Origin of the sequence: Endozoicomonas sp. ALB032 (assembly GCF_049310125.1) — a bacterium.
In the GTDB taxonomy this organism is placed as follows: Bacteria; Pseudomonadota; Gammaproteobacteria; order Pseudomonadales; family Endozoicomonadaceae; genus Endozoicomonas_A.
This window is the reverse complement of record NZ_JBLYNW010000001.1, coordinates 4,531,888-4,993,260: the sequence shown is the minus strand read 5'-3', so window position 1 is coordinate 4,993,260 and position 461,373 is coordinate 4,531,888. Positions and strand designations below refer to the sequence as shown.

Sequence of the window (461,373 nt, the reverse complement as noted above, 5' to 3'; positions counted from 1 at the left end):
TTCCCGAGTTGGCGGCGGCTTCAACGAGATCACCGGTGAACTGCCACGCAACATGATTGCATTGATGGGTTGCTGCATTTATATCATTGTTGTCCCGATATACGGTGTCCCGAGAACCGGCCTTGTTGCCTATGAAATCGGAATAATCCCGTTTCTGAAAGAGCCCGACAGCACTTCCAGACTGGCATACAGCATCATTTTCTTTGGCACTGCCTGGTATCTCAGCCTCTATCCGGGAAAATTACTTGAATCCGTAGGCAAGATCATCACACCGGCCCTCATCCTCTTGCTGATGATTCTCGGTATATCTCCCCTCATCTCCCCTCTGGGAGAAGCCGGTGAACCTATGAACGGATATGCAGAAAATCCTTTCTTTAGTGGATTCCTTGAAGGCTATATGACGATGGATGCTCTGGCTGCACTGCTGTTCGGCATTGTCATCATTACCAACCTTAAATCTCACGGTATTACCGCACCCGACGCCCTGGCCAGATATTCTGTCATAACGGCCTGTCTAGCAGCTTTCGGACTGGCTCTGGTCTACCTGTCCCTCTTCAATCTGGGTGCTCAAAGTCACGGAATCATTGCCCACCCAAACAACGGCGGCCAGATTCTTTCTGTTTATGTCAACAGACTGTTTGGTTTCTATGGCAATGTTCTGCTTGCAACGGTTGTGACACTGGCGTGCCTGACTACCGCAATTGGATTGATCACTGCTGCTTCGGAGTATTTCTGTGATCTCTCCGGGAAACTCAATTACAAGGTACTTGTGGCGACCATCAGTCTCTCCTGCATGATGTTTGCCAACTTTAATCTCAACCAGATGATCGAACTGTTTATTCCTGTTTTACTGGTACTCTACCCGGTCTCTATTGCCCTGATTCTCCTGGGACTGATCAAAAGCCTGCTACCCAATCCTCAGCTGGTCTACAGAGCCACGCTCCTGGTCACCTTTATACTCAGTCTGGTCGATGCCAGTAAGGGTTTGAACCATCCAATTACACAAAAGCTTCTGGTACCTCTTGAGTCACTACCAGGGTACGACTTTAATTTAAGCTGGGTTGCCCCCTCTGTGGTGACTATTGTTCTTACCTGCCTGATCGGGAAACGCGTTACCCCTTCATAGCCTGCTCACAAGGCCAGACTTCTTGGCAAGTCACCAAACATCAAGTAAGCTGCTCGGCTTGCGATAGACTATCGCGGCTACCATTCACTCATTTTATGTAAAAATAAGTAGCTTACCCATGACCCGTTTTCCGGCATTACCCGCGCTTATCCTGGCGATATCCGCTTTGACTGGCTGCCAGGTGCTACAAAAACCTGCTCAAACTACGGACAGTCAAAAGACCTCCAGGACAGAAACCGAGGCGCCCGACTCAAAACAGAAGACAGAAGAATTACAAACTTTTAAACCTTCCAAGCCTCTTCATCCGGATACCATTTCTGTTAAACAGCAACTGGTTCAAACCCCCGCCCGTGTTGGCGGAAAACTGGTGTTGGGTTTTGCAGAGATAGGCACTCTCACAGAATACGGTCTGAAAATGAATGCCAAGATCGATACCGGTGCAGGACGCTCGTCGATTGATGCCAGAAACATTAAGAACTTTGAACGGGATGGTAAAAAGTGGGTTCGCTTTGACCTCCCCAGAACCAGCAAGGGCAATGTCACTCTGGAACTCCCCGTCAAAGACACTGTCTTGATCAAGGTTCCGGGCGGTGAAGAGTCCCAGACCCGTTATGTCGTCAATATAAACGTCAAGGTCGGCGATATTACCCAGAACCTGGATGTCTCACTGAACGACAGGGAAAGTTTTGAATTCCCACTGCTCATTGGTCGGGATTTTCTCAAAGACATGGCCATAGCCAATGTTGGCAAGAAATACATCGCAACCGAGAAAGTCCTGGATACCTTGACCGTTAAGCTCCCGACTGGCGGCAACCTGAGTATCAAGAAACAGATTGACAAGCCTGTCGACGTCAGTGGTCTTGCTTTGTTTGGAGAGCTTGAAGAGGTTCGTATCAAAGGATTCAAGAACCCATTCAAGGCACGTATTGATACAGGTGCCAAAACGTCTTCCATTGATGCAACCGATATTGAATACTTCACAAAAAATGGCGAAGAGTGGGTTCGTTTCAAGATCGTCAATGGTGACAACAGCCGGACCTTTGAGCGCAAAGTCCATCGTGAAGTTTCAATCAAACGTCACGGCGGTCTGGCAAACCAGAGCCGGGTTACTGTCTTTATTCCCATAACTTTGGGAAAGATTTCCAAAAATGTTGAATTTACGCTGACCAATCGCACTGGCTACGAGCATCCGATTCTTATCGGTGAAAGACTCCTGAGCAATACGGCTCTGGTTGATGTTGCCCAGCAAAATATTGCTGAGAAAAAGAAGTGAGGTTTTGAATGAAAGGACGTTTTCAACTCAGTCTGGCGGTGGTCATTTTGATCGCGGCAGGTTTGGGCCTGACTTTATACAAACACTTTGCCCTGGGGTTTCCCTTAACCCGGGGAGAAACTACCACCGTCTGGAGTGTTGAAGCTGAAATACAGTTCAAGGCCGACGGTGGACCCGCCAAGGCATCCCTGACCTTACCCGATCAACAATCCGGCTTCCGTATTCTGAATGAATCCTTTGCTTCTCCGGGTTATGGCATCAACCAGTATGATGATGAAGGACAACGTCGTGCAGAGTGGAGCATTCGCAAGGCCAGTGGCAAACAAAGCCTGTTTTACAAGGTGAGTCTGCATCCGGATCGACAACTGGTGGAACCTCTGGCCCCTCCTGTTGAAGAAAACAACGACACCCTGAAGGCCAAACCGTCCCTGCCGGAACCTTATCAGACTGCAGCAGACTCACTGCTGGAACAGGTGAAAGAACGCTCTGCTGATAGTCGAAGTTTCACAGGCACCCTGATCAAGGAATTTATTGCCCAACAGCCCAGTCAGAATACCAACATGCTGCTTAGCATGATTGATAGCCGTGCTGAGCTCACCAATCTGCTGATCGAGATGCTCTCCATGGCCGATATACCGGCCCGGGTTGTTCGAGGCCTTTACCTCGAAGACGGCAGACGTCGTCAGCCCATAGTAGAGATGCTGGAAGTCTACACCAATGATGGTTGGTTACTCTTTGATCCTGAAACCGGAGCATCCGGAAACCCGGAAAACTTCTTCCTCTGGCAACGAGGTGGTAAATCCCTGTTGGATGTCATGGGTGGCACAGCGTCCCGGGTCTCTTTTTCGATGATTTCCCAGAACGAGCCAACAAGGGATCTGGCCATTGAAACGTCCCGGGCTGACAATGCAGCACTGGTCGATTTCTCTATCTACGCCCTGCCTCTGGAAGTCCAGAATGCCTTCAAGAGCATTCTGCTAATTCCGATTGGCACCCTGGTCGTATTGATCATGCGTATCCTGGTCGGCCTGAGAACATCAGGAACCTTTATGCCGGTCCTGATCTCCGTGGCCTTCCTGGAAACCCAGTTACTGCCTGGTTTGATTATCTTTGTCACCATAGTTTCCATCGGCCTCTGGATTCGCTCGATATTGAGTCAACTCAATATGCTCCTTGTCGCCCGACTGGCGGCGGTGATCATTGTCGTCATAGGCATAATGGGCGTTATGAGCGTACTCACCTGGAAGATGGGGATTACCCAGGCCCTGACCGTGACCTTCTTCCCAATGATTATTCTGGCGTGGACCATTGAGAGAATGTCTATCCTCTGGGAAGAAGAAGGCCCCAAAGACGTACTGATTGAAGGCTCTGGTAGTCTGCTGGTGGCCACTATGAGTTACCTGCTAATGTCCAACCCACTGGTTGAGCACCTGACCTATAACTTTCCGGAGCTGCTATTGACCGTTCTGGGTCTGACCCTCATGCTGGGTCAATACACCGGTTACCGTCTGTTGGAACTTCGTCGCTTCAAGCCTCTGGTTGGAGGTTAACCCATGGAGTTCATCAAACGATTTTTTCGCAGTTTTGCCAGTCCATCCAGCCTCCACGAGGCCGGGATTCTCAGCATGAACATGCGGAACCTCGATTATGTTATCAAATATAATCCCCGCAAACTGCTACCTCAGGTGGACGATAAGCTCACTACCAAAAGGATGGCAGAAAAAGCCAATGTAGACGTCCCTGAACTGCTGGGTGTTGTCGAATACCAGCACGACATTAAAGATCTGGGTACCCTGCTTGAAGAACACAACAGTTTCGTGATCAAGCCCGCCCAGGGCAGTGGCGGTAAAGGCATTCTGGTCATCGTGGGTCGCGACGGTCCACGTTATGTAAAAGCCAGCGGCGACACTCTGGAATTTGAAGACATCAACCGACATGTTTCCAACATTCTGGGTGGCCTTTACAGTCTCGGAGGCAAAAGTGATGTAGCCATGATCGAGAGCCTGATCGTGGCAGACCCGGTATTTAATGATTACAGCTTTGAAGGTGTGCCGGACATTCGTATGATTGTTTTCCGGGGCTTTCCGGTGATGGGCATGCTGCGTCTGGCCACCCGGGCTTCTGATGGTAAAGCCAACCTTCACCAGGGAGCCGTTGGAGTGGGTCTGGACATTGCCTCTGGCAAAAGCCTCAGAGCCGTCCAGTTTGATCTGCCGATTGACAGGCACCCTGACACGGGTCACAGCTTTGAAAAACTGGCAGTACCTCACTGGGACAAACTGCTCAAGTTGACATCAGCCTGTTATGACATGACAGGATTGGGTTATCTGGGCGTGGACATTGTCCTGGATGAGAGGGATGGTCCACTGATCCTTGAACTCAATGCCCGACCCGGCCTGGCTATCCAGATCGCCAATAACTGCGGCATCCAGCCCCGTCTGGAGCTGATTGAGTCTCTGCCCAACTGGACTATGCCTATTAACGAGAAAGTCACTTTTTCTAAAGAGCACTTTGCAATGTAATTTCCACTACATCAGGACTCGACGTCCTGATGTACACTCGTTGCACCAGTGACAAGCAACGTCACTGTCGAAGTTAAATTAGTGACGAATCCGCTCTGCCACCTTGGCCTGCACACCTTGTCTGTGTCACAATCATTTACAGGGTAAATAGATTTAACAGACGACCCTTTGAAGGAAGAGTGAAAAGCTGTCAATTCGTCATGGAGGACTGCCTGAATTGCGGGTTCTATTGACCTTCTCAACCTGTTCGCAAAGAGCAGTCATTTTCATCAGGGCTCTGGTGCTTCTGCTGATCTTTTTTGTCAGCCAGGCTACCCACGGGACTTCCGTTGCAGAATCTTCACCGTCTGGACCGGTTAAACTGGTCAGCTTCCTGACTTCGGTTCCTGCTCCGGAAGCGATCCTGAGCGGAAAACAGCCCGGCACCAGTGATCGCTGGTACAAACTCCGCCTGACATTGAATCATTCTCTTAATTCAGACTGGTTGCTGGTATTCAGAAGGACTCCCCACAAGAAACTTGATGTCTTCACACCTTCTGAAAAGGGTTATCGGATCACTTCATTGGGTATTGGCAGTCAAAGCCGCAAGTCAGACCCAAGAGTTCTGAAACTCCGGCTACCTGGGAACAAAACCCACGACATTTATATACGTGTGGACAGCTCAGAACCAAACAGGTTGAACCCTCACCTTTGGCCACAATCACTCTACATGCTGGATGAATACAAGAATCAGGCCTTGTCAGCTTCACTGCTGGCACTGCTTCTGCTCTTTCTGATCGTTACAGCGGCTGTAATGATCTACACCCGGCACCCTTCCTACCTGTTGCTTACTGCACACCTGCTGGCCACCACGACGCTGATCGTATTTTACCAAGGCGACATTTTCTGGATAATTAACGGGTCCTGGGACCCCGAATTCTGGGTGCTGATCATGACGGTCATCAGCCTTGTCTCGGCCCTGGGCTGTTACAAGAACCTCGGTTTGCTGGCACTCTATAATCCCAAAACAGACAGACTTATGCTCTGGCTTAGCTGCCTGTCGGTCGGACTGGTTCTCAGCTTCTTCGCCACAGAGAAAACCCTGCTTCTCAATGCGGCATTTTTAATGATCGCAGTGTCCGCAGTCCTGCTCATTGCCAGCCTTCTGACTATTTTTTCGCAGGGTGTCAGACCCGCCAAACTGGCGTTACCGGTCATGCTCACACTGTTCTTTGCCCTATTTAGCAGCTGGGCCTCAAAAGAGTGGCCCAGAGTCATTCCCAGTCAGGCCGAACTGGCATTAATTGCTCTCCAATCCATGCTAATTAACGGTCTTTACTGGATTAACCGCAAACACAAGAATCGCCAGGCTATCTCTATCAATCTGGTTAACAGCCAATTTGATAAACGACGAGTCTTTGATTCAGCCCTTCGCAAACATCTTCAGGCACCCAGCAATGCACTAATGGATGAAAAGACCATTCGACAGCGCATTCTGGCAACTCTGGATGCGATAATACCCGATACACCCTCTATGATACTGATTAAGAATAAAGACCAGTGGGATGTCAGCAGCCATTACCCTAAAGCAGCCCAGATTCTAACAAACAGTATTGACAGTATTGAAGATGAGCTGATGAACATCATTACCTCGGAACAAAAGCACCATATCCGGCTTGAAGATCGAAACGGCGTTAAATACTGGATATTTCTGCTTCACAGTGAAGAAAACCACCATAGTCTGCTGGTGGTCTCACCGGGAAGCCAACCCAACAGACCTTTGAAGTGGCAACAGATAACCGACATCAGCAACCATGCGCGAACCCTGTTTCAGGCCAATCAGCAGACTCGATTCTGGAAACTGCAGGCCAGCCTTGATTCACTGACGGGTCTTCTGAATCGGAGAGCTTTTGTCAATGAGGCTTCAGAACTGCTTCACCGCCCTGATTCCGCAAAGTCCCAATCCTGTCTGATTTTCATAGATATCGATGATTTCAAACAGATCAATGATCGTTTCGGTCACCCGGCGGGTGACAAGGTTCTCTCTGACCTTGCCTGTCAACTAAGGAAAGATCTTCGTCAAGAGGACCTGATTGCCCGCTATGGCGGCGAAGAATTTGTTGTTCTCCTGCCCAACACAGATGCTGTCAGGGGCGTAAAGATCGCTGAGCGACTCAGGAACTCGGCATTACTCTACAAGGGAGGTCCTGTTCCCCTGAGCCTCAGCCTGGGCATTGCTGCCACCGGTCCGCAGACCGACACTCTCGACAAAATACTTAAAGAGGCAGACGACGCTTTATACCAGGCCAAGCATCTGGGTAAGAACAGAGTCTGTCGGGCACCTTCCTGTGCAGATATTCGACTATCGGTTGGTGAACCAGACAAAGTTGGACAGCCTGCGCGAGAAGAGATTACAAAACGCTTATCCTGAAACGTAAATCTACATATACTACACCGTCACACTGAGGCTTTAGAATATAGTACTCATCTCCTACCGAAAAAAACGTAATATACGACAATGACCGCTCTTTTCAGTCGCTGGAGACGGCAACGGAATGACGCAGACCTGCAGCTTGAAGAACGAAATTTAAGCTGGCTGGAGAAAGTGGCACGCGCTCCTCACCAGGAGCCCTGGAGTGTCACCATACTGCAGTACGCCTGGACTGCCGGTCCGGTCACACTTCTGGCCGCCTTTGCAGGCTACTATATTGGTTACGGCACCATGATGCCTTTGGACAAAACCCTGTATTTTGTTGGCTATTCTATTGTTGCCATTGGTCTGGGTCTGTTCACCAAGCTAATTTACGACGTTACCCACGGCCGACGGATCAATCAAGACAAAAACAACCTGCTCAGCATCATCGACCGAATTCCCGAAATCATTTACATGGTGCGTGATCTGACCCAACGTAATATGACCGAAGATGCACGTCGCATCCACTCTGCCGGTATTCTCTTGCAAAAGTTCGATCTTGGTCCGGAATGGATATCAACAGCCATCGAAGATATTACGGGTGACCCCGATCTGGCCCGCAAGGCCGAACAGATTGAAATATTTCGCAGGGCTGGCCTTTATCACAGAATGCATGACATTGTTCACGAAGTCTCTGATGACACAGAGCGTTATCAAAACGAACTCAAAGAACTTCACCCACGCATAGCCAAAGCGCTCAAAAACAGGTTAAGCGGGATCGTGGCCAGACCCCATGAAGGGCAACCCAGGGAGCCTCTGTTTATTGAGCGGATTCTCACTGCCAGCGAGCGAGATAATGAAGAATTGATGACCCTTCACGATGTCGAGGAAATACTCATATTATGCTTCGAGCTGATTTGCGGGCGCAAAATTTCCTGGCTGAAAATTGAGTATACCGGTCGCTGGGATCTGGCCAAGGCTTTGGACAGGCTCGAGGAAGAACGCAATGATTTCCGGATCAGCCGGGCCAGGGTGTACTCACGCCTCAAGGCTCTGGCAACCTGGCTCCATAATGTTGATATCCAGAATGACATTATTACCGATCACGGCCTGAGCCCCCGGAATTTGCTGGCGGCAGTCAGGGAGTCACTTGACACTCTCAGTTTGCAGGTTCGCCAGGCCAGGGACCTGACCCATAAAACCGGCAAACACGTTAAGGCCCTGAACATAAAACGCAAACAACTCGATAAAGCCATTCAACTCTACAATGAAGCTCACCGCGCCTACCTGAAACAGGGACGGGACAGCGACAAACTCAAACGCGCCCTGAAGTACTGGCAAAAACTCTCCACACTCCATCAGCACAACCCTGAAGAGAACTTAAAACGCAGCCTGACTATTTCAGAGCAGAGTATCGAACTGGACGATGACACCAGAATGGAGGTTGCCAACCGTCTGGAAGCGTTTTCAAAGGAAACCCGCTTGAGAAAAGATAGCCATCGAGTCCACTCCCTGTCGCCTGCACGGAGATACCTGACAGAAACACGTGCCAGGGAGGTGGCCATCGAGGTGGCAACTATTCTAGACCCCTACATACATCTTCATGACCCACAGATTCAGAGGGCTATTGAGAGTTCCAATGCTTCCAGCCTGGCTTTTCTTGAGCCCGGTATGAGCGCCAGGACCAAGGCAGCGCTGGGAGAAGCTTTGGCCGCAGATGTTGATAAAAACCTCTCGGCCAGTGCCGAGAAACTGGCCCAAAACCTGATCCGTTACTATCGCGTCCCCCTGAGTGAGAGAACCATTAACTTCCTGGTACACACCTATCAGGCCGATTTGAAACGATTACAGTTCATTGCCCAGTTCGAGAGCCCTATGAGCGCTCGCTATTCACGGGATAATATTTCGCCCATCGAAGTTCCCCCTGCCAGTAACAAATGGCACATTGACTTATACAACGCCAATAAAGTCATCAGCAAATACAGCTCTGCCAGAAGCCATGGCTGAGTCACCTCTCAGCCCATCCTGATAACAATCAACCGAGCAAATATTTTCTATATGCCAATCAGAAATACTGATAGACAGATATTACATCCATCAGCATTCCTTATAGCCAAAAATCCACTTTACATTTCGAATGTTTCGTTTTTACACAGTGATTTATTCTTTATATTCAAACAAAAAACATTTATATCCCTAAAAAAAACCTGGATAACAATATATTTTAAACATTTTTGATGAAGATCAAACTTTGCGTCCTACTGTAGTTCATATATGTAACAAATCCGAGTAACATGTCCACAAATCTGTTTAACCAGCCACAGATTGATCCAGACCCATCTAAAACTCGTATATACCGGCGCACCGGCCAGATACATGCATTTAGCATGTATCTATTATCCAGAATGCGCGGTAACTGCAGCACAAAAAGGACCTCTGTGGCAGCATGCATTTTCTGATTTTCAGTACGGATTTGATTTAACACTGTCATAAACGAGGAGCACCATGATTACAGACGAAATCATCGACCTGTCGCGATTCCAGTTCGCGATGACAGCACTCTATCACTTCCTCTTTGTGCCGCTGACCCTGGGCATGACCTTCATTCTGGCGATCATGGAGTCGGTTTATGTTATGACCGGCAAACAAGTCTATCGGGATATGACCAAATTCTGGGGTAAATTGTTCGGTATTAACTTTGCACTCGGCGTTGCTACCGGCCTCACCATGGAATTTCAGTTCGGAACCAACTGGTCATACTACTCCCATTATGTTGGTGACATTTTTGGTGCTCCACTGGCCATTGAAGCCCTGATGGCCTTCTTCCTCGAATCAACGTTTGTCGGCATGTTCTTCTTCGGCTGGGACCGACTCAGTAAAGTTCAGCATCTGGCTTGTACCTGGCTCATGGCTATAGGTACTAACCTATCGGCCATGTGGATACTGATTGCTAACGCCTGGATGCAGAACCCGGTAGGTGCAGAGTTCAATTATGAAACCATGCGCATGGAAATGACCAACTTTGCTGACCTGATTCTGAACCCTGTAGCCCAGGTGAAATTTATTCATACGGTTTCTGCCGGTTATACAACAGGTGCCATCTTTGTACTGTCTATCAGTGCCTGGTACATGCTTAAAGGCCGTGATATAGGTTTCGCTCGTCGTTCATTTGCGGTGGCCGCAGGCTTTGGTCTGGCATCCATCCTCTCTACGCTTCTGCTTGGCGATGAATCCGGTTATGAACTGGGTGACGTACAGCAGGTCAAGCTGGCAGCGATCGAGGCCGAGTGGGACACCGAACCTGCACCGGCCGCTTTTACTGTTTTTGGACTCCCCAACCAGGAAGAGCAGAAAACAGATTACGCGATCAAAATCCCTTACGTCATGGGCATAATCGCAACCCGCTCAACAAACACAGAAGTACTGGGTATCAAAGATCTGATCGACGACAAGATTCAGAGAATCAACAATGGTATCAAAGCCTACGAACTGCTTGAAAAACTTAAAAATGGTGAAGATACACCCGACAATCGTCGCGAGTTTGATAAAGTCGTGGATGACCTGGGCTATGGCTTGTTGCTCAGCCGCTATACCGACGACATTCGAAGCGCGACACCCCAAATGGTTCGGCAGGCTGCAGAAGAGGCTATTCCGACCGTGTGGCCACTGTTTTTCTCTTTCAGAATCATGGTAGGTCTCGGTGTTGTGATGCTCCTGCTGCTTGTAACCGCCTTCTACAAGACGGCCCGCAGAACTGAGTACAATAGTCCAAAATTCCTCAAACTCTGTTTCTATGCGTTGCCACTGCCATTCATTGCCAGTGAAATGGGATGGTTCGTTGCTGAGTTTGGTCGTCAACCCTGGTCGATCTCAGGCATTCTGCCTACCTACCTGTCTGCTTCTACCCGGACAGAAGCTGACCTCTGGCTCAGCATCATTGGTTTTACTGCGCTCTACAGTATCTGCATCATTATCGAAATTTACCTGATCGTTAAATATGCCCGCAAAGGCCCTAGCAGCCTGCACACTGGCCGCTACCACTTTGAACGCAATCGTACCGACGATATGGCTCAGGCATAAAAGGAGGCCCTTATGGACTACGAAGTTCTCAAATTCATCTGGTGGGTTCTGATCGGAGTCCTGTTCATTGGCTTTGCCATAATGGACGGGTACGATCTGGGGACCGCCAACCTGCTGCCTTTCATGAGCAAAACTGACGAAGAACGTCGTATCATGATCAATGCCGTCGCCCCTCACTGGGACGGCAACCAGGTTTGGCTGATCACTTCAGGTGGCGCACTGTTTGCGGCGTGGCCTATCGTTTATGCCACAGCTTTCTCTGGCTTCTACTGGGCCATGCTGCTGGTTCTGTTCGCACTGATTGTCCGTCCGCTGGCCTTTGATTATCGCTCCAAGGTTAAACCCGAGCAGACAAAGTACTGTGACTGGGGTCTCTTTATCAGCGGCATCGTACCTTCTCTGGTATTCGGCGTAGCCTTTGGCAACCTGTTCCTGGGCTTTGGTTTTAATCTGGATGACACAATGCGCTCCAGTTTTACTCAGGGTTTCTTCTCATTGTTGAACCCCTTTGCCCTTCTTTGTGGTGTTGTCAGTGTCTCTATGCTAACCATGCAGGGATCTGTATGGCAAAGCATGCGCTCTGGTAGCCCAATCAAAGAGCGTGCGACCATTGTCGCCCGCATCTCTGCCCTTGCGACCATTGTCACCTTTGCACTCGCGGGTGTCTGGGTAGCTAACCTGCCCGGCTTTGAGGTCGTCAGCGGTCTGGTTATGAATGGCGAAGCCAACCCTCTGGTCAAAACAGTTCACATAGCTGACGCAGGCATCTGGTTGGCTAATTACACCAAGTACCCGGTTATGCTGATTGCACCGGTCATGGGTTTTGCTGGCGCCATTGGTGTCTTCCTGCTGGCCAACAGCCGTCTGCACGGCCTGGCCTTTACCTGCAGTTCAATCACCCAGGCAGGCATTATCATGACAGCCGGCTTCTCACTGTTTCCATTTATTCTGCCGTCCAGCACCCACCCTAACGTTAGCCTGACACTGTGGGATGCAACGTCCAGTTACCTGACGCTGGGAATTATGACAGTGGTTGCCATGATATTTGTTCCCATCATTCTGGGATACACCATCTGGTGTTTCTACAAATTGTGGGGTCGTATGACAGCAGAACACCTTAACGAAAACACCCACTCACTTTACTAAGGAGGGCAGACTATGTGGTATTTTGCCTGGATTCTGGGCGTACTCCTTGCGTGTGCCTTTGGTATCATCAATGTCATGTGGTATGAGTTTCATGATATGGGATTTGATAATGATATCAATGATTTAGATGACTAGGGCAGGTGTTTGGGAGTAAAATTTTGTTACTCCCAAGCTCATTTTTTGTTCCCGAACATGCTCAATAAGAAGCAACAATTCCGAATCGTGCCTTGTGGCAAGATTTAGTTGCTCAGGAAGAAAACGCCACTCTACAGCAAAAAAGCAGTGAGTGGCGTTTTAGTTTCAGTGCAGCAGCCAGTCCCTGGTCAAAGCGAACAGAGAAGATTTCAGCTGATACAACTGCTCAATCATCAGGCTTTTTGGGAACAGCTCTTCTGGTAGCTGAATACTGATCCCCAGCCCCATAACATCTATCCCTGAGTACTCACAACGTTTCACCAGGTCAACCACCGCATCATAGTGGTCAATATCCGGTGCTCCATCAGTAATCATCAGAATCAAGCGCCTTTCGGCATTTGATAGACAAGTCTGATGCACTGCATACCACAACCCTGTGACCATGGGGGTTGAGTCATGGCTGTCCAGAGCAGAGAGTGTTCCTGCAATTCGTAGATTGGACCTGCCTTTCACCACCCCGATTGATATTTGCCTAAAATCTGTTGTCAAAGAAATAAACAGACATTCAGGTGCACCAACATGCCTCAAGCTCAATACCAGTCTAAGAACCTCAACCACCTTGGCTTGGTTGCCGCTATGTGTCGGGAGTTAAAGATAGCCGAATACATTGATGCCCGTATCACAAATGACTCCGATGTTCGTAATGTCACTATTGGACAAGCTGTAGTCGCAATGATCATCAATGGCTTGGGCTTTACGGGGCAAACTCTGTACATGCTCCCTGAGTTTTTTGAGGATAAGCCGATTGACCGCCTTATCGGGGAAGGTATATAGGCCGAACACTTGAACGACAAGGTACTTGGTCGGGCTCTCGACAGTTTGTACGACGCTGGTGTTAGCGACTTGTATCTCAATCTGGCCGTCAAGGTCGTCAATCATCTGAAACTTCCTTGCAAGGCATTAAATCTGGATGGCACCAGCTTTCATGTGGATGGAGTCTATAACAGTCATGACAATCCAGACGACTTAAATTGTATTCATATCTGCCAAGGTTACAGCCGTGACCACCGGCCTGACCTGAATCAGGTAGTCTTGCAGTTAATGACTGAAAATCAGGCGGGCATCCCTGTGTTTATGGCCCCTGCCAGCGGTAATGTAAACGACAAAACCTGTTTTCAGGAAATTATCAAAAATCATCTGTCATGTTTTAAGGCCGCTTTGAATAGCCGCTATCTGGTTGCTGATGCTGCCATGTATGTTGCAGAAACCCTTCAGTTGCTTGATGAGCAAAAGCAGCTGTTTATCTCCCGGGTGCCCCTGAACATCAAGGAGGCAAAGGAGCTGGTCTGCAAAGCGCCAACCGTGTCGCTGGTGCCTGTTGAAGGCTATGAAGATTACTACTCAGCTGAAGTGCCTTCCTGCTACGGAGGGGTTCAGCAACGATGGTTCCTGTTTCTCAACAAAAAGCGCGGGCTTAGTGAACGGAAAACATTGACCCGAAAGATGCAAAAGCAGTCACTGAAAGAGGCCCGTGATCTGGAGAAGCTGAGCAAAAAGGCCTTTTTGTGCCGGGACGATGCATTGAAGGCTTTTGCCTTGTGGCAGAAACAATCGAAACTTTGCCAAAGCGAAACAGAGCCAGAGGTTATCCGTAAACCCTGCTATTCGGGCAAAGGAAGACCATCGCCGGATAGCAAGCCTGATCACTTCGAGTACCTTGTGCAGGCTGAATGCTTTGTTTCCTGCGAGAAAAGGGAGCATGCAGAAGCCTCACTGGGTTGTTTTATCCTAAGCACGAATGAACTGGATAAAAATAGTTTGAATGCCTCTGAGCTGCTGTCTACTTATAAGTCGCAACAAAAAGTTGAAGGCGGCTTTCGGTTCCTGAAGAGCCCGGACTTTCTGGTCTCTTCGCTCTATCTGAAGAAAGCGGAACGTATTGAAGCCCTGTTAATGGTGATGACTCTATGCCTGATGGTCTACGCTGCTATCCAGCACAGAATCAGGCAGGAACTGAAAAAGCAAAGTCGTGTATTTCCAGACCAGAAAAAAAAGCCCTGCCAGAACCCAACAACAAGATGGGTATTTTTCTGTTTCCAGGGGCTTAGTGTATTAACGGTCAATAATCAGGAGGAACATGTGATTGGCTTGAAGGAAAGGCAGTGGACGATCATTCAAATTTTGGGCATTTTTTACGAGTCCATGTATTCCTGATAGGGGTGGTGAAAGGCGGCTATCAACAAGGCTGGATCAATAAAGATGACTTCCAGAAAACCAGAATCACCAATGAAACCTGGGATAAAGGTTTGCTAACTGAAAAAATAAATCTATTTAGCAAGCCTCACTTTAACCCTCACTAATACCCAATGTCATAGTCTGAATATTATGAATACTGAACTGATGCTCTTTGCCAAGTACGAGAAACCTTACGTCCGCCTCGAAGAGGTATGTGACGAGTTTTTTGGTTTATGTGAGAAAAAAGCTAAAGCAGCGGCAGCTTCCCAACAACTACCTGTACCGGTAGTGCGGCTGACTGAAAGTAGGAAGTCGCCGATGATGATTCGGTTGTCAGACTTGGCCAACTATCTTGATAATCGGCATCAAACCTATAGCAGTACTTGGGAAAAGGTTAGAGGAGTACGTTGATCAAAACAGCGCAGTTTATGATATTTAATATATTGACACCTTAGGTATTAATATCTGCATTTAGACAAACCTGTCTGTTTGGCATAAGATATAAATTAACACCTTGGGTATTAATATGTCATCTAAAATAAACTGGCTAATAAACCATACCTCTCCGGGCTCTCTGGTGCTCCAACAATGGCTGACGGAGAACGGTATACGTTATTCCCTAGCCCAGAAATATGCCAAAAGCGGCTGGTTGAAGAGACTCAGCTCTGGTGTCTACTATCGTCCGGAACCCAGTGGCAAGATCAAACCTGACTGGCCGGACGCATTGCAGGCTCTTACTCAACAGTTACAGTTGCCAATACACCTTGCAGGGCTTAGCAGTTTGACTCACCAGGGGCTTAGCCATTATCTGCAACTGAATTCAGAACAGGTCTGGGTTGGGACCAGAAGCAAGCAAATCCTGCCCAAATGGTTTCGGGAGTTTTCCGAACAGCCCTGGTTATATAGTGGTAACCAAAAGCTTTGTGAACTAACTGACAAAGATTTCACTACAGTAACCGTAAAAGGAAAGGAACTCAGAGCCAGTCGCCCGGAACTCGCAGCTTATGAAGTGGTCGATGCTATCGGGAAAAATATTCGTTTTGAACACGCCGCCAAATTATTTCAGGGTTTAGTTAACTTGAGCCCAAGAAAAGTGCAGTCACTTCTTAATCGCAGTAATGCTGTTCAGACCAACCGCATATTTCTCTTTCTGAGTGATTACTATGGCCATCAATGGTTTGGCCGTCTTGATGAATCTCAAATACAACTCGGTTCAGGTAAACGTCAAGTAGTGACTAACGGTCGATTCGACGAGCGTTACCAGATCACTGTTCCTCAATCTCTACACTACCCTGCATCGTAAAAGAAGATCAGACTAAAATGGACAAAAAATCCGTTTATTACCAACAGCTGTCCCTGTTGATCCAAATGCTGCCAGTTGTGGCAACCGAGCCTGTCTTCGCCCTGAAAGGCGGAACAGCCATCAATTTGTTTGTTCAGAATTTTCCTCGACTTTCTGTAGACATTGACCTTGCCTACCTTCCTCTCGAACCAAGGGATGAAGCACTGAAAAATGTTCGCTCAGCACTCGAACGTATAGCTGAGCGGATTAATACGCAGCCTTCAACCAGTGCAGTGCTTCAGGACAACCGACAAGACGAATTAAGAATTATTGTTACTACAGAATCCGCAACCATCAAAATCGAAGTCTCTCCTGTTGCCCGGGGTACACTGCATGACCCAGAGTTGCTGCCTGTGGTTGAGTCAGTAGAGGATGGATTTGGCTATGCTGAAATACCTGTTGTCAGTCAGGCCGATTTATATGGAGGAAAGCTTTGTGCTGCTATGGATCGCCAGCACCCACGAGACTTGTATGATGTACAGCGAATGCTAAATGCAGGTGGAATTTCCAGAGAGATATTTACTGGCTTTCTAACCTACACACTGAGCCATCCACGCCCCATACATGAAGTCATGTCACCACGCTGGAAAGAGTTGGAGCAAACGTTTTACGATGAGTTTGCCGGTATGACGAAAGAACCAGTGGAATTGAACGAACTAATAGAAACCCGTTCTCGTATGGTGGCAGCCTTGCAAGCTCACTTCACCGAGAGAGACCAGGATTTTCTATTATCTTTCAAACGAGGCAAGCCAGACTGGACACTGTTTGACGAGCCTTCTGCTGCAGAACTTCCGGCTATCCGCTGGAAGCTAAAGAATATTCAGCAGTTGTCAAAAAACAAAGACAAGCATCAGCAGCAGCTTGAAAAACTGGAGAATACACTGAAGCAGTGGCTACAGGTTTAGAAAATATGCACTGACCACAGCAGGCAGAACTTTAAGTTTCTTACTCCGTTCCCCATGAAAGCGACATCGAAGCCTTGAGCAACTGCCTGTTCACCAGCTCATTTTCAGCCCAGTAATTATTTTCTATTCTCTTGCACTGCCCCCATAAATCCGGTGGCTCTTTGTGCAAGAGGTGAGTATAGCGCCGCAGATGCTCCCAGGTTTTATGACCACTACGAAGTGCCACTTCAGGAATCGACATATTTTGCTCAAACAGCCTTGATACACCTTCGTGCCGAAAGGAATGAAACCGGATATCTGGAAACCCAAGCTCTTTCGTCCAATAGGAAAAGCGCACAGCGATAGATTTTGCCTTATAAGGAAATATCCGGTCTTCCCCCTCGAACTTTGGCTGCCTCTCAATAATTTCAAGACACTCAACAGGTATGGGCACTTTTTGATGGTTCCCGAATTTATTGTTGGGGTCTTTCCTGTCTTCAATGATCACAAGCCCATGCTCCATATCGAGCTGACTGTACTTGATGCTACAAACCTCTCCCTCACGAAAGGTGCTGTATATGCTGAACATCATGATGTGATGGTGAGGTATGGTTCCAGTTGGTTTGTTATAACCAGCCAGTAGTACCTGATATAGCTGAAGTATCTGTTCCTCAGTAGGCCGTATGTCGTGCCGTCGGGATTTTCCCACCAATCCGAGCTTCCAAAGCTCCTTCATCACTTCATCATTAATAAAACTCTTGAAGTAAATTCCTACCCTCTTTTGCCAGCTGACGGCACGCCTCAGTACAGAGACATATAAATGATTGGTCGATGGAGTAACCGTCTCCAGTCGTTCATCGAGGATTTTGATTAAATCCTGCTCGGTAATTTCATTTGACCTCTTCTCTGCCAGCCAGCTTTTCTCCCAAAATTTGATCGCCTGCATATCCCGATAGCTGATCTGCTTTTCTTCTGGCAGGGTACCCTGTTTTAGCCTGTAATGTTCAAGGTAAGATTTCAGGGTAATATCGCCGGTTCGAGACTGAGCCGCCTCGTACTTTGGTTCCTCTTTTTCCGCTTCTCTCAGCATTTCCTTTTCAACCTGTTTTGCCCAGGCACGTCCTGACGGCTTGTCCGGAAATGTCATCTGTTCTTTGGCTACGAAATGCTTTTTCATGACCTGAACGATGAACTTGTAAACAGTGCCTTTCTTCCGCTTTCGGGTGTCGCAATAGATACTCATCAGCATTACCTTTCAAGCAAGTTTTTGGGAGTAAATTTGGGAGTAAATGCTGATGAATTATAGGTGTTTCAAGGGGTTTTATAGTTCTCAACGGTAATCAGAATCGCAGTAAAACAAGAGGTTAGAGTGACAGGAAGGGGCGCTTAACTTGATGTGGTATGAGTTTCATGAGATGAATTTTGATAATGAAAACAAAGATTTAGAAGAATGATGTGAATTTTGGGGGCCAATTTCACTGGTCCCCAAGCTTAAAAAATCGGGTGTTATTGTGCCTGATGGTGGGCAAAAGGTTGCTTTCTGGAGGGCATTCCCTACCCGGTTTTGTTAACCCCGGAATGATAGAAGAATAGAAAAATCATAGAAAAATAGGATAGAAAAATCATCCTGAAAAATAGTGAAAAATAGGACATCCAAAAAAGAGAAACAGAAAAGGAAACAGTCTGACTGCTGTATCGTCCTAGGAGGCCGACCGAGAATAGCGCCCGTAGCGAGGACGGCAGAAAATTGAGGATGAAAATTCGGTTTTGTGAGGAGAATAGCGAGCTATTTGACGAACAAAAGCGGATTTTCAGACCAATTTGCTGCCGCCGCAGTAGGGCAGTCTATTCTCGGTCGGCCTCCTAGCAGAGGAAAATGCTAATAAACAAGCCGGGGAATGGGTCATGGTACCCCTTTTTGATGAGCTTTTGCCGGGAGCTTGAGGGTTCGCCCGTTGCAACTGATCAGCGGTATATGTCCTTCCAGGCATCTGATTCATGATAAGCTGACTGATACTGATAATCCTCCATAGCTGCTTTCAAATCAGCCACGGAAAACTCCATCAGCTGTTCAACATCTGCAGTAGGATGAGCAGAGTTTGCCCTTTGAGAAGTTTTAGAGTCCTCCTGTGGAGTCCCATTGTTACCGTCAAATTGTGCACCAAATTCTCTGGCGAGCCGACACTCTTGAGCAGATTGAACACTCTCAAAAAAGTTCCTGACACTTCTGGCATTAGCGAAATGTTCACCCTCTTGTTTTTTGATGTCTAATAATGTTTCTTTACAAATAGTGACGGCATCATCTGAGAGCTGATAACCGTTGTGATCACACATTTTCTGGAATATCTGGATTAACTGTTCATTTTTGTAATCATCAAAATGGATCTTTATTGGCACTCTGGATTTAAACCCCGGATTAGACTCAATCAATTGTTCCATCTGCTTATGATATCCAGCCAGGATGACTAATGTATTTATTTTAGGGTCTTCCAACATGACCAATATTTTTTCGATGGCTTCAGTGCCATAATCACGATCTGAACCGGGCTTGAAGAGACTGTATGCTTCATCGATGAACAGTACCCCGTTTTGTGCTGAATTAACCAGCGCCTCGGTTTTGATAGCCGTATGCCCAACATGTTCTCCAACCAGCCGGGATCGATCCGCTATAACGATTTTGTCTTCTTTTATTATTCCGAGTTCATACAAAATATTTGTTAACAGCCGAGAAGACATGGTTTTTCCTGTACCCGGATTACCTGTAAAGAGCATATGACCACGGGATAAATCCTTGCACTCCAGGCTGGCATTTCTCCGCATTTCTCGAACCATCATTTTTTGTTGTATTTTTTCGACGTGTCTTTTTAAGTTCTCTAAACCGACCATATTGTGCAACTTTTTGAGTGAGCCAGAGTCGACATGTTGTTGTCTTTCAAGTTGACCGCTTAACAGACGATATTCCGTGCGCAACCGGTTTATTTTTGGTTGAACGAAAAGTTTGTGGGTCAAGACACGAGTCAAGATCAGAGTACCTATTGATATAGCTACCGCTTTGCCTTCTCCAACATAGTTTCTGCTAATCTTCAATGCTTGCAGGCTAGTAGTAAGGCAAACTGTGCGAACAAGCCACTTTGAGACAGAAGTTTCACTGATTTCGTTTTCCAGTTTATCCAGCGTCTGCTCAAAATTCGGTGGTGAAACTGGTTTCAATCCATTACCACCCTGCCAGGTAATCGTGAACATAATTATCTCCTTTTGATACAGTATATTTATGCGAAGACCATGTTATCAATAAGGTCGGCCTTCGCATCATTTCCAGTTTAATTAATGTATACATAAGTGACAAGAATTGCAGTGACAATAATTACAATGACAAAGATTAATACACCTTCTAATTAACAGCCTGCGCAAAATCTTATTGAATTAATTAAATCGAATGACATTGACTGCATTATTTCTGACCATAGACCAGTGAGAAATCTCCTCTCGACAACCACATTGTTAGTTAAACAAACTAATTTGTTATGCCTATTGACATATTGAGCAGCACAGATGTCAGTTATGTGAGGATTTTTAGTCTTATGGTGTTGCAGTGCTATAACAGGGTGAGTCGTCCGGAAAAGGATCCAAACCGAATAGCGTGGTGTTTTATCCAAGCGGAGATTTTTGGATATCTGTTGACTGTCGAAAAGATGCAGAGCGCTCTATAGGGGGCTTTGTATTGGCAACGAATGATGTGGACGATAAGAAAAAATAGGACATCCACATTGAAAAAAAAGCAGGGAAAAACAGGACATCCATTAAAAAAAGAGCCTCGTCAGCAAAATCTGTGGGGCATTTCTGGTTCGGGCAGGTTGCCCAGTGCGTGATATAAAGCGATTTCTGCACATCTATAGGTTCTGAAACCATACGATTTTCTCGTAGTGAGTTTTATCTTGGTGTTCAGACCTTCCACAATTCCGCTGGAAAATGCTTTTTTTGCCCTGAACCAATTCAGGATCAGTGGTCTGTGTCGCCGAACAGTTTTAGCTACTTTCTTCATCGGTTCTATCTTTGACCGCATGACTCTTGTACACCACCGGTCCAGATACTTTCCTGCCCAGTGTGGTGATATGTAACTCCAGAACACTTGAAACTCCTCTCTGAGCAGATAGGCCCTGACACTTTTGAGATTATACTGAAGCACTGTATTTAACTTGATCTCTTCTTTCTCGGTCAGGTTTTCCTTCCGTTTCAGCAGACACCAACGGGTCTTTTTCAAAACAGGCTCATAGCCATCAGCCTGAAGCTGTTTGTGTTCTGATGCCCTGACCTCATCGATGGCCTTGTTCAGCATGGCCACAATGTGAAATCGATCCAGAATATGCAGCGCCTGATTGGCAAACTCGGCGATCGCCTTTACATAGGGCTTCCACATGTCAGAGCAGACATACCTCACCCGCTGTGTCCGAGTAGAAGAGGCCGTTGCCGACCTCAACCCTCGCAGACCCGGACGAGCGCAATTAACGCATCCGGTTCCTCACAATTATTGGTTCACTAGCCGACGACCATATGAATACCGATGATAGATTTTCGGCGGTGCCAAGGGGAAGCGATCCAGAAGCAGATTGAATTTCTCCCACGTGATATGGCTCTTCTGCGAACGCCGACTGAGCCACTTGTGCCAGATTTTCTTCACTCGATGTAGGATCGTACTTAACGCTTTGGCGTTGCCCGTTATTCCGAAGTATGCGTAGTGCCCCCGAAGCTTCCGGTTGAGCGCTATATATTGTTCACCCAATGACTTATGTCGGTATTTTTGACAGTATTGGTTGAACGACTTCAAAGTTCTGGCAATTCGCCCTTTTGCTGTTTTCTGGTAAACAACAGTATTCCCTCTACGGGAAGTTCCCCAGAAGTGGGTAAACCCGAGGAAGTCAAAGCTGACCGGATTGCCGTTGCGTTTGTTTTCTTTCCGGCAGTAAGGCCGAAAGTCAACGCATCGCGTTTTCTCCGGGTGCAGTGTAAGTCCAAAGCGTTCAAACCGCTTTGACAGCACTGCCTCAACCTTGTTGCAATCTTCATGAACCGAAAATACCATGACAAAGTCATCAGCAAATCTCGTCAGATTGCATCTTCCACGCATCCTTGGCTGGACTGTCTGAGTGAACCAGTTATCCAATACATAGTGAAGATAAATGTTGGCTAGTAGCGGTGAAATTACTCCGCCCTGTGGTGTTCCCTGCGTCGGGTAGACAAGCTCCCCAGACTCAAGAATACCTGCCTTCAACCATTTATCGATCAGTTTTCTTACTACGCCATCAGCCACTCGTCTGGCTAGAAACTGTCTTAGCTGACCATGGTCAATCGTATCGAAATACTTTTGTATGTCCACGTCCAGCACCCAGTAGGCACCATTTCTCATAATGTTTTCACGCAGACTACACAAGGCTTCATGTGACGACCTTTGTTTGCGAAAGCCAAAGGAGCCGTTATAGAAGTCTTGCTCGTAGATGGGTTCCAGTAGCATAACCACCGCTCTCTGAGCAATTTTGTCTTCGAAAGTGGGTATGCCCAAAGGCCGTTTCTGACCGTTTCCTTTATCGATGTAACTCCGCTTCACAGCGGGTGCTCGGTAGCGACCGGATTTGATACGATCCAACAGATTCAGGAGGTTATACTCCAGCTGTCGTTCATACATTTCAGCCGTCTGACCATCTACTCCTGTAGCGCCATCTTTACGGGTCAGTTGGTATGCCTGATAAAGCCACTGATAATCCATGTGATGATTGAGAGAAGTGAAAGCCATGGCCGGGTTGTCTCTGGCCAGTGTGGCTATCCGTTTCTGTTTCGTTGACACAAACACAGGTTTCTGAGCACCTCTTGTGTTTCCCACAAACGGGTCAATAACTATGATGTCCCCTTTCCTCGTCCGGGTCCTCCTGAGCAGAGTTCCCCGTTGTCATCAGTACTATGGGACACTAAGACTTCCAGTACCTACTGCCCGGTCACTTATGTATTCGCTTCCGGGTTCCTGCATGCTGCTTCATGTTTGCTTCATCGGGTTTAAAGCGATACCTGATGACCGGGTTCTGTTCAGCCATAGAACCAATGGCGATTACACCCAGGTCAATACTGGACCTCACAGGTTCCTGAGAAATCCATCCTGTACCTCTGCCCTGCTCTCCGATCCCGGTTAGGTTGATGTTGCCTTACCGTAGCGGCAAACCAATGCTGACCCCATTTCCTGAACAATGAAGTCCACCAACAATTGCAACATTTCGAGACTCAATCACATGGCTTTAGCACCCACTGTCTACGCTTCACAACCATCGTTACCGCTGGCTATGCAAGACTCGTTTCCGGCTGATGGTTAGTCTTTGCCGGGCAGGAGTTGAACCTGCTGGATTTCAATGAATGATTTCAGTTCATGGAACCTCCCACATTCTCAGGCTTCGCCTCATCCAACAACGCCTGACTTTTAAACCGCCCTTCCCAGAAGCGACCTTGGCAGCCATCTTCCTGGTTAGCCTCACGGGCAAGATATTCGTTCAGGCAACGCATGAACCAGCTGATATTCGTTAAACGATTTCGATACTCTTCAACAAATTCATCCAAACGAGCCAGTTCCGAATGACTCAACTGGTCAGCAGCAAGATATCTCTGAACCAGGAGCGGCCCTGTGAAAAGCCTTGTCCATCGACTCAAAATTTCATCTCGTGTCCACTCTCTGGCAGGCTTCTGATTGATATGCAAAACCACATGATGGTGATTCGACATAACCGCATAGGCGCAGACTTCTATAGAAAAGATTGAAACCAGTTCCCTGAGCTTATCTACAACCCACTGCCGACGGTGCTCATAGTTTTTGCCCGTTAAATGATCCTCTCCGCACAAATATGCTCTGCGTACGCATCGAGCTATAGAGTGATAATAAGGCGTGCAACCTGAGTCGATCAGAGAACTTCGCGCACGGGTCATAACCTCTCCTGCCGGAACTAAAAATCAGCGACAGGGAGCAAAATTAGACGAGCTGGCTTGTTTGTCAAATATAAGGATGTCCTATAATCACCCTATAATCATTACAATCATAGTGGCACACCAGTAACTGGCTATCTTAGAAGGATGATCTATAAAGAAGGTGTTTATAGGTAGTTTTTCATTTTAGGAAGGCATTTTGATGCATATGTTTAAAGCTACTGGAGTACTGCTACTAATTTTAGTTATATCTGTTAAAGCCAAATCTGACCCTCTGGAAATATACTCACACTACGGCTATGAAATAAATCCAACTCTTGTGTATTTGGTTATAAGCTATCCTTTCATTCACGGTCTTCTTGAGCATCTGTACGCGCTGTCAGATAACTTTATCTTTGCACTAATGCAGCTGGTTTACAGAAGTTCATCAGATGCTGTCGATGAAAGAAACATGATTAATATGGAAAGAAGGTTAGCCACTACATTAGATCGTAATAAAACTGTCAATTACTTCAAAGAGCGCTTATACAAAAATAAGTGGTGGGCTAAAAAAAAACTATAGCCACCTGAATCAGGTAGCTGGATGTCTCTACTCTCCAGCCCCCAAGCACATCGACATTCGGGTCCGCACCGGGGTAGGTTCATCGAGGATGGTTAAAGCTGATCCATAAGCCCTCCAGAGAAACAAGCCCAAGGTTTGCAAGACAAGAAAAGTGTCGTTCAATGCCTCGCTGTACAAGGTAGATGTCGCTTCGGCAATTCTACAGGCTATGGAAAATCTCAGAGAGCAGTACAGCCGTGTTGTTGATGGTTAAGCTTATGAGACTCCTGCCAATCAGGTGCAGCCAAAAGTCATCATTGAAGTAACCGCTCATTTGAGGACGTCTTCAAAAATCACAACCTGACTGCCAGCCTTTCCCCTGCAAACAACGCAGGAGATACCTAACGTGAAGCAACTGACAAAACCCTTTACCCGTCTCAACCCTGAGCAGTGGCAACAGATCATTGATCAGCAAATAGCCAGTGGCTTGAGCCAGAAAGCTTTTTGCCAAACTCAAAACATAAGCCTGGCAACATTCACAAACTGGAAGCGCAAACTCAGGGATAACGACAACACTGACTCCTTTGATATCGCTCAGGCTTCTGCCCCGGAATGGGTTGAAGTCCCAAACGGGCTGACTGAACCTCCAGCCAGCTTAAACTGGCAGTTGGAACTTGAGCTGCCCGGTGGTGTTATTCTTCGTATGCGTCGCTGATCATGTTTTTTCCAGAATCTCAGGTTCGGATCTGGCTCTACAACCGGCCCACCGACATGCGTAAATCCTACGACGGCCTGTCTGCCCTGGTGAGAAACAAACTTGAAGAAGACCCACTCAGCGGCCAGCTGTTTGTCTTCATCAACCGCAAACAAACCCAGTGCAAGGTGCTGTATTTTGATCGCAGTGGATACTGTATCTGGAGCAAACGACTGGAACAGGGTCAGTTTCATACTCATGCAGGCAAATCCATCAAGCAAACAATGGCGTGGACAGATCTGAAGCTCATCCTTGAAGGCATTGATACCCGCTGCGTTCAGCAATATAAACGCTACAAACATCAACCGTCCCGTTACACAAAAGGAGAGTCAAAGGTCTATCTTTAACCGCCATGAAATTACCTGTTTCGACCCCCGGCACCACTGACCAGGACCTGCTCCAGCAGATCCTGGTCTTGCTGTCGGAGCGTGATCAGGAAATAGCTTCTCTTAAACATCAGCTGGCCTGGTTTAAACATCAGCTATTTGGTGAAAAATCCGAAAAGCGCCTGATTGAGAATCCGGACCAGCTGGCGCTGGGAGAAATCCTTCAGGACAAGCCTGAAGAGCAGGAAACTCCCACAGAAACCATCACTTACGAACGGCGGAAAAAGAATCGCCCTGAAGACTGTGTGACCGATCAGGGGCTGCGCTTTACTGAAGATGTACCGGTTGAACTCATCCCGATGCCTGCTGCAGAAATGAAGGGTGAAGACGCAGACCAGTACGAAATCATTGACTACAAGTACACCTATCGGCTGGCGCAGCGCCCTGCCAGCTATGTCATCCTGAAATATCAGCGCGAAGTCGTTCGCCATAAGCCCAGCCAGACGCTAACAACGGTAGCCGCACCATCAGGATTATTTGATCGCAGCTTTGCCGATGTCAGCTTTATCGCAGGTCTGCTGGTAGAGAAGTACCGCTTTCACGCACCGCTTTACCGCCAGCATCAGAAACTTGAGTCCAGTGGTATTACTATCAGCCGTGGAACCCTGACACATCTTGAGCAGCGTGCCGGGCACTTACTCAAACCCATCGCTGACGAAGTGCTCAACAGCTGTCTGGAAAGTCGTGTCCTCACTCTGGATGAAACGCCCGGAAAAGCGGGCCGTAAAAGCAAGGGCAAGATGCAAAGAGGCTACTTCTGGTGTTTTTACGGAGACCAGAATGAGATAGCTTTTACTTTCTCCACCACTCGTTCTGGCAGGGTCGTAGAACCTTATCTGAAAGAGTATAAGGGGGTCTTGCTGACCGATGGTTATTCGGAATACGACCGCCTGTGCATGAAATACCCCAAAATCATCCATGCCCAGTGCTGGACACATAGCAGGAGATACTTCGTTAAGTCACAAGAGGTCGAGCCAGAAGCCGCAAAAGAGGCGCTGGACTGCATAGGTGCGATCTATCAAGTCGAAGACGAAATCCGCAAAGCTGAGCTGCAAGGCGAAGCAAAGCGGGAATACCGCCAACAGAATGGCAAGCCACTGGTTGATCAGTTCTTTAACTGGCATGAAGAACAACTTCGTCGCCTGAATCTGGTGAAAAGCAACCCATTGAGCAAGGCTCTTGGCTACGTGAACAAACGGGAAAAAGAGCTACGGCTTTATCTGGATAATCCGGATGTCGCCATTGATACGAATCACCTGGAGCGAAGTCTCAGGTGTATCCCGATGGGGAGAAAAAACTGGCTTTTTTGCTGGACAGAAGAAGGAGCAGACAATGTTGCCGTGTTCCAGACGTTAATCGTCAGTTGTCTTCTTGCAGGCATTGATCCATACAAGTACTTCGTCGATGTGCTTCAGCGCATCAGTTACCATCCGGCTCGAGATATCCGGGAGCTAATCCCACGAATCTGGAAAGAGAAATTCGGGGCCAATCCGTTAAAATCCGATCTCGATAAGTAGGGGGAGTCTATACCCTGCTTGAACGCTTACTCATTGAAGACTTTTGGCTGCGGCCATTTTTTTGAACCACCAAGGGTGTTCTTGTCTGTTGAATGGCGATCGCTGATGAGAGAGCTCCTGGTGGATGTGCCTGCAGATACGTCGATTTCAGCAAATACTCTGAGCTCTTTTATGCAGTTGGATTTAGCTAAGTAGAATTCTGAATATGAGCTAGTACATTGGATGTTCCACATATGCTTGTAACATTGGATGTCCCACATATGTCTGTTGGATGTCCCACATATGACTTGAGCTAGTACATTGGATGTCCCATATATGCTCTCTCAGTTATTGAGAGTCATGAATCAAAAGATGCGACATCTATCCTGACACAGAGGGTAAGTTAAACCTCTTGGTTCTTGGCGGAACCCTTGAGGTTAGCTACCGAAGCCTCGGTATGACCTATGCGAGTCTCCCCGGCATAGCCGGGGGTTTACCTAATGATTAATCAATTCTTGTATAATGTTCTATGTGATAAGTAATAGCGAGGGTCAAATCATGAAATCAATCATCTCCTTTTTAATTTCTCTGCTGCTATTTTTTTCGTTTTCTTTGTTTGCTGATTCTTTTGTATTCGACAATCCGGATGAATACACTATAGAAGTATTTGATGGAGATTCACTCATATACGACCAGCATGATAGAAGCATTTATCTTGATCGAAATCCTAAAACCAATTACTTCATAGTAAGAGTAGACAAGTTCACAACTCCTATAAATCTAGTATTAAACACTTCTTTAAATGAACAGTTCTATACAGGAGGTTGTAATTATAGCTTTACACTAAGTAAAAAAAATGGATGGGCTTTTGAGGGCAGTGATTTTCCTTGCACAAAAGGCCAGGACCATTTAAAAGTTGATGCTCCTTTATTTATCATCCGAAATGATTCGATTGACCCAAGTGATCCAACTAAAAAAGAAATCAATGTCTACCCAGCAATTGCCGCAACTAAAAACGGTTTTACCGCTGATAACCAACGAGGGTTTCTCTATCCAGGAGACACCAGACCTATTACTGAAGACAATATTATATTAATAAACTTAGGTATAAAACGTGGTTCAAACATACAATTAGGATTTTTTGATCCTGGCATTCCTGGCTATATAGTTTGTGGGGATGATGTAATGCCTTATACCGGTCGATATACATTCACACTGACAAAAGATAAAAAATGTATCATTGCAAAAAATATTAACCAGGTAAAAGCTTACTGATTATTGGAATGTTTAAAAATGGGAGTCTCAGTAATTTAGCTGTCTTCCGGTTGCACACCATATACAGCTGAACATAGGCTCCCATGTTTTGATCTGTATATTCTGTTGACATCAATTGCCATTTTTGATGGCCACCGGATTGATAGCTACAAGGTTTTCTCAAAACCGTCAACAGGTCAGGCAAAAGCCCGACCTGAATCAACGAACTTACTTTTTCATCCAGGCCTCGGACCAGTGTAAACCGGTTCCCGGAGCATAATACAAAGTAGACTGATTACACCAACCAGAGTAAGGGAAAGGCTTGCACTGATAGATCTCACCATCTGTGCCAAGGACAACTGAACCAGGCTGATAGCTACCTTTACCTTCCGGATACTTATATTCGTAATTCGGTGTCGGAGAGGGTGTGGGAACGTTATCTGCTTTTATGACGGAAGTGGATGCTGAGTGTTTAGTGTCAGGAGCCCAGATACGATTGCTGAACAGGTTGTCTTCATCATACATCAAATGATTCATCTCCTGATGCCAGATACCAATGAAGGCTTTACCCTGATTGCGATCATTCACCTTCAGTGCCAACTCTGTGGTCCAGAGGTTAAAGTCGGCATTGCTGCTGGTAATGGCAATCTGCTCATCCGCCACTTCTTTACCTGTGCCGTCAAAGAGTCGGAAGCGGACCCTATCACCAGCTTCAGCAATATCGTGCCCGGTACTCACATAGGTTCCAACATTCACCAGCTCAGGTGAAGGATCCGGATCTGGAGAAGGTGTTGGAGCTGGTGTCACCCCATCACTGCTGAAAGCAATGTCAGAACAGTTATAGAAGCCTTCTCCTGCAGGGTCAGCGCGTTGCCACCGCACATAAAGAATACCGGTACCGCTTCTTCCTTCGGGAATATTGATATCCATCTCGAAATACCCGTTCACTACGGGCAGGTCATCATGGCTGTTGATCAATTCGAGATCGGACCAGTGCAACCTTTGTAGGGAAGAATCAAATCCGGGTCTGGTCAAATAAATTCGCCAATAGCTGGGGTTGTGAGGTGCAGTTGCCCTGAATCTCAGTGTGTGTGTACCGGCAGACAATTCAGTCTTTTGCCATTGCGAGGACGGAATATCCATGCCCGCTTTAGCGGCAGAGCCAGCACTGCAAAGATTACCATCTGTCACAACCGAGCTGACAGCTGCGTTATTATTATAATCAATGACATTGGCAGCAAACTCATTTTTCTGCACAAAAGGGTATGTACCAGACTCCAGAAACGCAGCACGACAAGCTGCATTGGGAATCGTGGAGCCATCCTGATTACCCCAGTAACCCCCATCATCAGCACAGATTGTCTGCCTTGCTTTGGGAAATTCAGTCCAGCCATGACCAATAGCCATACTGGAAAACACTGCAGTGGCCAGCGATGCCAGCCCGACAAAAGAAGTTTTTATCATTTTTATTCTCATCTTTATTTTCTACCCAGACAAAAGCCATGGGATATAAATACGACTTTCAAATACTAATATTAAGACGATGACAATAAAACTTGCGGATAATACCTACTGAGAATTATTGTCAATACAGAATCCGCAACCATCAAAATAAAGTGATGCTGACCCTATTTTTGCCATGTCATTCTACCTCTCACTCTGAACCTCTCTCTCCAAAACAGACAGTTCACAGGTATCAGAATTATAGAGAAAAACATCCAGTTCAAGTCCTAACTTTTTTTTCACTAAGTTCCGGAACAACTTACAGTCTTCTGAAATATAATTAACAATGAGACTCGATAAACCTGCCTCAGTATTTTTTCCATATTTTTTTTCATATGATGATAAATTAACGACCATTCCAACAATGGATTTTTTCGAGTATGAAATAATAAGTTCGTTTTCTAGAGGGCATTTTTCCGAGTTATACTTTAGATCCAATGAATCTTGCAGTGCAGAAATGGACTCCTTTTTAAATTCATGACTCCCCGTTACCGTTCGGTAGTACCCTCCAAAACTGGTTTCCAGCTCAAAGTATTTTGCTTTTTTGGCTTGTTCATTTTTTAAAAAAAAGTTTAAGTCGAAGGCTTTCTCGGGTATTGAAACCCGAAGATCCTGACCTGTAAGCCTCGAGTAAATATTCTGTAGTGCAAAGTTAAAGTATGTGTCCAACATTAAAGAAACAACTTCTGCTCCGACATACTGTTTATCTATTATCTTTAAGAGCTCATCTTTTACAAATTCATGCTTGTTTATACTCCACTTACAAACTTCGCCCTGATTATCCAGTAATCGTGTATACACATCTTTCGAATATATAGCCTTTACTTCGCACTTATCACGCTCAAGAAGAAAACCAATATCTCTGAATAACTGAGTTGGAACATTGGGGGACATATAGCTTACTGATGACACTTGAATGCATTTTCTATGCTTTAGCTCATCCACCTCTAAACGTACTCTGTCATAGCCTGAACGCAGACCAGTTTTTCTAATTTCGAATCGCTTGGGATTTTCAAGCATTTTGGCAATAAGTTTTCCTTCCTTGAAGGCTTTTATAACTTTACTTTGTTTGTAAGCATTACTGTTACCAGGCAGCTTATCAGGCTTACCTACGGACAGTGCAGGCTGCCGTAATAAGGCAGTTTCATCTTGAAGCCATTCTGCATAAGGCTGTGTGGGTAAAAGTTGAGCATCTATATTTTTATGCGAAGGAGAGCTATGCTGCCTTGCAACAAAATATTCCTCTAATTTTTTTCTTGTCCTCATGATTCCTGGTTTGAATTTATCATCATCTTTAAGGACAAGGTTTTTAGGTGAAGGATCCACTGTCACAGGAGAGTATGCACTTCCATCTCTCGTTTGGGGCGGTGCCATAGTTGATACAGTTGATAATGGTTTGATAGATGAATCCATGATTAAGCCCTTTCTTGATAAAATGAATGTTTAGAGCCCTAGTCTTCAAGAAAAGTTCATAACAGCAACGACAGCACCCCTAACAAAATCCCTCAGAGACTGCCCGGTCACCTCGCTGGACCGCCAGAATCGAGCCTTTTTTGGCGTCTGACTGACAAATCTTTGCACTGCATGCCACAATTCTGTGACCATGATTAAGTCATGACTCCCAGAGCAGAGAGTATTTCGACAATTCTTTTACCAGGCCCCTTGACTGAAGCTGTACGATAAACTCCGAATGGTAACTCCAGACTCCATGAACAAAAGCTTCTGGAGCAGAGATATGCTTTAACAGAGAGCAGAGATTAGAAATACTTACCAATGACGCCTATTGTTCACATTTATACTTAAGTAGTACTTCAGTAGGTTATTTTTATCATGACTCCAATTTTTTATTTACCTCAATTCCGGAGAATAAAAAGCAGAAAAATACTTCTCTGTGTCCTGCTGTCTTTTTTTTTGTGCCTGCCGCTTTTTCTGCCTGGGAGTTTAAATATTCTCGTAGCCTGACGGAGTATTGCGATAAAGAAGGCACCAAACTGAAGGAGGACAGTCCCTATCAGTATTTCCTGTGCATCTCAAAAAAAAAGAACAAAGCATCTACGATTTCAAAAGCTGTGAGCCAGGTCATGCCTGTTCCGATGGTGGCTGTTCCAATCAACACACCGGGCGAACAACCAGGCTCTGATGACGCTGAAATTTATACGGGCTATACCGAAATTGTTATAACCAATACACTTGCCGCAACATCAACCTCTTCGTCTTTAACTGTTTTAGGCGCCATTAGCCTCAATAAAAGTCGTGTGGCCATCAGTGAAAGCGAGCTACCCACACAGGCTCCCCCTATAGCAATAAAAAATGCCTTAGAAACTTTCAGGCAATCCACTGTCTTTAGCGCAAATCCTGATGGAACTCCAATCTACTTTACAACTTCGGCTGTTCAGATGAACTCTGAAAGAGCCAGAACTATTCATGAAGAGATAGGAAAAATAGTAAAACACCTGGATGATCTTGATGAACTAAACGAAGAAATTCCACATTGGATCAGGAGAGTCTGGTTAATGATCCGAAGTTACTATCCGACTTTCACTCGATTCAGCCCTGCAGGGGCATTATTTGTTTCAATATTTTCACCGCTCTACACAAAGCCACTGGAAAACACTTTTACTGACTATATAGAACAACCTTCTTATAACTTCACAGGCTGCCGTGTTTTTGTCATTATCAACACTGAAAGGTTAATAAGGGATATGTACCAACAGGGCGTATTAATTTTTGATCCTAAAAATGGTTTTCCGCTATTGACCAGCGCCAATACGGTGAGAGAATTTGCTTTATCAGCCAACAAATCTGTGCACTCATTTAAGACTAAAGGCGAGTTCATTAGCTTTTCAGACAACTCACTCCAGTGTCAGTGCCCCATTTGCAGCAAAACAGGAAGGCATGCGGCCAGTGCATTTGGAGGCTGTCTGGTTGATGGAATAGTATTACCCAATGTCCTTTTCGTTAATGTCATAGATGAAGTGCGTAATCGACTTGACTCACCTATTGGCAATATATCAGAGATTGAAATGTATGTTCATAACATCTCTGACCCTCGCTTATTAGACCGACCTCTAAAAACCAGGCTCTATAATTTTGTAAATTTCAGTTCTTTTGATGACACGAATGAAAAATTCTTTGGGCGGCACTCCCCGTGCCAATGTGAAAGCTGTCCGAATGTACCGACTAAAGAGTCGGAAGCCTCTGCAGTTTTAGTGACTTTTATTGTGAACGGATTAGTCTTTGTTGCTGCAACAGCAATGGCTATAGCCTGCAACAATGGCCTGAGACGTGTAATCATACATGCCAGAGAACGGTAATCTAAGTACTCAACCATACGAAATCATATTTTCTGACTTATTGTTCAGGCACTCTGACTGCGTTGCAACTCTGGTCACATAGCTTGCTATGTTCCCGTCGTTGCGCCTTGCAGAGCACCTGCCCAATAAGCCAGAAATATTCGATTCCATATGGCTGAGTACTTACATATCTTTTCAGTCAGACTGCTGATGTTTGCCAGGTCGATTAGATAAAAAGGCCCTCCAGAGACACGATGCGGGTCATGTAATAGAGTGTTATTTAAATTGTTCAGGAGAATCAATCCCAAAATGATCATCAGGCAGAAGCCACTGAAGCTGCTCATCCGATACGGGTGGTTCAGAGTTTAAATTGTCTGTATGACCCAAAGTGCTTTGCATTCCTTCCAACAGCAATCCGAGGTCACTCTCGTTGACTATCATCATGCCCATTCCATAATTAGTGAACAAAGTGACCGTTTGATCATCATTTAAAGCAAGCAAAATCCAGATGTCAGAGTGAGGTTCTGGTAATTGATAGGTCGAGGTTCCATCTGATATATAAAAACGTCCCAGAAAGTTCCATCGTCCCTCTTGCAGGAATCTTAAAATCCAATCCTGCGGTTGCAGATACATCATAGTCCAACCCTGCGGATTGAGATATTGAGTAAGCCACTTCCATTTCCATGAACCTGTCATGTCAAGCACCGAGGATGGCACAACACAGGACTCAATATAAGAGCCAAATGTCATGTGCTCAGGAACAAAAAGATTGTCAATACTTTTCTCATCTCCCCTATCATAATCCAGTAAATAGCCATGCAATCGTTTGACCAGACTATTGTCCTCTTCCTGACGGGCCTGCTGTTGTCGCAGCATAATGTAATAGAGATAAGCAAAAAAACGCCTTTCATTCCTCAGTTGCTTCCAGTCATAGCTCGCCAGGTCAGCTTTTATTTCAATGGACAGCCAGCCAATTCTGATAAAGAAGGTTTTCTCAAGCCGATCTAAATCAACATCAGTGATCTCACCTGCCTCCATAAGGGCAAAAAAAACTGTCAGATCTTCCGGACTGAACAAGCTGGCATAGCCTTCACTATCTCCCCCGGGAAGGTTTCGGTGAATATGTCGCTGCATGAATTCAGATCTTTCTCTGAATGTTTGTATTTCATTGCTCAACCTCTCATTCAGCATGACTGGCTGACCTGTTAAACAGTTATTCGCAACGCTCAGTATATTTGCGTTCATTATGCTATCGTCGTCTGTTTTATCATTCAATAGCTCTACCAGCACTTCGCAGAACCCACGCAAACCCTGACTTGACATGTTAGAACTTGTTTCTAAACATCTGGCGCAAACGCCACCCACTGCCCCGAGGTTTGACAAATGTTGGCAGTCAGGACAACTGGCGTTAACCTTTGGCACAGACAGCGATAAAGTTACTAATAGTAATGCAGTGAAAAGTCGCAGCATACAAAGATGCTTAAATAGTCCTGCAGTTTCTCTCCAGGGCCGATTGTTAATGTTCGATTCAGATTGCACTTTATTGTCTCTATTGACCGGTTGAATAAACGGAAGAGTTTTAAGATTCCTGCCACGCTGGTTTGCAGTAAGAACCAGGCAAGGCAGACATGATAAATAATAACAACGATTTCCAACGGTCGCTCAAAGTTATCAACGCATTATAAAGCTCAGATGTGTTTTACGTGATGACAGTATAGTGAACTAGGACTTATGCGCCGCTTTCTAAATAAATTCAAGAACTTTACTGTTTTTTTCAATTGCTGACCTGACAAAGACTGTATCATTTTTAAGCTCATCATCCGCATAAATGAAAGCACGAGGATGCTTTTTAATTAATTTCAGCAAATACTTGCGATCATTCAATATCTCTTTACTGGCATATGATAAGAAACTAATGTCGTCGGCAATAACTCTTTGAATAAGGTGCTTATCGCTTCGGATTCTTTCACTTGCATCATTCAGAGCCATTGGGGACTTTGCGATAGCGGTCATTACAACCTCATCATTGTCCCGAAGTTCCGGGCTGGCATATTCCAGGTCGCCCGGATGTTCTTTAATGGTGAGTAATACAAAATCTTTATCACTTCGAACCCGTTGGCTGGCATAGGTCAGCCCATATTCCAGCAGGATGTTCCTGACCTTTTCTTTGTGATCCTGAAGCGATTGACCCGGTGAAACAATAAACTCCAGATTGTAAGTATGAGGTGGCTTGATAACAAAGTATTCATTTCTCAGATGGCTATAAAAATGCTCAAATAATGGGGTAGCTTTTCGGGAACCAACGAGTAGGAGATGAAATAAAAATTTCTTGCAGTTGTCCTCACCGATCCCTTCATTTATTAACATTTCCTGAGGATTCTCCTTTGATTCTGCCAACCGTAGACTGTCATCCATAAACTGCTTGTGGTGGCTGCTTAATAACTGGCACCAATCGGGAGCGCTGTGGAAAAATCTGAAATAGAACATTGAAAAAAGGCAATGCTGGAAGGCAAATCTATCAGCTTCTGCAAAAGAATCGCTATTAAGGCGTTGTGCAAGAAAGTTAAAGTTCCACTGATCTCCACCAAAAATGGTCGTATTGTGCCTCAAGTGAACTTCCACCTCATCAAGAGCATCATCTAACACTGCGATCAATTTCTCAAAGGCATCCTGCATAGTTTCAGTGGTTTTCATTCGGGGGCATTCGACGATAATTTCTCCCGCTACGGCATTGCTACTTAGCTTCATGCCATCAGCATTTTTATCCAGCTCGATCGCTTGTAATAACTGCACCAGAAACCACATACGCTTCAACCTGAAGGGTTGATCACTGCCATCAGGACTATAAAACTGGTCAGAGAATGTCAGCCGCAAGGTTCGTTTTTTTCCACCCTCTGCCTGTTCAAGTAACTCAATGATACCCACATGATTGCCAAAATTCAGGTTAACAATCACGGCATCAACCATATTGACGACAGTTGCATTAATCCGCATTTTTTCGATGGCTGCTTTGCAGGTCTGATTCAATAGCGCCGTTTTATCGCCCGGGGGTGAGCAATCAACATAGGTGACTTCCTGTTCAGTAGAGACTTTGCCCTGACCAGAAGCCAGAGAGACCATTGCCAACGCTTTTACAAAGCGCTGATGCAGGGCAAAAATCAGGTCATGGACACTCTGAACCTGTTCAGCCTCCAAGGGATGGAGTGCCTGGAGAGAAGATTGCAGATGATGGCAGGTGGCCATCCACTGACGAAACATGTCCGGACACAGTTTCAGTGCTTCACCCGCCTGCAGGGGAAGAATGATACGCTTTAACGCTGATCCGATGGTCTCTTTCAGCGTCCCGAAACGGTTAATCAGTTGTGGTAATTCATCGTGCAATGACTCGAGCTGGGGTGAAAGGTGCTCACCCGCCAGTAACAGGAATGCCCGGTAACCTCCCAACAGTGCTTCAGCTCCCTGAAGCAGCAGGGTTACGTCATCCTCTGTCTCTGACATTATCTTTAAGCGTTCTGGAGACATGCTTAGTTTTATTGGATCTGCAAGACAATCCAGTCCGCCGCCGGGGGCAAAGAATGCCAACAGGCGGGCATTTTGATCCACAAGCCATTGAAACCCGCTGGCAACTTCACGGAAGGTCCCTTCAGGGGGAGATAAATCATCCGCTGACTTGCCGATTCTTACTGATGACACATCAGAGAATCCAAAGGATTGGGTTCTGTGACTGACCAGTTTTCCAGTAAGGTCACCGTTAACAATAAACGCGCGGGGCATACCGTCAAAGCGGGCGCAGACCAGCGTGGCTTGTTGTTCATCCTGGCCCGTCAATGTCAGGCACTGGTCACCGGCCAGCATTAAAGGTATTTTTTTCTGTCTCAGGAGGATCGCAACATGATCATTGAATCCTCCAATAACAAAGACAAAACCCGCAATCCGCTTCAGGCAATCAGGCTCAAGCATCCAGTCTTCAGCGTGTCGTGCCACGACAATGGCGCCGTCTGGCATAGAGTCTGCCTTTTGTTTTTTGGCCAGCCAGAGTGGTCCGGTGCAATAGCCTTCGCTGATGCCCTCGCCACTGGCAAGGGTTTCTTCGGGTTCGGCCATGGCAAAATCCATGCCCCCGGAAAGTCGGGTAATTGGGCGCACCTGCAACAGGAACAGACGACCCTGTTGATCGATGCCAAACTCCACATCCACAGGACAGAGCAACAGGTCTTCAAGTATTGCCACTGCCTGCCTGAGTTCTGAAACCAGGTCATCACTGAGTCGTTCCCCAACACTGTCTGGTTTGCCAACGATATTATGAATCTCTGTTTCCGAATAGCCGTCGTTATCGCTATTCCTTTGCAAGATAAAGTGACTTGAGACCGTCCCGGGAAAGTAAGTCACCTGGTCAGCCCCTCCCCTTCGTTCAATATTGATGCGGTGAGGCATGTTAACGGACTTGCCAGCCACTGCGCCTCTGGGCTGACCGGATGAGTACTCAACCCTGATGGTATTATCCTGGAGTGATTGAAAGCTCATGGCTACACCGCCACATTGGCAGACAATACACTGTTGGATGATCAGTGCCATAGGTTCCGGTATACCCCCATGACAGACTCCAGGCCTGTAACCTGAAGCCATAACCTTAAGACAGGTGCGCAATACATCATCTTCTCCCTGAATTTCAGAAAGGTATTTGCCCGCCTGGACATCGCCGTAGTTGTCTTCATTGATACCAGAGCTGCGGACAATAACAGGCTGCGATAGGGATGGCCCGCCCAGTTCAAAGCGCAGATCCCTGATTTGTTGAGCCGTTTCTGAATCTTTTACCTGCTCGTAAAAGTCATGACTGGCAACAAATTTTGCCAGCCCTGTCAGCCAGTCAACCCATCTGGTAGGCTCTGAATCCAGCCAGCCAGTGAGGTGCTTCCTGATATCCACCAGGCTGGTTTCTGCCCCCAATTCAGCCACTATTTCAGGAAGGTACGGGGCTAAACGACGGTTATCCAGTGGCTGTTGTTCAAGAGCATTCGTCAAAGAGGCTGCAACACATCTGAAGGGTGGGACTGTCAGCCCTGCTTCCTGCATACGCTGTAAAAACATACCCTTGCCCCCGAGCTGTTGCCGGTCGGGGAGAGAATGGTCAGAAGAAACAGGAAAAGGTTTACGGCAGATGCGCTTGGCTAATGGTGTTGTCTCGGTCAGAGTGTCATGGGGATCAGTATCCTTTAAATATCTCTTGGATGGGCTTTTGGCCCCGTTATTTTGAGAGGGTTGAGTGGTCGGGCTTTGATAATCAGGACTGCCAAATTGAGGATTTAGCATCAAGATCTCCAATATAACGTCTAATGTTTGTCCATGACTTAATGGCTAATATCTGTGGTTTTCAGTGATCATGGTGCCAAAAAGTTGGAAAAGAAAATCATTCATCCCGATTGGACAGTAATATTTCTATAAAGTTCAACCGTTACAATGAAGTAGTTAATTTGGTCATTATCATAAGTACCTGGCCATCACCGGAGCTGATTGATAAGCAACAAAAAGATTTACGTGAAGAGCATGAATACGGGTTAACAATTCATGTTGAGGAATATAAAGGGGGCTCAATACCGACAGACCATCCATGGTCTGAATCGCTCGCAGATAGTACCGGCCTGTTACAGTTTCTACAGGCTGTCATCAGGACCCGTTAGGGGAGACTTTTATACTAAACGGATTAGCTAACTGTTGATTGCTGGTTTCGAGCAATCTTCTTAGCTGATCGGCATCCACGCAATCCGATACCTGGACATTAAACGTCAGTATCTGTCTTTCAACCTGTCGTTCAAAGGCTCTTAAATTGTAGCCACCCGAGCACTTCAGTAACTGCGCTATTTGCTGCAAAGCGTCGATTTCCTGAGTGATCGTCAAGCCGTTCCTGCTGAATGTGAAGCTCACCTGAAAATGATTTGGAAACTGGCTATGGCTAAAAAAAGAGATAGAGCCAAAAGTAGATAAACTTTCTGCTACTAACCATCCGAATTCCATGCCAGGTACCCCTGTACCAAGGTTGCCAGCAGTGCGTGCCGCTGTTGAAAGAGTCCTCAAAAAAATTGCAAACTTTCGACGCCACCCGCTTAGGTTTGTGAGCGAATCACATGTACAGCTGCCAGAGCTCACGGAAGGCTGATTGGCATAGATTAGGATCGGCTCCTCCATCAGATTGATAAGCGTCATAACGTAATTACGCAGCTCGCTTTCAGGTATTTCATGAGCCGGTAAATGTTCTATTTCTGTTGCTGTTTCTATGTCTGTTGCTGTATTAAAACTTGTCAACCAAGCCAAAACAGTAGTACTTCCGGTTGTCAGGGAACGAGTCCAGTCATTAATATAATCTATTAATGTCGTTATAACTGGCAAAGCAGCTGTTCCAATTGCCGGGTAAGCCGGTAAGCCACCAACGGCTCCACACTCTTCCTGAGGGACTGATGCGCTATCAGTCCTGCCAGATTCCCAGGGAGGCAAGTCATCAATGGTTCCGGATTCCCGATTTGCTCTGGATAACAACCCGGAGGATGGCTCTTGTGGCCCCTGCACTTGCGATGATCCATCGGTTTCTGTATCGGGCTCGACTGATAGCAATAGTCTGACGTATGACTTGGTGCCTTTAAGGTGAAGCAGGTAATATCCTGCTAATGAAGTCGTGGGCATCAGCAGGATTGCCAACACAGTGATAAAACTCCACAAGACTTTCAGGTTGCAATATTTTTTTATAACCTGCTTTTTCATAACCAGACCTGTTCATAACAAACCACTAAAAGTAGTTAAGCCACTTGATAACAGGTGGTCTTTACTTAGATTATTTTCGACTTAGAGAGGGTGCCCGCTCAACCCATAATGGTTTCGGCAATTTTCCGAAAAGACTTGGTCATATAGTTCTAAAAATACGGCGAGCCTGACCAGATCACCGCGCCTGAATCTTTTCAGAATCGCTTATCACCGGTGACATACAACCACAGCCCCCGCTGTCGTAGAGGATACTAATCCACGACAGGGGAACACTTTACACAAGCGATCAGTCCGAGCGCTTCGGCAATAGAAGCCAGAGAACGGTTTGTTTTCCTGATTTTTTTCTCGTAGTTAGTCCAGCAAGGTTAAAAGACAAAGAAAAACTCATTCATCCTTTACCCGCTGGCTGATGGAACTCAATTACATTGCTATCAGGATCACGGATAAAAAGCAGTATTGAGCCATTGTTTGTAGTAACAGGACCTTCTGTGATAGTGATTCCAAACGCCTGCAGCTGCTTCTGAACCTCATGGATATCATCCACTTCAAGCGCCATATGGGTATAGCCCGGGTGCTTTTGGTCAATATCCATCAGGATATTCTCTTGCGGCTGAACCGTTGCGTTCAGGATGAAGTTCAGGTTGACGCCACAGGGGTGCTCCATAATGGCAACCGGCTCTGGCCCCACAGGCCCTGCCAGAAACTGGAAACCGAGCTGCTGATAAAAGCTCCTGGTCGTCTGCAAATCGCTTACCCGAATGCCCACATGGTTAATTCTGCTGACTCTTATCATCACTCACCTCCGTCAGACCCATAAGTACTCAACCGGTCTGACTGTTGTTTAACAGCTGAATTCCTGTTAAGTACCTAACCAGTTGGTTTCGCATATTCTGGACGGCGGCTTTTTCCATCCTTCTACGTTACAACTCTGGTTGCGTAGCTATGGCTACGCGCCCGTCGTTGCGCCTTGAAGGATGAAAAAATCCACTCGCCAGAATATGCGAAACCAACTGGCCAGGTACTTATTACAATTTATCAATTCCACCCAGTCATGTACAAACCGAACGCTAAACAAACCATACCCTGACTTTAGAATTAATAATACCTGAATTATTAAGTACAACTCTACCTGCCTTTATTCATATAAAAGTACAAAATACTGAAATCGTTAACGAAACCATGCAACCAAAACATTATAATCCGGCACAAAGTTTTTCAAACATACCTGTATGTTTACCCATTATTAAAATCCTCAAAAAATATCTCACCAATGACTTGAGCTATCCTTAATTGCCTACATCGGCAAGTTGATTTTAATGAAAAACAGGTGATTGACAATGAAAATGCACGTCAGATCAATTATTTTTTTTCTACTATTATTGCTACCATTTTATTCGCATTCAAAAGATTTACACCTCAATTGGAAGCTGGAACACCATAATAATTTGCTACTAAGTGGTAAAACAGTAACAACCAACCAGGTAAGTCATAGCAATTCTTTAACAGGTTGGAATGATCACCCATCAGAGCTGGATATTTCCACTCCACCTTCTGTTTCTTGTTCAGGGGACAGTTTTGCCATTTATTATGACGTAGTCTCTTTTACTACTGTGAATTTTGATCAAAATAATCCAGGTTATACTGTGCCAAAGCTTTTTAATACTTTATTAGGCAATGGCAATGATCGTCTTGACCATAGTTTCAATACTCAATACACACTAAGAGGTCACACAACAAAAGCAAGTAACCTTGCTGAACTCTTTTGTTGCGTGCTCTGTCATCCTTTTTATCTGGGATTCAAGAAATGCTCAGCCAAAGTCTCACATGGATCTGACAATGAGCTGGCCAGAATCAAAGCATTGGAAGCAGCAATAGCAGCCGATTTTCCAGAGCATATCACTATTCATAAATGCGCTTTATATCATGGGGCTGTGGACAGTCATCATAAGATGCTTTCATCATCAAGCACAGAAGCTACAGACGCTAAGACTCATATATTTGATCTTTTCCTGAATACTCCGGAAACACAGCATTGGCTAATAGAGAATCTAAACCCAAAAACCAACCAGAGGTTAGAACTGATAATACCTGAGTTATTCAATACAGCAGCACCTGCTGCAATTCTTGTGCAAGAGAATAACGGGGAAACTAATGATGAAAGCCTGCAACCATCACATTTTTTATCATTAGATTTTACCAATGGAATTAAAGTACAATATCACCTTAATCGAGTCTCCGACATAGAGATTGAGGTACTAGCAATTGTGGTAAGCGCTGAGGGGTATACCCTCACACTCGTAGTTAATAATTATGATATTACAGCTAACCAACCTCCCCCACATTATGCGGCATTACCAAAAACCTGTAACTGTAACGGCGCATGTAATTGTGACCATTCAAGGGCAAATGATACTGATAATTCAGATAATCGGATTCATAGAATTAACATTATGAATCCTCGTATATTTTTTCCTCATACTCGTCTGTGAGGCTGAAAATGAGCGTCTCCGTTGGGCAGTGGACGTTGGCAACAATCTGCTTCCCAGCCCCCTGAGAGTCATTCAGATGGTAAAATGACCTGGCCAACTGAGCGAAATTAACAGCAACAGAGTCCCAGCAGTGACTCTGTTATGATGCTTTTGTCGAATCGTGCCATCTTTGTGTCAATTCGCTTCAAAACTGCCCCACATCAGTGAATACTCGCCCTTATTTATACCAGGCTGTCGCTCAAGACAATACGTCAGTTTCTACCTGATCGCCACTAGCAGCTCGCCGAAGATTTACATTTATACAAAGACGTCTATTGGTCGCTAGAAGAACTCATAAAAAAAGTTATATCAAATGTTTAAGCTATTCTAAGCTTCAAATGTCTGGAAATTGATATTCGTAAAAAATAGGTAGTTAGTAATGAATATAGACGTCAGATTAATTATTGTATTCTTTCTCTACTCGCTATCATTTTATTCCAACTCAAAAGACTTACACTTTAACTGGAATCTGGAGCTGAACGACAGGTTGCTGATAAGTGGTACAGCCACATCATCCCATCATTGTGGTCATAGAGAAGATTTAACAGAATGTAATTATGAAGACCTTACTCAATCGAAGACTGATTGCTCAGGGTATGATTTTTGCATCTATGAAGTAACTACTGTTACCTCTATAGAATTCAATCAGACTCAATCTTGTAATATTATACCAATGTTCTTTTACAGTTTGTTAGGAGATGGCTTCAATAGCCTTAAACATAGCTCCCTGACTTGTTATACACTTAGAAGTCAATCGCCAAAGACGACATCTTCAATTGCTGAACTGTTATATTCCACTTTCTGCACTCCCTGCTTCATGCCTGCTGAGCTGGTTTCTCAAGATTCGCAAATTCAGCAAGAAAGAGTGAAGGAGTTGAAAGCAGCAACACCAAACCATTTGCCAGATCATGTAACTATCCATAGCCGCTCAATATTATCTGAAACAGCTGTGTCAAATGATCGTCATACGTTTTTATTGTCAAATACAGAAGCTATAGACGATGATACCCATATATTTGATCTCTTCCTGAATAATCCGGAAACACAAAAATGGATAATAGCGCATCTAAATCTTAAAAACGGAATGATGTTACAACTGATAATACCCGGGCTATTCAATACAGCTTTACCCGCTATGATTTTTGTGCAGCATCAAACCAGTGAAGATAACAATGTAAGCCTGCAACCCTCACATTTTGTATCAATATATTTTCCTAACGAAGCCAGAGTGCAATACCACATTAAGAAATTATCCAATAATGATATACAGGTATTAGCAATTGTAGTTAGCTCTCATCTTTACACCCTGACATTCGCTATTGATAACTATGATATTTCAGCCAACCAGCCTCCTGCGTATTCTAACCAGGCAGAAGTAGCACCAGCAAACACCTGTCATTGCCGAGGAGCATGTAATTGTTCCAACCAAAGAAAAAATGATACAGATGAATCACAGGGCACAGAAGACTCAGATTATCAGAGTGACAGCATTATTGGTCATGTAATTTCAGGTCTGGAGCAGTTGAAGTGAACATCAGATTAAACTACTTATTCTCCTGTATATTTCTCAGACTTTATCATCTTGAAGCGGTCGAGAATAGGATTACCCGAAGCCGACTACATTCACGAAGACAGGTAAAAACACCCACATATCAGGTTGACAAAAAACTCTATACGTTTTTTTAGAGTTGTACAAGGACGTCTAATAGTTATTACAAGCTTCATGAAATTGTTATATGAAAGTTTTGTGCTACCTTTCACCTCTGATTTCTAAAATTCGATATGAGTGAAAAAACAGGTATTTAACAGTGAAAGAAAGCGCCAAATTAATGATTTTATTCTGTCTTATCTTGTTATCATCTTATTCAAACTCAGATGCCTTGCACTTTAAATGGAAGTTGGAGCATTTGGGTAGATTAGTACTCAACGGCACAGCCACATCATCCACTCATTCTAGTCATAGCGGGCCTACAAGAGAATGTTACTGGGATGATCCCACCAAAGGTTTTAGTGATCTATCCGGGGATTACATTCTCATTTATGAACTGCTTTCTTCGATCAATATAGAGTTTAATCAGCAGAACTCTGGAAATAATGTACCCGTTTTTTTTTATGAGTTGCTAGGAAATGGCCTTCATAACCTTCAACATAGCTTCCACACTCGTTACACACTAAGAGGTCAAATTGAAACCAGGAAATCCATGATTACTGAACTTATATTCTGTTTATTCTGTCCTTGTTTTTTTGTGGCTGGCAATGGGGATTATCAAGACTTGTTGGACGAAAAAGTAAGAGCGCTGGAAGCAGCCACACCAGAACATTTGCCAGAGCATGTAACTATTGACAGCCGCTCTCTATCTCATACAGCTGTGACCAATAATTATCAACAGTTTTTATCGTCAAACACAGAAGCCATAAATGATAACACCCGTATATTTGACCTTTTCCTGAATACTCCGGAAACTCAACGATGGATTATAGGGCATCTGGATTCAACGACCAACCATGTATTGGAATTGATAATTCCCGGATTAATCCGAACTGCTATACCAGCTACAGTTCTCGTGCAAGAGCAAGGCAGTGAAAACTTGCAAGCGTCACATTTTTTATCATTAAACTTTCTGACCGGTACTAGAGTGCAATATCACCTTAACAGGTTATCCAACAATCAAATTGAGGTACTGGCAATTGTTATTAGTTCTGCTGGTTACACTCTGACACTCGTTATTGATAATTATGATGTTATAGCAAACCAGCCTCCGCCACATTACACCGAGCTACCAATACAGTTACCATTACAACAAGCCTGTCATCATCATGGGGCATGTAATTGTGCAACTTCAAGAAATAATGATACCCATAATTCAAATTATCAGCGTGAAACCATAGGTGATAATGGCCAGGACATGCTCAATCATGCAGAAGTAATAGTGCCGCTGGGCACCCAGGAATCGCAAGATATGGATGGCAAACTCAATACGAAACTGTAATGAACATCAGGTTAAGCTGTTTCCACCCGTTCACATTTCTCAAGCATAATCGTTTTACCTCTGAGCAACAGGTAGTTAACAATGAAAACAAACGTCAGTGTAATAATTTTATTCTTTCTTTACTTGCTATCGTCTTATTCAAATGCAGAAGACTTGCACTTCAGATGGAAGTTGGAGCATCTGGGTCAACTTGTACTCAATGGTAAAGTCACATCATCCACTCACTCCGGTCATAGCGAAGCCACAAGAGAAGGCTATTGGGATGCCCTCACTAACTATTTGAGTGGTATTTCCGGAGATCATTTTGTTATTTACGATCTGCTCTCTGACACCAATATAGAATTTTACCCGCATGATCCGACCATTAATGTGCCCGATTTTTTTCATGGCTTATTAGGAAATGCCAGCCATGACCTTCTACACAGCTTTCATACTCGTTACACACTAAGAGGTCAAACAACAACCAAAACAGGATCTATTGCCCAATTATTATGTTGCATTTTCTGTCTTCCCTGTTTTTTGAGTAGCAAGATAATTAATCAAGACATTCTGGAGCAGGAAGCAAAACTGAGAGAGCTGGAAACAGCAACACCAGACCATTTGCCTGAACATGTCACGATCGATAGTCGCTCTATGGCTCATATAACTATGACCAGTCATTATGAAACGCTTTCGTCATCAAACACAGAAGTTATAGACGATGATATCCATATATTTGACCTTTTCCTGCGCAATCCGGAAACACAAAAATGGATAACAGGATATCTAAACTCGGAGACCTACCTGACGCATGAATTTATAATACCCGGGTTATTCAATACCGCCAGACCTGCTGAGGTTCTTGTGCAAGAGCGAGACAGTGAAAACGAGAGTGAAGATGATGACACCCTGAAACCAACAGATTTTGTATCATTATACTTTGATGACGGAACCGTCTTGCGATACCACCTCAAGAGATCACTCACCAATGACCTTCAGGTATTAGCGATTTCGGTTAGCTCTAATTATTATACCCTGTCGTTTGTTATTAATAATTATGATGCTTTAGCCAACCAACCTCCCCTGATTCTCTCTTTGGCGGAACTTAGATTCTTTGATCCCTGTGATTGTAGTGGAGCATGTAATTGTGCACTCCCAAGATATAATAATAGAGATGGCTCAAATTATGAGAGTGACACGCATTAGTGTTTATGTATTTTTTAGTGTGAAGCAGTCAAACTGACATCCGCTTAAGCTGCTTCCATCTGTTTATACTCCCACAAAGGCAGTTAAAAACACCTATACATTAAGTACCTAACCAGTTGCTTATGCTTACAAAAAAAACTCAAACGTTTTTCTTTTTTTAAACTAGTTTGAATACTTCACAACTAATGATAAAACTGTACTATAAACTGTGAGGTTTTCGTTGAATAAAACATTTCCTTCTTTCTCAAAAACTTTAACTCCGTCTTTTCTTCTGGCTGTTTCGATATCTCTGTCGACGAGCACCTATGGATTACCAAAGGACACATTGTGTGAAGAGTATGGAGAGCGCTTCAATTTGGCTAACTCACCCTCCAGTCGTGGAGGAGCCTATGGCGAGTGGATTGATAATAAATGCAACATCACTGTTCTTCCATTAAGCGAGCTCAACAGGAAGGTTTCTCTTGTAGATGCCAGACTCCCGATTGTTTTGAAACCATCTCCGGTTTCTGACTCGGGAGGCTCCATAGCCCGCGACCGTCAAAATCACAAAGAAGTAGATGTGTCATTTATTTCATTCGACAACATAGAACCCACCTCGCATACAGTCAAATATTATCCAATGTATTCTCCCAGTGCTAGCAATGATGGTTATTCTGATGGCTTAACACGGAAAGAACCCACCTTAATGGCAGCTCCGGGCTATGAAGAGGAAGTTCTTTTGGAACTGCCGGGCGATGTGATTATTGAAAATGGTTTCATCATCGATCGCTCTCAACTCAAACCCACCATCAGTGGCTGTTTCCATTCAGGTCTTGCCCTTTTTGGCGCATTGATTACTGGCGACGTTTCAGGTGTTGGCTTTTCAGATATAGGTCTTCCCGCATGCACTGGCTTATATATGGGAGGACCTGACTTCACAGCCCCTGTCAGCAAAATCCGACAGGCAACTAAAAAAGGTAACTCAAGAGGCAGTAACGGAAAAGCTGGCGCCAAAAGCAAGAAAAATGGAAATGGCCAGAAAGGTGGTAGCCATGGACGCAATGGAAAAAGTAGCAAAAATGGTAAAAACTCGGGTGCCAGTGGTGGTGCCGGTGGCGGCGAAGACCCCTTTCACAGCAATAAAGGCCTTCACTATATGACGGAGCCACTTTATAAGACGGTTGGTTATAGATGCCATAAAAAACCTGGCCAGTAAGAGACTGGAGAAAGGCTTTGATCGAACTTCAGCCTCGTCAAGATCACTCATAGGACAAATCAAAAAAGGAACAAGGTCCTTGTCAGATGATCAGAGAGCATTCATTCACAGTACTGAGCTCTATAGATCAATCAGTTATTTATTATAAGTACTCTGCCATACGGAATCGAATATTTCTGGCTTGTTGGGCAGGTGCTCTGCAAGGCGCAACGACGGGAACATAGCAAGCTATGTGACCAGAGTTGCAACGCAGCACGACTGCATGGATGCAGGAGCTAGAGCAACGCAGGAGCAGTTGCCGCGAGTGCCTGAACAATGAGTCAGAAAATATGATTTCGTATGGTTGAGTACTTAAAGTCCTTTTGATCCTGAAGCACTCTTCAATCGACGATATTGTTGAGTGCTTTTGATGAAAGTGTTAAAGGCCAAGCCATGTCAGTGACTTTAACATTATCTCAATAAGCCCCAAAACAGGGATTTTTGTTTAAATCCATGGCAGGATATCAAACAGGAAGAAACAACAAGAGTCTGACATTATGGAAAAAACAATTGCCACAGACCGGTTAATCCTCAGAGCCTTCACTCAGCAGGATGCTGACCAGGTACAGACACTGGCTGGAGAGGAGCAGGTAGCCAGACTGACCGAAAATATTCCCCACCCCTACCCGGACGGACTGGCAGAAAAATGGATTAAAGATCAAGAAAGCCTGAGAGAAACAAACAGCGCTTTTGTGTATGCCATCAAATTGAAATCATCAAGTACACTGATCGGAGCCATCGGATTGAATAACGCAACTCATACCGAGGCTAAATTAGGTTACTGGCTGGGTCTACCCTTCTGGGGGCAAGGGTATTGCTCAGAAGCCGGACAAGCACTGCTAAACCACGCCTTTGAACAGTTACCACTCAGCCAGATCCGGGCCAGGGCACTGACCAGGAACATAAAGTCCGAACAGGTTCTTTTAAGGCTCGGTTTTCGGTCCACTTCGGAAATTCTTGAAAAAGTAAAAGAGGACATGGATACGGTAAAGTATTATGTTCTGAACCGGAGTCATTCACGATGAGCCACCGAAACTAGTCAAGATCGTGATGCTCACCCGGCAGCCAGCGGATCACAGCATCAGCTTTGCAGATTAAATAACCATTCAGCAGTAAAAGAATAATTTATGGAAATAAAACTAGACGACCTACAGGGTCAGGAAATTGCCCATCTGCTCCAAGACCACCTGGATGATATGTATAGTCACTCACCGGCAGAAAGCGTTCATGCCCTCGATATTGAGAGGTTGCGTTCGCAAGACATAACCTTCTGGTCCGCCTGGATAAACCGCAACCTGGCAGGTTGTGGTGCATTAAAAGCCCTCTCGCCCTCTGAAGGCGAAATCAAATCCATGAAAACCTCATCTGGCTTTCTCAGAAGAGGTGTAGCTTCCGCCCTCTTAAAAAATATTCTCAGTGAGGCAGAACGAAGACAATATAAGACCGTGTACCTGGAAACAGGCTCCATGAATCACTTCAAACCGGCCTGTGAGCTTTATGAACGCTTTGGTTTCGAGCCCTGCGCACCTTTTGGAGATTATCACGAAGACCCCAACAGTCTTTTCTTTTCAAAAAAACTGTGAACCCATAGCGCCCGGAATTCTGAGTGAATACCGGGTGGCTGGTTGCCTGAATCTTTATCATACCCCTGGAACAACACATCTCTTTTACAGGCAGCAAGTAAACACAAAAATAATGCAAGACCCGTCGAGAGCTTTTTCTGGCACCTGTGAAACGATATGATTTTCCCCGAAAATCATCCGGATAATCATTATGAGATTGACTGAACAGGAACAACAGATCATCAAAAAGGTCATTCAAGGTTACGATGCAAAGTCAGTGATTCTATTGTTTGGTTCGCGTGCTGACAGCGGTAAGAAAGGCGGCGATATTGATCTGCTGGTAACTTCACAAACACTGGGCATTGTAGATAAACTCAATATTCTCGCTGATCTGCATGGTGAACTGGGTGAACAGAAAATCGATATTGTGTTAGACAACGATGGTTCCGGAAATTTTGCCAGATCAGTTCTCCCCACTGCGATTAAACTTTGAATAAATTGATCCGCCACAGGGTGACCCATGACTGATAAAATTGATCACTACCTGCATGACAAGCTGTCATAAGCCGTCATGGGTAGCCTTCTATACTGAGAGTGTCTTCTTTCAAAACACAATAAGGACAGCTCTACAGGGACTTAATCATGACCAGCAGCGTTGAAAACTGCCTCAATATACTTCGCCAGGACCTTCTTCAGGACATTCCCACAAGCCAGCAGACATCTGCGAATAAGCCTCTCTGGCTCGGAAGGCGTGTGGTCAGAAAAGTAAAGGGTTTCGGTCTTAAGCTGGCCGATATACTCAGGGGCCGGGGCTGGCTCAGTAATAAAAAGATCAATGAACGGGAAATTCGCGAATGCCGGTGGGCTCGAAGTGTTGCCGGGGCTGGACTGGTTGACCAGAATTTTTTTCCTGCCAACATTCCTCAACAGGAGCTTGTTGAGCGCACCCGCCTCGCCCGGGAACTCTGGCAAAAAGACCCGTACAGTTTTGCTCTCTGGTGCATTGAAAACGATCAACCTTTCCCGGAACACTTTCTGGAGGCAGAGCTTATCCCCTGGCAGATGGAGCAATTTGCCAGCCTGGGCCTTAATCGCAATCATGCGGCCCGCATGTCCCTGCGCCTGAGCATTGCAGTTAAGCTGCTGCATCCCTCTGAAGCCGCTGGTCAAAGGGAAAGCCTGTTAACCGTATTGCCCACAGATACCCCGGATGAGATTGAAAGAAAGGAGAAATATAACGAAAAACTTCTCAATCTCGATCATGATGAGGAATCAGCCGATATGTATCTGGACAGTTTTATTGGCAACTATACCCCCAGTGAACAGATCGAACTCCTGAAAGCCTGCCGGGATGAATTGGCGACCCACCCGGAAAGTCATCAGCTATCCGAGCAGAACCTGCTGAAAAAAGTGATCAGTGACCGTCAAAAACAGGAGACCGCTCAATTTCTAAGCGAGCGACAAGGCAGTGATGACAGTCTTGTCGACTTTGATACCGAACTGGACGAGAAAGGTCGTCCAAAAAAACCGTCATGACGATAACATTTGTGGACCATATAAGCCTCCTAGACAATACGTCCGCCATCCATTCGAATCACTCGGTCCATGCGCTCCAGCATGGCCTTCTTATGAGTAATCATAATGACGGTTTTATCCCGGTATGCGTCCAGAATCAGATTCATCAAATGATCCTCACTGACCGGGTCCAGACCTTCACTGGCTTCATCCATAATCAACACTTCACCCTTTTTCAAGAGTGCCCGGGCTATTGCGAGCCTGCGCTGCTCACCACCGGAGAGAGCGATCCCAGCCTGTCCCAACCATAGATCCAGCAGGTTCTGTTCACCCTCAGCCGCCGCAAGACGATCCAGGCCTACCACTTTGACAGTTTCCAGTAGCTCACTGTCTTGCGCTTCGGGTCGGGCCATTTTCAGATTTTGCCTCAGCGTCGTACTGAACACATGGGTTTGCTGGGGAATCACCGTTAATAATTGATAAAGTGAAGCCTCGGAATATTCATTAATAGCAATGCCGCCCAGCTCGATACTGCCCTCAAAACCCGGTAGCTGCCGGGTCAGGATACGGATCAGTGTCGATTTACCACAGCCCGTTTTACCCAGTAACGCCAAGTGCTGACCTGCCGGAACATCAAGACTGATGCCATCCAGAATCATCGGCCCCGCTGCCGAAATTCCCGCAGCTGCGGGGTATTGGAAACACAGATCCCGAAAAATGATATGACCCTTGAAGGCATCCGGAATGGTTTGATCACCAAACTCAATAGCTTCTTCTTCAAGGATCTCTGTCAGCCTCGCAGCGGCCAGTTGAGTGTTACCGAGAAACTGGAAAGCACCCGGCAGAGGCATCAACGCCTCAAAGCCTGCCAGTACTGCAAAGACGGACATAACCATCACTGGTCCGGAAATAACGCCTTGCTGGTATTCCCCTGCAGCAAGATAGAGCATTATGACCGCTGAAATACCAGCCCCAGCCACCATCAACGCACCACCTAGCCCCTCCAGCCTTGACATTTTTCTCTGGATATAACTCAAATTTTGCCCGGTAACATCGATACGCTCCCTCATCCGGAGTTCTGATCCATAAATTCTGGATTCGGCCATGCCCTGCAGATAATCCAGGGCTTTCTGTCTCAGCTCCCCCAGAAGTTTGCCCTGTGCCCGGCCACTCCTGAAACCCAGACGGTAGAACATCACCGGCAGAACGATCAACCAGACTCCCATCAGCAGCAGCGCCCCCTGAGCCAGAACAGGGCTAAAAAAGCTCAGCCCAAGAGAAAGCAGAATCACAACCAGCACCGCAGCAATAACCGGACTGAACAGTCTCAGATACAGCTGATCCAGGGCATCAACGTCCGCCACAAGGCGGTTCAGCAATTCAGCCTTACGATAACGTTTCAACTGAGTCAGAGAAAGTGGGAGCAGTTTTTCGAAAAACCAGCTTCTTAACCAGGCCAACAGTTTGAAGGTCGCATCGTGACTCACCAAACGTTCAAAGTAACGGGCAGCGGTACGACCGATTGAAAAACCTCTGACCCCGGCACCGGGAGAGAAGAAATCAAATCTCTGAGCGGTCACGACCGTCAGACCAGCCAAAGCTGTTGCCGTGATAAACCAGCCTGACAGTGCCAGCAACCCAAGACTGAACAACAAGGTTGCCAAAGCCAAAAACATACCCACAGACAGTGCCCCCCAGTGCCTGCGATAAAGCTTTAAATAAGGCAACAACTCACTCATCATCCAGACTCCCTGCTAAACCGGCCACAAAAGCTTGCACCACCGCAGACTGTTGCCTGAGGACACCGGGTTCACCATCAGCGACCAACTCCCCGTTTTCAAACATCAACACTCTGTCCATCGAATCTAACTGCTTGAGTCGGTGGGTGACAGTAATGACAGTGCATTGCGGATCGATGGCTTCCAGAGCATCCAGGACAAGACGCTCATTGTAGGCATCCAGGCTGGCCGTTGGCTCATCGAGAATTAACAGTTTTACCGGCTCGGCTATAGCTCTTGCCAAAGCTATCCGCTGTGCCTGCCCTACGGAAAGATTGCCTCCCTGTTCTTGCAGCAGACTGTTCAGCCCTTCCGGTAGCTGTTCGACAATCTCCATAGCCTGAGCCTTTGCCAGAGCCCGATTGACCTGAGATTCATCCAGATCCCGACCAAATGAAACATTTTCATAGACCGTGCCATGAATAATCAGGGGCTGTTGGCCCAGCCAGGCAATTCTTTTGCGCCAGTCATCCATTGACAGGCTGGAGAGGTCTTCACCTGCGGCTCTGATTTTACCCTGGTAGTTCCAGAACCCCATGAGGGTATTTACCAGGGTCGACTTACCTGCCCCGCTGGGGCCAATGATGGCCACTCGCTCGCCAGCTGCAATATCAAAAGAAACATCCCTGAGCAAAGCTCTGCCACAGGCACTGCCCTGAACCGTCAGACAATCAGCACTGAGTGAAACCGGCACGTCCATAGCCATTGAATTGCTGCCCTGATGCATCCCGGACTCTTTGCGCTCTAGCAGCTCAAGGATCAATTCTGCTGCACCCACCGCTTTTGACTTGGCGTGATAGTGCGTTCCCAGATCACGCAATGGCTGATAGAACTCAGGCGCCAGCAACAGCAGAAACAAGCCGGTATAGAGCGTGACCCCGGCACCATAACTGCCAAAATTCAGATAGCCCAGAAAGCTCATTCCCAGATAGACGGCGAGAATAGCAATGGAAACAGAAGCAAAAAACTCCAGCACCGTAGAAGACAGAAAGGCCAGTCGCAGTACCTGCATGGTTTTGTGTCGAAAGTCTTCACTGGCCGATTTCAGCGACTGGTGCTCATGATAGGTCCGCTGAAATAACCTCAGCGTTTCCATGCCCTGCAAACGATCAAGGAAAAAACCACCCAGTCGGTCCAAGGCCCGGAAATTCCGTCGATTCGCTTCGGCTGCCTTCATCCCGACCAAGGCCATAAATACAGGAATCAAAGGGGCTGTTCCCAGGAAAATCAGACCGGCAGTCCAGTTCACTGGAAAGGCCACGATGAGTATGACCAGCGGAACCAGAACTGCCAGAGCCATTTGCGGAATGTAACGGGCAACAAAGTCCTGTAACTCTTCCACCTGCTCTACCACCATGGTCGACCAGCTACCAGCTGGCTGCTCTGCAATGACAAGAGGGCCAAGAGCTTTCAGCTTATTGAGAATAGCTCCTCGAATAGTCTCCTTGACGATCAACCCGGCTCTGAACCCGGTGATCTCCCTGCCCCAATGACAGAGTGCCCGAAGCAGGATAATCATAGCCGTCAGAATCAGGTCATGGATCAAAGACTCCCTGACTGCGCCTTCCATTACGATCTGATGAATAATTTTCGCCAGCAACCCAGCCTGAGCCAGAAACAACAGACCATTGATCAAGCCCAGTATGATGGCTACCAGCAACCAGTTCCGGGTAGGACTGAGCTGGCCAATCAACCATTTATAAGCCTGCTTCTCCGTAATACGACTCATAGCAGAGGACACAACCTGAGGGGGAAAAGAAGACTATTCTATCTGAACTCGGGTGGTTATACAGTCAGGCAACAGTAAATTACCGTCACTCTTCAGATGGAATGGCAATAATTCAATCCGGTTTCACCCAACCGGTCGTAAGTTAAAACGACTCAACGTATAATGGCCTGCTTTTAACCCCTCTTCTCAGTGCTAATTCGGGTTACGATGCTGTCTAACATTCGCATTATTCTGATCAATACCTTTCATCCCGGAAACATTGGCTCCGCCGCCAGGGCCATGAAAACCATGGGACTCTCAAATCTTTGCCTGGTCTCCCCGCAACGATTCCCGGATCCGGATGCCGAATCCATGGCAGCAGGAGCCCAGAACGTTCTGGCGGCTGCCAGAGTATTTCAGACCCTGGATGAAGCAATTGCTGACTGCTCAATGGTAATAGGAACCAGTGCCCGCACCCGCAACCATACCTTTAACCGCCCCATGCTGACGGCTGAAGTTTGTGCCGACAAGCTGGTTGCTGAAGCGGCCCGAAATCCGGTGGCACTGGTTTTTGGTCAGGAGACTATGGGACTCACCAATCAAGAGCTGGAGAAATGTCATTATCATGTCTCCATTGATGCTAACCCTGAATACCCTGTGCTCAACGTGGCTTCTGCCATTCAGATTCTCTGCTACGACATTCGCAAGGCAGAATTGCGCAAGAGCCAGCCGGATTTCTCAGGCGACGAAGCAGAAGAATATCCACTGGCCCGTGAGCTTGAATATTTCTACGAGCACCTGGAAGAGACACTCAACAACATCAACTTTATTATCAAACAGCACCCTGGTCTGGTAATGACCCGCCTTCGTCGTCTGTATAACCGGGCCAGGCCTGAAGCCAAAGAACTGAATATGCTCAGAGGCATTCTTGCCGCTGTCCAAAAGTCAGTCAGCAGGGAAAATAGCCCCATCAAAAAAGACAACGAATGACGTTTTGCAGGTCAGTGACAGGCTCTTAGCGGCAGGCTGTTAAACAATGCCGCCTTGAGAGCAGCAGGAGCGGCAAATGAAGAACCTGTCAGCAATCGCCAGAATTTTTTAGGGTACTCTGTCATTTTTCGTGAATAGCCGGTCAGTCGATTTAAGGGAATATCTACACACTGGTCGCCATTGAGGTCATAACCAACGGGCTTACCTTCAGAATCATCAATACGGATGACTTCGTAGGCAGCCCGGGCGTAAGTATCAACAAAGGGATTATTAGCAACAAAGTGTTGCAACTCTGGTTCCACAGAGCCGACCGTGACTACATCATCCGCAAGAGAAAAGGTATTGATCATTCCTCTCCCGCCATTACCGGCTATGGTATAGACCTGTATACCCTGAGTGGTAAGTGCCTCCAGAGCCATTATAATCTGGTAAGTGGTTTTCCAGACTTCATCCGCCTGCCCCATCTCCCTAACTTTCTTCTTATACTCTCCTGCCCGCTGCAACTGAAGTGGCGCTTTGAATGTGCTGATCAACGTAGAAGACTCCCAGGAAAGAAGAACGGCATCAACGGGCTGTTTTTCGAAGCGAGCCAGAATATTCTGAAGGTTGACGAGGATTTCTGACATGGGCTTTTTCCCATCCAGAATCGGGTATTGGATAAACGTAATCTGAGGGTGAGACGCTATCATCCGAACCACATCACCATGATAAAAAGGCTCCCGACGTTCATCGTCGTCTAAGTCCATCATGCCATACAGCCAACCATGGAGAACTCGCTCTTCATCATTTTTAAAACCTTCGGCCGGAGGGAAAAAGCGATCGATGATCGCTACACGATAAACAGGTAACCGCACTTCGGCCTGAGTAAACAGACTCAACAGAACTATCGTAAAACCGGTAATCCATCGCATCGCAGCCTTTGCATCCTTTACTCATCCATCAGTAAAGTCATCGGCTTAAGGGCTTTTTTCTCAATGCGTGCTTATCAATAGAGAAGTGGGTTAACTCGAAACAAATGTTCAGGCACAATGTCCCTTCGTGAAAAACAGAACACCATGCTCGTCACCATAACTGCGTAATTAGAAGTAACCATTTAAGGAAAAAGAGTGTCCGAACAACGAGATTTCTCTGGCTTTGCATTGGGTATAATGGCCTTTACCATCTGGGGGCTGGTACCCATTTATTTCAAAGCTCTGGAACACGTACCTCCGCTGGAAGTATTGGGACACCGCGTATTCTGGTCAGCTTTATTGCTGCTGGCCCTACTGAAAATAACAGGTACGATTTCAGAGCTAAAGCAGATTTTCTCCAGTATCAAACTGTCGGGAACACTGACACTATCCGCTATTCTCGTTGGTGCAAACTGGTTGATCTTTATCTGGGGTGTGACCAATGACAGGATTCTTGAAACCAGTCTCGGTTATTACATCAACCCACTGTTTAATGTTCTTCTGGGCTATCTGTTTTTGAATGAAAAACTGTCACCGCTCAAACAGATTGCTATCCTGCTGGCTACTGTCGCTGTCATCTATCAGATACTGATGTTAGGTATTGTGCCCTGGGTTGCTTTTGCCCTGGCTATGTGTTTTGGCTTGTACGGACTGGTCAGGAAAAAGACTCAGGTGGAGGCTGTACCTGGCCTGGCTTTCGAAACTCTGATTCTGCTGCCAGTGACTCTGGGATATTTTTTCTGGCTCTACAAAAGTGGCAACCACAGTTTCCGTTTCTCGGACCCTCACACCAGTCTACTGTTGTCTCTGGCCGGATTGGTGACCACCGTCCCTCTGGTTTTGTTTATCACGGCGGCCAAAAAGCTGACATTAACCACAATCGGTATCCTGCAGTATCTTGGTCCATCCATTTCTTTTTTGGTTGGACTGTTCGTCTACAAAGAACAGGTGACTCAGGCTCAATTAATCACCTTTGGTCTGATCTGGCTGGCCCTGATTATTTTCACCTTTGATGGCTTGCGTAAAAAGTCATCTCCAATGAACCAGAAACCGAACTCAGTCAAGACTCAGAGCGCAGAGTAAATAACCCCCATTGCAATCGCGAGCCTGCCTGAGCAGGCTCATTTGCAATAGTATCAGGAAATTTACATCACTCCTGATTTTCCCATGACTGACTGCGAACGACCGCTTTCTTCCAACCGTCGTAAAGTTTCAGACGATCTTCATCGGACATCGACGGAGCATAGACTCGATCAACGGAAACCTTATCCTTTAACTCATCAGTGCTTTTCCAGAAACCAACGGCCAGGCCCGCAAGATAGGCCGAACCTGCGGCAGTGGATTCTACAACTGTCGGGCGAACCACTTCAGTGTCGAGAATGTCAGACTGGAACTGCATCAAAAAGTTATTGGCTACCGCACCACCGTCGACGCGCAACTGTTTCATTTCAATTCCGGAATCCTGTTCCATTGCGTCAATCAGATCACGGGACTGATAAGCAATGGCTTCCAGTGTTGCACGAACTATGTGGTTACGGTTAGCTCCCCGGGTCAGGCCAAAGATCGCACCACGCGCGTAGGGATCCCAGTAAGGGGCACCCAGACCTACAAAAGCAGGCACAACATAAACACCGTTAGTGTCGTCGACTTTATTGGCGAAATATTCCGTGTCGGCAGCATCACGGATCAGTCCCAGTTCATCACGAAGCCACTGAACTGAAGCACCACCCATAAATACGGCACCTTCCAGAGCGTATTGCACTTTGCCATCAATACCGAAAGCTATGGTGGTCAGTAAACCGTTTTCTGATTTGACCAGCTCACTCCCCGTATTCATCAGCAGGAAGCATCCTGTGCCATAGGTATTCTTGGCCATACCTTTTTCATGACACATCTGGCCGAACAGAGCCGCCTGCTGATCCCCCGCAATACCGGCTACAGGAATGCGGGTACCGCCTTTTCCACCAATGTTAGTCTGGCCATAAATTTCAGAGCTGGATTTCACTTCCGGTAACATAGAGGAAGGAATTCCCATAGCCTTCAGCAGGTTTTCGTCCCAGTCCAGTCTATTGATATCGTACAGCATGGTGCGCGAAGCATTAGAATAATCGGTGACATGGGCACGACCTTCGGTCAGCTTCCAGGTCAGCCAGGTATCGATAGTACCGAACAGCAGATCGCCGTTTTCAGCTTTTTCACGAGCACCTTCTACATTGTCCAGAATCCACTTGATTTTCGTTGCCGAAAAATAAGCATCCAGAACCAGACCGGTGGTTTCCCGGATATAGTTTTCCAGACCTTCTTTCTTCAGCTGCTCGCAGATTTCGGTTGTACGACGACACTGCCATACAATGGCGTTATAAACAGGGCGGCCAGTGTTCTTATCCCAAACGACAGTGGTTTCACGCTGATTGGTGATACCCAGAGCAGCGATTTCGTCAGAACGAATACCTGTTTTAGCCAGAACTTCCGTCAGCACAGAACTTTGGGTCGCCCAGATTTCCATCGGGTCGTGCTCAACCCAACCCGCCTGTGGGTAGTGCTGGGTAAATTCACGCTGTGAAGTTCCCACCATGTCACCGTCGTGATTAAAGATAATGGCTCGGGAGCTTGTAGTACCCTGGTCTAATGAAACAACGTATTTCTTCTCAGTCGTCATAATCAATCTTCTTTATCATTCAGCTCTGGGCTGATATCAGCAGTGCACCCAGTTAAGCCTGTTATACAAAACAGTGAAAAAGACCGCGCTTTCTATGTAACAGGGTGCGTAACGGGTTTTACTGTGTTATGTGGTTTTTATCTCTAATTGGCTCGATGTTGTCTCGGGCTCTAATTGTTTGCCTAACAGGTTAATGTAAATCCATGCGCCAGCCATTGCGCCGCCGATCGGAGCCACTATTGGTACCCAAAAATAGGGATTGGCTCGAGCGCCGGTCAGAGCCACTTCACCCCAACCTGCCATATAGGTGAACAGCTTGGGACCAAAATCCCGGGCAGGGTTCATGGCAAAACCAGTCAGTGGGCCAAAAGCAGAACCAATGGTCGCAATCAGCAAACCGATCAGGAGGGCAGACAGCGCACCATTGGAGTCACCATTGTTGTTATCACCAATAGCCAGAATAACCCCCATCAGCACTGCAGTAATCACAAACTCCACAGCAAATGCCTGCATATTGCTCAGGGCACTGTGCGCATAGGTGGAAAAGATACCCGCTGTGGCCAGGCTCTCTTCGGAACCACGGACGATACCTTGAGACAGTTCAAAATCGGCAAACAGATTACTATAAAGAAAATAAACCAATGCAGCGGAACAGAAAGCACCCAAAATCTGGGCAAGGATGTAAGGCACAACCTTGTGCTTTTCGAAACCTTTAAACACAGTCAATGCCAAAGTGACTGCCGGGTTCAGATGAGCGCCGGAAACACCACCGGTTACGTATATCGCCATAGAGACGCCCAGCCCCCAGACAATAGAAATTTCCAGCTGACCAAAATCCGCGCCTGCCAGAACCAATGCGGCAACACAGCCAACACCGAAGAAAATCAGAAGGCCAACGCCGATAAACTCAGCCAGACATTCACCAAAGAAAGATTTTCGCATAAAAATGAGCTCCGCCCACGTAGGTATACATTCAAGATATTAATTGCGAGGCCTTATAAAAACTTGTTTATTTTTAGCAGCCCCGACAGCGGGCAGATTATTTCAAACAACAACAAAACTCATCAACGCAAAACCATTGATTTAAGTCAACCAATGTTCAAACATGTTCGTTTTTTTTCTAATCAGGTCTATCACTCCGCGCATTATGTAAAGAGTCAAGCATCTTGCTCTGCTATTTTTTCAATGTCGTGCCTTTCGTGGGGCCAGGGTGGAAAAATGTCAATGTTATTTCTGCAAAGGGTCAAAAAAGCCCACTAACGAACTTTTCCCAGCTGCCAGTACGCTTCCATTTCTTCCAGTGTTAACTGATGAAACTCATGGCCTTCTTCAGCAGCCCTTAATTCCATGGTTCGAAAACGCTTCTCAAACTTGTCACTGGCTTTGCGCAATGACAAGTCCGCATCCACTGAAAGATGACGCGCAAGATTGACACAGGCAAACATCAGATCACCTATTTCTTCTGCAATCCGATCATTGCCCTGCTGTTCTCGCACAGCTTCACGTATTTCTTCCATTTCTTCCTGAATCTTGTCAAACACGGGTTCGACTTCTGGCCAGTCAAAACCGACCTTTGCAGCCGCTTTTTGCAGCTTGAACGCTCTTGTTAACGAGGGTAAAGCAGCCGGTAATTTTGACGGCATGGCCGACTCTGAAGTCTTCTCCCCCCTTGCCAGTTTCTCTTTCTGCTTGATCGCCTGCCAACTTTCAACGACTTGATCGGAAGTGGTGTCATCATTCGGCGACATTCTGGATTCCAGGGTTCCGTCAGGGAAAACATGGGGATGACGACGCACCATTTTCTCCACCAGACCAGCAGCGACCTGATGAAAATCAAAGAGCCCGGCCTCTTCTGCCATTCTTGAATGAAACACTACCTGAAACAGCAAATCACCGAGTTCTTCACGAAGGTTTTCAAAATCCTCGCTGGCAATGGCCTCCAGAACTTCACAGGTCTCTTCCAGTGTATAGGGGGCTATAGTCGTAAAGTTCTGCTCCAGATCCCAGGGGCAACCAGCTTCGGGGTCCCGAAGCCTGCTCATAAGATACAGCATATCCTCCAGGCTACTCTGACTCATCTGCCTTCCTTGCGATAACGCGCAACTTCGACCACGTTGGGCAGCTGATTGACTTTAGCCAGGACTTTACTCAGTTGCTGCAGACTCTGAACTTCAACCGTCAACAACATATTGGCAATGTTGTCTTCCTTGCTGGTTCGCGTCTGTACTGAGAGAACATTGACACGCTCATTAGCCAGAACAATGGTAATATCGCGCAGCAGCCCTGAGCGGTCATAGGCGGTGATGATAATTTCCACCGGGTACATGTATTCCGGAGAATAGCCCCAGTTCACCTCTATCAGTCTTTCCGGTTCCAGCTCCTGAAGATTCAGGGCGTTATTGCAGTCCTGTCGGTGAATGGTGACACCACGGCCGATCGTGATATAGCCTATGATGGGATCACCGGGCACCGGTTGACAGCAGCCGGCCATCTGGGTCATCAGATTACCCACCCCGTCAATGGTGATAGTACTGTCTGACACTTTTTCCTGAGGTGCCCGGGTACGTATCTCAAACTCTTTTTCTGCTTCCGGCTCCAGCTCTCTTTGAGCCAGGGCTACGGCCTGGGTGACACGATAATCGCCAGCTCCGATGGCTGCGTACATATCATCCATTTCCTTAAAGGGCGTCTGAGGCAGGAGATCGTTGAAATCAACGCCCGTCAGAGCCAGACGTTTGAGTTCAGCATTGAGCTGACTACTGCCATCAACAATATTGGAGTCGCGATCCTGCTTTTTCAGCCAGTTGGTAATTTTGGCTCTTGCCCGATTGGTATTGACATAACCGAGATCCGGGTTGAGCCAGTCACGACTGGGTTGAACATTGGGTCCGGTCAGAATTTCTACCTGATCTCCGGTTTTAAGATTGTGATTCAGAGGCACAATGCGGCCTCCCACCTTAGCGCCGCGACACTTCAAACCCACTTCTGAATGAATTCTGAAAGCAAAATCAATGGGCGTAGCACCCAAAGACAGATCCACTACATGACCTGCTTTTGTGAACACATAAATACGATCCGGCTCGACATCAGAACGCCACTCTTCAGCGATGCCTCCCAGATCACCCAACTCTTCATGCCACTCCATGACATTACGCAGCCAGTTGAGCTTTTCTTCATAACTGTCACTTTTGGTATTAACGTCGGTGCCCTTGTACTTCCAGTGGGCACAAACACCCAGCTCAGCTTCTTCATGCATCGCTTCGGTTCGAATCTGTACCTCAAGCGTTTTGCCTTCCGGTCCAAAGACCGCTGTGTGCAGGGAGCGATAACCATTCTCCTTGGGCGTTGCGATGTAATCATCGAATTCCTGAGGGATATGATTAAACAGAGAGTGCACAACACCCAGAGCCGCGTAGCAATCCCTGACCTCTCTGGTAATCACCCGAAAAGCACGAATGTCATAAAGGTCCCTGAAGTCCAGCCCCTTGCGTTTCATTTTTCGCCAGATGCTGTAGATATGTTTCGCGCGACCATAAACATTGGCTTCTATCTGAGCTTCACCCAGCGCTTGCCTGAGTTGATCGACAACATGGTCAATATATTGCTGGCGATCGGTTCTTTTCTCATCCAGCAGGCGGGCAATACGTTTGTAATCCTGAGGATTCAGATAGCGGAAGGAAAGATCTTCCAGCTCCCACTTGATATAACCGATACCCAGGCGGTGAGCCAGGGGGGCATAGATTTCAAAAACCTCACGGGCCACCCGGCGGCGCTTGTCTTTATCAGCATCTCTCAAAGCTCTGATGGCACAGGTACGCTCTGCCAGCTTGAGCAGTGCTACCCGAACATCGTCAATAATAGAAACCAGCATCTTGCGGACTTTTTCCAGCTGGTCCTGACTCTGATCCAGCACCTGGGTTCTGGCCGGGTTAAGGAGTTCACTGATGGCGGCCATACCCTGAACATCTTTAATCAGACGAACGACGGTCTTGCCGAAGTCTTCTTCCACCTGTTTCATGGACAGTCTGTGTTCACGAACAGCCCGATAGAGAGCAGCAGCCACCAGCGTTTCAGTATCCAGCCTCAGCTCTGCAAGGATTTCAACCATCTCAAGGCCGGTACGAAAACAACCCAAACCTGTAGGCCAGACAGTATCTGCCTGCTGACGAGCCTCAAGCTCGGCCCAACGACTGAGTTCACAGGCAGCCCTGAGGCGATCCGTTCCGGTCACACCAAAGCTTTCCTGCATACGCACCAGCCAGGCATCCAAATCGATGGAGCCATCAAAGCGAACGGGATGATCTTCTCTTACCTTTACCATGCAAGTTTTCCACTTATTTCTTCGGAGGCACTGCCTGAATGAAGGGATCTCCTGAATCAGGACTGTTTAAAAAGTGCCATGGATTCGACATGCCCGGTTTGCGGGAACATGTCCATCACGCCTAATCTGACCAGCTTGAACCCCTGTTGGGCCAGGGCTCCGGCATCTCTGGCCAGGGTTGCAGGGTTGCACGAGATATAAAGCAACCGATCGGGTATATGACCTTTCATGTGTTCAATAATTTCAATAGCACCGGTTCTGGGAGGGTCCAGCAACATGGCGTCGTAATGTTGATGCAACCAGCCCTCCCCTGACTTGTTCCCCTCAACCAGAGCAGCAAGGTTGGCCTGATAAAAGTGGGTGTTTTTCAGACCATTCAGACCGGCATTGAATGCAGCTCTCTCAACAGCCCCCGCACTGCCCTCGACACCAACGACAGAAGTTGTCTTTCTGGCCATTGCCAGAGAAAAATTGCCAAGACCACAAAAAAGATCCAGCACCCGGTCTTGCGGTGTCAATTCCAGCCAATCCAGAGCCTGTGCCACCATTTGACAATTAACAGGCCAGTTGACCTGGGTAAAGTCTGTTGGCCTGAACTGAAACCTAAGGTCCATCTCCGGTATCCGGTAATACAGCCAGGGATCAGCCACCGGAGAGTAGAGGCAACGGGTAAGCTTCTCATCCCCCATCAGGTACAGGTGCAATTGCTGCTCCCGGGCCATTGCTTCCAGCCTGTTCAAATCCTCGGGCGGCAACCCCCTGGTGTGTCTGAGCAGAATGGCGCGGCCGGAATCAGCCAGCAACAGTTCAGCATGACTGATCGCTTCTCGCTGGTTCAGTTCTGGTAAACAGTCTCGCAGCAACGCCGGTAGTGACTGCAAGGGTTCTGCCAGGACCGGACACTCACGAACATCGACAATCTGTTTACTGCTTCTCTCCCTGAACCCGAGTGATAAGTGGCCCTTCTTCCAAAGGATCGACAAACGGGCACGATAACGATAACCATAGGGTTGAGAAGCCAGAGGTTCAGCTATTGCCATGGGCGTCAGCGACGAAAACCGCTGCAACTGATCCAGTACAATACTTTGTTTGCCCTGAAGCTGGCCCTCATGGGACCAGTATTGCAGGCTGCAACCACCACAGACTTTAAAATGTCGGCAGGGAGGAGAGACGCGCTCATCTGAAGCAGACTCTATATCAGTGACCCGACCACTGCTGAAACGACGTCGATCTTCTGTCAGCAGGACCGAAACCTGCTCCCCGGGAAGCGCCCCATCGACAAAAAGGGTTTTGCCTTTTAATCGGGCAAGACCCCGACCATCATGGGAAAGACCCTGTACAAGAACTTCTCCAACGACCCGACGTCTGGCGCCCGGAGAAGCCTTCTGAGATCGCATGAAACTGTATCCTTCAGATTCAGAAATACACACGCAGCCTGTCAACGAAACAACACAGCCCCTCACAACAAGAAGCAGTGCCGGAGTGAATAATGCTGTATTTTCACGGGAATAGCTGCGTAAAAATTAATACCGTTGAGAATTGTACCTACAGCTGTATAAAATTTCAGTACTGGAGAGCAATGACTGTGTAAATGTTTTTTGAACCCGCTTTTAGACGACACAGTCAATGCGTTGATTCCCCTATCGGTTAAAGACGTTGGTAGAAAGATAACGATCACCCCGGTCACAGATAATGCAGACGATGGTGGCATTTTCCACTTCTTCAGCCAGTCTTAATGCTCCCGCGACAGAGCCACCGGAAGATACACCGCAGAATATACCTTCTTTTTTGGCCAGGGTTTTCATGGTTTCTTCGGCTTCGGACTGATGGATATCCATCACTCTGTCTACACGACTGTCATCGAATATTTCCGGCAGGTATTCCGGTCGCCAGCGCCGAATACCGGGAATGCTGGCTCCATCAGCAGGTTGCAGACCTACAATCTGGATATCCGGGTTCTGTTCTTTCAGGAACCTTGAGGTACCCATGATGGTGCCGGTAGTACCCATGGAGCTGACAAAGTGGGTGATCTCACCACCAGTCTGCTGCCAGATTTCAGGGCCGGTGCCTTTGTAATGCGCCAGAGGATTATCCTGATTAGCGAACTGGTTGAGCACTTTGCCCAGACCTTGCTTTTCCATTTCCAGCGCCAGATCCCGGGCCCCTTCCATACCCTCTTCCTTGCTCACCATTTTAAGCTCTGCACCATAAGCAGCCATGGCACCCTTGCGTTCTTCGCTCATGTTATCGGGCATGATCAGAATCATTCGATAACCCTTGATAGCAGCAGCCATGGCCAGGGCTATACCGGTGTTACCACTGGTCGCTTCGATCAGATTATCACCGGGCTGGATGACGCCCCTGGCTTGCGCCTCAGATATCATGGAGAGCGCAGGACGATCCTTGACCGATCCGGCGGGGTTATTTCCTTCCATCTTCAACAGAATAGTGTTCCCTCGCCCGGCAGAAAGCCTCTGCAGCCGAATAAGAGGAGTGTTGCCTACCAGCGACTCGATTGTGGGGTAATCCATACTCTCTAAACCAAAACTTCCTAAACCAAAACTTCCAAAACTGACACATAACTCTTATGATGCCCCCAGCATAAATGATAATAATCCAGTCTGTACAATTATTACTTATGAAAACATCTTTCCAGACTGTTCAGCGCAGGATTCTTGTTTTAGCACTGCTACCGGGCACACTCATCTCTGCCCTTACGTGCAGCCTCTATCTCTGGGCACATTTAGCCGGACTTGACCAGCAGCTGACCACGAAAGCCAGAGACATGACTCGCAAGCTGGCGACGCTTGTAGTTTATTCAATAGAAAGCGGTGAGATGCAGAACACCCGTGATCTGGCGGTCCGGATTCTGGATGATACTGATATCAGGGCAGTCAGCCTGCTCGATCGAAATGGCAGGGAATTACTTCATACCGGCCCCAACCTGCTCCCTGTAGGCATAGATCAACCACTTCCCGACGCTCTGACTCTTTTCACCACCCGGGATACCTTAAGAGCTATTACCCCCGTGGTTCGACTCAGTGGTGATTCAACTGAAACCCTTGGCTGGCTGCAGATTGAATACGCTTATTCGGAAACACGTATACAAAAACACAGAGCCACTCTTGTGGCCGTTATTCTGCTGGCTCTGGCTATTGGCATTGTCCTTTCTCTCTACATGAAGCTGTCCCGCTCCCTGATAAACCCCATGCGGGCCATCGCCGATGCTATGGATAAAATCGATGCAGATGATCAGGATAGCCGACTGGAAGCCTCTCCCGGGAGTCTCTACTTTACACTGGAGCTGGCTATCAACAGACTGCTCGAGCGGCTCACTCACTCCCGGGAGGTGTTGCAAAGAAGCGCTGACTTATCCACCAATGAATTACACGAAACTCTGGAAACCATAGAAATCCAGAATGTTGAGTTGGACCTGGCCCGAAAAGAAGCACTCGAAGCCTATAAGAGTAAAAGTGAATTCCTGGCCAATATGAGCCATGAAATTCGGACACCTCTAAACGGTATTTCCGGCTACACTGCCCTGCTGCTTGAAACGGAACTTAAATCACAGCAAAGGGAGTATCTGTGCACTATTGAGAAATCTGCCCAGGGTCTTATGACCATACTGAATGACATTCTCGACTTCTCCAGAATCGAGGCAGGCAAGCTCGAACTGGACAATCAGCAACTCAGTATCCGGGAAGTGATCGACGATGTCCTGGCTATTATGGCCCCTGCGGCACACCATAAATCGCTGGAACTGGTCAGTTTCATTTATGAAGATACTCCTGAAGATATCATTGGCGACAAGCTGCGGCTCTCCCAGATTCTGACCAACCTGGTAAGCAACGCCATCAAGTTCACCAATTACGGCAGTGTCGCCATTCGAGTCATGCTGGAGCAAGTGGATGACGCTGACATCCATACACTTAAGTTTACCGTCACAGATACTGGTTCAGGGCTGACGTCTGAACAGCACTCCCGCATTTTCAAATCTTTCTCTCAAGCTGACTCCAGCAGAACACGACAAGCCGGTGGTACTGGTTTGGGACTCGCCATCAGCAAAAGTCTTGTCGAACAGATGCAGGGGGAAATCGGACTCGATTCTGATCTGGGCAGAGGCTCTACTTTCTGGTTTACCATTCGAGTCCGCTCGATAAAAGATGAGAGCCTTCTGTTTAAGCCGGAGCCCTTACCCGGCTGCCGTCATGTATTACTTTACGAGCCTCAGGAACTCTCCAGGCTTTCCATAGGGCATCAGGCACAGAGCCTGGGATTAAAAGTCACTTCTTTTCAGTCTTTGTCAGAACTGCAGACTTACGTTGAAACTCATAACAACCATGACCTGCTTCTGCTGAGCCAGGGTGACGATCATCTGCAGCGCACCCTAAAAATCGCCGTAAACTATCTCCAGCAAAGCCCGGTTCTGATTCTTGCCGTGGCCGGTAGCAGCAACCTGCTGGATACTCTGCCCTCAGGGATTCACTGCCTCCTTAAACCCGTAGCCAGAAACAAGCTCTTGCGGGCGATTAAAGGGATGACTTCGAACCCCGCCCCCGGAGCCGATGTCATGCGACCTGCCAAAGCAGTGTTTGAAAAAAAACTGGATATCCTGATCGTGGATGATAATGAGGTCAACCTTAAGCTATTGGAAACCATTCTGTTAAAAATGGATCAGTCTGTAGTCACTGCCAAAAATGGTTTTGAAGCCATTGAATGTTGCCATCAGAAAATCTTCGACCTGATACTGATGGATGTTCAGATGCCTGAGATTGATGGCTTGGAAACGACTCGTCGAATCAGAAATATCAACACTATTTACAACCGTATTCCTATTATTGCAGTGACTGCCCACGCACTGCCTGAAGAACGCAAGCAGATCCTGCAAAGCGGGATGGACGACTATATGACCAAGCCCGTCAACACCCGTCAGCTGGTCTCTACCATCAGTCACTGGACAGGCAATTCAGTGCAGGCACCGGATGACCCGACTGAAGAGAGCCTATCCGTTCAGCTAGAGGCTGACTCCTCACCAATAGACGTGGAGAAGAGCATACAACTGGCAGCCGGCAACCGGGAACTGGCCAGAGAAATGCTGGACATGCTACTTGATGGTTTGCCAGAGGATTTGCAGACCATCGAAGAGAGCTTCCGAAACCATCTCCATGAGCCGTTACTGGATCGGGTTCACAGACTTCACGGAGCTTGCCGATATTGCGCGGCACCAAAACTTCTGAAAGCCTGTCTGGAGCTTGAAACCAGCCTCAAACAGAGTACCCACCTCAATTCAAGCCCTATTATTCATGGTGTTGAAGAAGTGATTAAAGCCATTAAAGAGCTTCTGGAATGGCAGCGGTCGAAGGAAGCAGTAGCTATTGCATGAGGGCTACCTGCTTCTGTTCCAGCCAGCCTTGTTGCGTCTTCGCTTAATTACGATCAGGCGGAACCTTCACGGGCACCAGCATTTTCTGCAGGTTTACCTTACCTTTCTCGTCATATCCCCTGAAGCGCTTCTCCTTAACCACCAGGCCCGCAATACATGACTGCAGTTGTGATCAGGCTTCCATACCCCGGGAAATGTGTCACTGCCAAGGCATTGGATAACTCGCTCTGGCCCGGGGCGACGGTGATAATGCTGTAGTATTCTCAGAATGGTCTCTTCGTTATCCATGGCATTAGGCAAAACCGGTGGTACTCTGAAGGGGTACTCTGAAGGCGTCGACGAGAAATTGCAACGCTTCTGGTTGTGCCAGGGAGGCAGGTTGCACAGATCGACAATGGCTGAGGCCAGGGGACCTTTGCAGTTCAACTATTTGTTGCTGCCCTACTTTGACTTTTTCTGGCCATCGCCGGTAAAAGGGCTTTTGACCACGCCGTTTCCAAAGTGCTTTAACCCAGTGGATATAATCATCTGCACTCAGCGTTCCCAGAGATTTCTCAATATATTCAGGGTGGGTGTCTGCTATTTTCGAAGGTCGCCCGGAAATTTCGCTACAACCCTCAAGAAACAGCTCTCATTCTGGTCTCTCTGTGCAAGCAGAGGCCTGATGTTGATTTATTGAAACTTTTTTCAAAAGTACCGGTCTCATATAAAGGTAATCAACGAAATCAAGGAAATTAAGGCTATGGATAGCATTCAACCAACAAGATCAGGCCCGACTGAGGACAAATCTGCCCGGTTGTCGGGTGGTCAGGCAGCGTATGCACTCAGCCGTTCTATCACTCCTAACGATCATGAGAGCCCTCCTCACAAGCAGCTGCGGTTAATGAAGGTTGATCCAGGTGAAGCTTTCCCGTCTTTTACTCCGCTATCCGCTCGTGGTATCGAATGCCCGGATACGAAAAATAGCAAGCCTGCCAGCCATGACTTGCCAGCTGACTTTTCAACTCTCATCAAAGACGAGCAAATCCGATCCTCTATAGGCGGCAAGGGATTGTTTCTGCACCGTATGCAACAGGCCGGGATTCCGGTTCCACGCTTCACGGTGGTTGACACAACCCTGATCGCCAGGCTCGAGCAACAGCCTTTCCCCGCAAAATGCCTGTTGCCCTTTTTGCCAGATATAGACACGCAGAGTCAGCAATCATTCAGCCTGGAACAACTGCGCACGATCGTTACCAAACTCCCCCACCCGCAACAATCAGAATGGCTTAAGGGTTTATCCGGGTTTATTGCCAGTGAGGATTTCTATCAACAAGTAGAAAATATCAGTGCTGCCCGGGGTATTCGCCATCGCTACTTCAGACTTCGGCAACAAGCCAGTGGAGCCTGTATCGTCCGCAGTTCCGGCGTCGATGAAGACCGCTTCGGCAACGCCCAGGCCGGTCGCTATGATTCCCGGGTTCATGGTGGCGGCGATATCCTGAAAACCTGCCTGCAAGTCCTGTCATCCGCCTACCGGCCTGAAGTCTGCCCGAACGGACAGGTAAAGCCCATGGCGCTGGTCCTGCAGCAGTGCATCCATTGCCTGCTGGGGGGCGCAGTGATCAGCCACTCAACACTACAGGACAATACCATTGAGGTGGAATATGCACTGGGTCAACCCCGGGGGGCGGTCTCCGGAACCACAGGTATCCGCCCCCATCGCTATTCGATCAAGCGCAGTGATGACGAAAACAGTCAACCAGATCGGCAATTTACCCCGGGTGATGTTACGACACAGTTTGTCCTGGAAAAAATCACCGATGAAGAGACCGGTGAAGCGGGTTATATCGAACGCAGCAAGACGGCAACCACCGATGCAAAAGACATCATGCTCTCTGACAAGATATTGCAAGAACTGCAGAAAAACATAGAAAAGCTCGAAGATATGTTCTGTTGCCCGGTCGATGCTGAGTTCGGCGTGGATGGCGATCTGCAACTCCACCTGTTCCAGAGTCGACCAGTGACTCAGCTGCCGGGCAGTACCCGTTTCTCTGCACCTGCGCCAGCCCGGCCACTGGCTGAAGGAATCATGGTCAGTGAAGGTTGCTGCAGTGGTGTGGCCCTGGCAGTCACCGAACCGGTCAGCGCAGAACAGATTCCACCCGGTGCCATTCTGTTTGCCAATCACGCCAGTGACTGGATGCTGGCACCTGATATTTTAAAACGTCTGGGCGGCTGTGTGTTCAAACAAGGGGGAACCAACGATCATGTTGCCATCACCCTGCGTCAAGCGGGTATACCCTGTCTGTTGGCTGGTTGTCAGTATTCTGAGGCATTAAGACAGAGCAGCGGACAACAGGTAACACTGGTGGCAGGCAGTTTTGCCGACAGCCCCGGAGCCTGTTTGCTGACCGGCGACCAGTCTGCCTACTGGCAGGCCAATAGCAGGACTTCTGGTGAGGATATCATAAGCCGACCCTCAAGCTGTCTCACAGAACCGCCCGACTTCACCAGAGTCGACACAGGTTTTGACTGGCTGAACCGCCAGAATAATCGCTTGCTGGACTACTTTCATGCCGACAGACTACTAAACCACTGCCTTGCTCCGGGTCGAAGCAAGGCAATGAGTATGTCAGCAAACCGAACGGATCTATTACTGGAACTCGGTACGGAGACTCTTCTTCTGCAGAACGATTTGCAGCAATTTCTAACCGGTTATGAGCGCTTTTTATATCTGGCTGCAGGCTCTGAATCAGGCGCCCTATCTTCCGGAGTCCAGCCCTTTGTCAATGAACTCACAGCACTCAAAAAACAATGTAAACACCTGGAGGATGCCATTAATGATCTCTGCTCAAAAGTGCTCTTGCCGCTGGCTACAGGAGGAGAATTGCCCACCCGGCGGACGAATTTAGGACAATGGCTGAAAGATTGCCAGTCCTTGCTGGATAAACTGCAAAAACTGACCCAGCCCAGAGAAGTGTGCGATATCCATTCTGCTCATGACCTGATTTACTGGTTTCATCGGCGATTTGTCAGCGCTCTCGCCCCGGTGGCCGAAGCATCCGGCCAAGGTAAAATTACCGAAATTACAGAAAAGAGAATCCTGATTGATATACTCCCCCGTGGCGTTTCCGGACTATTAAACGACAATTGCATCTCGGTACTGAGCAAACTTAACGTAGCCAGTCTTCGCATGCTTAATATGATGGATGCCGCCTTGATTAGTGCAACACTCGGAGTACATGCCTGCACCATAACCATGCTGGAACAGGCCGAGGGTGGCAAGGGCCGGACACTCCGCCTCGACATCTCAGATAAGTTTTCCCAAAATCTGCATTTACAGGGCAAACTGAAGCGTTTCTGGTTTTTGGTCCAGACACTGCGCTGCACATCAATTGATAGCAATTCACGGCCAATGGCAATCAGTTTCAATCAAAGTGCGGGAAAAATGACCATAGAATACACTCAGGTTGATACAAAACCAGCATTGCAAGATGGCTTTGTGAAATTGGTGACCATTCTGTCAGGACTCACCTGCATGGATATATCAATCAACAAATTTAATCCCGGTGACACTTCTGAAAAGTGGTATTTTGAAACACTGGTTAAAAAGTGCCAAAACGGGCTGGACGAACCTGAAAACAACTGGATATACAAACATTGTCTGGTACTGGATGCAATCAATAACCGTGATATGTCGGATTCTTGTAATTATGATTATACGTTCTTTGATTATCTGGAAAGCGAACACAGACTCTTCTTTAAAATGGCCAAAAAAGCTCGCCAGCAGCGTATGAGAATTAATACTGTGAATCGAAATAGAGAACTTCGCGAGATCTTGGCCGCAGAGACCAAACACCTTAAGCCGGATGATGCCGCAAGAATAATAAAAGAACTGTTAGCTCACATGGCCATTGGAGGCCTATCGACACCCACTTTTATTGAACTCTTGCGTGAGGACTTTAATTTAGATGACGACAGGGCTCAGGTTAGATTCCTTGTTCGCCATAACCCAAGAGTATTTAAATATATTGCCGACCGATTTAAGAATGATAGTGAAATAGCTGAATCTGCAATAGAACAGCAAGGAGATTTATTAGAGTATGCCAGCAATCACCTCAAAAATAATAAATCGCTAGTGATGATTGCCGTCAATAATTGTGGTAGAGCCATCGAATATGCCAGTACAGATCTCAAAAATGACCCCGCTGTGGTTTTGTCAGCTACCAGAAACCATGTTTTTGCCTTTTACTATGCCGGACAGACAGTAAAAAACAATGAAGCCCTGTTGAGGAAAATCATTAAGGAAAAACCGAAAGCCATGTACTTTGCTACTGAATCTCTTAAAAATGACAAGGATTTTGTCCTGCCTCTGCTCTCTCGATATCCCCGCGTTTACGAAAACCTTAGCGACAAACTGAAATCTGATCCGGACATCCAGGCTGCAGTGCAAAGGATGGAAGTCTCATACTGATCCAAATCTCTGCATCCCGTGCACTACAAAGACTGCCTGCTTCATAGCCAGCTCAGTGGATGCGAGTCGCACACCTCAATTAAGCCCGGACTGATTAGTTGAAACTTTTTTCAAAAGCACTGGTCGAAATTAACCAGGATTATGGAAATCACAGTCATGGAAAACACTCAGCTAACAACATCGGGCCTTGCTTCACTCAAACCTGCCCGTAAGCCAAACTGCGACAGAGCATCTGCATTCGCTCGTTCTGTTATTTCTGCCAGACAAGACTCCTCTCCTTGCATGAAGGATAATTCAGACAAAACTCATCTCTCTTGTCCTGAACTCACTGCTCGTGATATCAAACTTCCGAATACGGATAACCGCAGGCCCGTCAGCTATGACTTGCAGCCTGTCACCTTGCCTAGCAGCAATGACAGGCAAACCCGGGCCTTTATGGGCGGCAAGGGGCTGTTTCTGCAGCGTATGCAGCAGGCCAGAATCCCGGTTCCACCCTTCACTGTGGTTGACACAACCCTGATCGCCAGGCTGGAGCAACAGACTTTCCCCGCAAAATGCCTGTTGCCCTTTTTGCCAGATATTGACACCCGGAGCCAGGAATCATTCAGCCTGGAACAACTGCGCACGATCGTTACCAAACTCCCCCATCAGCAACAATCAGAATGGCTTGAGGGGTTATCCGGATTTATTGCCAGTGAGGATTTCTATCGACAGATCAAAAATATCAGTGTTGCCCGGGACATTCGCCATTGCTTCTTTATGCTCCGGCAACAAGCCAGCGAAGCCTGCATCATTCGCAGTTCCGGCGTCGATGAAGACCGCTTCGGCAATGCCCAGGCCGGTCGCTATGATTCCCGGGTTCATGGTAGCGGCGATATCCTGCAAACCTGCCTGCAAGTCCTGTCGTCCGCCTACCGGCCTGAAGTCTGCCCGAACGGGCAGGTAAAACCCATGGCGCTGATCCTGCAACAGTGCATTCATTGTCAGCTGGGGGGTGTAGTGATCAGCCACTCAACCTTACAGGACGATACCATTCAGGTGGAATTTGCTCCGGGTCAACCCCGGGGGGTGGTCTCCGGGAATACAGGCATCCGCCCTCATCGCTACAGGATCAGGCGCAGTGATGACGAAAACAGTCAACCAGATCGGCAATTTACCGCTGGAGAAGTTATCACACAGTTTGTACTGGAAAAAATCCCCGGTGAAGCGGGTTATATCGAGCAGAGCACCTCGGCAACCTCGGATGCAAAAGACATGACGCTCTCTGACGAGATATTGCAACAGCTGCAGAAATACATAAAAAAGCTGGAAAATATGTTCTGTTGCCCGGTCGATATTGAGTTCGGCGTGGATGGCGATCAACAACTCCACGTGTTCCAGTGCCGACCAGTGACCCAGCTGCCGGGCAGTACCCGTTTCTCTGCACCAGCACCCGCCCTGCCAATGGCTGAAGGAATCATGGTGAGTGAAGGTTGCTGTAGTAGTGTGGCCATGGAAGTCACCGAACCGCTCAGCGCAGAACAGATTCCACCCGGAACCCTTCTGTTTGCCAATCACGCCAGTGACTGGATGCTGGCACCCGATATTTTAGAACGTCTGGGCGGCTGCGTGTTCAGACAAGGGGGGACCAACGATCATGTTGCCATCACCCTGCGCCAGGCGGGTGTACCCTGTCTGTTGGCTGGTTGTCAGTATTCTGAGGCATTAAGACAGAGCAGCGGACAACAGGTAACACTGGTGGCAGGCAGTTTTGCCGGCAGCCCAGGAGCCTGTTTGCTAACCGGCGACCAGTCTGCCTTCTGGCAGGCCAACAGCATCACTTCCGGCCAGGATATCATCGGCTTACCCGCAACCACTCCTGTAGAACCGCCCGACTTCACCAGAGTCGACGAAGGTTTTGCCTGGCTGAATCGCCAGAATAACCGGTTGCTGGACTACTTTCGCGCTGACCGGTTACTAAGCCACTGCCTTGGACCAGGGCGAAGCAAGGCGATCAGTATGTCAGCAAACCGATCGGATCTGTTACTACAACTTGGCATGGAGATTCATTTTCTGCAGGACGATTTGCAACGATTTATAACCGGTTATAAGCGTTTTTTAGATCTGGCCATTGGGTCTACAGCGGGCTCGATAGTCAGTTACTTTATCGATGAACTCCCGCTCCTTAAAAAACAATGGCGCTACCTGAAGGATGCTATTGGTGACCTGTACTCAGAAGTGGTCACGCCGCTGGCCAGCAAAGGAGAATTGCCCAGACGACGGACGAATTTCAGACAATGGCTGAGAGATTGCCAGACCTTGCTGGATAAATTGCAAAAACTGAACCAGCCCGGAAGAATGAGCGATATCCATTCTGCCCACGACCTGATCTATTGGCTTCATCGGCGATTTGTCAGTGCTCTTGCCCCGGTGGCTGAAGCATCCGGTCAGGGACAAATTACCGATATTACATTATATGGAACGCTGATTGATATACTCCCCCAGGGAGTTCCCGGACTATTAAACGACGATTGCCTCTCAGTACTGAGCAAACTTTTTGTAGTAGAGCTAGACATGCTAAATATGGCGGATGCCGCTTTTGTTAATGCAACCCTCGGAGTGCACGTCTGCACCATAACCATGCTGGAAGAGGCTGAGGGAGGCAAGGGCCGAACACTCCGCCTTGACATCTCGGACAAATTTTCCCAAGACGAGAAAAACAAGCACTTACAAGGTAAATTGAAGCGTTTCTGGTTTTTGGTCCAGACGCTCCGTTGCGCATCAATTGATAGCAGTTCACGGCCAATGGCGATCAGTTTCAATCAAAGCGCGGGGAAAATGATCATAGAGTATACCCAGGTTAATTCCACACAAGCATTACAGAAAGCCTTTGTGAAATTGGTGAACATTCTGTCCGGGCTCACCTCCATGGATATATCAATCAACCAATCTAATTTCAGTAAAAATACTGACAAATGGTATTTTGAAACGCTGATTAAAAGGTGTCAAAACGGGCTGGACGAACCAGTAAATAACCGGACGTTCAAACATTGCCTGGTATTGGATGCAATCAATGACAGAGATGCTGCTTATTGGCATCATGAATATACTTTCCTCGATTATCTGGATAGCGAATACAAGCTGTTTTTTGATATGGCCAATAAAGCTTGTCATTGTATTAAGGCAACTGAAGATCCGAACAAAAATTCAGAACTTCGGCAAATATTTAATGCTGATACCAAACACCTTGAGCCGAATGATGCCGCAAGAATAATAAAAGAACTGTTACTTTCCATGGCCATTGCAAGCGACTCGCCATTGCAGGACGCTTGCATTGAACTTCTGCGTGAGGACTTTGATTTAGATCATGACAGAGATCTGGTGCTTTTTCTGGTTCGGCAAAACCCATGGATATTTGAAGATGTCGCCGACCTATTCAAGGATGATATTGACATAGCTAAAACGGCCATAGAGCAGGAAGGTGATTTATTAGCCTTTGCCAGCGAACGTCTCAAAAACAATACATCGCTGGTATCGCTTGCCGTCAATAATCATTGATTGTGCTCTCCACTCTGCCAGTAAAGATCTCAAAAATGACAATGATGTGATTCTGTCAGCTACCAGAAGAAATATTTATTCCTTTGACTATGCCAGGTCGTTAGCAAAAAACATTGAAGCCCTGTTGAGGATAAGACTGACGGATAGTTGAAACTTTTTTCAAAAACACCAGTCAAATATAGAAAGGATTATGGAGATCACAGTCATGGAAAACACTCAGCTAACAACATCGGGCTTAGCATTACCCACATCTGCCTGTTCGCCAAAATGCGAAAAAGCATCTGCATCTGCATTCGCTCGTTCTGTTATTTCTGCCAAGCAAGATTTCCCACCCTGCATGAAGGATAATTCAGACAAAACTGTCCTCTCTTGTCCTCAACTACCTGCTAGTGATATCAAACTTCCGAATACGGATAACCGCAGGCCTGCCAGCCATGACTTGTCCAGCTTGCAAGCCAACAATGACCGGGCCTTTGTGGGCGGCAAGGGACTGTTTCTGCACCATATGCAGCAGGCCGGGATCCCGGTTCCACCCTTCACTGTGGTTGACACTGCTCTGGTCGCCAGGCTGGAGCAACAGCCTTTCCCCAAAAAATGCCTGTTGCCCTTTTTGCCACACATAAACATGCGGAGCCAGAAATCATTCAGTCTGGAACAATTGCGCACGATCGTTACCAAACTCCCCCATCCGCAACAATCAGAATGGCTCAAGGGGCTATCCGGATTTATTGCCAGTGAGGATTTCTATCAACAGGTCAAAAAAACCAGTGCTGCCAGGGAGATTCACCATTGCTACACCCTACTTCGGCAACAAGCCAGGGGAGCCTGCATCGTCCGAAGTTCCGGCGTCGATGAAGACCGCTTCGGCAATGCCCAGGCCGGTCGCTATGATTCCCGGGTTCATGGTGGCGGCGATATCCTGAAAACCTGCTTGCAAGTCCTGTCATCCGCCTACCGGCCTGAGGTCTGCCCGAACGGACAGGTAAAACCCATGGCGCTGGTCCTGCAGCAGTGCATCCATTGTCGGCTGGGGGGTGTAGTGATCAGCCACTCAACGTTGGAAGACGATGCCATGGAGCTGGAATTTGCACAGGGGCAACCACGGGGGGCCGTCTCCGGAAATGCAGGCATCCGCCCTCATCGCTATACGATCAGGCGCAGTGATGACGAAAACAGCCAACCGGATCGGCAATTTACCCCGGGAGACGTTAGCAGCCAGTTTGTTCTGAAAAAAATCACCGGTGGAGAGGGTTATGTTGAAGAGTGCATTGCGACAACCGGCAATGCAAAAGACATCAGGCTTACTGACAAGATATTGCAACAAGTCCAGAAGTATATAGAACAGCTGGAAAATATGTTCTATTGCCCGGTGGATGTGGAGTTCGGTGTCGATCACCAGGGGAATGTCTTCGTCTTCCAGTGTCGGCCAGTGACCCAGCTGCCGGGCAGTACCCGTTTCTGTGCAGCCGCTCCCTCCCTGCCTCTGGCTGAAGGAACCCTGGTCAGTGAAGGTTATTGCAGTGGCCTTGCCCTGGTGGTTAACGAGCCGGTCAGCGCGGAACAGATTCCGCCCGGTAGCATTCTGCTTGCCAATCACGGCAGTGACTGGATGCTGGCACCGGATATTTTAAAACGTCTGGGCGGCTGCGTGTTCAAACAGGGAGGAACCAACGATCATATTGCCATCACCCTGCGTCAGGCGGGTATACCCTGTCTGGTGGCTGGTTCTCAATATTCTGAGGCAGCCAGCGGGCAACAGGTCACACTGGTGGCAGGCAGTTTTTCCGGCAGCCCCGGAGCCTATTTGCTGACAGGCGACCAGTCTGCCTTCTGGGAGGCCAATAGTACCCATTCCGGACAGGAGACCGTCAGCTCACCCGCAACAGGTGCTGCAGAACCCCCGGACTTCACCCGGGTCGACGAAGGCTTTGGCTGGCTGAATCGCCAGAATAACCGCTTGCTGGATTATTTTCTCCCTGACCGAATACTAAGTCACTGCCTTGGCCCGAGGCAGAGCAAGGCCGTCAGCATGTCAGCAAACCGATCGGATCTGTTGCAACAGCTTGGCATGGAGATTCGGCTGTTGCAGGATGATTTGCAACTGTTTGTATCCGGTTATACGCGCTTTTTAGATCTGGCCAAAGTGTCTCAATCCGATAAAGCACACATTAAAGTGCGAACCTTTTGCAATGAAATCCAGCTCCTTGAAAAACAATGCAAGAGCCTGAAAGATGCCATTGATAACCTGTGTTCAAAAGTGGTCATACCGCTGACCACTGGCCTGAAAGTATCCAGCCAGCCTGCGAATTTCAGACAATGGCTGAAGGATTGCCAGACCTTGCGGGATAAATTGCAAACACTGACCCAGCCCAAGCAAGTGACAGCTATCCATTCTGCTCATGACCTGATTTACTGGCTTCATAAGCGATTTGTTAAAGCTCTTGCCCCGGTGGCTAAAGCATCAGGACAGGGAGAAATTACCAAATTTGCTAAAAAGAGATCGCTGATTGATATGCGCCCCCCAGGCGCTTACGGACTATTAAACCACCGTTGCATCTCGTTACTGGAGGATATTCCCGGATTGAAGCTAAGTGTGCTTAACATGGCGGATGCTGCTTTTGCCACTATATCCTTGGGAGTACACGTCTGCACCATAACCATGCTGGAACAGGCCGAGGGAGGCAAGGGCCGTACACTCCGCCTCGACATCTCGGACGATTTTTCCCAAGACCAGAGAAACATACACCTACAGGGTAAATTGAAGCGTTTCTGGTTTTTGGTCCAGACACTCCGCTGTGCATCGATTGATGAAAATTCACGGCCAATGGCGATCTGCTTCAATCAAAGCACGGGTAAAATAACCATAGAGTGCAATCAGGTTGATTCCACATCAGCATTACAGGAGGCCTCTGTGAAATTGTTGGTTATTCTGTCAGCACTGCGCGACATGGATATGTCAATCAACAATTCTTCTCAGGGTGCAATTGCTGATCGGTGGAATTTTGAAACACTGGTTAAAAGGTGCCAAAACGGACTGGACGATCCCTTAAATAAGTCGACATACAAACAATGCCTGGTATTGGATGCAATCATAAGAAATGAGACAAGCTTCAAAAATTACGTGCTATTGGATTCAATCTCAGGGGGCGGGGATGATGACTTCGACGATCGTCCAAGCCACTCCAGACCTGATGATGTTTCGCTCCTTGATTTTCTGGAAAGTGAATACAGGCTCTTTTATGAAATGGGCAAAGGAATCGGTGCCTGGTTTCAGAGAACTAAGGACCTGAATAACCATTCGGAACTTCGCCAAATCATTACCACTGCTACCAGCCACCTTGAGCCGAAGGCTGCACAAGGAATTATAAAAGAACTGTTATTTTGTATGGCTAGTCTGGATGATTGGCGGCGCATAGATGATGTTGCTATTAAACTCTTGCGTGAGGACTTTGATCTGGATAAGGATAGAGGACTGGTGCTTCTGCTGGTTAAGCAAAATCCAAAGATATTTGCATCTCTCGATGACAAATTGAAGGATGATGTTGACATCGCTAAAACTGCAATAGAACAAAATCCATATTTTTTAAAATATGCCAGCGATCGTCTCAGAAATGATAGAACGCTGGTAAAGATTGCCGTCAAAAAAGATGGTGATGCAATCAGGTATGCCAGTAGCAAGCTCAAGAATGACCACGAGGTGGTTCTGTTGGCCACGAAAAAGAATGCGTATGCCCTTTTTCATGCCGGGAAGACAGCAATAAACGATGAAGCCTTGTTGAGGATTATCATTAAGGAACAACCCATGGCCATCGTATTCTCTAATAAGTCCGTCAAAAATGACAAGAAGCTTATTCTCCCACTGCTCTCACGAGAGCCTGACATCTATAAATATCTCAGCAACAGACTGAAATCTGATCCGGATATTCTGGCTGCTGCCGGGCAACGGAGTCAAGGCTCTTCGTGTGTAATCCTCTGACTCTGACTTTCACCTTCTGAGTGCGCTTTTGTGAACTGATGGGGTGCAGATAAAGACGCCCGGTACCGGAATGTCGCCCCGAAGGTCGCCCGGAAATTTCGCTAGAACCCTCAAGAAACACCTCTCATTCTGGTCTCTCTGTGCAAGAGGAGGCCTGATGTTCATTTATTGAAACTTTTTTCAAAAGTAAGGGTCTTATTTCAAAGAAATCAAGGAAATCCAGGAAATCAAGGCTATGGAGAGTATTCAACCCACAAAATCAGGTCCGGCTGAGGACAAATCTGCCCGGTTATCGGGTGATCAGGCAGCGTACGCACTCAACCGTTCTGTCACTCCTTACGATCAAGAGAGCCCTTCTCGCAAGCAGCTGCAGTTAATGAAGGTTTATCCAGGTAAAGCTTTCCCGTCTTTTACTCCGCTACCCGCTCGTGGTGTCGAACATCCGGTTACGAAAAATAGCAAGCCTGCCAACCATGACTTGCCACCTGACATTTCTACTCTCATCACAGACGAGCAAATCCGATCCTCTTTTGGCGGCAAAGGATTGTTTCTGCAGCGTATGCAGCAGGCCGGTATCCCGGTTCCACCCTTCACTGTGGTTGACACAACCCTGGTCGCCAGACTGGAGCAACAGTCTTTCCCAGCAAAATGCCTGTTGCCCTTTTTGCCAGATATTGACTCGCGGGGTCAGGAATCATTCAGTCTGGAACAATTGCGCAGGACTGTTACCGAACTCCCCCATCTGCAACAATCAGAATGGCTCAAGGGGTTATCCGGGTTTATTGCCAGTGAGGATTTCTATCAACTCGTCAAAAATATCAGTGCTGCCCGGGATATTCGCCATTGCTTCTTCAGGCTCCGGCAACAAGCCGGGGAAGCCTGCATCGTCCGCAGTTCCGGCGTCGATGAAGACCGCTTCGGCAACGCCCAGGCCGGTCGCTATGATTCCCGGGTTCATGGTGGCGGCGATATCCTGAAAACCTGCCTGCAAGTCCTGTCCTCCGCCTACCGACCTGAAGTCTGTCCAAACGGACAGGTAAAACCCATGGCGCTGGTCCTGCAGGAGTGTATTCATTGTCAGCTGGGGGGTGTAGTGATCAGCCACTCAACGTTACAGGACGATACCATTCAGGTGGAATTTGCACCAGGTCAACCCCGGGGGGCGGTCTCCGGAAATACAGGTATCCAACCCCATCGCTATACGATCAGGCGCAGTCATGACGAAAACAGTCAACCGGATCGGCAATTTACCGCTGGAGACGTTACCACTCAGTTTGTTCTGGAAAAAATCACCGGTGAAGAGACCGGCGAAGCAGGTTATATCGAACAAAGCACGACGGCATCCCCGGATGCAAAAGACATCATGCTCTCTGACGAGATATTGCAAAAACTGCAGCAATACACAGAACAGCTGGAAGATATGTTCTGTTGCCCGGTCGATATTGAGTTCGGCGTGGATGGCGATCAGCAACTCTACGTGTTCCAGTGCCGACCAGTGACCCAGCTGCCGGGCAGTACCCGTTTCTCTGCACCTGTGCCAACCCTGCCACTGGCTGAAGGAATCATGGTCAGTGAAGGTTGCTGCAGTGGTGTAGCCATGGCGGTCACCGAACCGGTCAAGGCAGAACAGATTCCGCCCGGAACCCTTCTGTTTGCCAATCACGCCAGTGACTGGATGCTGGCACCCGATATTTTAAAACGTCTGGGCGGCTGCGTGTTCAACCAGGGGGGAACCAACGATCATGTTGCCATCACCCTGCGCCAGGCGGGTATACCCTGTCTGTTGGCTGGTTCTCAGTATCCTGAGGCATTAAGACAGAGCAGCGGACAACAGGTAACACTGGTGGCAGGGAGTTTTGCCGACAGCCCCGGAGCCTGTTTGCTAAACGGCGACCAGTCTGCCTTCTGGCAGGCCCATAGCACCAGTTCCAGACAGGATATCATCAGCTCACCCGCAACCGGTGCTGCTGAGCCACCGAACTTCAACCGAGTCGACGAAGGTTTTGACTGGCTGAATCGCCAAAATACCCGGTTGCTGGACTATTTTCACCCTGACCGGTTAGCAGGCTTCTGCCTTGGCCCGGGGCGAAGTAAGGCCGTCAGCATGTCAGCAAACCGATCGAAACTATTAAAACAGCTTGGCATCGAGATTCAGCAGCTACAAGAGGATTTACAACGGTTTGTATCCGGTTATCAGAACTTTTTAACGCTGGCCACAGCGTCTGAATCGAATGCAATAGCAGCCGAAGTCCAACCCTTTACCGAGGAACTCTCATCCCTTGAAACACAAAGCAATTGCCTGAAAGATGCCATTGCTAACCTGCGCTCAAAAGTGGTCATACCGCTGACCAGCGACCAGGAAGTACCGGACCAGTCTGCGAATTTCAGACAGTGGCTGAGAGATTGCCAGGCCTTGCTGGATAAATTGCAAAAACTGAACCAGCCAGAAGAAGTGCGCGATATCCGCTCTGCCCACGACCTGATTTACTGGCTTCATCAGCGATTTGTTAGCGCTCTCGCCCCGGTGGCAGCAGCATCAGGGCAGGGACAAATCACCAAAATCACAGAAAATAGAACACTGATTGACATACTCCCCCAAGGAGTTCCCGGACTATTAAACGACAATTGCCTTTTTGTACTGAGAAGACTTGGCATAGTAAAGCTACGCATGCTTAATATGGTGGATGCCGCTTTTATTAATGCAACCCTCGGAGTGCACATCTGCACCATAGCAATGCTGGAACAGGCCGAGGGAGGTAAGGGCCGTACACTTCGGCTCGACATCTCTGATCGTTTTTCCCAAGACGAGGAAAAAAAACACCTACAGGGCAAATTGAAACGTTTCTGGCTTTTGGTCCAGACACTACGTTGTGCATCAATTGATAAAAGTTCACGACCAATGGCGATCAGTTTCAATCAAAACGCGGGGAAAATGATCATAGAATACACCCAGGTTGATACCACCTTAGCGTTACAGAATGGCTTTGTGAAATTGATCACTGTCCTGAGAGGACTGCCCTCGATGGATATATCAATCAACAATTTTAATCGCGGAAATAATACCGATAAGTGGTATTTTGAAACACTGGTTAAAAAGTGCCAAAACGGGTTGAACGACGACCTGAATAGCTGGATATTCAAACATTGCCTGGTATTGGATGTCATCAAAAGCCGCCATATACCCTCATACTACTATGACTTTGCGTTCCTTGATTTTCTGGACGGCGAATACAGGTTCTTCCATGAAATGGTCCAACAAGTTGATGATTTTCTTAACACAACTCAAGGCCCGGATAGAAGTTCAAATCTTCGTCAAATCCTGACCGCTGCTACCGGACACCTTCAGCCGAATTATGCTGCAAGAATAACAAAAGAACTGCTAGCTCACATGGCCATTGAAACCCACTCTCCAAAGATTTTTATTTTACTCCTGCGTGAGAACTTTGATATAGATCACGACAGGAATCTGGTGCTTTTCCTGGTGCAACAAAACCCAAATGTATTCAGATATATCTCCGACGAATTCAAGGATGATATTGAAATAGCCAAATCTGCAATAGGACAGCAAGGGCTGTCATTAAAATATGCCAGCGCTCGTTTCAAAAAGGATAGAGTGCTGGTAATGCTTGCCATTAAAAGTGATGGCTGTGCACTAAAGTATGCCGGTACGGATCTCAAAAATGACCCTGATGTGGTTATGGCGGCTACCAGAAGGCATTTTGATGCCTTTCACTATGCCGGGCAGACAGTAAAAAACAATAAAACCCTCTTGAGAATACTCATTGAAGAAAACCCTAAGGTCATGGACTTTGCTCCTGAGTCCCTTAAAAACGACAAGGACTTTGTTCTGCCACTGCTCTCAAGGGATGTCCGCATTTACGAATACCTTGGCGAGGAACTGAAATCTGATCCGGATATTCAGGCTGCAGCCCGGAACCAGGACGCTTGATTCAGGCAATAGAGCAATAGGCACAACTTATGAGGCTGGCTGTGCCTATTCCAGCCAGCCTTGTTGCGTCTTCGCTTCATTCCTTATACGGCAAAACACTAACATCACGATCAGGAACAACCTTCACGGGCACCCGCATTTCCTGCAGCTTTACCTTACCTTTCTTGTCATATCCCCTGAAACGTTTCTCATTAACCACCGCAAATCCTCTTTTCTCAAGCGCTCTTTTTGCCTTACGTGATTTCAGGGTTTCCTGGGTTAATGTGCCGAGGCTCATGAGTATCCCTTTGGATTGCAGTCGTTGCACCTCCTGAACGATGGCCTCTTGTGTTTCAGTGCTCAGTAATCTGAAGCCATGGCGACACTGCATCTTTTCCAGACGGGTCATTCTTTCAGGCACCCTGACTTGTCTGAGATCATGAAAACTGTTGTGGATGCCACGGGTAATCCCCTTTTTCTGGTCAGTCTTGCACTCTGTATGGTCAGGGCTGGAACAGGTGTTAATGCCTGCACGGCTGGCAATATAGCGCCGGACGTTATCATCCAGGTATTTTTCCATGTTCTGCAGAGGCAGGGGCGTGTGTTCAAATTTATCGGTGATAGCGGTCCTGTCAGGCTGGAGCTGGAAAGTTTGAACATAGGGAACCGTCCGCAGGTCTTTGCTGTCACTGCCAGTGACTTGTAGCAGATCAGCAGCACCGTGCATGGCGGCTTCCAGTTGCTGTTGCAAGTCCGGTTTCAGGGCAGGACCATGGGTGAAATTCCGGGTCAGTTGCGACGGCAGATCCAGACGCGATGGGTCAAACTGTCTGGGCTTTTGTCGGTCTTTGAAGAGTCCCGGGAACGAGGCATCAACCCCGCTGAATCGGATAAAGTCCATGCGGTCGGCAAAGCGCAATACATGCAGATAACCGCGAACCTGTGTGGACAGATTCTGGTCGCTCTTACCCTGTAGGTCGTCTTCCTTGCGGGCCAGTGCTTCGGCAATATCATTCAGCTGATGTTGTGGGTACTGCCCCTTCAGATCCCGCTTGAAATAGGAAGCCGCCCTGTCTTCTTCATCCTCTTTGGGGACATCTTCTGCAGCGGCATCATGATAGATGATCGCCAACGACAACAGGTTCTTTTCAGATTCAGAGAAACGCATCAGATCGGATTTCTCCAGCAACTCGATGTACCACAACAGATTGTTCCGGGCCCGCAATACATGACTGCAGTTGTGATCAGGCTTCCATACCCCGGGCAATGTGTCACTGCCAAGGCATTGGATGACTCGCTCAGGACCGGGGCGACGGTAATAATGCTGCAGTATTTTCAAAATGGTCTCTTCGTTATCCCTGGCATTGGGCAAAACCGGTGGAACGCTGAAGGCGTCAACGAGAAATTGCAACTCCTCTGGTTGCGTCAGGGAGGCAGGTTGGGCAGATCGACAGTCGCTGAGGCCGAGGGACTTTTGCAGTTCGACTATTTGTTGTTGCTCTGCTTTGACTTTTTCTGGCCATTGCTGGTAAAAGGGCTGTTTATCTCGGCATTTCCAGAGTGCTTTAATCCAGATGATATAGTCATCTGCACTCAGCTTTCCCAAGGATTCTTTGATGCCTTTAGGGCCGGTGTCAGCTATTTCTTTTCTCACGGCGCTTAATGTTTGCTCATTGGGCTTGCCAAAATGAAACAGTGCTAACAAATAATTCCTAAGTTGGTTAAAGGGATGATGTCCCTCAAAAGGTCGTTGAAGGACAAGGTAAAACGCTTCCTGCAGTTGTGCTGAACTGAGTCTCAGACAACGCTGATGAAACTCCAGCATCACAGCCGGATCATTGCAAGATGGGTGGCAAAGTATCATAGACCGTAAATCAATACCCTTGTAGGATAATCCCAACGCCTTCAGATGGCGGCAAAGCCTTATTGAATAAAAATCCTGTAGAATGTTGTTGGCGGTTTTCTCATTAACAGACACTCCGCATTTGGCCAGATCAGTGGCTAATTGGACAAAAATAGCTTCCTGTTTAGCTGTCCAGCTCATACACTGGTCTTCGTCAGCTGCTGTCTCTCTGTGAAGATGGTCGTAAAGACATAATTCGCCTGCTGATTCGATCAACACATCAAATAGTGTTTGGTATTCTCCTTCGTAAAATACTTTCTTTTGTACAGGGAAACCCTGGTCTATTAATTTCCGTAAGCGTTGATGAGTGGAGGAATCCGGGTTCGTTACCAGTTTCATAATGTCCTCAACCTGAACCGGATGCCGCTGTGTTGGCAGATACTGTTGATTCAGAATTTCTGCTTTTAACGGCAATGGCAGAAGATTCAATAACATCATCAAGATCTCTTCAGAAATGTTATGGGATATCGCAAAATTTCTGAGCCTGGCTTCATTAAGCGTTAACAGATGATCACTGGGGAGTTCATCCTCAAAATAAACCTCTGCAGAACCGCCTTGCCTGGAAAACACCAGCCAGGGCAATGGGTCTATGCCTAAAGCCTCCTCTAATTGGTGTTTATCCTGCAAATGATCGGTAATACTTTTGGCAATGTTCTCTTTGATCGTGAAAAAACACTTGATGTGTGATTTTGTATAGCCGGTGGTTAGCCATTCTGCAGGGTTTCTTAACTTTTCATTATCTTTTTCCCTGAATTCGGGCGCTTTGAATGTGCCGTTCGGTCGCAGTTCACCTGACGTAGACTTCCTGTATACACTACAGAGCCGGTCAGCTTGCTCGAGCTTTTTCAATCTCAGTGAACTGTGGTCAGGGAGGCATTTAGTAGAAAGTTCATCCGGCTTTAAACCCCTGAACTGTAAATGAGCTGTAACAGCATGATTTTTATAAGCAGCGAGCGTATCGGGTTTTAGAATGCCAACTGTGACATCTTTCGTTGGGGGTAATAAAGAAGGCACATCTTCGATAATCAGGTTGACCGGTCTTGGTGCTTTTGGATACTCGTCGTTATGGTCATGATAAACCGACTCTTTTTCGAATCTTGTATAACATGATTCCGAGTCGCACGCCCGAATCTGTCGAGCCCCCAAAGTGCCGACCTTCAGGGCTGCGTGCAATTCCTGTCTTAGCTGCTCTCTGCTACCCGGGGACAGGCAGTGTGCAGTGTTTGAATTTTTGCCAGATTGCGCCGAACAACTCTCAGGATTCGTAAACGATACTGTCGAGAGTGGATTTCCTGTTGTTGGTAATGAATCCATATCAATAACCCCTGGAGTAATTGCAAAATCATTGTGATGTCCGGATTAGAATTACCCCACTCGTATTGCCACCCTGATGTTCCTGAAGCAAGGAAGCGTTAAACATAGAGATAAACCCGACGTCATTCCTGAGCCGCTGGTGAGTCACTGCTGACGATGAATACCTGACTTCATCGGGATGATGGTGTTGGTATTAAGGTTCTTTTAAAAACGGCACTATAGTTTCTGACTTTTTTACATCAAAAAAGTTCCTGCAGCTTAAACCCGGACTGACGATTAGTTGAAACTTTTTTCAAAAACACCGGTCAGATGTGAGAAGAATTATAGAGATCACAGTCATGGAAAAGGCTCAACCAACAACACCAGGCTTAACTTCACTGAAACCTGCCCGTAAGCCAGACTGCAACAGAGCATCTGCATTCGCTCGTTCTGTTATTTCTGCCAGGCAAGACTCTCCTCCTGACATGGGGCACTGGACGGATAATTCAGACAAAACGCTTCTCTCTTGTCCTCAACTACCTGCTCGTAATATCAAACTTCCGAATACGGATAACCACAGACCTACCGGCCATGACTTGCAGCTTGACACCTTGTCAGTCACCGATGACAGGCAAACCCGGGCCTTTATGGGCGGCAAGGGACTGTTTCTGCAGCGTATGCAGCAGGCCAGTATCCCGGTTCCACCCTTTACTGTGGTTGACACAACCCTGGTCGCCAGGCTGGAGCAACAGCCTTTCCCCGCAAAATGCCTGTTGCACTTTTTGCCAGATATTGACACCCGGAGCCAGGAATCTTTCAGCCTGGAACAATTGCGCACAATCATTAGCGAACTCCCCCATCCGCAACAATCAGAATGGCTGAAGGGGTTATCCGGATTTATTGCCAGTGAGGACTTCTATCAACAGGTCAAATATGTCAGTGCTGCCGAGGATATTCGTCATCGCTACTTCATGCTTCAGCAACAAGCCAGCGAAGCCTGCATCGTTCGCAGTTCCGGTGTCGATGAAGACCGCTTCGGCAACGCCCAGGCCGGTCGCTATGATTCCCGGGTTCATGGTGGCGGCGATATCCTGAAAACCTGCCTGCAAGTCCTGTCCTCCGCCTACCGGCCTGAAGTCTGTCCAAACGGACAGGTAAAACCCATGGCGCTGGTCATGCAGGAGTGCATTCATTGCCAGCTGGGGGGCGTAGTGATCAGCCACTCAACCTTACAGGACGATACCATTCAGGTGGAATTTGCTCCGGGTCAACCCCGGGGGGCGGTCTCCGGACGTACAGGCATCTGCCCTCATCGCTTCAGGATCAGGCGCAATGATGACGAAAACAGTCAACCGGATCGGCAATTTACCGCTGGAGACGTTACCACACAGTTTGTTCTGGAAAAAATCACCGACGAAGAGACCGATGAAACGGGTTATATCGAACAGAGCACCACGGCAACCACCGATGCAAAAGACATCATGCTTTCTGACAAGATATTGCAAAAACTGCAGGAATACACAGAACAGTTGGAAGATATGTTCTGTTGCCCGATGGATATTGAGTTCGGCGTGTCTATGTTAGGGCAATTGTACCTGTTCCAGTGTCGGCCAGTGACCCAGCTGCCGGGCAGTACCCGTTTCTCTGAACCAGCACCAGCCGTGTCGATGGCTGAAGGCATCATGGTCAGTGAAGGTTGCTGCAGTGGTTTGGCCCTGGCGGTCAACGAACCGGTCAACGCAGAACAGATCCCGTCCGGAACCCTTCTTTTTGCCAATCACGCCAGTGACTGGATGCTGGCACCCGATATTTTAAAACGTCTGGGCGGCTGTGTGTTCAAACAAGGGGGAACCAACGATCATGTTGCCATCACCCTGCGTCAGGCGGGTATACCCTGTCTGTTGGCTGGTTGTCAGTATTCTGAGGCATTAAGACAGAGCAGCGGACAACAGGTAACACTGGTGGCAGGCAGTTTTGCCGGCAGCCCCGGAGCCTGTTTGCTGACCGGCGACCAGTCTGCCTTCTGGCAGGCCAATAGCACCACTTCCGGTCAGGATATCGTCAGCTTACCCGCAAGCAGTCCTGCAGAACCACCCGAGTTCACCAGAGTCGATGAAGGTTTTGGCTGGCTGAATCGCCAGAATGACCGGTTGCTGGACTACTTTCGCGCTGACCGGTTACTTAGCCATTGCCTTGGACCAGGACGAAGCAAGGCAATCAGCATGTCAGCAAACCGATCGGATCTGTTATCACAACTTGGCAGGGAGATTCATCTTCTGCAGGGCGATCTGCAACAATTTTTATCCGGTTATCGGCGTTATTTAGATCTGGCCGTCGGGTCTGAAGCGGTTGCTATACCCTCCAAAATCCAGCCCTTTACCGATGAACTCCCGTACCTTGAAACACAATTGATAGACCTGGAGGATGCCATTGATGACCTTTACACAGAAGTGGTCACGCCGCTGGCTGGCAATGAAGAATTGCCCTCCCGGCGGACGGATTTCGGACAATGGCTGAGAGATTGCCAGACCTTGTTGGATACATTGCAAAAACTGAACCAGCCCAGTTATGAATGCGAAATCTGTACTGTCCACGACCTGATCTACTGGCTTCATCAGCAATTTGTCAACGCTCTCGCGCCGGTGGCTGGCGCATCCGGCCAGGGAAAAATTACCGAAGTTGAAGAAGACAAAACGCTGGTTGAGATACTCCCCCGGGGAGTTTCCGGACTATTAGACGACAATTGCATCTCGGTACTGGGCAAGCCTAGTTTATTTGAACTAAGCGTGCTGAATATGGTGGATGCCGCCTTTGTTAATGCAACTCTGGGAGTGCACATCTGTACCATAACCATGCTGGAACAGGCCGAGGGAGGCAAGGGCCGAACACTCCGCCTCAACATCTCAGATGATTTTTCCCAAGACAAGAAAAACGAGCACTTACAGGGTAAATTGAAGCGTTTCTGGTTTTTGGTCCAGACACTGCGTTGCGCATCATTAGATAAAAGTTCACGGCCAATGGCGATCAGCTTCAATCAAAGCGCGGGAAAAATGACCATAGAGTATACCCGGTTTGATTCCACACCAGCATTACAGAAGGCCTTTGTGGAATTGGTGAACATTCTGTCCGGGCTCACCTCCATGGATATATCAATCAACCAATTTAATTTCAGTAAAAATAACGACAAATGGTATTTTGAAACGCTGGTTAAAAGGTGTCAAAACGGGCTGGACGAACCTTTAAATAACTGGACGTTCAAACATTGCCTGGTATTGGATGCAATCAATGACAGGGAGGCAGATTATTGGAATCATGAATATACTTTCCTCGATTATCTGGATAGCGAATACAAGCTGTTTTTTGATATGGCCAGTAAAGCTTGTCATTTTATTGAGGCAACTGAAGATCCGAATAGAAATTCAGAACTTCGCCAAATATTTAATGCTGATACCAAACACCTTGAGCCGAATGATGCTGCAAGAATAATAAAGGAACTGCTCTGTAGCATGGCCATTGCAAGCGAATGGCAGGGGCGGGAAGCTTGCATTGAACTGCTGCGAGAGGACTTTGATTTAGATCATGACAGGGATCTGGTACTTTCGCTGGTTCAGCAAAGCCCGGAAATATTTAGTTTGATCGCCGACCTGTTTAAAGATGATACTGACATAGCGAAATCTGCCATAGAGCAGCAAGGAGATTTGTTAGCTTATGCCAGTGAACGTCTCAGAAATGACAAGTCGCTGGTAAAGCTTGCCATCAATAATTATGCGGATGCACTCAAATATGCCAGCACGGATCTCAGGAATGACCCGCAAGTGGTTTTGTTGGCTACCAGAAGCTATTTTCCTGCCTTTTACTATGCCGGACAGACAGCAAAAAACAACAAAGTCCTGTTGAGGACAATCATTGAGGAAAATCCTTTAGCCATGTTCTATGTCGCTGATTCCCTTAAAAATGACAAGGATTTTGTCCTGCCTCTGCTCTCACGAGTTCCCCAAATCTACGAATACCTTAGCGACAAACTGAAATCTGATCCGGATATTCAGTCTGCAGCTGAAAGGATGTAGTGGAATGGGTGACCATTCTGTCAGGTCTGACCTCCGTGGATATATAAATCAACCCATTTAATCCCAGTGAAAATACTGACAAATAGTATTTTGAAACGCTGATTAAACCGATGAAATTACTTCACTTTGGCGAAGGCGCTCGTAATGCTCAGATTCATCATATGAGGGTGGAGCATTCGTTCTGTTTTCATCCCGGGGGATGCTTGAACGCTGGTTTGCGCGTCGCTCTTGCTGAATATTAAGTGCTTCTTCAAGATCTCGTAATCGCTGACACTCTCTAGTAAAGGCTGCCTCGGCCAGAAAACCTGATTGCCCGCCAAGAATGAACCCGGTTGCCGCAGCACCCGCAAGCCCCAGAGGATGAAGTGACATTAGTTGCCCGGCAGCCAAACAGCAAACGATACCGGTAGAAATACCGATTGTCCTCATTAGTAAGCCCGGACCAAACCTTATTTCGACAGGATCATTATATTTCCAATCACGGGCATCCCAGAGGAAGTTTTCGGTGAGTGATTTTTTTACGGTCAGCCGCAGAAACCTGCCAACATTTGAATCCGTGCTTGAATCTGTTTGTGTGCCTCGGTCAATTGTTTGATGACTCGGTGCTTGAGTGTTTACATTCATAGTAAGGTACGTCCTGTTTCAAAATTATAAATCGTCCAAATTATCTTACCCTCACAGAGAATAAGTTTTACCGACACTTGTGATCATATATTTCACAAAATATTCAGCGAATATTTGTAGTATCAAGTAATCTGACAACGGAATTAAGCTGATTTCTTTAATCCCTGCGGCTTTAGACAGTGCCACTACAAAATAATTCCATTAATCATTTATCATTTCTAAACAGTCCGCATTCAAACCTGCCTGCAAGGTGTCAGTTTGTTGCGATTTTGCCTCGTCTCTTTATGAGGGCTGGCTGTATCTATTCCAGCCAGCCTTGTTGCTTGTTCGCTTCATTACGATCAGGCGGAACCTTCACAGGCACCAGCATTTCCTGCAGGTGTACTTTACCTTTCTCGTCATATCCCCTGAAGCGTTTCTCATTAACCACCGCAAATCCTCTTTGCTCAAGCGATCTTTTCGCCAGGGGTGATTTCAGGGTTTCCTGGGTTAATGTGCCGAGGCTCATGAGTATCCCTTCGGATTGCAGTCGTTGCACCTCCTGAACGATGGCCTCTTGTGTTTCAGTACTCAGTAATCTGAAACCGTGGCGACATTGCATTTTTTCCAGACGGGTCATTCTTTCAGGCACTCTGACTTGTCTGAGATCATGGAAACTGTTGTGGATGCCACGGGTAATCCCCTTTTGCTGGTCCGTTTTGCACTCTGTATGGTCAGGGCTGGAACAGGTGTTAATGCCTGCACGGCTGGCAATATAGCGCCGGACGTTATCATCCAGGTATTTTTCCATGTTCTGCAGAGGCAGGGGCGTCTGTTCAAATTTATCGGTGATAGCGGTCCTGTCAGGCTGGAGCCGGAAAGTTTGAACATAAGAAAGCGTCCGGAGGTCTTCATGATCACTGCCAGTGACCTGTAGCAGATCAGCAGCACCGTGCATGGCGGCTTCCAGTTGCTGTTGCAAGTCCGGTTTCAGGGCAGGATCAAGGCTGAAATTCCGGGTCAGTTGCGACGGCAGATCCAGGCGCGATGGGTCAAACTGCCAGAACTTCTGTCGTCCTGTCAAGAACCCCGGGAACGAGGCATCAACCCCGGTGAATCGGATAAAGTCCATGCGGTCAGCAAAGCGCAGTACATGCAGATAACCGCGAACCCGTGTGGAAATATTCTGGTCACTCTTACCCTCTACGTCATCTTCCTTGCGGGCCAGTGCTTCGGCAATATCATCCAGCTGATGTTGTGGGTACTGCCCCTTCAGATCCCGCTTGAAATAGCTGGCCGCCCTTTCTTCTTCATCCTCTTTGGGGACATTTTCTGCAGCGGCATCATGATAGATGATTGCCAATGACAACAGGTTCTTTTCAGGTTCAGAGAAATGCATCAGATCGAATTTCTCCAGCAACTCGATATACCACATCAGATTGTTCCGGGCCCGCAATACATGACTGCAGTTGTGATCAGGCTTCCATACCCCGGGCAATGTGTCACTGCCAAGGCATTGGATGACTCGCTCCGGTCCGGGACGTCGGTAATAATGCTGCAGTATTTTCAGAATGGTCTCCTCGTTATCCCTGGCATTGGGCAAAACCGGTGGTACGCCGAAGGCGTCGACGAGAAATTGCAACGCCTCTGGTTGCGTCAGGGAGGCGGATTGGACAGATCGACAGTCGGTGAGGCCGAGGGACTTTTGCAGTTTGACTATTTGTTGCTGCTCTGTTTTGACTTTTTCTGGCCATTGCCGGTAAAAGGACTCTTGATCTCGCCGCTCCCAGAGTGCTTTAACCCAGTGGATATAATCATCTGTGCTTAGCGTTCCCAGGGATTTTTTAATGCCGTTAGCGCTGGTGTCTGCTATTTTTTTTCTGATGGCGCTTAATGTTTGCTCATTGGGCTTGCCAAAATGAAACAACGCTAGTAAATATTTCTTAAGTTGTTTACAGGGATGATGTCCCTCAAAAGGTCTTCGAAGGACAAGGTGAAACGCTTCCTGCAGTTGTGCTGAGCTGAGTCTCTGGCAACGTTGATGAAACTCCAGCATCACAGCCGGATCGGTGATAGAGTCGTGATCAATCATTAAAGACCATAAATCTGTACCCTGGTAGGATACTCCCAATGCCTTCAAGTGGCAGAAAAGTCTTTTTGAATAAAATTCCTCTAAAAGCCTATTGGCGGTTTTCTCAGTAACAGGCACTCCGCATCTGGCCAGATCAGTGGATAATTGGATAAGGATATCTTCCTGATAATCTGCCCAGCTCAGGCACTGGAATTCGTCATTACCCGTCATTCTGTAAAGCTTATCGTTCCGCCAAGATACGGTTGCTGACTTGATCAATAAATCAAATATTGTTTGGTATTCTCCCCGGTAAAGTACTTTTTTTTGAACAGGGAAACCCTGGTCTATTAACTCCCGTAAGCGTTCACGAGTGAAGCAATCCGGATTCGTTACCAGTTTTATAATGTCCTGAGTTCGAAACTGCACCGTTGGCAGATGCTGTTGATTCAGGATTTCTGCTTTTAACGGCATTGGCAGAAGATTCAATAACCTCTTCAGGATCTCTTCAGAAATGTTATGGGATATCGCAAAATTACCAAGCTTGGTTTCATTAAGCGTTAACAGCTGATCACGGTGGAGTTCATCCTCAAAATAAACTTCTGCAGAACCGCCTTGCCGGGAATAAACCAGCCAGGGCAATGGGTCTATGCCAAAAGCCTCTTCTAATTGGTGTTTATCCTGCAAATGATCGCTAACACCTTTGGCAATGTTCTCTTTTACAGTCAGAAAACACTTGATTTGTGATTTTGTATACCCGGTGGTGAGCCATTCTGCAGGGCGTCTTAACTTTTCATTATCTTTTTCCCTGAATTCGGGCGGTTTGAATGTGCCGTTCGGCCGCAGTTCACCTGACGTAGATTCCCTATAGACACTACAGAGCCGGTCAGCTTGCTCGAGCTTTTTCAATCGCAGTGAACTGTGGTCAGGTAGGCATTTAGTAGACAGTTCATCTGGTTTTAACGTATTTTCCTCTAAAGAAAATGTGCCGGCATGATCTTTATAAGCAGCGAGCGTATCGGGTTTTAGAATGCCGACTATGACATCGTTTGGTCTTACTAACATCGAGGGTACGTCTTCGATAATCAGGTTGACAGGTCTTGGTGCTTTAGGAAGCTCGTCGTTATGGTCAAGATAAACCGACTCTCTTTCGAATCTTGTAAAACATGATTCCGAGTCGCACACCTCAATCTGTCGAGCACCGAAAGTGCCTGCCTTCAGAGCTGCCCGCAATTCCTGTCTTAGCTGCTCTTTACTACCCGGGGACAGGCAATGTGCAGTGTTTGAATTTTTGCCAGATTGCGCCGAACAACTCTCAGGGTTCGTAAACGATACTGTCGAGAGTGAATTTCCTGTTGTTGGTAATGAATCCATATCAATAATCCTTAGAGTCATTGGAAAGCCATTGTGATGTCCGGATTAGAATTACCTCACTCGTATTGCCGCCAGGAGCCTGACGATAAAATAACTGCCTTCATCGGGATGATGGTGTTGACATTAAGGTTCATTTAAAACCGGTATTGATGCTTTCTGACTTTTTTATATCCAAAAAGTTCCTGCCGCCTGGATCCGGACTGACGGGTAGTTGAAACTTTTTTCAAAAGCACCGGTCAAAGGTAAGAGGGATTAAGGAGATCACAGTCATGGAAAAGACTCAACCAACAACGACGGGCTTTACTTTGCCCGAATCTGCCAGTGAAGCAGACCGCTGCATCGGACGGGCATTCGCTCATTCTGTTATTTCTGCCGGGCAAGACTCCCCTCCTTGCGTGGGGCACATGACGGATGATTCAGATAAAACCGTTCTCTCTTATCCTCAACTACCTGATCGTGATATCAAACTTCCGAATACGGATATCTGCGGGTCTGCCAGCCATAACTTGCAACCTGCCACCTTGCCAGCCACCGATGACAGGCAATCCCGGGGCTTCGTGGGCGGCAAGGGCCTGTTTCTGCACCGTATGCAGCAAGCCGGGATCCCGGTTCCACCCTTCACGGTGGTTGACACAACCCTGATCGCCAGGCTGGAGCAACAGTCTTTTCCCGCAATATGCCTGTTGCCTTTTTTGCCAGATATTGGCACGCGGGGTCAGGCATCATTCAGCCTGGAACAATTGCGCACGATCGTTACCGAACTACCGCATCAGCAACAATCAAAATGGCTCAAGGGGTTATCCGAATTTATTGCCAGTGAGGATTTCTATCAACAGGTAGAAAATATCAGTGCTGCCCGATATATTCGTCATCGCTACTTCATGCTTCGTCAACAAGCCAGCGAAGCCTGCATCGTTCGCAGTTCCGGCGTCGATGAAGACTGCTTCGGCAATGCCCAGGCCGGTCGCTATGATTCCCGGGTTCATGGCGGCGGCGATATCCTGAAAACCTGCCTGCAAGTCCTGTCGTCCGGCTACCGACCTGAAGTCTGTCCAAATGGACAGGTAAAGCCCATGGCGCTGGTCCTGCAGCAGTGCATTCATTGCCAGCTAGGGGGCGTAGTGATCAGCCACTCAACACTACAGGACAATGCCATTCAGGTGGAATATGCTCTGGGTCAGCCGCGGGGGGCGGTCTCCGGAACAACAGGAATTCGCCCCCATCGCTATACAATCAGGCGCAGTGACGATAAAAACAGTCAACCAAATCGGCAATTTACCCCGGGTGATATTACGACACAGTTTGTCCTGGAAAAAATCACCGATGAAGAGACCGGTGAAGCGGGTTATATCGAACGGAGCAACACGGCAACTACTGATGCAAAAGACATCATGCTCTCTGACGAGATATTGCAAGAACTGCAGAAAAACATAGAAAAGCTGGAAGATATGTTCTGTTGCCCGGTCGATGCTGAGTTCGGCGTGGATGGCGATCTGCAACTCCACGTGTTCCAAAGTCGACCAGTGACCGAGCTGCCGGGCAGTACCCGTTTCTCTGCACCTGCGCCAACCCTGCCACTGGCTAAAGGAACCATGGTCAGTGAAGGTTGTTGCAGTGGTGTCGCCCTGATGGTCACCGAACCGGTCAATGCGGAACAGATTCCACCCGGTGCCATTCTGTTTGCCAATCACGCCAGTGACTGGATGCTGGCACCTGATATTTTAAAACGTCTGGGCGGCTGCGTGTTCAAACAGGGAGGAACCAATGATCATGTTGCCATCACCTTGCGACAGGCAGGTGTAAGCTGTCTGTTGGCTGGTTCTCAGTATTCTGAAGCATTAAGACAGAGCAGCGGACAACAGGTAACACTGGTGGCTGGCAGTTTTGTCGGCAGCCCCGGAGCCTGTTTGCTGTCAGGCGACCAGTCTGCCTATTGGCAGGCCAGGAGCACCACTTCCGGTCAGGATATCATCAGCTCAGCCGCAACCAGTCCTGCGGAACCACCCGACTTTACCCGTGTCGACGACGGTTTTGCCTGGCTGAATCGCCAGAATCACCGGTTGCTTGACTATTTTCACCCTGACCGTATAACAAGTCGCTGCCTTGGCCCGGGCCGAAGTAAGGCAGTCAGCATGTCAGCAAACCGATCGAAACTATTACAACAACTTGACCTTGAGATTCAGCAACTACAGAAGGATTTAGACCTGTTTGTCTCTGGTTATCAGCACTTTTTAGGTCTGGCCACAGCATCTGAATCAAATACTGCACCATCCAAAGTCAAACCCTTTACCGAGGTAACCCATCTCCTTGAAAAACACTGCAAAAGCCTGAAAGATGCCATTGATAAACTGCGCTTAAAGGTGGTCTTGCCGCTAACCACCGAGCTGGAATTACCCGACCAACCTGCGAATTTCAGACAGTGGCTAAGCGATTGCCAGACCTTGCAGGATAGATTGCAAAAACTGACCCGGCCCGAATTTATACTCAATATTAGTTCTGCCCACGACCTGGTTTACTGGCTTCATCAGCGATTCGTTGATGCACTCGCCCCGGTGGCAGAAGCATCAGGGCAGGGACAAATCACCAAAATTACAGACGCCAGAGTGCTGATTAATATACTCCCTCAGGGCGCTTTGGGACTATTAAACGACAAGTGCATGTCGGTAGCGAGCAAACTTCCCATAACAAGGCTACGCATGCTTAATATGGTGGATGCCGCTTTTGTCAGTGCGAAACTCGGAGTGCACGTCTGCACCATAAGCATGCTGGAAGAGGCCGAGGGAGGCAGGGGCCGTACACTCCGCCTCGACATCTCTGATAATTTTTCTGAAAACGGGTTCAACACACACTTACAGGGTAAATTGAAGCGTTTCTGGTTTTTGGTACAGACACTCCGCTGCGCATCGATTGATAGTCATTCACTGCCAATGGCAATCAGTTTCAATAAAAATGCATGGAAAATGACCATAGAATACACTCAGGTTGATTCAAAAAAAGCATTACAAGATAGTTTTGTGAAATTAGTGACTGTTCTGAGCGGACTGACCGACCTGGATATGTCAATCAACAAATTTAATCGTGGTGAAAATCTTGACGAATGGAATTTTGAAACGCTGGTTAAAAAGTCTCAAATCGGGCTGAGCGACTCTGTAAATAACTGGATATTCAAACATTGCCTGGTAGTGGATGTATTCGAAAGCCGTGACGTGCGTCGATGTTACAAAAACTATGCGTTCGTTGATTATCTGGACGACGAATGCAAGTTGTTACATGAAGTGGCCAAAAAAACTCATGAAACTCTTGAGGCATTTCGACCCTCGTACAGAAGTTCAGAACTTCGCAAAATGTTAGCCGATGCCAGCAAACGGCTCAAACCCGATGATGCGGCAAGAATAACAAAGGAACTGCTGACCCACATGGTCATTGAAGACTTCCACCCGGAGCTTACTTTTACACTCTTGCGTGAGGACTTTAATTTAGATCACGATAAGGATCTGGTGCTTTTCCTGATAGAACAAAACCCGATGTTATTCCGTTTTGTCTCCGACGCATTCAGGGATGATTTCGATATAGCCAATTCTGCAATAAGATCGCGAGGGCGGTTATTAAAATATGCCAGCGATCGTTTCAAAAAGGATAAATCTCTGGTAATGCATGCCATTAGTGATCCTGGCGGTATTTCGCTTGAGTATGCCAGTACCGATCTCAAGAATGACCCTGAAGTGGTTATGGCAGCTACCCGATATAATTATCATTCCTTTCAATATGCCGGGCAGACAGTAAAAAACAACGAATCCCTCTTGAGAGTCCTCATTGCAGAAAACCCTTTGGTCTTGATCTATGCAACTGAGTCCCTTAAAAATGACAAGGACTTTGTCCTGCCAGTGCTCTCAGGAAATACCCACATTTACGAAAATGTCCACATTTACAAATATCTCAGTGACAGACTGAAATCGGATCCGGATATTATGGCCGCAGCCGGGCACCCGATTAAAATTGAACCTGAAACCGCGAGTTCAGATCAGCCTGAAAAGCCGAAAGATAAAAAGCGTTCGTGTGTCATCCTGTGACTCTGATTTTCACCTTCTGAGTGCGCTTTTGTGAACTGATGTGGTGCAGACAAAGAGGCCCGATACCGGAATAAAGTAAGGCTCTCATTTCAAGGAGAGAAATCAAGGAGATTAAAGCTATGGAGAGCATTCAACCAACAAGATCAGGCCCGACTGAGGACAAATCCGCCAGGTTGTCGGCTGGTCAGGCAGCGTACGCACTCACCCGTTCTATCACTCCTAACGATCATGAGAGCCCTCCTCACAAGAAGCTGCGGTCAATGAAGGTTGATCCAGGTGAAGCTTTCCCGTCTTTTACTCCGCTATCCGCTCGTGGTATCAAACGCCCGGATACGAAAAATAGCAAGCCTGCCTGCCATGACTTGCCACCTGGCATTTCTACTCTCATCACAGACGAGCAAATCCGATCCTCTTTTGGCGGCAAGGGACTGTTTCTGCACCGTATGCAGCAGGCCAGGATACCGGTTCCACCCTTCACTGTGGTTGACACAGCCCTGATCGCCAGGCTCGAGCAACAGCCTTTCCCCACAAAATGCCTGTTGCCCTTTTTGCCAGATATTGACACGCGAAGTCAGGAATCATTCAGCCTGGAACAATTGCGCACGATCGTTACCGAACTACCGCATCAGCAACAATCAAAATGGCTCAAGGGGTTATCCGAATTTATTGCCAGTGAGGATTTCTATCAACAGGTAGAAAATATCAGTGCTGCCGAGGATATTCGTCATCGCTACTTTGTGCTTCAGCAACAAGCCAGCGAAGCCTGCATCGTCCGCAGTTCCGGCGTTGATGAAGACTGCTTCGGCAATGCCCAGGCCGGTCGCTATGATTCCCGGGTTCATGGTGGCGGCGATATCCTGAAAACCTGCCTGCAAGTCCTGTCCTCCGCCTACCGGCCTGAAGTCTGTCCAAACGGGCAAGTAAAGCCCATGGCGCTGGTGTTCCAGCAGTGCATTCATTGCCTGCTGGGGGGCGCAGTGATCAGCCACTCAACACTGCAGGACAATACCATTGAGGTGGAATATGCACTGGGTCAACCCCGGGGGGCGGTCTCCGGAACCACAGGTATCCGCCCCCATCGTTATTCGATCAAGCGCAGTGACGACAGAAACAGCCAACCAGATCGGCAATTTACCCCGGGTGATATTACGACACAGTTTGTCCTGGAAAAAATCACCGATGAAAAGACCGGTGAAGTGGGTTATATCGAACGCAGCAACACGGCAACCACCGATGCAAAAGAGATCATGCTCTCTGACGAGATATTGCAAGAACTGCAGAAAAACATAGAAAAGCTGGAAGATATGTTCTGTTGCCCGGTCGATGCTGAGTTCGGCGTGGATGGCGATCTGCAACTCCACGTGTTCCAGAGTCGACCAGTGACCGAGCTGCCGGGCAGTACCCGTTTCTCTGCACCTGCGCCAACCCTGCCACTGGCTAAAGGAACCATGGTCAGTGAAGGTTGTTGCAGTGGTGTCGCCCTGGCGGTCACCGAACCGGTCAACGCAGAACAGATTCCGCCCGGAACCCTTCTGTTTGCCAATCACGCCAGTGACTGGATGCTGGCGCCTGATATTTTAAAACGTCTGGGTGGCTGCGTGTTCAAACAGGGAGGAACTAACGATCATGTTGCCATCACCCTGCGTCAGGCGGGTATACCCTGTCTGTTGGCTGGTTGTCAGTATTTTGAGGCATTAAGACAGAGCAGCGGACAACAGGTAACACTGGTAGCAGGCAGTTTTGCCGGCAGCCCCGGAGCCTGTTTGCTGTCAGGCGACCAGTCTGCCTATTGGCAGGCCAGGAGCACCACTTCCGGTCAGGATATCGTCAGCTCAGCCGCAACCAGTCCTGCGGAACCACCCAACTTCACCCGTGTCGACGACGGTTTTGCCTGGCTGAACCGCCAGAATAACCGGTTGCTTGACTATTTCCACCCTGACCGTATAACAAGTCGCTGCCTTGGCCCGGGCCGAAGTAAGGCAGTCAGCATGTCAGCAAACCGATCGAAACTATTACAACAACTTGACATTGAGATTCAGCAACTACAGAAGGATTTAGACCTGTTTGTCTCTGGTTATCAGCACTTTTTAGGTCTGGCCACAGCATCTGAATCGAATACTGCACCATCCAAAGTCAAATCCTTTACCCAGAAAATCCGACTCCTTAAAATACAATGCAAAAGCCTGAAAGATGCCATTGATGAACTGCGCTTAAAGGTGGTCTTGCCGCTGACCACCGAGCTGGAATTACCCGACCAGCCCGCGAATTTCAGACAGTGGCTAAGCGATTGCCAGACCTTGCAGGATAGATTGCAAAAACTGACCCGGCCCATATCTGTGCTCAATATTAGTTCTGCCCACGACCTGGTTTATTGGCTTCATCAGCAATTCGTTCTTGCACTCCACTCGGTGGCAGAAGCATCAGGGCAGGGACAAATCACCAAAATTTCATACACCGAAGTGCTGATTAATATACTCCCCCAGGGCGCCTGGGGACTATTAAACGACAATTGCATGTCGGTACTGAGCAAACTTGCCACATTAAGGCTACGGATACTTAATATGGTGGATGCCGCTTTTGTCAGTGCAACACTCGGAGTACACGTCTGCACTATATCCATGCTGGAACAGGCCGAGGGAGGCAAGGGCCGTACACTCCGCCTCGACATCTCTGATACATTTTCCCAAGATGAGGAAAACACACACTTACAGGGTAAATTGAAGCGTTTCTGGTTTTTGATCCAGACACTGCGCTGCGCATCGATTGATAGTCATTCACTGCCAATGGCGATCAGTTTCAATAAAAATGCATGGAAAATGACCATAGAATACACTCAGGTTGATTCAAAAAAAGCATTACAAGAGGGCTTTGTGAAATTAGTGACTGTTCTGAGCGGACTGACCGACCTGGATATGTCAATCAACAAATTTAATCGTGGTGAAAATCTTGACGAATGGAATTTTGAAACGCTGGTTAAAAAGTCTCAAATCGGGCTGAGCGACTCTGTAAATAACTGGACATTCAAACATTGCCTGGTAGTGGATGTATTCGAAAGCCGCAACAGGAATCGATGTCACAAAAACTATGCGTTCGTTGATTATCTGGACGACGAATACAAGTTGTTACATGAACTAGCCAAAAATACTCATGAAACTCTTGAGGCATTTCAGGGCTCGTGCAGAAGTTCGGAACTTCGCCAAATGTTAGCCAACGCCAGCAAACGGCTCAAACCCGATGATGCGGAAAGAATAATAAAGGAACTGCTGACCCACATGGTCATTGAAGACTTCCACCCGGAGCTTACTTTTACACTCTTGCGTGAGGACTTTAATTTAGATCACGATAAGGATCTGGTGCTTTTCCTGATAGAACAAAACCCGATGTTATTCCGTTATGTCTCCGACGCATTCAGGGATGATTTCGAAATAGCCAAGTCTGCAATAGGATCGCGAGGGCGGTTATTAGAATATGCCAGCGATCGTCTCAAAAAGCATAAACCTCTGGTAATGCTTGCCATTAGTGATCCTGGCTGTGTTGCGCTTGAGTATGCCAGTACCGATCTCAAAAATACCCCAGATGTGGTTGTGGCAGCTACCCGATATAGTTTTCATTCCATAAAATATGCCGGGCAGACAGTAAAAAACAACGAATCCCTCTTGAGAGTGCTCATTGCAGAAAACCCTATGGTCTTGATCTATGCAACTGAGTCCCTTAAAAATGACAAGGACTTTGTCCTGCCAGTGCTCTTGGGAAATACCCGCACTTACGAAAATGCCGACATTTACAAATATCTCAGTGACAGACTGAAATCGGATCTGGATATTATGGCTGCAGCCGGACACCCGATTGAAGTTGAACCATAAACCGAAAGTTGAGATCAGCCTGAAAAGCCGAAAGATAAAAAGCGTTCGTGTGTCACCCTATGACTCTGATTTTCACCTTCTGAGTGCGCTTTCGTGAACTGATGTGGTGCAGACAAAGAGGCCCGGTACCGGAATAAAGTAAGGGTCTCATTTCAAGGAGAGAAATCAAGGAGATCAAAGCTATGGAGAGCATTCAACCAACAAGATCAGGCCCGACTGAGAAAAAAATTAAGACACCCATAAAGAAAAATTAAGACACCCATAAAAATGTCTCTTCAGGGGAAAAAAATAAGACATTCAAAAACTGTACTCCCAAAAAGGATCAGAAAAATCTATCTTCAAGTGAGAAAAAATTAAGACACCCTGAGAAAAAATTAAAAAATTAAGACACCCATAAAAATGTCTCTTCAGGGGAAAAAAATAAGACATTCAAAAATGTGTACTCCCAAAAAGGATCAGAAAAATCTATCTTCAAGTAGCGTATCAACGAACCACACAGCGCCACCCAAGGAACAGAGGCTGTTCAAGCCATAATTTAGACAATGCAAATTCATTCCGACATAAGTCGAAGAGAGATAAAGAGAGGGTCTTTGACGTCTTAACTGACTTCTACGCTAACCTGTCAGGTACAAACGACTGCAGGCGTTTAAACCTCGAAGCCACTTCTGTCCGGCTTCAAGTGCATAAGCCTTCATCGCCTTCAGACGGCCAACTGCCCGATAAAAACGATTATTCCATTGCATGGTTTTCAGCCACTCATCCGGATCAATTTCCAATCTTTCAAGAATCGGAGGGGTACACGACGGGATGGAACCTTTCTTGTCTGCCCTGACAATGCGGCCACTCCAGTCAACCAGTTCCAGATAGTCGTGAAGAAGGTACGGAAGGGCAACGTCCGTATTCTGGCCCTGCAAACAAAAAGGTTTCAGGGTCAGCGGCTGATTTTTAGTCTCAGAATGTGTAACCTGCTCTACGCGTTCCTGAATCGACGTGTAGTCTGATTCTTCCGGTGTTTCTACCTTTCCAGCCCGAATCGGATTCAAGTCAACGTAGGTCATGCAGGTCAGTAACGCTGCTTCGTCCAGCAATGCCTGGCTTTTAAAGCGTCCTTCCCAGAAGCGTCCTTTACACTGGTCTTCTTTGTTGGCCTCACGAGCAAGATGTTCATTCAGGCAGCGCATAAACCAGCTGATATCCGTTAAACGACGCCGGTATTCCTCAGCATATTCATCGATACGGGCCAATTCAGCTCTGCCCAGCTTGTCAGCGGCCAGATGCCTTTGCACCAGAAGCGGACCTCTGAACAAGGTCGTCCAACGGTGAAGCACTTGATTCCGTGACCAGCCTCTGGCAGATGACTGATTGATGTGCAAAACCACATGATAATGATTCGACATGATAGCGTAAGCACAGACTTCGATAGCAAAGACTGAAACCAGTTCCCGGAGTTTATCCACCACCCACTGACGGCGATGCTCGTAGTTCTTGCCAGTCAGGTGGTTCTCTCCACAGAGGTAAGCCTGACGAACACATCTTGCCATGCAGTGGTAATAAGGCGTTGTGCCGGGATCAATCAGGGTATTGCGAGCTTGGGCCATGAACTTACCTGTCTGGGTAAAAAATCAGTGATGGGTGAAAAAGTAGACCAGGTGGATGGTAAAGCAAATTTATGGGTGTCTTTTTGATTGGAACTTTTTTTATTTTGTTGCGTCTAAATTAGTACAGGACGCAGTTGTTCATTTTGAGCTGAAGCTCGCGGATTTTTCCGGGCTGCAACTCATCGAGCTCAAAAGGTGCCTGCAAATTCTGAGCAGTGACTACGGAATAACCCAACAACCAAGTAAAGGAGAATCTTATGAATAATTTTAACTCTTATGGAACTAATGAATTTACTGCGGGTCCTTACCAGAAGCAAATGATGTCAGATACGCAGTCAGTCATCACGAAAAGTTTTGATGACTATAAAGCCCCTCGCTTTATAGACACTTCTGATTATAGATATCGCTATGAGACTAGAGGATTGTCTTCATATTCTATTAAGACTTCTGATGATAATTCAGAAAACAATGATAATAAAATCTTACAATTGCATGTGGATGAACGTGAATGGATTGGGATCAATGAGAATGTTCAAGCTACAGAGATTTATGGTTGCTTGTTCGCCATTCATGTTCCTGATAATGCTGAATTCTATAATGCATGGCATTTTAACTCGGTGAACAAGGCAATTTTAGCCGACGATTTAATAGAAGCCATGTTCATGATGGAGAATCCTCTTGAAGTTAGATCAGCTTACCGCGAAGCTCAGTCCTGGCTAGAAATGCTGAGTCAATATCCCGGGACGAGCTATTTATGTGCCAATGACGACGTTACAGATAAGCTCAGGAGTGTTTTTCGTGTCAGTCCGGCTAATTTCACAAAAACTGGAGAATCAGTAGCTGTTGACGTCACATTTAATATTGCTACCCGAACCTTTGAGGTGAGACATTCTCTTGAAGTTGACGCCGCTGACAGTGAGCTTGAATCCGGAAAAGAAATGCTGCAAGAACATCTCGGGACCAGCCATTTATATGGCCCTAACGACGCTGGAGATGATCTGGAAGGGAATCCTTCTGATATTGATGCGGCTGTAGCAAAACCGGAGGACAGAGCTAACTCAGCCACGGAATAGATGGCATTGTTTGGGCCGCTCTTATTGATATCCTCCCCCAACCAGAGGCTGTCGTGAAACTCCAACAGCCCGTTCCCAGCCTGAAGAGAGTTTTGCGACATCGTCAGAACGTGGAAACGAGTGATAACAATCAGGGTTAGCACTCAAGGATAACAAAAGCGAGAGCATGCTCTGCTTCATCAGAGAGGCTCAGATGGATCGCTTTTATCCCCCTCTCTTTTTGAAGTTCCCGGGCGTAGTCCAAAAAACGCATACGAGGCGCGCCCCTCTCATCACTGAATGTCTCAAGATGCCGAAACGAAACCTTGCCTATGCCGGTTCCCAGAGCCTTGGAAGCGGCTTCCTTGGCCGCAAAGCGTTTGGCCAGCCAGGCTGCCTGCTGGGGGTGGGACGCAAAGATTTCCAGCTCGGAATCCGTAAGAATTCTGCGAGTAAAGGCCTCTGCCCGCCGCTCCAGGATTTTCCTGAATCGCGCAATACTGGCGATATCCGTGCCTATGCCTGCAATCATTTATGAAGAGAAGCTCTCAGCATTAAGGTCTTCATCTCTTTTACGGCAGTTTTCAATCCGCTAAAAAATGCCCGACCAATAATAGAATGACCAATATTCAATTCATTCATGCCATTGATAGCAGCAACAGGCTCCACGTTCTGATAGTTCAAACCATGCCCGGCATTCACTATTAAGCCTTTAGACAGGGCAAACTCAGTGGCTTTTTTCAGCCTGTCCAGCTCTGTCTGCATAGCTTCTGGTGTTTCTGCATCGGCGTATGCACCGGTATGTAATTCAATGACAGGCGCTCCCGCTTCCACAGAAGCTTCTATCTGCCCCAGATCCGGATCAATGAAAAGAGAAACTTCGATACCAGCCTTTGCCATTCGCGAGCAGGCAGAGGAGATGGAAGACATCTGTCCAACAATATCCAGCCCCCCTTCGGTGGTCAGCTCTTCGCGTTTTTCGGGTACCAGGCAAACCGCATGAGGCAGAACCTCTTCAGCAATGGCTAACATTTCTTCCGTAGCAGCCATCTCCAGATTCATACGGGTCTGAAGTACATGGCGAATCAGCCTGACATCCCGATCCAGAATATGACGGCGATCTTCACGCAAATGCAGAGTGATACCATCGGCTCCTGCCTGCTCCGCCTCAATGGCGGCCTGAACCGGATCAGGGTAAGTACCTCCCCGGGCCTGACGGATGGTTGCGATATGATCAATGTTCACACCCAGCAGGATGCGGTTGTGAGGAATCATGAGACAAACTTCTCCCTGGTACGGAAAAATTCCCGACTTTTCAGCGGCTTCTCTCCCACCAGAGGAACCAGTGCCAGACGGGTTAATCGTTTATAGCCCGGATAATGCCGAACCTTGTCAAAACGCCTCTCTGCCAGAGACAGCAGCAGATCTCCGGAAAAATAGTGGGACCGGTCTTTTTCCCTAAGCTCAAGAACAGGTATAAAACCCACTCCGGCTTTGAATTCATAAAGCAGATCGGGTTTTATGTCTGTCCCTGATGCAGCGTCAGAAGTCAATGACGGGGCGTAGCCAGTTATTTCCAGCAATTCAATCTCAAACACTCTCAACAAAGGTTGCAGAGGCGCTCCCGAAGTCAGTTGTTGCAGCACAGCACTGTACAGGTCGAACAACCCCTCAACATGCTGTCCTGGCAACACTGAACGCATCAAGAGTTCATTCAGATAAAAACCACAGTAGAGTGATTGTCCCTTCAGGTTTATGGCGGCAGCGGTTTCAAAGCTGTTGAGAGTTTTCAGTTCTGACCGCCCTCTCCAACTGACGAAGAGCCGGGTAAAGGGCTGAATAGCCCAGGAGCGGGATTTTGCCTGACGAACCCCTCTGATAACCATGGCAATACGGCCATGGTCTTTCACCAGGAATTCAGCAATAACAGAGCGCTCCTTGTAGGGTCTGCTGTGCAGCATCCAGGCTGCGCTCAGTTCATTCATCAGTCGAAGTCGTAGCCAAGGCTTTTCAGAGCCCTGTCATCGTCAGACCAGCCTCCCCTGACCTTAACCCAGAGATTCAACATGACCTTGCTGTCGAACATTTTTTCCATATCAATCCGGGCTTCCTGACCGATCTGTCTCAGTCTGGCACCCTTATCACCAATGACAATCGCCTTTTGACTGGAGCGTTCAACCAGAATCAGACCACTGATGACCAGCAATGGGCCTTTTGGACGCATTTCCTGCTTGAACTCTTCGATCTCAACCGTCATTTCGTAAGGCAGTTCGTCACCCAGCTGACGCATGATCTTTTCACGAATCAGCTCAGCGGCCATGAAGCGGGAACTGCGATCAGTGATCTGGTCTTCCGGGAAGAAGTGAATACTCTCAGGCATCAGATCAGCAATCAATTTTTCCAGTTCTTTCAGGTTATGACCGTGCAGAGCCGACACCGGAATAATAGCTTTAAAGTTCGCCTTATCAGAAACTTCCTGCATAAACTGCATCAGCTCTTCTTTGCGTTCCTTGAGACGATCGACCTTGTTCAGTACCAGAATAATCGGACACTTGGCATGACTGAGTTTAGTGAGCACGAGCTGGTCTTCTTCGGTCCAGGTCAAACGATCGACAACAAACACGACGGCATCAACACCGGTCAGAGCACTGCTGGCAGCACGGTTCATGTAACGGTTAATGGCCTTCTTTTCCACTTTGTGCATACCGGGGGTATCCACAAATATGGTTTGTACATTATCTTCCGTCTTTATACCAAGAACCTGGTGTCGTGTGGTCTGGGGACGGCGGGAGGTAATGGACAGCTTCTGTCCCAGAACATGGTTGAGCAGCGTTGATTTACCTACATTAGGGCGCCCGACAATTGCCACGTAGCCACATCGTTGACCTTCAGTCACTGCTTCAGATCCGGTCACGGCTGAAATCATTGATTATCTACTCGCAGTTTTTCCAATGCAAAACGGGCAGCTTGCTGCTCTGCCCCTCGACGACTGGGCCCCTGACCTTCAGTGGTTATGTCCAGACTTTCCAGCTCACAAACCACAGTGAACACCTGATCATGGGCATCACCTTCAATATTCAACACCCGATATTTTGGCAGAGGATTCTGACGAGCCTGAAGGAACTCTTGCAGACGGGTTTTAGGGTCCTTGTTCTGCTGATCGGTGACGGAGAGCCCTGCCAAACGATCAGTAAACCAGCTGCGAATACGCGCACGACAAGCCTCCATGCCAGCATCCAGATAGATAGCACCAATAATCGCTTCTACCGCATCCGCCAAAATGGATTCGCGACGATAACCACCACTCTTCAACTCACCCGAACCCAATCGCAGAGAGTCTCCCAACTGGAATTCACGGCCAATTTCAGCCAGTGTCGCTCCTCGTACCATACGAGCACGCAGTCGGCTTAGCTGGCCTTCCCGGGCATCAGGAAAACGCTCAAACAGAGCTTCTGCGATGACAAAGTTAACGATGGAATCCCCAAGGAATTCGAGTCGTTCATTATTACGACTGCCACAGCTCCTGTGGGTCAGAGCCAGCTCCAGCCGGTTACGATCAGAAAATGTATAGCCCAGCCGTCTTTCCAGCCGGGCAAGTTCATCAGTCTTCACTGAGTTTTAGCATTCCAGTTATGTTCAAAAGTTAATACAAGATCAGCGTTGTGCACCAGATGTACACGACGCTCATAATTGATTTCAACCGCCACCGACTGGCCCTTATTCCGAAGAACATTGGATTCTTCCCTGGCCAGCTGCACCCGGTTAGTCGAGAGCCCCTTATTTAGCCATTCTCTTACCTGCTGCACTCCCGCTTCTTTAATACCTGGCTTGGTATCCAAAGACGTCAGCACTTTCTTGATGGCATAATCATCCAGATAGACCGGTGTCACCTTGAGAGTCAACATGATCATAAAACCACCGACCAGTATAGCTACCAGCCAGCTCAAAGTACTCAGTCCTTTTTGTCTGTTTTTTGCAACGGTCATGATCCCTCCCGCCGGGCTATTATTGTCCGTTTTTTAAACCCCGGGACAACTCTGTCTCTGCTCACCATAACAGGCAGAGCCAAACCGAGAGAATAATTAATTTATTGTCCCATTATTCTTGAAACCGGGCAGCTGAGTCCAGCTCGGCCAGTGCATCCAGATATAAACGGCTTTACCGACAATATTCTTCTCAGGCACGGTTCCCCAATATCGACTGTCGTTACTGCGATCCCGGTTATCCCCCATCATAAAATACTGCCCTTGGGGAATGACCCAGATTCCTTCAGCTCGCAGACTTCTCACGCCCAGGTCCTTGCGAATCTCGAAGCTTTTATCATCAATGGTCTCTTCAAACAGCTGATAAGCTCGACTTTCATCCCTCAGTTGCGCGATGTATTTCTCGGGAACCGGCTTGCCATTGATGGTGAGTTTCTTGTTCAAATAGCGAATTTCATCTCCCGGTATACCAATCACCCGCTTGATAAAATTGATATTCGGATTTTGTGGCTCCTTGAAGACCATAACATCGCCACGCTCTGGCTCATTGATGGAGACAATTTTGGTACCAATGACCGGTAGACGAAGTCCGTATTCAAACTTGTTTACCAAAATAAAGTCTCCCACCTGCAGGGTAGGTATCATGGAACCGGAGGGAATCTGAAAGGGCTCAAAGAGAAAAGACCGGACCACCAGCACCAGAGCCAGAACCGGAAATATCGACTTCGAGGTCTCAATAATACTGGGCTCTTTCTCCAGACTGACCAGAGTCTCCTCGTCCGGCTCAGAACCCGAACTGGAGTTGAAGCTTTCTATGGCCGCCTTTCTTTTGGGCAATAGAACCAGCCTGTCAAACAGCGCAACCAGACCTGTAATAAAAACCGCCAGAACCAACAGCAGTGGAAAATTAATATCCATGGTTATTTGTTCTCAGATACCCGATCTTTTTTCTACCAAAATTGCTGCCAAGGCAGAATCTAAGCTGCCTCAACGGGATGTTTTTTCATATTCATGGGAAGCCCGCCTGTTATGACAGACTCTCCATTGAGTAACCCTGACACTTTTTATCAAAGGTCAGTTATTTATCTACCTTAAGCACAGCAAGAAAAGCTTCCTGAGGAATTTCAACCCGCCCCACCTGCTTCATCCGTTTCTTACCTGCTTTCTGCTTCTCAAGCAGCTTACGCTTACGAGAAGCATCACCACCGTAACATTTCGCAGTCACATTCTTGCGCAGCGCCTTAACAGTGGTCCGTGCACAGATCTGACCACCTACTGCAGCCTGAATGGCCACATCAAACATCTGGCGCGGGATAATCTCTTTCATCTTTTCAGCCAGTGAACGACCTCTGGAGACTGCATGATCTCTATGAGCAATCAGAGCCAGTGCATCAACTTTCTCACCATTGATCAGAATATCCAGCTTAACCATGTTGGCCGTTTCAAAACGATCAAAACTGTAGTCCAAAGACGCAAAACCGCGACTAACAGACTTCAGACGATCAAAAAAATCCAGAACCACCTCGTTCATAGGCATATCATAGGTTATTGCCACCTGGCTGCCAGTGAACTGCATGTCTTTCTGAACTCCCCGACGCTCAACACACAGGGAGATCACGTTACCCAGATAATCCTGGGGAACCAGAATATTTGCCTGAACGATGGGCTCCCTGATTTCCTGGATACCAGCTGGATCTGGTAGTTTGGATGGGTTATCAACCTCTACCAGATCGCCATTTTTCAGCTCTACTTGGTAGATAACCGTCGGTGCAGTAGTAATCAGATCCAGGTTATATTCACGTTCAAGTCGCTCCTGAATGATCTCCATATGCAGCATACCCAGGAAGCCACAGCGGAAACCAAAGCCCAGGGCATCACTGCTTTCAGGCTCGTAGAACAAAGAAGCATCATTAAGACTCAGTTTTTCCAGGGCTTCACGGAAAGACTCAAAGTCGTCAGAGCTGACCGGGAAAAGACCTGCATAAACTTGAGGTTTGACCTTCTGAAAACCTGGTAGTTCCTGAACACCCGGTGTTTTTGCCAGAGTCAGGGTATCGCCCACTGGTGCTCCATGAATGTCCTTGATGCCGGCGATAACATAGCCGACTTCACCCGCTTTCAGTTCACCAGTAGCATCCATCTTTGGAGAGAAGATACCCACATTATCTACGCCGTGGGTCTGGCCAGTCGATTTGACGAGCACCTTGTCACCTTTCTTCAAGGTACCGTTCTTGACACGGACCAGAGATACAATACCGAGATAATTATCAAACCATGAATCAATAATCAAGGCCTGCAACTCACCGTCGACATCACCTTCTGGAGCAGGAATAGTCTGAACCAGACGCTCAAGCACATCGTCAATACCCAGACCACTCTTGGCGGAGCAGCGTACTGCATCCAGGGCATCAATACCGATAATTTCTTCGATTTCCTGCGCAACTCGCTCAGGTTCTGCCTGAGGCAGATCCATTTTATTCAGCACGGGCATCACTTCCAGCCCTTGCTCGATTGCGGTGTAACAGTTTGCCACAGACTGAGCTTCAACGCCCTGAGCAGCATCCACTACCAACAGAGCACCTTCACAGGCAGAAAGAGAACGTGAAACTTCATAGGAAAAGTCTACGTGTCCGGGCGTATCAATGAAATTCAACTGGTAGGTGATACCGTCTTTAGCGGTATAGTCCAGAGTGACACTCTGCGCCTTGATGGTAATACCACGCTCACGCTCAAGTTCCATGGAGTCAAGAACCTGGGCTTGCATTTCACGATCACTTAACCCTCCGCAGGACTGGATAAAGCGATCTGCCAGCGTCGACTTACCGTGGTCGATATGGGCAATAATGGAGAAATTCCTGATATGACTTAAGTCGCTCACGATTGCATCACTACAAAAAATTTGTCCCCGTTCAGAGCTCAATCTCTTTCACGAGGACAGTTGTTCAGCTTGCAGGGTCTTCGCGAGCCTGAAACAAAGGCGCGAAGCTGCTGTAAATTCAGACGAAGTCTACAGCATCTGAAGATACAGATCACCCCTGAAGACCTGAAACCCCAACCAGAACTGAATTATTCGGTCAGCCGGAATGTGATGTAGCCTGACTGCCCACCACGAATTACCCTCATGGAAACCGAGCGATCTACAGGAAGATCAGCCACTACTTTGTTAAAGTCCTTAACTGATTGAATACGGTCATTATTCAGATCTGTGATAACATCCCCTTTACGAAGACCAATGGATCGACCCACACCTGAAATCTCGCCAGTCACCACCACTCCTTTAACACTCTTTTCAAGGCGCAACTTGTTGCGATAGTCATCATTGAGGGCTTCGACCTGGATACCCAGACGGTTCTTTTTAATATCTATGCTTTGAGGACGTTCTGAGCCCTGCCCCTGCTCATCAGGCAACTCACCGACTTCCACCTTAATGATTTTTTTCTTGCCTTCACGAATCAGCTCAAGCGTTGCCTTGTCTTCCGACTTGATAACACCAATTGCCATGGGAAGAGCACCAGATCTCATGATCTCACGACCATTGACCCGGGTAATGATATCGCCTGGTTGCAACTTGGCTTTATCTGCAGGTCCACTGGGCACAATCTGACTGATCAGGGCCCCCATCGGCTTTTCAAGACCAAAAGACTCTGCCAGATCGCGATCCACCTCCTGAATAGCCACCCCCAGCCAGCCACGAGAGACATAGCCTTTATCCTTAAGCTGTTCAACAGCCCATTCAACATGGTCCGAAGGAATAGCGAAAGACAGCCCCATGAAACCACCGGAGCGGGTAAAAATCTGGGAATTGATACCAATCACTTCACCCTTCATGTTGAACAGCGGGCCACCGGAATTACCCGGGTTAATAGGCACATCTGTCTGAATGAATGGAACATAGGCGTCACTGGGCAGACTTCTGTCCAGAGCACTGACAATGCCTTTGGTGATGGAATACTCAAAGTTAAAGGGTGAACCAATAGCTGCCACCCATTGTCCCGGTTTAATATCTTCCGAATTACCCATCTTCACTGCGGGCAAATTGGCATCACTCTCAATTTTAAGCAACGCCAGATCAGAGCGCTTGTCGGCACCAATCAGTTTGGCCACCTTCTCACTGCGATCATGCAGTCTGACGATAATTTTATCTGCACCCTGCACCACATGATTGTTAGTAAGGATATAGCCATCATTAGAGATGATAAATCCGGAACCCAGGGACATGGGCTGCGGCTTACCAGAAGGCGCCTCAGGCATGGGTAAACCAAAATAGCGACGAAATATCTCGGGCAACTCTTCGCTGCCCGGACCATAAATCTGCCCACGCCCCTGTTTTGGGGTCGCAAGTGTGCTGATATTAACGACTGCGGGCGAGGCCTCTTCAAACAATCGGTCAAAGTCCGGTAACTCAGTGGCCTTAACCATTTGCAATGAAAGCAGCGAGAGACTCAGAAAATAAATAAAGTTCCTGAAGAGAAGGTTGACCCTGTTCATGAACCTGACTTCTCCTTACACCTTGTGATTAGAGACCCAAAATGGGTTTTGTGAATGAATGGTTATAACGTTTATTATGAAAAATATTCTGATGGCTAACTTTCCATATTCATTTTTCATGTTAAAAAACATTTTTCTTTGTTTTAAGCTGTTTATGCAGACCAGGACTGATCGATTGTGATTAGTTCAGGTCCGACCAACTTGCGGGGCATCACCTTTATCACCCTGACGCGACATTGGTCGCTGGCTGAATGACCCAGCATACGCACGGAAACAAACCCCGCAGCAAGGCCTGCCATAGCAGACAAGGCGGTAAAAAAATCATTCCAGCCAACAGCCGTGGCCAGCAAGAGTGCACCCATCATAGCTACCAATGGCATCAGATAAACCAGAAACGAGGCTCTCATCAACGCACTTTCAGGTATACCTATGATGACCTGATCATCCTCTTCAATAGAGAAGTCATTGATCGCCTGGATATACGACTGATGTTTATTGGAGCGATACTTCTCAAGCAGATTCTGACCACAGCCATTTCGTACACTGCAACTCGAACAGGTGCTTTTGCGAATGGTTTCTACCCAGACAGCCCCCTGCTCAATAGCCACAACCCTGCCTTCTTCCTCAATCATTTATCTGCCTTCCGACTCTGTTCCCTGGGGCGAACTGAAACCGCTATCCTCTCGGCCGTACCCAATGGAATCTCTCCCAAAACAGTGACATGAAAATACTTTTCACCGTTACGAAAGACTTTAGACACTGCTGCCATAGAACCGATCTGCTCAGTAGCCTGACTCAATACCCGGGTTTCATCCGGCTCAACAAATACTGAAAAACTGGCCAGTCCATCAGAAAAGTTCAGAGTATCCACCTTTTGATTACTGACAGCTGAGTTTCTACTGCTGTGGCCACGAGGCGAAAAGCCTTCAGGTATCCAGCCAGTTTCCCATTTCCATTCAGCCTTTTCAGGGACTGATTTACTGCTAAGTTTCACTACATTCTTGCCCGATGATTCAGGCAGTTTCCGTTTTAATCGCTCCAGCTCTTGCGAAGTCAACTCTTTCGGAAATTCAAGGCTGGTAAACTGCATTCTCTCGATGATCCTGCCTTCTTTGTCCACCATAACGGACTTGAGCAGCAGACCGGTTCGACGATCCAGCCATAATTGATAACCGTAACGGAAGCGGTCCGTTGGTACCACCAGCAGCTGAACGGCTTCCCTGCCAGCCACCCTGTCCAGTGCAGCTGGCTTCAGTTTGTAATGTTTGTCAAAATGACCGGAAGTAAAACGCCCCACCATAGGAACCAGAGACTCGTGCTCAAACCTTGCAGGCTCTCTTCCAGCGCTGGCAAAAGTGATATTGTTTCCCTGACGAACCATCTCTCTGGGCAATCCATCAAGGTAAGCAATACTCTCCAGCTCTTCTGACTTACCATTCACCTTCTGAAGCGTATGCGTAACTGCCAGGGTCTCAAGATTAGCACCCTGTTGGTAAACAAAGTGTCCGCGATAGGTAAGATTTTGAGTGGCCTGAATCATGGTTTCCATCCACTTTTCGGGCGTATCGGCAGGCTTGGATGACTGGCCGACAGGCTTAGATGACTGACCGACAGATTTAGATGACTGGTCGGCAGGTTTTGATGACGGATTGCCCGATTTTGATGACTCCCCGTCAGCAAAGGGACGACCCACTGTTACTACCAGCAAAACCAGCAGTAATGGCAGTAAACGCCCCCTGTTCAATCGAATTCCTTTCATAAACTCATTGTGATTCAAAAGTGGTCAAGCGTGCAAAAGGGAGGATTCCCTGTCCTGAATTCATGGCACTCATTTCAGCATGCTGAAGTGCATAAGCCCTGAAACGTTCCTTAATAGCCCTGTCTGCTAGGCTCTGGGCCTGAGCAAGTTGTTCCGGGGTAATGCTGTCATGCTGACGAGAGTTGTATCCCGCCTGGATCCCGGCAGCACCATAGCCATTATGCATGATCTGCACAGGCTGCAACAGTGTCGTTTGATCAGTTACCGATGTGACCAGAGGTAAAGCTTCCGGAGTGGTGTGGTAATTTTTTACACCCAGCAACACAGCCAATGCAACAGAAGCAGCTACCGCTAGTCGCCCCGCTTTAGACCACCAATGCCCAACACCCTTCAAGACGCTGTAACCGGTTACAGATCTTTCTTTAGCCAGAGAATGAGGTGGCTCAGCCTCCAGTTGGTCGCGAATACCGGCTGACAGATCGATATTCATAAATTCGTTGGTTTCTCGCCGCAGCGCGTCACCTGCTATCTGATACCTGCGAGCTTTGCCCCGTAGATCTTCATCGCTGCCGATATTATCAAGCACCCGCCGCAGTTCAAACTCTCCAGCTTCACCGTCCATCGCTGCTGACAGTGACTCATTCAACCTTTCCTGGGCATGATTGTGAGGTGTCTTCTCACTCATAGGCATACCTCCGGTCATCCGACCTGTCTGATACCCGATGCATCAAGTATCAACAATATCAATCAACATAACACGAAAATGATCACCATAAGGAAATCATTTTCTTCACTCATGGCCTTAACGGCCAGTTATGGACCGCGACGCAAAAGTGGCTCGACTTCCTTATCAATCGCCTCTCTGGCACGAAAGATTCTTGATCTTACCGTACCGACGGGACAATCCATAACATTAGCAATTTCGTCATAGCTGAGACCATCAAACTCCCTCAGCACGACAGCCGTTCGCAACTCATCCGGCAGACGACGGATTACATCATGGATAACCCGTTCAATCTCATCCCGGTAAAGATTTCTCTCGGGGGTATCAACCATTCGAAGAGACGTTGTAGTGTCCAGAAAATCTGCATCATGAACATCAATCTCAGACTCCGGAATCTTGCGCCCCCTGGAAACCAGATGATTCTTGGCAGTGTTCACAGCAATCCGGTACAGCCAGGTATAAAAAGAACTGTCGCCGCGAAACTTGTCTATTGCCCGATAGGCCTTAATAAACGTTTCCTGAGCTACATCCTGCACTTCCTGATAGTCAGTAATGTAACTACCTACCAGACCCAGTACACGATGCTGATACTTGAGAACCAGCATATCGAAAGCCGCTTTATCGCCCTTCTGAACGCGCTCAACGAGCTGCTTGTCCGCCTGTGGTTGTTCTACCATAGAGGGGGTCTCCCACTATTGCAGAAAACACATGGGCAAAAGGGAAAGGAATGGAAATATGAGACAGTCAGCTGACCGACCACAAATCGGCATCCCGGCTGACCAGACTCCCCCCCTTTCCACAAACACATGCTTGTGCTGTGAACTCTATTTTCTTCTATATAGACCATGTTTTGGCCAGAAAGTTCCCGAACTCATTCAAAAAAATTCACAGTATCGGCTGAAAACTGATTCGGACTATCACAGCGTACTATAGTGCTCGCCATAATTTCTATATACTAGATACCGATTTTTCAGTGTTTTATAACGCCGTACGTTGTGTCTGCTTTATATACCGCCAAAAGCGAAGACTGCATTACGAACCTCAGGGAGCGTAATGATTTTCACTGCAAAGGTGAGTGATATTCTCCGTACAGACCATCGGCAACCTATGACACAGCTTTAGATGGAAGTGAGTTTAACCGCCATGATTCTTAGTTCCAGTTTCACCTGTAAAACGACCATATTCACTTTATGTCCAGCTTCAGACACAGGAATCTCCACTGTCTATTGATGCCCAGTGGATAATTTCCCTGCCCGTGTTCATAATATTTTTCAGACCTGAGTCTGTCAGTGACAGACTCCCGGTACAGACCCAGCAGTCTGTTATAAAAGGATCAGAGAATATACATGCATCCAATACTTGACTATGACGTAGTAATCATTGGCAGTGGCGCAGCGGGACTGACACTAGCGCTGCACCTGGACAGCCAACTTCAAGTCGCCATTCTCAGTAAGGGTGAGCTAATGGCCGGCTCTTCAGCCGGGGCCCAGGGTGGTGTCGCTGCTGTTCTGGACACACAACAAGACAGCCTGGACAAACACATGGAAGACACACTTCTTGCAGGTGCAGGACTCTGCAGGGAGTCCACTGTCAGGCACGTTGTAGAACAGGGTAATGCCAGCATCCAGTGGCTGATTAACCAGGGTGTCCCCTTTACCCGTGATGAAGAAGATGAAAAAAACTTTAATTTTCACCTGACCCGTGAAGGCGGTCACAGCACCAGAAGAATTATTCATGCTGCCGATGCGACCGGCAGAGCCATTTCAGAAACCCTGATCGATAAAGCCAGAAAACAACCCAACATTCATCTCTATGAGCACCACCTAGCCATCGATGTCGTTGCTACCAACAAACTGGGCCTGGATGAGCAAAGGTGCGTCGGGGTCTATGTGCTGGATATTCGTTCAGACCAGGTAAAACTGTTCCGTGGACGTGCACAGGCTATTGCCAGTGGCGGAGCCAGCAAAGCCTATCTTTTTACCACTAACAGCGATGGTGCCAGCGGAGATGGTATTGCTATGGCCTGGCGTGCGGGCTGCCGGGTTGCCAATCTGGAGTTCAACCAGTTTCATCCCACCTGTCTATTCCATCCCAAGGCCAAATCCTTCCTGATATCTGAAGCGGTTCGAGGAGAAGGAGGTATGCTGGTTCGCCCTGATGGAACCCGCTTTATGGATGACTACGACCACCGTGGCGAGCTGGCGCCCCGGGATATTGTTGCCAGAGCCATCGATCATGAAATGAAAAAACTGGGTGCAGACTGTCTGTTTCTGGATATCAGTCACAAGCCACGGGATTTTATCAGATCCCACTTTCCGAATATTTATGAGCGGTGCCTGGAATACGGGATTGATATGACCCATGAACCTCTCCCCATCGTTCCGGCGGCTCACTACACCTGCGGCGGCATTCTTGTAGACCTTAACGGTCAAACGGACCTTCCGGGACTTTACGCCATCGGTGAATGTTCATTTACCGGCCTGCATGGTGCCAATCGTCTGGCCAGCAACTCACTGCTGGAATGTTTCGTCAGCGCCAGAAGTTGCGCTGAAGACATCAACCGCACCATCGCCGATCAACCTCCCTGCCCTGAAATCCCGGTGTGGGACGACAGTCTGGTGAGCGACTCTGATGAAAATGTTGTCATCTCACACAACTGGGACGAACTCAGACGCTTCATGTGGGACTACGTTGGCATTGTCAGAACGACCAAACGCCTGCTCAGAGCCAGAAACCGATCCAGATTGTTGCAGCATGAGATTCATGATTTTTACAGCAACTTCAAGATTAGCAATGACTTGATTGAATTGAGAAATCTGTCTCAGGTTGCGGAATTGATTATTGAATGCGCTCTCTCTCGGCAAGAGTCACGGGGATTGCATTTCAACCTGGACTTCCCGTTCACAGAGGATCACAGCAAGGAAACTACCCTGATACCGGAAAATTTTGTGCCGGAAAACGCAATTAAGTTTTAATACCTCCAAAGGGCTGAAATCCACAGACTCGCAGGCCAGACATTTTCTAAGCCCCGGGTTTCGGCTCTTTAGAAACAGGAGCATGGTTCCTTCTCTGTTCCGGCGCTATCAGCATCGCCCCAAGACAGCCGACAACCCCAGCGACCATCAGGTAAAATGCTGGAGCTGCCTGCAACTCTGTCACTCGAATCAACCCCATTGAGATAACCGGGCCAAATCCGGCAAAAATCATGGCAGCTATGTTGTAAACGAAAGCCACTCCGGTAAAACGAATGCCTACTGGAAAGGCCGATACCAGCAACAAAAAGGAAATAGCATCAATACTTCCCCATAAGATGGCTCCAATGAGAGCAGTCACCGGCAGATTCGCATCGCCAGAAGCATACCAATGAAAAAGTGGCCAGGCCATCACAACGATCAGAAAAGAAGACCCCAGCATCAGATAGCGCCTGTCTAACCGATCAGCCAGCCAGCCCGTCAGCAGGCACACAGGCACTCCGACAAACATACTGATCCCGTTGGCCACCGCCACTTCTCTGGCCGAATAATCAAGCAGCCCTGTCAGATAGCCAGGCATAAACAGTACCAGGATTGTCACAGCAACCAGCACCGGCATAACCAGCAGAAACCCGGTAAAAATTTTTGACTTGTATTGCTTGAAAAGGGTGCGCACTGGCACTCTCTCTGCTTCACCCCGAGCCAACAGCTGCCTGAAAGCTTCCGGCTCCACAAAATGTCTTCTGACGACATAACTGACAGCCCCAAGAGATCCACCCAGTATGAAGGGCACTCGCCAGCCCCAATCAATCATTTGCTCCACCGTCAACAGATAAACAAGACCCCCTTGCAGGCCAATACCCAGAAGAGTTCCAGTCATAGTGGTTGCACTCAGGATACTGACAGCAAAACCCTTTGATTGAGCAGGGACAGTTTCATAGAGATAAACGAAAGCACCACAGAGCTCACCTGCAAAAGAAAACCCTTGCAAAAAACGTAAAACAGCAAGGAGTACAGGTGCCAGCAGCCCCCACTGAGCGTAACCGGGTAGTAGGCCAATCAATAATGTTGAGATAGCCATTAAGAGAATGGTGACCGTAAAACTGGATTTACGGCTATGGCGATCTCCCCAGTGACTGAAGGCGATAGCCCCAAGTGGCCTGGAAATGTACCCAAACGCAAAAGTTACAAAGGTATTAATGAGTGAACTGGTAGTACCAGAAGCTGGAAAAAAAACCTGAGAGATATAGACTACCATGTACGCATACACAGTAAAGTCGAAGGCTTCAAGGAGTCCGCCCATTGATGTAATCGCTATTACCTTTTTCTGGGACAAAGCCATAGCTAACTCTCTGAAAAATTCATCAGTAATATTGCAAAAAAATGACTTAACTTAATCTCAATAGGTCTGCAAAAAAGCATCACATATCATCTATCCGCTTCTGGGAGCCCGTTTCAGAATAGCACCCGTCAAAAAGCCTCTCGGACTACTGTCCTACGCGGCAACGCAGGAGCAGTTGCCGCGTAGGACAGTCTGTGCCCGGTCAGGCTCCAGGTGCATCACCGATCGTTAGCCATAATCATAGACAGCTCTCTGAGACGTAAAGTAGGAGGCAGGAAGTCATGAAAGCCCACAGAAATCGCTGCCTCTATCAACTGGGCGATGGAATGCACATCAAACTTTTTCTTCAGATGCTCAATGTGGGACCGGATAGTGTTTTCAGACAGTGACAGAATGCCGGCAATTTGCTTGATCTGCTGATTACAGATCAGGAAGAACAACACCTCGGACTCTCTGGGACTCAGGTTGGGCATGACACCCACACGAAATGTTGACTGACCTCTGGCTCGACCGTCCAGCTTCATCAGACAGCGGATGTTCATGGCTGCTTTCATCCATGACTGCGTCACCGAATAACCATGGCTGAGCACACCGTCTACCTGGTGCAGATGGTTGTAGTGAGGTTTTTTCCTGGAAATGTAGGCAAACCAGCCATTTCCTCCCGGATGCACATTAAGGACAGTAATCTCTTTTTTTTCCCTGATACAAATGTTGTTCTGCTCCACAATCTGGTCAGCACAGCGAGAGAATATGGGTGCTGGAATCTCTGAAAACCGTTTTCCACAGAGTTTGTAGCGGCGTGGAATACCGTACAACCGAAGAGAGTGCTCATTCATATAGAACGCTCTGGCATGGCAATCATGCACACCCCAGGCCTGCATGCGGTCGTGCTCCATAAAATGCATAAAGTCACTGGAGAGTTCCGGAGCAGAAGGTAAGTTATCGATAGAGGTCATTTTGTTATCACAATCGGTATGACTCAATACACCAGGTTTGCTCCTGCCCACCGTGGCCAGGCATAAAAAATTACAATCTGGACAACACTCTGAAATACTCACCGAAAGCCAGCTCAAAGTGACAAGAGTCACAATCCATTCAGTTGCAATTCAAGGCAAACCCAACCTGCGAATGAACAAGGATAGACCAATATTGACCATCACTGTGCGATCGATCATATTTTTAAAAAATAAAGAACATAAGTACTCAACTATTTACCTGCTGTGGCACAATGAACTTTAATCAGTCCGTTTCGTAATCTTTCATTAGGGTTTTGACTGGACAGGTAAAAATGTGCTGCCTAAGCTTCCTTCTGCTCTTGGCATTCAAGCAAGCTATTGCGTCCAGAAAACAACCTTTGTTTTTGGCTTTTATCCTTTAAGATGGTTTTTATAATTCATGAAGATACTTTCAAGTCTGTTTCTAGCCTTGATGCTGCCTTTTTGCTCTTTTCTCCGGGCTGCGAATAATGAAATTTTTGACGACGGCCTGCCGCCATATAATCATAAAGCCAAAATTAAAGTCACAAAATTCATGAATGGCTACTTGATCACCACCTCTAAAAAAATATCTGTCTCCATAAATCCGTTGGCTAAGACCATGCAAGGGAGTCAACCAATAAACAAAATTGAGTCCAAAGTTCGCTTTCAGAATAAAGAGTCTAATTTTCTTTATTACACTCTCAGTGGGTATGCATTAAAGGAGCCTTTGTTCCATCTGGTTTTAATTGAAGAACCAGAAGACTCTTCAAAATTGTATCTTGGTTACTATGAAGAGGATGAAGACAGTGTTATTGATACCACTGTTTTAAGTTCAACTCCTGCGTCCATCTTTCTAAAAAACGTTCTGGAAAAGTCTGACACATCGGCTTCCAAAATCAATGGATTCAGCACCAATAAGACTGTTTTACCACCTCATTCAGGGCAGTCTGCAAACGACACCTTGATAAATACCAATCTTACTTCCAGGAATACCGCCGGGTTACAGGGTTTGATGCCGAAAGAGCCTGACCTTAAGCCCTTCAGACCCATACTAAGTCTGGAAAAAGGGCAGGATTATGCAATCGAAGTAGTCTGGAAATCAAAGGATGCAATAACGTCAGTTGTAATGTCTGACACCAGTAGTATGACGTTTACAGCAGCCAGTACTTCAGCAACCGTGTCTTCATCAATACACCCTTCACCAGTCCAGTCTTCATCAATATTGTCTTCGACAAAACAAATACAGCCAGTCCCATTGGCAGAAATTTCCGAAAATGTCGGCACAGAGATTATTATCAAAGATAAAGACGGGATGACTCTGGCAACATTAAACCTTGATCTGGAGCCGGGTTATTTTTCGCTCAGTGATGAAAACGGATATTTGCTAGAGTACGGAATTGATCGGTTCGGGATTCATCAGCTCACTAAAATTCAAACTCATATTGAATATGTGAAAAAAAACGGGTCTAATCCTGATCGGGAAAAACCTGAGCCTGACATCATGCGTAATTTTATTGCCGGACTTGTCGCATTTGGATTAGGCTGTGTTGGTTTGGCAGCATTTATAAACCATCGTAAGAATCGTTCCCCTGCGAGACTTGATGAAGTGCCTTTATAAAAAGACCCTGAGTTTATTTATACGCTCTCTTTTGCCAACGGTTGCAGCATTAGTGGCAATTACAGCTTTCATGTCCTCTATAACGAAATTTAACTGATTGTTTGGAGCAGTGAAACACCAGTATTCGTTATGGCAGCAATATAAGCAGATATTCGTCGCTGCGTTCATCAATAACTAAACACAGCGTCTACCTTGTGCAGATGGCTATGTCGAAAAACCAACCATTTCCTCCCGTATGCACATTCAGGACAATAATTTTTGACCCTGATACCAATGTCGTTCTGCTAAACAATCCGCTCAGAAGAGCGAGACAATATGGCTACTGGAATTTCTGTAAACCGTTTTCCGCAGAGCTTGTAGTGGTTTGGAATATCGTACAACCAGAGAGAGTGCTCATGTATTTTGATTGGACAGATAACAATGTGATATCGAATTTTCCTGCTACCATAAACACCTGACAAAACTATTATGTTCGGAAAATAAAATTTTCTTTGATTTTTTATCCTTCAGGTGCTTTGTAAAAATCATGAAGTTACTTTCTAGCCTTCTTTTATCCCTGACGCTGCCCTTTTGTTCTTCTCTTTGGGCTGTGAATGATGAGATCAGACCAGACGGTGTGTTTCCATACGATCCTCAGGAATACGCCGCTGACGAAGGAGTTGGTGCTGTTCCTGAAAGGGACAGAAGAGAAGCGCGAAGGGGCAGTGGATCCTCTGGAGGCGGCTCAAAGGGAAGCGGCTCAAAAGGAGGCGGCTACAAAGGAGGCGGCTACAAAGGAGGCAGCTACAAAGGAGGCGGCTACAAAGGAGGCAGTCATAAGGCGACAAACTACATAAAATCATTAGCATCAGGCGCCAAAGTCAAACTCACAAAATTCATGAAAGGTTACTCTCTGACCAACTCTAAAAAAATATCTGTCTCCGTAAACCCGATAGGCAGGTCCCTGAGGGGAAGTCAGCCAGTAAACAAAATTGAGTCCAAAGTCCAATTTCAAAGTAAAGAGTCTGGTTTTCTTTACTACACACTCAGGGGATATTTATTACGGAATACTTTGTTCCATATGGTTTTAATTGGAGACCCGGAAGATTCCTCAAAATTGCATCTTGGTTACTATGAAGAGGATGAAGACATTGTTATTGATACAGCTACTTCCAGTTCAACGGCTGCACCCATTTATTTGCAGAACGTTTTAAATAAGTCTGAAACGCCGGTTTCCAATGATTCTGAAACCAATAGCACGGTTTTACCACCTCATTCAGGTCAGACTTCAAACGACACTTTTATAAATGCTAATTTAACATCCCACAACACCACCAGATCGCTGGGTCTGATGCCAAAAAGACGTGAGCTTAAGCCCTTCAAACCCATTCTAAGTTTGGAAAAGGAGCAGGATTATTCAATCGAAGTCGTCTGGAAATCAAAGTCTGAAATAACGTCTGTTGCCATGTCTGACACCAGTACAATGACGTATACAACAATCAACCCTTCACCAACCCAGTCTTTATCACCACAGTCTTCATCAATAGCCTCTTCGAAGAGAGAAATACTGCCAGACGCCTCGGCCATTCCAGAAAATGTCGGCACACAGATCATTATCAAAGATAAAGAGGGGATGACTCTGGCAACATTAAACCTTGACCTGGAGCTGAGTTACTTTTCATTCAGTGATGAAAACGGATATTTGTTGGAGTACAGGATTGATGGGGACGGGATTCATCAGCTCACTAAAATTCATACCGAAACTGAATATGAGAATCAAGGCAGAATTGTTTTCACCTCTCAAGAAGGACCTGATGATACCAGTCTAATCGTGGTTGGCTCAGTGGTTGCTGGGCTTCTATTACTCTACGTCGGTGCACTCGCATTAATACACTATTATGAGAATCATTGGGAGAAGAGACCTTACGCAAATCCTTGAGTTTTTTTATACGCTTCTCATTTGCTCCAGTTGCAGCACTGATGGCAGTCTCTACTGTAATAGCTTTTTTAACGACATTTAACAGATAGTTTGGTGCACGGAAGCACCGGCATTCATCAATACTAAGCGCAACCTGAAATAAACACGAGTACCATTCATGCAATCGACGACTTCTTTATTGGACAAGTAAAAATATGCTGTCTAAGCTTCCCACCAGTCTGAGCATCCGGGTCAGCTGTTGTTTCCGGCGAACAACTTTTTCTTTTGGTTTTTAACCTCTTCAGCTGGTTACCATAATTTATGAAGATATTTTCAAGCCTGCTTTTGGCTCTGCTGCTCCCTTTTTGTTCTTCTCTTTGGGCTGGGAATGATAAGATCGGAGCAAATAGTTTGTTGCCATACGACTCTTATGAGTACGACGTTAATGAAGAAGGTGACGTTGTTTCTGAAAGGGACAAAAGGGAAGCGCGAAGAGATGGCGGCTCTTCAGGAGGCACTCACAAGCTAACAAACTACATAAATTCATTAGCATCAGGAGCCAGAATTAAACTCACAAAATTCTTGAAAGGTTACTCCCTGACTACCTCTAAAAAAATATCTGTCTCCGTAAACCCGCTGGGTAGGTCCATGCGGGGGAGTCAGCCAATTTACAAAATTGAGTCAAAAGTCCGCTTTCAAAGTAAGGAGTCTGATTTTCTTTACTACACACTCAGGGGGCATTCATTACAGGAGGTTTTGTTCCATCTGGTTTTAATTGAAAACCCGGTCGATTCCTCAAAATTGTATCTTGGCTACTATGAAGAGAGTGAAGACAGTGTTATAGATACAGCTGTTTCCAGTCCATCGGCTGCGCCGATCTGTTTGCAGAACGTTTTAAATAAGTCTGACTTACCGGTTTCAGTCACCAACGCTACTGACACTAATAGCACGATTCTAACACCTCATTCAGGCCAGTCTTCAAACAATACTTTTATAAATGCTAACTTGACTTCCCATAATAACACCGGGCCAGAGGGTTTGATCCCAAAAAGGGGTGAGTTTAAGCCCTTCAAACCTATTCTAAGCTTGGAAAAAAAGCTGGATTATTCGATTGAAGTCGTTTGGAAAGCAAGGGCTGAAAGAACCTCGGTTACCCTGTCTGACACTGGTCTAATGACGTATACAACAATCAACCCTTCTCCAATCCGGTCTTTATCAATATCCTCTTCAACAAGAGATATACTGCCAGACGCCTTAGCGGCCATTCCTGAAAATGTTGGTACAGAGATTATTACCAAAGATCAAGACGGGATGACTCTGGCAACGTTAAGTCTTGACCTGGAGCCGAATTACTTTTCGTTCAGTGACGAAAACGGATATTTGCTGGAGTACAGGATTGATGGCGATGGAATTCATCAGCTCACTGAAGTTCAGACCGATACTGAATATGTAAACAGAAATGGAAATAGAGACAGAAACGGAAATCTGGCAAAACCTGAACCTGCCTGCTCAATCCATTGTGCTTTGGCGTTAGTCGTCGCGATTGGTCTAGGTTGCATGGGTTTTGCAATAATGATAGTCAAGTATCAGGATCGTCGACTCGAGAGACAACATTATAGATTCCAGCGAAACCTGTTCGGTGAATAGCCCCCTATGATTCAGTGGCTGTCAATTTCTTCCTTCAGTCATCAACAGCAAGCGCAACCTCAAAGCATGCAGCGATTCAGGGTGATCAGAGTCTTTGAAAAAATTCACTGAATAATTTCGCTCATCCTCCCCACGAAATCTCAGACACATCAGCCATGGCAATACCAGCCATTCCCCCCTTGGTCGGCATGTCTGCCAACCTTTATGAGTCTCGATAAACCATCGATCTCCATGCCAGCGAATAGCCAGCACGATAGTGCCAATACTCTTTTTTAGCCGCAACAGATAATAATGAATGGCATAGGCATTCAGGCCTGCAAAAAACAACAGGGAGTAAGTAAAATCAAGAGAGGTGAAAAACAGTGCCAGACTGGCAAGCAGATAACAGAAAACAGCCAGTATGAAGTGACGAACAGAAAGGCCTGCCCGCACTTCAATCAGAGTATCATTGGATGCTAACCGCATTCTTCAAACCACTCGCTAAACCACTACGGGCATATTGCAGAACTTTGTCCACCATACTTGCCAGCCCAGGGTCCTGAGGACGACCTTCTCCCATAAACCAGGCAAACAGGTCCGGATCTTCGCAATCAATTAATTTCAAGTAGACAGACTGATCTTCCACAGAGAGTTTTTTAAAAACCTGATTGGTGAAGGGCTCGAGCAAGACATCCAGCTCCAGCATACCGCGTCGACTGTGCCATTGCAGGCGTCTGAAATCATCAGCGCTCAACATTATCGCAATACTCCCTTGATTGAGTTCGATAAACAGGAACAGAAAGTCTTGTCACAGGACCAGAAGCCTGTCTAAAAGTAGACAGGACAAGCATCTTGTTTCCAGCGACGAGTATTATACGGTTTAGTTAGAGTCCTGAATACTCTATATTATGACGACTAACATTCACCCGCCCTTATCTGTATCCATTGCCAGCCAGCGGGGATACTGAAATCAGCATACTTTCGAAACATTGCAGAGAATGGATCATGACTAACGATCAAGAAGAAAGATTCCAACAGTTTTTTACTGAACGGGGCGCTCGTTATGAAAACGGCAAACTGCTTGACTTTGGTGAGGCCTCTCCAGCAGCCGAACCGGAAAGCCCGATATTATCTGTTCTGGATCAAAAAGCACTTTTGCAGGTTTCTGGCCCGGATAGTCTGAAATTTCTCCAGGGACAACTCACTTGCAATCTTGATACGCTTGCGACTGACCAGTTTTGCGGGGGAGCGGCCTGCACCCCCAAAGGTAGAATGTTCACCAGCTTCAGACTGCTCATGGCCGGTGAAGATCAATTTATGATGGCTATGCATCAGGGGCTGGTTGAGAGCACCCGGACCGGCCTGGGAAAATACGCTGTTTTTTATAAAACCGAACTGACCCCTGACCAGAAGTATGTTTGTCTGGGGCTTTCCGGAAATGCTGTTGAAGAGAAAATTGCCAGTCTCTTTAATGATGTTCCCGATGGCAACAGCGCGCTCAATATTGATCAGCAGGGTTGGCTTCTGAATGTTTCCGGGAGCCTGAATCGTTTTGAACTCTGGATTACCTTCGAGCATCTGGCAACACTCTGGGACAAACTCACTGAGCAGTTCTCACCCGCAGGGCATCAGCACTGGCAGCTGCTGGACTGTCTCGCAGTCGAGCCCTGCCTGTCACCGGAAACCGCAAATAATTACATTCCGCAGCATCTCAACCTGCCCTCACTGAAAAGTGTCAGCTTCAGAAAAGGCTGCTACACCGGCCAGGAAATAGTTGCCCGCATGCAAAATCTGGGGCAGCTTAAGAGTCGTTGCTATCGCCTCAGCTCAGACCAACAGCTGAGGCTGGAACCTGATACGCACCTGTTCAATAGCACAGGCAAAGCTATAGGTGAAGTGATTGAAAGCGTTCAAACCGGACAGGGAACAGAGCTGCTGGCGGTGATTCGAGTTGAATCCGCCCAGAAAAATGATATTCGACTGGATGGCGGTGAAGGACAAAAACTCAATTGTCAGCCACTGCCTTACGAAGTGGATCCCAAACAGGAACTGCAATTTTAAAAAGTGTCTAACTGCCAGTGAACTCTAAGTACTCAGCCATACGGAATCGAATATTTCTGGCTTATTGGGCAGGTGCTCTGCAAGGCGCAATGACGGGAACATAGCAAGCTATGTGACCAGAGTTGCAACGCAGTCAGAGTGCCTGAACAATGAGTCAGAAAGTATGATTTCGTAGGGTTGAGTACTTAAACCAGGGTACCTGCACATTAACAGGAGGTACCTCTGGCTTCAGATGCTCAGAACACCATCAGCTGAATACTGAGCATTCATTCCCTTGAGCTATTCCCGACGAATAACCCATCGATAATATAAAACATTGTCGTTTGTCCTGAAACCTCCACAAGCCGGTAATCTGTGTTTTAAAGTAGCGCTACCGGCTGCAATAAACAAACAATCCAAAGATGTAAATTTCATATCGTTTTGGAAAACGTTTTAGCTTTATTTATGAAATTTCCGGTCTAGGATGAGTAGCGCCCTTAAAATGAATTGTCACGGCACGGATGCTTTTGTTTTAACTTTTAAAAATCAGGCAGAGTGCAGTTATGAACATTTCCAGATCCGGGTCAGGGGTCGTGATATTTTCAGCAATCTATGCCCTCTCTTGTCATGCTTTGCCCTCAGGTGGCTCAACGGACAGTTCCATCGTTAGAGAGGTTTCAAGTTGTTCTGAATTGACCCGTAGTGTCGACAGGGATGTGTGCAGTCGCCATTTACCTGCTTTTAAGGCGCTTATCAGGGAGAAGAACAATCAGGTATTTCTGTCAACATCTTCGCCAGGAACTTCTTCAGACGCTTCTTCAGGCATTCCCCCAACTTCTCCCCCAATGTCTGAGCCAATTCCTGAAACAATCAAGATAATAAAAATATCTGCGTCAACACAAAAACCGGGTCATGAGTTTTTTGAAACTTCGAATCCAACATTGTTTATCTTTGATGCAGAACGATCACCCGGTAAGGGACAAGCCGCCGTCTATGAATTACCACTGTCAGAATTCATAACTGGCGATGGCAAAAGAATCAACAGTTTTCATCTGCCGGATAACTCAGCTTTTGTGGGGAACAGTGCAGACATTCTGCCAGAATTTGTGATTGAGGGAGTTCTACAGAATCATTTTGTGATGTCGGCACCTCATCATGATTCTGTGTATTATCTGGCGAATATCAAAATTAATTCCAGAAACCCTCTGGATAAAAGCGTTTCAACAGCGACAGCTGCCACGGGACAGTCCGATACAATCCCGACCACACTGCGTTGTTCACCGACAGGCATTATGGATCTCAGGGGCGCGGGTATTTTCGTTGCAGACAACATCAGAGTGGTAGTGGTTCCTGCAGATAACGAAATGGGGATCAAACCGATATATCTCGGTTGTGCCTGTTATGATGGCAGGGGAACAGAGGCAAATTTCATCTATCGATTTATGCACTCTGAATTTGATCTTCTGCAAGACGTACAGAAATTAACAGGCATTCAAAGCGCTGCATTGAATGTTGAATGTTTTGAGCAAACAGGGCAAGTACACTTGACCCTGAAAAACACTAAAACCGTCATAGCTGTACCCACTGAAACTGACACACCCAGATCCGGGTCACTACCTGGATCGCAACAAAGCCGTAGTGTGTTGTTCTCCATGAACTTATGGCCCAGAGAAAATATTCTGAGCTTTGTCGATGCTACCTGTAACAGTGTCGTTGATCAGCATGATAATGATCTATCCATTGACTCAGCTCATCCAGCAGATCCCTATCACTATATGGGTGACGTTTTTGGCAGTAATAACTGTTCCAATATCAAAATGGTTAATGGACCCTTTGGATTAAAAAACAGAGAGCAGGCATGGGGTTGGATATCCGTAGACGACACTGATCAACACAGTTGTACGACTCTGTTTGAAAAGGTTTATCGAACAGGATTTGCCCCAGTGCGCACATGGGCCAGGGCGGGTTTTGATGTTAAGTGTGATTCTTCTGTGCCAACACCCGGTTCATCACCCGCATTCATTCCTGATGCAGGTGATACGGGCGCTATGTTTATGAATAATATTGAAACAGCAGAGTCACAAAGACTGGAAAGGTTAGCCACATGGGAAAAAGTAGGCTTAGGTGCTGGCTTCTCTATTTTGAATCAGGCTATAACTCAAACCTGGTTCCACCTTTCAAAACTTATCAAGCAGGCCTGGATAAGACATACCAGTCAGGTGTTAGCGGCGACATTGGGTTTGGGTCTTCCGGCTCTCCCGTTGTTACCGGAATGTATTATTGGATTGAGAAGAAAGTCAGGACATAACCCATCAGGGGATCCTGGTCTATTGAGACGTCCAGATCTATATCAACCAGGTAATTTATTAGCGACATCTTCCGTTACTCAAGGATCTTTTGCTGAATTAGCTGTTTCCATAGCGCATGATGGGCGTTGGCCCACCCACGACCATACTTCCATCACTGGTGAAGAACAGGCGGATCACTTTATTACCCGTGATGGGATAACCTTTGCGGGCACGCATTTGATCCTCGACTTTTGGGGAGCTGAAAAGCTGGATCACCCCGCTCTGATGGAACAAGCACTGCGTGATGCGGTTGCAAAGGCAGGTGCTACCTTGTTGCATATCCATCTTCATCGCTTCGAGCCCAATGGCGGCATTTCTGGCGTTGCAATACTGGCTGAGTCGCATATCAGTGTGCACACCTGGCCAGAGAGGGACTTCGCGGCGTTCGATATCTTTGTCTGTGGTGATGCTCAGCCAGGATTAGCGATTCCGGTCTTAAAGGCCGCCTTCAATCCTGACTCGGTTAATATGGTTGAGCACTTGCGCGGTCAGGTACTCAGCGAAAGTGAGTAAAGCATTTATCATTAAGCGAATACACCTGTGGGAAGTTTTTCAAAGAACCTTTTATAAGGTGCTGTGCCAATAATATCGCGTCAACAAAATGCACTTTGAAAGTAACGAACCGACTATAAATTCAATCGTCGGGAATTGCTGCATTTTCTTAATGCTCGATTTCTGACTGAAAATCCTCAAGAATCTGCTCAGCTACTTCAAAATCATAGACTCTGATGCTTTTCTGCAGTCTGTCCAGTTTCTGTTTGTCAACCTTACCGTTCAGTCCGCCAACCAGTTCAGACAGAGACTCTGATGCAGAAACATCGCCTTCCTGAAGTTGAGTGATCATGGAACTCATCAGAAAGGACAAGCGTTCAACCTCAACCATCCCTTCGCCTATCACTTCTTCTTCCGGGCCGTTCTCGACCAGCTGCTTAAGACTCTCCATCACTTTGTTAAAGGCATGCTCAAAACTTTCAATCAACGCTTTTGAAGGCAATTCATCCCGGTTTCTCAAGGCTGCCTCCAAACGAGCCGCAGTAATATGCAACTGTTCTGCCCCAAGGCTGCCTCCAGCCCCCTTAATGCCATGAACAATAAAACGGGCACCCTGCCAATCCCGTTTATCCAGACAATTCAAGAGCTTTTGCAAGTCTTCTCTCTGATCCAGATAAAAGTTCACTAGCAACTGCCGGTATAAATCGACATTTCCTCTAACCCGGTTCAGACCATTGTGGAGATGAATGCCTTCCAGTTTCTCAAGATCTTCTGCAAACGCTTTTTGCTCTGATGCACCCTTTGCAGCGAGGCTGGATGACTTTCCTCGTTCAGGCACCTGAAGCCAGCGACCTACCATTTCCTGCAACTCAGCAGGATTCAAAGGTTTGGAAATATGATCATTCATCCCCATCTGCAGGCAACGCTCACGGTCACCGGTCATAGCATGGGCCGTCATGGCAACAATCGGCAAATTTTTATCACCTGAATTTCGTCGTATGACTCTGGTTGCCTGATAACCATCCATCAGGGGCATCTGAATATCCATAAAGACCAGGTCAAAAGCTTTGGATTCAAGAATATCTACAGCCTCCTGACCATTATCTGCCAGGGTCACCTTCAGCCCCATACCTTCGAGCAGCTCACGGGCTACCTGCTGGTTAATCTCATTATCTTCCACCAGCAGAATATCACCATTCAACGTCTGCTTGCCGGCACTGCTGTCGATACCCTTGCGGCCGCCACCCGAGCTTTTATAATCAAGGGTGCGAAGAATGGTTTCTATCAACACAGAGCTGCTGGCAGGCTTGATCAGGAAAGCGTCTACCCTGCCAGAAGCCCTGATCATGACCTCTTCACGACCGTAAGCTGAAACCATGATCAATACGGGTGCAGAGTCGAGATTCATCGCTCTGATCTGCTCTGCCAGCTCAATGCCATCGGTATCTGGCATTCGCCAGTCCAACAGAGTCACAGTAACCGGATTATTCGAGTCAAGATTGTGCTCTCTCAGGATATTCAGAGCCGTTGAACTGTCACAGGCTTCCAGAGTTTCACAGCCAAAACTGTTGAGCTGACTAACCAGTATCTTCCGGGCCTCATCAGTGTCATCGACGACCAGCACTCGTGTGCCGACCAGCGCCTGATCATTAAGCCCAATCGGTACACCCAGACCCAGCTCAACATCAAATCTGAAGGTACTGCCCCGATCAATTTCGGACTCCACCTCAATATCACCATTCATCATATTGACCAGACTTCGACAGATGGCCAGACCGAGACCCGTACCCCCAAATTTACGGGTAGTGGAGCCATCAACCTGAGAGAAAGACTCAAACAGTCGGGCCTGATGTTCAGGACTGATACCGATACCGGTATCCTGTACTTCAAAACAGATTCTGGCAGTTTTTGAATTAAGCGACAGTAGTCTTACTGAAATTCTGACAGCCCCAACGTGGGTAAATTTCACAGCATTGTGAATCAGGTTAATCAATACCTGTCCAAGACGCAGAGGATCACCCCGGAGGTGGTCCGGAACATCCGGCGCAATATCGTAGCCAAGTTCAATCCCCTTCTCTTCTGCCCTTACGTTGGTAATGTCATAAACATTGTCAAAAACATCCTCCAGATTAAAGTCAATGGTCTCCATATTGAGCTTTCCGGCTTCAATTCTGGAAAAATCAAGGATGTCATTAATAATGCCTAGCAGAGCATGGGCAGAGGACTGGATCTTGGTGACATAATCCTGCTGCTTGTCAGACATATCTGTTTGCAACACCAGGTGGCTCAGGCCAATAATGGCATTCATTGGCGTACGGATTTCATGGCTCATATTGGCCAGGAAGTTACTTTTCGCCTGGTTAGCCTGATCTGCGGCTTCTTTGGCTTTATGAAGCGTTTCTTCAGCGTGCTTGCGGTCGGTGATGTCACGCCCGGTAGCAGAGAGATAACCTTCGCCTTCGTACTCCATATAGTTCGCCGTCACTTCAACCGGGAAAACCCTGCCATCATGGGTTTTGCGCAGGGTCTCATAAGTCATTGCCTTGCGCATGGTCAGCTGATCCCAGAGCCGCTCCCAGGAAGTTTCCGTCACCGCAGGATTGATATCCATGATGCTGAGTTCCATCACCTGTGCGGTGGTATAGCCCAGGGCGCGGCAAGAAGACTCATTCACATATTTATGGCTGCCATCATGGCGGAACCAGTGAATGAAGTCAGCAGCCCGATCCAGCGTGAAACGGGCCATTGAGAGTTCACGCTCACGTTCTTTCTGCTCGGTAATATCCACCATGGTGCCCACTGCTCGCAATGGATGACCACGACTATCCCGGAAAACAACCTTACCTTTGTTCCTGACCGTAGCGAAACTGCCATCCTTGCGTCTGATCCGGTATTCATAGACGAAGGCTTTATCCGAGTGAGCAAACTGGTCGTTAAAGAAATCTACGGTTGCAATCTTGTCATCTGAGTGGATCAGCCGACGCCAGCCCCCTGGGGTATTTATCAGCTCTCCGGCCTCATAGCCGAGCATACTTTGATATCGGGGACTGAAATAGATACGTTCATTAGCGACATCCCAGTCCCAGAGACCATCGGAAGCAGCATCCATCGCCAGCTGATAGCGCTCTTCACTGGACCTCAGGGCATCTTCGGAGAGTTGTCTTGAACGCGCAACAGCCACCAGTTCACTGGCCCTGCGCAGGAGATCCACTTCATCACTCAACAGTTCGTCTTCGGTCTGGCGATTGAGAAAAATGACCCCACCTATCTCTTCAGCGAATAGCCTCATGGCCACATGAATCCCTGCTACCACTCCGTCCTTACTGATGCTTCTCAAAGATTCGCTTTTGGCTAACTGTTCACTATCAACACTCAATTTCATTGTTGCTATACCATCTTCAGATGGCTGGCTTCCCTGACTGAGAGCACCCCGGAGCAACTCATTCAGGTCAGCCATTTTCAGAAATTTTCTGTCGGACCAGAAATGTTCAATGGCTGCATGTCCATCCGTTCTCGAATAAACCAGAGCTATGTCGTAACTCATAAAGACAGCCAATTTGCGAAGGAAGTACTGAACGGCCTCTTCAAGCGGTTTGTTAATGAACTTTCTGGAAATATCACTGAGCAGGCGGTCCAGATCTGAACGGGCTTTCAACTCTTCTTCGGCACGCTCCCTTTCACCGATTTCCAGAGTCAGCCTTCGGTTCCAATAAATAATGAGAATCAGCGTCACAAAAATCAGTAACAGCCCGATAAACAGTTCCTTGTTAGGCTGCCACCTCAGCTCAGTAATAGAGACCCAGCGACTGTTAATCTGCGACTTCTCTGCCTCAGTCAAACTGTCAACCGCTTTCTGTAGAATGGAACCCAGCATGGGCCAGTCATTGCGACTACCAAGAGCATATTCATATTCAAAACCTGCCTCACCCACCACGCGAAGATTGGTGACTTTGAGTCGATCAAGCTCAAAACTGGAAGCTGCAATGTCGGCAATCACCGCATCCAGAGCACCGCTGGAAACCCGACTGATACCACCACTGAGACTGGCCACCGGCTTGAAATTAATACCGGAATTTTTCGCTCTGAAATAATCAAGAGAAGCACTGCCAGGCACATAACCCACATCGTGTCCTCTCAGATCCCGAATATTTTCAATGGTTTTATCCGAGGTTCTGGCCAGAATCACGGAAGGCACCTTAAACAACGGGCTGGTGAAGTCCAGATAACGACTGCGCTCGTCTGTCTTCTGTGCCATGCCGAGCACATCGGTTTCGTGACGATAGGCACGACCCAGAGATTCGGTCCAGACCTTGGAGGGGTTAAGACGGAATGTTAAACCCAGACGATCTTCAAGAAGACGAATATAATCAACGGCTATGCCTTGATAATTCCCTTCTTCGTCCTGAAAAAGGAACGGAGGATGATCCGCCTGCACATCAATCTGGATAATACGATTCCTGTCCAGCCAGCGACGCTCCGCTTCGGTCAGGTTGACATTGGTAACGCCCTTGCCAAAATACCGGTTATCACTGTTAACAATCCAGCGCTCTTCAATCTTACGGTATTCTTCTGGCGAGATATCTCCCAGCCCAGTGTTGACCAGAGTAATCAGATCATCTGTTCTATCGGCGGCTACCCCGGCAGCAATCGCCTCATTCATATTGAAGTATTTGCCACTTTTGAGTTCACCGATCAGCCCCATAGCGCCCAAGGCAGACTCAACCACCACAGGCTCAGCCAGGAGCGCATCAATATCACCTTTAAACAGACTCTGGATCAGCTCAATGACATTATCACGGGTTACCACTATAACCCCCGGAAGCCACTTGTCGACAAATTCTTCATGACTGGAGTCTGTGACAACGCCCAGCCTTCTGCCTTCCAGATCAGGCCCAAGATCATTGAGAGTCTGGTTACTGCGATAGTAAATTCGTGAATTGATGCCATAGAATGGATTGGACATACGCATCCACTCACTGCGAGCCCGGGAGGGCGAAATGCTCCCGAGAACATCTACCTTGCCACTCTTCAGTGCCCGAATGATCTCTTTTTGTTCTCCCATTCTAAAGCGAACAGGCGTAGAAGTTTTTTCTGACCACTTTCGCCAGATGTCTACATACATACCTGCCGGTTTACCCAGCGCATTCACAAAAGACAGCGGCGACGAGGCTGATTCCAGAGCAATAACCAGTTTGCCAGAAGTCTGGCTATCATTCCCAAGCCAGTTCTCGAATACCAGACTCTTACGGTCCTGCGGTATCATTTCCATACCGCTTTCAATGATAGAACCCAGGGCAGAACGTTTTTTATTAATCCCGGCCAGAAGTGAAACAGAAGTATTCAAAGGCGATGCATAAGGCGAGTATTCGGAGCTGACCCCCCGACTTTCCAGATAATACCCCAATACATCTGCATTACCGGCAAACAGCGTCACCTTCCTGGCAGCAATGTCGTCAATCATTAAATGCTGATTGTCATACTCTTTCAGACGGACATCAGGAAACCGCTTAATGATCTTGTCTTTCAGATAGTCATTGTCCAGAATGGCCACCTGATGCTCTGACAACAGCTCCTCAATGGGCTTTGGGGTAATGTCGTTGCGGATAAACAAAGCCCTGCGACTCTGGAAGATCTCGCGGGTCATAACACCTATTTCGGTGACTTCATCTGCCGACCCAAGCAGAGCAATGACATCAATTTCATTATTTTTAAGTAGATCGATCGCCTGTTGTCGAGCCATGGGATAGAACTTGACGGGCACGCCAACCTGTTCAGACCACTCCCGCCAGAGGTCGAGTATCAGACCGTCCGGTTCACCGGCATCATTGGTGAAAGCCCAGGGCAGAGAGTCTTGCGTATAAGCAATTTTAAGAGGCTTGAAATAACTGGAGTCCGACTTGAGCCTGCTGTCATCAGCCCAGGCTGAAAACGACAAAGTACAGAAAAAAAGCAGGCTAACGAAGTAAAAAATCAGGCCACGTTTTCTTTTTATAGTGAAAACAGACTCTTCACCGAAGGCTTCCAGACTAACCAACGGTTCAGGACTGTTTTCACGCTCAAGGCTTTTTAGAGCGTATGACATAAGAGCTCGTTCTGGGTCTATATAGGACTTGGCACGAACATTTTACCTGTAATCAACGGCTATGCCACTGAGAGAAGTACGCAATTTCACAGACAAGAACCTAGAATAAATAGAGGTATACCCATTCCGGATGAATCATGGATATTGAAAAACGATCCCAACAGAGTCTTGATGAGAGTAAAAACTGCATTCTTGAGGCCCAAAACCTGATGGACAAAATGGCCGCCCTGCGAGGAAAGCTAAACATCCAGGAAGGCGCAGGCAGACGCTACCTGCAAAGAATCAAGCCTGATGAAGCCAGCCTGAAAACCGCTGAAAAGGAAATTGCCAGCCAATACACCGGAAAAAGCAGCAACCCGGAAAGGAAGAAAAAGAAGCACAAGAACCTTATGAATGCCCTGCACAGACATGGCAGAGCCTGATCAGGAACACAGGCAGATTGTGATTACTGCCTGAAAGCATTGTTTTTTAACTTAAAGTCTTGGTACTCCTCCATTTGTGTTGACATAACCCACCAGAACATGAAGAGTTAGAACCTTCATAGATACAGGCTGATTTTCCTTTCGTGTTCACTATTTATCACTCTAACCAGCTTGACCTGCTTAAAGACCTGCTGATTGATCTGATACAGCGGGATCCTCTTCCCAACCCACTGGAAGACGAACAGATTCTTGTTCAGAGCCCCGGCATGGCCCAGTGGCTTCGGCAGGAGCTGGCTCAATCCATGGGCATCGCGGCATCTCTCAATTTTCCGTTGCCAGCCAGTTTTCTCTGGGACATGTTCGTCAAGGTGTTACCGGATGTCCCGGGACGTTCAGCCTTCAATAAGGAAGCCATGACCTGGAAGCTGATGTCATTGCTGCCAGACATGCTGGAAGAAGGGGCCTTCAAGCCTCTCAGGCACTATCTGGCCGATGATAGCGACAGCGTGCGGTGTTACCAGCTGGCAGGCAAGGTAGCGGATATTTTTGACCAATATCTGGTCTATCGACCGGAATGGATCGCTGACTGGGAACAGGGAAAGGATAAGACAGCAAGAGATCAGCTCTGGCAGCCTATGCTCTGGCGAGCACTGGTCTCAAGAACGTCGGAAGCGGGCCAGTCACACTGGCATCGGGCCAATATGCATCAAAGTTTTTTGAGCGCATTGGAGAACGACTCTCATAAACACTTTCTTCACAAACAAGACCTGCCCCGCAGGTTATTTGTTTTCGGAATTTCCGCACTCCCCCCGCATTTTGTAGAAACCCTGAAAGCACTGGGTCAACAAACCGACGTCCATCTCATGGTCTGCAACCCCTGCCAATACTATTGGGGTGACGAGAAAGACCCTAAATACCTGGCCAAACTGGCAACCCGGCTCTTCAGTAAACAGGTCAGTCAATCGACGGCACATAAAGCTGAGGGCGCTTCACAACAGACTGACCTGTTCGAATCCCTGGTTGATGAGCAAAGCAACCCCCTGTTAGCCTCCGTGGGCAAGCTGGGCAGAGATTACATGCATCAGCTGCATGACCTGGACGCAACCGAGATCATGGCCTTTGTTGATGGTCAGGAAGATTCACTGCTGCACCGGATTCAGAAAGATATCCTGGACCTGACCGACAGAACTCTTGAAGGTCCCGTCACTATAGCCCCTGATGATCAGTCTCTGGTTTTCCATAACTGCCACAGTGCGCTCAGGGAAGTGGAAGTTCTTCATGACCAGTTGTTAAGACTGTTTGAACGAAATCCTGATCTCACACCCAGAGATGTTGTTGTCATGCTGCCTGATGTAGATCAATACAGCCCCTGGATTCAGGCTGTTTTTGGTGGACTGCCGGATCATCACAACAATCCACGCTATATCCCCTTTGCTATTTCAGATCGAAGCGCCCGCCAGGAGTTTCCTCTGCTGAAAGGCTTACTGGAGCTGCTTGACCTGGACAATCAGCGCTGTGGTGCCCAGGAAATGCTGGAATTGCTGGAAATTCCAGCCATTCAGAGACGCTTCCAGATTGATGAAAAGGGCTTTGAACTCCTGCGCCGATGGATCGCTGAATCAGGCATTCGTTGGGGATTAAGCCCTGAACACCAGAGTGGCTTTGGCGTCCCGCCAAGAGAAAGTAACTCCTGGCTCTTTGGCCTCAAGCGGATGCTGCTGGGTTATGCGCTGCCAGAAGATGCCGGACTTTTCTCGGGCATACTGTCACTGGATTCTTCACAGGGAATGAATGCGGTTCTGAGCGGAAAGTTGGCAGCTTTTGTTGAAGAAGCCTCTGAACTGATTCTGCAACTTAACGAATCTCGCTCCATTGAAAGCTGGACACTTTTTATCAATCAGATACTGGAAAACTTCTTTCAACCCGATGAAGAAGACGAATACGCACTGAAACTGGTCCGAAGCTCACTGGAACACCTGACAGAGCAAGTTCGGGATGCAGGTTATAGCGACAGGTTATCCCGGCCTGTCTTACTGGATTACCTGACAGAACGACTCACCAGCGAACGGAGCAGCCAGAAATTCCTTTCAGGCCGAGTCAATTTCTGCACCCTGATGCCCATGCGATCCATTCCTTTTAAAGTGGTGTGTCTGCTGGGTATGAATGACGGTGCTTATCCAAGAAGCATTGCTCCAGCCGGTTTTGACCTGATGACAGAAAGCCCCCGACGGGGTGATCGCTCTCGCCGTGAAGACGACCGTTACCTGTTTCTGGAAGCCCTGCTATCGGCCCGCCAGACTCTCTACATCAGTTATACGGGTCGAAGCATTAAAGACAACAGTGAACGCATACCCTCAGTACTGGTAACGGAACTGCAGGAATATTGCAGTCAGTTTTTCACCGATAGTGAAGCTTTTCAGAACCTGATCACAGAACACCGGCTACAACCCTTCAGTCAGGAGAACTTCACCCCGGACAGCGGTCTGTTCAGTTACGCCAAAGAGTGGTTACCGAATGCCAACAATCCTACTGAATCATCCGCTCCTTTTCTGGCTTCACCACTAAGCACTCGAGAAACGCCGGAAGCACTTGAAGTCCCGGAATTATTGAGATTCTTTCGTAATCCCAGCCAATATTTCTGTAACCGAAGATTAAAAGTTTTCTTCGAGCAGGAAGACACCCTGCTGGTGGAAACCGAACCTTTTGCCCTGGATGCACTGGACACCTATTGGCTCAAAACGTCCATGCTGGACACTCTTCTTGCAGATAACAGGCTGGACAGCCTCCGGGAAAAATTAAACGCCACTGGCACACTACCCCATGGTGCCTTTGGTGAGCTGCTTCTGGAAGACCAGCAGAATGCCGTCTCACCACTCGTGGAAAAGCTGAAAGATGCCACCCTTGCCCCCCTGGATGATGTTGAGGTTAATCTGTCAGTAGCCGGTATCAAGGTCACTGGCTGGCTGAAACAGCATTACTCATTTGCAGGTCAGAATTCCGGATTGCTGCGCTACCGGGCTGCAGGCCTTAAGGCAAAAGACAAACTCTTCGCCTGGATTGAACATCTCTTGTATTGCGCTTCCCTGGAAAGTGAATCACATAGCGGTGGCCATACCCGGTTGATGGGACTGGACGATGAGATCCTGTTTACCCCCATTGCCCGACAACAGGCCAGAGCCTACCTTGGCGATCTGGTGTCTCTCTACCTGCAGGGGCAAACCCGACCTGTTCCTTTCTTCCCAACCACCTCACAGGCGTGGCTGGAAAAAGAAGACGACGACGAAGAAAAAGCACGCAAAGCGGCTGAAACGGCCTTTTATGGGGGTTTTAAGATTCATGGCGAAGTTGAGAATGTTTACATTCACAGGACGTTTCCTGAACTGGAACCCATCTTTGACGAATTTACCAACCTGAGTCGTCTTATTCTTGAGCCCATGGCCCGGACGATAGAAGTGGTTTCAAAAGGAAGCCGCAAATGACTGATACCACTCAACAGCCTGCAGCGGAAAACCAGCCCATGGCAGAAATAGCCAATCCACCACTACAGCTGGATGCCCGAACCTTCCCCCTGCATGGAAACCGCTTGATCGAAGCCAGTGCAGGAACAGGCAAAACCTATACAATTGCCAACCTTTTTCTCAGGCTGGTCCTTGGCCACGGACCTGAGCATAACCATAAAATATCAGCCCACTGTCAGCCTTTAACAGTGGACCAGATCCTCGTAGTCACCTTCACCGAGGCAGCCACTGAAGAGCTGAGAGATCGAATCCGTGCCCGACTTCATCAGGCCAGAGAAGCGTTTGAAAAAGGTCTTAAGGATGATGACTTCATAGCAACACTGATGAACGACCTTGATCGTCACTCAGAAAGAGCACGACTATTGCTGGCCGCAGAGCGTCAGATGGATGAGGCAGCGGTATTCACCATACACGGCTTCTGTCAGAGAATGCTGAAACAACATGCCTTTGAAAGTGGTACGCTGTTTACTAATGAGTTAATTACCGACGAATCCCACCTGCTGGAGCAGTCAGCCGCAGACTTCTGGCGCACCGAACTTTACCCACTTGACAAGCCTCTGGCACGACTGGCGCGATCTGTCTGGAAAACCCCCGGCGGTCTGCTTAACGATCTGCGAGGGCTATTGGGTAAACCGGGGCTGCAAATCAAAACCGGTGCAATGCCTGATAACCTTGAACGTTTCAAGCAAAAGTTTGTTGAACCCGCTGTGGCCATCAGAAATTTATGGCGCGACGATCGCAATGCCATAGAAGATCAGCTGCTGTCTTGTGGTCTCAATAAACGAAGCAAACCTTTTACGCGAATAGCCAAAATGGCGGCTTTTGCCAACAGTGATGCCCTCTTCCCGGTTCTTGGCAAAAACGAGAGCTGGGAAATCTACGGCAGGGAGATTCTGGAAAAGGCCCTGTCCAAAAAAGGCCAACTGCCCGGGCACAAGGTCTTTGCTCTTATCGAAAAATTACTGGATCAGTCCACCAGCATTCAGAACGCCTTCAAAAGCATGATGCTGGCCAGAGCCCTGTCCAGCATTCAGCAGAGAAGCCACAGAATCAAAAACCAGAAGCATCAGATGTCTTTTAACGACCTTCTGACCCGACTCCATCAGGCACTGCATCAGGGTCACGGCGAACAGCTGGCAAACAGGCTGCGAATCCAGTTTCCGGTGGCCATGATCGATGAGTTTCAGGATACCGACCCACTGCAGTATGCTATTTTCAGCCGAATCTATCCCGGTCACTCAAGCCCCAACCGTGATGCCGGACTGTTTATGATCGGCGACCCGAAACAGGCTATCTACGCTTTCAGGGGCGCCGATATTTTCACTTACATGCAGGCCAGAAAGCAGGTTTCGGCACACTACTCACTGGATACCAACTGGCGCTCCAGCAGCAGCATGGTGCAGAGTGTGAACCGGATTTTTGAGCAGTGTCTGCAAACATCCACTGACAGAAGTCGCCCACCTTTTATCTACCAGGATATTCCCTTTTTATCCGTCAAACCCTCACCGAAAGCAGACCGTCAACGTCTGTTGGAAGCAAACTCTGAGGTTCCGGCTCTGACAATCTGGTGGCAGGATAATGAAGGTACTACGGTGGGCAAAACGGATTATGAGCAGATCATGACCCGGGCGACAGCCAGTGAAGTCAACCGATTGCTGAGCCAGGCTCAGGCTGCCATTCATTCAGACCAACAGCAAAAGTCTTTAAAAGCCGGAGATATTGCCATTCTGGTAAGAACTGGCCGACAAGGCCTGATGATCAGGGAAGCCCTGGCAAAACAGGGGATCCCCAGTGTTTATCTGAGCAGCAGTGACTCGGTGTTTACCTCAAATGAAGCGGTTGATGTGCTGAGAATTCTCACCGCCTGCCTCAATCCGGGCCACGACAGAACCTTGAGATCCGCCCTGGCAACGCCATTGTTGGATCTGACGGCTGAGGCCCTGGATGCACTGAATGAAAATGAGCTTGCCTGGGAAGAAGCCGTTGAAGAGTTTTCCAACTACCACCAAATCTGGATGAAGCAGGGTGTTCTGCCCATGCTCAGAGTCATGGTGCAAAAACGCAAACTGGCAGAAAAGCTGTTAGCAAAAGACCATGGCGAGCGACGCCTGACAGACCTGCTGCATGTGGGTGAGCTGCTGGCAGCAACCAGCCTTGAGCTGGAGAGCCCCCACGCTCTGCAGAGATGGCTGTCTGAACACATCAGCAAGCCGGACACCCATGCCGATGAGCAGCAGCTGCATCTTGAAAGCGAACGCAACCGGGTCCAGATTGTCACCATCCATAAATCCAAGGGGCTGGAATACCCTGTCGTGTTTTTGCCCCATATCTGCAGTTTCAGGGAAGCGGAAGAGCCGGTTTATCATGACAGCCAGCATACCACCTTAGACCTGTCTGGTGATGATCAGGCCCTGATTAAAGCCGATGAAGAAAGACTGGCTGAAGACATTCGATTGTTGTATGTAGCACTCACCCGTTCAGTTCATCGTTGCTACATGGGCATGGCTCCCGTCAAAAGTGGTTCGGGACGAAAAGGTGATCTGACCGATCTGCACAGAACTGCCATTGGCTGGTTGTTGAACGGCCCTGAAGAGCTTGATTATGCGACGCTGGAGCAACAACTGAAACATCTGGCCGAAAGCCACCCTGGCATTGCTTTCCAGCCCGTTGAAGACCTTCAGCTACCTCATTACCAGAGCGAATCTGAAGAGACTCCTCATCTTGTCGCAGAAGAGTTCAGGGGTGACATCCAGAAGGACTGGTGGGTCACCAGCTACTCCGCATTGTCCAGAACCTCGCAGTCTCATAAAAAAGAGCAGAGTCACCACAAAGCTCAGGAGCCTGATGCCTCTCTGGAAACAGCCGGTCTGGATATCGAAGTAATCAATGAGGCAGAAGCAGCTTTTAGCAATGAGCAAGAGCCCGAAGCGGAAACATTGGATATTTTCACATTTCCAAAAGGCGCTCGACCCGGTACCTTTCTGCACGCCCTGTTCGAAAACCTCGAAGATCTGACAGCAGATACACTGAATGACCTGCCCCGGGATTTATCTGGCTATGTGCTCGAACAATTGCAAATGGAAGGCTTTGATGAGAAGTGGTGCCCTACCCTCGAAAATATGCTTGATCATTGCCTGAAAGCACCATTGAACGACAACGGACTCACTTTGGGTGATCTGCCCAAGCGTTGCAAAAAAGTCGAGATGGAGTTTTATCTGCCGGTGAGCAGGCTCAGAGCCAGGGAACTAAACGCCATCCTGCAGTCAGAAGACAGACTGTCAGCCGAGGCGGGATTACTGGACTTTGTAACCGTGAAAGGCATGTTAAAAGGCTTTATCGATCTGACCTTTGAACAAGATGGCCGCTGGTATGTTCTCGATTACAAGTCAAACTGGCTGGGTGACCAGCTCGTCGATTACACCCGGGAGAACATGCAGAAAGTCATGATTGAGCACCGATACGATCTTCAATACCAGCTCTATTCACTGGCATTGCACAGGCTACTGAGTAGCAGGCTGCCAGATTATGACTTTGAGCAACATTTCGGGGGGGGTTATTACCTGTTTCTCAGGGGTATACGAAAAGATGAGCCAGGCCAGCCGGGCATTTTCCACTGTCGCCCCAGTAAAATCCTGATTGAAAAACTGGATCGTCTTTTTTATGGAGACTCTGCCCTAAGTGAAGAAGGCTCCACCAAAACCGGAGTCTCTTCATGATCAATGCCATTAAGCATCTTTACCAACAAGGCAAGATTCGCCCCCTGGATTACCAGTTTGCCCGTTTTATTCATGAACTGGACGACACGCCCTGTGTTGTAATGGTGGCAGCCCTCATCAGTCATGAGCTGGGTCGAGGCAACCTCTGTCTGGAGTTCAGTCATTTATTCCATAAGCCATTGTTCGAATTGAGTCTGGCAAACAGCAATGCACTCAGGGCTTTAGCAGACATTGACAATCAATCCGAAGACAAGCTGATCAGTCTTCTACTCTCAAGTCCGGTTATCAGCAAGGGTGAAACCAATTCGCCTCTGATTCTGGACGCTAAGCGACTCTATCTCTATCGATACTGGCAACATGAGTGTCTGGTTGCCCGACACCTGCTCAAAGAGGGAAAACAGTCAGAAGACTTTCAGGAAACCCGAGCCATTCTGGATCGGCTGTTTCAGCGAAACTATTCCGCTCTTCTTGAGAATCGTCCCGATACCAGCGATTCGAAAGCCCTCCAGGAATACCTCATAAAATGGCTCGATGTAGAATTTCCTGAGGCCATTGACTGGCAAGAATGTATCCAGACGCTGCTGTCTGCCAGAGAGACTGGAGACCTTAAGGTTTTCGATCAAACAATCCCGCAACACTATTGCCTGAACTGGCAGAAAGTTGCAGCGGCCATGGCAGCGACTCAACCCCTGGTCATCATCAGCGGTGGACCCGGTACAGGTAAAACAACAACGGTCACAAGACTGCTGGCCATGCTGGTTGAGAAAGGACTGAAGAGTGACAAAATACCGGACATCCGACTGGTGGCACCCACTGGTAAAGCCTCTGCCCGGCTCACTGAATCGATGGGGGGCGCCCTGCCCGCTCTTCACTGCAATGAAGAGGTGCGTAAGTTGATCCCAACTCAGGCAGGAACGATTCATCGGCTCTTGGGTGTTATCCCTAACCGCCCGGAATTTCGCCACAACGCCAACAACCCACTGCATCTGGATGTTCTGGTGGTGGATGAAGCCTCTATGGTTGATCTGACACTCATGCGTCAGCTGCTGGACGCACTGCCTGACCATGCCCGAGTTATTCTGCTGGGTGACAGAGATCAGCTGGCTTCTGTGGATGCTGGCAGTGTGCTGGGTGATATTTGTTCCGCTGCCGAAGGTGGTTACTCAAAGGCCCAGGCTAATACACTGGAACAATTAACCGGCTTTGATCTGAAATCATGGACAAGACGACAAATGTCCACAGTAAAAGAGAACGCTATGACAGCCTGTTTTTCAGAAAAAAGTCGGGCTATCAATGACCGCTTCTGTCAGCTTCAGAAAAGTTACCGATTTGATGACCGATCGGGCATAGGCACGCTGGCCAAAGCCGTCAACAAAGGCGACACCAGACTTATAAAGGAGATATTTCAGCAAACATTTGCTGATATTGCCCTGCACCCTGTAGACGATAGCAGCTACTCCCAACTGATGTCACTCTGTGCACAGGGCTATACCCCCTATCTTCAGGCCATTAATGATCAGCAAGATGAAAAAACAGTTCTCGCTGCCTTTAACCATTTACGCTTGCTCTGTGCATTGCGGGAAGGACGCTGGGGTGTTGAAGGACTCAATGATGGCATTCGCTCAGCTCTGGCAAGGAGCAACCTGATTCCATCAGAAGGCTTATGGTATCCGGGCCGCCCGGTTCTGATTACCCGAAATGCCCATGACCTCGGCCTGTACAACGGTGATATTGGCATTGCTCTTCCTGATTGCAATGGCCGCCTGAAAGTGGTCTTTGAATTACCCGACGGTAGCCTCAAACATCTATTGCCCAGTCGCTTGCCAGAGCACCAGACGGTCTTTGCCATGACCATACACAAAAGCCAGGGGTCAGAATTCCCCCACACCGTCATGGCACTTCCAGAACAGATGACACCGGTTCTTACCCGGGAACTGGTTTATACCGGCATCACCCGGGCCAAGGCCAGACTGGATCTGTTTGCACTGCCGCAGATTCTGGTCAAAGCCATTCAGCAGAAGACCCTGCGTTCATCAGGATTGAAAGACCGACTCATTAACCATTAAAGCCCCTGAAATTGCTGTTATGACCAAGAAAATCTACGTTATTTACACCGGCGGCACCATCGGCATGAAACCCACTGATTCGGGTTATGCCCCCTCTGGTAATATGCAGGCGCTTCTGGATGAAAAACTGCCTCCCCATGTCCGTCAGGGTCTGCCCGACTTTGACCTGGTGGAGTATGGGGAGTTGATCGACTCCAGTAATATCCGCCCAAAAAACTGGAAGCAGATAGCAACGGACATTGCTGATCACTATGAAAACTACGATGGTTTTGTGGTTCTGCACGGTACCGACACCATGGCATTTTCCAGCTCCATGCTGTCTTTTATGCTTCGCAATCTGGATAAACCGGTTGTCTTTACCGGCTCCCAGATCCCTCTGTGTGAACCTCGTAGTGACGGACTGGAAAACTTTGTCGGCGCCCTGAGTATCGCCGCTGATGAGCGCATCAATGAAGTATGCCTGTACTTTAACGGTCGTTTAATGCGCGGCAACCGGGCTCGCAAACAAAACGCCTATCTTTTTGATGCTTTTGACTCTCCCAACTTCCCCTGGTTGGGACGTGCCGATATCAATATCGAGATCAATGATCTACTGTTGTTGAAGCCTGAAAAAAAACCAGAATTTCATCTTGAATGCTCTGAAGATACCCAGGTCGGCATTGTGCAACTCTTCCCCGGTATCACAGCCCAGTGGCTGGAAGCGGCCCTGAACCAGCCTCAAAAAGCCTTTATCATAAGGACTTATGGCACAGGGAATGGCCCTGATGACGACCCGGCCCTGCTGAACGCACTGAAAAAGGCGACAGATGCCGGAAAAATCATCGTCAATCTGACCCAATGCCACAGGGGCGCTGTCCATCAAGGCAGTTATGCCGCAGGCTCTGCACTGGCCAAAGCGGGGGTAACTGGTGGTCTGGACACCACGACTGAAGCCATGTTCTGTAAGCTTCATCACTTACTGTCAAAAGGCCTCTCAACACAAGAGATCAGAGAACTGGTCGGAAAGAGTATTTCTGGTGAGCTGACGATCTGAAAAAAGATGAGGACTTTCGAGTCCTCATTCAGTCGCTATCATGGCAGCTGCCAGTCGATGGGCTGAACGCCTCTGGAAGTCAGATAATCATTAGCCTGCGAGAAAGGTCGGCTGCCAAAGAAGCCCCGATGTGCTGACAGTGGCGAAGGGTGCACAGTCTGCAATACCCGATGTTTGCTGCGGTCAATGAATTGCCCTTTACGCTGGGCATAACTACCCCAGAGGATAAACACCAGCCCTTCTCTCTTATTGTTCAGCTCTGCAATCACTCTGTCGGTAAACTGCTCCCAGCCTCGCTTTTGATGGGAAGCAGCCTGCTTGTGTTCAACAGTCAAGACGCTGTTGAGCAGCAAAACCCCTTGCTCAGCCCAGTGTTCCAGGCAACCGTGACTGGCTGGGGGAATCCCGAGATCATTTTGCAGCTCTTTGTACATATTGATCAGTGAAGGAGGAATACGAACATCTGGACGCACCGAGAAACTAAGTCCATGAGCCTGACCCGGGCCATGATAGGGGTCCTGTCCAAGAATCACCACCTTGACCTGTTCAAAAGGTGTCAGCTCCATAGCCCGAAAATATTCACTGCCCTTAGGATAAATCGTTTTACCAGCGGCCTTTTCATTCAACAGAAAGCTACGCAAAACCTGCATATACTCCTTGTTGAACTCACTCTGCAAATGAGACTTCCAGGAGGGCTCCAGTCTGATTTCCTGCATAGGACTTCCCCGGTTCTGTAAATATTAACAATAAGAGTTGAATGATAATCGAGTCAGCAAGTAACTGACCAGTTGGTTTTGCATATAGTGGCGAGTGGATTTCTTCATCCCTCGTGGCACAGCCACGGCCCCATAGCCAGGGCAGGTTAACAGAATTGAAACGCAGAAGGATCGATTAAGACGTCGCCCAGAGAGGCAGAACCAACAAGGCAGGCACTTATACATACGATTGATGTTAAACTGACTTGATAAAATAGTTTCGTACACCCGTTAGCAGAGAGGTGTACGGTATTTTTAACTTTACAGAATGCCTGTTGACAGTCCGTGATTAATCAATGTTTGAACATCAACATTATCTGGCGATGTAGTCTTTCTTTAATCGGTGTCATATCCAGTCCACCTTTCTGCAACAGCCCCTCATACTCAACCTGCGCAATGAACGAGGCAAGCAGTTGTGCATCGGTTTCTGGCTGTGAAGAGCCTGTGCGCCTGAAGAGTGAAGTCAGGCTGTTCAACAGATAGGTCTGATGTTTAAAAGCGATGGGACGCAGATTTTCATTTCTCAGGCACTCCAGCTGGAAAGCCCGCTCTGCGATCAGGTAATCACGATGCTCAGTCAGCTGGTTGCCAACATAATCAACGGCCAGATCCAGCATCTGATCAACAAACTGATCCCTGGAATCACTGGAGTCATCCAGCAGTGAAAGCGCTTTTTGCAGCTGATCATCAGACTCTTCCCAGAATGCCTTGAAAGTTTCAGCCCCCATTTCCACAAACAGGGTAAAGGTGTCTGTTATGAGGTCGGAAATATCTTTGAAGTAATAAGTAGTCGCAGAGAGAGGTACTTGAGCTTCTTTAGCGACTGCGCGGTGTCTTACACCACGAACGCCATCTCTTACTACGATTCTCAGTGCTGCCTCCAGTATGGTTCGACGGCGCTGTTCACTATTGGCCCGACTGGTTTTACGCCCTTGGTATTTCAGAGTTCCATTTCCGAGAGCTGCTCCTTCATTCCGGGCCATCTGCGTTAGGACGCAGTTTCTTTCGTCACTGTACGTTGCTTCCATGATTAAATGCCTTGCAGTTGCCTGTTAGTCTTAAGACGTTTGAAACCCTCGCTTGAAAGAGAGGTTTCAGCTACGCCAATCTTCTTGTACTTCAGCCTGAAAATGACGGTTAAAGTGTCATTGTCCAGGCTTGGTCAATGGCCGCTGAAGACTGGGCTGCAGGCTAGGAGGCAGACAGATCAACTGTCTGCCATGATTCCAGCCGGGATTACTGCTGGGGTCGCATGTGCGGGAACAACAGTACATCACGGATAGAAGGTGCATCAGTAAACAGCATGACCAGACGGTCTATGCCGATACCTTCGCCCGCCGTTGGCGGCAAACCGTACTCCAGAGCGTTGATGTAGTCTGCATCGAAATGCATGGCTTCATCATCACCAGCGTCTTTTTCTGTGACTTGCTGATGAAAACGCTCAGCCTGATCTTCAGAGTCGTTCAACTCGGAGAAACCATTGGCCACTTCACGACCGCCCACGAAAAACTCAAAGCGGTCAGAAATGAATGGATTGTCATCATTACGACGAGCCAGAGGCGAAACCTCTGTCGGGTATTCGGTAATGAATGTCGGATCCATCAGCCGGTGTTCAACCGTTTCCTCAAATATTTCGATCTGAACCTTGCCCAGGCCCCAGGTACCCTTGACCTCGATACCCAGCTTTTCCGCAACCCGGGTTGCTGAATCAATCGTATCGATGTCAGCAGCCTCAAGATCCGGATTGAAGTGCAGTATAGAATCGAAAACGGACATACGCACAAATGGCTTGCCGAAATCGATCTCCTTACCCTGGTAAGTCACTGAGGTTCCACCGGTCACGTCTTTTGCCAGACGCTTAAAGAGGGCTTCCGTGTGATCCATCATATCAATGTAGTCTGCGTAAGCCTGATAGAACTCAATCATCGTAAATTCAGGGTTATGACGTGTAGACAATCCTTCGTTACGAAAGTTCCGATTAATTTCAAACACCCGTTCAAATCCGCCCACCACCAGACGCTTCAAATAGAGCTCTGGAGCAATACGCAAGTACATATCAATATCCAGCGCATTATGATGAGTCACGAACGGACGAGCGCTTGCACCACCCGGTATCACCTGTAGCATCGGGGTTTCCACTTCCATGTAATCCTGCTCATGGAAATAGTCACGAATCACCTGAACAATACGGGAACGAACACGAAATGCTTCCCGGGACTCTTCGCGGGTAATCAGGTCCACATAACGCTGACGATAACGCATTTCGGTGTCGGTCAGCCCCTTGTGCTTCTCGGGCAATGGCCGCAGGGATTTGGTCAGCAACTCAACCTGCTCCATGTCGACATAAAGATCCCCCTTGCCGGAACGCTGCAGGGTGCCTTCAGCACCGATGATGTCACCCAGGTCCCAGGTCTTGGCTTCCTTCAGCACTTCTTTAGCCAGCACCTTGCGATTCACGTACACCTGGATACGACCAGACATATCCTGAATTTCCATGAATGCACCACGGTTCAGCATGATACGGCCAGCTATCTTGACCTTCTTTCCAGCTTCCAGCAGCGCTTCCTTGCTGGCATCTGCAAACTCTTTTTGAAGATCAGCAGCCAGTGCATCACGACGGAATTTGTTTGGAAAAGCGACCCGTTCCGCACGAATGGCAGTGAGTTTTTCTCGGCGAAGAGCTACCAGCCGGTTCTCTTCCTGGGTATCTAAGATCTGTTCTTCAGACATATTTTCTCCGGTTCAACCCCAGGGGGGCCGGGAGTTAACAGTTGCCTGCTACTCCTTTGCGTAAACTTTTGCGTAAACTGTTTTCTGCCAACGGCTGACTTTAAAGGCCTTTCTTGAGACTTGCCTCGATAAACTTATCGAGATCTCCGTCAAGAACGGCCTGGGTATTTCGGGTTTCCACGCTGGTTCTCAAATCCTTGATTCGGGAATCATCCAGAACGTAGGAACGAATCTGACTGCCCCAACCAATATCGGACTTGGAATCTTCCAGAGCCTGAGCGTCAGCACTGCGCTTCTGCATCTCCAGCTCATACAGCTTGGCTTTCAACTGCTGCATAGCCTTGTCCTTGTTCTGATGCTGGGAACGCTGATTCTGACATTGCACCACAATACCGGAAGGCTCGTGAGTAATACGAACCGCAGAATCGGTGGTGTTTACGTGCTGACCACCGGCGCCACTGGAGCGGTAGGTATCAATTCGAAGGTCGGCCGGATTAATCTCAATCTCAACATTATCGTCTATCTCCGGAGAGACAAAAACCGATGAGAAGGAGGTATGACGACGGTTACCAGAATCAAATGGAGACTTTCGTACCAGACGATGCACACCTGTTTCTGTTCTCAACCAGCCAAAAGCATATTCACCGGTAAACTGAACCGTGGCCGACTTGATACCCGCTACTTCGCCCGCAGACACTTCAATGATTTCTGTTTTGAAGCCTTTCTGCTCACCCCATCGCAGGTACATCCGCAACAGCATATTGGCCCAGTCCTGGGCCTCGGTACCACCGGAACCCGACTGAATGTCCAGATAGGCATTGTTGGGGTCCATTGCCCCGGAAAACATACGCCGGAATTCCAACTCTGCGAGTTTTTCGCCCAGCTGGTCCAGCTCTTCCACAACGCCTTCGACGCCGTCTTCGTCCTGCTCTTCCACCGACATTTCCAGCAGTTCAATGGAATCTTCCAGGCCTGATGTCAGCTGATCAATGGTAGCAACGATGCCTTCCAGCATGGAACGCTCTTTGCCCAGGGCCTGGGCACGCTCTGGCTGATTCCAGACATCCGGATCTTCAAGCTCCCGCTCTACTTCCTGCAGACGCTCACTCTTGTGAGCGTAGTCAAAGATACCCCCTAAGCACGTCAGTACGCGCTGTCAGATCCTTAATACGCTCCTTGATAGGGTTTACTTCAAGCATGGTTTATCGCTCAATATCGTTCAGTGTTCGATGAAAAATCGGGAAATATCACTTCGGCTGTCGGTATTGACCATGAGTAAGGCAAATGCCTGAACAGGAACAGAACCGGATGGCTTGCCCCGGGCAGTGACAGGAAAGAATGATTTCCACAATAAAAAACAGCCGACCATTCTACCTGATCAGCCCAAGTGTTGGAATGAGAGAAAAACAAAAGCCAACCCCCGAATGTCTGGTCAGGAGACTATTCAGGGAACATTTTCAGCATCTGGCAGTCAAATGTAATGAGAACAGAAAAAAAGCAACCAACAAGAGGTATACATCATGATCAAACAGAAATTGACGGCCCTGGCCCTGATACTGCCCCTGACCGCTGTAGCCCTGTCCGGCTTTGCTGATGAAGAAGAGCCAAAGCAGGATGAGAGCAATAAAAGCGAGAAGGTTCTGATCCTTCAAAGCCTGATGGCTAAAAATGAAGAGACAAACACCGAAGAAGAGTCTGCGGAGGATGAAAAACCATCGACAGAACAAAACAACCGTTTTGAGCTGCTGTAAAAAGATGGCGAAGCCGGAACAAAGTCAAAAGCTGGCATCCGGCAACTGCTTCTGCCGTCGATGAACCCCATCGACAGCAGAATCAACGCTCTCTGCAAGATTCAGAAAACTGCATGCTCTATGGCTCTTCTGAAAGGCGGCAGAGAGTCCAGAATCATACGACCATACCTGGCTGTGACCACTCTTCGATCCAGCAGGGTGATCTGGCCGGTATCCTGCTCTGTTCTTAACAAACGACCGCAGGCCTGTACCAGCTTGATGGCTGCATCAGGAACCGTTATTTCCATAAACGGATTCCGACCCTGAGCCTCAAGCCATTCTGACAGCGCCGATTCCACAGGATCATCGGGAACCGCAAAAGGAATTTTGGCGATAATAACATGCTCACAATATTCACCAGGCAGGTCGATCCCTTCCGCCAGACTGGCCAGACCGAAGAGAATACTGTCTTTGCCTTCATCAATATGCTTGCGATGCAGTTTCAGAAGTTCCGCCCGGGAATAATCATCCTGCAAAAGGATCTTCTTGCGCCAGGCATCATCGAGACCATAATGCACATCTTTCATCTGCTTGCGTGATGAAAAAAGTACCAATGTACCTTTTTGTCTGGTCATCAGATCGGGCAGCTTCTCAACGATTTCTTCCGTGTGCTCTTCACTCTGACGAGGATCAGACAACATACCCGGTACCACCAGCTGTGCAGCGAGACTGTGCTGAAAAGGGCTGGGAACCACAACGCAACGGGATTCAGACGGAACCCCTGAGCGCATACGGAAACGATTGAAGTTGCCCAATGCGGTGAGTGTGGCCGACGTAACAATCGATGCATAACCCGGATTCCAGAGCGTCTGCCAGAGTGTTGCCGAAGAAAGTATTGGGCTGCTGAAAACCTCCAGTTCCTCACCAAAGGGCCCTTCACTCCACTTCAGCCAGCGGGCACAGGGTGGCTCACCCTCAGGGTCTTTCATGGTGTAGGTCAACCAGAGCTTAAACTGGTTTTCCAGACGCATTTGCATTGCACCCATTTCCGGATACAGTTGCTCGGCCTGCCAACGGTCAATACCCGGGACATCACCGTCCATGGCATCGTCCAGTTCCCTGGTAATTTTTTCTACCATACCACTGCAGCGACTGAAAACGGCTTTGAGTACTTCAGCCTGCTGACGGAGTGCTTCAGGTATTTTCCCTTGCTCAAAGCGATAGACAGCAACCGTCGTATCACCCTGAATTCGAGGTTCAAAGGTTGCAACACCCTGTAACAGAGTATGGGTGTGACCCAGGGCATTCACCAGTTCATCAAACTCAGGCATGAGTTTTTCGAGTCTTTCACCCAACTCACCGGGCAAGGCGTTTTGGGACAGGGTTTTCTGTAGAGACTTACTGGCTTTCTCCAGCCAGCTGGCCGTTCCTTTTATTCTCGAATGACAGGCGAAATGATCGATCGCCTTGTCAGGCAGATGATGGCCCTCATCGAAGACGTAAACGGTATCTTTCGGATCAGGCAGAATAGCGCCACCGCCCAGGGCCAGATCAGCCAGCACCAGATCATGATTGGTTACCACCACATCGGCCTGTTCAAGATCTGCCCGGGCTTTATAGAAAGGACACTGATTGAAATAGCCACAGCGGCGGCCACTGCACTGGGAATGATCCGTGGTAATCATTCGCCATTGTTGATCTTCCAATGCATCGGGCCAGCTGTCGCGATCACCCTCCCAACTGGAAGCGGCAAAGTCTTCCAACATAGTTTGATAGAGCTTCAGGGAAGTCTCGTCCTGCGCCAGTGTGAAACCTTCTGCGGCAAACATATCCATTAATGAGGCCGTTGACTGCTCTTCCTGCAACAACCGATCAAGCTTGCTAAGACAAGCATACCGCCCACGACCCTTGGCCAGGGTAAAAGAGAACTTAAGTCCGGTTTTCAGGATAATATCGGGCAGGTCCTTGCCGATAATCTGCTCCTGCAGCGTCACAGTGGCTGTTGAGATTACCAGTCTTTTATCAGCAGCCTGCGCCATCACCACAGCAGGCAGAACATAGCCCACCGTTTTACCGGTACCGGTACCAGCCTCGACGACAATCACGGAAGGATCCGAGGTTCTGCGCCCTTCACTGTCGGTCTTGACCTCACCCAGGGAACGGGCGACTTCTGCAATCATCTGTTTCTGACCGGGCCGGGCCTTCAGCTTTTTGCTGGCCAGAAACGTGCTGTAAGCCTTCTGGATCTTTTTTTTCTGTGAATCTTCAAGCACTGTGCTGATCACCCACCGGCTGGGTTGGAATTTTTTTCATCAGACTCATCAGGTGAAAGCCGCCAAAGATCAGAATCATGTAGCGATCTTTCATGGACAGCGGCGCGCCCATAGCGGCAAAACGGCGACTGAAGAAGAAATGCTCTGCCGTGTGCAACAGCAGCAACAGGGGCGCAGCCCAATTCAATACGGACCCCATGGGTTCTGCCACGGGCACAAAGAGATTCCACAGTGCTGAAAGCCAGAATAAAACCACCACCGCTTTGCCAAAGCCCATGTATCTGATCCTGTAATTTAAGTAAAATGATATTCTATCGAAAACCCATCACTCCTGCTCGAAGAATTCTATGACTGAAAACAGCCCTGAGCTTAAAAACAGCCTTGAGCACAAACATCCTTATTCAGACGCCTCTATCAACCATTGCCCTTGTGGTTCAGGCCAAACCTATAAAGCATGCTGTGGCCCTTACCACTCGGGGCAAGCGGCTCCAACCGCAGAAGCCCTGATGCGTTCCCGCTTTTCAGCCTATTATCTTAAAAACACGGATTATCTGCTGGCCACCACCTGGCAGCGCCAGATCAATGGCTTGGATAAAGCCGACATTCACCGAGAGACAGACGCCACCCGGTGGACCCGACTGGACGTGGTCAGCACTGAAGCTGGCGGCAGTGCTGACAGCCGGGGAAAAGTGGAATTCAAAGCCTGGTTCCTGAACCCCGCCACCGGCAGGGAAGAAGCGCACCATGAGCACTCAGACTTCATCAGGGAACAGGGTCACTGGTATTTTATTTATCCGGATATACCTGCCAGACTGCCTGGAAGAAACGACCCTTGTCTCTGCGGCAGTGGCAAAAAATACAAAAAGTGCTGCGGTTGATTCTCTCTCAGCTTTATCAAAAGACAGCAAAATTTAATTAAGAGAGGTGAGGTGAAACTTGTTTTTAATTGCTAAACCTTCCGGTTCAACCTGCCAGTACACTGTCGTTCTTGTGTTGCTCTGTTTACTGTTGCTGCCCTTACAACTACTGGCTTTGACTTGTCACAAATGCGGCTTCAATTACAATCGAAAAGACTTCTCGTTCTGCCCAATGTGTGGGGAAGAAGCTGAAAATGAAGATCTTCTGCATCGCACAATGCCTTCCCAATCAGCAGCGCCAGTAAGTCCTGGTGCACAGGTGGATGAATCGCTGAGAAATCTGGAGTTTGCCGTAAATGTATTTAGCCGTGCAGCCCCCAATATTCCTGAAAATTTTGTATTATCCCCTGATAGTCTTTTTCAGACACTGGCATTGTTAGTATTAAATGCGGGTCCTGACGGTGCGATCGAGCAATGGCGTCAAAATTGTCTGAGTGAGGATCATTCTAAGCCATCCGGTGCAGCAGCCCATGAACAGAACAAAAACCCTTCTTCGATTATCTTGCTCGCAGCCAGTCAACCTGAGGCTGTGGCAGTTTATAGAGAGAGACTTAAACAAATACACGACGATTTTCGCGGTAAAATCAACTTGATGAGCCTCACGCCTATGCATGGCCTGGCCCAAGAGCTCAACGGACTATTTTGCCAATTAACCCATGGTATGGTGCACCGTTTATGCAGCCCCATCGCTTGGTCCTTATCAACATACATGGAACTCATGACTTCGATTTACTTCACAGGGCTGTTGGAAAGGTCTCGTGGGACCGAAAATGCAGCTTTATTTACCTTACCCGATGGTCAGGCAGCCGTTGTAGACAGAATTATGAATGGAGAAATCAATCCTTCCCGGTACGCACATCACAATGATTGGGAAGCAGTTACCTTTCCCTACCGGAGAGATGATGAAATAATTTTGGTCTTACCCCCGCCAGAAACAATGCTAAGAGCAGTCACATCAAAAATAATAACGGCATTATTTTCATCATTAGACTCCGACGAATCCTTTTCATCCAGCTTAACGATGACTCCCGGACTTCCACCCTCTAAAATTGCTAAGAACACTGACTTGAGCGAAGCTTTACGTCCATCAGGTTCAGGTTTACTTTCTGTTGTTACCACCGATCTGAGTTCAGGCGCTATGCCAGCTCTGTCGTTTCCTATGAATGCCTTTAGTAATCAAGAAGCCCCGGACGCAGCTCTAACCAATACTGATTCTAACAGAAACCGTGAAGGAGATAGAATACAATCAATCCGATTTGATCGACCCTTTCTTTATATATTGCGTAATAAAATAACAAAAAGAATCAACCTCATTGGCAGATACTTCTTTCCACCGGACTCAGGGACAAGCTCTTCAAGAAAAACAAAAAAACAAAAAAAACAACAAATAAAAAAATAAAAATAAAAATAAAAATCAAAAATAAGACACCCATAAAAAAAAGGCCTCGTCAGCAAAAAAAAATAAGACACCCATAAAACAAAAATAAGACACCCATAAAAAAAAGGCCTCGTCAGCAAAATCTGTGGGGCATTTCTGGTTCGAGAGCAACAAAAATAAGACACCCATAAAAAAAAGGCCTCGTCAGAAAAAAATAAGACACCCATAAAAAATGTCACTTCAAGGGAAAAAATAAAAAAATAAGACATTCAAAAATCTGTACTCCCAAAAAGGATCAGAAAAATCTATCTTCAAGTAGCGTATCAACGAGCCACACAGCGCCACCCAACGAACAGAGGCTGTTCAAGCCATAATTCAGACAATGCAAATTCATTCCGACATAAGTCGAAGAGAGATAAAGAGAGGGTCTTTGACGTCTTAACTGATTTCTACGCTAACCTGTCAGGTACAAACGACTGCAGGCGTTTAAACCTCGAAGCCACTTCTGTCCGGCTTCAAGTGCATAAGCCTTCATCGCCTCCAGACGGCCAACTGCCCGATAAAAACGATTATTCCATTGCATGGTTTTCAGCCACTCATCCGGATCAATTTCCAATCTTTCAAGAATAGGAGGGGTACACGACGGGATGGAACCTTTCTTGTCTGTCCTGACAATGCGGCCACTCCAGTCAACCAGTTCCAGATAGTCGTGAAGAAGGTATGGAAGGGCAACATCCGTATTCTGGCCCTGCAAACAAAAAGGTTTCAGGGTCAGCGGCTGATTTTTAGTCTCAGAGTGTGTAACCTGCTCCACGCGTTCCTGAATCGACGTGTAGTCTGATTCTTCCGGTGTTTCTACCTTACCAGCCCGAATCGGATTCAAGTCAACATAGGTCATACAGGTCAGTAACGCTGCTTCGTCCAGTAATGCCTGGCTTTTAAAGCGACCTTCCCAGAAGCGTCCTTTACATTCGTCTTCTTTGTTGGCCTCACGAGCAAGATATTCATTCAGGCAGCGCATAAACCAGCTGATATCCGTTAAACGACGCCGGTATTCCTCAGCATATTCATCAATACGGGACAACTCAGCGCTGCCCAGTTTGTCAGCGGCCAGATGCCTTTGCACCAAAAGCGGACCTCTGAACAAGGTCGTCCAACGGTGAAGCACTTGATTCCGTGACCAGCCTCTGGCAGATGACTGATTGATGTGCAAAACCACATGATAATGATTCGACATGATAGCGTAAGCACAGACTTCGATAGCAAAGACTGAAACCAGTTCCCGGAGTTTATCCACCACCCACTGACGGCGATGCTCGTAGTTCTTGCCAGTCAGGTGGTTCTCTCCACAGAGGTAAGCCTGACGAACACATCTTGCCATGCAGTGGTAATAAGGCGTTGAGCCGGGGTCAATCAGAGTATTGCGGGCCTGAGCCATGGACTCACCTGTTTGGGTAAAAAATCAGTGATGGGTGAAAAAGTAGACCAGGTGGATGGTAAAGCAAATTTATGGGTGTCTTTTTAATTTGGGTGTCTTTTTAATCGAGTCTTTCTTTTACGAGTCCATGTATTCCTGATAGGGGTGGTGAAAGGCGGATGTACTGGGCAAGCTGCCCGAACCAGAAATGCCCCACAGATTTTGCTGACGAGGCAACTTATTAAACTGACCGTCAAATCCAATGGCTATGTAATTACCCGACGAGTGGATTGAATTCTGGATGGGATACAACCAGGAAACTATCCTATATTGAATTTCAGATTTCGTATTCAGTTGATCGCATCCATAGGGCAAGGGTTCGGTAGACAGAGAGGTTATGGCAAGTAAAAAACCTTAAACCAAGGTAAGAAGGTACAGACGTGGTTTTGCTCAGTCATTTTTTCAATTCAGTCTGCCATTACAGGATCCTTCTGGTATTGCTCTGCTTATTCTATTTATCGTTGCCAGCCTCACACCTTCTGGCTGTGACTTGTGGAAATTGCGGTCTGGATTACGATGATGAAACCCTTTCATCCTGCCAAACACCGTCGTGTAACATAGAAGCTGAGAGTGAGCCCCCTCAACATGACACAGCACCTCCTGAAAGGGCAACACCAGTTAACCCTGATTCAAATCCTGTTGCACAAGTGGATGGATCCCAGGGAAATTTTGATTTTGCAATGAAGGTATTTTACCAGGCATCAGCAAATATCCTTAAAGATTTTGTCATGTCCCCTGACAGCCTTTTGCAGACAATGACGCTGTTACTGTTACAAGCGGGTACCAACAGTACGGACGAGCAATTGCGTCGAATTTATTGGCCAGGCTATGATTATGAGCCATCCGGTGCAGGCGCAACAGCCGGTGGAAAGAACAAAGACCCTTCTTCGATTATCATGCTCGCAGCCAGTCAACCTGAGGCTTTGGCAGTTTATAGAGAAAGACTTAAACAAGTCGACAATACTCCTGGTAATGTCGACTGCACCAATCGCGGACAAACCCAAACCCTTGGCCAACTGCTTAACAGACTATTTTGCCAATTAACCCATGGTATTGTTCAAGATTATTGCACTCCCGATGCTTACTCCTTTCAGTTATCTTTCTCCATAGAACACGCATGCTATTTATACTTCAGAGGGATGTGGAGAAAGTCTTTTGGGACCGATAGTGCCTATTTATTTAACTTACCCAATGATCAAGCAGACGCTTTAAAAAGAATTATCGAAGGAAAAACCAATCCTTCTCAATACGCACGTCACAATAATTGGAAAGCATTTAACTTTCCCTTCCGGGAAGACAATGAAATAATTTTGGTTTTACCACCGGCAGGGGTGTTTCTTTATGGGCTAAAGTGTAACATAATATCGGCCTTGGTATCCTCGTTCGACTCCAAGGAACCCTTTTCATCCAGTTCAACGACAACTACCGAATTCCCACCCTCTGAAGTTGATAAAAACACTGACTTGAGTGAAGCTCTAAGTCGATCGGGTTCAGGTTTACTTTCTATTGCTAGCAGTGATCTGGGCTCAGGAGCTATGCCAGATCTGACAGTTCGTTCGAATATGTTTAGTGAACAGGGAACCCGGGGCGCAGCTTTAACACACGCTGATTCTGACAGAAACCATGAGAGAGATACAATACAACCAATCCGGTTCGATCTGCCCTTTATTTATATCTTGCGTAATAGAATAACAAAAAGAATCATCTACATTGGTCGGTTATTTTATCCCAGAGACGCCTCATGATTGTGAACCCGCTGACCGGGATCAGGAGAGCCTCATAAATCCCTCGCTGATTTCCTCGCAAGCGAAGGTCAATGGGACTTCCAAAGATTTAATGAGGGATATAAGCAATCAAAAGACAATGGACATTTGCTTTATACGACGTCGACACTCTATGTCCTTCAAATTGTTTTAGTTTTTATCTGGACGCTGATCAGAAAACCACCCTATATTGGACTATGGATTTCACACTCGATTGAGTGTTCGGCAAAATAACGTTCCATAAAAAAACAGGAAGGTTATTCCAGCTCACCCTAAAACTTCAGGCAGCATGGTACAAGCGTGGTTTTACTCAGAAAATCTTCCGATCCAGACTGCCATTACAGAGTCGACCTGGTATTGGTCTGTTTACTCCACATATTCTTATTGCCTTCGCAACTTCTGGCTGTGACTTGTGAGCAATGCGGCTTCAATTACGATCAGGAAGACTTTAAATTTTGCCCAACAGCGTCATGTAATAGAGAAGCTGAGAGTCAGCCCCCTCAACATGACACAGCACCTCCCCAGGGGGCGACAGGAGTAAACCCTGATTCAGATCCTGGTGCGCAAGTGAATGGATCCCAGAGAAATCTTGATTATGCCATCAATGTACTTGGCCATGTTGCCGCAAATATTCATGGAGATTTTGTCATTTCCCCCGATGGCCTTTTTCAGACAGTGGCAATGTTGCTGCTACATGTGGGTGCTGACGGTGCGGCCGAGCAATTGCGTCAAATTTATGTGGGAGAGTATTCTTCTGAGCCAACCGGTGCAGCATCATCACGCGCTACAGAATCCGGACAGGAGAAAAACCGGAATATGACTGACTGGCTCGCAGCCAGTCAGCCTGATCCTCTGGCAATTTACAGAGAGAGACTTGAAGAAGCAAACCGCCATGCTCGTAGTAATGTCAACTTCACCAACCGTGGGCCTATAAAAAACTTAGCCCTGTTGCTCAACAGTCTATTTTGCCAGTTAACCAGCGGTATAATTCAACGTTTCTGCAACTCCAACGTCTGGCCCCGATCCTGGTCCACAGAACTCATAAGTGCTTATTACTTCATAGGGCTGCGTGAAAGGTCTTTTGGGACCCAAAATGCAGCAGGTTTATTTACCTCATTACCTAACGACCAGGCCGCCACTTTGCGTAGAATTGTGGATGAAGAAATCAGACCTTCCCAATACGCCCATCACAATGATTGGGAGGCATTTTCCTTTCCCTACCCCAACTGGGGAAATGAAGAAATGGTATTGATTATACCACCGGCAGGAATAGTGCTTTATGGACTAAGTTCAGAAATAATAAAGGCATTATTATCGTCATTAGACTCCGAAAAATCCATTTCAACGACAACTCACGGACTTCCACCCTCTCGCGTTGATACAAGCACTCACTTGAGCGAAGCTTTAAGTCGTTCAGGTTCAGGTTTACTTTCAGTTGTTACCAGTGATCTGAGTTCAGGAGCTATACCAACGATGCCTGCTCGTATGAATATGTATAGTGACCAGGCAGCCCCGGACGCAACCTTAACGCACACTGATTTTGAGAGAACACACGAGGGAGATACAATACGACCAATCCAATTTGATCGACCCTTTATTTATATCTTGCGTAATAGAATGACAAAAATAATCATCTATATTGGGCGGATATTTTATCTCAGAGACACTTCATGATCCTGAACCCGTTAATCGGGATCAGGAGATCCTCTTGGCTCCCTCGCTGATTTTGTATAAATTCAACACACTCTGATTTGAGACCAACCCTAAAATTAAGTCAACAAGGTACAAACGTGGTTTTACTGAGCAAATATTCCGATAGGGTCTGGCTTTCGATAAAGGCATTAACTCAAACAACTTTACATTCTCTTTTTACAAATACACTCAGCTTAGGAACCATGCTATCGGAGCCTGTACCTGTTTTAATTAATGTGTTTAATCAACACAGCGCCATAGAAGTTAACGAACAAGGAACCGAAGCTGCTGCTGTAACACACATCGGTTGTTCGAGAGGATTTAGTATGAATAGCCCTAAGCCCATTGAATTTACACGGCCATTTATTTATATATTGCGTAATAAAATAACAAAAAAATCATCTTCATCGGGCAAATACTTGATCCCCGGAAATCAGGAGCAGGTACTTCAGGATCGGGTACCCAGTAATCGGGGTTGGGGGAGCCTCACGACCCCCCACCCTTTGTTGCAAACGAAGAAGAATGTGGCTTAGAAAGATTTTAATCTTCATACTGATTTGTTTTTTTGGCGCCAACCAGGAAACCATCCTATATTGAGTGCCTGATTTAACACTAGGTTGACCATTCTGCAGGGTAGCGGTTCATAAGATAGGGACGATATTCCTAACCGAAGATTAAGACGACAAGGTACATACATGGCTTCACCAGGCAAGGCTTCCAATATAGCCAGGCAGTACAGGTCCGTTTCAGTGTTATCCTGTTTGTTCTGCTTCCTGTTCATACCCTCACAACTTCTGGCAGTGAACTGTATAAAGTGCGGTCGTAAGTACAGTGATGACTTATTTAAAGAATCTGAACCCTGCTATTTATGTCGAACAAAAGACGGTTCTGATTCTGCTGACGAGGGTCATGATTTAAATCCCGGTGCACAGGCAGATGAATCACACGGGACTCTGGGTCTTGCCATAGATATATTCAGGCGTGCAGCACAGGCAACTCCTGAAAATCTGGTCCTGTCCCCTGATGGCATTTTTCAGACACTGTCACTGTTACTGATGGGGGCCACTGATGAAACCCGGCAATTGCTTCAAAAGTGTCTGGGAGAGGATTATTCTGAGCCATCCGGTGCCACAGCATCAGGCGCGACAGCCTCTGGACAGGACCAATACTGTATTGCCAATTGCCTGCTTGTCTCCAATAGGCATACTCTTCAGGAAACTTATAAAAAAAAGCTTGAACAAATAAACGCCGATATTCGAGATAACGTCAACTTCTCCGACCGTGCATCATTACAAAGCCTTGCTCAAGAACTCAACGATCTATTTTGCCAATTAACCCATGGATTGGTTCGAGAATTTTGCCAGGACAATGATTGGCATTCCAATACTTCCATGGCACTCATAAATTCTGTTTACTTCAAAGGCCTCTGGGAAACGTTTTTCAGGAAACGAATTGGAGGATCAACATTTACTTTACCCGATAATCAAAGAGTTGTTTTAGACGGGTTTATGGATGGAACAATTAATGCTGACCAGGAGGCTGAATATAATGATTGGAGGGCAGCTGCCGTCCCCTACCAGGGAGATCATGAAATGATTTTGGTTTTACCCCCGGAAGGGATAATGCCCCACGAGGTATCGCCAGAAATAATAATGGCACTATTCTCATCATTAGACTCCAAAGAGCTATTATTTTCAAGCTCATCAGTTCCTCTTGGTCTTGGACTCCCGACTTTTAGTGTTGACTCGGACACTAAATTGATAAATACATTAGCTCAAACAACTTTACACTCTCTTTTTACAGGCACACTCAGCTTAGGATCTATGCTATCCAATCCAGCACCTGTTTTTATTAATATGTTTAATCAGCACAGCGTCATGGAAGTTGATGAACAAGGAACCGAAGCCGCAGCTGTAACACACGTCGGTTTTTTTACATCAACGGGTATGAGTTTTCCGAAGCCCATTAACTTTACACGACCATTCATTTATATATTGCGTAATAAAATAACAAAAAAAATCATCTTCATTGGACAGATACTTGATCCCCGGACTTGAAAGAAGACTCTTCAGGTTCGGGTCCCAATAATTGACATGGGGAGCCTCACGACTCCCCCTCACCCTTTCTTTGCAAGCCAGATGGAATAGTGTTCTCAGAGATTTTTGGGTAAATAGCCATCGATAGACATTAAATCTTTAATTTTTACAGCGTCAATTCCCTCGACCCTTGAGCAGGTTTAATTTTTCAGGCACTCACCAAAAAACCATCCTATATTGTACTACGGGTTCCATTCCCCACTCCTCAGGGCAACTGTCCGGTGAATAGGAAGGTCATCTTGTGACAATCCCTGAAATTGAGAAGTTACGAGGTGCCAACATGGCTCAAGTAATGAAATCTCCCGATATAGCCTTGCAGCACAGGCGCATTTTGCTCTTAGTCAGTTTGCTTTATTTCCTGTTGCTACCCTCACAACTCTGGGCTGCGCCCTATGACCACTTCGGCAACAACGAAAATCCTGGAAAATCTTCACCCTACCCGGTATTTCATGAAGAAGTTTCTGGCGACGAGCTTCAGGGTGACACGATGCCTTACCAATCAGTAACACCAGAAAACCCTGATTCAGATCCTGGTACACGAGCGGCTGAGTCCAAGCGGGATCTGGAGCTTGCCATAAGTGTATTTAGTCAGGCAGCAAAAGCAAAAGAAACTCCTGAAAATTTTCTTTTCTCCCCTGATGGCCTTTTTCGATCGCTGGTACCATTACTCATGGGGGCTTCTGGAGAAACCAGGCGATTGCTTCAAAGCTACATGGGAGATAACTATTCTGAGCCATCCCCTGCAGAAGCAACCACAACATCTTCTGCACAGGACGACTACTTCGTCTCGAACACTGTGCTCTTGTCCGAAGAACTTGAAATTAAGGAAGCTTATCGTGGGAGAGTTAAAGAAGTAAACCTCGATGTTCGTGAAAAAATCAGGTTCGACGACGGTAAATCTTTAGAAAGCCTTGCTGATGAGCTCAACGAACTATTTAGCAAATTAACCCATGGCATGATTCCAAAATTTTGCAGCCCCAGAGAATGGTCGGCAGATACCACCTTGGGACTCATAAGTTCTATTTACTTCAATGCGCTTTGGAGAGACTCTTTTCAAGTCGGAATGATAGGTTTATTTACTTTACCCGGCGTCGTCAACAAAGTCATTTTGGACAAATGGTTGCAGGGTGAAATCAGTTCCTCCCAATACACAAGTCACGAACATTGGCAAGCAGTCAAAGTTCCTTACCGGGGAACCCATGAAATGGTTTTAGTTTTACCTCCCGAAGGGATAATGCCCCATGAGATATCAGCAGAAATAATAATGACTTTATTTTCATCATTAAACTCCGAAGAATCATGTCCATCATGTTCAAAAATCTCTATTGGACTTCCACCCTTTAAAGTTGATTCGGACATGGAGTTGAGCAATTATTTAAGAGAAACACCTCTACGTCCTGTTTTTACAGGCGTCGTCTTTAGAGGAACCAGCCCCCTCGAATTAGGAGATATGCTATTATCCGATCCTCGAGCTGCTTCTATTAATTTTGTTCGTCAACATTGCGCAATTGAGGTTAATGAAGCTGGGACCCGAGCCGCAGCTGTCACACGCACCGGTACAACGAGATCGTTTGGAAGAGGAGGACATGATAGAAAATCCGTCCAATTTAATCGACCATTTCTTTATTTTTTGATTGATGAAGAAACAGGAAGAATCCTCTTTATTGGGCAGATACTTGACCCTCGAAGCACTTCAGGATCGGGTACCGGTAGCCATTAATCAGGTGAGCTGTTCAGTGAACAGGAAGGTCATCTTGAGACAACCCCTGAAATCAGTAAGTTATAAGGTGCCAGCATGGCTCAGGTAATTAAATCTCCCGATATAGCCTTGCAGCACAGGCGCATTCTGCTCTTGGTCAGTTTGCTTTGTTTCCTGTTGCTACCCTCACAACTCTGGGCTTTGACCAATGACAACTGCGGCATCAATCAGGATCGTGAAAAATTTTCAGCCTGCCCGGCGTTTCATGAAGAAGATTCTGACGACAAGCTTAAAGGTGACACAATGCCTGTCCAATCGGCAACACCAGAAAGCCCTGATTCGGATCCTGGTACACGGGCGGCTGAGTCCAAGGGGCATTTGGAGCTTGCTATAAGTGTATTTAATCAGGCAGCAAAAGTAACGCCTGAAAATTTTCTTATCTCCCCTGATGGCCTTTTTCGAGCTCTGGTACCATTACTCATGGGGGCTACTGGAGAAACCAGGCGGTTGCTTCAAAGCTACCTGGGAGATAATTATTCTGAGCCATCCCTTGCAGCAGCACCAACCGCAACATCTTCTGCTCAAGACGAATACTCCATCTCGAACACTATGCTCTTGTCCGATAGACTTGAACTTAAGGAAACTTATCGTGAGAGACTAAAAGATGTAAACGTCGATATTCGTGATAACATCAACTTCTTCGACCGTGTATCTTTAGAAAGCCTTGCAGATGAGCTCAACAAACTATTTAGCCAGTTAACCCATGGCATGGTTCCACAATTTTGCTACGCCGACCAATGGCCGCCAGATACCACCATGGCACTCATAAATTCTATTTACTTCAAAGGGCTTTGGGAAAGGTCTTTTAATGTCCGAAAAGCTAAATTTACTTTACCCGACGGTCAGAGAGTCAATTTGAACGAATTTATGGTGGGTGAAATCAGTTCCTCCCAGTACACAAATCACAATGATTGGGAAGCAGTCACCGTTCCTTACCAGGGAGCCCATGAAATGATTTTAGTTTTACCTCCCCAAGGGATAATGCCCCATGAGATATCAGCAGAAATAATAATGGCATTATTTTCATCATTAAACTCCGGGGAATCATGTCCATCATGTTCAAAAATCTCTATTGGACTTCCACCCTTTAAAGTGGATTCGGACATTGAGTTGAGCGATTTTTTACGTAAAACAGCTTTACACCCTCTTTTTACAAGACCCCTGGAATTAGGCGCTATGCTATCCAATCCTCTAGCTGTTTCTATTGATGAGGCTCATCAACATTGTGCGATTGAGCTTAATGAAAATGGGACCCGAGCCGCAGCTGTCACACACCTTATTTCTACGAGATCGACCAAGGACAATCAGAGAAAATCCGTCCAATTTAATCGACCATTTCTTTATGTATTGCATAATAAAATAACAAAAAGAATCCTCTTTATTGGGCAGACACTTGATCCTCGAAGCACTTCAGAATAGGGTACCGGTAGCCATTAATCAGGTAAGGGGAGCCTCAAGACTCCTCTCACCTTTAGTCGTTGGCAACGGGGGAGTCGTTTAATTGCGAGCAACCAGTTTCTTCACACACTCTGGTCCCTTGTTCGAAACATGATTCACCGTTCTGCCCACTTTATAAAAAGACAGTTTACTGACTGTCTCAGTCGGTTTGCCCAAACTCGACAGAACCGTCTTATAGCGCTCACCCAGCCACTCCCTGGCCTGTTTTTGTTGCAACAGAACCGGCATTCTCTCAGTCAGCGGTGTAATATCACTGATAGCAGGACGAGTAAGAATCGCGCAGGACTCGAAACTCAACTGGTCGTCCACAGGATAACTCTCCCAGAGACCGGCAAACAGGCACAAACCACCCGACTTTGGACGTATATACCATGGCTGACTGTGATCCCCTACCCTTTGCCAGTCGAACCAGCCATCGGCCAGAATCAGACAACGCTGCTTTCTGAGGGCACTACGAAACATTGGTTTATCGGCAGCGGTTTCGATTCTGGCATTGATCTGGGCTCTGGAAAAATCCTGCAGCCAGTGAGGAACCAGCCCCCACTTAACCCGCGCGGTTTCAAAACAGCCCTGCTCATTATTTTTGACAATAAGCACCTGTTCACCAGGCGCAACATTATAGGAGGGAATATTGACTTCCGTCTGGTGGATACCCAGACACCCCAGGTTGATCTGATCAGCCATCAGCGTGTAACGACCACACATAATCACTCTTCCTGAATGTGATCAGATTCTTCCAAAACGGGGGACGCCCTGAGGTAATCCTCGATCATTTCTTTAGCCAGACCGGCATCGTAATCGTCAACATAGAGAGCCAGCAGACCGGTAGCGGGTAGTTCACCCACGGCACCCGCCAGATAGCTACCTCCCAGATGGCAGGCAATGCCATGGCTCTCCAGAACATCCTTGAGGCATTGAGCCTCAAGGAGATTTTCAGGGCTGAATATCTTGATCATACTTTTAATAAAAACACGGCTATCGTCGTCAAGCAAGCTTACTTCAGGTAGACCGTCCTGATCTGGCTGACCAGCTCGTTCGCTTTAGCTCTCTGGGCAGGGTTGAGCAGTTCAGACAGCTCCTGCTTCTGTTTACGGGCCGCTGTCAGAAAGTCCCCCTCAGAATCTTCCAGACTCAGGGCAGTCCACATATAAGCAGCAATCAGGTTGCGGTCTGTGCCTGCCCCTTTATAATACGATTTCCCCAGTTCGTACTGAGCCTCCGCACTCTTGCCCTGTCGACCTGCGGCCCGTTCGATCAGTTGAAAACCTTTTTTGGGATCTTTAGCTACACCCCCCAGACCCTCTCGATAGGCCTTGCCCAACAAGAGTTCTGCCTGAACATTACCTTTGTTCGCCAGAGGCTCCAGCAGAGAAAGGGTTTGACTGGCATTTTCCGGCCTGACTTTACCAGCAACCAACAGGCTGCCGGCTTCAAGCACGGCCTGTTCGTCACCTGAGCTGGCCCGCTTCAACAGACTGGAAAAGTCAGCAGCCCAGCCACTCAGGGAAAACAGTAATGTAATGGCCAGCAGCCCACCCTGGCACTTTTTACTCAATAACATCTATTACCTCTAGCCATTTTGAGCAGTCGACTGCTCAATGATTTCATTTTTGAAACACTGATTTTTTCGATTGGGCAGAGTATACACACTCAAGGCAGGGAATTCTGCAAGGTTTCAATTATCACCAACTCAATAATCATTTAAATCCACATCAACAAACATTCATACGTCCAGCCATTCTCAAACCGTTACAAAGTGCCACAACCCGGCTACAGACCCTTTGTTTTAATAACTATATACTCGTGGTTTCACTCACTGCTGTTATAAAAGGCAACCACCCGAAACAGATGGAACGTTTTGAAGAGATCCGCCCCTATCACGATCAGGAAGTAAGGCCCGTCCTGGACCGCCTGTTGCAAGACCGTGAGCTTATTCAGGCACTGGTGCGTCATCAATACCCTGATATGCCTGCTTTCCTTAATGGTATTGCAGGCTGGCTGACAGCCATGGGATTGCGCTACAAACTGAAGAACATACATGACATTGATGGACTGCAACACGTCATTGAACCTTACCTGACCCGCGTCATTGAAGGCAGTACTTCCGGCATCAGCTTTTCCGGACTGGATCAGCTCAACAAAGAGCAGGTTTATCTGTTCCTGTCCAATCACCGGGACATTGTCATGGACCCGGCTTTTGTCAATCTGGCTGTTTACAAACAGGGCATGCAAACCGTTCGAATAGCCATTGGTGACAACCTGCTGCAAAGACCTTTTGTCAGCGATCTGATGCGTCTTAACAAAAGCTTTATCGTCAAACGCTCTGTGGAAGGCCGCCGGGAAAAACTCAGGTCTTATCAGACACTGTCAGCCTATATTCATCACTCCATAGATACCGGGCATCCCGTCTGGATCGCTCAAAGTGAAGGCCGGGCAAAAGACGGTGACGACAAAACCGACTCTGCTATCATCAAAATGCTCCACATGAGCCGAAAGGCTGCGGAAACCTCTTTTGCCGACAGCATTCGCTCCATGAACCTGGTACCGGTTTCGATTGCTTACGAATACGACCCCTGCGATATGGCCAAAGCCAGAGAACTCCACGCCACTGAAACCTGGGGTAATTACGAAAAATTTAAAGGAGAAGACCTGCAAAGCATAGTGACAGGCATCGAAGGCTTCAAAGGCAAGGTTCATGTGGCTTTCGGTACACCGCTGTTCGAGGAGTATGAAAATGCCAATCAGGTTGTTGAAGAGGTAGATCGTCAGGTTCATCAAAACTACCATCTGTTCGCTTCCAATCTGATTGCCTTTGATCGGCTCCGCAGTGGCTATCCCAATGTCACAGAGTGCACTTTAGAGGCTCTGTTTGAAAGGTTTTGCCCGGAAGAATCGCTCGACGATAAAGTCACAGACTTCAATGATCGCATAACCCAGTGCCCGGAGGCTCATCAACCCTGGTTCCTGAGGATGTACGCCAATCCTGTTATCAATCATTTTGCTGGAAAACGACATGTCTTTGCATAAGCTTTGTTTTTTTGTCCCTGAAAGTCATCTTGAATCAGTGAAGACTGCCGTCTTTGCTGCGGGTGCCGGTCGTTATGAAAAGTACGACAACTGTTGCTGGCAAACGTTAGGTCAGGGACAGTTCAGAGCGCTGGATGGCAGCGATCCTTTTATCGGTAGCCAGGGTAAGCTGGAAACCGTTCAGGAATTCAAGGTTGAAATGATCTGCGAGGACCAGTATCTGAAAGCCGCCATTGCAGCGTTGAAATCGGCACACCCTTATGAAGAGCCAGCCTTTGAAAGCTGGCCGCTTGGAGCCTGAGTCTAAAAGCCGGGAAACGCCTCACCGAGAAAACGAATAAAGTTTCTTTTAGCCTTGTGCTTTTCGCGCAGCTCTTCAAACCAATGACTGAATGCCTGCTGCTGATTCAGTCCAGTCAATATCTGCCGACACTCGGCCATTAGCTCGACCGCCTCTTTATAACTATTATTCGTTTTTTTCTGTAGACAAGCTTCAACCAGCTTCCCATAGAGAGCAAAAGAGCGTTCTCCATCCTGCCGAAAATGTTTCCTCAGCTCGTAGAGCAATGCCACATCCGGTTCTGCATCTGTAACCAGTTGCCAGGCCGACTCCAGATCAGACTCGGCAAGAAAAGTCATCATCAGTGTGTTTAACACACGGTGGTGGAGATACCCCTGAGTACTAACGACACGCTCTTTCATCCAGTCTATGGCTTTTTGCCGCCAGTCTTGCTGACTGTTCAGGTCTTGTGAAAGCTCCTGCAAATACTCAAAAGTGGACAGTGTTGGTGACTCTTTAAATTGCTCCCAAACATCCTGCAAAGCTTCAGAGCTTCGCCCCGTTTTCAAAAGCAGCAACTGTTGCAGTTCATGAATCTCAGCTGATTCACCGAAACGACTGCTCTGCCGAGCTCTATCAAGATAATTGTGGACTTCGTCATATTCATCCAGCTCCAGATAACAGCGCGCAATAACCAGATAGTCTTTCTCAGTCATGGCAATCTTTTTATAGAGCTGAATCAATGTCTTGTAGTCATTTTCCAGTTCGGGTTCGACTTGCAGGACACTGAGCAACCGGTCATAAATGAGGCGATCCCGCCAGTTATCACTTTTCAGCCTGGGTAACTCATCCCAACGAGCCCGGGCGATCTCCAGGAAAGTCTTCTGACACTCTGGCGTCATAACTTCACTGAAATCATCCGGGACGCGGCCATGCCATTCATCTTCATCCTTGAGCAGCAACTCCAACAGATGCTGAGCCTTGGACGCTTCAGACCAGTTCAGTGAAGCAAAGGCCTCAACATACATCCTCTGTAACTGAGCGACAGCCTCAAACCTGAAACCTCCGGAATCATCCACTGTCTCCAGCGCACGGACGATTCGTGACATAGCATAGTCCAGCAACGCCAACTGATCAGTAGCTGCCAGCTTTTTTAAAGGGGGTTCAAGATTAAAGAGAACCTGTTCGACATTGGCAAAATACTGCCTGACTTGAGCGTATCTAAAGTAATGTCGATTGTAGGGGATAGCGGCGGTTATTCGTTTACGGATGGTTTTTCGGTCCATAATGCCCAGAGCTGTTTCAGCCTTGAGCAACCAGTGCTCTCGCACTGAACGACTGGCGTCTATCATTTCAACAAAGTGCCCCACCAGTTCTTCTTTGGGCATCTGCAATAAATAAGCGGCCAATACGTCTGTGGCCTGTGCGCCTTTTTTCACCCGGGGAACAAAGACTTTATCTCGCAACACCATAGCCACAGCAACACAGTGTTTGCAAAAGTCGATGCCATCAGAAGCCGGACAGTTACAACTGCCGTCCAGGGCACTCTGGGTATAAACCAGATTGACCTGATAAACCTCGCTGCCCATAACACTGGCTGAAATCCTCTGGCCCCGGATCGTCAGGTCTGTAACCCGTCCTTCCTGGTAGTACCCCTTCCCCCGGGAAAAAGCTTTCTCGCCTGCCAGTTTCACTAACTGCTGATCGGTAATTTCCGGCTTGTCATTCACGCTGCTTCAACCTGATAAAATACCCCTGAAATTCAGGAAGCCACTCTACGGCCCGGCAGGGCAATATCTTCCATCCGCTGAGGGAAATCACCTGTCTGACGATCACTGAAGTAATGGCGAAGGGTGCGACTGATGGTGTTGAAAGCCAGCTGATCCCAGGGAATATCTTCTTCACTGAAAAGGGCCACTGCTTCACTTTCTTCACCGGCGCTGTATTCGGGTTTATCAAGATGAGCCAGAAAAAATACCGAGAGTTGGCTCACATGAACAATATTAAACAGGGTATATAGTGATTGCAGAGTAACCTCGGCTCCGGCCTCTTCCATGGTTTCCCGCAGGGCAGCCTGCTCAAGGGTTTCTCCCAGCTCCATAAAACCGCCGGGTAATGTCCAGTAACCCCTGCGTGGTTCGATAGAGCGTTTGCAAAGGAGCACTTTACCTTCATAGACTGGCAGACAACCGGCAACGATTAACGGATTTTGATAGTGAATTTTGCCACAGTTGTCACAAACATCACGTAACCGGTTATCGCCACAAGGAACTTTCTTACTGACCTTCGCACCACACTCACTGCAGAAATTCACTGTTTTTCCTTCTAACTATGAAAATCTTTCTTCACCTTAACCTGATTCATACCTGAAGTCACTTGAATCAGAGTTGGTGTAGAAAATGCCTATCATTTCTTTACCAGATGGATCATGCCGTAAAAAATATCTGTGTTATGATCTTTTCAAAGCCTGAAAAATTAGTGTTGCACCCACGGAAGCTTAGCTCTGCCTGGTGTTACTGGCAGTCTGGTACCCAAGGTCGATAACAATAATGTTCCAACGGCGCCTTTTTTCAATGTCACTATATTTTCTGAGCATCTGAATGTCGCCAAGAAAGCCAGAGATTCACTTGTTATATGTTGATTACAGATATAGAACGAAGACTCCACAAACATCAGCCAAGAAGTATAGACACTCCTCTACCGGAAGCCGCAGTATTGATACCTCTGGTGACTAATGGCCAGGGACAGGCCACCGAAATAATCCTTACCCGAAGGGCTTCGCACATGAACAAGCATAGCGGTGAAGTGGCGTTTCCCGGTGGCAAACGGGAAGATGACGATCATAATCTGATTCAGACCGCCCTGAGAGAATCCCAGGAAGAGATTGATCTGAACCCTGCTTCCGTCCATATATTGGGCACCATGGGTCCAGTTATTTCGCGCTTTGGCATCAAGGTGATCCCTGTCGTCGGTTCTGTACCGGAAAACCTGTCACTCAGCGCAAACATTGAAGAGCTGGACCGCATTTTTCACGTCCCACTGGAGTTTTTCACCAATCTGGACAACCTGCAGTTTCACCATTGGAGCATGAACGATAAAACCTACTCCATGCCCTCTTATCAATACGATGAATATCTGATCTGGGGATTGACGGCCATTATGCTGGTAGAATTTCTGAATGTGGGATTAAACACCACTATTCCACTGGATGCCCCTCAGTTCCATGCCAGCCACAGTTTTACGCAAAACCGCTAACTTTCGGATGGCCTGAGGTTAAAGTCCATTTTACAGAATAAGTGACTCAGGTTAAGCAGTGAAAATTTTCACTGCTTTTACTCGATTGTCCTTGACCTGCATAATCTCAAACCGGTATTCGCCTACTTTGAGACAGACACTGGACTCCGGTATAAACTGCATCATCTCGGTGATCAAACCGTTAATTGTTCTGGCATCCCCGGTGGGTAATTTCCAACCCAGAGAACGGTTAATATCTCTTATGGATGCAGAACCATCAATGATGTAAGTGCCGTCTTCCTGAGGGGTAATATCCTGGCTGGAGTCGGAAACATCGGTAGTAAAGTCACCCACAATTTCTTCCAGAATATCTTCCAGCGTCACCAGGCCCAGAACATCGCCATATTCATCGACTATCAGCGCTACACGCTCTTTTGACTTCTGGAAATTAAACAGCTGGGTATGCAGGGGAGTGCTTTCAGGAACATAATAAGGCTCTGTGGTTTCCTGCAGGAGAAGCGCTTTGTTGACTTCTTCCTGACTCAATAGTCGCGCCACCTTTCGCATATGCAACATGCCCACAAGATTGTTCACATCGCCACGATAGACTGGCAAGCGGGTGTGCTGACAGGCCCTTAACTGCTCCAGGATATCCTTGATGTCATCGTCAATATCAATTCCGAAAATTTCATTTCGGGGTACCATGATATCGTCTACCCGGACTTTCTCCAGATCCAGAATACCCAGCAACATTCCCCGTCTTTTCTGCGGCAACAACATGCCAGGGTCGGTCACAATGGTGCGCAGCTCTTCAGCGTTCAACTGATCCTCGGCAGCCTGACCGGGTTTGATACCAAAAGGTCTCAGCAGGAAACCACAGACCCAGTTTAAAACGACCACCATGGGATAGAAGAGTTTCAGCAGCGGCGTCAAAATAAAAGAGGCAGGAAAAGCAATCTTTTCAGGATAGAGCGCGGCAACTGTCTTGGGTGTTACCTCACCGAAAATCAGTACTGCCACCGTCAGACCCAGAGTAGCAATTGCAATACCGCTATCCCCCCAGAGCCTCACTGCCACCAGAGTGGCCAGGGCAGAAGCCAGGATATTGACAAAGTTGTTGCCAATCAGAATCACACCAATCAGTCTGTCGGGGCGTTCAAGCAGTTTATGAGTCCGCATGGCCGCTTTGTGATTCTTGCGAACCAGATGGCGAAGGCGATAACGGTTGATCGCCATCATGCCGGTTTCCGAACTGGAAAAAAAAGCCGACAGCAACATTAAAAGGGCCAATATGGTTAAAAGAAGACTGGTAGATGCTTCGCTCAAGGCTGAAATCGCTCGTTAAGATTCTGTTTATGAAAGCGCTGATTCTAACGTTTCATACTCTAAACCCCAAACACTTTTATCGCTCTTCCTGACTCAAATAGAGCAAGGTCAAAAAAAACAATGTGGCCACCCTGAAGCCTGGCTGAATACCACTCCAGCTGCGGGACTGCCAGGCCAGAAACCACTCTCCCGAAATTCCCATAAAGGCCAGAAACCAGAGCATGATGCCCAGAGTCAAACCCAGCAGAGCCAGACACTTGCTTTCATGGAAATTCTCACCGTGCAGATTGAAGAACATACAAGCGACACCCGTCCAACATAAAAGGGTTATAATGGCTTCAACAGCAATAATCAGGCTGTAAGCAATTTTCCAGACCATGGGATCATGAATTGCTCGCCATTCTGCCTGAGCATGGTTCCCGGTTGTATCCATACTCATCACATGCTGGACATAAAGGTAATTGCTCTGATAGTCCATCAGATTATTAAACACAACCAACGTACTAAATAGAGCAACACCCGCCGTCAAGAAAATTTTACTGAGCTTGGTGGCTATTATCATTTTCATAGCCATAAACAATAGACCGACTTACAGACATCTCAAGCTGCCGGAAAAAAAAAGAAGTACCAAGAGAGATTAAGAGGAGCAGGAAACAGAGTCTGCTCCGAAAAGGCTCATCTAACCAGGATAAAGTCAACAACCGTCCGCCAGCCAAAGTAAGCCACCAATAACAGGACAAAACCGGCAACCGTCCAACGCATGGCCTTTTGTCCTCGCCAGCCATTGACCCAGCGCCCAATCAGCAGTGTCGTAAACAGCACCCAGGCCACCAGAGAAAGCACTGTTTTGTGGAACATATCACTGGCAAACATATTATCGATATACAGGAAGCCTGAAATCAGCGAGAGGGTCAGCAGGATCACTCCTACAGATAGAAACTCGAACAGCAATTTTTCCATAGTCTGCAGGGGCGGCAGGGCTTTTAGCAGACGCTTTTGATTGTGACTCCTCAGCTGCTTCTCCTGATAGGCCAGTAGCAGTGACTGACACACGGCCACCATCAACAAACCATAGGCCAATACCGACAGCAGAACATGCACCACCATCAGGGTGGGTGAATGAAAAATGTGTTCCAACGGAGCCAGCCAGTCCGCCAGAACCGAGATGATGGTAAAAGGCAGAATCGTAACCAGCAGACTTTCAGAAGGCTTTCGCAAACTGCTGAGCAGTACTACCAGTGTGACTATCAGTGTCGTCAAAGAACCGATCGTGAGAATACCAAGGTTGGTCCCTTTATCGGTGTGAATAGAAAAATAGAGCGAAAAAGCATGTAAAGCAGCTCCGACTGTGGTTGCCAGCAACACCACCTTTCGAGCGCCACCGCGACCAGTAATTCTTCCCCATTGGCAGACCATTCCCACCGCATAAAAAATGATGGCACCGATGCTGACGAGCATGAAATTCATTGATTCTTTTATAACCTCCATCTGAAATTTTCCTGATGGCGAAACCGTCACAAAGCCACTTAGGAAGATGCAAACCAGAGCTTGCCATGTCCAAATCTACACAAGAACCACTTTGTTTTCATCCATCAAGTGGAAATACTGTCTCTGCCGGGACCCGATACTGCCCCTTTTGCGCTGGATTGGATATAATGACTGCCAATTACATACTTGCACCTTACTTCAAGGTATTTCCAAGGTAACTGGATGTTCGAGAATTTAACCGAACGCCTGTCGCAGACGCTTCGTAACGTCACCGGCAAGGCGAAACTGTCTGAAGACAATATTAAAGATACCCTGCGCGAGGTTCGCAAGGCTCTGTTGGAGGCTGACGTTGCGCTGCCGGTGGTCAAAGAGTTCATCAACCGGATCAGAGAGCGGGCGATTGGTCAGGAGGTACAGGCCAGCCTGAGCCCCGGCCAGGCCTTCGTCAAGATTGTTCAGGCAGAACTGATTTCGGTCATGGGCGAAGCCAATGACCAGCTGAACCTGTCGACCCAGCCACCTGCGGTCCTGCTGATGGCCGGTCTTCAGGGTGCCGGTAAAACCACCTCTGTGGCGAAACTGGGCAAGTTCCTCAAGGAACGCCACAAAAAATCTGTGATGGTCGTCAGTGCCGACATTTACCGTCCGGCAGCGATCAAGCAACTGGAAACGCTGGCGGGTGAAGTCGGCGTCGATTTCTTCCCATCCAGCAGCGAACAAAAACCCGTTGATATTGCCACAGCAGCCATTCAGGAAGCTCGCCTGAAGCATATTGACGTGGTCATTGTCGATACCGCCGGTCGTCTGCACATCGACAGCGATATGATGGCTGAAATCCAGGCATTGCACGGTGCCATTAATCCTGTCGAAACCCTGTTTGTGGTTGACGCCATGACCGGCCAGGATGCCGCCAATACCGCCAAAGCCTTTGGTGATGCGCTGCCCCTGACCGGTGTCATTCTGACCAAGGCAGATGGTGACGCACGCGGAGGTGCCGCCCTGTCAGTTCGCCATATTACCGGCAAGCCAATCAAGTTCATGGGTGTCGGTGAAAAGACAGACGCTCTGGACCCCTTCCACCCTGACCGTATCGCTTCCCGAATCCTGGGCATGGGTGACGTTCTCTCCCTGATTGAAGAAGCTGAACAGAAGCTCGACAAAAAGAAAGCCGACAAACTGGCCAGCAAACTGAAAAAGGGTAAAGGCTTTGACCTGGAAGACTTCCGTGACCAGCTTCAGCAGATGAAGAAAATGGGCGGCCTTGCAGGCGTTATGGACAAACTCCCCGGCATGCCGGGTATGCCAGCCAACATGCCCGGCCAGATGGACAACAGGATTTTTGTCCAGATGGAAGCAATCATCAACTCCATGACCCCGGCTGAACGTGCAAATCCGGATATTATGAACGGCTCTCGCAAGAAGCGCATTGCCTCAGGTTCCGGCACCCAGATCCAGGACATCAACCGTCTGATCAAGCAGCACAAGCAGATGAGCAAGATGATGAAGAAAGTCACCAAGAAAGGCGGCATGAGCAAGCTGATGCGCGGTCTGGGTGGCATGAAAGGTCAGATGCCCGGCGGCATGGGCGGTATGATGACTCCAGGCGGCGGCAAGAAGTTTCCTTTCTAAGCTCTTTTGAAGAGTGGTACCACTCGTTCCCACGCTCTGAGGGTGTCGCAAAACTTCAACAGCTCGTTCTCACGCTCTGAAGTCGTCATTCCCGCGAAGGCCGGAATCCAGCGCCAACGGTGGATCTCTGCCTTCTCGGGGATGACAAGGCCAGGGGGACACCGGGCATATTGTTCTGATGGAGAGTCACTGTGGATTCCCGCCTTCGCGGGAATGACGAGAATGAAGCCGACAATGACGAGAATGAAGTCGGCAATGACGGGAGTCAGCGCGTTCCCACGCCGGAGAGAGTTTTGCGACACCCTCGCTCTGCGTGGGAATGCATACCTACCCTAAAAAGCTGACTCTACAACGCGAGATAGGTATGGGTTCCCACGCTGGGACCCACAGGGCCTGAAAGCATGGAACCCAGAATTGTCCTGGTGCCAACGCCTCACTGACCAGCTGTAATCGTATTTCTTCATCGACCGTAATAAAAAACATGACTTTTCCTTTCTCATTCATGGATCAGGAAACGGTCGATTTTATATACGACAAACATCACCTATACCAGGTATTCAGGCTTTTCAGTCAACCCGGACAGTTTCAATAACATTAAGAATGGGCAATCTGAAAAGACTTTTTTAAAACTTGCGTGCAATATAAAAGTCATAACAAGCTCGTCGTTGTAGCTCACAATGCCTGCCCTCCTCTCATTCCATGAGACTTTCCGCAGCAAGATAAGTGTCAAGCATATTGTCAGCAGGACGGTTATTCCTTAGAATATGCGCCCTTCATGGCCCACTGTCGGTGTTCCATGAATCTGAAGGCTCCCGGAGCCCTCAGAGATAAGCGTTGCCGGACATCACGATTACAGGAAATTATTCCATGGTAACAATTCGTTTAGCTCGCGGCGGTTCCAAAAAGCGTCCGTTCTACCACCTGACTGTTGCTGACAGCCGTAAGGCTCAAGGTGGCCGTTTCATCGAGCGTGTAGGTTTCTTCAACCCTACTGCCCGTGGTCAGGAAGAGCGTCTGCGTGTGGATCAGGAGCGTGTTGAGTTCTGGCTGAGCCAGGGCGCTACCGTATCCGACCGCGTTAGCAAGCTGCTGAAAGACGCCAAAGCAGCCTGAGGTCAGATTTGAACAACCCTGAGCCGTTTAGAACAGCCCCGGGCCGTTTAAACAACCACCTCAAAAAGGAACAGAACCAGTGAAAAAAGCATCAGCAACCGCTCAACCCAAACAGGTTGTCCTCGGAAGTATTACTGGTGTGTACGGAGTAAAAGGCTGGGTGAAAGTGTATTCACACACCAATCCCATGACCAATATTCTGAACTACAAACACTGGATTTTGCGCCAGGATGGTCGCCAGCAGACCATTGAAGTCGATCAGGGCCGCCGTCAGGGCAAGGGACTGGTCGCACACATCGCCGGATGCGATGACCGGGATATCGCCCGCCAGTTCACTGGCTCAGAAATCCTCATCGCTGAGAGCGAACTGCCCCCACTGGCTGATGACGAGATATACTGGCATCAGCTTGAAGGTCTGGAAGTGAAAACCGCTGACGAGGCGGGCAAGGAGCTTCTGCTGGGCAAAGCCAGCCACCTGATGGAGACAGGAGCCAACGACGTATTGGTCATCAAAGCCTGCAAGGGCAGCATCGACCGACGCGAACGACTGGTCCCCTGGTTACTGGATCAGGTGATTATGGAAGTGAATCCGGAAGCAGGATTCATTCGGATTGACTGGGATCCGGAATTTTAACCGTTATGAGTGAAACTGACATGGACAGCCCTGGTCTGATTAAAAGCCCAGAGCCTGCGGACAGCCTTGAACCATTAAACAGCCCTGAGCCGTTAGACAGCCCTGAGCCGCAGAACAGCCATGAACAATCACCCGTAACAGCAGATATGTGGTTCGGTGTAGTCACCCTCTTCCCGGAAATGTTTCGGGCCATTACCGATCACGGCATATCCGGCCGTGCTGTAAAGGAGGGAATTGTCTCGGTAGAAACCTGGAATCCCAGGGACTTCACCCACGACAGACACCGGACTGTGGATGACCGACCTTACGGCGGTGGTCCCGGCATGTTGATGAAAATTCAACCTCTGCGTGACGCCATCCATGCAGCCAAGAAGGCTGCAGGAGCCGATGCCACGGTAGTATACCTGTCTCCCCAGGGACGCCTGCTTGACCAGGCCGGGGTTCAGGAGCTGGCCACCAGAAAGCGGCTTATTCTGGTATCGGGGCGGTATGAAGGTATTGATGAGCGTGTAATCAACGAAGAAGTCGACGAGGAATGGTCGATCGGTGATTACGTGTTAAGTGGTGGCGAACTCGCCTCCATGACTCTGATTGATGCAGTTTCACGCTTTGTACCGGGCACCCTGGGTCACAAGGATTCCGCATTAGAGGATTCCTTTGCTGATGGCCTGCTGGATTGTCCGCACTACACCCGCCCTGAGGTTTTCAAGGGGCAGAGAGTGCCGGAAGTCCTGTTGTCTGGGGATCATGCAAAAATTCGTGCATGGCGCCTCAAACAGGCACTGGGCAGAACCTGGTTGAGAAGACCGGACCTGTTGCAAGACAGAAAACTGACCCGTGAAGAGGAAAAACTGTTGTCTGAATTCATTCAGGAGCATCATTCTTCGGATAGCCACAGCAAGGCAGACTCGACGAGCGGAACACTTGACTAACGGGAGCAAGATTTAAAATGAGCAAGAACAGAATCATTGAAGCGCTCGAACAAGAGCAGATGACCAAGGAAATCCCGAGCTTCGGCCCTGGTGATACCCTGGTCGTACAAGTTAAGGTTAAAGAAGGTAACCGTGAGCGTCTGCAGGCGTTCGAAGGTGTCTGCATTGCCAAGCGTAATCGTGGCCTGAACTCCGCTTTCACCGTTCGCAAGATTTCCAGCGGTGTTGGCGTTGAGCGTGTTTTCCAGACATACAGCCCTCTGGTCGCTTCTATCAATGTGAAGCGTCGCGGTGACGTACGTCAAGCCAAGCTGTATTACCTGCGCGCTCTGAGCGGTAAAGCGGCTCGTATCAAGGAAAAGCTCAACTAAGGGACGCTTTTCGCCTCGCGCGGAAAAACTCTTTAGGGTTCTCCAAAACCCTGAGCATGACGCCCAGGGTCATAAAAGTTCTGACAATCCGGCAACCTTGTCAGTCCATAAAAAAAGCGACGAAAGTCGCTTTTTTTATGGCTTCAAAACAGAAAACAGCTTTTCATTTTCAGGCTTGTACTGTTTTCTTTACGATCCTTCCATATGCCGCAATAATGGAGACCTGAACCTGATATACAGATAATAATGGCCAATACCTCCATCGAACTGTTTCTCAACCACCTCTGGCTTGAGAAAGGCCTTAGCGAAAACACCCGCACGGCCTATAAAAGCGATATAGAACAATTCGCTTCCTGGCTTTCTCAGAACAGACTCACACTTGAGAAATCATCTACTTCGGACCTGAGAAACTATCTGGCCTGGCGACACCAGCAAAAGTTTCAACCCAGCTCAACAGCCAGAGCACTATCCAGCCTGCGTGGCTATTACCGTTACCTTTTAAGAGAAAACATGGTCAGTCAGGACATTACTCAAAATATTGAGATGCCCAAACAGGGACGGCCTCTGCCCAAATCCCTGACGGAGACTGACGTTGAAAACCTGCTTGCAGCCCCTGATCTTGATACCGATTTAGGAGTTAGAGATCGATGTATGCTGGAGCTACTTTACGCCTGCGGACTCAGAGTATCGGAGCTGGTCAACCTCAACCTGAATCAAATCAACCAAAGGCAGGGCATCGTTCGTATTCAGGGCAAGGGTAATAAAGAGAGGCTGGTGCCTATGGGTGAAGAGGCCCTGAACTGGCTTCACCTCTACCTGAAAGACAGCAGACCCTTTCTGATCAGTGACCCGGAGAATCGGGTACTGTTTCCCGGCCGAAACGGCAGCCCGATGACACGTCAGACCTTTTGGCACCGGATCAAACAACATGCCATAACAGCTAACATTCAAAGCACGGTTTCCCCCCACGTTCTTCGACACGCCTTTGCTACCCACCTGTTGAACCATGGAGCCGACCTCCGGGTGGTCCAACTGCTACTGGGACACAGCGACCTTTCAACGACCCAGATATATACCCATATTGCCCGGCAGCGGTTGAGCGAACTGCATGAATCTCACCATCCCAGAGGCTGAATGCAGGTTCAGCCTTTTTAAACAGTAAAATACAAGACTAAGCTTCATTTGACAGACACCCATTGAACATCCGAATCCGGCTTCATCAGACCCAAAAAAAACAGATATTAAGTATTTATAAGCATCACTATTTAGCAATTATAAGACCTACGCCTTTTAATTTAGCCATTCGGATTAAAATCAGAAAACATTGTGTAGGCTTGCGCTTTGAACTTACCGGATACCATCAGGCTCTACCTGAGACCCTGGGCAGTTACAGCACTGCTGCTTTTGCCTTCTGCCATCCTGTCAACAGCCCAGGCAGCTGACAGATATGAAAAGTTAGCTAACATGTGTCGTGCCTGCCATGGTCAGGATGGTAGTAATAAGTTCAATACCATCCCGAATCTCAAGTGGCAGAATCGCCAGTACCTTTTCGCTCAATTACAGGCTTTCAAAAGCGGGAAACGACAGGACATCACCATGACTAAAGTCGCTCAACTGTTAAGTGAAGAAGATATGCTGCGTCTGGCTGACTTTTTCTTCGAAGGCAAAAAGCCTTGAGCATACCCAAAGCCTCTGTAACCTGAACAAACCAGATGCCAAAAGGTTAACCGGATACCAGACAATGAACAGAAGAAAGTTTCTACAGCAGGCACTGACCGCATCCGCTGCTTCCATTCTGTCTGTGAGGTGGGTTTTTGCTCAAAACCGTCCCCCGGGTCTGGAGCCTGTTGACATCTCCACAATGAAATGGGTCAGGGCGGAAGATCTGCCAGATTATTACACGGTATTGAATACCAAGCCGTTAAATGCCCATCCTGCTGAGCATATGCTGGACCCGGCAGTCACACCGGCAAACATAGCCTTTACACGCTGGAATGGTCTGATGCCGGATTTCGACAAGATAGACCCGAAGACCTGGACCTTTACTGTCGACGGTGAATCCGTCGTCAAATCCAGGACTTATACCATTGATGAACTCAAAAGCAGGTTCAAACACCACAAACAGAACCTGGTTCTGGAATGTGGCGGCAATAGCCGTAAAAATTTTTTTCCCAACACCAAAGGCAACCAATGGAATAACGCTGCCGTTTTTTGCTCACAATGGACCGGCGTCCTGCTCAGCGATGTACTGAAAGACTGTGGCGTGAAAGACGACGCAGTTTACACCGGTAACCATGGGATTGATAAACAACTGAGCGGCACAGGACCTGCGATTTCGCGGGGTGTACCCATTGCCGCAGCCATGAATGATAACGCCCTGATCGCCTGGGCTATGAATGGCGAAGATATTCCATTTCGCCACGGTTTCCCCCTGCGCATTGTCTTTGCTGGCCGCCCGGCTTCTGTCTCCCAGAAGGCAGCCACAGGTATCAGTGTTCGTAACAAGGTGCATGATGGCGCCAAGATGGCAGCACCGGCCTATCAGGTTCCCAGATACCCTATAGCACCCGGAGAGAAAGTGCCCAATGAAGATTATGAAATTATCGAAGAGATGATCGTCAAATCTTTGATCACTTTCCCGCAGAGCGGGATTGAACTGTCACTGGGTAAAACCCAGGAAGTGAGGGGGCACGCCTGGGCCGGTTTGCGAAAAGTCGTCAAGGTTGAAGTCAGTTATGACTATGGTACTCGCTGGCATCAGGCCGAATTGAGTCAACCGGTCAACAAGGGTGCCTGGCAACAGTGGCGCATAAATCTGAAGCTGCCAGAGCAGGGTTACTACGAAATCTGGGCCAAAGCCACGGACAGTGAAGGAGATTCCCAGCCTGTGGTACAACCCCAGTGGAATCCGAAAGGCTACCTCTTCAATGGCTGTCACCGAATTGCTGTGAGGGTTGCCTGATGCCGGACTTAAAAAAGCTCAAAATATTGATAGTCTCGGCGTTACTTTGTGGAGCAAGCCTGGCCGCACCCGATGAAGTGCCAAAAAAAGAGTACCCGGTTGATCCCGGGTCCGGACTGATAATGGCTCCGGGCTGGGAGATGGTTAACGCTCAGTGTAACGTCTGCCATAGCAGTCTTATTATCAGCCAGAACAGTGGTGACAAAAAAGCCTGGCGTGAGACCCTGCAGTGGATGATAGATACCCAGGGACTCTGGGATCTTTCTGAAACCTGGGAACCGATCCTGGACTATCTCAGCACCAACTATGGTGTTGCAGATATTGATAGGGAGACTTTTCGAAGGCTCCCCCTGGACGCGGCATTAATGCCTCCACCCAGAAAGTAAAGACCCAACTCCGAACGGGTCACGGTTTATGTCGCCGCCTGTTAGAGCACTCACCACTCGTTCCCACGCTCTGAGGGTGTCGCAAAACACTGATTCCCACACTTTCAGGCCCTGTGGGTCCCAGCGTGGGAACGAGTTGTCTTCACTCCCGTCATTCCCGCGAAGGAGGCTGTCGTAGTCGGGCTGGTCTGTGACACCTTCATAATCGGCGAGGATGGCCAAATATGGCGATGCGGGGAGATCTTCCCGAATGCCAGTAGTTTGTCGGCTCACGAAAACGCAGAACACAGCGGGCGAAGAAGGTGCGACATAACCGTAACAGATACGGATGGCCAACAGAGGCTATGTTGGACGCTCTGCAGAAGTTCAAGAGACCTGACGGAACACAAAAGGAGATATCACAACCAACCAGTAGTCAATTTTCTGATTCATGGCAGCTAAAACTGACAATTCCAATAAAGTGTCTAAACTTCTGCCCCAGAACCTACGATCATATTGGCAGTAGCTACCTGACTTGCTTCACACTGTCGGTCGAGAAAAAAACAATACCCAGGAGGATGACTCATGCGCCTAAGCACCCTGATCTTATCTGCCACTCTGGCGACTGCCCCCTTTTTGCGGGCTGAGCCATTAGCAGACCAGGTCACTCAAGAAGTACAAAATGCCATTACCAGTGAACTGAAAGGTCTGGATCCCAACATTCCCATTAAAAAGATTGAAAAGACTGGCTGGGAAGGCGTGTTCAGAATAACGCTGGAAGGCGGCAGCGTGATCCATTCCAATGAAACCGGCAAACTCCTGCTGCGTGGTGACATGCTGGAAATTAACAATGGCCAGATCGTTAACCTGACAGAAGAACTCCGTAATAAAGCCGTGGCAGACCAACTGAAGTCTCTGAAAAAAGAAGATCAGATTGTCTTTTCACCCGAAGAGGTCAAAGGCGTTGTTTATATCTTTACAGATACCGACTGTGGTTACTGCCGAAAGCTCCACCAGGAAGTGCCTGAACTCAATAATATGGGGATAGAAGTACGTTATCTGGCTTTCCCCAGAGGCGGAAAACAATCCCCCGCCTACGCCAAAATGGTTAATGCCTGGTGTTCACCTGAGAGAACGCAAGCCCTTTCAGAGCTGAAAAACGGCAAAGAGATTACTCATCAAGCTTCCAAAGAAGACAAAGATCAAACCCGATGCGAAGTTCTCGTTGAAGAGCAATTCGAGCAGGGCCTGAAGCTGGGTGTGAGCGGAACCCCTGCTCTGTTTCTTGAGAGCGGCAAAGCCATACCCGGTTACCGCCCAGCTGTGGAGCTTGCCAAAATTATGGGCATTACACCTCCTCCTGCCCCTGAACCAGCTCCTGACACTAAAGCTGACTCTGCGCCAAAGTCATAGAGTACTTCAGGGTGCGAACCTGCTTCGCACCTGCTTCCCAAATCAGTCATACCGCCATACATTAATAGCCTCTGATCGTCAGCAGGAACAGCGAAGAACCTGCAAACAGTTCGGGCAAACTATCGCTCTTAAGGCCGGTTTATGGCTATAATCCCCCATCCATTGATAATAAATCAGAGCGCTTTCTGTTTCTGAAAGCCGTCGACACAGACAGTGAGTTGAGATCAGCTCACGGGGGATAACAGTTTGAAACCGGTCAAAGTAGGAATATGTGGCCTGGGTACCGTAGGCAGCGGTACGTTTAATGTACTGACACGCAATGCCAGTAGCATTGCTGCACGAACTGGCAGACCCATTATTGTAGAGCAGATTGGTGCCCGTCGGGACAATCCTGCTGCTGATACCTCGACCACCCAAGTCACCCGTGACATCTTTGATGTCGCCCGTAATCCCGAAGTGGATATTCTTGTCGAAACCATTGGCGGATACGATGTTGCCAAGGAGTTGATTCTCACAGCGATCCAACACGGCAAACATGTTGTTACGGCCAACAAAGCGCTGATAGCCGAACATGGCAATGAGATCTTTCAGGCAGCCCGTGAAAAGAATGTCGTGGTTGCCTATGAAGCGGCAGTGGCTGGCGGCATCCCTGTCATCAAGTGCCTGAGAGAGGGTCTGGCAGGCAACCAGGTTAACTGGCTGGCCGGCATCATCAATGGAACCGGTAATTTTATTCTGACTGAAATGGGCGACAAAAATCGTTCATTTGAAGAAGTACTCGCCGAGGCCCAGGCCCTGGGGTACGCAGAAGCTGACCCCACCTTTGATGTAGAAGGCATTGATGCCTGCCACAAACTGACCATTATGGCTTCTATTGCCTTTGGTATCCCTCTGAACTTTGAGCGCGCCTATACAGAAGGTATCAGCCGTATAACTCCGGCCGATATTCAATACGCGCAAGAGCTGGGCTACCGCATAAAACATCTGGGCATTGCCCGACAGACTGATGAAGGCGTTGAACTCAGAGTTCATCCGACCCTGATTCCGGCTTCCCGACCACTGGCCAATATCAACGGCGTTCTGAACTCTGTTGTGATCAATGCAGATGCCATCGGTGAAACCATGATGGTGGGACCCGGTGCTGGCGCCGAGCCAACAGCCTCTTCTGTTGTTGCCGATATTATGGACATTGCCAGAGCACTGGCAACGCCAGAAGCAGCCCCTAACCCACTGGGTTTCTCCGAAGATCAGTTACAAAGCATTCCAGTTCTGGCCATCGGTGAAACACTGAGTCCCAATTATCTGCGCATCCATGCTGACGATCACCCTGGTGTCATGAATGCCATTACCCGGATTCTCAGTGACCGTGGGATCAATATGGATGCCATCACCCAAAAAGCGATCCGTGAAAGCGATGGCTTCGCTGACATTGTTATCCTGACCCAGACCATCAAAGAATCGGAGCTGGATAAGGCCATTGCCGAAATTGAAAGCCTGAGCGATATCCAGGCACCTGTCACACGCATTCGTGTTGAGACCATGGCTTGAAAACTGTCGTTTGTCAGACAGCTACTGATTAAGTCCTGAGTGCATAAGCCCCGGAAGGAGTGAGATTCAAGTCTCACCCTTCATGGGAAAGCAGCCATGAACTCATAAACAATAGATGGAATAGACCGTGAAATACATCAGTACCCGGGGACAGGGTGGAGAAAAGAGTTTTAAGGAAGTACTTCTGGCCGGTCTGGCCGAAGACGGTGGCTTGTACATCCCTGCCGAACTGCCCCAGTTTGATCAAGATAAAATCCGCTCACTGAGGGGCCTGCCTTACAACGAACTGGCCTTTGAAGTGATTAAACCTTTTGTGGCAGGTGAAATTCCTGACCCCAAACTGAAGGAAATGATTGATGACAGCTACGCAACCTTTGCTCATGAAGCAGTTGCACCGCTAACTCAACTAAAAAGTCACCAGTGGGTCATGGAGCTGTTCCACGGCCCTACCCTGGCTTTTAAAGATTTTGCCCTGCAACTGCTTGGCCGATTACTGGATTACACTCTTACCGAAAGAGGTGAACGTGCTGTCGTTCTGGGTGCCACCTCCGGTGACACAGGTTCGGCAGCTATCGAAGGCTGTCGGCACAGTAAAGCGCTGGATATTTTCATCCTTCACCCCTACCAGAGAGTCTCTGAAGTCCAGAGACGACAAATGACTACTATTTTGGACAGCAACGTCAACAATATCGCTGTTCAGGGTAACTTTGATGACTGTCAGGCGATGGTCAAACGGTGCTTTGCCGATCAGTCCTTCCTGCCAGACTCGCCAGGAAAAAAGACCCGCCTGGTGGCTGTCAACTCCATCAACTGGGCCCGCATCATGGCTCAGGTCGTATACTACTTCCATGCAGCATTGGAGTTGGGTGGCCCGGACAGAGAGGTTTCCTTCTCGGTACCCACCGGCAACTTCGGTGACATCTTCGCAGGTTACATCGCCCGGGGTATGGGACTGCCAATCAATAAGCTGATTGTTGCAACTAACCGTAACGATATTCTGCACCGCTTTTTCCAGAGCAACGATTACAGCAAACAAGGCCTCGAACACACCCTGTCGCCCAGTATGGATATTATGGTGTCAAGCAACTTTGAGCGCCTGCTGTTCGACCTTCAGGATCGTGATGGCCAGGCCCTTGCCGCACAGATGGCAGCCTTTGAAGAAACCGGCAAGCTCTCGGTTTCAGAACAGCGCTGGCAGAAAATCCGCGAGTTGTTCGACAGCAGTCGTAGTGCCGACCAGGATACCTGCAATGCCATCAAAGACCTGTTTGATCGCACTGAATACCTGGCCGACCCTCATACTATTACCGCTATCAGAGCACTGACAGAAGTTGAAACGGACAGCCGTGTTCCCAATGTCGTTCTGGCAACCGCTCACCCTGTGAAGTTTCCCGAAGCCATTGAAAAAGCCGGACTGGACGCCCCGGAGCTGCCACATCATCTGAAGGACCTTCTGGAACGTGAAGAGCGTTATGAGGTTCTGCCTGACGACCTGAACGCTGTGAAAAGCTTTATTCAGAATCATCTGGCACAATAAAGCTTACCGCAGGCAGCTTATCCTGAGCTGCCTGCTCTCATTTAGCCAATAACCCTCCTGTGCTCTGACGCTCTCTGTGATAGAGTAAACCGATACTTTTTACTGCAGACAGCCCAGAACTTCCATGCCGCTTCAGATCATTAGACGCACCAGCACCCCTCTCTCTTTAACTGATGGCATAGACCCGCTTCTCGCCCGAATATACAGTGCCCGGGGCATCAGCCACCCTTCGGAAATCAATCGTCAGCTAAAGGGTCTTCAGAGCTATAAAAGTCTCAAGGATATTGAAAAAGCAGCCAGTCTTCTGACTGACGCTGTTTATGGCCAGCAACGTATTTTAATCGTCGGAGACTTTGATTGTGACGGAGCCACCAGCAGTGCGCTGGGTGTCCTGGCCATGAGAGAAATGGGTGCAATAGTGGATTACCTGGTGCCTAACCGATTTGAATATGGTTATGGTCTGACACCGGAGATTGTTCAGGTCGCCAGACAATATCAGCCTGACGTTCTGGTCACCGTCGACAATGGCATCTCCAGCATAGAAGGCGTAGCAGCTGCAAAATCTCTGGGCTGGAAGGTCATCGTCACGGATCACCATCTGGCCGGCGAACAGATTCCTCAAGCCGACGCTATCGTCAACCCCAATCAGCCTGACTGCCCTTTCATCGGTAAAAATACCGCCGGGGTGGGCATTATTTTTTACGTCATGTGCGCACTGAGAACCGAGTTGCGCAGGCGGGGCTGGTTTGCAGGAAAAACCGAGTTCAACCCTTTTCAATTACTGGATCTCGTTGCCTTGGGTACCATTGCTGACGTTGTCAGTCTGGACGCCAACAATCGCATTCTCGCCTATCAGGGTCTGGCAAGAATTCGTGCTGGCCATTGTCGTCCGGGGATTCAGGCACTGATTGAGATCTCAGGCCGACAACAGTCACGCCTGACCTCTTCCGACCTGGGATTTGCCCTGGGACCTCGCCTCAATGCAGCGGGACGCCTGGATGACATGTCCACCGGTATCGAATTATTACTGACAGAGCGTATCGAGACAGCACGGGAACTGGCTGCTGAGCTGGACGGTCTTAACCGGGACAGAAAAGAGATTGAAGCAGGAATGCATGTAGAGGCCATGAGCCACTTGTCCAGCCTGAAACTGGATCAGCATTCCGACTTGCCCTGGGGGGTCAGTCTTTTCCGCGAAGGCTGGCATCAGGGTGTGGTAGGCATTCTGGCCTCAAGGGTGAAAGAGAAATTACACCGCCCGGTGATCGCCTTTGCAGAAGCCGACAATGACGAAATCAAAGGTTCGGCAAGGTCCATAAAAGGTTTGCACATGCGCGACGCTCTGGACAGTGTTGCCCGGGAAAACCCCGGCCTCATCATCAAATTCGGCGGTCATGCCATGGCAGCAGGTCTGAGCATTTATAAAAAAGATTTCGAGACGTTCGCGGCTGCTTTTGACCGGATTGTAAAACAGGAGCTCTCTGCTGAGCAGCTTGAAGCAGAGATCCATACCGATGGCGAACTGGGTGTCTCCGAGCTGACAATGGATACGGCTCAACTGCTACGCGATAGCGGGCCATGGGGACAGAATTTCCCGGAACCTTCATTCGATGGCCGGTTTCAGATCATTCAGCAGCGGCTGGTAGGCCAGAAACATCTGAAAATGGTGCTCAAGCTGCCTTCGTCAGAATATTATGTAGATGCCATTGCCTTCAACATTGACCCGGGGCAGTGGCCAAACCAGAACATAACAACCGTTAAAGCGGTTTATAAACTGGACATTAACGAGTTTCGGGGTCAACAGAGCCTTCAGTTGATTGTTGACCACCTTGAATCAGCCTGATAGCAGGGGGACTGCCCTCATTGGCATATCATTGTTCTTTGCAGGTTTCTCAACTATTTTAGTGACAAGATAACTCTTTCCAGAAGACACAAGAAAAATGACTGAGCCCCGAAATTTCAGTATTGCTGCCCCCCTGATTGTTTTAATCATTTCACTAGGTTTATTGATTCCCGGAATCACCCAACCCATGATCACACTTCAGGCGGATATGAACCGACAGGCCCTGGTCAAGGAAGGTCAAAAAATTATGGAACAACAGTCCATTCACCCGGCACTGCTGACTATGGCCAACCAGTTTCTCTCTAATCTGAAGGTGGAAGGCCAGAGCCGGGTTTATGACAAGACCCGAAGCATTCTTGGCACTGCCAGCGACCTCTGGAATTTTGGCTACAAATTTGTCGCCATTCTGATTCTTACCTTCAGTGTCCTGATACCTGCTATCAAAAGCTTACTCTTGCTGGCATCCTGTCACTCGCCATCACGAAGAGTTGCACTTAAAGTCAACGCTGCGCTCGGTAAATGGTCTATGGCAGACGTGTTCGCAATGGGGATCATCATTGCCATGCTGGCTGCCAACGCCACTGCGTCGGAAAGCGCTCTGCTGAATTTTCAGGCAGAACTGCACTGTGGATTCTATCTCTTTGTCGCCTACTGCCTGGTTTCAGGATTGACAGGGCAGCTGTTATTGAAAGAGCAGCCATAAACTGCTCAATCTTCCATCTCACTTACCTGAAGTTCCAGCGCATCAATCGAAATTTTAATTTCGGCCAGACAGATGATCAGGGAAATCAATAAAGCCAGCAGGCTTATACCAAAAATGATAAAACCCACCTGATATTGACCCAGGTGAAGAAGAAACATAACCAGAACACAGCAGATAAAGCTGACAATTCCAGCCCCCTGCATGTGTTTGATGAGTATCATTCGTCGCCTGAGGTTTTCCATCTGCCCTTTGATGTGAGGGTTATCCGGATGTTTCTTGAACTCACCGTGAAGATTTCTGATCAATGTAGCCAGCGCCAGAAACTTGTTGGTATAGGCAAGGAACAATAGAGAAATGGCCGGAAACAACAGGGCGGGAGTTGTCAGATTCAGCTCCATGGGACCTTATCAGAGTTTAAATATTGAGAGATGCCATACTATATCCTTCCACCCCTGCGTTCAAACAACTCCAATTGCTGCATCTGCCCCGAGGTTCTCAAATCCAGCAGCCTTACGCCAACACCCAGTAGACGAACAGGTTTATCCCCCCTTTGCCAGGCTCGAATCAGCAATGCCTGGAAGTGTGCCTCGGGTGCCAGATCATCGGACTCTATCATTTCCTCAAGTGTTGTCTGGGTGAAATCGTTGAACTTCACTTTTACAAACCGCTTGGTGACCGAATATTCATTCCTGATTGCCTGAAAACGTCGCGACAGATCCTCAACCAGGGGTTTTACCTGAGTCAGTATCGACTGTTCGTCCTGCAAATCTGCATCAAAAGTGTGCTCAACAGATAACGACTTCCGTCTTCTATCCAGCTCCAGTGCACGATTGTCCTCGCCTCTGGCAAGCTCCCAGAGGCGCTCGCCGAAACTGCCAAACCAACGACACAACTCAACCGGAGAGTATTGTCGCAACATGCCACAGGTCATAATCCCTTTGCTATGTAGCTTTTGAGCAGTGACCTTGCCGACACCGTGTATCTTCTCAACCGGTAATTCAAAAACAAAATCCTGAACCTGGTCGGGCGTGATCACACAAAGACCTTTTGGCTTGTTCCAGTCGGATGCCACCTTGGCCAGAAATTTGTTTGGAGCCACACCCACAGAGACAGAAATCCCCACCTCTTCCAGGACAGACTGCATAATCTCCCGGGCCATCAGCGTGCCACTGCCCTGGCAGTGACTGGAGTGGGAAACATCCAGATAGGCCTCATCCAGCGACAAGGGCTCAATCATCTCAGTGTAACGATGAAAAATGGCATGCATCTGCCGTGAAGCGGCTTTATAGACATCAAACCGGGCTGGCAAAATAATCAGATCAGGACAGAGCCTGAGTGCACGATAGGACGCCATAGCAGAATGCACGCCCGACTTTCGCGCCGCATAACTGCATGTGGCAATCACTCCTCGACGTTCAGCTTTACCCCCCACAGCAAAAGCCTTGCCTTTTAGCGTGGGGTCATCCCTCTCCTCTACAGAGCAGTAAAAGGCATCTGCATCAACATGGAGAATTTTTCTCTGAACAGATTGATTCGGTTCCTGCATGGTGTTATCGAAAAATAGTGCGAAAAAAATTGAAGCTGCCTGTAAAGACTAACGACAGGTGAAGCAGGAAACAATGATTTCTTAGTGACTTTTTATACAGCCTTGATCGGTCTCTTCACTCTGGACGAGGGTATCGCAAAACTCCAACAACTCGTACCCATGCTCTGGGGTCGTCATTCCCGCGAAGGCGGGAATCCAGCGCCAACGGTGGATCTCTGCCTTCTCGGGGATGATAAGGCCAGGGGGCACCAGGCGGTATGGTTCTGGTGGTAAGTCAGTGTGGATTCCCGCCTTCGCGGGAATGACGAGAATGAAGCCGGGAATGACGAGAATGAAGCCGGGAATGACGAGAATGAAGCCGGGAATGACGGGAGTCAACTCGTTCCCACGCTGGAGAGAGTTTTGCGACACCCTCTGGACATGTCTGACCTCAAAAATGTTCAGCAAAGTCTTAATGACGCAGAAAGATGCCATGTCACCCCAAGAGAGATGTCGCAACGCTGAATATTTAGGTATTTTCAAATGATCGATAAAAAACGAGGGAAATTTCCGGTCTGCTTCAGCCCGGTTCTATCCAGCAATCAGGAAAAACGACAATATTTTCACTGATCAGGGTTCTCAGAATAGATCAGACCTTATCTCCAGAAATAAGCAGAGTAATGATTTTTAGCCCGTTCGCTGGCATATTCCGGCCCATGCTCTCGCAAGACATTATTGAGCTTTTCTTTATTAACTGAAAGTGGCTGAACCGGTAGAAGATAAAACTCCAGTTTGTAGCTGAAGGATGGATTGATCACAAAGTAGTGGTTTTTATAGCCAAACAGCAACTCAACCACTTGAACAGCGTATTTGGGATGTAACAATACATAATGATGTAAGAACTCCCAGCGAATGTCCTCAGCGATCTCATCATTCAAGAACATCTCCCTCAGACTATCTACTGTTTTTTTCCCCTGAAATACTAACGAATTACACGAACCTAACTGCTGGGCCCAGCGAACAAACTGTTGCAGTCGGTTGCTTAATAACTGGCAGCATTCGCTAGAAATCCTGAACCCACCGCAGTAAAACATTGAGAAAAGGCAATGTTGAAAGGCAAATCTGTCAGCTGCTGTTGCAACATCGCGATTAAGGCGTTGTGCAAGCAAGTTGAAGTCCCACTGATCTCCTTCAAAAATACGTAAGTCCTCTAAATGTCTATCCAGATTATACATGGAATCTAACGCAATCATCAGTTTTTCAAAGGCATGCTGCATGGTTTGATGCAATTTCATTCGCGGGCATTCGACGACAATTTCACCCGCTATGGCATTGCAAGTTACCTTCATACCACCAGCATTTTTATTCAGTTCGATCGCTTTCAGCAACTGCACCAGAAACCACATACGCTTTAACTTGGCGCTGACATCGACACCATCATTGCCATCAAATTGGTCAGAAAACTTAAGCCGCAAGGTTCGTCCTTTTCCCCCCTCTGCGTTTTCCAGTAGCTCGATAAGGCACAGATGAACGCCAAGCTTCAGGTTAACAATCGTGGCACTGTCCATACTGAAGACAGTCCCCGTAGACCCGGAATTTTCAATGGATGATCTGTCGGACGGCCTCAGTAGCGATACTTTGTCACTCGGGGTCGTGCAGTCAACATAGGTGATTTTCTTTACTCTCGATACCCTGCCCTGAACCGAATCCAGAGCAATCGGAGCCAGCGCGTTTACGAAACGCTGATGCAAGGCAAAAATCAGTTCATGAATACTTCTGACCTGCTCAGCCTCTTTAAGATGCAGTGATTGCAGAACGGATTGTAGTTGCTGACAGTCTGCAACCCACTGACGGAAGGATCCCTGCCTTTTTTCAGCAGCTTTCAGGGGCAGCATAATAGCCTCCAGGCCTGACAGGACGCTCTCTTTGAGTGTCTTGAACCGTTTGATTAATTGTTGTGCTTCATCCTGCAAAGGTCTGACACTGCTTCTCCCCAGCTGCAAGAATGCATGGTAGCCATCCAGAAATGCTTCAGCCCCCTGAACCAGTTGATTTACCCTGACTCTGATCTCTGCCAGCAACTCTGCCCGTTGCGGCGACATGCTCAGTTTTATGGGATTTGCCAGACAATCCAGTCCGCCACCGGAGGCAAAAAATGCCAACAAACGGGCATTTTGATCCGTGAGCCACTGAAAACCGCTGGCGATATTAAGGAATGTGCCTTCAGGGGGGGACAAATCACTCCGTGACGGGACGGCTCCGGTGAGCGGCACATCAGAAAATGCAGAGGACAGACTTCTGTGACTGGCAAGTTTACCGCTAAGGTCACCGGCAACAATAAAGGCGCCAGGCTTTCCTTTGAAGCGGGCAAAGGCGAGCGTCGCCTGTTGGCCAACCTGAGCGGCCACGACCGCAAACTGTCCACCGGCCAGCATCAAGGTTTTTCCTTCCTGTTTCATAACAATCGCGACATGATCGTTGAAGCCTCCTTCGGCAAAGACAAACCCCCCTGCCCGCTTCAGGAACTCTGGCTCAAGCATCCAGTCTGCAGCGTGTTGGGCCACAACAATGGCACCCTCTGGCATAGAGTCCGCCGCTTGTTCTTCAGCCTGCCAGATTGTTCCGGTGCAATGGCCTTCGCTGACGCCCTGACCAACGGTCAGGGTCTTTTTGGGTATCGGCATCGCAAAATCCATGCCGCCAGAAAGCCGGGTAACAGGGCGCACCTGCAACAGGAACAAGTTACCCTGATGATCGATGGCAAACTCCACATCCACGGGGCAAAGCAACAGGTTCTCCAACTCCGTCACCGCCTGACTGAGTTTTACCACCAAATGATCACTGAGTTTATGAACACTGTCGTCTGATTGGTCGTCCGCATCATAAATTTCTGTTTCCAAATAGCCGTTATTGTTTTTGTGCAGGGCGAAGTGACTTGAAACCTTGCCGGAAAAGTATTGAAAGTGTTCAGCGCCTTCCTTGTGATAAATATCGATACGGTGGGGCGTATTACCGGACTGACCTGCCACTACGCCTCTGGGCTGACCCTTTGTGTACTCAATCCTGACGGTATCATTCTGAAAGGATTGAAAGCTCATGATGACTCCACCATATCGACAGTCAATACACTGTTGGATGATCAGCGCCATGGGTTGCGGTATGCCTTCGGGACAGACTTCAGGACGGTAACCTGAGGCCATGACCTTGAGACAGGTTCTGAAAACATCGCCTTCTGCCTGAATGACAGAGAGGTATTTGCCCGCCTGGGCATCGCCGTAGTTATCTTCATTGATGCCAGAACTGCGAACAATAACGGGCTGTGATGCAGAGAGTCGGTCCACCTGACGGTGAAGTTCCCTGATTTTTCGGGCCGCTTCAGAATCTTTAACCCGTTCGTAAAAGTCATCACTGGCAATAAATGTTGCCATACCTGACAGCCAGTCATCCCTTTTGGTTTGCTCTGAAGGCGGCAGGGTATTGAGGTATTCCCGGAGGTTCTTCAGGCTGGTCTTAGCCAGCGGTTCAGCAACAAACCCGGGCAAATAGTGATCTAACCGATGAGTATCGAGAGGGTGTTGTTCCAGCGCATTCATGATTTGAGCAGTCACACATTCGAAGGGCGGAACAGACAGACCGGCTGCTTTCATGCGCCACAAAAACATCCCCTTGCCCCCGAGCAGTTCCCGTTTGCAGGAAGAATGGTAAGCAGCCTGATCTGAAACAGCTGAATGACAGCTGCGCTTGACCAACAACCTTGGGTCGGGTGTACCACTGATATCAAGATTATCGAAATACCTTTTAGCTGGATGACCTGCCTCATTGGATCGAGTGCCAGCTCCGGTATTCTGAATTGAATTGGTTGTCAGGCTTTCAGGACATGATGCTCTGAAAGTAACATGATTCATTAGACATCCCTCTCATAATGTTCACCTGTGACTCAATAGCTGATGAGTCATTAATTAATTTCATTGGACATTGATATTTTTATAAAGTTCATGAAGTTTTCACGAAATTCGGGATTGCTTTGTTTCGCTGGCAAAGAATAAGGGAGAAATACTATCGGCAATTGCCATTTGCCAATTGAATAATCTCTTTATCGCTTCGGAGCCCTTCACCGGCATAACACAAAACTCCGGGAGATTCTGCGACAGCGGCAATAACGATATCTCTATCATTCCTCAGCACCTCATTCAAATATCTCAGTTCCATGGGATATTTTGAAATGACGGGTAATACAAAGTCTTTATCATTCCAGACTGCTTGGCTGGCATATTCCAATCCATGTTTGAGCAGGGCATTCCTGACCTTTTCTTTATGATCCCCAAGCGGTTGGCCTGGTGCTGCATAAAACTCCAATTCGTGACTGAACGATGGCTTGATAACAAAGTATTGATTTCCCAGGTCATACACTTGCTCAACCCATCTGGTAGCACTTTTAGGTTCGAATAATAAAAAATGATGTAACAGCTCCCTGCGGATGTCCTCACTCATCTCTTCAGTCATAAAGATGTCCTGCAGACTCTCTTCCGGTTCTCTATTAAAAAACAATGACCACTGATACGCACCTAACCGCCGGGCATGATGGGTAAGCTGTTGGTGGTGGTTGCTCAATAAACTGCAGAAAGCGGCAGTAGTGTAGCGACCACCCCTGAGCCAATAAAACATTACGAAAAGGCAATGTTGAAAAGCGAATCTATCTGCGTTTGTCACAACATCACGATCAAGACGTTGCGCAAGCAAGTTAAAGTCCCACTGACCGCCTTCAAAAATGGGAGAGCACTTCAACCGAATATCCATATTATACATAGCACGTAACACAATGATCAGTTTTTGAAAGGCATTCCGCATGGTTTTTGGTAATTTCATTCGGGAGCATTCGACAATAATCTCACCCGCAACTGCGTTGCAACTTAGCTTCATGCTGTCAGCATTTTGATCCAGTTTGATCTCTTTCAGTAATTGCGCCAGAAACCACATACGTCTGAACTTGCCGGATTTATCACGGTCATCAGGCCTGTCAAATTGATCAGAAAATGTCAGCCGCAAGGTTCGACCTTTCCCCCCCTCTGCACACTCAAGCAGCTCGATAAGGCCCACATGACTTCCAAGTTCCAGGTTAACAATCGAGGCTTCATTCATAATGATGACAGTCCCTATAAGCCTTAACTCTTCCATAAGTGCTCTGAGGACCGGACTCAATATCGGTGTTTTTTCACCCGGGATCGTGCAATCAACGTAGTTGATTGCCCTTTTCCTTGTCAGATTGCCCTGACCCGAGGCCGAAGTGACCGGTGCCAGCCCTTTTATGAAGCGCTGATGCAGGGCAAAAATAAGCTCATGGACACTCCGGACCTGCTCAGCCTCACCGGGGATGAGTGCCTTAAGACAGGATTGCAACTGATGGCAGTCTGTCACCCATTGACTAAAAATTACCGGGGATAGCTGTCTTTTTTCAGTAGTCTGCATTGGCAGGATGAAACGCTTTAACCCTGATCCGATGATCCGTTTCAGTGTTTCGAACCGGTTGCTCAGTTGCGGTAATTCTTCCTGCAGTGATTTGAGTTGAGGTGAATCGCTGTTACCCGCCAGCGACAAGAATGCCCTGTAGCCATCGAGCAGTTTTTCAGCCCCGTAAACCAACCGATTAACGGTGTCTCTGATCTCTTCCATAATCTTGAGTCGTTGCGGCGACATGCTCAGTTTTATCGGGTTTGCCAGACAATCCAAACCGCTGCCGGAGGCAAAAAATGACAGCAGCCGGGCATTTTGATCCGTGAGCCACTGAAAACCGCTGGCAACCTTAAGGAAAGTGCCTTCAGGGGGGGACAAATCATCCCGCGACGGGACGGCTTTGTGTAACTGCACATCAGCAAAAGCAGAGGCCAGGCTTCTATAACTGGCCAGTTTTCCGGTAAGGTCACCGGAAACAATAAAGGCACCCGGCTTACCCTTAAAGCGGGCGCAGGCCAGCGTCGCCTGTTGGCCTTCCCCGGCGGCTATGGCTGCAAACTTTTCACCGGCCAGCATTAACGTTTTTCCTCTCTCTTTCATGAGGATCGCTGCATGATCATTGAATCCTCCTTCAGCCATGAAAAAACCTCCCGCCCGCTCCAGAAACTCAGGCTTCAGCATCCACTCTTCAGCATGGTGGGCCACGACAATGGCTCCCTGTGGCATAGAGTCGGCCTGTTGTTGTTTGGCCAGCCAGAGGGGACCGGTGCAAAAGCCTTCGCTGACACCCTCGCCAATGGCCAGAGTCTCTTCGGGTACAGGCATGGCAAAATCCATACCACCAGAAAGTCGGGTAACAGGACGCACCTGTAACAGGAAAAGTTGACCCTGATGATCGATGGCAAACTCCAAATCCACGGGGCAGAGCAACAGGTCTTCCAGCGTTGTCACCGCTTCCATGAGCTCTGAAACCGTTTCATCACTGAGTTTCTGTCCGCCGTCGTCTGATTGAGCACCAGCATTATCAATTGCTACTTCCGAATAGCCGTTATTCTTCTTTTGCAGGACGAAATGACTTGAGATCGTGCCGACAAAGTATTGATAGCTGTCAGCTTCTTCTTTACGATCCTTGCGATAAATATCAATGCGGTGGGGCCTGTTACCGGACTGCCCTGCTACCACACCTCTGGGTTGACCTGGTGTGTACTCAACCCTGACGGTATCATCCTGAAAGGATTGAAAGCTCATGACGACGCCACCATATCGACAGTCAATACACTGTTGGATGATCAGCGCCATGGGTTGTGGAATGCCTTCGGGACAGACTTCAGGCCGATAACCTGAGGCCATGACCTTGAGACAGGTACTCAAAACATCGCCTTCTGCCTGAACGACAGAGAGGTATTTACCCGCCTGGGCATCGCCGTAGTTATCTTCGTTGATGCCGGAACTGCGGACAATCACGGGCTGTGATGCAGAGAGTCGGTCCACCTGACGGTGCAGCTCACTGATTTTTCGGGCCGCTTCAGAATCTTTAACCTGTTCGTAAAAGTCATCACTGGCAATAAATTCTGCCATACCTGACAGCCAGTCATCCCTCTTGGTTTGCTCTGAAGGCGCTAAGGTATTGAGGTATTCCCGGATGTTCTTCAGGCTGATCTCCTTCAGCGGTTCATCAACAAACCCGGGGAAATAGTGGTCTAAAACATGGGTATCGAGAGGGTGTTGTTCCAGTGCATTGATGATTTGAACAGTAACACATTCGAAGGGCGGAACAGACAGACCGGCTGCTTTCATGCGCCACAAAAACATCCCCTTGCCCCCGAGTAGTTCTCGTTTGCAGGGAGAATGGTCAGCAGCCTGATCTGAAACAGCTGAATGACAGTTGCGCCTGACCAGCAAGCTTGAGTCGGGCGTACCACGGGTATCAAGATTATCGAAATACCTTCTGGCTGGATGACCAGCCTCATTGGATCGAGTACCTGCTCCGGTATTCTGATCAGGATTGGTTGTCAGGCTTTCAGGACACGATGCTCTGAAAGTAACATGATTCATTAGACATCCCTCTCATAATGTTCACCTGTGACCCAATAGCTGATGAGTCAATTAATTACTGTCCTTGGACATTGATATTTTTATAAAGTTCAACCGTCGGCCAAAAGCACGCATTAGAAAAAAAGCCAATAAGCTGGCAAAACGGCTTGTGCCGGTCAACGATGTCAGAATTGATCAGACCTTATTCGCAGATTACTCGACGTATTCACGAACTTCGGGGTTTCTTTGTATTGCTGCCTCAATAAAATCCTCACCATCTTCAAATTCGAAAGCAACAAAATTGAAAACATCAGAATCCTGTTCAATCAAGTCCAGCATATAGTCACGATCCTTCAATAGCGTTTTATTGACATATCTCAAGATATTAAAATTGATAGCCACTAAGGTTTTAATTATGTTTTTATCGCTTCGGATTCTTTCACTGGCATATCTGAGGGCTGCCGGATAATTTTTGATAGCGGCCATTACAACTTCTTCATTATCCTGTGGTTTCGGGCTGGCGTATCGCAGTTGATAGCCTTCTTGGGTGACTGCAGCCAGAACGACCTCGTTATCACTCTTCAGTTCTTCACTCAAATGTATCAGATTATAGGGGTTTGATGAAATGGCTGCTAATGCAAGGTCTTTATCATTTCGAATCCGTTGGCTGGCATATTTCAATCCTCCCCTGAGCAAGACACTCCTGATCTTTTCTTCGAGATCCCCAAGCGACTGCGCCGGTGGAAAATAAAACTCCAGGCTGTAAAGATAGGACGGCTTGATCACGTAGTATTGATCTTTCAAATCAGGATACACAAGATCAACCCATCCCATAGCCTTACCGGGATGTAACAATAAAAAATGATGCAGCAGCTCCTTGCCGATGTCCTCAGCGTTTTTATCACTCATCAATACTTCCCGAAGATTGTCCTTCGAATTAATGAGCCGTCGACTATGATCAATAAAGTCTTGTTGATGACTGTTTAATAACTGGTAGCAACCGGGATTAATGCCATTTCTGTGACTATCAACCATTAAGAAAAGGCAATGTTGAAAAACGAATCTATTGGCTTCTGCCGAAAAATCGCTATCAAGGCGTTGTGCAAGCAAGTTAAAGCTCCACAGATCTTCTTCAAAAATGCTTCTTAGCTCTAAAAACTCATCCAGATCATAAATGACATCTAACGCCGTTATCAGCTTTAAAAAGGCATCCTGCATGATTTCAGGTGATGTCAATCGGGAGCATTCGACGATCATTTCTCCCGCTGCAGCGTTGCAACTCAGCTTCATGCTATCAGCATATTTATCCAGTTCGATCGCTTTCAATAACTGCGCCAGAAACCACATACGTTTCAACTTGCCGGGTGCATCACTGCCATTAGTGGCATAAAATTCCTCAGAAAATATCAGCCGCAAGGTCCGACCTTTTCCCCCGTCTGCGTTTTCAAGTAGCTCGATAAGGCTCTTGGTATCTTCTAAATCCAAATTAACAGTCAGGGTATTATCCATACGGATGACAGTCCCTTTAAGAAGCCTTAACTCTCTCAGACCTGCCCTGCAGGACGAACTCAATACCGGTGCTTTTTCACCCGAGCCATCCGTTGTCGTACAGTCAACATAGATCACGCCCTCGTCCATGGCCAGCATGCCCTGAGCCGAGACCGGAGTATCTGGTGCCCGGGACTTTACCAGGCACTCGTACAACGCAAGCATCAGGCCATTGACACTCAGGACCTCTCCAGTCTTCATGGGATAGAGTGCCTGAATACAGGATAGGATGACTTCTCTGTCATTCTTCAGTTCTTCACTCACGTATTCGAGATTGTATGGATGTACGGCAATGGCCGCTAATACCAGATCTTTATCATTTCGAACCCGTTGGCTGGCATATTTCAGTCCTCGCTTGCGCAAGACATTTTTAATCTTTTCCGTTTGATCCCCAGGCGACTGAACCGCTGGAACCTCAAAATTCTGGCTGTAACTGAGGGATGGATCGATAACAAAGTATTGATCTCTCAGGCTATATACATCCTCGTACAATGGAGTAGCCTTATTGGGCTCTAACAATAAAAGATGCTGTAAGAGTTCCCTGCGGTTGTCCTCAGCGATCCTGTCACTCATTAACACTTCCCGAAGATTGTCCTTTGATTGAGCTAACCGTCGACTATGATGAATAAACTTTTTTTGGTGTTGGCTCAATAACCGTTTTAATAACCGGAAGCAATCCTGAGTAATCCAATCCCCAATGCCATAAACCATTAAGAACAGGCAATGTTGAAAAGCAAATCTGTCGGCTTCAGCCGCAACATCGCTATCAAGGCGTTGTACTAACAAGTTAAAGCTCCACTGATCTCCTTCAAAGATGGCTGTCGACTTTAAGTCTATATCCAGATTCTTAATGACACGTAACGCCGTTATCAACTTTACAAAGGCATCCTGCATGATTTCACGTGATTCCATTCGCGGGCATTCAACAATCATTTCACCTGCTATGGCATTGCAACTTAGCTTCATGCTACCAGCGTGTTTATCCAGTTCGATCACTTTCAGCAAATGCGCCAGGAACCACATACGTTTCAATTTGCCGGGGGCATCACTGCCATCAGCCCTGACAAATTGGTCAGAAAATTTTAGTCTCAAGGTACGTCCTTTCCCCCCCTCTGCGTGTTCAAGCATCTCGATGATGCCCATGTGATGTCCTAACTCAAGGTTAACAATCAAAGCATCATCCATACTGACAACCGTCGCTGAACGCTTTGATTTTTTGAGGGATGCTTTGCAGGGGTAGCTCAATAGCTGTCCCATTTCATCGTCGCCACCCGGAGTCCTGCAATCAACATAGGTGATGTCCTTTTTCCTGGATATCCGGCCCTGACCCGAAGCCAGAGCGACCGGCGCCATTGCCTCTACAAAGCGCTGATGCAGGGTAAAAATCAGTTCATGGACACTTCGGACCTGCTCAGCCTCGCCGGGGTTGAGTTCTTGAAGACAGGATTGTAGCTGATGGCAGGCGGCCAGCCACTGGCGAAAAGTTCCGGCAGGTGCCAGGCCTTCTTCAACGGATTGCAGGGGCAGGATGATACCCTCTAGCCTTGACCAGATAATCTGTTTCAGCGTCCCGAAGCGGTCGATCAATTGCTGTGATTCTTCCCAGATTGACTTGAGCTGAGATGAATCACCGTCATCCGCCAGCCGCAGGATGGCCCGGTACCCCTCCAGCAAGGCCTCCGCCCCACAAATCAGGCGATTTATGCTGTCCCTGGTCTCTGACAATAGCTTTGATCGCTGCGGCGAAATACTCAGTTTGATTGGGTTTGCCAGACAATCCAGTCCGCCGCCGGTGGCAAAAAATGCCAACAGCCGGGCATTTTGATCCGTTAGCCATTTAAAACCGCTGGCCACCTGAGAGAATGTGCCTTCAGGGGGAGACAAATCATCCCGTGAGGGGACGGCTTTTGCTATCGGCACATCAGAAGCAGCAGAAGGCAGGCTTCTGTAACTGGCCAGTTTACCGGTCATGTCACCGCTCACGATGAAAGCACCGGGCTCACCGTTAAAGCAGGCACAGGCCAGTGTCGCCTGCTGCCCATTATGATTGACTACTGACGCATACTTTTTACCGGCAAGCATTAAAGCTATTTTTTTCTGTTTCATGAGGATCGCTACATGGTCATTGAATCCTCCTTCGGCAAAGACAAAACCCCCTGCTCGCTTCAGGAACTCAGGCTCAAGCATCCAGTCTTCAGCGTGCGGGGCCACGACAATAGCTCCGAACGGCATAGCGTCTGCCTCTGGTTTTTTGGCCAGCCAGATGGGGCCGGTGCAATAACCTTCGCTGACGCTCTCGCCAGTGGCCAGGGTCTCTTCGGGTATGGGCATGGCAAAAACCATGTCGCCGGAGAGTCGGGTAACAGGGCGTACCTGCAACAGGAATAGCTGTCCCTGATGATCGATAGCAAACTCCACATCCACGGGGCAGAGCAACAGGTTTTCCAGCTCTGTTACCGCCTCCCTGAGTTTTGAAACCCTGTCATCAGTGAGTGAATGCCCAGTGACCTTTGATTGCGGATTGGCATCATCAATTCTTGTTTCCGAATAGCCGTTATCATCCTTGTTCCTGTGCAGGATAAAGTGACTGGAGATGGTCCCGGGAAAGTATTGGTAGCTGTCAGTTTCTTCTTTAACACCCCCGCGATAAATATCAATGCGGTGAGGCCTGTTACCGGACCGCCCTGCCACCACGCCTCTGGGCTGACCCTGTGTATACTCAAGCCTGACGGTATTATCCAGATAAGATTGAAAGCTCATGGCGACACCACCATATTCGCAGTCAATGCACTGTTGGATGATCAGCGCCATAGGTTGTGGTATAGCTTCGGCGCAAACTTCAGGTTGGTAAGCTGAAGCCATGACCTTAAGGCAGGTTCGCAAAATATCCTCTTCTCCCTGAACTAAAGAGAGGTATTTGCCCGCCTGGGCATCGCCGTAATTATCTTCATTGACGCCAGAACTGCGGACAATTACGGGCTGCGATCTGGTGAGTCTGTCCAGCTCGGTGCGCAGATCCCTGATATTTTGGGCTGCTTCAGAATCTTTAACCTGTTGGTAATAATCATCACTGGCTACAAATTGTGCCAGACCCGCCAGCCAGTCATTCCTTTTGGTTTGCTCTGAGGGCGGCATGGCACTAAGGTATTCCCGGATGTTCTTCAGGCTGATCCCGGCATCCAGTTCAAGGTCAATCCCGGGGAGATAGCGGCCTGAAAGATGGCTATCCAGAGGGTGTTTGTCCAGAGGGTATTGTGCAAGCGCATTCATGACCCGGACTGTCACACATCGGAACGGTGGAACAGACAGACCGGCGCTCATCATGCGCTGCAAAAACATTCCCTTGCCCCCAAATTCTTCCCGTTTGGCGGATGAACGGTCAGCAGCCTGATCTGAGACAGCTGAACGGCAGGTGCGCTTGGCTAGCGGCGTCCGGTCCGGAACGTCACCGGGATGAAGATCACTGAAATGCCTTTTGTGTGAATGCTTAGCCTCATTATCCTGATCAGGAACAGTTGTCAGGCCACTGGGACCTGGTATGTCTGTAGCAGGAGGTAACATCAAAATATCCCTCTCAGGTTCTTATTCATCCATGACTTAATCGCTATGGCATAAAACGTTTGGTACTTTTGACAATGATATTTTTACGAAGTTCACCACTCAGGCTGAAGAGCACAACAGGAAAGCGGCAATAAGGTGTGGCAAGACGATTTGAACCAGTCAACGTTTTCAGAGCCAATCAGACCTTATCCGAAAGTTTCCTGATGTATTTAATAACTTTGGGGTTTCTGTGTCTTGCTGCCTCAATAAAATCCTTATCCTGTTTAAGCTCAAAAGCAACATATTTGAAAGCTCGATGATTTTTTGCAATTAAGTCCAGCATAAAATCGCGATCACTCAATACACTTTCACTGGCATATTCTGAGTATTGAATATCATTAGCCATTGCGATTTTAATAATATTTTGATTGCTTCGCATTTTTTCACTGACATACCTCAGAGCCTCTGGATATTGTTCGACAGCCGCCATTACCACCCTGACATTATTCTTAAGTTCTGGACTGGCATATTGCAGCTGATTGCCATCTCGAGTGACTGATGCCATGACGACATCAGTATCATCCCTCAGTTCTTCATTCACGTATTTCAGTTGTTCGGGATGTTTTGCAATGGCGGCTAATACAAGTTCTTTATCATTCAGAACCCGTTGGCTGGCATACATCAACCCATGCATGAGCAGGGCATTCCTGACCTTTTCTTTATGATCCCCGGACGGCTGTCCCGGTGGAGCATAAAACTCCAATCTGTAACTGCAGGATGGCTTGATCACAAAGTATTGATTTTCCAGGCCATACAGACGTTCAACCAATCGAGTGGCGTAACTGAAGTCGACCAATAAAAAATGATGCAGGAGTTCCCAGCGAGTGTCCTCAGCGATCTCATCACTCATTAACATTTCCCGCAGAATGTCCTCCGATTTTCGTCGCCAAAAAATTGCCCGCGTGCACTCACCTAACCGCTGTGCATGTTCAGTAAAACGTTGAAACTGATTGCTCAATAACCCCCGGCAAGCCGGAGTGATGCACCAACCTTGTTTGTAAAACATTAAGAAAAGGCAATGTTGAAAGGCGAATCTATCGGCTTCTGTCGCAACATCTCGATTAAGCCGTTCTACAAGCAAGCTAAAGTCCCACTGGCCTCCTTCAAAAATAACCCTTTTCCGAAACTTTTGATCCAGTTCAGCCATTGAACCTAACACAATGATCAGTTTTTCAAAGGCATGCTGCATGGTTTCACGTGATGCTATTCCCGTGCATTCAACAGTGATTTCACCTGCTACAGCATTGCCATTCACATGCATGCTATCGGCATCTTTGTTCAGCCCGATTGCTTTCAGTAACTGCACCAGAAACCATACACGAATAAACCTGCCGGTTTTTCCAACACCATCAGATATATTGAATTGGTCAGAAAATTTCAGCCGCAGAGTTCGTCCTTTACCTCCCTCTGCATTCTCAAGCAGCTCGATAAGAGCCAGGTGACATCCTAACTCGAGGTTAACAATCAAGGCTTCATCCATACTGATGACAGTCCCTGAAAGCCTCAACCTTTCCATGGATGCTTTGCCTGACAGTCCCAATAGCGATAACTCTCCGCCCGGAGTGGTAAAATCAAAATAGGTGATGTGCTCTTTTCTAGATATCTTGCCCTGAACAGAAGCCAGAGTGACGGGGGCCAGAGCCTCTACGAAACGTCGATGCAAGGCAAAAATAAGCTCATGGACACTCCGGACCTGTTCAGCCTGCTCAGGGTCCAGTGCCTGAAGACAGGATTGCAGCTGATGGCAATCTGCCACCCACTGACTCAGGATTCTCGGGGATACATCCCCTTCTTCAGCGGCCTGGATTGGCAGGATAATATTATCTAACCCTGATCCTATGGTCTGTTGCAGCGTCTTGAACCGTTTCCTCAGTTGCGGTAATTCATCCCGCAATGACATGGTCAGGTATGGTCGACTTTTTAGAGCCAGCCCCAGAAATGCCTTGTATCCAGCTAACAGTTCTTCAGATCCATGAATCAGCCGTTTCACGCTATCTCTGGTCTGTGCCAATAGTTTTAAGCGATCTGGCGACATGCTCAGTTTTACCGGGTTTGCCAGGCAATCCAGTCCACCACCGGAGGCAAAAAATGCCAAAAGCCTGGCATTTTGATCCGTTAGCCATTTGAATCCACTGCCGACATGACAGAACTTGCCCTCAGGAATTGATAAATCCTCCCAGGACGGAATTGCGTTCGCCAGGGGCTGATCAGAAAAAACACTGGCCAGGCTTCTGTGACTGACCAGCTTTTCTGTCATGTCACCGGCAACAATAAAGGCTCCGGGCTTGCCTTTAAAGCGACCGCAGGCCAGTGTCGTCTGTTGGCCATTGTCAGTGGCAAATACCGGACACTGATCATTAGCCCGCATCAGGCTTATTTTTTGCTGTTTCATGAGGATCGCTACATGATCATTGAATCCTGCTTTGGCAAAGACAAACCCCCTCACTTGCTTCAGGAACTCTGGCTCAAGCATCCAGTCTTCAGCGTGGTCGGCGACGACAATGGCGCCTTGTGGCATAGCGTCTTTTGCTCTTTTTTCAGCCCGCCAGAGGGGACCGGTGCAATAGCCTTCACTGATGCTGTCGCCAATGGCCAGGGTCTCTTCGGGTATGGGCATGGCAAAAACCATGTCGCCAGCGAGCCGGGTAACAGGGCGTACCTGCAGCAGGAACAGGCGCCCCTGATGATCAACGGCAAACTCCACATCCACAGGGCAAAGCAACAGGTTTTCCAGCTTTATCACCGCCTCCATGAGTTCTGAAACCGTTGCATCCGTGAGTTGCAGTCCACCGTCGTATGATTGAGCATCAACATTATCAGTTATTGTTTCCGAATAGCCGTTATTGTTCTTGTGCAAGACAAAGTGACTTGAGATTGTCCCGGGAAAGTATTGATAGCTGACAGCATCTTCTTTGCGATCCTTGCGATAAATGTCGATGCGGTGGGGCGTGTTACCGGTCTGCCCTGCCACCACGCCTCTGGGTTGACCCGATGTAAACTCTGCCCTGAGGGTATTATTCTGAAAAGATTGAAAGCTCATGGCGACTCCGCCGTATCGACAGTCAATGCACTGTTGGATGATCAGGGCCATAGGTTGCGGTATACCTTCGGAGCAGACTTCAGGCCGGTAAGCTGAAGCCATGACCTTAAGACAGGTTCGCAAAATATCCTCTTCTCCCTGAACTAAAGAGAGGTATTTGCCCGCCTGAGCGTCGCCGTAATTATCTTCATTGATGCCGGAACTGCGAACAATCATGGGCTGTGATGCAGAGAGTCCGCCCACCTGACTGTGCAGCCCCCTGATTTTTCCGGCCGCTTCAGAATCTTTAACCTGTTGATAATAGTCTTCGCTGGCAATAAATTCTGCCAGACCCGCCAGCCAGTTATTCCTTTTGGTCTGCTGTGAAGGTGGCAAGGCATTGAGGCATGCCCTGATGTTCGTCAGGCTGATCTCTTTCTCTGCTTCAAGTTCATATTCAATCATTGGCAGATAGCGGGCTAAAAGCCCGGTATCCAGAGAGTGTTGCTCAAGCGCGTTCATGATCCGGGCTGTCACACATTGAAATGGCGGAACAGACAAACCGGCTTTTTTCATGCGCCACAAAAACATTCCCTTACCCCCCAGTTCTTCGCGGTTGAGGGGAGTCGGATCTGAAACAGAAAAACAACAGTGACGTTTGGCTAAAGGCGTTTTGCTGATCGAAACGCCACTGGAATCAGAATCACAGAGATGCTTTTTGGGTGAACTATCAGTTCCTCTGGATGGACTACCAACCCGGTTATTCTGACTTGAATAAGCTGTCAGAAGTCCATCATTCGATTTATCAGAATTGACATTTAACATTAAGATATCCCTTTCGTGAATAACTGGCACACCAATAAAGTTCAACCTTCAGTCTGAAACAGGCACCAGTAAAAATGACAATAAGCCGTTAAGGTCAAGGTTGTCAGAATAGATCAGACCTGATTCACAAAATTATTGATCGTACCTAAAAGCAAAGTATTCATTTCGCAGCCGTTGACTGGCATATAGAAGCCCATTCCTCTGAAAGGCTTTCTCGACTTTCTCTTTATGCTCACTGAACAGCTGATCAGTTGAAACGACAAAATTCAACTGGTAATCTTCTGATGGTTTGATAATAAAACTTTTACCCTTCAAATGGGGATACACATCCTCAAACAACGGAGTCACCAATCCGGGATCTACTAATAAAGAATGATGCAAAAGTTCCCTGCGATTGGCCTCACCAATATCATCACTCAGCAGCACTTTTTCATAAGCATTCTCCAAATTAACTAACCGCCGGGAATGATCAATAAATTGCATCTGCTGGTGGTTTAATAACCGGTAGCAACTGGGAAGAATGTCATATTGCTGACTAAGAGCCATTAAGAAAAGACAATGTTGAAAGGCGAATCTATCTGCTTCTGTCACAACATCACTATCAAGGCGTTGTGCAAGCAGGTTAAAGTTCCACTCAACCTCTTCAAAAATGCTTTTATCCTCTAAAAAAAGATCCAGATTCTGAACAGCAAGTAAAGCTGTTATCAGTTTTTCGAAAGCCTTCTGCATGGTTTCAGGTGATGTCATTCGGGGGCATTCGACGATAATCTGCCCTGCAACGGCGTTGCAGCTTAGCTTCATGCTATCAGCATTTTCGTCCAGTTCGATGGCTTTCAGTAACTGCACCAGAAACCACATACGTTTCAGCTTACCCGGTTCTTCACTACCATCCGATGGATGAAATGTGTCAGAAAATTTCAGCCGCAAGGTTCGTCCTTTCCCCCCCTCGGCCTTTTCAAGCAGCTCAATTAAGCCCCAGTGTTCGCCAAACTTCATGTTAACAATCAAGGCTCCCTCCATAGTGACGACCGTCGCATGACGCACTAATCTCTTGAGAGATGTTTTGCAGGACGTACTGATTAGCGGGACTGTTTCACCCGGGGTCGAGCACTCAACATAAGTGACGTTCTTATCCATAGATATCTTGCCCTGACCCGAGGTCAGTGTGACCGGTGCCAGCGCCTCTACAAAGCGCTTATGCAGGGCAAAAATCAGTTCATGGACACTTCGAACCTGCTCAGCTTCTCTGGGGTTGAGTGCTTGCAGACAAGATTGCAGCTGGTGGCAAGCAAACACCCACTGCCGAAACACTAACGGGGCAACCAGTCTTTCTTTAGCGGCTTGCATTGGCAGAATGACACTGTCTAACTTTGATTCCACGGTCTCTTTCAGCTCCACAAACCGTTCCCTCAGGAGTGGAAATTCATCCTGCAATAACTTGACATGGGGTGAATCTTTTTTCCCGGCCAGCCGCAAGAATGCCTGGTAGCCCTTCAACAGGGCTTCAGCTCCATAAATCAGCCTGTTAACCCTGTCTCTGGTCTCTGCCAGTAGCTCTGAACGTTGTGCCGACATGCTCAGTTTTATCGGGTTTGCCAGACAATCCAGTTCGCTGCCGAAGTTAAAGAATGACAGGAGCCGGGCGTTTTGGTCGGTGAGCCATTGAAAGGCACTGGTGACCCTGGAGAATGTGCCTGGAGGGGGGGACAAATCATCCCGTGACGGGAGAGTTTTTGCTAAGGGCATATCCGCAAAATCAGAGGACAGACTGCTGTGACACGCCAGTTTTTCGGTAAAGTCACCGGCGACAATAAAGGCGCCGGGCTTACCCCTGAAACGGGCACAGGCCAGCGTCGCCTGTTGGCCAACAAGAGTATCCATTGCCGCAAACTGACCAGCAACCAGCATCAAAGTTTTTCGTTTCTGTTTCATGAGAATGGCTACATGGTCATTGAATCCTCCTTCGAGAAGGACAAAACCCCCTGCCCGATCCAGGAACCCGGGCTCAAGCATCCAGTCTTCAGCGTGGTGGGCCACGACAATGGCTCTCTCTGGCATAGAGCCTGCCTGTCGTTTTTTGGCCAGCCAGATGGGTCCGGTACAGTAGCCTTCGCTGACGCTTTCGCCAATGGCCAGGGTCTGTTCGGGTATGGGCATGTTAAAATCCATGCCGCCAGAGAGTCGGGTAACAGGGCGCACCTGTAACAGGATCGGACGACCCTGACGATCGATGGCAAACTCCACATCCACTGGGCAGCACAACAGGTTTTCCAGTCTTGTCACATAGCCAATGAGTTTTGAAACCATGTCATCAGTGAGTGCATGTCTAGCGCCGTCGGATTGGGCATCGGCATCAAAAACCTCAGTTTCCGAATAACCGTTATCATTTTTTTTCAGGATAAAGTAACTGGAGATCGTCCCGGGAAAGTATCGGAAACTGTTAACTTCTTCTGTGCGATCCTCACGATAAATATCAATACGGTGGGGCCTGTTACCAGACTGCCCTGACACGACACCTTTGGGCTGACCATATGTGTACTCAAGCCTGACGGTATTCTCCTGAAAGGATTGATAACTCATGGCAACCCCGCCATATCGACAATCAATGCACTGTTGGATGATCAGTGCCATGGGTTGCGGTATGCCTTCGGAGCAGACTTCAGGCCGGTAAGCTGAAGCCATGACCTCAAGGCAGGTTCGCAATACATCCTCTTCTCCCTGAAGTTTCGAGAGGTATTTGCCCGCCTGGGCATCGCCATAGTTATCTTCATTAATGCCAGAACTGCGGACGATAAACGGCTGTGATGGGCAGAGTTTTTCCAGCAGACAGCGCAGGTCTCTGATTTCCCGGGCTGCTTCAGAATCTTTAACCTGTTGGTAACAGTCATCACTGGCAATAAATGTTGCCAGACCCGCCAGCCAGTCTTTCCTTTTGGCTTGCTCAGAAGGTGGCAAAGTAGTGACGTATTTCCTGATCTTCGACAGGCTGGTCTCTGCCTCCGGTTGATCAGGAATCCAGGGGAGATAGCGGGCCAGGCAGCGGCGATCCAGAGGCTCATGTTCAAGTGCATTCATGACCTGGATTGTCACACATTCAAAGGGTGGAACAGGCAGGTCGGCTTCCTTCATGCGCTGCAAAAACATTCCCTTACCCCCCAGCAGATGGCGGCTGGGGGGAGAATAGTCATCAGCCTGATCTGAAACAGGTGAACGGCAAAGACGGTCGGCTAACGATGTCTGGATGGGAAAGCTAGTGGAATCAGGATCACTGAAATACCTTTTGTGTGGACTCTCACCCCCGTCGAATAGACCCTCAGCCCCGGGAATCTGATTTGAATTGGTTGCCGGAGTCGGAGAATCTGCCCTTTGATAGCAAGTGGGTAACATCAAAATATCCCTCTCATGTTAATATTCATCCATGTGACTCAATGACTGGAAGGTCAATAAACCTTTGACAATAGTTTTTTTATAAAGTTCACCACTCAGGCTGAACCACGCAATAGGGGGAACAACAATGAGCTGTCAACACAGTTGGCACTGTTTAGCGTTGTCAGAATAAATGAAACCTTGTTCAGAGATTACTCGAGGTGTTGACTCACTTCGGGGTTTCTTTTTTTTGCTGCCTCAATAAAAGCCAAATTTTGTTTAAGCTCGGAGTCAACATAAATAAAAGCAGCAGAATCCTTTTGAATCAGGTCCAGCATATAATCACGATCCTTCAATACCGTATTGTTGACATACATCAGGCAATTAATATTGACAGCTATTAAGGTTTTAATAATGTTTTTATCGCTCCGAATTCTTTCACTGGCATATTGCAAAGCGCCTAAAGAATTTGTAACAGCGGCTACGACAACCTTCTCATCATCCTGAACTGTCGGGCTGGCATATTGCAGATGACAACCATCTTTAGTGATCGCAAGCATGACGACCTCTGCAACATTCTGCAACTCCTCACTGACATATTTCAGGCTATCCGGATGTATCGCAACAGTTGCCAATACAAGGTCTTTATCATTGCGAATCCGTTGGCTGGCATGTATCAGTCCATCCCTGAGCAAGAAATGCCTGAGCTGTTCTTTATTATCCCCAAGCGACTGAACCGGTGAGAAATCAAACTTCAGGCTGTAACTGCAGGATGGCTTGATCACAAAGTAATGATCTTTCAAATGGGGATACACAAGCTCGACCCATCGATTAGCCCTACCGGGATCTAACAATAAAAAATGATGCAGAAGTTCCCTGCAGATGTCCTCAGGAAGCTCATCACTAATTAACACTTCCCGAAGGTTGTCCTTTGATTTAACCAACCGATAACCATGATCAATAAACTGTTGTTGATGATTGTTTAATAACTGACAGCAATCGGGATCAATGCCATATTGGTAATTATCAATCATCAAGAAGAAGCAATGTTGAAAGGCGAATCTATTGGCTTCTGCCGCAACATCGCTATCAAGGCGTTGCGCAAGCGAGTTAAAGCACCACCGCCCCTCGTCGAAAATACTTATCGAGCCCAGGAGTATATCCAAAGAAATAACTGCTCTTAATGCCGTTATCAGTTTTACAAAGGCATCCTGCATGGCTTGAGGTGATGTTATTTGCGAGCATTCGACCATCACTTCCGCCGCTGCAGCGTTGCAAACAGACCTGATACTATCAGCATTTTCGCCCAGTTCAATAGCTTTCAGTAACTGCACCAGAAACCACATACGTTTTAACTTGCCAGGTGCATCACTGCAATCAATACAGGAAAATTTATCAGAAAACTTCAACCGCAAGGTACTTCCTTTTCCCTCATCTGCATTTTCAATCAGCTCGATTAAGCCCACAAGACCGAATAACTCAAAGTTAACAATCAGGTTATCATCCATACTGATCACAGTTCCTCTAAGAGGTCTTGATTCTCTGAGGGATGCTCTGCAGGACGGACTCAATACCTGTGCCTTTTCAGCCGTGCCACCCTGAGTCCTGCAATCAACATAGATGAAGTTCTCGTCTCTGGATAGCATGCCCAGAGCCGAGGCCGTGGTAACCAGTGTCCGGGCCTCTGTTAAGACCCAATGCAAGTTAAAAATCAGGTCATTGACACGGCGGACCTCCTCAGTCTTCAAAAGATTGAGAGTTTTAAAACAGCACAAGACGACTTGTTTATCATGCTTCAGTGCTTTACTCACATATTTCAGGTTGTATGGATTTGCGGCAATGGTTGCTAATACAAGGTCTTTATCATTTCGAACCCGTTGGCTGGCATATTCCAGTCCATGCTTCAAAAAGAAACTCTTGACCTTTTCTCTATCTTCCGGAAGTGACTGGGCTGGTGGAGCATTAATCCCCATCCTGTAGCTGCAGGATGACGTTTCAATAACATAGTATTGATCTCTCAAATCGGGATAAACACCCTCAACCAATGGAATAGCCTTTTGGGCATCTATCAATAACAGGTGATGTAAAAGCTCCCTGCGGGTGTCCTCACTGATCTCATCACTCATTAACACTTCCCGAAAATGCTCCTTCGGCTTTTTCCAGCACTCTTCTAACCGTTGAACATAATCAATAAATTGTTGGTGTTGTTTACTTAATAACTGACAACAATCGGGACTCATCCTGGAATAGTCATAAATCGTTGAGAAAAGACAATGTTGAAAGGCAAATCTATCGGCTTCTGTCGCTATATCTCTATCAAGACGTTGCGCAAGCAAGTCAAAATTCCACTGATCCCCTTCAAAAAGGGTGCAGTCCTTTAAATAAATATCTATATCCTGAATAGCATGCAAAGCTGTCATCAGTTTTACAAAGGCATCCTGCAGGGTTTGACGTAATGTCATTCGGGCGCATTCGACAATCATTTCTCCCGCTACGGCATTGCAACTGAGCTTCATATTACCAGCTTGTCCATCCAGATTGATCGCTCTCAGTAACTGCACCAGAAACCACATACGTTTCAACTTGCCGGGGCCATCACTGCCATCAGCTCTGGCAAACCGGTCAGAAAATTTCAGCCGCAGGGTACGTCCTTTGCCCCCCTCTGCGTTTTCAAGTAGTTCGATAAGGCCCACATGTTGTCCTAATTCAAGGTTAACAATCAAAGCATCATCCATAATGATGACAGTTCCTCGACACTCTGATCTTATCAGGGATACCTTGCAGGACCGATTAAATAGCGGTGCCTTTTCAAACGGGCCTCCTGGAGTCCTGCAATCTACATAAGTGACCGGCCACCCCCCGCTTATCCTGCCCTGACCCGAGGCCAGAGTGACCGGTGCCAGTGCCTTGACGAAGCGCTTATGCAAGGCAAAAATCAGTTCGTGGACACTTCTGACCTGCTCAGGCGTATTGGGGTTGAGTGCCTTAAGAGAGGATTGCAGCTGATGACAAGCTGCCAGCCACTGTCGAAAAACCCCCATGGATTTCTGACCTTCTCCACCGGCTTGCAGGGGAAGGATGAACGTTTCTGACACTGACTGGATGTTCCCTTTCAATGTCTCGAACCGATTGCTCAGTTGCGGTAATTCCTTCAGCCATGGCTGGACCTTGGAAGGATCCCTGTTAGCGGCCAGCTGCAGGAGTGACTTGTACCCATCCAGCAATGCTTCAGCCCCATAAATCAGCCGGTTTACACTGTCCCTGGTCCCTGCCAGCAATTTTGACCGTTGTGGCGACATGCTCAGTTTTATCGGGTTTGCCAGACAATCCAGTCCGCCGCCGGAGGCAAAAAATGCCAACAGGCGGGCGTTTTGATCTGTGAGCCACTGAAAACCACTGGTAACCTGATCGAATGTGCCTTCAGCGGGGGACAAATCCTCCCGTGACGGAACAGCGTTGGCTAACGGCACATCAGACACAGCAGAACAGAGACTTCTGTGACTGACCAGTTTTCCAGTAAGGTCACCAGCAACAATAAAGGCACCGGGCTTACCCTTAAAACAGCCGCAGGCCAGGGTCGCCTGTTGGCCGTCCTGAGCGACCACTGCCGTAAGCTGACCACCAGCCAGCAGCAACGTTTTTCCAGCCTGTTTCATAAGGATCGCTACATGATCATTGAATCCTCCTTCGGCAATGACAAATCCCCCTGCCTGCTTCAGGAACTCAGGCTCAAGCATCCAGTCTTCAGCGTGTCGGGCCACGACAATGGAACCCGCTGGCATAGAGTCTGCCTTTTGTTCCCTGGCCAGCCAGATGGGTCCGGTACAGAAGCCCTCGCTGACGCTCTCGCCAGAGGCAATGGTCTCTTCCGGTATGGGCATGGCGAAATCCATGCCGCCAGAGAGTCGGGTAACAGGACGCACCTGCAACAGGAACAGACGACCCTGGTGATCAATGGCAAACTCCGCATCCACAGGGCAGAGCAACAGGTCTTCCAGCTTTGCCACCACCTCCCTGAGTAATGAAACCATCTTATCGCTGAGTTGCCGTTCACCGTCGTCTGATTGAACGCCAACATTATCAATTCTTGTTTCCGAATAGCCGTTATTGTTCTTGTGCAGGATGAAGTGACTTGAGATCGTCCCGGGAAAGTATTGAACGTCTTCAGCGCCTGCCTTGCGATAAATATCGATACGGTGGGGCGTATTACCGAACTGTCCTGCTACTGCGCCCCTGGGCTGACCGGGTGTGAACTCAATCCTGACGGTATCATCCTGAAAGGATTGAAAGCTCATAATGACCCCGCCGTATTTGCAATCAATACACTGTTGGATAACCAGCGCCATGGGTTGCGGTACACCTTCGGAGCAGACTTCAGGCCGGTAAGCTGAAGCCATGACCTCAAGGCAGGTTCGCAATACATCCTCTTCTCCCTGAAGTTTCGAGAGGTATTTGCCCGCCTGGGCATTGCCGTAGTCATCTTCATTAACGCCAGAACTGCGGACAATAATCGGTTGTGACAGGGAGAGTTTGTCCAGCTGACGACGCAGGTCTCTGATTTGTTGGGCCGCTTCAGACTCTTTAACCTGTTGGTAATAGTCATCACTGGCAATAAATGTTGCCAGACCCGCCAGCCAGTCTTTCCTTTTGGCTTGCTCAGAAGGTGGCAAAGTAGCGACGTATTTCCTGATTTTCGACAGGCTGGTCTCTGCCTCCGGTTGATCAGGAATCCAAGGGAGATAGCAGGCCAGGCAGTGCCGATCCAGAGGCTGATGTTCCAGTGCATTCATCACCTGGGTTGTCACACATTTAAAAGGTGGAACACGCAGACCGGCTTCCTTCATGCGCTGCAAAAACATTCCCTTACCCCCAAGCTGATGGCGGCTGGGGGGAGAATAGTCATCAGCCTGATCTGAAACAGGTGAAGAGCAAAGACGATTGGCTAATGATGTCTGGACGGGAACGCTAGTGGGATCAGGATCACTGAAATACCTTTTGTGTTTACTCTCAGCCCCGTCGGATAGACCCTCAGCCCCGGGAATCTGATTTGAATTGGTTGCCGGAGTCGGAGAATCTGCCCTTTGAGAATAAGCGGGTAACATCAAAATATCCCTCTCATGTTAATATTCATCCATCTGACTCAATGACTGGAAGGTCAATAAACCTCAGACAATAGTTTTTTTATAAAGTTCACCACTCAGGCCGAACCAGGCAATAGGGGAAACAACAATGAGCTGTCAACACAGTTGGCACTGTTTAGCATTGTCAGAGTAAATAAAACCTTGTTCGGAGATTACTTGAGGTGTCGAATCACTTCGGGGTTTCTTTTTTTTGCTGCCTCAATAAAAGCCTTATATTGTTTAAGCTCATCAAACGCATACAAAAAAGCAAAAGAGTCCTGTTCAATTAAGTCCAACATATACTCCCGATCATTCAATAATGTTTTCCTGACGTTTTGTAGAATATCAATATTAACGGCTATCAGGTTTTTAATAATGTTTTTATCGCTTCGGATTCTTTCACTGGCATAAGACACAGGTCCTGAATAAGCTGCAACTGCAGCCCTGACAATCTCTTCATTGTCCCGAAGTCTCGGGCTGGCATATTTGAGATGTATACCATCCCGTTTGATTGCGACCATGACAATTTCATAATTATCCCGAAGTCTCGGGCTGGCAAATTCCAGATAACTGCCATGAACAGTGACTGCAGCCATGACAATTTCATAATTATCCTGAAGTTTCGGGCTGGCATATTTCAGAGAAGAGCCATTTTGAGTGACTGCAGCCATGACGACCACTTTATCATTCTTGAGTTTTTCACTCGCATATTTCAGGTTATCTGGATGTCTTGCAAGGGTCGCTAATACAAGGCTTTTATCATTTCGAACCTGCTGGCTGGCATATGTCAGCCCTTCCTTCACCACAACATTCCTGACCTTTTCTTTGTGATCGGGAAGCGCCTGCCCCGGTGGCACATCAAACATCAGCGTGTAATCCCATGATGGCTTAATAATATAGTATTGGCCTCTCAAACGAGGATAGACAAGCTCAAACAGTGGAGTCGCCTCATCGGGATTGAGCCATAAAAAATGATGCAGTACCTCCCTGCGGGTGTCCTCACCCACCTCATCACTCATTAACACTTCCGAAAAATTCTTCTCCGATCGAAAGAACCGCCGACTATGATTAATAAACTGCTGTTGATGGTCGCTTAAGAACGAGTAGCAAGCATCTGAAATACCGATCGCAGCGGAGTAATATAGTGTGCATAAGCCATGTTGAATTAAGCATTTTTGAAAGGCGAATCGATCGGCTTCTGTCACAACATCGCTATCAAGGCGTTGTGCAAGCAAATTAAAGCACCACTGATCTCCTTCAAAAAGGGCTATATTACGTATGTACAGATCCAGACTATAGGTTGAATACAATGCCATTATCAGTTTTTCAAAAGCCTGCTGCAGGATTTTACGTGATGACATTCGGGAGCATTCAACAATCATTTCACCCACTGCGGGATTGACACTGATCTTCATACCATCTGCCTCTTTATCCAGTTCAATTGCCTTCAGCAACCGCGCCAGAAACCACATACGCTTCAACTTGCCGGGTTGTTGATAGCCATCAGGGCTCCGAAACCGGTCTGAAAATCTAAGCCGCAAGGTTCTTTCTTTCCCTCCTTCTGCGCATTCAAGTGCCTCGATAAGGCCTAAATGATGCCCAAGCTCCAGATTAACCAACAAGGCATCATCCAGACTGACGACAGTTACCGGGTGCCTTGATTGTTCAAGCAATGCTTTGCCTGACTGCCTCAATAACGGCACCTTTCCATCTGAGCCACCCGGAGTCGTGCAATCGACATAGGTGATTTTCTTTTCTGTAGATATCCTGCCCTGTCCCGAAGCCAGAGTGACCGGTGCCAGTGCCTCTACAAAGCGCTGATGCAGGGCAAAAATCAGCTCATGGACACTTAGGACCTGCTCAGCTTTCCAGGGGTTGAGTGCCTGAAGATCGGATTGTAGCTTATGGCAATCGGCCAGCCATTGACGAAAGATACCGGGGAATGGCCGCCCTTCTTCAGCGGCTTGCATGGGCAGAATGACACTCTCCAGCCCTGATTGGATAGTCTTTTGCAACGTCTCAAACCGGCTGATCAGTTGCTGCAATTCATCCCGCAATAACTGAACCTCGGGCGAACCTTTCTCACCCGCCAGTTGTAAGAAGGCCCAGTAACCCTGCAACAGGGCTTCGGCCCCATAAACCAGCCGATTTACGCTGACTTTAGTCTCTGCCAGTATCCTGGATCGTTGTGGCGACATGCTGAGTTTTAGCGGGTTTGCCAAACCATCCAGTCCGCCACCAGGGGCAAAAAATGCCAGCAGGCGGGCATTTTGATCCGTGAGCCATTTGAAACCGCTGGCAACCTGAAGGAATGTACCTTCAGGAAAGGACAAATCATTCCGTGAGGGGACGGCTTTGGCTAGCGGCACATCAGAAACAGCTGAGGACAGGCTTCTGTGACTGGCCAATGTTCCGGTAAGGTCACCGGCAACAATAAAGGCTCCGGGCTTATCGTTAAAGCGGGCACAGGCCAGCGTCGCCTGTTGCCCAACCTGAGCTTCCACTGCCGCAAGCTGCCCACCGGCCAGCATCAACGTTTTTTGCTCTTGTTTCATAAGGATCGCAACATGATCATTGAATCCTCCATTGGCAATGACAAAACCACCAACCCGCTTCAGGAACCCGGGCTCAAGCATCCAGTCTTCAGCGTGTGGGGCCACGACAATGGCACCCTCTGGCATAGAGTCTGCCTTTTGTCGTCTGGCCAGCCAGAGCGTTCCGGTGCAAAAGCCTTCACTGACACCCGTACCTGTGGCAATGGTCTCTTCGGGTATGGACAGCGCAAAATCCATGCCGCCAGAGAGTCGGGTAACAGGGCGCACCTGCACCGGGAACAGCTGCCACTTACGATTGATGGCAAACTCGGCATCCACGGGGCAGAACAACAGGTTTTCCAGCGTTGTCGCCATCTCTCTGAGATCTGAGACCGTTTGATCACCAAGTAACTGTTCACCGTCGTCTGGCTGGGCACCGACATTATCAATTCTTGTTTCTGAATAACCGTGATTGTTTTTGTTCAGGACAAAGTGACTTGAAATCGTACCGGGAAAATATTGATAGCTGTCAGGGCCTTCCTCAGGAGAAATATCGATACGGTGAGGCGTGTTACCGGAGTGCCCCGCAACCACACCTCTGGGCTGACCCTGAGTAAACTCAACCCTGATGGTTCCATCCTGAAAAGATTGAAAGCTCATGACGACACCGCCGTATTGGCAGTCAATACACTCCTGGATGATCAGAGCCATGGGTTGTGGTATGCCTTCGGGGCAGACTTCAGGGCGGTAGCCTGAAGCCATGACTTTCAGACAGGTACGCAAAACATCGTCTTCTTCCTGAACCAAAGAGAGGTATTTGCCTGCCTGGGCATCGCCGTAATTATCTTCGTTGATGCCAGAACTGCGGACAATAATCGGTTGTGATAAAGAGAGATTGTCCAGCTGACGACGCAGGTCTGTGATTTGTTGGGCCGCTTCAGACTCTTTAACCTGCTGATAAAAGTCATCACTGGCAATAAATTCCGCCAGCCCCGTCAGCACCCCGGCTCTTTTGACGGGTTCTGAAGGTGGCAGAGTATTGAGGTATTCCCTGATGAGCGTCAGGCTGCTGTGCACACCCGGCTCATAGGCGATATCGGGAAGATAGCGAGTTAAAGAGTGAGGATCCAGAGGGTGTTGTTCAAGCGCATGAACGAGCTGAGTTGTCACACATCTGAACGCTGGAACACGCAGACCAGCTTCCTTCATGCGTTGCAAAAACAGTCCCTTACCCCCAAGCTGATGCCGGATGGGGGGAGAATAGTCATCAGCCTGATCTGAAACAGATGAACAGCAGGTGCGTTTGCTAAGGCACGTCGGGTCTGGAATGGAAGTGCTATCAAGATAACTGAAATATCTTTTGAGGTAATTAACAGCCCTGCCGTATAAACTACCAACCCTGCCGGATGAACTACCAGTCCCGGTAATCTCATCTGGATTCGTTGTTGGACTCCGAAGCGCTGACATTTGAGAATTAGCAGGTAACATCAAGATATCCCTCCCATGTTAATATTCATCCATGATTCATCTAGAAAAAACATCAATTAATCTTTTGACAATAATTTTTTTATAAAGTTCAACCTATACGATCCTTAAACACCGCTTTACTGACATATCTTAAGTTATCAAAACTGACAGCCATTAAGGCTTTGATAATGTTTTTTTATCGCTTCGAATTCTGTCACTGGCATATTTCAGGGCTGCTGAATCATGTTTGATAGCGGCTTTGACAACCTCTTCATTATCCCGCAGTTTGGTGCTGGCGTATTGCAGGCAACAACCATCTCCGGTGACTGCAGTGAGGACGACCTGTTTATCACTCCTCAGCTTTTCACTGACATATTTCAGGCTATACGGATGTATTGCAAGAGCCGCTAACATAAGGTCTTTGTCATTTCGAATTCGTTGGCTGGCACATTCTATGCCATGCTTGAGCAAGAAACTCCTGACCCTTTCTTTTTGCCCCCCGAGCAACGGCATCGGTGGCACATCAAACTCCAGACTGTAACTACAGGACCGTTTGATAACATAGTATTGATCTTTAAGATGAGGATACAAAAGCTCAACCCATTGACTGGCGTTACCAGGATATGACAATAAAAAATGATGTAATAGCTCCCTTAAGATATCTTCAGAGACCTGATCACTCATTAATAGTTCCCAAACATTGTCCTTCGATTTGACCAGACATCGACCTTGATCCATGAACTCTTGTTGATACTTGCTTAATAACGGGTAACACTCTGGAGCAATGCCATCTCGGATACTATTAACCATTGAGAAAAGGCAATGCTGAAAGGCGAATCTATTAGCTTCTGCCGAAGCATCGCTGTCAAGGCGCTGCGCAAGCCAGTTAAAGCTCCACCGACCTCCTTCAAACAGAGTTATCCGACTTAAGTATCGATCCAGACTAACTAATGAATATAATGCCTTGGTCAGTTTTACAAAGGCCTCCTGCATGTTTTCACGTGATCTCATGCGAGTGCATTCAACGATAATTTCACCCGCTACAGCGTTACAACTTGTCTTCATGCTACCCGCATTTTTATTGAGTTCGAACGCTTTCAGTAACTCCACCAGAAACCACATACGTTTTAATTTGCCGGGTGATTCACTGCCATCATCACTGTCAAAAGAGTCAGAAAATTTCAGCCGCAGGGTTCGTCCTTTCCCCCCCTCTGCACGATCAAGTAGCTCGATAAGACTCACATGAGTGCCTAACTTCAGGTTAACAATCAAGGCTTCATCCATACAGACGACAATCGCTTTACGAAACAATAATCCTTCGAGGGTTGCTTTGCAGGCTGGACTCAGTAGCGGTGCCGTTTCACTCGGAGTCCTGTGATCAATATAGGTGATGCGCTTTTCCCGAGAGACCCTGCCCTGACTCGAGGCAAGAGTGATCGGTGCAAGCGCATTTACGAAGCGCTGATGTACAGCAAAAATCAGTTCATGGACACTCTGTACCTGCTCAGCCCTCCAGGGGTTGAGAGCTTGAAGAAAGGATTGCAGCTGATCGCAGTCTGCCAGCCAATGACGAAACGTTACCGGAGATAGCTGCCCGTCTTCAGCAGCTTGCATTGGCATAATGATACTCTTCAAGCCGGATAGGATGGTCTGTTTCAGCATCTCAAAGCGGTTGGACAGGTGCAGAAATTCATCCAGCAATGGCTCAACCCGGGATGAACGGCTGTCGCCCGCCAGCCGCAGGAATGCCTCATAACCCTGCAACAGCTTTTCAGCTCCATAAATCAGTCGGCTTATGTTCTCTCTGGTGCCTACCAGTAACTCTGATCGTTGCGGCGACATGCTTAGTTTTATCGGGTTTTCCAGACAATCCAGTCCGCCGCCGGAGGCAAAAAATGCCAGCAGGCGAGCATTTTGATCCGTGAGCCATTGAAAACCGCTGGCGACCTGACAAAGTGTATCTTCAGAGGGAGACAAATCAGCCCGCGACGGGACGGCTTTTCCCGGCAGCACATCAGAGAAGGCAGAGGATAAATTTCTGTGACTGGCCAGTTTTCCGGCAAGGTCACCGACAACAATAAAGGCGCCGGGCTCACCATTAAAGCGAGCGCAGGCCAGCGTCGCCTGTTGGCCATCCTGAGCGATCACAGCTGCATACTCAGCACCGGCCCGCATCAAGGCTATTTTTTCCTGTTTCATAAGGATCGCTACATGATCATTGAAGCCTGCTTCGGCCAGCACAAAACCTCCTGCCCGTTTCAGGAAGCCAGGCTCAAGCATCCAGTCTTCTGCCTGCCGGGCGACGACAATGGCGCCCTTTGGCATAGAGTCTGCCTGTGTTTTTTTAGCCAACCAGAGTGGCCCGGTGCAGAAGCCTTCACTGATGCACTCGCCAATGGCCAGAGACTCTATGGGTATAGGCATGGCAAAATCCATGCCGCCAGAGAGTCGGGTAACAGGACGCACCTGCAACAGGAACAGGCTACCCTGATGATCGATAGCAAACTCCACATCCACGGGGCAGAGCAGCAGGTCTTCCAGTTTTGTCACCGCATCCCTGAGATCTGAAACCATTTTATCAGTGAGTTTTTGTCCACTGTCGTCTGATTGAGCATCGGCATTAGCAATGATTGTTTCCGAATAGCCGTTATTGTTCTTATGCAAGACAAAGTGACTGGAGATTGTTCCGGGAAAGTACTGATAGATGTGAGCTTCTTCTTTGTGATCTTCGCGATAAATATCAATGCGATGGGGCCGGTTACCGGACTGCCCTGCCACTGCGCCTCTGGGCTGACCACGTGTGTACTCAACCCTGATGGTATCTTCCTGAAAAGATTGAAAGCTCATGACGACACCGCCGTATCGGCAATCAATGCACTGTTGGATGATCAGTGCCATGGGTTGTGGTATACCTTCGGAACAGACTTCAGCCCGGTAACCTGAGGCCATGACCTTTAGGCAGGTGCGCAATACATCCTCTTCTCCCTGAACTTCCGAGAGGTATTTGCCCGCCTGGGCATCGCCGTAGTTATCTTCGTTGATGCCGGAACTGCGGACAATAACGGGTTGTGATCTGGAGAGTTTGTCCAGCTGATGGCGAAGAGTCCTGATGTGTCGGGCCGCTTCAGTATCTTTAACCTGTTCGTAATAGTCATCACTGGCAACAAATTGCGCCAGACCCAGCAGCCAGTTATCCCTTTTGCTTTGCTCTGAAGGCGGCAAGGCATTGAGGTGTTCACGGATGTTCTTGAGACAGGTCTCTGCCTTCAGTTCACGGTCAATCCCGGGGAGATAGCGGGCAAAGTTATCCAGAGGCTGTTGTTCAAGAGCACTCATGACTTGAGCAGTAACACATTCGAACGGTGGCACAGACAGACCGGCTTTCTTCATGCGCTGCAAATACATTCCTTTGCCACCAAGTTGTTCCCGGCTGGCGGCAGAACAGTCAGCAGCCTGGCCTGAAACAGGGGAACAGCAGGTGCGCTTGTTTAGCCACGTTGGGTCGGGAACGTCACTGAGATCAAGATGACTGAAATACCTTTTGGGGGAACTGGCAGCTCTGCTGGATGAACGACCAGCCCCGGTATTCTGCTCTGGGTTCGTTTTCGATATTTGAAGATCAATAGTTTCAGGCAACATCAAGATATCCCTCTCATTTATCCATAATTCAATGACTAACGCCTAAAAAATCGCTTATTACATATATGACAATTATTTTTTTATAAAGTTCACCACTCAGGCTGAACCAGGCAACAGGTAAACAACAATGAGCTATCAACACAGTTGGCACTGTTTAACGTTGTCTGAATAAACGCGTTAACTCTCTTAAGGGCGAGTCACCATAAGCTGGCCGTCGTCTCTCTTGACCACTATGAATTGCACAAAGGCAGTTCCTGCTGATGACTCATAGGGAATACCATTACCCAGGTCGTAGGCACTGACGGTAATTTTGCGTACCAGACATGCGCCTCGGGAAGGTGCAGTAAATGCCCCCCAGGGAGCGAGTGCATAGGTTTGTGTATCACAATCCCAAGCGGATCCGCCAATGTATTTGATTTCACCATATACATCGAGGTCAGTTTTATTAACGATATGGACATGAGACCAGGCAAAAACCTGAGTTGCAAACAGAAGCAATATGCCGGCGATCATGCTTCCTGACTGTTTTACCTTTAACATATTTCATAGCCTTAAGACTTAAATGACTGATTATATCACTCAGGCTTCTGACCCGCTCTCAGGGCAGTAAGTACCTGGCCAGTTGGTTTCGCATATTCTGGCGAGTGGATTTTTTCATCCTTCAAGGCGCAACGACGGGCGCGTAGCCATAGCTACGCAACCAGAGTTGGAACGCAGAAGGGTGGAAAAAGCCGCCGTCCAGAATATGCGAAACCAACTGGTTAGGTACTTATCCGTGCCGCCGTCTGCTTAAGCGACACACTGCAAACCAGAAACCACCAGACCGGGTTCATTCGCTAATGCGTTGCGTAAGGGAGGTGTTGACTCACTTCGGGGTTTCTTTTTTTTGCTGCCTCAATAAAAGCCTCATTCTGTTTAAGCTCGGGAGCAACAAAAATAAAAGCAGCAGAATCCTTTGCAATTAAGTCCAGCATGTACTCAGGATCCTCCAATATCGTTTTATTGACGTATATCAGGTTATTAACGTTGATAGCTATCAAGGTTTTAATAATGTTTTTATCGCTTCGAATTCTTTCACTGGCATATTTCAGAGCGCCTGAAGAATTTGTAACAGCGGCTATGACAACCTTCTCATCATCCTGAAGTGTCGGGCTGGCATATTGCAGATAACAACCATCTTTAGTGACTGTATGCATGACGACCTCAGCAACACTCTGCAGCTCCTCACCTACATATTCCAGGCTATGTGGATGTCTTGCAAGAGCCGCTATCACAAGGTCTTTATCATTGCGAATCCGTTGGCTGGCACATTTCAGTCCATCCCTGTGCAAGATATTCCTGACCCTTTCTTTATTATTACCAAGCGCCTGAACCGGTAAAAAATCAAACTTCGGGCTGTAACTGCAGGATGGCTTGATAACAAAGTAATGATCTTTCAAATGAGGATACACAAGATCAACCCATCGATTAGCCTCACCGGGATCTGACAATAAAAAATGATGCAGTAGCTCCCTGCGGGTGTCCTCAGGGAGTTCATTTCTCATTAATACGTCGCCAGGATTACCCTCCAATTTAAACAACCGATGACCATTATCAATAAACTGTTGTTGATGACTGCTTAATAACAAGTAGCAACTGAGATCAATGGCATATCGGTAACGTTCAGCCATTAAGAAAAGGCAATGTTGAAAGGCAAATTTATTGGCTTCTGCAGCAACATCGCTATCAAGGCGTTGCGCAAGCATGTTAAAGCTCCACTGACCCCCTTCAAAAACAGGTCTTGGGCCTAAAAACATATCCAAAGATCTAACAGCCTCTAATGCCCTTATCAGTTTCACAAAGGCACCCTGCATGACTTGAGTTGATGTTATTTGCGGGCATTCGACGATCACTTCAGCCGCTGCGGCGTTGCAACCAGGCTTCATGCTGGCAGCATTTTTATCCAGCTCTATCGCTTTCAGTAACTGCACCAGAAACCACATACGTTTTAACTTGCCAGGTGCATCACTACCATCAGAGTAGGAAAAATTGTCAGAAATTTTCAACCGCAAGGTACATTCTTTTTCCTCTTCTTCGTTTTTAAGTAGCTCGATAACGCCTACAAGATCGGTTATCTTAAAGTTAACAATCAAAGTATCATCCATACTGATAACAGTTCCTTCAAAAAGTGCTGATTCTCCAAGGACTGCTCTGCAGGACGGATTCAATAGCGTTGACTTTTCACCCGCGCCACCCGGAGTCGTGCAATCAACATATATGACCTTATCATCTCTGGATAGCATGCTCAGAGCTGAGGCCCTGGTAACCGGTCTCCGGGCCTCTGTCACGGACCTATACAAGTCAGAGATCAGGTGATTGACAATGCGTACCTCCTCAGTCTTCAAAAGATTGAGCGCTTTAAAACAGGTTAGAACGACTTCTTTATCACACTTCAGTTCTTCACTCACATATTTCAGGCTGTATGGATGTACGGCAATGGTCGCTAATACAAGATCTTTATCATTGCGAACCCGTTGGCTGGCATATTTCAGTCCCTGCCTGCGTAAAACATTCTTCACATTTTCTCTTTGAACCCCAAGGAACTGAATGGGTGAAACCTCGAAATTTACACTGCAACTGCAGGATGGATTGATAACAAAGTACTGATCTTCCAGCTCATACACCTCTTCAAACAATGGCGCAGCGTCATCAGGCTTTAACAATAAAAAATGCTGCAAGAGTTCCCTGCGGGTGTCCCCGGGGATCTTATCACTCATTAACGTTTCCAGAGGGGGGTGTATTGATTCAGCAAGCCGTCGACTATGACGAATAAACTGTTTTTGATGATTGTTTAAGAACTTTATTAATAATCGGTAACAATCCTCATTAACGTTATATTGAGCAGAATAAGCCATTAAGAAAAGGCAGTGTTGAAAAGCGAATCTATGGGCTTCTGTCGTAACATCGCTATCAACGCGTTGCATAAGGCTGTTAAAGCTCCACTGATCTCCATCAAAAATGGCTGCTGACTTTAAGTCCTCATCCAGGTTCTTAATGACAGATAATGCCGTTGTCAGTTTTACAAAAGCTGCCTGCATGATTTGATGTGATTTCATTCGGGGGTATTCGACAATCATTTCACCCGCTACGGCATTGCAACTGAACTTCATAGGACCCGCTTGTTCATCGAGATTGATCGTCTTCAGTAACTGCGTCAGAAACCACATACGTTTCAATTTGCCGGAACCATCACTGCCATCAGCTGTGGCAAACCGGTCAGAAAATTTCAGCCGCAGGGTACGTCCTTTCCCCCCTTCTGCTTCTTCAAGTAGCTCGATAAGGCCCACATGATGTCCCAGTTGAAGGTTAGCAATCAAAGCAGCATCCATAATGATGACAGTCGCTGCACACTCTGATCTTATGAGGGATGCATTGCAGGAGTGAGTGAATAGCGGTACCTTTTTAGCCGAGTCACCCGGAGTCCTGCAATCTACATAGGTGATGGGCCATATCCTGCTGATCTTGCCCTGACCCGAGGCCAGAGTAACCGGTGCCAGTGCCTTGACGAAGCGCTCATGCAAGGCAAAAATCAGTTCATGGAGACTTCGGAGCTGCTCGGGCGCATTGGGATTGAGTGCCTGAAGAGATGACTTTAGTTGCTGACACGCCGTCAACCAGTGTCGAAAAATGCCCATGGATTTCTGACCTTCTTCACCGACTTGCAGGGGAAGGAGCATCATTTCTAACTCTGATTGGATTTTCTCTTTCAACGTCTTGAACCGGCTGGTCAGTTCCGGTAATTCATTCAGCCATGGCCCGATTTCGGATGGGTCCTTTACGCTCGCAAGCTGCAGGAATGACTTGTACCCATTCAGCAATGCTTCAGCCCCATGAATCAGCCGGTTTACACTGTCCCTGGTCCCTGCCAGCAACTTTGAGCGTTGTGACGACATACTCAGTTTTATCGGGTTTGCCAGACAATCCAGTCCGCCGCCTGAGGCAAAAAATGCCAACAGGCGGGCGTTTTGATCTGTGAGCCACTGAAAACCGCTGGCAACCTGGTCGAATGTACCTTCAGCGGGGGACAAATCCTGCCGTGACGGAACGGCTTTGGTTAACGGCACCTCAGAAACAACAGAGGTCAGACTTCTGTAACTGGCCAGTTTTTCGCTAAGGTCACCAGCAGCAATAAAGGCTCCGGGATTACCTTTAAAGCGTGCACAGGCCAGCGTCGCCTGTTGCCCAACCTGAGCTTCCACTGCCGCAAGCTGCCCACCGGCCAGCATCAACGTTTTTCCTTCCTGTTTCATGAGGATTGCTACATGATCATTGAATCCTCCTTCGGCGATGACAAAGCCTCCTGCCTGCTTCAGGAACTCAGGCTCAAGCATCCAGTCTCCAGCGTGATGGGCCACGACAATGGCACTTTCTGGCATAGAGTCTGCCTCCTGTTCACTGGCCAGCCAGATGGGTCCGGTGCAGTAGCCTTCGCTAACGCTCTCGCCAGAAGCAATGGTCTCTTCCGGTATGGGCATGGCGAAATCCATGTCGCCAGCGAGTCGGGTAACAGGGCGCACCTGCAACAGGAACAGGCAACCCCGGTGATCAATGGCAAACTCCGCATCCACGGGGCAGAGCAAAAGGTCTTCCAGTTTTGTCACCGCGTCCCTGAGATCTGAAAGCATTTTATCAGTGAGTTTCAGACCACCGTCGCCTGATTGAGCATCGACATTATCAATTCTTGTTTCCGAAAAGCCATTATTGTGCTTGTACAGGATGAAGTGACTTGAGATGGTCCCAGGGTAGTATTGAACGTCTTCGGCACCTTCCTTGCGATAAATATCGATGCGGTGGGGCGTATTACCGAATTGTCCTGCCACTACGCCTTTGGGCTGACCCTTTGTGTACTCAACCCTGACGGTTTTATCCTGAAAGGATTGAAAGCTCGTAAAGACCCCGCCGTATAGGCAATCAATGCACTGTTGGATAACCAGCGCCATGGGTTGTGGTATGCCTTCGGGACAGACTTCAGGCCGGTAACCCGAGGCCATGACCTTAAGACAGGTTCGCAAAATATCCTCTTCCCCCTGAACTAAAGAGAGGTATTTGCCCGCCTGGGCATCGCCGTAGTTATCTTCATTGATGCCGGAACTGCGAACAATTACGGGCTGTGAGTTGGAGACTTTGCCCAGCTGAGAGCGCAGAACCCTGATTTGTCGGGCTGCTTCAGAATCTTTAATCTGTTCGTAATAGTCATTACTGGCAATTAATTTCGCCATACCCGACAGCCATTCATCCCTTTTGGTTTGCTCTGAAGGCGGCAGGGCATTGAGGTATTTCCTGATGTTTGCCAGGCTGGTCCCCGCCTCCGGTTCATAAATAATTCCGGGGAAGTAGCAGTCTAAAAGATGGGCATCCAGAGGGTGTTGTTCAAGCGCATTCATGACTTGAGCACTAACACATTCGAAGGGCGGAACAGACAGACCGGCTGCTTTCATGCACAACAAAAACATTCCCTTGCCCCCGAACTGTTCCCGTTCGGAAGGAGAACAGCCAGCAGCCTGCTCTGAAACAGCTAAACGGCAGAGACGTTTGGTTAAAGGGGTTTCGCTGGTCGAAACGCCACGGGGTACAGGATTATCGAAATGCCTTTTGATTGCACTGCGAACCCTGTTGGATAGACTGCCAGCCCCGGTGTTCTGATTTGAACAGGTTCCCGGGCTTCGGGGATCTAATTTGCCAAAATTTTCAGGTAAAGGTAACATCGCGACATCCACGTCATACTAAGTACTCATACATAATTTAATTGCCAGAAATTCAATGTATCACCCTGTTCAGGCAATGATATTTTTATAAAGTTCCCCCCGTCAGACTGAAATACGAAATAAAAAGAATGCCAATAAGCTGGCAACAGGGTTTGCACTGACCAACTTTTCAGAGCCATTCAGACCTTATCCAAAAGCTCTCTGGTGTATTGAATAACTGCGGGATTTCTTTGTTTTGCTGCCTCGATAAAAGCCTTATTAAGTTTAAGCCCGGGAGCAGCAAATTCAAAAGCACGTGGATTTTGTTCAATAAAATCGAGCATAGAATGGTAATTATTCAACACCGTATTACTGGCATATGCGAGGTAATCAATATTATGAGCAATGACACTTTGAATAATGTTTTTATCACTTCGGATTTTTTCACTGGCATACCTCACAACTGCTGGACGCTTTGCGATAGCCGCTATCACCAGCTCATCATAATTTGGGAGTTCCGGGCTGACGCAGCTCATACAATAGCTCTTCTGAGTAACTGCGGCTAGGATGACATCTTTATCACTCTTCAGTTCTTCACCTACATATTTCAGGTTAAATGGATTTACTGCAATGGCTTCTAATACAAGGTCTTTATCATTTCGAACCCGTTGGCTGGCATATTCCAGCCCATCTTTCAGCAAAGCTTGCCTGACCTTTTCTTTAATATCCGAAAGCGACTGAACCGGTGGAACAACAAACGTCAGCGTGTAAGCGTGTGATGGCTTGATAATAAAGTATTGGCCTCTCAAATGGTGATAAAAATCCTCAACCGGGCCAACAGAGTAATAGGGATCTAGCAATAAAAAATGATGTAAGAGCTCCCTGCGCATGCTCTCATTCATGTCATCACTCATAAATATTTCCTTCAGACTCGCCTCCGGTTTTTTCCCTGAATAGACTAAAGACCGACACTCCCCTAATCGCTCAGTATGATGAACAAACTGTTGAAGATGGTTACTGAGTAACTGGCAACAAGCGGGACTCATCCAATAATCGTTCTTATAAAACATTGAAAAAAGGCAATGTTGAAAGGTGAATCTATCAGCTTCTGTCGCAACAACGGGATTAAGACGTTGTGCAAGCAAGTTAAAATCCCAATGAGGTTCTTCAAAAATGTCTTCGTAATCAAAGAGAATATCAAGATCAGTCATAGAATCTAAAACAAGCATCAGCTTTTCAAAGGCATACTGCATAGCTTGAGGTGATTGCATTCGCGTACATTCGACAATAACTTCACGCGCTACCGCATTGTAACTGAGCCTCATTGGATCAGCATTTTCATCCAGTTCGATGGCCTTCAGAAACTGTGTCAGAAACCAGACCCGCTGTAACTTGCCGGATTTATATAAGCCACCAGGTCTATCGAATTGGTCAGAAAATTTCAGCCGCAAGGTTCGTCCTTTCCCACCCTCTGCGTTTTCAAATAATTCAACAAGGCTGACATGAACGCCTAATCCCAGATTAACCAACAAGGCATCATCCATAATGACAACAGTCCCTGAAAGCTCTAATTCATTCATAATGGCTTTACCGGTTGGACTCAATAGCAACGCATTTTCATCAGGATTACCCTGGGTCGTGTAATCAACATAAGTGATTCGCTTTTCCCTGGATAACCGGCCCTGACCCGAGTCCAGAGTGATCGGTGCCAGTGCTTTTATAAAGCGCAGATGCAGCGCAAAAATCACTTCATGGACACTTTGGAACTGCTCAGCCTCCCTGGGATTGAGTGCTTGAAGACAAGATTGCAGTTGTTGGCAGGCTGACAGCCAATGACGAAACGATAACTGCCGTTCTTCATCGTCATCCTGGGGCAGGATGATAGCCTCCAGCAATGATTGGATGGTCTGTTTCAGTGTCTTGAACCGGTTGCTTAATAGTAGTACTTCATCCTGCAATAACTGAACCTCTGATGAACTGCTGTTACCCGCCAGCAGCAGGAATGCCCGGTACCCATCCAGCATTGCTTCAGCTCCATGAACCAGCCTGTTTACACTGTCTCTGATCTTTGCCAGTATCCCGGATCGTTGTCGAGACATGCTCAGTTTTACCGGATTTGCCAGACAATCCAGTCCGCCGCCGGAGGCAAACATTGCCAACAGACGGGCATTCTGATCTGTGAGCCATTGAAAACCGTCGGCAACCTGAAGGAATGTGCCTTCAGGGGGGGACAAATCATCCCGTGACGGGACGGCCTTTGCCAACGATAGATCAGAAAATGCAGAGGACAGGCTTCTGCAACTGGCCAGTTTTCCGCTAAGGTCACCGGCAACAATAAAGGCTCCGGGTTTTTCGTTAAAGCGGGCACAGGCCAGCGTCGCCTGTTGCCCAACCTGAGCGACCACTGCCGTAAACTGGCCACCGGCCAGCATCAAAGCTATTTCTGCCTGTTTCATGAAGATTGCTACGTGATCATTGAATCCTCCCTCAGCAATGACAAAACCACCAACCCTCTTCAGAAACTCAGGCCCAAGCATCCAGTCTTCAGCATGGTGGGCCACGACAATGGCTCCCTCTGGCATAGAGCCTGCCTCTGGCTGACTGGCCAACCAGAGTGGACCGGTGCAGAAGCCTTCGCTGACGCCCTCGCCAATGGCCAGGGTCTCTTCGGGTATGGACATGACAAAATCCATGCCACCAGAGAGGCGGGTAACAGGGCGCACCTGCAAAAGGAACAGACACCCCTGATGATCAATAGCAAACTCCACATCCACGGGGCAGAGTAATAAGTTTTCCAGCTCTGTCAGCCACTCCATGAGTGTCGAAACCGTGTCATCACTGAGTTGTTGTCCAACGTCGCCTGACTGGGCATCGGCATTATCAATTCTTGTTTCCGAATAGCCGTTATCGTTCTTTTGCAGGATGAAGCGACTTGAGATCGTCCCCGGAAAGTATTGAGAGCTGGCAGCTTCTTCTTCACGATCCTCGCGATAAATATCAATACGGTGGGGCCTGTTTCCGGACTGCCCTGCCACTGCGCCTCTGGGCTGACCCCGTGTGTACTCAATCCTGACGGTATCATCCTGAAAGGATTGAAAACTCATGGCGACTCCGCCATATCGACAATCAATGCACTGTTGGATAATGAGCGCCATGGGTTGCGGTATGCCTTCGGGACAGATTTCAGGCCGGCAAGCTGAAGCCATGACCTTGAGACAGGTTCGCAAAATATCTTCTTCTCCCTGAACCAAAGAGAGGTATTTGCCCGCCTGGGCATCGCCGTAATTATCCTCATTGATGCCAGAGCTGCGGACAATAACCGCTTGTGATGCAAGGAGTACACCCAGCTGACGGCGCAGACCAGCTATTTGTCGAGCCGCTTCAGAATCTTTAACCTGTTGGTAATAATCATTACTGGCAATAAATTCTGCCAGACCCGACAGCCAGTCATCCCTTTTGGTTTGCTCTGAAGGCGGCAAGGTATTGAGGTAGTCACGAATGTTCCTCAGGCTGTTCCCTGTGTCCCACTCATGGACAATCCCGGGAAAATAGCGGTCTAAAAGATGGCTATCCAGAGGGTGTTGTTCAAGCGCATTCATAACTTGAGCAGTCACACATTCGAAGGGCGGAACAGACAGACCAGCCTTTTTCATGCGCCACAAAAACATCCCCTTGCCCCCGAGTTGTTCCCGATTGTGAGGAGAATAGCCAGCAGTCTGATCTGCAACAGATGGACGGCAGTGACGCTTGGTCAGGGGAGTTTCGCTGGTCGCAACGCCACAGGGATAAGGATCACTGGAATGCCTTTTAGATAAACTGCTAATCCCCTTGGATGAACTGTCGGCACCAGCATCCCGATTTGGATCAGTTTTCGGGATTTGACCCTCTGAACGGCCAGAATGAGCAGGAAACATCAAGACTTCCCTCCGTTATTGATATTCATCCATGATTCAATCGCTGACGAATAAACAAATCCCTTTCTATTGACAATAATTTTTTTGTAAAGTTCAGCCTGAAGCACGCAATAGGATAAATAAGTACCTGGCCAGTTGGTTTCACATATTATGGCGAGTGGATTTTTTCATTCTTCAAGGCGCAACGACGGACGCGTAGCCTTAGCTACGCAACCAGCGTTGGAACGCAGAAGGATGGAAAAAGCCGCCGTCCAGAATATGTGAAACCAACTGGTTAGGTACTTAACAACTCGGTTTGCACTGGAGGGCGTTATCTGATGAGAAAATTATTGCTTGCCTGCTTAAAAAAACCGGTAGCAACTGGCTGATAATCAAGCTTAGAGGATGTTACACAGAATGCTATGGTCCTCAGCGTTTTCGGGCTGATTTTTCTGTTGTGAACTTGCACTCCCAGTACTCAGACACATTCTTAAAGTCTTCTCGGAGAGGTATTGAACAACATCAGGGTTCCTGTAGATTGCTGATCGGATAAAATCCCTATCGCGCCTGAGTTCATCAACAGCATAATTGAAAACACGACAATGATGTTCAATCAGGTTCAGCAGATACTCGCGATCACTCAGTATTCTTTTACTGGCACATTTTAAGTTCACAATATTATCATCGATAACCATTTTTATAATGTTTTTATCACTTCGGATTCGTTCACTTGCATACCTCAGCGCTGGTGGATAACTGGCGATAGCGGTCTTTACAATATTTTCATCATCCCGCATTTCCGGGCCAGCATCATCCAGCCAAATGCCATTCTCTTTGACTGCGGTCATGACGACCTCTTTATCATTCTTCATTTTTTCACTAGCAAACTCAAGGTCTCCTTGACGTTCTGCAATGATTGGTAATACCAGGTCTTTATCATTCCGAACCCGTTGACTGCCATATTGCAGTCCGTGCTTCAGCAAGGCTTTTTTGAATGTTTCTTTATCACCAGAAAGCCACAGATCCGGAGGGACTTCTAAACTTAGCCAGTAACTGTAGGATGATGGTTTTATAACATAGTATTTATCTCTCAAATCGGGATAAACATCCTCAACCAATAGAGCCGTTCTTCTGGCATCCAGGAATAACAAATGATGTAAAAATTCCCTGCGGGTTTCTTCAGTGATCTCATTGCTCATTAATATTTGCCGATAGTCGTCCTCCGATTTATTACGACACGATTTATTACGACACTCGGCAAACCGTTGGGCATAATTAATAAATTGCTGGTAGTGATCGGGTAATAACAGCAAATAATCAGGACTGTAGGAGAAATGCTCCTCATAATACATTGCGAAAAGGCAATGTTGAAAGGCGAACCTGTCAGCTTCTGCCGCAACATCGCCGCTCAGGCGTTGTGCCAGTGAGCTAAAGCTCCACTGATCTCCTTCAAAAATCTTAATGTACTGCATTTTACAATCCACATTACACATATCACGTAATACAATAATCAGTTTTTCAAAGGCATCCTGCATGTTTTCAGTTGCTTTTATTCGAGTGCATTCGACGATAATGCCTCCCGCTACCGCATTGCAAAACAGCTTCATGCTATCAGCATTTTCATCCAGTTGGAGCACTTTCAGTAACTGCACCAGAAACCACATACGCTTTAACTTGGCGGTTGTATCAACACCATCATCTTTATAAAACTGGTCAGAGAATTTCAGCCGTAAGGTTCGTTCTTTGCCTCCCTCTGCGCATTCAAGCAGCTCAATAAGGCACACATGACTTCCAAGCTTCAGGTTAACAATCAAGACATCATCCATGATGACGACAGTCCCTGAACAAGCAAACTTTTCAATTAATGCTTTCGAGGACGGCCTCAATAGCAGTGCCTTTTCTCCCGGGATGCACTGAGTTGTGTAATCAAGGTAGGTAATATTCGCTTCTTTTGATAGCTTGCCCTGACCGGAAAGCTGAGTGATCGGTGCCAGTGCAGATACAAAGCGCCAGTGCAAGGCAAAAATCAGCTCATGAACACTCCGGACCTGCTCAGCCTCTTTAGGATTCAGCGCTTGCAGAGAGGATTGCAGTTGCTGACAGGCAGTCAGCCATTGATGAAATGTTATCTGCCTGTTTTTACCATCATCCAGAAGCAGGATAATAGCCTCCAAACTGGATCGGATGGTTTGTTTCAGCGCCTCGAGCCGGTTGCACAATGTCGGTATTTCATCCCGCAATGACCGAACCTCGTAAGCACCTGTTTTTCCCGCCAGCAACAAGAACGCACGGTAGCCATCCAGAAAAGCTTCAGCCCCCTGAACCAGCCAATTTACCCTGACTCTGATCTCTGCCAGCAACTCTGAACGTTGTGGTGACATGCTCAGTTTTATGGGATTTGCCAGATAATCCAGTCCGCCACCAGAGGCAAAAAATGCCAACAAACGGGCATTTTGATCCGTGAGCCACTGAAAGCCGCTGGCGACATTAAGGAATGTGCCTTTAGGGGGGGACAAATCATCCCGTGACGGGACGGCTCTGAGCAGCGACACATCAGACAATGCAGAGGACTGGCTTCTGCGACTGGCAAGTTTTCCACTAAGGTCACCGACAACAACAAAGGCGCCAGGCTCACCTTTGAAGCGGGCAAAGGCCAGCGTCGCCTGTTGGCCAACCTGAGCGGCCACGACCGCGAACTGTCCACCGGCCAGCATCAAGGTTTTTCCTGCCTGTTTCATAAGGATCGCGACATGATCATTGAAGCCTCCTTCGGCAAAGACAAAACCCCCGGCCCGTTTCAGGAACCCTGGCTCAAGCATCCAGTCTGCAGCATGGTGGGCTAAGACAATGGCTCCCTCTGGCATAGAGTCTGCCGCTTGTTCTTCAGCCAGCCAGAGTGTTCCGGTGCAATGGCCTTCGCTGACACCCTCGCCAATGGCCAGGGTCTTTTTGGGTATAGGCACCGCAAAATCCATGCCGCCAGAAAGCCGGGTAACAGGGCGCACCTGCAACAGGAACAGGTTACCCAGATGATCGATGGCAAACTCCACATCCACCGGACAGAGCAACAGCTTTTCCAGCTCTGTCACCGCCTGACTGAGTTTTGCAACCAAATGATCACTGAGTTTATGAACACTGTCGTCTGATTGGGCGTCCGCATCATAAATTTCTGTTTCCAGATAGCCATCATTGTTTTTGTGCAGGACAAAGTGACTTGAGACCTTGCCGGGAAAGTATTGAAAGTTTTCAGCGCCTTCCTTGCGACAAATATTAATACGATGGGGCGTGTTACCGGACTGCCCTGCCACTATGCCTTTGGGCTGACCCTTTGTGTACTCAATCCTGATGGTATCATCCTGAAAAGATTGAAAGCTCATGACGACTCCACCATATCGACAGTCAATACACTGTTGGATGATCAGCGCCATGGGTTGCGGTATGCCTTCGGGACAGACTTCAGGCCGGTAACCTGAGGCCATGACCATGAGACAGGTTCTGAAAACATCGCCTCCTGCCTGAATGACAGAGAGGTATTTGCCTGCCTGGGCATCGCCGTAGTTATCTTCGTTGATGCCGGAACTGCGGACAATCACGGGCTGTGATCCAGAGAGTCGGTCCACCTGACGGAGCAGCTCCCGGATTTTTCGGGCCGCTTCAGAATCTTTAACCTGTTCGTAAAAGTCATCACTGGCAATAAATGTTGCCATAGCTGACAGCCAGTGATCCCTTTTGGATTGCTCTGAAGGCGGCAAGGTATTGAGGTATTCCCGGATGTTCCTGAGGCTGGTCTTTGCCAGCGGTTCATCAACAAACCCCTGGAAATAGTGGTCTAAAGCATGGGTATCGAGAGGGTGTTGTGCCAGCGCATTCATGATTTGAGCAGTCACACATTGGAAGGGCGGAACAGACAGGCCCGCTTCTTTCATGCGCTGCAAAAACATCCCCTTGCCGCCGAGTTGTTCCCGATTGGGAGGAGAATAGCCAGCAGTCTGATCTGCAACAGATGGACGACAATCACGCTTGGCCAGAGGAGTTTCCCTGGTCAGAGCGCCACAGGGACCGGGATCACTGAAACGCTTTTTGGATAGGCTGCGAGCCTCCCTGGATGGACCGCCAGCGTCGGCATTCCGATTTGGATCAGTTTTCAGGATTTGACCCTCTGAACGGCCAAAATTAGCATGAAACATCAAGATATCCCTCTATTATTAACATTCATCCATGGTTCAATGGCTGTGGCATTAATCAATTACTTTGTTTGGACAATACTATTTTTATAAAGTTCAGCCTGAAGCACGCAACAGGATAAATAACAACTCGGTTTGCACTGGAGGGCGTTATCTGATGAGAAAATTATTGCTTGCCTGCTTAAAAAAACCGGTAGCAACTGGCTGATAATCAGGCTTAGAGGATGTTACACAGAATGCTATGGTCCTCAGCGTTTTCGGGCTGATTTTTCTGTTGTGAACTTGCACTCCCAGTACTCAGACACATTCTTAAAGTCTTCTCGGAGAGGTATTGAACAACATCAGGGTTCCTGTAGATTGCTGATCGGATAAAATCCCTATCGCGCCTGAGTTCATCAACAGCATAATTGAAAACACGACAATGATGTTCAATCAGGTTCAGCAGATACTCGCGATCACTCAGTATTCTTTTACTGGCACATTTTAAGTTCACAATATTATCATCGATAACCATTTTTATAATGTTTTTGTCGCTTCGGATTCTTTCACTTGCAAAACTCAGCGCTGGTGGATAACTGGCGATAGCGGTCTTTACAATATTTTCATCATCCCGCATTTCCAGGCTGGCATATTTCAGCCAAATGCCGTCCTCTTTGATTGCAGTCATGACAACCTCTTTATCATTCTTCATTTTTTCACCAGCAAATTTAAGATTTTCTTGACGCTCTGCAATGATTGGTAATACCAGGTCTTTATCATTCCGAACCCGTTGACTGCCATATTGCAGTCCGTGCTTCAGCAAGGCTTTTTTGAATGTTTCTTTATCACCAGAAAGCCACAGATCCGGAGGGACTTCAAAACTTAGCCGGTAACTGTAGGATGATGGTTTTATAACATAGTATTTATCTCTCAAATCGGGATAAATATCTTCAACCAATGGAGCCGTTCTTTTGGCATCGAGGAATAACAAATGATGTAAAAATTCCCTGCGGGTTTTTTCAGTGATCTCATTGCTCATCAATATTTGCCGATAGTCGTCCTCCGATTTATTACGACACTCATCAAACCGTTGGGCATAATTAATAAATTGCTGGTAGTGATCGGGTAATAACAGCAAATAATCAGGACTGTAGGAGAAATGCTTCTCATAATACATTGCGAAAAGGCAATGTTGAAAGGCGAACCTGTCAGCTTCTGCCGCAACATCGCCAGTCAGGCGTTGTGCCAGTGAGCTAAAGTTCCACTGATCTCCTTCAAAAACCTCAATGTACTGCATTTTACAATCCACATCACACATATCACGTAATACAACAATCAGTTTTTCAAAGGCATCCTGCATGTTTTCAGTTGCTTTTATTCGAGTGCATTCGACGATAATGCCTCCCGCTACCGCATTGCAAAACAGCTTCATGCTATCAGCATTTTCATCCAGTTCGAGGGCTTTCAGTAACTGCACCAGAAACCACATACGCTTTAACTTGGCGGTTGTATCAACACCATCATCTTTATAAAACGGATCAGAGAATTTCAGCCGTAAGGTTCGTTCTTTGCCTCCCTCTGCGTATTCAAGCAGCTCAATAAGGCATACATGACTTCCAAGCTCCAGGTTAACAATCAAGACATCATCCATGATGACGACAGTCCCTGAACAAGCAAACTTTTCAATTAATGCTTTCGAGGACGGCCTCAATAGCAGTGCCTTTTCTCCCGGGTTGCACTGAGTTGTGTAATCAAGGTAGGTAATATTCGCTTCTTTTGATAGCTTGCCCTGACCGGAAAGCTGAGTGATCGGTGCCAGTGCATCTACAAAGCGCCAGTGCAAGGAAAAAATCAGCTCATGAACACTCCGGACCTGCTCAGCCTCTTTAGGATTCAGTGCTTGCAGAGAGGATTGCAGTTGCTGACAGGCAGTCAGCCATTGATGAAATGTTATCTGCCTGTTTTTACCATCATCCAGAAGCAGGATAATAGCCTCTAAACTGGATCGGATGGTCTGTTTCAGCGCCTCGAACCGGTTGCACAATGTCGGTATTTCATCCCGCAATAACCGAACCTCGTAAGCACCTGTTTTTCCCGCCAGCAACAAGAACGCACGGTAGCCATCCAGAAATGCTTCAGCCCCCTGAACCAACCGATTTACCCTGACTCTGATCTCTGCCAACAACTCTGAACGTTGTGTTGACATGCTCAGTTTTATGGGATTTGCCAGATAATCCAGTCCGCCACCAGAGGCAAAAAATGCCAACAAACGGGCATTTTGATCCGTGAGCCACTGAAAACCGCTAGCGACATTAAGGAATGTGCCTTCAGGGGGGGACAAATCATCCCGTGACGGGACGGCTCTGAGCAGCGACACATCAGAAAATGCAGAGGACAGGCTTCTGCGACTGGCAAGTTCGCCGCTAAGGTCACCGACAACAACAAAGGCGCCAGGCTCACCTTTGAAGCGGGCAAAGGCCAGCGTCGCCTGTTGGCCAACCTGAGCGGCCACGACCGCGAACTGTCCACCGGCCAGCATCAAGGTTTTTCCTGCCTGTTTCATAAGGATCGCGACATGATCATTGAAGCCTCCTTCGGCAAAGACAAAACCCCCTGCCCGCTTCAGGAACTCTGGCTCAAGCATCCAGTCTGCAGCATGGTGGGCCACGATAATGGCCCCCTCTGGCATGGAGTCTGCCGATTGTTCTTCAGCCAGCCAGAGTGTTCCTGTGCAATGGCCTTCGCTGACACCCTCACCAATGGTCAGGGTCTCTTTGGGTATTGGCATCGCAAAATCCATGCCGCCAGAAAGCCGGGTAACAGGGCGCACCTGCAACAGGAACAGGTTACCCAGATGATCGATGGCAAACTCCACATCCACCGGACAGAGCAACAGCTTTTCCAGCTCTGTCACCGCCTGACTGAGTTTTGCAACCAAATGATCACTGAGTTTATGCTCACTGTCGTCTGATTGGGCGTCCGCATCATAAATTTCTGTTTCCAGATAGCCATCATTGTTTTTGTGCAGGACAAAGTGACTGGAGACCTTCCCGGGAAAGTATTGATAACTGTCATTGCCTTCCCTACCCTTGCGAGAAATATCGATACGGTGGGGCGTGTTACCGGACTGTCCTGCCACTATGCCTCTGGGCTGACCCCGTGTGTACTCAATCCTGATGGTATCATCCTGAAAAGATTGAAAGCTCATGACGACTCCACCATATCGACAGTCAATACACTGTTGGATGATCAGCGCCATGGGTTGCGGTATGCCTTCGGGACAGACTTCAGGCCGGTAACCTGAGGCCATGACCATGAGACAGGTTCTGAAAACATCGCCTCCTGCCTGAATGACAGAAAGGTATTTACCCGCCTGGGCATCGCCGTAGTTATCTTCGTTGATGCCGGAACTGCGGACAATTACGGGCTGTGATCCAGAGAGTCGGTCCACCTGACGGTGCAGCTCCCGGATTTTTTGGGCCGCTTCAGAATCTTTCACCTGTTCGTAAAAGTCATCACTGGCAATAAATGCTGCCATAGCTGACAGCCAGTCATCCCTTTTGGTTTGCTCTGAAGGTGGCAAGGTATTGAGGTATTCCCGGATGTTCCTTAGGCTGGTCTTTGCCAGCGATTTATCAACAAACCTGGGGAAATAGTGGTCTAAAGCATGGGTATCGAGAGGGTGTTGTGCCAGCGCATTCATGATTTGGGCAGTCACACATTGGAAGGGCGGAACAGACAGGCCCGCTTCTTTCATGCGCTGCAAAAACATCCCCTTGCCGCCGAGTTGTTCCCGATTGGGAGGAGAATAGCCAGCAGTCTGATCTGCAACAGATGGACGACAATCACGCTTGGCCAGTGGAGTTTCGCTGGTCAGAGCGCCCGAGGGACCAAGATCACTGAAATGCCGCTGGGATAGGCTGCGAGCCTCGCTGGATGGACCGCCAGCGTCGGCATTTCGATTTGGATCAGTTTTCAGGATTTGACCCTCTGAACGGCCAAAATTAGCATGAAACATCAAGATATCCCTCTATTATTAACATTCATCCATGGTTCAATGGCTGTGGCATTAATCAATTACTTTGTTTGGACAATACTATTTTTATAAAGTTCAGCCTGAAGCACGCAATAGGATAAATAACAACTCGGTTTGCACTGGAGGGCGTTATCTGATGAGAAAATTGTTGCTTGCCTGCTTAAAAAAACCGGTAGCAACTGGCTGATAATCAGGCTTAGAGGATGTTACACAGAACGTTATGGTCCTCAGCGTTTTCGGGCTGATTTTTCTGTTGTGAACTTGCACTCCCAGTACTCAGACACATTCTTAAAGTCTCCGCAGAGAGGTATTGAACAACATCAGGGTTTCTGTGGATTGCTGATCGGATAAAATCCTTATCGCGTTTAAGTTCATTAGCAGCAGAGTCGAAAGCACGATAATTATGTTCAATCAAGTTCAGCAAATACTCGCGATCACTCCGTACTCTTTTACTGGCACATTGTAAGCAACAGATATCATCAACAATTGCCATTTGTATAATGTTTTTGTCGCTTCGGATTCTTTCACTTGCAAAACTCAGTGCTGGTGGATAACTGGCGATAGCGACCTTTACAATGTTTTCATCATCCCGCATTTCCGGGCTGGCATATCGCAGCCAAATGCCATGCTCTTTGACTGCAGTCATGACAACCTCTTTATCATTCTTCATTTTTTCACCAGCAAACTCAAGGTCTCCTTGACGTTCTGCAATGATTGGTAATACCAGGTCTTTATCATTCCGAACCCGCTGACTGCCATATTGCAGCCCGTGCTTCAGCAAGGCTTTTTTGAATGTTTCTTTATCATCAGAAAGCCACAGATCCGGAGGGACTTCAAAACTTAGCCGGTAACTGTAGGATGATGGTTTTATAACATAGTATTTATCTCTCAAATCGGGATAAACATCCTCAACCAATAGAGCCGTTCTTCTGGCATCCAGGAATAACAAATGATGTAAAAATTCCCTGCGGGTTTCTTCAGTGATCTCATTGCTCATTAATATTTGCCGATAGTCGTCCTCCGATTTATTACGACACGATTTATTACGACACTCGGCAAACCGTTGGGCATAATTAATAAATTGCTGGTAGTGATCGGGTAATAACAGCAAATAATCAGGACTGTAGGAGAAATGCTCCTCATAATACATTGCGAAAAGGCAATGTTGAAAGGCGAACCTGTCAGCTTCTGCCGCAACATCGCCAGTCAGGCGTTGTGCCAGTGAGCTAAAGCTCCACTGATCTCCTTCAAAAACCTTAATGTACTGCATTTTACAATCCACATTACACATAGCACGTAACACAATGATCAGTTTTTCAAAGGCATCCTGCATCTTTTCAGTTGATTTTATTCGAGTGCATTCGACGATAATGCCTCCCGCTACCGCATTGCAATACAGCTTTATGCTATCAGCATTTTCATCCAGTTCGAGGGCTTTCAATAACTGCACCAGAAACCACATACGCTTTAACTTGGCGGTTGTATCAACACCATCATCTTTATAAAACTGGTCAGAGAATTTCAGCCGTAAGGTTCGTTCTTTGCCTCCCTCTGCGCATTCAAGCAGCTCAATAAGGCACACATGACTTCCGAGCTTCAGGTTAACAATCAAGACATCATCCATAACGACCACAGTCCCATAACAACTACACTTTTCGATTAATGGTTTCGAGGACGGCCTCAATAGCGGTACCTTTTCTCCCGGGTTGCGCTGAGTTGTGTAATCAAGGTAGGTAATTTTGTTTTCTTTTGATAGCTTGCCCTGACCGGAAAGCTGAGTGATCGGTGCCAGTGCATCTACAAAGCGCCAGTGCAAGGCAAAAATCAGCTCATGAACACTCCTGACCTGCTCAGCCTCTTTAGGATTCAGTGCTTGCAGAGAGGATTGCAGTTGCTGACAGGCAGTCAGCCATTGATGAAATGTTATCTGCCTGTTTTTACCATCATCCAGAAGCAGGATGATAGCCTCTAAACTGGATCGGATGGTCTGTTTCAGCGCCTCGAACCGGTTGCTCAATGTCGGTATTTCATCCCGCAATGACCGAACCTCGTAAGCACCTGTTTTTCCCGCCAGCAACAAGAACGCATGGTAGCCATCCAGAAAAGCTTCAGCCCCCTGAACCAGCCAATTTACCCTGACTCTGATCTCTGCCAGCAACTCTGAACGTTGTGGTGACATGCTCAGTTTTATGGGATTTGCCAGATAATCCAGTCCGCCACCAGAGGCAAAAAATGCCAACAAACGGGCATTTTGATCCGTGAGCCACTGAAAACCGCTGGCGACATTAAGGAATGTGCCTTCAGGGGGGGACAAATCATCCCGTGACGGGACGGCTCTGAGCAGCGACACATCAGAAAATGCAGAGGACAGGCTTCTGCGACTGGCAAGTTTTCCACTAAGGTCACCGACAACAACAAAGGCGCCAGGCTCACCTTTGAAGCGGGCAAAGGCCAGCGTCACCTGTTGGCCAACCTGAGCGGCCACGACCGCGAACTGTCCACCGGCGAGCATCAAGGTTTTTCCTGCCTGTTTCATAAGGATCGCGACATGATCATTGAAGCCTCCTTCGGCAAAGACAAAACCCCCTGCCCGCTTCAGGAACTCTGGCTCAAGCATCCAGTCTGCAGCATGGTGGGCTAAGACAATGGCTCCCTCTGGCATAGAGTCTGCCGCTTGTTCTTCAGCCAGCCAGAGTGTTCCGGTGCAATGCCCTTCGCTGACACCCTCGCCAATGGCCAGGGTCTTTTTGGGTATAGGCATCGCAAAATCCATGCCGCCAGAAAGCCGGGTAACAGGGCGCACCTGCAACAGGAACAGGTTACCCAGATGATCGATGGCAAACTCCACATCCACCGGACAGAGCAACAGCTTTTCCAGCTCTGTCACCGCCTGACTGAGTTTTGCAACCAAATGATCACTGAGTTTATGAACACTGTCGTCTGATTGGGCGTCCGCATCATAAATTTCTGTTTCCAGATAGCCATCATTGTTTTTGTGCAGGACAAAGTGACTTGAGACCTTGCCGGGAAAGTATTGAAAGTTTTCAGCGCCTTCCTTGCGACAAATATTAATACGATGGGGCGTGTTACCGGACTGCCCTGCCACTATGCCTTTGGGCTGACCCTTTGTGTACTCAATCCTGATGGTATCATCCTGAAAAGATTGAAAGCTCATGACGACTCCACCATATCGACAGTCAATACACTGTTGGATGATCAGCGCCATGGGTTGCGGTATGCCTTCGGGACAGACTTCAGGCCGGTAACCTGAGGCCATGACCATGAGACAGGTTCTGAAAACATCGCCTCCTGCCTGAATGACAGAGAGGTATTTGCCTGCCTGGGCATCGCCGTAGTTATCTTCGTTGATGCCGGAACTGCGGACAATCACGGGCTGTGATCCAGAGAGTCGGTCCACCTGACGGTGCAGCCCCCGGATTTTTTGGGCCGCTTCAGAATCTTTCACCTGTTCGTAAAAGTCATCACTGGCAATAAATGTTGCCATAGCTGACAGCCAGTCATCCCTTTTGGTTTGCTCTGAAGGTGGCAAGGTATTGAGGTATTCCCGGATGTTCCTGAGGCTGGTCTTTGCCAGCGGTTCATCAACAAACCCTTGGAAATAGTGGTCTAAAGCATGGGTATCGAGAGGGTGTTGTGCCAGCGCATTCATGATTTGAGCAGTCACACATTGGAAGGGCGGAACAGACAGGCCCGCTTCTTTCATGCGCTGCAAAAACATCCCCTTGCCGCCGAGTTGTTCCCGATTGGGAGGAGAATAGCCAGCAGTCTGATCTGCAACAGATGGACGACAATCACGCTTGGCCAGAGGAGTTTCGCTGGTCAGAGCGCCACAGGGACCGGGATCACTGAAACGCTTTTTGGGTAGGCTGCGAGCCTCCCTGGATGGACCGCCAGCGTCGGCATTCCGATTTGGATCAGTTTTCAGGACTTGACCCTCTGAACGGCCAAAATTAGCATGAAACATCAAGATATCCCTCTATTATTAACATTCATCCATGGTTCAATGGCTGTGGCATTAATCAATTACTTTGTTTCGACAATAATTTTTTTAAAAAGTTCAGCAATCAGCCTGAAACAAACAACAGAAAAAACAACAACACGGTTGGCACTGGCAGAAGTTGTCTGGATAAGTCAGACATTAATCGCAGATTATCTGAAGTATTCTCGAAGCTCGGGGCTTTTGAGGGTTGCTTCATCCATAAAAACCGGATCAGCTTTAAGCTCTGAAGCAGCATATCGGAAAGCTTGATGATTCTTTGCAATTAACTCCAGCATATATTCACGATCATTCAATAACGTTTCGCTGGCATAACACAGAGCTCTGGGATTTTTTTTGACAGCGGCCATGACTATAGCTCTATCATTCCTCAGCTCCTCGCTCAAATATTTGAGCTCTAAGGGATATTCTGAAATGAAGGGTAATACAGAGTCTTTATCATTCCAAACCCGCTGGCTGGCATAATCCAATCCATGTTCCAGCATGACATTCCTGACCTTTTCCTTATAGTCCCCAAACGGTTGACCTGGTGACAAATAAAACTCCAGTCTGTAACTGTAAGACGGCTTGATAACAAAGTATTGATTTCCCAAGACATACACTTGCTCAATGAATCTGGTAGCGCTTTTGGGCTCAAACAATAAATAGTGATGCAAGAGCTCCCTGCGGGTGTTCTCACTCATCTTATGACTCATTAAGATTTCCTGCAGACTCTCTTCCGGTGTTTCATGAAAAAACAATGACGACTGATACTCACCTAACCGCCGGGCATGATGGGCAAACTGCTGGTGATGGTCGCTCAATAACTGGCAGCAAACGGCAGTATAGTGCCAACCATTCCAATTCCGATAAGACATTACAAAAAGGCCATGTTGAAAGGCAAACCTATCGGCTTCTGTCGCAACATCACAATTAAGACGTTGCGCAAGCAGGTTAAAGTCCCACCGACCTCCTTCAAAAATGGGTCTGGAACGCAAATCAAGATCCAGATCAAACATAGCACGTAACACAATGATGAGTTTTTCAAAGGCATACTGCATGGTTTGACGTAATTTCATTCGGGAGCATTCGACGATCATTTCACCCGCTACGGCGTTGCAACTCAGCTTCATGGGATCAGCATTTTCATCCAGTTTGATTGCTTTCAGTAATTGCGCCAGAAACCACATACGCCTGAACTTGCCGGATTTATCAGCGTAACCAGTTCTGTTAAATTGGTCAGAAAATGTCAGCCGCAGGGTTCGTCCTTTCCCTCCCTCTGCCTGTTCAAGCAACTCGATAAGGCCCACATGACTGCCAAGTTTCAGGTTAACAATCAAGGCTTCATCCATGGTGATAACAGTCCCTGAAAGCTTTGACTCTGCAATAAGTACTTTGTCGGACGGCCTCAGCAGCGGTGCCTCTGCACCCAGTGTCGTGTAATCGACATAGGTGATTTCCCCTTTTCTGGACAGAATGCCCTGACCCGAGTCCAGAGTGACCGGAGCCAGCGCTTTTACGAAGCGCTGATGCAGGGCAAAAATCAGCTCATGGACACTTCGCACCTGCTCAGCGCTTTCGGGGTTGAGCGCTTGAAGACAGGATTGTAGCTGATGACAGTCTGCCACCCACTGACGAAAGCTTACCGGGGATACCTTCTCTTCTTCAGCGGCTTGCATGAGAAGAGTGATACGCTCTAACCCGGATTGAATGGTCTGTTTCAGCATCACGAACCGGTCGATCAGTTCTGGTAATTCATGCCGCAATGACTCGACTCTGTGTGAACTTTTCTTAACAGCCAGTTGCAAGAATGCCCCGTACCCATCCAGCAGCGCTTCAGCCCCATAAACCAGCCGATTTATGCTGTCCAGGGTCTCTGCCAGCAGCTTTGATCGTTGTGGTGACATGCTCAGTTTTACCGGGTTTGCCAGGCAATCCAGTCCGCCGCCGGAGGCAAAAAATGCCAACAGGCGGGCATTTTGATCCGTGAGCCACTGAAAACCGCTGGCGACCTGACGGAATGCGTCTTCAGAGAGGGACACATCATCCCATGACGGGACGGCTTTTTCTTGCGGCACATCAGAAACAGCAGAGGATAGACTTCCATGACTCACCAGCTTCCCGGTCATGTCACCGGCAACAATAAAGGCACCGGGCTTACCGTTAAAGCGGGCACAGGCCAGCGTCGCCTGATGGCCAACCTGAGCGGCCACAGACTCAAACTGATCACCGGCCAGCATCAGGGTTTTTCGTTGCTGTTTCATCAGGATCGCGACATGATCATTGAATCCTCCTGTGGCAGTAACAAAGCCTCCTGCCCGCTTCAGGAACCCGTGCTCAAGCATCCAGTTTTCAGCGTGTTGAGCCACGACAATAGCGCCCTCTGGCATGGAGTCTGCCGCTGATTCTTCAGCCAGCCAGAGTGGTCCCGTGCAATAGCCTTCGCTGACCCCCTCGCCAATGGCCAGGGTCTCTTCGGGTATGGGCATGGCGAAATCCAGGCCGCCGGAGAGTCGGGTGACAGGACGCACCTGCAACAGGAAAAGGCGACCCTGATGATTTATGGCAAACTCCACATCCACGGGGCAGAGCAACAGCTTTTCCAGCTTTGTCACCATCACCCTGAGGTCTGCAACCATGTCATCAGTGAGTTGTTGTTCAACGTCGTTTGATTGGGCATCGGCATCATCCATTCTTATTTCCGAATAGCCGTTATTGTCTTTACGCAGGATGTAATGACTTGAGATGGTCCCGGGAAAGTATTGATAGCTGTCGGCGCCTTCCTTGCGAAAAATATCAATACGATGGGGCCTGTTACCGGACTGCCCGGCCACTATCCCTCTGGGCTGCCCCCGTGTGAACTCAACCCTGACGGTATCATCATCAAAGGATTGAAAACTCATGGCGACTCCGCCGTGCAGGCAGTCAATACACTCCTGGATAATCAGCGCCATGGGTTGCGGTATGCCTTCGGAACAGACTTCAGGCCGGTAAGCTGAGGCCATAACCTTTAGACAGGTTCGCAAAATATCCTCATCTCCCTGAACTTCCGAAAGGTATTTGCCCGCCTGGGCGTCGCCGTAGTTATCTTCATTGATGCCGGAACTGCGGACAATAAGCGGCCCTGATGTTGATAGTCCGTGATCCCTGATGTGTTGGGCCGCTTCAGAATCTTTAACCTGCTCATAAAAGTCATCACTGGCAATAAAGTTCGCCAGACCCGCCAGCCAGCTGTCTCTTCTGGCTTGCTCTGAAGGCAGCATCGCATTGAGGCATTCCCTGATGTTTGCCAGACTGATCTCCGACTCCGGTTCATTGCCGATCCCGGGGAAATAGGGTTCCAGACGCTGGCTATCCAGAGGGTATTGTTCCAGCGCATTGGTGACCTGAGTTGTCACACACTGAAACGTCGGCACAGACAAACCGGCTGCTTTCATGCGCTGCAAAAACATTCCCTTGCCGCCCAATAGTGCCCGGTTGGCAACAGAACAATGAGCAGCCTGATCTGCGACAAGTGAGTGGCATTTGCGCCTGGCTAGTGACCTTGTATCGGGAATGACAACGGGTTCAATATCACCAAAATACCTATTGGCTGAACTATAAGCCTTAGTATTCTGATCGGGGGTTGCCAGACTTTGAGAATCTGATCTGCCAGTGGTTGCAGGCGGTAAAGGTAACATAAAGATATCCCTCTCATGTAAATCCATGATTCAACAGCGAGTCATTACCTTCACGTTCGACAATAAGGTTTTTATAAAGTTCCCCCGTCAACGCAGTAGAAAAACAGGGTTGGCACTGGTCAGCGTTGTCTGAATCGATCAGACCTTGTTCGCAGATTAAGTACTCAACCATACGAAATCATATTTTCTGACTTATTGTTCAGGCACTCGCGGCAACTGCTCCTGCGTTGCTCTAGTGCAGCTAAGCTCTGATATCCATACACCCCTCGTTCCCACGCAACAAAGGGTGTCGCAAAACCCTGGTTCACCTCCCGTCATTTCCGGCCTCACTCCCGTCATTCCCGCGAAGGCGGGAATCCACACAGACTCATCACCAGAACCATACTGCCCGGTGCCCCCCTGGCCTTTTCATCCGCGTGAAGGCAGAGACCCGCTGTTGGCGCTGGATTCCCGCCTTCGCGGGAATGACGACCACAGAGTATCGGAACGAGTGGGCTGTATGGATATCAAGGCTTGGCTGCACTAGCTCCTGCATCCATGCAGTCGTGATGCGTTGCAACTCTGGTCACATAGCTTGCTATGTTCCCGTCGTTGCGCCTTGCAGAGCACCTGACCAATTAGCCAGAAATATTCGATTCCGTATGGCTGAGTACTTATCTGAGGTATTTTCGAAGTTCGGGGTTTCTTTGTTTTGCTGCATTGATGAAAGCTTTATTATCTTTAAGCTCGGAAGTAGCATAATCGAAAGCTTCATGATTCTTTGCAATTAACTCCAACATATACTCAGGATCATTCAATATCGTTTCACTGGCAAAAAATAAGGGATTTATACTGTCAGCAATGGCCATTTGAATAATTTTTTTATCACTTCGGAGTCTTTTGCTGGCATAACAAAGAAGTCTGGGATCTTTTTTGACAGCGGCTATGACGACATCTCTATCATTCCTCAGCTCTTCACTCAAATATTGCAACTCCATGGGATATTCTGAAATGATGGGTAATACACAGTCTTTATCATTCCAAACCCGTTGGCTGGCATAATCCAATCCATGTTCCAGCAGGGCATTCCTGACCTTTTCCTTATGGTCACCGAACGGTTGATCTGGTGGCGCATAAAACTCCAGTCTGTAACTGTAAGACGGCTTGATAACAAAGTATTGATTTCCCAAGTCATACACTTGCTCAATGAATCTGGTAGCGTTTTTGGGCTTGACCAATAAATAGTGATGCAAGAGCTCCCTGCGAGTGTTCTCACTCATCTTATGACTCATTAAGATTTCCTGCAGACTCTCTTCTGGTTCTTTATATACTAACAATGACGATTGATACTTACCTAACCGCCGGACATGATGGGCAAACTGCTGGTGATGGTCGCTCAATAACTGGCAGCAAGCGGCAGTATTTTGCCAACCAGTCCAATTCCGATAAGACATTGCGAAAAGGCCATGTTGAAAGGCAAACCTGTCCGCTTCTGTCGCAACATCACGATCAAGGTGATGTGCAAGCAGGTTAAAGTCCCACTGGCCTCCTTCAAAAATGGGTCTGCCCTTCAACCAAATGTCCAGATTATACATAGCGCGTAACACAATGATCAGTTTTTCAAAGGCATCCTGCATGGTTTGACGTAATTTCATTCGGGAGCATTCTACGATCATTTCACCCGCTACGGCGTTGCAACACAGCTTCATGGGATCAGCATTTTCATTCAGTTTGATCTCTTTCAGTAATTGCGCCAGAAACCACATACGCCTGAACTTGCCGGATTTATCAGCGTAATCAGTTCTGTCAAATTGGTCAGAAAATGTCAGCCGCAGGGTTCGTCCTTTCCCCCCCTCTGCCTGTTCAAGCAACTCGATAAGGCCCACATGACTACCAAGTTTCAGGTTAACAATCAAGGCTTCATCCATGGTGATAACAGTCCCTGAAAGCTCTGACTCTGCAATAAGTACTTTGACGGACGGCCTCAGCAGCGGTGCCTCTGCACCCGGTGTCGTGTAATCGACATAGGTGATTTCCCCTTTTCTGGACAGAATGCCCTGACCCGAGTCCAGAGTGACCGGAGCCAGCGCTTTTACGAAGCGCTGATGCAGGGCAAAAATCAGCTCATGGACACTTCGCACCTGCTCAGCGCTTTCAGGGTTGAGCGCTTGAAGACAGGATTGTAGCTGATGACAGTCTGCCACCCACTGACGAAAGCTTACCGGGGATACCTTCTCTTCTTGAGCGGCTTGCATGAGAAGAGTGATACGCTCTAACCCGGATTCAATGGTCTGTTTCAACATCTCGAACCGGTTGCTCAGCAGCGGTAATTCTTGCCGCAATGACTCGACTCTGTCTGAACTTTGCTTAACAGCCAGTTGCAGGAATGCCCCGTACCCATCCAGCAGCGCTTGAGCCCCATGAACCAGTCGATTTACGCTGTCCAAGGTCTCTGCCAATAGCTTTGATCGTTGTGGTGACATGCTCAGTTTTACCGGGTTTGCCAGACAATCCAGCCCGCCGCCGGTGGCAAAAAATGCCAACAGGCGGGCATTTTGATCCGTGAGCCATTGAAATCCGCTGGCGACCTGACGGAGTGCGCCTTCTGAGAGGGACAATTCATCCCATGCAGGGATGGCTTTTGCCGAAGGTTCATCAGAAACAGCAGAGGATAGAATGCCGTGACTCAACAGTTTCCCGGTCATGTCACCGGCAACAATAAAGGCACCGGGCTTACCGTTAAAGCGGGCACAGGCCAGCGTCGCCTGTTGGCCAACCTGAGCGGCCACGGACTCAAACTGGTCACCGGCCAGCATCAGGGTTTTTCGTTGCTGTTTCATCAGGATCGCGACATGATCATTGAATCCGCCTGTGGCAGTAACAAAGCCTCCTGCCCGCTTCAGGAACCCGGGCTCAAGCATCCAGTCTTTAGCGTGTCGGGCCACGACTATGGCTCCCTCTGGCATAGAGTCTGCCGCTGATTCTTCAGCCAGCCAGAGTGGTCCGGTGCAATAGCCTTCGCTGACACCCTCGCCAATGGCCAGGGTCTCTTCGGGTATGGACATGGCGAAATCCAGGCCGCCGGAGAGTCGGGTGACAGGACGCACCTGCAACAGGAACAGACGACCCTGATAGTTTATGGCAAACTCCACATCCACCGGACAGAGCAACAACTTTTCCAGCTTTGTCAGCATCACCCTGAGGTCTGCAACCATGTCATCAGTGAGTTGTTGTTCAACGTCGTTTGATTGGGCATCGGCATCATCCATTCTTATTTCCGAATAGCCGTTATTGTCTTTACGCAGGATGTAATGACTTGAGATGGTCCCGGGAAAGTATTGATAGCTGTCGGCGCCTTCCTTGCGAAAAATATCAATACGATGGGGCCTGTTACCGGACTGCCCGGCCACTATCCCTCTGGGCTGCCCCCGTGTGAACTCAACCCTGACGGTATCATCATCAAAGGATTGAAAACTCATGGCGACTCCGCCGTGCAGGCAGTCAATACACTCCTGGATAATCAGCGCCATGGGTTGCGGTATGCCTTCGGAACAGACTTCAGGCCGGTAAGCTGAGGCCATAACCTTTAGACAGGTTCGCAAAACATCCTCATCTCCCTGAACTTCCGAAAGGTATTTGCCCGCCTGGGCGTCGCCGTAGTTATCTTCATTGATGCCGGAACTGCGGACAATAAGCGGCCCTGATGTTGATAGTCCGTGATCCCTGATGTGTTGGGCCGCTTCAGAATCTTTAACCTGCTCATAAAAGTCATCATTGGCAATAAAGTTCGCCAGACCCGCCAGCCAGCTGTCTCTTCTGGCTTGCTCTGAAGGCAGCATCGCATTGAGGCATTCCCTGATGTTTGCCAGACTGATCTCCGACTCCGGTTCATTGCCGATCCCGGGGAAATAGGGTTCCAGACGCTGGCTATCCAGAGGGTATTGTTCCAGCGCATTGGTGACCTGAGTTGTCACACACTGAAACGCCGGCACAGACAAACCGGCTGCTTTCATGCGCTGCAAAAACATTCCCTTGCCCCCAACTAGTGCCCGGTTGGCAGGAGAACAATGATCAGCCTGATCTTGAACAGGAGAACAGCATTTGCGCTTGGCTAGTGACCTTGTGTCGGGAACGCCAGTGGCTTCAGGATCACCAAGATACCTTTTGGCTGGACGATCAGCCTCAGTCTCATGATTGGGGTCAATTGCCAGACTTTGAAAATCTGATCTGCCAATGGTTGCAGGTGGTGAAGGTAACATAAAGGTATCCCTCTCACGTTAATATTCATCCATGATTCAACAGTGAGTCATTACCTTTGATTGGACCATAATGTTTTTATAAAGTTCCCCCGTCAGCTTTAAACAGGCAGTAGAAAAAACAACAACAGGGTTGGCACCGGTCAAGGTTGTCTGAACCGATCAGGCCTTATTCGTAGATTATCTGAGGAATTTATGAACTTTAGGGTTTCTTTGTTTTGCTGCATTGATAAAATCCCTATCATCTTTAAGCTCCGGAGCAGCATAACTGAAAGCTCCAGGATTTATTTCAATTAGTTCGAGCATATACTGGCGATCCATCAATACCTCTTTACTGACTACTCGTAAGTGACGGATACTATTAGCAGTGATCATTCGGATAATGTCTTTATCGCCTCGGAGTCTTTGGCTTGCAAAACGCAGAGATTTTGGATTCTTTGCGACAGCGGCCTTGATGACATCGCTGTCATCTCTCAGTTTCTTACTCAATTTTCGCAATTGTGCAGGATCTTTTGAAATGGCGGGTAATACAAAGTTTTTATCATTCCGAACCTGTTTACTGGCATATTCCAATCCATGTTTCAGCACGGCATTCCTGATCTTTTCTTTATGATCCCCAATTGGCTGGCCCGGTGATACATCAAACTCCAATTTGTCATTGCAAGATGGGCTGATAACAAAGTATTGATTTCCCAAGTCATACACTTGCTCAATCAATCGAGTAGCGATTTTGGGTTTGAGAAGTAAAACATGATTTAAGAGCTCTCTGCGGGTGTCCTCACTCATCTCATCACTCATCAAGATTTCCTGCGCAGTTTGTTCAGATTCTTCCCGACTTACCAATGACAAAAGATAAATACACAACCGATGAGCATAATCAACAAACTGTTGATGGTGTTTGCTCAATAACTGGCGCCAAGCGGCAGTTTTGTGCCAACCACTACTAGGCTCATAAGACATTAAGAAAAGGCCATGTTGAAAGGCGAATCTATCTGCTTCTGTCACAACATCATGATCAAGGCGTTGTGCAAGCACGTTAAAGTCCCAATGGCTTCCTTCAAAAATGGGTCTGCTCTGCAACCGAAAATCCAGATCACGCATCTCACTTAAGACAATGATCAGTTTTTCAAAGGCATACTGCATGGTTTTACGTAATTTTATTCGAGAGCATTCGACGATCATTTCACCCGCTACGGCGTTGCAACTCAGCTTCATGGGATCAGCATTTTCATCCAGTTTGATCTCTCTCAAAAATTGCGCCAGAAACCACATACGCCTGAACTTGCCGAAATTTTCAGCGTTATCATCTTTTTCAAATTGGTCAGAAAATGTCAACCGCAGGGTTCGTCCTTTCCCCCCCTCTGCGTGTTCAAGCAGCTCGATAAGGCTCACGTGACTGCCAAGATTCAGGTTAACAATCACAGCCTCATCCATAGTGATAACAGTCCCTCGACGCCTCAATGCTTTAATTAATGTTTTGCCATTCGGGCTCAGTATCGCTGCCTTCTCATCCAGGTTACCCCGAACTGTGCAATCAACGTAGTCAACGAAACCTTCCCTGGAAAGCCTGCCCTGGCCCGAGTCCAGAGTGACCGGTGCCAATGCCTCCACAAAACGCTGATGCAGGGCAAAAATCAGTTCATGGACACTTCGCACCTGTTCAGCGCTTTTAGGGTTGAGTGCTTGAAGACAGGATTGTAGCTGATGACAGTCTGCCAGCCACTGACGAAAGCTTACCGGGGATAACTTCTCTTCTTCGGCAGCTTGCATGGGAAGAGTGATACGCTCTAACCCGGATTGAATGGTCTGTTTCAACATCTCGAACCGGTTGCTCAGCAGCGGTAATTCTTGCCGCAATGACTCGACTCTGTCTGAACTTTGCTTAACAGCCAGTTGCAGGAATGCCCCGTACCCATCCAGCAGCGCTTGAGCCCCATGAACCAGTCGATTTACGCTGTCCAAGGTCTCTGCCAATAGCTTTGATCGTTGTGGTGACATGCTCAGTTTTACCGGGTTTGCCAGACAATCCAGCCCGCCGCCGGTGGCAAAAAATGCCAACAGGCGGGCATTTTGATCCGTGAGCCATTGAAATCCGCTGGCGACCTGACGGAGTGCGCCTTCTGAGAGGGACAATTCATCCCATGCAGGGATGGCTTTTGCCGAAGGTTCATCAGAAACAGCAGAGGATAGAATGCCGTGACTCAACAGTTTCCCGGTCATGTCACCGGCAACAATAAAGGCACCGGGCTTACCGTTAAAGCGGGCACAGGCCAGCGTCGCCTGTTGGCCAACCTGAGCGGCCACGGACTCAAACTGGTCACCGGCCAGCATCAGGGTTTTTCGTTGCTGTTTCATCAGGATCGCGACATGATCATTGAATCCGCCTGTGGCAGTAACAAAGCCTCCTGCCCGCTTCAGGAACCCGGGCTCAAGCATCCAGTCTTTAGCGTGTCGGGCCACGACTATGGCTCCCTCTGGCATAGAGTCTGCCGCTGATTCTTCAGCCAGCCAGAGTGGTCCGGTGCAATAGCCTTCGCTGACACCCTCGCCAATGGCCAGGGTCTCTTCGGGTATGGACATGGCGAAATCCAGGCCGCCGGAGAGTCGGGTGACAGGACGCACCTGCAACAGGAACAGACGACCCTGATAGTTTATGGCAAACTCCACATCCACCGGACAGAGCAACAACTTTTCCAGCTTTGTCAGCATCACCCTGAGGTCTGCAACCATGTCATCAGTGAGTTGTTGTTCAACGTCGTTTGATTGGGCATCGGCATCATCCATTCTTATTTCCGAATAGCCGTTATTGTCTTTACGCAGGATGTAATGACTTGAGATGGTCCCGGGAAAGTATTGATAGCTGTCGGCGCCTTCCTTGCGAAAAATATCAATACGATGGGGCCTGTTACCGGACTGCCCGGCCACTATCCCTCTGGGCTGCCCCCGTGTGAACTCAACCCTGACGGTATCATCATCAAAGGATTGAAAACTCATGGCGACTCCGCCGTGCAGGCAGTCAATACACTCCTGGATAATCAGCGCCATGGGTTGCGGTATGCCTTCGGAACAGACTTCAGGCCGGTAAGCTGAGGCCATAACCTTTAGACAGGTTCGCAAAATATCCTCATCTCCCTGAACTTCCGAAAGGTATTTGCCCGCCTGGGCGTCGCCGTAGTTATCTTCATTGATGCCGGAACTGCGGACAATAAGCGGCCCTGATGTTGATAGTCCGTGATCCCTGATGTGTTGGGCCGCTTCAGAATCTCTAACCTGCTCATAAAAGTCATCACTGGCAATAAAGTTCGCCAGACCTGCCAGCCAGCTGTCTCTTCTGGCTTGCTCTGAAGGCAGCATCGCATTGAGGCATTCCCTGATGTTTGCCAGACTGATATTTGCCTCCGGTTCATCGCCGATCCCGGGGAAATAGGGTTCCAGACGCTGGCTATCCAGAGGGTATTGTTCCAGCGCATTGGTGACCTGAGTTGTCACACACTGAAACGCCGGCACAGACAAACCGGCTGCTTTCATGCGCTGCAAAAACATTCCCTTGCCGCCCAGTAGTGCCCGGTTGGCAACAGAACAATGAGCAGCCTGATCTGCAACAGGTGAGTGGCATTTGCGCTTGGCTAGTGACGTTGCGTCGCAGTAGCCAATGGGTTCAAGATCACTGAAATACCTTTTGTATGAACTATCAGCCTTAATATTCTGATTGGGGACACTGGCCAGGCTTTGAAAATCTGATCTGCCAATTTTTTCAGGTGGTAAAGGTAACATAAAGATATCCTTCTCACGTTAATATTCATCCTTGAATCAACGACTGGTGATTATCTTTACGTTTGACAATCATGTTTTTATAAAGTTCCCCCGTCAGCTTCAGGCACGCAGTAGAAAAAACAACAGGGTTGGCACTGGTCCACATTTTCTGAATCGATCAGGCCTTGTTTGCAGATTATCTGAGGTATTCACGAAGTTCGGGGCTTCTTTGTTTTGCTGCATTGATAAAAGCTTCATTATCTTTAAGCTCGGAAGCAGCATAATGGAAAGCTTCATGATTCTTTGCAATTAACTCCAGCATATACTCAGGATCACTCAATACCGTATCACTGGCGAATGTTAAGGCATAAATGCCATCAGCAACTGCCAATCCAATAATGCTTTTATCGCTCCGAAGTCTTTTACTGGCATAACGCAAAGCTCCCGGATACTTTTCGACAGCGGCTATGACAATCTCTCTATCATCTCGCAACTTTTCACTCAAATATCGCAGCTCCATGGGATGTTCTGACATGACGGGTAATACAAAGTCTTTATCATTTCGAACCCGCTGGCTGGCACAGTCCAGACCATGTTTCAGCAAGGCACTCCTGAGCTTTTCTTTATGATCCCCGAGCGGTGGGCCCGGTGGCGCATAAAACTCCAATTTGTGTCTGAACGATGGATTGATAACAAAGCATTGATTTTCCAGGTTATACACTCGCTCAACCAATCGGGTGGCGCTTATGGGATTTAATAATAAAAAATGATGTAAGAGTTCCCTGCGGATATCCTCAGTTATCTCATCACTCATTAACATTTCCAGCAGGCTTTCCTCCGGTTTTTCCCGGAGAAATACTGAGTACTGACAGGCACCAAACCGCCGGGCATGATGAATAAACTGTTGGTAGTATTTGCTTAATAACCGGCAGCAAGCTGCTGTAATGTACCAACTCCCCCCACTCCGATAAGACATTACGAAAAGGCAATGTTGAAAGGCGAATCTATCCTCTTCTGTCGCAACATCACGACCAAGGCGCTGTGCAAGCCGGTTAAAGTCCCACTGGCCGCCTTCAAAAATAAGTTTATCCCCGAACTGACGATCGAGATTATACATAGCACGTAATACAATGATCAGATGTTCAAAGGCATACTGCATGGATTTACGTGATTTCATTCGGGGGCATTCGACGATCATTTCACCCGCTGCGGCGTTGCAACTCAGCTTCATGCTACCCGCATTTTCATCCAGTCTGATCTCTTTAAGAAGTTGCGCCAGAAACCACATACGCCTGAACTTGCCGGATCTACCATAGTCAAAAGGTCTATCAAATTTGTCAGAAAAGGTTAGCCGCAAGGTTCTTTCTTTACCTCCCTCTGCCTGTTCAAGTAGCTCGATCACGCCCACATGACTGCCAAGATTCAGGTTAACAATTATGGCTTCATCCATACTGATAACCGTCCCTGAGAGCCCCAACTCTTCCATGTATGCTCTGCCGGTCGGCCTCAATAGCGGTTCCTCATCACTTGAGGTTGTACAATCGACATAGGTAATTTTCCTTTCACTGGACAGTCGGCCCTGACCCGAGGCTATTGTGACCGGTGCCAGTGCCTTTACGAAGCGCTGATGCAGGGCAAAAATCAGCTCATGGACACTCCGGACCTGATCAGCCTGCTTGGGGTTAAGTGCCTGAAGGCAAGATTGCAGCTGCTGGCAGGCGGCCAGCCAGTGACGAAAAGCGCCCTTGGATTTCTGGTCTTCTTCACCGGCTTGCGAGGGGAGAATGATACTCTCCAAACCATATCGGATGGTCTTTTTCAGAGCCTCGAAGCGGTTGACCAGTTGCGGTAACTCTTCCCGCCATGACTTGAGCGGAGATAAATCACTGTTACCCGCCAGCCCCAGGAATGCCCGGTACCCAGCCAACAGTGACTGAGTCCCAAGCACCAGCCGATTGACGCTCTCCCTGGTCTCAGCCAGTAGCTTTGATCGTTGTGGCGACATGCTCAGTTTTATCGGGTTTGCCAGACAATCCAGTCCGCTGCCGGAGGCAAAAAATACCAACAGTCGGGCGTTTTGTTCCGTGAGCCATTTAAATCCGCTGGCAACCTCAAGGAATGTGCCTTCAGGGGGAGACAAATCCTCCCGTGACGGGATGGCCTTTGCCAGGGGTGCATCAGCAACAGCAGAGGCCAGGCTTCTGCGACTGGCCAGTTTTCCGGTAAGATCACCAACAACAATAAAGGCTCCGGGCTCACCGTTAAAGCGGGCGCAGGCCAGCGTCGCCTGCTGGCCATTCTGAGGGGCCAATGCCGCAAACTCTTCAGCGCACCGCATTAAGGTTATTTTTTCCTGTTTCATGAGGATCGCTACATGATCATTGAATCCCGCTTTTGCAAAGACAAAACCCCCTGCTTGCTTAAGGAACTCTGGCTCAAGCATCCACTCTTCAGCGTGGTCGGCCACGACAATGGCTCCCTTTGGCATAGAGTCAGCCGCTTGTTCCCGGGCCAGCCAAAGTGTTCCGGTGCAATAGCCTTCGCTGATGCCCTCACCAATGGTCAGAGTCTCTTTGGGTATGAGCATGGCAAAATCCATGCTGCCAGAGAGTCGGGTAACAGGGCGCACCTGTAACAGCAACAGGCAACCCCGGCGATCAATGGCAAACTCCACATCCACAGGACAGAGCAACAGGTCTTCCAGCTTTGTCACCGCCTCTATGAGTTCTGAAACCGTTTCATCAGTGAGTTTCTGTCCACCGTCGTCTGATTGAGCATTAACATTATCAATTGATATTTCCGAGTAGCCGTTGTTCTTTTTGTGCAGAACGAAATGACTTGAGATCGCCCCGACAAAGTATTGATAGCTGTCAGCTTCTTCTTTACGATCCTCGCGATAAATATCAATACGGTGGGGCCTGTTGCCGGACTGCCCTGCTACCACACCTTTGGGTTGACCGTATGTGTACTCAACCCTGACGGTATCATCCTGAAAAGATTGAAAGCTCATGACAACCCCGCCGTATTTGCAGTCAATACACTGCTGGATGATCAGTGCCATCGGTTTTGGTATGCCTTCGGGACAGACTTCAGGCCGATAAGCTGAAGCCATGACCTTAAGGCAGGTACTTAAAACATCCTCTTCTTCCTGAATTAAAGAAAGGTATTTGCCCGCCTGGGCATCGCCGTAGTTATCTTCATTAATGCCAGAGCTGCGCACAATCACGGGCTGTGATTTAGAAAGCTCTTCCAGCTGGCGGCGCAAAGCCCTGATTTGCCGGGCCGCGTCGGAATCTTTAACCTGTTGGTAATAGTCATCACTGGCAATAAATTGCGCCAGACCCACCAGCCATTCATCCCTTCTGGTTTGCTCTGAAGGCAGCAAGGCATTGATAGACTCCCGGATGCTTTTGACACTGGTTTCAGTCTGGGGTTCACAAACAAACTCAGGTAAATAACGGTCTAAAAGATGGGTATCCAAAGGGTGTTGTTCAAGCCCATTCATGATCTGGGCAGTAACACATTCAAAGGGCGGAACAGACAGACCGGCTTTTTTCATGCGCCGCAAAAACATTCCCTTGCCCCCAAATTGTTCCCGGTTGCCGGAAAAACAGTCAGCAGCCTGATCTGAATCAGGTGGACGGCAGGTGCGCTCGGTCAGTGACTTTGGATCGGGAACGACAGTGGTATCATGACCAGCCAAATAGCCTTCGGATGAACCATCAGCCCCTATGGATGGAATCGCAGTCCCGGCATTCTGATCCGGATTCGTTGTCAGGCTGTAAAGGTCTGATTTATCAACTAGAGCAGCAGGTAACATCAAGAAATCCCTCTCATATTAATATCCATCCCAGAGTTATCGGTTAGCATTGACATCCTCCCCGCCCTAAAGAGGGTGTCGCAAAACTCTGGTTCACATCTTCAGAGGGTGTCGCAAAACTCTCTCCAGCGTGGGAACGATTTGACTCCCGTCATTCCCGGCTTCATTCTCGTCATTCCCGGCTTCATTCTCGTCATTCCCGGCTTCATTCTCGTCATTCCCGGCTTCATTCTCGTCATTCCCGGCTTCATTCTCGTCATTCCCGGCTTCATTCTCGTCATTCCCGCGAAAGCGGGAATCCACACTGACTGACCACCAGAACCATACTGCCCGGTGCCCCCCTGGCCTTGTCATCCCCGAGAAGGCAGAGATCCACCGTTGGCGCTGGATTCCCGCCTTCGCGGGAATGACGACCTAAGAGCATGGGAACGAGCTGTTGGAGTTTTGCGACACCCTCTAAAGGACGGGGATTCCTACGGCTAGACGGTCATGCTCGACCGCAGTGTATAGCTAGACGGTCATGCTCGACCGCAGTGTATACCTTACCCTATAGCGGCATACACCTTATTCGACAATCTGCTCTACCTTTCGGATTGTCTAGGCGACCCCGTTAACAAACACGGGCAGAAAGCGGAAGGTATTTTACTTTTCCTGTCAGGTAGCGTAATCGCTAAAAACACCTGACGGATAGTAAAGTAGCACAAGGGGCTTGCTCTGCAAGCCGAGCTTTCATCCCCGTCATCAAAGTACGGGGTTTTACGCTCATTCGATAACTGCCTTTCACCACAGCGACTGATATTTACCTAAGTACCCGTCTGAGAACCTCAACCACCCTGGCTTGATTGCCACTATGGTGTCGGGAGTTAAAGATAGCCGAATATATTGATGCCCGTATCACAAATGACTTTGATGTTCGTAATGTCACTATTGGACAAGCTGTAGTTGCAATGATCATCAATGGCTTGGGCTCTACGGGGCAAACTCTGTACATAGTAGTAATTCATTGTTTACCGGCACTGAGTAGCGACATTCTGCCTATGCAGAAAGACGGACACTTTGCTCGTTTCGCTCAACAATAGAATGAACTTTCTTTTCAAAACCGACTCTAACCGACGAGATTATTGTTCGACATCCTTAACTATCGGGAATAAATATTTACTCTCGGGGAACCAGACATGAATGGAATAGATACTGACTTCAGTAGTGAAAGTCACAACTCACCACCACCCGGGCAAGAGGAATCGGCAACAACAACGGGCACCATTGCAGGCAGGAGTGTCACTGTAGCAATCAGGGAAAAAAAGGATAAACCCTCACTGCTGGACTTATCCTCATTACCCATGATTTTTCGCTGTCTGGAACTTCGGGATATCTGCCGTTTAAAACAGGTATGTACCCTCCTTCGCGATGCAATCAAAGAGGATAATGCTGAGGCAAAAGCCTGGTATCGCCGTTTTCCTTCCTCGCCCAGAGTCAGCTGAGGATAGCCATCAATACAAAAAATAAGGATCAACTTCGTGATTGGTTTGAATCGTTCACGAATGATCAGGCGTTGGTGAAGTCACTCACAGATCGCAACCCGGAGGGGGCTTATGTGCCTGCTCTGTTTTTTTTCACCAAAGCCAGGCTGATGGCTGAATGTAAAACATTTAAATTAGTCACAACAGCGACCATTCACGAACATAAAGCACTGATCTCAGCCAGCCTCAGTGTCGATGGCTGCCACTTGGTCACCGCCTGTCAAGATCACACAGCAAAAATCTACTTTCATAAGGATGCTGGATTGTGGGAACTAAAACTCGTCGTTCGCCATGCCCATTGGGTCAATTCAGCCACCTTCAGCCCCGATAGTCAGCATCTGGTGACTACCAGTTATGATGGCACGGCCTTAATTCACAGCCACAAGGCCGATGGGTCCTGGGAACTGGCGGGCATCATTGCTCATACTGATGATGTCGTCTCAGCCAGCTTCAGCGCTGATAGCCGCCATCTGGTGACTACCAGCAAAGATAAAACGGCAAAAGTCTATGGCTTCAGGGACGATGGATCATGGGAAAGCGAAGCTACTATCTTGCAGAAAAGTAAGATCAAATTTGCCAGCTTCAGCTCCGATGGCCAGCACCTGGTGACCGCCTGTAAAGATAAAACGGCAAAAATCCTTAGTCAGCAGGCCGATGAATCATGGTTAGAAAAAGTCAGCATCGACCATCATGGCAGCGTCCAATCAGCCACCTTCAGCCCCAATAGCCACCATCTAGTCACTACCAGTAAAGATGGCAAGGCTGTAATCTACGGTCATAAGGCCGATGGATCATGGCAACCAGAAGACACCATTCACCATACTGACTGTGTCTGCGATGCCAACTTTAGCCCCGATAGCCGTTATCTGGTAACTGCCAGTAGTGATAACGCGATAAAAATCTGTGCCCGGAAAACCGATGGATCATGGGAGCCTGTCGCCAACATCAGCCATGAAGACGAAGTCTTCTCAGCCACTTTCAGCCCTGATGGCCGTCATGTGGTGACTGGCAGTAGTGACGAAACAGCGAAAATAATTGGTCAGGAGGCCGATGGTACATGGTTAGAAAAAGCCAGCATTTCCCACCATAACAGCATTAACCCTCATGGTTGCTGCGTCACCTCAGCAGCCTTCAGTGCCGATGGCAGCCATGTAATCACCGCCGGTTCCGACGGCGCAGTCAAAATCACTGAACTACGGAGCAGTAATTCATTGTTTACCGTCACTGAGTAACGACATTCTGCCTATGCAGAAAGACGGACACTTTGCTCGTTTCGCTTAACAATAAGATGAACTTTCTTTTCAAAGCCGACTCTAACCAACGAGATTATTGTTCGACATCCTTAACTATCGAGAATAAATATTTACTCTCGGGTAACCAGGCATGAATGGAATAGATACTGACTTCAGTAGTGAAAGTCACACCTCACCACCACCCGGGCAAGAGGAATCGGCAACAACAACGGGCACCATTGCAGGCAGGAGTGTCACTGTAGCAATCAGGAAAAAAAAGGATAAACCCTCACTGCTGGACTTATCCTCATTACCCATAATTTTTCGCTGTCTGGAACTTCGGGATATCTGCCGTTTAAAACAGGTATGTACCCTCCTTCGCGATGCAATCAAAGAGGATAATGCTGAGGCAAAAGCCTGGTATCGCCGTTTTCCTTCCTCGCACCAGAGTCAGCTGAGGATAGCCATCAATACAAAAAATAAGGATCAACTTCGTGATTGGTTTGAATCGTTCACGAATGATCAGGCGTTGGTGAAGTCACTCACAGATCGCAACCCGGAGGGGGCTTATGTGCCTGCTCTGTTTTTTTTCACCAAAGCCAGGCTGATGGCTGAATGTAAAACATTTAAATTAGTCACAACATCGACCATTCACGAACATAAAGCACTGATCTCAGCCAGCCTCAGTGTCGATGGCTGCCACTTGGTCACCGCCTGTCAAGATCACACAGCAAAAATCTACTTTCATAAGGATGCTGGATTGTGGGAACTAAAACTCGTCGTTCGCCATGCCCATTGGGTCAATTCAGCCACCTTCAGCCCCGATAGTCAGCATCTGGTGACTACCAGTTATGATGGCACGGCCTTAATTCACAGCCACAAGGCCGATGGGTCCTGGGAACTGGCAGGCATCATTGCTCATACTGATGATGTCGTCTCAGCCAGCTTCAGCGCTGATAGCCGCCATCTGGTGACTGCCAGCAAAGATAAAACGGCAAAAGTCTATGGCTTCAGGGACGATGGATCATGGGAAAGCGAAGCTACTATCTTGCAGAAAAGTAAGATCAAATTTGCCAGCTTCAGCTCCGATGGCCAGCACCTGGTGACCGCCTGTAAAGATAAAACGGCAAAAATCCTTAGTCAGCAGGCCGATGAATCATGGTTAGAAAAAGTCAGCATCGACCATCATGGCAGCGTCCAATCAGCCACCTTCAGCCCCAATAGCCACCATCTAGTCACTACCAGTAAAGATGGCAAGGCTGTAATCTACGGTCATAAGGCCGATGGATCATGGCAACCAGAAGACACCATTCACCATACTGACCGTGTCTGCGATGCCAACTTTAGCCCCGATAGCCGTTATCTGGTAACTGCCAGTAGTGATAACACGATAAAAATCTGTGCCCGGAAAACCGATGGATCATGGAAACCTGTCGCCAACATCAGCCATGAAGACGCAGTCTTACTAGCCACTTTCAGCCCTGATGGCCGTCATGTGGTGACTGGCAGTGACGACGTAACAGCGAAAATAATTGGTCAGGAGGCCGATGGAACATGGTTAGAAAAAGCCAGCATTTCCCACAATAACAGCATTGACCCTGATGATGGCTGGATCACCTCAGCAGCCTTCAGCGCCGATGGCAGCCATGTGATCACCGCCGGTTCCGACGGCGCAGTCAAAATCACTGAACTACGGAGCAGTAATTCATTGTTTACCGTCACTGAGTAACGACATTCTGCCTATGCAGAAAGACGGACACTTTGCTCGTTTCGCTTAACAATAGGATGAACTTTCTTTTCAAAGCCGACTCTAACCAACGAGATTATTGTTCGACATCCTTAACTATCGAGAATAAATATTTACTCTCGGGGAACCAGGCATGAATGGAATAGATACTGACTTCAGTAGTGAAAGTCACACCTCACCACCACCCGGGCAAGAGGAATCGGCAACAACAACGGGCACCATTGCAGGCAGGAGTGTCACTGTAGCAATCAGGGAAAAAAAGGATAAACCCTCACTGCTGGACTTATCCTCATTACCCATAATTTTTCGCTGTCTGGAACTTCGGGATATCTGCCGTTTAAAACAGGTATGTACCCTCCTGCGCGATGCAATCAAAGAGGATAATGCTGAGGCAAAAGCCTGGTATCGCCGTTTTCCTTCCTCGCACCAGAATCAGCTGAGGATAGCCATCAATACAAAAAACAAGGATCAACTTCGTGATTGGTTTGAATCCTTCACGAATGATCAGGCGTTGGTGAAGTCACTCACAGATCGCAACCCGGAGGGGGCTTATGTGCCTGCTCTGTTTTTTTTCACCAAAGCCAGGCTGATGGCTGAATGCAAAACATTTAACTTAGTGACTAGATCAACCATCAAACTAAATAGCCGCATCGACTCGGCCAGTCTCAGTGTCGATGGCTGCCACCTGGTCATTACCCGTTACGATAACGACACAGCACAAATCTACGTTCACAAGGGTGCTGGCTTATGGGAAGTAAAAGACATCATTCACCATGCCGATTGGCTCAGATCAGCCACCTTCAGCCCCGATGGTCAGCATATGGTAACTGCCAGTACCGATGGCACGGCTGTAATCTGTGGCCATCAGGCCGATGGGTCCTGGGAAAGAGTAGGCTGCATTACCCATACTGCCCGTGTCAGCTCAGCCCGTTTCAGCACCGATGGTCGCCGTGTGGTAACCGCCAGTAGAGATAAAACGGCAAAAATCTATGGCCTCAGGGACGATGGATCATGGAAAAGTGAAGCCACTATCCAACAGGACAGTCCGATCAAAAGAGCCAGCTTCAGCTCCGATGGCCGCCATCTGGTTATAGCCAATAAGCATCGTACGGCAACAATCCTCAGCCAGCAGGCCGGTGAATCATGGTTAGAAAATACCAGCTTTGAACATGATAACAGCATCAAATCAGCGACCTTCAGCCCCGATGATCACTATATGGTGACCGCCAGTACCGATTACACGGTTGTAATCTTCGGTCATAAGGCCGATGGATCATGGGAACAAGAAGACACCATTCACCATAATTTCTGGGTCTACAAAGCCAACTTCAGCCCCGATAGCCGCTATCTGGTGACTGCCTGTGAGGATCGCAGGGCAAGAATCTATAGCCAGAAAGCCGGTGGGTCGTGGCAACAAGAAGCCAGCATTTTCCATGAAGGCGGAGTCATATCAGCCACTTTCAGCCCTGATGGCTGCCATGTGGTGACTGCCAGCAAAGACGGAACAGCGACAATAATTGGTCAGGAGACCGATGGGTCATGGTTAGAAAAAGCCCGCATTTCACACAAAAACGGCATTTTTTCTAATGATTGCGGTTTAAAATCAGCCGCCTTCAGCGCCGATGGTCGCTATGTGGTAACCGTCTCCAGGGACCGTTCGGTGAAAATCACTGAACTACGGAGTAATCATTAATGGCTCTCTAGGAGCCTCCTAGTGCATCAATAAATTACTTTCTTTTGACAGTACTGTTTTTATAAAGTTCACTCTTCAGCCTTAAGTTTGCCACGATACCTTGTCGAGACGATTGATGTCGGTGGCTGGAAAAAACTCCACCCAAACATGCCAAAACATGCCGGGCCGCAGGGCTTCAATCCGCATCAATCGGCCACGATCCGATCGGCCATTGAAGTCGATACGGGTGACAGACTGACCGCTGTCGTTGTACCAGGCCCCAAGACTTTCCAGTTTAGAATCGTATGCAATGACTACCGCTCGACCGCCAATCGTCACGTTGATGACATTATCCTGCTCAAACACAAAGTCCTCTGTATAGGCCACTGCATCACCATTTAGCGCGATACCCCATATATACGTCTTGTTAGGGAGCCGATCATCATAATGGGTCATATTATCGATAACAGGCGTGTTCTCACGAGCATGCCGACCGAGCAAGACAGCAAAGATCGAGTCGATACCGGCATCCAGCAAACGCAGAAACGGATTAGACACCGGCTTGTTCAGAAACACACGCCCATTTGGATAGGCCTTTTCAAAGGCGCGAAAACTCATGCGAAACGTTGGCCAAAGCGGCATGCCCTGGCGCTCGCAGGTCGAATGTCTGTCGGGCCGTCCATGACTGTTTGCAGACAAGTCGCAAACGCGCTGACCGAAAATATGCTGAATCGGCTCACGGGTTTGTTTGTCACGCATCACCAGGTTATTACCATGCTGTGCCAGCACGTCTAAATCGATAGGACGGCCATCCATTTCGGCCTTGAAGCCCAAACCCAGATTTGCCAGTGCGCAATAAGTCATGATCAAGCGCTTCTCGCCACCAAGACCTCTGGCACTGCTGGCCAGGTGCGGCCGACTCAAGTCGTAATCACTATGCGCAGCCGCTTCGCCATTGTTCTCGATCACCAGCATACTGGTGGAGGGATTGATAAAGTTGCGAGCCTTGTCGATGGAGTAATAGCTTGCAGTGCCTTGCTGATTGCGCAGGCCTATGTGAATCCAGACATAGGGAAAGCCATAGAACAATGTCACCAGTGCTGCCGCTGACCAGAAGGTCCAGCCGCTGCCGGCATCATACGTCAGATGACACAGGGCCATCAGCAACGCCAGACCAAGGCCGATCGCCATGAGGCGACGCTCCTGGCGAATCGCACGAAGGATGTTTTCTCGCTTAACCCTGATGAACGACTGACTGATATCACCCAGATCCCGAAACAGAATCGCACCAATAACCAAAGTGCCTGCCAGACTGAGCCAGAAGACCCACTGCCATAACATGATCCGAACCTCCGAGAGAACATGGTTGCCGCCGAAGAATTGACCGGATGTATAACAACCCCTGATGCTTTGCTTGTGCATTCTAGCGCATTATCGAACAGCAGATGCCGGAATTGCGGACAATAACCGACAGTGTCCTGGAGAGTTCGTCCCGCTGACAGCGCAAAGTGCTGACTTGCACTCTCAGTACTGAAGCACATTCTTAAAGTCGTATCGGACTTAAAGTCGTCTGGGAGACATATTCAACAACATCCGGGTTCCTGAAGATTGCTGACCTGATAAAATCCTTATCGTATCTAAGTTCATCAGCAGCATAGTCGAAAACATGATGATCACGTTCAATCAAGTTCAGCAAATACTCGCGATCACTCAGTACCTTTGTACTGGCACATCGTAAGTAAACAATATCATTATCGATAACTATTTTTATAATGTCTTTATCACTTCGGATTCTTTCACTTGCATATCTCAGCGCGGTTGGATAACTGGCGATAGCGGCCTTTACAATATTTTCATCATCCCGTATTTCCGGGCTGACATATTGCAGCCAATTGCCGTGCTTTTTGATTGCGGTCATGACAACCTCTTTATCATTCTTCATTTTTTCACCAGCAAACTCAAGGTTTTCTTGACGCTCTGCAATGATTGGTAATACCAGGTCTTTATCATTCCTGACCCGTTGACTGCCATATTGCAGTCCGTGCATCAGCAAGGTTTTTTTGAAAATTTCTTTATCATCAGAAAGCCACAGATCCGGAGGGATTTCAAAACTTGGCCTGTAACTGTAGGATGATGGTTTTATAACATAGTATTTATCTCTCAAATCGGGGTAAACATCCTCAACCAATGGAGCCGTTCTTTTGGCATCCAGGAATAACAAATGATGTAAAAATTCCCTGCGGGTTTCTTCAGTGATCTCATTGCTTATTAATATTTGCCGATAGTCGTCCTCCGATTTATCACGACACGATTTATCACGACACGATTTATCACGACACTCTGCAAACCGTTGGGCATAATTAATAAATTGCTGGTAGTGTTCGGGTAATAAAAGCAAATAATCAGGACTGCAGGTGAAATGCTGCTCATAATACATTGCGAAAAGGCAATGTTGAAAGGCGAAGCTGTCAGCTTCTGCCGCAATATCGCCAGTCAGGCGTTGTGCAAGCAAGCTAAAGCTCCACTGATCTCCTTCAAAAACCTTAATGTACTGCATTTTACAATCCACATTACGCATATCACGTAACACAATGATCAGTTTTTCAAAGGCATCCTGCATGTTTTTAGTTGATTTCATTCGCGTGCATTCGACGGTAATGCCTCCGGCTACTGCATTGCAATTCAGCTTCATGCTATCAGCATTTTCATCCAGTTGGAGCACTTTCAATAACTGCACCAGAAGCCACATACGCTTTAACTTGGCGGTTTTACCAACACCATCATCTTTATAAAACTGGTCAGAGAATTTCAGCCGTAAGGTTCGTTCTTTGCCTCCCTCTGCGTATTCAAGCAGATCAATAAGGCACACATGACTTCCAAGCTTCAGGTTAACAATCAAGACATCATCCATAATGACCACAGTCCCATAACAATTAAGCTTTTCGATTAATGGCTTCGAGGACGGCCTCGATAGCGGCGCCTTTTCTCCCGGGTTGCGCTGAGTTGTGTAATCAAGGTAGGTAATTTTCTTTTCTTTTGATAGCTCGCCCTGACCGGAATGCTGACTGATCGGTGCCAGTGCATTTACGAAGCGCCGGTGCAAGGCAAAAATCAGCTCATGAACACTCCGGACCTGCTCAACCTCTTTAGGATTCAGTGCTTGCAAAGAGGATTTCAGTTGCTGACAGGCAGTCAGCCATTGATGAAATGTTATCTGCCTGTTTTTACCATTATCAAGAAGCAGGATGATAGTCTCTAACCCGGATCGGATGGTCTTTTTCAGCGCCTCGAACCGGTTGCTCAATGTCAGTATTTCATCCCGCAATGACCGAACCTCGAAAGTTTCCGAATAGCCGTTATTGTTTTTGTGCAGGACAAAGTAACTTGACACCTTGCCGGGAAAGTATTGAAAGTTTTCAGCGCCTTCCCTGCGACAAATATCGATACGGTGGGGCGTGTTACCGGACTGTCCTGCTACTGCTGCGCCTCTGGGCTGACCCAGTGTGTACTCAATCCTGACGGTATCATCCTGAAAGGATTGAAAGCTCATAACGACTCCACCATATCGACAATCAATACACTGTTGGATGATCAGCGCCATGGGTTGCGGTATGCCTTGGGGACAGACTTCAGGCCGGTAACCTGAGGCCATGACCTTAAGACAGGTTCTGAAAACATCGCCTCCTGCCTGAATGACAGAGAGGTATTTGCCTGCCTGGGCATCGCCGTAGTTATCTTCGTTGATACCGGAACTGCGGATAATCACGGGCTGTGATCCAGAGAGTCTGTCCACCTGACGGTGCAGCCCCCGGATTTTTCGGGCCGCTTCAGAATCTTTAACCTGTTCGTAATAGTCATCACTGGCAATCAATTTCGCCAGACCCGCCAGCCAGTCATCCCTTCTGTTTTAGACAGACTGGCTTCTTTCATGCGCTGCAAAAACATCCCCTTGCCCTCAAATTGTTCCCGGTTGCCGGAAAAACAATCAGCAGCCTGATCTGAAGCAGGTGAACCGCAGTTGCCCTCGGTTAGTGACTTTGGATCGGGAACGACAGTGGTATTATGACCAGCCAAATACCCTTTGGGTGAACCATTAACCCCAATGGATGGACTGGCAGTCACGGCATCCTGATCCGGATTCGTTGTCCGGCTATAAAGATCTGATATATCAACTAAAGCAGCAGTTATCACCAAGAAATCCCTCTCATGTTATTATCCATCCCATTACTAGGAGCCTGACCGAGAATAGCGCCCGTAGCGAGGACGGCAGAAAATTGAGGATGAAAATTCGGTTTTGTGAGGAGAATAGCGAGCTATTTGACGAACAAAAGCGGATTTTCAGACCAATTTGCTGCCGCCGCACGACTGCATGGATGCAGGAGCTAGAGCAACGCAGGAGCAGTTGCCGCGTAGGGCAGTCTATTCTCGGTCAGGCTCCTAGTGCATCAATTAATTAGTTTCTTTTGACAGCAGAATTTTTACAAAGTTCCCTCATCAGCCTGAAGTACGCAATAAGAAAAACAACAACAGGGTTTGCACCGGATGACATTGTCTGAATAGATCAAACCTTATTCGCAGATTATTCGAAGTATTCAGAAACCTCGGGGTTTCTTTTTATTGTGGCCTCGATAAAATCATCATTATCTTTAAGGCTGGATTCAAGCAATAACGATACAGATGACTCAGATTATCAGAGTGAAAACATGAGTGATCGTGTATTTTTTGGTCTAGAGCAATCAAAATGAACATCAGGTGTCAGAATCCTCAAAAAAAACAGTCATATAAACTGTGTGTGCTACTCTCAATCATTCACCGAAAATTGATATTAGTAAAAAACAGGTAATTAACGATGAAAATAGACATAAGATTAATCATTTTACTCTGTCTCTGCTTGCTATCATCTTATTCAAATTCAAATGACCTGCACTTTACATGGAAACTGGAGCGTTTAGGTCAATTAGTACTTGATGGTACAGCCACATCATCCGCTAATTTCAGTCACAATGGGAGAACAATAAATAGCTATTTGAATAACCCCACTAGCTTTTTTAGTTATATTTCCGGGGATCGTTTTGTCAATTATGACCTGACCTCTTCCGCTAATATAGAGCTTAATCAACATAACACGGCCAATCGTGTGCCAGCTTTTTTTAGTAGCTTATTAGGAAATGGCCAACATAACCTTCAGCATCGCTTACACACTCGTTACACACTAAGAAGTGAAACGAAAACAACAGCACGTAAATTTGCCCATATATTAAGCTTTTTTGCTATGCCTTTTATCTGGACTAGCAGGATGCTTTTTCAAAACTTACTAAATAGCGAAGAAAAGGTGAACGCGCTTGAAGCAGCAACGCCAACCACTTTACCAGAACATGTAAGTATCGATAGTCGCTCTATATCTGTATCTCGATCTCCTACAGATGAGACCGATAATGCTCAAACGCTTTTATCGTCAAGCACAAAAGCTATAGACGATAATAACCTTATATTTGACCTTTTCCTGAATAATCCAGAAACACGACAATGGATAATAGAGCATCTACTAAACTCTACGTCCTACGGTACGTTTAATTTGATAATACCTGAGTTATTCAATACAGTCAGACCTGCCAATATTATTGTGCATGAGAAAACCAGTGAAGATGATAGTGCAAACCTGCAACCATCAAATTTTTTATCATTATACTTTCAAAAAGGAACTGTCGTTCAATACCACCTTAGGAAATTACCCAACAATAACATTCAGATATTAGCGATTTCAGTTAACTCCAATTTTTATACCCTGACATTCTCCATCGATAATTATGATGCTGCAGCCAGAGCTAACCAACCCCCCGCACATTTTGCGGAATTCCCGGAAAACTGTAACTGTGGAGGAGCATGCAATTGTGCTACCTCAAGAAATAATGATACTCAGTTCAGCTTTGAAGCCATGAGAGCGACGATGCTCTGTTGGCAGATACTGAACGACAAAGATGGCAGGTTCAGTAAGAAGTTGTTTCGCGGCTTTTCACAAGACTTGCAGGACCGGGAAGCCAGGGACGATTTCAATATGGCGCTTTATCACTCTTTCTCGTCCATGCGTAATGACATAAGATCGCTCACACAAGATGATGTGAAAGAGATCCTGAAATGGCCGAAAAGGAAAGACAAGGATGACGAGCCCAATACCGAGCTGTAATGAACACCAGGTTAAGCTACTTCCACCAGTTCACATTTCTCAGGTGTCGTAGTTTTACCGCTGATCAGGAGGAAGTCCTGTTCACGGGTCGGGAAATTTATGCGCCACAAGTAAAAAAGGCTAAATTAGCCTTACCTGTTGTTTGAACTATGATGCAGCAGCCTCCTACTTTCAGGTATGCAATTATGCAATATGATCTCATCAAGGCATTTCTTGATGCCATTTCGACATTGACCAGCCATCAGATGAATATTCTCATCAAAGCCCTTTCTCCAGAGGTTGAGAACAAAACGCATAAGCCGAACCTGAGTAGTTGTTGAAGTTTTGCAACACCCTCTAAAAGTACAGGGTTTTACGCTCTTTCCGGTGAAAAATTGACGGCTTACTCAGAACCCGTAGCTGACTCTGGCAATAAAACCATAGGCCTTGAAGCTGTCCATCCAGTCATAGTGATAGCTGATGGTAAAGGCCAGGTTGCTGTGGCTCTCCATATTAATCACTGCATCGAACTGGTAACGGCTTTGTTCACGTTTGGCCCCGCTCATCAGAAAAGCATTGCCACCCTGGGCAAATTGCGCGGTCATGCTCACCGGGTCATCCTTGAAATCGTGGAAGGCCATCAGGCTGACTTCAGGTTTGACGGTCATACTGGCTGTGGTGATATCGCCCGACAGTTTCAGACCAGCGCCCAGTTCCAGTATCTCGTAAGTGTCGCTTTTGACTCTTGCAAACCGCAGGATATCTGACCAATCGTTAACGCTTGTCTCCCGGTAGTCGTCTGGCTTGATGCTGGCATAGTTGAAGGCCAGTTGTGGCAACCAGTGCCATTCTCCTGACTGACCCAATGGCATTTTATAGCCAGTCAGAAGACCAACATCCCACGAATTGAGATCATGTTTGGCCTTGATCTCATTGCCGACAACGTTACGTTTACCATCATTATTACTCCAGCTGTAACCTATACGGCCATCGACAAACACGGAGCCCTGCGCAAAGCTCGAATAGACGCTGAAGGTATGCCCTTCGGTATCAATCCTGCTGCTTGAGCCATCGGTCCCGTTAACATCACCCTTTGAGTAGGTATAGGCGACACCTAACGTCATGCGTTCATTCAGATCAGAGTCAACACCCATTGTGAAGCCGTGGGTTTTGGCTTCATAGCCGTTGTACCCGTCCTTTTTATCCTGCCTGGCATCCGTGTTGGCATACTGCATCCAGACATTACCGGAGGCAACCATATCACCCGCAGCAATACCGTTGCGAAGGCCAGTCTGTCGGGCGCCAACTGCAGTACGGGCCTGTCTGATCGAAGCGTTGGCAGAACTTATGGACGCACCGGACAGGTCCGGAGTCATCTGGTTGACAATTTTGGCGACTTCGGCAGTGTTGTTATTGATCATCTTGACCTGACTCAGGATCCAGTTATTCAATGGTTCACTGTCGTTTGATTGACGGGTAGTCAGTGCTATTTCAATCGCTTTCAAGGCTGAATCGTTGGCACCGCCGGATCTGGCAAGATCCGCAACAAATGTCGCTACATGGTAGCTGACAAGGAACAGCTGTCTGGCCGTCAGGCGAAGGTAGTAAAGGGTGTGAGGAGTGAATGAAGTCGTTACCAGGGAGGGCATTGTTTTAATGTCGCAGTCGCTTGATTGCATCAAAAGATATTCGGTGCTCTCACCGATATCCGGTTGATTATTCAGTAAAACACCGGCTTCAGGGCCGACTTCAATTCTGCTGGCTTTGATGTAAGGTGCTTTCAGGTCACGCAGTTCATCCAGAGTCACTACCAGTGTGCCCTCTTGCTTATAAAGACCTGCCACTTCCAAGGCACTGTCACGTCTGGACGACAGAGCTGCAGAAGGTGCCTTCGGGTATAAAGTACCGCCTTTGTTAATATGGACAGTTGTCTTGGCCAAGGCGGTTGAGGTATCAGATTCAGCTTCTGAAACAGATTGTAAAAATTTGACGGGAGTGACAGACAATTTCAGGTTTGAGGTCAGGGTCAGTTTGCCTGAAATGCTCACTGTTCCCATAGTCTCAATCAGCTGACCGCCGAATTGAGCCTCCGGACCACTGAAGGTCAGGGAGTCCAGCCCGATAATGTCGCCCTCTACGGTACTGTTCTGAACATCCAGACTGTCACCTTTACCCGGTAGGCTCCGGATGCTGCCAATGGTGCCAGCCTTAAGGACAATGTTGATGGGTGGGCGGTGACCCGTGTCATCAAACTTCATCTCCTTTATTGTGCCACGGGTGTTTAATGGTACTTTCTTGAAAAGTACCGCTGACTTAGTGAATTTAAGAGGTAATGTTAAAGCACCGCCAGCAGGGCCTGCGTCTCTGGTCGTTATAAGTCTGGCTGTACCGTCTTCAGTCACCGTGATGCTTAATGGGTTCTGTATTGCAATGGTTTCCCATTGTTTGCCTGTGATCGAGACATCATCTATGCCACTGACCGATCCAGTGATCTTGCCACCGCTGAGAAACAGACTATCGCCGTGGCCTTGTTGACCTTTAATGTTTTCGGTGATGCCATCGAGATGGTTCAGAAAGAGTTTCGGACGTGCGGAGTCTGGCCCTGAGAGATCGATTTCATGGATTTCACCGCCTTCATTATTGATAGCAAAGGCTGACCGATTAAATAAAGACTTTTTAAAGCCTAATACCAGACGATCAGTTCCTTTTTCAACCTTTGGGTCATCCGTGATTCTGTTAACGACAGCGCCTTTAACAAGGTTCACAATGTCAAGATTATCCATTCTCAAATAGCCCCATGTATCTCCCTGCACGATCAGGTTGTCAAAGCCGCTCTGTTCCCTGATAGTGCCTGCGACCATTACAAGAGTGTCGTTCATTCCAGGGCGTGCTTTTACAAGGTCAGCAGCTCCACCGGATTGGATAAATTGCAGTGAAGGGCGGTGGGCGTCGCTGGAAAAGTCCAGGCTTGCCAGTGTTCCATGGTTATCCACTTTAAAAAAATCGTTGTTGCTAAAGGTGCCGTTAAATGCCACAGCTAAGGTTTTATTGCCATAGGTGGAACGAGTATTGATGCTGCTGACCTGGGCATCAGGATTTATGGTTATGGAACTGGGGTTGTTGACTTGCCCTGACACCGACCAGGCATCTGCACTGTCCAGCAGGATGTGTCTGGCTCCTTGAAGCTTTCTGATCTGGGCTTCACCTTTCAGCCATAGATCTGCCTGTTTATCGGCATGACTGGTAATAATGACTGGATGATTCTTATCACTGATGATGCTCAGGGTCTCTTCTGGAACTGTTTCCTGATCTTTTTTGTCGTAAACACGGATCTGATGAATGGGGCTTTCCAGAGTCACTTGTCGTGTATTTGTGGCCCAGTCCAGAAAATCCCATTTTTTACCTGTTACCCTGATGGTATGGATGCTATCAACCGCTCTTTTTACTGAGCCGGAGTCCAGTATCAGTTCATCATTTTTATCAGAGCGACCTTTGATTTCTTTAACTATTTCACCGCCTTTCTGAGAGAGCTTTAAAGAAGGGCGCTGAGCATGAGCGGACAAGTCCAGGCTCTCCAGTGTTCCATAGTTATCCACTTTAAAGTCGTCGTCGGCATCAATATTTTTAAACACCAGAGCCAGAGATTGAGTCCCGAATCCGGAGTGGGTACTGATATTCTTGACCTGTGCACCCGGTCTTATGGTTATGGAGTCAGGGTTTAGTACTTGCCCCGTCACCGACCAGTCTTTAGCGCTGTCCAGCCAGATACCCCGGGCTCCTTCAAGATCGGTGATCCGGGCCTCACCTTGTAACCATAGATCGGTTTGTTTATCGGCATGACTGGTGATACTGACTGGATTGCTACGGGTGATGATGCCCAGAGTCGCTGCTGGCAACCCTTTTTTCCATTCCTCGTCTGTCTGCTCTCTCTGGTCTGAAACACGGATCCGCTGAATAGGGCTGTGCAGATCCACTTTGTGTGTGCCGGTGGCCCAATTCAGAAAAGTCCATTCCCGACCTGTTACCCTGATGGTATGAATATCATTAACCGCTTCTGTCAACGAACCCTTGTCAAGTATCAGTTCATCATTTTTATCAGAACGACCCTTGATTTCTTTTACTTCACCCCCTTTCAGAGAAAACTGCAATGGAGGGCGGTTAGCGTTACTGGAAAAGTCCAGGCTTCCCAGTGTTCCACTATTATCTACTTTAAAGACATTGTCGTCTGTGTAGGTGCCGTTAAATAACAGGGTTAAGGTTTTATCCGAGTTTCCCCTGTTTAAGTGGGTGGAGTGGGTATTGATACTGCTGACCTGTGCTTCAGGGCTTATGGTGATAGCATTGGAGTTGTAAACTGAGCCATTGACCGACCAGTCTTCAGCACTGTCAAGCAGGATATTTCGGACACCCTTAAGATCGCTGATGTTAGCTTTTCCCCGCAACCATAGATCCGTTTGTTGATCAGCATGACTGGTAATACTGACTGGACTGTTGCTGGTGATCAGGTTCAGAGTGGCGCCTGGCACGACTTCCTGTTGTTTCTTGTCGGAAACCCGGATCTGATGAACAGGGCTTTCCAGGATCACTTTTCGTGTGCCGACGGCCCAGTTCAGAAACGTCCATGCTTTACCCGTCACATTGATGGTACGGATATTATTAACTTCGCCTGTTACTGAGCCGGTGTTCAGTATAAGTTGATCATCCCGATCAGGATGACCCTTGATTACTCCCATCTCACCCCCTTTCAGAGAGAGCTGTAGAGGTGGTCGTTTAGCGCCGTTCGAAAAGTCCAGTCTCTCCAGTGTTCCGCGGTTATCTACTTTAAAAAAGTTATCGTCAGTGTAGGTGCCGTTAAATGTCAGGGATAACGTATTATCGCCGTGACTGGAGCGGGTATTGATGCTGCTGACCTTGGCATAGGGAGTTATGGTTATGGAGTCAGGGTTGGGGACTGATCCTGTCACTGACCAAACCTCAGCACTGTCCAGCAGAATATTCCTGACTCCATGAAGATCGCTGATCTGAGCTTTACCTCGCAACCACAGATCCGATTGTTGATCAGCATGGCTGGTGATACTGATTGGACTGTTGCTGTTGACCAGGCCCAGAGTGCTGCCTGGCAAGGTTCCCTGTTCTTTCTTGTCGGCAATACGAATCTGATGAACAGGGCTTTGCAGATCCACTTTCTGTGTGCCGGTAAGCCAATTCAGAACCGTCCACTCCCTACCTGTTACCCTGACGGTATGGATATTATCAACCGTTCCTTTCACTGAACCCGTCTTCAGTTCAAGTTCATCTTGTTTATCGGAACGACCTTTGATGGCTGCTGTTTGACCTTGTTGCAGAAACCACAGCCTGGGACGTTCAGCGTCACTCGAGAAGTCCAGACTCCCTAATTTCCCCTGATTATCCACTTTAATGAAGTCGTTGTTGGTATAGCTGCGGTTAAATGCCAGACTTAAAGCGCCACGGTCACTGCCACGGCTGGAGTGGGTATTGATGCTGTTGATCTGCGCACCGTCATTTATATTTATGGAATTGGGGTTGTACACTGGCCCTGTCGCTGACCAGGCGTCAGCATTGTCACTTGTTACCGTGATGGTAGAGATATCATTGACCGCTTCTGTTACTGACCCCTTATTCAGTACAAATTTATCATTTAGGTCAGAACGGCCCTTGATGGTTCCTGTTTCCCCCCCTTCCAGAAACAACAATAGAGGTTTTCGGTCGTCTTTTGACGATAGATCAATCGTCTTGATGATGCTCTCAGGCAAGCTATGAACAACCAGATCACGAGCAACCAAAGTTGATTGGCTGAACGACAAATAGAGTGATTTGGATTTGTTCGAGGGACGTTTAGTAGTTATCTCTTCAATCTGACCTCCTGAACCTGCTGTAATGGTGAGCAGGTCAGGCAAAGGTGCAACAGGCGAGACTGACCAGTTCCCGGAATGGTAAACAGCTATATGTTTTAGCTCCGGTAAATGATTAAGCTGAGCGCTACCGAAAAGGTTCAGACTCTCTACCTTCCCTCCCCCTTCAGTATTTATGTCCAGTTTGTTCTGGCTCTCACTTGTAGTAGCAAACCTTAAGGAAGCGTCAGGGGCTTCATGGGAGGATGCTATTGTATCGCTCACAAACAAGCTATTGATTTGACTGGATGTATCAAACCTTGTCGCCTCTGAAATCCAGCCACTCAGGCTCCAGCCTGATCCGGAAATCTTAATGGTGGAAAAGCCGGAAATATTGCCCTTTATGGATAATGTCGTATTTTTACCCGGAACTTCTTCAGGAAGAGCAATATAAAGAGTGTTGTCTTCGCCACCAGCACTCTCGATGTTTCCTGTTATGGATCCTCCGTGCAAATACAGAGGGGATTGACTTGCCTGCTCCATTTTAATGGCAGGCGACCCCTCAATGACGTATCCGGGTTTAATGCTAAGGCCTCTTGGAAAATTACCAGAATAAAGCAATCCGGTGCCAGTACCTCTTACGGTTCCCGCATTCACTAACTGACCATTGCCTGAGATTTTGATGCCAATGGCATTATCTTTGGTAAAGATATTACCACTGTTGTCTACTTTAGCTCGATGTGTGTCTGTGCTCATACCAACACTATCGTCGCCAGAAACGTTGATAGTGGCCCAGTTGGCAGCGGTGGAGGAGTAACCGACCGGGGGCGGGTTACTGGCATCGGCGGTTGCAGCCATACCATAATTGTTTTTGCCATTAACGTTGAGGGTGCCTCTATTGCGAACTTCTGCATTACCCTGTTCTACTCCGAAGTCGTGGACATTTTGATTTCTGGCTTTCATTCCATAGGACGGTTGGTCGCTTGAGGACTGGCTAGACAAGTTAAGAGTGCCACTGTTTGTACCCAAACCGTTGATAATGAGAAAGCCCATTGCGGGAGCGCTTAAAATATTAAAGGTTCCATTTATCTCATTAGCGGCCTCAGAAGCTTTGTGCGCAGCCTGAAAGGCTGTGGGTGCAGTTCGTCTCTTTATCCCCTGAATAGTGACTATGCCCTCGTTGCTGATAGTATCCCCATATTTGGTCAGGGCCATGACGACGTCTGCAGCGTAACCCTTCTTCTCCCGTGCACTGCTGAGTATGCCTTTGTTAGTGACTCTATTATTCATGCCTACAGCGCTGACGATCATATGAACCCCGGCCTGCACTTTATTGCCACTGGGTAATTCGCTCGTCAGAGAACCTTCGATGTTTAATGTTCCATTCACCATTTTTATGTAATTTATCCCGTCGGGTTTGGATGGATCAGCGGGACCTATGGTAACGGAACTATCTTTTGGGATGGATTCTACCCACTCTACAACTTTGGTTTTATGGGGGGGCCATTCCTTGGGGTCAAAGCGGCTGCCGCCGCTATCATCTCCCAAAACCCACCCGGAAATCACAGAAACAACGGCAAAAGCCAGAATAATCTTCGAGTAAAAAACATGAGGCCTGGGATGACTCATTGATAAACCTTCAAAAGTCATTGGAATATCAGCAGGAGGCGTATTATGGGAAAGAGGCGGCAGACAGTTTGGGAGAAACCACCGCTGAAAATCTGATTTGGCGTTCGAAAGACGACCGGAGCTTGACCACGCTCATTTTAGGTAATCAAAGGAATGTTTTGAAATACCCATTAATTTTAAAAAACAGGTTTTTAGCCCGAAAAACGACACAGTTTACGTATTCCGGGGCTGACTTTGATCCCTCATCTGCTGTTTAATAGCCCAGCTTCAAGTCATAATGAAGTGACTTGAGTGAATGTTGTCATGACGACATAGCTGCCATTCTTGGGCTCTTCACTCACATATTGGCGTTCTTTGGGATCTTCAGAGATAGTGAGTATAAAACTTTCTATCATTTCGAACCGCTTGGCTGGCATATTCCAGCCCATGCATTCGTATGGCATTCGCAATCTTTTCTTTGTGATCCCCAACCGGCAAACCCGGTGGCACATAAAACGCCAGACGCTCACTGAAGGAGGGCTTGATAACATAATATTGACCTTTCAATTGAGGATACATAATGTCAAAAAATGGCATAGCTGCTTCAGGATTTCTGAATAAAAAATGCTGCAACAGTTCCCTGCGGTTGTTATCACTGCGCTCATCACTCATTAAAAGCGCCTGAAGATCGTCCTTTGATTTTATCGCGCACCGGGATAAACGTTGAACATCATCAATAAACTGTTGGTATTGCTTGCTTAATAACGGGTAGCAAAGAGTAACTTTGTGTAAATAGGTATAACTGATTGAGAAAAGGCACCGTCGAAAGGCGAATCTATCGGCTTCTGTCGCAATATCGCGATCAAGCCGTTGTTCAAGCAAGTTAAAGTCCCACTGGTCCCCTTCAAAAATGGGTTTATCGTTCAAATTCATATCCACATCTTTAATATCACGTAACACTATGATTAGTTTTTGAAAGGCATTTTGCAGGGTTTCAGGTGATCTTATTCGGGGACATTCGATGATAACTTCACTGGCTACGGCATTGATACTTGTCTTTAAGCCATCGGTATTATTATCGAGTACTATCTCTTTCAGTAACTGCACCATAAACCACACACGCTTTAATTTGCCGACTGCAAAGTCCCATTCTTTACCAAAGGTGTCAGCAAATTTAAGCCGCAAGGTTCGTCCTTTGCCCCCTTCTGCATGTTCAAGCAGCTCAATAACACTCATATGATTGCCAAGCCTCAGGTTAACAATCAAGGCATCGTTCAGACTGACGACAGTGGCTGTAAAATTAAATTGTTCCATGGCTGCTGCTGCGGAAGGCGTCAGTAGCGGCGGCCTTTCACAAGGGGTCGTACAATCAACATAAGTGATATCCTTTCTCTTGGATATACTGCCTTGCCCCGAACCCAGAGTCACGGGAGCCAGCGCCTCGACAAAGCGCTGGTGCAGGGCAAAAATCAGGTCATGGACACTTTGGACCTGTTCCGCCTCCTTTGGGTTGAGTTTTTGCAAACAGGATTCCAGTTCCTTGCAATCTACCAGCCACTGACGAAATATTACCGGGGAAAGCCGCCCTTCTTCAGCGGTTTGTATTGCAGAAATGATACTCTCCAACTTTGATTCGATGGCCCGTTTCAATGCCTGGAATCGTCTGCTCAGTTGCGGGAATTCAACCCGCAACGAGTTGACCAGAGGCGAATCCGTTTTACCAGCCAGCCGCAAGAACGCCTGATACCCCTCCAACATGACTTCAGCCCCACGAATCAGCTGGTTTACGTCGTTCCTGATCTCTGCCAGTCGTTGCGATCGTGCTGGCGACATGCTCAGTTTTATGGGGTTTGCCAGACAACCCAATCGGCCATCGGAGGCAAAAAATGCCAACAAACGGGCATTTTGGTCTGTGAGCCAGTGAAAGCAGCTGGCGACCTGACGGAACTGGCATCTATGAGGGGACAGTTCATCCCTTGAAAGGCTGACTTCCTTCAGGGGCGCATTAGAAAAAGCTGAGGACAGGCTGCTGTGACTGGCCAGTTTTTCAGTAAAGTTACCGGCAACAATAAAGGCTCCGGGCTTACCCATGAAGCGGGCACAGGCCAGCGTCGCCTGTTCACCAACCTGAGCGGCCAACGCCGAATACTGGCCACTGGCCCGCATTAAAGTGACTTTTAGCTGTCTCATGAGGATCGCTACATGATCATTGAATCCGGCATAGGCAAAGACAAAGCCACCTGCCCGCTTCAGGAACCCGGACTCAAGCATCCAGTCTTTAGCCTGTTGAGCCACGACAATGGCGCCCTTTGGCATAGTGTCTGCCTGTCGTTCATTGGCCAGCCAGATTGGCCCTGTGCAATAGCCTTCGCTGATGCTCTCGCCAATGGCAAGACTCTCTTCGGGTATGGGCATGACAAAATCCATACCGCCCGAGAGCTGGGTAACAGGGCGCACCTGCAACAGGAATAAATTACCCTGATGATCGATGGCAAACTCGACATCCACGGGACAGAGCAACAGGTTTTCCAGCTCTGTCACCGCCTGGCTGAGTTTTGTAACCAAATGATCACTGAGTTTATGCCTGCCGTCGTCTGTTTGTGCGTCAGCATTCTGAATAGCTGTTTCTGAATAACCCTTGTTGTTTTTGTGCAAGACAAAGTGACTTGAGATCGTACCCGGAAAGTATTGAATGCTGTCAGCTCCTTCCACGCGAGAAATGTCAATGCGGTGAGGTGTGTTACCAGACTGCCCTGCCACTGCCCCCCTGGGTTGACCGGGTGTGTACTCAACCCTGATGGTACCATCCTGAAAAGATCGAAAACTCATGGCGACCCCGCCGTATTGGCAATCAATGCACTGCTGGATGATCAGCGCCATGGGTTGCGGTATGCCTTCGGGACAGACTTCAGGCCGGTAAGCTGAGGCCATGACCTTCAGGCAGGTACTTAAAACATCGTCTTCTTTCTGGACGACAGAGAGGTATTTGCCCGCCTGGGCATCGCCGTAGTTATCTTCGTTAATACCAGAGCTGCGGATAATAATCGGTTGAGAGGTGGGGCACCCGTCCAGCTGACGACGCAGATCCCTGATTTTTTGCGCCGCTTCAGAGTCTTTAACCTGTTGGTAATAGTCTTCACTGGCAATAAATTCCGCCAGACCTGCCAGCCAGTCATCCTTTTTGCTTTGCTCTGAAGGTGGCAAGGTATTAAGGTATTCCCGGATGTTCGTCAGGCTGGTCAGTGCATCGGGTTCATCAACATTCACAGGGAGATAGCGGACTAACAGCTGTCTATCCAGAGGGTGTTTTTCGAGCATACTTATGACCTGGGCTGTCACACATTCAAAGGGCGGAACAGACAGACCGGCTTTTTCCATGCGCATCAAAAACATCCCCTTGCCCCCCAATTGTTCCCGGTCGGAGAAAGAATGGTCAGCAGCCTGACCTGGAACCGGCGAACTACAAATGCGCTTGACCAGCAAAGTCGAGGCGGGAATACCGCTGGGATCAAGGGCACCGAAATATCTTTTAGGTGAATCACCAGCCCTATTGGATCGAGTGCCAGCCAGGGTATTCTGATTTGGATTTGTTATCGGGTTTTTAGGATCTGATGTCTCAGAAGTAGCACAATGCATAAAATATCCCTTTCATTATGTTCATCTATGAATCAACGGTTGATACGTTAATTGACTACTTTCTATAGACATTGATGTTTTTATAAAGTTCAACCGTACGGCTGAAGTGGTTAAAACGCCGTCTGCTGGCCAATACTGTCAGAGCCGGTCAGACCTTGTTGGCAGGGTATTTCGAAGAATTCAAAAACTGCCGGGTTTCTTATGGTTGCTGCATTGATAAAGTCATAATCCATTTGAAGCCTTGAAGCAGCAAATTCGAAAGCAAGACAGTTCTGCTCAATTAAGCCCAGCATGTACTCTCGATCATTCAGTAAGGTTTCACTGGCATAATATAAGCTACGAACATCACCAGAGCTTGCGAATTGTATAATTTTTTTATCGCCTCGTAATCTTTCACTGGCATGACGCAGGGCTTGCGGAAACGTCTCAACAGCGGCCATGACCACCGTTTCATCATCCCGAAGTGTTGCGCTGGCATATTCCAGCATACGACCATTCTGAGAGACTGCGGCCATGACGACCTCTTTATTGTCAAGAAGTTCCGGGCTGGTATATTGCAACTGTCTGGCCTTCTGAGTGACTGCGGCCATAACAACCTCTTTATCATTTTTCAGTTCTGTACTCACATATTTCAGGTCACCCGGATAAACTCTAATGGTGGGTAACACAACCTCTTTGTCACTTCGAACCCGTTGGCTGGCATATTTCAGCCCATGCAAGAGTAAGACATTCCTGACCTTTTCTTTATCATCCGGAACTGGCTGACCCGGAGGAATATCAAACTCCAGTCTGACATTAAAGGATGGTTTGATAACATAGTATTGACCTTCCAGATGGGGATACACATGGGCAAACAATGGCACAGCATGTTCCGGATGTATCAATAAAAGATGCTGTAATAGTTCCCTGCGGCTGTCGTCACCGATCTCATCACTCATTAACACTTTCTCAAGATGGCGCTCTGATTTACCTAAACGTCGACAATGATCTATAAACTGTCGTTGTTGCTGGTTGTTCAATAACTGGTCGCAGGGAATAAGGCATTTGTAAAAAATGTATAATTTCCAATCATAAAACATTGAGAAAAGACAATGATGAAAAGCGAATCTATCAGCTTCTGTGGTAATATCACGATTAAGGCGTTGTGCCAGCAGGTTAAAGTCCCACTGATCTCCTTCAAAGATGGGCAGGTCCGACAATTGTTGATCCAGATTATAGGTATTGTTTAATACAGTGATCAGTTTTTCAAAGGCACCCTGCAGGACTGGACGTGATTTTATTCGGGAGCATTCGACGATCATTTCACCTGCTACTTCGTTGCAGCTCAGCTTCATGCTCTGCGTATTTTCTCCCAGTTCGATCGCTCTCAGTAACTGTGCCAGAAACCACATGCGCTTTAACTTGCCGGGATTATAAAGACCTGATGCACGATGCTTACGAAATTTGTCAGAAAATTTCAGTCGCAAGGTTCGTCCTTTACCCCCCTCTGCCTGTTCGAGCAGTTCGACAAGGCCTACATGACTTCCTAATTTCAGGTTAACAATCAAGGCATCATTCATACTGATGACAGTCGCTTTATTCGCTGATTTTCCGATGGACTCCTTGCCGAACGGAGTCAATAGCGGTGCCTTTTCACCCGACTTACCCGGAGTGGTGCAATCAACAAAGGTGGCTTGCCCTTGTTTGGATAGCCTGCCCTGACCCGACCCCAAAGTGACCGCTGCCAGAGCCTCTACAAAGCGCTGATGCAGAGCAAAAATCAGTTCATGGACACTATGCACCTGCTCGGCCTTCCCGAAGTTGAGCGCTTGAAGACAGGATTGCAGCTGATGGCAGTCTGCCACCCACTGACGAAACATTAGCGGGGAAAGCTGCCCGTCTTCAGCAGCTTGCATTCGCATAATGATATTCTCCAAGCCGGATTGGATGGTCTGTTTCAGCGTCTCAAAGCGTTTGTTCAGTTGCGGTAATTCATCTCGCAATGTCTCAATCAGGGATGAACTGCTGTTGCCCGCCAGCTGCAGAAATGCCTGGTACACCTCCAACAGCTTTTCAGCGCCATAAATCAGTCGTTTTATGTTCTCTCTGGTCTCAGCCAGTAGCTCTGATCGTTGCCGCGACATGCTCAGTTTTATCGGGTTGGCCAGGCAATCCAGTCCACCACCGGAGGCAAAAAATGCCAACAGGCGGGCGTTTTGATCCGTCAGCCACTGAAAACAGTTGGCGACCTGGCGAAGTGTGTCTTCAGAGGGAGACAAATCATCCCGTGACGGGACGGCATTTCCCAGGGGCATATCTGAGAAGGCCGAGGATAAACTTCTGTGGCTGGCCAGTTTTTCGGTAAGGTCACCGGCAACAACAAAGGCTACGGGCTCACCGTTAAAGCGGGCGCAGGCCAGTGTCGTCTGTTGGCCTTTCTGAGCGGCCAATGCCGAAAACTGATCATCGGCCCGCATTAAGGTTATTTTTTCTTGCCTCATGAGGATCGCGACATGATCATTGAATCCTGCTTTGGCAAAGACAACCCCCCTCACTCGCTTCAGGAACTCAGGCTCAAGCATCCAATCTTCGGCATGGTCGGCCACGACAATGGCTCCTTCTGGCATTGAATCTACCGCTTGTTCTTCCGCCAGCCAGAGTGTACCGGTGCAATAGCCTTCGCTGATGCCCTGACCACTGGCCAGGGTCTCTTCTGGTATAGGCATGGCAAAATCCATGCCGCCAGAGAGTCGGGTAACGGGGCGTACCTGTAACAGGAACAGGCGACCCTGACGATCAATGGCAAACTCCACATCCACGGGGCAGAGCAACAGGTCTTCCAGCTTTGTCACCGCCTCCATGAGTTCTGAAACCGTTTCATCAGTGAGTTGCAGTCCACCGTCGCCTGATTGAGCATCAACATGATCAATTCTTACTTCCGAATAGCCGTTATTATTCTTGTGCAAGACAAAGTGACTTGAGAGGGTTCCGGGAAAGTATTGATAGCTGTGAACTTCTTCTTTGTGGCCCTTGCGATAAATATCGAGGCGGTGGGGCGTGTTACCGGACTGCCCGGCCACTACGCCCCTGGGTTGACCCAGTGTAAACTCTGCCCTGACAGTATTATCCTGAAAAGATTGAAAACTCATGGCGACCCCACCATATTGGCAGTCAATGCACTCCTGGATGATCAGCGCCATGGGTGGGGGTATGACTTCGGGACAGACTTCAGGCCGATAACCTGAGGCCATGACCTTAAGGCAGGTACGCAAAATATCCTCTTCTGCCTGCACTACCGAGAGGTATTTACCGGCCTGGGAATCGCCGTAGTTATCTTCGTTGATGCCTGAGCTGCGCACAATAACCGGCTGTGATGTGGAGAGTCGGTCCAGCTGACGGAGCAGACCTCTGATCTCCCGGGCCGCTTCAGAATCTTTGACCTGTTCGTAATAGTCATCACTGGCCACAAATTGCGCCAGACCCTGCAGCCACTTATCCCTTTTGCTTTGCTCTGAAGGCGGCAAGGCATTGAGGTGTTCACGGATGTTCTTCAGGCTGGTCTCAGCCTTCAGTTCGCGGTCAATCCCGGGAAGATAGCGGTCAAGTCTATCCAGAGGGTGTTGTTCAAGAGCATTCATGACTTGAGCAGTAACACACTCGAACGGTGGCACAGACAGACCGGCTTTCTTCATGCGCTGCAAAAACATTCCCTTGCCCCCAAATTGTTCCCGGTTGGAGGGGGAACAGTCAGCAGCCTGACCTGAATCAGCTGGACGGCAGGTGCGCCTGGCGAGCGACGCTGGGTTGGGAGCGCCACAGGGATCAGAATTGCCAAAATACCTTTTGGGAGAATCATCAGTCCCGATGGATGGACTACCATCCTGGATATTATGATTTGGAATCCTTGTCAGGCTTTTAGAATCTGACATCTCAGCAGTAGCAGGTAACATCAAGACATCCCTCACATGTTAAAATCATCCATGATTTAATCGCTAAAGTTCAATAGATTACTTTCTTTTGACAATGACATTGTTATAAAGTTCAACCGACAGCCTGAAGCTGACAATAGAAAAAAAGTAATGAGCTGGTAACAACCTTTGCACCGGTCAATGTCCCCGGAGTTGAAAAGAACTTAAGTACTCAACCTTACGAAATCATATTTTCTGACTTATTGTTCAGGCACTCGCGGCAACTGCTCCTGCGTTGCTCTGGCTCCTGCATCCATGCAGTCGTGATGCGTTGCAACTCTGGTCACATAGCTTGCTATGTTCCCGTCGTTGCGCCTTGCAGAGCACCTGCCCAATAAGCCAGAAATATTCGATTCCGGATGGCTGAGTACTTATTTGCAGATTACCCGACGTATTGACGAACTTCGGGGTTTCTGGAGATTGCTAAATTGATAAACTGAGTATCTTTTTGAAGGCTGTTAGTAATATTTGAGAAAGCAAATGAATCGATTGCAATCAAGTCCAGCAAAAACTCGCGATCATTTAATATCTGTTCACCGGCCCCTCTTAAATAATACATACTTTTAGCAACGGCTATTCGAACAATATTTTTATCGCTTCGCAATCTTTCACTGGCATACTCCAGGGCTCCGGCAGACTGTTTGACAGCAGCCATTACCACTTCCTCATTATCCTTAACTTTCTGGCTGGCGTATTGTAGCTGAGAACCATTCTGAGTGACTGATGCCATGACAATATCGCTGTCATTCCTCAACTCTTTACTGACATATTCCAGTTGTTCAGGATGTTTTAAAATGGCGGGCAACACAAGGTCTTTATCATTGAGAACCGCCTGGCTGGCATATTTCAACCCATGCTTGAGCAGGGCATTTTTGAACTTTTCTTTGTGCCCCCCAGATGGCTGACCTGGCGGAACATAAAACTTCAGACACGCACCGCAGGATGGTTTGATAACATAATGTTGACCTTTCAAGTGAGGATACATAATCTCAAAAAATGGCATAGCGGTTTTAGCATATGTCAATAAAAAATGCTGTAAGAGTTCAATACGAGTGCCCTCACCGATCTCATCACTCATTAACTTTTTCAGAAAATGGTCCGCCGATGTTCTCATGCACGTTTCCAAGCGTTGAACACAACGAATAAACTGCTGGTGTTGTTTACTTAATAAATGATAAAAACGCGGAACTCTATGTAAATAAGTTCTGGCAATTGAGAAAAGGCAGTCTTTAAAGGCAAATCGATCGGCTTCTGTGACAACATCGCTATCAAGGCGCTGTGCAAGTGTGTTAAAGCACCAGTGATCTTCTTCAAAAATGGCTCTGTCCAGAAAAACATCTAATTGATCAGTAGCACCTAGCACTGTTAGCAATTTTTCAAAGGCATACTGCATGTTTTTCGTTGATGTCATTCGGTGGCATTCAAGGATAATTTTTCCCGCTGCGGCGTTGCAACTGAGCTTCATGCTATCAGAATCTTTATCCAGTTCGATCACTTTCAGTAACTTGGCCAGAAACCACATACGCTTTAACTTGCCCGGTTGATCACTGCCATCAGGTTTCTGAAACTGGTCAGAAAATGTCATCCGCAAGGTTCGTCCTTTACCCCCCTCTGCGTGTTCAAGTAGTTCGATAACACTCATATGTTGACAGAGCGACAGGTTAACAATCAAGGCATCGTCCAAACTGACAACAGACCCTGAAAGCCATAATTTATTCAACATTGCTTTGCCGGCCGAGTTCAATAGCGGTGTCGCCTGACTGCGGGTCGTCCAATCAACATAGGTGATGTTATTTCCCTCAGATATCCTGCCCTGACACAAATCCCGAGTAACCGGCTCCAATGCCTCTACGAAACGCTGATGCAGGGCAAAAATCAGCTCATGGATACTACGGATCTGTTTAGCCTCATCAAGGTTGAATGCCTGAAGACAGTATTGCAGCTGATGGCAGTCTGCCACCCACTGACGAAACACTCCCGGGGATAACTGCCCTTTTTCAGCGGCTTGCAGTGGCAGAACGACACTCTTTAGCCCTGATTGAATGGTCTCTTTCAGCATCTCGAACCGGTTGTCCAGTTGCGATAATTCATCGCACCTTGACTTGACCTCGGATGAAGGCCATTTACCTGCCAACTGCAAGAAGGCCCGATACCCATCCAGCATTGCTTGAGCCCCATCAACCAGCCGATTTACACTGTCCTCAGTCTTTGTGAGTAGCTCTGATCGTTGTGGCGACATACTCAGTTTTACTGGGTTTGACAGATAATCCAGTCCACCGCCAGAAGCAAAAAATGCCAACAGCCGGGCATTTTGATCCGTGAGCCATTGAAAACCGCTGGCGACCTGATGGAATGTGCCTTCAGGTGGGGACAGATCCTCCCGGGACGGGGCAACTTTTGCAAACAGCGCATCAGAAACAGCTGAGACCAGACTTTTGTGACTGGCCAGTTTTCCGGCAATGTCACCGGCAACAATAAAGGCTCCGGGCTCACCGTTAAAGCGGGCGCAGGCCAGCGTCGCCTGTTGGCCATGGTGAGCGGCCAAGGCCAAATATTGGCCACCAGCCCGCATCAGGGTTATTTTTCTCTGCCTCATGACTATCGCGACATGATCATTGCATCCTGCTTCGGCCAGGACAAAACCCCCTGCCCGCTTCAGGAAGCCAGACCCAAGCATCCAGTCTTCAGCGTGGTGGGCCACGACAATGGCGCCCTCTGGCATAGATTCTGCGCGTTGTTTATTGGCCTGCCAGAGTGGTCCGGTACAGAAGCCTTCGCTGATACCCTCGCCAATGGCCAGGGTCTCTTCGGGTATGGACATGGCAAAAACCATATCGCCAGAGAGTCGGGTAACAGGGCGCACCTGCAAGATGAACAGACGACCCCAATGATCGATGGCGAACTCAACATCCACGGGGCAGAACAACAGGTTTTCCAGCTCTGTCACGATATTTCTGAGTTTTGAAATCATCTTATCAGTGAGTCGCTGCCCGCCGTCGTTTGATTGGACATCAGCGCCAGCAATTCTTTTTTCCGAATAACCGTTATTGTTCTTGTGCAGAATAAATTGGCTTGAGATCGTCCCGGCAAAGTATTGATAACTGTCAGCTCCTTCTCGACCCTCGCGAGAAATATCAATGCGGTGAGGCGTATTACCAGACTGCCCTGCCACCACACCTCTGGGTTGACCGGATGTGTACTCAACCATGAGGTTATCATTCTGAAAGGATTGAAAGCTCATGGCGACGCCGCCATACAGGCAGTCAATACACTGCTGGATGATCAGTGCCATGGGTTGCGGTATTCCTTCGGCACAGACTTCAGGCCGGTAGGCTGAGGCCATGACCTTAAGGCAGGTGCTTAAAACATCGTCTTCTTCCTGAACGACAGAGAGGTATTTGCCCGCCTGGGCATCGCCGTAGTTATCTTCATTGATGCCAGAGCTGCGAACAATCACGGGCTGTGATAGGGAGAATCCGTTCAACTCCTGGCGCAGATCCCTGATGTGTTGCGCCGCTTCAGAACCTTTAACCTGTTCGTAATAGTCATCACTGGCAATAAATTCTGCCAGACCCGCCAGCCAGTTATTCTTTTTGGTTTGCTCTGAAGCGGACAAGGTATTGAGATGTTCCCGGATGTTCGTCAGGCTGGTCTCTGCGCCCCATCCATGGGCGATCCCGGGGAGATAGCGGGCTAAACGATGGGGGTCCAGAGGCTGTTGTGCAAGCGCATTCATAACTTGAGCAGTGACACATTTGAAGGGTGGAACAGACAGACCGGCTTGCACCATGCGCAGCAAAAACATGCCCTTACCCCCAAATTGTTCCCTGTTGGCGCTAAAACAGTCAGCAGCCTGATCTGAAACAGGTGAACGGCAGGTGCGCTTGGTTAGCGACCTTGGATCGGGAACGCCACCGGGATCAAGATCCCTGAAGTGCCTTTTAGGCAATTCATTGACCTCAGTATTCTGATTGGGGTCGGTCGCCAGGTTTTGATGATTTGAAATTTCAACAGTAGCAGTAGCATTTAACATCAAGATATCCCTCTAATGATATTATTCATCCATGATTCAAGTGCAAACGTTTAAAGCGATTACCTGACATTTGACAATGAGACTTTGATAAAGTTCACCCGTCCGTCTGAAGCAGATAACAGGAAAAACGATAACGAGCTGTTGAGGTCAACATTTTCAGAATAGATCTGAACCTATTCCCGGAATCAGACCCATTTACCCAGTAAGGGGTTTCTCAGGGTTGCTTCATTGATAAAATCTGTATCAGTTTTAAGCTCCAGAGCTACATATTGGAAAGCCTGATAATTCTTTGCAATTAAGTCCAGCATGAACTCGCGATCACTCAATAAGGTCTCACAGCCATATTTTAAGACATTAACATTGACAGCCATTAAGCTTTCAATAGTGCTTTTATCGCTTCGGATTGTGTTACTGGCATAGGACAGAACTTTTGCCTCCTCTGCGGCAGAGGCCATGACAACATCTCTGTCATTGCGCAGCTCTGCACTCAAAAACTGCAGTTCTTCGGGATGTCGTGAAATAGCGGGTAATACAAAGTCTCTATCATTTCGGACACGTTGGCTGGCGTATCTCAGTCCGTACTTAAGCAAGGCATTATTAATCTCTTCTTTATGATCCCCAAGCGGTTGACCCGGTGGCACATAAAACTCCAGTCTGTAACTGTAAGATGGATTGATAACAAAGCATTGATTTTCCAAATCGTACAGTTGCTCAATCAATCGGGTAGCGTTTCTGGGATTTAATAATAAAAGATGATGTAAGAGCTCCGTACGAGTGTTCTCACTGATCTTCATTAACCTTTCCCTCATAGCGTCCCATGGATTCCCCCTGATAAACTTTGACCTCCGACACATACCCAAGCGCCGGGCATGATGAGCAAACTGTTGGTGGTGTGTGCTTAAAAACTGGCAGCACATAGCAGTAACGGACCAAATGCTCCCAGCCCGATAAGCCATTATGAAAAGGCAATGTTGGAAGGCGAATCTATCCGATTCTGTCGCAACATCACGATTAAGACGCTGTGCAAGCAGGTTAAAGTCCCACTGACCTCCTTCAAAAATGGGTCTGGAATTCAAATCAAGATCCAGATCAAACATAGCACGTAACACAATGATCAGTTTTGCAAAGGCATACTGCATGGTTTTACGTAATTTCATTCGGGGGCATTCGACGATCATTTCACCCGCTACGGCGTTGCAACTCAGCTTCATGTTATCGGCATCTTTATCCAGTTCAATCTCTCTCAATAATTGCGCCAGAAACCACATACGCCTGAACTTGCCGGGTCTGTCATAGTCATAGTTTGCATCAAATTTGTCTGAGAATGTCAGCCGCAAGGTTCGTCCTTTACCCCCATCTGCCTGTTCCAGTAGCTCGATAATGCCCACATGACTTCCCAGCTCCAGGTTAACAATCACGGCTTCATCCATACTGATGACGGTCCCGGAAAGCTCCAGCTCTTCCATAGAGACTTTATCGGAAATTCTCAATAGCGGTGCCTCTTCACCCGGTGTCGTACAATCGACATAGGTGATGTTTTTTTCCCCGGATATCCTGCCCTGACCCGAAGCCAGAGTGACCGGTGCCAATGCTTTTACAAAGCGCTGGTGCAGGGCAAAAATCAGTTCATGGACACTCCGCACCAGATCAGCCTCTTGTGGATTGAGCGCTTGAAGAAAGGATTTTAGCTGATGGCAGTCTGCTATCCACGGACGAAACATTCCCGGGGATAGCTGCCCGTCTTCAGCCACTTGCATGGGCTTAATGATTTTCTCCAGGCCGGACTGGATGGCCTGTTTCAACGCCTCGAAACGGTCGCTCAGTTCCAGCCATTCTTCCTGTAATTGCCTGACCTCAGGTGAACCGCGTTGTCCTGCCAGCTGCAAGAACGCCTGATAGCCAGCCAACAGAGCTTCAGCGCCATAAATCAGCCGATTTACGTCATTCCTGGTCTCAGCCAGTAACTTTGATCGTTGCGGCGACATACTCAATTTTATCGGGTTTACCAGATAATCCAGACCACTGCCGGGGGCAAAAAGTGCCAACAGCCGGGCATTTTGATCCGTGAGCCATTGAAAACCGCTGGCGACCTGACGGAATGTGCCTTCAGATGGAGACAAAGCTTCCCGGGACGGGAAGGCTTTTGTTGACGGTGCATCAGAAAATGCAGAGGACAGGCTTCTGTGACTGGCCAGTTCTTCGCTAAGGTCATCGGCAACAATAAAGGCTCTGGGCTTGCCTTTGAAGCGGCCACAGGCCAGCGTCGTCTGCTGGCCAACCCTGGCAGCCAGGGTATCAAACTGCCCGCCGGCCAGCATTAAGGGCTTTTTTTCCTGTCTCATGAGTATCGCCACATGATCATTGAATCCTCCTTCTGCAATGACAAAACCTCCTGCCCGCATCAGGAACCCGGACTCAAGCATCCAGTCTTCGGTATGCTGCGCCACAACAATGGCTTTATCTGGCATAGCGCCTGCCTCTTGTTTTTTGGCCAGCCAGAGTGGTCCGGTGCAATAGCCTTCGCTGATACCCTCGCCAATGGCCAGTGTCTTTTTGGGTATGGACATGGCAAAATCCATGCCGCCAGAGAGTTGCGTGATGGGGCGCACCTGCAACAGGAACAGGCGACCTTGGTTGTCTATAGCAAACTCCACATCTACGGGGCAGAGCAACAGGTTTTCCAGCTCTGTCACCGCCTTCCTGAGATCTGAAACCATTTCATCAGTGAGTTTCTGTCCACCGTCGTCTGACTGAGCAGCCACATGATCAATTCTTGTTTCCGAATAGCCGTTATTGTTCTTTTGCAGGATAAAGTGAATTGAGATCGTACCGGGAAAGTATTGAGAGCCTGCAGCTGCTTCTTTGCAATCCTCACGATAAATATCAATGCGATGGGGTGTGTTACCGGACTGCCCTGCCACAACACCTCTGGGTTGACCCCGTGTGTACTCAACCCTGACGGTATCATCCTGAAAAGATTGAAAGCTCATGGCGACACCACCGTATTGGCAATCAACGCAGTTTTGGATAATCAACGCCATGGGTTGCGGTATGCCTTCGGGACAAACTTCAGGCCGGTAACCTGAAGCCATGACCTTGAGGCAGGTTCGCAAAATATCCTCTTCTCCCTGAACTAAAGAGAGGTATTTGCCTGCCTGGGCATCGCCGTAGTTATCTTCATTGATGCCGGAACTGCGGACAATAATCGGCTGTGCCATGGAAAATCGGTCCAGCTGACGACGCAGATCCCTGATTTGCCGGGCCGCTTCAGAATCTTTAACCTGTTCGTAATAGTCATCACTGACAATAAATTCAGCCAAACCCGCCAGCCAGTCATTCCTTTTGGTTCGCTCTGAAGGCAGCAGGGTATTGAGGTATTCCCGGATGTTCGTCAGGCTGGTCCCGGCCTCCGGTTCACGGTCAACCTTCTGTAGATAGCGGTCTAAACGATGCCTGTCCAGAGGATGTTGATCAAAAGCATTCATGACTTGCGCAGTGACACATTTGAAGGGTGGAACAGGCAGATCAGCTTTCTTCATGCGCTGCAGAAACATCCCCTTACCCCCAACTTTTTCCCGGCCAAGGGGAAAACAGTCAGCAGCCTGATCTGAATCAGCTGGACAACAGGTGCGCCTGATAAGTGGCTCCGGGTCGGGAATGCCATCGGGATCAGAATGGCCGAGATACCTTTTGGGCACATCATCAGCCCCGATGGATGGACTGCCAGCCCGGGTATTATGATTTGGATTCGTTGTCAGACTCTGAGGATCTGACGTCTCAGAAATAACAGGTAACATCAGGATATCCCTCTCTAACGTTAACAATGATGTTTTTATAAAGTTCGCCAATCAGCCTGAAGCAAGCAAATTGATCAGGCTATGAAATAAGCTCTTGTAGGCTCATCAAAGTATTTAAAAGGTGAAAATCAGGCTCAGAGGATTTTACAAATAGCTATGGGCTTTGGTTTTTCAGGCTGCTGTTTGTATTACGAACCGGCAAATTCACTACTGTAGTATTTTTCTAAACTTTCCTCGTCTACGTGTTTAACAACACCCCGGTTCCTGTGGATTGCTGACCTGATAAAATCCATATCACGTTTAAGATTATGCGCAACAGATATGAAGGCACGGGAATTATGTGCAATTAAATCCAGCAAATACTTGCGATCATTCAATACCCTTTCACTGGCATAATATAAGTGGTCAATATGCTTATCAATTACCATTTGAATAATGTTTTTATCGCTTCGGATTCTTTCACTTGCATACCCGAGAGCCTCTGGATAATCGGTGATGGCAGCCTTTACAACCTCTTCATTATCTTTAATTTTCGGGCCAGCATATTGCAGATAAAAGCCATGTTGGTTGATTGCAGTCATGACGACCTTTTTACTATTCTTTAGTTTCTCACTGGCAAATTCAAGGCATTTGGGACGTGCTGCAATAATTGTTAATATCAGTTCTTTATCATTCCGAAGCTGTTGGCTGGCATATTGCAGTCCATGCTTCAGCAAGGCTTTTGTGATCTTTTCTCTATTATCCGCAAGCGACTGACCCGGTGGAACATCAAAACTTAGCCTGTAACTGTAGGAGAATGGTTTTAGAACATAGCATTGATGTCTCAAATCGGGATAAACATCCTCAATCAATGGAGCAGTCCTTTGGGCATCCAGGTATAACAGATGATGTAAAAGTTCCTTTCGGGTTTGCTCTGTGATTTCATTGCTCATTAATATTTCCCGAAAGTTGTCCTCAGTTTTATCACGAGACTCTTTATCACGAGACTCTTTATCACGAGACTCTTTATCACGAGACTCTTTATCACGACATTCTTCAAACCGTTTGGCATAATGAATAAACTGTCGGTGGTGGCTTGGTAATAACTTGAAACAATCGGGAGTGTAGTGGATACGCTTCTTATAATACATTGCGAAAAGGCAATGTTGAAAGGCGAACCTGTCAGCTTCTGCCGTAATATCGCCATTAAGCCTTTGTGCCAGCAAGCTAAAGTTCCACTGATTGCTTTCAAAAAGGTCAATGTGCAGCATCTTACAATCCAAATCACACATACCACATAACACAGTGAGCAGTTTTTCAACGGCATCCTGCATAGTTTTAGTTGTTTTCATTCGAGTGCATTCGACGATAATTTCTCCCACTACCGCATTGCAACGCAGCTTCATGCTATCAGCATCTTTATCCAGTTCGAGCACTTTCAGTAACTGCACCAGAAGCCACATACGCTTTAACTTGGCAGCTGAATCAATACCATCATCTTTATAAAACTGGTCAGAGAATTTCAGCCGCAAGGTCCGTCCTTTACCCCCCTCTGCGTTTTCAAATAGCTCGATAAGACACAGATGACTTCCAAGCTTCAGGTTAACAATCAAAACGCCATCGGCAATGATGACCGTTCCTGAGCACCCTAACTTTTCAATTAATACTTTGCAGGACGGCTTCAATAGCGGCATCTTTTCATTCGGATTACCCGAAACCGCACAATCAACATATTTGATGCTCCCGCTACTGGATTGCCTGCCCTGACCCGAAGCCAGAGTAACCTTCGCCAGGGCACTTACAAAGCGCCGATGCAGGGCAAAAATCAGCTCATGGACACTCCGGATCTTCTCAGCCTTCTCAGGGTTGAGTGCCTGCAGACAGGATTTCAGCTGATGGCAGGCGTCCAGCCACTCAGGAAAAGTTACGGTGGATAACGGCCCTTCAACATCGGCTTTCAGAGGAAGCCTGATCGTTTCCAACATTGATCGGATGGTCTTTTTCAGTGTCTTGAAGCGCTTGTTTAATTGCGGTAATTCTGCCAGAAGTGGCTTGATCCAGGGTGAACTGCTGTCACCCGATAGCAGCAGGAAGGCCCGGTACCCCTCCAGCAGGACTTCAGCTCCATAGAGCAGGCGTTTTAAGTTGTACTTATTCTCTGCCAGTATTTCTGATCGTTGTGGCGACATACTTAGTTTTACCGGATTTTCCAGACAATCCAGTCCGCCTCCGGAGGCAAAAAATGCCAACAGACGGGCATTTTGATCCGTGAGCCATTGAAAACCGCTGGCGACCCGGTCGAATGTGCCTTCAGGTGGTGACAAATCCTCCCGTGACGGGACGGGTTTTGTTGTCAATGCATCAGAAACAGCTGAAGTCAGGCTTCTGTAATTGGCCAGTGTTTCGGCAATGTCGCCGGCAACAATAAAGGCACCGGGCTTATTTTTAAAACGGGCGCAGGCCAGCGTCGCCTGTTGACCATCCTGAGCGAACAATGCCGAATATTGGCCACCAGCCCGCATCAAGGTTATTTTTTTCTGTTTCATAAGGATTGCTACATGATCATTGAATCCTGCTTCGGCCAGCACAAAACCCCCAACCCGTTTCAGAAACTCAGGCACAAGCATCCAGTCTTCAGCGTGGTGGGCCACGACAATAGCTCCCTGTGGCATAGTGACTGCCTCTGGTTTTCTGGCCAGCCAGAGCGGTCCGGTGCAGAAGCCTTCGCTGATGCCCTCGCCAATGGCCAGGGTTTCTTTGGGTATGGGCATGGCAAAAACCATATCGCCAGAGAGTCGGGTAACAGGACGTACCTGCAACAGGAACAGGCGATCCCAATGATCGATGGCGAACTCGACATCCACGGGGCAGAACAACAGTTTTTCCAGCTTTTTCACCAGTTTCCTGAGTTTTGATACCATCTCATCACTGATTAGCTGCCCGCCGTCGTTTGCCTGGACATCGACAACATCCATTCTTTTTTCCGAATAACCGTTATTGTTGCTGTGCAGGGTAAACTGGCTTGAGATAGTCCCGGGAAAATATTGATAACTGTCAGCTCTTTTTCGACCCTTGCGAGCAATATCAATGCGGTGAGGCGTGTTACCAGACTGCCCTGCCACTGCACCTCTGGGTTGACCGGGTGTGAACTCAACACTGATGGTATCATCATCAAAAGATTTATAGCTCATGGCGACCCCGCCGCATCGGCAATGAATACACTGCTGGATGATCAGTGCCATGGGTTGTGGTATGCCTTCGGGACAGACTTCAGACCGGTAACCTGAGGCCATGACCTTAAGACAGGTACGCAAAATATCCTCATTTCCCTGAACCAGTGAAAGGTATTTGCCCGCCTGGGCATCGCCGTAGTTATCTTCATTGATGCCAGAACTGCGGACAATAACCGGCTGTGATATGTAGAGTCTGTCCAGCTCATGGCGCAGCCCCCTGATTTGCCGGGCCGCTTCAGAATCTTTAACCTGTTCGTAATAGTCATCACTGACAATAAATTCAGCCAGACCCACCAGCCAGTTGTTCCTTTTGGTTTGCTCTGAAGGCGGCAAGCTATTGAGGTATTCCCGAATGTTCGTCAGGCTGATCTCTGCCTCCGGATCATAAACAACCCCGGGGAAATAGCGGTCTAAAAGTCGGGTATCCAAAGGCTGTTGTTCAAGCGCATTCATGACCTGAGCAGTCACACATTCGAAGGGTGGAACAGGCAGATCGGCTTTCTTCATACGCTGCAAAAACATTCCCTTGCCGCCAACTTGTTCCCGGCTGCTGGGAAAACTGTCAGCCGCCTGATCTGAAACAGGTGAACGGCAGGAGCGCATGGTTAGCGACCTTGGCTCTGGAAAACTACGGGTGCCATGGTCACTAAAATGCTTTTTGGATGAACTACCAGCCCTGCTGGATGAACTTCCAGTCACCGTATTCTGATTTGAATTTGCTTTCGGAGTTTGAGCATCAAATGTAGTGGGAAACATCAAGATATCCTTCTTGTATTAACATTCATCCATTATTCACTAACAGCTAATTAATAAGCCTCTTTCTTTGACAATGATGTTTTTATAAAGTTCACCCGTCACCCGTCAGGCTAAAACACGCAAAAAAACAACAACAAGCCGACAACACAGCTTGCACTGACCAACCTTGTCTGAATCGATCAGTTTTAACTCGCAGGCTTCTCCACGTATCTTTGAACTTCGGCGTTTTTCCGGATTGCCACCTCAATAAAGGCCCTCTCACGAAGAAGCTCTTTGTAGGCATATTTAACAGCAAGAGCATTATCTTTAATTAAGGCCAGCATAGACTTGCGATCACTCAATATCGTGTCAGTGGCCCATGACAAGCGATTAATATCATCAGCAATCACCCTTTTAATAATGTTTATATCGCTTCTGATTCTCCAACTTGCAAAACGAAAAGCTTTCGGATGCGAAGCGAAAGCGGTCATTACAACTTCATCATCATCCTGCATTTCCTCGCCGGCATATGCCAATCCAATGCCATATTGAGTAACGACGGACATAACGATCTTTCTATCATTCCTCAGTTCTTCACTAGCATATGTCAGGTCACCCGGATGCACTTTAACCGTTGCCAATACCAGCTCTCTATCATCTCGAACCCGCCGACTGGCATATTTAAGCCCATGCTTCAGCAGATTTTTTTTAATCTCTTCTCTACCACCCGGAAACAACTGACCCGGTGAAACAGAAAACCTTAGCTCGTAGCTGTAAGCCGGGTCGATAATAAAGTAATCATTTCTCAAATTGGGATACTCATCTTCAACAAACCAAATAACCTCTTGGGGGTGTGATAATAAAAGATGATGTAACAATTCCCTGCGGATGTTTTCACCCATCTCATCACTCATTAGCACTTCCACAGGAGCCGAAAAAACTAACTCTCGACACTGATCAATAAACTGTTGTTGGTGATGGCTTAATAAATGATAGAAAACGGGGGTTGTTCGGTCTTCTCTATATAAATCACCGGCTATCAAGAACAGGATATGTTGAAAGGAGAATCTGTCAGTTTCAGTAACCGCATCACTATCGAGGCGTTGTGCCAGCATGTTAAAGTTCCACTGTTCTACTTCATCTCTTTCAAAAATAGCACTGTCCGCCAAGTAAAGATCCATATCACGAGAAGCACGTAACGCTGTCAACAGTTTTTCAAAGCCTTCCTGCATGGTTTCAGGTGATGCCATACGGGCACATTCGACGATCATGTCTCCAGCTATGGCGTTAAAACTAACCTTCATGGTTTCGCCCTCTTTATTCAGTCCGATCATTTTCAGTAACTGCACCAGAAACCACATACGTTTTAAAGCACCGGGATTGTCACTGCCATCAGGTTTATCAAACCTGTCGGAGAATTTCAGTCGCAGGGTATGGCCTTTCCCCCCTTCTGCGTCCCTGAATAGCTCAATAACGGCCACATGATAGCCAAGCTTCAGGTTAACAATCAAAGCATCATTCATACTGAGAACAGTCCCTCTGCGCCCTGATCGCTGGATCGATGTTTTGTCGCACGGTCTTAAGAGCGGTGCTTCTGCACCCGGAGTCGTGCAATCGACATAGGTGATCTTGTTTTCCGTAGATATCCGGCCCTGACCCGAAGCCAGAGCGACCGGTGCCAATGCCTCCACAAAACGCTGATGCAAGGCAAAAATAAGCTCATGAACACTCCGTACCTGCTCAGTCTCCCTGGGGTTAAGTGCCTGAAGAGAGAATTGCAGCTGGTGGCAGTTAGCCACCCACTGACGAAAAGCTCCCGTGGATAACTGCTCTTTTTCATCGGATTGCAGGGAACGGATGATCGTTTTTAACCCTGATAGGATGGTCTCTTTCAGCGTCGCGAAGCGGTTGATTAGCAGCTGCAATTCATTCAGCAATGGCTGCACCTTTTGTAAATCTTTGTCACCCGCCAGGTTCAGGAAGGCCCGGTAACCCTCCAACAGTGCATCGGCCCCATGAATCAGCTGATTGATCTTGTCACTGGTCTCTGCCAATAATTCTGAGCGTCGTGGCGACATGCTAAGTTTTATGGGGTTTGCCAAACAATCCAGTCCCCTGCCGGGGGCAAAGAATGCCAACAAACGGGCATTTTGATCCGTGAGCCATTCAAAACCGCTGGTGACCTGGCGGAATGTGCCTTCAGGGGGGGACAAATCATCCCTTAACGGGATGGCTTTTACTGACGGCAGATCAGCAACAGCAGAGGACAGGCTTCTGTGACTGGCAAGTTTTTCGCTCATGTCACCGGCAACAATGAAGGCTCCGGACTCACCTTTGAAGCGGGCGCAGGCCAATGTCGCCTGATGGCCATCCCGCTCGGCCAGGGTCGTAAACGCTTCGCCGGCCAGCATAAAGGGTATTTTTTTCTGTCTCATAAGGATGGCCATGTGGTCATTGAACGCACCTGAGGCAAAGACGACACCTCCAGCCCGATCCAGACATTTGGACGTAAGCATCCAGTCTTCAGCATGTCGGGCCACGAGAATGGCTCCCTCTGGCATAAAGCCTGCCTGTTGTTTTTTAGCCAGCCAGAGTGGTCCGGTGCAATAGCCTTCACTGATGCCCTCGCCACTGGCCAGGCTGTGTTCGGGCATGGGCATGGTAAAAACCATGTCGCCAGAGAGTTGGGTTATAGGGCGCACCTGCAACACGAACAGCCCCCCCTGATGATCGATAGCAAACTCTACATCCACGGGGCAGTGCAACAGGTCTTCCAGCTTTGCCACCACGTCCTTAAGTTTTGAGATTATGTCGTTACTGAGTATGTGGCCATTACTGAATTTTTGACCATCGTCGTCTGATAGCGCATCCCCATCATCAATTCTTATTTCCGAATAGCCGCAATTATCTGTGTTTTTGTGCAGAATGAAGTGGCTTGAAATCTTTCCGGGAAAGTATTGAACGTTTTCGGCGCCTTCTTTGCGAGAAATATCAATACGGTGGGGTGTGTTACCGGACTGTCCTGCCACTACCCCCCTTGGCTGACCGTGTGTGTACTCGACCCTGAGGGTATCATCATCAAAGGATTGAAAGCTCGTGGCGACTCCACCTTGCAGGCAGTTAATACACTCCTGGATAATCAGCGCCATGGGTTGCGGTATGCCTTCGGAACAGACTTCAGGCCGGTAAGCTGAGGCCATAACCTTAAGACAGGTTCGCAAAATATCCTCATCTCCCTGAACTTCCGAGAGGTATTTGCCTGCCTGGGCATCGCCGTAGTTGTCTTCATTAATGCCGGAACTGCGGACAATAAGCGGCCCGGATGTTGATAGTCCGTGATCTCTGATGTGTCGGGCCGCTTCAGAATCTTTAACCTGCTCATAAAAGTCATCACTGGCAATAAATTTCGCCAGACCTGCCAGCCAGCACTCTCTTCTGGTTTGCTCTGAAGGCAGCAACGCATTGAGGCGTTCCCTGATCTTTGCCAGACTGATCTCCGCCTCCGGTTCATCGCCGATCCCGGGGAAATAGGGTTCCAGACGCTGGCTATCCAGAGGGTGTTGTTCCAGCGCATTGGTGACCCGGGTTGTCACACACTGAAACGGTGGCACAGATACACCAGCTGCTTTCATGCGCTGCAAAAACATTCCCTTGCCGCCCAGTAATTCCCAGTTGGCAGGAGAACAATGAGCAGCCTGATCTGCAACAGGTGTGCTGCATTTGCGCTTGGCTAGTGGCGTTGCGTCGGGCTCGCCAATGGGTTCAGGGTCACCAAGATACATTTTGGCTAAACGATCAGCCAAAGTCTCCTGATCGGGGAGAGTTGCCAGGCTTTGAGAACCTGATCTGTCAATATTTACAAGTGGCAAAGGTAACATAAAGATATCCCTCTAACGTTAATATTCATCCATGATTCAACAGCGAGTCATTACCATTACTTTGACAAGAATATTTTTATAAAGTTCCACCATTGGCCTTAAGCACATAACTTGATCAGGATAAAAGATGAAGCATTCCGAACTTATGCGCCAGACCATTAATCCACAAATGCAGCTTGGCGAGGTTGATATCTCTGCCATTACATTCAATCTCAGATCAAGGGATGACATTCCCCGCTTGCTCCTGGCATTGCAATATATCTGGACAAATAAGAACTGGTACGTTGGGTAAAAGATTCAGACTACCAGTGTCAGCTGATTGTCCGTCGTGTATTGAGCCATGAAAGCATCCCTCATAATGAGAAGGTTTTTTCTTTGTTCGAACGTCATACCGAATGGATCAGCAAAGGTAAGGCTGGCACTCCTGTAGAGCTTGGCCTCAGAGTCTGCGTATTGCAGGATCAGTTTGGCTTTACCCTGCATCATCTGGTCATGGAAAAACGAGAGGTTATGACCCCCAAAGCATTGGTCACTGGAGTTGTATCCGCTGATGAAGCAGAGGATTAAGGCTCTGTCGTGCAAACAGCTGAGTCAAAGTAGAACTGACCCTCGACGTTGGTCAGTCCAGTCAAAGCAGTGGCTTTGGAATCATTGACAGGAGTACATCTATTCACGATCTGGCAAAGTGTCGGTGCACTGGTCGTTGCCGGGCCATGGGCTTTACTGTGAACACCAGTACAAACTGCAAACCCTGCAAGGGGTACTGCTCACATACCCTCGAAAAGTTCACTAGGAGCCTGACCGAGAATAGCGCCCGTCTAGGCGACCCCGTAGCGAGGACGGCAGAAAATTGAGGATGAAAATTCGGTTTTGTGAGGAGAATAGCGAGCTATTTGACGAACAAAAGCGGATTTACAGACCAATTTGCTGCCGCCGCACGACTGCATGGATGCAGGAGCTAGAGCAACGCAGGAGCAGTTGCCGTGTAGGGCAGTCTATTCTCGGTCTAACGGGATGGTCCGCCCCTCCTAAACGGCTTCAAATGAGCCAAAATGGAGTTAACCATTTAAACAGGATTAACCGGAGCGAACCACCCATGACTATTTCAGTACATGGTATCGATATTGGCAAGAACAACTTTCACCTGTTTGGTGTTGATGAGCAGGGTAGCAAAGTCATCAGAAAGAAGTTGTCCAGGAAGAACCTTCTGGAGTACGTGGCAAATCTGGAGCCATGCATTATCGCTATGGAAGCCTGTGGTGGTGCTCACTATTTGGCTCGGTTATTCAAGAACTATGGGCATACTGTCAAGCTGATTTCACCTAATTCTGGAAGATGCTGAAAATGGACTCCATTCGCTGACTCGTGAGCTGCTACATGGTTTATCAGAAGAGTTGGCCAGTCTTGACAAGCGTATTCAACAGTATGACCAGAAAATTCAGGAGCTGGCTGAAAACGACGACGAATGTCGTCGAATGATGACTATGCCGGGTATCGGAGCCATCACTGCCACTGCATTGAAGGCAGCCGTTGGTGATGCGACGTATTTTAAATCTGGTCGACACCTTGCCGCATGGTTGGGATTAGTTCCAAGACAGCATTCCACAGGCGGTAAGTCAGTCCTGCTGGGCATCAGTAAACGGGGTGATAAATACCTGCGCACATTATTGATACACGGCGCACGTTCGGTACTCCACTGCCTCAAAAATAAGGATGACCGCTGTAAAAAATGGGTTAGCCAACTTAATGAGCGCAGCAATCACAACGTTGCCGCCGTTGGTCTGGCTAATAAAATGGCTCGGATTGTCTGGGTCATCATGACCCGAAATGAAGTTTACAAGGCTGCATAATGAGGTAAAGGCGGCAGCGGCAAAGTAAAGCATAAGCTTAATCAAAGGGGAACCCCCCCGCAGATTGCGATGAGCATGCACAGTTGATGGCAAACAGGTAAAAACCGGCAACCTGAAACCTGATAGGAGTCTTGGCCCTTGAGGCCGTCGGACTGATAAGGCCAGGTTGCGCGGATACCCATCAGGGCCAGAGGGTTAGACCTCATGAATAGGCCGTATATATGATTGCAGTTATCTTTGTTTGCTAATTAACAAAACAGGCTCTTGCAAAACGGGGCGGACCATATAAGGCTCTTAGGCCAGCTTATTGGAGATCTGGGTTAGTATGTCTTCCATCTTGCCAAAACGTCGGTCCATCTTGTCAAAACGTTGGTCATGATTTTCTAAATTATCGTAGATTTGCATTAACAGGTCTTCCATCTTGTCAAAACGACGGTCATGATCGTCAAAACGCCCGTCATGTTCGGCCAAACGTTTGTCGATATTATCAAAACGACGGTCATGATCGTCAAAACGCCCGTCATGTTCGGTCAAACGTTTGTCGATATTATCAAAACGACGGTCATGATCGTCAAAACGCCGGTCATGATCTTTTAAATGATTGACGACCTGTATTAACACATTTTCCATATTGTCAGAACGTCGGTCCTGATGTTCTAAATAGGTTTCAATCCTGACAAAATGCTGGTCTACCTTCTTGAAACCTTGGTCAACTTTGTCAAAACGCTGCCCGATCGAGGTAAATTTCCGGTCATGTATCGTCAGGTGACGCTTTAATTCCTGATGAAAATTAAGCAAAAACGACAGGCTGTTGCTCAAGCTTCCGGTGGTTTTAAACCAGTTCTCTTGTTGTTCTTCCAGTACCGTGACTCTTGCCTCAAGGCTCATACTGCTTTCCTATGTGGTTTTTTGTTCGTCAGGTGAGCATAGCAGTTGAAAAGCAGGGTCAAGATTTTTATTTACAAACTGCCACCCCCCCCGTTCCCACGTTCTGCGTGGGAGTGCATACTGCGGGCTGGACACACTCCGATGCTGAAATATGGTAGCGAGTTGAAAGGGTACGGATATTAACCCTTAGCTACGTCGGCTTGTTGGGCAAGGTATTCATTCCCACGCTGGGACCCACAGGGCCTAAAAGCGTGGGAACGAGGGGGTATCACTCAGGCTATAGATTCAACAATATGGCCAGAGAGGTTATGACCCCCAAAGCATTGGTCACTGGAGTTGTATCCGCTGATGAAGCAGAGGATTAAGGCTCTGACGTGCAAACAGCTGAGTCAAAGTAGAACTGACCCTCGACGTTGGTCAGCCCAGTCAAAGCAGTGGCTTTGGAATCATTGATAGGAGTCCAGCTATTCACGATCTGGCAAAGTGTCGGTGCACTAGTCGTTGCCGGGCCGACGGTTGAACTCACAGACCTTGTGCACTCATCTGCCAGTGGCAATGGATCAACGGCTTTCAGGGGGAAACCTTCGTTGTCTACTTTCCACAAAGTCATTCCCTGAAAGTGGTTACAGGTCAGTGCCAGATCAAGCTTGTCATCGATAGTTAAAGCTGTCGTTGTGACGTTGATATTGTTACCAGCCAGATTGATTAGAGGAGCTTTTATATGGTCGACAAGATGAAGAGGGGCGCGAAAACCTTCTAAAGCGAACCCTCCCCTTCGGCTTTCAATTCCTGTAAGAATTTCGCTAAGTGTCTCGCCTTTATTGTCAATATCAACAGTGTTTCTGAAGATATTAATATTACTTCCGTATCCAATTTCAATATAAGCCAATTCCGAGATTCTGCCCTCGAATGTGTTACCAATTATTTCGAGTTTGTTTGACAGGTTATTGATGTAGGGAAGATTAATGAATATTGCTCTCTCTGGAATCATACTGAGTTTTGTTGTGCGGATGGTTTCACCAATAACCTTGTTATTAGCGAAACGTAAGCCCGGAACCGTGTGCAAATCACTGGTGGATGCATCCAGATTCGCAGAACAATTAATGTTAACTGCGGCCCGGTCAGGGAGATAAAAAACGTTGTTCTCTATAGATAGTGCCCCATAATAGCAGTTTGTGTGGACAATAGCGTGAGTTTGAGTATCTGGATTAACTCCGGTTGGCTGGAAAGTAATGTGTTTTATATGATTGTCTGCTGTTTCTCCAAAATTGAATTCGTCATAGTAGTGAACGCCAACCCCGATCATGTATCTACTTGTAAAGTTATCATGAAGCTTGATAACAATTTCAAAACCGTCATCAGCAGCCCCGATGATGTCCTGACCGTTCTTCAAAGTTATTGCATTGGAGATAAAATATTCAACAGTGGTCTTACCTGCCACGGGAGCAACGGTTGGAGAAGTTGTTTCGGAGGAAAGCAAGATAACAGTGTTATCAGGAATCTGTTTTATCAACTCACTTAAATCATCTGCAGGGTCGGCACTGAGAACAATGCACTGTCGTCCGCTAACGAGATCTTTGTATTGGTTAAGCCGTTGTAGAACCCCCATCGTTTGACCACTGAGAATCTCACATGGCGCTAGAAGGGAAGTTGCAGTAGTAGGAGCTGCAGTAGCATTCTGTTGATAGGTACCTACCGGGCAAGCATCACTGTACGACAAGTCCAATGCATCCAGAAATTCTGTTTGCGCAGAGCAATTGGCTGTTAACACCCATGGGTCGGCTTTTTGGCAAAAAAGTTGATCATTGGAGATAGATCCAGAATTCTTTTTATTGCCATTGACAAAGCTGTCCACCGCCGTGGTGTGGGCAACCGTTCCTCTACTTAAAAGCCCCCCCCCGATGTTGGCGTATGAGCCATAACCCGAGGTTGTGACATGGCTGTTCACCGCTGCGGTGTTGGCAACCGTTCCTTCAACTTCAACGCCTCCCCCCCCGATGCCGGCGTGTGCATAATTACCCGAGGTTGTGACATTGCTGTTCACCGCCGTGGTGTTGGCAACCGTTCCTTCATAAACTAACCCCCCCCCGATGCCGGCGAATACTTCGTAACCCGAGGTTGTGACACGGCTGTTCACCGCCGTGGTGTTGGCAACCGTTCCTCTAGCTCTTACTCCATCTCTTACGAGCCCACCCCCGATGCCGGCGTGTGCATAATTACTCGCGGTTGTGACATTGCTGTTCACCGCCGTGGTGTTGGCAACCGTTCCTCCATAAACGAACCCACCCCCGATGCCGGCGAGTGCATATTCACCCGAGGTTTCGACCTTGCTGTTCACCGCCGTGGTGTTGGCAACCGTTGCTTTATTACCAACAATTCCACCCCCGATGCCAGCGTATGCATGTTCACCCGAGGTTTCGACCGTGCTGTTCACCGCCTTGGTGTTGGTAATCATTCCTCCATCCTCAACCTGGCCCGCTCCAATGCCGGCGTCTGCATTGCCCGAGGTTGTGACACGGCTGTTCACCGCCGTGGTGTTGGCAACCGTTCCTAACCCCCCCCCTCCTCCATAAACGAACCCCCCCCCGATGCCGGCGAGTGCATATTCACCCGAGGCTTCGACCGTGCTGTTCACCGCCGTGGTGTTGGCAACCGTTCCTTCAACCCAGCCCCCCCCGATGCCGGCGAATGAACCATAATTCGAGGTTGTGACATGGCTGTTCACCGCCATGATGTTGGCAACCGTTCCTGCCTTTTCAACCTGCCCTCCCCCGATACCAGCGCCTGCACTCCGACCCGAGGTTTCGACCGTGCTGTTCACCGCCATGGCGTTGGTAACCATTCCTCCACCGTCAACCACCCCCGCCCCAATGCCGGCGTGTGCATTGTCACCCGAGGTGGAAATATGCACATTTTCGGCCCGGATATCACTGACTGTGCCATCGGCAGTACAGGCTGCCAACCCGGTCGTCTTCGCTGAATTTATATGGGTATCAGTAAAGCCAAGGTGAGTGATGTTGCCTTGTTTCAGAGTATCAACAAAACAGCCAGACAGGCCGCTGATGGTACGGCACTGCCCATCGTAATCGCCGGTGAATGGGTGGGTATCATTGCCAATGGATTGATAGTCTTTAGTGACAACAATATCCGCTGTCTGTTGATAGGTACCGTCCAGTGGATAGTCGGGATGTCGGCCAATCTTGCCCAGGTCTTCTGCATCATTAATCTTTATGGGTGTTGATGCTCTGGCGGCTGTTGTTGCTCTAGCGGTTGTCGATGCTGTAGCGGGTGTTGACTTTCTAGCGGCTGTTGATGCTGTAGTGGGTGTTGACTCTCTAGCGGTTGTTGATGCTGTAGCGGGTGTTGACTCTCTAGCGGCTGTTGATGCTGTAGCGGGTGTTGACTCTCTAGCGGCTGTTGATGCTGTAGCGGGTGTTGACTCTCTAGCGGTTGTTGATGCTGTAGCGGGTGTTGACTCTCTAGCGGTTGTTGATGCTATAGCGGCATTTACCGGACAAAACGATAAATCCAACGCATCCCGAAATACATTTCTCGGTGAGCAATTGGCTGTTAACACACGTAGGTCTGCTTTTTGGCAAAAAAGCGGGTCATTGGAGATAGATCCAAAATTCTTTTTATTGCCATTGACAAAGCTGTTCACCGCCGTGGTGTTGGCAACCGTTCCTCGAAAATTAACCAAGCCCCCTCCGATGCCGGCGTTTGCAGTATAATTCCCGGTTTCGACCGTGCTGTTCACCGCCGTGGTGTTGCCAACCGTTCCTTTAACGTACCCCCCCCCCGATGCCGGCGTGAGCATCCTCGCCCGAGGTTTCGACCCTGCTGTTCACCGCCGTGGTGTTGGCAACCGTTCCTCTAGGTCTAACCAACCCCCCCCCGATGCCGGCGTATGCATTTTCACCCCTGGTTGTGACATGGCTGTTCACCGCCGTGGTGTTGGCAACCGTTCCTCGAAAATTAACCAAGCCCCCTCCGATGCCGGCGTTTGCAGTATAATTCCCGGTTTCGACCGTGCTGTTCACCGCCGTGGTGTTGCCAACCGTTCCTTTAACGTACCCCCCCCCGATGCCGGCGTATGCATTGTAACCCGAGGTTGTGACATGGCTGTTCACCGCCTTGGTGTTGGCAACCGTTCCTCCACCGTTAACTCCCCCCCCCCCGATGCCGGCGTGTGCACGATAATCCCCGGTTTCGACCCTGCTGTTCACCGCCGTGGTGTTGCCAATCGTTCCGTAAACCAGCCCCCCCCCGATGCCGGCGATTCCATACCAACCCCTGGTTGTGACATTGCTGTTCACCGCCGTGGTGCTGCCAACCGTTCCTTTAACCAGCCCCCCCCCGATGCCAGCGAAACTTTTACGACCATTGGTGAGAATATGAACATCTTTCGCCCGGATATTACTGACTGTGCCAGTATCATCAACAACACAGGCTGCTAACCCGGTCGTCTTATGGGAAGTTATATTGGCACCAGTAAAGTGAAGGTGCCTGATGCTGCCTTTCAGAGTGTCAATAAAACAGTTAGACAGGCCGCTGATGGTACGGCACTGCCCATAGTACTCCCCGGTGAACGGATGGGTATCATTGCCAATGGATTGATAGTCTTTAGTGACAACAATATCCGCTGTCTGTTGATAGGTACCGTCCAGTGGATAGTCGCGATCACGACCAATCTTGCCCAGGTCTTCTGCATCATTAATCTCTATGGGGGCTGTTGACGCTGAAGTGGGTGTAGATTGAGTGGTCAGGGCCAGTAACAGAAATACAGGAGCGATGAACAGGTTCGAATAGTGCCGCAACTTAATCATTTTCAGGACTCCCTGGAAAAGTCGATAGGAAGCCTAGTCGCTGTGTTTATAGTTTTCCATTAATAGGTTTAAGGTGTTGCAAGAAAATAGATGGATCTTTTTGTCAATCCTCTCTTTAAGTACTGCTACTAAGGGTATTAGACATGACTCCTGAGCCGCTCATATAAGTACCTAACCAGTTGGTTTCGCATATTCTGGACGGCGGCTTTTTCCATCCTTCTGCGTTCCAACTCTGGTTGCGTAGCTATGGCTACGCGCCCGTCATTGCGCCTTGAAGGATGAAAAAATCCACTCGCCGGAATATGCGAAACCAACTGGCCAGGTACTTACAGGGCGAGTGCGTTGCAACAGCCTCTTTTAAACGAGGGGATGAATCAGCTCAGGCTATAGATTCAACAATATGGCCAGAGAGTCCATGACCCCCAAAGCATTAGTCACTGGGATTGTATCCGCTGATGAAGTGGAAACCGGGTTGATACTGAAAGCCGCATTGGTAGTTGCATTGCTGACACTCCCCGCCCTATCGGGCGAGGGTTCTTAGATCGCTCCAAGAACCTTCCTGCTTCGTCACGCCTTCCCTAGATAGATGGTTGCTTTCGCAGCCATCCCCGTTCCAGTCGCTCCACAGGCTAACCCCGCCAGCCCGGCGGTTTTGATATTCTTTGCTGCATTAATGTCCCGGTCGTGATGAGTGCGGCACTCTGGACACTCCCATTCACGAATAGACAACGGCAAGCTTTCATGGACAAACCCGCAGCCGGAGCAACGCTTGGTGCTTGGAAAGAACCGGTCAATCTGAACAACCTTTCTTTCTGCCCACTCCGCCTTGTATTGCAACTGTCGGACAAATTCTCCCCAGTTTGCATCGGCTATGTGCTTGGCCAGCTTTGGATTTTGAATCATACCCTTCACGTTCAGAGATTCTACGCAAACAAGCGGATGGCCGCCCCCTTGGTTCTCGTCTATAAATTCGCGGGATGCCTTGTGAGTAGCATCCATCCGGCAATCGGCAATTTTTGCATGAATGCGAGCAACCTTGAGCTTCGCTTTAGCTCTGTTGCTGCTGCCTTTCTGCTTTTTCGACAACTGACGCTGAAGGTAGGCGAGCTTTCGCTCGTAGCGTTTGGTGTGCCTTGGATTACCGGATTTTTCACCGTCTGAAGTGATGAACAGATCATTTAAGCCTAAATCAATGCCCACTGTCTTATTTCTAATAGGCATTGCTTTAGTTTCAAATTCGCACAGCATGGAAACAAAATACCGGCCTGCCCGATCTTTGCTGATAGTGACACTGGAAGGCTCAGAAGACAGTTCTCTGCTCCAGCGGATGTTCAGAGGCTCTTTGCTTTTGGCTATAAACAGGTGGCCGTTTTTAACGCTGAAAGCAGCCTTTGTCAGCCGCATACTTTGTCTTGAATGTCTTTTTTTGAACTTAGGGTATTTCGCCCTGCCAGCCCAAAAGTTCTTGAAGGCTTCCTGCTGATCCCTGAGTGTTTGCTGCAGGATGACACTGGATACATCTGCCAGAAATGGGAACTCTGTCTTGAGCGACACAAGCCGCTTTTCTGCCTCGGAATGGGAGATAGATTGCCCGTCTTTGTAGTAGGCATCAGTGCGAAAACGGAGGGTGTTGTTATAGACAAAACGGGCGCAACCAAACGACTGGGCAAGAAGTATTTCCTGTTCCGGCGTTGGGTAGAATCGTTCTTTGTAGGCACGTTTAGTTTTCATGGCAGGAATATTACAGAAACGATAAGCGCCTGTAAATAATTAAAGCTTCCGGTTCTGCAAGCCCTACACGGGCTTGTTGCTTATATCACCGCCCGATTGGGCGATGCTTTACGCAGGTTCAGGTAAATAATACCAGCTGCTGGGTAAGAGTCTGGATGGCCAAAATTTTCTATAAAGCCTATCCATTGCTGATTTAATCTTTCTAAATCAGATTTGCTTTTAACGATAATCTATTCAAGAGACATGATTTATCCCACATTGTTAATTATTTTTGGTTTTGCATCTTTTGAGATATACAGTACCCAGTCCACATGTGAAAAACTGCCGTCTGTTTGTATTCATCATGCTCATCCCTTTCCATCGGATATCTAACATGAGTCAGAGAGTTCATGAACTTTTCAAAGTCTTGTCTGATATGTTCACAAGACAGAAGCTCCGATATATCTGTATCAATGCGTTCTTTAGACATTGTTTGTTTACTCTCTAAATCAGTACTCAGCCTCTCTTTGGTGCCGAACAGCTAGTACCGTTGTTAGTTCGCCATCAGTACGATACAAGGCAACATAATCACTGCTACCAAAGTCAATCAGCCACTCCCTAAACTCAGGCTCCATGCCATCAACAGGCCGACCAACTTCAGGTTGATGGGCTAAAATTTTCACATTAGAACGGATTGTTTTGATAGCACGGCTGGCAGACTTTCCACCTTTGCTTGCCAGAAACCGATGAAGTCGCTGAACATCTCTAAGGGCAGAAGGTGACCATATCAATCGTGACACTTAGGAATCTCCGCATCTTCTCCGGCTTCAAGTTTGGCCAGCCATGCATCTGCCTCTTCAAGCGTCAGGTGCATGCCATTTTCCTGATAGGCTTCCCAAGCATTGAGAGCATCCTGCTTGAAGGCTTCTTTCTTTTCCTCACAAGCCACATAGTGACGAATTGCCTCACACATAATCCAGTGGGCTGATCGGTGTCTGGCTTCAGCCAAGTGCTGAACCCTCCTTTTCAAGTCTTCATCAAGTTTAACTGAGGTGGTGGCCATCCTCTTCTCCTTTGGTATTAAAAGGTGTTACCTATTAACACTGCACCACTACAACAGAAAGTAAAGAAAACCCTCGTTTTATTTACTTTTGTACTGGGTGACCAGAGTGAGCCTTTAAGTACCTGGCCAGTTGGTTTCGCATATTCTGGCGAGTGGATTTTTTCATCCTTCAAGGCGCAACGACGGGCGTCTAGGAGCCTGACCGAGAATAGCGCCCGTAGCGAGGACGGCAGAAAATTGAGGATGAAAATTCGGTTTTGTGAGGAGAATAGCGAGCTATTTGACGAACAAAAGCGGATTTTCAGACCAATTTGCTGCCGCCGCAGTAGGGCAGCTATTCTCGGTCAGGCTCCTAGCCATAGCCAGGCAACCAGAGTTGGAACGCAGAAGGATGGAAAAAGCCGCCGTCCAGAATATACGAAACCAACTGGTTAGCTACTTACCTTTGATTTGACAAGAGAATTTTTATAAAGTTCCGCCATTCGCTGCAAGCACAGAGCTTAATCAGGATAAAAGATGGAGCATTCCGAACTTCTTACTTGCGTATGTATTTAAGAACTTCGCAATTTCTTTGGACTGCTGCATCAACAAAGTCCTCATCCTCTTGAAGTCTGTAAGCAGCATATTCGAAAGCCAGAGGATATTCCTGAATTAAGTCCAGCATATACTCGCGATCATGAAATACCGCTCTATGGGCATGTCTTAAGTGAGTGATATCATCAGCTATCAAGATTTTAATCATGTTTTTATCGCTTCGAATTCTTGGACTTGCGTACTTAAAAGCGCCTGGATACTGTGCGATAGCAGCAATGACAACCTCATCATCATCCTGAAGTCCCGAGCTGGCATATTCCAGCAGACCGCCATCTCCAGTGACTGCGGCCAGGACGACCTCTTTATCAGCTTTCAGTTCTTCACTCAAATACTTCAGGTTATGCGGATGTGCTGCAGTGATGGCTAATACCAGATGTTTATCTTTTTGAGCCCGTTGGCTGGCGTATTCCAGCCCATATTTCAGAAAGAAACTCTTGACCTTTTCTCTATCTTCCGGAAGCGACTGACCTGATGGAACATCAAACTCCAGGCTATAACTGCAGGCTGATGGTTTTACAATATAGTATTGGTCTCTCAAATCGGGATAAACAGCCTCAACCAATGGCATAGCGTTTTGGGCATCTATCAATAACAGATGATGTAAAAGCTCCCTGCGGGTGTCCTCACTGATCTCATTACTCATTAACACTTCCCGAAAATGGTTCTCCGACTTTCTCCACCACTCTTCTAACCGTTGAACATAATCAATAAATTGTTGGTGTTGTTTACTTAATAACTGGCAACAATCGGGAGTCATCGTGGAATAGTCATAAATCGTTGAGAAAAGACAATGTTGAAAGGCAAATCTATCAGCTTCTGTGGCTGAGTCTCTATCAAGACGTTGCGCAAGCAAATCAAAATTCCACTGATCTCCTTCAAAAAGGCTGCAGTCCTCTAAATAAATATCCATATCCTGAATAGCATGCAAAGCTGTCATCAGTTTTTCAAAGGCATCCTGCATGGTTTGACGTGATGTCATTCGGGTGTATTCGACAATAATTTCTCCCGCTACGGCGTTGCTACTGAGCTTCATACCGGCAGCATTTTTATCCAGTTCGATCGTTTTCAGTAATTGCACCAGAAACCACATGCGTTTCAATTTGCCGGGTTTGTCAGTGCCATCAATGGCATCAAACTCGTCAGAAAATTTCAGCCGCAAGGTTCGTCCTTTAACTCCCTCTGCGTTTTCAAGTAGCTCGATAAGCGCCAGGTGATGTCCTAACTTAAGGTTCACAATCAAGGCATCATCCATACTGATGACCGTCGCCGGACGGGCTAATTTTTTGAGGGATGCCTTGCAGGAGGGACTCAATAGCGGAGGACTTTCACCCGAGCCAACCGGAGTCGTGCAATCAACATAAGCGACTTCTTCCTCCTTGAACGATCTGCCCTGTCCCGAGGCCAGAGTGACCGGAGCCAGTGCCTCTACAAAGCGCTTATGCAGGGCAAAAATCAGCTCATGGACACTGCGCACCTGCTCAGCCTCTGAAGGGTTGAGTGCCTGAAGACAGGATTGTAGCCGGTGGCAGGCGGCCAGCCACTGACGAAACGATATCTTCCCATCTTCACAGTCATCCAGTGGCAGGATGATAGCCTCCAGCTCTGCTCGGATAGTCTGTTTCAACGTCTCGAACCGGTTGATTAATAGCGGTAATTCATCCAGCAATCGCCCGACCTTGGGTGCCCTGCTGTTACGCGCCAGCAGCAAGAAGGCCAGGTAACCCTCCAACAGGGCTTTTGCGCCATAAATAAGCCGATTTACGCATTCCCTGGTCTCTGCCAGTATCTTTGCTCGTTGTGGCGACATACTCAGTTTTACCGGATTTGCCAGACAATCCAGGCCACTGCCCGGGGCGTAGAGCAGCAGCAGTCGGGCATTTTGATCTGTGAGCCACTTAAAGCCACTGGCGACCTGACGAAATGTGCCTTCAGGGGGGGACAAATCATCCTGTGTCGGGATGGTTTGCGGTAAGGTTTCATCGAAAAAAGCACTGGATGGCGTTCTGAAACTGGTCAGTTTTGCGCTGTGGTCACCGACAACAATAAAGGCACCGGGCGTCCCTTTAAAACGAGCGCAGGCCAGTGTAACCTGATGGCCGTCCTGAGCGGCTATGGCCGGGTACTGGCCAGCAGCCAGCATCAAAGTTTTTGCTTTCTGTCTCAGGAGGATCGCTACATGATCATTGAATCCTCCTTCATCAAAGACGAGCCCTCCTGCCCGCTTCAGGAACTCAGGCTCAAGCATCCACTCTTGCGCGTGGTGGGCCACGACAATGGCTCCCTCTGGCATCAAGTCTGCCTTTTGTTTTTTGGCTACCCAGAGTGGTCCGGTGCAATAGCCTTCGCTGACAACCTCGCCGATGGCCAGAGTCTCTTCGGGTATCGGCATGGCAAAACTCATGCCACCAGAGAGTCGGGTAACAGGGCGCACCTGCAACAGGAACAGGCGCCCCTTATGATCGATGGCAAACTCCATATCCACAGGACAGAGCAAGAGGTTTTCGAGCTTTGTCACCATCTCCCTGAGTGCTGAAACCCTGTCATCACTGAGTTGCTGACTGAAGTCGTCTGATTGAGTATCCGCATCATGAATTCTTATTTCTGAATAGCCGTTATTATTCGTGTTTTTGCGCAGGATGAAGCGACTTGAAATCGTTCCGGGAAAATAGTGAGCGCTGTCAACGCTTTCTTTGCGAGAAATATCGATGCGATGGGGCCTGTTACCGGACTGTCCTGTCACAACGCCTCTGGGCTGACCCGGTGTGTATTCGACCCTGAGGGTATCATCCTGAAAGGATTGAAAGCTCATGACGACCCCGCCATATTGGCAGTCAATGCACTGTTGGAGGATCAGCGCCATGGGGGGTGGTATAACTCCGGGACAGACTTCTGGCCGGTAACCTGAGGCCATAACCTCAAGGCAGGTTCGCACAACATCCTCTTCTCCCTGAACTTTCGAGAGGTATTTGCCCGCCTGGGCATCGCCGTAATTATCTTCGCTGATGCCAGAGCTGCGAACCATCACCGGCTGTGTCCATGGTCCGTCCAGCTGAGCACGCAGTTCCCCGATGTATCGGGCCGCTTCAGAATCTTTCACCTGTTCGTAAAAGTCATTACTGGCAATAAATTTCGCCAGACCCGCCAGCCCGATATCCCTTTTCACTTGTTCTGAAGATGGCAGGGCATTGAGGTATTTCCGGATGTTAATCAGGCTGGTCTGAGCCTTCTGTTGATGAACAATCCCCGGGAGACAGCGAGCAAGTTGATGGCTATCCAGAGGATATTGTTCAAGCGCATTCATGATTTGAGCAGTAACACACTTGAAGGGTGGAACAGGCAGACCTGCTGCCTTCATACGCTGCAAAAACATTCCCTTGCCCCCAAGCAGTGCCCGGTTGGGGCGAGACTGGTCAGCAGCCTGATTGAGTGGAACTGAAGTCTGTATACGACAGACACGATTGGCCAGTAGTGTCTGGCAGGGAATGGGACTGGCAACCAGATAACTGAAATATCTTTTGGCTAAAAGGTTAGCCCTGTTAACTGAACTGAGAGCCCCGGTAATCCGATTTGGAATGGTTGTCGGGATTTGCTGATTTGAACGATCAGAATTGGCATGTAACTGAGACATCCCTCTGATGTTTATGTTCAACCTCCGGGCTTGCATCTGCCAGCCCGTTGCCATACCGAGTGACCGCAGCCATGACGACGTACTTATCATTCTCTGGTTTTCCACTAATACCAATCGAACTTTCTAATTCCCTATTGCGCACTTCATTAACAGACAACATCTAGATTTCCCTCTCCCCCCTTTGACAATGGCGTTTTTATAAAGTTCACACGTCAGCTTCAAGCACGCATTAGAAAAAGCAACAACAGGCTGGCAACAGTGTTGGCACTGGTCAGCGTTGTCTGAATCAATCAGACCCTGTTTGCAGATTATCTGAGGTATTTACGAAGTTCGGGGTTTCTTTGTTTTGCGGCATTGATAAATTTTTTATCATCTTTAAGCTTTACAGCAGCATAATGGAAAGCCTGAGGATTTTTTGCAATTAAGTCGAGCATGCACTCGCGATCACTCAAAACTTTTTCGCTGGCAAATGATAGGGGATAAGTACTCTCAGCAATGGCCATTCGAATAATGTTTTTATCGTTTCGGAGTCTTTCACTGGCATAATTCAGAGCTAAGGGATTTTTTTCGACAGCGGCCATAACAATATCGCTGTCATCCCTCAGCTCCACACTCAAATATTGCAGTTGTTTGGGATGTTTTGAAATGGCGGGTAATACAAAGTCTCTATCATTGCGAACCCGTTGGCTGGCATATTCCAAACCATGCTTCAGCACGGCATTCCGGACCTTTTCTTTATGATCCCCGGACAGTGGCTGAGGTGACGCATAAAATTCCAATCTGTAACCGTAAGATGGCTTGATAACAAAGTATTGATCTCCCAGGTCATACAGTTGTTCAACCAATCGGGTAGCGCTTTTGGGATCGAATAATAAAAAATGATGTAAGAGTTCCTTGCGGATATCCTCACTCATCTCATCACTCATTAAGATTTCCCGCAGACTCTCTTTCGGTTTGTTCTTAAGCAACAACGACCACTGACACGCGCCCAACCGGCGGGCATGATGAGCAACCTCTTGCTGGTGTTTGCTTAACAGCCAGCAGAAAGCGGCAGTCGAGTATTGACCACCCGCAATCCGATAAAACATGACAAAAAGGCAATGTTGAAAGGCAAATCTATCCGCTCCTGTGGCAACATCACGTTCAAGGCGTTGTGCAAGCAGGTTAAAGTCCCACTGACTTCCTTCAAAAATGGGACTGCACTTCAAATGCAGATCCAGATCAGACATAGCAGGTAAGACAGTGATCAGTTTTTCAAAGGCATCCTGCATAGCTGGACGTGTTGTCATTCGGGAACATTCGACGATAATTTCACCCGCTACGGCGTTATAACTTAGCTTCATGTTATCAGGATTATCAGCCAGTTTGATCTCTCTCAGTAATTGCGCGAGAAACCACATACGCATTAACTTGCCGGATTTACCTGCGTAATCAGTGCTAACAAACTGGTCAGAAAATGTCAGCCGCAAGGTGCGTCCTTTCCCTCCCTCTGCGCGTTCAAGCAGTTCGATAAGGCTCACATGGCTGCCAAGATCCAGGTTAACAATCAAGGCTTCATCCATACTGATAAGAGTCCCTGAAAGCCCTGACTCTTCCATGAATGCTCTGCTGGACTGCCTCAACAGCGGCGCCTCTTCACCCTGGGTCGTGCAATCGACGTAGGTGATTTTCCTTTTTATGGACAGACTGTCCTGACCCCAGGCCAGAGTGACTGGTGCCAGCGCTTTCACGAAACGCTGATGCAGGGCAAAAATCAGCTCATGGACACTCCGGACCTGCTCAGCCTCCTCAGGGTTAAGTGTTTGAAGACAGGATTGTAGCCGACAACAGTCTGCTACCCACTGACGAAACATTACCGGGGATAGCTTCCCTTTTTCAGTGGCTTGCATGGGAAGAATAATACGTTTTAACCCGGATAGAATGGTCTTTTTCAACAGTGCGAACCGGTCGTTCAATTGCGGTACTTCTTGTCGCAATGACCTGACCCTGTGTGAACACCTCTTACCAGCCAGTTGCAAGAATGTCCCATACCCATCCAGCAGAGCTTGAGCCCCATCAACCAGCCGATTTACACTGTCGCAGGTCTCTGCCAGTCGCTTTGATCGTTGTGGCGACATACTCAGTTTTACCGGGTTTGCCAGACAGTCCAGCCCGCCGCCGGAGGCAAAGAATGCCAACAGCCGGGCATTTTGATCCGTGAGCCATTGAAAACCGCTGGCGACCGTATGGAATGTGTCGTCTGAGGGGGACAAATCATCCCGTGACGGGACGGCTTTTACTGGCGGCAGATCAGACAGGCTTCCATGACTCACCAGTTCCCCGGTAATGTCACCGGCAACAATAAAGGCTCCGGACTTTCCGTTAAAGTGGGCACAGGCCAGCGTCACCTGTTGGCCAGGCTTAGCGGCCACTGCCGCGAACTGACTAGCGGCCAGCATCAGGGCTTTTCGTTTCTGTTTCATGGCGATCGCTACATGATCATTGAACCCTCCTGTGGCAGTGACAAAGCCTCCTGCCCGCTTCAGGAACCCGGGCTCAAGCATCCAGTCTTCAGCGTGTCGGGCCACCACTATGGCTCCGTCTGGCATAGAGTCTGCCGCTGCTTCTTCAGCCAGCCAGAGCGGTCCGGTGCAATAGCCTTCGCTGACACCCTCGCCGATGGCCAGGGTCTCTTCGGGTATGGGCATGGCGAAATCCAGGCCACCAGAGAGTCGGGTGACAGGACGCACCTGCAACAGGAACAGACGACCCTGATAGTTTATGGCAAACTCCACATCCACCGGACAGAGCAACAACTTTTCCAGCTTTGTCAGCATCACCCTGAGGTCTGCAACCATGTCATCAGTGAGTTGTTGTTCAACGTCGTTTGATTGGGCATCGGCATCATCCATTCTTATTTCCGAATAGCCGTTATTGTCTTTACGCAGGATGTAATGACTTGAGATGGTCCCGGGAAAGTATTGATAGCTGTCGGCGCCTTCCTTGCGAAAAATATCAATACGATGGGGCCTGTTACCGGACTGCCCGGCCACTATCCCTCTGGGCTGCCCCCGTGTGAACTCAACCCTGACGGTATCATCATCAAAGGATTGAAAACTCATGGCGACTCCGCCGTGCAGACAGTCAATACACTCCTGGATAATCAGCGCCATGGGTTGCGGTATGCCTTCGGAACAGACTTCAGGCCGGTAAGCTGAGGCCATAACCTTTAGACAGGTTCGCAAAATATCCTCATCTCCCTGAACTTCCGAAAGGTATTTGCCCGCCTGGGCATCGCCGTAGTTATCTTCATTGATGCCGGAACTGCGGACAATAAGCGGCCCTGATGTTGATAGTCCGTGATCCCTGATCTGTCGGGCCGCTTCAGAATCTTTAACCTGCTCATAAAAGTCATCACTGGCAATAAAGTTCGCCAGACCTGCCAGCCAGCTGTCTCTTATGGTTTGCTCTGAAGGCAGCAACGCATTGAGGCGTTCCCTGATCTTCGCCAGACTGATCTTTGCCTCCGGTTCATTGCCGATCCCGGGAAAACAGGGTTCCAGACGCTGGCTATCCAGAGGGTATTGTTCCAGCGCATTGGTGACCTGAGTTGTCACACACTGAAACGCCGGCACAGACAAACCGGCTGCTTTCATACGCTGCAAAAACATTCCCTTGCCGCCAAGCAGTTCCCGGTTGGCAACAGAACAATGAGTAGCCTGATCTGCAACAGGTGAGCTGCATTTGCGCCTGGCTAGTGACCTAGTGTCGGGAACGCCAGCGGGTTCAGGATCACCAAGATACTTTTTGGCTGAACGATCAGCCTCAGTCTTATGATTGGGGACAATTGACAGACTTTGAAAATCTGATCTGCCAATGGTTGCAGGTGGTAAAGGTAACATAAAGGTATCCCTCTCACGTTAATATTCATCCATGAATCAACGACTGGTCGTTACCCTTACGTTTGACAATAATGTTTTTATAAAGTTCCCCCGTCAGCTTCAGGCACACAGTAGAAAAATAACAACAATGGGGTTGGCACTGGTCAACATTATCTGAATCGATCAGACCTGGTTCGCAGATTATCTGAGGAATTCATGAACTTCAGGGTTTCTTTGTTTTGCTGCATTGATGAAAGCTTTATTACCTTTAAGCTCGGAAGCAGCATAATTGAAAGCCTGAGGATTTATTTCAATTAATTCGAGCATACACTCGCGATCCTTCAAAATCTTTTCACTGGCCAATGATAAGCTGGAAATATTCTTAGCAATGGCCACTCGAATAACCTTTATATCCCCTCGGGCTCTCTCACCTGCATGAAACAGAAATATGGAAGACATTGCGATAGCGGCCTTGACGACATCGCTATCATTTCTCAGCTCCTCACTCAAATCTCGCAGTTGTAAGGGATCTTTTGTAATGGCGGGTAATACAAAGTATTTATCATTTCGAACCCGTTGACTGGCATATTCCAATCCATGCTTCAGCACGGCATTCCTGATCTTTTCTTTATGATCCTCAAGTGGCTGGCCCGGTGGTACATAAAACTCCAATTTGTAATTGCAAGATGGATTGATAACAAAGCATTGATATCCGATGTCATACACTTCCTCAATCAATCTAATAGTACTTATGGGATTAAATAATATAAAATGGTGCAAGAGTTCCCTGCGGGTCTGTTCACTCATCTCATCACTCATCAAGATTTCCCGCGCAGTTTCTTCAGGTTTTTCCCGACTTTTCAATGACAAACAATAAACACATAAGCGATGAGCATAATAAATAAACTGTTGATGGTATCTGCTTAATAACTCACAGCAAGGAGCAATATGGGACCACTCTCTTTTAGTCTGAAAAGACATTAAGAAAAGGCAACGTTGAAAGGCGAATCTATCCGCTTCTGTCGCAATATCACGATTAAGGCGCTGGGCAAGCAGGTCAAAGTCCCACTGGCCTCCTTCAAAAATGGGTCCGTAATTCAAACGAATATCCAAATTACTCAAAGCACATAACACAATCATCAGTTTTTTAAAGGCAGCCTGCATGGTTTGAGTTGATTTCATTCGGGGGCATTCGACGGTCATTATACCCGCAACAGCGTTGCAACTCAGCTTCATGCTATCAGCATTTTCATCCAGTTTGATCTCTCTCAATAATTGCGCCAGAAACCACATGCGCCGGAACTTGCCGGATATATCAAAATCATCAGATCTATCAAATTGATCAGAAAATGTCAGTCGCAAGGTTCGTTTTTTACCTCCCTCTGCGTGTTCAAGCAGCTCGACAAGGCTCATATGAGTGCCAAGCTTCAGGTTAACAATCAGAGCATCATCCATACTGACGACAGTCCCTGAGCGCCTTGATCCTTCAATGAATATTTTGTCGGACGGCTTCAATAACGGCGCCCCTGCGCCCGGACTCGTGCAATCAACATAGGTGATGTCGTTGATCGTAGATATCTCACCCTGACCCGAAGCCAGAGTGACCGGTGCCAGCGCTTTTACGAAACGCTGATGCAAGGCAAAAATCAGCTCATGAACACTTCGCACCTGCTCAGCGCTTTCAGGGTTGAGCGCTTGAAGACAGGATTGTAGCTGATGACAGTCTGCCAGCCACTGACGAAAGCTTACCGGGGATACCTTCTCTTCTTCGGCAGCTTGCATGGGAAGAGTGATACGCTCTAGCCCGGATTCAATGGTCTGTTTCAACATCTCGAACCGGTTGCTCAGCAGCGGTAATTCTTGCCGCAATGACTCGACTCTGTCTGAACTTTGCTTAACAGCCAGTTGCAGGAATGCCCCGTACCCATCCAGCAGCGCTTGAGCCCCATGAACCAGTCGATTTACGCTGTCCAAGGTCTCTGCCAATAGCTTTGATCGTTGTGGTGACATGCTCAGTTTTACCGGGTTTGCCAGACAATCCAGCCCGCCGCCGGTGGCAAAAAATGCCAACAGGCGGGCATTTTGATCCGTGAGCCATTGAAATCCGCTGGCGACCTGACGGAGTGCGCCTTCTGAGAGGGACAATTCATCCCATGCAGGGATGGCTTTTGCTGAAGGCTCATCAGAAACAGCAGAGGATAGAATGCCGTGACTCAACAGTTTCCCGGTCATGTCACCGGCAACAATAAAGGCACCGGGCTTACCGTTAAAGCGGGCACAGGCCAGCGTCGCCTGTTGGCCAACCTGAGCGGCCACGGACTCAAACTGGTCACCGGCCAGCATCAGGGTTTTTCGTTGCTGTTTCATCAGGATCGCGACATGATCATTGAATCCGCCTGTGGCAGTAACAAAGCCTCCTGCCCGCTTCAGGAACCCGGGCTCAAGCATCCAGTCTTTAGCGTGTCGGGCCACGACAATGGCTCCCTCTGGCATAGAGTCTGCCGCTGATTCTTCAGCCAGCCAGAGTGGTCCGGTGCAATAGCCTTCGCTGACACCCTCGCCAATGGCCAGGGTCTCTTCGGGTATGGGCATGGCGAAATCCAGGCCACCAGAGAGTCGGGTGACAGGACGCACCTGCAACAGGAACAGACGACCCTGATAGTTTATGGCAAACTCCACATCCACCGGACAGAGCAACAACTTTTCCAGCTTTGTCAGCATCACCCTGAGGTCTGCAACCATGTCATCAGTGAGTTGTTGTTCAACGTCGTTTGATTGGGCATCGGCATCATCCATTCTTATTTCCGAATAGCCGTTATTGTCTTTACGCAGGATGTAATGACTTGAGATGGTCCCGGGAAAGTATTGATAGCTGTCGGCGCCTTCCTTGCGAAAAATATCAATACGATGGGGCCTGTTACCGGACTGCCCGGCCACTATCCCTCTGGGCTGCCCCCGTGTGAACTCAACCCTGACGGTATCATCATCAAAGGATTGAAAACTCATGGCGACTCCGCCGTGCAGGCAGTCAATACACTCCTGGATAATCAGCGCCATGGGTTGCGGTATGCCTTCGGAACAGACTTCAGGCCGGTAAGCTGAGGCCATAACCTTTAGACAGGTTCGCAAAATATCCTCATCTCCCTGAACTTCCGAAAGGTATTTGCCCGCCTGGGCGTCGCCGTAGTTATCTTCATTGATGCCGGAACTGCGGACAATAAGCGGCCCTGATGTTGATAGTCCGTGATCCCTGATGTGTTGGGCCGCTTCAGAATCTCTAACCTGCTCATAAAAGTCATCACTGGCAATAAAGTTCGCCAGACCTGCCAGCCAGCTGTCTCTTCTGGCTTGCTCTGAAGGCAGCATCGCATTGAGGCATTCCCTGATGTTTGCCAGACTGATCTCCGCCTCCGGTTCATCGCCGATCCCGGGGAAATAGGGTTCCAGACGCTGGCTATCCAGAGGGTATTGTTCCAGCGCATTGGTGACCTGAGTTGTCACACACTGAAACGGTGGCACAGACAAACCGGCTGCTTTCATACGCTGCAAAAACATTCCCTTGCCCCCAACTAGTGCCCGGTTGGCAGGGGAACAATGATCAGCCTGATCTTGAACAGGAGAACAGCATTTGCGCTTGGCTAGTGACCTTGTGTCGGGAACGCCAGTGGCTTCAGGATCACCAAAATACCTTTTGGCTGAACGATCAGCCTCAGCCTTATGATTGGGGTCAATTGCCAGACTTTGAAAATCCGATCTGCCAATGGTTGCAGGTGGTAAAGGTAACATAAAGGTATCCCTCTCACGTTAATAATCATCCATGAATCAACGACTGGTCATTACCTTTACATTTGACAATAATATTTTTATAAAGTTCATAATTCAGGCTAAAAAATACCTGACGTATTTATCAACTTCGGGGTTTCCAAGCCTTGCTGAATCGATAAAAACCTGATCATTTTTAAGCCTGTAAGCCGCATGTTTGAAAGCTCCAGGATACTCTGCAATTAAGTCAAGCATATACTCGCGATCATTTAACAAGGTTTTACTGACATATCGCAAGTGACAAACGCCTTGTTTAATTACACTACTAATAATGCTTTTATCTCTTCGAATTCTTTCACTGGCATACTCCAGAGCATCTGGACTCTGTTTGATAGCGGCCTTGACAACGTCATCATCATCCTGAAGTTTCGAGCTGGCGTCGATCAGACAACAGCCTCTCTGAGTAACTGCGGCTATGACAACCTGTTTATCATTCCTCAGTTCCTGACTTGCATATTTCAGGTTAGATGGATGCCCTGTAACAGCTTCTAATACAAGCTCTTTATCACTTCGAATCCGTTGACTGACATATTCCAGTCCATCTTTCACCAGGGCTTTCTTCACCGTTCCTTTGATATCCGAAAGCGACTGAGACGGTGGAACATCAAATGTCAGCGTGTAATCCCGTGATGGTTTGATAATAAAGTATTGATCTCTCAAATGCGGATAAAAGTACTCAATCAGTCCTATAGAGTAATGGCGATTTGACAATAAAAAATGATGTAAGAGCTCCCTGCGGATATCCTCACTAATCTCAACACTCATTAAAATTTCCCTTAGACTATCCTCCGGTTTTTTCTTGGAATTTACTAACGCCAGACACTCCCCTAACTGCTCAGCATAATAAACAAACTGTTGAAGGTGGTTGCTTAGTAACTGGCAGCATTCGGGAACAAGACGGCATAAACGCAGATAATACATTGTGAAAAGACAATATTGAAAGGTGAATCTATCGGTTTCTGTCATAGCATCGGAATTAAGGCGTTGTGCAAGCAAGTTAAAATCCCAATGATTTTCTGCAAATGTCTTTCTGTCAGTAAAGAAAATATCAAGCTCAGACATATCACTTAACACAATCATCAGTTTTTCAAAGGCATCCTGCATGGCTTTGCATGATGTTATGCCGGAGTATTCGACGATAATTTCACCCGCCACGGCGTTACAACCCAGCTTCATGCTAACAGCCTCCTTACCCAGCTTGATCGTTTTCAGTAGCTGCACTAAAAACCACATACGTTTTAACTTACCGTGTTCATCACTGCCATCAGGGCTCCGAAACTGGTCAGAAAATTTCAGCCTCAAGGTTCGTCCTTTACCTCCCTCTGCGTTTTCAAGCAGCTCGACAAGGCTCATATGACTGCCAAGCTTCAGGTTAACAATCAAGGCAGTATCCATACTGATGACAGTCCCCAAGAGCCCTGATTCTTCAATGGATACTTTGTCGGACGGTCTCAATAACGGCGTCTTTGCGCCCGGTGTCGTGCAATCAACATAAGTGATGCCATTTGCCGTAGATACCTCACCCTGATCCGAAGCCAGAGTGACCGGTGCCAGTGCCTCCACAAAACGCTGATGCAAGGCAAAAATCAGCCCATGAACACTTCTCACCTGCTCAGCGCTTTTCGGGTTGAGTGCTTGAAGACAGGATTGTAGCTGATGACAGTCTGCCAGCCACTGACGAAAGCTTACCGGGGATACCTTCTCTTTTTCAGCGGCTTGCATGAGAGGAGTGATACGCTCTAACCCGGATTCAATGGTCTGTTTCAGCATCTCGAACCGGTTGCTCAGCTGCGGTAACTCTTGCCGCAATGACTCGACTCTGTCAGAACTTTGCTTAACAGCCAGTTGCAGGAATGCCTCGTACCCATCCAGCAGCGCCTGAGCCCCATGAACCAGTCGATTTACGCTGTCCAAGGTCTCTGCCAGTCGCTTTGATCGTTGTGGCGACATACTCAGTTTTACCGGATTTGCCAGACAGTCCAGCCCGCCGCCGGTGGCAAAAAATGCCAACAGCCGGGCATTTTGATCCGTGAGCCATTGAAAACCGCTGGCGACCGTATGGAATGTGTCGTCTGAGGGGGACAAATCATCCCGTGACGGGACGGCTTTTACTGGCGGCAGATCAGACAGGCTTCCATGACTCACCAGTTCCCCGGTAATGTCACCGGCAACAATAAAGGCTCCGGACTTTCCGTTAAAGTGGGCACAGGCCAGCGTCACCTGTTGGCCAGGCTTAGCGGCCACTGCCGCGAACTGACTAGCGGCCAGCATCAGGGCTTTTCGTTTCTGTTTCATGGCGATCGCTACATGATCATTGAACCCTCCTGTGGCAGTGACAAAGCCTCCTGCCCGCTTCAGGAACCCGGGCTCAAGCATCCAGTCTTCAGCGTGTCGGGCCACCACTATGGCTCCGTCTGGCATAGAGTCTGCCGCTGCCTCTTCAGCCAGCCAGAGCGGTCCGGTGCAATAGCCTTCGCTGACACCCTCGCCGATGGCCAGGGTCTCTTCGGGTATGGGCATGGCGAAATCCAGGCCGCCAGAGAGTCGGGTGACAGGACGCACCTGCAACAGAAACAGGCGACCTTGATGGTCTATGGCAAACTCCACATCCACGGGGCAGAGCAAAAGTTTTTCCAGCTCTGTCACCATCTGCCTGAGGTCTGAAACCATGTCATCAGTGAGTTGTTGCTCAACGTCGTTTGATTGGGCATCGGCATCATCAATTCTTGTTTCTGAATAGCCGTTATTGTTCTTTTGCAGGATAAAGTGACTCGAGATCGTCCCGGGAAAGAATTGAAAGCGGTCAGTTTCTTCTTTGCTATCCCCGCGATAAATATCGATGCGGTGGGGCCTGTTACCAGACTGCCCTGCCACTACGCCTCTGGGCTGCCCCATTGTGTACTCAACCCTGACGGTACCATCGTTAAAGGATTGAAAGCTCATGGCAACCCCGCCGTATTGGCAGTCAATGCACTGTTGGATGACCAGTGCCATGGGGGAGGGTATGCCTTCGGAACAGACTTCAGGTCGGTAAGCTGAAGCCATAACCCTGAGGCAGGTACGCAAAACATCCTCATCTCCCTGAACGTCCGAGAGGTATTTGCCCGCCTGGGCATCGCCGAAGTTATCTTCATTAATGCCGGAACTGCGGACAATAACCGGCTGTGATGTGCAGGTTCCATCCAGCTGACGACGCAGATCCCTGATTTTTTGAGCTGCTTCAGAATTTTTAACCTGTTCGTAACAGTCATCACTGGCAATAAATTCTGCCAGACCCGCCAACCATTCATCTCTTTTGGTTTGCTCCGAAGGTGGCAAGGCATTGAGGTATTCCCTGATCTTCGTCAGGCTGGTCTGTGCCTGCTGTCCGTGGTCAATCCCGGGAAGATAGTGGGATAAACGACGGGTATCCAGAGAATAACGTGCAAGAGCAGCCATGACCCCAGTTGTCACACATTGGAATGGCGGAACAGATAAACCGGTTTTGCTCATGCGCCACAAAAACATCCCCTTGCCTCCAAGTTGTTCGCGGAGTGTGTCAGCCTGATCTGAAACAGACAAACCACAGAGACGCCGGGATAAAGGAGTTTGAATGGATCGAATGCCAAAGGACTGAGGGTCACTGAAATACTTTTCGGGTGAACTATCAGCTCGGTTATTCTGATTGGGAATCTTTCTCAGGATTGGAGGCTTTGATGTACCAAAATCAGCATTTAACATTATGACATCTCTCTTATGTTAATGTTTTCTGTTGTTTATTAGCTGACCCCGGAGTTTTTTATGATCTTACGACCAATAAGTTAGCAACGCAGCTTGCACTGGTCAGTGCTGTCGGGACAGATCAGACATTATTTAAAAAATACCTGACGTATTTATCAACCTTGGGGTTTCTAAGGATTACTGAATCGATAAAATTCTGGTCACTTTTAAGCCCGGAAGCCACATATTGGAATGCTTCAGGATACTCTGCAATTAAGTCAAGCATATACTCGCGATCATTTAACAAAGTTTCACTGGCATCTTGCAAGTAAAAAACGCCATGTTTAATCACACTATTAATAATGCTTTTATCCCTTCGGATTCTTTCACTGGCAAACTCCAGAGCACCTGGATTCTGTTTGATAGCGGCTTTGATAACGTCATCATCATCCTGAAGTTTCGAGTTGACGTCAAACAGGAGACAGCCTCTCCGGGTGACTGCGGCTATGGCAACTTGTTTATCACCCCTCAGCTCCTTACCTGCATATTTCACGTCCGATGGATGCCCAGCCAGGGCTTCTAATACAAGCTCTTTATCACTTCGAATCCCTTGGCTGACATATTCCAGCCCACCCTTCACCAAGGCTTCCTTCAGCGTTCCTTTGATATCCAACAGCGACTGAGACGGTGGAACATCAAAGGTCAGCGTGTAATCGCGTGATGGTTTGATAATAAAGTATTGACCTCTCAAATCAGGATAAAAATACTCAATCAGTCCTATAGAGTAATGGCGTTCTGATAATAAAAAATGATGCAAGAGTTCCCTGCGGATATCCTCACTAATCTCAACACTCATTAAAATTTCCCTCAGACTGTCCTCCGGTTTTTTCTCGGAATAGACCAACGCGCAACACTTCCCCAACTGCTCAGCATAATAAACAAACTGTTGAAGGTGGTTGCTTAACAACTGGCAGCATTCGGGATTAATACGGCAAAAATCCCTCAGATAATACATTGTAAAAAGACAATATTGAAAAGTGAATCTGTCGGCTTCTGTCATAACTTCGGGATTAAGGCTTTGCGCTAGCAAGCTAAAGTCCCAATGATCTTCTGCAAATGTTTGCCTATCCCTGAAGAAAAAATCAAGCTCAGCCATACCATTTAACACAATCATCAGTTTTTCAAAGGCATCCTGCATGGCTTTACGTGATTTCATACCGGAGTATTCGACGATAATTTCACCCGCCACGGCGTTACAACCCAGCTTCATGCTATCAGCCTTTTCACCCAGGTTGATCACTTTCAGTAGCTGCACTAAAAACCACATACGCTTTAACTTACCATGCTCACCACTGCCATCAGGGCTCCGAAACCGGTCAGAAAATTTCAGCCGCAAGGTTCGTCCCTTACCCCCCTCTGTGTGTTCAAGCAGCTCGACAAGGCTCATATGACTTCCAAGCTTCAGGTTAACAATCAAGGCATCATCCATACTGACGACAGTTCCTGAAAGCTCTAAACCTTCTATGTACGCTTTGCCGGATGGTCTCAATAGCGGTGCCTCTGCACCCGGTGTCGTGCAATCGACAAAGATGATGTCATCTACCGTAGATACCTCACCCTGACCCGAAGCCAGAGTGACCGGTGCCAATGCCTCCACAAAACGCTGATGCAGGGCAAAAATCAGCTCATGGACACTTCGCACCTGCTCAGCCTTTCCAAGGTTAAGTGCTTGAAGACAGGATTGTAGCTGATGACAGTCTGCCACCCACTGACGAAAGGTTACGGGGGATACCTTCTCTCCTTCGGCAGCTTGCATGGGAAGAGTGATACGCTCTAACCCGAATTGAATGGTCCGTTTCAACCTCTCGAACCGGTTGCTCAGTTGCGGTAATTCATTCCGCAATGACTCGACGCGGTCTGAACTTCTCTCAACAGCCAGTTGCAGGAATGCCTTGTACCCATCCAGCAGTGCTTTAGCCCCATAAACCAGTCGATTTATGCTGTCACAGGTCTCTGCCAGTCGCTTTGATCGTTGTGGCGACATGCTCAGTTTTACCGGGTTTGCCAGACAATCCAGTCCGCCGCCGGAGGCAAAAAATGCCAACAGGCGGGCATTTTGATCCGTGAGCCATTGAAATCCGCTGGCGACCTGACGGAGTGCGCCTTCTGAGAGGGACAAATCATCCCATGAAGGGATGGCTTTTGCTGAAGGTTCATCAGAAGCAGCAGAGGATAGAATGCCGTGACTCAACAGTTTCCCGGTCATGTCACCGGCAACAATAAAGGCACCGGGCTTACCGTTAAAGCGGGCACAGGCCAGCGTCGCCTGTTGGCCAACCTGAGCGGCCACGGACTCAAACTGGTCACCGGCCAGCATCAGGGTTTTTCGTTGCTGTTTCATCAGGATCGCGACATGATCATTGAAGCCTCCAGTGGCCGTGACAAAGCCTCCTGCACGCTTCAGGAACCCGGGCTCAAGCATCCAGTCTTTAGCGTGTCGGGCCACGACAATGGCTCCCTCTGGCATAGAGCCTGCCGCTGGTTCTTCAGCCAGCCAGAGTGGTCCGGTGCAATAGCCTTCGCTGACGCCCTCGCCAGTGGCCAGAGTCTCTTCGGGTATGGGCATGGCGAAATCCAGGCCGCCAGAGAGTCGGGTGACAGGACGCACCTGCAACAGGAACAGACGACCCTGATGATCGATGGCAAACTCCATATCCACGGGGCACAGCAAAAGTTTTTCCAGCTCTGTCACCATCTGCCTGAGGTCTGCAACCATGTCATCAGTGAGTTGTTGCTCAACGTCGTTTGATTGGGCATCGGCATCATCCATTCTTGTTTCCGAATAGCCATTATCATTTTTGCGCAGGATGTAACGACTCGAGATCGTCCCGGGAAAGAATCGAAAGCTGTAAGTTTCTTCTTTGCTATCCCCGCGATAAATATCGATGCGGTGGGGCGTATTACCGGACTGCCCTGCCACTACACCTCTTGGCTGACCCATTGTGTACTCAACCCTGACGGTACCATCCTCAAAGGATTGAAAGCTCATGGCGACCCCGCCGTATTGGCAGTCAATGCACTCTTGGATGACCAGCGCCATGGGGGATGATATGCCTTCGGAACAGACTTCAGGTCGATAAGCTGAAGCCATAACCCTGAGGCAGGTACGCAAAACATCCTCATCTCCCTGAACTTCCGAGAGGTATTTACCCGCCTGAGCATCGCCGTAGTTATCTTCATTAATGCCGGAACTGCGGACAATAAAGGGCTGCGATTTGGAGGATCGGTCCAACTGTCGGCGCAGCCCCTTGATGTGTTGGGCCGCTTCAGAATCTTTAACCTGCTGGTAATAGTCATCACTGACAATAAATTGCACCAGACCCGCCAGCCAGTCATCCCTTTTGGTTTGCTCTGAAGGCAACAGGGTATTGAGGTATTCCCGGATTTTCTTCAGGCTGGTCTCCGTCGCCGGTTCATAAACAAACCCGGGGAAATAGCGCTCTAAAAGATGGCGCTCGAGAGGGTGTTGTTCAAGCGCATGCATGACTTGAGTCGTAACACATTCGAAGAGCGGAACAGACAGACCGGCTTCTTTCATGCGCAACAAAAACATCCCCTTGCCCCCGAGATGTTCCCGTTTGGAGGGAGAATAGCCAGCAGCCTGATCTGAAGCAGGGGAGCGGCAGGTGCGCCTGGTAAGCGACGTTGGATCGCGAACGCCACTGGGATCAAGATCACTGAAATGCCTTTCAATTGAACTGTTGACCTCAGTATTCTGATTGGGAACGGTTGCCAAGCTTTGAGAATTTGAAATGTCAAATCTAGTTGCAGGTAACATCAAGATATCCCTTTCATGTTATGTATTCATTTCGCACCCTTTGACTGGCACCCGAATCGAAGGCACCAGACTCATCATTAAAACGGGGGCAGACCAGCGTCAGGGTCCAGCATCAAAATTTTTCCTTTCTCTTTCATGAGGGTCGCTACAGTGTCAGTGATGAGTTCTGCTTTGGCCAGGACAAAGCCCCCTGCCCGTTTCAGGAACTCAGGCTCAAGCATCCAGTCTTCAATGTATGGGGCCGAGATCATGGCACCATCTGGCATAGATTCTGCCTCCCATTCTTTGGCCAACCAGATTGGCCTGGTGCACAAGCCTTCGCTGCCCCCCTCGCCGATGGCCAGGGACGCTTTGGAATGTTTAACCTGTTCGTAATAGTCATCACTGGCAACAGGTGGTGTCAGACCCTGGATATTGCGCTTGGATAGTGGCGTTGCTTCGGGAACACCAGTGGATTTAAGATCGCCGAAATGCCTTTTGTGTGAACTATCAGCCCCGGTATTCTGATCGGGGACAGTAGCCAGACTTTCAGAATCTGATCTGACAATGTTTGCAGGTGGTAAAGTGAACATAAAGACATCCCTCTCAGGTTAATATTCATCCATGACTCAATGGCGAGCCGCTATACCCATCGAACTTTCTAACGCCCTGCTGCACTGAAGATTTGAGCCTTAATCCTGCGTTGGCGATCGTCGCCTTGCCTTAAGGCTCAAATCTCCATGCTCATCACGGGCGTCAGAAAGCACGATTGGCATTACTTTAATTTGACAATCATGTTTTTATAAAGTTCCCCCCGCCAGCTTCAGGCACGCAGTAGTAAAAACAACAACAGGCTGGCAACAGGGTTTGCACCGGTAGAATTCGCAAATTCACTAATCAAATAAAAACCAGTATTCTTTTCGCACCCTTTGACTGGCATGTTTGATCTCATGCTTCAGCAAGGCTTTTTCGACTTTTTCTCTATTTTGCCGCCAAAGCGGCTGATCCGGTGAAACAGCAAACCTCAGTTCGTAACCTTGTGATGGTTCGACAACAAAGTATTTATCTCTCAAATGGGGATACACATCCTCAGTCAATTGACTAGCGATGCTGGGCTTATACGTTAAAAGATGATGAAAGAGTTTCCTGCGCGTGTCATCAGCAATCTTGTCATTCATTAAAACTTCCCGAAGCTGGCGCACTGGTTTACAATCGTACTCTGCCAAGCGGCGAGCTTGATCAATAAACTGTTGGTAGGGGTTGGTTAATAATCGGTAGCAATCTTCAGTGATGTAATTTCGTGTACCATGAACCAGTACGAAGAGGCATTGTTGAAAGACGAATCTATCAGTTTCTGTCGTAACATCGCCATTAAGGCGTTGTTCAAGCAAGTTAAAGTTCCACTGATCTCTTTCAAAAATGACTTTTCCATTTAAATATAAATCCAGATTGCTAATGACCTTTAATGTCGTCATCAGTTCTAAAATAATATCCTGCCTGGTTTTAACCAGTGGCATTCGAGCGCATTCGACAATAATTTCTCCCACTACGACATTGCAGCTTAGCTTCATAGCATCAGCATTTTTATCCAGTTCGATTGCTTTCAGTAACCGCGCCAGAAACCACATACGTTTTAACTTCCCAGGTGCATCACTGCCATCAGGGCTATAAAATTTGTCAGAGAATTTTAGCCGAACGGTTCGACCTTTTCCCCCCTCTGCATGCTCGAATAGCTCGATAACAGTCTTATGATCACCAAGATCCAGGGTAACAATAAAGGCATCATCCATACTGACGACAGTCGCTTCAGACTTTAACTCATTGATGGATGCAACGGTCGGGCTCAATAGCGGAGCCTCTTCACCCCAGGTCGTGCAATCAGCATAGGTGATGTCATTTATTTTAGATAGCCTGCCCTGACCCGAGTCCAGAGTAACCTGTCCCAACGCCTTTACGAAGCGCTGATGCAAAGCAAAAATCAGCTCATGGACACTCCGGACCCACTCAGCCTTACCAGGACTGAGTGCCTGAAGACAGGATTGTAGCTGATAACAGTCTGCCACCCACTGATGAAATATTCCCGGGGATAGCTGTCCTTTTTCGGAGGCTTGCATGGGAAGAGTGATACGCTTCAACCCGGATTGAATGGTCTTTTTCAGCTTCTCGAACCGATTGATCAGTTGCGGTACTTCATCCTGCAATGACACGACACTGTGTGAACGTCTCTCTCCAGCCAGTTGCAAGAATACACCGTACCCATCCAGCAGCGCTTCAGCCCCATGAACCAGTAGATTTACGCTGTCACAGGTCTCTGCCAGTCGCTTTGATCTTTGCGGCGACATGCTCAGTTTTACCGGGTTTGCCAGACAATCCAGTCCGCCGCCGGAGGCAAAAAATGCCAACAGGCGGGCATTTTGATCCGTGAGCCATTGAAAACCGCTCGCGACCTGACGGAGTGCGCCTTCCGGGAGGGACAAATCATCCCATGAAGGGATGGCCTTTGCTGGCGGCACATCAGAAACAGCAGAGGATAGACTTTGGTGACTCACCAGTTTCCCGGTCATGTCACCGACAACAATAAAGGCACCGGGCTTACCGTTAAAACGGGCACAGGCCAGCGTCGCCTTTTGGCCAACCTGAGCGACCACGGTCGCAAACTCGCCACCCGCCAGCATCAGGGTTTTTCGTTGCTGTTTCATCAGGATCGCTACATGATCATTGAAGCCTCCAGTGGCCGTGACAAAGCCTCCTGCACGCTTCAGGAACCCGGGCTCAAGCATCCAGTCTTGAGCGTGTCGGGCCACGACAATGGCTCCCTCTGGCATGGAGTCTGCCGCTGATTCTTGAGCCAGCCAGAGTGATCCGGTGCAGTAGCCTTCGCTGACACCTTCGCCGATGGCCAGGGTCTCTTCGGGTATGGGCATGGCAAAGTCGAGGCCGCCGGAGAGTCGGGTGACAGGGCGCACCTGCAACAGGAGCAGGCGGCCCTGATGGTCTACGGCAAACTCCACATCCACGGGGCAGAGCAACAGTTTTTCCAGCTTTGTCACCATCTCCTTCAGGTCTGAAATCATGCCATCAGTAAGTTGTTGTTCAACGTCGTTTGATTGGCTATCGCCATCATCAATTCTGATTTCCGAGTAGCCGTTATTGTCCTTATGCAGGATAAAGTGACTCGAGATCTTCCCGGGAAAGAATTGAAAGCTTTTAGTTTCTTCTTTGCTATCCCCGCGATAAATATCGATGCGGTGGGGCGTGTTGCCGGACTGCCCTGCTACTACGCCTTTGGGCTGACCCTTTGTGTACTCAACCCTGATGGTGGCATCCTCAAAGGATTGAAAGCTCATGGCGACCCCACCGTATTTGCAGTCAATGCATTGTTGGATGACCAGTGGCATGGGGGAGGGTACGCCTTCGGAACAGACTTCAGGCCGGTAAGCTGAAGCCATAATCTTGAGGCAGGTACGCACAATATCCTCTTCTCCCTGAACTTCTGAGCGGTATTTGCCCGCCTGGGCATCGCCGTAGTTATCTTCATTGATACCGGAACTGCGGACAATAACGGGCTTTGATTCGGAGGTTCGGTGCAACTGTCGGCACAGCTCCCTGATGTGTTCGGCCGCTTCAGAATCTTTAACCTGCTGGTAATAGTCATCACTGGCAATAAATTGTTCCAGACGCGCCAGCCAGTGATTCCTTTTGGTTTGCTCTGACGGCGGCAAGGCATTGAGGCATTGCCTGATGCTCGTCAGGCTGGGCTCTGCCTTCAGTACACAGCCAATCTCAGGGAGATAGCGGTCTAAACAATGGCTATCCAGAGGCTGTTGATCAAGGGCATTCATGACTTGAGCAGTAACACACTCAAACGCTGGAACAGACAGACCGGCTTTCTTCATGCGCCACAAAAACATTCCCTTGCCCCCAAGTTGCTCCCGGTCGCCGGGAGAACAGTCAGCAGCCGGTGAACGGCAACTGCGTTCGGCCAGTGGCGCTGGATCGACAACAACTCCGGGACTAACATTGCCGAAATGTCTTTTGGGTGAACTATTAGCCCCGTTATTCTGATTGGAATGAGTTGCCGGGCTTTGAGGATCCGTTTTTTTTAAAACAGTTGTATCTAACATCAACACACCGCCATTAAATAAATCGATTACTTAACTTTCGACAACGGTTTTTTTATAAAGTTCACCCATCGGCCTTAAGAAATACCACAACGCATTTCATCGACCCAAGTTGTCAGAGTCAATCTGATATTCTCCAAACGGCCCCCGATGTATCTAATAACTTTGGGATTTCTTAGCTTTGCTGCATCGATAAAAGTCTGATCATATATAAGCTCGAGAGCTGCATATTCGATAGCACCAGGATCCACTGCAATTAAGTCGAGCATATACTCGCGATCACTCAACAGGCTTTCCCCGACATCCATTAAACATTCAACATCTATAGCAACCAGCTCTTTAATAAAGTCTTTATCGCTTCGGATTCTTTCACTGGCAAACTGCAGAGATCTTGATTTTTTTTTGACAGCAGCCTTGACAACACCATAATCATCCTTGAATTTCGGTCGGAGGAATGCCAATTGAAAATCATAATTAGACACTAAGGCGATGGCGACATCTTTATCTTCCTTCAGTTCTTCACTAAAATGCTTCTGTTTTTCCGGACTTGTTATAATGGCTTCCAATACAAGTTCTTTATCACCTCGAATCCTTTGGCTGACGTCTTTCAGCCCATTCTTCACCAGGGCTTTGCTGACCTCTTCTTTAATATCCGAAAGAGACTGACTCGGTGGCACAGCAAACGTCGGCTTGAAATCGCGTGTTGGTTTGAGAATATAGTATTGATCTCTATAACGGTCATAAAAATCCTCAAACGGTGGAATAGAGTAATGGGCTTCTAACAAAAAAAAATGATGTATCAGCTGCCTGCGGGTGCTCTCACTCAACTCATCACTTCTGAATATCTCCCTCAGACTGTCCTGCGGTTTTTCCCCGCGAACGACTAATTTCCGACACTCATGTAACTGCTCAGCAAAATGAACAATCTGTTGAAGGTGGTTGTTTAATAACTGGCAGCAAGCGGGACTAATAGTAAGGCGGTCAACCTTCAGATAAGGTATTGCGAAAATGCAGTGTTGAAAATTGAATGCATCAGTGTCTATTGTAACATCGGGATTAAGGCGTTGCGCAAGCAGGTTAAAATCCCAACGAGTTTCCTCCAGAATAGCTGCTTTATGAAAGGCTAAATCGAAACCAAAGATAGCTTCCAGGACAATCATCAGTTTTTTAAAGGCAGCCTGCATATCTTCACGTGTTTTCATTCCCGGATATTCGACAATTAATTGTCGCGCCACGGGGTTGCAGGCGAGTTTCATGCCAGCAGCATTTTCATCCAGTTTGATCGCTTTCAGAAGCTGTGCCAGAAACCACACACGCTGAAACTTGCCATTATCAAAAGCTGCATCGAAGTTGTCAGAAAATTTCAGCCGCAAGGTTCGTCCTTTTCCACCCTCTGCGTTTTCAAGTAATTCGACAAGGCCCACATGATTCCCTCCCCCTAATATCAGATTAACGATCAATGCAGCATCCATACTGATGACAGTCGTGTCACGCGCCAATTGTTCGATGGATTCCTTGACGGACATACTCAGTAATGGTGCCCTTTCACCCGACATGTCCGGAGTTGTGCAATCAACATAGGTGATGCGTCCTCTGGAACCTGGCCCTTTACTAACACACTCTATAGATAGCCTGCCCTGACCCGACGCCAAAGTGACCGGTGCCAGGGCCGCTACGAAGCGCTGATGCAGAGCAAAAATCAACTCATGGACACTTCGGACCAGTCTGGCCTTGTCAGGCTCCAATGCCTGAAGACAGGATCGCAGCTGATGACAGTCTGCCAACCACTGACGAAAATCTCCCGGGCATGCCTGCCCTTTTTCAGCGGCTTGCATTGGCCGAATGATTCTCTTTAGCACTGGTTGAATGGTCCGTTTCAGCATTTCGAACCGGTTGATCAGTTGCTTGAATTCTTCCTTCTGTGGCTTCAGCTGAGATAGATCATCGTTACCCGCCAGACTGAGGAAAGCCCCATACCCATCCAGCAGTGCTTCAGCCCCACCAACCAGTCGAATTACGCTGTCCTGAGTCTTTGCGAGTAGCTCTGATCGTTGTGGCGACATGCTCAGTTTTACCGGGTTTGCCAGGCAATCCAGTCCGCCGCCGGGGGCAAACAATGCCAGCAGGCGGGCATTTTGATCCGAAAGCCATTGAAAAGCACTGGCCACCTGAAGGAATGTGCCTTCAGGTGGGGTCAAATCATCCCTTGAGGGGACGGCCTCTGCTGAAGGTTCATCAGAAAATGCAGTAGACAGGCTTCTGTGACTGGCCAGCTTTCCGGAAAGGTCACCCGCAACGATAAAGGCTCCGGGCTCACCGTTAAAACGGGCGCAGGCCAGCGTCGCCTGTTGGCCACCCTGAGTGGCCAATGCCGCAAACTGTTCACCGGCCCGCATTAAGGGTACTTTCTCCTGTTTCAGGGAGATCGCTACATGATCATTGAACCCTGCTTCGGCCAGGACAAAACCCCCTGCCCGTTCCAGGAATTTGCGCTCAAGCATCCAATCTTCAGCGTGGTCAGCTACGACAATGGCTCCCTTCGGCATAGAGTCTGCCGCTTGTCGTTTGGCCAGCCAGAGTGGTCCGGTGCAGAAGCCTTCGCTGATGCCCTCACCAATGGCCAGAGCCTCTTCAGGTATGGGCATGGCAAAAACCATATCACCAGAAAGTTCGGTAACAGGGCGCACCTGCACCACGAAACAGCGACCCTCAGGGTCGATAGCAAACTCTGCATCCACGGGGCAGAGCAATAGATTTTCCAGCTTTGTCAGCGCCTTTCTGATTTTAGAAACCATTTTATCAGGGAGTCGCTGTCCACCTTCGTTTGATTGGACATCGGCATCAGCAATTCTTTTTTCCGAATAGCCGTTATTGTGCTTTTCCAGGATAAAGTGGCTTGAGATCGTCCCGGGAAAGTATTGAGAGCGGCCAGCCTCTTTTTTGCGATCCTCGCGAAAAATATCGATGCGGTGTGGTGTGTTACCAGACTGCCCTGCCACTGCGCCTCTGGGTTGACCGCGCGTGTACTCAAACCTGATGGTTTTATCCTGAAAGGATTGAAAAGTCGTGCCGACCCCACCATACAAGCAGTCAATACACTCCTGGATAATCAGCGCCATGGGTTGCGGTACACCTTCGGGGCAGACTTCAGGCCGGTAACCCGAGGCCATAACCTCAAGACAAGTAAGTAAAACATCGTCTTCATTCTGAACTTTAGAGAGGTATTTGCCCGCTTGGGCATCGCCGTAGTTATCTTCATTGATACCGGAACTGCGGACAATAACGGGCTTTGATTTGGAGGATCGGTCCAACTGTCGGCGCAGCTCCCTGATGTGTTGGGCCGCGTCAGAATCTTTAACCTGTTCGTAATAGTCATCACTGACAATAAATTCTGCCAGACCCGCCAACCAGTTATTCCTTTTGGTTTGCTCTGAAGGCGGCAAGGTATTGAGGTAATCCCGGATGTTCGTCAGGCTGGTCTCTGTGCCCCATTGAGGGTCGATCCCGGGGAGATAACGGGCTAAACGATGGCTATCCAGAGGGTGTTGTTCCAGAGCATTCATAACCTGGGCAGTAACACATTTGAAGGGGGGAACAGACAGACCGGCTTCTTTCATACGCTGCAAAAACATACCCTTGCCGCCGAGCTGTTCCCGGTTGCCAGGAGAACGGTCAGCAGCCTGACGTGAGCGGCAGGTGCGCCTGGTGAGTGACTTTGGATCGGGTACGCCATCGGGATCAAGAACACTGAAATACTTTTTTGCAGGTGCACGATTAACCTCAGCAACCTGATCGGATTGAGTTGTCGGGCTTTGACGATTTAACAGGCCACAAGTAAAGGTAGATAGTTGCATCAGGATTCCCCCCCTATGTTATTGTTCTTCCCCGATTTAATCGCTACTGCAAAGAACGATTACTTATATAACTTTCGACAATGATTTTTTTATAAAGTTCACCCGTCGTCCTGAAGTACGCAATTTGATCAGGATAAAGAATCCAGTCTTCTGAATGCCAATGAAAAGACTCTTGAGAAAATCCCGACAGGTTCCAAAAACCAAAGATCCAAACAACTGCGGCCGATACAAACATTGTTCAGGACACAGCCGGGACGTGATGTCAGGGTCGGCTTGCAAAACAATAACAACGGTCAGCCTCCATCACTGACCAGGTAATTGGCACTCTGAGTCCATGGAATACAAGATCATCATTGCAGACGACCACCCTCTGTTCAGGGCCGCATTACAGGCAGCTCTGCGTCAGGGGCTGGAAAATCCTGAAATTTATGAAGCCGGGTCCATCGCAGCCCTGCAGAATATCCTTGAACAGGTGCCATCGCCTGACTTGATCCTTCTTGATCTCAACATGCCGGGTGCTCATGGCCTTTCTGGTCTGATCTTTCTCAGGGGACAGTATCCGCAGGTCCCTGTTGTTATTGTTTCCGCTACTGAGGATGCCCAGATCATCCATCGCTCACTGCATCATGGCGCTCAGGGTTTTATCCCGAAATCCTCACCTCTGGATGTTCTGAAGAATGCCGTGTCTCAGGTGCTTGAGGGGAATACCTGGCTGCCAGAATCGCTACCCGAACTGCCAGAACAGGGACGGCTGTCCGAACTGGAAGAAAAGCTCGCCACACTGACGCCACAACAATTCAGAGTTCTGGGCATGATTAGTGAAGGTCTGTTGAACAAACAAATTGCTTACGAACTGGAAGTATCAGAAGCCACGATAAAGGCACATATCACAGCTATTTTCAAAAAACTGGGCGTTCGCAGCAGAACCCAGGCTGTGATTGCCATGAACGAGCTGGAAATTGATCAGCCTTTCGCAGGTGACAACGGCTCGTCTGCTGTCCCTCCTCCTGCTTAATCAACTCACGGTCAAATATAGCCCTGACGGATACAGGCGCTGTGAGCGATGAGAATAGAATTATGGTGACAAAGTCTGATTTCTTTATGGAAGTATCGCATTAAGATGACATTCAGACACCACAATGCTAAAAACTACAAACACCGTATCAATACACTGCCAGAAGAACAATCACAAGAACAATTAAAATAAACCAGGGATTCATTATGAACGAAGTGCGTGTGTACCCGGTAACTGAGGTCCAACGAGAGAATACATTGGCAGATAACAAACGTTATCTTGAGATGTACCAGCAATCAGTCGTCAGCCCCGAAAAGTTTTGGCGAGAGCATGGCAAGAGAATCCACTGGTTCACTCCATACACTCAGATCAGGAAGGTGTCGTTCGATCATGAAAATGTCGATATCAAATGGTTCTTCGACGGCACCACGAACGCCTCTTTCAACTGTCTGGATCGTCACCTCAACAAAAAAGCCGATCAGGTTGCCATCATCTGGGAACCGGATGAAGAAGGCGATGCCCCCAGAAAAGTGACATACCAGGAGCTTCACGAACAAGTTTGTCGGTTAGCCAATGGGCTTAAGAGTCAGGGCATTGGCAAAGGTGATGTTGTCGCCATATACATGCCAATGGTCATAGAGGCCACAGTGGCGATGCTGGCCTGTTCACGCATTGGCGCCATTCACTCAGTCATCTTCGGTGGCTTTTCACCCGAAGCCCTGGCGGGGAGAATAATCGACGCCAACGCCAGGCTGGTTATTACCGCTGATGAAGGCATTCGGGGTGGACGAAAAGTCCCTCTCAAAAAGAACGTTGATCAAGCTCTCGAAAACCCGGAAGTGACCAGCGTTGAAAAGGTCATTGTTTTGCGACACACCGGTGAAACGGTTTACTGGCAGGATGGTCGTGATCTGAGCTGGCAGGATCTGACGACCATGGCTTCACCTCACTGCACGCCTGAAGCGATGAACGCGGAAGACCCACTGTTTATACTCTACACTTCCGGCTCCACGGGCAAACCTAAAGGCATTCTTCACACCACTGGCGGTTATCTGGTTTATGCATCCATGACCCATCAGTATGTCTTTGACTATCGGGAGGGTGAAGTATTCTGGTGTAACGCTGACATTGGCTGGATTACAGGCCATACCTATGTCACCTATGGCCCACTTCTGAATGGCGCCACCATGGTTATGCACGAAGGTGTACCCAACTACCCGGCCTGCAACAGAGTCAGCAAGGTCATCGACAAACATCAGGTTAATATTCTTTACACCGCCCCCACGGCAATACGGGCGCTAATGGCTGAAGGTGATGCGGCTGTTGCAGACACTCATCGCTCCAGTCTCAGACTTCTGGGCACCGTAGGAGAACCGATCAACCCCGAGGCATGGAACTGGTACTACAAAACCATCGGCAATGAAAACTGCCCCATAGTAGATACCTGGTGGCAGACAGAAACGGGAGGGGCCATGCTGACACCTCTCCCCGGCGCCACCGATCTGAAACCCGGTTCTGCAACTCGCCCATTCTTCGGTATCAGACCCGCCCTGGTTGATAACGATGGTCGTATTCTCGAAGGCGAACAGGAAGGTAACCTGGTTATTCTCGATAGCTGGCCCGGACAAGCCCGGACCGTCTTTAATGACCATGAGCGCTTTGTTCAAACCTACTTCTCCAGCTTTAAGGGTATGTACACCACGGGTGATGGCGCCCGCAGGGATGATGATGGCTATTACTGGATCACGGGGCGTGTTGATGACGTTCTCAATGTCTCCGGTCACCGTATGGGTACTGCTGAAATTGAGTCCGCTCTGGTTTCTCATCATGATATTGCCGAAGCTGCTGTTGTTGGCTTCCCACACGATATCAAGGGGCAGGGAATATACGTCTACGTAACACTGATAGCCGAGTCTGAGTATTCAGAAGAGCTACAGAGTGAATTAAGACAGTGGGTTCGCAAGGAAATCGGCCCTATAGCCTCACCGGATATCATCCAGTGGGCTCCGGGACTCCCCAAAACCCGATCCGGCAAGATTATGCGCCGAATCCTGCGCAAAATTGCCTCAGGCGAGTATGAAAGTCTGGGAGATACATCGACACTGGCGGATCCTTCTGTTGTAGAAACGCTCATCAGGGACCGCGCATTAGCGGGCTGACCTTGTTCCCGGACTGAGATTTTAAACCCACAGAGAGCTCTGCATTCCGGAGCTCTTTGTCTCACCCTTGGTATAGTTATTAACCGCAGCATTTTAATCTTTTATTGACTTTAGGGATCATCGTCCATACTATGCGCTCCTCGTTGATGCGGGGTGGAGCAGCCTGGTAGCTCGTCGGGCTCATAACCCGAAGGTCGTCGGTTCGAATCCGGCCCCCGCTACCAACAACAACGACAGTTGATTACCAGAAAACTGTCGGACAGATTTCGGTGCGGGATGGAGCAGCCTGGTAGCTCGTCGGGCTCATAACCCGAAGGTCGTCGGTTCGAATCCGGCTCCCGCTACCAAGTTACAACGACAGTTGACCACCAGACAACTGTTGCACAGATTTCGGTGCGGGATGGAGCAGCCTGGTAGCTCGTCGGGCTCATAACCCGAAGGTCGTCGGTTCGAATCCGGCTCCCGCTACCAACTTACAACGACAGTTGACCACCAGACAACTGTTGCACAGATTTCGATGCGGGATGGAGCAGCCTGGTAGCTCGTCGGGCTCATAACCCGAAGGTCGTCGGTTCGAATCCGGCTCCCGCTACCAAATACAAGCCGGATTTTCCGGCTTTATTTTTTTTGCAGAAAAAACTTTTAATGCCTGCATCAGGCAGGGATAAAAGATTTCTCTTCCGTTCGTGACTGTTTGGGATCTCAATGCAGAAAAAAGAGGCCAGCTCACTCACAAAAACGGCACTTGTCGTTGAGGGCGGAGGAATGCGTGGTATATACTCCGCCGGCATTCTGGACGCCTTCATGGACAAACGCCATCGGCAGTTCAATGGCTTCTATGGAGCTTCGGCCGGTGCGCTCAACCTGGTTTCCTTTATTGCCGGTCAACGGGGTCGTAACCTCGACATCTACACAGGCGCCTGTCTGGAAACCCATTTCATCAGCCTCAAGCGCCACATGAAAGGCGGTAATCTGTTTGACCTCGACTGGCTGTTTGATCGCATCCAGAGACAGCACATGAATATTGACAAGTTTCGAAACCATCTTCGAGACAAAACATTCACGGTTGTTACCAGCTGCGCAAGTTCAGGTTACCCTATCTACCACAAGTTCGATGAATACTTTGAACTGGAACAACTGTTCACAGTTCTGAAGGCCTCCAGCGCACTTCCCATGATTTATCGTAGTACCATAACCATTAATGAAAGAAATCATGTAGATGGAAGTCTTGCCGACCCCCTGCCAGTTATGAAAGCTGCCGAGGATGGCTATGAACACATAGTTGTGTTGAGGAGTCGCGAAAGCCATTATCGCAAGAAGGCTTCGTCGAGCAATAGATTGCTGGCCTGGCAATTCCGAAAGCAACCTGAAGTGGCCGAGCTGATTCGCCAGCAGTACTCAATCTATAACGAAACTCTGGACAGCTTTGATCAGTTAAAACGTAATGGTATATCCATTACAGAAATTGCTCCGGATACTTCCCTGAGTTCAACCAGAAGCACGCGAGACCGTGCCAGACTGGTTTCCGACTATCACAAAGGCTATTCCGCAGGGTTTTCGTTCCTCCAACAGCTTAATCAGGCCTGACTGACCTGATCCTGGTGCTCATGCCGATTTACAAACTCTATAACATACTCTCTGGCTTTATTAACCATCCCTACTAGGCTTATGAATCTGTGGAACTGACGATTGTCTCAATCAGCTCGACAGGCTAAGCAGTGCCTGTTCTAAAACCGCCAGATTCAGAGCAGGTTGTATACTTGCATTCCGAAGGTTCAACCATAGAGGTTTCATTATGCCAAGGCAGATTCTCGTTCCGGTTGCTCATGGCTGTGAGGAAATTGAAGCCGTCACTATTATCGATACCCTTCGCAGGGCCGGAGCCCAGGTCTCTGTCGCTGCCTGCACTTCCGATGGCAATCTGGAAATTGAGGCATCCAGAGGTATCAAGCTGATAGCCGACGACCACATCGAAGTATTTCTCAATAAAAACTTCCACCTGATAGCCTTGCCCGGGGGCATGCCCGGGGCAGCCAACCTCAGAGACAACCCACACCTTACGGAACTTTTGCAACGGCAACACAAAGCCCAACGCTGGTACGCCGCTATCTGCGCCTCATCAGCCGTTGTACTGGCTCATCACTCACTTCTCGATAATGTGCGTGCTACCTGCTACCCCACTTTTTTTGATCAGCTTGAGGGGGCTCTGCCACAACCGGAAAGCCCGGTGGTCGTCGATCAGAAAAACCGGGTAATTACCGCTCAGGGGCCCGGCTGCGCCATGAATTTCAGCTTCGCTCTGATTGATGCGGTATACGGTAAAGACGCCTACCGTCCTATAGCCAAACAGATGCTGGCAGACTGGGCACTCTGAGCACAACATCCAGACAGTGGATGTTATGACATTAAGCTGCCATGAACAGCAGTGTATTTCGTTAAGCCTGAACTCAAAAAACTCAGCGCCCTCTTTCGTCCGGAAAAAGTATTCCCCAGTAAGCCACACCTCATAATGGCTTTCAGCTGCGCCGCAGGCGCTCTGAGGTAGAATTTTGTGTTTTATGTTCTTTCCAGGTGGTTAGTAAAACTCACACTTTATGAACTTTGGTTTGAGATCAGAGTCTAAATCATATATCTAATGATTAAAGGGTCTTGATATATGGATGGCATAGGAAAAGGAACTGATTTTCAAGTCGGAGTCATGAACAGCTCATTGCTCAGGTCATACAGAGATGAACCATTGTGGAATGGAATTCCTGTTTGCACAGTAAACTGTACAGAAAAACATATTTCATTTTGTCCAGACCACGAACACTCTACCCGCTTGTTCAATCGCTCAATTGAATTGTCTTTGAGTAATACTTGCATTGATTTCATCAAGTATTCTGTCGGAAACAAATGGCAGTTAATGGCATCATCTTTAGGTTTCACTGATACTGAAATTCAAGAACTTCAGTATACCTATCTCCGTGGAACCGAATCTCATCACAACAAGCTTCACTTTAAACTGCCTGACTTTGTTTTTTTAATTGAAGCTATGATACGAAAAGCACAAATTGATAAAAATATGGATTCAGAAGCTATCTTTAATGCTATCGAAAGAAGTGGGCATTTTAACAAAAAATCCTACCCATTTCGGGAAATACACAATCAAGAAAAAATCCAGACAAATCCTTTTCCTGATAAATCAGGCTGCTTTACATCATATATTTTTCTTATTTGGATTAAAAAAGATGAAAGCTCATTCGCTTTACCAAACACAACGGATTGCCCGGTAAAACAAAGATGTTATGACTGGGCTCAACACAATAACGATAAATTAGTTGTTTTATGGTACAGCTCATCAATGTTATATCGAAAAGAAGAAAAAAACACATTCTCAGATTTTCAAAGGAATATTTTATCTGATGGAATTAAAAATATATTGATCCTGGATATTGATAATATCAACTGGGGTGATGAGGAAAGATATACTTACTGGCATATAGGAAAATCCAGAATTTCTGAAACATTGGTTTTCAACAAGGAACTAGCGTTCAGTCAAGTTATAGATGGCTTAAGACCTGTGCTTTTATCAAAAGGAAGTTCTTATATAAAATCTGCGATGAGGGAATCACATATTCATGAAAAGCAAATTCCAACTATGGGGGCTTATTTTGATGTAGATTATATACCTGTCCCGTTCAAATCATTTTATCATCCCTATAGAAAGATTTGTAGAGACGGTACTTTTGATAAAATATTTTTTTTTGAAGGATCGCTTTCTATTAGTGGCATGGTGCCTAACAGCTTTCTTGCCACTTATGAAGATAATAATGATTTAATAACAGATTACCCAATGTGCGACGCATATGGAACCTTGTCTTTTTACGCGGATTACAGACCCCATCTTGTTGCAACAACCAGACTTTTCAGGATGTCTGATTGTATATATGATGACGATGGGCAATTACTGAAATGGGAAAGGCAAGCTACCTGGACTGAAAAATATTCAGACAAAACACTCTACAACAGCGCATCTAAAGATAAACCATCTTTACCTGACTACTTGGTAAAATACAAAGCATCAGGCAGCTCAGGATCTGACCCAATGGTGCAGGATTAATGTTGATTACATAGCGCCAAATTCAGCAGTAGAGCCACTTGCACTGTCTGCCGGAATTTTTACGGATTTGTTTTTCTCATATGCACCCTCATTTATGACAATGGTATGAAATTCAGGCTGGCCTTCAGCATTGATAAAATTCACTTCAACCCAACGCTGACCAAGTTATACCAGATTCGCTACAAAAATTGTCAATCTATCAACACTTTACTCTGAAGCCGTATCTTCTGATGCCTCAAGTAAATCTGAAAGTCATCGAAAACACTAATTACATAATCAATCATAAGCTTCCCTAAGCCAGGGATATATGGTTTGATTGAAAAAGAGGTTAGAAAAAGCAGGTAAGGACGCTTGCACTTATTAATAAAGCCTTGAGGTACTCATTATGGAAAGCGTAATCATTCTGTTCTTATGTGGACTGGCTCTCTATCAGTTGAGCCTGAGACAAGACAAAATGGCTGAACAGCTGATCGCTCAGACGTTTAACCGGTTTGAACGACGCTACAACGATATTACCTACTCCTGCCTGAACTCTACAGTTGTCAAAAAACAACTACATGGCTTCCCTGCAGTCCCCCTGGTACCATCTGTTAACTACACGGCCAGAGCCTTGTGTTATTCGGAGAATAAAAACTGGTTCTGGTTTGATGCCAGTATCCGCAACATGAAGCTCTACTCGACCAGCATCACTCCTGTTTCACAACCAGAAGCCTGCGATGCACTTAGCAATGATCCAGAGGTACTCAGCCAGTATTTTCCGGAGAATAAAGACAACGAATCCAAGGCTGAGACAAGTACCTGATAAACTATCTACTCAAAATATTTTCAGGTACTCATAAAAAAACCAGCGCAAAGCCGGTTTTTTTATGAGTACCTGAATGGATATCAGGAGTTTTTTTCCAGCTCTTCCTTACGCAAATCTTTCCTCAGAATTTTTCCGACCGGTGTCATGGGTAGCTCCTGACGGAATTCTATATCCTTGGGCACTTTGTATGCAGTCAGATGATCCCTGCAATAAGCCACCACATCTTCTTTCTTCAATTCGTCGTCTGCAGGAACCACAAACAACTTGATTCTCTCTCCGGTGACGTCATCAGGAATGCCGATGGCGGCACAATTCTCTACCCGGTCAAAGCTGGCCACTATATCCTCAATCTCGTTAGGGTAGACGTTAAAGCCGGAAACCAGGATCATATCCTTGATTCTGTCGACAATTTCAACAAAGCCGTCTTCTTTAATGACAGCCACGTCACCGGTTCTCAGCCAGCCATCCTCAGACAGCACCTCGGCAGTGGCTTCTGCCCTTTTCCAGTACCCCTGCATGACCTGGGGTCCTCGCACACACAGTTCCCCCCTCTCTCCTACGGCTTGAGCTTCGCCGCCATCATTAATCACTTTCAGTTCAGTACTGGGCAATGGCAGCCCGGCAGTGCCCAGCTGGGCAGTATCGCCAAAAGGATTCATGCAAACTGCTGGAGAGCACTCCGTCAAACCATAGGCTTCCGAGACATAACATCCGGTAAATTTCCGCCAGCGAATTCCGGTTTCTTTCTGCAAAGCCGTACCACCGGAAAGGGTGAGTTTTAGTTTACTGAAATCGCACCCCCTGAAGTCTGGGTGATTGAGCAAACTGACAAACAGCGTATTCAAACCAATGAAGCCAGTAAACTGCCAGGGCTTAATAAATTTGATAAAGGTTTTGGTATCCCTGGGATTGGCAATCAGGACATTCTGATTTCCCATATACGGCATGCAGAGCAGATGCACGGTAAACGCATAAATATGATAAAGAGGCAGTGGCGCCACGAGAATTTCATTGCCGAGCTGCTGTACCGGCTGACCACTTTCATCCAGCTGTGAGAGAGCTGACGCAGCCTGAAGCATATTGGCAATCAGGTTGCGTTGAGTCAGTACCGCCCCCTTCGCAACCCCTGTGGTTCCGCCCGTGTACTGGAAAACAGCAGGGTCCTCAGGTGCAGGAGGATTTTCAAGAGGTACAGCCTGAAAGGCTTCGCCTTTTGCCAGTGCATCCCTGAAAGACACCGCCTTTGGCAGATTAAAAGGCTCCACCATCTTCTTGACATGTTTTGCAGCAAAGTTAATCAGGGTACGTTTTGCAAATGGCAGCATGTCGGCCACGCGGGTTACAATCAGGTGCTCAATGCCGGTTTTTTCTACAACCTCTTCAACCAGATGGCCAAAGTTGTCCATAAACACCAAAGCTTTGGCACCGGAATCATTGAACTGATGCAACATTTCCCGATCGGTGTAAAGAGGGTTGGTATTAACTATGACAAGACCTGCTCTGATGGCTCCGTAGACGGCTATAGGATACTGAAGCAGATTCGGCATCTGGATGGCAATTCTGTCACCAGGCTTCAGGGATGTGTGCTCACGAAGATAGTTGGCAAACTGCTGACTGTAGCGGTCCAGATCACCGTAAGTCAGAGTATACCCAATACCTGTAAATGCCGGTCGGGAAGCATTTTTTTCAAGAAGCTCCTCTATAATCGCCAAAAGATTGGGGTAGCGATCGGGATCAATAGTTTCAGCAACGCCAGCCGGACGCTTATCGCTCCAGAAAGATGCTTCCATAAGTACCTGCTCTCTTCTTGTTATCATGCGACGACTTCTGGCGCACACAAGTGATCGTTCGCCTGCTGCCGCATACATCACCATTTATATAAGAGTGTTCGCACTTTTGGGTCTGGCCGACTTCTGTCGTCAACCGTCAACTACCAGCCCCATAGGCTCTTTGCTCTTACAGCCGCTTTGGCGCATTTGTAGGGTAAATACGCTAAAAATGCACCTGCACTCATATAGCCGCTAAGGGAGTTTTACCAGCTTTTCGTGGTTGATACTAACCTTATCAGCACTTTGTTCGAAGATGTAGACCAAATAAAGAACTCTGGAAAAGATAGGTAGTTTCACTTAACCTAGGATTTAAATCACCTGAAAATCAAAGTTTATAAAATCTTTATCAGGGGAAAGATAGCCCAAAAAAACCATTTCATTTTTTAAACTTAAGAACGATGAAATGAGATAGGCTCTGGGAAAGTGAAAATAACCATTAGCCCACGCAGAACCATCAGCTAAGGAAAGCATTTCGGGTAGACGGCCATGATCGAGTTTTACCTTAAAATACTCTCTGGCAATCACCAGGGGGCTGAAATTCCACTTGAACCCGGAAGCTACTCTCTGGGCAAAAGCGATCAGTCTGATCTGGTCCTGACCGATGAATCACTCAGTGATCTGGAACTTATAATAAACATCAGCCCGCAGGGTCAAATCAAAATATCCAGCCAGTCTAAAGACGGATTACTCTATAGTAACGGCCTGCCCCGGGGCTCAGAGCTAAACGCCAGTCATTTTGACATCATAACCTCCAGTCAACTGTTTTTTTCTCTGGGTCCTGTAGATGCGGACTGGCCCGATCAACCACTGCCAGAGCTTCAGAGACCTGACCCGGAACCGGAAGAACATCAGAACAAAGGCTCTGAGCAAGATGAAGATGATGAATTCCCCGATGCTCCAGACATCCTGACGGAGGATGGGGATGAAGAGCTTGACAGTGATGACCTCAATAACCTGAACAATGATCTGGATGACATTGACGACTCTCTGGCAGATGACGAAGAGGCTGAAGACGAATCAGAGGAGTTTGAGAACCCCCTGAAAAATATTGACCGGAAATGGCTGATAGGAATCCCGGCAGGCATATTTGCACTTTTCCTGCTTCTTATTATTTTACTTTCAGGTGGCTCTGACGAAGCGCCTCCTGAAATAAGCCATCTTGATCAGGCCAAAGAGATCCGCAATCGACTGAACCAGAAAAACATCAAACTGAAAGAGCTTCCTGACCAGAGCATCCTGATCTCTGGCTACACCCTGACAATGAGTGATAAACAGACAATCCAGCGTGAACTTCGTGAGCAGGGGATTCCTTTCAGCTCACAGCTGGTGGTCATGAGTGAATTAAGGGCTAATGCCGATGTGCTTTTAAAGAATCAGGGGCATACGTCTCTCAGTCTGGAGCTGGATAACTCGCCTGGTTCACTGGTTATGACCGGTTATGTTGCCTCCTCAGAAGAGCTTCAGAAAATCACTGCCGCTCTGAAACAGGAGGTTCACGGACTGGTTTCCATTGTCGATCAGGTAGAAAATCAGGCAGGTCGTCTTAACACGCTCAAGTCCATGCTCAGGGAGAAAGGCCTTAGCCCCCGCATACATTTGATACAAAAACCTAATCAAATCACTTTAGAAGGCCACCTCTTGGACGATGAACAAGTATATAACCTGAACGATGTGGTCACACGATTCAGAAAACAGTATGGCAATCAGCCCCAGCTGAAACTCGCTACCAAAACAGCTGGAGCACCTGCCAAAGTATTAAACACCCCACTGGCCCCTTCTCTGAAGATTCGGTCAGTGAGTATGGGAAGGGTGCCCTTTGTAACCATGGAAGATGGTGCCAAATACCTGATCGGCGCAAAGCTGGCCAACGGGTATATAATTGAAGATATTAATCTTGACTATCTTTTATTATCAAAAGGCACAGATCGGATCAAATATCGTCTTGGAGGCAACAGTGAAGGACCCACAAACCGACAATGAGAAAGTCCATCTCTCCGACCTCGAAGATCGCCTGATTCAGGACACTGACGGTGAGCTCAAGGAGCAGGTTCTGAAGGAATTGGTGGATGAAGCCTTGCGCCTGAAGTCGGAACGGGACAAAGGGCTTTCTCCTGATGAGTTTGAAATCAACGACAAGATGATCACTGCCCTGATCGCCGCTGCTGAAGTCGTTGACAAGACCTGGAATACTCATCACAAGAAACGCGCTGATTAAACACCTTCTGACAGCTACGTCCGACAGGGAGAGGGATCATGGCAGAGCAGAGAGCCAACCATTTAAACTTCGATCATGTACAGAACGTATTTGGTAAAACGGCCGAAAATCTTGATCAGGCCCTGAAAAGCAAAATATCGAGCATGGACCCGAACAATACCAAAGACATGGTGGAGTTTCAGGTTGAGTTCAATAAATACATGATTATTGAGGGTTTGAGATCCAGCATCATCAAATCCATCAAAGACACACTCCAGAGTATTATCCAGAAGTTGTAAGCCGGGTAAACAGCAAGAGGCCTGAAACATGACCGATGAAAAAATAATCAAAACCCTGGCAGATGTAGGCTTTATGGCCTCCAGCGTGGGTATGTCAAAACATGCTTTCGGTATTTTCAGCGCTCTGGAGAAAGCCAGACCTGAGAGCATCCTGCCTACTCTGGGCTTTGCCTTGACCTTCATTAATAAAAAGATGAATCAGGAAGCCCTCGAGATTCTTCATAAGGAAGCCATCCCAAAAGATCCTGACAACCCGACGGTTAAAGCCTTTATCGGTATGGCTCTGATGATGGAAGGAAGAAATAAGGAAAGTGAAGATTACCTGACCACGGCCAACAAAGAAGGTGACCAAGAGACCACCATCATGGCCAAAGAGCTATTGGAGAACATCAGAAAGGGTTAAGTCTTTCTCTCCCTGTCAGCCAACGCTTCCAAAACCCCATGCCTGAGCTCTTCAGGCATTCCTTCTCCCGCATTGATATGTTGCTCAAACCAACCTTCAATCATCTGCTGAAAGGCATTCAGGAATCGATCCCTGAGCTTGTGATCCGTCAGGCTGGCAATCAACTCTGACTGTTTTTCTATGGTATTTACAGAAAAGTAATGACGACTTATTTCATCCAAAGTTCCATCGTATCGCTGGACAAATACCCCGGTCTCTCCAAGCTTTCTGACAAATTCACGCTGCTCCAGAGCCAGCCACCCATCGGTCACCGACTCAGCCAGAGCACTGACCGGCTCCTGCCACGGAGCATCAAGCCAGCGCTGACTGACCTCGGCGGCCAGCGTGATGCGCCTTGCCAGACGCAGAAAATAACCTCTGCGGCGCTCTCTGGAAATATCCTGCAACTCTCTGGCGACATGAAGGTCACGAAACTGTTTGCGAGCCTCATTGAGATTCCAGCGCGGCTGATACCTCACCTCACAGCCTGCCATCGACTTCAGGTAATCACACCACTGCTGTGAATGTTGAGAAATAGCAGACACTGAACATCGAAAGCCTTCCACAAACGCCTTGCTATATTGAGAGGCCACTGACGGATGACGATTATCCAGAGAGTGTCGACCCTCTTCCATCAGCAGGTGATCCAGAAAAGGGGTGATTTTTTGCGGTTGTTCCGCCACCAGCTCACCATTTTCCAGTTTGACGGAACGGTAATGAGTCTGACAGGTATGGAAATTTTCCCAGATTTTCATCAAACCGGTCTGGCCCAGGCTGGAATCCCGAATGCCTCTTAAAAAACCCAGCTCGGGATTTTGCAACTCTGCCTGCAATTGCATAATCACAGCACTGTGCAGTGCTGTCTCAGCATCAATAAGGTAAGGCTTGTTACCATTGATATGAAGATTTTTGCTGTGAATATCTGCCAGACCCGACATAAGACAGAAGCCGCCCGCCACACCCATGCGACGATGGTAAGTTTCTGGATCATCACACTCAGAAAGAGTTTCCGGAGCAATAAACTCAACATAACCGTAGGAAGACTTATTCAATATCCTGAATACACCCAGAGCTTCCGAGTCCTGCAACCAGCCATTCAGTGACTGGGCCATGCTCCGCTTATCACCCAGTAATAACTGGTCAATGGCAAGATCCCTGAGTTTGTATACCAGGTGCTCACCATTGTTAAACGCCAACTGGTAAACGGGCGATCCAGCATCTGATTGCAAATGACGAATAGAAATCAGACCAGAAGCCAGTTTACGGCTCTCTCCAAGCTGAGGGCTCCCTGAAAAAAAGTAATGATTGATCTCTGACAAGTCCTGCTTTACCCGACTCAGCAATGAACGGATCACTCTGACTTGCTGGAAAAACTCTTTCTGAATGTTTCGATACCAGTGAGGATAGGCTTCAATCAGTGTCTCCATCCCTTTGGATTCCAGTAGCTTTAGCACTTCACCGTAGCTGGTCAATGTGTGATCTTCTGCAAACCAGCCAATGGCCTGCAGCAACCTGTCATCCATCCATTCAATGACTGACTGGGCAATGGATTGAATCAAGCTACTTTCTGAACCCTCTTCAGAACTATCAATGTCATTCACATAACTCTGAATGAGTTGGACGTATTGAGTGATAACGGGCTTGATCCATTTGGATCTCAGCTGCTCGGGAAAGACCAGGCCACACACCGGGCAGGGATCTTCAACCTTGAACCAGTCCGGTAATCCGGGGAAAGAGGGCTTGCGCCCCTCTGCCTCATCGGAAAAAGAGACCAGCTGATACTTCAACATCCAGGATAATAAAAATAATAAGGTCTGCCTTTCAGGAAACAGCTTCTGCATGTTGCTGACGCTTTGAGGTGTCACCAGTTTCCTGATCACCTCTCTTATTTCGTTTTTATCAAGGAGATGATTCAGCTGATTGAAAAAGAAACCTCTCTCCGACATCAACAAAACCCGGAGACCTCTGTCGGTGGCTACAAGGAAGTCCGTTTCCTGCAGAGCCACAGACGCATAATGCCCAAACACGTCCTGGTAGGGCATACCCACTGCCCTACCCTGATGATGTCGTATTCTTGATGCTTCCAGCCTCAAATCGTCTACCAGCCGGTGATACTGATCAATCAGCAAAGGCCAGCTGAAGGTTTCATTCACCCTCCGGATGGCCGCAGCGGACATCTCTTTCCGGATAGATTCATCCATTAATAATGTCGACAAGGCTGTTTTCAACGCTTCTATATCTACAGCGACTCCCTGAGCCTGAATCAGCTGAGCCTGAGTTTTGCTGACAAGGCTGAGAGAACGGGAAATAGCATCATGGTCAGCCGAGGTGGTTTTGATCAGGAAACCTTCCTGCCCGGAAACAATCAAGTCTCGATAACCATTCCAGTCTGAAAGAATCACCGGAATACCTGCCCTCATTGCTTCTAACGGAGCCAGCCCAAAGCTCTCCTGAACATTATCTGCAAGAGAAACAAACACATCCGCTTCAGCCAGCAACTGCTCCCGCTTCTCATCATCAACGGTGAGTTCAAAGCGAATACAATCTTCAAGATTAAACTCATAGGCCTGAGCCAGTAATGAGCGAACATATTCGCCGGAGGCATCACCAGCCCCGGCAATCACCAACTGAAACCGGGAAACGGTTCCTTCCTCAAACAGATCATTCAATGCCAGTAATAATGGATGAAGGTCCATTTTATCGGCTGCTGATAGCCTGCCAAGACAGAGTATCTGAAGCACATTACCTTCTCTGGAAGGGACAGCCTCTTGTCTGGCCGGCTCAATACCCAGCGGAATAAGACTCACCTGCCCACGATAAGGAACAGCCCTGCCCACAGTATCACTGACACTGGCACTGGCCGAAGAGATCAGACGCTTCATCACGGTTTTCTGAGCTGTGGAACTGCAGAGGATGGAGTCACAAGGTTTAACGGGAGAAAAGATCAAATCCCTGACCCGGGATAAACGGGCATCATCACTGAGACTGTGGGCCCTGCCAGTGATAGGGAATAAACTGGACGCATGTCTTTCTCGCAAAGTGGCGAGGTCTGATATATAGGGATCGCCGCAATGAAAAACGGTATAAGCATGTCTCTGAAAACAGGAAGGCAGATCGTGAACCGGCAGAATAGTGATGTTTTTACCCGCCCCATACTGGCGCAGGTATTCTTTCCAGTCTTGCCTGAAAGCAGGAATCTGCCCTTCATGAAGAAACAGATGCAGTTCGTTAAAACAGCTGTATCGAATCACCGCCTTCAAAAAAGCTTCATTGGCCTTACGAAGTCCGTTATACCCATCGTTTGAGTTCTCTGCCCAGGTGACAAGACAACCGAATAAAGAATGATTAGAAATCGGACTCATCATGGCATGATCATCGTTGGCATGGTCGGCATAACAGTCTGCTCCTGACCGACTTCTTTGAGGTAATACTCAAAGTTATTGGCAAACTCAGCCAGAGCTTCCTCAAGGAGGTTGTCATCCATCCCCTGAAGCGGGCGGGAGTAATGTAAAGCTAACGCATCTTTCTCAGGCTCTATGGACAAAATAACCCGCTGGGTAGTCGCCAGACCCACAGTTTTGGTCATCAGATTTCGGAGGATATTTTCCCGATCTTTTTCACCAGGTGGCAGCTGGGCAATGACGCCATGGATAAAGAATCGCCCATTGGCCTGAAAACAGGTGAACTCAATGCGGCTGTCGATGGTGAGGTAATAGCGGTTATCGCGAAAGTCCAGTTCACCCAGCTGATTATTGCGGGCAACGGCTTTCATAAGATTGTCGAAACTCATAGCTTCCCTGCTCCGGGTGAAGGCATCCATGCCTTCTGATGGGGTATTAATTACAGTTTACTATGAAATACTGTTTCGGCAGGTAGCGGAAAAAATCTCCCGGGATTATAACTTGTAAATACCGTCTGAGCTTATTCTGCCACCAGGTGATCTTCAGATTTGGCCATCTGCCCGGGGGACATCTTGCGAAAGACAAGCACAAGCAAAATAAAACCGGCTCCGGAAGCAAGAAAGCCCATTATTGAAGAATCCGTCAGCCCCATCACCAGATAGCCCAGCATAGCCACAACAGCAATACTGAGGGCATAAGGAAGCTGAGTCATGACATGATCAATGTGGTGACAGGAGGCCCCTGTAGACGACAGAATCGTAGTATCGGAAATCGGTGAGCAGTGATCGCCAAACACCGCACCGGCCAGAACAGCGGCCAACATCGGCAGAATCATGGCAATATCTGCTGCTGCAGCCATATCTCCCGCTATGGGCAACATGATGCCGAAAGTGCCCCAGCTGGTGCCGGTTGAGAAAGCCATAGCGCCGGAAACCACAAACAGGATCAGAGGTAAATAGCCAGTATCAATCTTCGAGCTGCTGACCAGGTGAGCCAGGTACTTGCCGGTTTCCAGAGAGCTGATGATATCCACCAGCACCCAGGCCAGCACCAGAATGTAAATGGCAGGCAGCATGGAGCGCGTACCTTCCACAATCGCCTTACCCCAGGTGGAGGCATCCAGATTATGGCTGAGCATTCTGATCGCCGTGACCAGAAGGCCAGCAAGACCACCATAGATAAGCGAATTGACCACATTGGTGTTTTCAAAAGCGCCCAGAATAGAGAATGGCGTACCGGCTTCCTGAAGCGCAGAAGCGCCCGTAGCAATCAGGGAAGCGGTCGTCGCGATCACCAGAGAGAGAACAGGAATCACAAGATCGGCAACTGTTCCTTTTTCACTGCTACTGATGGCCTCAGAAGATCCCGGAGGTGTCCCCTTTCGGCTGTCATACAGTTCACCGGCTCGAGCACGGCGCTCATGGGTCCGCATAGGACCGATGTTTAAATCCATGGCCGCAGTACAAAACACCAGTGCCAGAGCAAAGACAGCGTAGAGATTCATCGGCACCATACTGACAAAAGCACCAATAGCAGTGACATCGGTCACTTCATGGGCCACCAGAATAGTGCCAATCAGGGCAATGATGTAGGCACCCCAGCTGGAGACAGGTGTAATGACACAGACCGGTGCCGCCGTTGAGTCAATCAGGTAAGCCAGCTTGGCTCTGGAGACACCCTGACGATCTGTCATGGGACGACCAATATTGCCAACGGCCAGTGCATTGAAGTAATCATCAATAAAGATAATGATACCCAGCAGCACAGTCACCAGTTGTGATCCCTGCCGGGATTTTACTCTCTGACGAGCCCAGTCACCAAAGGCTCTGGCGCCACCAGAAACATCTATCAGAGTGGTAATGATGCCAAGTATCACCAGAAAGAACAGAATAAAGACAGTGCCTGTATTGAGACCATTATCCCAAAATATCCCGGCAAAACTGTTAAGCAGGTAAGAAAACGTTCTGCCGGCGCTGAAGTCAGTCAGCAGCAGCGTACCGGCAAGGATACCTGCGCCAAGAGAAAACAGGACGTGACGAGTCAGAATCGCCAGGATAATAGCCACTGCCGGAGCGACTAATGACAGGGATGATGTGCTGTAACTGAGTAATTCCATAAATACTGATCTTTTGGGTGAACACGTCCGGAGGGCAGAATATTCATGACTGCCGACTTTAAGCTTAATTCACGAGACAGGATCAGGAGGGCAATGGATTGAAGCAGAATACGACCGGATAGATCCCGTATCTGCCTGTTGCTGAGCAACCTGCCTTTAGGGCAAAGTCCTTCAGAAACGATTGTCCAGTAGCGCTCCACAGTAAAAACTGTGACAGTGATACACCTCTTCGATGTACCACCAGCAGATGAGTTTGACGACGACTCTGCTTCGGCACCTTTTCCTTTCATCCGGCTCTCTGTCCTGGTCAATCCAGGACATACGGAGTCACCCTGCTACGGATTACTGATAAACGGTGCGCCTCTACTTTTAGTCTTGATCCATGGATTCCAGAGATCAAGGCTGATTATTGTGGGAAATTCCTCTGCCATTTGCAGAGAAACACCCTTTCACTCATAACCGCTCTCTTACAGGCTCTGTAACCTGAAACGAACCCGGCTTATGGTGTTTATTAAGAGGATCACAGGCAGAAGTGTAGCGACAGCATCCTGTCACGTCACTCCTGCTGATGGGCGGTAATTATGCACATCGCTGGATGATTGACAATTGTGAGATTTAGCTAATGAAGTTTTTGCTCTCTACAAAAAATATTTTCCGGTTATTTAGCCTGTCAGGCATTCCACCTATACAGCAATTGATGTGCTTAGAACATAATTTTTATGTTTTTCGTTCTCAAGCTCAAAATAGGTCAAGCCAATTTCTTTGAACCCGTGTTTCTCATAAAACTTCAGTGCTCGTGTATTTTCATGAAATACAGTCAGCCACAATTGTTCGAGCCCAGCCGAGCTGCAAAATGTTAAGGCTTCTTGCAGAAGCTTGGAGCCCAAACCCTTTCCAGTGAAGCTCTCCTGAATATACAACCTGTCAAGTTCAGGTTTTTTGCTACCTGTAACAGGGCATCTAGCAGAAACGTTCAAAGAGAGATATCCTACCAAATGATCATCTTCGATGGCTATAAAGTAGACTTCATTTTCAGAGCTGAGCTTGATCTCAATATTTTGCTCTGTGAACTCACTCAATACGTACTGAGAAATGGATTTTCTAACCCCTCGTTTTGCGTAGGTATCGAGCCAAATCTGTATTGAAAGTGCTGCGATATCAGAACTGTCTTTAGTTTCTGCAATTCTTATCATTTTTCTTGATGTTCACTGTGATGTTGATTGTGGTTGGCTAGTACAACTCGCTCCCTCTCTGGAGTGGGTGTCACAAATCTCTGGTTCCCATGCCCCTGTGTCAGAAACCCATACGTTATATCAAGTTCTAGAGCCTTTTTTCAAGGGAGGTATGACTCGTTCCCACGCTCCAGCGTGGGAATGCATACCTGACTCACCATAACCGATCCACCTCCAACAAACCTTCAACGCCGACGTAATTACTTGCGCTGGAATAACGCCAGTACTCCGCCCTATCGACATAACCTCTTTTCACCGGGTTTTGATGAATATATTCAACTTTCTGTTTCATCATGCTTTCACTCTGGATTAACTCAGGATGTACACCTTCCTGCCAGAATTGATAGGCCCTGTCGCCCTTGTGTGCTTTTTTGTAGAAAGCCAGCTGATCCAGTAATGTTGTTACATTCCGCTCTGTCAACCATTTGAGCAGTTGTCTGGCTGTATATGCTTTGAATTTTGCTATGTCTCTATCCAGCTCTTGACTTTGAGCTAGAAGGTGAAGATGGTTTTCAAGAATCACATAAGCGTGTATTTTCATCCCCTGACTCATCATGTACCTCATTGAGTCGAGAAGTATGGCGACAGTCTCAGGTCTGGTAAAAACTGAGATCCAGTGCAAAACGGTTATTGTCATAAAATGAGGTTGGTCTGGCTCCGTAAATTTGTATCGACTTCTACCCATATTTAATTCCGAGTGAACTGTCAGTCTGATATGCATTCCCACGCTGGAGCGTGGGAACGAGCCAAAATGAGGTTGGTCTGGCTCCGTAAATTTGTATCGACTTCTACCCATATTTAATTCCGAGTGAACTGTCAGTCTGATATGCATTCCCACGCTGGAGCGTGGGAACGAGCCATAGTAAGGAATCTTTTGAAAGCTCTGTTTAGCTACTTCCGATGCTGCTTATGAGAATGCCCTACCCTATGATTTCTTCGGTTCCCAGGCTCCAGCCTGGGGACCAGACACAATTCACCGGGATTCATAATATCTATATGACAGCCCTTCCACTCTCCAGGGCTATCGCCCAGTCCAAGCGATTTCTCTGCTTTGCTGCCTGAACAGCATTCTCATATTTATATGGAATTCTCATATGTTCAACTTGCCAACCAGATGAAGTACTTTCAACAATGCAGTACGAAGCCAAATTGGAATAGTTTTCCATTTTGTGGGGAATTGGCTCATCATCAAAATAGGCGGGTAATCCGACGCTTCCGGGGTTTACAACAAGCTGGCCGTTACTGAGCTGCACAGAGCGTGGAATGTGGGTATGACCACATAAAATCAATGATTCTTTGACCCCTGCCAGTAATCCCAGGATTTCTGTATCTGATCTCACTCTGGCATAACCTTGAGCAACATCCTCAAGCATGTAGACCAGGTCATTGTCTGGAGTGCCGTGACAGATGAAAACATCATTATCCAGAGATTTTGCTTCTGGTAATCCCCTCATCCATTGGAGTGGCTCTTTACCCAATTCGGATAAGATAAACTGCATTGTTGGATTTGAAGAGATCTCTGATTCTGTAGCCTGATAAATTTGACGGTCCTGATTCCCTCGAATCGTTATTACTTCTTCTGTTTGGAGAAGATCATAAGTTTCTCTTGGAGCCAATGGGCCATATAAAATATCTCCAAGATTTATAAGGCCATCAACGCCTTTGCGTTTTGCATCCAAGAGAATGGCTTCCAGAGCCCATACATTGCTATGAATATCAGAAAGTACTGCAATTTTTTTCATATTCTTGGTTCTGCAATTTACTCAAATGTTTGATTTGGCCATGTAACAGCTTACTTGCCGACTCAGTTTCGCATAACACACTTAGTGTGAAAACCAGAGTTATTCGGCCCCCTGTGGAGCGTGAGAACAACTCAAAAAAAACGGCTCATCCTTCGACAAGCCACTCCATTTCACTTAACCGGTCAATCCGATGCTATTCCCACTCAATCGTCGCAGGTGGCTTGCTGGATACGTCGTAAGTCACCCGGGAAACATGCTCTATCTCGTTGATGATCCGGCTGGAAACCTTCTCCAACAGTTCATAAGGCAGGTGGGCCCAACGAGCCGTCATAAAGTCGATGGTTTCTACCGCGCGTAAAGCCACCACATACTCGTAACGACGACCGTCACCAACCACACCTACGGATTTAACCGGCAGGAAGACAGCAAAGGCCTGACTGGTCTTGTGATACCAGTCGGCTTTATGCAGTTCTTCAATAAAAATGGCATCTGCCTCACGGAGAATATCGCAGTACTCTTTCCTGACCTCTGCCAGTACCCTTACGCCCAGACCCGGGCCGGGGAATGGGTGGCGATAAACCATGTCATAGGGCAGTCCAAGCTCAAGACCAATCTTGCGCACCTCATCCTTGAACAGTTCACGCAGAGGCTCAACCAGCTCCATCGCCATATCTTCAGGTAAACCACCCACATTGTGGTGTGACTTGATAACATGGGCCTTGCCAGACTTGGCGCCTGCTGATTCGATTACATCAGGATAGATAGTGCCCTGAGCCAGGAACTGGACATTATCCAGGGCAGCAGCCTGCTGATCAAAGACTTCAATAAAGGTGTTACCGATAATTTTTCGCTTGGCCTCAGGGTCCTGAACACCTCTTAGCTTGTCCAGAAAAAGCTCTTCAGCATCAGCGCGAATAACACGTACCCCCATGTTCTCAGCGAACATGGCCATCACCTGATCACCTTCATTCAGACGCAGCAGACCATTATCGACAAAGACACAAACCAGCTGATCACCGATAGCCTTGTGCAACAGCGCTGCCACAACACTGGAATCCACACCGCCAGAAAGACCCAGCAGTACGGTTTTATCACCCACCTGTTCCCGAACGCGGGCAATGGCATCCTCAATAATTTGTCCCGGAGTCCAAAGCTTTTGGCAGCCGGCAATATCAATGACAAAACGTTCCAGGATGCGACCGCCCTGTTTGGTGTGAGTCACTTCGGGGTGAAACTGGACACCATAGTATTGCTTCTCTTCACAAGCTATGGCTGCAAAAGGACAGGAATCGGTAGAAGCCGCTACCACAAAGCCTTCAGGCAGCTGGGAAACCTTGTCGCCGTGGCTCATCCAGACATCCAGACTCAGACGACCCTGCTCATTCACATGGTCTTCAATGCCATCGAACAGTCTGACCTTGTTTTCCAGATTCACTTTGGCATAACCGAACTCACGCAGATTTGAGGTCGATACCTTGCCACCCATCTGCCCTGCCATAGTCTGCATGCCATAGCAGATACCCAACACAGGAACCCCCAGATCAAAAACAGCCTCCGGCGCGCGAGGCGAAGCATCACCGGTCACGGATTCAGGCCCACCGGAAAGAATCACCGCCCTCGGGGCAAACTCGACAATAGCCTGCTCATCCATATCATAGGGATGCAGCTCACAATAAACGCCTATCTCACGTACACGACGGGCGATCAGCTGTGTGTACTGGGAACCAAAATCCAGAATCAGAATTCGTTCGGCGTGGATATCCTCTAACATGTGTCTTCTCAAAATTAGATAACTGCTACGACAAGCAACAAGCGGTCTTCGAGGTGGATGAAGGCCTGTTACTGATACGACATTCGTTAAACTGCGGATGATAGAGCCAACAGTTCAAGGGATAATCAAATTAACCCACCCGGTAATTGGGTGCTTCTTTGGTAATGGTTACATCATGGACATGAGACTCTTTCATACCCGCATTGGTCACCCGAACGAACTCAGGCACCGTGCGCATGGTCTTCATATCTGCCGAGCCGGTGTATCCCATTGCAGCACGCAGACCGCCTACCATCTGATGGACAATGGCATTCAGCGGCCCTTTGTAGGGTACACGACCTTCAATACCTTCCGGGACCAGCTTCTCGGCACCGGCTTCCGCACTCTGGAAGTAACGATCACTGGAGCCGGAAGCCTGAGCCATGGCACCCAGGGAACCCATGCCACGATAGGCTTTGTAACTTCTGCCCTGATACAGTTCAACTTCGCCGGGAGCTTCCTCGGTACCTGCCAGCATACTTCCCAGCATGACCGCACTGGCACCCGCTACGATGGCTTTAGCCAGATCACCGGAGAAGCGAATCCCGCCGTCGGCAATCACCGGAATACCCGTTCCTTCCAAGGCTGCCACAACGTTGGCTACCGCAGAAATCTGCGGTACACCGATACCGGTCACGATGCGAGTAGTACAGATTGAGCCGGGACCGATACCCACTTTCACACCATCGGCACCTGCATCAGCCAGGGCCCTGGCTGCTGCACCGGTAGCAATATTACCGCCAACAACCTGAACCTGTGGATAGGTTTCCTTAACCCAGCGAACCCTCTCGATAACCCCTTTGGAGTGACCGTGAGCGGTATCAACGATCACAACGTCAACACCAGCATCGACCAGAGCAGCGACTCGCTCCGGGGTTTCAGGTCCGGTACCAACTGCCGCACCCACTCTCAGCTGACCATGGGAATCTTTACTGGCGTTAGGGTAGTCCTGGGCTTTCTTGATATCTTTTACGGTCATCATACCGACCAGATTAAACGCCTCATTAACCACCAGCACTTTCTCGATACGATGTTTATGAAGCAGCTTGCGAACGGCCTCCTGGTCAGTTCCTTCCTTCACAGTGACCAGTCTCTCTTTAGGGGTCATGATATCAGCCACAATCTTGTCCAGATTGGAGACAAAACGAACGTCACGGCTGGTGACAATACCGACCAGATCACTGCCATCCAGGACAGGAACTCCGGATATCTTATGACGACCGGTCAGTTCAAGAAGATCTCTGACCGACGCTGCCGAGTCAATCGTAATAGGGTCCTTGACCACACCACTTTCATGCTTTTTAACCTTGCGAACTTCATTAGCCTGTTGAGCAACAGTCATATTCTTGTGAATGATGCCAATCCCACCCTCCTGAGCCATGGCAATGGCCAGACGAGCCTCGGTCACGGTATCCATGGCTGCCGAGATCAGGGGGATTTTCAGCTCGATTTCGCGAGTCAGTTTTGTGGTCAGAGAAACATCTTTGGGGAGAACTTCTGAATATCCGGGCAGAAGCAGGACGTCATCGAAAGTGAGGGCTTCTTGGGCGATTCTCAGCATTACCTGTTACCGATCCGAGTGTATTGAGTGGATGGAAAGAATCTCGTGGATTATACATCAAGATCATTATCAATAAAACAGAAAATCCATTCAAATAGTTTGAATGCGCATACAAAAATACCAAGAGGCGGCTCAAGATCTTTTTCCCTTGAGAAATCAGGGTATAAGAGGGTAGCACCCCGGCAATATCAGCCGCGAACAGTACACAAACGGACACCGACTCAGATTTTGAGAATCCGGACTATCGGCTGGTCTGCTAAACAAGATAACCGACACAGTACATGAGTTTACGATTATTGATCATCACCCGAAGGTGTTGTTTCAAGAAACGTTTGGTATTTTCATCAGGATTTTTGCAAAGCTAAACGACTGACTGTTGCCTAAATTGAAAAGTGTCATCAATGCGTTAACCCCATTCTGGAAAAAGCAGACTCAGTGGACATCCCTTTGGTTACTTTTGACTCTGATGTTAATTCTGATATTCCAAAAACATGTATCGCAGCTCACAATAAAAAGACAGGACCAATGGCCCTTGAAACCTTAGCTGAGATCATTAGAGATCAGACAAGTTAGCCATTATTTTTCGCAATGCCTGCATTTCGTCTGCTACTAATTGCATTGAAAATTTTGTTAAGCAGATCAAAAAGAACTTCCCATCTATCGAGCTGATTAGTTTTCTTTATTCAAATAGAGAACCACAAAAAGTAATGAACCAGACAATGAAAACTGTTCTTATCAGTCCTGACCTGAAACCAATTTATGCCAGTAATAAGTGGTACTTATTCAGATGTAGCCAGTGCCAATCAAAGCCGATGACTGGCTGGAAAAATCAAGTTAGCTGGTTTTGATGTCGTTGATGCCGTCATTAACTTGGTTTTAACGTTCCGCAGGGACTCATTATTCAGGATACCCATCATAATGACTTCCTTGACCTTACGAACTTGAATATTGAGAAGGTAATCCATGTATCTCCAAAACTTGTAAACATTAGAAAAACACGCAGCCCTGAAAAAAATAATTTTATCAAGCCATCAGGTTAATAGATTACAAACTGTTAAAGAAAAAATATCCTCCTCCGGCTTTTCTATGACTACCGGCATTCACTAGCCGTTCTGACATCAATCGATTTATTCCTGATCGGGATGGTGAATATCACCGGTTCAAAACCAACACCCAAACTACATACAGAGCCAATCTTGCTACATCCTGAACCCACTGCTATTTTTTCTCAGACTCCATGGATATCAAAACAATACAGTCGGTAAAAATAAAAACTGTTATTTAACAGGTCAACTTTGATTGACAAATTAATAATTATCAAATGGGATCTACGGCAATTCTATGCTTGTTTGTCACAGAAGACTGTTAAAACTTCACTTAATTGCGCTGCTATTCGCGATTGAAATGAACGTACATTCAGGTCATGCCTCCAGCTACCAGAATGAACCTGGGTACAAGGCGCCAGAAATCCGCTTTTTAGGTCTCTACGCAGGATTTAAAGCCAATAACTTTCACCTCAAGCTGAGTAATCATTATCACGTAATACACGACGTTGGCACCCCCAAAAAGCTGTCCCTTTTTTTCAGGCATCAATGGTTGAGTCACCTGCCCGGCTTTCTGTTAGCAAAGCTGCTTCCTCCTTCAATCGTACCCTACCCTTCTTTCAGTCGCGGATTTCCCTCACTGTCCCGGGCTTTTGGTGATGCCCCCGATTGCAACCCTCATCCGGTGATGATCGATCACTCTTTGCTGAAAGGCCAACTGTCAATTCAAACCACTTGTATCGAAAATCATCCTGTCTGGCAGATTACGGCCTCACCCTCGACATCATCGTCAGAGACTCAGGCCGTCGAGGGTGATTCTCTGTCTGCCTGGCTGTCGCTTTGGAAACTACTAAACGACACCCATACCAGTACCCTTTACCTGCGTCCCTGGCGAGAAAGTCAGCAGAATCGCCTGCAGGCTATTATCTGCCAGACCAATCCGCTTACAGAGCATAAAAAGTGTCAGAGCGTTCTTATTGATTTCCCGCTGAATCACGCAAAACCCTGGCTATTGCCCGAACTGGCTGGAAAAGACAGTATCAGCGCTGACGGGCAAACCGCTCTGGACAGTAGTTATATCAAGCGGGTCAATCAGGCTATTGATTGCCTCTCTTCCCACGATAAGTTGTTTGGAGAATCCAATAAAAGCAAGCCAGCTGACAAAGAAAAAATACACGCTTGCCAAAATAAGCACTGGCTTTATCAGTGGTCAGATCAAAACTGGGTTTATCAACCTGGCATTCCCGAGACTGCAATAAACCCCGGCCCGGCACTCATGACCGGGAAGTACTTTAACCTCTGGGCACTGGAAAAGGTATCGCCCGGCAATGATACCTACCCGGCCTGGTCGAGATCTTCTTTGTTCATCGCCCGCAACGACAGACATCGGAAATACCATTTCTGGGGAGCAGGTGACCCGGTGCTGCTGATGCGGTTCGCTGATGCCCCTTATAATGTCGAGGATCATTACGCCGGTTGGGATGGACCAGAGGTTGGCACCCTGGTAGAAAGTGAGCATCTCAACCTGGCTGCCCTGCTTATGAGCACGGTGACCAATACGCCCTTTAATCTCTATCAGTGGCGGGGAATTCTCTCAGGGTTCACATCACCCATCCCGAAAAGCCTCAGTGCCCTGGTAAGGGAGCAGATTCTGAGCGACCCTGGTTCACTTTACCAGTTTGTTAAACGGCGGCCTGAGTTACTGAACAATGTGTTGACCTATTTAAACCGTGAGTTTCCGGGCCACCCTGTCCACTCATACTTTTCCGGTCGTGTATCACCTTTTTTTAGCCATCAAACAAACGGAAACCCATTGGCTTTGGTGCCCGAAACAAGCAACGCGTTCGACCGTTTTCTTACCCTTGCCCCCCCTCATCAATCAGATGCATCACTCCCTTCAACAGAGTTTGCTTCGGGCATAATGACTGTTTCTGGTATTCAAGGGAGTAGTGAGCCGCCTGTAGCCCAAGCCTGCCCAGCTTTTTGCTCTGACCAAAAAGCGCAACAAGGCGGCAACAGAAGTCAACGAAGTGCTAAATCGGACGCCAGGAAAAATAACGATAATGAGCCGCCACCACCGGACGGCAACCATCCGGTCACACCAGCAGACGCAGTGTACTCAGCCTCCCTGCTTAAACGTCTATTGTATTTGTACAGGTGCTCCGGTCTTCGGCCTGAAAGAGTGACTCAAAGATCAGACTTTCTTTCAGAACAGCTTGGTGTCACATCCAGGGAAAAATTTGAAACCCTGCTCCGTCTGTGCAAACCGTCCGATTGTGGAAGTGAAACATTATATAACCAGATGCTCCGGGGTTTTGACCCGAAAGACCAACAACACATGATGCTGGCATCAAAAGCTTTGCAAAATTCGATACAAGTCATCGTTCATGATGGTCAGGAATATCGCTGCTATGACCATGATAAAAACCACGATCATACTCCTCGTCGGCTTCTGGAAAGGCTTGAAGATCGCCATATCTTCCTGTTTCACAACAATCACGCTGTAAAACTGTCTTCTCACAGTGACAACAAACTATGGTTCACTCACTTCCTGACCAACTCCCGCTTAAATACTGAGGAAAGTGACTGGCTGGCAGCCAATTGGGTTGAAAAGGCTTTATGGGATCTGTTTCCACAATGGCAGAAAGATGTCTTATTATGCCGGGAAAGTCTTGAAAACCCATCCATAAAATTTGCCAGCGAAGCACTAAAACGGGCATTTACTTCACCTGCTGAATTCATGCGGGGAGGACACGAAAATAACCAGTTCAGGTTTTACAATAAATTAGGCCTTGTTTGCTACCCCTTCGAGGATACAGAGAACCCCGATGGAATGTTTTACATTAGTAAAAACGTGCTTGGAGCAGTGATTTTTTTCTGGGAAGACTCTGCCAGCAAATATATTTCCTTTATAGCGCCGGATCTCTCCACATCAGCAATAAACGACAAAATACAGTCTTTGGATACTCATTTAAAAGATTATTCCGAGGGTGCATTTTTAGTAAAAAAACAGGATATCCGCTATGTAATTCCTGCACTGATAGTGCTCGCACCTGTTTTTAGAAAAACCTATACAGAAGCCGAAAAAATTATATCCGATACTGAAGGTGCTCTCGTTTACGGTGGTTTAGCCAGGTGGCAACACCTCAGGTCATCGGTTAAACCCACTGAACTGGGCAAGGTACCTGTTACCAATGATATTGACCTGGCAGTCAAAGATACCACAAGCCTGGAAAACATTTCGGCTTCTATGGAGGCAAAGCTAAGAGGTGTCCTGCCTGGCACTACCGTTAGACGCAACAACATTTACGGTACGGTTTTAGACAGCCCAAAGATCTTGCAGCGCCAAGGGCTACTGCACACCTTAAAGATCAACTGCTTTCCCGATACGAACGAAGAAAACACCATCGGGTTCGCCAGTTACGAGGCGAAAAAATGGCGAATCTTATCAATCGATATTTCTGCCGGTCCTGAAGGGTATTTCGATTTCATACATGTAGAACCTTTTGCCACAGGCTCCAGACTGGCTATGCCAAACCTGCCCACAATGGTTGAAAAACTGTTGCAGGATACCCAACTCGATCAAACCTACCCGGGTATTGATTCAAAGCGACGGATGAAAAATGCTCAAAATGCATTAAAAATATTGCTATCAAGTGACACTGAGCAACAGGTACAGACAATGATTCAAAAGTCGGTATTCAGCAGCTCTTCAGAGTCATCCGGGTTACCGGAATTTCTGCATCCGTATATCAAGCCTGAACCCGAAAATGAACAGAAAAGCACTATTGAGTTAGAGAATAAGGCAGAGAATAAGGCAGAGAATGATGCGAATAATCAACATCCTTTAGTTGCTGCCAAAACCAAAACAACAACTCCCGCTGTCAATGAGCCTCTGAAAGACAATGTACCGGGACAGACAACTATTGCCGCACATGCTGCAATTGCCAGTACTGCTAATGTCAAAGGTACAGAATCGATAACTCATGATCCGACTTTAAATTCCCGTAGGAAGAAAAAGAAACAGAGACAAAAGCTGAAAAAAACGGTTCAGCCAAAAGCAGGCAACATTGCAACTGCGACAGACGAGGGCGATATCAAAGTAGAAGCCAGCCCTGATAATCAAAGCGCTACAGTAGTTCATAACAGCAAGACAACAGCCCCTGATACTACTGAACGCTCAAACAAAAGAAAGAAGGAAACCGTCGCCCAAAAGCCAATCTCGAATCTGATCGACTTAGAAACGGCACTGTCCTGGTCCGTAGAAATATCAAACTGGCTTAAGGAGATGGAATATAACTTTTCGGGAGAGCTAAACAAGGCAATAAAGACACGACATTGTGGTCCCACTGAAGAAAGGGAAGCCTCTGATGAAAACAAAGCCACAGCAGAAAAACCTGCCACCAATACAGAACTGGATACACTGCAAAATCAACTGCAGGAGGGAAAAGCAAAAATCTTGAAAATACTGGCCTGTACCGGGGCTTCTGCTGATACATCCGGATATCAACCTTTCATCACCATCAATCTGACTAATACCCTGAGTAGAGAGCAGCACATAGAGTTAAAACAGGCAGCTTATGAGGACCACTTTCCCTATGCCCAACTGGTTCAGGCGTTGTTCATTTTGAACAAAAAATTACCCTCTGGAAAATCAGAAGCACTTCAGATCTATGAACATGCCTTCGAGCTATTGTTACCGGCAGCTATTGCCGGTATACCACTTGCCTATCAATTATTAATCGCAATGCAATTGCACAGCCACCATCCGGCGGGCTGGCCCCAGATAGAACCTGTAAACCGATTGTTACGTAGTATGACTTCCAGAGAGACAAGCTTGAACCAGGTAAAGATTGAAGGCTTGTTGAATGGTGGATTTCTGGAACAGCTCTATCAGGATACAGATGTTACCGCCCTGTTAAAGATTGAGCAGGGTTTCGCCAAAGCGTCAGACCTCTCAGGCAGAGGCAGAGAAGTGAAGGCCATACTCAATGCCCTGAGAGAACCGGATACCCCCTCTACATTAAAAGCCCTGAAAGCTGTCCGCCCCGGAACCCGGGAACTGCAACAAACCATCGCTTCACTGAAACTGATTCTGGAAAGAAAAAAAGAACCAGCGGCAGGTCAGATACATAGTGAGCTTTGGGCCTGCACCCTCAACACCCTGCAGATCCAGGGAGCCTCCAGGAAAAAAACTCAGTTCATTGATATAACGAGTTTCCCGCAGGTGCTGGCGATGACTGACCTGAAAGTATTCACGGGCGCTGAGCGTACCGGACAATCGTTCAGAAGTAATCAACCCAAATTCATAGCTTTTTGGAAAATGAGTTTTTGGGAGGACTATCTCAAAGCTTCGTTGAGCAAAGACAGGAAGAATGAAAGGGAAGTATTTGAGGAGTATCATGACAAAATAGGCCATAAAGCGACTGATAAATTCAGGCCCTATTTAATTAACGACTGGATTCTTGCCCGATCTTTTCTGCTTTCAAGGAGCTTTGTTCAAACCAGAGAAGTTCCGGTTTCGATCTCCTCCACTCCACCAGTCATTTCGAAGCAAGTAACTTCTGGAACAGGCACAAATTCTGGAAAAACAAAAAACTCAGCCAGACCGTCAAAAGGACCAAAGCCAGGCATCAGAATATCAAAAGACCAATTCAATGAACACGCTCACATCCAGTATTTATTACAGCTGGATATCAATATTATTCAGGAAGTCAGATTTATTCAGGAAAACCCGGAAAATTTTTTGCAACAGGTAGAAAAGCAGATCTCTGCATTCAGAAGGTCTTTACTAAAAAACAAAAATCCAACAAACGAGCTGGGAATAGGATATTACTATTTTCTAAAGGCACTCGCACTGATGAGGGCAAAAGTGTCAGGTGATAACAGAACCATTGAATTGTCCTTTAGCCCGGAAGTCAGGCTCAACGCCAAAAACATAAAGGAAACTATTATACACTCTCAACATTTCTACTTCCCTTATGCAAGGATGCTCATGCTGTTTTTCGATTATGCTATTAAAGGAGAGCCTGACGTTAAATTACAAGCCTGTATCTCTGCATTCTCCGGGGTGTCACAGTCTATTGAGATTTTATTAGAAATGGAATCAGATTCAGCAGCTCTGGCCGGAATCTTACTCAAGTGGCTACTGCTGATTCCAAAGCCTTTCGAACTGAGACTGGCCCTTGCTGCAGATATTAACCTGAAAAACCCGCAAAGCAAGATTCCGGGCAGGATAACACCTTCCATACTTATAATCAGAGAGTTTTTGGATCAGCTTCCGCTAAAAAGCACTGATGACGCAGTTGATCTTGCCTTGAAGCGAATAAGCGAGATGTTTCTGAATATCCAACAGCTGCCAAAAGGACAGCACGAACAAATGCTGGCGGTAGCGGCATGTTTAGCGGCAACGGAAGCAGCGCAAATGGAATCGGCGGCAATGAAAGCGCATGAGGAAGCACAGAAGCGTGCAGATACAATCAAAATCAATGAAGCAGCGTTGGCATTTGTGGTAGCGAAAGCAGCAGCAAAAGAGGCATCGGAGGCTATAGCAGAAGTGGAAATGCGAATGGAAATAGAGGTAGGAGATGGTTCTAAAGCGGCAGCATCAGTGGCAGCTCAATCGGAACTGTCAACAGCGGCAATATTGAGACTGGAAGTGGCATCGGAGAAAGCAGTGGAAGCAGAAAAAGTAATGCAAGAGGAAGCGAAAAAGGAAGCAATATTAAAATTGGTGCTGCACTTTGCCACTGATCGAATAGACTTGCTTCACTTTAATAGCCTGGATTTATCCTCAGTTATCTTGCGTCTTACTGTGCCAGGCATTCTTTACGCAACCTCATTGGGATCCGCATTCCTCACCAAAAAAAAGGCGCAACTCGCTGAAGATATTAATCCAGAGAAGCGGGCAATTGCAGACATCATTAAACTTGCTTTTCATCTGATCGGTTCACCTGAAGAAGTAGAGCCCGTTTTTCCTCATCTTGAAGCCCTTCCCCTCGATACCCAAGTCAACTTAACCGCTAATCATTTTGGCCATGACATACAACTTCTAAAAAAATTAATTAGCTTATTCCCTGAACTGGCTGCCGAGAATAAGCTACAATGGTACAATATTTATTTGCTGATTCACGAGTACACGATCAGGCAGTTCGGTGGCAATGCAGAACAGGTAAAACAACTGCAGAATGATTCAGAAGATTGGAAAAAAACACGTAAATGGCTTGAAAACCATATATGGTATAAGCCATTCCAAACGGGTGATACTTATTTTACACCAAAGAACGTCGACTATGCTATTTTTGACACTACTTTGATTAAAGAGTTCAAAAGTGGGGACGAAAGAGCTTTTATTTTTGCTATTGAGCAAAGCAGCAGAGTTGGCTATCAGAAATTGTCACAACGGATAAACCAATATAAAGATAAAAATGACCCTGAATCAGTAGATATTTTAAGCTGGCTTCATTGCCTGGCTGGCTTGACACTTCTGGAGGCGGAAATAAGTTCTGATCACCAGCGGGTAATACTAAACGGCCACAAAAGAGTCCTGCGCATTGCTTATGATCATTTCTTCAAGTCACGTAAAATTGGCTTTCAATATGCTGGTTATCTGGAATCACTGGTACTTATGCGACTAATAAACCACTACCAGCATTATCAGGGCGAGACATCCGAAGCCTGGCAAACTGACTCGATCAACAAGCCTGTTACTGAATATGCATCGACCAAAAGACCGGAGGAAAAAATCTTTATTGAAGCGGATAAGATTGTTACGGAAGTTTTGCCTGGCTTGTTATCAAGCTCTATATTTGGTGTACGTTTTGCCGCTGAAACAGCCATCAGAATATTTACTGACAAACGCTTTAATCTTCTGCATATCCCACAGGCTGGCTGGCCGGCAATGATCATAAGACATCTTCTGGTTACCCCTGTAAATCATCACCTCCAGTTTCTGTTCAGCAATGGTGAGTCTGAAGCTGAAAAAGCGTTATTTCCCATGATAAGTGACCCAGACAGTATTGAAGGAATACTTATGAAACCACTGGAGGAAACAAGGCAGGTAACCATTCATGAAAGACTGAAAGATTATGGTATTTTCCTGGACAATGAAATCGAAAATAGCAACAGGCCAGAAAATATTAAAAAGTATTTAAGTCTTGTCAAGGCTTTTGTATTGGATAAACCAGAGGTTCTGAATACAGCATCCGAGGCAACAGCCTCTGATAGTGATCAATTCTCAGAGAATATTGCAAGCTATGAGTTAAGCCGTTATGACTATACAAAATTGTTTGAAGCACTTCAGGAAACACCACATCCTGAAACCGGTTTTGATGAATTCGTTTATAACCTGCCCCAGCTGGAATCTCACCCAAATTATGAGGCTATAAGCAATGCTCTTTTGAAGAAACATCGCACAAAGTCAGCCTTGGTTCACTATTATTTATGGGCTTATGAGACCCTCAATGATAACAGTGATAACGAGCGAGACCTGTTCTGGGATGGGATAATGACACAGGAGATTGAAAAAAATGAACCAATGAAAAGAGCTTTTCTTGCACTTCTGGCAACTGCCGATCTAACTGTTATGTATGAAGAGAAGCGGGAAGCCATGATTACCGCATTCAAACGATACAATATAGATATTGCTTCCTGGTTGGCCTTTTTACACTCGATTACAGCCACTTCCGCCTTCCTTCTGGGAGAGAAGCAAAAAGCAGATTTCCATTTCAAGCGTTTTTCAATACAAAAAGAAATATTACCTCAAACCGGATTAATATATTAAGTACCTAACCAGTAAGAGTACCAATAAGGCCAAATGCTTCGGTTCGACAACCCGGCACCGGGCATCCGGCAGATTAACGTATCACCTCTAAGAGTCTATTCGCACAGGTACAAAGCCATCAGGTTCATAGCTTATAAACTGACCGGAGATATTTATTCTCCGACTTTTCAAGAACTACCAGCGTTGACTGACCGGGATGGTGAATATCTCCGGTTCAAAACCAACACCCAAACTACATTCAGAGCCATCCTTGCTACATCCTGAACCCACTGCTATTTTTTCTCAGACTCCATGGATATCAAAACAATACAGTCGGTAAAAATAAAAACTGTTATTTAACAGGTCAACTTTGATTGACAAATTAATAATTATCAAATGGGATCTACGGCAATTCTATGCTTGTTTGTCACAGAAGACTGTTAAAACTTCTCTTAATTGCCCTGCTATTCATAATTGAAACGAACGTACAATCAGGTCATGCCTCCGGCTACCAGAATGAACCCGGGCACAAGGCACCAGAAATCCGCTTTTTGGGTCTCTACGCGGGATTTAAAGCCAATAATTTCCACCTCAAGCTAGGTAACCATTATCACGTAATACACGACGTTGGCACCCCCAAAAAGCTGTCCCTTTTTTTCCAGAATCAATGGTTGAGTCATCTGCCCGGGTTTCTGTTTGCAAAACTGCTTCCGCCTTCAATCATACCCTACCCTTCTTTCAGTCGCGGCTTCCCCTCACTGTCCCGGGCTTTTGGTGATGCCCCCGATTGCAATCTTCATCCGGTGATGATCGATCACTCTTTGCTGAAAAGCCGCTTATCAGTGCAAACCACTTGTATCGAAAATCATCCTGTATGGCAGATTACGGCTTCACCCTCGACATCATCGTCAGAGACTCAGGCCGTCGAGGGTGATTCTCTGTCTGCCTGGCTGTCGCTTTGGAAACTACTAAACGACACCCATACCAGTACCCTTTTCCTGCGCCCCTGGCGGGAAAGTCAGCAGAATCGCCTGCAGGCCATTATCTGCCAGACTAATCCGCTTACAGAGCATAAAAAGTGTCAGAGCGTTCTTATTGACTTCCCGCTGAATCACGCAAAACCCTGGCTATTGCCCGAACTGGCTAAAAAAGACATCATCAGCACTGACGGGCAAACCGCTTTGGACAGTCACTATATCAAGCGGGTCAATCAGGCTATTCACTGCCTCTCTTCCCACGATAAGTTGTTTGGAGAACCCAATAAAAGCAAGTCAGCTGACAAAGCAAAAGTACACGCCTGCCAGAATAATCACTGGCTTTATCAGTGGTCGGATCAAAGCTGGCTTTACCAACCGGGTATTCCCGAGACTGCGGTAGAACCCAGCCCGGCGCTCATGACCGGGAAGTACTTTAACCTCTGGGCACTGGAAAAAGTATCGCCTGGCAATGATACCTGTCCAGCCTGGTCAAGATCTTCTTTATTCATCGCCCGCAACGACAGACATCGGAAATACCATTTCTGGGGAGCAGGTGATCCGGTGCTGCTGATGCGGTTCGCTGATGCCCCTTATAATGTCGAGGATCACTACGCCGGTTGGGACGGACCTGAAATTGGCACCCTGGTAGAAAGTGAGCACCTTAACCTGGCCGCCCTGCTTATGAGCACGGTGACCAGTACGCCCTTTAATCTCTATCAATGGCGGGGAATTCTCTCAGGGTTCATATCCCCCATCCCCAAAAGCCTCAGTGCCCGGGTAAGGGAGCAGATTCTGAGCGACCCCGGTTCACTTTACCAGTTTGTTAAACGGCGGCCTGAGTTAATGAACAATGTGTTGACCTATTTAAACCGGGAGTTTCCGGGGCACCCTGTCCACTCACACTTTTCCGGTCGTGTATCACCTTATTTTAGCCATCAAACAAACGGAAACCCATTGGCTTTGGTGCCCCAAACAAGCAACGCATTCGACGGTTTTCATCCTCCTGCCATCCCTCATCAGCCAGATATGTCACTCCCCTCTATAGGGTTTGCATCAGGCATAATGACTGCTTCTGGTGTCCAGGGGAATAATGGACCGCCTGAATCTCAGTCCTCCCCGAGTAATCCCTCTGCACAAAAAGCCGAACAAAGTGGCAACAAAAGTAAACGAACTGCCAGCTCTGTCGGTAGGAACAATATTGACGACAATGAGCCACCACCACCGGGCGGCAAGCATCCGGTCACACCAGCAGACGCAGTGTACTCAACCTCCTTGCTTAAACATCTATTCTATTTGTACAGGCGCTCCGGACTTCGGCCTGAAAGAATGGCCCATAGATCAGACTTTCTTTCAGAACAGCTTGGTGTCACATCCAGGGAAAAATTTGAAACCCTGCTCCGTCTGTGCAAACCGTCCGATTGTGGAAGTGAAACATTATATAACCAGATGCTCCGGGGTTTTGACCCGAAAGACCAACAACACATGATGCTGGCATCAAAAGCTTTGCAAAATTCGATACAAGTCATCGTTCATGATGGTCAGGAATATCGCTGCTATGACCATGATAAAAACCACGATCATACTCCTCGTCGGCTTCTGGAAAGGCTTGAAGATCGCCATATCTTCCTGTTTCACAACAATCACGCTGTAAAACTGTCTTCTCACAGTGACAACAAACTATGGTTCACTCACTTCCTGACCAACTCCCGCTTAAATACTGAGGAAAGTGACTGGCTGGCAGCCAATTGGGTTGAAAAGGCTTTATGGGATCTGTTTCCACAATGGCAGAAAGATGTCTTATTATGCCGGGAAAGTCTTGAAAACCCATCCATAAAATTTGCCAGCGAAGCACTAAAACGGGCATTTACTTCACCTGCTGAATTCATGCGGGGAGGACACGAAAATAACCAGTTCAGGTTTTACAATAAATTAGGCCTTGTTTGCTACCCCTTCGAGGATACAGAGAACCCCGATGGAATGTTTTACATTAGTAAAAACGTGCTTGGAGCAGTGATTTTTTTCTGGGAAGACTCTGCCAGCAAATATATTTCCTTTATAGCGCCGGATCTCTCCACATCAGCAATAAACGACAAAATACAGTCTTTGGATACTCATTTAAAAGATTATTCCGAGGGTGCATTTTTAGTAAAAAAACAGGATATCCGCTATGTAATTCCTGCACTGATAGTGCTCGCACCTGTTTTTAGAAAAACCTATACAGAAGCCGAAAAAATTATATCCGATACTGAAGATGCTCTCGTTTACGGTGGTTTAGCCAGGTGGCAACACCTTACGTCATCGCTTAAACCCTCCGAACTGGGCAAAGTACCTGTTACCAATGATATTGACCTGGCAGTCACGGATATCAAAAGCCTGGAAAACATTTCGGCTTCTATAGAGAAAAAGCTAAGAGGCGTCCTGCCTGGCACTGCTGTTAGACGCAACAACATTCACACCTTAGTTCTAGCCAGCCCGGGAGAATTGCAGCACGGAGGGCTCCTGCACACCTTAAAGATCAATTGTTTTCCCGATACAAATGAAGAAAATACCATCCGGTTCGCCAGTTACGAGGCAAAAAAATGGCGAATCTTATCGATCGATATTTCTGCCGGTCCTGAAGGATATTTCGATTTCATACGTGTAGAACCTTTTGCCACGGGCTCCAAAATGGTTATGCAAAGCCTGCCCGCAATGGTTGAAAAACTGTTGCAGGATACACAACTTGATCAAACCTACCCGGGTATTGATTCAAAGCGACGGATGCAAAGTGCTCAAAATGCATTAAAAATATTGCTATCAAGTGACACTGAGCAACAGATACAGACAATTATTCAAAAGTCAGTATTCAGCCGTTTTTCAGAGTCGTCCAGGTTACCGGAATTTCTGCATCCTTATATCAGGCGTAAACCTGACAATGAACAGAAAAGCACTATTAAGGTAGAGAATAAGGCAGAAAATGATACGAATAATCAACATCCTTTAGTTGCTGCCAAAGCCAAAACAACAACACCCACTGTCGATGAGCCTCTGAAAGACAATGCACCAGGACAGACAACTATTGCCGCACATGCTGCATTTGCCAGTACTGCTAATGTCAAAGGTGCAGAATCGATAACCCATGATTCGGCTTTAAATTCCCGTAAGAAGAAAAAGAAACAGAGACAAAAGCTGAAAAAAACGGTTCAACCAAAAGCAGGCGACACTGCAACTACGCCAGACGAGGGCGATATCAAAGTAGAAGCCAGCCCTGATAATCAAAGCGCTACAGTAGTTCATAACAGCAAGACAACAGCACGTGATAATGCTGAACGCTCAAACAAAAGAAAGAAGGAAACCACCGCCCAAAAGCCAATCTCGAATCTGATCGATTTCGAAACGGCATTGTCCAGGTCCGTAGAAATATCAAACTGGCTTAAGGAGGTGGATTATAACTTTTCAGGAGAGTTGAATAGAGCAATAAAGACACAAAATTGCGATGCCACTGAAGAAAACAAAGCCACTACAGAAAATCCTGCGCTCGAAACAGAACTCGATACACTACAAAAACAACTGAAGGAAGGAAAGACAAAAACACTGCAAATACTGGCCAGTTCCGGAGCTTCTGCTGATACATCCGGAGACCAGCCGGTCATTACCATCAATCTGACTAATATCCCGGACAGTCAGCAACGCAGGCGTTTAGAGCAGGCGGCTTATGAGGACCACTTCCCCTATGCCCAACTGGTTCAGGCGTTGTTCATTTTGAACAAAAAATTACCCTCTGGAAAATCAGAAGCACTTCAGATCTATGAACATGCCTTCGAGCTATTGTTACCGGCAGCTATTGCCGGTATACCACTTGCCTATCAATTATTAATCGCAATGCAATTGCACAGCCACCATCCGGCGGGCTGGCCTCAGATAGAACCTGTAAATCGATTGTTGCGTAGTATGACTTCCAGAGAGACAAGCTTGAACCAGGTAAAGATTGAAGGCCTGTTGAATGGTGGATTTCTCGAACAGCTCTATCAGGATACAGATGTTACCGCCCTATCAAAGATTGAGCAGGGTTTAGCCAAAGAGTCAGAACTCTCAGGCAAAGGCAGAGAAGTGAAGGCCATACTCAATGCCCTGAGAGAACCGGATACACCCTCCACATTAACAGCCCTGAAAGCTGTTCGTCCCGGGTCTCGGGAACTGCAACAAACCATCGCTTCACTGAAACTGATTCTGGAAAGAAAAAAAGAACCAGCGGCAGGTCAGATACATAGTGAGCTTTGGATCTACACCCTCAACACCCTGCAGATTCAGGGTGCACCCAGGAAAAAATCTCAGTTCATTGATATAACGAGTTTCCCGCAGGTGCTGGCGATGACTGACCTGAAAGTATTCATGGGCACTGAGCGTACCGGACAATCGTTCAGAAGTCATCAACCCAAATTCATAGCTTTTTGGAAAATGAGCTTTTGGGAAGGCTATCTCAAAGCTTCATTGAGCAAGGACAGAAACAATGAAAAGGAAATGCTCTACGAATATCATGAAAAAATAAGGAATAAAGCGATTGAAAAGTCCAGATCTGATTTAATAAAAGACTGGGTTCTAGCTCGATCTTTGCTGCTGTCAAGAGATTTCATTCAAACCAAAGAGGTGACGGTTCCGGCTGCCACTAAACCAGCCACTTCAACTCAACTCACTTCGGCAACAGTTACAAATACTGAAAAAGCAAAAAAAACAATAAATGCCACCAGACGACGAACGGAGCTGAAGCCAGGCATCAGACCCTCTACAGAACAAGTCAATGAACAACTACATACACAGTATTTGTTGCAACTGGATAACAAGATTATTCAGGAAGTCAAATGTATTCATGAGAACCCGGAAGTTTTTTTGCAACAGGTGGAAAAGCACATTACTGCATTCAGAAAAGTTTTATTAAGAAATCATGACCATACAACAAACAAGCTTGGAATGGGTTATTACTATTTTCTGAAAGCACTGGCCATGTTAGGGGCCAAAATGTCGGATGACAACAAAACTATTGAGTTGTCCTTTAGTCCCGAAGTCAAGCTCAACGCCAAAAAGATAAAAGAGGCTATTGTATTGTCTAATAGTCATTTTTTCCCTTATGCCCCGATACTCTTGCTATTTTTTGAACATGGTATGGAAGGCAACCCCAGCGCAGTCACGCAAGCTCATCTCTCTGCATTCTCGGGGGTATCTCAGTCTATTGAGATTTTATTCGAATCGGACTCAGACTCAGCGGTTCAGGCCGGAATGTTACTCAAGTGGCTGGTGCTGATTCCAAGGACTTTCGAATTGAAACTGGCCTTTGATCCAGACACATACCTGAAAAACCCCCATAGCCAGATGCCGGGAAGGGTAACACCTTCCATAAGTGTACTCAGAGAGTTTCTGGAGCAGCTTTCAATAAAAGGCTCTGATGGAGCAGTTGATTTTGTTTTGAATCGAATGAGCCAGAAATTTAAAAATACCCGACATTTTTCAAAAATACAGTATGAACGAGTGTTAGTAAAACCGGAATCAACTGCAGCTGTGCTTACCGCAAAAGAGGCTAATGCAGCGGCAGAATTAGCCGTAAATGAAGAGCAAACGAAAGCGAGAGCGTTCAAGGAAGCGAAAGAGTTAGAGGAAGTGAAAGCAAAAACCTTATCGGCAGTGGATTTAACAGCGAAAGTGCAAGTACTAACAGCAAAAAAAGCAGCTCAAAAAGCAGCACAGGAAGCAAAAGCAAAACTGACAGCAGCAAAGAAAGCGATAGCGGCAGCTGAAGAGGCAGCGACAAAGAAAGCGATAGCGGCAGCTGAAGAGGCAGCGGCAGCTGAAGAGGCAACTAAAGTGAAAGCGGCAGAGAGGGCGGAAGCAACAATAAGATTGATACTGTACTTCGCAACCGGTCGAATGGAACTGTTGGATTTTGGTTGCCTGGATTTATCTCTGTACATCATTAACTTTTCTATATTCGGCTCTGAAGCAAACCCGGAGATTCCCATATTCCTTAGAAAAGCTCAGAGGACGCTCTCTAAAGATATTGACCGTCATAATCGGGCATTGGCAGATATTATAGAACTTGCTTTTTATCTGGTTGGTGCATCAACAGAAGCAGAGCCGACTCTCCCCCATCTTAAAGCCCTCCCCTTCGTTAACCAGGCTCGCTTAACATCCCTTCATTTTGGTCATGATGTACAACATCTGACAAAGTTAATTGGTTTTTCTCGTGAACTGGTTACCGAGGATAACACGTCGTATTGTTATAACACCCTTTCGCTGATACATCAGCATATCATCACGCTCATCGGTGGAAATGCAGAAAATGCACGAAAACTCCAGATTGATTCAGGTGATTGGGAAGAATTACGCAAAATATTTAAGCTCTTTATATGGCATAAGCCAGTAAAGGCTGTTGCACGTAATGTTCAATCAAAATTCATCGACTACTTTGTCTTTAACAGTGAAAATTTGAAAAGGTTCGCAGATGGAGACGAAAGTGCTTTTTTTCTTGCCATTGAACAAGCCAAACAAGCTGGCTATCAGAAATTAAAACAGAAGTTAAGTCTGTATGAAGATAAAATGGATTCCGAATCATTGCAGATGTCAGGCTGGCTTCATTGCCTGGCTGGATTGACGCTTCTGGAGGCAGAATTAAGATCTTTCCAAGAGCCGATAGTATTAACCAGTCGCAAAAGAGTTCTGCCCAGTGCACATGATCATTTCAGGAAAGCACGTCAACTTGGCTTCCCTTATGGTGGTTATCTGGAATCACTGGTGAGTATGCGGCTAAACAACTACCAGCATTATCAGACCGAAACATCAGAAGCCCTGCAAAAAGACTCGACCAATGGGCTTGTCATTCAATACGCATCGACCATAAAACCAGGGGAAAAGCTCTTTATTGAAGCGGGCAAAATTGTTACGGACACATTGCCCGGATTGTTATCAAGCTCTCTAATGGGTGTGAGTTTTGCTGCCGAAGCAGCCATAAGAGTATTTACTAATGAACGGTTTAATCTTCTGCATATTCCTCAGGCTGGTTGGTCAGCACTGATCACAAAGCAATTTTTGATTACCCCCGTAAACCATAACCTCCAATTTGTGTTCAATAATGATGGCACTGAAGTTGAAAAAGCGTTATTTCCCAGGATAATTGATCCAGACAGTATTGAAGGAATACTTCTGAAACCACTGGAAAAAACAAAGCATTTTTCCATTAAAAAAAGACCGAAACACTATGGTATTTGGCTGGATGGTGAAATCAAAAGTGGTGGCAGGTCAGAAAATATTAAAAAGTATTTAAGACTTGTCAAATCTTTTGTATTGGGTGAATCAGACGCACTGGATATATCATCAGAGGCAGCAGCTTCTGATGTTGAACAACTCTCAGAAAATACTGCAAGCTATGAGCTAAGCCGATATGATTATGCAACATCGTTTGAAGTACTGCGGGAAACACCAAAACCTGAAACCTATTTCGATGAGTTCGTTTATAACCTTCCCCGGCTGGAATCTCACCCAAATTATGAGGCTATAAGTAATGCTCTTTTGAAGAAACATCGCACAAAGTCAGCCCTGGTTCATTATTACTTATGGGCTTACGAGACCCTTAATGATCACTTTGATAACGAACGGGATCTGTTCTGGGATGAGATAATGACAAAGAAGATTGACGAAAATGAACCAATGAAACGTGCTTTCCTGGCAGTTCTGGCAACGTCCGACTTAACGGTTATGTACGATAAAAACCGGGAGGCCATGAACATTGCATTTCAAACGTATAATAGAGATCTTGCCTCCTGGCTGGCCTTTTTTCACAGGATCTCGGCCAATTCCGCCTTTATTCTGGGAGAGACACAAAAAGCAGATTTCCATCAAAAGCATTATGATAACCAAAAAGCAATATTACTTTATTCAGTACCTGACCCGTAAGATTACCAGAAAGACCAAAGGCTAAGTTAGCCTTATCTGTTGTTTGAACTATAATACAACGGTCTCCTACTGTAAGGGATGCCGTTATGCAATATGCTCTCTTCAAGTCATTTCTTGATGCCATTTCGACATTGACCAGCCATCAGAAGAATATTCTTAACAAAGCTCTTTCTCCAGAGGTTGAGACCAAGACGCATCAGCCGAACCTGAGCACCACCATTCAACAGAAATTCTCTGAGCACCCGAGGTGCCCTCATTGTGAAAGTGATCAGATAAAACGCTGGGGTAGCAGTGATGGCAAGCAGCGCTACCGTTGCAAGTCATGCCACAAAACATTTAATGCATTAACAGCAACCCCGTTAGCCCGGCTTCGACATCCTGAAAAGTGGCAGACTTATCTGAATGGAATGAGCCACTCCACAACCCTGCGAGTGGCAGCATCTGAATGTGGCGTCACTCTGCGCACCTCTTTCCGCTGGCGACACCGCTTCCTTGTCGTGCTGGAGGATGACCAAGGAAATGATCTGGGTGATATTGTTGAACTGGATGAAACATTTTTGCGTGAGTCCTTCAAAGGGCAGAGATCAGAGCTACCAAGACCAGCAAGACAAAGAGGTAATGATAAAAAAACGGATTGCCGCAAAATTCCCGTTTTGGTCGCAAGAGATCATTCCTCACGAACAGTTGATGGCATCCTCGCCAATGAAAGTGCATCGGAGATGCAGCAGCACCTCGAAGGCCATCTGTCTTCAAAAGCCATTCTGTGCGCTGAAGCCAGCCTGGCTCACGAAAAGCTGGCCAGAGACATGGAGCTGCCGTTGAAAGAGTTAGTGACCTCAGCCGGCCAGCACGTCATTGAAGGTGTGTTCCACATCCAGCATGTGAATGCTTACCACAGCCACTTGAAAGGATGGATTCATGGTGTTTTTCACGGGATTGCGACCAAATACTTGAAACATTATCTGGGCTGGCGGCGAGTGCTGACAGAGGCTACCGAGCTAACAGGTGAACGGCTTTCTGAAAAAATTGCGGGACACTGGTTCAAACAACAGATAAAAGCAACTTAGCCAAGACCAAATGTGTAAATTGAAGACTTGGGTTCAGTTTACGCTCATTATTTTCTATAAACGGCGATAGTTTTCTAACCAGTCAAATAAGGGATCTACAACCCAGCGTTCGGCAGAATTACATAAACCCCATTAAAAGCTATTCACGCAGATACAAAGCCACTCTTGCTACATCTTGGTCCCACTGCTATTTTTTCTCAGTCTCCGTAGAGATCAGAACAATTTATTCAATCAGTATCAATAAAAGCTGTTATTTAACAGGTCAACTCTGATTAACAAATTATCAAATGGGGTCTACGGCAGCTCTATGCCTGTTTGTCACAGAAGACTGTTAAAACTTCACTTAATTGCGCTGCTATTCGCGATTGAAATGAACGTACATTCAGGTCATGCCTCCAGCTACCAGAATGAACCTGGGTACAAGGCGCCAGAAATCCGCTTTTTAGGTCTCTACGCAGGATTTAAAGCCAATAACTTTCACCTCAAGCTGAGTAATCATTATCACGTAATACACGACGTTGGCACCCCCAAAAAGCTGTCCCTTTTTTTCAGGCATCAATGGTTGAGTCACCTGCCCGGCTTTCTGTTAGCAAAGCTGCTTCCTCCTTCAATCGTACCCTACCCTTCTTTCAGTCGCGGATTTCCCTCACTGTCCCGGGCTTTTGGTGATGCCCCCGATTGCAACCCTCATCCGGTGATGATCGATCACTCTTTGCTGAAAGGCCAACTGTCAATTCAAACCACTTGTATCGAAAATCATCCTGTCTGGCAGATTACGGCCTCACCCTCGACATCATCGTCAGAGACTCAGGCCGTCGAGGGTGATTCTCTGTCTGCCTGGCTGTCGCTTTGGAAACTACTAAACGACACCCATACCAGTACCCTTTACCTGCGTCCCTGGCGAGAAAGTCAGCAGAATCGCCTGCAGGCTATTATCTGCCAGACCAATCCGCTTACAGAGCATAAAAAGTGTCAGAGCGTTCTTATTGATTTCCCGCTGAATCACGCAAAACCCTGGCTATTGCCCGAACTGGCTGGAAAAGACAGTATCAGCGCTGACGGGCAAACCGCTCTGGACAGTAGTTATATCAAGCGGGTCAATCAGGCTATTGATTGCCTCTCTTCCCACGATAAGTTGTTTGGAGAATCCAATAAAAGCAAGCCAGCTGACAAAGAAAAAATACACGCTTGCCAAAATAAGCACTGGCTTTATCAGTGGTCAGATCAAAACTGGGTTTATCAACCTGGCATTCCCGAGACTGCAATAAACCCCGGCCCGGCACTCATGACCGGGAAGTACTTTAACCTCTGGGCACTGGAAAAGGTATCGCCCGGCAATGATACCTACCCGGCCTGGTCGAGATCTTCTTTGTTCATCGCCCGCAACGACAGACATCGGAAATACCATTTCTGGGGAGCAGGTGACCCGGTGCTGCTGATGCGGTTCGCTGATGCCCCTTATAATGTCGAGGATCATTACGCCGGTTGGGATGGACCAGAGATTGGCACCCTGGTAGAAAGTGAGCATCTCAACCTGGCTGCCCTGCTTATGAGCACGGTGACCAATACGCCCTTTAATCTCTATCAGTGGCGGGGAATTCTCTCAGGGTTCACATCACCCATCCCGAAAAGCCTCAGTGCCCTGGTAAGGGAGCAGATTCTGAGCGACCCTGGTTCACTTTACCAGTTTGTTAAACGGCGGCCTGAGTTACTGAACAATGTGCTGACCTATTTAAACCGTGAGTTTCCGGGGCACCCTGTCCACACATACTTTTCCGGTCGTGTTTCACCTTTTTTTAGCCATCAAACAAACGGAAAACCACTGACTTTGGTGCCCGAAACAAGCAACGCATTCGACGGTTTTCATCCTCCTGCCATCCCTCATCAACCAGATATGTCACTCCCCTCTATTGGGTTTGCATCAGGCATAATGACTGCTTCTGGTGTCCAGGGGAATAATGGACTGCCTGAATTCCAATCCTGCCCGGCTTTTTCCTCTGAACAAAAAGCGCAACAAAGCAGCAACAGAAGTCAACGAAGTGCTAAATCAAATGGTGAGAACAATATTGACGACAATGAGCCACCACCGGGCGGCAGCCATCGGGTCACACTGGCAAACGCAGTATCTTCGGCATCCTTGCTTAACCATCTATTGTATTTTTACCGGCGCTTCGAGCTCAGGCCCGGAAGAGTGATTGGTGTGTCCGATTTTCTTCAGGAAGAACTTGATATTAAATCCAGTGGAAGATTTGAAACATTGGTCAGTGAATGCCAACCACCTGACTGCGACAGTGAAACATTATATGACCAGATACTCCAGGGTTTTGATCCGAAAAACCAACAACACATGGAATTGGCATCAAAAGCCTTGCAAAATTCTATAAAGGTCATCGTGCCTGGTGGTCAGAAATATCGCTACTACAGCCATGATATAAACCATGCTCATACGCCTCAACAGCCTCTGGAGGAGTTTGAAGGTATTCATACGTTCCTCTTTAGCGAGAATCACGCGGTAAGACTGTCCCGTCACGATGACAACGACCTGTGGTTCAATCACTTCCTGAACCGCCCCCACTTAAGCAAACAGGAGAACAAATGGCTGCGAGGCAGTGAGTTTGAAAATGCGTTATGGGAGCTGTTTCCACAATGGCAAAAAGATATTTTATTATGCCGGGAAAGTCTTCAGTGCAACACTATAAAATCTGCCAGCAAGCAGCTAAAACAGGCGTTTACTGCACCCGATAAATTCATGCAGGGAGAATACGGACACAACCTATTCAGTTTTTACAACAAATTACGCCTTGTTTGTTACACGTTCGACGATACAGGGAACCCCGACGGAACATTTTACATCAGCAAAAACCTGCTTGGAGCAGTGATTTTTTTCTGGGAAGATTCTGCCAGTAAATATATCGCCCTTATAGCTCCGGATCTCTCGACATCAACAATAAACTACAAAATGCAATTTTTGGATATTCATGTAAAAGCTTATTACGAGGGAGCCTTTTTAGTAAAAAAACAGGATGTCCGCTATGTAATTCCTGCACTATTGGTGCTCGCACCTGTTTTTAGAAAAATCTATACAGAAATCTGGAGTGTTATATCAGATATTGATGGTGCTCTTGTTTATGGGGGTATAGCCAGGTGGCAACATCTTTCATTGTTGGTTAAGCCCACCGAACTTGGCAAGGTCCCTGTTATTAATGATATTGATTTGGCAGTTGAGGATATCAAAAGTCTGAAAACCATTTCAGCCGCTTTAGAGAAAAAGCTAAAAAGCACCCTGTCTGGCCCCATTGTTAGAAGCGGCAACATTCATGCTATGGCTCTAGCCAACCCAAAAGAATTGCAGCGCAAACGGCTACTGCATAACGTAAAGATCACCTGCCTTCACGATAAAAACAATGAAAAGACACTGGGGGACGTCCGTTACAAGACAAAAAAATGGCGAATCTTATCGATCGATATTTCTGCTGGCCCTGAAGGGTATTTCGATTTCACGCGTGTAGAACCTTTTGCCAGGAATTCCAAACTGCTTATGCCAAGCCTGTCCGCTATGGTTGAACAACTGCTTCAGGACACACAACCTGATCAAACCTACCCGGGTATTGTTGCAAATCGACGGGTGCAAAATGCCCGAAATGCATTGAAAATATTGCTATCAAGTGACGCTGAGCAACAGGTACAGACAATTATTCAACAGTCAGTGTTCAGCGGTTCTTCAGAATTATCCAGGTTACCGGAATTTCTGCATCCTTATATTAAGCCGCAGTCTTACAATGAACAGGAAAGCACTATCAAGGTAGAGAATAAGGCAGAAAACGATGCCAGAGATCAACACTCTACAGTTGCTCATGACAGTGAGGTGGTGGCACCTGATCCTGCTGAAGGGTCAAAAAAGGGAAAGAATAAAACCGCCGCACAAAAGCCAATCCCGAATAAGATCAATTTCGAATCTGCATTGTCACAGTCCGTAGAAATATCAGACTGGCTTAAGGAGATGGATTATAACTTTCCGGACGAGCTTAATAAGGCAATAAAGATGCAACATTGCGATGCCACAGGAGAAGGCGAAACCCCTGAAGAAAGCCCTGCGCGAGATACAGAACTCAATACACTGCAAAATCAGCTGGAAGACGGAAAAACAAAAACCCTGCAAATACTGGCCTGCTCCGGAGCTTCTGCAGATAAATCCGGTGACCAACCGGTCATCACCATCAATCTCGCTAATACCCCGGGCAGTCAGCAGCGCAGAGACTTGGAACAGGCCGCTTATGAGAGCCACTTCCCCTATGCACAACTGGTTCAGGCGTTGTTCATTTTGAACCAGAAACTCCCATCTGGAAAACCAGAAGTACTTCAGATCTATGAAAAAACCTTCGAGCTGCTGTTACCGGCAGCCATTGCCGGTATACCGCTTTCGTACCAATTATTAATCGGGATGCAATTACACAACCAACATCCGGCAGGCTGGCCCCAGATGGAACCTGTCAACCGGCTGTTACGCAGCATGGCTACCAGAGCGACAAGCTTCAACCAGATAAAGGTTGAAGGCCTGTTGAAAGGTGGATTTCTGGAGCAGCTCTATCAGGATACTGACGTCACTACCCTGACCAGGATTGAGCAGGGGTTAGCCAGAGAGTCAGACCTCTCAGACAGAGGCAGTCAAGTAAAGGCCATTGTCAATGCCCTGAGAGAACCGGATAACCCCTCCACACTAACAGCACTAAAGACAATCCACTTCGGGGCTCGGGAACTGGAACAAACCATCGGGTCGCTGATACTGATACTGGAGAGAAAAAAAGAACCCGCAGTCGGTCAGATTCACAGTGAACTTTGGTCGTACAGCCTCAACGCCCTGCAAATTAAGGGCGCCTCGAAAAAAAAACCTCAGTTCATGGATATATCTTATTTCCCAAACGTACTGGCCATGACTGATCTGAAAGCATTCATGGATACTGAGCAAACCGGACAACTGCTCAAATATCATCAACCCAGATTCATAGCCTTTTGGAAAATGGGTTTTTGGGAAAGCTATCTCAAAGCGTCGTTAAGCAAAGACAGCAAGGCTGAAAAGGAAATATTTGACGAGCATCATGACCAAATAAATAATAAGGCGATTAAAAAGTCCAGACCCGATTTAATAGAAGACTGGATTCTTGCCCGATCTTTGCTGCTTTCAAGAGACTTTATTCAAATCAAAGAAGTTCCGCCTCACCCTACTCCATCGACTTCGGCGCAACTAACGTCTGAAACAGATAAAAACCCTGAAAAAGCAAAAAAAACCGCAAACGCAGCCGGTCAAGCAACAGCACTGAAGCCAGGTATCCGACCCTCGGCAGGACCATTCAATCGGGAAGAACATCTCCAGAATTTGTTTCAACTGGATGACAAGATTATTCAGGAAGTCAAATTTATTCAGGAAAACCCGGCATTTTTTTTGCCGCAGGTGGAAAAGCAGATTTCTGTATTCAGAAGGGCTTTACTAAAAAATAAAAATCAGACAAACGAGCTGGGAATGGGTTATTACTATTTTCTAAAGGCACTGACACTGATGGGGGCAAAAATACCAGAGGATTACGAAACGATTGAGTTGCCCTTTAGCCCGGAAATTAAACTCAACGCCAAAAAGTTAAAAGAGACTATTGTGTTGACCGGTCACAAAAGTGCACTGGCCAGTGCTTATGATCATTTCATGAAAGCACGTCAACTCGGCTTCCCTTATGGTGGTTATCTGGAATCATTAGTGGCTATGCGGCTAGACGACTATCAGTATTATCAGGACGAGACATCAGAAGCCTGGCAAACAGACTTGGCCAATAAGCCTGTTATTCAATACTCATCGACCATAAAACCCGGGGAAAAGATCTTTATTGAAGCAGGTAAGATAGTTACGGACATTTTGCCCGGGCTATTAGCAAGCTCTCTACATGGTGTACGTTTTGCCACTGAAGCAGCCATCAGAGTCTTTACTAATGAACGGTTTAATCTTCTGCATATTCCTCAGGCTGGTTGGCCAGCACTGATGGCAAAGTTTTTTTTGATTAACCCCTTTGAACATAACATCCAATTTGTGTTCAGCAATGATGGCCCTGAAGTTGAAGAAGCGTTATTTTCCAGGATAGTTGACCCAGGCAGTATTGAAGGAATGCTTTTGAGGCCACTGGAGAAAAAAAGGGAATTTACAATTAAAGAAAGACCAAAACAATATTGTATTTGGCTGGACAGTGAAATCGAAAATAGTGACAGGCCAGAAAATATTAAAAAGTATTTAAGTCTTGTCAAAGCTTTTATATTGGACACATCAAAGGTGCAGACTACATCATCTGGGAAAACAGCTTCTGATATTGATAAATTGTTGGAGGATATTGCCAGCTATAAGCTAAGCCGGACAAAATTGTTTGAAGTGTTGAAGGAAACATCACATTCTGAAAACAATTTAGATGAATTCTTTTATAACTTGTCCTGGCACCAACCCCACCCGAATTGTATGGATTTAAGTTATGCTCTTTTGGAAAAACATCGCACAAATTCTGCCCTGGTTCACTATTATTTGTCGGCTTACGATACCATCACTGATAGCCGTTACAACGCACAGGTTCTGTTCTGGAACGCGATAATGAAACAGGCGATTGAAGAAAATGAACCAATGAGAGAGGCTTTTTTCGCACTTCTGGCAACCGCCGATCTGACGGTTATGTACGATGATAACCGGGAGGCCATGAGCATCACATTTAAACCATACAAAAAAGACCTTAATTCCTGGTTGTCTTTTTATCACTGTATGTCAGCCCAAATCGCCACTATTCTGGAAGAGGCGCAAAATACAGATTTCAATTCCACTTATTTTGAAGTCTCAAAAAAATATAAAATCATTAAGCACCGGATCCGTTGATTCTGTCGCATAGTGATTGAGTTTACTGCGTTGACCCGATGCTGTCAGTCTGGCCTCTGTAGACAAAGCCGCTCACTGCAGCAACATAAAAAAGTTATCACAAGATTCGCAGCCAGCAGCCAATCCGAACACGGAACCATTCTTGCTACATCCTGAACCCACTGCTATTTTTTCTCAGACTCCATAGAGGTTAGAACAATTCATTTAATCAGTATAAAAAAACTGTTGTTTAACAGGTCAACTCTGATTAACAAATGAAGTTATCGAATGGGATCTACGGTAATTCTATGCTTGTTTGTCACAGAAGACTGTTAAAACTTCTCTTAATTGCTCTGCTGTTCATAATTGAAATGAACGTACAATCAGGTCATGCCTCCGGCCACCAGAATGGACCCGGGTACAGCGCACCAGAAATCAGATTTTGGGATCTCTACGCCGGATTTAAGGCCAATAACTTTCACCTCAAGCTGGGTAATCATTATCACGTATTACACGACGTTGGCACCCCCAAAAAGCTGTCCCTTTTTTTCAGGCATCAATGGTTGAGTCAGCTGCCCGGGTTTCTGTTAGCAAAACTGCTTCCGCCTTCAACCGTACCCTACCCTTCTTTCAGTCGCGGCTTCCCCTCACTGTCCCGGGCTTTTGGTGATGCCCCCGATTGCAACCCTCATCCCGTGATGATCGATCACTCTTTGCTGAAAGGCCGACTGTCAGTACAAACTGCTTGTATCGAAAATCATCCTGTCTGGCAGATTACGGCCTCACCCTCAACATCATCGTCAGAGACTCAGGCCGTCGAGGGTGATTCTCTGTCTGCCTGGCTGTCGCTTTGGAAACTGCTAAACGACACACATACCAGTACCCTTTTCCTGCGTCCCTGGCGAGAAAGTCAGCAGAATCGCCTGCAGGCCATTATCTGCCAGACCAATCCGCTTACAGAGCATAAAAAGTGTCAGAGCGTTCTTATTGATTTCCCGCTGAATCACGCAAAACCCTGGCTATTGCCCGAACTGGCTGGAAAAGACAATATCAGCGCTGACGGGCAAACCGCTTTGGACAGTAGTTATATTAAGCCGGTCAATCAGGCTATTGATTGCCTCGCTTCCCACGATAAGTTGTTTGGAGAACCCAATAAAAGCAAGCCAGCTGACAAAGAAAAAATGCATGCTTGCCAAAATAATCACTGGCTTTATCAGTGGTCAGATCAAAACTGGGTTTATCAACCTGGCATTCCCGAGACTGCAATAAACCCCGGCCCGGCACTCATGACCGGGAAGTACTTTAACCTCTGGGCACTGGAAAAGGTATCGCCCGGCAATGATACCTACCCGGCCTGGTCGAGATCTTCTTTGTTCATCGCCCGCAACGACAGACATCGGAAATACCATTTCTGGGGAGCAGGTGACCCGGTGCTGCTGATGCGGTTCGCTGATGCCCCTTATAATGTCGAGGATCATTACGCCGGTTGGGATGGACCAGAGGTTGGCACCCTGGTAGAAAGTGAGCATCTCAACCTGGCTGCCCTGCTTATGAGCACGGTGACCAATACGCCCTTTAATCTCTATCAGTGGCGGGGAATTCTCTCAGGGTTCACATCACCCATCCCGAAAAGCCTCAGTGCCCTGGTAAGGGAGCAGATTCTGAGCGACCCTGGTTCACTTTACCAGTTTGTTAAACGGCGGCCTGAGTTACTGAACAATGTGTTGACCTATTTAAACCGTGAGTTTCCGGGCCACCCTGTCCACTCATACTTTTCCGGTCGTGTATCACCTTTTTTTAGCCATCAAACAAACGGAAACCCATTGGCTTTGGTGCCCGAAACAAGCAACGTGTTCGACGGCTTTAATCCTCCTGCCATCCCTCATCAGCCAGATATGTCACTCTCTTCTACAGGGTTTGTATCAGGCATAATGACTGCTTCTGGTGTCCAGGGAAATAATGGACCGCCTGAATCTCAGTCCTGCCCGAGTAATCCCTCTGCACAAAAAGCCGAACAAAGTGGCAACAAAAGTAGACGAACTGCGAGCCCTGACGGCAGGAATAATATTGACGATAATGAGCCGCCACCACCGGACGGCAGCCACCCGGTCACACTGGCAGACGCAGTAACATCAGAATCCTTGCTTAACCATCTATTGTATTTCTACGGGTGCGCTGGACTCCGGCCTGAAAAAATAGGCGATATATCGGATTTTCTTCCGGAACAGCTTGGTATCACATCCAATAAAAAATTTGAAACCCTGTTCCATCAATGCCAAATACCCGATTGCGATAGTGAAACATTATATAATCAGATGTTCTGGCGTTTTGACCCGAATAATCAACGACACATGATTCTGGCATCAAAAGCACTGGAAAACTCTATACGGATTTTTGTTTCTGATGGTCAGGGATATCACTCCCACAACTACCATGATCGTACGCCTCAACAACTGGACAAGTTTGAAGATGTCGTTACGTTTCTGTTTCACGAAAATCACGCTGTAAAACTGTCTCATCTCAGTGACAACAACCTGTGGTTCACCCACTTCCTGATCAGCTCCTGCTTGAATAAGCAGGAAAACGAATGGCTGCAAGACAGTGATTTTGAGAATGCATTATGGGAACTGTTTCCACAATGGCAAAAAGACATTTTGTTATGCCGGGAAAGTCTTCAGTGCAACGCCATAAAATCTACCAGCGAACAGCCAAAAGAGACGTCCATAAAATCTGCCAGCCAAGTGCTAAAACAGGCATTTACTGCACCCGATAAATTCCTGCGGGGAAAACAGGGACAGAACCTGTTCAGGTTTTATAATAAATTAGGTTTGGTTTGTTACCCGTTCGACGCTACAGAGAAACCCGATGGAACGTTTTACATTAGTAGAAACGTGCTTGGCGCGGTGATTTTCTTCTGGGAAGAATCTGCCAGTAAATATATCGCTTTTTTAGCACCTGATCTCTCCACATCAGCAATAAACAACGAAATGCAATCTTTGGATATTCATGTAAAAGCTTATTACGAGAGCGCATTTTTAGTAAAAAAACAGGATATCCGCTACGTAATTCCTGCACTATTGGTGCTCGCACCTGTTTTTAGAAAAACCTATACAGAAGTCGATAGAGTTATATCCGATATTGGAGATGTTCTTGTTTATGGTGGTTTGGCACGATGGCAACATCTTTCGTCATTGGTTGGCCCTACCGAACTTGGCAAGTTACCTGTTACCAATAATATTAATTTGGCAGTCGATAATATCAAAAGTCTGGAAACCATTTCGGCCTCTTTAGAGAAACAGCTAAGCAGCGCACTGGCTGGCACCGTCGTAACACGCAGCTACATTCATACTATGATTTTAGCTAACCCCAAAGAATTGCAGCACAGTCGGCTACTGCATAACGTAAAGATCAGCTGCACTCCCTGTAAAAACAATGAAAAGGCAATGGGGTTCGTCACTTGCAAGGCAAAAAAATGGCGAATCTTCTCGATCGATATTTCTGCTGGTCCTGAAGGCTATTTCGATTTCACCCGTGTAGAACCTTTTACCAGAGGTTCCAAACTGCTTATGCCAAGCCTGCCCGCTATGGTTAAAAAACTGCTTCAGGACACGCAACCTGATCAAACCTACCCGTGTATTAATGCAAATCGACGGATGCATAATGCTCAAAATGCATTAAAAATCTTGCTCGCGAGTGACACTGAGCAACAGGTTCAGGCGATTATTCAACAGTCACTGCTCAGCCGATCTTCAGAATCATCCGGGTTACCGGAATTTCTGCTTCCTTATATCAAGCCCGAACCTGACAAGGCACTGGAAAGCAATAGTGATATTGACGAACATGCAACAGTTTCTACTGCTAATTATGCCGAAGGTGCGGAGGCGATAACAAAAGATTCTTCTTTCAATTCCCATAAGAAGGAACAGAAACAACAAGAAATAAGCGACATTGCCACTGTGCCTGAAAAAAACGATATCACAGTAGAAGCAAGCCCTGATGATCAACGCTCTACAGTTGCTCATATTAGCGAGGCAGTGGCACCTGATACTGCTGAGCACTCAAATAAAGGAAAGAATAAAACCGCAGCCCAAAAGTCAATCTCGAATACGATCAATTTCGAAACAGCCTTATCTCAGTCCGTAGAAATATCAAACTGGCTTAAGGAGATGGATCATCGCTTTGCGGACGAGCTGAACAGGACAACAAAGACACAAGATTGCAAAGCCCCTGCAGAAAACCCTGCGCCCGATACAGAATTCGATACACTGCAAAAACAACTGCAGGACGGAAAAACAAAAACCCTGAAAATACTGGCCTGTTCCGGAGCATCTGCTGATACATCCACAGACCAACCGGTCATCACCATCGATCTGGCCCATACCCCGGGCAGTCAGCAGCGCAAAGGCCTAGAGCAGGCCGCTTATGAGAACCACTTCCCCTATGCGCAACTGGTTCAGGCGTTGTTCATTCTGAACCAGAAATGCCCTGCTGAAAAATCAGAAATACTGCAGATCTATGAGAAGGCTTTCGAGCTACTGTTACCGTCAGCCATTGCCGGTATACCGCTTGCCTACCAATTATTAATCGGAATGCAATTGCGCAACCAACATCCGGCAGGCTGGCCCCAGCTGGAACCTGTCAACCGGCTGTTACGCAGCATGGCTTCCAGAGCGACAAGCTTAACCCGGATAAAGGTTGAAGGCCTGTTGAGCGGTGGATTTCTAGAGCAGCTCTATCAGGATACAGACGCCATTACCCTGACCAGGATTGAGCAGGGGTTAGCCAAAGAGTCAGACCTCTCAGACAGAGGCAGAGAGGTGAAGCACATTGTCAGTGCCCTGAGAGAACCGAATACTGCGTCCATATTAACAGCCCTGAAAACAGTTCGACCCAGGGCTCGGGAGCTGCAACAAACCATCGGCTCACTGATACTGATACTGGAGAGAAAAAAAGAACCCGCAGTCGGTCAGATTCACAGTGAACTTTGGTCGTACAGTCTCAACGCCCTGCAAATTAAGGGCGCCTCGAAAAAAAAACCTCAGCACATGGATATATCTTATTTCCCACAGGTACTGGCCATGACTGACCTGAAAGCCTTCATGGATACTGAGCAAACCGGACAACTGCTCAAATATCATCAACCCAGATTCATAGCCTTTTGGAAAATGGGTTTTTGGGAAAGCTATCTCAAGGCTTCGTTAAGCAAAGACAGCAAGACTGAAAGGGAAATATTTGACGAGCATCATAACCAAATAAATAACAAGGCGATTAAAAAGTCCAGACTCGATTTAATAGAAGACTGGATTCTTGCCCGCTCTTTGCTGCTTTCAAGAGACTTTATTCAAATCAAAGAGGCTCCTGCCTGCCCCACTCCGGCGCAACTAACGTCTAAAACAGGTACACATTCTGAAAAAGCAAAAAGAATCGTAAATGCGGCCAGGCAGTCAAAAAAAATGAAGCCTGTTATCCGACCATCAACAGGACAACACAATGAACAAGTACATACCGGGTATTTACTTCAACTGGATAACAATATTATTCAGGAAGTCAGATTTATGCAGAAAAGCCCGAAATTATTTTTGCAACAGGTAGAAGAGCACATCACAGCATTCAGAGTAGCTCAGGTACAAAATGGCAATGATTCAACAAACACGCTGGGAATAGGTTATTACCACTTTTTGAAGGCACTGGCCTTGATAGGGGCCAAAATGTCAGATGACAACAAAACTATTGAGTTGTCCTTTGGACCGGGAGTCAAACTTAACGCGAAAAAGATAAAAGAGTCTATTTTAATCTCTAAAGAGTATTACTTCCCCTATGCTCCAATGCTCTCTCTGTTTTTTGAACATGGTATGGAAGAAAAGCTTAAAACACCAAAGCAGGCCCTCTACTCTGCATTCTCCGGGGTGTCACAGTCCATTGAGATTTTATTAGAATTGCAAACATATGCACCGGTTCTGTCCGGACTGTTACTCAAGTGGCTGATACTGATTCCAAAGACTTTCGAACTGAAACTGGCCTTTGATGCAGAGACTTACCTGAAAAACCCGCAAGTCAATATTCCGGGCAGGGTAACACCTTCCATTGGTTTACTCAGAGAGTTTCTGGAGCAGCTTCCGGTAAAAGGCTCTGATGGCGCAGTTGATGTTGTTTTGAATCGAATGGGTCAGCAATTTACCAATACCCGGCATCTGCAAAACGTACAGCATGAACAAGCGGAAGCGACTGAGTCCGTGTCAGCAGAAGCGGCTACGACAAGTGCAGCAGATGCCATAGCTGAATTAGCCATAGAGGTAGCGATAGCAGAAGCAAACTCGCACTTGTGCTCGAGCTCGTGCTCGTGTTCGAACTCGAACTCAACAGAAAACGCTATAGTGTTAGCGGAAGCAATAGCGGAATCGAAAGCAAACGTCAAAGCGAAAGCGATAGCCTTGGCGGAAGCGACAGAGAAAGTGACAGCAGAAACGAACTCGAACGCGACAGCGTTAGATAAAACGACAGCGGTAGTGGCAGCGTTAGATAAAGCGGCAGAGACAGGTAAAGCGGCAGCGATCACGGTTCTGGAAAGGTTAAAGGAAGCGAAAGCGAAAGCAATTAAGGAAACGATAGACGAAACGGTAAACGAGGCGGTCAAGGTAGCAGTAAAGGAAACGGCAGAGAGTAGAGCAGCAACATTAAGATTGGTACTGTACTTCGCTACTGGTCGAACGGAATTGATTGATTTTGTTTACCTGGATTTATCCACATTGACCATTGTTTTTTCTATAATTGGCTCTGAATCACACTCGGGACTCTTCGAGTACCTGAAAAAGGCTCATAGGCAGCTCTCTAAAGAGACTAATTTTGATGATCAGATGATGGCAGATATTATAGAACTTGCTTTTCATCTGGTTAGTGTATCATCAGAAACAAAGCCGACCCTTTCTTGTCTTAAAGCCCAACCCTTCAATGCCCAGGCCCTTTTAACCGCAATGCATTTCGGTCATAACTTACAACTTCTGACAAAATTAATCGGTTTTTCTCGCGAACTAGTTACCCAAGATACCAAATTGTATATTTACAACATTCTTTTGCTGGTTCACCAGTATATTCTCGAGCTTATCGGTGGAAATGCAGAAAAGGCAAAAAAACTTCAGGTTGACTCAGATGGTTGGCAAACACTACATACATGTTTTAGGAACTATGTATGGCATAAGCCAGTCAAGGCTGTTGCACATAATATGCAATCAAAAGTCATAGACCATGTTGTCTTTAACAGCGACAGCGTAAAAAATTTCACAGATGGAGACGAAAATACTTTTCTTGTTGCTATTGAGCAAGCCAGAAAAATTGGCTATCAAAAATTAAAACAGCAGTTAAACCAATATGAGGGAAAAGTGGATTCTCAATCTACAGCGATGTCAGGCTGGCTTCATTGCCTGGCTGGATTGACGCTTCTGAAGGCACAAACAAGTTCTGATGACCAGCGGGTAATATTGACCGGTCGCAAAAGAGTACTGACCATTGCTCATGAGCATTTCGCAAAAGCACGTCATCTCGGCTTCCCCTATGGAGGTTATCTGAAATCACTGGTGGACATGCGGCTAGACAACTACCAGTATTACCAGAACGAGACATCAGAAGCCTGGCAAAGAGATCTGACCAATAAGCCTGTTATTCAATACGCATCGATCAAAAAACCAGGGGATAAGATCTTTATAGACGCGGGTAAAATTGTCACGGACATCCTGCCCGGGCTATTATCAAGCTCTCTATATGGTGTACGTTTTGCCGTTGAAGCAGCCATCAGAATCTTTACTAATGAACGGTTTAATCTTCTGCATATGCCTCAAGCTGGTTGGCCGACACTGATCGCAAAGCACTTTTTAATTCTCCCCGTAAACCATAGCTTACAGTTTGTCTTCAACAATGATGTCACTGAAGTTGAAGAAGCGTTATTTCCAAGGATAAGTGATCCTGACAGTATTGAAAGAATACTTCTGGAACCAATGGAGAGAACCAGGCAATTTGCCACTGAAAAAAGACCAGAACAATATGGTATTTGGCTGGACAGTGAAATCGAAAATGGCGACAGGCCAGAAAGTATTAAAAAGTATTTAATCCTTGTCAAAGCTTTTTTATTAGATAAATCAGATCTGCTGGAAACACCGGCAACAGTTTCTGATAGTGATCAATTATCAGAGAGTACTGCAAGCTATAAGCTACGCCGACTTGACTATACAGCATTGTTGGAAGAACTACAGGAAACACCACAACCTGAAACCGGTTTGGATGAATTCGTTTATAACCTGCCCAGACTGGAGTCTCACCCAAATTACGAGGCTATCAGTAATGCTCTTTTGAAAAAACATCGCACAAAGTCAGCCCTGATTCACTATTATTTATGGGCTTACGAGATCCTCAATGATAGTCGTAACAACGAACGGTATTCGTTCTGGAATAGGATAATGACACAGAAGATTGAAGAAAATGAACCAATAAAAAAGGCTTTTTTCGCACTTCTTGCAACCGCTGATCTAACGGCTATGTACGATGATAACCGGGAGGCTATGTGCACCGCATTTAAAAAATACAAAAAAGATCTTAATTCCTGGTTGTCTTTATTTCACTGTATATCGGCTGAAATCGCCTCTTTTCTGGGAGACGACCTAAAGAAAGATCACCATTATCTCGAGTATTTTAGAGCCTTGACAGAATATTAAGTCATTAAGTAACAGCCCCCTTATTCTCATCTATCTGAATACCAACTTTTTCCATCCCTCTGCGTTCCAACTCAGTTTAATTGGCTGAAGCTATTCGCCTGTTGTTGTCACCAAAGCTATAAACGCCTTAAAGGATGAAAACCTTCTGAAAAATATTAGTGTTAGGCACCCTACGGTTGCCACTCATTTCAACTTCGACAGCCCAAAAGAATTCATCAATGAACATGAAACAAACTGACGTACGATTCTCAACGTATATCAATTTAGCAAATAGATTTTTGTCGTATAATTATTGAGTCTGCTGCTTTAACCCGAAGTTGCCAGCCTCACCTCCGGAAACAGAGCCGCTACCTTCAGCAGCAACATAAAAACGTTATCACAAGATTCGAAACCAGCAGCCAAACCGAACGCGGGACCATTCTTGCTACATCATGAACCCACTGCTATTTTTCCTCAGTCTCCATAGAGACCAGAACAATTCATTCAATCAGTATTAATAAAAACTGTTATTTAACAGGTCAACTCTGATTGACAAATTAATAATTATCAAATGGGATCTACGGCAATTCTATGCTTGTTTGTCACAGAAGACTGTTAAAACTTCTCTTAATTGCCCTGCTATTCATAATTGAAATGAACGTACAATCAGGTCATACCTCCGGCCACCAGAATGAACCCGGGCACAAGGCACCAGAAATCCGCTTTTTGGGTCTCTACGCCGGATTTAAAGCCAATAATTTCCACCTCAAGCTGGGTAACCATTATCACGTAATACACGACGTTGGCAGCCCCAAAAAGCTGTCCCTTTTTTTCCAGAATCAATGGTTGAGTCATCTGCCCGGGTTTCTGTTAGCAAAGCTGCTTCCTCCTTCAACCGTACCCTACCCTTCTTTCAGTCGCGGATTTCCCTCATTGTCCCGGGCTTTTGGTGATGCCCCCGATTGCAACCCTCATCCGGTGATGATCGATCACTCTTTGCTGAAAGGCCAACTGTCAATACAAACCACTTGTATCGAAAATCATCCTGTCTGGCAGATTACGGCCTCACCCTCGACATCATCGTCAGAGACTCAGGCCGTCGAGGGTGATTCTCTGTCTGCCTGGCTGTCGCTTTGGAAACTGCTAAACGACACCCATACCAGTACCCTTTTCCTGCGTCCCTGGCGAGAAAGTCAGCAGAATCGCCTGCAGGCCATTATCTGCCAGACCAATCCGCTTACAGAGCATAAAAAGTGTCAGAGCGTTCTTATTGATTTCCCGCTGAATCACGCAAAACCCTGGCTATTGCCCGAACTGGCTGGAAAAGACAGTATCAGCGCTGACGGGCAAACCGCTTTGGACAGTAGTTATATCAAGCGGGTCAATCAGGCTATTCACTGCCTCTCTTCCCACGATAAGTTGTTTGGAGAACCCAATAAAAGCAAGCCAGCTGACAAAGAAAAAATACACGCTTGCCAAAATAATCACTGGCTTTATCAGTGGTCAGATCAAAACTGGGTTTATCAACCTGGCATTCCCGAGACTGCAATAAACCCCGGTCCGGCACTCATGACCGGGAAGTACTTTAACCTCTGGGCACTGGAAAAGGTATCGCCCGGCAATGATACCTACCCGGCCTGGTCGAGATCTTCTTTGTTCATCGCCCGCAACGACAGACATCGGAAATACCATTTCTGGGGAGCAGGTGACCCGGTGCTGCTGATGCGGTTCGCTGATGCCCCTTATAATGTCGAGGATCATTACGCCGGTTGGGATGGACCAGAGATTGGCACCCTGGTAGAAAGTGAGCATCTCAACCTGGCTGCCCTGCTTATGAGCACGGTGACCAATACGCCCTTTAATCTCTATCAGTGGCGGGGAATTCTCTCAGGGTTCACATCACCCATCCCGAAAAGCCTCAGTGCCCTGGTAAGGGAGCAGATTCTGAGCGACCCTGGTTCACTTTACCAGTTTGTTAAACGGCGGCCTGAGTTACTGAACAATGTGTTGACCTATTTAAACCGTGAGTTTCCGGGCCACCCTGTCCACTCATACTTTTCCGGTCGTGTATCACCTTTTTTTAGCCATCAAACAAACGGAAACCCATTGGCTTTGGTGCCCGAAAAAAGCAACGTGTTCGACGGCTTTAATCCTCCTGCCATCCCTCATCAGCCAGATATGTCACTCTCTTCTACAGGGTTTGTATCAGGCATAATGACTGCTTCTGGTGTCCAGGGAAATAATGGACCGCCTGAATCTCAGTCCTGCCCGAGTAATCCCTCTGCACAAAAAGCCGAACAAAGTGGCAACAAAAGTAGACGAACTGCGAGCCCTGACGGCAGGAACAATATTGACGACAACGAGCCACCACCGGGCGGTAACCATCCGGTCACACCAGCAGACGCAGTGCACTCAACATCCTTGCTTAAACATCTATTGCATTTTTACAGACACTGCGGACTTTGGCCTGGAAGAGTAATCCATGGCTCGGATTTTCTTCCAGAGCACCTCGATATCACATCCAGTGAAAATTTTGAAACCCTGGCCCGTCAATGCCAACCACCTGACAGTGAAAGTGAAGCATTATATAACCAGATGCTCCGGGGTTTTGATCCAAAAAACCAACAACACCTGGTGCTGGCATCAAAAGCCCTGCAAAACTCTATACTGGCCATCGTTCCTGACGGTCAGAAATATCGCTGTTATAGCCATGATATAAAACATGATCACATGCCTCAACAACCTCTGGAAGGGCTTGAAGATTGTCATACGTTCCTGTTTCACGAGAATCACGCTGTAAGACTGTTTCATCACAGTGACAGCAACCTGTGGTTCACTCACTTCCTGATCCGACCCCAATTAAACGAAGAGGAAAACCAATGGCTGCAAGACAGTGAGTTTGAAAATGCTTTGTGGGAGTTGTTTCCACAATGGCAAAAAGACATTTTATTATGCCGGGAAAGTCTTCATTGCAACGCCATAAAATCTACCAGCGATCAGCTAAAAGAGGCGTCCATAAAATCGGCCAGCAAACAGCTAAAACAAGCGTTTACTGCACCCGATAGATTCATAGAGGGAGAACACGGACATAACCTACTCAGTTTTTACAATAAATTACGCCTTGTTTGTTACCTGTTCGATGATACAGAGACTATCGATGAAACTTTTTACATTAGCAAAAACCTGCTTGGAGCCGTGATTTTTTTCTGGGAAAACTCTGCCAGTAACTATATCGCCTTTATAGCTCCAGATCTCTCGGCATCAACGATAAACAACAAAATGAAATCTTTGGATAATCATTTAAAAGCCTGTTCCGAGGGCGCATTTTTAGTAAAAAAACAGGATATCCGCTATGTAATTCCTGCACTGTTGGTGCTCGCACCTGTTTTTAAAAAAACCCATGCAGAAATCGAAAGTGTTTTATCCGATACTGGAGATGCTCTTGTTTATGGGGGTTTAGCCAGGTCGCAACATCTTTCATCAGTGGTTAAACCCACCGAAATTGGCAAGATACCTGTTACCAATGATATTGAATTGGCAGTCAGGGATATCAAAAATCTGGAAACCATTTCGGAGTCTATAGAGAGTAAACTAAGAAGCGCTCTGTCTGGTACCATCGTTAGGCGCAGCAATATTCACACTATGGTTTTAAACCCAAAAAAATCGCAGCGCAGACGGCTAAGGAATACCGTAAAGATCAACGGCTATCCTGATAAAAACAATGAAAAGGCCATGGGGTTGAGCCGTTGCAAAGCAAAAGAGTGGCGAATCATATCAATCGATATTTCTGCCGGTCCTGACGGGTACTTCGATTTCATCCGTGTAGAACCTTTTGCCAAGGGTTCCAAACTGCTTATGCCAAGCCTGCCCGCTATAGTTGAAAAACTACTTCAGGACACGCAACTTGATCAAACTTACCCGGGTAGTAATGCAACAAAGCGACAGGCGCAAAATGCTCAAAATGTATTAAAGATCTTGCTCGCAAGTGACACTCAACGACAGGTTGAGGAGATTATTCAGCAGTCAGTGTTCAGCAGCTACTCAAAATCATCCAGGTTACCCGAATTTCTGATGCCTTATATCAAGCCACAACCTGACAACGAACAGGAAAGCACTATTAATGTAGAGAATAAGACAGAAAATGATGCGAGCGATGAACACTCTACAGTAGCTCATGACAGTAAGCCAGTGGCACCAGTCCTGGCTGAACATTCAAAAAAGAAAAAAAACGAAACCTCCGCCAAAAAGTCAATTTCCGATACGATCGATTTCGAAACGGCATTGTCTCAGTCCATAGAAATATCAAACTGGCTTAAGGAGATGGATTATAACTTCCCGAGTGAGCTGAATAGGGCAACAAAGGCACAAGATTGCGAAGGCTTTGAAGAAAACGAAGCCTCTAAAGAAAACCCTGCGTCCGATATAGAATTCAATACACTGCAAAATCAACTTAAGGAAGGAAAAACAAAAACCCTACAAATACTGTCTTGTTCAGGGGCTTCTGCAGATACATCCGGTGAGCAACCGGTCATCACCATCAATATGGCAAATACCCCGGACAGTCAGCAGCGCTCAGGGTTAGAACAGGCTGCTTATGAAAACCACTTTCCCTATGCACAACTGATTCAGGCGTTGTTCATTCTGAACCAAAAAATCCCATCCGGAAAACCGGAAGCACTTCAGATCTATGAAAATGCTTTCGAGCTGCTGTTACCGGCGGCCCTTGCCGGTATACCGCTTGCCTACCAATTATTAATCGCGATGCAATTACACAACCAACATCCGGCAGGCTGGTCCCAGATAGAACCTGTAAACCGGCTGTTACGCAGCATGACTTCCAGACAAACCAGCATCAATCAGGTGAAGGTTGAAGGCCTGTTGAGTGGTGGATTTCTGGAGCAGCTCTATCAGGATACAGACGTCACCACCCTGACCAGGATTGAGCAGGGCTTAGCCAAAGAGTCAGAACTCTCAGACAAAGGCAGAGAAGTGAAGCACATTGTCAATGCCCTGAGACAACCGGATACCCCCTCTATATTAACAGCCCTGAAAGCAGTTCATCCCAGGACTCGGGAGCTGCAACAAACCATCGGGTCACTGATACTGATACTTGAGAAAAAAAAAGAACCCGCAGTCGGTCAGATTCATAATGAACTTTGGTCGTACAGCCTCAACGCCCTGCAAATCAAGGGAGCCTTGAAAAAAAAATCTCAGGTCATTGATATATCGTGTTTCCCATATGTGCTGGCCATGACTGACCTGAAGGCATTCATGGATACTGAGCGCACCGGACAATTGCTCAAAAATCATCAACCCAGATTCATAGCCTTTTGGAAAGTGGGTTTTTGGGAAAGCTATCTCAAAACTTCGTTAAGCAAAGACAGCAAGACAGAAAAGGAAAGATTTGACCGGCATCATGAAAAAATAAGCAATAAAGCGATTAAAAAGTCCAGATCCAATTTAATAAAAGACTGGATTCTTGCCCGATCTTTTCTGCTTTCAAGAGATTTTATCCAAATCAAAAAGGTTCAGGCTTCCCCCACTCCATCCACTTTAACGCAGCTATCATCTGGAACAGCTACAAACTCTGAAAAAGCAAAAAGAACCGTAAATGCAGCCAGACAGTCAACAGAACTGAAGCCAGGCATTCAACCATCAAAAGGACTATTCAATGAACAACTACATAACCAGTATTTATTTCAGCTGGATAACAACATTATTCAGGAAGTCAGATTTATGCAGGAAAACCCGAAAAGATTTTTGCAACAGGTAGAAGACCGCATTACCGCATTCAGAAAGGCTCTGGTAAAAAATAGCAATAACTCAACAAACAAGCTGGGAACAGGTTATTACTATTTTCTGAAGGCACTGGCCATGATAGGGGCCAAAATGTCAGATGACAACAAAACTATTGAACTGTCCTTTAGCCCGGAAGCCAGACTCAACGCGATAAAGATAAGGGAGTCTATTTTAGTGTCCAAAGATCTTAACTTCCCTTATGCCTCGATGCTCTTTCTGTTTTTTGAACATGGCATGGGAAGAAAGCCTAATCAAGTAATCCAGGCCTATTGCTCTGCATTCTCCGGGGTATCACAGTCTATTGAGTTTTTATTAGAATCGCGCGCAGATACACCGGTTCTGGCCGGACTATTACTCAAATGGCTGGTGCTGATTCCAAAGCCTTTCGCACTGAAACTGGCCTTTGATGCCGACACTTACCTCAAAAACCCGCAAAGCAAGATTCCAGGCAGGGTAACACCTTCTATACATATACTGAGAGAATTTCTGGAGGAGCTTCCGGTAAAAGGCCCTGGTGGTGCAGTTGATGTTGTATTGAATCGATTGAGCCAGCTATTTACAAATACCGCGTATCTGCTAAACGAACAGCATGAACAAGGGGAATCGTCTCAGTCAGCCTCAGTGGCAGCAATTGAGGCCAAGAAAGCGGCAGAAGAAGCCATAGTAGAAGTAGCCATAGCAGTAGCGGTAGCGGTAGCGAACGAGAACGAGAACGAGTTAGCGAACGAGATAGTAAAAGTGAAGGCGACCGCAAAAGAGAAAGCGATGGCGTTAACGAAAGCAACAAGGAAACTGACACTAATAACGAAGTCGAACGCTACAGGGTTGGAGATATCGACAGAGGTGGTAACGGCGATAGGTAAGCTGGTAGACGCAGGTAAAGCGGCAGCGAATACGATAATAGAAGTGTTAACGGACGAGAAAGCGAAAGCGGTAGAGGAAGCGGTAGAGGAGGCGATAGACGATACGCTAAGGGTAACGGTATTAGAGGCGGAAGAAAGAACAGAAGCAGCATTAAGATTGATACTTTACTTCGCCACTGACCGAACGGAATTGATTGATTTTATTTGCCTGGACCTATCCATATTGACCATTGTCTTTTCTATAATTGGCCCTGAATTAGACACGGAGCTCCCCATATACCTGAAAAAAGCCCAGAGGAATCTCTCTGAAGATAGTGAACCTGAAAATCGGGCAATGGCAGATGTTATAGAGCTTGCTTTTCATCTGGTTGGTGCATCACCAGAAGCAGAGCTGGCCCTCCCTCATCTTAAAACCCAATCCTTCGATAACCAGGCTCTCTTAACCGCTATGCATTTTGGTCATGACTTACAATTTTTGACAAAATTAATTGGTTTGTCTCGCGAACTGGTTACCGAAGATAGCCATTCGTTTTATAACATTCTTTTGCTGGTTCACCAGCATATTCTCACTCTTATCGGTGTAAATGCAGAAAAGGCAAAAAAACTCCAGGCTAACTCAATGGGCTGGAAAATATTAGGCACCGGGTTGAAGAACTCTGTATGGTATAAGCCGGTCAAGACTGCTTCCCATAATATGCAATCAAAAGTCATGGACTATGTTGTCTTTAAAAATGACAGCGTGAAAAAGTTCTGGGATGGAGACGAAAGTATTTTTATTCTTGCTACCGAGCAAGCCAGAAAAGTTGGCTATCGGAAATTAAAACAGCAGTTAAACCAATACGAGGGTAAATTGGATTATCAATCTTTACAGATGTCAGGCTGGCTTCATTGTCTAGCTGGATTGACACTTCTGGAAGCAAAAGTAAGTTCTGATCACCAGAAGATAATATTAACCGATCGCAAAAGCGTCCTGATCAGTGCTCATAATCATTTTATGAAAGCACGTGAAATTGGCTTTCATTATGGTGGTTATCTGGAATCTCTGGTATTTATGCGACTAGCAAACCACTACCAGTATTATCAGAACGAGACATCAGAAACCTGGCAAAAAGACTCAATCTATAAGCCTGTTATTCAATACACATCGACCAAAAGACCAGGAGAGAAGATTTTTATTGAAGCGGGAAAGATTGTTACGGAAATTTTGCCCGGTTTGCTGGCAAGTTCTTTACTTGGTGTACGTTTTTCGGCCGAAACAGCCATCAGAATCTTTACTGATAAACGGTTTAACCTTCTGCATATCCCACAGGCTGGTTGGCCGACAATGCTCACAAAGTACCTTTTGAGTTGCCCTGCAAACTATCGCATCCAGTTTCTGTTCAGCAATGACGGTCCTGAAGCTGAAAATGCGCTATTTCCCAGGACAAATGATCCAGACAGTATTGAGGGAATACTTCTGAAACCACTAGATAAAACAAGACAGGTATCCATTAGCGAAAGACCAGAGTATTATGGTATTTTTCTGGACAGTGAAATCGAGAATGGTGACAGGCCAGAAAGTATTAAAAAGTATTTAAGCCTTGTCAAAGCTTTTTTATTCAATAAATCAGATCTGTTGGATACACCATACGAGGCAACAGTTTCTGACAGTGATCAATTATCAGAGAGTATTGCAAGCTATAAGCTAAGCCGGTTCGACTATACAACATTGTTGAAAGAACAACAGGAAACACCACAACCTGAAACCGGTTTGGATGAATTCGTTTATAACCTCCCCAGGCTGGAATCTCACCCAAATTACGAGGCTATAACGAATGCTCTTTTGAATAAGCATCGTAAAAAGTCAGCCCTGATTCATTATTATTTATGGGCTTACGAGACCCTCAATGATAGCCTTGAAAACGAAAGGGATCTGTTCTGGAGTGAGATAATGACAAAGAAAATCGAAGAAAATAAACCAATGAAAAAAGCTTTCTTGGCACTTCTGGCAACCGCCGATCTAACGGTTATGTACGATGATAACCGGGAGGCAATGATCAATGCATTCAAACAATACAATATAGATCTTTCTAGCTGGCTGGCCTTTTTACACTCGATCTCAGCCACTTCCGCCTTATTTCTGGGCGAGAAGCAAAAGGCAGATTATCATTTCGAGCTTTTTGAAAAACTAAAAGGCATGTAACTTCATTAATTAACTAATCAGCAGGAATAGCAGGAAGACCAAATCCGTAAATTGAAGGCATGTGTTCAGTTTACGCTTAGCTACAAAGCCACTCTTGCTACATCCTGAACCCACTGCTATTTTTCCTCAGGCTCCATAGAGATCAGAACAATTCAATAAATAAAATCTGTTGTTTAACAGGTCAATTCTGATTAATAAATTAATAATCATCAGTTGGGATCTATGGCAACTCTATGCTCGTTTGTCACAGAAGACTGTTAAAACTTCTCTTTATTTCGCTGCTGTTCATGATTGCAATGAACGTACAAACAGGTCATGCCTCCGGCCACCAGAGTGAACCCGGATACAAGGCACCAGAAATCCGCTTTTTGGGTCTCTACGCCGGATTTAAAGCCAATAACTTTCACCTCAAGCTGGGTAACCATTATCACGTAATACACGACGTTGGCACCCCCAAAAAACTGTCCCTTTTTTTCAGGAATCAATGGTTGAGTCATCTGCCCGGGTTCCTGTTTGCAAAACTGCTTCCGCCTTCAATCATACCCTACCCTTCTTTCAGTCGCGGCTTCCCCTCACTGTCCCGGGCTTTTGGTGATGCCCCCGATTGCAATCCTCATCCGGTGATGATCGATCACTCTTTGCTGAAAAGCCGCTTATCAGTGCAAACCACTTGCATCGAAAATCATCCTGTATGGCAGATTACGGCTTCACCCTCGACATCATCGTCAGAGACTCAGGCCGTCGAGGGTGATTCTCTGTCTGCCTGGCTGTCGCTTTGGAAACTACTAAACGACACCCATACCAGTACCCTTTTCCTGCGCCCCTGGCGGGAAAGTCAGCAGAATCGCCTGCAGGCCATTATCTGCCAGACTAATCCGCTTACAGAGCATAAAAAGTGTCAGAGCGTTCTTATTGACTTCCCGCTGAATCACGCAAAACCCTGGCTATTGCCCGAACTGGCTAAAAAAGACATCATCAGCACTGACGGGCAAACCGCTTTGGACAGTGGCTATATCAAGCGGGTCAATCAGGCTATTCACTGCCTCTCTTCCCACGATAAGTTGTTTGGAGAACCCAATAAAAGCAAGACAACTGACAAAGAAAAAATTCACGCCTGCCAGAATAATCACTGGCTTTATCAATGGTCGGATCAAAGCTGGCTTTACCAACCGGGTATTCCCGAGACTGCGGTAGAACCCAGCCCGGCACTCATGAACGGGAAGTACTTTAACCTCTGGGCACTGGAAAAAGTATCGCCTGGCAATGATACCTGTCCAGCCTGGTCAAGATCTTCTTTATTCATCGCCCGCAACGACAGACATCGGAAATACCATTTCTGGGGAGCAGGTGATCCGGTGCTGCTGATGCGGTTCGCTGATGCCCCTTATAATGTCGAGGATCACTACGCCGGTTGGGACGGACCTGAAATTGGCACCCTGGTAGAAAGTGAGCACCTTAACCTGGCCGCCCTGCTTATGAGCACGGTGACCAGTACGCCCTTTAATCTCTATCAATGGCGGGGAATTCTCTCAGGGTTCATATCCCCCATCCCCAAAAGCCTCAGTGCCCGGGTAAGGGAGCAGATTCAGAGCGACCCCGGTTCACTTTACCAGTTTGTTAAACGGCGGCCTGAGTTACTGAACAATGTGCTGACCTATTTAAACCGGGAGTTTCCGGGGCACCCTGTCCACTCACACTTTTCCGGTCGTGTATCACCTTATTTTACCCGTCAAACAGACGGAAACCCACTGGCTTTGGTGCCCCAAACAAGCAACGCATTCGAGGGTTTTCATCCTCCTGCCATCCCTCATCAGCCAGATGTGTCACTCCCCTCTATGGGGTTTACATCAAACATAGTGACAGCTTCTGGTGTCCAGGGGAATAATGGACCGCCTGAATCTCAGTCCTCCCCGAGTAATCCCTCTGCACAAAAAGCCAAACAAAGTGGCAACAAAAGTAAACGAACTGCCAGCTCTGTCGGTAGGAACAATATTGACGACAATGAGCCACCACCACCGGGCGGCAAGCATCCGGTCACACCAGCAGACGCAGTACCCTCAGCATCCTTGCTTAAACATCTATTCTATTTGTACAGGCGCTCCGGACTTCGGCCTGAAAGAATGGCCCATAGATCGGACTTTCTTTCAGAACAGCTTGGTATCACATCCAGGGAAAAATTTGACACCCTGCTCCGTCTATGCAAACCACCCGACTGTGGCAGTGAAACATTATATAACCAGATGCTCCGGGGTTTTGATCCAAAAAACCAACAACACATGATGCTGGCATCCAAAGCACTGGAAAATTCTATACAGGTCATTGTTACTGATGGTCGGGGATATCTCTCCTATAGCTACCATGACCACACACCTCAAGAGCCTCTGGATGGGCTTGAAAATATCCATATGTTTCTGTTTCACGAGAATCACACGGTAAAACTCTCTCATCAAAGTGACAACACCCCCTGGTTCACTCACTTCCTGATCAGCTCCTACTTAAACAAGCAGGAAAACGAATGGCTGGAAGACAGTGCGTTTGAAAATGCTTTATGGGAACTGTTTCCACAATGGCAGAAGGATATTTTGTTATGCCGGGAAACGCTCCAGTGCAACGCCATAAAATCTGCCAGCGAACGGCTGGAGGAGGCGTCCATAAAATCTGCCAGCGAAATACTACAACAGGCGTTTACTGCACCCGATACATTCATGCAGGGAGATCTCGGACAGAACCTGTTCAGGTTTTACAATAAATTACGCCTTGTTTGTTACCCGTTCGACGATACAGAGAACCCTGATGGAACATTTTACGTTAGCAAAAACCTGCTTGGAGCAGTGGTTTTTTTCTGGGAAGAGTCTGCCAGTAAATACATCGCCTTTATAGCCCCTGATCTCTCCACATCTGCAATAAACGACAAAATACAGTCTTTGGATAATCATGTAAAAGATTATTCCGAGGGCGTATTTTTAGTAAAAAAACAGGATATCCGCTATGTGATTCCTGCACTCCTGGTGCTGGCACCTGTTTTTAGAAAAACCTATGCAGAAGCCGAGAGTATTATATCCGATACTGAAGATGCTCTTGTTTATGGGAGTTTAGCCAGATGGCAACATCTCTCGTCATTGTTTAAACCCACCGAACTGGTCAAGGTACCTGCTACCAATAATATTGATCTGGCAGTTGAGAATATTCAAAGTCTGGAAAAGATTTCGGCCTCCCTTGAGGAAAAGCTGACACGCGCCCTGCCTGGCACTACCGTGAGACGCAACAACTTTCACACCATAGCTTTAGCCAGCCCGAAAGAATTGCGGCGCACAGGGTTACTGCACACTTTAAAGATCCATTGCTTTCCCGATAACGGCAAAGAAAATACGATAAGATTCGCCGCTTGCAAGACCAAAAAATGGCGCATCTTATCGATCAATATTTCTGCCGGCCCTCAAGGGTATTTCGATTTCACCCGTGTAGAACCTTTTGCCAAGAGTTCCAGGCTACTTATGCCAAGCCTGCCCGCTATGGTTGAAAAACTGCTTCAGGACACACAACTTGATCAAACCTGCCCGGGCATTGATGCAAAGAAAAGGGGGCAAAATGCTCAAAATATATTAAAAATCTTGCTGGCGAGTGACACTGAGCAACAGGTTCAGGCGATTATTCAACAGTCACTGCTCAGCCGTTCTTCAGAAGCATCCGGGTTACCGGAATTTCTGCTTCCTTATATCAAGCCCGAACCTGACAAGGCACTGGAAAGCAATAGTGATATTGACGAACAGGCAACAGTTTCTACCGCTGCTCATGTCGAAGCTACAGAAGCGATAACAAAAGATTCTTCTTTCGATTCCCAAGAGAACAAACAGAAACAACAAGAAATAAGCGACATTGCCACGGTACCAGAAAAAAACGATATCACAGTAGAAGCAAGCGCTGATGATCAACGCTCTGTAGTTGCTGATAACAGTGAGGCAATGGCACCTGATCCTGCTGAACGCTCAAATAAAAGAAAGAATAACACCCCAGCCCAAAAGTCAATCTCGAATACGATCGATTTCGAAACGGCCTTGTCTCAGTCCGTAGAAATATCAAACTGGCTTAAGGAGATGGATCATAGCTTTGCGGACGAGCTGAACAGGGCAACAAAGACACAAGATTGCAAAGCCTCTGCAGAAAGCGAAGCCCCGACAGAAAATCCTGCGCCCGATAAAGAATCCAATACACTGCAAAAGCAACTGCATGACGGAAAAACAAAAACCCTGAAAACACTGGCCTGTTCCGGAGCATCGGCTGATACATCTACAGACCAGCCAGTCATCACCATCAACCTGGCCCATACCCCGGCCAAAAGCTTAGAACAGGCGGCTTATGAGAACCACTTTCCTTATGCGCAACTGGTTCAGGCGTTATTCATTCTGAACCAGAAATTCCCAGCTGGAAAATCAGAAGTATTGCAGATCTACGAAAAAACCTTCGAGCTACTGCTACCGGCAGCCATTGCCGGTATACCGCTTGCCTACCAATTATTAATCGGGATGCAATTGCGCAACCAACATCCGGCAGGCTGGCCTCAGATGGAACCTGTCAGCCGACTGTTACGCAGCATGGCTTCCAGAGCGACAAGCTTCAACCAGGTAAAAGTTGAAGGTCTATTGAAGGGTGGATTTCTGGAGCAGCTCTATCAGGATACAGACGCCATAACCCTGACCAGGATTGAGCAGGGGTTAGCCAAAGAGTCAGACCTGTCAGACAGAGGCAGAGAGGTAAAGGCCATTGTCAATGCCCTGAGAGAACCGGATACCACCTCGATATTAACATCCCTGAAAGCAGTGCGTCCCGGGGCTCGGGAGCTGCAACAAACCATCGGGTCGCTGATACTGATACTGGAGAAAAAACAAGAGCCTGCAACCAGTCAGATTCACAGTGAACTTTGGTCGTATAGCCTCAATGCCCTGCAAATTAAGGGAGCCTTGAAAAAAAAACCTCAGCACATGGATATATCTTATTTCCCACAGGTACTGGCCATGACTGACCTGAAAGCATTCATGGATACTGAGCAAACCGGACAACTGCTCAAATATCATCAACCCAGATTCATAGCCTTTTGGAAAATGGGTTTTTGGGAAAGCTATCTCAAGGCTTCGTTAAGCAAAGACAGCAAGAGTGAAAAGGAACTATTTGACGGGCATCATGACCAAATAAGTAATAAGGCGATTAAAAAGTCCAGACCCGATTTAATAAAAGACTGGATGCTTGCCCGCTCTTTGCTGCTTGCAAGAGACTTTATTCAAATCAAAGAGGTTCCGGCTTCCGCCACTCCGGCGCAACTAACGTCTGGAACGGGTACACATTCTGAAAAAGCAAAAAGAACCGTAAAAGCAGCCAGGCAACCAAAAGACCTGAGGCCTGGCATCCGACCATCAACAGGATCGCACAATGAACAATTATATATCCGGTATTTAGTACAACTGGATAACAATATTATTCAGGAACTCAGACTTATTCAGAGCAACCCGGAGAATTTTTTACAACAGGTAGAAGCTCACATCACTGCATTCAGAAAAGCTCTGGTAAGAAATGGCAACGATTTAACAGACAATCTGGGAATCGGTTATTACTATTTTCTGAAGGCACTGGCCATGATGGGGGCCAAAATGTCAGATGATGAAAAAACCATTGAGTTGTCTTTTACCCCTGAAGTCAAACTCAACGCTAAAAAGATAAAAGAGACTATTAGATTGTCTGATAAACATTTCTTCCCCTATGCCCCATTGCTCTTGCTGTTTTTTGAGCATGGCATGGGAGGAAATACTAATACAATAGCGAAGGCCCATTACTCTGCATTCTCCGGAGTGTCGCAGTCTATTGAGATTTTATTAGAATCGCTCTCAATCCCACAGGTTATGGCCGGACTATTACTCAAGTGGCTGATACTGATTCCAAAGCCTTTCAAACTGAAACTGGCCTTTGATGGAAACACCTACCTGAAAAGCCCGCAAAGCAATATTCTCGGCAGGGTAACACCTTCCATACGAATACTCAGAGAATTTATGGATCAGCTAACGGTAAAAGGCTCTGACGGCGCAGTTGATGTTGTTTTGAGTCGAATGGGCCAGAAACATACCATTACCCAGCATCTGCCAAACAAACAGAATGAAAAAGCGGAAAAGAAATCGGCTGCAGCCGAGTCAGGCAAAGCAGGAGTGGCTGGAGTACTGTTAGCCGCAACGAAAGAAGCTCTGAAAGCTTTAGAAGTAGCGAAAAATGCTTCGAAAGCAGCAGCAGTAGCTCTGGAGACAGCAAATGCAGAAGCGAGAGAGGCTTCGAGAGCGGCTGCAGTTGCCTTAGAGGTAGCGAATACAGAAGCGAAAGAGGCTTCGACAGCGGCAGCAGTAGCCTTAGAGATAGCGAATACAGAAGCGAGAGTATTAACGTTAAATACGGAGTTAGCAAAAGCTAAAGCGGAAGTGATAGCTGCAGAAAAAGCGCTGGCGGCAGCGAATTTGGAAACAGTAGAGACAGCGGAAGCAGAATTAAGATTGACACTTTACATCGCTACTGGCCGAACGGAACTGTTGGATTTTCATAGCCTGGATTTTTCGACATTGATCATTAACTTTTCTATATTAGGCTATGTTTCAGACTTGGAGGTTACCACATTCCTGAGACAGGTTCAGAGCGAGCTCACTAAAGATATTGATCCGGAGAGGCGGGCACTGGCAGATATTATAGAACTTGCTTTTTATCTGGTTCTGTATAATCCATCACCAGAAGAAGAGCCGGATCTCCATCATCTTAAGGCCCTTCCATTCTCTTCCCAGGCTAACATGACCATTCTTCATTTTGGTCATGACTTACGACTTCTGGCAAAAATAATTCATTTGCTTCCTGAAATAGCTGTCCACGATACCATGTCGTATTATTACAACACCTTTTTTCTGATTCACGAGTATATTCTCACGCTCATTGGTGGAAATGCAGAAAAGGCAAAAAAACTCCAGATTGATTCAGTTGGTTGGCAAACATTACACGATTGGTTTAGGCACTATACATGGTATAAGCCAGCAAATACTGTCGCAAGTCGTATTGAATCAAAAATCATGGAACAGGTTGTCTTTAACTATGACAGCTTGGAAATATTCATAGCTGGAAACGAAAGTATTTTTATTCTTGCTATTGAGCAAGCCAGAAAAGTTGGCTATCAGAAATTAAAACAGCAGTTAAACGAATATGATGGTAAATTGGATATTCAATCTGTACAGATGTCAGGCTGGCTTCATTGTCTGGCTGGATTGACGCTTCTGGAGGCACAAGTAAGTTCTGGCTTGCAGCGGGTAGTATTAAACGGACACACAAGCGTCCTGTCCAGTGCTGTTTATCATTTCGGAAGAGCACGTCAACATGGCTTTCCTTATGGTGGTTATCTGGAATCACTGGGGTTTATGCGGCTGTCAAACCACTTCCAGTATTATCAGGATGAGACTTCAGAAGCCTCGCGGACAGACTCCACCAATAACCCTGTTATTCAATACACATCGACCAAAAAACCAGGGGAAACGATCTTTGTTGAAGCAGGTAAAGTTGTTTACGATATTTTGCCCAGCTTATTAACAAGCTCTAGATTGGGTGTACGTTTTGCGGCTGAAGCAGCTATCAGACTCTTTACTGACAAGCGGTTTAATCTTCTGCAAACCCCTCAGGCCGGTTGGCCAGCACTGATCGCAAAGCATTTTTTGATTACCCCCGTAATCCATAACCTGCAATTTGTATTCAGCAATCATGGCCCGGAAGTTGAAGAAGCGTTATTTCCCGAGATAAGTAATCCTGACAGCATTGAGAGAATACTTCTGGAACCACTGGAGAAAACAAGGCATTTCCCCATTAAAAAAAGACCAAAACAATATGGTATTGCTCTGGACAACAAAATCAAAAGCAGTAGCAGGCCAGAAAATAGTAAAAAGTATTTGAGCCTTGTCAAAGCTTTTGTATTGGGTAAATCAGAGGTGCCGGATATATCATCCCTGACAACAACTTCTGATGTTGATCAATTATCAGAGAATATCACAAGCTATGAGCGAAGTCGGTTTGACTATACAACGTCGTTTGGATTGCTACATGAAACACCACAACCTGAAACCGGTTTGGATGAATTCGTTTTTAATCTGCCCCGGCTAAAATCTCACCCAAAGTATGAGGCTATCAGTAATGCTCTTTTGAAGAAACATCGTACAAAATCAGCCCTGATTCACTATTATTTATGGGCTTACGAGACCCTCGATAACAGCTATGACAACGAACGGCAGCTGTTCTGGGAAGAAATAATGACAAAGAAGATTGAAGAAAATGAATCAATGAAAAAAGCTTTCCTGACACTCCTGGCAACCGCCGACCTAACGGTTATGTACGATGATAACCGGGAGGCCATGAACACTGCATTCAAACAATACAATACCGATTTTGCTTCCTGGTTGGCCTTTTTTCACGGGATCTCGGCCACTTCCGCTTTTGCTCTGGGAGAGACACAAAAAGCAGACTTCCATCAAAAGCAATATAAAAACCAACAAAAAATATTACTTCATTCAGCACCTGGCTGGTTAAGAGCACTGGAAAGGCCAAATGAGTAAATTGAAGGCATGTGTTCAGTTTACGCTCAGCTACAAAGCCACTCTTGCTACATCCTGAACCCACTGCTATTTTTCCTCAGACTCCATAGAGATCAGAACAATTCAATAAATAAAAACTGTTGTTTAACGGGTCAACTCTGATTAATAAATTAATAATCATCAATTGGGATCTATGGCAACTCTATGCTTGTTTGTCACAGAAGACTGTCAAAACTTCTCTTTGTTTCGCTGCTGTTCATGATTGCAATGAACGTACAAACAGGTCATGCCTCCGGCCACCAGAGTGAACCCGGATACAAGGCACCAGAAATCCGCTTTTTGGGTCTCTACGCCGGATTTAAAGCCAATAACTTTCACCTCAAGCTGGGTAACCATTATCACGTAATACACGACGTTGGCACCCCCAAAAAACTGTCCCTTTTTTTCAGGAATCAATGGTTGAGTCATCTGCCCGGGTTCCTGTTTGCAAAACTGCTTCCGCCTTCAATCATACCCTACCCTTCTTTCAGTCGCGGCTTCCCCTCACTGTCCCGGGCTTTTGGTGATGCCCCCGATTGCAATCTTCATCCGGTGATGATCGATCACTCTTTGCTGAAAAGCCGCTTATCAGTGCAAACCACTTGCATCGAAAATCATCCTGTATGGCAGATTACGGCTTCACCCTCGACATCATCGTCAGAGACTCAGGCCGTCGAGGGTGATTCTCTGTCTGCCTGGCTGTCGCTTTGGAAACTACTAAACGACACCCATACCAGTACCCTTTTCCTGCGTCCCTGGCGGGAAAGTCAGCAGAATCGCCTGCAGGCCATTATCTGCCAGACTAATCCGCTTACAGAGCATAAAAAGTGTCAGAGCGTTCTTATTGACTTCCCGCTGAATCACGCAAAACCCTGGCTATTGCCCGAACTGGCTAAAAAAGACATCATCAGCACTGACGGGCAAACCGCTTTAGACAGTGGCTATATCAAGCGGGTCAATCAGGCTATTCACTGTCTCTCTTCCAACAATAAGTTGTTTGGAGAATCTAATAAAAGCAAGACAACTGACAAAGAAAAAATTCACGCCTGCCAGAATAATCACTGGCTTTATCAATGGTCGGATCAAAGCTGGCTTTACCAACCGGGTATTCCCGAGACTGCGGTAGAACCCAGCCCGGCACTCATGAACGGGAAGTACTTTAACCTCTGGGCACTGGAAAAAGTATCGCCTGGCAATGATACCTGTCCAGCCTGGTCAAGATCTTCTTTATTCATCGCCCGCAACGACAGACATCGGAAATACCATTTCTGGGGAGCAGGTGACCCGGTGCTGCTGATGCGGTTCGCTGATGCCCCTTATAATGTCGAGGATCATTACGCCGGTTGGGACGGACCTGAAATTGGCACCCTGGTAGAAAGTGAGCACCTTAACCTGGCCGCCCTGCTTATGAGCACGGTGACCAGTACGCCCTTTAATCTCTATCAATGGCGGGGAATTCTCTCAGGGTTCATATCCCCCATCCCCAAAAGCCTCAGTGCCCGGGTAAGGGAGCAGATTCAGAGCGACCCCGGTTCACTTTACCAGTTTGTTAAACGGCGGCCTGAGTTACTGAACAATGTGCTGACCTATTTAAACCGGGAGTTTCCGGGGCACCCTGTCCACTCACACTTTTCCGGTCGTGTATCACCTTATTTTACCCGTCAAACAGACGGAAACCCACTGGCTTTGGTGCCCCAAACAAGCAACGCATTCGACGGTTTTCATCCTCCTGCCATCCCTCATCAGCCAGATGTGTCACTCCCCTCTATGGGGTTTACATCAGACATAGTGACAGCTTCTGGTGTCCAGGGGAATAATGGACCGCCTGAATCTCAGTCCTCCCCGAGTAATCCCTCTGCACAAACAGCCGAACAAAGTGGCAACAAAAGTAAACGAACTGCCAGCTCTGTCGGTAGGAACAATATTGACGACAATGAGCCACCACCACCGGGCGGCAACCATCCGGCCACACCAGCAGACGCAGAACCCTCAGCATCCCTGCTTAGACATCTATTCTATTTGTACAGGCGCTCCGGACTTCGGCCTGAAAGAATGACCCATAGATCGGACTTTCTGTCAGAACAGCTTGGTATCACATCCAGGGAAAAATTTGAAACCCTGCTCCGTCTATGCAAACCACCCGACTGTTGCAGTGAAACATTATATAACCAGATGCTTCGGGGTTTTGATCCAAAAAACCAGCAACACATGATGCTGGCATCCAAAGCACTGGCAAATTCTATACAGGTCATTGTTACTGATGGTCGGGGATATCTCTCCCATAGCTACCATGACCACACCCCTCAAGAGCCTCTGGACGGGCTTGAAAATATCCATATGTTCCTGTTTCACGAGAATCACACGGTAAAACTGTCTCATCAAAGTGACAACGCCCCCTGGTTCACTCACTTCCTGATCAGCTCCTACCTGAACAAGCAGGAAAACGAATGGCTGGAAGACAGTACGCTTGAAAATGCTTTATGGGAACTGTTTCCACAATGGCAGAAGGATGTTTTGTTATGCCGGGAAACGCTCCAGTGCAACGCCATAAAATCTGCCAGCGAACGGCTGGAGGAGGCATCCACAAAATCTGCCAGCGCACTGCTGGAAGCGGCGTCCATACAATCTGCCAGCGAAATGCTACAACAGGCGTTTATTGCACCCGATAAATTCATGCTGGGAGATCTCGGACAGAACCTGTTCAGGTTTTACAATAAATTACGCCTTGTTTGTTACCCGTTCGACGATACAGAGAACCCTGACGGGACATTTTACGTTAGCAAAAACGTGCTTGGCGCAGTGGTTTTTTTCTGGGAAGAGTCTGCCAGTAAATACATCGCCTTTATAGCCCCTGATCTCTCCACATCTGCAATAAACGACAAAATACAGTCTTTGGATAATCATGTAAAAGATTATTCCGAGGGCGTATTTTTAGTAAAAAAACAGGATATCCGCTATGTGATTCCTGCACTCCTGGTGCTGGCACCTGTTTTTAGAAAAACCTATGCAGAAGCCGAGAGTATTATATCCGATACTGAAGATGCTCTTGTTTACGGGGGTTTAGCCAGATGGCAACATCTCGCGTCATTGTTTAAACCCACCGAACTGGGCAAGGTACCTGCTACCAATAATATTGATCTGGCAGTTGAGAATATTCAAAGTCTGGAAAAGATTTCGGCCTCCCTTGAGGAAAAGCTGACACGCGCCCTGCCTGGCACTACCGTGAGACGCAACAACTTTCACACCATAGCTTTAGCCAGCCCGAAAGAATTGCGGCGCATAGGGTTACTGCACACTTTAAAGATCCATTGCTTTCCCGATAACGGCAAAGAAAATACGATAAGATTCGCCGCTTGCAAGACCAAAAAATGGCGCATCTTATCGATCAATATTTCTGCCGGCCCTCAAGGGTATTTCGATTTCACCCGTGTAGAACCTTTTGCCAAGAGTTCCAGGCTACTTATGCCAAGCCTGCCCGCTATGGTTGAAAAACTGCTTCAGGACACGCAATTTGATCAAACCTACCCAAGCATTGATGCAAAAAGAAGGGGGCAAAATGCTCAAAATATATTAAAAATCTTGCTGACAAGTGACACTGAGCAACAGGTTCAGGCGATTATTCATGAGTCACTGCTCAGCCGTTCTTCAGAATCAACCGGGTTACCGGAATTTCTGCTTCCTTATGTCAAGCCCCAACCTGACAAGGCACTGGAAAGCAATAGTGATATTGACGAACATGCAACAGTTTCTACTGCTACTTATGTCGAAAGTGCAGAGGCGATAACAAAAGATGCTTCTTTCAATTCCCATGAGAAGAAACAGAAACAACAAGAAATAAGCGACATTGCCACGGTGCCAGAAAAAAACGCTATCACAGTAGAAGCAAGCCCTGATAATCAATGCTCTGTAGTTGCTGATAACAGTGAGGCAGTGGCACCTGATCCTGCTGAGCGCTCAAATAAAAGCAAGAATAAAACTGCAGCCCAAAAGTCAGTCCCGACTACGATCGATTTCGAAACAGCCTTGTCTCAGTCCGTAGAACTATCAAACTGGCTTAAGGAGATGGATCATAGTTTTCCGGACGAGCTGAACAGGGCAACAAAGACACAAGATTGCAAAGCCTCTGAAGAAAACCCTGCGCCCGGTACAGAATCCGATACACTGCAAAAGCAACTGCAGGACGGAAAAACAAAAACCCTGAAAATACTGGCCTGTTCCGGAGCCTCTGCTGATACATCCACAGACCAGCCAGTCATCACCATCAACCTGGCCAATACCCCGGGCAGTCAACAGCGCAAAGACTTAGAGCAGGCGGCTTATGAGAACCACTTCCCCTATGCGCAACTGGTTCAGGCGTTGTTCATTCTGAACCAGAAATTTCCATCTGGAAAATCAGAAATACTGCAGATCTATGAGAAGGCTTTCAAGCTGCTGTTACCGGCAGCCATCGCCGGTATACCGCTTGCCTACCAATTATTAATCGGGATGCAATTGCGCAACCAACATCCGGCAGGCTGGCCTCAGATGGAACCTGTCAGCCGACTGTTACGCAGCATGGCTTCCAGAGCGACAAGCTTCAACCAGGTAAAAGTTGAAGGTCTATTGAAGGGTGGATTTCTGGAGCAGCTCTATCAGGATACAGACACCATAACCCTGACCAGGATTGAGCAGGGGTTAGCCAAAGAGTCAGACCTGTCAGACAGAGGCAGAGAGGTAAAGGCCATTGTCAATGCCCTGAGAGAACCGGATACCACCTCGATATTAACATCCCTGAAAGCAGTGCGTCCCGGGGCTCGGGAGCTGCAACAAACCATCGGGTCGCTGATACTGATACTGGAGAAAAAACAAGAGCCTGCAACCAGTCAGATTCACAGTGAACTTTGGTCGTATAGCCTCAATGCCCTGCAAATTAAGGGAGCCTTGAAAAAAAAACCTCAGCACATGGATATATCTTATTTCCCACAGGTACTGGCCATGACTGACCTGAAAGCATTCATGGATACTGAGCAAACCGGACAACTGCTCAAATATCATCAACCCAGATTCATAGCCTTTTGGAAAATGGGTTTTTGGGAAAGCTATCTCAAGGCTTCGTTAAGCAAAGACAGCAAGAGTGAAAAGGAACTATTTGACGGGCATCATGACCAAATAAGTAATAAGGCGACTAAAAAGTCCAGACCCGATTTAATAAAAGACTGGATGCTTGCCCGCTCTTTGCTGCTTGCAAGAGACTTTATTCAAATCAAAAAGGTTCCGGTTTCCCCCACTCCGGCGCAACTAACCTCTGGAACAGGTACACATTCTGAAAAAGCAAAAAGAACCGTAAAAGCAGCCAGGCAACCAAAAGACCTGAGGCCTGGCATCCGACCGTCAACAGGACCATACGATGAACAAATTTATAACCAGTATTTATTACAACTGGATAACAATATTATTCAGGAACTCAGACTTATTCAGAGCAACCCGGAGAAATTTTTGCAACAGGCAGAAAAGCAAATCACTGCATTCCGAAAGGCAATAATAAGAAATGGTAACCATTTAACAAACAGACTGGGAATCGGTTATTACTATTTTATGAAGGCACTGGCCATGATGGGTGCCAAAATGTCAGATGACAACAAAACCATTGAGTTACCCTTTGGCCCGGAAGTGAAACTCAACGCCAAAAGGATAAACGAAACTATTTTATTGTCTGGTGATCATGGCTTCCCTTATGCCCCGATACTCTTGCTGTTTTTTGAATATGCTATGGAAATAGAGTCCAGTGCAACATCCAGAGCCATTTACTCTGCATTCTCCGGGGTGTCACAGTCTATTGAGATTTTATTAGAATCGGATTCAAACCTAATGGTTATGATCGGAGTATTGCTCAAGTGGCTGATACTGATTCCAAAGCCTTTCGAACTGAAACTGGCCTTTGGTACAGAGACTTATACGAAAAACCCGCAAAGCAATATTCCCGGCAGGGTAACAACTTCCATACGAATACTCAGAGAGTTTATGGAGCAGCTTCCGATAAAAGGCTCTGATGGTTCAGTTGATACTGTTTTGAGTCGAATGAACCAACAATATACTATTACCCAACATATGCGTAACGGACAGCATGAACGATCGCTGGTGAAAGCGGGAACAGCTGCGGCAGTGATAGCGACGTTGAGAGAGGCTGCGGCAGAGAGAGAGGCTTCGGCAGTTAGGGAAGCTGAGAATGCGGCAGCAGTAGCCATAGAGTTAGCAGATACAAAAGCGACAGCAGCAGCGATAGCGCTGGCAGAAGCTACAGTGGAAAAGAAACCTCAAAGGAGAGCGCCAGAGGAATCGGGAACGGTAGCGACAGCAATAGCGGAAACGAAAGCGGCAGTGACAGCGGCAGCGAAAGCAAAAGTAGTAGCGGAATCGAATGCGGCAGAGAAAGCAAAAGTAGCAGCGAAATCGAAAGCAGTAACAAAAGCGGCAGCGGAAGCAGAAGCAAAATTGCAAGCGGAAGCTGATAAGGAAGCAATATTAAGACTGATTCTCTACCTCGCTTCTGGTCGACCGGATTTGTTGGATTCTGATTATCTGGATTTATCTATGTTGACCATTTACTATTCAGTCTTCGGCCTGGCATCAGACTCGAACGTGTACGTATCCCTGAAAGAAGCTCAGGGCAAGCTCTCTAGTGATACTGATCCTGATATTCGGGTAATGGCAGATATTATAGAACTTGCTTTTTATCTGGTTAGTGAATCACCAGAAGCAGAGCCGGATCTCCCTCATCTTAAAGCTCTTCCCTTTGAAATCCAGGCCCGCACAACCGCACTTCATTTTGGTCACGACTTTCGACTTCTGAAAAAAATAATTCATTTGCTTCCCGAAATGACTGCCAACGATAAAGAATCCTACTGGTACAACACCTTTTTTCTGATTCACGAGTATATTCTCAGGCTCATTGGTGGAAATGCAGAAAAGGCAAAAAAACTCCAGATTAAGTCCTATGACTGGGAAACATTTCTCGCACGTTTTCAACACTTTGTATGGCATAAGCCAGTAAACACTATTGCAAGTCATATTGAATCAAGAATCATCGAACATATTGTCTTTAATCATGAACACTTGAAAATGTTCACAGCTGGAAACGAAAATATTTTTATTATAGCTATTCAACAAGCGAGAAAAGCTGGCTACGAGGAATTAAAACAGCAGTTAGAAGAATATGAAGATAGAATGGACTCTCAATCATCAGAGATGTCAGGCTGGCTTCATTGTCTGGCTGGCCTGACACTTCTGGAGGCACAAATAAATTTGGACTCTCAGCAGATAATATTAACCGGTCACAAAAGAGTTATGCTCAGCGCACATGCCCATTTCCAGAAAGCACGCCATCTCAACTTTCCTTATGCCGGTTATCTGGAATCACTAGTGGCTATGCGACTGGATAACTACCAGTATTACCAGGACGAGACATCAGAAGCCTGGCAAACAGACCTGGACAATAAGCCTGTTATTCAATACGCATCGGCCAGAAAACCAGGGGAAAAGATCTTTATTGAAGCGGGTAAGATTGTCACGGACATCTTGCCAGGGCTATTAGCAAGCTCTCTATATGGTGTAGGTTTTGCCGTTGAGGCAGCCATCAGAGTCTTTACTGATAAACGCTTTAATCTTTTGCATATCCCCCAGGCTGGTTGGCCAACACTGATCGCAAAGCATTTTTTGATTACCCCCATACACCATAACATCCAATTTGTGTTCAGCAATGATGTCCCTGAAGTTGAAGAAGCGTTATTCCAGAGTATAAGTGATCCTGAAAGTATTGAGCGAATACTTCTGGAACCACTGAAGAAAACAAGGCTTTTTCCCATTAACCAAAGAATAAAACAATATAGTTTTTGGCTGGACAGTGAAATCAAAAGTGGTGACAGGCCAAAAAATATTAAAAACTACTTAAGCCTTGTTAACGCTTTTTTGTCGGATAAATCGGAGGCGCCTGATACATCATCTGAGGCAACTGCTGCTGATATTGATCAATTACCAGAGACTATTGCCAGCTACGAGCTAAGCCGATATGACTATACAAACCTGTTTAAAGCACTGCGGGAAACACCACAACCTGACTCCAGTTTTGATGAATACGTTTATAACCTTCCGCAACTGAAATCGCACCCGTATTATGAAGCTATAAGTCATGTTCTTTTGAAAAAACATCGCACAAAGTCGGCCCTGATCCACTATTATTTTTGGGCGTACGAGACCCTCAATGATAGCTGTGACAACGAACGGGATCTGTTCTGGAATGGGATCATGAAACAGAAGATTGAAAAAGATGAAAAAATGAGAAGCGTTTTTTTGGCACTGCTGGCAACTGCCGATCTAACGCTTAAGTACGATGATAACCGGATGGCCGTGAGGACCGCATTCAAAAAATACAATCTGGAAATTAGTTTCTGGGTGACTTTTTTTCACATTTTCTCACGCGAAATCGAATTTTTTTTGCATAAATCAGAACATGGAAATGGCGATGGATGAGATGTGGATGTTTATTAAAAACCGAATGATAAGTACCTGGCCAGTTGGTTTCGCATATTCTGGCGAGTGGATTTTTTCATCCTTCAAGGCGCAACGACGGGCGCGTAGCCATAGCTACGCAACCAGAGTTGGAACGCAGAAGGGTGGAAAAAGCCGCCGTCCAGAATATGCGAAACCAACTGGTTAGGTACTTAATGTTCGGTCTTTAAAAAGTTGTTGATAATCTACTCAGTAAGAGTATCAGGAGGCCCGTGGCTGAAATACCCAACCTGACATCAATGATGTGTATAGTTTGCTCGGGAATAATCCGGTATATTGTTGTTCAGCCTTATCTCATCTCTCAAACACTGTAGCATCAACATTCTCATGCAAGGCCAGAATTTATTTCATGCTGAGCCGGGGTCTCCCGCTCAATCAGACAATCAGCGTCCTCTGACGGTAACAGAGCTGAACAGCCAAACCCGGAGAATGCTGGAAACGCGCTTCGCAAACGTCAGGGTGGAAGGCGAACTTTCCGGCCTTGCCCGACCCGGATCAGGACACTGGTACTTCACCCTTAAAGATGCCAATGCCCAGATTCGCTGTGCGATGTTCAAAAACCGCAATCGCAGCATTCGTTTTGTTCCGGCTGAAGGCATGCAACTGATTGTCAGGGGTCGGGTGAGCCTTTATGAGGGCCGGGGCGACTACCAGCTGATTGTCGATCACATGGAAGAAGGCGGTGCCGGTGCTCTTCAACGTGCTTTTGAGGCGCTTAAGCTGAAGCTGGACAACGAGGGTCTGTTCAATGCGGAGCGGAAAAGGCCCCTGCCTGCCCTGCCCTCCCATATTGGTGTTGTGACCTCTCCAACAGGCGCGGCTATCCGCGACATCCTGGCGGTATTAAAAAGACGCTTCCCCTCCATACCCATCACAGTCATTCCCAGTTCGGTTCAAGGGAAAGAAGCCGCCGACGAGCTGGTCAGAGGCATTGAAATGGCCAATCGCAGTGGGTTGTTTGACGTTTTGATTGTCGGTCGTGGGGGTGGTTCACTGGAAGACCTCTGGCCTTTCAATGAGGAAAGAGTCGCCAGAGCCATAGCGGCTTCTGAAGTTCCCGTGGTCAGTGCTGTGGGCCATGAAATTGATTTTACCATTGCTGATTTTGTCGCTGATTACCGGGCACCGACGCCATCGGCGGCGGCTGAAGTACTCAGTCCGGACCAACAGGATATTCTCAATAAGCTCGGTCTGCTGAATCGAAAGCTACAGACTCTGATGAAGCATCGTCTGCAGGCCCTGTCCCAGCGGCTTGATAACACCAGTCTGCGCCTGCGTCATCCGGGGGAACGCCTGAGAGAGCTCAACCAGCGGCTGAAAGATCTGGACATTCGTCTGCAACAATCGATGACCATAGCCCTTCAGGCTCAGGCTGCAAAGTATCAAAGGCTAAACGACAGGCTTTTACAGTCTTCACCTTCAAGACGCATTGAGCGGCTGCAAGGAGAGTTGAATCTGCTGAAAAGCCAGCTTGATTCATTTCTGCAGGTACTTTTAAAACAGAAAGAAAATCGCTTGAAACAACTGACAGGCATGCTGGATGCTGTCAGCCCTCTGGCAACCCTGTCTCGAGGCTACAGCATTGTCGCCAGAGGCGATGAATTTATTCGGGATGCCGGACAACTGACTGAAGGTGAACAGGTGACAGCCCGATTCAGCCAGGGTTCAGCAGACTGTCAGGTGATTAAGATTCACAAATCGTAGGCGTTTTGCAACACCTTCTTGATGAAAAAGATAAAGAAACACTCTTGTTTTCTTAATCTATCCTTCTTCTCTGTAAACCAGAGGGCAAGGATAGAATTATTAAACAATCACTTTTTGCGGCACTGCTGTTACTGTCGTTTTCTGTGGTCTGCCCATCAGTCACTGTAGACACAAACGGCAATGTAGGACCAGACTCATCACCTGATGACAAACGACACAAACCTGATAGTCAGGAAGTGCAAGCGAATCTTATAGAGTCAATTTCCTGGCCATGGCGTTACGCGACGAATCTGCTGGTTGCTTATGAGCTCATTCTGACTACCAGAGACGCCTCTCCAGGCTCAAACCCTCATTCACCCATAGCTGTAGAAGCAGTTTTCACTGTTGGCTGGCTTTTAAAAAGCTATTGGAATGCCAATTCACTACTGTTTAACCCAATTGAGCAACAAGAGGCGAGTCAAAATCACCGACTTGCTATCACCGCCGTGATGCCAGGCTCGGAACAAGGCCCACCTCCCTATCAACCATCAGAATCATCAGGCCAGGGTGCCCCACAAACCAGCACTTACACCACAGGCTATTTCACCAGTCTCCTGTTTTCTGACTCTGCCGACGGTGACGAGGGTCCTGAACAACACCTGCATACTTTGGGTTTAAATTGTTATATCTATCCCTGTAATGGTGTTTGTCGATTCCGACAATCTTCCGACCCATCCGATAGCGTAGAGCCAGGTTGTGAAGAAAGTTCGACATACGACACTGAAGAAACATCCGGAAAAAGTGCATGCTCCCACCTGGCCAGTAGACACTGTTATCGTTGCGGCCCTGTAGACGGGGTCGCCTTAGACGGGGTCGCCTTAGACGGGGTCGCCTTAGACGGGGTCGCCTTAGACGGGGTCGCCTTAGACGGGGTCGCCTTAGACGGGGTCGCAGACTCAACAGGTGCAGGGGCCGCCAGTACAATTGACACTACCGGGCGAGCAACCTGCAACGTAATCTTAGTCGGCGAGGATGGCCAACTGTGGCAATGCCGGAAAGTCTACAAGAATGAAAAAACACTTTTGTCTCACAAAAACCAATACCATAGCGGGCAAAAAACCTGTTACGTCACAATAGTCGGGGAGGATGGGCAGCCAAGGCCTTGCGGAATGGTCTGCCAGAATGTTGTAGCCCTCAAGTATCACAGGAGAAGCGTCCACACCAGGCAACAAACCTGTAACGAAACCATAGTTGGGCAAGATGGCCAGCACCGACCATGCGAAAAAAACTACAATAGTCTTCAAGCCCTGTCGAATCACAAAAACTTATACCACAGCGGGGAAAAAACCTGCGGCGTAAAAGTAGTCGGAAAGGATGGCCAGCCACGACCATGCGGAATGGTCTACAGAAGTGTTGGTGCCCTGTCGAGTCACAAAAGTAGATTCCATACCGGGCAAAAAACCTGTGTCATGATGGTGCTCGGGAAGAATGGCCGGTCGCAGCCATGCGGAACACTCTGCAGCAATGCTAAAGCCCTGTCAGCTCACAAAACCGCTCTCCATAGCAGGCAACGAACCTGTGACGTAACCGTGATCGGGGAAGATGGCCAGCCTCACCGATGCAGGACGCTCTGCAAAAGTTCTAAAGCCCTGACGGATCACAAAAGAACCTTCCATACTGGACAACAAACCTGTGACGCAACCTTAGTTGGGGAAGATGGCCAGAAGCGACTATGCGGGACAGTCTGCAAGAATGCTCAAACTCTGTCTAATCACAAATGCAGAATGCACAGCGGGAAACGAACTTGTGGAGTGACCATGGCCGGAGAGGACGGCCAGCAGCAGGCATGCGGAAAGGTCTACAAGAGTTATCAGGACCTGAGGAATCACATAAGAAAAGATCACACCGGGCAACAAACCTGTAAGGAAACTGTCATTGGGAAGGATGGGCAGCAGCGGCCGTGCGGGGCGGTGTATAAGAATGCTATGTGCCTGTCGAGTCACAAAAGCACATACCATAGCGGACCAAAAACTTGCGACTTAACACTCATCGGAGTGGATGGCCGACCATGGCCATGCAGAAAGCTCTTCAATAATTCCTATGCCCTATCGACCCACAAAAGAAGAGACCACAGCGAACCACAGACCTGCGATGTGACAGTGATCGGCGAGGATGGTCTGCAGAGACCATGCGGGACTGTCTGCAAGAGTGCTTTTGACCTGTCGAATCATAAAAGAAGACATCGAAAACGCCAGCTTGTTGATGTAAACCGGAACAATCACCTCAATCCTTGAAATGGCACCCGCCCTTGAGGGGGTATCGCAAAATTCCCTTGTCGCCAGAGGCGATGAATTTATTCGGGATGCCGGACAACTGACTGAAGGTGAACGGGTGACGGCCCGATTCAGCCAGGGTTCAGCAGACTGTCAGGTGATTGAGATCCACAAATCCTGGTTGTTGGCGTTTTACAACGCCTTCTTGATGAAAAAGATAAAGAAACACTCTTGTGTTCTTAATCTATCCTTCTTCTCTGTAAACCACAGGGCAAGGATAGAATTATTAAACACTCACTTTTTGCGGCACTGCTGTTACTGTCGTTTTCTGTCGTCTGCCAGACTAAAGCGTTGGCAAGACGTTTTGTTATCGAGGTTGAACAGAATGCAGATTTTCCCGATCATAACTTTTCTATAAAGCTTAACCGACCAACATTTTCAGGCAACCCATCAGACATTGTCGATACAAACGGCAATGTAGAGCCAGACTCATCAGCTGATATAAAACGACAAGTGCCTTACAGTCAAAAAATGAAAGCGACTCTTGTAGAGTCGATTTCGTGGCCATGGCTTTATGCGACGAATCTGCTGGTTGCTTGTGAGTTCATTCTGACCACCAGAGATGCCTCTCCAAGCTCAAACCCTTATTCATCCTTAGCTATAGAAGCAGTTATCACCGTTGGTTGGCTTTTAAAAAGCTATTGGAACGCCAATTCACTGCTGTTTAACTCTACTGAGCAACAGGAAGCGAGTGAAAATTACCGGCTTGCTATCACTGCTGTGATGCCAGGCTCTGAACAAGGCCAACCCTATTATCAAGCACCGGAATCATCAGGACGTGCTCCACAAGCCAGCACTTACAGCACAGGCTATTTCACCAGTCTTCTGTTTTCTGACTCTGCCGACGGTGACGAAGATCCTGAACAACACCTGCATACTTTGGGTTTAAATTGTTATACCTATCCCTGTAATGGTGTTTGTCGATTCCGACAATCTTCCGACTTATCCGACAGCATAGAGCCAGATTCTGAAGAAAGTTCGACATACGACACTGAAGAAACATCCGGAGAAAGTTCATGCTCCCACGTGGCCAATAAACACTGCTATCGTTGCAGCTCTGTAGACGGGGTCGCCTCAGACGGGGTCGCCTCAGACGGGGTCGCCTCAGACGGGGTCGCCTCAGACGGGGTCGCCTCAGACGGGGTCGCCTCAGACGGGGTCGCCTCAGACGGGGTCGCCTCAGACGGGGTCGCCTCAGACGGGGTCGCAGACTCAATAGGTTCAGCCGCAGCCGGTACAACTGAATATGACCGGCGAGCAACCTGCAACGTGATCTTAGTCGGCGAAGATGGCCAACTGCGGCAATGCCGGAAGGTCTTTAAGAATCAAAAAATACTTTTGTCTCACAAAAACAGATACCATACCGGACAAAGAACCTGTGGCGTTACACTCGTCGGGGAGGATAGCCAGCCAGGGCCATGCGGAACGGTCTGCCAGAATGCTGCAGCTCTCGCGTATCACAAAAGAAGTGTCCACACCGGGCAACAAACCTGTAACCTGACCATGGTTGGGAAAGACCGCCAGCAGCGACCATGCGGAAAGTCTTACAACAGTCTTCAAGCCCTGTCGAATCACAAAAGCTTATGCCATAGCGGGGAAAAAATCTGTCACGTAAAAGTAGTCGGAAAGGATGGCCAGCCACAACCATGCGGAATGGTCTACCGAAATATTGGTGCCCTGTCGGATCACAAAAAAAGATGCCATACCGGGCAAAAAACCTGTGTCGTGATGGTGATCGGGAAGAATGGTCAGCCGCAGCCATGCGGGGCAGTCTGCAGCAATGCTAAAGCCCTGTCAGCTCACAAAAACAATCACCATAGCGGGCAACGAAGCTGTGGCGTAAACGTGATCGGGGACGATGGCAAGCCTCGCCGGTGCGGGGCGCACTGCAGAAATTCTAAAGCCCTGGCGGATCACAAAAGAACCTTCCATACTGGACAACAAACCTGTGACGCAACCCTAGTTGAGAAAGATGGCCAGAAGCGACTATGCGGGGTAGTCTGCAGAAACGCTCAAAAACTGTCGAGTCACAAAAGCAGATTCCACAGCGGGAAACGAATCTGTGGCGTGGCTGTGGCCGGAGAGGATGGCCAGCAGCAGCCATGCGGCAAGACCTACAAGAATTCTCAGGACCTGAGTGATCACATAAGAAGAGATCACACCAGGCAACAAACCTGTAAGGAAACTGTCATTGGGAAGGATGGGCAGCGGCGGCCATGCGGGTCGGTGTGTAAAAGTGCTTCAAGCCTGTCTATTCACAAAAGCACATACCATACCGGACCAAAAACCTGCAACCTGACACAAGTCGGTAAGGATGGCCGACCATGGCCATGCGAAAAGCTCTTCGATAATGCCAAAGCCCTGTCGAACCACAAAAGGAAAGACCACAGCGAACCACAAACCTGCGATATGACAGTGGTCTCAGAGGGTGGTCTGCAGAGACCATGCGGGACGGTCTGCAAGAACGCTTTTGACTTGACGAATCATAAAAGAATACATCGAAAACACAAGCTTGCTGATGTAAACCGGAACAATGACCTAACTCCTTGAAATCACCTCCTTGAAATGACACCCGCCCTTCAGAGGGTATCGCAAAACTCTCTCCGGCGTGGGAACGCGCTGACTCCCGTCATTGCCGGCTTCATTCTCGTCATTCCCGCGAAGGCGGGAATCCACACTGACTCTCCACCAGAACCATACTGCCCGGTGTCCCCCTGGCCTTGTCATCCCCGAGAAGGCAGAGATCCACCGTTGGCGCTGGATTCCCGCCTTCGCGGGAATGACGACTTCAGAGCGTGAGAACGAGCTGTTGAAGTTTTGCGACACCCTCTTAGGAGCCTGACCGAGAATAGCGCCCGTAGCGAGGACGGCAGAAAATTGAGGATGAAAATTCGGTTTTGTGAGGAGAATAGCGAGCTATTTGACGAACAAAAGCGGATTTTCAGACCAATTTGCTGCCGCCGCAGTAGGGCAGTCTATTCTCGGTCAGGCTCTTAGTGAAGAAGACACAAAAACACTCTTATTATCTTGATCTATCCTTCAACTCTTTAAACCGGAAGGCTGACCTGGAATGGTGCCCGTTCTCGCTACGGGCGGACCATATAAGCCTCCTGGAGAAGTGCTACCCGAAATTCTTGAAGAGTTTCGCCGAAACCCTGGGCAACAGAAGGACCCCACCAAGTAGCTCAACTCAGACATTTAGCAGATCGCCAGCCAGAAAACTGGCTGGCCAGAAGGATCAGAGCAAAATTCCCAACATCCGACGCAGAGGCTCTGCAGCCCCCCACAACAACTGGTCACCTACCGTAAAGGCAGACAGATATTCAGGACCCATATTCAATTTGCGAATACGACCCACAGGAATATCCAGACTGCCGGTCACCGCTGCCGGTGTCAGCTTCTCCATGGTCACCTCACGATCATTGGGAATCAGAGAAACCCAATCGTTGGCATTGGCAACAAGGCTTTCGATATCAGCTATTGGCACATTTTTGTTCAGCTTGATGGTCAACGCCTGACTGTGGCAACGCATGGCACCGACACGAACACAGACACCATCAACCGGCACCAGAGCCTGACCGTCCAGACCGAGAATCTTATTGGTCTCTGCCTGAGCTTTCCACTCCTCACGGCTCTGCCCGTTCTCCAGTTGACGATCAATGTAAGGAATCAGACTGCCTGCCAGAGGCACCCCGAACTCACTTTGTGGTAAATCCGAGCTGCGCAGCAGATCAGATGTCTTACGATCAATATCAAGAATGGCACTGGCTGGATCGGCCAGCTCCCGGGCAACGTTATCGCGAATCACACCCATCTGAGCGATCAATTCACGCATGTTTCGGGCACCGGCGCCACTGGCAGCCTGATAAGTCATGGCGCTGACCCAGTCCACCAGCCCCTCACGAAACAGACCACCAATGGCCATCAGCATCAGGCTGACAGTACAGTTACCACCGATAAAATTCCTGACACCGGCATCAATGGCCCGATCGATAACAGGACGATTGACCGGATCCAAAACAATAACACTGTCGTCCTTCATCCTCAGAGAAGAAGCGGCATCAATCCAGTAGCCGTGCCAACCACTGTCACGCAATGGCTGAATAACCTTATTGGTGTAATCGCCACCCTGACAGGAAATAATGATATCCATAGCGGCCAGCGCTTCAATTGAGTGAGCGTCCTGAAGCGCTGTAGCAGGTCTGCCCGCATCCTGACCTACGAGTGGACCAGGCTGACCCTGCTGGGAAGTGGTAAAGAAGACCGGGTCAATATTCGCAAAGTCGTTTTCTTCACGCATACGATCCATCAAAACCGAGCCGACCATTCCCCGCCAGCCAACAAAACCGACCTTTTTCATAACTAGCCTCCCTAAATGCTCAACCCTTCAAACAAGCCACTAAGGCATCGCCCATTTCAGAGGTGCTTACCTGTTTGCAACCTGCTGATGCAATATCTCCGGTACGCAGTCCCTGATCCAGAACATCGCTGACGGCTTTTTCAATCGCATCTGCCGCTGCAATTTCCCCCAGGGAGTATCGGAGCAGCATCGCCAGAGAAAGAATCTGAGCCAGCGGGTTCGCTTTACCCTGACCGGCAATGTCCGGGGCAGAACCATGCACAGGCTCATACATCCCCTGGTTGGCTTCGTTCAGGGAAGCCGATGGCAACATACCAATGGAGCCGGTCAACATAGCAGCACAGTCGCTGAGAATGTCGCCAAACATGTTGCCGGTGACCATTACATCAAACTGTTTGGGTTCACGCACCAGCTGCATTGCCGCATTATCAACATACATATGGCTCAGTTCCACATCGGTGTAGTCAGAGCCCATATCTGACACTATTTCACGCCAGAGAGCGGTCACTTCAAGCACATTGGATTTATCAACCGATGTCAGTCGACCACCACGCTTTTGAGCCGCTTCAAAAGCCACTTTGGCAATACGCTTGATTTCAGATTCACGGTAGACATAGGTGTTGTAACCTTCCCGCTCTCCGCTCTCGAGGGTACGAACACCTCTTGGCTCACCAAAGTAGATACCACCGGTCAGTTCACGGACGATCAGAATATCCAGACCCGCCACCCGTTCGTGCTTGAGACTGGATGCTTCTGCCAACTGGGGAAACAGCATTGCTGGTCGCAGATTGGCGAACAGTCCCATTTCGGAACGCAGCTTCAGCAGTCCACGCTCAGGACGGTTCATCATCGGCTGGTCATCCCACTTGGGACCACCCACAGAACCAAAGAGAATCGCGTCAGATTTTTTCGCTTCGGCCAGAGTCTCGTCGGTCAGGGGAACACCATGAACATCCAGCGAAGCACCACCCACCAGACCTTCACTGATTTCAATAGCCAACCCAAAGCGGGTTTTAACGACATCCAGAACTTTCAGCGCTTCTGCCACAATCTCAGGGCCAATGCCGTCACCGGGCAGGCATAAAATCTGTTTACTCACTTCCCTTTACCTCTCATTAAAAACAGTGTTTTGTAAGCTCGATTTGACACTGGGCAGGCTGTTGAAAAACTCCCCCAGGGCTCCGGCGGCTGTCACAAAAAGCTGATTCCCACGCTCTCAGGCCCTTTGGACCCCGGCGCGGGAGTGAGAGCTTTGCAATAGCCTCTGGTGTATGGGAGCAAGAGTCGACTTACTTTGTTATTTGTTAAACTGGCAAAATTTAATGAATAGCATCAAAAAGCCAGGGCTGACTGTTGCGATGGCGCCCTTCAAAGGCTTTGATCGCATCAGCGTCCTGCAATGTCAGACCTATGTCGTCCAGACCATTGAGCAGACAGTGACGTCTGAACTCATCAATCGAAAAGCTGAGTTCACTGCCATCAGGCTTGATCACTTTTTCACGTTCCAGATCCACGTTCAGCTGATAGCCTTCCTGCGCATCAATTTCACTGAACAGCTCGTCAACAGCCTCTTCCGAGAGAGTGATCGGCAGAATGCCATTTTTGAAACAGTTGTTGTAAAAAATATCAGCAAAGCTCGGCGCAATGACGCAGCGAAAACCAAAATCATCCAGAGCCCATGGAGCGTGCTCCCGACTGGAGCCACAACCAAAGTTTTGACGGGCGATCAGTACCGATGCCCCCTGATAACGATCCTGATTCAGCACAAAGTCAGGATTCACCGGACGCTTTGAACAATCCTGGCCGGGCTGGCCCTCATCAAGGTAGCGCAACTCATCAAACAGATTGGGACCAAAGCCACTGCGCTTGATGGACTTGAGAAACTGCTTGGGAATGATCATGTCGGTATCAACATTGGCACGATCAAGAGGTGCTACCAAACCTTTATGAATAGTAAATGCCTTCATGGTGTCTTAAGCCCCCTGCCCCATCATCTGACGCACATCAACAAAATGGCCGGTTACCGCAGCCGCTGCGGCCATAGCCGGGCTTACCAGATGGGTTCGACCACCAAAACCCTGACGACCTTCAAAATTGCGGTTTGAAGTGGATGCGCAATGCTCACCGGCACCCAGTTTGTCGGCATTCATGGCCAGACACATGGAGCAGCCCGGCTCACGCCATTGCAGACCGGCCGCTTCAAAGATTTTGTCCAACCCTTCATTTTCTGCCTGTTCTTTTACCAGACCCGAGCCCGGGACAACCAGAGCTTCCTTAACGGTGTCAGCTACCTTTCGACCTTTTACGACAGCAGCCGCCTCTCTGAGGTCTTCAATTCTGGAGTTAGTACAGGAACCAATGAAAACACGATCAACAGGGATATCCGTGATCGGCATGCCTGCTGTCAGCCCCATGTACTCGAGGGCTCTTGCATAACCTTCCGCATCTGCCGGGGACGGTACATTAGCATCCACAGGCAGAACCATTTCAGGTGAGGTACCCCAGGTCACCTGAGGTTTGATGTCTTCACCTTTTAAAACAACCACTTCATCAAAAACAGCATCAGCATCAGAGTGCAGATCGGACCAGGCCTCTACCGCCTTGTTCCAGAGCTCGCCTTTGGGTGCAAAAGGACGACCTTTTACATAATCGACCGTGGTCTGATCGACCGCAACCATACCTGCACGGGCACCTGCTTCAATAGCCATATTGCAGACAGTCATTCGACCTTCCATACTCATGGCTCGCAGAACGTCGCCACCAAATTCGACAGCAAAGCCGGTACCACCAGCGGTTCCGATCTTGCCAATAATGGCCAGAACCACGTCTTTCGGCGTAACACCCAAACCCAGCTCGCCATCAACACGCACCAGCATGTTTTTCATTTTCTTGGCAACCAGGCACTGGGTAGCCATGACGTGTTCGACTTCGGAGGTACCAATACCATGGGCCAGCGCGCCGAAAGCACCGTGAGTAGAGGTATGGGAATCACCACAGACTACGGTCATACCTGGCAGAGTTGCGCCCTGTTCAGGACCCACAACATGGACAATCCCCTGGCGGGTATCCATCATATCGAACTGGACGATATCGAAATCGTGGCAATTATCATCCAGCGTTTTAACCTGAATTTTCGAGATAGGATCTTCGATACCATCAATGCCGGTTTTGCGCTCATTAACGGTAGTTGGCACATTATGATCAGGCGTTGCCAGGTTGGCATCAATTCGCCAGGGTCGGCGGCCAGCAAGACGCAGACCTTCAAACGCCTGGGGAGAGGTGACTTCATGAAGTAGCTGTCGATCAATGTAGATCAAAGACGAACCATCGTCTCGTTGACGAACAAGGTGGTTGTCCCACAACTTGTCATAGAGCGTCTTACCTGCCATTGGTTGAATCCTCATTACAGCGTTTCCGTTTTATGGGTATCCTAGAACGACAGAACAGATTACTCAAATTCATCTTTTTCATGCTATTAATAACTATAAGTTATCAATCATTTACCCCTTACAAAAAACTGAACCATGGATATACCCAGCCTCACCGCATTTCTGACCGTTGCTGAGTGCAAGTCTTTCTCCCAGGCGGCAGAAAAGCTGCATTTAACCCAGCCGGCCGTCAGCAAGCGCATTGCTTCGCTTGAGAGCCAATTAGGCACCCAGTTATTTGATCGCATGGGTCGACAGATCAATTTGAACGAAGCTGGACGCATCCTTATGCCCAAAGCCAGACAAATGCTGGACTTGATGAAGGACTCCCGTCAGGAAATCAGTAACCTGAAGACTCAGGTAAAAGGGACTCTGGCCATAGCCACCAGTCACCATATAGGCTTACGCAGGCTCCCTGACATCTTGAGGGAATACTCCCGCCGCTACCCGGATGTCAAGCTCGACATTCGCTTTGTGGATTCGGAGGTGGCTTATGAAATGCTGAGTCGTGGTGAAATTGAATTCGGTATCGTAACACTCTCTCCTGACAACCCGGATCGATTTGAATCCCGTCTGGTCTGGAATGACCCGCTGATTTTTATGGCGGCCAGAGACCACCCCTTATCCAGCCTGAAAAAAGTCACCACCCAGCAGTTAAGTGAACATCAGGCAATTCTGCCAAGCTCAAACACATTCACTCACCGGCTGGTTCGCACACTGTTTGAAGAAGAAGGTCTGTCTTTGCAAACCACCATGTCTTCCAATTACCTCGAAACAATCCGTATGCTGGCTTCCATCGGCCTGGCATGGACCATTTTGCCCGCCTCGATGCTGGACGACGATCTCATTGCATTGAACACACAATGCCATACGCCTTCAAGAAAGTTGGGGTATATCATCCACAAAGAGCGAACCCTGTCGAATGCGGCCAATGCGCTTCTGGACCTTCTGAATCAGGAAACCGGCTGATCATTGTTATTCGCCAACTTGTCCCTATAATTCCACTATCGATTTCACTACCTTTCACAGAACTGACGGAGTGTTGTATGTTCAAGGCGCTGTTGCTGGAGCAGGAAGGCCAAGCCACTGTATCTTCTGTCCGGGAACTGGACGACAGTCGTTTACCCGAAGGGGAGGTCACGGTAGCCGTCGAATATTCCTCGCTGAACTATAAGGACGGTCTGGCCATCACTGGCAAGGGCAAGATTATCCGCAACTTTCCCATGGTACCGGGCATTGATTTTGCGGGTACAGTCATTAATTCTGACAATCCTGAATTTTCAGAAGGTGACAAAGTTATCCTCACCGGCTGGGGCGTGGGTGAAAACCACTGGGGTGGTATGTCTGAAAGAGCCAGGGTCAAAGCCAGTCAACTGGTAAAAATGCCAAAGGGACTCAACAGCCAGAAAGCCATGATGATCGGCACAGCAGGTCTGACAGCAATGTTGTGCGTAATGGCTCTGGAACACTCAGGTGTCACACCTGAAAAAGGTGAAATTCTGGTCACCGGTGCCAGTGGTGGCGTGGGCAGTACTTCTGTCGCCCTGCTGGCAAAATTGCATTACGATGTTGTCGCTGTATCAGGTCGTCCGGAAAACTCCGGCATGCTGGTCAACCTGGGAGCCAAACTGATCCTGCCAAGAAGCCGTTTTGAGGAGCCAGCCCGCCCGCTGGATAAACAAATGTGGGCGGGTGCAATTGATACGGTTGGCAGCAAGCTGCTCGCCAGGGTTCTCTCAGAAATGAACTATGGCGGTGCCGTTGCAGCCTGTGGACTGGCAGGAGGTTTTGACCTTCCGACTACGGTGATGCCATTCATCTTGAGGGGCGTAAACCTCCAGGGCGTCGACTCTGTGATGTGTCCAACAGAAAAACGTACTCAGGCCTGGGAGCGACTGGTGGACCTGTTACCTGCTGATTTTTACAACTCTGCCTGTCAGGAAGTGACACTGGAAGAAATTGCTGAGTACGCTGAAGCCATCACGGTGGGTCAGGTGACCGGTCGTGTGATCGTGAAAATCTAACCCGTTCTTTTTATAAGTCATTTTTATAAGCAGCCTTTACAAAAGGCATCGAATTTTTCGCTCTGCTGTTTTTCAGCTGACTCATTTTCTCATCCACTTGATGTTGTCGTGCTGTTCATGATCGCTCCATGAATCTTGCGGCAACATGCTTTCATGGCAAAAATTGAGGATACACTCATTGAAGCCATGTACTGGTATTAACCCCTAATTACTTCGAACCCTTTAAGTGCAATAGTTCGAGGTTTGACTGATTAAACAAAAACAACCATGAATTTGCGCCCCGTTCTGCTTGTCATAGGCCTGTTTCTGATGATGCTGTCAGTATTGATGCTACTGCCAGCCCTGCATGATTTCGTCATTGGCGAGGAAGGAATTTATTCATTCGGCTTGTCGGCCCTGATCACCCTGTTGGCAGGCGCACCACTTTACTACTTTTGTCGTGTACCTGTATTCAGCCTGCAACCAAGGCAAATATTTCTGCTGACCAACGCATCCTGGTTGACACTGAGTGCCTTCGCAGCTCTGCCTCTCTACATACAGCTGGATATCAGCTACACCGACGCATTCTTTGAAACCATGTCCGGGATTACAACCACCGGTTCTACCGTGCTCAGTGGACTTGACCAGATGAATACTGGGGTCCTGCTGTGGCGCTCTCTGCTTCAATGGCTCGGCGGCATTGGCTTTATTGTCCTGGCTGTAGCGGTACTGCCTTTTCTGAAAGTCGGTGGTATGCGTCTGTTCCAAAGCGAATCTTCCGACTGGTCAGACAAAGCCATGCCCCGTTCAGGCAGCATCGCCAAACGTATTGTTTGTATCTACTTGGGCATGACCATTTTTTGTGCGTATCTCTATTTTCTCGGAGGCATGCATGGCTTTGAAGCCATCAACCACGCCATGACCACGCTTTCCACCGGAGGCTACTCAACTTCCGACAGCTCCATGGGTCACTTCAAAAACCCCTTCATTCACTGGGTTGCTATAGTGTTCATGATTTTTGGATCGCTTCCCTTTGTCCTTTTTGTCAAATTTCTCAGGGGTGATTCTCAGTCTTTGTTGAGGGATAACCAGGTTCAGGCTTTTCTCAAATTCCTGCTCATACTCTGGGGCTTTTTGACTCTGCGACTGTTTATAAACAGTGATTATTCACTGCTCAAGTCTTTGACCCTGGTCGCCTTTAATACTACTTCTGTGATCACGACGACAGGTTTCGCATTGACTGACTACGAGTCATGGGGAGGGTTTGCAGCCGCCCTCTTCCTCTGCCTGACGGTCATTGGTGGCTGCTCAGGCTCCACAGCAGGAGGAATAAAGGTTTTCCGTTTTCAGATTGCAGCACGTTTGCTGGGCATTCAACTGAAACAACTGGCTCATCCGAGAGCCTGTTTTGTACAAAGCTACAACGGCCATCAAATCAGTAGCGACATATTGAGATCTCTGATCGCTTTCTGCTTCTTTTTCGCACTCCTGACCACTATTCTCACCCTGCTTTTGAGCTTTCTGGGGCTGGATCTTGTCACCAGTCTCAGTGGTGCATTGACAGCAGTTGCCAACGTAGGACCCGGACTTGGAGATATTATCGGACCTGCGGGCAACTTTTCATCACTGCCTGATGCCGCCAAATGGTTCCTGAGCGTGGGAATGCTGCTAGGCAGACTGGAAGTTATTACCGTTTTGGTACTCTTCACTCCAGCATTCTGGAAGCACTAGGAGCCTGACCGAGAATAGCGCCCGTAGCGAGGACGGCAGAAAATTGAGGATGAAAATTCGGTTTTGTGAGGAGAATAGCGAGCTATTTGACGAACAAAAGCGGATTTTCAGACCAATTTGCTGCCGCCGCAGTAGGGCAGTCTATTCTCGGTCAGGCTCCTAGCAGCCTGACCGAGAATAGGCTTATCTGTTATGATAAGCCTTAAACCAACTCTGATTATGCCAAATGTCACCACCACCAAAGTTTAAGGACAGTCCTGTTGAGTTTGATCAGCATCTGCTGTTCCCAACCAACGTTTTCGATTTGCTTCCCAAAGATCATGATTGTTTTATTTATGAAAGCATTTTTCAGAACATTAATACGTCTGAAGTCGAAAAAAAATATCACCACCTTGGTCAGCACGCATACCCTCCAAAGCTCATTGTCGCTATTCTGATCTACGCATACAGCCATGGTGTTTTCAGTTCCCGTGAGATTGAGCGACGGTGTCGACAAGACTTGGCGTTCATGTATATCTCACAAATGAACTGCCCGAATTTCAGGGTTCTTGGTGACTTTCGTAAGGATAATCTGTCGTTTTTCCATGACTGCTTCAAACAGTCAGTCAAACTGGCCATTGAACTCAAAATGGCATCACTGGGTCATATCAGCCTGGACGGCTCCAAGTTCAAAGCCAACAGCTCAAAACACAAGGCCATGAGCTACGGGAGGCTCAAAGCGAAAGAGGCAGAACTCAGTGCCGAAGTGGATGAGCTGATCAAAAAAGCCAGTCAGTGTGATCAGGAAGAAGATGACGCCTACAAAGCAACCAATGGTTACAGCATTCCTGAAGACCTCCAGTTTAAAGAAGAGCGCCTGAAAAAAATCAAAGAGGCCAAGAAAGCACTTGAAGAACGTGAAAAAGCTTTAAATCCAGACAAACCAATAGACGACAAAAAGCAGATCAGTTTTGCAGATCACGATGCCCGCATGATGAGCAAGAAGGGGTATTGTGAGTACAGCTACAATGCTCAAATTACAGTTGATTCCGATAACCAGATCATTGTTGGCCAGCATGTCAGCCAACACGCCAACGATGTACAGGAAGTGGAGCCGGCGCTGAGGGCATTATCAGGAGCCACTGATGGCGCGGCTGTAGATAAGTGGAGTATGGATAATGGTTACTTTTCAGGGTCAAACTTACATACAGTCGAGCGACATGAGATTGATGCCTATATCGCAACCGACAAGGCGGAGAAGCCTGCCGCTGACGACCTTGAAAGCTCTGACAGGAAGTTTGTCAAAGCGGATTTTGCGTATGATTCCGAAGCTGATGTATTTATCTGTCCGGCAGGGGAAAAGCTGGTAACGAACCCGGCCAGCAAAAGCAAAAGAAAAAGCTACCGGGCAAACAAGACGGTATGCAGGGAATGCCCTTATCGTCGGAATTGCAGTGATTCAAAGAAAGAGGCTGGCAGGGTTATCCGTACCGATAAGTTTGAAAAAGCACGTCAGGCTATGAATAAGAAAATGGAGACAGCCGGTGCGAAAGCCATATATGAGCGTCGTAAAGTTATTGCGGAGCCACCATTTGGACAGATAAAAGAATCTGGTTTCCGAGGGTTCAGTCTCCGCAGCAAAGAAAAAGTTTCAGCGGAATTTTCACTGGTATGCACTGCGCATAATATCAAAAAATTTGTAAAAGCGGCTTCCACGAGGTCAATCCGTCTTGAAGATTTGAAAGAGGCTAAAAAGGCAGCATAGAGGCTGTGAGAAGGCATAAATATGCAAAAATGAGCAAAATCCCACTAATAATTGGATATTTTTTGCTCATTTTAAGATTTGGGAAAACTTCTGTTGGTCTGGTTGCGCTATTCTCGGTCAGGCTCCTAGGAGCCTGACCGAGAATAGCGCCCGTCTAGGCGACCCCGTAGCGAGGACGCTTAAGTCCGACAGGCTGCTAGAAAACTGATATAAATCAAATAGTATTTATCGTTACTGCTGTAATATTCTTCGCCGCAAACGAAAGCATTGAAAGCAGGCTGCAACCTGTTTGATGCTAAATAAAATCAGCCATAAGCAGAAAGTGTCGTTTTTTGAACCGAGAAAACAGTCACTTCTATAATATGTATATTGCTTGCCAATGAATGATAATCCTCCGTCGCACCTTGTCAGCCTGATTCGTCAGCGCTCAAATAACCATTCCCGTCAAACGGCTATTCGTTTCTCTGAAAATCATCAATGGCAATCCATGAACTGGCAGCAGCTCGGAGAAAAGATCGATTGCGTTTCCCGCTCTCTGCTAACAGACAATCTGCCGATTCAGACTAATATCGGGATCTGGTCACAGAACCTTCCCGAATGGACTATTGCAGACCTTGGCATTTTGCAGACTCGCTGCGTCACTGTGCCCATTTACCCAACCAATACCGCTGAGCAGGCTCGCTACATTATTGAAGATGCCGGAATTTCCATTTTGTTTGTCGGCGAACAGGAGCAGTTCGATAGCGCGCTGAAGCTTCTGGACCATTGTGAATGTCTGGAGAAAGTTATTGTATTTGACTCCCGGACTAACCTGAAAGGCTGCGATAAAGCACTGTATTTCAGTGATTTTATGGCCAGTGCTCCCACTGAGTCCGAATTATTGACAGAACGCCTGAAAAATCAGGCTCTGGACGACCTCTACACCCTGATCTATACCTCGGGCACCACCGGTCAACCAAAAGGCGTTATGCTCGATTACAACAGCATCGGTGCATCGTTTGAGTCACATGATCTTCTGATTCATATTGACCATACCGATGTATCCATAGCGTTTTTGCCTCTGAGCCATATTTTTGAAAGGGCCTGGAGTTATTACGTTCTGACCCGGGGCGCTGTTAACTGCTACCTGAAAGATCCGACCAAAATTGCAGAAATATTGCCCACACTGAAGCCAACGGTGGTCTGTGCAGTACCACGCTTCTACGAGAAGATTTATACCGGCGTGAACACCATGGTACAAAAGGGCTCTCCGCTTAAGCGCTTTATTTTCAAGACGGCTATGAAAGTCGGTCTCACCACCATGGAATTGAAGCGCCAGGGCAAGACAGTACCCGGTTATCTGACAAGCCTGAACCAGCTGGCTGACAGAATGGTGTTCAGCAAAATCAAAGAAAAGCTGGGAGGGCGTATCCGTTTCATGCCCTGTGGTGGTGCCCGGCTGGATGACGAAATCAACCGTTTTTTCCATGCCCTTGGCATCAATGTCAAAGTGGGTTATGGCATGACTGAAACCACGGCAACTGTTACCTGCTTTCGCGATACGGGTTACCAGTTTGGCAGCTGCGGCTCACCGCTCCCCGGCACTCAGGTTAAAATCGGGCAGGAAGGCGAGATACTGGTGAAAGGCCAAACCGTCATGCGCGGCTACTACAAAAAGCCGGATGAAACAGCCAAAGCCTTTGATGCCGATGGCTGGCTAAAAACCGGCGATGCAGGTCTGATCGATGAGACAGGGCAGCTTCGCATCACCGAGCGCATCAAGGAGCTGATGAAAACGTCCAACGGCAAATATATTGCACCTCAATACATAGAAGGCACTTTGGGCAAGGATCGGTTTATTGAACAGGTTGCCATCATTGCTGATGCCAAAAACTATGTTTCTGCTTTGATAGTACCTGCTTTTGAAGCATTGGAAGAGTATGCAAAAAGCACTGACCTGAAATACGAAAACAAAATGGATCTGATCCGCAATGCGGATATCCGGGCTATGTTCCAGAAACGCCTGGATCACATTCAGAAAGAACTGGCCCGGTACGAGCAGGTTAAGAAATTCACTCTGCTGCCTCGTGAATTCTCCATCGAAACGGGAGAGATCACGCCAACACTGAAATTGCGCAGAAAGATTATCATGGAACGTTTCCGCAAGGAAATCGAAGCCATGTACCAACCGGTCACGTCACCCTGACACCAAGGCAGGCCATTCTCAAACCGGATGGCCTCTTAACTTAATGCTGCAGTGGAAAGCCCTACTTGGCTTATCAATATTAAATCGCCTATCCTTCCCTGCTTCAGTTTTATTAGCCTGTCAAAAGACTCTTCATTCATCTAAAGGTTTAAGTGCTCATGGAGCAATATAATTTCACCTATAACGATATCCATAACACCATTCGCGCCTCAGCGGAAAAGATCAGAGCCTCCGGATTTGAGCCTGATTATCTCCTGGCCATTGGTGGCGGTGGTCTGATTCCAGCACGCATCATGCGCACCTATATCAACAAACCGATTCTGATTGTATCCCTCTCCCGCTACAGTGACGAGACAGGTACGGCGCCATCAGAGACACCGGTCAAACTACAATGGCTGGAAACAGACACCAACCTGGATGGTAAAAAAGTTCTGGTCATTGATGAGGTCGATGATGAAAGAACCACTCTGCAGTTCACACTGAATCATCTGTACGACACACACCCTGAAACCGAGTTTGCTGCCTTCGTCGTGCACAATAAACTGAAAGAAAAGAAAGGCACACTGCCAGAGAGGCTGAACCACTTCTTCACTGGTGAGGACATCCACGACCACTGGATTAACTACGCCTGGGATGCTGAAGACATTGATCAGTTTGGCAAAAAGTAAGCCACTGAAAGCCGTTGAATACTCATAACACAACCCCCGACCCCTGACAGAGGGCCGGGGAACGGAACGGTTCAGGCCTGACCCTGAATAACCGGAGCCGGACTGACCACATCAGCATTCTGGGCACGTTGACGCATCAGGTGATCCATCAGGGTGATAGCCATCATGGCTTCAGCAATGGGTACAGCACGAATTCCGACACAGGGATCGTGACGTCCCTTTGTGACCACTTCAACAGGTTCGCCTTCCATATTGATGCTCTTGCCAGGCGCAGTCATGCTGGAAGTGGGTTTCAGGGCAATATGGGCAACAATATCCTGACCTGAGCTGATACCGCCAAGAACACCACCGGCTGAATTGGACAGGAAGCCTTCTGGCGTCAACTCATCACGATGCTCTGTTCCCTTCTGGGCTACAGAGTCGAAGCCATCGCCTATCTCAATACCTTTGACGGCATTAATGCTCATCAGAGAATGAGCCAGGTCGGCATCCAGACGATCAAAAACCGGTTCACCCAGTCCCGGCATCACACCTGTAGCCATCACGGTCACTTTGGCCCCGGTAGAATTACCATCACGACGCAAATCATCGATCAGTTTTTCCATGGCGGGCACTTTATCCGCATCCGGGCAGAAGAAAGGATTGTTGCGAACTTCATCCCAGTCAATCTTGTCGATACTGATCGTGCCCAGCTGGGACAGATAACCTTTAATTTCGATGCCCTGACTTTCCAGGTATTTCCGGGCAATCGCACCGGCTGCAACACGCATGGCGGTTTCACGAGCAGACGAGCGTCCGCCGCCACGGTAGTCACGAAAGCCGTATTTGTGGGTGTAGGTATAGTCAGCATGGCCAGGACGGAAACGATCCATGATATTGGAATAATCTTTGGAACGCTGATCCACATTTTCGATAAGCAAACCAATGGGGGTGCCGGTGGTTTTACCTTCAAAAACGCCGGACAGAATCCTGACCTGATCCGGCTCACGACGCTGCGTCGTATATTTAGAGGTACCGGGCTTGCGCAGATCGAGATCCTTTTGCAGATCGGCCTCACTCAGAGGTATGCCCGGAGGGCAGCCATCCACTATACACCCCAGGGCAATACCATGGGACTCACCAAAGGTCGTAACCCTGAAAACCTGGCCTATGCTGTTGCCTGCCATTTCAACTTCCCCCTCCTCTGACAGTTGTCCGTCGTTGCTCCCGTCAGGGATTTAATGCTCTACTGTGAAACCTTTTTCCAGAAAAAGGTTTCAGTCATTCATAGCTGTTTCAGCCTGCTTTCTTTGCTCACGGCTGCTAAACAGAGGCTGATATTTACGACAGCTTCCGGCATCCAGTATCAGGATGCCATGACCACCTGCCTCAAACTCCGGCCAGATAAACGGCACATCAGGATACTCATCTCTCAGGGCCCAATGACTGTTACCTACTTCCAGAACCAGCAAACCCTTTTCATCCAGAAAGTCTGCGGCACGCGCCAGAATAACGCGGGCCATATCCAAACCATCTTCTCCCGCTGCCAGACCGAGCTCCGGCTCGTGGCTGAACTCATCCGGAAAATCGACCATATCTTCAGCATCCACGTAGGGTGGATTGCTGACAATCAGCTGATACTTTGGCTTTTCCGGAGCATGATCGATCGCTTCAAAAAGATCAGAACGAATGGCCTGAACCCTGCCCCAGAGCTCATGACTGTCGATATTGATACCCGCCACTTCCAGAGCGTCTTCTGATATATCCAGTAAGTCGACTGTGGCTTGAGGAAACTCATGGGCCGCTGCAATACCAATACAGCCGGAACCTGAACAAAGATCCAGCACCCTTTCAACCCGGATGTCCATCAACCAGGGTTGAAACTGATGCTGAATCAGCTCGGCAATCGGTGAACGAGGTACCAACACTCGCTCATCAACGTAATAGGGTTGACCACAGAACCAGGCCTGATTGACAAGGTAAGCCAAGGGTTTGCGTTCTGAAATTCTGCGCTCGATCAGCCCTGCCACTCTCTCCTGCTCATTCAGGGAAAGTCGGCAGTCCATGTAGGGTTCCGGCAATTCCCAGGGCAGCTGTAGCACCTGAAACACCAGATGAAAAGCCTCATCCAGAGCATTATCACTTCCATGCCCGAAAAACAGCCCGGCTTCGTTAAATCGTGATGCTGCCCAGCGAATGAAGTCCCGGATACTGACCAGACCATCATAGGGCTTGATGGCTCTGTAGGACTTGCCGGTATGCGTGTCACTGATTTCAGTCACTCTCTCTCCTCTGGGTCACTTTCAGGATCTCCCCTGCAAAACCGCCATAAGGTAGCATATTCAGGCACAGGCAAAGAACCACTTTTTCGCCGCAAACGGCTCCGAACAGCTGCCACGGTATTAGTCAGACCACAATTAGGGTTAGAATACCTCTATTTCAGGCTACCGGGAGCCTGTTAAGTCTGTTTAAAAATGAGCGCAGAGTCATGACCGAAAACGATAACGACGATCAGGAAGGCCTGTTCAAAGAAGCCATGATGGACGTGCGGCCATTGAAGAAAACCAATCGCTCTGCTGAGCTCAAAAAACCAGCGACTAAAGTGCCCGACTGTACACTCAGAGCTCGTCGGCAGTCTGCTCAGATGGAAGACAAGCCGGGCGGAGCCGCTCTTTCGGAAGCCTGGGTTGAACCTATAGAACCAGAGCAAAAACTGGTATACAGCAGATCAGGCATTCAACATACCCGTATGCGCCAGTTACGCCAGGGATTACTGCCTATCCAGTATCAACTGGATCTCCACGGTTACAGGATCGAGGAAGCCAGAGAGCTGATTTCAGAGTTTCTATTGTTCTGCCGTAATGAAGGCATGCAATGCGTTCGAATTATCCATGGCAAATCACACCGCAGTACCAATCGCCAGAACACCCTGAAAAGTCATGTCAATCACTGGCTGCGACAGCTTCCGGAAGTCCTGGCATTTTGTTCAGCACCCCCTTCAGAAGGCGGGACCGGGTCGCTTCTTGTGCTTTTGAAGAGAAAAGCCTGATAACCCTTCACAAACACCTTCAGCACTCAGCCTCACTAATAGGTTGAGGTTTTTTTCAAACAGAGGAAACTTATGCTTCCAGGAGAATGGCAGACTCCTCCTGGTGACGGGATTCCCATTGATCCAGGGCATCAATAGCCAATTGTCTGCCCACAGCCGCGATCTCGTTAAAGCGATGGAATTCGTAGAACTGACAGATGTTTCGAGGCACATTGACCAAGACATCTGGCTGGTAGCCCGCCATTTTATATCGGGAAAGTGACTCCTGCATCACTTCCATGGATTGGTTGGAAATTTCCATCAGGCTCATGGAAGCACTGAGTTCATCCTGAGACTTTTTACTCTCATTGACACCTACAAACTTGTCAATAAGCCCGTCAAAAATGGATTTTTTCTCCTTCTCTCTCTCTTCAGCCCCGTCATTTTTCTGAAAAGGTTTGCCCAACAGATCAACAGCCACCACCATATCGGCCAGAGCGGACCCTGCAGGTGCCATTGGCAAAGGATTAAGCACACCGCCGTCTACCAGCACCTGACCATGTATTTCTACCGGACTGAACAAAGAAGGAATGGCACTGGAAGCACGAATAGCCGTCACCAGATCACCACGCTGGAACCAGATTTCCTTGCGATAAGTCAAACTGGTAGCCACCGCTGTATAAGGAATCGGCAGATCTTCTATACGACAGTCACCAATAATATCGCGCATGCGTTCAAAAAGACGGTCACCCTTGATGACGCCCGGACGCCCCAAAGAAATATCCAGCAAACGGATAATCTCGAACGAATCAAGGGTCTCGGCCCATTGACAGTACTCATTCAGTTTACCCGTAGCCCATAGACCACCGATCAGTGAGCCCATGGAAGAACCGGCTATAGCCGTAATTTTGTACCCTCTGGCCTCCAGCTCCCGAATGACCCCGACATGGGCATAACCCCGGGCACCACCACTGCCCAAGACCAGAGCTACTCTTTTTGTCATCGCTCTTGTGTCCTTTGAATTGCTTGCGTTGGGCAATAGCATGAACCCTGTCAGCCCTCAGGTCTATAGGGTCTGGATACTTTGAGTTATCGGTAATGACTGAAGTCAACCAGCACTCTGTTTCGATCCAGACAGCAGGTTTACTCAGACTGGTTTTTGTTTTTTTCCCGGGAGATGGCAAGGTATTGCGATGAGTATGGTCGAAACTGTCAGGCTAGCCTGCCCGCAATCTGAGCTACACTCAGCCCTGACTAAAGGAAGATGGAAATTTGAGTGCAAATTAAAACAGTGATCTTTCTTATAATCGGGACGCTCTTGATCTCTTTGGCAGTCAGTGGATTTGGTGATAGCCGTTTTCAAGGACGTCTGCTCATCGTCACAAACAGGGCGCTTGACCAGGAGGCTTATCTGATAACAAATTTTGTCTTCTTTGTGCCTGAAGACTCTCTGGCCTTGTTTGAAGAAATGCTGGTCGCTGCAAATGCTACCCACATTGGCAGGGTGCCAATAGACGAAGTTTCATTCAACTGTTATCTACTCAATCGCGATAACATTGAAACTCCCTCAACGGAACAAGGAAACTTCTTGTGCATCAGCCCTGCATTGCAACTGGATAGAACTGACAGTGACGAGGGTGACCTGGCTACAGGTAAGGTTTCTGAGGAAGCAGAGAAAAACGGCATGAGCTTCGCATTGCCAGAATGGCCCGCATTAATACCTGAACCCAACTTGCGATTATCAGGGGGAGGCTTTCCATTTGACCCACCACCGCCTTCTCCTCCTTTTATGCCGGGTATTCCTGCCAAGGGATTTTTTAATCTGCCCGACTGGCAGTTTGACTACCTATTAGCTTTGGCCCGGATCAGCCAGTGGCTGAAACAATGGCTTCATAATGGGTATCCCACCACTTCCGGTAAATCCCGACAATTCGTCAGGGCAACAGATTTATCTGCGGCTTTGGATGGAATTAAAAAGGCACACAATAAATCCTTATTCCGCCAAATGCCGTTAGATGCCTCAGAACTGCTTGCTCAACTTCCAGGGAAAGGTTTGTCCGGCTATTCGCAGATACATCAGTCAGAGACAGTTATGTTGTATCCCGTATTTATACTACCAAAGTCTGCGTCAAACAGCTTTGAAGAAGCGCAAGGGGTTGAATATGTTGGAAGAACTTGCAGCATATGTCTGACTAATTTTGAGGAATCTGACGACGTGGTGAAAACGTCATGTTCGCATTTGTTTCATATAGACTGTCTGAAACTGTGGTTAACGACAGAAATTGATGAGCGAACAGTTAATTCCTGCCCGGAATGTCGACATGATCAGGGCGCTTTACATGGTTTTTTGATCCATAAAGAAAACACTGTCAACCAAGAGAGACTAGTCAGCTTTGCTCGTATCGCACTCCAAGAGGTTGCTCAAATTGTAACGGAAATGCAGGCAGGGAGAAGAACCTGGCCTGAAGATGAAGAGTGTACCTATGCAAGGTTGAGCACTGCAATACGTAGCAATGATCCGGCCATTACTGAGCAGGCACGAGCACTTAGGCCATTGGTTAATTTTTACTCTGTGCAGCAGCTGATGTCACAACTGCGGGCAGGTAGAGGAACCTGGCCTGAAGATGACGAATATATCTATTTAAGGTTGGGTAGTGCAGAACGTCGCAATGATCCGGCTATTGCTTTGCAGGCACAGGCACTCAGGCCAATGGTTAATTTGCACTCTGTGCAGCATCTGGTGTCACAAATGCAGGATGGGAGAGGAACCTGGCCTGAAGATGACGAATATATCTATATAAGGTTGAGAGGTGCAGAACGCAGCAATGATCCGGCCATTGCTGAGCAGGCACAGGCACTCAGGCCATTGGTTAATTTGTACTCTGTGCAGCATCTGGTGTCAGAAATGCTGGCAGGAAGACGAACCTGGCCTGAAGATAACAAACATATCCATGCAAGGTTGAAAAGTGCAGTACGCAGCAATAATCCAGCCATTGCTGAGCAGGCACAGGTACTCAGGCCATTGGTTAATTTGTACTCTGTGCAGCATCTGGTGTCACAAATGCAGGATGGGAGAGGAAACTGGCCTGAAGATGACAACACTATCTATGCAAGGTTGAGAAGTGCAGAACGCAGCAATGATCCTGCCATTGCTGAGCAGGCACAGGCACTCAGGACATTGGTTAATTTGTACTCTGTGCAGCATCTGGTGTCACAAATGCAGGATGGGAGAGGAACCTGGCCTGAAGATGACAACCCTATCTATGTAAGGTTGAGTAGTGCAGAACATAGCAATGATCCTGCCATTGCTCAGCAGGCACAGGCACTCAGGCCATCGGTTAATTTGTACTCTGTGCAGCATCTGGTGACACAAGTGCTAGCAAGGAGAGGAACATGGCCTGAAGATGACAACCCTATCTATGTGAGGTTGAGTAGTGCAGAACGAAACAATGATCCGGCCATTGCTGAGCAGGCACAGGCACTCAGGCCATACGTTAGTTTGTTACACCGTGAAGTATCCGGTGTCACAAGTGCAGGCAGGGAGGGGAACCTGACCAGAAGATGACAACCCTATCTATGCAAGGTTGACCAGTGCGGAACCTGGTAATGATCCGGTCATTGCTGAGCAAGCACGGGAACTTAGGCCGCTGGTTGATAAATACCGTCGTAAGTCGTCAGTCAAGTGCTTCCCTGAAGATAGCCATCGCTTCGAGCAACAGACAACCACCTTGGCAAAAGCTGGTGGAGAGCGTTTAAAGCACTTTCAAGTCCGATGGTCAATGACCTTGTTATCATGGTTTGACGGCTGTTTTTAAATAAGAAGTAATTTGTGGTTTCACGACCAGCTTCATTGTCAACTTAATAGTGAATTCAGCAGCTACTGCCGCTACTTTTACCTTTCGGTCAGGTAATTTCCCACAAGAATTAGCGGCTGCAGCGAGGCTTTTAGAAATATTCACCAAACCTCTGGTGGCGGACCGGAATGTTATGTCAGAGACGCCCTTTGGCATCAAATTCTCTTCAACTTGACAACTCCTTACCTCTCGGACCCGGAATCTTCCTGAGTCACCCTGGGCAATGCCATTAACCTGACAGCCCGAGTTTGTTCTTAAATGGGCAGGCCAGTTTTGACCGCAAAGTTTTTCCAAGATCATACTAACATCCTTGTCATAAGACTTAGCTTCGATACTTTAACAATAGGAATTTGGTTCAGATCTCACAATTAGATCAAAGTATTACTTGTTGCCTCTCCTGATGTGGGCTGGTAGTGCTTTATTTACTGGCTGACTAAATATTAAACAGTGAAAACGGGGCGTTAAAAACATTCTCTGTCTGTTGCTTAGAACCTTCTCAGCATAAGAGCTTTTCTAAGTACCTGGCCAGTTGGTTTCGCATATTCTGGCGAGTGGATTTTTTCATCCTTCAAGGCGCAACGACGGGCGCGTAGCCGTAGCTACGCAACCAGAGTTGGAACGCAGAAGGGTGGAAAAAGCCGCCGTCCAGAATATGCGAAACCAACTGGTTAGGTACTTATATGCACAGGGAACTAAATGCATAGACAATGATCTAAAACTATAAGCCATTTGAAAAATCAGAGACAGGAGTATGAGATATGAACGGAACCACACCACCCGGCACACCACCCGGCACACCACCCGGCACACCACCCGGCACACCAAGTCCGTCAGCACCTTATCAAGAGCCCACCGACAATTGCCCTGTTTGTCTCGAATCCTTTGCCGGAAGGGAAGTCAAGGTTCTCGAAGATTGCCGCCATATGTTTCACGAAGACTGCCTGGCGAGGTGGCTATCGGACAATAATATCTGCCCTATGTGCAGAACCAGTCTCAGGGGAAGGGAAGTACAACCAGTGCCTGCCATGCCATTGAACTTTCTAGATTTGTTGCTTCATCAGCCAATCTACTTCGAGTTCACTCTATCTAGGCAGCAGAGATTGAGTTGGCCAGAACATTCAATCAACTCACCCAGAGTTGACGCTCGTTACGGCTAATTAAAAGAAATCACTGTGAAATTCCCTTGGGTCACTTGGGTTGCTACTTTCTCAAGTTTTCGCAGTGGTTCCTGTTTTGACGAATGAATGGGATCGGGCCACTCTTTTTCTATCTGGAAACTGTTGTACCATTAGCCCGACTTGGAGGTAATGGTGCATTTCGCCTTTATATGTGATGCTTTATTCTAAAAAACCGCCCTATTCCGGCAAAAGCGGGCTGAGGTATATCATGCGTCTTGAAAATGTGCGTCTACATCAACAGGAAGGCCTGTTTGATATCCTTTTTAATCAGGGCATGATCCTGAGCGTTACTCCCGCCGGTACTCAACGCCAGCCTGACACTGATAGCCTTGACGCCGGGGGTAAGCTGGCACTCCCTCCCTTCATTGATCCTCATGTCCATCTGGATACCTGTCTAACGGCAGGTGAACCCGTCTGGAATCGCACAGGCACCCTCTTTGAAGGGATTCAAAACTGGTCTGAGCGCAAGAAAAACCTGACTCACGACGACGTCAGGCAACGAGCCAGAAAAGCACTTGCCTGGTATATAGGTCAGGGCGTGCAGCATGTTCGCAGTCATGTTGACACTACCGATCCGGGTCTTACCGCAGTTCATGCTCTGCTTGAGCTGAAAGAAGAAGTTAAAGATCTGATTGATATCCAGCTGGTCGCCTTTCCGCAGGAAGGCATCCCATCTTTCCCTAAAGGTGCAGAGCTTCTCGAAGAAGCCATGAGACTTGGCTGTGATGCCGTCGGCGCTATTCCCCATTTTGAATACACC

Annotated in this window: 246 protein-coding genes, 4 tRNA genes, 4 pseudogenes and 1 riboswitch (2 of these 255 cut by a window edge); of the genes and pseudogenes, 128 read left to right on the top strand and 126 right to left on the bottom strand. The window is 47.6% G+C overall.

Annotation, left to right across the window (positions count from 1 at the left end; translation table 11 throughout):
* The 9 genes from brnQ to cydX form a co-directional block, all read left to right on the top strand.
* Window positions 1-1,126: the 3' portion of a branched-chain amino acid transport system II carrier protein gene (gene brnQ / locus ACO6VG_RS18190; RefSeq protein ID WP_422475050.1), read on the top strand. It extends 188 nt beyond the left edge of the window; the window shows 1,126 of its 1,314 coding nt (coding positions 189-1,314); its start codon lies beyond the left edge, outside the window; the stop codon is at window positions 1,124-1,126.
* 118 nt (window positions 1,127-1,244) lie between these two features.
* Window positions 1,245-2,399, top strand: a complete 1,155-nt coding sequence (locus ACO6VG_RS18185; RefSeq protein WP_422133615.1) for an ATP-dependent zinc protease — start codon at window positions 1,245-1,247, stop codon at window positions 2,397-2,399.
* An 8-nt stretch (window positions 2,400-2,407) separates the two neighbouring features.
* Window positions 2,408-3,949 carry a UUP1 family membrane protein gene (locus tag ACO6VG_RS18180; protein WP_422133614.1) on the top strand — a complete coding sequence of 514 codons (1,542 nt, stop codon included), beginning with the start codon at window positions 2,408-2,410 and terminating at the stop codon, window positions 3,947-3,949.
* 3 nt (window positions 3,950-3,952) lie between these two features.
* Window positions 3,953-4,921, top strand: a complete 969-nt coding sequence (locus tag ACO6VG_RS18175; protein WP_422475048.1) for an alpha-L-glutamate ligase-like protein — start codon at window positions 3,953-3,955, stop codon at window positions 4,919-4,921.
* 217 nt (window positions 4,922-5,138) lie between these two features.
* On the top strand, window positions 5,139-7,331 hold the full coding sequence (locus ACO6VG_RS18170) for a diguanylate cyclase (protein ID WP_422133612.1): 2,193 nt from the start codon (window positions 5,139-5,141) through the stop codon (window positions 7,329-7,331).
* An 87-nt stretch (window positions 7,332-7,418) separates the two neighbouring features.
* Entirely contained in the window at window positions 7,419-9,320 is a 1,902-nt protein-coding gene (locus tag ACO6VG_RS18165; RefSeq protein WP_422133611.1) for a hypothetical protein, read from the top strand.
* Between the two features lie 498 nt (window positions 9,321-9,818).
* Window positions 9,819-11,393 carry a cytochrome ubiquinol oxidase subunit I gene (locus ACO6VG_RS18160; protein ID WP_422133610.1) on the top strand — a complete coding sequence of 525 codons (1,575 nt, stop codon included), beginning with the start codon at window positions 9,819-9,821 and terminating at the stop codon, window positions 11,391-11,393.
* A 12-nt stretch (window positions 11,394-11,405) separates the two neighbouring features.
* The gene (gene cydB, locus ACO6VG_RS18155; RefSeq protein WP_422475046.1) at window positions 11,406-12,539 is read left to right on the top strand and encodes a cytochrome d ubiquinol oxidase subunit II; all 1,134 of its coding nucleotides are present in this window, start codon (window positions 11,406-11,408) and stop codon (window positions 12,537-12,539) included.
* Between the two features lie 12 nt (window positions 12,540-12,551).
* Window positions 12,552-12,674, top strand: coding sequence for a cytochrome bd-I oxidase subunit CydX (cydX, locus tag ACO6VG_RS18150; protein ID WP_422133608.1), 123 nt, complete (start codon window positions 12,552-12,554; stop codon window positions 12,672-12,674).
* Between the two features lie 165 nt (window positions 12,675-12,839).
* Here the strand turns inward: cydX and ACO6VG_RS18145 are convergent, their stop codons facing one another.
* Window positions 12,840-13,187 (bottom strand): hypothetical protein, encoded by a 348-nt coding sequence (locus ACO6VG_RS18145; RefSeq protein WP_422475043.1) that lies wholly within the window; start codon window positions 13,185-13,187, stop codon window positions 12,840-12,842.
* A 66-nt stretch (window positions 13,188-13,253) separates the two neighbouring features.
* Here ACO6VG_RS18145 and ACO6VG_RS18140 point away from each other — a divergent pair.
* The 4 genes and pseudogenes from ACO6VG_RS18140 (at window position 13,254) to ACO6VG_RS18125 (ending at window position 17,156) form a co-directional block, all read left to right on the top strand.
* Window positions 13,254-14,888, top strand: a pseudogene (locus ACO6VG_RS18140) (IS1634 family transposase).
* A gap of 171 nt (window positions 14,889-15,059) precedes the next feature.
* Window positions 15,060-15,320 carry a pyocin activator PrtN family protein gene (locus tag ACO6VG_RS18135; RefSeq protein ID WP_422133605.1) on the top strand — a complete coding sequence of 87 codons (261 nt, stop codon included), beginning with the start codon at window positions 15,060-15,062 and terminating at the stop codon, window positions 15,318-15,320.
* A gap of 115 nt (window positions 15,321-15,435) precedes the next feature.
* Window positions 15,436-16,212 carry a type IV toxin-antitoxin system AbiEi family antitoxin domain-containing protein gene (locus tag ACO6VG_RS18130; protein WP_422475041.1) on the top strand — a complete coding sequence of 259 codons (777 nt, stop codon included), beginning with the start codon at window positions 15,436-15,438 and terminating at the stop codon, window positions 16,210-16,212.
* Between the two features lie 17 nt (window positions 16,213-16,229).
* Window positions 16,230-17,156, top strand: a complete 927-nt coding sequence (locus tag ACO6VG_RS18125) for a nucleotidyl transferase AbiEii/AbiGii toxin family protein (protein ID WP_422133603.1) — start codon at window positions 16,230-16,232, stop codon at window positions 17,154-17,156.
* Window positions 17,157-17,196: 40 nt separating this feature from the next.
* On the opposite strand, the gene ACO6VG_RS18120 is transcribed toward ACO6VG_RS18125, so the two are convergent.
* The 6 genes from ACO6VG_RS18120 to ACO6VG_RS18095 all read right to left on the bottom strand — a co-directional run bounded on the left by ACO6VG_RS18120 (window position 17,197) and on the right by ACO6VG_RS18095 (window position 24,095).
* On the bottom strand, window positions 17,197-18,378 hold the full coding sequence (locus tag ACO6VG_RS18120) for a tyrosine-type recombinase/integrase (protein ID WP_422475039.1): 1,182 nt from the start codon (window positions 18,376-18,378) through the stop codon (window positions 17,197-17,199).
* Window positions 18,379-19,100: 722 nt separating this feature from the next.
* Window positions 19,101-20,378, bottom strand: coding sequence for an AAA family ATPase (locus ACO6VG_RS18115; protein ID WP_422475037.1), 1,278 nt, complete (start codon window positions 20,376-20,378; stop codon window positions 19,101-19,103).
* Window positions 20,379-20,952: 574 nt separating this feature from the next.
* Entirely contained in the window at window positions 20,953-21,612 is a 660-nt protein-coding gene (locus ACO6VG_RS18110; RefSeq protein ID WP_422133599.1) for a transposase, read from the bottom strand.
* 48 nt (window positions 21,613-21,660) lie between these two features.
* Entirely contained in the window at window positions 21,661-22,974 is a 1,314-nt protein-coding gene (gene ltrA / locus ACO6VG_RS18105; RefSeq protein ID WP_422411757.1) for a group II intron reverse transcriptase/maturase, read from the bottom strand.
* 148 nt (window positions 22,975-23,122) lie between these two features.
* The gene (locus ACO6VG_RS18100) at window positions 23,123-23,260 is read right to left on the bottom strand and encodes a hypothetical protein (RefSeq protein WP_422133597.1); all 138 of its coding nucleotides are present in this window, start codon (window positions 23,258-23,260) and stop codon (window positions 23,123-23,125) included.
* Window positions 23,261-23,537: 277 nt separating this feature from the next.
* Window positions 23,538-24,095 carry a transposase gene (locus tag ACO6VG_RS18095; RefSeq protein ID WP_422475036.1) on the bottom strand — a complete coding sequence of 186 codons (558 nt, stop codon included), beginning with the start codon at window positions 24,093-24,095 and terminating at the stop codon, window positions 23,538-23,540.
* Window positions 24,096-24,294: 199 nt separating this feature from the next.
* On the opposite strand from ACO6VG_RS18095, the gene ACO6VG_RS18090 reads away from it, so the two are divergent.
* The 5 genes from ACO6VG_RS18090 to ACO6VG_RS18070 all read left to right on the top strand — a co-directional run bounded on the left by ACO6VG_RS18090 (window position 24,295) and on the right by ACO6VG_RS18070 (window position 28,544).
* Window positions 24,295-24,654, top strand: a complete 360-nt coding sequence (locus ACO6VG_RS18090; RefSeq protein ID WP_422475034.1) for a hypothetical protein — start codon at window positions 24,295-24,297, stop codon at window positions 24,652-24,654.
* Window positions 24,655-25,039: 385 nt separating this feature from the next.
* The gene (gene tnpA / locus ACO6VG_RS18085; protein ID WP_422452199.1) at window positions 25,040-25,348 is read left to right on the top strand and encodes an IS66 family insertion sequence element accessory protein TnpA; all 309 of its coding nucleotides are present in this window, start codon (window positions 25,040-25,042) and stop codon (window positions 25,346-25,348) included.
* 2 nt (window positions 25,349-25,350) lie between these two features.
* The gene (gene tnpB, locus ACO6VG_RS18080; protein ID WP_422452200.1) at window positions 25,351-25,734 is read left to right on the top strand and encodes an IS66 family insertion sequence element accessory protein TnpB; all 384 of its coding nucleotides are present in this window, start codon (window positions 25,351-25,353) and stop codon (window positions 25,732-25,734) included.
* Between the two features lie 5 nt (window positions 25,735-25,739).
* Window positions 25,740-27,290 carry an IS66 family transposase gene (gene tnpC, locus ACO6VG_RS18075; RefSeq protein WP_422472703.1) on the top strand — a complete coding sequence of 517 codons (1,551 nt, stop codon included), beginning with the start codon at window positions 25,740-25,742 and terminating at the stop codon, window positions 27,288-27,290.
* A gap of 537 nt (window positions 27,291-27,827) precedes the next feature.
* Window positions 27,828-28,544 (top strand): hypothetical protein, encoded by a 717-nt coding sequence (locus ACO6VG_RS18070; protein WP_422475032.1) that lies wholly within the window; start codon window positions 27,828-27,830, stop codon window positions 28,542-28,544.
* A gap of 207 nt (window positions 28,545-28,751) precedes the next feature.
* On the opposite strand, the gene ACO6VG_RS18065 is transcribed toward ACO6VG_RS18070, so the two are convergent.
* Both ACO6VG_RS18065 and ACO6VG_RS18060 read right to left on the bottom strand, forming a co-directional pair.
* The gene (locus ACO6VG_RS18065; RefSeq protein WP_422137878.1) at window positions 28,752-29,987 is read right to left on the bottom strand and encodes a lytic polysaccharide monooxygenase; all 1,236 of its coding nucleotides are present in this window, start codon (window positions 29,985-29,987) and stop codon (window positions 28,752-28,754) included.
* Window positions 29,988-30,170: 183 nt separating this feature from the next.
* Entirely contained in the window at window positions 30,171-31,439 is a 1,269-nt protein-coding gene (locus ACO6VG_RS18060) for a hypothetical protein (RefSeq protein WP_422475030.1), read from the bottom strand.
* A 500-nt stretch (window positions 31,440-31,939) separates the two neighbouring features.
* Between ACO6VG_RS18060 and ACO6VG_RS18055 the strand changes: the two genes are divergently transcribed.
* Window positions 31,940-33,340, top strand: coding sequence for a hypothetical protein (locus ACO6VG_RS18055; RefSeq protein WP_422475028.1), 1,401 nt, complete (start codon window positions 31,940-31,942; stop codon window positions 33,338-33,340).
* A gap of 255 nt (window positions 33,341-33,595) precedes the next feature.
* On the opposite strand, the gene ACO6VG_RS18050 is transcribed toward ACO6VG_RS18055, so the two are convergent.
* From ACO6VG_RS18050 to ACO6VG_RS18035, 4 genes are all read right to left on the bottom strand, one after another.
* The gene (locus tag ACO6VG_RS18050; protein ID WP_422137877.1) at window positions 33,596-34,642 is read right to left on the bottom strand and encodes a hypothetical protein; all 1,047 of its coding nucleotides are present in this window, start codon (window positions 34,640-34,642) and stop codon (window positions 33,596-33,598) included.
* A 420-nt stretch (window positions 34,643-35,062) separates the two neighbouring features.
* A complete protein-coding gene (locus tag ACO6VG_RS18045; protein ID WP_422475026.1) occupies window positions 35,063-38,629 on the bottom strand; it encodes a DUF4116 domain-containing protein in 3,567 nt (1,188 codons plus the stop codon).
* A 354-nt stretch (window positions 38,630-38,983) separates the two neighbouring features.
* On the bottom strand, window positions 38,984-40,072 hold the full coding sequence (locus tag ACO6VG_RS18040) for a hypothetical protein (protein WP_422475024.1): 1,089 nt from the start codon (window positions 40,070-40,072) through the stop codon (window positions 38,984-38,986).
* Window positions 40,073-40,460: 388 nt separating this feature from the next.
* Window positions 40,461-40,865 carry a VOC family protein gene (locus ACO6VG_RS18035; protein WP_422133587.1) on the bottom strand — a complete coding sequence of 135 codons (405 nt, stop codon included), beginning with the start codon at window positions 40,863-40,865 and terminating at the stop codon, window positions 40,461-40,463.
* Between the two features lie 544 nt (window positions 40,866-41,409).
* Between ACO6VG_RS18035 and ACO6VG_RS18030 the strand changes: the two genes are divergently transcribed.
* The 9 genes from ACO6VG_RS18030 (at window position 41,410) to ACO6VG_RS17990 (ending at window position 51,107) form a co-directional block, all read left to right on the top strand.
* Window positions 41,410-42,561, top strand: coding sequence for a hypothetical protein (locus ACO6VG_RS18030; protein WP_422133585.1), 1,152 nt, complete (start codon window positions 41,410-41,412; stop codon window positions 42,559-42,561).
* 418 nt (window positions 42,562-42,979) lie between these two features.
* A complete protein-coding gene (locus ACO6VG_RS18025; RefSeq protein ID WP_422475022.1) occupies window positions 42,980-44,131 on the top strand; it encodes a hypothetical protein in 1,152 nt (383 codons plus the stop codon).
* Window positions 44,132-44,408: 277 nt separating this feature from the next.
* Complete coding sequence (locus ACO6VG_RS18020; RefSeq protein ID WP_422133583.1) at window positions 44,409-45,590, top strand: hypothetical protein; 1,182 nt, start codon at window positions 44,409-44,411, stop codon at window positions 45,588-45,590.
* Window positions 45,591-45,671: 81 nt separating this feature from the next.
* Window positions 45,672-46,775 (top strand): hypothetical protein, encoded by a 1,104-nt coding sequence (locus tag ACO6VG_RS18015; protein ID WP_422475020.1) that lies wholly within the window; start codon window positions 45,672-45,674, stop codon window positions 46,773-46,775.
* Window positions 46,776-46,995: 220 nt separating this feature from the next.
* Window positions 46,996-47,970 carry a hypothetical protein gene (locus ACO6VG_RS18010; RefSeq protein ID WP_422475018.1) on the top strand — a complete coding sequence of 325 codons (975 nt, stop codon included), beginning with the start codon at window positions 46,996-46,998 and terminating at the stop codon, window positions 47,968-47,970.
* Between the two features lie 536 nt (window positions 47,971-48,506).
* Window positions 48,507-49,034, top strand: a complete 528-nt coding sequence (locus ACO6VG_RS18005; RefSeq protein ID WP_422133579.1) for a GNAT family N-acetyltransferase — start codon at window positions 48,507-48,509, stop codon at window positions 49,032-49,034.
* Window positions 49,035-49,136: 102 nt separating this feature from the next.
* On the top strand, window positions 49,137-49,592 hold the full coding sequence (locus tag ACO6VG_RS18000) for a GNAT family N-acetyltransferase (RefSeq protein ID WP_422133578.1): 456 nt from the start codon (window positions 49,137-49,139) through the stop codon (window positions 49,590-49,592).
* 190 nt (window positions 49,593-49,782) lie between these two features.
* Entirely contained in the window at window positions 49,783-50,064 is a 282-nt protein-coding gene (locus tag ACO6VG_RS17995; protein WP_422411772.1) for a nucleotidyltransferase domain-containing protein, read from the top strand.
* Window positions 50,065-50,213: 149 nt separating this feature from the next.
* The gene (locus tag ACO6VG_RS17990) at window positions 50,214-51,107 is read left to right on the top strand and encodes a hypothetical protein (protein ID WP_422475016.1); all 894 of its coding nucleotides are present in this window, start codon (window positions 50,214-50,216) and stop codon (window positions 51,105-51,107) included.
* Window positions 51,108-51,136: 29 nt separating this feature from the next.
* On the opposite strand, the gene cydC is transcribed toward ACO6VG_RS17990, so the two are convergent.
* Together cydC and cydD are read right to left on the bottom strand one after the other, a co-directional pair.
* Window positions 51,137-52,825, bottom strand: a complete 1,689-nt coding sequence (cydC, locus tag ACO6VG_RS17985) for a heme ABC transporter ATP-binding protein/permease CydC (protein ID WP_422475014.1) — start codon at window positions 52,823-52,825, stop codon at window positions 51,137-51,139.
* Entirely contained in the window at window positions 52,818-54,593 is a 1,776-nt protein-coding gene (gene cydD, locus ACO6VG_RS17980; RefSeq protein ID WP_422475012.1) for a heme ABC transporter permease/ATP-binding protein CydD, read from the bottom strand. Before cydD ends, cydC begins: the two co-directional genes overlap by 8 nt.
* A 207-nt stretch (window positions 54,594-54,800) precedes the next feature.
* Here cydD and trmJ point away from each other — a divergent pair, with 207 nt between their 5' ends.
* Complete coding sequence (gene trmJ, locus ACO6VG_RS17975; RefSeq protein ID WP_422133573.1) at window positions 54,801-55,562, top strand: tRNA (cytosine(32)/uridine(32)-2'-O)-methyltransferase TrmJ; 762 nt, start codon at window positions 54,801-54,803, stop codon at window positions 55,560-55,562.
* 11 nt (window positions 55,563-55,573) lie between these two features.
* Here trmJ and ACO6VG_RS17970 read toward each other — a convergent pair whose 3' ends face one another.
* Window positions 55,574-56,473, bottom strand: a complete 900-nt coding sequence (locus ACO6VG_RS17970) for a hypothetical protein (protein ID WP_422133572.1) — start codon at window positions 56,471-56,473, stop codon at window positions 55,574-55,576.
* Window positions 56,474-56,668: 195 nt separating this feature from the next.
* Between ACO6VG_RS17970 and rarD the strand changes: the two genes are divergently transcribed.
* Window positions 56,669-57,595 (top strand): EamA family transporter RarD, encoded by a 927-nt coding sequence (rarD, locus tag ACO6VG_RS17965; protein ID WP_422475010.1) that lies wholly within the window; start codon window positions 56,669-56,671, stop codon window positions 57,593-57,595.
* Window positions 57,596-57,662: 67 nt separating this feature from the next.
* Here the strand turns inward: rarD and glpK are convergent, their stop codons facing one another.
* The 6 genes from glpK to cysM all read right to left on the bottom strand — a co-directional run bounded on the left by glpK (window position 57,663) and on the right by cysM (window position 66,023).
* Window positions 57,663-59,171, bottom strand: a complete 1,509-nt coding sequence (glpK, locus tag ACO6VG_RS17960; RefSeq protein ID WP_422133570.1) for a glycerol kinase GlpK — start codon at window positions 59,169-59,171, stop codon at window positions 57,663-57,665.
* Window positions 59,172-59,297: 126 nt separating this feature from the next.
* On the bottom strand, window positions 59,298-60,113 hold the full coding sequence (locus ACO6VG_RS17955; protein WP_422133569.1) for an MIP/aquaporin family protein: 816 nt from the start codon (window positions 60,111-60,113) through the stop codon (window positions 59,298-59,300).
* Window positions 60,114-60,427: 314 nt separating this feature from the next.
* A complete protein-coding gene (gene mazG / locus ACO6VG_RS17950) occupies window positions 60,428-61,249 on the bottom strand; it encodes a nucleoside triphosphate pyrophosphohydrolase (protein WP_422133568.1) in 822 nt (273 codons plus the stop codon).
* Complete coding sequence (gene relA / locus ACO6VG_RS17945; protein ID WP_422133567.1) at window positions 61,246-63,492, bottom strand: GTP diphosphokinase; 2,247 nt, start codon at window positions 63,490-63,492, stop codon at window positions 61,246-61,248. Before relA ends, mazG begins: the two co-directional genes overlap by 4 nt.
* A gap of 56 nt (window positions 63,493-63,548) precedes the next feature.
* A complete protein-coding gene (rlmD, locus tag ACO6VG_RS17940) occupies window positions 63,549-64,889 on the bottom strand; it encodes a 23S rRNA (uracil(1939)-C(5))-methyltransferase RlmD (RefSeq protein WP_422408983.1) in 1,341 nt (446 codons plus the stop codon).
* A gap of 243 nt (window positions 64,890-65,132) precedes the next feature.
* A complete protein-coding gene (gene cysM / locus ACO6VG_RS17935) occupies window positions 65,133-66,023 on the bottom strand; it encodes a cysteine synthase CysM (RefSeq protein WP_422133565.1) in 891 nt (296 codons plus the stop codon).
* Window positions 66,024-66,130: 107 nt separating this feature from the next.
* Between cysM and ACO6VG_RS17930 the strand changes: the two genes are divergently transcribed.
* On the top strand, window positions 66,131-68,875 hold the full coding sequence (locus ACO6VG_RS17930; protein ID WP_422133564.1) for a response regulator: 2,745 nt from the start codon (window positions 66,131-66,133) through the stop codon (window positions 68,873-68,875).
* Window positions 68,876-68,968: 93 nt separating this feature from the next.
* On the opposite strand, the gene ACO6VG_RS17925 is transcribed toward ACO6VG_RS17930, so the two are convergent.
* Complete coding sequence (locus ACO6VG_RS17925; protein ID WP_422133563.1) at window positions 68,969-69,301, bottom strand: hypothetical protein; 333 nt, start codon at window positions 69,299-69,301, stop codon at window positions 68,969-68,971.
* A gap of 316 nt (window positions 69,302-69,617) precedes the next feature.
* Between ACO6VG_RS17925 and ACO6VG_RS17920 the strand changes: the two genes are divergently transcribed.
* The 5 genes from ACO6VG_RS17920 to ACO6VG_RS17900 all read left to right on the top strand — a co-directional run bounded on the left by ACO6VG_RS17920 (window position 69,618) and on the right by ACO6VG_RS17900 (window position 84,793).
* Window positions 69,618-73,331, top strand: coding sequence for a DUF4116 domain-containing protein (locus ACO6VG_RS17920; RefSeq protein WP_422475008.1), 3,714 nt, complete (start codon window positions 69,618-69,620; stop codon window positions 73,329-73,331).
* Between the two features lie 156 nt (window positions 73,332-73,487).
* Window positions 73,488-76,868, top strand: coding sequence for a PEP/pyruvate-binding domain-containing protein (locus tag ACO6VG_RS17915; protein WP_422475006.1), 3,381 nt, complete (start codon window positions 73,488-73,490; stop codon window positions 76,866-76,868).
* Window positions 76,807-77,019 (top strand): DUF4116 domain-containing protein, encoded by a 213-nt coding sequence (locus tag ACO6VG_RS17910; RefSeq protein WP_422441787.1) that lies wholly within the window; start codon window positions 76,807-76,809, stop codon window positions 77,017-77,019. The genes ACO6VG_RS17915 and ACO6VG_RS17910 overlap by 62 nt, the downstream gene beginning before the upstream one ends.
* A 54-nt stretch (window positions 77,020-77,073) precedes the next feature.
* Window positions 77,074-80,844 (top strand): DUF4116 domain-containing protein, encoded by a 3,771-nt coding sequence (locus ACO6VG_RS17905; protein WP_422475004.1) that lies wholly within the window; start codon window positions 77,074-77,076, stop codon window positions 80,842-80,844.
* 235 nt (window positions 80,845-81,079) lie between these two features.
* Window positions 81,080-84,793: a DUF4116 domain-containing protein gene (locus ACO6VG_RS17900; protein ID WP_422475002.1), complete on the top strand. Its 3,714-nt coding sequence runs from the start codon at window positions 81,080-81,082 to the stop codon at window positions 84,791-84,793.
* Between the two features lie 76 nt (window positions 84,794-84,869).
* On the opposite strand, the gene ACO6VG_RS17895 is transcribed toward ACO6VG_RS17900, so the two are convergent.
* Window positions 84,870-87,989: a hypothetical protein gene (locus tag ACO6VG_RS17895; RefSeq protein ID WP_422475000.1), complete on the bottom strand. Its 3,120-nt coding sequence runs from the start codon at window positions 87,987-87,989 to the stop codon at window positions 84,870-84,872.
* A gap of 338 nt (window positions 87,990-88,327) precedes the next feature.
* Between ACO6VG_RS17895 and ACO6VG_RS17890 the strand changes: the two genes are divergently transcribed.
* Window positions 88,328-92,035 (top strand): DUF4116 domain-containing protein, encoded by a 3,708-nt coding sequence (locus ACO6VG_RS17890; RefSeq protein ID WP_422474998.1) that lies wholly within the window; start codon window positions 88,328-88,330, stop codon window positions 92,033-92,035.
* 102 nt (window positions 92,036-92,137) lie between these two features.
* Here ACO6VG_RS17890 and ACO6VG_RS17885 read toward each other — a convergent pair whose 3' ends face one another.
* Window positions 92,138-92,659: a hypothetical protein gene (locus ACO6VG_RS17885; protein ID WP_422409002.1), complete on the bottom strand. Its 522-nt coding sequence runs from the start codon at window positions 92,657-92,659 to the stop codon at window positions 92,138-92,140.
* Between the two features lie 301 nt (window positions 92,660-92,960).
* Window positions 92,961-96,080, bottom strand: a complete 3,120-nt coding sequence (locus ACO6VG_RS17880) for a hypothetical protein (RefSeq protein ID WP_422409004.1) — start codon at window positions 96,078-96,080, stop codon at window positions 92,961-92,963.
* A gap of 269 nt (window positions 96,081-96,349) precedes the next feature.
* Between ACO6VG_RS17880 and ACO6VG_RS17875 the strand changes: the two genes are divergently transcribed.
* Both ACO6VG_RS17875 and ACO6VG_RS17870 read left to right on the top strand, forming a co-directional pair.
* On the top strand, window positions 96,350-100,150 hold the full coding sequence (locus tag ACO6VG_RS17875) for a DUF4116 domain-containing protein (RefSeq protein WP_422474996.1): 3,801 nt from the start codon (window positions 96,350-96,352) through the stop codon (window positions 100,148-100,150).
* A 119-nt stretch (window positions 100,151-100,269) separates the two neighbouring features.
* Window positions 100,270-104,013, top strand: a complete 3,744-nt coding sequence (locus tag ACO6VG_RS17870) for a DUF4116 domain-containing protein (RefSeq protein WP_422474995.1) — start codon at window positions 100,270-100,272, stop codon at window positions 104,011-104,013.
* 614 nt (window positions 104,014-104,627) lie between these two features.
* Here ACO6VG_RS17870 and ACO6VG_RS17865 read toward each other — a convergent pair.
* Window positions 104,628-105,611, bottom strand: coding sequence for a transposase (locus ACO6VG_RS17865; RefSeq protein ID WP_422409010.1), 984 nt, complete (start codon window positions 105,609-105,611; stop codon window positions 104,628-104,630).
* A 257-nt stretch (window positions 105,612-105,868) separates the two neighbouring features.
* Between ACO6VG_RS17865 and ACO6VG_RS17860 the strand changes: the two genes are divergently transcribed.
* Window positions 105,869-106,684: a hypothetical protein gene (locus ACO6VG_RS17860; protein WP_422474993.1), complete on the top strand. Its 816-nt coding sequence runs from the start codon at window positions 105,869-105,871 to the stop codon at window positions 106,682-106,684.
* A 136-nt stretch (window positions 106,685-106,820) separates the two neighbouring features.
* Here ACO6VG_RS17860 and acpS read toward each other — a convergent pair whose 3' ends face one another.
* The 13 genes from acpS to rpoE form a co-directional block, all read right to left on the bottom strand.
* The gene (gene acpS, locus ACO6VG_RS17855) at window positions 106,821-107,195 is read right to left on the bottom strand and encodes a holo-ACP synthase (protein ID WP_422133547.1); all 375 of its coding nucleotides are present in this window, start codon (window positions 107,193-107,195) and stop codon (window positions 106,821-106,823) included.
* Window positions 107,192-107,938, bottom strand: coding sequence for a pyridoxine 5'-phosphate synthase (gene pdxJ, locus ACO6VG_RS17850; protein ID WP_422133546.1), 747 nt, complete (start codon window positions 107,936-107,938; stop codon window positions 107,192-107,194). The genes acpS and pdxJ overlap by 4 nt, the downstream gene beginning before the upstream one ends.
* Window positions 107,935-108,648: a DNA repair protein RecO gene (recO, locus tag ACO6VG_RS17845; RefSeq protein WP_422474991.1), complete on the bottom strand. Its 714-nt coding sequence runs from the start codon at window positions 108,646-108,648 to the stop codon at window positions 107,935-107,937. Before recO ends, pdxJ begins: the two co-directional genes overlap by 4 nt.
* Window positions 108,648-109,589 (bottom strand): GTPase Era, encoded by a 942-nt coding sequence (gene era / locus ACO6VG_RS17840; protein ID WP_422133544.1) that lies wholly within the window; start codon window positions 109,587-109,589, stop codon window positions 108,648-108,650. The genes recO and era overlap by 1 nt, the downstream gene beginning before the upstream one ends.
* Window positions 109,586-110,275 carry a ribonuclease III gene (gene rnc, locus ACO6VG_RS17835; RefSeq protein ID WP_422133543.1) on the bottom strand — a complete coding sequence of 230 codons (690 nt, stop codon included), beginning with the start codon at window positions 110,273-110,275 and terminating at the stop codon, window positions 109,586-109,588. Before rnc ends, era begins: the two co-directional genes overlap by 4 nt.
* Window positions 110,272-110,649 carry a DUF4845 domain-containing protein gene (locus ACO6VG_RS17830; protein ID WP_422474989.1) on the bottom strand — a complete coding sequence of 126 codons (378 nt, stop codon included), beginning with the start codon at window positions 110,647-110,649 and terminating at the stop codon, window positions 110,272-110,274. The genes rnc and ACO6VG_RS17830 overlap by 4 nt, the downstream gene beginning before the upstream one ends.
* 96 nt (window positions 110,650-110,745) lie before the next feature.
* Window positions 110,746-111,564 (bottom strand): signal peptidase I, encoded by an 819-nt coding sequence (gene lepB, locus ACO6VG_RS17825; RefSeq protein ID WP_422133541.1) that lies wholly within the window; start codon window positions 111,562-111,564, stop codon window positions 110,746-110,748.
* A gap of 160 nt (window positions 111,565-111,724) precedes the next feature.
* Window positions 111,725-113,524 carry a translation elongation factor 4 gene (lepA, locus tag ACO6VG_RS17820; RefSeq protein WP_422133540.1) on the bottom strand — a complete coding sequence of 600 codons (1,800 nt, stop codon included), beginning with the start codon at window positions 113,522-113,524 and terminating at the stop codon, window positions 111,725-111,727.
* A 188-nt stretch (window positions 113,525-113,712) separates the two neighbouring features.
* Window positions 113,713-115,134, bottom strand: coding sequence for a DegQ family serine endoprotease (locus tag ACO6VG_RS17815; RefSeq protein ID WP_422133539.1), 1,422 nt, complete (start codon window positions 115,132-115,134; stop codon window positions 113,713-113,715).
* Window positions 115,135-115,286: 152 nt separating this feature from the next.
* Window positions 115,287-115,766 carry a SoxR reducing system RseC family protein gene (locus ACO6VG_RS17810; RefSeq protein ID WP_422474987.1) on the bottom strand — a complete coding sequence of 160 codons (480 nt, stop codon included), beginning with the start codon at window positions 115,764-115,766 and terminating at the stop codon, window positions 115,287-115,289.
* Entirely contained in the window at window positions 115,763-116,893 is a 1,131-nt protein-coding gene (locus tag ACO6VG_RS17805; RefSeq protein ID WP_422133537.1) for a MucB/RseB C-terminal domain-containing protein, read from the bottom strand. Before ACO6VG_RS17805 ends, ACO6VG_RS17810 begins: the two co-directional genes overlap by 4 nt.
* A 4-nt stretch (window positions 116,894-116,897) precedes the next feature.
* Complete coding sequence (locus ACO6VG_RS17800; RefSeq protein ID WP_422409019.1) at window positions 116,898-117,578, bottom strand: sigma-E factor negative regulatory protein; 681 nt, start codon at window positions 117,576-117,578, stop codon at window positions 116,898-116,900.
* Window positions 117,579-117,706: 128 nt separating this feature from the next.
* Window positions 117,707-118,294: an RNA polymerase sigma factor RpoE gene (gene rpoE / locus ACO6VG_RS17795; protein WP_422133535.1), complete on the bottom strand. Its 588-nt coding sequence runs from the start codon at window positions 118,292-118,294 to the stop codon at window positions 117,707-117,709.
* A 669-nt stretch (window positions 118,295-118,963) separates the two neighbouring features.
* Between rpoE and nadB the strand changes: the two genes are divergently transcribed.
* Window positions 118,964-120,592, top strand: a complete 1,629-nt coding sequence (nadB, locus tag ACO6VG_RS17790; RefSeq protein WP_422474985.1) for an L-aspartate oxidase — start codon at window positions 118,964-118,966, stop codon at window positions 120,590-120,592.
* A 46-nt stretch (window positions 120,593-120,638) separates the two neighbouring features.
* Here the strand turns inward: nadB and ACO6VG_RS17785 are convergent, their stop codons facing one another.
* Window positions 120,639-121,931 carry an MFS transporter gene (locus ACO6VG_RS17785; RefSeq protein WP_422474983.1) on the bottom strand — a complete coding sequence of 431 codons (1,293 nt, stop codon included), beginning with the start codon at window positions 121,929-121,931 and terminating at the stop codon, window positions 120,639-120,641.
* A gap of 218 nt (window positions 121,932-122,149) precedes the next feature.
* Complete coding sequence (locus tag ACO6VG_RS17780) at window positions 122,150-122,887, bottom strand: helix-turn-helix transcriptional regulator (RefSeq protein WP_422133532.1); 738 nt, start codon at window positions 122,885-122,887, stop codon at window positions 122,150-122,152.
* A 439-nt stretch (window positions 122,888-123,326) separates the two neighbouring features.
* Between ACO6VG_RS17780 and ACO6VG_RS17775 the strand changes: the two genes are divergently transcribed.
* The 3 genes from ACO6VG_RS17775 to ACO6VG_RS17765 all read left to right on the top strand — a co-directional run bounded on the left by ACO6VG_RS17775 (window position 123,327) and on the right by ACO6VG_RS17765 (window position 128,070).
* Window positions 123,327-124,526 (top strand): hypothetical protein, encoded by a 1,200-nt coding sequence (locus tag ACO6VG_RS17775; protein WP_422133531.1) that lies wholly within the window; start codon window positions 123,327-123,329, stop codon window positions 124,524-124,526.
* A 526-nt stretch (window positions 124,527-125,052) separates the two neighbouring features.
* Entirely contained in the window at window positions 125,053-126,444 is a 1,392-nt protein-coding gene (locus tag ACO6VG_RS17770; protein ID WP_422474980.1) for a hypothetical protein, read from the top strand.
* A gap of 390 nt (window positions 126,445-126,834) precedes the next feature.
* Window positions 126,835-128,070: a hypothetical protein gene (locus ACO6VG_RS17765; RefSeq protein ID WP_422137843.1), complete on the top strand. Its 1,236-nt coding sequence runs from the start codon at window positions 126,835-126,837 to the stop codon at window positions 128,068-128,070.
* A gap of 21 nt (window positions 128,071-128,091) precedes the next feature.
* Here the strand turns inward: ACO6VG_RS17765 and ACO6VG_RS17760 are convergent, their stop codons facing one another.
* The gene (locus ACO6VG_RS17760; protein WP_422474978.1) at window positions 128,092-128,535 is read right to left on the bottom strand and encodes a hypothetical protein; all 444 of its coding nucleotides are present in this window, start codon (window positions 128,533-128,535) and stop codon (window positions 128,092-128,094) included.
* Window positions 128,516-128,806, bottom strand: a complete 291-nt coding sequence (locus ACO6VG_RS17755; protein WP_422133527.1) for a succinate dehydrogenase assembly factor 2 — start codon at window positions 128,804-128,806, stop codon at window positions 128,516-128,518. The genes ACO6VG_RS17760 and ACO6VG_RS17755 overlap by 20 nt, the downstream gene beginning before the upstream one ends.
* A 248-nt stretch (window positions 128,807-129,054) precedes the next feature.
* Here ACO6VG_RS17755 and ACO6VG_RS17750 point away from each other — a divergent pair, with 248 nt between their 5' ends.
* Together ACO6VG_RS17750 and speD are read left to right on the top strand one after the other, a co-directional pair.
* Window positions 129,055-130,110, top strand: coding sequence for a YgfZ/GcvT domain-containing protein (locus ACO6VG_RS17750; protein ID WP_422133526.1), 1,056 nt, complete (start codon window positions 129,055-129,057; stop codon window positions 130,108-130,110).
* Window positions 130,111-130,652: 542 nt separating this feature from the next.
* Window positions 130,653-132,950, top strand: a complete 2,298-nt coding sequence (gene speD, locus ACO6VG_RS17745; protein ID WP_422474976.1) for an adenosylmethionine decarboxylase — start codon at window positions 130,653-130,655, stop codon at window positions 132,948-132,950.
* 148 nt (window positions 132,951-133,098) lie between these two features.
* Here the strand turns inward: speD and ACO6VG_RS17740 are convergent, their stop codons facing one another.
* Complete coding sequence (locus ACO6VG_RS17740) at window positions 133,099-139,011, bottom strand: transporter substrate-binding domain-containing protein (protein WP_422409032.1); 5,913 nt, start codon at window positions 139,009-139,011, stop codon at window positions 133,099-133,101.
* 137 nt (window positions 139,012-139,148) lie between these two features.
* Here ACO6VG_RS17740 and ACO6VG_RS17735 point away from each other — a divergent pair, with 137 nt between their 5' ends.
* The 5 genes from ACO6VG_RS17735 to ansA all read left to right on the top strand — a co-directional run bounded on the left by ACO6VG_RS17735 (window position 139,149) and on the right by ansA (window position 149,766).
* Entirely contained in the window at window positions 139,149-139,433 is a 285-nt protein-coding gene (locus ACO6VG_RS17735; protein WP_317141800.1) for a hypothetical protein, read from the top strand.
* A 143-nt stretch (window positions 139,434-139,576) separates the two neighbouring features.
* Window positions 139,577-142,912, top strand: coding sequence for an exodeoxyribonuclease V subunit gamma (gene recC / locus ACO6VG_RS17730; RefSeq protein WP_422474974.1), 3,336 nt, complete (start codon window positions 139,577-139,579; stop codon window positions 142,910-142,912).
* Complete coding sequence (gene recB, locus ACO6VG_RS17725) at window positions 142,909-146,667, top strand: exodeoxyribonuclease V subunit beta (RefSeq protein WP_422474972.1); 3,759 nt, start codon at window positions 142,909-142,911, stop codon at window positions 146,665-146,667. The genes recC and recB overlap by 4 nt, the downstream gene beginning before the upstream one ends.
* Complete coding sequence (recD, locus tag ACO6VG_RS17720) at window positions 146,664-148,733, top strand: exodeoxyribonuclease V subunit alpha (protein WP_422474969.1); 2,070 nt, start codon at window positions 146,664-146,666, stop codon at window positions 148,731-148,733. Before recB ends, recD begins: the two co-directional genes overlap by 4 nt.
* Window positions 148,734-148,752: 19 nt before the next feature.
* Window positions 148,753-149,766, top strand: a complete 1,014-nt coding sequence (ansA, locus tag ACO6VG_RS17715) for an asparaginase (RefSeq protein WP_422474967.1) — start codon at window positions 148,753-148,755, stop codon at window positions 149,764-149,766.
* A 38-nt stretch (window positions 149,767-149,804) separates the two neighbouring features.
* On the opposite strand, the gene ung is transcribed toward ansA, so the two are convergent.
* The 5 genes from ung to ACO6VG_RS17690 form a co-directional block, all read right to left on the bottom strand.
* On the bottom strand, window positions 149,805-150,482 hold the full coding sequence (ung, locus tag ACO6VG_RS17710) for a uracil-DNA glycosylase (protein ID WP_422133519.1): 678 nt from the start codon (window positions 150,480-150,482) through the stop codon (window positions 149,805-149,807).
* Between the two features lie 332 nt (window positions 150,483-150,814).
* Window positions 150,815-151,549, bottom strand: coding sequence for a TetR/AcrR family transcriptional regulator (locus ACO6VG_RS17705; RefSeq protein WP_422133518.1), 735 nt, complete (start codon window positions 151,547-151,549; stop codon window positions 150,815-150,817).
* Window positions 151,550-151,757: 208 nt separating this feature from the next.
* Window positions 151,758-153,251 carry a lysine--tRNA ligase gene (gene lysS, locus ACO6VG_RS17700; protein WP_422474964.1) on the bottom strand — a complete coding sequence of 498 codons (1,494 nt, stop codon included), beginning with the start codon at window positions 153,249-153,251 and terminating at the stop codon, window positions 151,758-151,760.
* A 100-nt stretch (window positions 153,252-153,351) separates the two neighbouring features.
* Window positions 153,352-154,450 (bottom strand): peptide chain release factor 2 gene (gene prfB, locus ACO6VG_RS17695; RefSeq protein WP_422409041.1). Its coding sequence is split into 2 segments (ribosomal slippage): window positions 153,352-154,374 and window positions 154,376-154,450, totalling 1,098 coding nucleotides; the frame shifts between segments, so codons are not numbered across the junction.
* A 20-nt stretch (window positions 154,451-154,470) separates the two neighbouring features.
* Window positions 154,471-154,620, bottom strand: coding sequence for a hypothetical protein (locus ACO6VG_RS17690; RefSeq protein ID WP_422133515.1), 150 nt, complete (start codon window positions 154,618-154,620; stop codon window positions 154,471-154,473).
* 151 nt (window positions 154,621-154,771) lie between these two features.
* On the opposite strand from ACO6VG_RS17690, the gene ACO6VG_RS17685 reads away from it, so the two are divergent.
* The gene (locus ACO6VG_RS17685; protein ID WP_422133514.1) at window positions 154,772-155,002 is read left to right on the top strand and encodes a hypothetical protein; all 231 of its coding nucleotides are present in this window, start codon (window positions 154,772-154,774) and stop codon (window positions 155,000-155,002) included.
* A gap of 101 nt (window positions 155,003-155,103) precedes the next feature.
* Here the strand turns inward: ACO6VG_RS17685 and dinG are convergent, their stop codons facing one another.
* Both dinG and ACO6VG_RS17675 read right to left on the bottom strand, forming a co-directional pair.
* Complete coding sequence (dinG, locus tag ACO6VG_RS17680) at window positions 155,104-157,254, bottom strand: ATP-dependent DNA helicase DinG (RefSeq protein ID WP_422474962.1); 2,151 nt, start codon at window positions 157,252-157,254, stop codon at window positions 155,104-155,106.
* A complete protein-coding gene (locus ACO6VG_RS17675; RefSeq protein WP_422133512.1) occupies window positions 157,247-157,531 on the bottom strand; it encodes a DUF1145 domain-containing protein in 285 nt (94 codons plus the stop codon). The genes dinG and ACO6VG_RS17675 overlap by 8 nt, the downstream gene beginning before the upstream one ends.
* Window positions 157,532-157,601: 70 nt before the next feature.
* Between ACO6VG_RS17675 and ACO6VG_RS17670 the strand changes: the two genes are divergently transcribed.
* Window positions 157,602-158,132 carry a YchJ family protein gene (locus ACO6VG_RS17670; RefSeq protein ID WP_422137834.1) on the top strand — a complete coding sequence of 177 codons (531 nt, stop codon included), beginning with the start codon at window positions 157,602-157,604 and terminating at the stop codon, window positions 158,130-158,132.
* 58 nt (window positions 158,133-158,190) lie between these two features.
* Window positions 158,191-159,570 carry a serpin family protein gene (locus ACO6VG_RS17665; RefSeq protein WP_422474960.1) on the top strand — a complete coding sequence of 460 codons (1,380 nt, stop codon included), beginning with the start codon at window positions 158,191-158,193 and terminating at the stop codon, window positions 159,568-159,570.
* Window positions 159,571-160,003: 433 nt separating this feature from the next.
* On the opposite strand, the gene ACO6VG_RS17660 is transcribed toward ACO6VG_RS17665, so the two are convergent.
* Window positions 160,004-160,987 (bottom strand): transposase, encoded by a 984-nt coding sequence (locus ACO6VG_RS17660; RefSeq protein WP_422133509.1) that lies wholly within the window; start codon window positions 160,985-160,987, stop codon window positions 160,004-160,006.
* A 686-nt stretch (window positions 160,988-161,673) separates the two neighbouring features.
* Here ACO6VG_RS17660 and ACO6VG_RS17655 point away from each other — a divergent pair.
* The 6 genes from ACO6VG_RS17655 to ACO6VG_RS17630 all read left to right on the top strand — a co-directional run bounded on the left by ACO6VG_RS17655 (window position 161,674) and on the right by ACO6VG_RS17630 (window position 169,755).
* A complete protein-coding gene (locus tag ACO6VG_RS17655) occupies window positions 161,674-162,771 on the top strand; it encodes a serpin family protein (protein WP_422409049.1) in 1,098 nt (365 codons plus the stop codon).
* A 318-nt stretch (window positions 162,772-163,089) separates the two neighbouring features.
* Window positions 163,090-164,463 (top strand): serpin family protein, encoded by a 1,374-nt coding sequence (locus ACO6VG_RS17650; RefSeq protein WP_422474957.1) that lies wholly within the window; start codon window positions 163,090-163,092, stop codon window positions 164,461-164,463.
* Between the two features lie 116 nt (window positions 164,464-164,579).
* The gene (locus tag ACO6VG_RS17645; RefSeq protein ID WP_422133506.1) at window positions 164,580-165,014 is read left to right on the top strand and encodes a serpin family protein; all 435 of its coding nucleotides are present in this window, start codon (window positions 164,580-164,582) and stop codon (window positions 165,012-165,014) included.
* A 162-nt stretch (window positions 165,015-165,176) separates the two neighbouring features.
* Entirely contained in the window at window positions 165,177-166,538 is a 1,362-nt protein-coding gene (locus tag ACO6VG_RS17640) for a serpin family protein (RefSeq protein ID WP_422474954.1), read from the top strand.
* Window positions 166,539-166,857: 319 nt separating this feature from the next.
* Window positions 166,858-168,297 carry a serpin family protein gene (locus ACO6VG_RS17635; protein ID WP_422133504.1) on the top strand — a complete coding sequence of 480 codons (1,440 nt, stop codon included), beginning with the start codon at window positions 166,858-166,860 and terminating at the stop codon, window positions 168,295-168,297.
* A 75-nt stretch (window positions 168,298-168,372) separates the two neighbouring features.
* Window positions 168,373-169,755, top strand: coding sequence for a serpin family protein (locus ACO6VG_RS17630; RefSeq protein WP_422474952.1), 1,383 nt, complete (start codon window positions 168,373-168,375; stop codon window positions 169,753-169,755).
* A gap of 78 nt (window positions 169,756-169,833) precedes the next feature.
* Here ACO6VG_RS17630 and ACO6VG_RS17625 read toward each other — a convergent pair whose 3' ends face one another.
* From ACO6VG_RS17625 to ACO6VG_RS17615, 3 genes are read right to left on the bottom strand one after another with little or no spacing between them, the layout of a single operon-like run.
* Window positions 169,834-170,499: an SOS response-associated peptidase gene (locus tag ACO6VG_RS17625; protein WP_422441782.1), complete on the bottom strand. Its 666-nt coding sequence runs from the start codon at window positions 170,497-170,499 to the stop codon at window positions 169,834-169,836.
* Window positions 170,500-170,501: 2 nt separating this feature from the next.
* A complete protein-coding gene (locus tag ACO6VG_RS17620; protein WP_422133501.1) occupies window positions 170,502-170,786 on the bottom strand; it encodes a DUF2007 domain-containing protein in 285 nt (94 codons plus the stop codon).
* A gap of 2 nt (window positions 170,787-170,788) precedes the next feature.
* Window positions 170,789-171,355: a tetratricopeptide repeat protein gene (locus ACO6VG_RS17615; RefSeq protein WP_422410354.1), complete on the bottom strand. Its 567-nt coding sequence runs from the start codon at window positions 171,353-171,355 to the stop codon at window positions 170,789-170,791.
* Window positions 171,356-171,597: 242 nt separating this feature from the next.
* On the opposite strand from ACO6VG_RS17615, the gene ACO6VG_RS17610 reads away from it, so the two are divergent.
* Both ACO6VG_RS17610 and ACO6VG_RS17605 read left to right on the top strand, forming a co-directional pair.
* Window positions 171,598-172,821: a 1-acyl-sn-glycerol-3-phosphate acyltransferase gene (locus ACO6VG_RS17610; protein WP_422410356.1), complete on the top strand. Its 1,224-nt coding sequence runs from the start codon at window positions 171,598-171,600 to the stop codon at window positions 172,819-172,821.
* Window positions 172,808-173,122, top strand: coding sequence for an NGG1p interacting factor NIF3 (locus tag ACO6VG_RS17605; RefSeq protein WP_422133498.1), 315 nt, complete (start codon window positions 172,808-172,810; stop codon window positions 173,120-173,122). The genes ACO6VG_RS17610 and ACO6VG_RS17605 overlap by 14 nt, the downstream gene beginning before the upstream one ends.
* 2 nt (window positions 173,123-173,124) lie before the next feature.
* On the opposite strand, the gene ACO6VG_RS17600 is transcribed toward ACO6VG_RS17605, so the two are convergent.
* A complete protein-coding gene (locus tag ACO6VG_RS17600) occupies window positions 173,125-174,831 on the bottom strand; it encodes an SWIM zinc finger family protein (RefSeq protein ID WP_422133497.1) in 1,707 nt (568 codons plus the stop codon).
* Between the two features lie 32 nt (window positions 174,832-174,863).
* Window positions 174,864-175,415, bottom strand: a complete 552-nt coding sequence (locus tag ACO6VG_RS17595) for an NUDIX hydrolase (protein WP_422137819.1) — start codon at window positions 175,413-175,415, stop codon at window positions 174,864-174,866.
* Between the two features lie 320 nt (window positions 175,416-175,735).
* Between ACO6VG_RS17595 and ACO6VG_RS17590 the strand changes: the two genes are divergently transcribed.
* Window positions 175,736-176,356 (top strand): CoA pyrophosphatase, encoded by a 621-nt coding sequence (locus tag ACO6VG_RS17590; protein WP_422133495.1) that lies wholly within the window; start codon window positions 175,736-175,738, stop codon window positions 176,354-176,356.
* Window positions 176,357-176,407: 51 nt separating this feature from the next.
* Here the strand turns inward: ACO6VG_RS17590 and ACO6VG_RS17585 are convergent, their stop codons facing one another.
* The 3 genes from ACO6VG_RS17585 to ACO6VG_RS17575 all read right to left on the bottom strand — a co-directional run bounded on the left by ACO6VG_RS17585 (window position 176,408) and on the right by ACO6VG_RS17575 (window position 179,149).
* Complete coding sequence (locus ACO6VG_RS17585) at window positions 176,408-177,661, bottom strand: HlyC/CorC family transporter (protein ID WP_422133494.1); 1,254 nt, start codon at window positions 177,659-177,661, stop codon at window positions 176,408-176,410.
* Between the two features lie 76 nt (window positions 177,662-177,737).
* On the bottom strand, window positions 177,738-178,235 hold the full coding sequence (locus tag ACO6VG_RS17580) for a DUF2165 family protein (RefSeq protein WP_422137818.1): 498 nt from the start codon (window positions 178,233-178,235) through the stop codon (window positions 177,738-177,740).
* Between the two features lie 101 nt (window positions 178,236-178,336).
* Complete coding sequence (locus ACO6VG_RS17575) at window positions 178,337-179,149, bottom strand: cytochrome C assembly family protein (RefSeq protein ID WP_422133493.1); 813 nt, start codon at window positions 179,147-179,149, stop codon at window positions 178,337-178,339.
* Between the two features lie 222 nt (window positions 179,150-179,371).
* Here ACO6VG_RS17575 and ffh point away from each other — a divergent pair, with 222 nt between their 5' ends.
* A complete protein-coding gene (gene ffh, locus ACO6VG_RS17570) occupies window positions 179,372-180,778 on the top strand; it encodes a signal recognition particle protein (protein WP_422133492.1) in 1,407 nt (468 codons plus the stop codon).
* On the opposite strand, the gene ACO6VG_RS17565 is transcribed toward ffh, so the two are convergent.
* On the bottom strand, window positions 180,775-181,080 hold the full coding sequence (locus ACO6VG_RS17565) for a hypothetical protein (protein WP_422474950.1): 306 nt from the start codon (window positions 181,078-181,080) through the stop codon (window positions 180,775-180,777). The genes ffh and ACO6VG_RS17565 overlap by 4 nt on opposite strands.
* Window positions 181,081-181,645: 565 nt before the next feature.
* Here ACO6VG_RS17565 and rpsP point away from each other — a divergent pair.
* The 13 genes from rpsP to ACO6VG_RS17500 all read left to right on the top strand — a co-directional run bounded on the left by rpsP (window position 181,646) and on the right by ACO6VG_RS17500 (window position 194,199).
* Window positions 181,646-181,891 carry a 30S ribosomal protein S16 gene (gene rpsP, locus ACO6VG_RS17560; protein WP_317141840.1) on the top strand — a complete coding sequence of 82 codons (246 nt, stop codon included), beginning with the start codon at window positions 181,646-181,648 and terminating at the stop codon, window positions 181,889-181,891.
* A gap of 79 nt (window positions 181,892-181,970) precedes the next feature.
* Window positions 181,971-182,525 carry a ribosome maturation factor RimM gene (gene rimM / locus ACO6VG_RS17555; protein ID WP_422133490.1) on the top strand — a complete coding sequence of 185 codons (555 nt, stop codon included), beginning with the start codon at window positions 181,971-181,973 and terminating at the stop codon, window positions 182,523-182,525.
* 146 nt (window positions 182,526-182,671) lie between these two features.
* Entirely contained in the window at window positions 182,672-183,457 is a 786-nt protein-coding gene (gene trmD / locus ACO6VG_RS17550; RefSeq protein ID WP_422476305.1) for a tRNA (guanosine(37)-N1)-methyltransferase TrmD, read from the top strand.
* 17 nt (window positions 183,458-183,474) lie between these two features.
* Window positions 183,475-183,828 carry a 50S ribosomal protein L19 gene (rplS, locus tag ACO6VG_RS17545; RefSeq protein WP_252180499.1) on the top strand — a complete coding sequence of 118 codons (354 nt, stop codon included), beginning with the start codon at window positions 183,475-183,477 and terminating at the stop codon, window positions 183,826-183,828.
* A 246-nt stretch (window positions 183,829-184,074) separates the two neighbouring features.
* Window positions 184,075-184,962, top strand: coding sequence for a site-specific tyrosine recombinase XerD (gene xerD / locus ACO6VG_RS17540; protein ID WP_422133489.1), 888 nt, complete (start codon window positions 184,075-184,077; stop codon window positions 184,960-184,962).
* Window positions 184,963-185,169: 207 nt separating this feature from the next.
* Entirely contained in the window at window positions 185,170-185,505 is a 336-nt protein-coding gene (locus ACO6VG_RS17535) for a c-type cytochrome (RefSeq protein ID WP_422133488.1), read from the top strand.
* 64 nt (window positions 185,506-185,569) lie between these two features.
* Complete coding sequence (locus ACO6VG_RS17530) at window positions 185,570-186,790, top strand: sulfite oxidase (RefSeq protein ID WP_422133487.1); 1,221 nt, start codon at window positions 185,570-185,572, stop codon at window positions 186,788-186,790.
* Entirely contained in the window at window positions 186,790-187,176 is a 387-nt protein-coding gene (locus ACO6VG_RS17525) for a hypothetical protein (RefSeq protein ID WP_422133486.1), read from the top strand. Before ACO6VG_RS17530 ends, ACO6VG_RS17525 begins: the two co-directional genes overlap by 1 nt.
* 564 nt (window positions 187,177-187,740) lie before the next feature.
* Window positions 187,741-188,568 carry a DsbC family protein gene (locus ACO6VG_RS17520; RefSeq protein ID WP_422133485.1) on the top strand — a complete coding sequence of 276 codons (828 nt, stop codon included), beginning with the start codon at window positions 187,741-187,743 and terminating at the stop codon, window positions 188,566-188,568.
* A gap of 246 nt (window positions 188,569-188,814) precedes the next feature.
* Entirely contained in the window at window positions 188,815-190,116 is a 1,302-nt protein-coding gene (locus ACO6VG_RS17515) for a homoserine dehydrogenase (protein ID WP_422133484.1), read from the top strand.
* Window positions 190,117-190,243: 127 nt separating this feature from the next.
* The gene (thrC, locus tag ACO6VG_RS17510; RefSeq protein WP_422474947.1) at window positions 190,244-191,653 is read left to right on the top strand and encodes a threonine synthase; all 1,410 of its coding nucleotides are present in this window, start codon (window positions 190,244-190,246) and stop codon (window positions 191,651-191,653) included.
* 124 nt (window positions 191,654-191,777) lie between these two features.
* Window positions 191,778-193,496: a single-stranded-DNA-specific exonuclease RecJ gene (gene recJ / locus ACO6VG_RS17505; RefSeq protein WP_422474944.1), complete on the top strand. Its 1,719-nt coding sequence runs from the start codon at window positions 191,778-191,780 to the stop codon at window positions 193,494-193,496.
* A gap of 97 nt (window positions 193,497-193,593) precedes the next feature.
* Window positions 193,594-194,199, top strand: coding sequence for a paraquat-inducible protein A (locus ACO6VG_RS17500; RefSeq protein WP_422133481.1), 606 nt, complete (start codon window positions 193,594-193,596; stop codon window positions 194,197-194,199).
* A 5-nt stretch (window positions 194,200-194,204) separates the two neighbouring features.
* Here ACO6VG_RS17500 and ACO6VG_RS17495 read toward each other — a convergent pair whose 3' ends face one another.
* The 19 genes from ACO6VG_RS17495 to ACO6VG_RS17405 all read right to left on the bottom strand — a co-directional run bounded on the left by ACO6VG_RS17495 (window position 194,205) and on the right by ACO6VG_RS17405 (window position 253,991).
* Entirely contained in the window at window positions 194,205-194,597 is a 393-nt protein-coding gene (locus tag ACO6VG_RS17495) for a DUF2721 domain-containing protein (RefSeq protein WP_317141854.1), read from the bottom strand.
* 38 nt (window positions 194,598-194,635) lie between these two features.
* Window positions 194,636-195,745: a DNA polymerase IV gene (gene dinB / locus ACO6VG_RS17490; protein ID WP_422474942.1), complete on the bottom strand. Its 1,110-nt coding sequence runs from the start codon at window positions 195,743-195,745 to the stop codon at window positions 194,636-194,638.
* 81 nt (window positions 195,746-195,826) lie between these two features.
* Window positions 195,827-196,123 (bottom strand): hypothetical protein, encoded by a 297-nt coding sequence (locus ACO6VG_RS17485; protein WP_422474940.1) that lies wholly within the window; start codon window positions 196,121-196,123, stop codon window positions 195,827-195,829.
* A 257-nt stretch (window positions 196,124-196,380) separates the two neighbouring features.
* Complete coding sequence (locus ACO6VG_RS17480; RefSeq protein WP_422474938.1) at window positions 196,381-199,629, bottom strand: PEP/pyruvate-binding domain-containing protein; 3,249 nt, start codon at window positions 199,627-199,629, stop codon at window positions 196,381-196,383.
* 151 nt (window positions 199,630-199,780) lie between these two features.
* Window positions 199,781-203,230, bottom strand: a complete 3,450-nt coding sequence (locus tag ACO6VG_RS17475; protein ID WP_422474936.1) for a PEP/pyruvate-binding domain-containing protein — start codon at window positions 203,228-203,230, stop codon at window positions 199,781-199,783.
* A gap of 192 nt (window positions 203,231-203,422) precedes the next feature.
* Window positions 203,423-208,318 carry a DUF4116 domain-containing protein gene (locus tag ACO6VG_RS17470; RefSeq protein ID WP_422474934.1) on the bottom strand — a complete coding sequence of 1,632 codons (4,896 nt, stop codon included), beginning with the start codon at window positions 208,316-208,318 and terminating at the stop codon, window positions 203,423-203,425.
* Window positions 208,319-208,496: 178 nt separating this feature from the next.
* Window positions 208,497-212,201: a DUF4116 domain-containing protein gene (locus ACO6VG_RS17465; protein ID WP_422133475.1), complete on the bottom strand. Its 3,705-nt coding sequence runs from the start codon at window positions 212,199-212,201 to the stop codon at window positions 208,497-208,499.
* A 132-nt stretch (window positions 212,202-212,333) separates the two neighbouring features.
* Window positions 212,334-215,588, bottom strand: a complete 3,255-nt coding sequence (locus ACO6VG_RS17460; RefSeq protein WP_422474932.1) for a PEP/pyruvate-binding domain-containing protein — start codon at window positions 215,586-215,588, stop codon at window positions 212,334-212,336.
* Between the two features lie 191 nt (window positions 215,589-215,779).
* Entirely contained in the window at window positions 215,780-220,669 is a 4,890-nt protein-coding gene (locus ACO6VG_RS17455; protein WP_422474930.1) for a DUF4116 domain-containing protein, read from the bottom strand.
* 191 nt (window positions 220,670-220,860) lie between these two features.
* On the bottom strand, window positions 220,861-224,709 hold the full coding sequence (locus ACO6VG_RS17450) for a DUF4116 domain-containing protein (protein ID WP_422474928.1): 3,849 nt from the start codon (window positions 224,707-224,709) through the stop codon (window positions 220,861-220,863).
* A 153-nt stretch (window positions 224,710-224,862) separates the two neighbouring features.
* Window positions 224,863-228,327 (bottom strand): DUF4116 domain-containing protein, encoded by a 3,465-nt coding sequence (locus ACO6VG_RS17445; RefSeq protein ID WP_422474926.1) that lies wholly within the window; start codon window positions 228,325-228,327, stop codon window positions 224,863-224,865.
* A 186-nt stretch (window positions 228,328-228,513) separates the two neighbouring features.
* Window positions 228,514-228,867 carry a hypothetical protein gene (locus ACO6VG_RS17440; RefSeq protein WP_422412973.1) on the bottom strand — a complete coding sequence of 118 codons (354 nt, stop codon included), beginning with the start codon at window positions 228,865-228,867 and terminating at the stop codon, window positions 228,514-228,516.
* Between the two features lie 296 nt (window positions 228,868-229,163).
* The gene (locus ACO6VG_RS17435) at window positions 229,164-234,071 is read right to left on the bottom strand and encodes a DUF4116 domain-containing protein (RefSeq protein WP_422474924.1); all 4,908 of its coding nucleotides are present in this window, start codon (window positions 234,069-234,071) and stop codon (window positions 229,164-229,166) included.
* Window positions 234,072-234,250: 179 nt separating this feature from the next.
* Complete coding sequence (locus ACO6VG_RS17430; protein ID WP_422474921.1) at window positions 234,251-237,964, bottom strand: PEP/pyruvate-binding domain-containing protein; 3,714 nt, start codon at window positions 237,962-237,964, stop codon at window positions 234,251-234,253.
* 377 nt (window positions 237,965-238,341) lie between these two features.
* Complete coding sequence (locus tag ACO6VG_RS17425; protein ID WP_422474919.1) at window positions 238,342-242,130, bottom strand: DUF4116 domain-containing protein; 3,789 nt, start codon at window positions 242,128-242,130, stop codon at window positions 238,342-238,344.
* A gap of 214 nt (window positions 242,131-242,344) precedes the next feature.
* A complete protein-coding gene (locus ACO6VG_RS17420; RefSeq protein ID WP_422474917.1) occupies window positions 242,345-246,124 on the bottom strand; it encodes a DUF4116 domain-containing protein in 3,780 nt (1,259 codons plus the stop codon).
* A gap of 214 nt (window positions 246,125-246,338) precedes the next feature.
* A complete protein-coding gene (locus ACO6VG_RS17415) occupies window positions 246,339-250,127 on the bottom strand; it encodes a DUF4116 domain-containing protein (RefSeq protein WP_422474915.1) in 3,789 nt (1,262 codons plus the stop codon).
* Between the two features lie 185 nt (window positions 250,128-250,312).
* Window positions 250,313-253,819, bottom strand: coding sequence for a PEP/pyruvate-binding domain-containing protein (locus ACO6VG_RS17410; RefSeq protein WP_422474913.1), 3,507 nt, complete (start codon window positions 253,817-253,819; stop codon window positions 250,313-250,315).
* Window positions 253,820-253,832: 13 nt separating this feature from the next.
* Complete coding sequence (locus ACO6VG_RS17405; RefSeq protein ID WP_422133464.1) at window positions 253,833-253,991, bottom strand: hypothetical protein; 159 nt, start codon at window positions 253,989-253,991, stop codon at window positions 253,833-253,835.
* A 114-nt stretch (window positions 253,992-254,105) separates the two neighbouring features.
* On the opposite strand from ACO6VG_RS17405, the gene ACO6VG_RS17400 reads away from it, so the two are divergent.
* The gene (locus ACO6VG_RS17400; protein ID WP_422132873.1) at window positions 254,106-254,345 is read left to right on the top strand and encodes a hypothetical protein; all 240 of its coding nucleotides are present in this window, start codon (window positions 254,106-254,108) and stop codon (window positions 254,343-254,345) included.
* A 127-nt stretch (window positions 254,346-254,472) separates the two neighbouring features.
* Here the strand turns inward: ACO6VG_RS17400 and ACO6VG_RS17395 are convergent, their stop codons facing one another.
* From ACO6VG_RS17395 to ACO6VG_RS17385, 3 genes are all read right to left on the bottom strand, one after another.
* A complete protein-coding gene (locus ACO6VG_RS17395) occupies window positions 254,473-258,057 on the bottom strand; it encodes a DUF4116 domain-containing protein (RefSeq protein WP_422474911.1) in 3,585 nt (1,194 codons plus the stop codon).
* Window positions 258,058-258,234: 177 nt separating this feature from the next.
* The gene (locus tag ACO6VG_RS17390) at window positions 258,235-261,828 is read right to left on the bottom strand and encodes a PEP/pyruvate-binding domain-containing protein (RefSeq protein WP_422474909.1); all 3,594 of its coding nucleotides are present in this window, start codon (window positions 261,826-261,828) and stop codon (window positions 258,235-258,237) included.
* A 175-nt stretch (window positions 261,829-262,003) separates the two neighbouring features.
* A complete protein-coding gene (locus tag ACO6VG_RS17385; protein WP_422474907.1) occupies window positions 262,004-265,627 on the bottom strand; it encodes a PEP/pyruvate-binding domain-containing protein in 3,624 nt (1,207 codons plus the stop codon).
* A 141-nt stretch (window positions 265,628-265,768) separates the two neighbouring features.
* On the opposite strand from ACO6VG_RS17385, the gene ACO6VG_RS17380 reads away from it, so the two are divergent.
* The 6 genes and pseudogenes from ACO6VG_RS17380 to ACO6VG_RS17355 all read left to right on the top strand — a co-directional run bounded on the left by ACO6VG_RS17380 (window position 265,769) and on the right by ACO6VG_RS17355 (window position 271,819).
* Window positions 265,769-265,939 carry a hypothetical protein gene (locus tag ACO6VG_RS17380; RefSeq protein WP_422474905.1) on the top strand — a complete coding sequence of 57 codons (171 nt, stop codon included), beginning with the start codon at window positions 265,769-265,771 and terminating at the stop codon, window positions 265,937-265,939.
* Window positions 265,940-266,477: 538 nt separating this feature from the next.
* Window positions 266,478-266,619 (top strand): annotated as a pseudogene (locus ACO6VG_RS17375) (DUF4277 domain-containing protein); the annotation flags it as partial.
* Window positions 266,620-266,802: 183 nt separating this feature from the next.
* On the top strand, window positions 266,803-267,108 hold the full coding sequence (locus ACO6VG_RS17370) for an F-box protein (protein ID WP_422474903.1): 306 nt from the start codon (window positions 266,803-266,805) through the stop codon (window positions 267,106-267,108).
* A gap of 74 nt (window positions 267,109-267,182) precedes the next feature.
* Window positions 267,183-268,379, top strand: coding sequence for a WD40 repeat domain-containing protein (locus tag ACO6VG_RS17365; RefSeq protein ID WP_422474901.1), 1,197 nt, complete (start codon window positions 267,183-267,185; stop codon window positions 268,377-268,379).
* A gap of 151 nt (window positions 268,380-268,530) precedes the next feature.
* On the top strand, window positions 268,531-270,108 hold the full coding sequence (locus ACO6VG_RS17360; protein WP_422474899.1) for an F-box/WD repeat-containing protein: 1,578 nt from the start codon (window positions 268,531-268,533) through the stop codon (window positions 270,106-270,108).
* A 151-nt stretch (window positions 270,109-270,259) separates the two neighbouring features.
* Window positions 270,260-271,819, top strand: coding sequence for an F-box/WD repeat-containing protein (locus ACO6VG_RS17355; RefSeq protein WP_422474896.1), 1,560 nt, complete (start codon window positions 270,260-270,262; stop codon window positions 271,817-271,819).
* An 81-nt stretch (window positions 271,820-271,900) separates the two neighbouring features.
* On the opposite strand, the gene ACO6VG_RS17350 is transcribed toward ACO6VG_RS17355, so the two are convergent.
* The 3 genes from ACO6VG_RS17350 to ACO6VG_RS17340 all read right to left on the bottom strand — a co-directional run bounded on the left by ACO6VG_RS17350 (window position 271,901) and on the right by ACO6VG_RS17340 (window position 275,989).
* Complete coding sequence (locus tag ACO6VG_RS17350) at window positions 271,901-273,139, bottom strand: DUF3179 domain-containing (seleno)protein (RefSeq protein WP_422133455.1); 1,239 nt, start codon at window positions 273,137-273,139, stop codon at window positions 271,901-271,903.
* A gap of 202 nt (window positions 273,140-273,341) precedes the next feature.
* A complete protein-coding gene (locus ACO6VG_RS17345) occupies window positions 273,342-275,669 on the bottom strand; it encodes a DUF4116 domain-containing protein (protein ID WP_422474894.1) in 2,328 nt (775 codons plus the stop codon).
* Complete coding sequence (locus ACO6VG_RS17340) at window positions 275,666-275,989, bottom strand: hypothetical protein (RefSeq protein WP_422474892.1); 324 nt, start codon at window positions 275,987-275,989, stop codon at window positions 275,666-275,668. The genes ACO6VG_RS17345 and ACO6VG_RS17340 overlap by 4 nt, the downstream gene beginning before the upstream one ends.
* Window positions 275,990-276,647: 658 nt before the next feature.
* Here ACO6VG_RS17340 and ACO6VG_RS17335 point away from each other — a divergent pair.
* Together ACO6VG_RS17335 and ACO6VG_RS17330 are read left to right on the top strand one after the other, a co-directional pair.
* Window positions 276,648-277,982 carry a hypothetical protein gene (locus ACO6VG_RS17335; RefSeq protein WP_422474890.1) on the top strand — a complete coding sequence of 445 codons (1,335 nt, stop codon included), beginning with the start codon at window positions 276,648-276,650 and terminating at the stop codon, window positions 277,980-277,982.
* Between the two features lie 185 nt (window positions 277,983-278,167).
* The gene (locus ACO6VG_RS17330; protein WP_422137791.1) at window positions 278,168-278,302 is read left to right on the top strand and encodes a hypothetical protein; all 135 of its coding nucleotides are present in this window, start codon (window positions 278,168-278,170) and stop codon (window positions 278,300-278,302) included.
* 66 nt (window positions 278,303-278,368) lie between these two features.
* On the opposite strand, the gene ACO6VG_RS17325 is transcribed toward ACO6VG_RS17330, so the two are convergent.
* From ACO6VG_RS17325 to ACO6VG_RS17295, 7 genes are all read right to left on the bottom strand, one after another.
* On the bottom strand, window positions 278,369-285,463 hold the full coding sequence (locus tag ACO6VG_RS17325; RefSeq protein ID WP_422474888.1) for an autotransporter outer membrane beta-barrel domain-containing protein: 7,095 nt from the start codon (window positions 285,461-285,463) through the stop codon (window positions 278,369-278,371).
* A 342-nt stretch (window positions 285,464-285,805) separates the two neighbouring features.
* The gene (locus tag ACO6VG_RS17320; RefSeq protein ID WP_422133448.1) at window positions 285,806-289,057 is read right to left on the bottom strand and encodes a PEP/pyruvate-binding domain-containing protein; all 3,252 of its coding nucleotides are present in this window, start codon (window positions 289,055-289,057) and stop codon (window positions 285,806-285,808) included.
* A gap of 110 nt (window positions 289,058-289,167) precedes the next feature.
* Complete coding sequence (locus ACO6VG_RS17315) at window positions 289,168-292,986, bottom strand: DUF4116 domain-containing protein (RefSeq protein ID WP_422474885.1); 3,819 nt, start codon at window positions 292,984-292,986, stop codon at window positions 289,168-289,170.
* A gap of 400 nt (window positions 292,987-293,386) precedes the next feature.
* On the bottom strand, window positions 293,387-297,037 hold the full coding sequence (locus tag ACO6VG_RS17310) for a DUF4116 domain-containing protein (protein WP_422474883.1): 3,651 nt from the start codon (window positions 297,035-297,037) through the stop codon (window positions 293,387-293,389).
* A 185-nt stretch (window positions 297,038-297,222) separates the two neighbouring features.
* Complete coding sequence (locus tag ACO6VG_RS17305) at window positions 297,223-300,834, bottom strand: PEP/pyruvate-binding domain-containing protein (protein ID WP_422474881.1); 3,612 nt, start codon at window positions 300,832-300,834, stop codon at window positions 297,223-297,225.
* Between the two features lie 188 nt (window positions 300,835-301,022).
* Window positions 301,023-304,802 (bottom strand): DUF4116 domain-containing protein, encoded by a 3,780-nt coding sequence (locus tag ACO6VG_RS17300; RefSeq protein WP_422474879.1) that lies wholly within the window; start codon window positions 304,800-304,802, stop codon window positions 301,023-301,025.
* Between the two features lie 185 nt (window positions 304,803-304,987).
* Window positions 304,988-308,659 (bottom strand): PEP/pyruvate-binding domain-containing protein, encoded by a 3,672-nt coding sequence (locus tag ACO6VG_RS17295; RefSeq protein WP_422474877.1) that lies wholly within the window; start codon window positions 308,657-308,659, stop codon window positions 304,988-304,990.
* Between the two features lie 127 nt (window positions 308,660-308,786).
* Here ACO6VG_RS17295 and ACO6VG_RS17290 point away from each other — a divergent pair, with 127 nt between their 5' ends.
* The 3 genes and pseudogenes from ACO6VG_RS17290 (at window position 308,787) to ACO6VG_RS17280 (ending at window position 310,509) form a co-directional block, all read left to right on the top strand.
* Entirely contained in the window at window positions 308,787-308,951 is a 165-nt protein-coding gene (locus ACO6VG_RS17290) for a hypothetical protein (protein ID WP_422137146.1), read from the top strand.
* 26 nt (window positions 308,952-308,977) lie between these two features.
* Window positions 308,978-309,160 (top strand): annotated as a pseudogene (locus ACO6VG_RS17285) (ISNCY family transposase); the annotation flags it as partial.
* Between the two features lie 595 nt (window positions 309,161-309,755).
* A pseudogene (locus ACO6VG_RS17280) lies at window positions 309,756-310,509 on the top strand (IS110 family transposase).
* A gap of 294 nt (window positions 310,510-310,803) precedes the next feature.
* On the opposite strand, the gene ACO6VG_RS17275 reads toward ACO6VG_RS17280, so the two are convergent.
* Complete coding sequence (locus tag ACO6VG_RS17275; protein WP_422474875.1) at window positions 310,804-311,397, bottom strand: hypothetical protein; 594 nt, start codon at window positions 311,395-311,397, stop codon at window positions 310,804-310,806.
* A 361-nt stretch (window positions 311,398-311,758) separates the two neighbouring features.
* The gene (locus ACO6VG_RS17270) at window positions 311,759-314,359 is read right to left on the bottom strand and encodes a hypothetical protein (RefSeq protein ID WP_422474873.1); all 2,601 of its coding nucleotides are present in this window, start codon (window positions 314,357-314,359) and stop codon (window positions 311,759-311,761) included.
* Window positions 314,360-314,383: 24 nt separating this feature from the next.
* Between ACO6VG_RS17270 and ACO6VG_RS17265 the strand changes: the two genes are divergently transcribed.
* On the top strand, window positions 314,384-314,638 hold the full coding sequence (locus ACO6VG_RS17265) for a hypothetical protein (RefSeq protein WP_422474871.1): 255 nt from the start codon (window positions 314,384-314,386) through the stop codon (window positions 314,636-314,638).
* Entirely contained in the window at window positions 314,628-315,128 is a 501-nt protein-coding gene (locus ACO6VG_RS17260) for a hypothetical protein (RefSeq protein WP_422474869.1), read from the top strand. Before ACO6VG_RS17265 ends, ACO6VG_RS17260 begins: the two co-directional genes overlap by 11 nt.
* Window positions 315,129-315,179: 51 nt before the next feature.
* On the opposite strand, the gene ACO6VG_RS17255 is transcribed toward ACO6VG_RS17260, so the two are convergent.
* Entirely contained in the window at window positions 315,180-316,223 is a 1,044-nt protein-coding gene (locus ACO6VG_RS17255) for a hypothetical protein (RefSeq protein ID WP_422474867.1), read from the bottom strand.
* Window positions 316,224-316,638: 415 nt separating this feature from the next.
* Between ACO6VG_RS17255 and ACO6VG_RS17250 the strand changes: the two genes are divergently transcribed.
* A complete protein-coding gene (locus ACO6VG_RS17250) occupies window positions 316,639-316,764 on the top strand; it encodes a hypothetical protein (protein ID WP_422474865.1) in 126 nt (41 codons plus the stop codon).
* Window positions 316,765-316,790: 26 nt separating this feature from the next.
* Here the strand turns inward: ACO6VG_RS17250 and ACO6VG_RS17245 are convergent, their stop codons facing one another.
* The 11 genes from ACO6VG_RS17245 to ACO6VG_RS17195 form a co-directional block, all read right to left on the bottom strand.
* The gene (locus ACO6VG_RS17245; RefSeq protein ID WP_422474863.1) at window positions 316,791-317,954 is read right to left on the bottom strand and encodes an RNA-guided endonuclease InsQ/TnpB family protein; all 1,164 of its coding nucleotides are present in this window, start codon (window positions 317,952-317,954) and stop codon (window positions 316,791-316,793) included.
* A gap of 488 nt (window positions 317,955-318,442) precedes the next feature.
* Window positions 318,443-318,733 carry a type II toxin-antitoxin system RelE/ParE family toxin gene (locus tag ACO6VG_RS17240; protein WP_422474861.1) on the bottom strand — a complete coding sequence of 97 codons (291 nt, stop codon included), beginning with the start codon at window positions 318,731-318,733 and terminating at the stop codon, window positions 318,443-318,445.
* The gene (locus tag ACO6VG_RS17235) at window positions 318,721-318,996 is read right to left on the bottom strand and encodes a CopG family ribbon-helix-helix protein (protein ID WP_422133441.1); all 276 of its coding nucleotides are present in this window, start codon (window positions 318,994-318,996) and stop codon (window positions 318,721-318,723) included. The genes ACO6VG_RS17240 and ACO6VG_RS17235 overlap by 13 nt, the downstream gene beginning before the upstream one ends.
* A 535-nt stretch (window positions 318,997-319,531) precedes the next feature.
* Window positions 319,532-323,308, bottom strand: a complete 3,777-nt coding sequence (locus ACO6VG_RS17230) for a PEP/pyruvate-binding domain-containing protein (protein WP_422474859.1) — start codon at window positions 323,306-323,308, stop codon at window positions 319,532-319,534.
* A 218-nt stretch (window positions 323,309-323,526) separates the two neighbouring features.
* Window positions 323,527-327,099 carry a DUF4116 domain-containing protein gene (locus ACO6VG_RS17225; RefSeq protein WP_422474857.1) on the bottom strand — a complete coding sequence of 1,191 codons (3,573 nt, stop codon included), beginning with the start codon at window positions 327,097-327,099 and terminating at the stop codon, window positions 323,527-323,529.
* 180 nt (window positions 327,100-327,279) lie between these two features.
* The gene (locus tag ACO6VG_RS17220; protein WP_422474855.1) at window positions 327,280-330,864 is read right to left on the bottom strand and encodes a PEP/pyruvate-binding domain-containing protein; all 3,585 of its coding nucleotides are present in this window, start codon (window positions 330,862-330,864) and stop codon (window positions 327,280-327,282) included.
* 93 nt (window positions 330,865-330,957) lie between these two features.
* Window positions 330,958-334,620, bottom strand: coding sequence for a DUF4116 domain-containing protein (locus ACO6VG_RS17215; RefSeq protein WP_422474853.1), 3,663 nt, complete (start codon window positions 334,618-334,620; stop codon window positions 330,958-330,960).
* A gap of 121 nt (window positions 334,621-334,741) precedes the next feature.
* Entirely contained in the window at window positions 334,742-338,437 is a 3,696-nt protein-coding gene (locus ACO6VG_RS17210) for a PEP/pyruvate-binding domain-containing protein (protein ID WP_422474851.1), read from the bottom strand.
* A gap of 77 nt (window positions 338,438-338,514) precedes the next feature.
* Window positions 338,515-339,009 carry a hypothetical protein gene (locus ACO6VG_RS17205; protein WP_422474849.1) on the bottom strand — a complete coding sequence of 165 codons (495 nt, stop codon included), beginning with the start codon at window positions 339,007-339,009 and terminating at the stop codon, window positions 338,515-338,517.
* A 300-nt stretch (window positions 339,010-339,309) separates the two neighbouring features.
* Window positions 339,310-342,540: a PEP/pyruvate-binding domain-containing protein gene (locus ACO6VG_RS17200; protein WP_422474847.1), complete on the bottom strand. Its 3,231-nt coding sequence runs from the start codon at window positions 342,538-342,540 to the stop codon at window positions 339,310-339,312.
* 74 nt (window positions 342,541-342,614) lie between these two features.
* Complete coding sequence (locus ACO6VG_RS17195; protein ID WP_422474845.1) at window positions 342,615-346,391, bottom strand: PEP/pyruvate-binding domain-containing protein; 3,777 nt, start codon at window positions 346,389-346,391, stop codon at window positions 342,615-342,617.
* A 334-nt stretch (window positions 346,392-346,725) separates the two neighbouring features.
* Here ACO6VG_RS17195 and ACO6VG_RS17190 point away from each other — a divergent pair, with 334 nt between their 5' ends.
* From ACO6VG_RS17190 to ACO6VG_RS17145, 10 genes are all read left to right on the top strand, one after another.
* Complete coding sequence (locus ACO6VG_RS17190; RefSeq protein ID WP_422133432.1) at window positions 346,726-347,406, top strand: response regulator transcription factor; 681 nt, start codon at window positions 346,726-346,728, stop codon at window positions 347,404-347,406.
* 206 nt (window positions 347,407-347,612) lie between these two features.
* Complete coding sequence (gene acs / locus ACO6VG_RS17185; RefSeq protein ID WP_422474842.1) at window positions 347,613-349,565, top strand: acetate--CoA ligase; 1,953 nt, start codon at window positions 347,613-347,615, stop codon at window positions 349,563-349,565.
* A 147-nt stretch (window positions 349,566-349,712) separates the two neighbouring features.
* Window positions 349,713-349,789: transfer RNA gene (locus ACO6VG_RS17180), tRNA-Met, on the top strand.
* A 46-nt stretch (window positions 349,790-349,835) separates the two neighbouring features.
* Window positions 349,836-349,912 (top strand) — tRNA-Met (locus tag ACO6VG_RS17175).
* Window positions 349,913-349,959: 47 nt separating this feature from the next.
* Window positions 349,960-350,036: transfer RNA gene (locus tag ACO6VG_RS17170), tRNA-Met, on the top strand.
* A 47-nt stretch (window positions 350,037-350,083) separates the two neighbouring features.
* Window positions 350,084-350,160: transfer RNA gene (locus tag ACO6VG_RS17165), tRNA-Met, on the top strand.
* A 110-nt stretch (window positions 350,161-350,270) separates the two neighbouring features.
* Window positions 350,271-351,152 (top strand): patatin-like phospholipase family protein, encoded by an 882-nt coding sequence (locus ACO6VG_RS17160; protein WP_422133430.1) that lies wholly within the window; start codon window positions 350,271-350,273, stop codon window positions 351,150-351,152.
* Between the two features lie 208 nt (window positions 351,153-351,360).
* Window positions 351,361-351,939 (top strand): DJ-1 family glyoxalase III, encoded by a 579-nt coding sequence (locus ACO6VG_RS17155; RefSeq protein ID WP_422133429.1) that lies wholly within the window; start codon window positions 351,361-351,363, stop codon window positions 351,937-351,939.
* A 282-nt stretch (window positions 351,940-352,221) separates the two neighbouring features.
* Window positions 352,222-353,667 (top strand): hypothetical protein, encoded by a 1,446-nt coding sequence (locus ACO6VG_RS17150; RefSeq protein WP_422413317.1) that lies wholly within the window; start codon window positions 352,222-352,224, stop codon window positions 353,665-353,667.
* Window positions 353,668-354,052: 385 nt separating this feature from the next.
* A complete protein-coding gene (locus ACO6VG_RS17145; RefSeq protein ID WP_422133427.1) occupies window positions 354,053-354,469 on the top strand; it encodes a hypothetical protein in 417 nt (138 codons plus the stop codon).
* Window positions 354,470-354,552: 83 nt separating this feature from the next.
* Here the strand turns inward: ACO6VG_RS17145 and ACO6VG_RS17140 are convergent, their stop codons facing one another.
* The gene (locus tag ACO6VG_RS17140) at window positions 354,553-356,289 is read right to left on the bottom strand and encodes an AMP-binding protein (protein ID WP_422137773.1); all 1,737 of its coding nucleotides are present in this window, start codon (window positions 356,287-356,289) and stop codon (window positions 354,553-354,555) included.
* A gap of 498 nt (window positions 356,290-356,787) precedes the next feature.
* On the opposite strand from ACO6VG_RS17140, the gene sctD reads away from it, so the two are divergent.
* From sctD to ACO6VG_RS17120, 4 genes are read left to right on the top strand one after another with little or no spacing between them, the layout of a single operon-like run.
* The gene (gene sctD, locus ACO6VG_RS17135) at window positions 356,788-358,281 is read left to right on the top strand and encodes a type III secretion system inner membrane ring subunit SctD (RefSeq protein ID WP_422133425.1); all 1,494 of its coding nucleotides are present in this window, start codon (window positions 356,788-356,790) and stop codon (window positions 358,279-358,281) included.
* Window positions 358,256-358,516 carry a hypothetical protein gene (locus ACO6VG_RS17130; protein WP_422133424.1) on the top strand — a complete coding sequence of 87 codons (261 nt, stop codon included), beginning with the start codon at window positions 358,256-358,258 and terminating at the stop codon, window positions 358,514-358,516. The genes sctD and ACO6VG_RS17130 overlap by 26 nt, the downstream gene beginning before the upstream one ends.
* 38 nt (window positions 358,517-358,554) lie before the next feature.
* On the top strand, window positions 358,555-358,794 hold the full coding sequence (sctF, locus tag ACO6VG_RS17125; protein ID WP_422133423.1) for a type III secretion system needle filament subunit SctF: 240 nt from the start codon (window positions 358,555-358,557) through the stop codon (window positions 358,792-358,794).
* A gap of 28 nt (window positions 358,795-358,822) precedes the next feature.
* Complete coding sequence (locus ACO6VG_RS17120) at window positions 358,823-359,197, top strand: tetratricopeptide repeat protein (RefSeq protein WP_422133422.1); 375 nt, start codon at window positions 358,823-358,825, stop codon at window positions 359,195-359,197.
* On the opposite strand, the gene ACO6VG_RS17115 is transcribed toward ACO6VG_RS17120, so the two are convergent.
* The 9 genes from ACO6VG_RS17115 to ACO6VG_RS17075 form a co-directional block, all read right to left on the bottom strand.
* The gene (locus tag ACO6VG_RS17115) at window positions 359,194-362,601 is read right to left on the bottom strand and encodes a DUF4135 domain-containing protein (RefSeq protein ID WP_422474840.1); all 3,408 of its coding nucleotides are present in this window, start codon (window positions 362,599-362,601) and stop codon (window positions 359,194-359,196) included. The two genes, ACO6VG_RS17120 and ACO6VG_RS17115, sit on opposite strands and share 4 nt — an antisense overlap.
* On the bottom strand, window positions 362,598-363,026 hold the full coding sequence (locus tag ACO6VG_RS17110; protein WP_422133420.1) for a CesT family type III secretion system chaperone: 429 nt from the start codon (window positions 363,024-363,026) through the stop codon (window positions 362,598-362,600). Before ACO6VG_RS17110 ends, ACO6VG_RS17115 begins: the two co-directional genes overlap by 4 nt.
* Before the next feature lie 131 nt (window positions 363,027-363,157).
* The gene (locus ACO6VG_RS17105; protein WP_422474838.1) at window positions 363,158-364,753 is read right to left on the bottom strand and encodes a Na+/H+ antiporter NhaC family protein; all 1,596 of its coding nucleotides are present in this window, start codon (window positions 364,751-364,753) and stop codon (window positions 363,158-363,160) included.
* Between the two features lie 181 nt (window positions 364,754-364,934).
* Window positions 364,935-365,127: riboswitch (Lysine riboswitch) on the bottom strand.
* 309 nt (window positions 365,128-365,436) lie between these two features.
* A complete protein-coding gene (locus ACO6VG_RS17100) occupies window positions 365,437-365,946 on the bottom strand; it encodes a GNAT family N-acetyltransferase (protein WP_422133418.1) in 510 nt (169 codons plus the stop codon).
* A 193-nt stretch (window positions 365,947-366,139) separates the two neighbouring features.
* A complete protein-coding gene (locus ACO6VG_RS17095) occupies window positions 366,140-366,670 on the bottom strand; it encodes an REP-associated tyrosine transposase (RefSeq protein WP_422413704.1) in 531 nt (176 codons plus the stop codon).
* 307 nt (window positions 366,671-366,977) lie between these two features.
* Complete coding sequence (locus tag ACO6VG_RS17090; protein ID WP_422413702.1) at window positions 366,978-367,727, bottom strand: metallophosphoesterase family protein; 750 nt, start codon at window positions 367,725-367,727, stop codon at window positions 366,978-366,980.
* A gap of 193 nt (window positions 367,728-367,920) precedes the next feature.
* Window positions 367,921-369,498: a glutamine-hydrolyzing GMP synthase gene (gene guaA, locus ACO6VG_RS17085; protein WP_422137766.1), complete on the bottom strand. Its 1,578-nt coding sequence runs from the start codon at window positions 369,496-369,498 to the stop codon at window positions 367,921-367,923.
* A gap of 130 nt (window positions 369,499-369,628) precedes the next feature.
* A complete protein-coding gene (gene guaB, locus ACO6VG_RS17080) occupies window positions 369,629-371,098 on the bottom strand; it encodes an IMP dehydrogenase (protein WP_422133414.1) in 1,470 nt (489 codons plus the stop codon).
* An 803-nt stretch (window positions 371,099-371,901) separates the two neighbouring features.
* A complete protein-coding gene (locus ACO6VG_RS17075) occupies window positions 371,902-372,063 on the bottom strand; it encodes a hypothetical protein (protein WP_422137765.1) in 162 nt (53 codons plus the stop codon).
* Window positions 372,064-372,502: 439 nt separating this feature from the next.
* Here ACO6VG_RS17075 and ACO6VG_RS17070 point away from each other — a divergent pair, with 439 nt between their 5' ends.
* The 12 genes from ACO6VG_RS17070 to ACO6VG_RS17015 all read left to right on the top strand — a co-directional run bounded on the left by ACO6VG_RS17070 (window position 372,503) and on the right by ACO6VG_RS17015 (window position 439,254).
* Window positions 372,503-380,923, top strand: coding sequence for a hypothetical protein (locus ACO6VG_RS17070; protein WP_422474836.1), 8,421 nt, complete (start codon window positions 372,503-372,505; stop codon window positions 380,921-380,923).
* Between the two features lie 395 nt (window positions 380,924-381,318).
* Complete coding sequence (locus ACO6VG_RS17065) at window positions 381,319-389,799, top strand: hypothetical protein (protein ID WP_422474834.1); 8,481 nt, start codon at window positions 381,319-381,321, stop codon at window positions 389,797-389,799.
* An 86-nt stretch (window positions 389,800-389,885) separates the two neighbouring features.
* Entirely contained in the window at window positions 389,886-390,866 is a 981-nt protein-coding gene (locus tag ACO6VG_RS17060; protein WP_422413678.1) for an IS1595 family transposase, read from the top strand.
* Between the two features lie 370 nt (window positions 390,867-391,236).
* Window positions 391,237-397,761: a hypothetical protein gene (locus ACO6VG_RS17055; protein WP_422474832.1), complete on the top strand. Its 6,525-nt coding sequence runs from the start codon at window positions 391,237-391,239 to the stop codon at window positions 397,759-397,761.
* Between the two features lie 350 nt (window positions 397,762-398,111).
* Window positions 398,112-406,442, top strand: coding sequence for a hypothetical protein (locus ACO6VG_RS17050; protein ID WP_422474830.1), 8,331 nt, complete (start codon window positions 398,112-398,114; stop codon window positions 406,440-406,442).
* A gap of 633 nt (window positions 406,443-407,075) precedes the next feature.
* On the top strand, window positions 407,076-415,265 hold the full coding sequence (locus tag ACO6VG_RS17045) for a hypothetical protein (protein WP_422474828.1): 8,190 nt from the start codon (window positions 407,076-407,078) through the stop codon (window positions 415,263-415,265).
* Window positions 415,266-415,561: 296 nt separating this feature from the next.
* Window positions 415,562-423,877: a hypothetical protein gene (locus tag ACO6VG_RS17040; protein ID WP_422474826.1), complete on the top strand. Its 8,316-nt coding sequence runs from the start codon at window positions 415,562-415,564 to the stop codon at window positions 423,875-423,877.
* A 246-nt stretch (window positions 423,878-424,123) separates the two neighbouring features.
* The gene (locus ACO6VG_RS17035; RefSeq protein ID WP_422474824.1) at window positions 424,124-432,400 is read left to right on the top strand and encodes a hypothetical protein; all 8,277 of its coding nucleotides are present in this window, start codon (window positions 424,124-424,126) and stop codon (window positions 432,398-432,400) included.
* Between the two features lie 366 nt (window positions 432,401-432,766).
* Window positions 432,767-434,143 carry an exodeoxyribonuclease VII large subunit gene (xseA, locus tag ACO6VG_RS17030; RefSeq protein WP_422137756.1) on the top strand — a complete coding sequence of 459 codons (1,377 nt, stop codon included), beginning with the start codon at window positions 432,767-432,769 and terminating at the stop codon, window positions 434,141-434,143.
* 143 nt (window positions 434,144-434,286) lie between these two features.
* Window positions 434,287-436,416 carry a hypothetical protein gene (locus ACO6VG_RS17025; protein ID WP_422474822.1) on the top strand — a complete coding sequence of 710 codons (2,130 nt, stop codon included), beginning with the start codon at window positions 434,287-434,289 and terminating at the stop codon, window positions 436,414-436,416.
* A gap of 330 nt (window positions 436,417-436,746) precedes the next feature.
* Window positions 436,747-439,005: a hypothetical protein gene (locus tag ACO6VG_RS17020; RefSeq protein ID WP_422474820.1), complete on the top strand. Its 2,259-nt coding sequence runs from the start codon at window positions 436,747-436,749 to the stop codon at window positions 439,003-439,005.
* Between the two features lie 15 nt (window positions 439,006-439,020).
* Window positions 439,021-439,254, top strand: a complete 234-nt coding sequence (locus ACO6VG_RS17015; protein ID WP_422133402.1) for a hypothetical protein — start codon at window positions 439,021-439,023, stop codon at window positions 439,252-439,254.
* Window positions 439,255-439,693: 439 nt separating this feature from the next.
* Here the strand turns inward: ACO6VG_RS17015 and asd are convergent, their stop codons facing one another.
* From asd to leuC, 4 genes are all read right to left on the bottom strand, one after another.
* Complete coding sequence (asd, locus tag ACO6VG_RS17010) at window positions 439,694-440,815, bottom strand: aspartate-semialdehyde dehydrogenase (RefSeq protein ID WP_422133401.1); 1,122 nt, start codon at window positions 440,813-440,815, stop codon at window positions 439,694-439,696.
* Window positions 440,816-440,834: 19 nt separating this feature from the next.
* Window positions 440,835-441,914, bottom strand: a complete 1,080-nt coding sequence (leuB, locus tag ACO6VG_RS17005; RefSeq protein ID WP_422133400.1) for a 3-isopropylmalate dehydrogenase — start codon at window positions 441,912-441,914, stop codon at window positions 440,835-440,837.
* A 220-nt stretch (window positions 441,915-442,134) separates the two neighbouring features.
* The gene (gene leuD / locus ACO6VG_RS17000) at window positions 442,135-442,782 is read right to left on the bottom strand and encodes a 3-isopropylmalate dehydratase small subunit (protein ID WP_422133399.1); all 648 of its coding nucleotides are present in this window, start codon (window positions 442,780-442,782) and stop codon (window positions 442,135-442,137) included.
* Between the two features lie 6 nt (window positions 442,783-442,788).
* The gene (gene leuC / locus ACO6VG_RS16995; RefSeq protein ID WP_422137099.1) at window positions 442,789-444,204 is read right to left on the bottom strand and encodes a 3-isopropylmalate dehydratase large subunit; all 1,416 of its coding nucleotides are present in this window, start codon (window positions 444,202-444,204) and stop codon (window positions 442,789-442,791) included.
* 135 nt (window positions 444,205-444,339) lie between these two features.
* Here leuC and ACO6VG_RS16990 point away from each other — a divergent pair, with 135 nt between their 5' ends.
* The 6 genes from ACO6VG_RS16990 to ACO6VG_RS16965 all read left to right on the top strand — a co-directional run bounded on the left by ACO6VG_RS16990 (window position 444,340) and on the right by ACO6VG_RS16965 (window position 452,574).
* The gene (locus ACO6VG_RS16990) at window positions 444,340-445,212 is read left to right on the top strand and encodes a LysR family transcriptional regulator (protein WP_422133398.1); all 873 of its coding nucleotides are present in this window, start codon (window positions 444,340-444,342) and stop codon (window positions 445,210-445,212) included.
* Window positions 445,213-445,289: 77 nt separating this feature from the next.
* Window positions 445,290-446,267 carry an MDR family oxidoreductase gene (locus ACO6VG_RS16985; protein WP_422133397.1) on the top strand — a complete coding sequence of 326 codons (978 nt, stop codon included), beginning with the start codon at window positions 445,290-445,292 and terminating at the stop codon, window positions 446,265-446,267.
* A 267-nt stretch (window positions 446,268-446,534) separates the two neighbouring features.
* Complete coding sequence (locus ACO6VG_RS16980) at window positions 446,535-447,977, top strand: TrkH family potassium uptake protein (protein WP_422133396.1); 1,443 nt, start codon at window positions 446,535-446,537, stop codon at window positions 447,975-447,977.
* A gap of 226 nt (window positions 447,978-448,203) precedes the next feature.
* Entirely contained in the window at window positions 448,204-449,721 is a 1,518-nt protein-coding gene (locus ACO6VG_RS16975; RefSeq protein WP_422474439.1) for an IS1182 family transposase, read from the top strand.
* A 379-nt stretch (window positions 449,722-450,100) separates the two neighbouring features.
* Window positions 450,101-451,906 (top strand): AMP-dependent synthetase/ligase, encoded by a 1,806-nt coding sequence (locus ACO6VG_RS16970; protein ID WP_422133394.1) that lies wholly within the window; start codon window positions 450,101-450,103, stop codon window positions 451,904-451,906.
* Window positions 451,907-452,064: 158 nt separating this feature from the next.
* A complete protein-coding gene (locus ACO6VG_RS16965; RefSeq protein ID WP_422137751.1) occupies window positions 452,065-452,574 on the top strand; it encodes a phosphoribosyltransferase in 510 nt (169 codons plus the stop codon).
* Between the two features lie 71 nt (window positions 452,575-452,645).
* Here ACO6VG_RS16965 and aroC read toward each other — a convergent pair whose 3' ends face one another.
* Both aroC and prmB read right to left on the bottom strand, forming a co-directional pair.
* Window positions 452,646-453,740: a chorismate synthase gene (aroC, locus tag ACO6VG_RS16960; RefSeq protein WP_422133392.1), complete on the bottom strand. Its 1,095-nt coding sequence runs from the start codon at window positions 453,738-453,740 to the stop codon at window positions 452,646-452,648.
* A 90-nt stretch (window positions 453,741-453,830) separates the two neighbouring features.
* Window positions 453,831-454,835 carry a 50S ribosomal protein L3 N(5)-glutamine methyltransferase gene (gene prmB, locus ACO6VG_RS16955; RefSeq protein WP_422133391.1) on the bottom strand — a complete coding sequence of 335 codons (1,005 nt, stop codon included), beginning with the start codon at window positions 454,833-454,835 and terminating at the stop codon, window positions 453,831-453,833.
* Window positions 454,836-455,041: 206 nt separating this feature from the next.
* On the opposite strand from prmB, the gene ACO6VG_RS16950 reads away from it, so the two are divergent.
* On the top strand, window positions 455,042-455,602 hold the full coding sequence (locus ACO6VG_RS16950; protein WP_422133390.1) for a Smr/MutS family protein: 561 nt from the start codon (window positions 455,042-455,044) through the stop codon (window positions 455,600-455,602).
* Between the two features lie 70 nt (window positions 455,603-455,672).
* On the opposite strand, the gene ACO6VG_RS16945 is transcribed toward ACO6VG_RS16950, so the two are convergent.
* Complete coding sequence (locus tag ACO6VG_RS16945) at window positions 455,673-456,584, bottom strand: patatin-like phospholipase family protein (RefSeq protein ID WP_422133389.1); 912 nt, start codon at window positions 456,582-456,584, stop codon at window positions 455,673-455,675.
* A gap of 273 nt (window positions 456,585-456,857) precedes the next feature.
* Between ACO6VG_RS16945 and ACO6VG_RS16940 the strand changes: the two genes are divergently transcribed.
* Entirely contained in the window at window positions 456,858-459,146 is a 2,289-nt protein-coding gene (locus tag ACO6VG_RS16940; protein ID WP_422474817.1) for an RING finger domain-containing protein, read from the top strand.
* Between the two features lie 226 nt (window positions 459,147-459,372).
* On the opposite strand, the gene ACO6VG_RS16935 is transcribed toward ACO6VG_RS16940, so the two are convergent.
* Entirely contained in the window at window positions 459,373-459,540 is a 168-nt protein-coding gene (locus tag ACO6VG_RS16935) for a hypothetical protein (RefSeq protein ID WP_422442386.1), read from the bottom strand.
* 653 nt (window positions 459,541-460,193) lie between these two features.
* Between ACO6VG_RS16935 and ACO6VG_RS16930 the strand changes: the two genes are divergently transcribed.
* Complete coding sequence (locus ACO6VG_RS16930; protein ID WP_422474815.1) at window positions 460,194-460,592, top strand: RING finger domain-containing protein; 399 nt, start codon at window positions 460,194-460,196, stop codon at window positions 460,590-460,592.
* Window positions 460,593-460,821: 229 nt separating this feature from the next.
* Window positions 460,822-461,373: the start of a cytosine deaminase gene (gene codA / locus ACO6VG_RS16925; RefSeq protein WP_422137747.1), read on the top strand. Its footprint extends 732 nt past the window's final position; 552 of the gene's 1,284 nt are visible here — the first part of the coding sequence; the start codon lies at window positions 460,822-460,824; its stop codon lies off the right edge, out of view.

Coding starts and splice junctions, on each gene's coding strand:
- ACO6VG_RS17155 (WP_422133429.1), top strand. CDS start 351,361: ATGCCAAGGCAGATTCTCGTTCCGGTTGCTCATGGCTGTGAGGAAATT.
- ACO6VG_RS17875 (WP_422474996.1), top strand. CDS start 96,350: ATGGAAAAGACTCAACCAACAACGACGGGCTTTACTTTGCCCGAATCT.
- ACO6VG_RS17065 (WP_422474834.1), top strand. CDS start 381,319: ATGCTTGTTTGTCACAGAAGACTGTTAAAACTTCTCTTAATTGCCCTG.
- glpK (WP_422133570.1), bottom strand. CDS start 59,171: ATGACGACTGAGAAGAAATACGTTGTTTCATTAGACCAGGGTACTACA.
- cydC (WP_422475014.1), bottom strand. CDS start 52,825: ATGAGTGAGTTGTTGCCTTATTTAAAGCTTTATCGCAGGCACTGGGGG.
- ACO6VG_RS17660 (WP_422133509.1), bottom strand. CDS start 160,987: ATGGCTCAGGCCCGCAATACTCTGATTGACCCCGGCTCAACGCCTTAT.
- recB (WP_422474972.1), top strand. CDS start 142,909: ATGACTGATACCACTCAACAGCCTGCAGCGGAAAACCAGCCCATGGCA.
- ACO6VG_RS17195 (WP_422474845.1), bottom strand. CDS start 346,391: ATGCAACTATCTACCTTTACTTGTGGCCTGTTAAATCGTCAAAGCCCG.
- ACO6VG_RS17785 (WP_422474983.1), bottom strand. CDS start 121,931: ATGGCTTTGTCCCAGAAAAAGGTAATAGCGATTACATCAATGGGCGGA.
- ACO6VG_RS17060 (WP_422413678.1), top strand. CDS start 389,886: ATGCAATATGCTCTCTTCAAGTCATTTCTTGATGCCATTTCGACATTG.
- sctF (WP_422133423.1), top strand. CDS start 358,555: ATGGCAGAGCAGAGAGCCAACCATTTAAACTTCGATCATGTACAGAAC.
- ACO6VG_RS18035 (WP_422133587.1), bottom strand. CDS start 40,865: ATGATAAGAGTCAGCAGAATTAACCATGTGGGCATTCGGGTAAGCGAT.
- ACO6VG_RS17780 (WP_422133532.1), bottom strand. CDS start 122,887: ATGACCTCTATCGATAACTTACCTTCTGCTCCGGAACTCTCCAGTGAC.
- ACO6VG_RS17105 (WP_422474838.1), bottom strand. CDS start 364,753: ATGGAATTACTCAGTTACAGCACATCATCCCTGTCATTAGTCGCTCCG.
- tnpC (WP_422472703.1), top strand. CDS start 25,740: ATGAAATTACCTGTTTCGACCCCCGGCACCACTGACCAGGACCTGCTC.
- ACO6VG_RS18040 (WP_422475024.1), bottom strand. CDS start 40,072: ATGAAAAAGCAGGTTATAAAAAAATATTGCAACCTGAAAGTCTTGTGG.
- ACO6VG_RS17860 (WP_422474993.1), top strand. CDS start 105,869: ATGAATAATTTTAACTCTTATGGAACTAATGAATTTACTGCGGGTCCT.
- ACO6VG_RS17865 (WP_422409010.1), bottom strand. CDS start 105,611: ATGGCCCAAGCTCGCAATACCCTGATTGATCCCGGCACAACGCCTTAT.
- ACO6VG_RS17050 (WP_422474830.1), top strand. CDS start 398,112: ATGAACGTACAATCAGGTCATGCCTCCGGCCACCAGAATGGACCCGGG.
- pdxJ (WP_422133546.1), bottom strand. CDS start 107,938: ATGATTCCTCACAACCGCATCCTGCTGGGTGTGAACATTGATCATATC.
- leuD (WP_422133399.1), bottom strand. CDS start 442,782: ATGAAGGCATTTACTATTCATAAAGGTTTGGTAGCACCTCTTGATCGT.
- ACO6VG_RS18160 (WP_422133610.1), top strand. CDS start 9,819: ATGATTACAGACGAAATCATCGACCTGTCGCGATTCCAGTTCGCGATG.
- ansA (WP_422474967.1), top strand. CDS start 148,753: ATGACCAAGAAAATCTACGTTATTTACACCGGCGGCACCATCGGCATG.
- ACO6VG_RS17390 (WP_422474909.1), bottom strand. CDS start 261,828: ATGTTACCTTTACCACCTGAAAAAATTGGCAGATCAGATTTTCAAAGC.
- rpoE (WP_422133535.1), bottom strand. CDS start 118,294: ATGGTAGAACAACCACAGGCGGACAAGCAGCTCGTTGAGCGCGTTCAG.
- ACO6VG_RS17580 (WP_422137818.1), bottom strand. CDS start 178,235: ATGGCTATGAAAATGATAATAGCCACCAAGCTCAGTAAAATTTTCTTG.
- ACO6VG_RS17355 (WP_422474896.1), top strand. CDS start 270,260: ATGAATGGAATAGATACTGACTTCAGTAGTGAAAGTCACACCTCACCA.
- ACO6VG_RS17090 (WP_422413702.1), bottom strand. CDS start 367,727: ATGAAAAAAATTGCAGTACTTTCTGATATTCATAGCAATGTATGGGCT.
- cydX (WP_422133608.1), top strand. CDS start 12,552: ATGTGGTATTTTGCCTGGATTCTGGGCGTACTCCTTGCGTGTGCCTTT.
- ACO6VG_RS18070 (WP_422475032.1), top strand. CDS start 27,828: ATGAAATCAATCATCTCCTTTTTAATTTCTCTGCTGCTATTTTTTTCG.
- ACO6VG_RS17120 (WP_422133422.1), top strand. CDS start 358,823: ATGACCGATGAAAAAATAATCAAAACCCTGGCAGATGTAGGCTTTATG.
- ACO6VG_RS17880 (WP_422409004.1), bottom strand. CDS start 96,080: ATGGATTCATTACCAACAACAGGAAATTCACTCTCGACAGTATCGTTT.
- ACO6VG_RS17100 (WP_422133418.1), bottom strand. CDS start 365,946: ATGATAAGAATTGCAGAAACTAAAGACAGTTCTGATATCGCAGCACTT.
- ACO6VG_RS17110 (WP_422133420.1), bottom strand. CDS start 363,026: ATGAGTTTCGACAATCTTATGAAAGCCGTTGCCCGCAATAATCAGCTG.
- recD (WP_422474969.1), top strand. CDS start 146,664: ATGATCAATGCCATTAAGCATCTTTACCAACAAGGCAAGATTCGCCCC.
- ACO6VG_RS17885 (WP_422409002.1), bottom strand. CDS start 92,659: ATGAATGTAAACACTCAAGCACCGAGTCATCAAACAATTGACCGAGGC.
- ACO6VG_RS17150 (WP_422413317.1), top strand. CDS start 352,222: ATGGATGGCATAGGAAAAGGAACTGATTTTCAAGTCGGAGTCATGAAC.
- ACO6VG_RS18025 (WP_422475022.1), top strand. CDS start 42,980: ATGAATATAGACGTCAGATTAATTATTGTATTCTTTCTCTACTCGCTA.
- rplS (WP_252180499.1), top strand. CDS start 183,475: ATGAGCAAGAACAGAATCATTGAAGCGCTCGAACAAGAGCAGATGACC.
- ACO6VG_RS17160 (WP_422133430.1), top strand. CDS start 350,271: ATGCAGAAAAAAGAGGCCAGCTCACTCACAAAAACGGCACTTGTCGTT.
- ACO6VG_RS17335 (WP_422474890.1), top strand. CDS start 276,648: ATGAAAATAGACATAAGATTAATCATTTTACTCTGTCTCTGCTTGCTA.
- ACO6VG_RS17615 (WP_422410354.1), bottom strand. CDS start 171,355: ATGTTATTGAGTAAAAAGTGCCAGGGTGGGCTGCTGGCCATTACATTA.
- ACO6VG_RS18005 (WP_422133579.1), top strand. CDS start 48,507: ATGGAAAAAACAATTGCCACAGACCGGTTAATCCTCAGAGCCTTCACT.
- ACO6VG_RS16985 (WP_422133397.1), top strand. CDS start 445,290: ATGTTCAAGGCGCTGTTGCTGGAGCAGGAAGGCCAAGCCACTGTATCT.
- ACO6VG_RS17440 (WP_422412973.1), bottom strand. CDS start 228,867: ATGTTAAAGGTAAAACAGTCAGGAAGCATGATCGCCGGCATATTGCTT.
- ACO6VG_RS17775 (WP_422133531.1), top strand. CDS start 123,327: ATGAAGATACTTTCAAGTCTGTTTCTAGCCTTGATGCTGCCTTTTTGC.
- ACO6VG_RS17670 (WP_422137834.1), top strand. CDS start 157,602: ATGACTGAAAACAGCCCTGAGCTTAAAAACAGCCTTGAGCACAAACAT.
- ACO6VG_RS17750 (WP_422133526.1), top strand. CDS start 129,055: ATGACTAACGATCAAGAAGAAAGATTCCAACAGTTTTTTACTGAACGG.
- ACO6VG_RS17220 (WP_422474855.1), bottom strand. CDS start 330,864: ATGTTACCTTTACCACCTGCAACCATTGGCAGATCGGATTTTCAAAGT.
- ACO6VG_RS18125 (WP_422133603.1), top strand. CDS start 16,230: ATGGACAAAAAATCCGTTTATTACCAACAGCTGTCCCTGTTGATCCAA.
- ACO6VG_RS17530 (WP_422133487.1), top strand. CDS start 185,570: ATGAACAGAAGAAAGTTTCTACAGCAGGCACTGACCGCATCCGCTGCT.
- ACO6VG_RS17890 (WP_422474998.1), top strand. CDS start 88,328: ATGGAAAAGGCTCAACCAACAACACCAGGCTTAACTTCACTGAAACCT.
- ung (WP_422133519.1), bottom strand. CDS start 150,482: ATGCAGGAAATCAGACTGGAGCCCTCCTGGAAGTCTCATTTGCAGAGT.
- era (WP_422133544.1), bottom strand. CDS start 109,589: ATGATTTCAGCCGTGACCGGATCTGAAGCAGTGACTGAAGGTCAACGA.
- ACO6VG_RS17415 (WP_422474915.1), bottom strand. CDS start 250,127: ATGTTTCATGCTAATTTTGGCCGTTCAGAGGGTCAAGTCCTGAAAACT.
- ACO6VG_RS17235 (WP_422133441.1), bottom strand. CDS start 318,996: ATGGCCACCACCTCAGTTAAACTTGATGAAGACTTGAAAAGGAGGGTT.
- ACO6VG_RS17800 (WP_422409019.1), bottom strand. CDS start 117,578: ATGAGTGAGAAGACACCTCACAATCATGCCCAGGAAAGGTTGAATGAG.
- ACO6VG_RS17605 (WP_422133498.1), top strand. CDS start 172,808: ATGTCTTTGCATAAGCTTTGTTTTTTTGTCCCTGAAAGTCATCTTGAA.
- ACO6VG_RS17200 (WP_422474847.1), bottom strand. CDS start 342,540: ATGTTAGATACAACTGTTTTAAAAAAAACGGATCCTCAAAGCCCGGCA.
- ACO6VG_RS17325 (WP_422474888.1), bottom strand. CDS start 285,463: ATGACTTTTGAAGGTTTATCAATGAGTCATCCCAGGCCTCATGTTTTT.
- ACO6VG_RS17190 (WP_422133432.1), top strand. CDS start 346,726: ATGGAATACAAGATCATCATTGCAGACGACCACCCTCTGTTCAGGGCC.
- ACO6VG_RS17265 (WP_422474871.1), top strand. CDS start 314,384: ATGGGTATCAGTAAAGCCAAGGTGAGTGATGTTGCCTTGTTTCAGAGT.
- trmJ (WP_422133573.1), top strand. CDS start 54,801: ATGCTGTCTAACATTCGCATTATTCTGATCAATACCTTTCATCCCGGA.
- acpS (WP_422133547.1), bottom strand. CDS start 107,195: ATGATTGCAGGCATAGGCACGGATATCGCCAGTATTGCGCGATTCAGG.
- ACO6VG_RS17350 (WP_422133455.1), bottom strand. CDS start 273,139: ATGTTATGGCAGTGGGTCTTCTGGCTCAGTCTGGCAGGCACTTTGGTT.
- ACO6VG_RS17685 (WP_422133514.1), top strand. CDS start 154,772: ATGATCAAACAGAAATTGACGGCCCTGGCCCTGATACTGCCCCTGACC.
- ACO6VG_RS17445 (WP_422474926.1), bottom strand. CDS start 228,327: ATGTTGCCTGAAACTATTGATCTTCAAATATCGAAAACGAACCCAGAG.
- ACO6VG_RS17310 (WP_422474883.1), bottom strand. CDS start 297,037: ATGTTAAATGCTACTGCTACTGTTGAAATTTCAAATCATCAAAACCTG.
- ACO6VG_RS17305 (WP_422474881.1), bottom strand. CDS start 300,834: ATGTTACCTGTTATTTCTGAGACGTCAGATCCTCAGAGTCTGACAACG.
- ACO6VG_RS18165 (WP_422133611.1), top strand. CDS start 7,419: ATGACCGCTCTTTTCAGTCGCTGGAGACGGCAACGGAATGACGCAGAC.
- ACO6VG_RS16970 (WP_422133394.1), top strand. CDS start 450,101: ATGAATGATAATCCTCCGTCGCACCTTGTCAGCCTGATTCGTCAGCGC.
- ACO6VG_RS17525 (WP_422133486.1), top strand. CDS start 186,790: ATGCCGGACTTAAAAAAGCTCAAAATATTGATAGTCTCGGCGTTACTT.
- ACO6VG_RS16930 (WP_422474815.1), top strand. CDS start 460,194: ATGAACGGAACCACACCACCCGGCACACCACCCGGCACACCACCCGGC.
- ACO6VG_RS17760 (WP_422474978.1), bottom strand. CDS start 128,535: ATGCGGTTAGCATCCAATGATACTCTGATTGAAGTGCGGGCAGGCCTT.
- rpsP (WP_317141840.1), top strand. CDS start 181,646: ATGGTAACAATTCGTTTAGCTCGCGGCGGTTCCAAAAAGCGTCCGTTC.
- ACO6VG_RS17690 (WP_422133515.1), bottom strand. CDS start 154,620: ATGGTCGGCTGTTTTTTATTGTGGAAATCATTCTTTCCTGTCACTGCC.
- ACO6VG_RS18180 (WP_422133614.1), top strand. CDS start 2,408: ATGAAAGGACGTTTTCAACTCAGTCTGGCGGTGGTCATTTTGATCGCG.
- ACO6VG_RS17575 (WP_422133493.1), bottom strand. CDS start 179,149: ATGGAGGTTATAAAAGAATCAATGAATTTCATGCTCGTCAGCATCGGT.
- trmD (WP_422476305.1), top strand. CDS start 182,672: ATGTGGTTCGGTGTAGTCACCCTCTTCCCGGAAATGTTTCGGGCCATT.
- ACO6VG_RS17250 (WP_422474865.1), top strand. CDS start 316,639: ATGACCCCCAAAGCATTAGTCACTGGGATTGTATCCGCTGATGAAGTG.
- ACO6VG_RS17385 (WP_422474907.1), bottom strand. CDS start 265,627: ATGTTACCTGCTGCTCTAGTTGATAAATCAGACCTTTACAGCCTGACA.
- ACO6VG_RS17640 (WP_422474954.1), top strand. CDS start 165,177: ATGGCTTCACCAGGCAAGGCTTCCAATATAGCCAGGCAGTACAGGTCC.
- ACO6VG_RS17330 (WP_422137791.1), top strand. CDS start 278,168: ATGCAATATGATCTCATCAAGGCATTTCTTGATGCCATTTCGACATTG.
- rlmD (WP_422408983.1), bottom strand. CDS start 64,889: ATGCGATCTCAGAAGGCTTCTCCGGGCGCCAGACGTCGGGTCGTTGGA.
- recJ (WP_422474944.1), top strand. CDS start 191,778: ATGCCGCTTCAGATCATTAGACGCACCAGCACCCCTCTCTCTTTAACT.
- ACO6VG_RS17735 (WP_317141800.1), top strand. CDS start 139,149: ATGGATATTGAAAAACGATCCCAACAGAGTCTTGATGAGAGTAAAAAC.
- ACO6VG_RS17970 (WP_422133572.1), bottom strand. CDS start 56,473: ATGCGATGGATTACCGGTTTTACGATAGTTCTGTTGAGTCTGTTTACT.
- ACO6VG_RS16975 (WP_422474439.1), top strand. CDS start 448,204: ATGTCACCACCACCAAAGTTTAAGGACAGTCCTGTTGAGTTTGATCAG.
- ACO6VG_RS17920 (WP_422475008.1), top strand. CDS start 69,618: ATGGATAGCATTCAACCAACAAGATCAGGCCCGACTGAGGACAAATCT.
- speD (WP_422474976.1), top strand. CDS start 130,653: ATGAACATTTCCAGATCCGGGTCAGGGGTCGTGATATTTTCAGCAATC.
- asd (WP_422133401.1), bottom strand. CDS start 440,815: ATGAAAAAGGTCGGTTTTGTTGGCTGGCGGGGAATGGTCGGCTCGGTT.
- ACO6VG_RS17230 (WP_422474859.1), bottom strand. CDS start 323,308: ATGATAAGTACGTCGTCATGGCTGCGGTCACTCGGTATGGCAACGGGC.
- tnpB (WP_422452200.1), top strand. CDS start 25,351: ATGTTTTTTCCAGAATCTCAGGTTCGGATCTGGCTCTACAACCGGCCC.
- ACO6VG_RS17210 (WP_422474851.1), bottom strand. CDS start 338,437: ATGTTACCTGCAACTAGATTTGACATTTCAAATTCTCAAAGCTTGGCA.
- ACO6VG_RS17255 (WP_422474867.1), bottom strand. CDS start 316,223: ATGATTAAGTTGCGGCACTATTCGAACCTGTTCATCGCTCCTGTATTT.
- ACO6VG_RS16945 (WP_422133389.1), bottom strand. CDS start 456,584: ATGACAAAAAGAGTAGCTCTGGTCTTGGGCAGTGGTGGTGCCCGGGGT.
- ACO6VG_RS18115 (WP_422475037.1), bottom strand. CDS start 20,378: ATGTTCACGATTACCTGGCAGGGTGGTAATGGATTGAAACCAGTTTCA.
- ACO6VG_RS17870 (WP_422474995.1), top strand. CDS start 100,270: ATGGAGAGCATTCAACCAACAAGATCAGGCCCGACTGAGGACAAATCC.
- cydB (WP_422475046.1), top strand. CDS start 11,406: ATGGACTACGAAGTTCTCAAATTCATCTGGTGGGTTCTGATCGGAGTC.
- cydD (WP_422475012.1), bottom strand. CDS start 54,593: ATGAGTCGTATTACGGAGAAGCAGGCTTATAAATGGTTGATTGGCCAG.
- ACO6VG_RS16950 (WP_422133390.1), top strand. CDS start 455,042: ATGACCGAAAACGATAACGACGATCAGGAAGGCCTGTTCAAAGAAGCC.
- ACO6VG_RS17145 (WP_422133427.1), top strand. CDS start 354,053: ATGGAAAGCGTAATCATTCTGTTCTTATGTGGACTGGCTCTCTATCAG.
- ACO6VG_RS17095 (WP_422413704.1), bottom strand. CDS start 366,670: ATGGGTAGAAGTCGATACAAATTTACGGAGCCAGACCAACCTCATTTT.
- ACO6VG_RS17635 (WP_422133504.1), top strand. CDS start 166,858: ATGGCTCAAGTAATGAAATCTCCCGATATAGCCTTGCAGCACAGGCGC.
- ACO6VG_RS17740 (WP_422409032.1), bottom strand. CDS start 139,011: ATGTCATACGCTCTAAAAAGCCTTGAGCGTGAAAACAGTCCTGAACCG.
- ACO6VG_RS17805 (WP_422133537.1), bottom strand. CDS start 116,893: ATGAAAGGAATTCGATTGAACAGGGGGCGTTTACTGCCATTACTGCTG.
- ACO6VG_RS17470 (WP_422474934.1), bottom strand. CDS start 208,318: ATGTTACCTCCTGCTACAGACATACCAGGTCCCAGTGGCCTGACAACT.
- ACO6VG_RS17245 (WP_422474863.1), bottom strand. CDS start 317,954: ATGAAAACTAAACGTGCCTACAAAGAACGATTCTACCCAACGCCGGAA.
- ACO6VG_RS17480 (WP_422474938.1), bottom strand. CDS start 199,629: ATGAATCATGTTACTTTCAGAGCATCATGTCCTGAAAGCCTGACAACC.
- guaB (WP_422133414.1), bottom strand. CDS start 371,098: ATGCTGAGAATCGCCCAAGAAGCCCTCACTTTCGATGACGTCCTGCTT.
- ACO6VG_RS17675 (WP_422133512.1), bottom strand. CDS start 157,531: ATGGGCTTTGGCAAAGCGGTGGTGGTTTTATTCTGGCTTTCAGCACTG.
- ACO6VG_RS17955 (WP_422133569.1), bottom strand. CDS start 60,113: ATGCGAAAATCTTTCTTTGGTGAATGTCTGGCTGAGTTTATCGGCGTT.
- cysM (WP_422133565.1), bottom strand. CDS start 66,023: ATGGATTACCCCACAATCGAGTCGCTGGTAGGCAACACTCCTCTTATT.
- guaA (WP_422137766.1), bottom strand. CDS start 369,498: ATGTTAGAGGATATCCACGCCGAACGAATTCTGATTCTGGATTTTGGT.
- ACO6VG_RS18130 (WP_422475041.1), top strand. CDS start 15,436: ATGTCATCTAAAATAAACTGGCTAATAAACCATACCTCTCCGGGCTCT.
- ACO6VG_RS17420 (WP_422474917.1), bottom strand. CDS start 246,124: ATGTTTCATGCTAATTTTGGCCGTTCAGAGGGTCAAATCCTGAAAACT.
- ACO6VG_RS17630 (WP_422474952.1), top strand. CDS start 168,373: ATGGCTCAGGTAATTAAATCTCCCGATATAGCCTTGCAGCACAGGCGC.
- ACO6VG_RS17830 (WP_422474989.1), bottom strand. CDS start 110,649: ATGACCGTTGCAAAAAACAGACAAAAAGGACTGAGTACTTTGAGCTGG.
- ACO6VG_RS17755 (WP_422133527.1), bottom strand. CDS start 128,806: ATGTTGAGCGCTGATGATTTCAGACGCCTGCAATGGCACAGTCGACGC.
- ACO6VG_RS17900 (WP_422475002.1), top strand. CDS start 81,080: ATGGAGAGTATTCAACCCACAAAATCAGGTCCGGCTGAGGACAAATCT.
- recO (WP_422474991.1), bottom strand. CDS start 108,648: ATGAATGAACTGAGCGCAGCCTGGATGCTGCACAGCAGACCCTACAAG.
- ACO6VG_RS17625 (WP_422441782.1), bottom strand. CDS start 170,499: ATGTGTGGTCGTTACACGCTGATGGCTGATCAGATCAACCTGGGGTGT.
- ACO6VG_RS17275 (WP_422474875.1), bottom strand. CDS start 311,397: ATGAGCCTTGAGGCAAGAGTCACGGTACTGGAAGAACAACAAGAGAAC.
- ACO6VG_RS18065 (WP_422137878.1), bottom strand. CDS start 29,987: ATGATAAAAACTTCTTTTGTCGGGCTGGCATCGCTGGCCACTGCAGTG.
- dinB (WP_422474942.1), bottom strand. CDS start 195,745: ATGCAGGAACCGAATCAATCTGTTCAGAGAAAAATTCTCCATGTTGAT.
- lepB (WP_422133541.1), bottom strand. CDS start 111,564: ATGGATATTAATTTTCCACTGCTGTTGGTTCTGGCGGTTTTTATTACA.
- xerD (WP_422133489.1), top strand. CDS start 184,075: ATGGCCAATACCTCCATCGAACTGTTTCTCAACCACCTCTGGCTTGAG.
- ACO6VG_RS18045 (WP_422475026.1), bottom strand. CDS start 38,629: ATGCTAAATCCTCAATTTGGCAGTCCTGATTATCAAAGCCCGACCACT.
- ACO6VG_RS17930 (WP_422133564.1), top strand. CDS start 66,131: ATGAAAACATCTTTCCAGACTGTTCAGCGCAGGATTCTTGTTTTAGCA.
- ACO6VG_RS17705 (WP_422133518.1), bottom strand. CDS start 151,549: ATGGAAGCAACGTACAGTGACGAAAGAAACTGCGTCCTAACGCAGATG.
- ACO6VG_RS17045 (WP_422474828.1), top strand. CDS start 407,076: ATGAACGTACAATCAGGTCATACCTCCGGCCACCAGAATGAACCCGGG.
- ACO6VG_RS17320 (WP_422133448.1), bottom strand. CDS start 289,057: ATGCATTGTGCTACTTCTGAGACATCAGATCCTAAAAACCCGATAACA.
- ACO6VG_RS18185 (WP_422133615.1), top strand. CDS start 1,245: ATGACCCGTTTTCCGGCATTACCCGCGCTTATCCTGGCGATATCCGCT.
- ACO6VG_RS17520 (WP_422133485.1), top strand. CDS start 187,741: ATGCGCCTAAGCACCCTGATCTTATCTGCCACTCTGGCGACTGCCCCC.
- ACO6VG_RS17460 (WP_422474932.1), bottom strand. CDS start 215,588: ATGTTACCCACTTGCTATCAAAGGGCAGATTCTCCGACTCCGGCAACC.
- ACO6VG_RS17450 (WP_422474928.1), bottom strand. CDS start 224,709: ATGTTACCTGCTAATTCTCAAATGTCAGCGCTTCGGAGTCCAACAACG.
- ACO6VG_RS18095 (WP_422475036.1), bottom strand. CDS start 24,095: ATGACCCGTGCGCGAAGTTCTCTGATCGACTCAGGTTGCACGCCTTAT.
- ffh (WP_422133492.1), top strand. CDS start 179,372: ATGTTCGAGAATTTAACCGAACGCCTGTCGCAGACGCTTCGTAACGTC.
- acs (WP_422474842.1), top strand. CDS start 347,613: ATGAACGAAGTGCGTGTGTACCCGGTAACTGAGGTCCAACGAGAGAAT.
- ACO6VG_RS18175 (WP_422475048.1), top strand. CDS start 3,953: ATGGAGTTCATCAAACGATTTTTTCGCAGTTTTGCCAGTCCATCCAGC.
- ACO6VG_RS16990 (WP_422133398.1), top strand. CDS start 444,340: ATGGATATACCCAGCCTCACCGCATTTCTGACCGTTGCTGAGTGCAAG.
- ACO6VG_RS17995 (WP_422411772.1), top strand. CDS start 49,783: ATGAGATTGACTGAACAGGAACAACAGATCATCAAAAAGGTCATTCAA.
- ACO6VG_RS17810 (WP_422474987.1), bottom strand. CDS start 115,766: ATGATTGAGGAAGAAGGCAGGGTTGTGGCTATTGAGCAGGGGGCTGTC.
- ACO6VG_RS17315 (WP_422474885.1), bottom strand. CDS start 292,986: ATGTTACCTGCTACTGCTGAGATGTCAGATTCTAAAAGCCTGACAAGG.
- ACO6VG_RS17500 (WP_422133481.1), top strand. CDS start 193,594: ATGACTGAGCCCCGAAATTTCAGTATTGCTGCCCCCCTGATTGTTTTA.
- ACO6VG_RS17300 (WP_422474879.1), bottom strand. CDS start 304,802: ATGTTTCCCACTACATTTGATGCTCAAACTCCGAAAGCAAATTCAAAT.
- ACO6VG_RS17425 (WP_422474919.1), bottom strand. CDS start 242,130: ATGTTTCATGCTAATTTTGGCCGTTCAGAGGGTCAAATCCTGAAAACT.
- ACO6VG_RS18015 (WP_422475020.1), top strand. CDS start 45,672: ATGAAAACAAACGTCAGTGTAATAATTTTATTCTTTCTTTACTTGCTA.
- ACO6VG_RS18135 (WP_422133605.1), top strand. CDS start 15,060: ATGAATACTGAACTGATGCTCTTTGCCAAGTACGAGAAACCTTACGTC.
- ACO6VG_RS18090 (WP_422475034.1), top strand. CDS start 24,295: ATGCATATGTTTAAAGCTACTGGAGTACTGCTACTAATTTTAGTTATA.
- ACO6VG_RS18050 (WP_422137877.1), bottom strand. CDS start 34,642: ATGTCAAGTCAGGGTTTGCGTGGGTTCTGCGAAGTGCTGGTAGAGCTA.
- ACO6VG_RS17295 (WP_422474877.1), bottom strand. CDS start 308,659: ATGTTACCTTTGCCACTTGTAAATATTGACAGATCAGGTTCTCAAAGC.
- ACO6VG_RS17225 (WP_422474857.1), bottom strand. CDS start 327,099: ATGTTACCTTTACCACCTGCAACCATTGGCAGATCAGATTTTCAAAGT.
- xseA (WP_422137756.1), top strand. CDS start 432,767: ATGCAAGGCCAGAATTTATTTCATGCTGAGCCGGGGTCTCCCGCTCAA.
- ACO6VG_RS17475 (WP_422474936.1), bottom strand. CDS start 203,230: ATGAATCATGTTACTTTCAGAGCATCGTGTCCTGAAAGCCTGACAACC.
- ACO6VG_RS17370 (WP_422474903.1), top strand. CDS start 266,803: ATGAATGGAATAGATACTGACTTCAGTAGTGAAAGTCACAACTCACCA.
- ACO6VG_RS17915 (WP_422475006.1), top strand. CDS start 73,488: ATGGAAAACACTCAGCTAACAACATCGGGCCTTGCTTCACTCAAACCT.
- ACO6VG_RS17430 (WP_422474921.1), bottom strand. CDS start 237,964: ATGTTTCCTGCTCATTCTGGCCGTTCAGAGGGTCAAATCCCGAAAACT.
- relA (WP_422133567.1), bottom strand. CDS start 63,492: ATGGTAAAGGTAAGAGAAGATCATCCCGTTCGCTTTGATGGCTCCATC.
- ACO6VG_RS17015 (WP_422133402.1), top strand. CDS start 439,021: ATGACACCCGCCCTTCAGAGGGTATCGCAAAACTCTCTCCGGCGTGGG.
- ACO6VG_RS17035 (WP_422474824.1), top strand. CDS start 424,124: ATGAACGTACAAACAGGTCATGCCTCCGGCCACCAGAGTGAACCCGGA.
- leuC (WP_422137099.1), bottom strand. CDS start 444,204: ATGGCAGGTAAGACGCTCTATGACAAGTTGTGGGACAACCACCTTGTT.
- ACO6VG_RS17075 (WP_422137765.1), bottom strand. CDS start 372,063: ATGGATTACCTTCTCAATATTCAAGTTCGTAAGGTCAAGGAAGTCATT.
- ACO6VG_RS18030 (WP_422133585.1), top strand. CDS start 41,410: ATGAAAATGCACGTCAGATCAATTATTTTTTTTCTACTATTATTGCTA.
- ACO6VG_RS17115 (WP_422474840.1), bottom strand. CDS start 362,601: ATGATGAGTCCGATTTCTAATCATTCTTTATTCGGTTGTCTTGTCACC.
- ACO6VG_RS17815 (WP_422133539.1), bottom strand. CDS start 115,134: ATGAACAGGGTCAACCTTCTCTTCAGGAACTTTATTTATTTTCTGAGT.
- ACO6VG_RS17435 (WP_422474924.1), bottom strand. CDS start 234,071: ATGTTACCTTTACCTGAAAATTTTGGCAAATTAGATCCCCGAAGCCCG.
- ACO6VG_RS17140 (WP_422137773.1), bottom strand. CDS start 356,289: ATGATAACAAGAAGAGAGCAGGTACTTATGGAAGCATCTTTCTGGAGC.
- ACO6VG_RS17070 (WP_422474836.1), top strand. CDS start 372,503: ATGAACGTACATTCAGGTCATGCCTCCAGCTACCAGAATGAACCTGGG.
- ACO6VG_RS17455 (WP_422474930.1), bottom strand. CDS start 220,669: ATGTTACCCGCTTATTCTCAAAGGGCAGATTCTCCGACTCCGGCAACC.
- ACO6VG_RS17410 (WP_422474913.1), bottom strand. CDS start 253,819: ATGTTACCTTTACCGCCTGCAACCACTGGCAGATCAGATTCTCAAAGT.
- ACO6VG_RS17205 (WP_422474849.1), bottom strand. CDS start 339,009: ATGTTCACTTTACCACCTGCAAACATTGTCAGATCAGATTCTGAAAGT.
- lysS (WP_422474964.1), bottom strand. CDS start 153,251: ATGTCTGAAGAACAGATCTTAGATACCCAGGAAGAGAACCGGCTGGTA.
- ACO6VG_RS17905 (WP_422475004.1), top strand. CDS start 77,074: ATGGAAAACACTCAGCTAACAACATCGGGCTTAGCATTACCCACATCT.
- ACO6VG_RS17895 (WP_422475000.1), bottom strand. CDS start 87,989: ATGGATTCATTACCAACAACAGGAAATCCACTCTCGACAGTATCGTTT.
- ACO6VG_RS17990 (WP_422475016.1), top strand. CDS start 50,214: ATGACCAGCAGCGTTGAAAACTGCCTCAATATACTTCGCCAGGACCTT.
- sctD (WP_422133425.1), top strand. CDS start 356,788: ATGATCGAGTTTTACCTTAAAATACTCTCTGGCAATCACCAGGGGGCT.
- ACO6VG_RS17040 (WP_422474826.1), top strand. CDS start 415,562: ATGAACGTACAAACAGGTCATGCCTCCGGCCACCAGAGTGAACCCGGA.
- ACO6VG_RS17465 (WP_422133475.1), bottom strand. CDS start 212,201: ATGTTAAATGTCAATTCTGATAAATCGAATGATGGACTTCTGACAGCT.
- ACO6VG_RS18000 (WP_422133578.1), top strand. CDS start 49,137: ATGGAAATAAAACTAGACGACCTACAGGGTCAGGAAATTGCCCATCTG.
- ACO6VG_RS17495 (WP_317141854.1), bottom strand. CDS start 194,597: ATGGAGCTGAATCTGACAACTCCCGCCCTGTTGTTTCCGGCCATTTCT.
- ACO6VG_RS17055 (WP_422474832.1), top strand. CDS start 391,237: ATGAACGTACATTCAGGTCATGCCTCCAGCTACCAGAATGAACCTGGG.
- ACO6VG_RS17395 (WP_422474911.1), bottom strand. CDS start 258,057: ATGTTACCTTCACCACCTGCAACCATTGGCAGATCAGATTTTCAAAGT.
- ACO6VG_RS18060 (WP_422475030.1), bottom strand. CDS start 31,439: ATGGATTCATCTATCAAACCATTATCAACTGTATCAACTATGGCACCG.
- ACO6VG_RS17360 (WP_422474899.1), top strand. CDS start 268,531: ATGAATGGAATAGATACTGACTTCAGTAGTGAAAGTCACACCTCACCA.
- ACO6VG_RS17260 (WP_422474869.1), top strand. CDS start 314,628: ATGGGTGTTGATGCTCTGGCGGCTGTTGTTGCTCTAGCGGTTGTCGAT.
- ACO6VG_RS17215 (WP_422474853.1), bottom strand. CDS start 334,620: ATGTTAAATGCTGATTTTGGTACATCAAAGCCTCCAATCCTGAGAAAG.
- ACO6VG_RS18120 (WP_422475039.1), bottom strand. CDS start 18,378: ATGAGTATCTATTGCGACACCCGAAAGCGGAAGAAAGGCACTGTTTAC.
- ACO6VG_RS16965 (WP_422137751.1), top strand. CDS start 452,065: ATGGAGCAATATAATTTCACCTATAACGATATCCATAACACCATTCGC.
- aroC (WP_422133392.1), bottom strand. CDS start 453,740: ATGGCAGGCAACAGCATAGGCCAGGTTTTCAGGGTTACGACCTTTGGT.
- ACO6VG_RS16980 (WP_422133396.1), top strand. CDS start 446,535: ATGAATTTGCGCCCCGTTCTGCTTGTCATAGGCCTGTTTCTGATGATG.
- ACO6VG_RS17290 (WP_422137146.1), top strand. CDS start 308,787: ATGAAGCATTCCGAACTTATGCGCCAGACCATTAATCCACAAATGCAG.
- ACO6VG_RS17770 (WP_422474980.1), top strand. CDS start 125,053: ATGAAGTTACTTTCTAGCCTTCTTTTATCCCTGACGCTGCCCTTTTGT.
- ACO6VG_RS17405 (WP_422133464.1), bottom strand. CDS start 253,991: ATGGTTGAGTACTTAATCTGCGAACAAGGTCTGATCGATTCAGACAAC.
- mazG (WP_422133568.1), bottom strand. CDS start 61,249: ATGAGTCAGAGTAGCCTGGAGGATATGCTGTATCTTATGAGCAGGCTT.
- ACO6VG_RS17590 (WP_422133495.1), top strand. CDS start 175,736: ATGTTGATTACAGATATAGAACGAAGACTCCACAAACATCAGCCAAGA.
- nadB (WP_422474985.1), top strand. CDS start 118,964: ATGCATCCAATACTTGACTATGACGTAGTAATCATTGGCAGTGGCGCA.